This is a genomic window from Streptomyces sp. NPDC050315 (genome assembly GCF_040655775.1).
Taxonomy (GTDB): Bacteria; Actinomycetota; Actinomycetes; order Streptomycetales; family Streptomycetaceae; genus Streptomyces.
On record NZ_JBFAKN010000009.1, the window covers coordinates 55892 to 402250 of the forward strand.

Here is a 346359-nt window from a genome sequence, read left to right on the forward strand (position 1 = left end):
TACGGTCATCAACGACTACGCGCAGCGGGACAACACCCGCTTCTGGCTGAAGATGCTGCTGTACGCCGCCACGGTGTTCACCGTCCTTCTGGGCACGCTGGTGATCTTCACCTTCGACCCGAACATCCGCTAAAGCCGGGGCTGACTGGAACAATGAAGATCCACAAGTACGACACCGTCATCGTCGGCGCGGGTGGCGCCGGTATGCGCGCGGCCATCGAGTCGACCAAGCGCAGCCGCACCGCCGTCCTGACGAAGCTCTACCCGACCCGCTCCCACACCGGCGCAGCGCAGGGCGGCATGGCCGCCGCCCTCGCCAACGTCGAGGAGGACAACTGGGAGTGGCACACCTTCGACACGATCAAGGGTGGCGACTACCTGGTCGACCAGGACGCCGCCGAGATCCTCGCGAAGGAGGCCATCGACTCCGTCCTCGACCTGGAGAAGATGGGCCTGCCGTTCAACCGCACCCCGAACGGCACGATCGACCAGCGCCGCTTCGGCGGTCACTCCCGTAACCACGGTGAGGCCCCGGTCCGCCGGTCCTGCTACGCCTCGGACCGCACCGGCCACATGATCCTCCAGACGCTGTACCAGAACTGCGTCAAGGAGGGCGTGGAGTTCTTCAACGAGTTCTACGTCCTGGACCTGCTGCTCAACGAGGTCGACGGGGTCAAGAAGTCCGCCGGTGTCGTCGCCTACGAGCTGGCGACCGGCGAGATCCACGTCTTCCAGGCGAAGTCGATCATCTTCGCGTCCGGCGGCACCGGCAAGTTCTTCAAGGTGACCTCCAACGCGCACACCCTGACCGGTGACGGCCAGGCCGCCGCCTGGCGCCGCGGGCTGCCGCTGGAGGACATGGAGTTCTTCCAGTTCCACCCGACCGGCATCTGGCGGATGGGCATCCTGCTGACGGAGGGCGCCCGTGGTGAGGGCGGCATCCTCCGCAACAAGGACGGCGAGCGCTTCATGGAGAAGTACGCGCCGGTCATGAAGGACCTCGCCTCGCGTGACGTCGTCTCGCGCTCCATCTACACGGAGATCCGCGAGGGCCGCGGCTGCGGTCCCGAGGGCGACCACGTCTACCTCGACCTCACGCACCTCCCGCCGGAGCAGCTGGACGCCAAGCTGCCCGACATCACCGAGTTCGCGCGGACCTACCTCGGTATCGAGCCCTACACGGACCCGATCCCGATCCAGCCGACCGCGCACTACGCCATGGGCGGCATCCCGACCAACGTCGAGGGCGAGGTGCTGGCCGACAACACCACCGTCGTGCCGGGCCTGTACGCCGCCGGCGAGGTCGCCTGTGTCTCCGTGCACGGCGCCAACCGCCTGGGCACCAACTCGCTGCTCGACATCAACGTGTTCGGCCGCCGCGCGGGCATCGCCGCCGCGGAGTACGCGCACAAGAGCGAGTTCGTCGAGCTGCCCGAGAACCCGGCGAAGCAGGTCCAGGACCAGGTCGAGCGGCTGCGCGACTCGAACGGTACGGAGAGCGTGACCAAGCTCCGCACCGAGCTGCAGGAGTGCATGGACGCCAACGTGATGGTGTTCCGCACCGAGCAGACGATCAAGACCGCGGTCGAGAAGATCGGCGAGCTGCGCGAGCGCTACCTGAACGTCTCCGTCCAGGACAAGGGCAAGCGCTTCAACACCGACCTGCTGGAGGCCATCGAGCTGGGCAACCTGCTCGACCTGGCCGAGGTCATGGCGGTCTCCGCGCTGGCCCGCAAGGAGTCCCGCGGCGGTCACTACCGCGAGGACTACCCGAACCGCGACGACGTCAACTTCATGCGGCACACCATGGCGTACCGCGAGGTCGGCGCTGACGGCAAGGAGTCGATCCGCCTCGACTACAAGCCGGTCGTCCAGACCCGCTACCAGCCGATGGAGCGTAAGTACTGATGAGCACCCCCACGCTTGAGAAGCACTCGGACGCGCTGGACGCAGCCGAGAGCACCGCACTCCAGAAGATCACCGTCACCTTCCGCATCCGCCGGTTCAACCCGGAGGTCTCGGACGAGGCGTCGTGGCAGGACTTCCAGCTGGAGCTGGACCCGAAGGAGCGCGTGCTCGACGGGCTGCACAAGATCAAGTGGGAGCAGGACGGCACCCTGACCTTCCGCCGGTCCTGCGCGCACGGCATCTGCGGCTCCGACGCCATGCGGATCAACGGCAAGAACCGGCTGGCCTGCAAGACGCTGATCAAGGACATCAACCCTGAGAAGCCGATCACGGTCGAGGCCATCAAGGGCCTGACGGTCCTGAAGGACCTGGTCGTGGACATGGAGCCGTTCTTCCAGGCGTACCGCGACGTGATGCCCTTCCTGATCACGAAGGACACCAACGAGCCGACGCGCGAGCGTCTGCAGTCCGCCGAGGACCGCGAGCGCTTCGACGACACCACCAAGTGCATCCTGTGCGCCGCGTGCACGACCTCGTGCCCGGTGTTCTGGAACGACGGCCAGTACTTCGGCCCGGCGGCGATCGTCAACGCGCACCGCTTCATCTTCGACTCGCGTGACGAGGCGGGCGAGCAGCGCCTGGAGATCCTGAACGACAAGGACGGCGTCTGGCGCTGCCGTACGACCTTCAACTGCACGGACGCCTGCCCGCGCGGTATCGAGGTCACGAAGGCGATCCAGGAGGTCAAGCGAGCGCTCATCACGCGGCGCTTCTGATCTCGGCCTGAGCCTGGGAAGAGCCCCTGTCCGGTTTTCGTACCGGGTGGGGGCCCTTCGCGTAGGTACGCACCTCCTGCCGGGGAATGCTCATCCGTATGAGGAACGACACCACCCCCCTTTCCCCGCACCGGCCCCTGCCTCCGCTCTCCGCCACCGTCACCGGTTCCGGCCCGGGCATCGTCCTCGCCCACGGCGCCACCGGCAGCATCGACGAGAACTACGCCCGCCTTTTACCGGCGCTCGCCGCCGGCCACACCGTCGTCGCCCCCGACTACCCCGGCTCGGGCCGCACCCCGCGCGCCGTCGGGCCGCTCACCCTGGACGGCCTCACCGACGCGGTCGTCGACGGCGCGGTAGCCGCCGGACTGGAGACCTTCACCTTCATCGGGTACTCGCTCGGCGCCGCCGTCGCGGTCCGCACCGCCACCCGCTACCCGCAGCACGTCAGCGGCCTCGTACTGACCGCGGGGCTGGCGGTCCCGGACCGCCGTACCGACCTCTGGCTCGCGCTCTGGCAACGCCTGCTGGCGCAGGACGACTACACGGGCCTGGCACTGGCCCGCACGCTCAGCAGCTGGTCCCCCGGCCGTCTCCAGGACCTGCCGCACGACGACCTGGACGCGCTGCTGGACCCCTGCCCGGAGCTGGTGCCCGACGGCTCGGCGGACCAGGCGGCGCTCGTACGGTCCCTGGACATCCGCGCCGACCTGCCGGGGATAGCCGTCCCGACGCTGGTCATCGCCCCTCTCCACGACCAGCTGGTCGACCCCGCGCACTCACGCTACCTGGCGACGCACATACCCGGCGCGCAGTACGTCGAACTCGCCGCCGGCCACGTGCCGATGCACGAGTGCCCCGAGGAGTGGGAGCGGCTGATCACCGGCTTCCTCACCGCGCACGGCCTGTAGGCAAGCCCCTGCGGTCCCCCACGTCCCGGCCGCTCGCTTAGGGTCGGGGCGTGGACGACGCGAAGCAGGTATCCCGGGGAGAGCAGACGCGGGCGCTGATTCTGGCCACCGCGATGCGGCTCTTCGAGGAGCGCGGGTACGACCGGACGACGATGCGGGCCATCGCCCAGGAGGCGGGCGTCTCCACCGGCAACGCGTACTACTACTTCGCCTCCAAGGAACACCTGGTCCAGGGGTTCTACGACCGGATCGCCGACGAGCACCGGGCGGCCGCCCGCGAGGCGCTGGCCACCGAGACGGAGCTGGCCGGGCGGATCCGCGGGGTGCTGCTGGCCTGGCTGGACGTGGCGGCGCCGTACCACCGGTTCGCCACGCAGTTCTTCAAGAACGCCGCCGACCCCGACAGCCCGCTCAGCCCCTTCTCCGAGGCGTCCCGGGGCCCCCGCGAGGCCGCCGTCGCGCTGCACCGCGAAGTGCTCGCGGGCGCGGGCGTGAAGGCCGCGCCGGAGCTGGCGGACCAGCTCCCGCGGCTGCTGTGGCTGCACCAGATGGGCCTGGTGCTGTTCTGGGTGTACGACCGGTCGCCGGACTGCGCCCGCAGCCGCGCGCTGGCCGCCCGTACGGCGCCGCTGATCGCCCGCGCCGTCGCCGCGTCCCGCTACCGGCTGCTGCGGCCGCTCGTACGCGAACTGACCGATCTGCTGGACGACTTCCTCACGCCCGGCCCTGACCGGCCTTCGTCTCGGTGACCTTGCCGTCGGTGACCTTGTCGAGGAAGGCGTCGAGGTTGGCGGTCATCCGGGAGACCTTCTCCTCGACGCTGAGCTGCTCCTCATAGCGCGCGGCGAGATCGGGCTGCTTCTTGCCGCGGAGGTACAGCGGGCACGCCAGGTCCGCGCAAACGTACGCGCCGACGGTGTTGCCCTGGCGGCCCGCCGCGCCGGCCCGGGGCGCGGCGAGGAGGCTGACGCCCGAACCGCCGTGCCCGGTCAGGCAGAAGGAGCAGACCGTGGTCTTGGTGAACGTGCGGCGGACGTTCGTGGGGCGGCGCAGCGTGACGCCGAGCGGGCCGTCCGCGCGCGGTACGACGAGATAGGCGCGGTCGGGCGCCTGCGGGTCACGCCAGCCGAGGAAGTCCAGGTCGGGCCAGGGCAGTTCGGCGAGCCCTGCGGGGATGTTCAGCCGACGGGCCTCGCCCTTCGAACAGTTCACGAAAGAGGCGCGGATGTCGGATTCTGCCAGGGGGTCCATGATTCGAAAGCTAACAGGCGGTACGGAGGGGCGTCGCCCGATTTTTTCCTGGGTCGTGCCCGGCCTAGGCCTGCAGGGACGCCAGCTGGACGATCGTGACGTCCGGCGGGGCGCCGACGCGGACCGGTGGGCCCCAGGCGCCCGCGCCGCGGCTGACGTAGAGCTGGGTGTCGCCGTAGCGGTCCAGGCCCGCGACGGTGGGGTTGGCGGCCGCGGCGACCAGGTTGCCGGGCCAGAGCTGGCCGCCGTGGGTGTGCCCGGAGAGCTGCAGGTCGACGCCGTGCCGTACCGCCTCGTGGATCATCACCGGCTGGTGCGCGAGCAGCACGGAGGCGCGGGACGGGTCGCGGTCGCCCAGCGCGCGGTCGTAGTCCGGCCCGTCGGCGTGATTCTCGCCGGAGATGTCGTTGACGCCGGCGAGGTCGAAGCCGGGCATCTCCACGCGGGCGTTCTCCAGCGGGTGGACGCCCAGTTCGCGTACGTGGTCGACCCACTCCGCCACGCCGGAGAAGTACTCGTGGTTGCCGGTGACGAAGTACGCGCCGTGCCGGGCGGTCAGCGCGCGCAGCGGCTCGGCGGCCGGGCCCAGGTCCGCCACGCTGCCGTCGACGAGGTCGCCGACGATCGCGATCAGGTCGGGGTTCGCGCGGTTGACGGTGTCCACGACCCGCTGGGTGTGCGCGCGGCCCAGGATGGGGCCGAGGTGGATGTCGCTGACGACGGCGATACGGAAGCCGTGCGCGGCGCGCGGCAGCTTGGCGAGCGGTACGGTCACCCGCTTCAGCCGCGGGCCGCTGAGCACGCTGTACGTGCCGTACCCGACGGTCGCGGCGGCGGCTGCCGACGCCCCGACGGCCACCGAGCGGGCGACGAAGAGGCGCCGGGAGGGGGCGGCGGGGGCCGGGGCGGGAGGCGCGCTCGCGGCTGCCGTGTCCGCGTCTGCGCCCGTGTCCGCGCCTGCTTCCGCGCCCGCTTCCGCGCCCGCGAGGACCGGCTCGGGCTCGCGTATCTGCTCCTGCACCGGCCCCGGCACTGCCTCTCGCACCGGCACCCGCAGCCACACCGCCCGTACCACCTCGCCGACGAGAAGCGCGAGGGTGAGGTACAGGACGACGGCGAGCCAGAGGTAGCCCGGCCAGGCGAAGAGCTGTTGGAGGGGGAACGGGGCGCCCGCGCGGGGCGCGACGAAGGCGCCGAGGATCAGCAGCGGCAGCACGAAGGCGAGCACGGTGCCGGCCCGACGCGCGCGGCTGCCGGGAGAGGTCGTGTCGCGGACCAGTCGGCGCCACAGGTACCAGTGGACCGCGCCGAGCAGCGCGAAGATCGTCGCGACGACCAGGAGGAAGATCACTTACCGGACGTCTCACTCGTCGGGGCCGCGGTCTCGCGCCGCAGGGCCCGTACTCCGCGGAACCCGATCACTCCGATTGCCGTCCCCAAGAGAAAGGACGTCACGGCGAGCGCCAGATGCACCCAGAAATAGGCAGTTGGGTCACCTGCGTCATCGAAGGCGAGACCACTTCCGTCCTTGACCAGATTCTTGACGAAAGTGATCCAGATGAACCAGCTCCAGACCCCGAAGGCGAGCAGGAACCAGGAGACGGGGCGCGAGAGCTTCATGCCTTCCAGTATGAGCGGCGACTTCGTAAGGCTGCCGTCAGGGGCCGCGTCGTGCGGGGTGGCGGCGGTCGCGCCGGGCACGGCGGGTACGTTCACCGTCGTGCCGACGATCTCGCCCTCCCCCGCCCCGTCCCCCGCCCGCCGCCGCACCGCCCGTACGGCCGCGGCCGCCGCCCTGGTGTGCGCCGCGTTGACGGCGCCGCTGGCCGTGGCCGCGCCCGCATACGCCGACGACGCGAAGCCGACGAAGTCGAAGGCGCCCGCGCCGCCCGCCACGATGTCCGCCGTCGGCGGCGACCTGCTGGCGAAGCCCGGTACGCAGGTCCAACTCAAGGACGGCGCACCGAAGCTGCCCAAGGGCCTCTCCGCGCGCTCCTGGATCGTCTCCGACCCGGAGTCCGGGGACGTGCTCGCCGCGCACAACGCGCACTGGCGGCTGCCGCCCGCCTCCACCCTGAAGATGCTCTTCGCCGACACCCTGCTGCCGAAGTTCCCCAAGACCGAGCAGCACAAGGTCGCGCCCGAGGACCTGGCGGGCATGGGCGAGGGCAGCAGCCTGGTGGGCATAAAGGAGAACCAGACCTACTCCGTCCACGACCTGTGGCTGGGCGTCTTCCTGCGCTCCGGCAACGACGCGGTGCACACGCTGGCCGCGATGAACGACGGCGTCGAGCAGACGGTCCGCGACATGCAGGCCCACGCGGACGAGCTGAACGCCCACGACACGCACGTCGTCACCCCGGACGGCTATGACGCGAAGGGTCAGGTCTCCAGCGCGTACGACCTGAGCCTGTTCGCCCGCTCCGGGCTGCAGAACGCGGACTTCCGGGAGTACGCCTCGACGGCGTTCGCGCAGTTCCCGGGCGAGGCGAAGAAGGGCAAGAAGCGCCCGACCTTCGGCATACAGAACACCAACCGGCTGCTGACCGGCGCGTTCGGCATGAAGCCGTACAAGGGCATCGCGGGCGTGAAGAACGGCAACACCACGAACGCGGGCTCGACCTTCACCGGCGTCGCGCAACGCGGCGACAAGGTCCTCCTCGTCACGGTCATGAACCCCGCCAAGAAGGACATGAACGAGGTCTACAAGGAGACCGCCGCCCTCTTCGACTGGGGCTTCGCGGCCCGCGACAAGGTCGAGCCGGTGGGCCGCCTGGTAGGCCCGAAGAGCAAGGAGGGCGACGCCGCCCGGCCCGGCGCCCCGAAGCACCACGGCAAACAGGGCGCAGCCCACCTCTCCACCACAGAGAGCGAGGCCGAGCGAGGCGGCGCCTGGACAGCGCTCGGCATCGCGGGCGGCGCACTGGTGGTCCTCGGCGGCGTTGCGTTCGCGGTACACCGCCGGTGGCCGCTTCCGGATCTGGTACGGCGCCGCGGCCGCTGAGCCGTCCCGCCCTGTGCCCCACGGGAGCGGGTTCGGACTCGGCCCTCCTTCATTGCGTCGCCTCCAGGTCCGCCCACACGCGTTTCCCCCACGGCAGCGGGTCAACGCCCCACTGATCTGCCAGGGCGGCGACGATGGCGAACCCGCGGCCGCTCTCGTCTGCCGGATCAGTGGGGCGTGCTGCGGGCCGGGACGGATCCTTGTCGATGACGGCAATGCGGACCCGGGCTCTGTGGCGGGTCACCCTGACGCGGATCGCCTCGCCCCTGGTGGCATGGGTGACGGCGTTCGCGACCAGCTCACCCACGACCGAAGCTGCCTCGTCGGACAGTGAGATGAGCTTCCAAGTGACGAGCGCGGCTTCTACCAAGTGCCGGGCTGCCGAGGAGGACGCCGGCACGCGGGGGAAGTTCTCGGCGTACGTGTCCGTAGCCCGTGGCCGGGACCCGAGGTTCAGGGGGCGCGACGCGGCGTGGCCATGGCGTGGCGGCTCGGTCGCTGCTGTTGGGTGCGTCATGAGGTGTCCCCGTCATCGGTGATCGAGTGCAATCAGCGTGACGGGGGCCAGGCCCCTGAATGCTCACAAATTTGTGAGCGTGTGAGTGTGCTCCTCGGCCTACACGCCGACCCACGCGGCCATGTGGTTCAGCGTGTCCGGCGTGCGCCGGGCCATGTGCACCAGGCCTCTGACAGCGGCCCGCGTCCCCGGGTGGTAACGCGTCTGTTCCGGCGCCGCGCGACGCGCCTCCACCAAGTGTTTGAGGGCGGCTTCGGTGTGCCCTGTCTCCATCTCGACCACCGCACGGTCCACCAGGAACCGGGCGCATCGGGAGGTCAGCGTCGTCGGCGGGAGCTTCATCTTGCGCGCCTGCTTGAGGGCCTGGTCGTACTGGCGCATGGCCAGCGAGGCGCCCATCTCGTGCAAGGCAATGTTGCGGTACCCGAAGGACAGCCAGTGCACCTCTCCCGCCTCACCTCCTACCCGGCCGGCGAGGTCTCGGGCGGCAGTGATGTGCGTCGTGACCGCGTCAGCGTCCTCGGCTCGGGCCGCGACCGCGGACATGCCCAGGTGCAACTGTCCACGGACCACCAGCGCTTCACGAGACGTCTGGCCGTCCAGGAGCATGTGCCCCGACGCGATCAGACGCTGCCCGAGAGCCGCCTCACTGCCTCCCGCCTTGTAGACGAGTGCCCGCTTGTACTGGCGGATCGCGGCCAGGCAAGGGTCCGAGGCACGTCCGGCGGCCCATCCCATGCGGTCCAGAGCGACGCTGGAGAGGTCGGGAAACCCCAACTTTAGGGTGATGTCCGCCGCGGTGCGGTAGCTGGACGCCAGGGCCTGCCACGTTTCCGTCGTCGGTGTGCGGCCGGCCAAGCGGGTGAGGTCGGTGATGATGCCGGGCAGGACGGTGGCGGCCTTCCGCAGATGCGTCGCGCGTACCTGCCGACATACCTCGTCGGCTGCCATACCCAATTTCCGGCTCGTCCGTGTGACCGTTCCTGACGGCTCCAAGTCGTACAGGTCGAGGGCCGCCCGGATCGGGCGCACCAGGGCGTTCAGGCGGTCATCATCCATGGTCTGCTGTCTCGTCAAAACGGTGACGTCGATGTCCAGGGCGCGGGCCACCTCGTTCAGGAATCCCTCGGATGCCTGTCGGGCACCGCACTCGACCTGATTCAGCAGGCTGTACGAGTACGGAATCCGATCAGCCAGGCCACGCTGGGTCAGATGCGCGCGCCGTCGCGCTCGCCGAATTCGGGCGCCCGCGTGATCGTCATCCAGAGAGGGCATACTTGCCTCCGTTCCCGACTCGGCATCCGGAACATACCCCGCGCCCAACGGCGTTGGACCACGATCGCCCCCGATTCCGCCCGAATCGACGGCGGTCCCGTGTGGTCGGATAGGCCTCATGACGTCGCGTGTGCTCTACCTCTTCGGGTCGGCAGCCCCTCCTGTTCACGACCTCGCTGCCGTTGTCCAGACGGCGCAGAGCCGTGGGCTCACCGTGTGTCTCGGCCTCACCCCGACCGCCACTGAGTGGCTGGCCCCGCAGCTGACGGAGCTGGAACGGCTGACGGGGTATCCGGTGCGCTCGCAGTACAAGCAGCCCGGTACGGCGGACGTGTGGCCCAAAGCGGACGTGATCGCGTTCGCGCCGGCCACCTTCAACAGCATCAATGCCTGGGCGCTGGGCCTCACCCAGAATTTTGTCGTCGGCGTGGTCGCCGAAGGCATCGGCAAGAGAATCCCGATGGTGACGATGCCGTGTGTGAACGCGGCCTACGCCGCCCACCCGCAGCTCGAGCGCAGTATCGAGACGCTGCGAGGCGCCGGCGTCCGTGTGCTCTACGGGGAGGGCGGCTTCGTACCGAACGCTCCCGGCCAGGGCCGGCCGCCGGAGTATCCGTGGCACCTGCTCCTCGACGCCGTTGAACGGCCATGACCTGCAGACGTTCGTGGCCCTCGGCGCATCCGGCGCAGGGTCACGCAGAGTGACCGTTCCGGCGGCCTGACACCGACCTCGGCCAGGACGCGCACCCCTGCGGCGGGGCGGCGGCCCCGGGGGGCGCTACGCGGCGTCCTCCGCGGCCCCGCCGCGCCCGCCCGGTGCGGCGGCCGGCACCTCCACCGGCTCGTCCGCCGGCTTCTGGGTGGCCGTCCACGCCGCGCAGAAGACCAGGAGTTTTGCGGTGAAGTTGATCCACAACAGCAGGGCGATGGGGGTGCCGAAGGCGCCGTACATGTTTTTTGCCGCTACGCCCTGTAGGTAGCCGCTGAGGGCGTACTTCAGTACCTCGAAGCCGACCGCGCCGATCAGGGCCGCGACGGCCACCGCGCGGCGTGGCGGCTCCGCGCCGGGGAGCTGGGTCAGGACGTATGCGAGCAGCAGGAAGTCGGCGAGTACGGCGATCAGGAAGCCCGCCAGCGTCAGCAGGACGCGGCCCGCTCCGTTCTCGGGGATGCCGATGGCCTCCGCCACCCGGCCCACCGCCGACGAGGCGAACGCCGAGCAGGCCAGCGAGACCACCGCCACCCCGCCCAGGCCGAGCAGCAGCGCGCCGTCCCGGGCCTTGGCGAGGAAGAAATTGCCGTCCTCGTCGTCGTTCTCCCACACCGCGCGCAGACAGTCCCGCAGCGACTGGACCCAGCCCACGCCGGTGAAGAGCAGCGCGGCACCGGCGATCACTCCGACCGTGCCCGCGTTGTCCACCAGCGCCCCGATGTCCAGCTGCCCGGCGATGCCGGGGACCTGCTCGGTGAGCTGGTCCTGGAACCTGCGCAGCTGCGCGTCGGTGAGCGTCGCGGCGCCGATCGCCGCCGACACCGTGAGCAGCGGAAAGAGCGCCACGAAGCTGGTGAAGGTGAGGGCGGCGGCGAGCCGGGTCCAGTGCACGCGGTCCATCCGCTGGTACGCCCGCCACAGGTGGGTGCGCATCAGCCACACCACCGCGGGTCCGATCAGCGGCAGCCTGGTCAGCCACTCCATGAGCCGCGGGTACCCCTTCCCGTGCCGTTGTCCCCCATATGGCGGAACACTAGCCTCCGGTTGGCCGCATACGGCGCAGACGCGCCAGGGCGCGGCGGGTTACCGGGAGGGAGCCGGCGGCCGGGTCAGGTCGGCCTGCCGCGGTACACCGCCGACCGGCGCGCCGAAAGGGTATTCGCGCTCCAGCCGCCACACGCCGTCCGCGCCCTGCTGGTACAGCGCGAAGCCGCCTATCGTCCAGGCGGCCTCGAAGTCCGCCAGCTCCCGCTGCGCCCGGTCCATCGCCTCCTCGGAGATGCCGTGCGCGACGGTGATGTGCGGGTGGTACGGGAACTGCAGTTCGCGGGCGCACGGCCCGGACGCGGCGCGGATGCGCTCCTGCAGCGCCGTGCAGCCCGCCTTGCCGTCGACGAGCCGGACGTAGACGACGGGCGAGAGCGGCCGGAAGGTGTCGGTGCCCTTCAGACGCAGCGTGAAGGGCGCGAAGGCCGCCGCGACCTCCGCGAGGTACTCCTCGATCCGGGGCAGGTCCGCCGGGTCGGCCTCGGTGGGCGGGAGGAGGGTGATGTGGGTGGGGATGGCGTGCGCGGCCGGGTCCCCGAAGCTCGCGCGCTGCTCCTGGAGGAAGCGGCCGTACGGCTCCGGGACCGCGATCGAAACGCCGAGCGTTACGGTCCCCACTGCGTTCTCCTCCCTGAAACGAATGGTGTCCCCGGATGCCAGTGTGCCGGGTGCGCCGCCCTTCGGCGAGCGCCGTCGGTCCTGCCGCCGGCGGGGCCCCGGCCCCCCCCTGTGCGGGGGCCGCGGCGCCCGCCCGGCGCGCTGTCAGTGCTTGGCGGGCAGGAAGCCGATCCGGTCGTACGTCGTGGCCAGCGTCTCGGCGGCCACCGCGCGCGCCTTCTCGGCACCCTTGGCCAGGATCGAGTCCAGCGTCTCGGGGTCGTCGAGGTATTCCTTCGTACGGTCCCGGAAGGGTGTGACGAAGTCGACCATCACCTCGGCGAGGTCGGTCTTGAGCGCGCCGTACATCTTGCCCTCATAGTCCTTCTCCAGCTGCGGGATGTCCGTGCCGGTGAGGGTGGAGAGGATGGTCAGGAGGTTGGACACGCCCGGCTTGGCCTCGCGGTCGAAGCGGATCACCGTGTCCGTGTCGGTCACCGCGCTCTTGATCTTCTTGGCCGTGACCTTGGGCTCGTCGAGCAGGTCGATGATGCCCTTCGGCGAGGACGCCGACTTGCTCATCTTGATCAGCGGGTCCTGAAGATCCTGGATCTTCGCGGTCTCCTTGACGATGTGCGGGTTCGGGATCGTGAAGGTGTCACCGAAGCGCTGGTTGAAGCGGTCCGCGAGGTCGCGGGTCAGCTCCAGGTGCTGGCGCTGGTCCTCGCCGACCGGGACCTGGTTCGCCTGGTACAGCAGGATGTCCGCGACCATCAGCACCGGGTACGTGAACAGGCCGACCGTCGTACGGTCCTGCCCCTGCTTGGCCGACTTGTCCTTGAACTGCGTCATGCGGGACGCCTCGCCGAAGCCGGTGAGGCAGTTCAGCACCCAGCCGAGCTGGGCGTGCTCCGGCACATGGCTCTGGACGAAGAGGGTGCAGCGCTCGGGGTCCAGACCGGCGGCGAGCAGCTGGGCGGCCGCGACGCGGGTGTTCGCGCGCAGCTCCTTCGGGTCCTGCGGCACGGTGATCGCGTGCAGGTCCACGACCATGTAGAAGGCGTCGTGGGACTCCTGGAGCGCTACCCACTGGCGGACGGCGCCGAGGTAGTTGCCGAGGTGGAAGGAGCCGGCGGTGGGCTGGATACCGGAGAGCACACGCGGACGATCGAGAGCCATGGCACTCATTCTCTCAGGTCCGCGGCCCGTCCTGGCCGCCGGTGGGAATACCGGCAGGTACGGGGCGGACGCCCTGCTTCCGTCACGGAGCGGAGCGGCCGCTTCCACGGAGAGTACGGCCAGGGAGTTACTGACGGATCATGCGGCCTTCAAAGGATCACGTGCGGCAGGAAGCGGGCGTACTCGTCCGTGATCAGCCCCGACGACTCCCGGATGCCCAGGCCCGCCGCCTCGTCCTCGACGACCCACGCGCCGAGCACGACACGGTTCCCGTCGAAGTCGGGCAGCGGGGCCAGCTCCTGGTAACAGACCGGCTCCTCCCGTACGGCGGTGTCCTCGGCGCCCGGCTCATGGATGGTGACGCCCGCGCCCTCGCGGCCGAGCAGCGGCTTGGCGACGTATCCGGTGGTGCGGGCCAGGTCGCGGGGTCCGTCGAGGTAGGCCGGGAGGAGGTTCGGGTGGCCCGGGTAGAGCTCCCACAAGATCGCCAGCAGCGCCTTGTTGGACAGCAGCATCTTCCAGGCGGGCTCGATCCAGAGGGTGGAACCCGTACCGCCGCCGTTGTCGAGGGTGTCCAGGACGTGCGGGCCGAAGCGGTCGGTGGCCAGCCACTCCCACGGGTAGAGCTTGAAGCAGGAGCGGATGAACTTCAGCCGCTGGTCGACGAAGCGCCCGGCGAGCCGGTCCCAGCCGATGTCCTCCATGGAGATCGCGACCGTTTCCAGGCCGGCCTGCTGGGCGGTCTCCTCCAGGTAGGCGACGGTCATCAGGTCCTCGCCCAGCTCGTCGCCCGCGGAGTGCGCGAAGTGCAGCGGGGCGCCGGGCGGCAGCAGCTTCGCCTGCCGCCGCCATGCCTCCACCAGCCGTTCGTGCAGCGAGTTCCACTGGTCCGCGCCGGGGAAGCGGTCCTCCATCCAGAACCACTGCGCGCTGGCCGCCTCGACCAGGGAGGTGGGGGTGTCGGCGTTGTACTCCAGCATCTTCGCCGGCCGTCCGCGGCCGTCGTAGTGCAGGTCGAACCGCCCGTAGAGGGAGGGCAGTTCGTCCCTGCGGTGCCACGCCTCAGCGATCAGTCCCGCCAGCCGCGGGTCGTCGATGCCGAGGTCGGCGAAGCGGTCGTGCTCGACGATGTGCGCGGCCGCGGCCAGGCACATGCCGTGCAGCTCCTCGACGACCTCCTCCAGGGCCTCGACCTCGGGGAGGGTGAATTCGTAGTACGCGCTCTCGTCCCAGTACGGGCGCAGCGAGTCGTCCGGGAAGCGGGTCAGGGGGTAGATCACCCCTTGCGCTTCGACCGTTTCCTGCCAGCCGGGCCGGGGTTCGATGGTGTGGCGTTCCATGGTGCGTTCAGCCGCCCGGCCGCTCAGCCGCCGGACGAACCCGAGCAGCCGAAGCCGCCCCGGTCCACGGCCTGGCTCTTGCTGAACGTGCCGTAGTCGGCGTGGCGCCCGGTGACATCGGCGTCGTAGTACCACTGGCCGTCGACCTGGCGGCCACCCGCCTTGCCGCCCTTCTTGCCGCCCTTGGCCGCCGACGTGCCGCTGCTGCTGCCGCAGTTCTTGCTGTCGACGACCCGGTATCCGTTGAGCGCGTCGTAACTGTTGCGGTCCACGCAGCGCTTGTCGGGCTCGGAGCCGCAGGAGGTCAGGGCCGCGGCCAGCGCGCCCATCCCGCCCAGGATCACCGTGCTCGACCGCAGCCTCCGTCGTGCCTTTTCGGCCATGGTGCGTTGTCCCCCGTAGAAGCGGTTGTCGTGTTCCCGCGTAGAAGCGGTTGTCGTGTTCCCGCCAGCCTAGGGGGCGGTCGGACGCGCCGCGCAGGCGGCCTCCACCGCGAGCCGGACGGCGAGGGCGCGGCCGAGGGCGTCGGCGAGCCTGACGGGGGTGCAATCCCCGGCCAAGGGCGGGAAGGACCCTACCCAGTGGCCAGGAGCGTCGTAGCGTCGGACGCATGACGATGAACACGACGGTCGGCGGCGACGCCGGAGTCCCTCGCGTGAGCGCCGCGGCGCTGCGCGCCCTGCATCTGCGCCGGGCGCCGGAGGACCCGCTCGTGCTGCCCGGCCCCTGGGACGCGGCGAGCGCGCGGGTCTTCGTGGAGGCCGGGTTCGAGGCGCTGGCCACGCCGAGCGCGGGGATCGGCGAGTCCTTGGGGTACGGGGACGGGCACACGCCGCCGGACGAGATGTTCGCGGCGATCGCCCGGATCACCCGGGCCGTGGACGTGCCGGTCAGTGCCGACGTGGAGGCGGGGTACGGCCTGTCGGCGAAGGAGCTGGTCGAACGGCTGCTGGACGCGGGCGCGGTGGGCTGCAACCTGGAGGACTCGGACGCGGCGACCGGCACTTTGCGCGATCCGGAGGAGCAGGCCGACTGGCTGGCCGAGGTGCGGGCCGTCGCCGGGGACGCGCTGGTGATCAATGCCCGCATCGACACGTTCCTGCGCGGGGAGTCCGGCGCCGCACCGGCCGTGGCGCGCGGCCTGCGGTACGTCGCCGCGGGCGCCGACTGCGTGTACCCGATCCTCGCCCCGCCGGAGCTGCTCCCCGAGCTGGCCACCGGCATCGGCGCCCCGGTCAACGCCATCGCGGTCCCGGGCGGCCCGTCCCCCCGCGCCCTGGGCGCCGCGGGCGCCTCCCGCATCACCTTCGGCGGCGGGCTGCAGCGGCAGGCGATGGACACGCTGCGCACGGTGGCAGCGGAGCTGCGGGCGGGCTGACCCCTGAACACGGCGCGGCCGCCTCCGTACGAGCGTACGTACGGAGGCGGCCGCTTCTCATGCGTACCGTCGCCCGGCCCGCCTCACTGCCCCGCGTACTTCTTGCTGATCGCGTCGAAGACGCCCTTTGCCTCGGGGCCGAGGTGCGGCCCGGCCAGCCAGGTGTGGTCCAGCGAGCCGATGGAGCTGTTGGAGACGAGGGAGAGTTCGCCGTTGTGGTTGGCGAGCCAGCCGCCGCCGGAGGTGCCGCCCGTCATGCTGCAGCCGATCCAGTGCATGGCGGGGGTGCCGGGGGCCATCGTCAGCCGTACCGGGCGGTCGAGGCAGTTCATCATCTTCGCGCCGTCGTACGGGGGCGCCGCCGGGTAGCCGATCGCCTTGGTGGAGCCGAGGCCGGTGACGCCGTTGCCCGAAGGGGCGCCGAACCAGACGGGCAGGGACGCGCCGACGGTCTCCTCCAGGGACTTGCCGCCGCCGTTCTCCGGCTTCACGTGCAGCACGGCGAAGTCGTAGGCGGATGCCGCGTTGCCGCTGTGGCCGCCGCCGTCGATCCACTGCGAGGAGGTCTGCGACCAGTCCGCCCACCAGGTGCCGTACGGGGTGACGTTCTGCTGCGAGGAGGCGGAAACCTGGTTCGCGGGCAGCCCGTTGTCGTTGTACGAGGGCACGAAGACGATGTTGCGCATCCAGCCGCCGTTCTTGCCGGAGTGCACGCAGTGGCCCGCGGTCCATACGAGGTTGGACTTCCCCGGGTTGGCCGGGTCGGAGACGACGGTGCCGGAGCAGACCATCGGGCCGTCGGGGCTGTCGAAGAAGATCTTCCCGATGGGCGCCATGTGCTGGTGGTACGGGCGCTCGACCTGCTGCGCGGTCACCGGGCGCGGCTCGGGGTCGGTGGCACCGGCGCCGCCGGAACCGGCGCTCTGCGTGGTCACCACGGGAGCGTCCGCGGCCTTCGCCATCCGGGACGGCTTCCAGAGGTCCTTGATGACCGGGTTGGCGAATTCGGACGCCTTCCGGGCCCAGGTCTCCTTGTCCCAGTCCTTCCAGCCGCCCTGCTCCCACTTCTTCAGCGAATCGAGGTCCTTGGGCAGGCCGTTGGGGAGCTTGAGCCCGTCCGACTTCCCGCCGCTCCCGCCGGCCTCCGTCGCCCCGTCCTGGCCCACGGCCTTGGTGTCCTCGGGCCCGCAGGCGGTGACGGTGACAAGCAGCGCGGCAACCGCCACGGCGGCAGCCGCGGTTCGGCGTATGGATGGCATGGGTCCTGCTCCCCCTGGTGACTCTGCATCTCTGTTTTTGTCATGACCCCATTCAGGGGCGGGCCCCTACTATGCCGGTACGGAGGGGTAGACGCGCGAGTAGGGGGCTGTGATGCACGTCTTACTGGAGACGGAACGGCTGCGTTTGCGCGCTTTCACCGGGGCGGACCTGGACAATCTGCGTGACCTGCACAGAGATTCCCAAGTCATGCGTTTCCTGGACGCCGGACACCCGACGCCCGAGCTGCTCGTCACGCAGTACGCCCGCCCTGCCCATTTCGGATACTGGGCCGCCGAGGAGCGGGCCACGGGCGCCTTCCTGGGCTGGTTCGAATTCCGGCCGACGGACGAGAACGGGGAGCGGGAGCGCACGGCGGAGGTCGAGCTCGGATACCGACTGCGGCGCGCGGCCTGGGGAAAGGGGTACGCCACCGAGGGCGCGCGGGCCCTCGTCGACAGGGGTTTCGGGGAATGGGGCGTCGAGCGCGTCATGGCCACCACCATGGCCGTGAACACCGGGTCCCGGCGGGTGCTGGAGAAATGCGGGCTGCGGTATGTCCGTACGTTTCATGAGGAATGGGCCGAGCCGCTGCCGGGGGCCGAGCACGGGGATGTGGAATACGCGCTGATGGTCGGGGAATGGGTGCGGCCGGGCACCCCCTGAAAAGGGTGCCCGGCCGCGTTACTCGCGCCGCTTCAGCGGGTTACTTCTTCGGGAGCCACTTCTTCCAGACATCCGGGTTCTTCTTCGCCCAGCTGGCTGCGGCGTCGTCCGGGGACATGTGCTTCGAGGCGATGAGTTCCGAGACGTAATTCTGGTCCTCGGTGGTCCACTTGAAGTTCTTCAGGAACTTCGCGGCCGAGCTGTTGCCCTTGGCGAAGTCGGCGTTGAGGAACTTCTGGAGCGGAGTCGTCGGATAGGCGCAGTCGATGGACTCCGGGTCCTTCTCACCCTTCGCCGCACACTCGTCGGTGTACTTCGGAAGCTTTACTTCCTTCAGCGGCAGCTGGTTGAAGAGCCAGTGCGGCGCGTACCAGTACGTCAGGAAGGGCTTCTTCTCCTTGGCGAACTGCTGCATCTGCGTGATCTGGGCCGCCTCGGAGCCGGCGAAGACCACCTCGAAATCGAGGTTCAGATTCTTGACCAGGGCCTTGTCATTGGTGACGTAGGACGGCGAGCCGTCCATCAGCTGGCCCTTGTCGCCGCTCTCGGCGGTCCGCAGCTGCTTGGCGTACTTGTTGAGGTTCTTCCAGTTCAGTACGTCCGGGTGCTTGTCCGCCCAGTACTTGGGGACCCACCAGCCGATGTGGCCGTCCACGCCCAGGTCGCCGCCGTTGACGATGGTCTTCTTCTCGTCGACGTACAGCTTCTCCTGGGCGGGGTGGCCCCAGTCCTCCATGATCGCGTCGACCCGGCCCTGGCTGAGCGCGTCCCAGGCCGGGGTCTCGTCCACCTGGACGGTGTCGACCCGGTAGCCCAGCTCGTGCTCCAGCAGGTACTTGGCGACCGCCACGTTGGACTGCGCGCCCACCCACGTCTGCGTGGAGAGGGTGACCGTCTTCGTGCCGGCGGCCGCCGCGAACGGCGACGTCTGCTTGGTCATGTCGGCCTTGCCGCAGCCGCTGAGGGCCAGCAGTACGGCTCCGGTCAGTGCGGCAGCGCCGACCGCCGTGGTGCGCTTGCGCGTGAGAATCATGCTCGGGCTCCCTTCCCCGCGCGGCGGTCCGTCGGCTGCGTCACCCGGTCGAGCATCAGGCCGAGGCAGACGATCGCGATACCGGCGATCATGCCGAGGCCCAGGTCACCGGTGGACAGGCCGGCGACGACGTCGTAACCGAGCGCGCCACCGCCCACCAGGCCGCCGATGATGACGACGGCGAGGACCAGGACGACGCCCTGGTTGACCGCCAGCAGCAGCGCGGGGCGGGCCAGCGGAAGCTGTACCTGGCGCAGCTGCTGCCAGCGCGTCGCGCCGAGCGACTGCGCGGACTCCATGGCCGCGGGGCTCACCTGACGCAGGCCCTGCGTGGTGATGCGGATGACGGCGGGCAGCGCGTAGACGACGGCCGCCGCGGCGGCCGGGGCGCGGCCCACGCCGAACAGCGCGACCACCGGGATCAGGTACACGAACTGCGGCATGGTCTGGCACACGTCCAGCACCGGCCGGAGGATCTTCTCCATCCGAGCGCTGCCGGCCGCGAGCACGCCCACGCCGATGCCGACGACGAGCGTGACGACCAGGGCGGCGAGCACCTGCGAGAGGGTGTTCATGGACGGTACCCAGACGCCCAGCACGCCGATGACGGCGAGCGCGACCGTGGCGGTCAGCGCGGTGCGCCACGTACCGATCAGCCAGGCCAGCGCGGCGACGATCAGCAGCGCGCCCCACCAGGGCAGCGCGGTCAGGCCGTCGCGGAGCGGGTTGAGCACCCAGGAGGTGAAGCCCGCGGCCCAGTCGGCGGTGCCGCCGACGACGGGGATGCCGGAGTAGATGTGGTCGACCATCCACTCCTTGAAGTGGTTGACCGGCGGCGCGATGTCGACCACCGAGGCGGTCGGCCACACCAGCGAGCCGGTGAGCCGGCCCGCGACGACCGCGAGCGCGGTCACCACGGCCACGGCGGGCCAGACGAACCGGCCGCGCAGCCAGGCGGCGGGGCCGCCGCCCTGATCGGCGCCGAGCCGCTCGCCGGCCTTGGCCGTGGTGCGGTCCATGACGATGGCCAGCAGCACGATCGGGATGGAGGCGGCCAGCGCGGAGCCGACGTCGACGGAGGCCAGTGCCTGGTACACGCGGTCACCGAGACCGGCCGCGCCGATCATCGAGGCGATGACGACCATGGACAGCGCCATCATGATCGTCTGGTTGATGCCGAGCAGCAGTTCCTTGCGGGCGAGCGGCAGCCGGGCGGTCAGCAGCCGCTGCCGGCCGGTGGCGCCGAGCGAGGCGACGGCCTCCAGGACGCCGGCGTCGGCGCCGCGCAGGCCGAGGGCCGTGAGGCGGGCCATCGGCGGGGCCGCGTAGATCACGGTGGCGAGCAGCGCCGCGGGGACGCCGATGCCGAAGATCATGACGAACGGCAGCAGGTAAGCGAAGGCCGGCAGCACCTGCATGGTGTCCAGGACCGGCCGCAGGAGGCGGAACATCCGGTCGGAGAGGCCGCCGGCGAGGCCGAGCACCGCGCCCACGATGATCGAGGCGAGCACCGCGACGACCATCAGCGCGATGGTCTGCATGGTCGGCACCCACATCCCGAGCACGCCGCTGACCAGCAAGGTGATCAGCGCAGTGGCGGCGATGCGCAGGCCCGCGACGCGCCAGGCGACGAGGGTGACCAGCGCGGTCACCCCGGTCCAGCCCAGCGCGAGGAGGCAGAGGTAGACGGCGCGTACGCAGATGACCGCGGCGTTGCTGAGGTGGCCGAGGAAGTAGACGAAGAGCCAGTGCGAGTCGCGGTTGTCCACGATCCAGGTGCTGGCGTCGCCGAACGGACCGGAGAGGTCGACGGTCAGCGCGTGCGGCCAGACGCCGCTCGACCACTTGGCGTGGGCGAGGGGGACGAGGACGGCCGCGGCGACGGCGAGGATCAGCAGCTTGCCGAGGGCGCCGTGGCGGAGGGAGGCGAGGAGACGGGACGGGCCCTGGGAGGAGGTGCCCGGTGCGGTCGTGGTGGGGCTGGTCGTGGCGGCACTCACACGCGCCCCCGCTTCGCGGTACCGGTCGGCACGTTCAGCGCGGCGGCGCGCTGCGCTTCGTGCCAGTACCGGCGGGCCGCGGCACGCAGCCCTCGCAGGGTCAGCGGCCGGGCGGCCGCGGGGCGGGCTCCGAGGTTCAGCGCCACGGGGACGGTGGGGACGGTACGGGGATGCATCAGGCGGCCGCCTTTTCCTCGGCGGACTCGCCTTCGTCCAGCCGGGCGACGACGTTGAGCAGGCAGGCGTGGTCCACGATGCCCAGGCAGCGGCCGTTCTCGACGACGCGCGCCGCACCGCCGGAGCGGGCCACGGCCTCGATGGCGTCGGAGATCAGCGTGTCGGGGGCGAGCGCGGCGCCCTCGTCGGCCTCGCCGGACTCGGCGGGCCGCATGGCGCGGCGCACGGTCAGCACCTGCTCGCGGGGCACGTCACGGACGAAGTCCCGTACGTACTCGTCGGCCGGCGAGCCGACGATCTCCTCGGGGGTGCCGAGCTGGACGATCTTCCCGTCCCGCATCAGGGCGATGCGGTCGCCGAGCAGCAGAGCCTCGGCGAGGTCGTGGGTGATGAAGACCATCGTGCGGCCCTCCTCCTTGTGCAGGCGGATGACCTCCTCCTGCATGTCGCGCCGGATGAGCGGGTCCAGCGCGCTGAAGGGCTCGTCGAAGAGCAGGATCTCGGGGTCGACGGTGAGCGCGCGGGCCAGGCCGACGCGCTGCTGCTGGCCGCCGGAGAGCTGGCCGGGCTTGCGCTGCTCCAGGCCGGCGAGGCCGACCTTCTCGACCGTCTCCATGGCGCGGGCGCGGCGTTCGGCCTTGCCGACGCCCTGGATCTCCAGCCCGTACGCGACGTTGTCCAGCACCGAGCGGTGCGGCAGCAGACCGAAGTGCTGGAAGACCATGGCGGCGCGGTGCCGGCGCAGCTCGCGCAGCCCGGACCGGTCCATGCCGCGTACGTCCTCGCCGTCCATCTCCAGGTCGCCGCTGGTCGGCTCGATGAGCCGGGTCAGGCAGCGGACCAGGGTGGACTTGCCGGAGCCGGAGAGGCCCATGACGACGAAGACCTCGCCCTTCTTGACGTCGAAGGAGACGTCACGGACGGCGGCGGTGCAGCCGGTCTTCTCGCGCAGCTCCTGCGCGGACAGCTCGGCGAGCGAGGTGTCCTCGGGGATCTTCTCGGCCTTGGGGCCGAAGACCTTCCACAGGTGGCGGACGGCGAAGACCGCGTCCTGCTCGGTCGCCGAAGCGGCGGTCGTGGCGGTGGACTTGTCGTTGGCGGATGCGTCGACGACGGTGCCGGCCATCACGCATCACCTCCCTGGGTCGGGGTCTCGGTGAGAATTTCGGCGCACTTCTCCCCCACCATCAGCACGCCGATCATCGGGTTCACGGCGGGCATCGTCGGGAAGACGGACGCGTCCGCGATACGGATGCCGTTCAGGCCGCGGATCTTCAACTGCGGGTCGACGACCGCGAGTCGGTCGTCGGCGGCACCCATCTTGCAGGTGCCGGCGGGGTGGTACACGGTGTGCGCGGCCTTGCGGACCAGCTCGCTGATCTCCGCGTCGTCGGTGACGTCGGGGCCGGGGAAGACCTCGCGCTTGAGCCACTTGGCGAACGGCTCGGACTGCGCGACCTTGCGCGCCAGCTTGATGCCGTCGACGAGGGTCCGACCGTCGTAGTCGCCCTCGTCCTCGAAGTACTTGAAGTCCAGCGCGGGCTTGACCTCGGGGTCGGCGGAGGTCAGGTAAAGACGGCCGCGAGCTCGGGACTTGGGGATGTTCGGGGTCATCGACACGCCGTGCTCGGGGCGTTCGTAGCCCAGCCGCTCGGGGTTGTCGGTGAAGGGGATCTGGTAGAAGTGGAACATCAGGTCCGGGCCCTTGTGGTCCGGGTCCCGCTTCACGAACAGACCGGCGTCCGAGTCCATCGCGGAGTTGCCGGGGAGCGGCCCGTTGGTCTCCCAGACGATGACCGACTCGGGGTGGTCGATGAGGTTCTCACCGACGCCCGGCAGGTCGAGCTTGCACTCGATGCCCAGCGCCTCCAGGTCCTTCTTCGGACCGATGCCGGAGTGCATCAGCAGCCGCGGGGTGTCCACCGCACCGGCGCAGACGAGCACCTCGCGGCCGGCCTCCAGGTAGATCTCCTCGCCGTCCTTGGTACGGACGTGCACGCCGCGCGCCGTCGTACCGTCCAGCTCCAGCTTGTACGCCCAGGTCTCCAGCAGCAGCGTCAGGTTCGGCCGGTCGCCGGCCTCCATGTGCGGGTGCAGGTAGGCGACGGAAGCCGAGGACCGCTTGTTGTTCTCCGGGTGGTAGGAGAGGTCGAAGAAGCCCACACCCTCCTCGAAGGGCTGGTCGTTGAAGCCGACGACCTCGGGGACGTCCAGGGCGTCCTTGACGGCCTCGATCCAGTCCGTGGCGATCTGGTTCTGGTCCTTCTTCGCCACCCGCACGATGTTGTTGCGCAGCTTGCCGAAGTACGGGTCCATCGCCTTGGCGTTCCAGCCGGTGGCGCCCGCCTCTTCCCACTCGTCCCAGTCGGACGGCAGCGGCTTGAAGGAGATCAGGGTGTTGTGCGAGGAGCAGCCGCCGAGGACCTTGGCGCGGCTGTGCAGGATGTGCGAGTTGCCGCGCGGCTGCTCGGTGGTCGTGTACTCGTAGTCCAGCTCGCCGCCGAGCAGGCCGAGCCACTTGCGCAGCGTCAGCACGTCCTCGCGGTCGATGTCGCTCGGACCGCCTTCGATGACGGCGACCGTGACGTTCGGGTCCTCGGTGAGGCGGGAGGCGATCACCGAACCGGCGGTGCCGCCACCGACGATGACGTAGTCCGCTGACATCTTCTTCGCTGCTGCGGGAGACATGGGTAGCTCCTTGTGTTTTCCAAAGTGCATGCGGTGCGCAGTACTTGCGAGCGGGTGCGCTCTGCGGGGCTGCGGATCCGCTGGGCCGCGTCCTTGCGGCCGGGGAAGTTCAGGGGTGCGGGCCGGGCCTGCCGGATACGGGTGGCCGGGCCCGCTTCAGGGGGCGGGCTGCGGGTGACCGGGCGGGGTGCGGGGTGCCGCTGCCCCGCCCGGTCATCGCGGTCTCGTCAGCCCGCGAACCAGCGCACCGGCTCCGGGCGCAGGTTCTCGTAGATGTGCTTGCTCTCGCGGTACTCGTCCAGGCCGGCCGGGCCCAGCTCGCGGCCGATGCCGGACTTGCCCATGCCGCCCCACTCCGCCTGCGGGAGGTAGGGGTGGTAGTCGTTGATCCACACCGTGCCGTGGCGCAGCCGGGCCGCGACCCGGCGGGCGCGCGCGGTGTCGCCGGACCACACCGCGCCGGCCAGGCCGTACTCGGTGTCGTTGGCGAGCGCGACGGCCTCGTCCTCGGTGGTGAAGGTCTCCACCGTCAGGATCGGCCCGAAGGTCTCCTCGCGGACGACCTTCATGTCGCGGTGGCACTGGTCCAGGATGGTCGGCTGGTAGAAGTAGCCGCCCTCGGGGCGGACGTCGCTCGGCTTGGGGCGGGAGCCGCCGCAGCGCAGCCGGGCGCCTTCCTTGAGCGCGGACTCGACGTACGCCTCGACCTTGTCCAGCTGCTGCTGGGATACGAGGGGACCGCACTCGACGCCCTCTTCCGTACCCCGGCCGAGCTTGATCCGCTCGGCGCGGCGGGCCAGCTCGGCGACGAACCGGTCCTTGACGGAGGCCTGGACGATCAGGCGGGCACCGGCGGAGCAGACCTGCCCGCTGTGGATGAAGGCGGCGTTCAGCGCCTGGTCGACAGCGGTGTCGAACTCCTCGTCCGTGGCACACGCGTCGGCGAACACCACGTTCGGGTTCTTGCCGCCCAGCTCCAGCGCGACCTTCTTCGCGCCGGACACGGCCGCGGCACCGGCCTTGGTACCGCTGACCAGCCCGCCCGTGAAGGAGAACAGGTCCACGTCCGGGTGCTCGGCGAGGCGCTGGCCGACGGGCAGGCCCGCGCCGGTGACGATGTTCGCCACGCCGGTCGGCAGACCGGCCTCCACGCACAGCTTCACCAGATGCACGGTGGACATCGGCGTGACCTCGCTGGGCTTGATCACGAAGGTGTTGCCCGCCGCGAGCGCCGGGGCGATCTTCCAGCTGGCCTGCAGCAGCGGGTAGTTCCAGGGCGTGATCATCGCGCACACGCCGACCGGCTCGTACACGACAACGCTGTGCACGTCCTCGTTGCCCGCGTCGACGACCCGCCCGCCGCTCTCGTTCATCACGAGGTCGGCGAAGTACCGGAAGGCATTGGTCACGTCGTCGACGTCGACGCGCCCCTCCTCCAGCGTCTTACCGGTGTCGCGGCTCTCGATGAGCGCGATCTCCTCGCGGTCCCGCTGCAGGAATTCCGCGACCCGGCGCAGCAGCGCGGCGCGCTCGGCCGCCTGGGTGCGGGGCCACTCGCCCTGCCCGCCGTCGAAGGCGCGGGCCGCCGCGGCGACCGCCGCGTCCACATCCTCGACGCCGCCCTCGGACACGGTGGCCAGCACCGTCGCGTCGGCGGGGTCGAGGACCTCCCGCGTGGCGTCGGATGCGGCGCCACGCCACACCCCGTCTACGTGAATGGTCTCGATTGCCGACACGTCCGCTCAGCCTTCCACTTTCACTTGCCGTTTTTGCCCGCTGGTCACGCCAGCAACATCGACCCCTCCCCTCTTATGTGATCCTCATGCGCAAAACTTCACGGAAGGTGACCGGAGTCACGGCTCCCTGGTGGAATTGTCCGAGTTCGCGGCGCTTTTTCGGGGGCTCAGCTCATGGCGCGGGTTCGAAGAAGCGCAGGGCGATGCTTTCTCTGGTGCGCTGAGTGGGCCAGTCGGTGGCCGGGCCGGAGCTGAGGACGGCGTACTTTCTGCCGTTCGGGGCGGTGAAGGCGCGGTCGATGACCTGGGCGCGGTCGCCGTCGAGGCGCTCGCTGTCGTACGCGTACACCAGCTCGGCGCCGCCCAGGCCCGAGTCGTCCTCCTCGACCTGCTCCTGCAGGGACAGCTCTTCGTAGCCGTCCTCCCTGGCGAGGTTGTCGGACGCCTTCTGCAGGGCTTCGTAGGGCGTGTAGTAGTCCTCGGTGATCTCGAAGATCTGGATCAGGCTGCGGCCGTCGGGGGCGGTGTAGAACGCGCTGCTGCGGGCCGTGGTCCGCTCCCAGCCCTCGGGCACCACAGTGGTGAAGCCGTAGTCGTCCTGCACCCGCTCGTAGCCGTCCGGGACGGCGCCGTCGGTCCCCGCGGCCTCCGACGCGTCGGAGGCGCCGGGGTCCGCCGTGTCCGGGTCCGCGGTCCGGTCCGTGTCACCGGCGGACGCGGAGACCGACGCCGTCGGGGTGGCCCGCACCCGGCCGTCGTCGCCCTGACCCCACAGGAGCCAGCCGACACCGCACCCGGCCACCAGGATCGCCACCGCCGTCGCACCGATCATCACGGGCTGCGTCAGCCGGGAGCGCCGGCCGGACGCCCCCGCACCGGAGGGGCCGGCCGGGGCGGGGCCCGTGGTGAGGTCCGGGTGCGGAGCCGTGGGAGGTACCGGCGGCGGGGCCGTGGGCATCGGCGGCGGGGCGACGGGGTGCGGCGGCGGGGCCGCTTCGGTCCGTTCCCAGCTCTGGGTGTCCTCGTTCCAGCGCGCGCCGCCCCCGTTGCGTGCCATTGTCAGCCTCCCAGCAGACCGGTGACGGACTGGACCACCGCGGCACCGGACGCCAGCAGCCCCGTCACGGCCCCCGCGTCCGCCAGCGCGGTACGCAGCCGCTGGAGGCGGCCCGGACTCGCGCTGCCGGTGCGCTCGATCTCGTCCTGTACGTCCGCCAGTTCGGCACCGAGGGCATCGGTCTCCGGTGCGGGCGTCAGCCGCTGCAGGTCGGCGCGGAGCTCCCGTACGGCGTTCAGCAGCTCTTCCTGCGCCGGGTCGCGGGCGGGCTGCTGCGGGGCCGCGTAGTTCGTGACGGTGTTGTCATTGCCCACGGCGAAGGCGCCGTGCACCGAACCGATGTGGACGCCGCCGCTGTGGGCGGGCCCGGGAAGGTCCCGGCGCGGGTCGTCACTTGGCACTGGAGCCTCCCGACTCGGGGGTGGTGTTGTTGGTGATGGTGTTGTTGTTGCCGACGCCGACCGCACCCTGGGCGGAGCCGATGAAGACGCCGCCGCTGCCGACGTTCACTATCTGCTGCTCGAAAGCGGCGGTCTGCCAGCCGGCGTCGTACAGCGCCAGCCGCACCCCGCCCGCCACCCGGTCCTGGATGCTCTTCAGATACCGCTCGGCGTCCATCTCCTGGAAGAGCGAGGGATCGTCCGCGGAGGCCAGCTCGCGGACGGAGAACGCGGGGCCGTCGGGCAGCGCGCCGCTGTTCCCCTCCGTGGACAGTCCCCACACGGAGCCGATGCCGCGCCCCAGGGTGACGACCGCGCCGGTCAGCGCGGCGGGGGTGTGCAGCAGGGCCCAGACCGCCTTGCCGAACGGGCTGTTGTGCCGGTGCCGGTGCGCGATCCGGTCGGCGTTCACGAACTGCGGCCACAGCGGCCACAGGACGTGCGGGACGACCTCCAGGACGAGCATCCTGCCCTGGGTGTGCACCCGCACGAAGACCGTCACGACCAGCCCCTCGCCCCAGCCGCCGACCCGGATGCGCAGGAAGTGCCGACGCGTCTCGCCGCCCTCCTCGATCGCGCGGTCCATGTGCTCCCGCACCGCATCGGGGGCGTACGGCGCGGCGTCCCGGCTCGGCAGCCCGTCCACCGGCAGGAAGACGCACTCGTCGAGCTCCAGCGCGCGCAGCCGGTCGCGCACCGCCGCGGCCGCTTCGGGCGAGCCCTGCGGGGACGGGACGCGCAGGTCCTCGACGAGGGGGTGGATCCGGCGCAGCACCGCGGCGTTGTCCACCGGCTCCGGCTTCCGGTCCCGGCGCGGGCGCAGCTCCACGGAGAGCGACCACGGCTTGAAGGGGGTGCCCGCGCCGCAGAAGGGGTCCGCTTCGCCGTACATCACCAGCGGGCCGTGCTGCTCCGTACGGATACGGTCGCGCAGCCGCCGGAAGCGCACCCCTTCGGCCCGCTCGGCGGGGTCGGCCGCGAAGTCACGGAAGCGGGTCCGGGACAGCTCGTGCGCCACCACCCTGGCGAACTGGCCACGCTGCAGGCCGACGATCCAGGCCAGGAGGAAGGGAATGGCGAGGGTGATCCACGCGTGCACCGGGAGGAGGGAGAAGGCCGCGCCGTACCCCTGGCCCGTCAGCAGGCCGAGCCCGACGATGTCCGACGGGTCCCCCACCCGCATCGAGTTGCCCACCTGCGTCACGCCCGCCAGCGTCGAGGAGCTCTGCAGGCCGAGGGCCACCAGGAAGACGACGGCCAGGACGAGGTTGATCCGGCTGTACCAGCGGATGACCAGGGCCACGAAGCGGCGGGCCATGCCGATCCGCCCCTTGAGCCGCCCGGTCCCCCGGATGCGTCTGGCGATGGCGAGCCACACGACCGGGGTGATGAGCATCAGGAGCAGGCCCTGCGTCAGCGGGACGGCCACGATGCACAGGAGCAGGACCAGCAGCGCCCAGCCGAGCTCCAGGCGGCGGGCGCGCAGGGCGTGGGCGAGCACGCGGGCCGCGTCGAAGCCGTACGAGGGAGCGACGATGCGCTCGTCGTGGTCGTACAGCTCCTTGATCACCCGGTCGCGGAAGGCGCCGTCGAGGTAGACCCCGGAGCAGAGCAGCCGGCACGTCTCGCTGAAGGCGGGCGGCACGAGGCCCACGGGGCCGCCGGGCACGGAAGCGGAACCGGCGCCGGGAATGTCCCCGCCGCCGGGGCCGTCCGGCTGCGGCGGCACAACGGCTTGCGTCATCAGTTCCCCCATGAACTCGAACGCACCCGCGGGGCAGGCGAGTTGACTGATGTATGAGGGAAGCTTACCGAGCGGACGACCAGCGGCGCAGCAGAAAAACCAGACGTCGCTCAAGGGAACACGAGAACGACGAAGCCCGTACGCCCCACCCGTTCAGGGGGACGTACGGGCTCGCGTTGTCCGGCCGCGGCCGGACAATCGGAATCAGATCAGGCCCAGGCCGCGGACCGCGTCGCGCTCCTCGACCAGCTCCTGCACCGAGGCGTCGATGCGGGCGCGGGAGAAGTCGCTGATCTCCAGGCCCTGGACGATCTCGTACTTGCCGTCCTTGGTGGTGACCGGGAAGGAGGAGATGATGCCCTCCGGCACGCCGTAGGAGCCGTCCGACGGGATGCCCATCGAGGTCCAGTCACCGGCGGCGGTGCCGTTCACCCAGGTGTGGACGTGGTCGATGGCGGCGTTCGCGGCCGAGGCGGCCGAGGAGGCGCCACGGGCCTCGATGATCGCCGCACCGCGCTTGGCGACGGTCGGGATGAAGTCCTCCGCCAGCCACTGCTCGTCGTTGACGACCTCGGCGGCGTTCTTGCCGGCGACCTCGGCGTGGAAGATGTCCGGGTACTGGGTCGCGGAGTGGTTGCCCCAGATCGTGAGCTTCTTGATCTCGGAGACCGGGACGCCGGTCTTCTTCGAGAGCTGCGAGAGCGCACGGTTGTGGTCGAGGCGGGTCATCGCGGTGAAGCGCTCGGCCGGTACGTCCGGGGCGGCGGCCTGGGCGATCAGCGCGTTGGTGTTGGCGGGGTTGCCGACGACCAGGACCTTGATGTCGTCCGCTGCGTGGTCGTTGATGGCCTTGCCCTGCGGCTTGAAGATGCCGCCGTTGGCCTCCAGCAGGTCACCGCGCTCCATGCCCTTGGTACGGGGGCGGGCGCCGACCAGCAGCGCGACGTTCGCGCCGTCGAAGGCGACGTTCGGGTCGTCGGTGATCTCGATGCCCTGGAGCAGCGGGAAGGCGCAGTCGTCGAGCTCCATCGCGGTGCCCTCGGCGGCCTTCAGACCCTGCGGGATCTCCAGGAGGCGCAGCTTGACCGGCACGTCGGCACCGAGGAGGTGACCGGAAGCGATGCGGAAGAGGAGTGCGTAGCCGATCTGGCCGGCGGCGCCGGTGACGGTGACATTGACGGCAGTGCGGGTCATGGCGATCTCCTGCGGCGTGTTTTTTCTGGGGGCGAGCCCCAGAGCCACCATGTTGCGGTGGGCGGTGGGTGTCCCTGCCCATGTATACGGAGCCCCTCGATGTATCTCGGTATCAAGAGACCCGGGCGTCAGGCTATCGGACGGCGGCGCCCCACCGGTGACAGGCCGGTGTGTAACTCCTCACCGGCCGTCACCCCGCAGGTCACCGGCCACCCGTACGAGGACGCCCGGCCGGGCCGCGGCGGACGGAGAGCGGCCGCTCGCGACAAGGAGGGGAGCGCGAGCGGCCGCCGGGCGGTGCCACACCCGTGGGGGGGTCGACCGGGCGCCTGCCCCGTTCCGGCCGGGTCATGCCCACGGTTCCGCGGTAGGCCCCGAATGGCCCAACGAGGGTCGTGGCGGGCGCGGTCAGGGTGCGGTGGCCGGGGCCGGCCCGGTGCCCTGCGCGGCTTCCGGTTCGGTGCAGCTCTGGTAGCCCGCGTTCGTCGTGCCGCACGCCCTGACCTTCTCCGGCGCGCCGCTGACCCGCACCATCGTGGTGTACGCCGAGCCGTCCCGGCCCGCCTTCGCCTCCTCCGTACGGCCGTCGGAGGTGACGGTGGCGCGGTCGCCCTGCGCGGCGCCCGTGAGCCGGGCCCAGGCGGCGCCGCAGACCTTGCTGTACCGGACCTCGATCAGCGCGCCGCCCATCACACCCCGGGACGGGGTCGTGGCGTGCGTGCCGCCGCAGCCCATCTCCTCGGGGTCCTTGCCCGTGCAGTCGGCGCCGCTGCACTTCACGCCGGCCGGCAGGTCGGGCGCCTGCGACTTCGTGGGCGCGGGCGCGGGCTTCGCCTGCTGCCCGCCGCTCCCGCCGCCGAGCAGCAGCACGGCAGCGGCGATCAGCAGCAGCGCTCCGACGACGCCGGTCACGAACATGGTGATACGACGGCGACGCTCGGGGTCGGGCGCGGCGGGCGACGCGGTGGGCGGTGCCGTCGGCGGGGAGACGGGCGGGGCGGGCGGCGGGCTGACGCGCTGGTGCGGCACTCTCGAAGTGCCGGGCGCTTCGGACACACCAGGCGCACCGGGTGCTTCGGACCCGGCGAGCACCGGCGCCTCGGGAGTCGGCGCCTGGGGTGCCTGGGGAATCGGCGCAGCCGGGGCCGCGGCCACCGACCGCTTGCCGAGGCCCCCCTTCGGCTCGTCCGGCGCCGGGCCGAACTCCCCGAGCGCGGCCCGCGCCTGGGCCACCCGGATCGCCTCCATGGTGACGTCGTGCCGCATCTCCGAACGGCTCCAGGCCCGTTCGGCCAGCTCCCACATCGTCGTGAGATGGCCGGTGTGCGCGCCCGTCACCTCGGCCAGCGCCACCACCGCGCGCTGCGGCGGCAGCAGCCGCCCGTTGAGGTACCGCTCCCACGACGTCTTGCTGTAGCCCGTGCGGTCCGCGACGGCCGATATGCTCAGGCCGCTGCGCTCGACCTGCCTGCGTAACTGTCCGGCGAACTCCCGCACTTGCGGATCCAGTTCCTCCGGTAGCGCCCTCCAGCGAGGCATTGCCTCCCCCTATCCCCCCGAACTGCTGCGGCTACCCGTTGGGATGCCACCAGTCAGGATGCCAGTTCCCGTGAACGGGGCGCACGGAAGCATTCACGCTTTGGACACGCGCCTCCGCACGCGGCGCACGTACGGAACCCTCACTTCCCTTACGCGCGCGGGGCCCGGGACTCTCAAGAGGCGGTACTCCGGAACGGCCGTCAGCGCACCGTGAAGTGCACGATGTCGTCCAGGAAGGGCAGCGACAGCCACGGCTTCGGCTGGATCATGAGCGCCAGCATCACGATGACGAAGCCGAGCCCGCCGTACGTGGCCATGTCCGTGAAGCGGGACCGCACGGCGAGCATGCCGACGGACGGCAGGACGCGTCGCAGTACGGCCCCGGCCAGCAGGGACAGCCCGATCAGCAGGATCCCCGCACGGAAGGCGTCGAGGGAGAGCACCAGCAGGCCGAGCGCGACTCCGCCGATCACTGTGAGCAGCGGCCACTGCCGGACCGGCGCCGGCGCGTCACCGGGCGCGGCGCGGCCGCCGCCCTGGGGGCGCGCGGTGTCCTTGGTGATCAGCGGAAAGCGTCGCGTGAGGCGCTGCGGCCTGGACACCCCGTCCGAGTGCGCTCCGGCGTTCATGCGCTGGCTGCCCTTCTGTCGTCCGTACCGTCGTCGGCCCGCCCGTGGCTCAGCCGGCCGCGCGCTCGGCGGCCTCGACGACGTTGACCAGCAGCATCGCGCGGGTCATGGGGCCGACGCCACCCGGGTTCGGGGCGACCCAGCCGGCCACCTCGCGCACGCCCGGGTGCACATCGCCGACGATCTTGCCGCTCTCGTCGCGGCTGACGCCGACGTCCAGTACGGCCGCGCCCTCCTTGACGTACTCCGGCTTGATCAGGTGCGGCGAGCCGGCCGCCGCCACGATGATGTCGGCTTCCTTGAGGTGCTTGGCGAGGTCCCGGGTGCCGGTGTGGCACTGGGTCACCGTGGCGTTCTCGGACTTGCGGGTGAGCAGCAGCGGCATCGAGCGGCCGATGGTCACGCCGCGGCCGACCACGACGACCTCGGCGCCCTTGATCTCGACGCCGTACTGGCGCAGCAGCCGCAGGATGCCGTTCGGGGTGCAGGGCAGCGGGGCCGCCTCGTTGAGCACCAGGCGGCCGAGGTTGGTGGGGTGCAGACCGTCGGCGTCCTTGGCCGGGTCGATCAGCTCCAGGACGCGGTTCTCGTTGATGCCCTTGGGCAGCGGCAGCTGGACGATGTAGCCGGTGCAGGCCGGGTCCTCGTTCAGCTCGCGGACGGCCGCCTCGATCTCCTCCTGGGTGGCCGTGGCGGGCAGCTCGCGCTGGATGGAGGCGATGCCCACCTGCGCGCAGTCGCGGTGCTTGCCCGCGACGTACTTCTGGCTGCCGGGGTCCTCGCCGACCAGGATGGTGCCCAGACCGGGCTGTACGCCCTTGGCCTTCAGGGCCTCCACGCGGACGGACAGGTCGGACTTGATCGCGGCGGCGGTGGCCTTGCCATCGAGAATCTGGGCGCTCATGGCTCCTATCCTCCCGGATGACGGCGCCGCCGTACCAATCAGGGGCGGGTTCGGGGGTTGACGCGCGTAGAAGCACTGTGGTTGTCGCGAAGGAGCGACAGTGCTGTCCAATCTCGGTAACAGGAACAGCACATATCGGGATCACCTGGGGACTACGGCTTCTCCTCCGCTGGACAAAGTCTTTATCCGGACTTCACGATGTTGCGACACGTGCTGCGGTTGCAGGAGGGGCCGAATGCGACGGCGGCACGCTCGGGGGAGAACACCAAGCACTCTTCACAGCTCGCGCGGCGCGCCCGCGGGGGCGGTCCGGTGGCTTCCCGTAGTAACCGTCGGCCCGCCACGTCCCCGCCCGAAGGATGCTTTCCGTGAGTTACCCCCCGCCGCCCGCCGGCGACCCGAACAACCCCTACAGCCAGCAGCCGCCGCAGGCCCCCCAGGGCCAGCCCGGCTACGGCTACCCCCAGCAGGCCCCCCAGGGCGTCCCGCCGCAGCAGGGCTACGGCTACCCGCAGCAGGCCCCGGGCGCGCCGCAGCAGCCGTACGGCCAGCAGCAGCCCGCCGGCAGCTCCGTCCAGGCCAACAACGGCTACATCAACCTCGTCAGCGGCCCGGTGCTGCTCGCGACGATGGGCCAGCGCTTCCTGGCGCGACTGCTGGACGGCGTGATCGTCGGTGTGATCATGACGATCGCCATGGTCGCGGGTCTGGGCAGCGTCGTCGGCATAGCCGGCAACGCCGCCGAGGAGTGCGGCAGCTACATGGACCCGGGCTACGACGCCTGCATGAACGAGGCCGCCGCGCAGGCCAGCAGCGGTGTCGCCGTCATGTTCGGCATCCTGGGCATCTTCGCGCTCTTCATGCTGCTCTACGAGTGGCTGATGATCGGCCTGAAGGGCGCCACCTTCGGCAAGATGGCCCTCGGCCTGCGCGTCGTCAAGGAGGCCACCGGCGGCGTTCCCGGCGTCGGTGCGGGCTTCATCCGCTACATCATCCCGATGGTCGGTGCCTTCCTCTGCTACATCGGCATGCTGCTGACCTACCTGTCGCCGTTCTTCGACAACAGCGGGAAGCTGCAGGGCTGGCACGACCGTGCCGCCGGCACCGTGGTGATCAAGAAGTAGCGGTGAGCAGGAAATAACCGCCGCACTCAAGGCCCCCGTTCGCACCTCGCAAGCGGGGGCCTTCGCCGTGCGCGCGCTACCCCACCCGCGCCCCTCGTGTCACACTCCGTAACAGAATCCGCATGTCAGGCTGATTTCGATCACTCTCCGCCGTTACCCTTCCGCTGATCCACCGGGGGAAGGGACGGCTCATGTTCAGCATCATCGTGGTGCCCTCGCCGTACGGCGGGAGCGCGGAGCAGATCCGGCTGGAGCCGGGCGAGACCTTGGGATTCGGCCGCTCGGAGCGGCGTACCGACGGCGGCCGCCAACTGACCATCCCGCACTGCGGAGTCTCCCGTACGGCCGGGGAGATCACCGCCACCGGCGCGTACTGGACGCTGACCAACCACAGCGCCCGCCAGACGTACGTCGTGGAGAACCCGGAGGGCGCGGGTGAGCACATCAAGGTGGCGCCGGGGCGGATCGGCGCTCCGGTCCCGTTCGAGTTCGCACGGGTCGTGCTGCCCGCCGCCGACGAGCTGCTGAGCTTTGACGTCTGGGCGCCGCGGCACGACTACGCCGACCCGCTCACCGGCTCCGACGGCGGCGAGGCCACGGCCCTCGCCTTCCCGCTCGACCGCACCAAGCGCTACTTCCTCGTCCTGGCCGCGCTCTGCGAGCCGCGGCTGCGCGGCGCGCCGCACGCGCCGCTGCCCACCACGGACCAGCTCGTCGAGCGGCTGCGGCCGGTCTGGCCGGCCGCCGGACGGGCCGCCGTGCAGTGGAACATCGACTACCTCGCGGTCAAGCTGCGCCTCAAGCAGCCGCCGGAGTCCGCCGACTGCGGCCCGCGGCTGAACGGCAAGAAGGAGTCCGTGGTCTCCCTCGCGCTCCGCTTCGACCTCGTGCGCGAGGACGAACTGGGCGTGCTGGAGCAGGTGCCCGCATGACGGCGGACGGCCCGTCAGGCGCCTTCGCCGTCACCGTGCCGCCCGGATACCGCGTCGGCGGCTGGGAAGTGCTCCGGCCGATCGCCTCCGGCGCGTTCGGCAGCGTCTACGCCGCGCGGGCCGTCGAAGACCGGGCCGAGGTGGCGCTGAAGTTCCTGCCCACCGGCACCAGTACACCGCGCCGGCTGCACCATCTGAAGGAACTCACCCGCCGCGAGCTGGAGTTGTACCGCAAGTTGCAGCGCCCCCGGCTGATCCGTATGTACGAGGCGTTGACGGTCGACGACCCCGGGCAGCCGGCGCTGGACGGCGCGACCGTACTCGTACTGGAGCGCGCCGAGAGCTCACTGTCCGCGGCGCTCTCCCTGCTCTCGCTGGTCTCCCCCGCCCCGGCCCCGCGCGCGGGCACACTGCTGGCACAGATCTGTGAGGGCATCGCCCAGCTCCATGAAGCGGGCTGGGTACACGGTGATCTCAAGCCCGGCAATGTGCTGCTCATGGCCGACGGAACGGTCCGGCTGGGCGACTTCAACCTCGCCGCCGAGATGGAGGGCACCCACGCCTACTCCCCCGCCTTCTCCACACCCGACTACACCCCGCCCGAGCTGCTGTGGGCGGAGGTCGGCGAGCGCGGCCAGGTCATCCGCCCCAGCGCCGACATCTGGGCGTTCGGCGTGCTCGCCCACCTCGTGCTGACCGGTTCTTTCCCGTTCCCCGGCGGCACGCCCACCACCCGCCGCGAGGCCGCGCTGCGCTATGCGAGGGGCCGGGAACGGCTCCAGTTGTCGCCCCGGCTGCCGGACGCCTGGGTGGACATCGTCCGCGACTGCCTGGCCCGTACGCACGAGGAGCGCGCCCGGCACGGCGCGCACGAGCTGCTGCGCCGCGCGACGGCGGCGGGCGGCACGGTGCCCGCGCCCCGGCCGCCGCTCACCCGGCGGCGGCGCATCCGCCGCGCCGCCCTCGCGGCCGGGAGCGCCCTGCTGCTGATGGCCGGGACCGCGGGGGTCACCGCGATGGTGCTGGGCGGCGCGTCCGGAGCCGCCCAGCAGAGCAAGCCCCCGGCCGGCTACGACCGCTGCAAGAAGGGTCACGTCTGCTTCTTCACCGAGTCGACCGGCAAGGGCGACATGTGCAGCTGGTTCGGCTTCGACGAGGACTGGCGGACCGGCACGATCTCCTGTCCCTGGAGCGGCAGTACGCCGCCGCGCTCGGTGTTCAACAACGGCGTCGACGGTTCGTACACGGCCGTCTCGTACTACCCCGGCGACGACTTCCGCGGCCGGCCGGGCTGCATCAGCCGCCTCGGCCGCACGGACCTCCCGGCCGGCCAGCAGACACTCCGCTCCCACCGGTGGGTCAAGCGCTGCTGAGCGGACCCTGAGAGTTCCGAGGTACCGGCCGTTGCACCGCTCCGGGATGGTGAGGACATGCCATCACGGGGGTGGCAGTCAACGGAGGGAAGTACGACCATGATGCGCAGGATCGCGATGACGGTGGCGACCGCGGCGGTGGCCGTGGGCACGCTCGCCATGGCCCCGGCGGGGGCGGTCGCACCGGTGGAGTCGGCCGGGTCGGGCCCGGTGGCCAAGGGCTGGAAGGACTGCCCGAAGGGCGCGGTGTGTCTGTACACCAAGCCGAACGGCCAGGGAAAGGTCTACCCGGTCTGGGGCAACAGCAACCGGAACTACAAGCACATCAGCTCGATGTGGAACAACGGGGACACCAGCCACCCGCGGGACCACGTCAAAATCAAGCGGTTCAACAACAAGTGGATGTGCCTGGCGCCCGGCGGGTGGGTCAGCGGCCTCGACTACACCGTCGATGCCGTCCGCTGGCGCGGCGGCTGCTGAGCGGCTGTTGAGCCGTCACCGCGGACGGGCCCGGCGGAGCGCTCCGCCGGGCCCGTCCGCGTGGTGCGCGGGCTCTTAGTGGAAGAAGTGGCGCGTGCCCGTGAAGTACATCGTCACGCCCGCCTTCTTGGCGGCCTCGATGACCTGCTCGTCACGGACCGAACCGCCGGGCTGGGCGACGGCCTTCACGCCGGCCTCGGTGAGGACCTCCAGGCCGTCGGGGAAGGGGAAGAACGCGTCGGAGGCGGCGTAGGAGCCGCGCGCCCGCTCCTCGCCCGCGCGCTGCACCGCGAGCTTCGCGGAGTCCACGCGGTTGACCTGGCCCATGCCGACGCCGACCGTGGCGCCGTCCTTGGCGAGCAGGATCGCGTTGGACTTCACGGCGCGGGAGGCGCGCCAGGCGAAGGCCAGCTCGTTGAGCTCCTCCGGGGAGAGCGCCTCGCCGGTCGCGAGCGTCCAGTTCGCCGGGTCGTCGCCGTCGGCCTGCAGACGGTCGGTGACCTGGAGCAGCGCGCCGCCGTCGATGGCCTTGACCTCGACCGGGTTGGCCGGGGCGCCCGGGGCGCGCAGCACACGGATGTTCTTCTTCTTGGTGAGCGCCTCGACCGCGCCCTCTTCGTAATCCGGCGCCACGATGACCTCGGTGAAGATCTCCGCGACCTGCTCGGCCATCTCCTTGCTGACCGGGCGGTTGACGGCGATCACGCCGCCGAAGGCGGACAGCGGGTCGCACTCGTGGGCGCGGCGGTGCGCCTCGGCCACGTCCGCGCCGATCGCGATGCCGCAGGGGTTGGCGTGCTTGATGATCGCGACGCAGGGCTCGGTGTGGTCGTACGCGGCACGGCGCGCGGCGTCCGTGTCCGTGTAGTTGTTGTACGACATCTCCTTGCCGTGCAGCTGCTCGGCGTCGGCCAGGCCGCCCTTGCCGTCGACGTACAGCGCGGCGCCCTGGTGCGGGTTCTCGCCGTACCGCAGGACGTTCTTGCGCTCGTAGGTGGCGCCGGTGAAGGACGGGAAGCCGCTGTCGTCGGCGGCCGCGTAGTCGTCGGCGAACCAGGAGGCGACGGCCACGTCGTACGAAGCGGTGTGCTGGAACGCCTCGGCGGCCAGCCGCTTACGGGTGGCGAGGTCGAAGCCGCCCCCGGAGGCGGCCGCGAGCACGTCCTCGTACCGCTGCGGGTTGACGACGACGGCCACCGACGGGTGGTTCTTGGCGGCGGCGCGGACCATCGACGGGCCGCCGATGTCGATCTGCTCGACGCACTCGTCCGGGGTCGCGCCCGAGGCGACGGTCGCGGCGAACGGGTAGAGGTTCACGATCACCAGGTCGAACGGCTCGACGCCCAGGTCGGCGAGCTGCTGCTGGTGGTCCTCGAGACGCAGGTCGGCGAGGATGCCCGCGTGCACCTTCGGGTGCAGCGTCTTCACGCGCCCGTCCAGGCACTCGGGGAAGCCGGTCAGCTCCTCGACCTTGGTGACCGGGACACCGGCCGCCGCGATCTTGCCCGCGGTGGAGCCGGTGGACACGAGCTGGACGCCCGCCGCGTGCAGCCCCTTCGCCAGCTCTTCCAGCCCGGTCTTGTCGTAGACGCTGACCAGCGCGCGGCGAATGGGCCGCTTGGTACCTTCGGCGGTCTCGGTCACGGGATAACTACCTTTCGTCCCTCAGTGCGGTAGCCGTTACGGGCCAGACGCCCCACGACATCGACGAGCAGCGAACGCTCGACTTCCTTGATCCGCTCGTGCAGCGCGGATTCGTCGTCCTCGTCCCGGACCTCGACCACGCCCTGGGCGATGACCGGACCGGTGTCGACGCCGTCGTCGACGAAGTGGACGGTGCAGCCGGTGACCTTCGCGCCGTACGCGAGCGCGTCGCGTACGCCGTGGGCACCGGGAAAGCTGGGCAGCAGCGCGGGGTGGGTGTTCACCACGCGGCCGCCGTACCGGGCCAGGAACTCCTTGCCCAAGATCTTCATGAAGCCCGCGGAGACGACCAGGTCCGGCTCGTACGCGGCGGTCGCCTCGGTGAGCGCGAGGTCCCACGCGGCGCGGTCGGCGTGGTCCTTGACCCGGCAGACGAACGTCGGCAGCCCGGCGCGCTCGGCGCGCTCCAGGCCGGCGATGGCGCCGCGGTCCGCGCCGACGGCGACGATCTCGGCCCCGTACGCCTCCGCGCCCTGCTCGGCGATGGCGTCCAGCAGCGCCTGGAGATTGGTGCCGGAACCGGACACCAGCGCGACGATCCTGGCCGGGCGGCCGGGCCGGGCGGGCGCGGGGACGGTGAGTGGGGAGGAGGCCACGGCGGTTCTTTCTCGGTCTCGCGAGCTTTGTGTGGTCGTACAAGGCCGGGGGTACCGGAAATCCGGGGAACCCTACGAAGCGCCGACCGTCAGCAACGATACCGGCACACCGAGCGGCCCCCACGGGACGGGGGCGGACGCGGAAGGTAGCGTCGGGCGTAAGACCACAAGTGATCTGTGCAGATCGCGTGTGATTCGTGGTGGACCCGCCGCCGGACCGATGGACCGGCGATCGGACGAGACAAGGGGAAGACGCACCTCAGATGACGGACCGACGCCGCCGGGCGGCCCTCCTTCTCCCCCTGCCCGCCACCGCTCCCGGGGCGGCGGTGCTGCTGCCGCGCGAGCACAAGCAGTCGCCGTCCTCCTCGGAGGGCGCTTCGGGGGGCTCTTCGGCGGGCGACCGAGGTACGGGGGCCGGCGGCCGGGGCGGCACGGACGGCCGGGACGGGGACCGGGACAACCCCTTCGCCGCGCCGCCGGCCGGGACGCCCGACCGGGAATGGCGGCCGCGTCACGCGCACTCGGGACATCCCGAGGACTCGGGGGACTCCGGGAACTCGAAGGACGATTCCGAGGGCTCCTCCTCCGGCGAGCACGACGGCCGGCATGCCTGGGGCAGCCAGTGGAGCAGCCGGCAGCCGGGGCGCCAGGGCGGCGGATTCGGCAGCCGCCCCGGGCGCGGCGGCCCGGAGGGACCGGGCGGCCCCGGCGGCCCCGGCCAGACCGGGCTGCGCTGGGACCCGACCGACCCGGCCCAGCGGCGGGCGCGCTATGCCCTGCTCTCGGGCATGTGGGCGTTCTTCTTCTCGCTCTTCAGCCTCCCGGAGATCGCCCTGCTGCTCGGCGCGCTGGCGCTGTACTGGGGCATCAGCGCGCTGCGCGCCAAGCCGCGCGCGGGTAAACCGGGTCAGGCGAAGCCGGAGGGCGCGAAGGCCACGGCGGCGGACGTCGCGGGCGGCGGGCCGCCGCACGAGGACGCCACGCCGACGGCCGGGCCGCCGCACGCGACCGCCGGGAACACGGGCGCGCCCGCGGGCCCCGGCAGCACCCGGCCGCAGACCACCGCGGCGCTGAGCGGGCTGGTCACGGCGAGCCTGGCGCTGTGCATCGTGGCCGCGGGCTTCACGCTCCAGCTCGTGTACAAGGACTACTACACCTGCGTCAACGACGCCCTCACCCAGTCCGCCCGGCACTCCTGCGAGGAGCTCCTCCCGGAGCAGCTGCGGCCGATCCTGAGCGTGCAGGATTGACAATTCCCGCCCCCTGAAGGAGGCGGTTCCCTTCGACTACCCGGAGGTTGTCGGAAGGGCTTCACGCATCCGCCTCCGCCCGTGGGCGGGACTCGGCACCGCGGGGTGCCTGCGCGTGCTGTTGATGACCGAGCCACCCGTCCGGCGGGCTCGAGCCTCGATCTCCACTGAGGCATTGTGGTCGGCGTCGTCCTCGTGCCCACACTGCGTGCACGAGAAGAGGCGCCCGCAGCCCTCACGGCTACGAGGGTCGATTGCTCCGCAGGCGGCGCAAGTCTGAGAGGTATGGAATGGTGGCACGACCACCAGGCGCGATCCGTATAGCGAGCACTTGTACTCCAGTTGACGGCGCCGTTCGTCGGGGCAGTTGTCCAACACGGAACGATTGAGCCCACTCTTCTGGGCCACGCGTGTGCCGGGGCTCGCCACTGTGCCCCGGGCAGACTTCGTCATGTTCTTCACGCGCAGGTCCTCAATACCGATGAAGCCGTGGTTTTTGGCGAGGTCGGTCGTGAGCTTGTGCGTGAAATCCAGTCGGCGGTTCGCTTCCCGGGCTTTCAACTTGCCGATCGCAGCAATCGTGCGCCGCAAACGGTTGCTGTACCTGCCTTTCCGGCGTTTCTTCGCATAGGTGACCTGACGGGCCTTACGCCCCTCAAGTGTCCTCAGCCGCTTCCTCTCGTTCACGGTCAGGCCAGGCGGTTTGACGCGCGGCGCATGCTCGGTGGACACGTACGCCGAAGCAGCCACACCGAAATCCACCCCGCATCCGGGCTTGCCGTTGGGCAATGCGGAGCCGAGTCCGATGTGGACGCCGAAGCTGATGTGCCAGCCTGTTCCGTCCCTGCTTACGGTGGCATTTCGGACCGGGCCTCCGAGTGCGCGGGAAAGGCGGAGGCGGACCCAGCCGAGCTTGGGCAGCCGCACCTCGGCCACTTACGGTTCACCTTGCGGACTGCCACTGCCTGGCCCGGCAGTGAGATCGACAACCGAGAACTCCGCTTCTTGTACACCGGGAAGCCGGCCGGGTGCCCCGGGTCCCAGAAATTGTCGTACGCACGGTCCAACTGACGCAGCACCTGCTGAGCTGCCTGCGCGGGCAGCTCGGCCAGCCACGGCAGTTCCCCACGCGCCCGTGTCAGTTCCTTGCACTGCTCGACAGCTCGCATCGTGTACCGGCGCTGCTCCCAGATGTACACCCGCTGTGCCAGCGCCATGTTCCACACGGCTCGCACGGTATGCCCCCACCCAGTCAGGATCTGCTCCTGCTGAGGAGTGGGGTACAGCCGATATCTGCGTCCCGTGTCCGCCTTCACCTCGCCATGATTAATGGCCGCTACTGCCCGTCGAGAGACGTGTTCACTCGTTCGGGGATGCGGAAACGATCCTGTTCCGCTCCGACCGGCCCGTACATGATTCGCTGCCCCGCTATCCCCCGCGGGTCTCACTGGCCCGAGGCTTCGGCCGACGTGACCGGAACGTCCGCAGTCTCGGCATCGGCAGGCGGCCGACCGCGCGTCGCACGTGCCACTCGCGCAGGACGAGCGCGCCCGGTACGGCGACGGCCGCCGTCCAGCCCGCCGCTGCCGCGCCGGTGAGCCACCAGCTCGGGCCGACGTGCTGGAGCGCGGCGGTGCCGAGCGCGCCGCCAGCGGCCGCCGCGAGCACGGCGGCCCCCGCCCCGCACATCAGCGCCGCGAGCGCCGCGACGGTGGCGGTGGCCCGGCGGTTCCAGCGCAACAGCCGGGCCTCGGCCGCGCGCGCCCGGCGTCGCCCGGCCGCCGTTTCCCCGGCCCGTTCCGCCGCGGCCCGCACCCCGTCCGCCGCCGCGCGTGCGGGCCGCGCCGCGTACCAGGCCGCGACCGCCCCCGCCGCGACCGGCCCGACGGCCACCGCCCAGGTCAGCGGCGACCCGGCGGCCTCCTGCGGGACCGCGCCGAGCAGGGGGAAGGGCGGCAGGCCCGCCGGGTAGCCGGCGGCGCCGAGCGGGCCGACCGTGCTGCCCGCGCCGAGCGTGAAGCCGGGGCCCAGCGCGTACGCGGCGCCCCAGACGGCCGCGTTCGGCAGCAGCAGGAGGCAGACCAGCAGGACCGTACCGCGCCCCGGCCAGTCCGGGGCGACGTGGAGGAGGCCGTGGCGCACCGCGCCCGCGTGCCACACCAGGCCGGTCAGGACCAGCAGCGCGCCCGTGGCGAGCAGCACCGCACCGGCCGCACAGGCGGCACGCAGCGCGGCGGCGCAGCGGGGCGGGGCCAGGACACCGCCCAGCGCCGCGCGCACGCCGGGCGGCAGTCCGACCCAGACCCGCCGGGCCCGCGCGGGCAGCGGCAGTACGGCGCGCAGCCCGACCGTGCGCGCCGCCACCACGGCCACCGTGCCCGCTGCGGTGAGCGGCACGCACAGCAGCGCGCTGACCGGCGCGACCCGCAGCGCCCCGGACGCCGCGTACACCACGGCGGCCGCGGCGGTCAGCAGGTACCCGCCGAGGAACCGGCCGAGCACGGCGCCGGGGGAAGCGGGGCGGCGCAGGGCGCGCCGGGCGCAGCGGTACAGCAGCCATACCGGCACGGCGACGAGGAGCAGCGGCGTCACGCCCACCGGCACGGCGGCCGCGCCGGGGCCCGCCGTCCGTACAAGATCCGCGCCGTGCGCGAGCAGCCACAGGTCGGCGGCGATGTGCAGCGCGCCGGAGGGGCTGCCGGCGACCGGCGCCGGCGCGACGATCCACAGGAGGAGGACGGAGACGGTGCAGACGCCGAGGCCCAGCCCGGCGGTCACCGCCCCCGCGAGGAACGCGCCGCCGGTCGTGGTGGCGGGCTGCGCGGCGGCCCCGCCCGGCGCGGCCGCCGGCGGTCCGTTGTCGGTCGTCTGGCTCACGCCGCCATGCTGCCAACAACACCCGTTTCCACTACGCAGCGGGCGAATGCCGGACGTGTCGCCCAAGATACGTTTATGGGATTTACAACCCGGAGAGCCCGAAAGTCCCAGCAACTCCGATCGACCGGTGCGGGCCCCGGCCCGGCTGACGTACCGTCACCCGCGACCGGTGACGTGCCGCCACCCGCGACCGGTGACGTGCCGTCACCCGCGGCCGCCTTCGACGCGCTGTACGTCCGGCACGCGCCGGCGCTCGCCCGGCAGGCGTTCCTCCTCACCGGGCGGCCGCACCTCTCCCGCGAGGCCGTCGAGTGGGGCTTCCAGCTGGCCTGGCAGCGCTGGCCGGAGGTGGCCCGCGATCTCGACCCGGCCGGCTGGGTGCGGGCCGCGACCCACGAGTACGCCCTCTCCCCCTGGCACCGCTTCCGCCCCCGCACCCGCCGGTCCCCGGTGAAGGCGGCGGGCAGCGACCGGCCCGACCCGCTGCTGACCGCGCTGCTGCGGCTGCCCGCGCCCTACCGCCGTGCCCTGCTGCTGCACGACGCCGTCGGCCTGGAGCTGTCCGAGACCGCGGCCGAGATCGAGGCGAGCACGCCGGCCGCGCACGGGCGGCTCACATATGCCCGCGAGGCGCTGGCCGGACGGCTGCCGGAGCTGGGGCTGACCGGCGAGCCGCCGGCCCGGCAGCGGGAGATCCTGTGCGAGCGGCTGGCAGGGCTGGCGGCGGCGCACCCGGTACGGACGGCGAACGCCCGTGCCGTACGGACCGGCGGTGAGCGCAGCACCCGGCGGATGACGCGCAGCGCGATCGGGCTGACCGGGCTGATCGTCGCCCTCACCGCCACCGCGCTGTGGACCGGGGGCGGCGAGCGGTACGTCCCGCCGCCCGGGCAGCAGCCCGGCATTCCCGCGGCCGGCGACGCCCACGCCGAGCGCGATCCTGCCAGGTCAGGACCGTAATCACGACAGTTTCCCGACGCCTTTTGGCCACCTGCGGTCGACCTGTGGATAAAAATCGACCGCTTCTCAGCCCTTGACAGTGGTTCACCACGCAATCAACGATCCTGCATGTGAACCTGTCAGACAGCCAGACACCTCCCCCTGTGCCCCGGCGGATCAGTGCGATGGAAGCCGTGCTGGCCCATCTGCGTGGCGCCATCGAGCGCGGCGACTACGCCGTGGGCGACAAGCTGCCCTCGGAAGCGGAGCTCTGCCGTCGCCTGGAGGTGAGCAGGCCCGTGCTCCGGGAGGCCCTGCGCGCCTTGCAGACGATGGGGCTCACCGCCTCGCGTACCGGCAAGGGCACCTTCGTCGTCTCCACAGGCCCGGCGGAGGACCCCACCTTCGGCGACTACACGGCGAGCGATCTGCTGGAGGTCCGCCACCACGTGGAGATCCCGGTGGCCGGATACGCGGCCCTCCGGCGTACTCCCGAAGACCTCGACCGGCTCACCCACCTGCTGGACCGCATGGAGCAGGAGACCGACACCACGGCGTGGGTGGCGATGGACAGCCTCTTCCATCTCACCGTCGCCCAGGCGGCTCAGAACCCGGTCTTCCGCCGGGTCATCGAGGAGATCCGCGACGCGCTGGCCCACCAGTCGGCGTTCCTCAACGACCTCGGCGGCCGGCGCGAGCAGTCCAACCGCGAGCACCGGGCCATCGTCGAGGCCCTCGTCGACCGGTCCGAGCAGGACGCCATCGATGCCATGACCCACCACCTCGAACGGGTCGAGACGACCCTCACCGCAATCGTGCGCCCCCACCGCACCGCCCCCACCGATCCCCTCACGGAAGGCGGAGAGCAAGAGTGAGCGAGAGAACCCTGCAGCAGACGGCACACGAAGCGGATCAGCGGCAGGCCGCCGTGCCGCTCGATGCCGTCGACGCCGGCGATGTCGGTTACAGCAAGTCCCTCAAGAGCCGGCACGTCAGCATGATCGCCATCGGCGGCGCCATCGGCACCGGCCTGTTCCTCGGCGCGGGCGGCCGGCTCGCGGGCGCCGGTCCCGCCCTCGCGCTGGCGTACGCGGTCTGCGGGGCCTTCGCCTTCCTGGTCGTACGGGCCCTGGGCGAGCTGGTCCTGCACCGCCCGTCCTCCGGCGCCTTCGTCTCCTACGCCCGCGAGTTCCTCGGCGAGAAGGGAGCGTTCGTCGCGGGCTGGATGTACTTCCTGAACTGGGCCACCACCGGCATCGCCGACATCACGGCCGTGGCGACGTACACGCACTACTGGGGCATGTTCAGCGACACCCCGCAGTGGGTCATCGCGCTGATCGCACTCGCGGTCGTGCTGGCCGTGAACCTGATATCCGTGAAGATCTTCGGCGAACTGGAGTTCTGGTTCGCGATCATCAAGGTCGGCGCGCTGGTCTGCTTCATGGCGATCGGCATCTTCCTGCTGGTGACCCAGCAGCCGGTGGACGGCCACTCCCCCGGGCCCTCGCTGATCACGGACAACGGCGGCCTCTTCCCCGCCGGCGCGCTCCCCGTGCTGCTGGTCATCCAGGGCGTCGTCTTCGCCTACGCCTCGGTCGAGCTGGTCGGCGTCACGGCGGGCGAGACCAGCGAGCCGGAGAAGATCATGCCCAGGGCGATCAACTCCATCATGTGGCGGGTGGCCCTGTTCTACGTCGGCTCGGTGGTACTGCTGGCGATGCTGCTCCCGTGGAACGCGTACTCGGCCGACGAGAGCCCCTTCGTCACCGTGCTGTCCAACATCGGGGTGCCCGCGGCGGGCGGCGTGATGAACCTCGTCGTCCTCACCGCCGCGATGTCCAGCCTCAACTCCGGGCTCTACTCGACCGGTCGCATCCTGCGCTCGATGGCGATGTCGGGATCCGCGCCCCGGTTCACCGGCGTGATGAGCCGCAACCACGTCCCGTACGGCGGCATCCTGCTCACCTCGTTCTTCTGCGTCCTCGGCGTGGGCCTCAACTACGTCGTGCCGAGCGACGCGTTCGAGATCGTGCTGAACTTCGCGGCGATCGGGATCCTGGCCACCTGGGCCATGATCATGATCTCGCACCTGCTCTTCTGGCGGAAGGCACGGGCCGGCGAGCTCGTCCGCCCCGGCTACCGGCTGCCGGGCTCGCCCTGGACCGAGCTCGTCACGCTCGCGTTCCTCGCCTCCGTCCTGGTCCTGATGTGGGCGGACGGCGGCCCCGGCCGGATCACCGTGATGTCCCTTCCCGGGATCGCCGCGGCCCTGGTGGTCGGCTGGTTCCTCGTACGGGGCCGGGTGCGCACCGTACGGAGTGCCGCGGAGGCCGCGCGGACGGACGCCGGGCGGACCGAGCCCAAGGACAAGGACGAGAAGTGAACGGGACAGCGGAAACAGCGACACCGGCGGTCGCGACGGCGCCCCCGGCCCGCGAACCGGCCCATGTACCGCTCGCCCATGTGGTGCGCGGCGGCCTGATCGAGGGCGTCCACCACGGCTCGGTCGTGGTGCTGGGCGCGGACGGCAGCGTGGAGTTCCAGGCCGGCGACATCGAGGCCGCGTTCTATCCGCGCTCGGCGCTCAAGCCGGTCCAGGCGGTCGGGCTGCTCCGTGCCGGGCTGCGGCTGGACGGTGAGCTGCTGGCCCTCACCGCGGCCAGCCACTCGGGCGAGGCACGGCATCTGGCCGGTGCCCGGCACATCCTGCGCCGCGCCGGGCTGACCGAGGACGCGCTGCGGAGCGTTCCCGATCTGCCCTACGGCGCCGAGCAGCGCGAGGAATGGCTCCGCCGCGGCCTCGGCCCGTCCCGGCTCGCCCAGAACTGCTCGGGCAAGCACGCCGCGATGCTGATGACGGCCAGGGCCCGCGGCTGGCCGCTGCGGGACTACACCGACCCCGATCACCCCCTGCAGCGGGCCATCGCCGGGACGGTGGCGGAGCTCACCGGGCAGGAGATCGCCCAGGTGACGATCGACGGCTGCGGAGCGCCGCTGTTCGCGGTGTCCCTGCACGGGCTCACCCGGGCCGTCGCCCAGCTGGCGGCGGCCGCGCCGGACACCCCCGAGGGCCGGGTCGCACACGCCGTACGGGAGCACCCCGAGATGGCCTCCGGCACGGACCGGGACGTCGCCCGGCTGATGCGGGCGGTACCGGGCCTGCTCGCCAAGGACGGATTCGAAGGCGTGCAGGTCGCGGCGCTGCCGGACGGGCGGGCCATCGGCGTGAAGATCGCCGACGGCGGTGACCGCGCCCGGATGCCGGTGGCCGCCGCGGCGCTCGCCCGCTGCGGGGTCGCCCCCGAGGTCCTCGCCGGATTCGCCAGTACGCCGGTCATCGGCGGCGGCATGACCGTCGGCACCCTGCGGGCCGCGGGCGCGCTCGTCGGCCCGTAAGCGCACCTCGCCGGGACCGGCCCCCGGCACCCCACCCGGCTCCACCCCTCAGCACCTCACAGAAGAAAGACCTGCCATGTCTGCCGACCACCGCCGCGAGCACGATCTGCTCGGCGACCGCGATGTGCCCGCCGACGCGTACTGGGGCATCCACACCCTGCGCGCCACGGAGAACTTCCCCATCACCGGTACGGCGATATCCGCGTACCCGCATCTGATCAACGCCCTCGCGGCGGTCAAGGAGGCCGCGGCCCGCGCCAACGAGGATCTCGGGCTGCTCACCCCGGAGCGGGCCGACGCCATCGCCGCCGCCTGCCGGGAGATCCGGGAGGGCCGCCTGCACGACCAGTTCGTCGTCGACGTCATCCAGGGCGGCGCCGGCACCTCGACGAACATGAACGCCAACGAGGTGATCGCCAACCGGGCGCTGGAGATCCTCGGCCACGCCAAGGGCGAGTACGCGCACCTCCACCCGAACGAGCACGTCAACCTGAGCCAGTCCACCAACGACGTCTACCCGACGGCCCTCAAGGTCGCCACGATCACCGCCGTGCACGGGCTCGGCGACGCGATGACCGTGCTGGGCGAGGCGTTCGCCGCCAAGTCGGAGGAGTTCCGCGACGTCCTGAAGATGGGCCGCACCCAGCTCCAGGACGCGGTGCCCATGACGCTGGGCCAGGAGTTCTCGACGTACGCGGTGATGCTGGAGGAGGACCGCAGCCGGCTCGCCGAGGCCGCCCTGCTCGTCCACGAGATCAACCTCGGGGCGACCGCGATCGGCACCGGCCTCAACGCCCCGGCGGGCTACGCCGAAGCGGCCCGCCGCCACCTCGCCGCGATCACCGGCCTGCCGCTGGTGACCGCCGTCAACCTCGTCGAGGCCACCCAGGACTGCGGCGCTTTCGTCCATCTCTCCGGCGTGCTCAAGCGCATCGCCGTCAAGCTCTCCAAGAGCTGCAACGACCTGCGGCTGCTCTCCTCCGGCCCGCGCGCCGGGCTCGCGGAGATCAATCTGCCGCCGGTCCAGGCGGGTTCCAGCATCATGCCCGGCAAGGTCAATCCGGTGATCCCGGAGGTCGTCAACCAGGTCGCCTTCGAGGTCATCGGCAACGACGTCACCATCACCATGGCCGCCGAGGCGGGGCAGCTGCAGCTCAACGCCTTCGAGCCGATCATCCTGCACTCCCTCTCGGAGAGCATCACGCATCTCGGCGCCGCCTGCCGCACCCTGGCCGAGCGCTGCGTGGCCGGTATCACCGCCAACACCGAGACGCTCCGCGCAAGCGTGGAGAACTCCATCGGCCTGGTCACCGCGCTCAACCCGCACATCGGCTACACGGCCGCCACCGGCATCGCCAAGGAAGCCCTCGCCACCGGCCGCGGCGTCGCCGAGCTCGTTCTGGAGAAGGGCCTGCTCCCGGCCGACCGGCTGGCCGCCCTGCTGCGCCCGGACGAGGTCGCGGGCACCGCTGTCGGCGCCCGCTGACATCGGGGGCGCAGGGCCGGCCCCATAAACGCGCGCGGACCCGTACTCCCCCCAAGGGAGTACGGGTCCGCGTAGGGAAGCTACGCGTGCGGCACGTCAGGGACGCAGCGCCGCGCCGCTCCGATTCAGCCGTTGAGCAGCTGGCGAGCGAGCTCGGCGGTCTCGGTCGGGGTCTTGCCGACCTTGACACCGGCGGCCTCGAGGGCCTCCTTCTTCGCCTGGGCGGTGCCGGAGGAGCCGGAGACGATGGCGCCGGCGTGGCCCATGGTCTTGCCCTCGGGGGCGGTGAAGCCCGCGACGTAGCCGACGACCGGCTTGGTCACGTTCTCCTTGATGAAGTCCGCCGCACGCTCCTCGGCGTCGCCGCCGATCTCACCGATCATGACGATCAGGTCGGTGTCGGGGTCCGCCTCGAACGCCGCGAGGGCGTCGATGTGGGTGGTGCCGATGACCGGGTCGCCACCGATGCCGACGGCCGACGAGAAGCCGATGTCACGGAGCTCGTACATCATCTGGTACGTCAGCGTGCCGGACTTCGAGACCAGGCCGATGCGGCCCGGCTTCGTGATGTCGCCCGGGATGATGCCGGCGTTGGACTGGCCCGGGGTGATGAGACCGGGGCAGTTCGGGCCGATGATGCGGGTCTTGTTGCCCTTGGACTTCGCGTACGCCCAGAAGGCGGCGGAGTCGTGGACGGCGATGCCCTCGGTGATCACGACGGCGAGCGGGATCTCGGCGTCGATGGCCTCGATGACGGCGGCCTTGGAGAAGGCCGGCGGCACGAAGAGGACCGAGACGTTGGCGCCGGTCTTCTCCATGGCCTCGGCGACCGTGCCGAAGACGGGGATCTCGGTGCCGTCGATGTCGACGTTGGTGCCGGCCTTGCGCGGGTTCACGCCGCCGACGATGTTGGTGCCGTCACCCAGCATGAGCTTGGTGTGCTTCATGCCCGTGGCACCGGTCATGCCCTGGACGATGACCTTGCTGTCCTTGTCGAGGAAGATAGCCATTGTTCTGGAGTCCCTCTTCCCTTACTTCGCAGCCGCGAGCTCGGCGGCCTTGTCGGCCGCGCCGTCCATGGTGTCCACGCGCTGCACGAGCGGGTGGTTCGCGTCCGACAGGATCTTGCGACCCAGCTCCGCGTTGTTGCCGTCCAGGCGGACGACCAGCGGCTTGTTGACGTCCTCGCCCTTGGACTTCAGCAGCTCCAGGGCCTGCACGATGCCGTTGGCGACCTCGTCGCAGGCGGTGATGCCACCGAAGACGTTGACGAACACGGACTTGACGTCCGGGTCGCCGAGGATGATCTCCAGGCCGTTCGCCATGACCTCGGCGGAGGCGCCGCCACCGATGTCGAGGAAGTTGGCGGGCTTGACGCCGGAGTGCTTCTCGCCGGCGTACGCGACCACGTCCAGGGTGCTCATGACGAGGCCCGCGCCGTTGCCGATGATGCCGACCTGGCCGTCGAGCTTGACGTAGTTCAGGCCCTTGGCCTTGGCGGCAGCCTCGAGCGGGTTGGCTGCGGCCTTGTCCTCCAGGGCCTCGTGCTCCGGCTGGCGGAACTCGGCGTTGGCGTCCAGGGACACCTTGCCGTCCAGCGCCAGGATGTCACCGGAGGCGACCTTGGCGAGCGGGTTCACCTCGACGAGGAGCGCGTCCTCGGCGACGAAGGTGTCCCACAGGGTCACCATGACCTCGGCGACCTTCTCGGCGACCTCGGCCGGGAACTTCGCCTGGGCGACGATCTCGCGGGCCTTCTCGATGGTCACACCCTCGATGGAGTCGACCGGAACCTTCGCGAGGGCCTCGGGGGTCTTCTCCGCGACCTCCTCGATGTCCATGCCGCCCTGCACCGAGGCCATGGCCAGGAAGGTGCGGTTGGTGCGGTCGAGGAGGTACGAGACGTAGTACTCCTCGAGGATTTCCGGAGCGGTCTCCGCGATCATCACCTTGTGGACCGTGTGGCCCTTGATGTCCATCCCGAGGATGTCCGTCGCGCGGGCGACGGCCTCGTCCGGGGTGGCGGCGAGCTTGACGCCGCCTGCCTTGCCGCGGCCGCCGACCTTCACCTGGGCCTTGACGACAGACTTGCCGCCCAGCCGCTCGGTCGCCTCGCGGGCCGCCTCAGGCGTGTCAATGACTTCACCGGCCAGCACCGGTACACCGTGCTTGGCGAAGAGGTCCCTCGCCTGGTACTCGAACAGGTCCACGCGCGTCCGTCCCTTTGCTAATCAAGTAGCCCGCGAGTCGTGGTGATCGCGGATTCGTTGTCTGCGCGGGCGTGCCGCGAGGGCAGGGTGACAACGCAGTCACAGCAAGGGCGTACATCGTCAGCCGGTACGCGGCATGTCCGTCTCGCAGGTTATCCCCGCTGCACCGGCCCTCCTAAATCGCAGATCACACTGCGGCGGTGATTACCGTCACAGATCACGCGGACGGAGGCGCGCGTCACACCGGCCGGCCGGACTCGGCCGAATCTCGCCGGTGGCCCGCACCACCTCCTCACACGGAGTACACCCCTCCGCTGCCGTACCTCCCCGCGCGGCGCGCAACCGGCGCCCGGTATGCACCGGGGCGACCCGCTCACGGGCGGTACGGCCCGGACACCCACCGCAGCCGTCCGCTTACCGTCCCGTTCCGGCCCACACAACTCCTTCGCAAAAGCTGACCGGAACGCGTTCTTGACCCTCCAACTCACAGCGCTGGAGACTGCGTTGTGCACTTACGCATCAGGAGTCACAGGGCGGCGTCACAAGCGGCGGCCTGGTCCCGGAAGACCGAAACTCGCCGGGGCGGACGGGGGAGACTGATGAGCAGTGCGCGGCCGCGTAGGGGCGCGGTGGCGTCGGCTTGGCCACCTCCTCCCCACCTCCCTCTTGGTGCCCTCTTACTCGGTGCCTGAAGGGATTGGAGGGGGAATGCCGACAAACGCGACCTATCCCGGCGTCTACGTCGAAGAGCTTCCCAGCAGCGTCCGTACCATCGCCACCGTCACCACCTCGGTGACCGCCTTCGTGGGACACACTCGCCGGGGTCCGCTCAACCACCCGGTGCGCGTCACGAGCTTCGCCGACTTCGAGCGCCGCTTCGGCGGGCTGACCTCGAAGAGCCCGCTGAGCTACGCGGTACACCAGTTCTTCGGCAACGGCGGCACCGTCGCCGTGATCGTCCGGGCCGTCAAGGCAGGCACCGGCGAAGAGGCATGCGTCACCCTGGAGTCCACCGAAGGGCACAGCGAGTGCCCGGTGCTGGAGGTGCACGCCAAGGAGCCCGGCATCTGGGGCGACGGCCTGCGCGTGGCCGTCGACCACGACACCACCGACTGCGAGGCCACGTTCAACCTCCAGGTCCTCGACGCCAAGGGCACCGCGCGCGAGTCCTACGGCAACCTGTCCATGGACCCCGAGAGCGGCCGGTACGCCGAGACCGTGATCAACGCCGGCTCGCAGCTGATCCGCGTCAAGGTCCTCGACGAGGGGCGCCCCGACCCCTCCGGCACGGTCTCCAAGCCGTTCGCGCACGAGCTGCCCGACCTGGCCGTGGACCTCACCGTGAAGATCGGCGAGGTGGAGCGCGAGTTCACGCTCTACGACCCGGACCAGGACGGCGAGGCCCCCTGCACCGTCACCGAGCTCGCCCTCCTCCTGGAGCGCAAGCTGCGCGCGCTGCCGGACGCCCCGGGCAAGCACGCCTTCGCGGGCGCCCAGGTCACCGCCTTCGGCCGCCGTCTCCAGGTGGTCGCCGGGTCGGCCGACCCCGAGGACGTGGTGCGGTTCGTCGGCGAGTGCGCCAACGACCTGGGCCTGGAGGCCTCGGTCAACCCGCCGGTCTTCCCGCTCTCCGGCGGCGTGGACGGCGACGCGCCGGGACCGCGCGACATCATCGGCAGCGAGGCCCGCAAGACCGGCCTGCAGGCGCTGCGCGACGTCGACGACGTGAACCTGCTGTCGCTGCCGGAGCTCTCCGCGTACGAGAACACCGAGGACATGGTCACGGTGCTCTCCGCCGCCGAGCGGCTCTGCCAGGAGCGGCGCATCTTCCACCTCGTGGACGCGCCCTCCACCTGGGTCTCCGTGGACTCCGCGCGGGCCGGCATCGGCGCCCTGGACTCGGTCCGCGGCAACCACTCCGGCCTGTACTTCCCGCACCTCCAGCTCACCGACCCGCTCACCGGCCGGCTGCGCAGCTTCCCGCCGTCCGGCGCCATCGCGGGTGTGATCGCCCGTACCGACGGCGAGCGCGGCGTATGGAAGGCACCGGCGGGCACCGAGGCGCGCCTGGCGGGCGTGCACTCCCTCTCGGTCAAGCTCACCGACCGGGAGAACGGCCTGCTCAACCCGCTGGGCATCAACTGCCTGCGGACCTTCCCGATGGTCGGCCCGGTGGTCTGGGGCGCCCGCACGCTGCAGGGCGCGGACGCGCTGGACAGCGAGTGGAAGTACGTACCGGTCCGCCGCCTCGCGCTGCACGTCGAGGAGTCCCTGCTGCGCGGCCTGCAGTGGGTGGTCTTCGAGCCCAACAACGAGCAGCTGTGGCAGCAGATCCGGCTCAACGCCTCGTCGTACCTGCACGGCCTGTTCCAGCAGGGCGCGTTCAAGGGCGGCACGCCGCGCGAGGCGTACTTCGTCAAGTGCGACAAGGACACCACGACCGCCGAGGACATCGACAACGGCATCGTCAACGTCGTCGTCGGCATCGCGCCGGTCAAGCCCGCGGAGTTCGTGATCGTCAAGATCCAGCAGATGGCCGGGCAGTTCGAGCTCTAGGCCCTGAGGAATCAAGGAACGAAGGAACCGAAGGAATCCGATGGCTGAGTTCACAATCAACGCCCATCGCTTCGACCCGTACAAGAACTTCAAGTTCCTGGTCCTCTGGGACGGTCGTACGGTCGCGGGCATCAGCAAGATCTCTCCGCTCAAGCGCACCACCGAGGTGGTCAAGCACCGCCACGGCGGCGACCCGAGCTCCCCGCGCAAGTCGCCGGGCCGCTCGGAGTTCGAGGGCATCACCCTGGAACGCGGCGTCACCCACGACCCGGAGTTCGACCGCTGGGCCAACAAGGTCTGGCAGGTCGGCGCGGGGCTGGGCTCGGAGGTGTCGCTCGCGGACTTCCGCAAGGACATCGTCATCCAGGTCCTGAACGAGGCCGGCCAGGTCGCCGTCTCGCACAAGATCTACCGGGCCTGGCCGAGCGAGTACCAGGTGCTCGGCGAGCTGGACGCCAACGCCAACGCGGTGGCGATCCAGAGCCTGAAGCTGGAGTGCGAGGGCTGGGAGCGGGACTACGAGGTCGAGGAGCCGCAGGAGCCCTCGTTCACGCACCCCGCCTGACCGACGGAGCAATGAATGGCAGTCACCGGGCCCGCTGAGCTGCTGGCCACCTGGGAGGCCGGGCTGGCCCTCCAGGACAGCGGCCGCGCCCTGCTGCTGCACCGCGCCGCCCGCCCCGAGACCGGCACCGACGCACTGTTGTCGGTGCCGGCCGGGGAACGGGCCGCCGATCTGTTCGCGCTGCGCCGCGCGCTGTTCGGCGAGCGGATGCAGGTCAAGCTGGCGTGCGCGGACCCGGAGTGCGGCGCGGCGATGGAGTTCGAGCTGGACGCGGCCGAGCTGGACGCGGTCCGGCCCGCGCCGCCCGAGGACGGCCTGCGGGTCGCCGAGGACGGCTGGTCGGTGACGTTCCGGCTGCCCTCCGTCGCCGACCTCACCGAGACCGCGGCCGCCGCCACGGACGCGGCGGACGCCCGGCGCCTGCTGGGTGCCCGGTGTGCCGTATCGGCCCGTAAGGACGGACGGGAGGCCGGGCCCGAGGAGGTGGCGCGGCTGCCGGAGGCGGTACTGAAACGGTTCGCCGAGGCGGTCGAGCAGGCCGACCCCGGTGCCGAGGTGACGCTGAACATCGCCTGCCCCGAGTGCGGCGCGGCCACCCCGGCCGAGCTGGACATCGCCGCCTACCTGTGGACCGAACTGGACGCCTGGGCACGCGATGTGCTCCTGGACGTCCACCTGCTCGCCTCCGCCTACGGCTGGAGCGAGCCCGAGATCCTGGCGCTCAGCCCGCTGCGGCGCCGCTACTACCTGGAGCTGTGCGCTGATGTCTGACGACTACTTGGGGCGGCTGGTGGCGCGGTACGCGGTGCCGGGCGCGCCCGGCGGTGGTACGGGGGCGGCCCGGCGCACACTCGTACAGCCGCGCCTGCCCGGCCCCTTCGAGCGCATCGAGTCACTGGGCAGCGCACCCGCGGAGCCGCACGCCCCGGCCACGCGGTACCCGTACGCGCCGCCGGCCACTCCCTCCGAACAGGTCGTCGTCCAGCGCGAGTTCCGGACCACCGAGCGGGAGACGACGGTGCTGCGGCCCGAGACCGCGCGCCCGGACACCGCGGAGCCCGCCGAACGGCCCGCACGGCCGACGGCCCCGCTGCTGCGGCCCGCCGCACGGCCGGAGCCGGGGCCGCGGCCCGCCGCACCCGAGGGGCAGCGCGCGAACGCCCGGCGTACGGGCGGCCGCCCGGAGGATCCGGGGGCGCCTCGTCCGGCGGTCACGCCGGTACGCGCGGACACGGACGCCGCCCCGCGCGCCGTGGCGCCCGCACTGCGCCCCCGTACGGAGGTGCCCGCGGCCCGCGACACGGCACGCGCCGCGGCCGCCGGGCGACGCGGGCAGCGGCCGGCCGAGCGCGTCGTCCACGTACAGATCGGGCGGCTGGAGGTCAGCGCGGCCGGTCCGGACCGGCCGGCGCCGGGCGGTCGTACGGCGCGTGGTGACCGCCGCGGCCCCGCGCTGAGCCTCGCGGACTACCTGGCACGCGGGGAGAGGACGAGCTGACGGCCATGCCCACGACGCCCACACGTCCTTCAGGGACGCCACGAACTTCACGGACCTCACGGGGATTGGATTCATGAGCAACGCACTCGCCGTCGCGACGGTCACTCAGGCCCTTGCGCTGCTGATCGAACACAATCTGCACCCCGAGATCGACATGGCCGTCTCGGTGGAGACCCGCAAGCCGCCGGCCGACCCGCCGACGGACCCGACGATCACCGTCTTCTGCTACCAGGTCACGCACAACCCCTCCATGCGCAACAACGACCTGGTCACCCGCGCCCCCGACGGCACGCTGCTGAAGCGGTCCGCGGCGGCGCTGGACCTGCACTACGTGATCAGCGCGTACGGCGAGGAGACGGAGCTGGTCGGCCAGCGCCTGATCGGCAGCGTCGTGCGCACGCTGCACGAAATCCCGGTACTCCCGAAGGAGTTGATCGAGGAGGCGGTGCAGCGGCCGTACCTGGAGGGCAGCGACCTGGCGGAGGCCCTGCAGAAGGTCCGCTTCACACCGACCCAGATGGACGTCGACGAGACGTCGAAGCTGTGGGGGATGCTGCACAACACCCCGTACTCCCTCTCGGTGGTGTACCAGGCTTCGCTGGTCCTGCTGGACGGGCATGAGAAGCCGGCAGCGGCGAAGCCGGTCAGGAGACCGGAGGTGCGGGTGCTGCCGTTCGGGGCGGCGGGGGCGCCGGTGCCGCCCAGGGTTCCGGCGCCGAGGGACGCGTCGGGGCCGGCCGGGGGCGCTGCGCCCGTGGAGGCTCGGCCCGAGGCTCCTTCGGGGGCTCGCTCGGCGGCCCCTTCGGAGGCTCGCTCGGAGGCTCCTTCCGAGGCGGTCGAGAAGCCCGCGAAGAAGGCGTCGGCTCCGGCACCGGCCAAGCGGGGCGACGCCAAGTCCGGTACTCCAGCGGCACGTTCACGTCCCCGTACCCGCAAGGCGACCGGCGGCGCCAAGGGCGCCACAGGTACGGACGACGGCAAGGAGAGCTGAGGCAGGGTGCGTGAGACGGGGGCGGAACAGGACATGGGCAGCGACAACGGACCGGGCACGGCGGACGACGGCGCGAACGACGGCGCCGTGCTCGCCGCTGCCGTACGTTCCGTACTGGCGCGCCTGGACGCCCATGCCGCGCGGGCACGTACGAGCCGTACGGACACCTCGCCCGCCGAGGACGCGGCAGACGCAGCGGACGGGGCGGAGAGGGCCGACGGGGCGAACCCGACGGCCGAACCGGCCGGTTCCGCCGTCGCGCCCGTGCCCGCACCGGCCCCCGCCGCCGCGGCAGCGCACTCCCCCGCCGCCCTCGAAGCGCTCGCCACCTGCTTCGGCCTCAGCACCTTCGAACGCGAGGTCGTCCTGCTGGCCGCCGCGGCCGAGCTCGACCCCACCACCGACGCCCGCTGCGCCGCCGCGAGCGGCGACCCCACCCGTACGTACCCGACCTTCTCCCTCGCCCTCGCCGCCCTCGCCGACCCGCACTGGAGCGCCCTCACCCCCGTGGCGCCGCTCCGCCGCTGGCGCCTGATCGAGCTGGACGACGAGACGCGGCTGACGACCACCCGCCTCCGCCTGGACGAGCGCATCCTGCACTTCCTGGTCGGCGCGCCGTACTTGGACGCCAAGCTGCACGGGCTCGTGCGTCGCACCGCCGCGCCCGGCGGCCTGCCGCCCGCGTACGAGACGGCCGCGGGCCGGGTCGCCGCGGGCTGGACGGGCGCGGGGCCGGACGCGCCACTCCGCGTCGAGCTGGTCGGCGGCGACCTCCGCACCCGCGCCGACATCGCCGCCACCGCCGCCCGCCGCTCGGGCCTCGGCCTGTACTCCATGGCCGCCGACGACGTGCCGACCGATGCCGCCGAGCGCGACCGCCTCGCCCGCCTCTGGCAGCGCGAGGCGATCCTGCTGCCCGCGGCCCTGCTGGTGGAGGTCGGCGAGATGGACCGGGACCAGCACGCCGCGGCCGACGCGTTCATCGCGAGCTCCGCCGTGCCGCTCGTGGTCTCCAGCCCGGACCCGCGCCAAACAGGCCACCCGCGAGGCGAACGCGTCACCGTCCCGAAGCTGTCCGACGAGGAGCAACTGGGCCTCTGGGCGGACGCCTTCGCCGACGTACCGGATGTGACAGGCCGTCACCTCCAGTCGCTCGTCGCCCAGTTCCAGCTCCCACCGCACGTCGTACGCTCCGCCGCCGCGACCGTACGCCGCGACCTGCCCCACTCCGACACCCTCGACGCGGCCGAACTCGCCTGGCAGGCCGGTCTCACCGAGGCCCGCATGGGCCTGGACGAACTGGGCCGCCGCATCGAACCGCGCGCCGGCTGGAACGACCTCGTACTCGCCGACCGCCAGCTGCGCATCCTCCAGGAGATCGTCGCGCACGTACGCCAGCGCAGCACGGTCTACCAGGACTGGGGCTTCGCCAAGGCCCTCCGCAGCGGCCTCGGCGTCACAGCCCTCTTCGCGGGCGGCTCCGGCACGGGAAAGACCCTCGCGGCCGAGGTCATGGCCAAGGAACTGGGCCTCGACCTCTTCATCATCGACCTCTCCCAGGTCGTCAGTAAGTACATCGGCGAGACGGAAAAGAACCTCAGCCGAGTCTTCGACGCAGCTGAGCGAGGCGGCGCGCTGCTGCTCTTCGACGAGGCAGACGCCCTCTTCGGCAAGCGCAGCGAAGTCAAAGACAGCCACGACCGCTACGCGAACCTCGAAGTCAGCTACCTCCTCATGCGCATGGAGGCCTACCGCGGCCTGGCGATCCTCACCACCAACATGAAGAAGGCCCTCGACTCCGCCTTCATGCGCCGCATCCGCTTCGTCGTCGATTTCCCCTTCCCGGGCGAGAAGGAGCGCGCCGAAATCTGGCGCCGCGTGCTCCCTTCCCAAGCCCCCATGAAGGACATCGACCCGGCCCTGCTCGCCCAGCTCACGGTCGCGGGCGGCTCCATCCGCAACATCGCCCTCTCGGGCGCCTTCCTCGCCGCGGAGGAGGGCGACCGCGTCCAGATGCGCCACATGCTCGCGGCAGCCCGTACCGAATACCTCAAGCTGGAACGCTCCTTGACGCCGTCGGAGGTCCACGGATGGGTCTGAACGAGCCCGAGCCGCAGCGCTCTTTCCGTATCGACATCGGGGAACTCGTCCTGGACGGCTTCGACGCCCGCGTGGACCCGGACCGCGTCACCGCGTCCTTCGAACGGGAGCTGACCCGACTGGTACGGGACCGGGGCGTTCCCCTGGCCGCCGACGGCACACCCGTACACCTCGACGCCCTCGCGGGCCTGCCGCCCCTCCCCCGTACCACCTCCCCCGCCCGCCTGGGCGAGGCCCTGGCCCGCTCGGTCCACGCGGGCCTGACAGGCCGAGGGGAGGCCCGATGAGCACCTCTCAGTCGTCGCGCGACAGCGCTCAGTCCACCGCCGCCGAAAAGCGCCGCAAGCGCCGCGAACGCAACGCCAAGTCCCGCACCCCCGAACCGAAGAACATCGTCAGCGGCGCCGGCCAGCCCCTCGACCTGAGCGTCCGCCGCGACCTCGAAGAACAACTCGGCCACGACTTCAGCCAGGTCCGCCTCCACACGGACCGCGACTCCGGCCAACTGGCGGAAATGATGGGCGCCGACGCCTTCGCCGTCGGCCAGGACATTTTCTTCCGCGAGGGCACGTACCGCCCGGGCACGGCGGACGGCCAGCGACTGCTGGCGCACGAGCTGCTGCACACGGTCCAGAACCCGCACGGCCTGGGCGCACTGCGGGCGGGCCGAGACCTGGGCTCCGTCAGCCTCCCGCAGGAAACGATCGAACGGGAGGCGGAGTCGGCGGCACAGTCCTCCGTACTGGGGGCGCTGCGGGATTCCGTACGTACGGAGGAAACCCCTGCGACCGAGGTCGAGGAGGGGCAGGCGACACCGGGGTGGCTGCGGTACGCGACGGTGGATGCGGACCGGATGCGGATGGAACAGCTGGACCCTGCGACGCTGGTGGACCGGCTGGCTAACGGGGTCGTCCGGTCGCTGCGGGGCGATCCGGAGGACCGGTCCAAGCGCACCCGTATGCAACTGGCGCGCCTGCCGGAGGAACTGCAGGACACGGTTCTTGAGCGGCTGGAGACCCGGCTGCTCGGCTCGGAACACGACCGGGTGCTCGACCTGGTCGAGGAGATCGAGACACAGGGCGACCTGGGAGCCGACACCGCCGAGTGGGCGGCGCAGGACGCCCCGGCGGTCGAACCCGACATGGCCGACGACCTGCGCATCGAGCGGGACAGCGAGCGACGCACGGCCGAGGAGGAGCGAGCCCGGCAGGAGAAGCCCGCCGTGGCGCCCGGACCCGAAAAGGACCGGGCCGAGGCACCGGCCACGCCCGGCAGTACGCCGCGCAACGGCGGTACGCCGCAGAGCGGGAGCACCCCGCAGGGCGGAGGTGCGCCGCGCGGCGAACAGGAGTCCGAGGCGGGCGCGGGCAAGGAAAGTGCCTCTTCCGCCGGGAAGGAGCAGCCGGGCTCCGCCGGAGGCTCGGCCGCCGAGGAGAAGGCGTCGTCGTCGGGCACGGCGGCCGAGGGCGGCAAGGAAGACGGCCGGCAGAAGCCCGAGAGTGCCCAGGAGGGCAAGAAGGACAGCGAAGGCAAGAAGAACGGCGAGGACAAGAAGAGCGGGGACGAGAAAAAGAGCGCGGAGGACAAGAGGGACGCGGCGGGCAAGGAGGAGTCCGGCCAGCGGGGCGCGGCAGCCGCGAGCAAGGAGGAGTCCGCGGCGAAGAACCGCCCGGAAGCCGCCGAGCAGCACGCGGCGGGCCAGCAGGTGAAGCAGGAGGACAAGGGCGGCAGAAACCAACCCGAGGGCTCCCCCACCGCCCCCGGCAAGGACACCGAACTCCCCGGCAGGACCAGCAGGCTCGACGGCGTACGCAACCAGGACCTCGACGGCCCTGAAGGGGCAACCGACGACGATCCGTTCGGCTCCGGCAGCGCATCGGAGGTGGAGGTCGGCGGCGCCGAGAAGAGCGCCTGGGACATCAAGCTCCAGCCGGAGGACTTCCTGCCCGAGCAGGACCTCGACGTGTCCGGCATACCGACGGCGGAGAACCTCGCCCCGAACGCGCCCGCCACCCAGTCGATGCCCTCCTTCCCCGCTCCGCCGCCGACCAGGGCCGACAAGGTGCAGGCCGAGCGGGACGCGGAGGACGCCGAGGACGAAGCGGCCGAGGCCGAGCCGGAGGAGGCCGAGGCGGAGGCCCCCCTGGAGTCCGAGCCGTCGGTGGAGACCGAGGGCGGCCCCGACGATGCGTTCTCCGGCGACCCGGACGCGGAGCGTCTGGCCGACTCCCGGCCGGGCGCGGGCGCCCCGTCGAAGGACCCGAAGAGCGGGGACGACCCGAAGGTGGGCCCCGTCGCCGCGCAGAAGGCGGTTCAGGAGTCACCGGGCAGGGCGGACGGCGGCGGCGAGGAGAAGGAGTCCGCCGCCAAGGAGGAGAAGGGCGCCAAGGCCGGCGGCGACAAGACCAAGGGTGGGCAGGAGAAGGAGTCCCAGAAGGCGGCGGGCGGCAAATCCGCAGCACCTGAGACGGCCGGCAAGGGCGACGAACCGAAGAAGGACGAGCAGAAGAACGACGGCCAGAAGAAGGCGGAGCCGGCCACCGCGAGCCAGGACAACGGCGATACGGCGGACAAGGGCGAAGACAAGGGGCAGGACAGCAAGTCGCCATCGCCCGCGCGGGACACCCATGTCTCAGGCGGTTCGAACGCGGATACGCCGGGCGGTGCGAGCAGCCAGGCGTCCTCGGGTACGCAGAACGACACGTCGTCGTCGGAGACGGAGAAGACCGGGCAGAACTCACCTTCGGAGGGCGCGAACTCTCAGGGGACCGGGTCTCAGGGGGCGAAGGAGCCATCGCCCAAGGAACCGGCGAAGGGCCCCGCGGCCGCGCCCAAGGACAACCCGCAACCGCCGAAGACACCCAAGGAAGAACCGGGGGCCAAGGACGAACCGGGCGCCAAGTCCGCGGCGCCCAAGGCTGCTCCCGCACCCAAGGCGCCTCGTGGCGGCGGTGGGGGCGGAGGTGGCAAGGGCAGCGCACCTGCCAAGGGGAAGAAGAAGGACTCGGGCCCCGCGCCGAACCTCTCACAGGTGTCCCCTGAGGCGGGCCTGTCCTCGGCCGCCAAGCTCAAGCCCCACAAGGCGCTTGAGGCCATGGGCGGTGTGGGCGGCTCGGTGGACCGCACGGTCGGAGACGAGCACAAGCAGCTCGCCGCGGCACCGCCGAACATGCAGCGCCCGGCAGGCGCGCCCCAGACCCTGGAGGGAAAGCCCAAGGCGGACGCCGCGGCGCAGTACTCCCAGGACCCCGCTCAGAAGTCCGACGCGCCCAAGGACGAGAAGGCCGAGGTCAAGGGCGAGAAGAAGCCCGAAGGGCAGATCGAGGCCGAGAAGGCGGAGGAGCCCGGCGGCTGGGACACCTTCAAGATGGCCCTCGGCTTCGGCGTCGGCTGGGTCGCGGAGAAGCTCGGCTTCAAGGTGGACAAGGAGGAGCTGGCCGCCAAGTTCGCGGGGCTTCCGACGAAGGACGAGGCGCTGAAGCAGGCCCAGGCGGGCAACGCGCCAGGCGTGAACATGCAGGGCGCCGCCGACGACAAGGCCAGTGAGCAAGGCCAGGCTGTCGACACCAAAGGCCAGGAGGCCGTCACGACGGGCCGTGACGACGCCGGGCGCCAGATGGGCGAGAACCAGGTTTACCCCAACGCCCCCAAGGAGGAGCTGAAGGGCAAGGTACCCGGCCGCGAAGGCGGCAAGGGTGGGGTGCGCACGGGCAAGGCGTCGACGGGGGCGGTACCGGCCGAGGCGGCGTCGACCGTGGCGGAGCACGACCGGAAGCCGCAGTTCCAGCAGGCGTTCAGCAAGGGCCAGAAGGAGATGTCCGACGGTCGTCAGACCAAGGACAAGAACTTCCGCCAGTCGCAGGCGAAACACAAGCAGCAGGTCGCCGGCGAGGTGGCCAAGAACACCGCGGAACAGACGGGCGAACGCGCGAAGGCCCAGTCGGAGGTCACGTCGCAGCGCGCCGACTGGCGCACGGAGCAGGACCAGGAGCTCAAGAAGCTCGGCACGAAGAAGACCGAGAAGCACGAGAAGGTCCGCAAGGACGTCAAGGAAAAGGAAAAGAAGACAGACGACGACACAAAGAAGGAGAAGGAGGACAGCGACAAGAAGATCAAGGACAAGGGCGACAAGGCGGAGACCGACGCCAAGCAGAAGACCGACACTGCGGCCAAGGACTCGGGCAACTGGCTCACGAAGGCGTTCGACTGGCTCAAGGAGAAGGTCCTAGAGATCAAGAACGCGATCGTCCGGATCATCCGGGAGGCGCGTGACGCGGTCGTCAACTTCATCAAGAACTTCAAGGAAAACGTCGAGCGCTGGATCAACGAAGCCCGCAAGTGGATCGTTGACACGGTCAAGAACCTGATCAATGACCTGATCGAGTTCGCGAAGAACATGGTCAAGGCGATCATCGACCTTGCCAACCGCATCAGGAAATTCATCACGGACCTGATTGCGGCGGCGATCGCTCTCGTCACGAAACTCGCGGCACTCCTCAAAAAAATAATCACGGACCTGCTCAACCGGATCGCGAAACTTCTCAGCGACATCCTGAACGTCCTGAAAAAGATGCTCATGGACGTCATCAAGGCGGTCGTGGACGCGATCAAGACCGTTCTGGAGTACGCGTCCAAACTCCTCGGTGCACTGGGCGAGTTCATGATGATCGCGATCGACTTCATGGACGACCCCGGCGGCTGGCTGAGCGGAGCAAAGAACTCGGCAGTCGACGGCGCGAAGAATCACCTGTTCCGCGAGGTGCAGGCAGCCGTCAAATCCTGGTTCCAGTCGAAGATCGAGGAGATCATCGGCGTCCCGAAGGCGATCATCCAGAAGCTCATCAAGGGCGGCTTCACTCTCGAGAAGATCGTGAAGGAGACCTGGGACGCGATCGTCCCCATGCTCCCCTTCATCATCGGCGAGATCGTCATCACCAAGGTCGTCGCGAAACTGATCCCCGGCGCGGGCTGGGTCATGGCGGTCATCGACGCCATCCGCACGGCCATCGGCGCCCTCAGCGAGATCCTCCGCGCCATGGGTGCGGTCCTCGACTGGCTGAAGGCGGTACGCCAGGGCGGCGCGGGCGTCCTCTTCGCCAAGGCGGTAGCCGCCGGCATCGTCGCCCTCCTGGAACTCGCCTACGAGGCGCTGCTGAGCGGGATCGGCAAGTACGTCGCAAAGGTCGGCCGCCGCCTGAAGGCAGTGGCGGCAAAGCTCGGCAACGGAGACAAGCCCGGCAAGGGTGGCCCCTCGAAGGCCGGCGCGGGCGACGACAAGGGCGGCAAAAAGGAACAGCCGAAGACCGCTCCCAAGGACGGCCGCGAATCCCCCGCCCTGCCGAAGCCCGGCAAGACCACAGGCCCGGACACCAAGCCCAACACCAAGCCCCACCCCACGTCCGACCCCAACAAGCCGACCACCAAGGCCCCCGACAAGGACAAGCCCAAGACCGGCGGCGACAAGGACACCCCCGGCAGGCCGAAGCACACGGAGCCGGGCAAGCCGAAGCACGACAAGGACGCCACCGGCAAGCCCAAGGCCGGCGACAAGGACGCTCCGACTCGCCCCAAGGACCAGGACACTGCCACCAAGCCCAGGGACACGGACAAGCCTGGCCCCCCGAAGAACGACAAGGACGACACCCGCCCAACCTCCGCCCCGAAGTCCAAGCCGAAGGCGGAGCCTCAGCCGAAGCCGAAGCCCGACCCGGACACCAAGCCGAAACCCAAGGACGACAAGGGCACCCCGAACAAGCCGCAGGACGACAAGGACGGCCCTGACACCACCAAGCCCAAGGACGGCAAGGACACCGACGGCAAACCCAAGGACGGCGACAAGGACACGCCGACCAAGCCCAAGAACCAGGACCCGACAAAGCCCAAGGGCAAGGACGCCCCGGGCAGACCGAAGGACAACGACCGGCCGGACAAACCTGGCCGCAAACCGGACAAGGACGGCCCCGACAAGCCGGGGAGAAAGCCGGGCAAGAAGGGCCCCGACAAGACCGGGCCCAAGCCGGAGAAGAGCGGCCCGGGGCGCCCCAAGTCCAAGCCGGAGAAGGAAAAGCGGAAGAAGGAAGAGGACAAGAAGGACTCCAAGGACGAGCGGCTGCGAAAGATCGTCGCCCGCATCCGCCCCGTACTGCGCCGCACGCTGCGCAAGGGCGTGGGGCGACCCGCCCATCGCACGCTCCTCGCCGGCCTCCGGGCATGGCACCGGTTGACGGCCCTCAACTTGACCGGCGACCGGCGATTCGACGTCACCGCGGTCCTCAACCCCCAGGGCCCGGTCATTGCCGGCGTCGAGCTGGACCGGGACGAGCTCCTCAACTTCATCCGCGAAGAAGCCGCAAGGGTGCAGCAATCGCAGCGTCGGCAGCGCGCCGAGTCCCAGGTCGACACGAGCGACCCGGCGAACGTGTCCTTCGACGGAACCGCGCAGGTCGGCGGAGTTCCCCGCGCACTTCGCGAGAGGGGCCTCGGCAGCGGGCGCATGGGCCGCATCACGGACCGCACGACGGGTGCCAGCGCCAAGGTGCAGCAGGGTTTCAGTCCGCGAAACCAGTACGCCATACAGGTCGACAACGACGAGAGCAACCTCCTGCCCGACGACTACCGCAACATGTTCTCGGGAATGGCAGAAAGTCAACAGCGGACTCTTGCTGCAGACATGCGCAGCGATCTGAGCGGTACAGCAACGGCGGCGACCACCCCGCCCAGCCAGATGATGTTCCTCCGGGCCTTGGCGGCGATTGAGGAGAACCGCTCCAGAAGCGACCTCGTCTACCGCGCATTCGCCTACGACGCCCCGTTGTCGCAACAGCCGGGCCAGGTCACCTCCAGCCAGCGCGAAAACGGCATCACTACACTGCATGACGCCTTCACCAGGCTGCCTCTCGCCCCGAAGGGCGCACAGGCGCAAGCCCGTCAGCTCGATCTCCACTACGTGTTCCAGGCGCTGCACCAGGACGGTCTCCCCCCTGCACAGATCGCCCGAGTAATGACCCAGCTCAGTCGCGAGACCGGCCTCACCTACACCGATATGCAGAAGATGACCGCGCGGACGGGTCGCCCCACCATGAACGCGTTCCTCAAGAATAATCTGAAGATCAGCGAGAACGACCTGAAGGACGTCAAAAGAAAAAAGAACAGAAAGAAGGGGGACACCTCAATATCGGACGAGGACATGCGCGCAGCGCGCGCACAATGGAAGCAATGGGAGGATGAGTACATACAACACACCTGGTCACATGCCGCCCAACTGGAGCACAACAAACCAGGTAGCGTACGCATGTCCGGGCCCGCCAACAAGATAGCCGCACGCGAAGTGGAGTTCCTGGAGAGGTGGGCACGGACCCTGCAACTTGATTACTCCGACCTGCCGACGGCGGAAGAGGGGAAGAAGGCTCTTTTCCAGAGAATTTCTGCCGAGATCAACAGAATCTACGGCCTGTAGCGCAACGAGCAAGAAGGGATGGCTGTCGTGAACGGACGTAGCCATTACAGTCGTCGGCTGGCACTCAAGGACCACGTGACGATGGCTGAGGTGAATCAATACGCCGAGACTCGGGGGTGGGATTCGATCGGAATCATCAACAGGAATCCCGACGAGGGCGTGTTCTACGAGAAGAAGTGGCAGGTCCGAGACGGCCTTTCGTTCCACTACATCGTCGATGACTTCATGGGCGAACGATATGTCATGGCCGTCAGCCAGACGCCGGACGCAGATGAGAAGTTGACGGAGTTGAGCTCCGGTCTGGACACCTGGACCACTGACGAAGCCACCTTCAATTTCGATGCCAGTGTCTACGGGGCCGACAAGGAGAGGGCCGTATCCCTCCTGGGGATCGTCTCCCCCTTGCAGTCGGACCAAGCCATCATCGAACGGGTCTGCAAGGCCGCTCGAAGCAAGTATCCCGGTGTTCGCCAGGCAGCCGTCTGGGCCATGGCGTACAGCAAATGGTCCGAATACCGGGAGGAGTTGACCGCGCTCATCGAACGAGAGGCGGATGAGCAGTTGGTTCAAGATGCAGAAGCCGTGGTATCGACGCTGGGAACGGACGGTGACTCCGCATGACTCGTTACGCCGACATTCCCAAGCCCATTCGCTCCGGGCTCGTCATCGTTGATCCCGAGCGGGGGACGCCGCAGCGGATCATTGTGCTGCAGTTCAATCCCGACACGTTGGAGCGGTCCGTGGCTCCGCAAGCCGCCGGCGGGGAAGGTGGAGGCGGGGGTGGAGACAGTGGTGGGGACCGTAACGAAGCGCTGCGATTGAAGGGGCCGGCGCAGGAGTCGTGGAAGTTTACTGCGGAGATTGATGCCACGGATCAGTTGGATGTGGCTGCGCCGGATGGGATTCATCCTCAGCTTGCTGTGCTGGAGATGTTGGTGCAGCCCACCACGGCGCAGCTTCGAGCTGCCTCCAAGCTCAGTAAGAAGGGGACTATTGAGATTAGTCCTATTGAGATGCCGTTGACGCTCTTTACTTGGGGGAGTAAGCGGGTTATGCCCGTGCGGCTCACCGAGTTGTCGGTGAATGAGTCGGCGTTTGACGTCAACCTTAATCCGATTCGGGCTTCGCTCTCCATCGGGATGAAGATTTTGACGGTGAGTGATTTGCCGGCGGGGCATCGGGGGGCTGAGCTTTATCTGGCTCACCTTGCGCAGAAGGAGCAGTTGGCGCGGCGGGCTCGGGCTGGGAGCTTGGCGCAGCTTGGGCTTGGGGGAGGGATCTGAGCGTGATCGAGCCGTATGAGAGTGCGTTGGATGATGTGCCGGGGGCTCATCCGTATCCCAGGAGTAGCCGGTATCACGATGTGGAGATCGGCGTTCACAGAAACGATGACGGTAGTGAGGTGAAGTTTGCCAAGCGGAGGTTGTTGCCGCCCCTCACACACGACGCCGACGAGACCGTGCCGCATACCGTCAGTGCTGGGGAGCGGGCCGATCAGCTTGGGCAGCGGTATTTCGGGGATTCGGGGCAGTGGTGGCGGATTGCTGATGCCAATCCGGTGCTCGGGCCGCGGGAGTTGACCGATGAGCCGGGTGAGGAGATAGCCGTGCCGTTGCCCGGTGGGTTCCCCGGTGGGATGGGTGGGCCGGGGGTGCGGAATGGCTGATGACCTGCCTGTGGGCGGCGGGCCCATTCATGTGTCGCTGTACATGGGGCCCAAGTTGGCGCGGTTGGTGCCGCAGGAGGTGACGGAGGCGCTGCTGTCCGCGCAGATCACCAGTACGGCGGGTGAGAGGAGCGGGTTCCAGCTTGCTTTCGACCTGACGAAGAAGGGGGCGATTGTTCAGCGGTTGCTGCCTGAGGGGTTTTTTGATCCCAAGACGCGGGTGGTTCTGACCGTTGCGGTCAAGGGGACGCCGGTGGTGCTGCTGGACGGGTTGATCGTGCGGCAGGAGGTGGGGGCCAGTAACCAGCCCGGGCAGACGACCTTGACGGTCACGGGTGAGGATCTGACGCTGCTCATGGATCTGGAGGAGCGGACGGATCGGTATCCGAACCTGGCGCCTTCGCAGCGGGTGGAAAGGATTCTGGCGAAGTACGCGGATTACGGGATTGATGCCCGGATCATTCGCGAGCAGGTTCCGCAGCCGCCGAGGGAGCGGTTGCGCGTCGATTACCAGACGGGGACGGATCTGCAGTATGTGAATGAGTTGGCCAGGGCCAACGGTTACACGTTTTATCTGGATCCTGGGCCTGTGCCCGGGAGGTCGACCGCGTTCTGGGGGCCGGAGCAGAGGCTGGGCCAGCGGCAGCATGCCTTGAACGTGAACATGGATGTGAATTCGACGGTTGATCAGCTGACGTTTGCGTACGACGGGACCGCGAGGGAAGAGCCGCAGGCACGCGTGCAGGATCCTGTGACGCGGCGGGCGCCGTTGCTTGCCCAGCCTGACATCAGTCCGCTGCGGCCGCCGCTCGGGCGGCGCGCCTCGCCCGCCCTCAAACGCAAGACCCTCAGCGGGACGGCCAAGAAGGATGAGGCGTTGGCGAAGGCGGAGGCGTTGGGGCGGGCCGCGACCAGTGCCGATGCTATTTCCGGGTCGGGGCAGTTGGACGTGAATCGGCATGGATATGTGTTGCGGCCGCGGGAGTTGGTGGGCGTGCGGGGCGCGGGGGTCACGTATGACGGGGATTACTACGTGAAGAGCGTGACCCATAACCTCCGGCCGGGGTCCTACCAGCAGAATTTCACGCTTTCGCGGGAGGGGCTCATCGCCCGCAGCAACGTCGTTCGCCCGTAACGCCCACTCGTACCACCCAGGAGAAAGACACCGCAGATGGCTGCTGCATCGAACAATCGCTTCCTCGGCAAGTTCCGGGGCCGGGTGGCGAGCAACAACGATCCGTTGCGGATCGGCCGGATCACGGCGCACGTGCCGGATGTGCTCGGGGACGAGGCGTCGACGTGGGCCATGCCGTGTTTTCCGTTCACGGGGGCGCAGGCGGGGCAGTACGTGATCCCGAGCGAGGGCGCGGGTGTGTGGATCGAGTTCGAGCAGGGCGATCCCAGTTTCCCGGTGTGGACGGGGTGTTGGTACGGCGCCGAGGCCGAGATGCCGGTGGATGCGCAGGCCGGGGCGCGGGCCGGGGCCGAGCCGGTGGTCATCGAGACGCAGGGGCATCACAAGATCGTGCTGTCGGATGTGCCGGAGGAAGGGATTCTGCTGCAGGCGCCGGGCGGTGCGTACGTACGGATCAATGCGGCAGGCGTGCAGATCAACAACGGGGCGGGCGCCTCGATCCTGCTCCAGGGCGATCAGGTCGACATCAACGAGGGCCGGCTGACCGTGCCGAAGAAGCGATGACCCAAAAAGTCACGGCCCAAGAAGCGACGGCCCAAGAAGCGATGACCCAAAAAGCCACGGCCCAAGAAGCGACCACCCGAGAAGCCATGAACCAGGAAGCGACAGCGAAGACGGGGGAACGAGAGACGTGGTGACCGGGAATCTCCTCCACGGCGGTGCCGTGATCAGCTGTCCGCACGGCGGCCGCGCGGTGTCCACCGCGGCCGTCGGCACGGGCGTACGGATCGACGGCGCGCCCGTGGCCACCGCCGCGGACCTCTTCACGGTCAGCGGCTGTCCGCACACCGTGGACCGGGTGCCGAGCCCGTGTACCAGCGTGCGCTGGACGCCGGCCGACGGCAAAGACGAGGTACGGATCGACGGGGTGCCAGTACTCATGGACACCTCGGCCGCGATGTGTTTCAGCGCCGGGCTGGTGCCGCAGGGCCCGCCGGTCGTGGCGTCCGTCCACCAGGGCCAGGGGGTGTCCAGCCGATGAGGGCTGTGAAGAAAGTACGGAGTGAGATCGCCTTTCCGTTCCGGACGGACCGGCGGGGGCGGACCGCGCACGCGGACCACGATGACCATGTACGGGATCTGATCGAGCAGTTGCTGTTCACCAGCCCGGGTGAGCGGGTCATGCGGCCGGACTTCGGGTGCGGGCTACTGGATCTGGTCTTCACGCCGAACAGTCCGGAGCTGGCGTCGGCCGTGGAGCTGTCCGTGCAGGCGTCGCTGCAGCGGTGGCTCGGCGATCTGATCGAGGTCGAGTCGCTGGACGTGGTGAACGAGGAGAACGTCGTACGGGTGTATCTGCGCTATGTGGTGCGCTCCACCGCGAGCAGGCGCGACGAAGTGTTCGAGGGGCGGGGCGAGATATGAGTGAGCAGCTCATCAGCGGTGGCATCAGCGGGGAGCTGGTGTGCCGTACCGATCAGCGGCGCGGGCGGATCAGAGCCGCGCGGCTGAACGGCATCGATGGGGTGGAAGTCGCCGACGACGGGGTGACGTTGACCGTCACCTTCCTCGGGAAGGCGCCGCACGGGCTGTGCCCGGAGAACGTCCGGATCGACGGCGGGCGGCGGATCACCGGCCTGGAGGCACTGGAGGTGTCGGTCGAGCGGGAGGAGGATCCCGAGCTCGACGACCGGCTGCACGTGGTGCTGGACCGGACCGGGGACACGTCCCGGTACCGGCTGTCGATCGTGGACACCGACCCGTACGGGCGGCCGGGGACGGAACCGTACGAGGGTTTCGACCAGCGGTACTTCGCCGCCGACTTCCGCTTCCGGACCGACTGCCCGAGCCCCTTCGACTGCGTGGACGAGGACGACGGGGACTGCCCCGACACCTTCGAGTCCGCCCCCGTCATCGACTACACCGCGCGCGACTACGAGACGCTGCGCCAGCTGGTCCTGGACCGGCTGCGGCTGACCACGCCCGACTGGGTCGAGCGGAACCCCGCCGACCTGGGGATGACGCTGGTCGAGATGCTGGCGTACACCGCCGACCAGATCAGTTATCAGCAGGATGCGGTCGCGACCGAGGCCTATCTGGACACCGCGCGAAAGCGGGTGTCCGTACGGCGGCACGTACGGCTGATCGACTACCCGATGCACGACGGGTGCAGCGCGCGGGCCTTCGTGTCCGTGGAGGTGGCCACCGATCTCGTACTGCTCCCGGGCACGTTCCGTTTCGCGGCGGTGGACTTCCGTACGTACGGGCCGCGCGACCGGCCGGCGATCGGGACCGTCATCGACGACCGGGACCTGGCCGTACTGGACGAGCGCGGGTCCGTGGAGGTCTTCGAGCCGGTCGGTGACGCGCCGCTGCGGCTGCGTGCGGAGCACAACGCCATCCGGTTGTGGACCTGGGGCGACGAGGTCTGCGCGCTGCCGAAGGGCGCGACCTCGGCGACGCTTCGGGACGAGTGGACCGACGAGTCCTGCGAAACGCGAGCCCTGAAGCTCTCCCCCGGTGACCTGCTGCTCTTCGAGGAGGTCAAGGGTCCGCGTACGGGTACGCCCGGCGACCAGGACCCGAGTCACCGGCAGACCGTCCGGCTGACCTCCGTCACCCCCGCCGTCGACCAGCTCGACGGGCAGCCGGTGCTGGAGATCACCTGGGCGCAGGAGGACGCGCTGACGTTCCCGCTGTGCCTGTCCACGCGGGGCGGTACGGACTGCGCGCCGGTGGCCGACGTGAGCGTGGCGCGCGGCAATGTCGTACTCGTCGATCACGGGCGGTCGCTGACGTTCGGGGAGTGCCCGGAGGGCGTGCCGGAGACGGTGACCGTGCCGCCCGTACCGGCCGTGACCGGTTCCTGCGAGCCGCCCGTCTTTGGGTGCGCGGACCACAGGGGCGACGGGAACGCCACGGCGCGGACCATCGAGCACCTGATGGACAAGACGAAGCGCCACCAGGCGCTGACCGCCGAGGACATCCGTGAGCTGTTCGAGGTGGTCGGCGAGGAGGCGACCGTACGGGCCGGGCTCGCTCTGGAGCTGGCCGGGCAGCGGCGCGAGAAGGTGGTGCCGGGGACGGTGTACGCGCAGGCCGAGGCGTTGCGGACGCTGCTCGCGCAGTCCGTGTACCCGGGCATCGAGGCGCGCTTCCGGCCCGTGCTGCACCGCTCCCCCGTCGCCCAGACCGTGCCGTTCCCGCGGCCCGAGCTGGTGGCCGCGGGGCAGGCGGAGCGGCTGGCCGGTATCCGGGAGCGGGTGCGGGCGCGGGTGGTGGAACTGTGGCGCAGCGCCCGGGACCGCGACGGTCTCGCGGAGGGAGAGATCGCCGAGCTGACGGTGATCTTCGGCCTCAAGACGCTGGAACACCTCGAACTGCACCGGCACCCCGTACGGGCGCTGCGCGAGCTGCTGCACCGCGCCGATCGGCTGCTGGCGGCCAAGCTGCGCCGCCTGGACGTGCTGAGCGCGCGGGCGCGGGCCGGCGCGGTGCTGGACGCGCGGATCGCCTGGGAGATCGCGCACAGCTGGGGCCCGGCGTACGCGGCGGGGCTGCACCCGGACGAGCCGGTGCTGCACGGCCCGGCGGCGAGCCTGGCGCCCGACCCCCGGGCCGCGCTTCCCGCCGTACGGATCGAGGGCGGCGAGCACATCTGGGAGCCGCGCCGCGACCTGCTGGACAGCGGGCCGCGCGACCGGCACTTCGTGGGCGAGCTGGAGGACGACGGGCGGATCGCGCTGCGCTTCGGGGACGGCCGGTACGGCGCGCGCCCGGAGCCCGGCAGCCGGCTCACGCTGCACTACCGGCTGGGCGGCGGCACGGCGGGCAATGTCGGCGCCGAGGCGATCAACCATCTGGTGCTGAGTCGGGATGCGGCGGAGTCGGACGGGGGTGACCCGATGCCGGTGGCGGGGGTGCGGAATCCGCTGCCCGCGATCGGCGGGGCCGCGCCCGAGTCCGTCGAGCAGGTACGGCAGCTCGCGCCGCTCGACCTCAAGCGCACCCGCCGGCGGGCCGTCACCGCCGCCGACTACGCGGAGCTGGCGTCCGCGCTGCCCGGTGTGCAGCGGGCCGCGGCCGAGATCCGCTGGACCGGCAGCGTGCAGGAAGCGCACATCGCGATCGACGCGGCGCGCACCGGCGAGCCCACGCCGCAGCTGCTGGACTCCGTCGCGTACGCGCTGGAGAGCTACCGGCGGATCGGGCACGACCTGGTGGTCGAGCCCGCCCGGACCGTGCCGCTGGACATCGAGATCGAGGTGTGCGCGGCGCCGGGTCATCAACACGGCCGGATCCTGGCCGAGTTGACCCGGGTGCTCGGCAACCGGCGGCTATCCGGCGGGCGGCTGGGCTTCTTCCATCCGGACGCGCTGACGTTCGGCGAACCGGTACGGCTGAGCCGTCTCACCGCGGTCGCCGCTGCCGTACCGGGCGTGGAGAGCGTACGGGTGACCCGCCTGCAACGGCAGTTCCACGAAGACCACCTCGACAACAGAGCGCTGGAGGACGGTGTGCTGCGGCTCGGCCCGCTGGAGATCGCCGTGTGCGACAACGACCCGGAGCGGCCGGAGAACGGCCGCCTGGTCATCGAGCTCGGAGAGTCCGGAGGTGCGCGATGAGCGCCACGTGCGGCTGCGGCTGCGGGGGCGGCAGCGACGAGCGGCGCGCCCCGGACGCCCTGTACAACCCGCCGGCCCGGACGGCCCTGGACTACCGCGTCGGTACGTACGGCACGTTCCTGGCCGGGATGCTGGACCGGCTCGCCTCGCCCGCCTACCCGGCGCTGCGCGGCCTGACCGTCCGCACCACCGACGACCCGGCGATCGGGCTGCTGGACGCCTGGGCCGTGCTCGGTGACGTACTGACCTTCCACAGCGAGCGGATCGCGGACGAGGGGTATCTGCGCACCGCCAATGAGCACCGGTCGCTCGCGCTGCTCGGGCGGCTGGTCGGGCACCGGCCGCGGCCCGGCGTCGCGGCCGACACCCACCTCGCGTACACCCTGGACAAGGACCCGCGCGCCGAGGACCTGCCGGTCGTCATCCCGCGCGGGGCGCGCAGCCACAGCGTGCCGGCGGCCACCGGCGAGGAGTCGCAGACCTTCGAGACGAGCGAGGACCTCACCGCGCGCTGGGCGTGGAACGAGCTGAAGGTCCGCAGGCGGCGGCCGGCGCTGCTGGTCCCCGAGGACCTGAAGAAGCGCTCGGAGCTGTACGTCTCGGGCACCTCCACCTCCCTGCAGACCGGTGACCAGCTGCTCTTCGACTTCGGCGGCAAGGAGCAGCAGCTGCTGCCGGTCGCCAAGGTGCGCATCGACCGGGAGGAGGACATCACCGCGATCGGGCTGCAGCAGTCCGCGCCGCCCACGCTCAAGGAGCTGGTCGACGAGCTGAAGCAGTGGATCACCGAGCCGGAGGACGGCGGCGACCCTGACGATCCGGACGAGCCCGGGCCGCCCACCGCGGAGACCCCGAACCCGCGCCCCATCAGCAAGATCATCGAAACCTTCGACACGCAGGTGCTGGCGCCGCTGCGCAAGGACCTGGAGGGCGATGCGGCCAAGACGCCCGCGGCCTTCGCGGCGCGGCTGGCGGGTCCGCACGACCGGCTGGCCGAGGCGCAGGTACTGGCCGCGCCGTACGAGGACGTCGCGGCCTGGTTCGAGCAGCTCGAGGCGGTGATCGGGGAACTGCGGGAGCGGGCCGGGGACTTGGAGCCGGCGCGGACCGTGCCGCCGTCGGAGCCGAAACCCAAAAACAGCGGGCCCACGCCCGCCCTGCGTGCCCTCGACGCCGTACTGCCCGCTCTCCGTACGAGCGTCGTGCGGCCCCCGTCCGGCGCGCGGGCCGTCTCGCGCGACCCCGGGCGCCTCTTCGCGCCCGGCTCGGACCTCACCGCGCGGCTGCTGTCCGCGCTGGACCCGCGGCTGTCCGACCGGATGTACACGGCGTGGCGGCAGGCCGCGCCCGCGACGCCCGCCGCGCTCCGCGCGCTGCTGGCGATGCGGGTGACGGCCGCGCCCTTCGGGGCCACCGCGCCGCTCAAGCCCGTGCAGGACAAGGCGGGCCGGGTGATCCGTACCGCCGACTGGCCCCTCACCGGCGGCGTGCTGACCAGCGTGCGGATCGTCTTCGACACGGCGGGCAAGGTGCCGGTGAAGGCGGAGTTCCAGCACGTCGAGACCGGCAGCTCGGTGCAGTACTCCGAGAACCTGCCGTCCGAGAACTCCTTCGACCTGGGCCCCGGCCGGGTCCAGGTGTCCACCCGTACCGGGCAGGACCGCGACCTGAGCTGGCTGGGCCGCCGGCCGACCGAGTCCCAGGAGCCCGGCGTCACCGTCCGGCTGCTGGCCGGGCTGCCCGAGCGCTCCCTGTTCGTGGCCCGCCCGGACGAGGACGGGAAGATCGAGGTCGCGGTCAACAACGGCGAGACCAAGACCTGGGACCTCGCGCCGGGCGACAAGCACCAGGTCCGGCACGGCGAGTACGAGGTGACCGTGCGGCGCACGCCGGGCAGCGAGCCGCCCGCCGTGGAGATCGGCATCGCCACCGTGCCCGAGCCCGCCAACCGCTACGTCCTGCCGCTGGAGTCGGTGCAGGACGGCATCACGGTCGGCAGCTGGGTCGCGGTCCAGCGGCCCCGCAAGGGCGCCGACGGACCGGACGGCATCCCCGGCGACAAGAAGCTGGCGTTCGTCACCACCCGTGTGACGGCCGTCCGCACCGCCGCGTACACCAACTTCGGGATCACCGGGCGCGGCACGGAGCTGACCCTCGCCGACCCGTGGCTGGACGAGCACGACGTCGTGCTGTCGGCGATCCGGGACACGACCGTGCACGCGGGCGGCGAGCCGCTGCGCAGCGCGGACGAGCCGCTGGGCGAGGACGTGCACGGCAACGAGCTGGAGCTGGCCGACCTGTACGAGGGGCTGCGCCCCGGCCGGTACATCGTCGTCTCCGGCGAGCGCACCGACATCCCCGGCTCGGCCGGGGTGCGCGGCACGGAGCTGGCGGTGATCGCCGCGGTCGACCAGCGGCTGGACGAGAACCTGCCGGGCGACCACGTCCACACGGTCCTCACGCTCACCGCCGACCTCGCCTACCGGTACCGCCGCGACACCGTCCGCATCCAGGGCAACGTCGTACCGGCCACCCACGGCGAGAGCCGGGACGAGCCGCTGGGCAGCGGGAACGCGGAGCAGGCGAACCAGGCGTTCGCGCTGTGGCAGTCCCCGCTGACCTGGCTGCCCGACGACAATCCGCTGGGCGCGGTGCCCGAGCTGGAGATCCGGGTCGACGGGCTGCTGTGGCACCGGGTCGACAGCCTGGCCGGGCGCGGGCCGCGCGAGCGGGTGTACGTACTGGGCGCGGCCGGGGACGGCCGGACGACGGTGACCTTCGGCGACGGCGTGCACGGCGCGCGGCTGCCCACGGGCCACGAGAACGTCCGGGCCCGCTACCGCTTCGGCACCGGCCGCGCGGCGAATGTGAAGGCCGGTCGCATCACTCAGGCGATCACCCGCCCGCTGGGCGTCACCGGCGTCACCAACCCGCAGCCCGCCACGGGCGGCGCGGACGCCGACGGTCCAGGGCTCACCCGCCGCACGGTCCCGCTCGCGGTCTCAGCCCTGGACCGGCTGGTCTCGCTCCCCGACTACGAGGACTTCGCGCGCTCCCGGGCCGGTATCGGCCGGGCCGCGGCGGCCGAACTGTACGACGGGCGGCGGCAGGTGCTGCACCTGACGGTGGCCGGGGTGGACGACAACCCGGTCGCGGCCGACGCCGAGGTACTGCAGGCGCTGCGGTCCTCGCTGGCGGAGTACGGAGACGCGGCGCTGCCGGTGCGCGTCGACGTACGGGAGCTGGTCCTGCTTCTGCTCGTCGCCAAGGTCAAGGTCGCGCCGGACCATTCCTGGGCTGCGGTCGAACCCCGGGTGCGCGCCGCCCTGCTGCGCAAACTCGGCTACGAGGGGCGCGAACTGGGGCAGCCCGCGCGGCTGTCGGAGGTGCTGGCCACCGCCCAGTCCGTGCCCGGCGTGGACTACGTGGACGTGGACGCCTTCACCGGCGTACCGGCTTTCGCCTCGCCCACCGACCTGGCCGGGCTCGGCGAGCGGCTGGCGGCCCCGCAGACCACGGTCCCGGCCCGCCGGGCCACGTACGACGAGCAGACCTACCGGGTCACCGACGAGAAGGGCGAATCGCTCTCCTCGGTCGCGGCCCGCAACGGCATCCCGCTCGCCGAACTGCTGCGCCTGAACCCGGACATCACCGACACCCGGGCGCTGCCCAAGGGCCGTTCGGTGTGCGTCTTCCGCGGCATCCGGCCCGCTCAGCTCGCGCTGTTCTCGCCGCAGGTCGCCGACACCATGATTCTGACGGAGGTCAAGTGATGTCCAGGGAGCCGGACGGGCTCGCGGAGCTGCTCCCGCAGTGGCACCGGCTGAGGGATGCCGAGAACGGCGAGCCGCTGCGCGCCCTGCTCGCCGTCATCGCCGAGCAGGTCGACCTCGTACGCGACGGGGTCGAGCAGCAGTACGACGACTGGTTCGTGGAGACGGCGGCGGAATGGGTGCTGCCGTACCTCGGTGACCTGGTGGGCTACAAGCCGCTGCCCGGCTACGAGCGAGTGCTGGCCACCGGCCTGAAGGACGGCGGCCTGCCGGACTCCTCGCGGCGGCGACTGGCCGAGGCGCTCGCGCCGCGCCGCGACGTGGCGGCCACGGTCGCCAACCGCCGCCGCAAGGGCACCCTCGCACTCCTGGAGGAGCTGTCCGCCGAGGTGGCGAACTGGCCCGCGCGGGCCGTGGAGTTCTCCCGGCTGATCTCCCACGACCAGCCGGTGAAGCTGTACGGCTCGGGGACCGCGGCCGTCAACGGGCGGCGGGCCGCGCGCGGCCGGTCGGTGGACGTGCGGGACTCCGCCGCGCTGGACCTGGCGGGCGGCCCGTTCGGCGCGACGGCCCGCTCGGCGGACGTCCGCCGGGCCGACTCGCGGCGCCGCCAGGGCGGCCCGACCCCGGCCGGGGTGGGCCTGTACGTATGGCGCCTGAAGCCGTACTCGGTGACCCGCGCGCCCGCGTACTGCATCGACCGAGCCCGCAACCTGTACACGTTCTCCATCCTCGGCAACGACACCCCGCTCGTCACCAAGCCCGAGCCGGAGCCGTCCGCCACCCACATCGCCACCATCGACAACGTCCCGGCGTACGTCCGCCGCCGTCAGCTGCACGACCGGCTCGCGGACTACTACGGGCCCGGCAAGTCCTTCACGATCTGGCGGGACGGGCAGCGCGAGCCGGTCGACCCGTCCGACATCGTGGTGGCCGACCTCAGCGACTGGCGCTACCGCCCCAAGCGCGGGCAGGTCGCGGTCGACCCGGAGCTGGGCCGCATCGCCTTCGGCTCGCGCTCGGCGCCCCGCCAGGGCGTGTGGGTGACGTACCACTACGCCTTCGGGGACGACCTGGGCGGCGGCGAGTACCTCCGCGAGCGGGCGACGCCGCCGGACGCGGCCGTGTATCGAGTCGGCCCCGGCCAGACGTACCAGCGGATCATGGACGCGTACGGGCAGTGGCAGAACGACCGGCGGGCCGGGCGCTGCGGCCCCGACGGCATCATCGAGATCACCCACAGCGGGGCCTACCAGGAACAGCTGGACTTCGACCTGGACCCGGGCGACCGCCTGGAGGTGCGCGCGGCGGAGGGCACGCGGCCGGTGATCCGGCTGCTGGACTGGTACAGCAACCGGCCCGACGCGCTGAACATCCGGGCGCGGGACGAGGAGTGCGCGGCGGGCGACCGGCCTCGCATGGTGCTGGACGGGCTGCTGATCACCGGCCGCGGGATCAACGTCCAGGGCCCCGTGGGCGCGCTCGCGCTGCGGCACTGCACGCTCGTCCCCGGCTGGTCGCTGGAGCCGGAGTGCGATCCGCACTCCCCCGAGGAGCCCAGCCTCGTACTGGACCGGACGAGCGCCTGCGTGGAGATCGACCGGACAATCCTCGGCACGATCGAGGTCATCGGGGACGAGGTGTCCACCGACCCGCTGCCGATCCACATCCGGGACAGCATCCTGGACGCGACGGGCCATGACCGCGAGGCGCTGTCGGCGCCCGACTGCCGCCACGCGCACGCGGTCCTGCACGCCCACCGCACCACCGTGATCGGCGAAGTGCACGTCCACGCCGTGCAGATCGCCGAGAACTCCCTCTTCACCGGGCGGCTGCACGTCGCCCGGCGGCAGCTCGGCTGCATCCGGTACTCCTACGTGACACCGGGCTCCCGGACGCCGCGCCGGTACCGCTGCCTGCCGGACCTGGTCGGCGCCGAACAGGCCGGTGCCGTACGGCCGGTGCTGCGCAGCGAGCGGTACGGCACGCCCGCGTACGGGCAGCTGACCGCGCCGCGCGCGGACGGCCCGGCGGGCGAGGGATGCCGGCGCGCCGCCGAGGACGGGGCCGAACTGGGCGCCTTCCACGACCTGTACCAGCCGCAGCGCGAGGACAGCCTGCGGGCGCGGCTCGCGGAGTACACACCGGCCGGAACGGATGCGGGGATCTTCTTCGTGACCTGATGCCACTCCTGGGCGTCAAGCCGCCGCGCCCGCACCCGACTTACCGCCACGAGCTTCTTCACGAGGGGGAACCCTTCCCATGCACGCAGATCTCTCCCGCATCACCTTCCGGCCGCAGGCCCACTACTCCGCCGTCCTCGCCCAGCAGGGCCGCGTCCAGCTGGACGCGGACGCCAACGAACAGACCGCGATCCAGCTCTACCAGGCGCGGGTGACCGCCACGGACCTGATAGGGCAGCACGGCGGCCCGGCCGGTGACGCCGGGTTCAAGATCGATATGACCGGCGGCAGCCGCGAGCTGGACGACCTGTCGATCAGCCCCGGCCGGTACTACGTCGACGGCATCCTGGTCGAGGCGTACCGGCCGCAGCCGGGCGTCCCGGTGCCGGACACCGCGGAGGCCGACACCGACGACGACGCCAAGGACGGCGAGGGTGCGGCCGCCGAGCCGCCGGCCACCTGGACGTACTGGGACCAGCCCGACGCGTACCGCGACGCCGAGCGCCCCGAGGACCGGCTGCCCACCCGGTTCCCGTACCTCGCCTACCTGAAGGTGTGGGAGCGCTCGGTCACCGCGGCCGAGGACCCGGCGCTGCGCGAGGTCGCGCTCGGCGCTGCGCTGCCGGACACCGCGGCCCGGCTCAAGGTCGTCTGGCAGGTGCTGCCGCTGCCGGGCAGTGAACTGGACATCGAGGGCGACGAGACGAAGAAGGCCCCGGTCCGCGAGGCGTTCCGCAAGTGGGTAGCCGAGCAGCGCAAGGCCACCGCGCGGCTCGCCGTGCGCAGCGAGCGCCCCGACCACGCCGACGACGACCCGTGCCTGGTCAAGCCGGACGCCCGGTACCGCGGCCCGGAGAACCAGCTGTACCGGATCGAGATCCACGACGGCGGCGCGGCCAAGGACGCCACCTTCAAGTGGTCCCGCGAGAACGGCTCGGTGACCTTCCCGGTCGACGGCCTGGACGGCACCTGGGTCGAGCTGGCCACGCTGGGCAACGACGACAAGCTGGACCTGGACGTCGGCGACTACGTCGAGTTCATGGACTCCGCGGTCGCCTCGCGGCTGGACGCCCATCCGCTGCTGCGGGTCGAGGAGCTGGACCTGCCGGGCCGTCGGGTACGCCTCTCCGACGAGCCCGCGCAGGGCGTCGGGCGGCGGCCCGAGCGCAGCCCGTACCTGCGTCGCTGGGACCACCGCGAGGGCGGCCGGGCGCAGGAGCGGCAGACGAAGAAGGGCGCGGCCGGGCAGCTGAAGCACGGCGCGGTGCGCATCGAGGAAGGCGCCTGGCTGCCGCTGGAGGACGGCGTCGAGGTGTACTTCGCGGCCGGCAGCACCTACCGCAGCGGCGACTACTGGGTGGTACCGGCCCGCACGGCCACCGGCAGCGTCGAGTGGCCGACGGACGCCGCGCGCCGCCCGCTCCTCCAGGGCCCGCTCGGGCCGCAGGTGCACTACGCGCCGCTGGGCTGGGTGATGGGCGAGAAGACCGTGTCCGACCTGCGATTCGCCTTCAAGCCGCTGGCCGGGGAGATCGCCGCGGCCAGCGACGAGGAGCTGGCGGCCGAGGAGGAGGCGCGCGCCGCCGACGCCGCGGCGGACGCCGAGAACGAGCCCGCCGACGTGGCCTCCGCCGGCCCTGCGCACGGTGCGGCACTGCGCTCGCAGACGACGGCGGAGGCGGAGTCGCTGACGGAGGAGTAACACCGGCGGGTGGCGCCACGGGGAACGCGCCACCGCGTACGTACAAGGCGGCGCGCGGGTGATTCCGCGCGCGGGTGACGTCGCGCGCCGCCGACCGGGGGACCGGCCCGCCCGGGCGGGCCGAGGAAGGAGCACAACGATGGCCGAGCCGCTGAGCGCGTCGCGCCTGGTGGAGGTCCTGCGCAAGGAGGGCCTGACCGTCCACGAGGTCCGCAACTGGCGCCGCCACAACAGAAACAGCAAGGGCCCGTGGGGCCCGCTGAACGGCGTGATGATCCACCACACCGTCACCAAGGGCACCGAAAGCTCCGTCAACCTCTGCTACGAGGGCCGGTCCGGGCTGCCGGGGCCGCTGTGCCATGGCGTCATCGACAAGAAGGGCGAGGTCTGGCTGGTCGGCAACGGCCGCGCCAACCACGCCGGGCTCGGCGACTCCGACGTCCTGCGCGCGGTGGTCAACGAGTCGAAGCTGCCGCGCGACAACGCGGCCAACAGCGACGGCAACCGGCACTTCTACGGCTTCGAGTGCATCAACCTCGGCGACGGCGACGACCCCTGGCCCGAGGAGCAGAAGGCCGCGATCGAGAAGGTGTCGGCGGCGATCTGCCGGGCGCACGGCTGGACCGAGAAGTCCGTCATCGGCCACAAGGAGTGGCAGCCGGGCAAGACGGACCCGCGCGGCTTCACGATGGACGGGATGCGGGACCGCATCAAGAAGCGGCTCGCGGGCAAGCCGAGCGGGAGCGGCGGCGGTAACGGCGGCGGTGGTGGCGGCCAGGGCGAGAAGCCGGCGCCCGAGAAGCCCGCACCGGAGCGGCCGCGGCCCGGCACCCGGTACGAGCGCTTCCCCGGCGGCGGCTTCTTCCAGGCGGGCGCGCACAGCCCGGTCATCACGGCGATGGGCAAGCGGCTGGTCGCGGAGGGCTGCTCGCACTACGAGGACGGTCCGGGGCCGTACTGGACGGAGGCCGACCGCAAGTCCTACGCGGCGTGGCAGCGCAAGCTCGGCTTCGGCGGCAAGGACGCGGACGGGATACCGGGGAAGGTGAGCTGGGAGCGGCTGAAGGTGCCGAAGTCGTAGTTCCCGTACTGGCTTTGGCTCCGACTCGCTCCGGCAGCGAAAAAGCCGCTGGACGGCCCCCTCCCCAAAGAGGGCCGTCCAGCGGCTCGTACTGCTTATAGGTGCTTCCGGTTACCGGGGGCCGTGCGGGCGGCGTCCCCACAACGCCGGCCGGTGGGCACCCGGGTACCGGACCCGGGTTCCGGGATTCAGCCCGCCAGGACCGGCAGCGCCGAGAAGGCGGGGATGTTGGCGGGGTTGGTCAGGTCGGCCTGCGCGACGTCGACGGGGATGATGCGCTGCACACCGGCGGCGGCGTTGCCCGCGGTCTCCTGGCCGTGGGCGGCCACGGTGGTGGCCAGGCCCTGCGAGAACGGCACGGCGTCGGTCGCGACACCCTGCGCGAACGGCTGCGCGTCGGCGGCCACACCCTGCGCGAACGGCACCGCGTCAGCGGCCGCGCCCTGGGCGAAGGGGATCGCGGTGGTGGCGGTGCCCTGGGCGAAGGGGATCGCGGTGGTGGCGGTGCCCTGGGCGAAGCCCTGCGCGTCGGCGACGGTGCCCTGCGCGAACGGCACGGCGTCGGCGGCCGCGCCCTCGGCGAACAGCTGGGTGTCGGCGACGGTGCCCTGCGCGAACGGGGTGGCCTGGTCGGCCGCGTCACCGGCGAGCAGGCCCACGCCGCCCACCGCGTTCTGGGCGACCGGCACGACCTTGCCGACGGCGCGCTGCGCGACGGGCGGCAGCACGTCGGCGGCGGTCTGGTCGACGACCGGGCGGGCGGTGGCCAGGGCGCCCTGGGCCGGGTTGGTCAGCGTGCCGGGACGCAGGTCGGTACCGGCGAGCGAGGTGACACGGTCAGCGGCAGCGGAGGCGTCGGGCAGGCCCGGGGTGTTGGGGAGCTCCGCGGGCAGCTCGGCGTTGGGGAGCTGGACCGGCAGGCCGGTGGGCAGCTCGGCGTTCGGGGCCTCGACCGGCAGGCCGGTGGGCAGCTGGGCGATGGGGGCGTCGACCGGCAGGTTGGCGGGGAGCTCGGCGTTCGGGGCGTCGACCGGCAGCTGAGCGGGCAGGCCGGCGGGCAGCTCGGCGTTCGGGACCTCGACCGGCAGGCTGCGGAGGTCGAGGGCGGGCACGCCCTGGACGGGCACGTTCGGGAAGGCCGGCAGGCGAACGTTGCCGACCTGCTGGACCTGCTTGGCGGCGCCCTTGACGGTCTTGCCCGCCTTGCCCGCGGCCTTGGTGGCCTTGCGCGCGTCCTTCGCGGTCTTGGTGACCTTCTTCAGGTCGGCCTTCTTCTGCACGTCGTTCAGCGTGCCGGTCGCGTCACCGATACGGCCGGTGGGCAGGCCGTCCGTGGTGGGCAGGCCGCCGCCGAGCACGCCGGTCACCTTGTCGGCCGCGCCGCCCACGGTGTTCTCGACGGTGCCGGTCGCCTGGCCCGCGGTCTCCTCGACCGTGCCGGTCAGCTCGCCGGCCGGCAGCGTCTGCTGGACGGTACCGGTGACGGCACCGGTGTCAGGGGCGTCGACGGGCAGCTCGGCGGCGTTGGCGCCCGCGGTGCCCAGGGCGAACAGACCGGTGGCGGCAGCGGCGACGAAGATGGAACGACGGATGTTGTTGCGCATGGTGGCGATGAGCCCTTCGAATTCCAGGAAGATGTGACGGGCAGACCTGTCCCGCCCCCGCGCGGCAGGTCTAGGGGGTGCTGACGGCCGTCGGATCGGAGATCCGGCGGGAGGTCTGCCCTAGCCCGGGAATTCGAGGATGTCGGTGCTGCGCTCGCGCGTCGGCGCGCCGCTCGCCGCCCGTACGCCACCGGGCACCAGCCCGAAGCGCGGGTCCGTGCCCGGCAGTACGGCGTGCTGGTCCCCGCCTCGGGGGCCGTTGCCGTCGCCGGTGAGGTGCGGGGCCGGTGCGACCGGGCCCTGCGGAAGCTGGCCGGGCAGTCCGCCCTGGCCGGGCACGTCGCCGGCACCGTCGGCCGCGACCTGCGCCGCCGTCCGGTCCGGACCACCGGTGGCACCCACCGGAGCCGCCGACAGGTCGCCGCCGGTACGGTCCGCACCGCACCGGTCCGCTACGACCGCATGCCCGCGGCCGCCGTCCCGGACGTCACCGTGCTGCGACCGCTCGCCGTCCCGGCCCTGCCCCGCGCTGACGCCGGAGAGGTCGATCGGGAGGCCGGTCGCGTGCTGTACGTCCTGCACGACCTGGTCCACCGGAGCGGTGACCGGGTCGGTGACGGGCGCCAAATGGTCCGCGAGCGGGCGGACGGCGTCGCCCAGCCGCTCCCCGGTCGCCTGCGCGCCGTCGGACAGCCGAGCACCGGCCCGCTGCGCGGCCCCGGCCTCACGCTCCGCGGCCTCACGCTCCAACGCCGCACCGGAACCGTCGACCGACGGCGAACCGCCATCGGTCGTCGCGGTGTTGGCGCCGGAGTCGGAGGTGGCCGAGTCAGAGGTGGCTGCGTCGGAGGCGGCCGAGTCGCCGGTCGAGGTGCCGGTCGTGGTGCCGGGCATACCGGATGTGGAGCTCGCCGTGGCGGACTCGAATCCGGTGTCCGTGGCGGAACCGGCGTCCGCCGCGTGTGCCGTACCGCCGCCGAAGACAACGGCGAGGACGACGAAGCCGATCAGGAAGAGCCCGCTCAGCAGCGCACGCCGCACGACCGCGGTGCGCGGCAGGCGCACGGCGGCAGGCAGAGCGAACACAGCAGGCAAGGGAGGACCTTCCCGTACGGACGGCGACCGGGCGCGAGGTACTCAGGGCACCCCGCATCACACAGCACGTCTCGGGTGATCGAGCGATGCGCAGATCCTTGCACGAGCAGCCATGTGCCGCGCAAGTCGATCGTGCGACCTGTCACTGTTACTCCGTCATGTCCGGTATCGACAGGTGGCGGAGAGCTGACGGAAGGCCGACGGGATCCTGACGGAAGGCTGTACGACCTGCGAACACGCCGCCGTGAACGGCTCGTCGGACGTGTAAGCATCAGCCCGTCGGGTCCGGTATCGGCAGCGGCCGCTTCTCCAGCGCGGCCGCCATCACCTCCGGGAACAGATCCGGCGTACAGGCGAACGCCGGTGCCCCCAGGGCCCCGAGGGCCGCCGCGTGCTCCCGGTCGTACGCGGGCGCCCCCTCGTCCGACAGCGCCAGCAGCGTCACGAACTGCACGCCCGACGCCTTCATCGCCGCCACTCGCTTCAGCATCTCGTCGCGTATCCCGCCCTCGTACAGGTCGCTGATGAGCACGACGACCGTCTCGGCGGGCCGGGTGATGCGCGACTGGCAGTACGCCAGCGCCCGGTTGATGTCCGTACCACCGCCCAGCTGCGTACCGAAGAGCACATCCACCGGGTCGTCGATCTGATCGGTGAGGTCGACGACCGAGGTGTCGAAGACGACCAGGCGGGTGGCGAGGGCGCGCATGGACGCGAGCACGGCCCCGAACACCGAGGCGTACACGACGGACGCCGCCATCGACCCGGACTGGTCGATGCAGAGGACGACCTCCTTCTTGACGGACTGTGCCGCCCGCCCGTAACCGATCAGCCGTTCCGGCACGACCGTGCCGTACTCGGGGAGGTAGTTCTTGAGATTCGCGCGGATCGTGCGGTCCCAGTCGATGTCGCGGTGCCGGGGGCGGCTGATCCGCGCCGAGCGGTCCAGCGCGCCGGTCAACGTGGCCCGCGTCCGGCTGGCCAACCGCTTCTCGAGGTCCTCGACGACCTTGCGCACGACCGCCCGCGCGGTCTCCTTCGTCGTCTCGGGCATGGCCTTGTGCAGCGAGAGCAGCGTGCCGACCAGGTGTACGTCGGCCTCCACGGCTTCGAGCATCTCCGGCTCCAGCAGCAGCGCGGACAGGCCCAGCCGGTCTATCGCGTCCCGCTGCATCACCTGGACGACGGGGGTGGGGAAGTACCGGCGGATGTCCCCGAGCCACCTGGCCACGACGGGCGCGGAGCCGCCGAGCCCCCCGGATCGTTGCCGTGCCCGGTCCGCGCCCTCCTTCCGGCCGACACGTCCGCCGGGCCCCTCGCCGTACAGCGCCCCGAGCGCGCCGTCCATCGCGGCGTCCCGTCCGCGCAGTTCACACCCGGTCCCGTCACCGTCTCCCCCGCCCAGCACCAACCGCCAGCGCCGCATGCGCTCTTCGGCCTGAGCACCGTTCTCCGCCTCCGTCGTCGTCACCGGTTCCTTCGTCACCGGTTCCGTCGCTACCGGCTCTGCAGTCATCGCATCTCCCCCGTAGATGTGTCCGTAGCTGTGCCCGTAGAGGTGTCCGTAGCTGTGCCCGTGCCTGTGGTGCCCAACAGGGCCCGCAGGGTCGGCAGTACGGCCGCCGCGCGGTCACGGTCCAGGCCCGGGCCGAAGCCGGGGGCCGCGGCCTCCTCGCCACCGACCGCCGTACCGCCACCGGCCACCCCGCCGGCCGCCCCGGCAGCCACCGGCCCGCGCCGTATCAGCTCGCCGAGCGTGCGCCGCACCCCCGGCTCGTACTGCGAGAACGTCCGGCGCAGCAGCGGCAGTACGTCCGTGAACGCCTCCCCCGGCACCCGCGTCAGCCAGCCGTCCACCAGCGCCAGCAGCCGCTCGTCGTGGACCAGCAGCATTCCCCCGGCCCCGCCCCCGACGAACCCCTCGATCCAGGCCGCGGCGTCGGCAGGCGGCACGCCCGGCGAAAGCGCCAGCCCCATGAGCCGAGCGGCCCCGCCGTCCTCCAGCCGGCCGTCGTCGACGAGGATGCGCGCCGCGCGCCCCCGTATCAGCCCCGGTATCGCCTCCCGCTCCGCCAGCACGCGCAGCACTTCGGTCCACCGGCCGAGGAGCCCCCCGCGGAGTCCCCCGTCCCCCGCCGCCTGGGACAGCAGTCCCACGGCCTGCCGCGTCGCATCGAGATGCGTCCGCATCTCCGCCGCGCCCTCCGCATCCAAGGAGGCGCAGGCCGGTGGCAGGCCCACGAAGACCCGCTCGGCCAGGCCGACCGCGACCTCGCGCAGCGCCGCCGCGTCCGTGCCGCGCACATCGCCGTACCGTACGGACCGCACCAGTGCGGGCAGCGCCTGAGCGAGGTGCCCGACATCGGCGTCGAGCGCCGCCCGGTCGGCCAGCACCCGCATCACCACCGGCAACGCCTCCGGCAGCTCGGCCAGCAGACAACGCTCGGCCAGCGCCGTGACCTCGGCGAGCGCGCTCGCGTCCGCCGCGTCCGACGCCGCCCGCGCCGTGGCCGCGGCGAGCACCGTCGTCCCCCAGATGCCCGCCTCCGCGACCCGTACCGACAGCTCCGGCTCCCAGCGCAGCCGCCATGTCTCCCGGAACGTCCCCGTGCTCGTACGCGAGTGGGCGGGCGCGCCCCACGGGATGTCCAGCAGCCGCAGCCGGTGCAGCAGTCGGCTGCGCGCGGCGTCGGTCTCCTTGCGCAGATCCAGCTCCAGCTCGCGCTCCTTCGCCTCCGGCTTGAGGCGCAGGGTGCGCTGAAGCCGTGCGATGTCGCGCTGGAGCGGCACGGCGGGCGCGGCCCGCGGCACCTCGCCGAGCACGTCGCCGACCACCAGCCGGTCGTGGATCAGCGAGGCGGGCACGTCGGAACCGTCGCTCAGTACGGCGCGCACCGCGTCCTCGGTCTCGGTGAGACCGGCGAGCGGGCGCCCGCGCATCGCGGCGAGCGACTCGGCGAGCCGCACCGCCTCGATGACGTGCGCGGTGGAGACGGCGTAGTCCTCCTGCCGGAGCAGCCCCGCGACCTTGGTCAGCCAGCGCTCTATGGGGCGGTCGGGGCTGCTGAAGAGGTGGCCGTACCAGCCCGGTGAGGCGATCCCCGCCCCGTAACCACTCTTCCGGGCCAGCCTGCGGTGTGTCCACGGGACCCAGGTGACCGACACCTTCGCCTTCGGCAGGCCCTTGAGGAGGGCGCGGTCGGCGGTGACGGTCGTCCGCTGGGCGAGCGCCGGCACGTGCCACGCCCCGCAGACGACCGCGATGTCGTCCCCGAACTCCCGCCGCGCCTCGCGCAACCGCAACCGCATGTGCGCTTCGCGCACGGCATCCCGGGAAGCCCCGCCCGCCTGGGCCTCCCGGCCCGCCTGGCCCTCCTGGTCCGGCTCCTGGCCCTGCTCCCGGAGTGCGCCCATCGCCTCGGCCAGCGCTTCGAAGGGCGCGAGCGCGTCACCGGCCGCGGCCGTACCGCGGTGTTCGACCACGTCCTCCCACCAGCGCTCCGCGTCGTCGTACCCGGCGGCTTCGGCCAGTACGCCAATGGGATCGACCCGCGCGTCACCGGCCGCCGGTCCGGGCTCCGACTCCGGCGCGGGCTGCGGCTCCGGGGCCCGGCCCGGGCCCGGGATCGGCTGCGACTCCGGGGCCGGGACCGACTCCGGGCCCGCGGGCGAAGGCTCCCCCGCCCCCGCGAGGGAATGCGCCGCCGGAAGGTCGATGAAGCGCACCGGGACGCCGCGCCGCAGTGCCCACTGGAGGGCCACCCACTCCGGGGAGAACTCCGCCAGCGGCCAGAACGCCGCACGTCCCGGGTCGTCGGTCACATGCGCGAGCAGCGCGACCGGCGGCCGCATCTCCTCGTCCGCGGCCAGCGCCACCAGCGCGTCCGCCTCCGGCGGCCCCTCGATGAGCAGCGCCTTCGGCTCGTACTGCGCCAGCGCCGCGCCGACCGCACGGGCCGACCCGGGCCCGTGATGCCGCACCCCGAGCAACCAGGGACCAGCCGCCCGACGCTCCCCCGTTTCGCGCTCCGTCATGCGCTCACCTCCCGGCAGGCGCGGTAGAAGTCCTTCCAGCCGTCGCGCTCGCGGACCACCGACTCCAGATACTCCTGCCAGACGACGCGGTCGGCCGCCGGGTCCCGGACCACCGCGCCCAGGATGCCCGCCGCCACGTCCCCCGGCCGCAGCACGCCGTCTCCGAAGTGGGTCGCCAGCGCCAGCCCGTTCGTCACCACGGAGATCGCCTCCGCCGTGGACAGCGTCCCGGAGGGCGACTTGAGCTTCGTACGCCCGTCCGTCGTCAGGCCGTCCCGCAGCTCGCGGAAGACCGTCACGACCCGGCGGATCTCGTCCATGCCGTCCGGCGCCGGCGGCAGGTCCAGCGAGCGGCCGATCTGCTCGACGCGGCGCGTGACGATGTCGACCTCCTCGTCCGGCGTGGCGGGCAGCGGCAGCACGACCGTGTTGAAGCGGCGGCGCAGCGCGCTGGAGAGCTCATTGACCCCGCGGTCGCGGTCGTTGGCGGTGGCGATGAGGTTGAAGCCGCGGACCGCCTGCACCTCCTGGCCCAACTCCGGTATGGGCAGCGTCTTCTCCGACAGCACGGTGATGAGCGTGTCCTGCACGTCCGCCGGGATGCGCGTCAGCTCCTCGACCCGCGCGGTCATGCCCTCCGCCATCGCGCGCATGACGGGGCTGGGCACCAGCGCGTCCCGGCTGGGGCCGTGCGCGAGCAGCCGCGCGTAGTTCCAGCCGTACCGGATCGCCTCCTCCGGCGTCCCGGCCGTGCCCTGGACCAGGAGCGTGGAGTCGCCGCTGACCGCCGCGGCGAGATGCTCCGACACCCAGGTCTTGGCCGTGCCGGGCACGCCGAGGAGCAGCAGCGCGCGGTCGGTCGCGAGGGTGGTGACCGCGACCTCGACGATGCGGCGCGGGCCGACGTACTTGGGCGTGATGACCGTGCCGTCGGCGAGCGTGCCGCCGAGCAGGTATGTCGCCACCGCCCACGGCGAGAGGCGCCAGCGCTCGGGCCTCGGCCGGTCGTCCGCGGCCGCCAGCGCGGCCAGTTCATTTGCGAATGCATCTTCTGCGTGCGGCCGCAGCGCCACCGCCGCACCGTCCTGCCGCCCGGCTTCCGCCGCCGTCCCCCGGCCGCTCCCCGTGCCGTTCTCCGTCATCGCGTAAGACATGACTCCCCCTGGTCCCAGACCGTGCGACCCACATCCCGCAACCCGCGGGCCGCTTGCGGATTCCAGACTGCACCATGCCACTGACAATCGGCCTCGCCGTGACAAATCTGCTGGTCAGAGCGATTGTCAGTGGCTGGGTCTAGCGTTTTCGACATGCTGGGAATGGACGGGGAGAAAACCCCGAACCCCCGAGCGCAGGGGGAACGCTGGACGACCGAGCAGGTACTGGCGGTGGCGCCCGACGCGGCGTCGCGCAAGGCCGGCGGCAAGCTCGCGACGCCCGGCCCGTGGTCGGAGACGGGCGCGGGCGACGGAGCGGTATGGGGAGTGTGCAAAGGGAGCGGGAGCGCCTCGTACCGCGCGATGGTGGACACGACGGGGCCTGCCTTCAAGTGCAGCTGCCCGAGCCGGAAGTTCCCGTGCAAGCACGCGCTGGGACTGCTGTTGCTGTGGGCGGGCGAGGCCGGATCCGAGGGGGACGACGAGGGTGACGGGGGTGTGGTGGTGACGGGCGGCGAGCCGCCGCAGTGGGTCGCCGAGTGGCTGTCCGGGCGGCGCGAGCACCGCGAGGACCGGCCGGGCAAGGGGGACAAGGACGGCGGCAAGGGCGACAAGGGCAGTAAGGGGCTCGCCGACCCGGAGGCCGCGCGCCGGCGGGCGGAGCGCCGGGCGCAGCGGGTCGGCGCGGGGGCCGAGGAGCTGGAGCGGCGCCTCGCCGACCTGCTGCGGTCCGGGCTGGCCGCGGCGGACCGCGCGGGGTACGCCGGCTGGGACGAGACGGCGGCCCGCATGGTGGACGCCCAGGCGCCCGGACTGGCCGCGCGTGTGCGGGAGTTGGGGTCCATTCCGGGATCCGGCGCGGACTGGCCGTCCCGGCTGCTGGAGGAGTGCGCGCTGCTGCACCTTCTCGACGAGGGGTTCCTTGGTATCGAGCGGCTTCCGGAGCCGCTGGCGGCCACGGTCCGCTCCCGAGTGGGCCTGCCGCCGGACACGAACGGCGCTGGGGGTGGCGCCGAGGACAACACTGGGGACCGCAACGCGGACCTCACTGGGAACGGCTCCGGGGAGAGTTCCGCGGAGCGCACGGTGCGGGACCGCTGGCTGGTCCTGGCGCAGCAGGACCGCGAGGAAGGCCCACAGGGCAAGCTGACGACGCGGCGCATATGGATGCGGGGCGAGCGGACGGGCCGGATGGCGCTGCACCTCTCCTTCGCGGGCCCCGGGCGGGCGCACGATCTCGCCCTGCCGCCGGGGCTCGTCCTGGACGCCGACCTGACGTACTACCCGGGCGCCCGCCCGCTGCGCGTCACCGTGGGCGAGCGGTACGCACCGGCCGTTCCCGGGGGCATACCGGCCGGGTGCGGCGCGGACGCCGCGCTCGCCGCGTACGGCGACGCGCTGCGCGACGACCCGTGGCTGGATGCCTGGCCGGTCGTACTGGCCGACGTCGTACCGATACCGGGCCGGCCGCCCACGCCGGGGCGGCCGGGCACGGGGTGGCAACTGGCCGACGCCGACGGCGAGTCGGCGCTGCCCGTGGACCCGCGCTGCGAGGGCAGTACGGGCCTGTGGCAGCTGACCGCGATATCCGGCGGCGGCCCGCTCACCGTGTTCGGCGAGTGCGGCCACCGGGGCTTCGTCCCACTGACGACGTGGGATCCGGAACCGGTGGCGCTGTGAGTACCGGAGCCGGGGTGGCGCTGTGAGTACCGGAGTCGGAGGCGCCGTGAGACGGCACCGAGGGCCCTGTGAGAACTGATCCGAACGGCCGACGAGAGGGGAGGAAAGCCGTGAGTGGGAGCGTGGCTTCCTGGGGGGAGCTGGTGAGCGCCGCGCTGCTCGGGACGGAGCGGCGGGCCGCGCCAGTGGCGGTGCGTGCGGGGCGGGAGCCCGCCGCCGCGCTGCTGGACGCGGCCGCGGTGAGCACCGTACGGCGGCGGGCGGGCCTGCGACCCGCGCCGGCCGCGGAGCGGCCGGCCGTCGCCCCGCCGGACCCGCGTCCCGAGCTGCCGGACGCGGCGCGGCGGCGGCTCGCCCTGCTGCTGGCCGACCGGGGCGGCCACGGCAGCCGGCGCGGCGCGGCCCCCGACCTGACGGAGCTGCTGCCGCAGTGGCTCGCGACGGCCGGGGAGCGGGGGTACCGCGCGCCCGCCGCGCTGCTGCCGGCCCTGCTGGACGCGGCCCGGGCCCGTACGGACCTGCGGCCGGCCGCGCTGGCGCTGGCCGGGCCACGGGCGCTGTGGCTGGCGCGGCTGAACGACGACTGGAAGTTCGCGCTGCGCGGGATCGGCGGCGCGGCGGCGCTGCCGGCGCGAGGGGACCGGGCGGCGAGCCAACGCCTCTGGGAGGAGGGCCTGTTCGCGGAGCGGGTCGCGCTGCTGTCGGCGACCCGCCGCCTCGATCCGGCGGCGGGCCTGGCGCTGCTCGCGGGCACGTGGTCCGCCGAACGGGCCGAGGACCGGCTGATGTTCCTGGACTCGCTCCGCGAAGGGCTGTCGCCGGCCGACGAGCCGTTCCTGGAAAAGGCGCTGTCCGACCGCAGCCGGAATGTCCGGGCGACGGCGGCTGAACTGCTGTCCGCCCTGCCGGAGTCCGCCCTGGCGTCCCGCATGGCCGAGCGCGCCACGGCCTGCCTCCGGCTCGACGGCCCGGTCGCGGATCCGGTCCTCGTCGTGACGCCGCCGCGGGCGTGCGATGCGGGGATGGAGCGGGACGGGGTGGTGGCCAAGGCACCGGCCGGCCGGGGCGAACGGGCTTGGTGGTTGAGCCAGTTGCTCGAGGCGGCGCCGCTCGGGGTGTGGACGGAGCTACTGGGGCACCGCACCCCGGAGGAGATCGTCGCGCTGCCGGTGGCGGACGGGGGCCGCACGGAAGTGCACGACGCCTGGTGCCGGGCGGCGGTGCGCCAGCGGAACGCCGCCTGGGCCCGGGCGCTCCTGGGCGCCCCGTCCGCGGCAGCTGCCCAGCCGACTGCCGTGCCCGAGATCGGCGCTCCGGGCAGCGGCAGTTCGGGCAGCGGCAGTTCGGGCATCGGGAGCCCGGGCGACGCTGCTTCCGGGGAGGCCGGGTCGTCGCGGGACGCGGCGAAGCTGCTGGGGGTTCTGCCGGAGGGGGAACGCGCGGCGTGGGTGGCGGAGTTCGTCGCGTCGCACGGGCTGTCGGACGCGTTCCGGCTGCTGGGAGTGTGCGCCGTACCGTGGTCCGAGCCGCTCGGCCGGGCGGTGGTCGACGCGCTGGACATCGCGCGGGACGCGGGCAGCTATCCGTGGAGCTTCAGCGGGGTGATGGGGCTGGCCGAACGGTGCCTGGACCCGGCCGCGGCGGACCGGCTCGACATGCTCACGGCACAGGGCGGCGAGCCGGAGGACGGCTCGCCCGGCGCGGACGGCTACTGGTCCGAAGCCTTCCAGCGCCTGGTCGGCACCCTCCGCCTCCGCGCCACGATGCACGCCGAACTGACCGAGGGGGACGCCACGCACGCGGAGGGGAACGCTCCGCACGCCGAGGGGGACAGCTCGCGCGCCGGGGCGGGCTCCGGGGACGCCGGAGCGCGGCCGTGAGCCCCCGGGCCGCCCCCTGGACGGGGGCTCGGGCGGGCACCCGGGCGCGGGAGTGTCCCGCGCCCGGCCCGGGGCCGACGTCGAAGCCGGGGCGAGTGGCGGCGCGCTCAGGCCGTCAGCTGGCGGACGTTGGCGTTTACCCATTCGACGATGGAGGCCGTCGTGGCGCCCGGGGTGAAGATCTCGGCGACGCCCTGCTTCTTCAGCGGCGCGATGTCGGCCTCCGGGATGATGCCGCCGCCGAAGACCTTGATGTCCTCCGCGTCGCGCTCCTTGAGCAGTTCGATCACCCGCGCGAAGAGGGTGTTGTGCGCGCCCGAGAGGATCGAGAGGCCGATCGCGTCGGCGTCCTCCTGGATCGCGGTGTCGACGATCTGCTCCGGGGTCTGGTGGAGCCCGGTGTAGATGACCTCCATGCCCGCGTCCCGCAGGGCCCGTGCGATGACCTTGGCACCACGGTCGTGGCCGTCGAGCCCCGGCTTGGCCACCACCACACGGATCGGACCGGTCACACCCATCACTGCCTCCAAGCCAAGCGCGGCACCGGCCTTGACCAGCGCCGTCGAGCCGACAACCGAATATGCGGCCGCCCGGGCGGCCGCCAGCGTGAACGAACGTTATCCCCAGCATCGCGTACGGAGCCGTTTCGCGACATGGAGGGAGGGGGAAATCACACGTGGGACACGTTCGCTACGCGCCGTACGCCGCATCTCCTCCGCCGCCGCAAGGCGGCGGGGGCGTCTGCGGGGCGGCGCAGGGAGCCGCAGCAAATTGCCGCACCGCCGCGCCGAAGCCGCGCGGCACGGCAGTGCGCATTTCGGGTACGTACAGGCCCCCATGCACACGCACGGTGTGCGGGGAAGAGGTACCGCGCCACGTACGGGCACGCCGGCCGGGAGAGACGGAACGGACAGGTCGGCCGGCCACGTACAGCAGGCGCAGCAGCCGCGGAGCGCCGTCGGGTGACACCCGTCGGCGGTCCGCGCCGGTACCGCAACGTCATCGGCGAGCACGGTGCACGGGGGCCGTGTACGCACCCAACGGCTCCCCATGAGGGCATGACGGGGGACAGAGGCGTCCTCCGCGTGCCGTTCGGAGGTCGGCCGATGAAGGCCCTGCCCTTTCTCTGCTGTCTGATCCGCCCCTCCGCCGCCATGCTCCGCGTCACGGTGTGGGAGCTGGCGGTACTGGCCGGGCATCTACTGCTGTACCCCACGGGCGTCTCGCAGGAGCAGGCCGAGGCGGTGCGCGATGCCGGACGGCCGCCGTCCGCGCGTACGAAGCCGGGGCCGAAAGCCGCAACGGCCACAGCAACCACGGCCACAGCAAGTACGACCAGAGCCGGGACGCACAAGGGAGCGCACGCCGGAGCGAGCGCCCCCAGACCAGACGCCTGGTCCCGGGCCACCGCAGACGCCGGAGCCAGCGCCGGGACCGCCGGGACCGCCGGGACGGGACGGCCGGTGGCCGAGACCGACTCGCTGCCCGCGCCCGCCATGCTGCCGACCGAAGGCCGGTCGCACCCCCCGGTGCTCCTGCTGCACGGCTTCATCGACAACCGCTCCGTCTTCGTGCTGCTGCGCCGCTCGCTGCGCCGGCACGGGTGGTGTCACCTCGAGGCACTCAACTACTCGCCCCTCACATGCGACATACGCAAGGCCGCCGAGCTGCTCGGCCGGCATGTGGAGGACGTCTGCGAGCGCACCGGTCACCGGCGCATCGACCTGGTGGGGCACAGCCTCGGCGGGCTGATCGCGCGGTACTACGTACAGCGGCTGGGCGGGGACGCGCGGATCCGGACGCTGGTCACGCTCGGCACCCCGCACGGCGGCACCCGGCTCGCCGCGCTGCTGCCCGCGCATCCGCTCGTGCGCCAGATGCGGCCGGATTCCGACGTGATCAAGGAGTTGGCCCGGCCCGCGCCGAATTGCCGGACGTCTTTCGTCTGCTTCTGGAGCGATCTCGATCAAATGATGGTGCCGACCGAGACCGCACAGATCAATCATGCCGATCTGCGGACCCGGAACATCCATGTCTCCGGTGTCGGACATCTGGCCTTTCCGGTCAACGGCACGGTCGCGGCCGGCATCCGCGAGGCGCTGGCCTCGACGGACCCGACGAATCCGGCGCAGTCGGAGAATCCCGGCGGCGCGGCGGACGAGGTCGCGTCCGACCAGGCATCCGTCGCCTGACCGCACCGCCCGGCCCGCCGTCCGACCCGCCTTCCGACCCGCCTTCCAACCGCCTTCCGACCCGCTTCGCGATCACGACGTCTACGCCAATCGATGTCGAACATTCATCGAACGTGGCGCCAAGAACGTGCCGGGCGTCCTCCGAAAGACGGCCAAATGCCCGGTCTGGAAGGGCCCGAAACCTACGGAAGATTGTCGCCGTCGCATACCGCCGGGTACAGTCGCCGCTAATTCTCCTGCTGCCGAGGCGAAAGAGAAGTTGGTGGTGAACGACCGTCACCCGTCGGGGAACCCAGACCCGACCGGCTCTGCTGCTGACGCCTCGTACGGGTCCTATCCCGGCTACGAGTCGCACGAGCAGCAGGACGCCCAGCTCGGTTACGCCGCGTACGACGGGTACACCACCGGCACGTACGACACCGGCGCGTATGCCGCCGGTACGTATGACACCGGCGCCTACGACGTGAGCGGTGCGTACGACGCCTATGGAGCGACCGCGTACGACACCGGTGCGTACGACACGGTGACCTACGGCGGCGGGACGTACGACACCGGCACGTATGACGTGAGTGGTGCGTACGAGGCGAACGGAGCGTACGACGGCGGTACGTACCCTGCGGGGTACGAGACCGGTGCGTACGACCCGTATGCCTACCCGTCGTACGACACCACGGGCACGTACGACGTGAACGCTGCGTACGACACCGGGACGTACGACGTGAGCGGCGCGTATGACACCGGTGCGTACGACGTGGTCGGCGGTGCGTGGCCGACTGCCGAGGGTTACGAGGCCGCCCCCCAGGACGCGCAGTTCGAAACGGGCCAGTTTGAAACAGGCCAGTTCGAAACGGGCCAATTCGAAGCGACCCAGTTCGGGACCGGCCCCTTCGACACGGGCCAGTTCGAAGCCGCCGCCGAGTCCACCGCCGTCTTCACCGCCGACGACCTGGCCGGAGCGGAAACCGGGGTCGAAGCCGAAGCCGACGGCGACGTGCACTCCGCCGTCACCGCGATCATCCCCACCCCCACCGTCTCCCCCGAAGCCGCGCCCGACGACGCTCCCCCCGGCGCCCCAGGAGGCGCTCCCGGAGCCGTCCCCGGCGGCCGACGGGCCGCCCGGCGGGAAGCGCAAGGGAACGGCGGCCGAGGCCGGCGGCGGACGCCGAAGAAGTCCGCGCTGCTGACCGTCGCCGTGCCGTCCGTGGCCGCCATGGGCGTGTGCGCCGTGGCTGCCGCCTCCGTGTCCGGTGCGACCGACAAGGAAGAGGACACCGCCGTACAGGCCGCTTCGGACGCCTCGGCGGTGAAGCCGTCGGCCGCGAACAACAAGCTGGACTCCCAGCTCTCCAACCTGAGCGCGGACGCGAACGACTTCGCCGACCGTGCCAGTCGTACGCAGGAACGTCTCGACCTGCAGGCCCGGGAGGCCGCCGAGAAGAAGCGGCGGGCGGAGGAGGCGGCGCGCAAGGAGGCGCTGCGACCGAAGTTCGCGCTGCCGGTCAAGCAGCACGGGCTGAGCGCGCTCTTCGGGCAGGCCGGCGTCAACTGGATGTCGCTGCACTCCGGCATCGACTTCCCGGTCAGTTACGGCACGCCGGTCATGGCCGCGACCGACGGCACCGTCGTCACCAAGTGGAACCCCGCCTACGGCAACATGATCGAGCTCACGGCGCCGGACGGCACCGAGACCTGGTACTGCCACCTGAGCAGCGCCAAGATCCGCTCGGGCTCGGTCAAGGCCGGAGATGTCATCGGGTACTCCGGCAACTCGGGCAACTCCACCGGCCCGCACCTCCACTTCGAGGTGCACCCCGACGGCGGCGACGCGATAGACCCGCTGCCCTGGCTCCGCTCCAAGGGCATCAACCCGAACTGAGCCGCGCGTACCGCGAGTACACGGACGGCCCGGAACCCCCAGCAGGGTCCCGGGCCGTTAGTACGTACGACCAGGCCTACAGCTTCTCCACCGGCGCATACCGCAGCAGCAGCCGCTTCGGCTTTTCGCCGCCGAAGTCGATCGTGGCCTCGGCGTTGTCGCCGCTGCCCTTCACGCCGACGACCGTGCCCAGCCCGAAGCTGTCGTGCGTGACGCGGTCGCCGATCGCCAGCGCGGCCACCGGGCGGTCCTTCGCCCGCCGGGTCGCGAAGCCGCTCGGTCCCGCCTTGCTCCGCGAGGAGGAGACGGACGACGCGGCCCCGAAGCCGCCGCCGGACAGGCCGGAGGACAGCCCGCCCATGGACGCGGACGGCGTCGCGGGGCCGGTCCGCTTCCACTCGACGTACTCGTCCGGGATCTCCTCCAGGAAGCGGGACTGCGGGTTGTACTGGGGCTGGCCCCAAGCGCTGCGCATCGTGGAGCGCGTGAGGTACAGGCGCTCCTGGGCGCGCGTGATGCCGACGTACGCCAGCCGCCGCTCCTCCTCCAGCTCCTTGGTCTGGCCGAGGGCGCGCATGTGCGGGAAGACGCCGTCCTCCATGCCGGTCAGGAAGACGGTCGGGAATTCGAGGCCCTTGGCGGTGTGGAGCGTCATCAGCGTGATGACGCCCGTGCCCTCCTCGTCCTCGTCGGGGATCTGGTCGGAGTCGGCGACCAGGGCGACCTGCTCCAGGAAGTCGGAGAGGGTGCCCGGATTGTCCTCGTCGCGGTCCTGCTCGAATTCGAGGGCGACCGCCGCCAGTTCCTGGAGGTTCTCGATGCGGGTCTCGTCCTGCGGGTCCGTGGATGCCTGGAGCTCGGCCAGATAGCCCGTACGCTCCAGGACCGCTTCCAGGACGGTCGCGGGACCGGCGCCGGACTCGGCGATGGTCCGCAGCTCCTCCATGAGCGTGTTGAAGCGCTTGACGGCGTTCGCGGAGCGCGCCGCCATGCCGTACGCCTCGTCGACGCGGCGCAGCGCCTGCGGGAAGGTGATCTTCTCGCGCAGCGCGAGCGCTTCGATCATGGCTTCGGCGCGGTCGCCGATGCCGCGCTTCGGCACGTTCATGATCCGGCGGAGCGGGACGGCGTCCTCCGGGTTGGCCAGCACGCGCAGGTACGCGAGGACGTCCCGGACCTCCTTGCGCTCATAGAAGCGCACGCCGCCGACGACCTTGTACTGCAGCCCGACCCGGATGAAGACTTCCTCGAAGACACGGGACTGGGCGTTCGTGCGGTAGAAGATCGCGACGTCGCCGGCCTTGGTCTCGCCCGCGTCCGTCAGCCGGTCGATCTCGTCGGCGACGAACTGCGCCTCGTCGTGCTCGGTGTCGGCGACATAGCCGATGATCTTCGGGCCCGTGCCGGCGTCCGTCCAGAGGTTCTTCGGGCGGCGGTTCTCGTTGCGCTCGATGACGGCGTTGGCGGCCGAGAGGATCGTCTGCGTGGAGCGGTAGTTCTGCTCCAGCAGGATCGTGGTGGCGTCCGGATAGTCCTCCTCGAACTGGAGGATGTTACGGATCGTGGCGCCGCGGAAGGCGTAGATCGACTGGTCGGCGTCGCCCACGACGCACAGCTCGGCGGCGGGCACCTCGGGCGTCCCGGGGCCGACCAGCTCGCGCACGAGGGTGTACTGGGCGTGGTTGGTGTCCTGGTACTCGTCGACCAGCACGTGCCGGAAGCGGCGGCGGTAGTGGTCCGCGACGTCCGGGAACGCCTGGAGCAGATTCACCGTCGTCATGATGATGTCGTCGAAGTCCAGGGCGTTGGCCTCGCGCAGCCGCGCCTGGTACATCGTGTACGCCTCGGCCAGCGTCTTCTCGAAGCCGTCCGCGGCCGTCCCGGCGAAGGTCTCCTCGTCGATGAGCTCGTTCTTGAGGTTGGAGACCTTGGCGCTGAAGGACTTGGGCGGGAAGCGCTTGGGGTCCAGGTCCAGATCGCGGCAGACCAGGGCCATCAGGCGCTTGGAGTCGGCGGCGTCGTAGATCGAGAACGACGACGTGAAGCCCAGCTTCTTGGACTCGCGGCGCAGGATGCGCACGCAGGCGCTGTGGAAGGTCGACACCCACATGGCGTTGGCGCGCGGGCCCACCAGGTCCTCGACGCGCTCCTTCATCTCGCCCGCGGCCTTGTTCGTGAACGTGATCGCGAGGATCTGGCCGGGGTGGACGCCGCGCGCGCCGAGCAGATGCGCGATGCGGTGCGTGAGGACACGGGTCTTGCCGGAGCCGGCGCCGGCGACGATGAGCAGCGCGCCGCCGCTGTGCACCACGGCGGCCTTCTGCTGGTCGTTCAGCCCCTCCAGCAGGGCGGCCGGGTCCACCGCGGGGCGGGCGGCGCCGTCGCGGTAGTACGGCTCCCGCTCCACGGGCGCGCCGAACTCGCCCCCGAAGAGGTCGGCCGGGCCCGCCTCCGGTGCCGGACGGGGATCGTCGTCCTCGGGAGGGGGCGGCTCCTCGTCGTGAGGCTCGGGAGGTCCGAGGTCCGCCAGGAAGCTGTCGTCAAAGAGGCTGCTCATCGCCCACCGAGTCTAGGCCGCCCCACCGACAACGCGGTCCCGGCCGCGGAATTCCGGGGAATCGCGGGGATACAGCGGGGATGCGGGGGCGCGGAGGATACGGCACAACGCGGGCGGTCACGGGCGGAGAACACCACCGGACAGCCCGTGATCGGAAGTGGTCCCGCATCGGACCGGACACGGCGAGATCACGGAAATGTATCGGGCATATCGAACATCAGCCTTCACAGGAGTCACACGAGTTGGTTACCGTGCCGACCGGGCAGCCCGCCCCACCGCCCGGCGAAAGCGCCGGCACGGGCCGCCCCGCCGAGTCCGTACCGCCGCACCCAGGGCGGCCGGAGCCGGGGACCCACACGCACCACCGGGGTGAATCGGGCCGCACGGAGCGATCCGTACGGACCGTAGGGCACCTTCCGTAGTACGCCGCAGCGACAGCGATGCGGCACCCGCCCGAACCCGACAGCTAACCCGGTAGGCGGTCCACGGAAGGAGTCGCCGGCCTTGGCGTCTCATCGCAAGCCGCGCACCCGCATTCTCGCCGTGCCCGCGCACCGCCGTACGGCGGCCGGGCTCACCACCGCGGCGCTCGCCTCCGTCACGCTGCTCACCCAGAGCGCGGACGCGGCCCCCGGAAACCCCAAGCCCTCCATAGAAGAGGTCAAGAAGAAGGTCGACGGCCTGTACCGGCAGGCCGAGGTCGCCACCCAGAAGTACAACGCCGCCAAGGAGCGCGCCGGCACGCAGCGCGAGAAGGTGGACGAGCTGCGGGACGCCGCGGCCCGGCGGACCGAGAAGATGAACGAGGCCCGGCGCGAGCTGGGCACCTTCGCCTCCGCGCAGTACCGCTCCGGCGGGCTGAGCCCGACCGCCCAGCTGATGCTGGCCCGGGACCCGCAGCAGTTCGTGGACCGCAACCACCTCATGGAGCGGCTCACCGGCCGCCAGCAGGAGGCGGTCGCCGACTACCAGGACCAGCAGGCGCAGGCCGGGCGCCAGCGGGCGCAGGCGATCCGGAGCCTGGAGGAGCTGCAGAAGTCCCAGGAGTCGCTGAAGACGTCCAAGCAGGACGTCCAGGACAAGCTGACCGAGGCCCGGCAGCTGCTGTCCCGGCTGACCGCCCAGGAGAAGGAACGGCTGGCGGAGCTGGAGCGCAAGAAGAAGGCCGAGGCGCAGCGCAAGGCGGAGGAGCTGGCGCGGGAGCAGGCCGAGCGCGAGCGGCGGGAGCAGCAGGACGGCGGGTCGGACACCGGGACCGGCTCGGGCTCCGACGCCGGGACGCCCGACGTGCCCGATGGTACGTACGCGACCAAGGCGGAGAAGGCGATCGCCTTCGCCCGCGCGCAGATCGGAAAGCCGTACGTATGGGGCGCGACCGGCCCCACGTCGTACGACTGCTCGGGGCTCACCCAGGCGGCCTGGAAGGCGGCGGGCGTCTCGCTGCCGCGGACGACCTGGGACCAGGTGAAGGTCGGCACGCGGGTCGCGACGGGCGATCTGCAACCCGGTGACCTGGTCTTCTTCTACGACGACATCAGCCACGTCGGGATGTACATCGGCGACGGCAAGATGATCCACGCGCCGAAGCCGGGCACGAACGTACGCGTGGAGTCGATCTACTACATGCCGATCTACGGGAGCGTACGACCGGCCTGACGCGACCGGACGTGAGTCGGACCCGGCCCTGTCGGGCCGGGTCCGACTCACGTCCAGAGGAGCGCGAGGAAGATGTTGACGACCGTGAGCAGGCCGACGAGCCCGAAGAGCGGCTTCTCCACCTTCTCCTCGTCGCGCTTCACGTAGACCAGCCCGAGGATCACGATCAGGACGGCGAGCTTGACGCCGATCTTGATGTTGTTGACCGAGTAGTCCTGCATCTGGTTCAGGCCGACCAGGATGACGCCGGTCACCAGCATCGTGATCGCGCCGTGCAGCATCGCGGGCACGAAGCGGGCGGTGCCCGCGCCCATCGCCTTCATCTGCGTGAGGAAGCCGCCGAGCAGCGAGGCGATGCCGATGATGTGCAGCGCGACGAACACATTGATCACTACGTCCATAGTGGTCGATCGTAGTCCCGCCTCCGTCGGTACCTGTCACCCGGTGGCCGGAAGCGAGCAATCCACGGCAGTGGAATGGACAAGTACCGGCAATGCCCCGCCTCATCGCCCCCGGGAGGTTTAGCGTCCTCGTCCAGGCGGTCGGCTCCCCATCGCCGTCGGATCCGCCCCGACGGCCGTCGACCGCCCCCGCCGAGGTACGGCGGCGGCCCGCTCCCCCTTGTCACGGGCCGCCGCCGTACCGAACCAGCCACGGACCTATCGGAAGCGCTCTGGTGCTTTGCTGTCGCGAGGGGAACGCGGGATAACTGGTGCCACACCAGTCACGAGAAACGATCCAGCGCTCAATCATTTCCGTCACGCGTCACGGAATTCGACCGTACGGTCGGAATTCCTAATGCAGCCGCGGTACATGGCCGCTCACCACGAAGTCCCGCAGCAGATCCATTGACCGTTTCGGCGCCTCGCGGAAGACGCCGTGCCCCGCCTTGGCCAATACGTGCAGCCGTACGTCCGTATGACTCAGCCGGTGCGCGAAGCGGCGGGCCGCCGAAGCGGTCGCCACCGGGTCGTGCTCGCCGGCCAATATCATCGTCCGGCACGCCACCTGGTCCAGCCCGCGCCAAGGGTCGAACTCCCGCGCCAGCACCATCCGGAAGTGGTCCAGCACTTCGTCGTTCCACCGCACCCGGCGCAGCCGGTTTCCGTCGGCCACGTCGTCCCCGCCCGGCTGCTGCGAGTACAGCGGCAGGCAGATCCGCTCCCACGCGTCGGTCATCTCGTCGCCCGTGTCCCCCGCCCAGTAGCGCAGCGCGACCTCCCGGGCCTCCGGACCTCCCAGCCGTTCGAACATCTCCAGCCGTTCGTACGTATCGCCGGGCATCACGCTGTCCAGCACCAGCCCCGCGAACCGGTCCGGGTGCCGGATGGCCGCCAGCAGCGCGACCCAGCCCCCGCTGGACGTACCGACGAGAACTGGCCGTTCGATCTCCAGCGCGTCGCAGAAGTCGATCGCGTCGTCCGCCCACCGCTCCCACGTCCACTGCAGCGGGCCGCTGCGCACGGAACGACCACTTCCGCGCTGGTCCAGATAGATGACCTGAGCGAAACCGGCCGCGGCGGAAAGCTCCGGTTTGAACAGGGTGTGATCCGCCCCCGGCCCCCCGTGGAGCAGCACGATCGTCGGCCGTTCGGCCATGTCCGGTCCGTCCGTCACCAGTTGGGCTCCCTCCACGTCGAAGTAGAGCCGAACACCATCACCGATATGTACCCGCACGGCCCTTGACCTCTCTCAAGTAGCCTGATTTTTGAAGGATTCGGGTGGCTTCGGCAGCGTTATGCAAGGGGGCCGAATTCCACCGTCACTATTGCGAAGCTCTCGCAATACGATCGTGTCCGTGGACACAATGACCGAGCACCACCGCGTGCCAGTGGCACGGCCGGAGGTCGTACGCGCCTGGGTGGACGGCTGGGTACGTTCGCGCGGCGCGGACGGCGCGGTCGCGGTACCGGGCGGCTTCCGGATAGCCGTCGGCCGCACGGACCAGGTCGCGCGGTACGTCCTGCCCGCGGCCGACCCCGCGGTGCTGCGCCGCCTGTCCGTCGCGCTCATCACGCCGGGCCTGTGGCTGAAGGTCTGCGCGCCCCGCTCGGCGGTTGAGCCGGCGCTGCCGGCGTCGTGGGACTTCCAGGCGCCGGAGTATCTGATGACCGCCCCACTGGGCCGTGCGGTGCGCACCGGGGTGCGCGATGGGGTGCCCGACGGGCTGCGGGACGGGCTGGTACCGGGGGCTGCGCCCGCGCCGCCGCCGGATCCGGCCGTGCTGCCCGGCGGATACGTCGTCGAGACGGTCGCCCAGGGCGGCCTCGTCGACGCGCGCGCGTTCAGCACGACGGGGGAGGTGGCTGCGGGCGGCCGCGTCGCACTCGCCGGTACGGTGGCGGTCTTCGACCGCGTGAGCACGGACCCGGCGCATCGCCGCCAGGGGCTGGGCCGGGTCGTGATGACGGCCCTGGCCGCCCGCGCCGCCCAGCAGGGGGCGACGCAGGGGGTTCTGGTGGCCCGGGACGACGGTCTGTCCCTGTACCGGGCCATGGGCTGGGAGCTCCACTCCCCGGTAACCACGGCAGTACTCCGTAGACGGGGGACGCGTTGACTACCCGCCCACGGCGGCGTACGCGACAAATGCCGCCCAGGCCGCGGGGGCTATCGCCAGACGGGGGCCGTCCGGCTCCGCCTTCGAGTCCCGCACGTATACGCGTGCCGCGTGCTGGGCGACCTCGACGCAGGCCCCGCCGCCGCTGTCGCTGTAGCTCGACTTCCGCCACTCGTGGGCGACCTCGACGCAGTTGGCCCCCTCGTCGTCGCTGTAGGTCGACTTCCGCCACTCAAGGGCGACCTCGACGCATGCGCCGCCCTCGTCGTCGCTGTAGCTGGACTTGTACCAAGCAAGCTCGTCACTCATGCTCCGCCGCCACCTTCCTGATGAATTCGGCCGACTCCTCGACGCAGAGGGCATGTTTGCGGATCATGCCATGCCGCTGAGTCAGCTCACTGGCCTTCTCCACGTCAGCGTAGAGAGCGCTCGTCCGCTGGCCTTCCACGTAGGCGTACCGGTCGTGCTCGGCCGTTTCCAGCAGGATGATGCCGCCGATCAGAGCCACCCCGCTGCAGCGGCCGATGGGGAGCACCTGAATCGATACGTTCCGCAGCTCGCCGACCTCCAGCAGCCGATGCATCTGCTGACGCATGGCCTTGGCGCCGCCCACCATCATCCGCAGTGCGGCCTCGTGGATCACGAAGTCGAACACGACCCGGGGGCGGGAGGACAGCGCCTCTTGTCGACGCAGCCGGGCGCTGACGCGCTCCTCGACCGTCTCGTCGTCCGCAGGCGGGTACGTCTCGCTCATCAGCACCCGGGCGTAGGCATCGGTCTGCAACAAGCCCGGGATCAGCAGCGGCTCGTACCAGTGCACAGCGATGGCCTCGGCCTCCAGCGCCATGTACTCATGGGAGCGGGCCGGGAAGGGCGCGGGCTTCAAGTAGTCCCGAGCGGCCATCAACAGGCCATGCGCCCCGCACATTTCGTCGGCGATTTCGAGGAGCTTCACCGTGGGGCGGCGGCGACCCTGTTCCATGGACTTGACCGAGTCCTGCGCGTAGCCGGACTCCGTGGCGAGGGCCTCGCGCGAGACGCCTGCGTGATTACGCCACAGCTTGACCTGGTTACCGCAGTAGCGCCACGCGTCCGTCACCGCGTCCACCTCCGGAGGGGTACCGGCCGGGTACAACAGCGGCGGTACCCGGTCCGTCACTCCCCAAGGCTATGACCAGGCGGTCACTCTGCGGCTATGACAGACGGAACACCTCAAGACATCGAGTGGCGTTTGCCGCGGAGCGCACGGAGTGTCGGGAGGGCGCGTACACTGCTCGCCGCACAGGCGCGGTCGTGGAAGGTACCCGACGAAATCGCGGACACCGCCGTCCTGTTGCTCAGCGAGCTGATGACCAACGCGTGCCGGCACGCCCACGTCTCCCCCGGCCGCGAGCTGCGCGCCCGAGCGCTCGTACGGGACGGCCGGCTCCGGGTCGAGGTCGCCGACGCCAGCAGCGAGCCACCGCGGCCACGAGTCGCCGGGCCCGGCGACGAGTCGGGCCGCGGCCTCGCCCTCGTAGAGGCGCTCGCGGACGCGTGGGGCAGCGAGCCCCGCCCGTACCGGATCGGCAAGATCACCTGGTGCGAACTCCGGCTGCCCTCTGACGAAGTCAGATCAGGCGGCGGGCCGTTGCCCAGCGGGTCAACTCATGCCGGTTGGAGAGCTGGAGCTTGCGGAGGACCGCCGAGACGTGGGACTCGACCGTCTTGACGGAAATGAAGAGCTGCTTGGCGATCTCCTTGTACGCGTACCCGCGCGCGATCAAACGCAGTACCTCGCGCTCGCGCTGCGTGAGGCGGTCCAGGTCCTCATCGACCGGCGGGGCGTCCGTGTTGGCGAACGCGTCGAGGACGAAACCCGCCAGGCGGGGCGAGAACACCGCGTCGCCTTCCTTGACGCGGAAGATCGCGTCCACGAGGTCCGTACCCGTGATCGTCTTGGTGACATAGCCGCGCGCGCCGCCGCGGATGACGCCGATGACGTCCTCGGCCGCGTCGGAGACCGACAGGGCGAGGAAGCGGACGGGGCAGTCGGGGTCGGCCATGAGGGACGCACACCGGCGCAGGACCTCGACGCCGCCGCCTCCGGGGAGGTGCACGTCCAGCAGGACCACCTCGGGGCGCGTGGCCGTGATGACCGTGACCGCCTGGTCGACATCCGCGGCCTCACCGACCACCTCGACGCCGGTCGAATCGGTCTGGCCGATCTCGGCCTGGACGCCGGTACGGAACATCCGGTGGTCGTCGACGAGGACCACCCGCGCCCGCCGGGCCGCCCCCTCGCCGCTCCCCTGTAGTGCTTCCGTCGCGCTCATTCCGCGGCCGCCCTCTCCATTTCCAGTTCCACTTCCGTGCCCCCGTCCGGCGCCGAGCGCAGCCGCGCCGTACCGCCGTTCCGCTGCATGCGGCCGATGATGGACTCCCGTACGCCCATCCGGTCCGCCGGCGCCGCGTCCGGGTCGAAGCCCGGCCCCCGGTCGCGTACGGACACGAACACCGTCCGGCCCTCCACCTCGGCGAAGACCTGCACCGCGCCGCCGCTGCCACCGTACTTGGCCGCGTTCACCATCGCCTCGCGCGCGGCCTGCAGCTGGGCGCCCAGCTTCTCGTCCAGCGCGCAGTCGCCGACGATCACGACCTCGATCGGCACGCCGTGCGCGTCCTCGACCTCCGCCGCCGCCTTCCGTACGGCGTCCGCCAGCCGGTCCGGCTCCTCGCTCTCCTCCTTGCCGCGCCCCTCCGGCTTGTACAGCCAGGCGCGCAGCTCGCGCTCCTGCGCGCGGGCGAGGCGGGCCACCTCCCGGGGGTCGTCGGCGCTGCGCTGGATGAGCGTGAGGGTGTGCAGTACGGAATCGTGGACGTGCGCCGCGACCTCGGCCCGCTCCTGCGCGCGGATGCGCATCAGGCGCTCCTCGGAGAGGTCCTGCGTCATGCGGACCAGGTACGGGCCCGCGAGCAGCGCGATGCCGACGACGACGGCGAGCGCGGCCTGCAGTACCGAGCCGAGGTTCCGGACGGAGCCCTGGAGGATCACGATGGCGGTGACGCCGATGCCGACCAGGAGGACGCCCGCCGCGCCGCGTACGACGGGGAGCACGCCCTTGCGGCGGCCGATCTCCAGCCACTGGGCGCGGCGGGCGTTGTCGGCCTGCCGCCAGACCAGGGCGACGCCCGCGCCGATCAGCAGGACCGGCCAGAGGTAGGCGCTGGCGCGGCCGAGCTGGAACTGCGAGGCGAGGAACGACGCGCCGACGACCAGCGCGATCAGGGCGAAGATCTGGCCCTTGTCGAGGCGACGGAAGCGGCGGCGCCGGCCCTCGGGGGCGGCGCCCTCGGAGGCGTACGGGCTGTACGCCGGGTACCGGTGGGTGTCCACGCCGCCGACCCCGAGGGGAACGAAGAACCAGAACGCGGCATACAGGAGCGCGCCCATCCCCTGCGCCACGAAGAGGGCGAGGAAGACGATCCGTACCCAGGAGACGGGCAGCCCCAGGTGACCGGCCAGGCCGCGGGCGACGCCGCCGAGGAGCCGGCCGTCGGCGCTGCGGTACAGGCGGCGCGGGGGCGCGTCGGCGGGGTCGGGCGCCGGGGCGTAAGGGCCCTCGGCACGGGGCGGAACGGTCGTCATGCCCCCGATCGTCACATGAGGACGGATGTCCGGGCATCAGGGTCGACCCTGATCGACCCCTGACGTCACTGTTGCTTGTTGATCTCGCGGAAGCCGTCCCGGGCCACCTGGAAGACCTGCTGGTACTTCGGCCACTGGTCCTTGGGCGCCGACAGGTAGATCGCGTACTCGTTCTCGCCCTCCTTGCCGAAGCCGAGGTCGATGGCGCGGAAGTCGCGCACCCGGCCCTTGAAGGTGAACTCCCAGATCGCCGCCGGCTGCCCCTGGAACAGGGTGTCCTGCAGCCGCAGCCGCTCATACCCCTCCGACTTGCTCTGCAGCTGCTGCTCGACCTGCTCGAAGTGGCGGACGTGGTTCGAACTGGCGAAGTTCAGGACGCTGACCTTCAGGCCGGCGAGGCCGGTGGGGGCCAGATAGTCGACCTCGTTGCGCTCCGGCATGTACTTGCGGGTCCAGCCGTTCGGCACGGGGAAGGAGACGCCGAACTCCTTCTCGGTGACGAGGTGGTAGCCCACCGGGACCTTCGGCTTCGGCGGGTTCGGCTTGTCCGCGCCGTCGTCGGCTCCGGAGGCGGTGGCGGAGGGCTTGGCGTCCGGGACCGCTCGGACTCCACCGCCGTCCCCGAGGAAGTGCAGCACCCCGGCCGCGACCGCGCCCGCGGCCACCACGCCCAGCGCGCTCCACAGGACGACACGCAGCGGGCGGCGACGGGCGGCGGGGGCCAGGACGCCGACGGGGACCTGGCTGGTGACGGCGGTGTCACGCGGGGCGGGGGTGGGGGTGGGAGCGGGAGCGGGGACGGGAGCCGGAGCGGGGACGGGAGGAAGGCGGTCGGCGCCGGTGCCGGTGCTCGTACTCGTACCGGTGGCCCCGGTCTCCCCGGTGTCCCGCCAGCCGCCCGTCGTCAGGAGTTCCGTCGCGGCCTCGGAGGCGGGCGCGCGGAGGGTGCGCTCGACGGTCTCGGCCGTGGGGCGGTCCGCGGGCTCCTTGGCGAGCAGCGCCTCGATGAGGGGCGTGAGGGGCCCGGCGTTGCGGGGCGGGAGCAGCGGGTCCATGGCGATCGCGTACGCCGTCTCGACCGCGGTGTTCTTGCGGAACGGCGGCCGGCCCTCGACCGCCTGGTACAGCGTCGCGCCCAGCGCCCACAGGTCGGAGGCGGGGCCCGGGGTGCCGCCCTTGACACGCTCGGGGGCCAAGTAGTCGATGGAGCCGACCAGTTCGCCGGTCTTGGTGAGGGTGGACGTACCGCTGGCCACCGCGATCCCGAAGTCGGTGAGCACCACCCGGCCGTCGTCGCCGAGCAGGACGTTGCCGGGCTTGACGTCGCGGTGCAGGACGCCGGCCGCGTGCGCGGCGCGCAGGGCGGCGATCATGCCGCGGCCGATGCGCGCCGCCTCGTCCGGCGGCACGCCGCCGCCGGAGAGCGCGGCCTCCTTGATGACGTCCCCGAGGGTCACGGAGGGGACGTACTCCATGACGATGCAGGGCAGGCCCGCGTCGTCGACGACATCGTGCACGCCGACGACGTTGGAGTGGTTGATGCGGGCCGCGGCCTGGGCCTCGCGGCGGGTGCGTTCGTTACGGGTGGCCAGCTCGTCCGGCTCCAGCTGGAGCGAGGCGGCGTGCAGGCGCTTGACGGCGACCTGGCGGCCCAGCAGTTCGTCCTGGGCCCGCCACACGGTGCCCATGCCGCCCTGGCCTATGCGTTCGAGCAGGCGGTACCGCCCGGCGATCAGCCGACCCTCGTCCACCGCAGCCTCCGACACCGCACGCCCTCCGGCTCCCCCGTAACCCGTCAGAGAACAACGATAGTCAACAGAGCCACACCTGTTACCGGCCGGTCGTCGCCGCGCCCGGGATCTCCGGGATCTCAGGGTCCGGCCAGGGTTGTCACTGATGCCCGATGCGGATTCCGCTTGTCACCATGGGCGCATGAACGATGCTTCGCCGTCCGGACCGCCGCAGGGCGCGACCGCCGATGCCCCTCCCCTGCCGCCGCCCGCGCCGCCGCTGCGGCGCAGCCGGCGGCAGAAGGTGGTGGCCGGGGTGTGCGGCGGGCTGGGGCGGCACTGGGACCTGGATCCGGTGATCTTCCGCATCGTGCTCGCCGTGCTGGCCGTGAGCAGCGGCATCGGCCTCATCGTGTACGGCTTCGCCTGGCTGCTGATCCCGATGGAGGGCGAGGAGGAGAACGAGGGGCGGCGGCTGCTGTCCGGGCGGGTCGAGGGCACGGCGCTGACCGCGATCCTCGTCGCGCTGGTCGGCTGCGGGCTCTTCCTGTCGGTACTGGGCCGGGGCGACGGCCTGGCGTTCACGCTCATGCTCGCGCTCGCGGTGGCCGGCTCGGCGTACTGGTCGAAGCAGCGGCGGACCGCGGCGCACGGTGCGGGGCCGGTGGACGCGGCGACCGCGCAGGCCGTCGCGGACGCGCCGCCCGAGACCCAGGCGCCGCCCGCGCCCGGCAGCCCTTCGTGGTGGCGGGATCCGCTGACGAAGGACGGCGCTGGGGCGGGTACGTCGGCGGGCGGGCGTACGGGGTATCTGTGGGGGCCTGCTGACACGCAGTCGTACGAAACGGCGTCATCGTACGAAGGGGCGTCGTCGTACGAAGGGGCGGCAGCCGGTGCGTACGACAGGGCCGGTGCGTACGACAGGAACGGCGCCCCGGGGCGCAGCGCAGCGCCTCGACGGCCCGTGCGGGCGCGGTCGATCGGCGGGCTGACGTTCCTGCTGGCGCTGGTGGCGGGCACGGTGGCCGCGACGCCGTCCTGGCACGGCGGCTCGCTGCCCGCGAGCCTGCAGGCGGGGCTGGCGGCCGCGCTGGTGGTCTTCGGGCTCGGCATGGTGCTCAGCGCGTGGCTGGGCCGGACCGGCGGCGGCACGGTCTTCATGGTCGTACTCACCGCCCTGCTCCTCGGCGCGACCGCCGTCCTGCCGCGCAACATCACCACCGACTGGGACTCCCGTACGTGGCCCCCGTCGACCGCGGCGGAAGTCCGGCCGTCCTACGAACTGGGCGCGGGCCACGGCCACCTGGACCTCAGCGGGCTGCGCCTGAAGGACGGGCAGACGGTCCGGACGCGCGCCGAGGTGGGCGCCGGGCTGCTGCGGGTGACGGTGCCGGACGGGGTACGGACGCGGGTACGGGTCGATGTCGGGCTCGGCGACATCCGGCTGCCCGGCGAGGCGGTCGACGACATCGACGTTGCCCCCGACCGGGCGCGCACCGTCACGCTGCCCGCGCACGGCCTGAAGAAGGGCGAGCGGCCGCACGGCACGCTGGACCTGCGGCTGGAAGTGGGGCTCGGGCAGGCGGAGGTGAGTTACGTGGGGGCGACACCGGAGGTACCGGCCAAGCCGGAGGCACCGGCGAAGCCGGAAGCGCCCGGACGTGAGGAGGTGGCCGACCGTGCTGCGGCATGAGTTCCAGCCCGCCCGGCTCGTCACGGGCCTGACCGCGCTCGGCATCGGCGGCGTCTACGTACTGGACACCGCCGGCCGGGTCGACGTGCCCGGCGCGTGGCCGCTGATCGCGCTCCCCGCCGGTCTCTTCCTCTCGGGCGGCGTCTCGGCGCTGTACGGCCTGGCCCGCCGCCGGAAGCGCAGGCGGCTGCCGCCACCCGAGGAGGGCGGGGCCGCCGTCAGCCGATGACCGGGCTCAGCCGATGAGCCGGCGGCCGAAGCGGCGGCGGCGCTTGGCGTAGAGCGCGTCGAGGGAGAAGTACGGCGTGCCGGCCAGGATCAGCGGCAGCCAGGCCATGAGGTACGCCAGGTCGTTGCCGAAGTAGTACGGCGTCGCCGCCCAGCTGACGGTCAGCCAGAAGCTCAGCGAGATCAGCGCGCCGCCGGTCGCCGCGAGCCGGCCGAGGAGGCCGAGCAGTATGCCGATGCCGACCGCCAGCTCGCCCGCCGCGATGATGTAGCCGAAGACCGCCGGGCTGTTCAGCGCCAGGTCGACCAGTTGCGGCACCCCGGCGGAGTCCCGGTTCTGCCGCATCAGCTCGCCGATCGAGCCGGTGCCGGAGGCCGCGAAGAACCCCGGCTCGGTGAGCTTGTCGAGGCCCGCGTAGACGAAGGTCACGCCGAGGAAGATCCGCAGCGGCAGCAGCGCGTACCGGCCCAGTGTCGCGCGCAGTCCCACCGGGCCCGCATCGCCGCCGGTCCCTCCGTGGCCCATCGCGAGTGGGCTTCCTCTGTGCACCATGGTGTCCTCCCGCCTCTGTGCCGCCGCCCGGCGCGGACGATTCTGCCCACGGTCTGCCCACGGGCGGGCGTTCGAAGACTGATACGGGCCGGACGTCACAGAACATTCAACGGAAGCGGGCGGCACCAGGATGCGCTCCGAATGATCGGAGACGCGCGTCACTCCTGGATGAACAGCGGATACGCGGCGGATTCGACGCCCGCGGCCGTGATGACGCGGACCTCGGCGCGGCCCGGCTCCACGTCGGCCGGTACCGGAACGACCAGCACGTCGTCCGCCGGGTTCGCGAAGCCGCCCGGGACCGGCACCAGCGGGACGTGGACGTCGACATCGCCGATGCGGACGACCGTACGGGCCAGCCGGTGCGGCGGCTGCGCGCCCGGCGGGACGAAGCCGGTGCCGCGGATCTCGATGTCGTCGCCGGTGCGGACCGGCCCGTCCAGGCCGCCGAACTCCCGGGCCCGTACGACGGAGAGCACGACCGGGCGGGCGCCCTCCGCGTACTTGCCCGCCAGGTACGTCGCCGCGCTGACCGCGGCCAGCGCCACCAGCCCCCATGGGAGGTCCGGGAGGCGGTCCGGTTCGGTGCCGAGGCGGACCGCGGCGAAGACCACGGCGACCGTGTTGAGCAGGACGTACTGCGCGTCCGCGAAGCTGCCGCGGCCGGCGTCGTCGGTCAGCAGGTCCCCGGCGCACGGGTACGCGGCGGGCACCTTCTGCTGCCGCCCGGCGGCGAGGCGTACGGCCACCAGCCGGGCCGCGACGGCCGCCGCCGCGCAGGCCAGCGCCACGACGGCGAGCAGCCCGGCGCCCCGCGAGAGTTCGAGCCCGGCCAGCAGGCGGCGGCGCGCGTCGGCGTCCGGGGCCAGCGCCAGCCGGGCCGCGAACATCAGTACCGCCCAGACGACGGGCAGCAGCCACGCGGCGGCGACCGTGCGGGAGGTGGACAGGCGGCTGTCCGCGCCGGTGACGGGCGCGAGGAGGCCGCCGTGGGCGCGATGCCGCCAGGCGAGCGCGGTGAGCAGCGCGGCCAGGACGACGGCCGCGGCCAGTGCCGCGGTACGGGCGTCGGTCCAGCCCGCGCCGATCGCGGTGAGCGCCTGCCCGATGAGCAGCGCGGCGACGGTGCCCCAGAGCACGAGCGGGGTGCGGCGCCAGAGCGTCTCGCGGCGGGCGCGGCCTTCGGCGGCGGCGCGTTCGGCGACCGTGCGGGCCGACTGGGCCAGCTCGTCGGAGATCCACTGGCGGGCCGCGCCGGCGGAGTGCGCGAGCGCGGCCGGTACGCCGTGCCCCGCGGCGAAGTCCTCCCGCAGCGCGAGGAACGCGGCGACCGCCTTCCGGTGCCCGCTCCGGGCCCCGTCCGGGCAGTCCCCGCAGCCGCACCCGCCCCGGCCCCCCGCGGCCTCCCTTTCCGTACTCGTACTCGCACTCCTACTCGTACGGGTATCCGCCCCTGCTCCCGCCGCCGCGTCCACCGACACTTCCGTACCGCCCGCTACCCGTAGTCGCCGTGCACCGCTCCCTGATGGCAGCGATGGCTGCGCATTGTGCCGAGGTGGCGGGGCGGGCGCCAACCGCGCTGTTCCGGGGCGTGCGGGCGGGGGCCTTCCGGCACCGGCCGGGGCGGTCAGCCGAACAACTCCGGCTCCTCGCGGCTGATCTGCTGGAACAGCGGCTGATAGTTGATCCACGCCACCAGGTCGCTGCCGAGCTGCTCGCGGGTGCGGAGCGCGTCGCCGTGCTCGATGAGTACGGGCTTGCCCGCGGCCTTCGCGGTGAGCTGCACCTGGCAGGACCGTTCCATCGTGAGGAACCACCAGGCCGCGGCGTCCACGGAGTCGCCGACCGTCAGCAGCCCGTGGTTGCGCAGGATCACCGCCTTGCGCGGCCCGAGGGCCGCCGCGATCCGCGCGCCCTCCGCCTCGTCCACGACGACGCCCGTGTACTCGTCGAACAGCGCATGGTCCTCGTAGAACGCGCAGACATCCTGCGTGATCGGCTCCAGCGGCTCGCCGAGCGCGGCCAGCGCCCGGCCGTACGTGGAGTGGCTGTGCGCCGCGGCGACGACGTCCGGGCGGGCGGCGTGGATCTGCGCGTGGATCGCGAACGCGGCCTGGTTGACGTGGTGGCGGCCGTCGACGACCTGCCCCGCGCGGTTGACGAGGATGAGGTCGCTGACGGTGATGTGCCGGAAGGACATCCCGAAGGGATTCACCCAGAAGCAGTCGGTGAACTCCGGGTCCCGGGCGGTGATGTGGCCCGCCACGCCCTCCTCGAAGCCGTACCGGCCGAAGAGCCGCAGCGCCGCGGCGAGCCGCTCCTTGCGGTACCGGCGCTCCTCCTCGACGGTCGCGTGCGTCGGCGGCATCGCGAACTGGAGCTGGTCGGTGGGTATCGGCGTCGGCTCGGGCATGGCGGTTCTCCTCTTCGTACGCGTGCCTACCTGTGGCTCGCAGGGAAGCTACGCCGCGGTAGGTGAAGAGGCCAGTGGGAGCGGTCAGTGAGAACGGTCAATGAGAGCGGTCAGTGAGAGCGGTCAGTTCTCTTCCTGGCCGCTCATCAGGCGGACGCCGCGGAGCAGCGCCGAGTGGTCCAGGTCGCCGTCGCCGCGGGCCACGGCCGAGGCGATGAGCTGGGCCGCGGTGGCGCCGACGGGCAGCGTCGCGCCGACCGTGCGGGCGGCGTCCGTGACGATGCCCATGTCCTTGTGGTGCAGGGCGAGCTTGAAGCCGGGGCGGTAGTCGCCCTCGAGGAAGTTCGCCTTCTTGCGGGTCAGTACGGCCGAGCCGGCGAGCCCGCCGTTCAGCACCTCCAGCGCGGCTTCCAGGTCCACGCCGGACTTCTCCAGGAAGCCGACGGCCTCCGCGCACGCCTGGATGTTGATCGCGACGATCAGCTGGTTGGCGGCCTTGACGGTCTGCCCGGCGCCGTGCGGGCCGCAGTGCACGATGGTCTTGCCCATGGCTTCCAGTACGGGCTTCGCCGCGTCGAAGTCCGCGGCCTCGCCGCCGACCATGATCGACAGCACGCCCTCGATGGCACCGGCCTCACCACCGGACACGGGCGCGTCCAGCACCCGCACGCCGTGCTCCTTGGCGCGCGCGGCCAGATCGATCGACGTCTGCGGCGTGATCGACGACATGTCGATCAGCAGCGCGCCGTCCTTGGCGTTCGCGAGGATCCCGTCGTCCCCGTACGCGACCTCTTCCACCTGCGGCGACGCGGGCACCATCGTGATGACCACGTCGGCCCCCCGCACCGCCTCGGCAATGCTCCCGGCCTCCGTACCGCCCGCCTCGACCAGCGCACCGGCCTTCCCGGGGCTGCGATTCCACCCACGGACGGTGTGCCCGGCCTTCGCCAGATTGACCGCCATCGGGCTCCCCATGATCCCGAGTCCGATGAAACCGATGGTGCTCATTGCGCGTGCCCCACTTACTTCCACGTGACGGATTCCGACTATCGTATGGCGGAATCCATTTTCCGTTGCGGGGCGGGTGACGTCAATGGCCGCGCCTCTTCAGCGCAGTGAGATCGATGTCGATCGGGAACGGGACGGTCACCTTGAGCCGGTTGTGATAGATACCGGTGGTCGCGTACGACTTGGTGGCAGGATCGAGCTCATAGACGTAGACGACCGGGAAGCCGTTGCTCTTCTCCACCCGCCAGAAATGCGGCACACCCGCTGCGGCGTACTTGCGCGGCTTGACCTCGCGATCACGCTCCTGGGAATCGGGCGAGACGACCTCAACGGCCAAGACGACGTCCTCGGGCCGGTACCAGGTCTGCTCGTCCTCGTCGTCGACTCCCGCCAGGCGGTAGACCACGATGTCGGGTTCCGGCTGATTCTTGTCATCCAGCCGCACCGCCATCTCCCGCTCGACCTCCAAGTCGTCCGGGAGCTGCGGCAGCAAGGCGTTCTCCAGCAGTCGCATGGTCCTCGTGTGAAACCGGCGCTGTGGACTCATGAAGACGAGGCTCCCGTCGATCAACTCCGTGTGCGGAGGGAGATTCGGAAGCCGGTCGAGATCGTCCGCTGTCCAGCCGCCCGGGGGCGGGACGGGCCAGTTGTACTGCTCGTCCTGCTCATCCAGCCCGTACTCGCGTGCGGCGCTCATGGTTGCTCCCATGCGACGGAGTCTCGCGTGTGCCCTCAGCGTACCCACCGGAAACGGCGACGCCGCCGCCCAAACGAATGAGCGACGGCGTTGGCGTTGACCGGGAGTGTGCCTACAGCAAGGTCACTCCCACTCGATCGTGCCCGGGGGCTTGCTCGTGACGTCGAGGACGACGCGGTTGACGTCCTTGACCTCATTGGTGATGCGGGTGGAGATGCGGCCCAGGACGTCGTACGGCATGCGGGTCCAGTCCGCCGTCATCGCGTCCTCGGAGGAGACGGGACGGAGGACGATCGGGTGGCCGTACGTGCGGCCGTCGCCCTGGACGCCCACCGAGCGGACGTCGGCCAGCAGAACCACCGGGCACTGCCAGATCTCGCGGTCCAGGCCCGCCGCGGTGAGCTCCTCGCGGGCGATCGCGTCGGCCTCGCGGAGGAGGTCCAGGCGGTCCTTCGTGACCTCGCCGACGATGCGGATGCCGAGGCCGGGGCCGGGGAACGGCTGGCGCTGGACGATCTCCTCGGGCAGCCCCAGCTCGGCGCCGACCATCCGGACCTCGTCCTTGAAGAGCTGACGGAGGGGCTCGATCAGCTTGAATTCGAGGTCTTCCGGCAGGCCGCCGACGTTGTGGTGGGACTTGATGTTGGCCGTGCCCGTGCCGCCGCCGGACTCGACGATGTCCGGGTACAGCGTGCCCTGGACCAGGAACTCCACCGGCTCACCCGCGGCGCCGGCCTCGGCGATGATCTCGGCCTGGGCCTGCTCGAAGACCCGGATGAACTCGCGGCCGATGATCTTCCGCTTCTCCTCGGGGTCGGAGACCCCGGCAAGCGCGGAGAGGAAACGCTCGGCCGCGTCGACGACCTTGAGCTGCACGCCCGTCGCCGCGACGAAGTCCTTCTCGACCTGCTCGGTCTCGTCCTTGCGCATCAGACCGTGGTCGACGTACACGCAGGTGAGCTGGTCACCGATGGCCTTCTGGACGAGCGCAGCGGCGACCGCGGAGTCCACACCACCGGACAGGCCGCAGATCGCACGCTTCGTGCCGACCTGCTCGCGGATCGCGGAGACCTGCTCCTCGATGATGTTGCCCATCGTCCAGTTGGGCTCGATGCCGGCGCCGCGGTAGAGGAAGTGCTCCAGTACCTGCTGGCCGTGCGTGCTGTGCATCACCTCGGGGTGGTACTGCACGCCGTACAGCTTCTTCTCGTCGTTCTCGAACGCGGCCACCGGCACGACGTCCGTGGAGGCCGTGACCGTGAAGCCCTCGGGCGCGGCGGAGCAGGCGTCGCCGTGCGACATCCACACCGACTGCTCGGCCGGGGTGCCCTCGAAGAGCGTGGAGCTGGTCTTGGAGACGGCGAGCGAGGTACGGCCGTACTCACGCGCACCGGTGTTGTCCACCGTGCCGCCGAGCTTCACGGCCATCAGCTGGAAGCCGTAGCACATGCCGAAGACGGGAACGCCGGCCTCGAACAGGGCGCGATCGAGGCTGGGGGCACCTTCCTCGTACACCGACGACGGGCCGCCGGAGAGAATGATCGCCGCGGGGTTCTTCGCGAGCATCTCCTCGACCGGCATGGTCGAGGGCACGATCTCGCTGTAGATCCGCGCTTCGCGGACCCGGCGGGCGATGAGCTGGGCATACTGCGCGCCGAAGTCGACAACGAGGACGACATCCGGGGCGGCGGCGGGGGGCGCTGCTGACACTTCGGCGGCCTTCCGGCGGTGGTGGTGCGATGGGGTTGGACTTTCGATTCTACCGGGCACATACTGGGCCCCATGTTCACGCAGCTGACCTTCGTCTTTACCTATGGCACCGGCCCGTCCGGCTGCCATGGTCGCGCTGCATGAACCGCTGATCACAGCGACAAGCGACTTCCCAGCCGCCCCGGGCCGTACAAGGCCCGGGGCGGCTGATGTTTCCCCTCCGGGCGGTGCGATTCCGGGGCCATGAGATCGATTCGAACCCTGAAGATCCTCAGAGCCCAGGAGACGGACATGAGCGACATGAGCAACAACACGGCCGGCAGCACGACCACCAAGCCCCGCCCGGAGACCGGTGCGCGTACCGAGGAGGCCGCCGCTCTGATCGGCGACGCGCGCCGGCGGATCGACGATCTCGACGGCCGGATCATCGGGCTCGTACAGGAACGGATGGCCGTCTCGGCCGTGATCCAGAAAGAGCGGATCGCCTCGGGCGGGCGCCGGGTGAGCCTCTCCCGCGAGATGGAGGTCCTGGAGCACTTCCGCGACCAGCTGGGGCGGCCCGGCACCGCGCTGGCGATGACGCTGCTGGAGCTGTGCCGCGGGCGCATCTGAGTTCGGGCGGCGCCACCCGTACGAGGTCCGGCGCTGCGCCTCACCCGTACGGACCGTGACCGGGCGGCGCGGGGCTTCGTTGTTCCCGGTGCCACGTCAGCCAGGCGCGGCCTGCAGGACTACGCGTAGACGCCGCCCCGTGGGCGGGAACGCCGAAGCGATGAGACGCCGTCCGGGTTGAAGCGGACGGCGCCGTGGGACCTCGCTGCGGTGCTGTGGCCGGTCGGCAGGGGACAGCAGCCCGGCCACATCCGATGGGGCGGTCGGCCCCGGGGACGCCTGGGGCCGACCGCATCCGGTCGAAACGGTTGCGCCGGATGTGGCGCATCCAGCACGATGCATGAAGAGCCGATTACCTCGCATCGAGGCGGCTTCTGGTACTGCCATTGGTCTACACCAGCAGAGGTCCAGGACCCGTAGAGCCTCATAGGCGTCCTCCCCCCGGGCGCCTTCCTTCGGCACCGTCGCTGCCCTGACGACGGCGCCGAGCAGCAAGGGCCCCGCGGTCGCCCGCACCCCCCTCGCGGACGGCACCCCGGGGCCCTTCGCTCTGTCCGGAGACGCCGGTCCGCAGATATGTGCAATCCCGTGTGCAACCTTTGCGCCAGTTGGCTGGTCATGTACGTGTAAACGCACGGCCATACCGCGCCCCACCGCGACGGCCCGCTACCGCTTTCGTGCCGCCCCCCTCGGCACTCCGGACCCCGAAGAGGTCTTGACACGATGAAGCTTCGCCGTGCACTGACGGCTGCCGCCGCGACGGCCGTCATCGCTCCCGCCGCGCTCATGGCGGCCTCCGCCGCGCATGCCGAGGACCCGTCGTCGGCGCAGGTGTCCACGACGACGGAGACGACGGCCCCGCCGACCGACCCCGCCGACCCCGGTGACACCGGTGGCACCAGCGGCGGCTCCGGCGAGGACACCGGCCAGAGCCCCGCGCCCTCGGAGAGCGCCCCGACGGACCCGTCCACCGACGAGCCGCCGACGGACGAGCCCGCGCCCAGCACCTCGGCTCCGGACGAGGAGTCCCCCAAGGACCCGACCGAGGACCCGACCGAGGAGCCCTCCGCCACCCCGCCGACCACGCCCTCCGATGAGCCCACCGAGCCCGCGGAGTGCGAGAACCCGTCGGACGAGGCGGCGATCACCACCACCCTGCGCGGCCTGCCCAGCAAGATCGTGGCCGGGTCGGGCTGGCACAACCTCACCTTCCGCACCACGAACGTCTCCGAGCAGACGATGAAGTCCGCCGACGCCTACGTCATGCTGTCGGCCATCGACAACGAGGACTTCGACGACGTCTCGCACCTGCTGACCGTGCAGTGGTACGACGAGGACGCCGGCACCTGGCAGAACGTCGACGAGTACGGCTACTTCGCCTCCGTCGCCGACCTCGCGCCCGGTGAGTACGCCGACGCCAAGCTGCGTCTGAAGGTCGATGCCAAGACGCCGGGCAGCTACGGTTTCGCCTTCGCGATCGGCGCGTACCAGAACGAGGACAACGACTGCGGTTACTCCGAGGGGTCGGAGTACGAGTTCGACATCCTGGTCGCGGGCAGCGACACCGGCACCGTGCCGCCGGCCAAGCCGCAGCCGAGCGACAAGAAGCCGAGCAAGCCCGCGCCGCAGGGCGGCATGAAGGAGCTGCCGGTCACCGGGAAGCTCGCCGAGACCGGTTCGTCCTCGGCGCTGCCGACGATTGCGGCGGTTGCCGGGGTCACGATGGCCGTGGGTGCGGGGGCGATCTTCGTTGTGCGTCGCCGTAAGACGGATGCTGTCGCGTAACGCCGGTTGAGCTGTGAGGGGCCGCGCCTGGGTTGCCGGGTGCGGCCCCTCGTCGTGCCGGTCAAAGATGTCCTCAATCGCCGGACGGGCTCAATTTGGGCACCTTCGGTACTGGGACGAAGGGCAGCTTCAGGGCCGCGAAAGCCTTTTCCGGGACCGCCGGGTGCTTCGGCTCGACCGGGGAGAGTCGCGCGTACGGGCGGCCCTGGGCCGGGCGCGGGTCCCCTTCGCCCTTGTTCGGCCAGAGGGACATGGCGCGTTCGGCCTGGGCCGTGATGGTCAGGGACGGGTTGACGCCCAGGTTCGCGGAGACCGCCGAGCCGTCGACGACGGAGATGCCGGGGTGGCCGTACAGACGGTGGTACGGGTCGATGACGCCGTGGTCCGCGTCCTCGCCGATCGGGCAGCCGCCGAGGAAGTGCGCGGTCAGCGGGGTGCCCATCAGCTCGCCGACGTTGCTGCCGGGGAAGCCGTTGATGTCCTCGGCGATCAGCGTGGCGGCCTGGGCGGCGGCCGGAATCTGCGCGGGGTTGGGCGCACCGTGGCCCTGGCGGGCCGTGAGCAGGCCCTTTCCGATGCCGCCCGGCTTGCGGTACGTGGTCAGGGAGTTGTCCAGGGACTGCATGACCAGGCCGATGATGGTCCGCTCCGACCAGCGGCGGTTGGAGAGGGAGCGGAGCGAGAGCACGGGGTGGCGCGCGGACTTGGCGAGGAAGCCGAGGACGCGGGCCGCGGCGCCGTCCCGTACGGGGACCTGGAAGAGCGAGAGGCCGCCCATCGCGTTGGAGCCCTTGCCGTAGCGGACCGGTTCGATGTGGGTGTCGGCGTCCGGGTGGATGGAGGACGTGATCGCCACGCCGCGGGTGAAGTCGACCTTCTTCTCGCCGGTCTTCTTGCGGTAGCGGCGGTTGTCGGTGAGGGCGCCCACCAGCGCCTCGGAGTTGGTACGGGTCAGCTCGCCCAGCTTGGGCGAGAGGTGGGGCAGCAGGCCGGTGTCCTTCATCTTGTGGAGGAGGGTCTGGGTGCCGTACGTGCCTGCGGCGATCACGACCCGGCGGGCGGTGAAGGTGCGGCCCTTGCCCTTGCGCTTGTCGTCGGTGGGGAGGGTCTTGACCGCGAAGCCGCCGCGGGAGTCCTCGGTGAGAGCGACGACGGAGGTCATCGGGTGGATGACCGCGCCGGCCTTCTCGGCGAGGTGGAGGTAGTTCTCGGTGAGGGTGTTCTTCGCGCCGTGCCGGCAGCCGGTCATGCACTCGCCGCACTCGGAGCACGCCTTGCGGGACGGGCCCGCGCCGCCGAAGTACGGGTCGGGCACCTCGCCGCCGGGCGCCGCCTTCGTCGTGCCGTCGGCGTCCTTGCCGTCGCCGAAGAAGACGCCGACCGGCGCCATGTGGAAGGTGTCGCCCACGCCCATCTTCTCGGCGGCGGCCTTGAGGTGGACGTCGGAGGGGGTCAGGGTCGGGTTCAGGCGTACGCCGAGCATGCGCTGGGCCTGGTCGTAGTACGGCTTGAGCTCGTCCTGCCAGTCGGTGATGTGGCCCCACTGCTGGTCGTCGAAGAACTGCTTGGGCGGGACGTAGAGGGTGTTGGCGTAGTTGAGGGAGCCGCCGCCGACGCCGGCGCCTGCCAGGACCATGACATTTCCGAGCAGGTGGACGCGCTGGATGCCGTAGCAGCCGAGGGCCGGGGCCCAGAGGTAGTTGCGGATGTCCCAGGAGTTCTTGGGCAGCGTCTCGCGGGTGAAGCGGCGGCCGGCCTCCAGCACGCCGACGCGGTAGCCCTTTTCGGTGAGGCGGAGGGCGGATACGGAGCCGCCGAAGCCGCTGCCGATGACTAGGACGTCGTAGTCGTAGGCGTCCGCGGGGTCCTGGTTTTGGGCAGAGTTCTCCTGCGGCATCGGCGCTCCTGGGGTGCGGTCGGGGCTGGGGACGGTCAGCGGAGGCGGAAGGCCTTCATCGCCTTGAGGCTGAGGGTCATGAAGGCGGCGTACTTTTCGTCGTCCATGCCGAAGGACGGGGCCAGGGGCATGACGCGCTGGTGGGCGACGGTCTGGGCCTCGGTGTACTTGAGGATGCCCTCGGAGCCGTGGCGGCGGCCGAGGCCGGAGTCACCCATGCCGCCCATCGGGGACTGGACGCTGCCGTAGCCCGCCGCGTAGGACTCGTTGACGTTGGCGGTGCCGGTGTTCAGCCGGGCGGCGACGGCGCGGCCGCGGCGGCCGTCCTTGGTCCAGACGCTGGAATTCAGGCCGTAGGGGGTGGAGTTGGCGAGGCTGATCGCTTCTTCCTCGTCGCTGAAGCGGTAGAGGGAGACGACCGGGCCGAAGGTCTCCTCGTTGCAGACGGCCATCGGGGCCTGGACGCCGTCGAGGACGGTGGGCTCGTAGAAGAGCGGGCCGATGTCCGGGCGCGGCCTGCCGCCCGTGAGCAGCTTGGCGCCCTTGGCGACGGCCTCCTCGACGTGCCGGATGACGGTCTCCAGCTGGCGCTCGCCGACGAGGGAGCCCATGTCGGCGCCGTACGCGAGGGCGTTGCCCAGCCGCATGGCCTTCACGCGGGCCACGAAGCGCTCGGCGAACTCGTCGGCGATGGACTCGTGGACGTACAGCCGCTCGATGGAGATGCACAGCTGGCCCGCGGAGGAGAAGCAGCCGCGGACGGCGCCGGTGGCGGCCTTGTCGATGTCCGCGTCGTGCAGCACCAGCATGGCGTTCTTGCCGCCGAGTTCGAGGGAGCAGCCGACGAGGCGGGCCGCGGCGCCCTGGGCGACCTCGCGGCCGGTGCGGGTGGAGCCGGTGAAGGAGACGTAGTCGGCGTGCTTGACGACCTCGGGGCCGACGACCGGGCCGTCGCCGAGCACGACCTGCCAGACCTCCGGCGGCAGGCCCGCCTCGATCAGCTGCTCGCGCGCCCACAGGGCGGTCAGCGCGGTCTCGGTGTCGGGCTTCATCACGACGGCGTTGCCCGCGACGAAGGCGGGGAGCGCGTCGCCGACGGAGAGCTCGAAGGGGTAGTTCCAGGGGGCGATCTGGCCCACCACGCCCTTGGGCTTGCGCAGTTCGGTGACCTTGGTGAGGGTCGGCACGACGCCGGTGTGACCCCTGGGCTTGAGGTACGCGGGAGCCTTGCGGCCGTAGTGGCGGGCGGCGACGGCAACCGCCTGGATCTCCTCGTGCGCGTGCAGCCGGGCCTTGCCGGTCTCCAGCTGGATGAGGTCCAGCACCTCGGCCTGGCGCTGCAGTACGAGGTCGTGGAAGCGGAGCAGGATCGCGGCGCGCTTGCGTACCGGGGTGGCCGCCCACTGGCGCTGGGCCACGCGGGCCCGCTCGAAGGCGTCGGCGACGTCCTCGGGAGTGGATTCGGGCAGCTCGGCGAGGACCTCGCCGGTGAACGGCGTGTGGTTCGCCGTACTGCCGCTGCCGACCACGCCACGGGTGAGGCGGGCGACCAGGTCCTTGGTGACCACGTCGGCGGCCGTACGGCTGCCCGCGGCGGCGGAGGCGACCGGGTTGCCGTCGGCGGGGGCGGTCTGTGCGGTGTCCAGCGAGTCCGTCATGGCGCCGAGGGTATGCCTCCGGACACACTTTGTGTACCCGGGAGTAATGAGTTTTCACCGGCTGCCCACAATTACGCCAGTGATCACTGGCCAGGAAGCAGCTGTACAGGGGTTTCGTACAGCGGCGATTAGTCGGCAGCGGGCGGCCGCAGCACCCGGAACGTGGCCAGCGCGGTGTCGAAGTGTCGTTTCGCCACGGTCCGGTCGCCGGCCGGCGCGGAGATCCACACGTCGTACATCCGGCCCCCCTCGTCCCAGCTGAGGTCGTAGGTGCGGCGCGGGCCGCCGTCCTCGGGCCCGCCGTCCCAGGTGAACTCCCACAGGGCCGCACGATGGCCGCCGTGGGTGGTCGCGGTGACCTTGCCGTTCCGGTAACCCCGGTAATTCTGCGGTCCGTTGATGTGCGCGTCGCGCATCGTGCCCAGCGGTCCGCCCGGCTGCAGCGGCTGCACATGGATGCCCAGCCGGAACTGCCGGCCGGTCGAGTAGTAGTACACCCGCGGCTTCTCGTAGGAGCGGGTGAACCCGTCCGGTACGGCGAGGGCGAAGCCCTGCGGGTCGCGGACGGTGGTGTACCCGGCCGGGACGGTGGGCTTGGGCGTGGGCGTGGGCGCGGGTGTGGCAGTACCGTCCTGACCTGGGCTCTCGGACGCCGTCGGGGTCGGGCGCGGGGAGCGCGTGGCAGGCGCCTTGCCGTCGTCCGCGCCCCGCCCGTTCAGGACCAGCGCGGCGATCCCGGCGCCCGCGGCGGCCAGCGCCAGCGCGGCCGTCACGGCGAGGAGTACGTTGCGCACGTTCCGGGTGCGTCCGGTGTGCGGGCGCGCGGCGGCGGCCAGCGCCCGGCCGTCGAGCGCGTCCCGGAGCGGCGCGGGCTGCCGGGCGGGTCCGGTGAGTAAGGGCGGCCGCTCCTCGGGGCCGATCTCGGCGCCCGGCTCCGGCATCCGGCCGGTCTGGAGGTAGCCGCGCAGCAGCCGCTCGGTGGCCGCGACGGTCAGCCGGCGCTCCGTGTCCCGCCGCAGCAGCCCGGCGACGACCGTGTACAGCGGCCGGGCCGCCTCGGGGATGCGGATGTCGTCGGAGACGACGGCGTGCAGCACGCCCCCGATGGAGTCACGGTGGAAGGGCGTCTCGCCGCCGCTCAGCACCGCGCACAGCAGCACCCCGAGGGACCACAGGTCGCCCTCGGGACCGGTGGCGCGGCCCGCCATCCGCTCGGGCGCGGTGTACTCGGGCGAGCCGACGAACGCGCCGCTCTCGGTCAGCGTCGTGGCGCCCGGCACCTGCGCGATACCGAAGTCGGTGAGGACCACCCGGCCCGTGCCCGCCTCCAGCAGCACGTTGGCGGGCTTGATGTCGCGGTGCAGGACGCCTCTGGTGTGCGCCACGCGCAGCGCGCCGAGCAGCGCGACGCCGATCCGGGCCGCCTCGCGCGGTGCCAGCGGTCCCCCGCTCGCCAGCCGGTCGGCCAGCGAACCGCCGTCCACCAGCTCCATGACCAGCCACGGGCGCTCGTCCTGCATCACCACGTCGTGCACGACGATCACGTTCGGATGCTTGATCTGCGCGACCGTACGGGCCTCCCGCAGCATCCGCTCGCGCTGTACGGAGGTGTCGGCGTCGTCCCGGTCGTCGTCGAGGTTCAGCTCCTTGACCGCGACCTGCCGGCCCAGCAGTTCATCGGTGGCCCGCCAGACCGTGCCCATGCCGCCGCGCCCCAGCCTCCCGTCCAGCCGGTACCGGCCGGCGATCAAGCGGCCGTGTCCCCCGAAGCTCCCCATGGAGGCCATCTTGCCCCACGATCACCGAAGCGGAAGGAGCGGGCAGCCGCCCCCGCCCCTGCGGCCGCACGGCCTCGCCCCCTGTCGCCGCATGGGGCCACCCCCTGTCGCCGCACGGGGCCGGAGTGATCAACTGTCGCTATGGAGGCAGTTGTTACCAGCGTGGTGGCCGTGGTCGGCACGCTCCTCGGGGCCGGCATCACCCACTTCTTCCAGCGCCAGGAGACCGAACGCAGCCACGCCCTCGCGCGCGACGAGAAGCTGCGGCAGGAACGCATCGACGCCTACTGCGCGTTCGCGGGCACGCTGCTGGACTACCGCCGCGTACTGGTCCACCGGTGGTTCGTCGTGCACGAGGACGACGGGGCGCGGTGCGACGAGGACACACCGGAGCTGCGCGAGGAGCAGTACAAGACGCGGTACGCCGCGCACGAGGCGATGTTCCGGGCCCAGATGGTCAGCGACGACGCCGAAGTGGTGGAGCTGACCGAACGGCTGCTGGCGGATGTGACGCAATTGCACTGGGTGGAAGACCGGGACGAACTCACCGAACTCCGCGCCCGCACCCGTCAGGAGATCCGCGACTTCGTCACGGCGGTCGCGCGACGGGTGCGCTGAACGAGGCCCGAGGGGCCCGGGGGCAGGCGACACACAGGGGTGGAACCTCCGCCCGTACGCCCGCCGTCCTTGAACAATGACAGGTACGGCGATCGGGGGTCGGTCATGGTGATGCAGGACGGCGGGCTGCTCGATGTGCGGCCGGGCGCCGATCCCGGCCGGGCGGCGCCCGAACACAGCGGTGCCTACCTCGCGGCCGGACTGGCCCTCGGGCTGTACGCGGGCGCGCTCGTCGCCTGGGTGGTGACCGGCGTGGCCGACGCCCGGGTCGGCCCGCTGGACTTCGTCGAGGGACTCTTCAACCCGCTCGCGGGCCCGGTGGGCGCGCTGGGACCGCAGGAATGGGCGCTCGCCGTGGCGCTGACGGCCGTGGCCGCGGCCGCGCTGGCGCAGCGCACCCTCGCCCGCCCGGCCGCCCTGCTGCTCGCCTGCCTCGTACTGGCCCGCTCGCTCCGTGAGGGCATCGGACTGCTGCACCCGGACTACCGCTCCGCGTACAGCTTCGAGGCGATGGGCGGCTGGACGCTCGCCACCCACGTACTCGGCCTGCTGGCCGGGGCGGTCGTACTGTGCGTCCTCCTCCCGGCGCGCACGGAGCCGGGACCGGCCGCCGCGGCCTGGTGGCGCGGGCGGCTCTCCCGGATCTGCGGGGTGCTGTTCCTGCTGGCCGGGCTGGTCCAGGCGGCCTGGACGGTGCGGCTGCTGACCGACGGCACGAAGGGGGCCGGGGCCTGGCTGGCGGGCGCCGTGGACGCGGCCGTGCTCCCCTCGGCGGACGCACCGGTCACCGGCCCCGGCTTCGCCGCGCTCGCCGCCATCGCCGGCTGGCTGGTGATCGGCGCGCTGGCACTGAGCGGGCGGCGGGACATGCGCGGCGCGCTGCTGGCCTTCGCCGCGGTGCAGCTCTACCTCACCGTGCGGACGGTGGTGGGGTACGCGGTCACCGACGCCTTCAGCGCCGGGACGCGCAGCGCAGAGGGAACGCTGGACCTGGCCACCACCGCGTACTTACTGGCCGCGATGACCTCCGTACTGGTACTCACCACGGGGCGGGCGTTCAGCCCGAGCCAGGGCACCACGCACTCCTGGGCGCGCACCCGGCCGGAATGAGGGACGCGACACCGGCGCGCCGCATTCCGTACGGAAACACCACAGGCGGCCGTCGCGTGTGGGGGTCGCGGCGGCCGCCGGTGTGAGCTGCACCGCGTGGACGGCTTGTGGCCTCTTCAGTGGTGCAGCATGAAGAGCACTCTGCCCGCGGGTGCCGTCCCGCGGCATCCTCCGCAGGTCGCGTGCGGACCCCCGCCCGACGGCGGGGGTGGCACCCGCCGCGCGGAGTCGGTACGGCACGACAGGAAGGGGCGACCGGTGATCCGTGTCGCTGTGGTGGACGACGAGCGGCTGGTGCGGTCCGGGCTGCGGATGATCCTGGGGACGGCGCCGGACGTCGAGATGGTCGCGGACTGCAGCGGCGCGACGGCCGTGGAGACGGTCCGGCGCAGCGCGGCGGAGGTCGTGCTGCTCGACATCCGGATGCCGGACGTCGACGGTCTGACCGTACTCCGCGGCCTGCGCGCCGCCCCGGAGCCCCCCGCCATCGCCATGCTGACCACCTTCGACGCACAGGAGTACCTGACCGCCGCGCTCCGCGAGGGCGCGTCCGGCTTCCTGCTCAAGGACTCCGACCCCGAGCAGCTCATCCGCGCGGTCCGCACCCTCGCGGCGGGCGGCAGCGTGCTCGACCCCGGCGTCACCCGCGCCGTCATCGGCGGCTACCTCAACGCCGAGACACAGGCGGCGGCCGCCGAGGCCGTACGCGCCCTGACACCACGGGAGTCGGAGGTACTGGCGCTGCTCGGCGAGGGCCTGGGCAACGCGCAGATAGCCGCCCGGATGGGCCTCGCGCCCAGTACGGTCAAGGACCACGTGAGCGCCCTGCTGGGCAAGCTCGGCGGCATCAACCGGGTACAGGCGGCAATCGTCGCGGACCGGGCGGGGCTGGTCGCGGGGGGTCCCAGATGAACCGGCCCCCGGCCTCCGCGCGGACGGAGACGGCCCCGACCGGGACGGCTCCTGCGGCGGGCGCGGCGTCGGAGGCGGCCGCGGCGGACGCGGGGCGGACGCCGACGGCCTCTCCTCCGCCGACCGGCACCCGCGCGGCCCGGCTGCGGCAGCGCGCCGTCCTCCTCGTCCCCACCCTGCTCGGCATCGCCGACTCCTTCCTCGTCAACGACATCGACCAGCCGCTGGAACTGAGCGTTTCACTGCTCGCCGCGTTCGCGCTGCTGCTGCGCCGCCGGCTGCCCCTCACGGTCTTCCTGGCCACCCTGCCCGGCCTGTACATCGGCTACATCTGGTTCGCGCCGATGATCGCCCTCTACACCGTCGCCGCGCTGCGGCCGGGCCGCGCCCGCCTCGGTACGTGCGCGTTCTTCCTGATCGCCGCGCACTTCTTCCCGTACCCCATCTCCGACTGGGAGGCGACGGCGTACCGCGAGAACACCCTGGTACTGATCGACGCGTCGGTCACCTCGGCCGGGCCGATCGGCCTGGGCCTGCTGGTCCGCACCCGGCGCGAGCTGGCGGCGCGGGTCGCGGAGCTCACCCGCAGCCTGGAGCGCGAGGACCGGCTGATCGCCGACCGGGTACTGGCCACGGAGCGGGCCCGGCTGGCCCGCGAGATGCACGACGTGGTCGCCCACCAGGTCAGCCTGATCAGCCTGCAGGCCGGGGCGCTGCAGGTGGCCTCGGAGGACGCCGCGGCGCGGGAGGGGGCGCGGACCATCCGGCAGCTGTCGGTACGGACGCTGGAGGAGCTGCGGCACATGGTCGGCATCCTGCGCGCCGCGGGTGGCGGCCCGCGCGAGACGCCGGACGAGGCGGCGCAGTCGGACCTCGCGCCCCAGCCGGACCTGGCCGAACTGCCGCGGCTGATCGAGATGTCGGCGCTGGACGTGACGTACGAGAACGGCGTGGCCGGGGACGCGCCCACGGACCGCACCGTGGAGCGGGCGGCGTTCCGCACGGTGCAGGAGGCGCTGACCAACGTCCGCAAGCATGCGCCGGGGGCGCGGGTCCGCGTCCGCGTCGCCCAGCCGCACGCGGCGGACGCGGGCCTCCTGGTGGAGGTACGAAACGGCCCCCCGGACGCGGGCGCGGACGCCCCTGCGCTCCCCGGCGGCGGCCACGGCCTGGTGGGCCTGCGCGAACGAGCCCAGAGCCTGGGCGGCACGCTGGAGGCGAGGCCCACACGGGACGGGGGGTTCGTGGTGCGGGCGGAGTTTCCTCGGAGGGCGGGGTGAGGGGGGCTGGCGAGCAGGCGGCGGCCGTTGTCAGACCCTCCCGCTACTGTGTTGAGAAGGGGACCTCGCACCCCCCATGGGGGAGAAGAGGCGGGGGAAACGGTACGGCGGAAGCGAAAGGCGACAGGGGCGAGCTCAAGCCGACAGCGGCGCCGCCGCCTCGTCCACCGCCGTGGCCACGTCCGGGTACACCTCGAAGAGGCGGCGCACGCCGAGGGCCGCGAGTACGCGGTTCACGTGCGAGCCGTCGACCGCGCCCTGGGCCGGCAGGATCAGCCGCAGCCGTCCCTGGCACGAGCGCATCAGGCGGCGCGCGGCGATCAGTACGCCGACGCCGCTGGAATCGCAGAACTGCACGCCCGACAGGTCGAGCACCACACTGCGGCGCCCCTCGGCGACCGCGTCGTGCACGTGCTGGCGCACCGAGGGGGACGTGACCAGATCCATTTCACCGGACACCTGCAGGACCGCCCACCGGCCCTGCTCGTCTTCTGCCACCTTCAACGTCACGCGCTCGAAGCCTTTCGCTCGCTTTCGGACCGGACGCCTCCGGAGGCCATCCGGAACGCACCCTTCCCCGCATCGGCTGCCCGGCCTCGCTCCCCTGAAACTCGTAAGAATTCCACGCGCAACAGGCTGCCAGTACCCAGGCTATGCCCTGGATCATCGGCTTTTCTCTCCGCACCCGGTCACACACGAATAACGTGCGGGCAAAAACGGGCATGAACGGTCTGTATCAGTCGAGTTCTAACCGGGAGGCCAATCAGAAAGTGACGGGACCTATACCATCCGCAGTCGCCGTACGGCTCGTTTTGCCGTAAAGGAAGGTGCGCCGGCGGACCGGAGCACTACATTCGATGGCACGGTGGACGCACTGCGAACGCACAACGGACTCTGTGACGATGGACTTCTGTGACGGCGGGCACAGCGGCGGCGGAGAAGGGGGGCCGTGGATGGTGAACGAAGCGCCACCGCGCTGGGACAGGCGGATGCAGCAGCGGCTCGCGCGCGGCGAAGCGGCCGCGCTCGGCGAGCTGTACGACCGGTTCGCTTCGCTTGTGCACAGCCTTGCGCAGCGCGTTCTGGAGGACGAGGCGGCCGCCGACCGGATCACTCGCGAGGTCTTCGGCTACATATGGGAGAACCCGGACGCGTACGACCCCAAGCAGGGCTCGCTGCGTTCCTGGGTCGCCACGCTCACCCACCGCCAGGCCGTGCACCGGCTGCGCCAGGCCGAGGCCGCCTCCGCGCTGGACTGCGGCGCGGACGCGCCCGGACCTGCCGAGATCGAGCAGAAGATCAACGCCGCCTCGACCGCGGCCCGCGCCGACTACATCGTCACGTCCATGCCGGCGCCGCTGCGCGCCGCGCTGGAACTGGCGTACTTCCAGCGCCGCGACTACCGCCAGACCGCCGCCGACCTCGGCGTCACCGAGGACGAGGCGCGCCGCCGGCTCCGGCTCGGCCTGCAGCTCCTCGCCACCGCGCACAACCACCAGGCGGGACCGCCCGCTCCGGGCCGCCCCGCCGCGCCACCGCCGCCGGGCTCCGGATACGGACGGGCGCTGTGAACGGCCCCGAGGACTGGGACCGTTACGGCCCGCAGGACCCGGAGGGCCCCGGCCGCCCGTGCCCCGGCCGCGGCGAGCGCCCGCGCATACCGTCCCCGCGCCGCCCGGCCGAGGACCAGGGCCCGCTGCCGGACGTACGCGCGTCCCGGCCGGACGGGCCCCAGCGGGACAAGGACCAGCCGGAAGAGCGGGAGACCCCGCAGGAGCCGCGGACGCCGGAGCAACGGAGGACGTCCGAGGACGCCGCCACGGAGAAGGACGCCGCCACGGAGAAGGACGGGACTACGGACCAGGACCCCGCCGGCGCCGGCCTGCCCGAGCCGCCGCACGCCGTGCTCAAGTCGCTGCTGGGCGCCTGGGCGCTGGCCGCCTGCTCGCCCGAGGAGACCGCCGCCGTCGAGGCGCACCTCACGGACTGCGCCGCCTGCGCGGACGAGGCGCTGCGGCTGCGGGACGCCGTCGGCCTGCTGCACCCCGCCGACAGCCTGGACCTGGACCCGCTGCTGCGCAGCCGGGTCCTGGAGAACTGCCTGGGCCGCCGCCCGGCCCGTATCCCGGTGCCCGACTGGGCGGGCCCGTACGACGCGGAAACCGCCAAACTGGACGCGCTGCTGCGGGACATGGGCGAGTCGGAGTGGCGGGCCCCGGTACGGCTGCGGTGGTTCGAGAACGACCGCGAGGCCGGCCGCACCACGACCGTCGCGGGCGTCATCGGCCATCTGATGTCCGTGGACGGCCTGGTCGCCACGGCCCTCGGGCTCGCCGACCCGCTCGGCGCCGAGGTACCGGAGGAAGCGCCCACCGACCCGACGGAGCGCACGCTCGCGTACTGGCGCACGGGCGTGCACGAGGAGTCCCCGCTCGCCACCCGTGAGCCCTGGCGCGAGCAGAGCCACGCCCTCATACGTACGGTGGCTTTCGCGGGCCGTGGGGTCGCCGAACTGGCCGTGCCCTACGGCGACTTCCGGCTGCCGCTGCGCGACTCCCTGCTGGAGCGCGCCTTCGAGTGCTGGGTGCACGCGGGCGACATCGCCGATGCCGTGGACTATCCGTACGAGGCCCCGGCCGCGCACCACATGCACGGCATGGTCGACCTGGCGGCGCGGCTGCTGCCGTCCGCGCTGGCGGTACGGCGCCGGGCCGGGCTCGCCGCGCCGCCCCGGCGGCTGGTCGAGGCGGGCACACCGGGGCGCACGTTGCACCTTGAGGTGGAGGGCAGTGGCGGCGGCCACTGGTACATCGCGCTGGATTCGCCCGGCGCGCTCGGCACACCGGACCGCACGGTCGCGCACATCGCGCTGGACAGCGTGGAGTTCTGCCAGCTGGCCGCGGGGCACGTCTCGCCCGAGGACGCGGCGGCGGGCCAGCACGGCGAGCGGGACGCGATCCGCGAGGTGCTCTTCGCGACGGCGTCCCTGTCCCGGCTCTGAGAGGCCGGGACGGGGGCGCCGTATCGGGGTCAGCCGAAGACGACCGTCCGGCTCCCGTTGAGCAGCACCCGGCGCTCGCTGTGCCACTTCACCGCGCGGGCCAGCGCCTGGCACTCCACGTCCCGGCCGACGGCGACGAGCTGGTCCGGGGTGACGTCGTGGCCCACCCGCGCGACCTCCTGCTCGATGATCGGGCCCTCGTCGAGGTCGGCGGTGACGTAGTGCGCGGTGGCACCGATCAGCTTCACGCCGCGCGCGTGCGCCTGGTGGTACGGCTTCGCGCCCTTGAAGCTCGGCAGGAAGGAGTGGTGGATGTTGATGATCCGGCCCGACAGCTCCTTGCACAGGTCGTCGGAGAGCACCTGCATGTACCGGGCCAGTACGACCAGCTCGACCTGCTCGGCGCGGACCAGCTCCAGCAGCTGCGCCTCGGCCTGCGGCTTGTTGTCCTTCGTCACCGGGATGTGGTGGAAGGGGATGTCGTACGAGGCGACCAGCTCGGCGAAGTCGGTGTGGTTGGAGACCACGGCCGCGATCTCCACCGGCAGCGCGCCGATGCGGGAGCGGAAGAGCAGGTCGTTCAGGCAGTGCCCGAACTTGGACACCATCAGGATGACGCGCATCTTCTCGTCGCCCCGGTGGATCTGCCAGTCCATCTGGAAGGAGTCGCCGACCGCGGCGAAGCTGGCGCGCAGCTTGTCCAGTGTGACGGCGGTCTCGGCGCGGAAGTGGACCCGCATGAAGAAGAGTCCGGTGTCCCGGTCCCCGAACTGCTGGCTGTCCACGATGTTGCACCCGGTCATGAAGAGGTAGCTGGACACCGCGTGCACGATGCCCTGCTTGTCCGGGCAGGACAGCGTCAGGACGTACTGGTCGGAGAGGGCGGGCTGCGACTGGCTCATGAGGACAAAGGGTCGCACATTCCGGCCCGCCGGTCACCGCGTACTCCCCGCTCCCGGGCGCCGGGCGGCGTCCGCGTGGCGCGGCTCACTCCTGCGGTCTCACTCCTGCGGTTCCAGTCCCCTGGTGAGGATGGTCAGTACTTCGAGGGAGCGCGGAGGCTCGTCGGGGTCCTCGCCGTCGGCGGTCGCCATGCGGACGTGGGCGTCCCGTGCCGCCCGTACGGCCTCGGGCCAGCCGTGGTGCTCCAGGTAGGCGGTCACCGGGGCGTCCGCGCCGACCTGGTGCAGTATGCGCAGCACCCGCAGGACGGCGACATCCACCAGCGAGGCTTCCTGGGAGTCCCGGAATATCGTGCCGACATATTTCTCGGCGGACCAGTTGTCCAGCCAGGTGTCCTCCACCAGCCGGTACACGGCGTCGGTCACATCGCCGTAGCCGGGGAGGCCGGCCAGCCAGGTCTCCTGCTGGAAGACGGGGTCGGAAAGCATGTGCAGCGCCGAGCGCACATTGGCGCGCCAGCGCCACCACGGCATGTCAGTGAGCGGCATGGCGCCCATGGTGGTCGAGCGGCGGCCGCGACGGGAAGACTTCTCCGAACCTTGCACAGCAATCGATCGTACGTTCTCGGACACCGGACCACGGGCCGGGGGCCCGTGATCGCCTCTCACCTGCTGTTCACCTTCGTGTCACTTTCCGTTACCCGGACGGCACTCAGGTGTTATGCCCTGGCCGGAAGGGTGCCGGTACATGACCGGATGGCGACGTTCCTTTCCCCGCTTCTGCCACCGCGCCACCGTGACCCGCTCAGCGACGGCGGGCGCGGCGGCCATGGCCGCCCTGCTGACGGGCTGCGGCACGCTCCCCGGGGCCGACGGGAATGCCGCCGGAGCCGGTGACCAGGCGCCCATCACCGTGATGACCTGGGCGCCCGCCGGCACCAAGGGCACGAACATGGCCGGGATGCCCGCCATGGCCGAGGCGTACGCGCGCTGGGTCAACTCCAAGGGCGGCATCGCCGGCCACCGCCTGAACGTCATCACCTGCAACGAACACAACGAATCGGTGGCCGCCGCGCGCTGCGCCCAGAAGGCCGTCGCCGCGCACGCCGTCGCGGTCGTCGGTTCGTACAGCCGCCAGGGCCGTTCCTTCATGGCCCCGCTGGAGGCCGCCGGCATTCCGTACATCGGCGGCTACGGCGTCACCAGCGAGGAGTTCGACAGCCCGCTGTCCTACCCGGTCAACGGCGGCCAGGCGGCGCTGCTGGCCGGCAACGGGCGGCAGCTGGCCGCCGAGTGCAAGCGCGTCTCGCTGGTCCGCCCCGACACCATCCAGGGCGACCAGATGCCGCCGATCCTCAACGCCGGGCTGGCCACCGAGGGCCGCTCGCCCGCCCACGACATCCGGGCGCCCGAGAGCGCCACCGACTACACCGGAGCGGCGCAGAGCGCGCTGGACGAGGTCGGCGCCGATCCGGAGTTCTACGGAACGGCGGAGTTCGGCGCGCGGGCCAAGGGCTCCTGCGTGACCGCGACGCTCGGCGAGCACACCGACACCTTCTTCGACTCCTTCCGGCGCCTCCAGGAGGACAACCCGAAGGTGCAGATGGCGTCCGTGCTCGGCAGCGTGAACCAGACGCTGGTGGACCGTACGGGCGGCAAGTCCAGCCCGCTGGAGGGCGCGCTGGTCACCGGCTGGTACCCGGACGCGCGCGACCGGCGCTGGAAGCCCATGCGCGACGTGATCACCGAGCACGCCTTCAACGACAACCGCATCGACCCCGCCGACGCCGGGGTGCAGACGACGTGGATCGCGTACACCGTGCTGCGCCAGATGGTCGAGCAGGTCACCGAGGACGGCCAGGAGGTCACCGCGCGCTCGCTGCAGCAGGCGCTGGACCGCGGCGACCGGGCCGTCGACACGGGCGGCCTCACCCCGAAGCTGCGCTGGCGCTACGACGACATGCTCGCCGTGCAGTCCTTCCCGCGGATCGTCAACGCGATGGTGACCTACCAGGTCGTACGGGACGGCCGGCTGGTCACCACGCACTCCGGCTTCGCCAACCTCGCACGGACGCTGGAGAAGCCGCGCCGGGACGCCTGACCGAACTGAGGGGCCCCGGCGAGATCGGGGCCCGCTCGGCTAGAGCTGCTCGGGGCTGTGCTCGGTCAGGCCGTACTTCGTCGCGATCGGGTTCCAGAGCTTCGCGGCTTCCTTCTTGGCCGTGGTGGCCTGGCCGCTGGCGGTGTTGCCCGCCACCGCCGCCTTCGTGCCGCGCGCCTTGCCCTTGTGGCAGCCCTTCTTGCCCGCGTGCGCGACCTGGTCGGCCCAGGTCGCGTAATGGTTGTCGGCCGCCGCCGAGGACTTCCAGGCGTTGGTCAGCGCGGTGGTCAGCTCGATGTGGTCGGGCAGCTGGTCGGTGGAGAGCTTCCCGAGCCGGGTGACCAGGTCGTTCCGCTGCCCGGCCGCGTCCCGCAGGTCCTTGGCCGCGGCGCCGAGCTTGGTGCAGGACTTGATGTTGGCGACCGCCCCGATCACCGCGGAACGGCTGTTGTTGCTGTCCTTGAGCAGCGCGTCCAGCTCCTTGGCCTGTACCTCGGCGGGGTCCGCGGTCGGCGAGGGCTTGCCCTGCTTCACCGTGTCCGCCGACGACTTGCCGCCGTCCTTCTTCGCGTCGTCGTCGCTGCCGCTGAGCGCGTAGCCGACGCCGAGCCCGGCGCCGACGCAGACCACCACGACCGCACCGATGATCGCGGCGGGCGCGAGCTTGCGGCGCCGCCCGCCACCGCCGCCGTGGCCGCCGCCGTGGCCGGAGCGGCCCTCGGGCGGGTACGGGCCCTGGGGCGTGAACCCGGAGTGCTGCGGCGCGGGGCCGCCGGGCTGCTGCGCGGCGTGGCTGCCGGGGTACTGGGGGCCGGGGCCCGGCTGCGCGCCGTATCCGGGCTGCGCGCCGGGGCCCTGCGGCGCGCCGTGGCCCTGCGGCGCCGCGGGCGGCTCGAAGCGCGGCATCTGCTGGGTGGATCCGGCGGACTCGGCCTCGGCGGCACCGGCCCCGGCACCGCCCGGCCCGTCGCGGAAGAGGCCGTCGAACTCGGCCGGGGTCGGCCGGTCGCCCGGCATCCCCGGCCGGATGGCGAACGGCGCACCCGGCGGCGGCTGCGGCGTGCCACCGCCGACCGGCGGGATCAGCTGGGTCGCCGCCTCCGTGCCATCGGGGGAGGCGGGCGCCTGCGGCATGACGGGCCGGCGCAGCATCGTCGTGGACTCGGCGTCCGACTCGGGCCGCTTGTTCTCGGGCGGCAGCGAGCCGGGCATGGGGCCGGAGGCAGTGGGCCCCTGCGGCGCCGGCATCGGCTGCGCGGCGGGCCCGCCGGCGAAGGGCTGGATGAGCTGGGTGGCCTCGCTGTCGCCGCTCGCGGGCGGCAGCGGCCCGGCGTTCTGCCCGGCGTTCTGCGGCGGCAGCGGCGCACCCGCGCCCGCGCTCTGCTCGTCGGCGGCGGGCGGCAGCGGCGCGCCGGCCTGCCGCTCGGCACGTACGAGCGCGCCACCGGTGGCGCTTCCGGCCTCGTCCGCACCGGGCCGGTCGTCCGTAACGGGCTGGGGGGCGGCGGGCTGCGGCGGCTGTGCCGTCTGCGGCGTCTGCGGGTAGCCGTAGCCGGGGCTCGGGGCGGCACCGTAGGCGGCCTGGCCGCTGTACGGGTTCTGCTCCCCGTAGGAGGACTGCTGCGGCTGCTGGGCATACGGGGACGGCGCGCCGTACGAGGGCTGCGGCTCCCCGTAGGAGGGCTGGGCGCCGTACGACGGCTGCTCGCCGTAGGAAGCCTGAGCCCCGTAGGAAGCCTGGGTCCCGTAGGAGGGCTGGGCGCCGTAGGACGGCTGCTCCGGCGGCATCGGGGGTACCGGCGGCTGCCCCTGGGGCGGCGGCGGGTACGCGCCCGGCTGCTGCGGTGCGTAGGAGCCCTGCTGCTGCGGCGCCTGGGACGGGCCCCACGGCTCGCCCCACGGCTGACCGGCGGCCGGCGCGGACTGCTGGTCGGGGACGTACGGCTCGCCGCCGTTCGCGGGCAGCACCACGCCCTCGCGCGCGGGCCCGCCCGCAGGGTTCTGCGGGTCGCCGCCCTGTCCGCTCTGCGTCACCGGGACTCCTACTTCTGCTTCTTACGGAATCGTCGGCTCACGCTACCGGGTAGCAGTCACGTTCGACCACGTCCCCTGGTCACCGGCCACTTGACACACAACAGCCCCACCCGTCGATTACGGAGTATCGACGGATAAAGAGGGCGCTGGCCGGGATGCGCTCCGGGGCGGACCCGGGGAGGGTGCTGACGCGGAGCCTGGGGCGGGGCCCGACGTGCGGCCGCCCCGGGCCCGTCCGTCACGCCGCGCGCAGCTCCAGCCGCGCGGCGAACTCCCGCACCACCGCCTCCTCCCGATACGGCTCCAGGCGCGCCTGGAAGTCCTCCAGATACTCCGCGCCGCGCGAGGAACGCAGCCCGCTCAGCAACTCGGCCGCCTTCGTACCCGTATGGCACGCCTGCTCGATCTCGCGCTGCTGCACCTGCGCGCTCGCCAGCAGTACGAGCCCGATCGCGCGCCGCCGCGCCCGGCTCTCGGGGTGCCCGGCGAGCGCCTGCTCGGCCTGCTGCCTGGCCGCCGCCGCCTGCCCCAAGTCCCGGTGGCAGTGGGCCAGTTCATCGGCGAGATAGGCGGGGTCGAAGTGTGCGATCCACGCCGGGTCGTCGCCCGCGTCCGTACCGGACTCGGCCCGCTCCATCGCGCTGACCGCGCGCCCGGCCACGGACTGGAACGCCCGGGTGTCCCCCATCAGCGCGTGCCCGCGCGCCTCCGCCGCGCAGAACATCGCCTCGGCGCGCGGCGTCACATGCCCGCGGGTGCCTTCCTGCGCCGCGCGCGCGAGCTGCGCGATCTCCCGGGGGTTGCCGAGCGAGGCGGCGAGGTGACTCATGCTGGCGGCGAGCACGTACCCGCCGTAACCACGGTCACCGGCCGCCTGTGCCAGCCGCAGCGCCTGGATGTAGTACCGCTGCGCCAGCCCCGGCTGGCCCGTATCGACCGCCATGTACCCGCCCAGCTCGGTCAACCGGGCCACCGCGGCGAACAGTTCGCGCCCCACGGACTCCCGGTACGTGCCCGCGAGCAGCCCGGAGACCACGCTGTTGAGGTAGTGCACGACGACCGGGCGGACGTGCCCGCTGCCGTACTGATGGTCCAGCTCGCTGAGCGCACTCGTCATCGAGCGCACCGCCTCGACGTCCGAACGCCCCACCCGCGCACCGGCGTTGCGCGCGACCTGGGTGTCGGCGCCGGTGATCAGCCAGTCCCGGCTCGGCTCGACGAGCGCGGAGGCGGCGACGGTCGAGCCGCTGAGGAAGTCCCGGCGGCCGACGTCACTCCGCCACAACTCACAGACCTGCTCTATTGCGCCGAGCACAGTGGGCGAAAACTGCAATCCCACACCAGAGGCGAGATTCTTGCCGTCGGCCATGCCGATCTCATCGATCGTGACCGTGCGCCCCAGCTTGCGGCCGAGTGCCTCGGCGATGATCGCGGGCGCCCGGCCGCGGGGTTGCTGGCCGCGCAGCCAGCGGGCGACGGACGTCTTGTCGTAGCGCAGGTCCAGGCCGTGCTCGGCACCGCAGACGTTCACGCGGCGGGCGAGCCCGGCGTTGGAACAGGCAGCTTCCTGGATGAGCGCCTGCAGCCGTTCGTTCGGCTGCCGCGCGACGAGTGGCCTGGCGGCCATGCTGTACCCCCTGTGTACTGCGGCGCGTTCACCGTCGAACGCCGTCCCCGTCCATCATTTCCCGCCCATACCCGCGATATCCGCTTTTTGCGTCGCTACCGCGCGACATAAGCGATACTCACCAAATGCCGGACCAGCCCCCTTAACGCTCCTCGCCGCCCGCCGACGCGTGCACGAGTACGCACCGATACGCACTCGCGGAGTGGCTCACTCCTCGCCGCCGGACGGCCTTCCCGCCCCGTCACGCAAGTGGCTACCCAGCCTCCGCCGCACGGCCTCGTACGCGCCCCCGCCCGTGCATCCATGCGCCCCACGTGCAAGAACGTTGCGCCGTGCCGTGCCACTTGTTGGCCGTAACCCTTGGTGACAGCGGAAGTTGTCCCGTTCGTGGAACAGAGCAGCGGAGTCACAGGAGCCCCACAGGTCCCCCAGCAGCGCGGTGAGCGGCTGCTCGACATTGCGGTGCGTTACGCGGCGGAACGCCATTGGGACGTACTCCCCGGCGCATGGCTGGAAGACGACGGTGCGGCACCGTACTGTTCGTGCGGCGCCCGTGACTGCCGGACCCCCGGCGCCCACCCCCTCGCGGCCGACTGGCCCACGGCGGCCACCGGCAGCACGACAGCCATCCACACCCTGTGGACGCAGCACCCCCGTGCGGCGATCCTGCTCCCGACGGGCCGCACATTCGACGCGCTGGACGTACCGGAGACCGCGGGCTGCCTGGCCCTGGCCCGCATGGAACGGCACGGCCTCCCGCTCGGCCCGGTCATCCGCACCCCGGACCGCCGGATGCTCTTCCTCGTCCTCCCCGGCGCCGCCGCCGCGATCAAAGACCTGGTACGCAAGCAGTCCCGCCCCTCCCCCGCCACCCTCGACCTGACCACCCACGGCGAGGGCACCTACATCGCCGCACCCCCCACCCGCACCGGCCGCCACGCCCCCGTCCAATGGGCCCGCCACCCCACCCCCGCCAACCGCTGGCTCCCCGCCACAGAAGACCTCCTCGACACCCTCACGTACGCCTGCGGCCTGGAGGCATCGGCAGCCAGGGGGCGGTGAGGGGCGGGTGAGCGAGGGCGCGGGGAAGCGTCACTTGCGCCCCTGCCCGGCCGCCTCCGCGCGACGTACGGCCAACTCGGCTCACACCGTCTTCCCCCGCCCCGCCGCCACCCAGCCCCGCTGCCGACTCAGCGCACGGACGACCCCAAGCCCACGCCCCCGCTCGCAAAGACCCTCCGGATCACCGGGCCCGGGCTAACTGACCTTCGGCGATCGGGCTGCGGGGCGAGGAGGAGAGGGCCGGGGGCGCTGAGAGGCGGGGCGGGCCAGGGGCCCCCTCCCCCTCCCCCGCCGCCCGTTCCGTATGTACAGGTCGCTCCTCATCCCGCCCGGTCTCGCGTCCGCCGCATATCGTTGGAGCACGGCGGGGGCTTGACCGGGTCCTGCCTTGACGTCCGAGGACAGGGGAACCGAGTGACGACCGAAAGTTCGGGTGCTGGGGAACAGGCTGGCACGGCGGAGGCGCCGGCGGCGGTGCGTATCCACAGTCTCTGGAAAAAGTATGGAGATCACACCGCGGTTGCGGGGATCGATCTGACGTTGCCCGCAGGGCGGTTCATCGGGCTCGTGGGGCCGAACGGCGCGGGGAAGACGACCACGCTGTCGATGGTGACCGGGCTGCTGCGGCCGGACGCGGGCCAGGTCGAGATCGGCGGGCATGACGTGTGGCGCGACCCGGTCGCCGTGAAGTCGCGGATCGGGGTACTGCCCGAAGGGCTGCGGCTGTTCGAGCGGCTGTCGGGCGGCGAACTTCTCTCGTACATCGGGCGGCTGCGGGGGCTGCCCGGCGACGAGGTCGACAAGCGGGCCGGGCAGTTGCTGGACGTACTCGATCTGTCCGCGGCCCGGAACAAGCTGGTCGTGGACTACTCGACCGGGATGCGGAAGAAGATCGGGTTGGCGGCCGCCCTGCTGCACAACCCGGAGATTTTGTTTCTGGACGAGCCGTTCGAGGGCGTCGACCCGGTGTCGGCCCAGACCATTCGGGGCGTACTGGAGCGCTACACCGGGTCCGGCGCGACCGTCATCTTCTCCAGCCATGTGATGGAGCTGGTGGAGTCGCTGTGTGACTGGGTGGCCGTGATGGCGGGCGGGAAGATCCGGGCCGATGGGCCGATCGGCGACGTGCGCGGTGACGCGCCCTCGCTGCAGGACGCGTTCCTCGAACTGGTCGGCGCGGGCAGCCGCGCGCGGGCCGGGGAGAACCTGGACTGGCTGGGCGGGGGCGGCGCCCGATGAGCACGGCCACCCGCCCGGTGGGCACGCCGGCCGCCGCCCCGCCGGCCCCGGCCCTCACGCCCCTCTTCGTACGGCTCAAGCTGTCGCTCCTGAAGAACGGGCTGCGGCAGTCACCGGGGCGCACCGCCGCGTACGTCATCTCGATCGCCGTCACGCTGCTGTTCGCGGCCGGGCTGCTGCTGGGGCTGATCCTGCTGCGCGGCGTGTCCGGCGCGCCGGCGCTGGCCGTGCTGCTCACCGCGATCCTCACGCTCGGGTGGGCGGCGATGCCGCTGTTCTTCCCGACGGCGGACGAGACGATGGACCCGACCCGGCTGGTGATGCTGCCGCTGCGGCCCCGGCCACTGATCGGCTCGCTGCTGATCGCCTCGCTCATCGGCGTCGGGCCGGTCTTCACCGTCGTACTGGCGGCCGGTTCCGTGGTCGCCGTCGCGCACGGCGCGGCCGCGGTCATCGTCGGGATCATCGCGACCGTGCTGATCGTCCTGGTGTGCGCGGCGCTGGCGCGGGCCATCGCGACCGCCAACGTACGGCTGCTGACCAGCCGCCGCGGCCGCGATCTCGCCGTCCTCAGCGGCCTGTTCGTCGCGCTCGGCGCGCAGGGCGTGAACCTCGCCGCGCAGAAGCTCGCCCAGTCGCAGGGGCTCGCGGTCCTCGAACCGGCCGCCGCGGTGCTGCGCTGGATACCGCCCGCCTCCGCGGTGGACGCGGTGGACGCGGCGGGCCGGGGCGCTTACGGGCGCGCGGTGTTCGGCCTCGCGCTGACGGCGCTGGCGCTCGTCCTGCTGCTCTGGTGGTGGAGCCGCACGCTGACCACTGTCATGACCTCGCCCGACTCCTCCACCCTGCAGGCCATCGAGAAGGACAGCGGCCGCAAGGGGGACGGCCGCGCCGGCGGCTGGGAGCGGCTGCTGCCGGACGGCCGTACGGGGACGGTCATGCGGCGCACGCTGCTGTACGGCTGGCGCGACCCGAAGACGAAGATGGGCTGGGCCGCGGCGCTCGGCGTCGGCCTGATCCTCCCGGTCGTCACGGCGGTGCAGGGCGGCGGCAGCGTCTATACGGCGTGCTGGGCGGCGGGGCTGCTCGGGCTGCAGATGTACAACCAGTTCGGGCAGGACACCTCCGCCTTCTGGATGGTCGCCTCGACACTCGCCACGCGCCGCGACGCGTTCCTGGAGCTGGCCGGGCGGGCGCTGGCGGTGGCCGTGATCGCGGTGCCGTACGTGACGCTGGTGGTGCTCGGCTCGGCGGCACTCCTCGACGACTGGGCGGCCTTCCCCGAGGTGTACGGGGTGGCGCTGGCGCTGCTCGGTGCGCTGGTGGCGACGGGGGCCTTCGCCTCGGTGCGTTTCCCGTACTCGATCCCGTCCGACGGCAACAAGAACGTCGCACCGGGGCAGGGCGGGATCGCCTGGATCAGCATGATGGTCGGCGTGCTCATGGGCGGCCTGCTGTGTCTGCCGGTCATCGGCCTGACCATCGGGCTCCATGTGGCGGGGCTGCACGGGCTGTTGTGGCTGGTGCTGCCGGTGGGCGCGGTGTACGGCGCGGTCGTGGCCGTACTCGGGCTGCGGCTGACCGCGCCGGGCGTCCTCCGCCGGCTGCCGGAGATCCTGGTGGCGGTGAGCAAGGGCTAGCGGGGCGAGACGCTGAGAGCAGGCGGGCGTCCGTCCCTCAAGGGGGCGGGCGCCCGCTGCTTCGTGCCAAGAGCGGTCCGCTCAGGTCGGGATCGCCCCGTGCAGGAACGGTTCCAGTGCGCGGCGCCAGTCGTCCGGGCGCTCCCAGGGGAGGAGGTGACCGGCGTCGGAGATCTCGGCGTAGGCGCCGCGCGGGAGGACGCGGACCATCTCCTGGGCCTCGGCGCGGCCCAGTTCGCCGTCCAGGCCGCGGACGACCAGCGTGGGGCACTCGACCTGGGCGAGCTCCTCCCAGTGCGCGTCGTGCACCCATGCCTCGCGGACGGCGAGCATCTGGCGGCGGGAGAAGACCGGACGCCAGCCGTCGCCGCGCTCGGCCATCACCTCGGCGAAGTACTCGCCGCGCACCGGCTTCGGCCGCTCCAGCGTGGGGTCGTCCTCGCCGAACCACTTGCGGACGTCGGCGAGTGTGGCGAAGGGGACCGGCCAGGAGCGGAACCACTCCTCCCATTCGCGCTGCGATGCCGCACCCAGCGCCGAGGCCCGCATGTCGCAGATGACCAGCGCGCTGACCAGGTCGGGGCGGCGGGCCGCGAGCTGCCAGGCGGTGAGCGCGCCCATGGAGTGGCCGATGACGGCGGCCGGCGCGAGATGCAGCTGCTCGATGGCGGCGATCGCGTCGTCCACGTACGTCATGCGGTCGAACGGCCCGTCGGTGGGCTTCTCGCTGCGGCCGTGGCCGCGCTGGTCGAGGCCGACGGGGCGGTAGCGCGCGCCGAGCCAGCGGGCGGTCTCCGCCCAGTGCGCGGCCCGTCCCATCAGGCCGTGGAGGAGCAGCACGCCGGGGCCGCGTCCGTTGTGCTTCCGCTCCGCTCCTTCGCCGCCGGCCTTGGGAGGGTCGGTGAACTCCCAGGCCGCGAGCCGTACGCCCCCGGTCCCTGTCACGTCGATGCGCCGCACCATTGCCCTGGCACCCCCATCCGTCCCATTGAGCAGCCCCACACTATCGAACCCGTATTCGAATGTATCGCCGTCGCTCCCAACACCCCTCGTACGAGTGACCATGCTCAAGGATTGGCCGTCCGCGGCACGGGGAGAGTGTGAGCGGGAGGCGGGCCCTGACGGGAAGAGGGCCCGCGGGGGAAGACCCTGGGAGCTCGGGGCTCCGGGTCTTCGCGGGGGGACATGGGGAGGCGGGGCCCCGGCTGCTCGCAGCGCCGGGGCCCTCGCTGTCAGTGGCCCCCCGGCCCTGCGAAGCTGTTGTCCGGTGACTCATCCGAGCCCCCTCCCCCAGGGGACACGGCGAGCGGCCGGATGTTCCCCACACCCGCCGCGCCGCCCGGCCCCAGGTCCTCAACGCACACGTCATATGCGCCTGCGCGTATGCGACAGCGCCAGGGTGACACGGCCTCGCGCCCACCGCTCGCATTCCGCCAAGTCCGTGCCGGACAGGACATCGGGGCACGGCTCGGTACGGGCCGTCGCTCCAGGTCAGTGCGGCGGCGCGACGGCGGGGGCGGCCGAAAATTTCTCCGCGGGAAGGCGGGCGGCAGGGGGAAGCGGAATCTCCGCGGGGAGCACGGGACGGGATGTCGTACCGGGTGGGCGCCTGCGCGCGGGGCGCGGAGGCGGCGCCACACCGGTCAAGCGGAGGGGCGGGGCGCCGGGCCGGGAAGCGCACCGCCGAGCGGCCGGCGAGGAGCCGGAACGCTCAGCGCCTCGCCATGAACCAGAACCGTCAGCCCTTGGCCACGAGCCGGGCCATGAGCCGGAACGGTCAGCGCTTCGCCACGAAGACGTGCTGCGCGATGTCCGTGGCCAGCTCGGCGGCCTCGCCGCTGCTGCCGACCAGCACCCCGGCCGGCGACTCCGTCACGCTCACCACGGCCCCCGGCTGCACCCCGGCCCGCCGCAGCGTGTACATCAGCTGGGCGTCCGTCTGGATGGGCTCGCCGATCCGCCGCACGACAACGGTCTTGCCGTCGGCGCCCGGGTCGAGGTCCATCAGGCTCAGCAGCCCCTCGTCCAGGAAGGCATCGGCCTCGGACTTCTCGCCCAGCTCGTCCAGGCCGGGGATGGGATTGCCGTACGGCGACTCGGTCGGGTGCCGCAGCAGCTCCAGGACGCGGCGCTCCACCGCCTCGCTCATGACGTGCTCCCAGCGGCAGGCCTCGGCGTGCACCTGCTCCCACTCCAGGCCGATCACGTCGACGAGCAGGCACTCGGCGAGCCGGTGCTTGCGCATCACACGTGTGGCCAGGCGGCGGCCCTCCTCGGTCAGCTCCAGGTGGCGGTCGCCGGCGACCTGGACCAGGCCGTCCCGCTCCATCCGCGCCACGGTCTGGCTGACCGTCGGGCCGCTCTGGTCGAGCCGCTCGGCGATGCGCGCGCGCATCGGGACCACACCTTCCTCTTCGAGCTCAAGGATGGTGCGGAGATACATCTCCGTGGTGTCGATCAGTCCGGACATGCGTGCCCCTCGGCTGTGTCGTGCGGTGGCCCTGAACTCAATTCTGACGCATCCCGCTGACAACTGGACCGCGTGCGGCCCGAAGGCCGCCGCCGGACCCCGCGTCCGGCCGGTGACCGGGGGCCCTCGCACGGAGTCGCGCGGACTCCGGCCCGCGCCGGCACCTTTCGGCCGTACGGTGCGGGTGCCGTATTGACAGGGCACTGGTCCAGACCGCAACGTGAGCCGCGCCACGAGGGCGGTACCGGCCCGGGCCGGACCATACGAGGAGAGGGGCACTCCGCGATGGGCGAGAGCGGGAGCGGCGGGAGCAGCGCGAGCAACGGGCTGGCCGGGCAGTACTTCGATGCCGCGATCGACCTGCTGCGGACGGTGCGGGACACCCAGGGCGAGGTGATCGCCGAGGCCGGGACGCTGCTCGCCGACACCGTGGCGGCCGGCGGCCGGATCTTCTGCTTCGGCGCCGGGCACTCCTCGCTGCCCGCCCAGGACACCGTCTACCGGGCCGGCGGCCTGGCGGTGATGAACCTGCTGGCCGTGCCCGGTGTGGTGGGCGTGGACGTGATGCCCGCGACGCTCGGCAGCGCGCTGGAGCGGGTCGACGGGCTGGCCGCCGCCGTACTGGACAGCAGCCCCGCGCGGGCCGGCGACGCGCTCGTGATCATTTCGCTGTCCGGGCGGAACCCGCTGCCGGTGGAAATGGCGCTGAACGCCCGCGCGCTCGGCCTGAAGGTCATCGGGCTGACCTCGGTCGCGTACGCGGACGACACCAAGTCGCGGCATGTGTCCGGTACGTACCTCAAGGACCACTGCGACATCGTCCTGGACAGCCGCATCCCGGTCGGCGACGCGGAGCTGACGGCGCCGGGCATCGAGGCGCCGTTCGGGCCCGCGTCCACGGTCGTCACCAGCGCGGTCATGCAGGCGGTCGTGGCGACGGCGGCGGGGGCGCTCGCCGAGCGCGGCATCGACCCGCCGCTGCTCCGCTCCGGGAACGTGGACGGCGGACACGACTGGAACGGCCGGGTCATGCGGGAGTACGCGGACCGGATCTTCTACCGGCACTGAGGAACCGGGGCGCGAGATGAGCCGTACTCCCGCGCCCCGGGCGCCTCACCCCTTCCCCAGCGCCTCCGCCAGGTCCAGTGACGCGGCGATGCGGGAGGCGACCTCTTCGGCGTACGCGGCGTCCGCGCGGTCGAAGGGGCGGCGGGAGGCGCCGCGCAGGAACGTCGCCACGCCCAGCGTCCGGCCCCGGCTGCGCAGCACCACGCACAGGCCGTGCACCGTGCCCTCGGGCCACTTGCGGGCCGCCGCCCAGCCCTCCGGCGTGACCGCCAGGCCCGCGCTGGCCCGTACCGAACCGCGGCGCCGGTACGCCTGGACGGCCGGGTGCCCCGGTACGTACGTCAGCGGGATGCCGGTCCCCGTGATCGGCTGCGCCGGGCCGGGCGCGCCCGTGGGCGAGGCGAGGGCGCGGATCAGCCGGGGCGCGGGCTCGGTCGCGTCGTCGGGGGCCGCGGCCAGGTCCGCGTCCTCGATGGGCGTGGTCGCGTCCATATCGGAGAGCGGCGGGCCGGCGGGCGAGGCGGGCAGGGCGAGGTCGACCAGGCCGTGGTCGGCGAAGCCGGCCAGCGCGAAGTCGAGGTGGACGGCGGCCGCCTCCCCCGGGTCCTCGCACTCGGCGGCCGCGCGGCCCGCGCGGTGCAGCTGGTTGGCGCGGAAGCGCAGCAGCGAACTGTCCTGTTCGGCGCGCTTGAGGTCGGTGATGTCCTGGAAGAGCCAGCCGACGCCGAGCGGGACGGGCTCCTCGGCGAGCGGCGACGCCAGCCGCAGGAAGCCGCTGCGCCAGCACCGGCGCGGCTCCTCGGCCTCCTCGGAGCGGAGCGTCACCCACAGCTCGGTGGCGGCCGGGGGCGCGCCCTCCGCCAGTACGTGCTGGAGCGCAGCCTCCAGCTCCTCGACGCCCTGCACGAGCAGATCGCCCAGCGGGCGCCCGAGGACGTGCGTGCGCCCGAGGCCCAGGGCGCGTGCGGCGTGCGCGTTGACGACGGCGGGGCGCAGGTCGGCGTCGACGAGGACCACGCCCCAGGACGCGTCGTCGAAGAGGGCTTCGCTGAGCGCGATGGAGCGTTCGAGGTCGATCTGGGTGTGGACCTCGCTGAAGGCGCAGTACACGCCGGCGGGCGCGCCGTCGGCGCCGGTGACGGCGGAGGACTGGGTCCGTACGAGGACCCGGCCGCCGTCCTTGGTGAGCAGCGCGAACTCGTGCACCTGGCGGCCCGGGGAGGTCATCGCGGCCATCAGCGCCGCATGCACCTCGTCGGCGTCCTCGGCGCGCACCGCCCAGCCGGCCAGCCCCGGGCGGCCGACCGCCTCGGCGGCGGTCCAGCCGAGGATGCGCTCGGCCTCTCGGTTCCAGTGGGTGACGGTGCCGTCGGCGTCGAGGGCGCACAGGGCGGCGTCCATGCCGTCCAGGAGGGCGGCGAGCAGGCCGGAGTCCTCGCTGTCGGGTGGCGGCGGCGGGTCCGTTTCCGCTCCCTGGTCGTGGCTCTGGTCCGGGCGGCCCGGTTCCCCGGGCAGCGCGGCATTGAAGTGGCGGGACGAAGCAGTCACTGGCACCCCCTGCTGGACGCGGCTGCACGTGCTGCACGTCGGATCATTCAACTGGAACGTGACACAGCCCACACCCCATTCCGCGAAATCGGTGCCCGCCGGAAATTCGGTTGTGGGGCGCCGGTCGGGTTCCTAGTGTGTGGTGCACACGAGAAGGGAGGTGGTTCGGCAGATGTATGCATACCGGACGCGTGAGGTGGCTGCGGGCTAGCGGCCCGTCGCTTCACTCAGTGCAGCGCCGGACCAGCGCACGAGACCTGTGCGCAGCCGGCCAATCCCAAGCAGTCACCCGACCCGCGGGCCGCCGGTTCGTCCGACCGGCCCCCGACGCCTCCCGGCGCCGGGGAAATGGCCCGCGGGTCGTCTGCGTTTCCGGGCCCGCGCAGGCCCCGCAGGGCCGTTTCCCGCCGCCTTACGGCGCCAGCCGCTCCACCGCCCAGCCCGTCTCCGTACTCACGTACCGCAGCCGGTCGTGCAGGCGGTTCTCGCGGCCCTGCCAGAACTCCACGGATTCGGCGGCGACCCGGTAGCCGCCCCAGTGCGGCGGTGCCGGCACCTGCTCGCCCTCCGGATAGCGGGCCGTGAGCTCCGCGTACGCCCGCTCCAGCTCCTCCCGCGAGCCGACCACCGAGGACTGCTCGCTGGCCCAGGCGCCGAGCTGGGAGCCGTGCGGGCGGGTGCGGAAGTACGCGGCGGTCTCGTCGCGGCCGATGCGTTCGGCGGTGCCGCCGATGATGACCTGGCGGGCGAGCGGGTGCCAGGGGAAGAGCAGCGAGACGGCCGGGTTCCCGGCGAGGTCGCGGCCCTTGCGGCTGGTGTAGTTGGTGAAGAAGACGAAGCCGCGGTCGTCGAACGCCTTCAGCAGGACGGTGCGGGAGCTGGGCCGCCCGGCCTCGTCCGCCGTGGAGACGACCATGGCGTTCGGTTCATGTATGCCGCTCGCGGCCGCTTCTTTGAACCAGCGCGCGAACTGTTCGTACGGAGTGCCGGCGAGGTCTTCCTCGGCGAGGCCGTGCGCGCGGTACTGGGCGCGCATCGAGGCGGGGTCGGGGTGGTGGGCTGCGGATGCGGCGTCGGCAGAGTGCACGGGCATATCTTGCAGCATCGGCCGGGTCGCGCGGGCGGTCGGCGGGCTGCTCGTGAGCCACTTGTGGCCTGGCAGTCTGCCCGCCTTGGGTGGTGCGTAACCCTCCCGTTGGGAAATCGCACAGTGTGCCGGATGTCACGCTTCCCCGCACGTGGCGAACCCACCAAAATCATCTGCTGGGACGCTGTGGGCTCCGGACATCCGGAGATATGGTGTCCGCCCCTGAAACGCATTGGAACGCCGGAAAGAGCCGGTGACGTACCGTCACCGCCCGCGGTCCGACACGGAATGCGGGGACCGCCGGGCGAGCGCGAGCAGTCCAGGCAAGGAGCACCGACGACCGCATCACACGTGACCGCACGGCCCCGACCGAACGGCAGCGTGGCCACGAGCCGACGCGCCGTCCCTAGCTTGAGGAGCAGCCTGATGTCCGACTTCGTACCCGGGCTCGAAGGAGTCGTCGCGTTCGAGACGGAGATCGCCGAACCGGATAAGGAAGGCGGCTCGCTGCGGTACCGCGGCGTCGACATCGAAGACCTGGTCGGCCAGGTGTCGTTCGGGAACGTGTGGGGCCTGCTGGTCGACGGGGCGTTCAACCCCGGCCTGCCGCCGGCCGAGCCGTTCCCGATCCCCGTGCACTCCGGTGACATCCGGGTCGACGTGCAGTCCGCGCTGGCGATGCTCGCCCCGGTATGGGGCCTGAAACCGCTGCTGGACATCGACGAGGCCGAGGCGCGCGACAACCTGGCGCGCGCCGCCGTCATGGCGCTGTCCTACGTCGCCCAGTCGGCGCGCGGCCAGGGCCTGCCGATGGTCCCGCAGAAGGAGATCGACAAGGCGGACACGATCGTCGAGCGCTTCATGAAGCGGTGGCGGGGCGAGCCCGACCCCAAGCACGTGAAGGCCGTCGACGCGTACTGGACGTCGGCCGCCGAGCACGGCATGAACGCCTCGACCTTCACCGCCCGCGTCATCGCCTCCACGGGTGCCGATGTGGCCGCCGCGCTCTCGGGTGCGGTGGGCGCGATGTCCGGTCCGCTGCACGGCGGCGCGCCGTCCCGCGTGCTGGGCATGATCGAGGAGATCGAGCGCACCGGTGACGCGAAGGCGTACGTGAAGCAGGCGCTGGACCGCGGCGAGCGGCTGATGGGCTTCGGGCACCGGGTGTACCGCGCGGAGGACCCGCGCGCTCGCGTGCTGCGCCGGACGGCCAAGGAGCTGGGCGCGCCCCGCTTCGAGGTCGCCGAGGCGCTGGAGAAGGCGGCGCTGGAGGAGCTGCACAACCGCCGGCCCGACCGGATCCTGGCGACCAATGTGGAGTTCTGGGCGGCGATCACGCTGGACTTCGCCGAGGTCCCGGCGCACATGTTCACGTCGATGTTCACCTGTGCCCGTACGGCCGGCTGGAGCGCGCACATCCTGGAGCAGAAGCGGACCGGCCGGCTGGTGCGGCCCTCCGCCCGGTACGTGGGCCCGGGGTCGCGGAGCCCGCAGGAGATCGAGGGGTACGCGGACATCTCGGCCCGCTGACGGCCGCAGAGCCGTAGCTGACGCCCGGCGCCCTCAGTGGCCCAGTGCCCCGTCCAGGAGGCGGGACCACTGGGCCACTACGCGTTCGCGGCGGGGGGTGTCGTCGCTGAGGAGGGTGGCCAGCCCCAGGCCGCGCGCCATGTCGAGGAGGCCCTGGACGGTCTCGCGTACACCGGGGACGGTCTCGTCGGCGCCCAGGAGTTCCACGGCGATCCGGTGCGACTCGCGGCCGACGCGGGCCTCCAGTTCGGTGACCCGGCCGTGCAGCTGGTCCTCGTTGGCGGCGGCGACCCAAAGGTGCAGCGCGGCCCGGAAGAGCGGGCCGGTGTAGAGGTCCACGACGGCGGCGACCACGGCCCGGCGGTCGGCGGGCGCGGAGCCGGGGAAGAGGGCGCGCAGCGCCTGGGACCGTTCCTCCGCGACGTACTCGACCGCCGCGGTGAACAGGTCCTCGCGGGTCGGGAAGTGGTGCTGCGCGGCGCCCCGCGAGACGCCCGCACGCTCGGCCACCACGGACACCGTGGAGCCCGCCCAGCCGTGTTCGGCCAGGCAGGAGACGGCGGCTTCGAGGAGCTTGCGGCGGGTGGCGCGGCTGCGCTCCTGCTGGGGTTCTCGGCGTGCTGAGGTCATCGTGACCATGATGGCTCCCGGCGTTCGAGGAAGGCCGTCATGCCCTCCCGTGCTTCGTCCGAGGAGAATAGGCGGGCCGATTGTTCGGCCAGCGCGGCCGTGTCGCGGTCGAAGGCGCGGAGCGTTTCGGCCGTGGTGAGTTTCTTGGATTCGGCCAGTCCCTGGGGGGATGCCTTGCGGAGCCCGGCGAGGAGGGGCGCGAGCGCCTCGTCCACGTCCTCCGCGGCCAGGGTGATCAGGCCGGTACGGGCCGCCTCCGTGGCGTGGAAGCGTTCGCCGGTGAGGTAGTAGCGGGTGGCGGCCCGGGAGTCCATGCGGGGCAGTACCGGCATGGAGATCACGGCGGGGGCGAGGCCGAGCCGCGCCTCGGTGAAGGCGAAGGTCGCGGCGGGCCCGGCCACGGAGATGTCGCAGGCGGCCAGGAGGCCGAGGCCGCCGGCCCGTACGTGGCCCGTGACGCGGGCGACGACGGGCTTTGGCAGCTCGACGAGGGTACGGAGGAGGCGGGCCAGCCCCAGCGGGCCGTCCTTGGACGGGCCCGCTGCCGCTTCGGAGAGGTCGGCGCCGGCGCAGAAGGTGGTGCCGGTGTGGGTGAGGACCACGGCCCGGGTGTCGGGGTCCTTGGCGGCGTCGGCGAGTGCCTCGTACAGCTCGGTGACCAGGGCGGTGGAGAGCGCGTTGCGGTTGCGGGGCGAGTCGAGGGTGAGGGTGGTGATGCCGCGCTCGTGGGAGCGGGGAACGAGCGTCATGCGGTCCTCCTTTCCCGGGCGCGGAGTTCGCGCCGCAGGATCTTGCCGGTGGCGGCGCGCGGCACGGCGTCCGTGAACTCCACCCGCCGGATCTTCTTGTAGGGGGCCACCTGCGCCGCGACGTACGCGATGATCTCCTGCTCGGTGAGCAGCGCCCCCGGCTGCCGTACGACATACGCCTTCGGGATCTCGTTGCCGTCGGCGTCGGTCACGCCGATGACGGCCGCGTCGGCGATGTCCTCGTGCTGGAGGAGCAGCGCCTCCAGGTCGGCGGGGGCCACCTGGTACCCCTTGTACTTGATCAGCTCCTTGACCCGGTCGACGACGTGCAGCCAGCCGTCCGCGTCGCAGTAGCCGATGTCGCCGGTGTGCAGCCAGCCGTCCGCGTCGATCATCGCGTCGGTGGCCTCGGGGCGGCCCAGGTAACCCTTCATGACCTGGGGGCCGCGGATGAGGATCTCGCCGGTGGCGCCCGGCCCGAGGTCGGCGCCGCCGTCCAGCGCGAGGATGCGCATCTCGGTACCGGGCAGCAGCTTGCCGACCGCGCCGGGCGGCGCCTCGCGGGCGTCGCGCGGCACGACGTGGGTGCCGGGCGAGAGTTCGGTCATGCCGTACGCCTGGAGGAGCGGCGGCAGTTTCAGGCGCGCGGAACAGGCGGCCGCCAGGTCGGCGTCCAGCGGCGCCGCCGCGCTCAGTACGTACTCCAGCGAGGAGAGGTCCCGACCCGCGACGGCCGGGTGCTTGGCGAGCGCCAGGACGATCGGCGGAGCCACATAGACCGCGTTGACCCGGTGGGTCTCGATGGCGGTCAGGAAGGTGTCGAGGTCGAAGCGGGGCAGGACGACGACGGTGGCGCCCTGCCGCAGCGGGGCGTTCATCAGCGCGGTCATCCCGTAAATGTGAAAGAAGGGAAGAACCGCCAGAATGCGGTCGCCGGGGCCGCCGCTGAGGACGCCGTCGAGCTGGACGAGGTTGGTGGCGATGTTGCGGTGGGTGAGCATCACACCCTTGGGCGCGCCGGTGGTGCCGGAGGAGTACGGCAGACAGGCCAGGTCCTCCGCCGGATCGATGGTGACCTGCGGCTCGGGCGCCTCGGTGGCCAGCAGGTCGGTCAGCGACCGGTGCCCTTCGGCGCCGTCGCAGACGAAGATCTCCGTCACGCCGCCGCACTTCTCCGCCGCGCTACGGGCCGTGGCCAGCAGCATCGAGACCGTCACCAGCCAGCGGGCGCCGGAGTCGCGCAGCTGCTTCGCCACTTCGTCCGCGGTGGCGAGCGGGTGGACGGGCGTGACGACGGCGCCGCAGCGGGAGGCGGCGTAACAGACGATCGGGTACGCGAGGGAGTTCGGGCTGTGCAGGGCCAGCACATCGCCCTTGCGGACGCCCGCGTCGGCGAGGGCCGCCGCGAGCCGGCGGGTGCGCGCCTCCAGCCCGGCGTAGGTCAGGGTGGTGCCGTTCAGGCCGTCGACCAGGGCCACCCGGTCGGCGTGCGCGACGGCCGAGTGACCCAGTACGGCTTCGTGGATGGGCAGGTCGAGCGGTGCGACATCGGGGAACTCGCTGCGGAACACCATGGACTCACGGCCCTTCGCTCGATGGTCGGACGGCTGCCGGCTGCGGCGTGGGGGACGAACAATGGCGAACTATGGCGAACGACGACGGACGATGTCCCGCAGCATGACGCCCCTCAGTACGACTTGGGGAGCCCCAGGGACTGATGGGACACGAAGTTGAGGATCATCTCCCGGCTGACCGGGGCGATTCTGGCCACCCGCGCCGCGGTGATCATCGAGGCGAGGCCGTACTCCGTGCTGAGGCCGTTGCCGCCGAGGGTGTGCACGGCCTGGTCGACGGTCTTCACCGCGGCCTCCCCCGCCGCGTACTTGGCCATATTGGCGGCCTCGCCCGCGCCCATGTCGTCGCCGATGTCGTAGAGGTGAGCGGCCTTGTGCATCATCAGCCGGGCCAGCTCGATGTCGATGTGGCACTGGGCGAGCGGGTGCGCGATGGCCTGATGCGCGCCGACCGGCTCCTTCCACACCTGCCGGGTCCTGGCGTACTCGACGGCCCGCTCCAGCGCGTAGCGGGCCATGCCGAGGGCGAAGGCGGCGGTCATCACGCGCTCGGGATTGAGCCCGGCGAAGAGCTGCAGCAGCCCCGCGTCCTCGTCGCCGACCAGCGCGTCCGCAGGCAGCCGCACATCGTCCAGTACCAGCTCGAACTGCTTCTCCGGCGCGGCCAGTTCCATGGAGATCGGGTTGCGGGAGAAGCCGGGGGTGTCGCGGGGGACGATGAAGAGGCAGGGCTTGAGCTTGCCGGTCCTCACGCCTTTATCAGACACAGCCTCCGTACGGCCGACGATCAGCGTCGCCTCCGCGATGTCGACGCCGGAGACGAAGACCTTGCGGCCGTTGAGTATCCAGCCGCCGGTCTCCGGGTCGCGGCGCGCCGTGGTGGTGATGCGGTGCGAGTTGGAGCCCGCGTCGGGCTCGGTGATGCCGAACGCCATCTTGCGCGAGCCGTCGGCGAGGCCGGGCAGCCACTGCCGCTTCTGCTCCTCGGTACCGAAGCGGGCGATGACCGTGCCGCAGATGGCGGGCGAGACGACGAGCATCAGAAGGGGACAGCCCGCGGCACCCAACTCCTCCAGGACGATGGACAGTTCGGTGATGCCGCCGCCCCCGCCGCCGTACTCCTCGGGAAGGTTGACGCCGAGGTAGCCGAGCTTGGCGGCCTCGGCCCACAGCTCGTCGGTGTGCTTGCCGTCGGCGACGACCTGGGTGAAGTACTCGCGTCCGTACCGCTTGCCGAGGGCGGCTACGGCGTCGCGCAGGTCCTGGTGCTCTTGAGTCTCGATCAGGGGCGTACTGGTCACTACGGCTCCTTGAGATCAGTCGGATACGACGGCGAGCAGGGCGCCGACCTCGACCTGGCGGCCGGGCTCGGCGTGCAGAGCGGTGAGGGTTCCGGTGACCGGGGCGGTGATCCGGTGCTCCATCTTCATGGCCTCCAGCCACAGCAACGGCTGACCGGCCTCGACAGCGGCTCCCTCGGCGAGCCCGTCCGCCACGCGGACCACCGTTCCGGGCATCGGGGCCAGCAGAGACCCGGGCTCCTGGCGAGCCGTGGGGTCGGGGAAGCGAGGCAGCGCCGTAAGCGTGGTACCGCCCACGTACACCCGGTCGCCGTGCACGGAGACCTCGTACGTACGCCGCACGCCCTCGGCCTCCAGCACGATCCGGTCGGGGCCCGCGTGCACGACCACCACGCCCTCGGCGGCCAGGCCGCCCCGGGTGTGCCAGTAGCGGACTTCGTGCTCCTCGCCGTCAGGCTCGGTGCGGTACCGCTTGACCTGCGGCTGCGACGGCACGTTGCGCCAGCCGCCGAAGCGTGAGCGGCCGTGCGCGTCGGCGAGGGCGGCGGCCAGCGGCGCGTACGGGTCGAGGGTGACGGCCGTGAGGCCGGGCAGGTGCCGGTCGTAGAAGCCGGTGTCCATGCGCGCCTCGGTGAACTCCGGGTGGCGCAGGGACCGTACGAGAAGGTCGCGGTTGGTGACCGGGCCGTGGATGCGGGCCCGCTCCAGCGCACCCGCAAGCTTGCGGACGGCGGCAGTGCGGGTGGGTGCCCAGGCGACGGCCTTGGCGAGCATCGGGTCGTAGTGGATGCCGATGGTGTCGCCGTCGGCGTAACCGGAGTCCAGGCGGACGCCCGACACGGAGAGGCCGTGCAGGGTGCCGGTCTGCGGGGCCCAGCCGGCGGCCGGGTCCTCGGCGTAGAGGCGCGCCTCGACGGCGTGACCGCGCGACTCCGGCGGCGCGGCGGGCAGCGCCTCACCCTCGGCCACGCTCAGCTGCAGCGCGACCAGGTCGAGGCCGAAGATCTCCTCGGTGACGGGGTGTTCGACCTGGAGGCGGGTGTTCATCTCCAGGAAGTGCGCGGTGCCGCCGACGACGAGGAATTCGACGGTGCCGGCGCCGCGGTACTCGGTGGCGCGGGCGGCCTGCACGGCCATCTCGTACAGCTTCGCCGTCAGTTCGGGGGTGAGTCCGGGGGCCGGGGCCTCCTCGATGACCTTCTGGTGGCGGCGCTGGAGTGAACAGTCACGGGTGCCCAGCGGCCAGACCGTGCCGTGCGCGTCGGCCAGGATCTGCACCTCGACGTGGCGGCCGCCCTCGATGTACGGCTCGACGAAGACCTCGCCGTCCCCGAAGGCACTCAGCGCCTCGGCCCGCGCAGCCTCCAACTCGCCCTTCACCTCACCCAGTTCGCGTACGACGCGCATACCGCGTCCGCCGCCGCCCGCCGCCGCCTTCACCAGTACCGGCAGGTCGTCCTCGGTGACCTCGGCCAGCGGGGCGATGCCCAGCAACTCTTTGGCCCGGGTCTTGGAGGCCATCGCCTCGATGGCCTCCGGAGGCGGCCCCACCCAGATCAGCCCCGCGTCGATGACGGACCGGGCGAAGTCGGCGTTCTCGGAGAGGAAGCCGTAGCCGGGGTGGATCGCGTCCGCCCCCGCGGCCTGGGCGGCTTTCACGATCAGCTCGCCCCGTAGGTACGTGTCGGCGGGTGCGGCCCCGGGAAGCCGCACCGCCGCGTCGGCCTCGCGCACGTGCAGGGCGTCCGTATCCGCGTCGGAGTGCACGGCGACCGTGGATATGCCCAGGTCACGACAGGTACGGAAGATACGGCAGGCGATCTCGCCGCGGTTGGCGACGAGGAGGGTGTGGATCACTGCTCTCCTCACATCCGGAAGATGCCGAAGCCACCGCGTGCGCCCTCCACGGGCGCCGTGTGGATCGCGGACAGACACAGGCCGAGCACGGTGCGCGTATCGCGCGGGTCGATGACCCCGTCGTCGTACAGCCGCCCGGACAGGAACATCGGCAGCGACTCGGACTCGATCTGCTGCTCGACCATGGCGCGCAGCCCGGCGTCCGCCTCGTCGTCGTACGGCTGCCCCTTGGCGGCGGCCGAGGCGCGCGCCACGATCGACAGCACGCCCGCGAGCTGCTGCGGGCCCATGACGGCCGACTTCGCGCTCGGCCAGGCGAAGAGGAAGCGGGGGTCGTAGGCCCGGCCGCACATGCCGTAGTGGCCCGCGCCGTACGACGCGCCCATCAGCACGGACAAGTGCGGCACGCGTGAATTCGACACCGCGTTGATCATCATCGCGCCGTGCTTGATGATGCCGCCCTGCTCGTACTCCTTGCCGACCATGTAGCCGGTGGTGTTGTGCAGGAAGAGCAGCGGAATGTCGCGCTGGTTCGCCAACTGGATGAACTGGGCGGCCTTCTGCGACTCCTCGCTGAAGAGGACGCCCTGGGCGTTGGCGAGGATGCCGATCGGATAGCCGTGCAGCCGTGCCCACCCGGTGGTGAGCGACGGCCCGTACAGCGGCTTGAATTCGTCGAAGTCCGAGCCGTCGACGAGACGGGCGATGACCTCGCGCGGGTCGAAGGGGATCTTGAGGTCGCCGGGGACGATGCCCAGCAGCTCGTCCTGGTCGTACTTGGGCGGCTCGGCGAGGGGCGGATCCTCGTGTGCCTTGCGCCAGTTGAGGCGGGCGACCACCCGTCGCGCCTGGCGCAGCGCGTCCGGCTCGTCCACCGCGAAGTAGTCCGCAAGACCCGACGTACGGGCGTGCATCTCCGCGCCGCCCAGCGATTCGTCGTCGCTCTCCTCGCCGGTGGCCATCTTCACCAGCGGCGGCCCACCGAGGAAGACCTTGGCCCGCTCCTTGACCATGATCACGTGGTCGGACATGCCGGGGACGTACGCGCCGCCCGCCGTGGAGTTCCCGAACACCACCGCCACGGTCGGAATCCCGGCCGCCGACAGCCGCGTGATGTCCTTGAACAGTGCCCCGCCCGGGATGAAGATCTCCTTCTGGCTGGGCAGGTCCGCGCCGCCCGACTCCACCAGCGACACCACGGGCAGCCGGTTGGCGTACGCGATCTCGTTGGCGCGCAGTGCCTTCTTCAGCGTCCAGGGGTTGGAGGCGCCGCCCCGTACGGTCGGGTCGTTGGCGGTGATCAGGCACTCCACGCCCTCGATCACGCCGATCCCGGTGACCAGCGAGGCGCCCACCTGGTAGTCGCTCCCCCACGCGGCGAGCGGCGACAGCTCCAGGAAGGGGGTGTCGGGGTCGAGGAGCAGCTCGATGCGTTCGCGGGCGAGCAGCTTGCCGCGCTTGCGGTGCCGCTCGACGTACTTCTCGCCGCCCCCGCCGACCGCCTTGGCCTGCTCGGCGGCCAGCTCGTCCAGCTTGGCGAGCAGCGCCGCGCGGTTCTCCGCGTACTCGGGGCTCGCGGTGTCCAGCCCTGTGCCGAGCACGGTCACAGCAGTACCTCCGGTATGTCCAGGTGGCGGGCGCGGAGCCACTCGCCCACGGCCTTGGCCTGCGGGTCGAAGCGGGCCTGCGAGGCCACGCCCGCGCCCAGCAGTCCGTCGATCACGAAGTTCAGCGCCCGCAGATTCGGCAATACGTGCCGCTCGACGGGCAGGTCCGCGGCTTCCGGGAGGAGCGTGCGGAGCCGGTCGGTGGTCAGCTCGTGTGCCAGCCAGCGCCACGCCTCCTCCGTGCGCGCCCACACCCCGACGTTGGCCGCGCCGCCCTTGTCGCCGCTGCGGGCCCCGGCGACGAGGCCGAGCGGGGCGCGCCGGGTGGGCCCGTCGTGGTGCAGCGGCTCGGGCAGCGGTGGATCGGCCTCGCGCACCAACTCCCTTGTCTTCGAAGGCGCTTGGATGGGCACGCGACGGCCGTCCGGCAGTACGGCGACGTGCGGGACCTCCCCCGCCGGTACGTACGCCGCCTCGAAGACGCCGTACGGGGCGCCCTTGCCCGGCGGCGCCGTGACGTGGAAGCCCGGATAGCTGCCGAGGGCCAGCTCGACCGCCGCGCCGCTGATGACCCGGCCGACCGCGTCCTGATCGGGGTCCCGGACCACCAGCCGCAGCAGCGCGCTGGCCTCCTCCTCGGAGGCCGCGTCCTCGTGGTCGGTGCGGGCGAGCCGCCAGTCCACCTCGGCGGGCCGCCGCCCGGCCGCCGCGAAGGCCGCCTCCATCTGCTCGCGCACGAGCTGGGCCTTGAGCTCCACGTCCAGCCCGGTGAGCACGAACGTGACCTCGTTGCGCCAGCCGCCGAGCCGGGTCAGCCCGGTCTTGAGGGTGGGCGGCGGCGCCTCGCCGACCACGCCGTCGAGGCGCACCCGGCCGGGGCCGTCCTCCGACAGCCGTACGGAGTCCAGCCGGGCGGTCACGTCGGGCCCGGCGTACCGCGCGCCCGTCGTCTCGTACAGCAGCTGGGCGGTGACCGTGCCGGGCGTGACGGCGCCACCGGTGCCCGGGTGCTTGGTGATCACCGCGGAGCCGTCCTCGGCGATCTCGGCGAGCGGGAAGCCGGGGCGATGCACGTCGAGGGCGCCGAAGAAGGCGTAGTTGCCACCGGTGGCCTGCGTACCGCACTCCAGGACGTGCCCGGCGAGCACCGCGCCCGCCAGCCGGTCGAAGTCGTCGGGCCGCCACCCGAAGTGCGCGGCCGCGGCCCCGCTGACCAGCGCGGCGTCGGTGACCCGGCCGGTGACGACGATCTCGGCACCGGCCCGCAGGCACTCCGCGATGCCGCCACCGCCGAGGTAGGCGTTGGCGGTCAACGTGCCGGCGGGCCAGCCGGGGCGGGCGAGCAGGTCATCGCCCTCGACGTGCGCGACGCGCACCGGGACGCCGACCTTGTCCGCCAACTCCCGTACAGCGTCCGCGAGTCCGGCCGGGTTCAGCCCGCCCGCGTTGGTGACGATCCGTACGCCGCGCTCGGCGGCCAGCCCGAGGCCGGTCTCCAGCTGCCGCAGGAAGGTCTTCGCGTAACCGCGGTCCGGGTCCTTCAGCCGGTCGCGGCCGAGGATGAGCATGGTCAGCTCGGCGAGGTAATCCCCGGTCAGCACATCAAGCGGACCACCGGTGAGCATCTCCTCCAGCGCACCGAAGCGGTCGCCGTAGAAGCCGGAGGCGTTGCCTATGCGGAGGGGCGCGGTGGGTGCCGGCCGGGTCACGCGGTGGGCTCCTTCGGGGCGGTGCGGGGTTTGCGGCCCGGGCCCGGCGGTCCGGCGAACGCCTGGGCGATGCCCAGCCACCGGTCGGACTCCGCGCCCTCGGCCCGTACGTCCACGTCGTCGCGGTGTGCCCGCTGCGTGACCAGCAGGCAGAAGCCGAGCGCGTCGCCGGTCACCCGCTGCGCCGCGCCCTCGGGGCCCCAGGTCCAGAGATCCCCGCCCGGTCCACGCAACTCGACGCGGAACTCGCCCTCCGGGGGCGTGAGTCCGTGTGCCAGGTAGGCGAAGTTCCGGGCGCGTACGCCGATATGGGCGACGTGCCGCAGCCGCGCTGTCGGTTCCCGTACGGCGCCCAGCGCGTCGGCGACGTCCTGGCCGTGCGCCCAGGTCTCCATCAGCCGGGCGGTCGCCATCGAGGTGATGCTCATCGGCGGGCCGAACCACGGCAGCCGGCCGCCGGTGTATGCGGCGAGCGCGTCGTGCAGCGCGTCGCGGCCCGCGCGCCAGTGGGCCAGCAGCTCGGCGGGCGGCCGGTGGGCGCCTTCCTCGGCGCCTTCGTCGACGAAGGTGTCCGGGGAGGCGAGCGCCGCCTCGGCGGCGCGCCGGAAGCCGTCCGGGTCGGTGGCCGCGAGCAGGGCCTGCTGGTCGGTCCAGGCGAGGTGGGCGATCTGGTGGGCGATGGTCCAGCCGGCGGCGGGCGTCGGCGTCGCCCAGCGGTCCGCGGCGAGCGGCCCCACGAGGGCGTCCAGCGCCTGGCCCTCCGCGCGCAGATCGGCGAGCACCGGGCTCGGGTCGGACACGCTGCACTCCCCTCATCGGGCCCGACGCGCAGGCGGTCGGGCCGCGTTGATGTGTGTGGTGCGGCTACGAGAGTGGCAGCGGAGCCAGAAACAATCAAGCACGCCTGCATGATTTCTTTCCGGCCCCGGATGGCGGGTCTCCGGCCTCGGATGGTGGGCCCCGGCGGGCGGGCGCACCATGAAGACAGGGGGGGAATTGCACCATTTTGCGAAGGGATGATCCCCATGCTTGGAGTCAAGACGACCCTTGAGGTCAAGTCGATCGACCAGCCGGACGAGCGGCGCGACTTCCCGAACGGCCACCTCGAAAGCGTCCACCTGTCCGGGCTGGACTTCGCCAAGGCGACCTTTGAACCGGGCTGGCGCTGGTCCGAGTCCCTGGCCCCGATCGCGGGGACCGCGAGCTGCGAGGTGCCGCACAACGGCTACATCGTGCAAGGACGGATGCACATCCGCATGGACGACGGCACGGAGTCCGACGGCGGGCCCGGCGATGTCTTCGTGGTCTCCCCCGGGCACGACGCCTGGGTCGTGGGCGACGAGCCGGTCGTGGTGTTCGACTTCGCCGGCGCGATGGCCCAGGAGTACGCGAAGCCCCACTAGGAGTTCAGATTGCGTCAGCCGCCGTGCGCGTACAGCGAGAAGCGGCGGCGGTTGACCTTGCCCGAGGTGAAGCCCGCGACCAGCCGTTCGCCGCCGCGGTGCAGCACGGCCAGGCCCTCCGGCTCGCGCGGGTGCAGCTTCTGCCCCGCCCTCGTACGGATCTCCTGCACGATCGCGCCGCTGCGCATGTCGATGCAGGTCAGGCGGGCGTTGCCGGGTCCGGACGCGGGGTTGCCGGGGCCGAAGGGGCTGCCGGTGAGCTGGTACGCGTAGTTCCCCGACAGCGCCAGCCCCTGATGGAAGACGCCCTTGCGCAGGAGCGGCTGCGCGACATCGGCGAGTGCCTTCGGGGTGCCCGCGCCGAAGTCGTCCAGGTCGTAGAGCGCGTAACGGTAGACGCCGGTCGCGCGGCGGTAGCGGAGCAGCAGGCGGCGGGTGGTCATGTCGACCGCCGGCTGGTTCTTCGTGGTGCCGGGCCGCGGGCGGTACGTGAGCAGTGAGCGGTCGGTGGCCCGCAGCACCCGGTTCGGGGTGTACGGGAAGCGGGCGATGCCGCGGCCGTAGCCGGAGGCGGGGTTGACGTCCCACTCCGTCCAGAGCAGCGGCCCCTTCCCCGGCCGGTGCTGCACGCCGAGGGAGCCGCCGTGCCCGAAGCCCTTGAGGAACATCCGGTCCTTCAGCTTCCCGGACATCGTCAGGCGGTTCAGGCACAGGTCACCGCGGGAGACCCGCTGGGTGTGGGTGTACGTGCGCGACTCGCCCTTGAGGCGGACGCCGCCCTGCACGACTTGGAGGGCGTAGATGTACCCGGCCGCCTCGTCGAACGCGAAGGACTGCAGGACGGAAGAGTGCGTGAGCCGCTTCTTCTGAATCAGCGCGGTGGCCGGTCCGGCCAGGTCGATCCAGTCGCCCGGGGCCCGCGCGGGGAAGGCGGGGGCGGGCTTCACGGTGGGCACGTCGGCCACCGGGTTCTTGCCGGGCAGCGGCGCGTCGTACGGGACGTCCGGACCCGGTGGCCGCGGGGCCGCCGCGGCCCGGTCGGTGAGGAGCACCGGGCCGCCGAGGACCGCGGCGCCTCCGAACCTGAGAAGTTCCCTGCGCCCGATCCCCGTCATACCGCGTCGCCCCTCCGTCGCCGTTCCATACGTCGCCGTCCGTACGTCCTCGTTCCGTACAGCGAGACGTGTGACCGGTGACGGACAGGCGCCACACGCGTTTTCGGACGGCTTCATCCATCCGCCCCCGGCCCCTCACACCAACGGCCCCCATGGACCGGTGGCGGGGATCAGTGCGCGGAGCCCGCCGAGCGGACCGCGCCGACGCTCGCGAGGACGACCATGGCGATGGCGGCGACCTCCGCCCAGCCGAGCGCCTGGTGCAGTACGAGGAAGCCCGCCGTCGCCGCCGCGGCCGGCTCCAGGCTCATCATCACGGCGAACCCGGACGCCGGGAGCTTCTTCAGCGCCAGCAGCTCCAGGGTGTACGGCAGCACCGAGGACATCAGCGCGACGGCCGCGCCGAGACCGATCGTCACCGGGTCGATCAGCGCCGAACCGGCGGACGCGACGCCCAGCGGCAGGCTGAGGACGGCCGCGACGGTCATCGCCAGCGCCAGCCCGTCCGCCTGCGGGAAGCGCTGTCCCGCGCGGGCGGAGAGCAGGATGTACGCCGCCCACAGCGCGCCGGCGGCCAGCGCGAAGCCGGCGCCGGCCGCGTTCAGCCCGTCGAAGCCCTCGCGGCCCAGCAGTACGACGCCGCCCAGCGCGAGCGCCGCCCACACCAGGCTCAGCGCGCGCCGCGAGGTCACGATCGACAGCACCAGCGGGCCGAGGAACTCCAGGGTGACCGCCGCGCCCAGCGGGATGCGGTCGATGGCCTGGTAGAAGAGCGAGTTCATGCCGGCCAGCGCGACGCCGAAGCCGACGACGGTGCCCCAGTCGCCGCGCGAGTAGCCGCGCAGCTTCGGGCGGCACGCCACGAGCAGGACCAGCGACGCGACGACCAGCCGCAGCGTGACCACGCCGAGCGCACCGGCCCGCGGGAACAGCAGTACCGCCACCGACGAGCCGAACTGCAGCGAGATGATGCCGCCGATCACCAGCCCGACGGAGGTCAGGCGCGCGCGGGAGCCGCCGGCCCGCTCGGCCCGCCGTACCTCCTCCGAGGCCGGTACCGCCGCGAGCTGCGCGGGCTCACGGGCGTCCGGGACGCCGGCGGAGGAGCTGGAGCGAGGGTCGGCCTGCGGGCCGGACTGGGGAGACGAGTGGTTCACGCACCCCAAGCTAAGGGGCGCCGCCCCGGTTGATGAAATGCGCTTCAGCGGCTTTAGGTACTGACAGCGGTTTCCGGCCGGACCGTCACAGGTGCTCCGCCAGTACCTCCGCCAGGTGGCGCCCCGGCCGCGCGCCCAGCTGCGCCAGCTGCGTACGGCAGGAGAAGCCGTCGGCGACGATCTCCGCGTCCGGGGCCGCATCCCGTACGGCCGGCAGCAGCTGCTCCTCCGCGCACGCCACGGACACGTCGTAATGGCCGCGCTCGAAGCCGAAATTGCCCGCCAGGCCGCAGCAGCCGCCGCTCAGCTCGCCGGTCAGCCCGGCGCGCTCGCGCAGCCGGCGCTCCGCCGCGTCACCGAGTACGGCGTGCTGGTGGCAGTGGGTCTGCCCGGCCACCGGGCGGTCGACGCGCGGCGGCCGCCAGTCCGGCGCGTACTCCTCCAGGTACTGCGCGAGGGTGCGGACGGAGCCGGCCAGCTCGGCGGCGCGGGGATCGTCGGGGAGCAGCTCGGGCAGGTCGGTGCGGAGGGTGGCGGCGCAGCTCGGCTCCAGGACGACGACCGGCGAGCCGAGCGTCGGCTCGACGCGGTCCAGGGTGCGCCGCATGACCTTGCGGGCCTGGTCGAGCTGGCCGGTGGAGACGTACGTCAGGCCGCAGCACACGGGCTTGCGGTCCTTGCCCGGGAGCAGTACTTCCTTGCCGGCCGCCTCCAGGACCTTGACGGCGGCCCGGCCGACGGACGGCGCGAGGTGGTTGGTGAAGGTGTCGGGCCAGAGAGTGGCGACCCGATTGCTCGACAGGATGCGTGTCCCGCTCGGCATACGGCGGGTCAGCCAGCGGGTGAACGGCTCCGGCGCGATCTCGGGGATCGTGCGCTCCGCCGCGATGCCGCCCGCCCGTTTCGCCAGCGCGGCGAGCGGCCCGACCCGGGCCGCCGCGTTGATCACCGGGGCCAGCCGGGCGACGGACGCGGCGCGCAGCCACAGCGGCAGCCGCCCCATGGCGTAGTGCGCGGCGGGCCGCAGCCGCCCTTCGTAGTGGTGGTGCAGAAACTCGGCCTTGTACGTCGCCATGTCGACACCCACCGGGCAGTCGCTGCGGCAGCCCTTGCAGGACAGGCACAGGTCCAGCGCGTCGCGCACCTCCGTCGACCGCCAGCCGTCCGTGACCACCTCGCCCGCCAGCATCTCGTGCAGCAGCCGGGCGCGGCCGCGGGTGGAGTGCTGCTCCTCGCCGGTCGCGCGGAAGGAGGGACACATCACGCCCGCGCCGGAGACGGCGGTGTTACGGCACTTGGCGACGCCGACGCAGCGCCGCACGGCGGCGGAGAAGTCCCCCTTGTCGTGCGGATAACCGAACTCCACGTCGACGGGCTTGCGCGGCAGCACGGCGAAGCGGAGGTTCTCGTCCATCCGGTCCGGACGGACGAGCATGCCGGGGTTGAGCCCGCCCGCCGGGTCCCAGATGTCCTTGAAACGCCCGAAGAGACCGACCAGTTCCGCCCCGTACATCTTCGGCAGCAGCTCGGCGCGCGCCTGCCCGTCACCGTGCTCACCGGACAGCGACCCACCGTGCGCGACGACCAGATCCCCCAGGTCGTGCGAGAAGTCCCGAAAACGGCGGATGCCTGCCTCGCTCAGCAGGTCGAAGTCGATGCGTACGTGGATGCAGCCGTCCCCGAAGTGGCCGTACGGGGTGCCGCGCAGCCCGTGCTGTCCGAGCAGCCCCCGGAAGTCGCGCAGGTAACCGCCCAGCCGCTCCGGAGGCACCGCGCAGTCCTCCCAGCCCGGCCACGCCTCGCTCCCGTCCGGCATCCGCGTCGCGGTCCCCGACGCGTCCTCCCGCACCCGCCACAGGGCACGCTGTCCCGCCGGGTCCGACACCAGCAGATGGTCCGTGACGCCGTCGGCGGCCGCCGCCCGGCACAGCTCCTCGGCGCGCGCCCGCGCCTCCTCCGGCGAGCCCCCGCCCATCTCCACGAAGAGCCACGCACCGCCCTTCGGCAGCCCACCCGGATCGGGCACCAGGTCGGACGCCATGCCCTCCACGGTCAGCGGCCCGTACGGCAGCAGGGTGTGCGCGGCCTCGGCGGCGGCGCTCTCGTCCGGGTACCCCAGTACGGCGAGGACCCGGGCCGCCGGCGCCTCGACCAGCTTCACCGTCGCCTCGGTCAGCACGCCGAGGGTGCCCTCGCTCCCGGTGAGCGCCCGGGCGAGATCGACGCCGTGCTCCGGCAGCAGCGCGTCCAGCGCGTACCCGGAGATCCGGCGCGGCAGCTCGGGGAAACCGGTGCGCAGCAGCGCGAGGTCCCCGTCGACCAGGGCGCGCACGCCCTCCGCGAGGGCGCCCGGCACGCCCTCCCAGCCCTGTCCCGCGCGGACCCGCTCGCCCCCGTACGTCAGCACGTCCAGCGCGCTCACGTTGTCCGCCGTCGTCCCCCAGGCCACCGAGTGCGAGCCGCAGGAGTTGTTGCCGATCATGCCGCCGATCGTGCAGCGGCTGTGCGTGGAGGGGTCGGGGCCGAAGGTCAGGCCGTGCGCGGCGGCCGCGCTGCGCAGCTCGTCGCAGATCACGCCCGGCTGAACGACGGCCGTCCGTGCCTCCGGATCCAGCGCCACGATCCGCCGCATGTGGCGGGTGAAGTCCAGCACCACGCCCGTACCGGTGGCCTGCCCCGCGATGGACGTACCGCCGCCGCGCGGCACGACGGGCACGCCGTGCTCCCGGCAGATTTGCAGCGCGGCCGCCACGTCCGCCGCGTCCCGTGGCGCCACGACCGCCCGCGGCACCCGCCGGTAGTTCGACGCATCCATGGTCACCAGCGCCCGGTCCGTCGAGCTGCCCGACACCTCCCCACGTACGGCCGCCGTCAGCGCCCGTACCAGCTCGCGGTCGCCCGTACCCGTCTCCTTCTGCGCACGCTCACCCATCCCCCCAGCCTGCCCCGCCCCCACCCACCCGGACACACATTCCGCCCCGGACACGCGCCCCGTCAGGGGCGCGGTCCGTCAGGGGCGCGGGGAACTGCGCGCCCAGCCACAACGGCGGCGCACCCGCCAACCAACCCCAGGGGGCACCCCCTGACGCGCCCAAGACACAGCCCAGCGCACAGGAAATCGCCCCCCGTCTCAAAATCGCTCAAAATCCCGTCTCACCCGCTGGACCAAGGCCATAACCGCCCACCCGCAGCGTTTACGCTGCACCCGTGGCTGAGATCCAGATTCCCGCTGACATCAAGCCCGCCGACGGACGTTTCGGCGCTGGCCCCTCCAAGGTGCGCACGGAGGCGCTCGAAGCGCTGGCCGCCACCGGCACGTCCCTCCTCGGCACCTCCCACCGCCAGGCCCCGGTCAAGAACCTGGTCGGCAAGGTGCGCGAGGGCGTTCGCGACCTCTTCCAGCTCCCCGAGGGCTACGAGGTCGTCCTCGGCAACGGCGGCTCCACCGCCTTCTGGGACATCGCGACGCACGGCCTGATCGAGCGCAAGTCCCAGCACCTCACCTTCGGCGAGTTCTCCTCGAAGTTCGCCAAGGCCGCGAAGCTCGCGCCCTGGCTGGAAGAGCCCACCGTCATCTCCTCGGACCCCGGTACGCACCCGGAGCCGCAGGCCGAGGAGGGCGTGGACGTCTACGCCTTCACCCACAACGAGACCTCCACCGGTGTCGCCGCGCCGATCAAGCGCGTCGCGGGCGCCGACGAGGGCTCCCTCGTACTGGTCGACGCCACCTCCGGCGCGGGCGGCCTCCCGGTCGACATCACCGAGACCGACGTCTACTACTTCGCCCCGCAGAAGTCCTTCGCCTCCGACGGCGGCCTGTGGATCGGCGTCTTCTCGCCCGCGGCCCTGGAGCGCGCCCGCGCGGTCCACGCCTCCGGCCGCCACGTCCCCGAGTTCTTCTCGCTCCCCACGGCGATCGACAACTCGCTCAAGAACCAGACGTACAACACCCCGGCCCTCTCCACCCTCTTCCTGCTCAACGAGCAGCTGGAGTGGATCAACGGCCAGGGCGGCCTGGACTGGGCGGTCCGCCGCACCGCGACCTCCTCCCGCACCCTGTACGGCTGGGCCGAGGAGTCCAAGTACGCCACCCCGTTCGTCACCGACCCGGCGAAGCGCTCGCAGGTCATCGGCACGATCGACTTCAACGAGGACGTGGACGCCGCGGCCGTGGCCAAGGTCCTGCGCGCCAACGGCATCGTCGACACCGACCCGTACCGCAAGCTCGGCCGCAACCAGCTGCGCGTCGCGATGTTCCCGGCCATCGACCCGGCGGACGTCGAGGCCCTGACGAACTGCATCGACTACGTGATCGACAAGCTCTGATCACTCCGGTCGCGCAGAAGCGCTGATGTACGCAGGGGCCCCGGCGAGGTGATCGCCGGGGCCCCTGCGCATTCCGTACTCAGCGGCGGCCGCGCCGACGGATGGCCAGTACGGCCGCGATGGCCACGCCGATGACGATGACGCCGGTGACAGCCGGGTTGCTCTTCTCCGAGGAGTCGCCGGAATCGGAGGAGCCGTCCGTACCGTCCGAGCCGTTCTTGTCGCCCCCCGGCGTGGCGGACGCGTCACCCGAGACCGACTCCGGGAGCTGATCGCCACTCAGCCCGACCGGCTCCACCCGGCTGTTCGCGCCCTCCGACCCGAGCATCAGCGTGCGCCCGTCCGGGGTGAAGGTGAGCGACTCGCCCTGGCCCTGGATCGGTACGCCCACGCTCCCGATGTCGTCCTTCGGGCGGCCGTCCTGCCAGCGGTACATCCGACCGCCGAAGTAGCTGCGCAGCATCAGCCGGCTGCCGTCCGGCGAGAACGCGCCATCGGTGACCCACATGTCGATGCCCGAGACGCGCCGGAAGACGTTCGGGCCGGAGGTGCTCAGCCGCTCCGGGCCCGCGTACAGCGCGGCGCCCCCGTCCTCCTTCTTCGAGACGACGTACACCCGGCCGGTCTTCGGGTGGACCATCATCGCCTCGGCGTTCCGCGGCCCGTCCGCGTACGTCACGTCGTACTGAGTGGCCGTCACGGTCTGGTCGCGCAGCTGCTTCGGCTCCGGGAAGCGGTAGATCCACACGTGGTCCCAGGAGCCGTCCAGATTGTCGCCGATGTCGCCGACGTACACGTCGCCGTCCGGCCCGATCGAGATCGCCTCGACGTCCCGCGGATCGCCCACTCCCCGCATGGTGATCGTCGCGACGGTCCGCCCGGTCCGGGAGTCCACGGCGAACACATACGGCCCGTCGTCGCTGTCGTTGTGCGTCCAGTAGATACCCGGATGCGCGCGGCTCGCGGCCAGCCCGCTGGACTCGGTGATCCGCTGGTCCTTGATCGTGAACGGTTCCGGGTCGGCGGCGGGCGCGGCCGCCGCAGTGGCGGCCGACGCGACCAGCAGGACCCCCGCGGCACCGGCCGCACACAGAAGCGAACGCATGCCCCCAGCTTCCCACCAACGCGGCGATCCACGGGGGCACGTGGGCAGCGTCACGTACCGGCCACGCCCGCGATCAGCGAAAATGGCCGGATGCGGATCATGTTCGTCGGCGACTCCATGACTATCGGCTCCGCCGGCGACTACACCTGGCGTTACCGCATGTGGCAGCACCTCAACGACACGTACGGCGGCCCCTACCGCATCGTCGGCCCGCGCGACTCGCTCTACGACGTCGCCGCGGCCGCGCCCGTCTCGTACGACTACGGCGACCCCGCCTTCCCCGAGCGCGCCCGCCGGCACCTGGCCGGCTGGGGCGAGGGCTGGCAGCACATGGCCCCGCTCATCGCCGACGCCGTGCGCACCCACAAGGCCGACACGCTGCTCATCTCCCTCGGCCTCATAGACCTCGGCTTCTACACGGACGCGGACCAGACCGCCGCCAACGTCCGCCGCTTCATCGCCGAGGCGCGCGCCGCGCGGCCGCACGTACGCGCCGTACTCCTGCCCGTCATCCCCAACATCCGGGCGGCCGGCGACCCCGACTTCGCCGCCCAGTGCGACCGCTTCAACGAGCTGCTGGCGAAGGCCGTCGCCGACCTCTCCACGCCGATGTCGCCCTTGCTCCTCGCCTCCCCGCCCGAGGACTACTCCCTGGACCGCGACACGTACGACGGCACGCATCCGTCGCCGTCGGGCGAGCACCTGTTGGCAGCCGCCTTCGCCGACGCGATGCACCAGGCGTGGGACGTGGGCGGGCAGTACGAACCGGTGCCCTAGGCCGAACCGGGGCCCTGGGCCTGGAGCAGCTCGTTGCCCCGCCGGGCGACCTCCTCCGGCGAAAGGTCCTCGACCTGGGTCAGGAAGACCCAGACGTGTCCGAAGGGGTCCCTCAGCATGATGGTCCGGTCGCCGTAGAACATGTCGGTGGGCGGCTGGAGCGACTCCGCCCCGGCGGCGACCGCCCGGTGGTACAGCGCGTCGACGTCCTCGACGTACACGTGCAGGCCCACCGTCGTGCCGCCCGCGTTCCCCGGGGAAAGGAATTCGCCGCCCCCGTCGCCGACCATGAGCACCGCATCGTGAATCCGGATCTCGGCGTGCAGGATGCGACCGTCGGGGTGCGCGATGCGCATGATCTCCTCGGCCCCGAACGCGGCCGCGTAGAAGTCCATCGCCTCGGCGGCACCGTCGATCATGATGTGCGGGACCGCGGCGTAGCGGTAGCGCCCGGGAATGCGGTTGCTGGTCATGACTACGACGCTAGGACCTCAACTCCGCTTGAGGTCAAGACGCGCCCACCCGCACGACCATCTCGTGCAGCAACCCCGCCTCCACGAAGGGCGCTTCCGCGCAGGGGAGGGACCGCCACGCCAGGGGCCACGTGTTCCCGTACAGCGCGGGCACGCCGACGAATGCGGCCTCCCTGCCGCCCCTTCCGAGGTCGCGCGCGCCCGGCGGCCAGGCATACGCGGCGGCGGTCCCCGGCGGCAGCAGGAAGTACGAGTACCGGCCGCCGGTCGCCGTCCGCACGATGGGCCCCGCTCGGAAATCCGTGAACTGCATGATTTCGAAAGCGACTTGCTCGCCGGTGAAATCGGCGATCCGGATGGCGTCGAAGTGGACCCCGACGTGACGGAGGGCGTGCCCGGTCGCGGGCAGCCAGTCAGGTACGAGATCGGGCGCGAGATCGGGTGAGATTCGTCCGTTCATGACCCGAACCCTCCCGCCCATGAGTTCACTGTGACCAGCGCCACACGGGAGTGGTGAAGTGTCGTGAACCAAGGGGAGGGTGCCGTGCACAGCAGTGGAAGCGGCTCCGCCAATAGGCGGATGTTCGGAGCGATGCTGCGCTTTTTCCGCGAGCAGGCGGGGCTGACGCAGGAGGCATTGGGCAGACGGGTGGGGTTCTCCAAGTCCCAAGTCGCCATGGTGGAACGGGGAGACCGGCCCCCGAAGGGGGACTTCGCCCCACTGGCGGACGACGCCGTGGGCGCCCGGGGTGCGCTTTTGGTGGCCGCTGAGCAATTGCACGTCAGTCATTTGCCGACGTGGACCGAGGAGTACGCGGAGGCGGAGGCCGAAGCCGTCGCCCTGCACACGTACCAGAATCACGTCATCCCGGGACAGCTCCAGACCGGCGCATACGCGCACGCAGTCTTCAACTGCCACTGCCCTCCGCTGAACGATGACGAAGTCAACGCACGGGTCGCCACACGGCTGGACCGCCAGAAGCTGATCCGCCGAGAACCGGCGCCGGTCATCAGTTTCGTACTGGAGCAGATCGCCATCACCCGCCCCCTGGGAGGCCCGTCGGTGCTCAAGGAGGCGCTGCACCACATCCTGGACGTCGCCCGCCTCCGCAACGTCGAGATCCAGGTGATGCCGCCCACTCGGCAGACGCACGCGGGACTGAACGGCCCGATGATCCTCTTGGAGACGGCCAAGCGGCGACAGCTTGCCTACGTCGAAGGACAGAGCGGCGGCTTTTTCGTAGACGAACAGCCCGACCTGAGCGATCTGTTCGCACGGTATGGCATTCTGCGAGCTCAGGCTCTCAGCCCCGAAGACTCCGTGGAACTCATCGAACAGGTGGCACGAGGACTATGAACTGGTTCAAGAGCAGCTACAGCGGCGACCAGGGCGAGTGCATTGAAGTCGCAGTCGCTCCGTCCCTCGTCCACATCCGGGACTCAAAAGACATAGCGCGGCCCGGCGTTAGCGCCTCCCCCGACTCCTGGGCCGCATTCATTCGCTTGATTCGAGTGGACTCCAAGGCGTTGGCTGTGGAGGCATGGAGTACACGCAGCTAGGACGTACCGGGCTCAAGGTCGGTCGACTCGTTCTCGGGACGATGAATTTCGGGCCGCAGACCGACGAGGCCGACAGCCACACGATCATGGACGCCGCGCTGGGGGCGGGCGTCAACTTCTTCGACACCGCCAATGTCTACGGCTGGGGCGAGAACAAGGGACGTACGGAAGAGATCGTCGGGTCCTGGTTCGCCAAGGGCGGCGGCCGGCGCGACAAGGTGGTCCTCGCGACCAAGGTGTACGGGAACATGGCGCCGGACGGCGCCACCGTATGGCCCAACCACGACAAGCTGTCCGCCGTGAACATCCGGCGGGCCGTGGACGCCAGCCTCAAGCGGCTGGGGACGGACTACATCGATCTGTACCAGTTCCACCACGTCGACCGGGCGACGCCGTGGGACGAGATCTGGCAGGCGATCGACGTCCTCGTGCAGCAGGGGAAGATCCTGTACGCGGGGTCGTCGAACCACGCGGGCTGGCACATCGCGCAGGCCAATGAGACCGCCGCGCGGCGCGGCTCGTACGGGCTGGTCAGCGAGCAGTGTCTGTACAACCTCGCCGAGCGGCGGGCCGAGATGGAGGTCATTCCGGCGGCCGAGAGCTACGGGCTCGGGGTGATCCCGTGGTCGCCGCTGCACGGCGGGCTGCTGGGCGGCGCCATACGCAAGGAGCGGGAGGGCGGCGCGGCGCGTACCGCTTCGGGGCGGGCGGCCGACATGCTGGCCGATCCCACCGCGCGGGCGCAGGTCCAGGCGTACGAGGACGTCGTCGCCAAGTACGGGCTGGAGCCCGGTGAGGTCGCGCTGGCGTGGCTGCTGACCCGGCCCGGTGTGACGGGGCCGATCGTGGGGCCGCGTACGACGGATCAGCTCGCGTCGGCGCTGCGGGCGGTGGAACTGACGCTGCCGGAGGAGCTGTTGCGGTCGCTGGAGGAGATCTTCCCGGGGCCGGGGCCGTCCCCCGAGGCGTTCGCCTGGTAAGTCCCTATGTTCGGGAGGTCGCCCGGGCCCGCAGTCGGCGGAGCATCCGGGCGTCCTCGAAGCCCACTTCGCGGGCCGCGGTTTCGACCGTCGTGCCGTGGCTGATCAGGTGCTCGGCGCGTTCCAGCCGTAGCGTCTGCTGGTAACACAGCGGCGTCAGGCCGCCGGTGGCACGGTGGAACAGCCGGGTCAGCGTGCGTTCGCTGACACCGGCAGACGCGGCCACCTGAGCCAGCGGCAGCGGCTCGGCGAAGCGCGCGTCGATGAGGTCCTGGACGCGGTGGACCGTGTCGTCCAGGTGCGAACGGTGTCGCAACATGGCGCTGGCCTGCGGCTCGTGGCCGTTGCGGCGGGCGTAGACGACCATGTCCCGCGCCACCTGGGCGGCCGCGGCCGGGCCGTGGCGGGCGGCCGGCAGGTGCAGGGCGAGGTCGATGCCGCTGGCGATGCCCGCCGAGGTCACCACCCGGTCGTCGACGGTGAACAGTACGTCCCGTACGACGGTCGCCCGGGGGTGGCGGGCGGCCAGCTCGTCCTGGAGGTCGTGGTGCGTGGTGCACCGGCGCCCGTCCAGCAGTCCCGCCCGGCCGCGCTGGATCCAGTACGGGGTCGCTGGATCGTCACTGCAGGGCGGCCGCCACGACGACGACGATCAGCAGCACGGCGAGCAGGCCGGACATGATCCGGTTACGGGTCTTGGGATCCACCCTTTGAGCGTAACCGGACGGCCGGGCGAGCCCGCAGCCAGTACCACCCTGCTCCGGTCAGTGACCGAGCGGCCACGTCGCCACCGTCTCGTACCGGGGCTGTTCGCCGGGGACGCCGGAGGTGGGGAGATTGCTGCGGACCAGGGCCAGCTCGGCGACCTGCCACTCGGCGCTCTCGTACGGGGCGAGCGCGTCGACGTAGGGGCCGAGGTCCACCCGGGCCTCGCCGCCGCGGTGGCGCGCGAGCGTCAGGTGCGGGGTGTAGCGGCGGTGCTCGCCCGTGTCGATACCGGCCCGGCGCGCGGCGGCCCCCGCGGAGTCCGCAAGATGCCGCATCGCCTCGCGCCCACCGGCCGCCCCGGCCCACAACACCTTGTGATCGAACCGCCCACTGCCACTGACCCGCAACGGGAAGGGAGCGTGCCGATGGGCCGCGCGCGCCAGCCGGGCGTGCAGCTCAGGAAGCAACTCCTCGCCCACCTCCCCATAAAAGGCAAGCGTGAAGTGCCACCCGTCATGCCCGGTCCACCGCATGCGCTCCGCACCGGGCAGCCGATGCAGCCCCCTGACCTCCGTCGCCAACTCGTCGATGGCCGCCGGGGGCGGAAGGACCGCTGCGAAGAGTCTCATGACGTCATTTTGGCGTGCGCGATCCCGTCGCGGTTGCCCAGTAAAGGGAAAACCCCTTACTCTCGCCGTGACGCCAGCAGAAGGGACGGCCATGCCGCCCGCGCCCCGCACCCGCCAGCAGCCGCGCATAAGCCGTGAGACGGCCGCCCAGGCCGCCACCGTCGCCGGGCAGATCGGACTCTCCACCGCCCGCGTCCTCGAAATGCTGCTCCTGGCCTACGCGAACCAGCAGATCACCATGGACGACTGCCCGCCCTACATTCGCTCGGGCATCGACCGCCGACAACTCGACGTAGAGATCGACGAAGAGCTCTGGCGCCGCGCTGACCAGCAGCGCAAGAACGACAACATGCAGAGCATGGGTCCCCTGTGCGAACGGTTGCTCAGCGCGTACGCCAACGAGACCTTCACGATCGGGGTGGTACGGACACCTCAAGCCCTCGTCGCCTGACCGTCACCAGGAAGAAGGCCGCTCATGACCACCGCCGCCGTACCCCCTACCGGGCCTCTCATCCCCCGCCCGGCCAACACCCCCGACGCGCTCAGAGAGGCCCTCGCCGTCGTCGCCCCCGACCGGCTCGACGAAATGGCGGCGAGCAAGGACGAGGCCTTCGCCCAAGCCGTCGAACAGCAATCCCTCACGCCGGTGCGGGCATGGGTCCTCACCTGGGCCCGGGACATTGAGATCGCCCGCCGCCCCGACCTCGCCGGCCGCTACCACCACGCCAACAGCCACCTTGAGGACAAGGACCCCGACACCGCCCGGAAGGCTCTCGAAGAACTCACCGCCGTGCTCGATGAAGCGCTGGCCGAGGTACGTCAGTGAGCTGGAAGTGGGAGTACGCCTTCGGCGCTGAGCAGGCATCCCATACAGCACCGTCGCGGTTCGTTGCCGAGGTGGAGAAGAAGGTCGCCGAGCTGGTGCGGATGTGCGAAGCGAAGTACCTGGACGGCGCCCTCCACCAGGACACCTCCCCCAAGGGCGGTGACATCACCGTCCCTGGGGGGATGTTCCGGTATCAGATCGTCGTCCGCCGCGAACGGGTCTTCATCGTCCAGGTCACCTACCTCGGCTTCTGAGCGACAGTTCCCCGCGCCCCTCAGGGGCGCGGGGAACTGCGCGAGCAAGCACGACGAGTCCGCAGACGGCGACGGTCAGGCCGCGGCAGTGACCCTCTGCCGCGAAGCGCCGACCCCTTCGCGGGGGACGAACGCGACGTGCTGGTGGCCCCGGCGGAGGTCGATCTTCAGGCGCAAGCCACCCGCGCGGGCCAGGAAGAGGCCTACGCCCACCGCGGCCAGGGCGGAGATCGCTCCGCCCGAGAGGAAGCCGATACGCGCGCCGTACGTGTCCGTGATCCAGCCGACCAGGGGGGCGCCCAGTGGGGTGCCGCCCATGAAGACCATCATGAACAGGCTCATCACGCGGCCGCGCATGGCCGGGTCGGTCGCCAGCTGGACGCTGGAGTTCGCGGTGACGTTGATCGTCAGGCCGCACATGCCGATCGGGACCAGGAGGGCCGCGTACAGCCAGAAGGTCGGGGCGAGGGAGGCCGCGATCTCCAGGATGCCGAAGGCGAGCGCGGCGCCCACGAGGAGCCGGAGGCGGGACGTGCCGCGCCGGGCCGCGAGCAGCGCGCCGGCCAGCGAACCGGCCGCCATCAGCGTGTTGAGCAGGCCGTACGTGCCGGCGCCCGAGTGGTACACCTTGTCGACAAAGGCGGTCAGCCAGATCGGGAAGTTGAAGCCGAAGGTGCCGATGAAGCCGACCAGGATGATCGGGAAGATCAGGTCCGGGCGGCCGGCCACGTACTGCAGGCCCTCGCGGAGCTGGCCCTTGCCGCGCGGCACGACCTTGCCCTGGTGCAGCTCGGAGGGGCGCATCATGAGCAGGCCGACGACCGGCGCGATGAAGGACAGGCCGTTGAGCATGAAGGCCCAGCCGCTGCCGACGGCGGTGATCAGTACACCGGCGACGGCCGGGCCGACCAGCCGGGCGGACTGGAAGTTCGCGGAGTTCAGGCTGACCGCGTTGCGTATGTCGTCCGGGCCGACCATCTCCGAGACGAACGACTGGCGGGCCGGGTTGTCCACGACCGTGACCAGGCCGAGCAGGAAGGCGACCAGGTAGACGTGCCAGACCTGGACCTGTCCGGTGAGGGTGAGGACGGCGAGGGCGAGGCCCGTGAGGCCCATCGCGGACTGGGTGAGCAGGAGCAGCTTGCGCTTGGGCAGCCGGTCGGCGATGACGCCGCCGTACAGTCCGAAGAGCAGCATCGGGAGGAACTGCAGGGCGGTGGTGATGCCGACGGCGGTGGAGGAGCCGGTCAGGCTCAGTACCAGCCAGTCCTGGGCGATGCGCTGCATCCACGTGCCGGTGTTGGAGACGACCTGGCCGGTGGCGAAGAGACGGTAGTTACGGATGCGCAGGGAGCTGAAGGTGCCCTTGGTGCGCTTGGCGCTCTTGGTGTCCTGGGCGGTCTCGGTGCGCTTGGCGCTCTCGATGCCCTTGACGGTCTCGGTGCCCTTGCGCGGCTCGGTGGCGGCCTCGGCGGCGGGCGTGGCGGCAGGCGCCTGGGGTGCGGGGACGGCGTGGGTCGCGCCGGTCGCGTCGTTGTCGTGATCAGGTGCGGGGGCGGAGTCTGCTCCGGATCCCGTACTCAAAGTGGGTTCGCCTCCTCGGCGGTCGGTGGCTTCGTATCGGTGGCTTCGTGGGCATCGGTGGCTTCTTCGGCATCGGCGGATCCGCTCCCCGGGGCGGCGGCTCGCCGGTCGCTGCGCGCACCCGCTACAGGTGCGCGAGCTTCTCCAGTACGGGCGCGGCGGCGCGCAGCGCCTCCCACTCGTCCTCGTCCAGACCCGAGGCCAGCTCCGCCAGCCAGACGTTGCGCTTGCGGCGGCTCTCTTCGAGCATCGCCTCGGCCTGCTCGGTCTGGGTGACGACTTTCTGGCGCCGGTCGTCGGGGTGCGGCTCCAGCCGGACCAGTCCCTTGGCTTCGAGCATCGCCACGATGCGGGTCATCGACGGCGGCTGGACGTGCTCCTTGCGGGCCAGCTCACCGGGGGTGGCGGTGCCGCAGCGCGCGAGGGTGCCCAGCACCGACATCTCGGTGGGGCTGAGCGATTCGTCGACCCGCTGGTGCTTGATCCGGCGGGAGAGGCGCATGACGGCGGACCGCAGCGCGTTCACGGCGGCAGCGTCGGCGCCGAGGGACAGTTCCGGCATGTTTGTTAGCGTAACTCATTACTCTAACTAAAGAAAGTCGAAAGACGCTGGCCTTCATGCATGACCCACGCATCACCCATAAGAGTGAGCTGCTTGCGAAAAGTGACGCGCCGGGGCCGCCGATGCGGGGACCGTTACCGCATGGGATCGAGAGTGCTCAGCCTGCGCGTCGACGGTGAGCTGCTGGAGCGCATCGGACAGCACGCGGCCAAACGCGGCATGAGCGTCCAGGATTACGTGATCCGGACGCTCATGCGCGAGGACTTCGACGAACGCTTCGCGACGTCGGTCGAGGAGACGGAACGGTTCTACGCCGCGCCGCCGATATAGCTACCGCCTACATAGCTACCGCCGATTCGGATACCGCTACTTCAGACCCAGTGCCTGCTCGATCGGGTTGAGCAGGAAGTACACCAGGAAGCAGAGGCCGACGACGTCCAGCAGCCAGGGGATCTCCTTGAAGCGGCCGGTCGCGGCGCGCAGCAGGATGAAGGCCAGGACGCCGACGCCGATGCCGGTGGTGATGCTGTACGTGAACGGCATCGAGACGATCGTCAGGAACGCCGGGATGGCGACGGTGAAGTCGCTCCAGTCGATCTCGCGGACGTTGGACGCCATGATCAGGAAGCCCACGACGAGCAGCGCCGGGGTGGCGGCCTGCGACGGTACGACCGTGGCGAGCGGGGTGAAGACCAGCGTGAGCAGGAAGAGCCCGCCGGTGACCACGTTCGCCAGGCCCGTACGGGCACCCTCGCCGACGCCCGCGGTGGATTCAACAAAGCAGGTGTTGGCCGAGCAGGAGCCGAGGCCGCCGCCCGCGACGCCGATGCCGTCCAGCATCAGGATGCGGCCCATCCGCGGCAGCTGGCCGTTCTTGTCGGCCAGTCCGCTCTCCTCGCCGACGCCGATGATCGTGCCCATCGCGTCGAAGAAGCCGGAGAGCAGCACGGTGAAGACGAAGAGGCAGCCGGTCAGCAGGCCGACCTTCTGGAAGCCGCCGAAGAGGCTGATCTGACCGACCAGGCCGAAGTCGGGGGTGCCGACCAGCGCGTCCGGGATCTTCGGCACGGCCAGGCCCCAGGCGCTGTCCGGCAGGTCCGCGATGGTGTTGATGATGATCGCGACGACGGCCATGACGACGATCCCGATGAGGATCGCGCCCTTGACCTTCCGTACGGTCAGGATGAACATCAGCGCCAGGCCGAGCACGAACACCAGCACCGGCCAGCCCTGGAGCTGGCCGCCGGTGCCGAGGGCCAGCGGCACGGTGGTGTGCGCGGAGTCCGGGTTGCGGCTGACGAAGCCCGAGTCGACCAGGCCGACCAGGCTGATGAAGAGACCGATGCCGATCGCGATGGCGCGCCGCAGCCCGTTGGGGATGGCGTCCATGACGCGCTGCCGCAGGCCCGAGGCGACCAGGATCATCAGCACGATGCCGGCCCAGACGACCATGCCCATCGCGTCCGGCCAGGTCATCTTGGGCGCGAGCTGGAGCGAGACCAGCGCGTTGATGCCGAGGCCCGCGGCGAGCGCGATCGGGACGTTGCCGATGAGGCCCATCAGGACGGTGGTCAGGCCCGCGATCAGGGCGGTGGCGGTGACCAGCTGGGCGTTGTCCAGGTGGTGCCCGTTCATGTCCTGACCGCCGGCCAGGATGATCGGGTTCAGGATCACGATGTAGGCCATCGCGAAGAAGGTGGCCAGGCCGCCGCGCAGCTCGCGGGAGACCGTGGAGCGGCGTGCGGAGATCTGGAAGAACCGGTCGAGACCGTTCTTGGGCTCGGGCGTGGCGCCGGACGGGGAATCGGCGTCGGCCTCGGTGGTGGCCGGGGTGGGCATCGGTGGGACCTCAGGTGTACGGGCCTGGTGGGGCGCGGCGGCCCGGGGTCGGACCACACATCGATCGGATCGGCTTGGTTCTGTCGGATCAGCTTTGTTCTATCAGACGACAGAAACCGGTCAGATCCGGAACGGTTCAGTATGAAACAACAAAACGTTGATCGCTATCTCCGCGCGTAGACCGTTGGGGGGACTGGGGCGGGGTGGCTGGGGTGGTGGTCGTGGGGCGGGGCTTGGGGCGGGGGCGTTGTCAGTGGCCCCCAGTACTGTGTTGAGAAGGGGACCCGCGACACCCCCATGGGGGAAGGACGGGGCGAAACGGTAAGCCTGGGCATTCGCGGGGGAGCCGCGCCAAGCCCGCCGGAGCCGCCGCACACAGCCCGCCCGAGGTGCCGCGCCCAGCCCGCTCGCCGACCGCCGTAAGCTTGCCCGTATGTGGAAGAAGTCCGAACTGCGCGAGGCGCCCGCTCCCCTGGAGGGGCCCGTCGTCGCCACCATTACCGGCGGCACCATCATCTGGTTCGTCCTCTTCCTGGCGCAGCTTCCGTTCTACAGCTGGTTCGTCGACGGTGGGCACACCTGGTGGGTGTGGACCTGCCTGGCCGGCGGCCTCCTCGGGATGCTCGGCGTCTGGTACGTGCGCAAGCGCGACGCGGCCATCAAGCGGGACGCGGCCGCCAAGCGCACCGCCGCTGCGGCCACACCGGACTCCTGATAGCCGGGTGATCCGGGCGTCCGGCCCGTAGCGTCGGACGCATGACGGAACGGGCGCAGCCCCCTCAGCCCCCACAGTCCGCAGCCGAGAATCCCGCGGAGCACTCCGCCGCGTACTCCGCGTCGGCGTCCGCGCGCGCCCACCGCGGGCTGACCGCCGCCGAGGTCGCGGAGCGGGTGACCCGCGGCGAGGTCAACGACGTTCCGGTACGGTCCTCGCGCTCCACCGCCGACATCGTCCGCGCGAACGTCCTCACCCGCTTCAACGCCATCATCGGCGTCCTCTTCGCGATCATCCTGGTCATCGGCCCGATCCAGGACGGCCTCTTCGGCTTCGTCATCGTCGCCAACACCGGCATCGGCATCATCCAGGAGCTGCGCGCCAAGCGGACCCTGGACCGGCTCGCGGTCATCGGCGAGTCCCGGCCGACCGTACGCCGCGACGGCGCGCCCACCGAGATCCACTCCTCCGAGGTCGTCCTCGGCGACCTCATCGAGCTGGGCCCCGGCGACAAGGTGATCGTCGACGGCGAGGTGGCCGAGGCGGACGGGCTGGAGATCGACGAGTCGCTGCTCACCGGCGAGGCCGACCCGGTACTGAAACGGCCCGGTGACCCGGTGCTCTCCGGCAGCTTCGTGGTCGCGGGCGGCGGCGCCTTCACCGCCACGAAGGTCGGCCGCGCGGCCTACGCGGCGCAGCTCGCCGAGGAGGCGTCCCGCTTCACCCTCGTCGACTCCGAGCTGCGCAGCGGGATCAGCATGATCCTGAAGTACGTCACGTGGATGATGGTCCCGACGGCGATCGGGCTCGTGCTGAGCCATCTCTTCACCCTGAACATGGGCGGTGACGACGCGGTGCGCCGGATGGTCGCCGGGATCGTTCCGATGATCCCCGAGGGGCTGGTGCTGCTCACCTCGGTCGCCTTCGCCATCGGCGTGATCCGGCTCGGCCGCAAGCAGTGCCTGGTGCAGGAGCTGCCCGCCATCGAGGGCCTGGCCCGCGTGGATGTGGTCTGCCTGGACAAGACCGGGACGCTCACCGAGGGCGGCATGGACGTGAGCGAGCTGCGGCCGCTGCACGGCGCGGACGAGGAGTACGTACGGCAGGTGCTCGGCGCGCTGGGCGAGTGCGATCCGCGGCCGAATACCTCGCTGCAGGCGGTCATCGACGCGTACCCGGCGGACGACGCCTGGCGCTGCACGGAGTCGCTGCCGTTCTCCTCGGCGCGCAAGTACAGCGGCGCGTCCCTCAACGGGCCCGACGGCGAGAGCTCGACCTGGCTGCTCGGCGCCCCGGATGTGCTGCTCCCGGAGGGCGACGGCACGCTCGCCGAGACCGACGACCTCAACTCCCGTGGCCTGCGCGTCCTGCTGCTGGCCCGCGCGGAACGCGAGCCGGCCGACCCCGCCGTGACCGAGCACCTCACGCCCACCGCGCTGGTCGTCCTGGCCCAGCGGCTGCGCCCGGAGGCCCCCGACACCCTGCGGTACTTCGCCGAGCAGCGGGTCCGTACGAAGGTGCTCTCCGGCGACAACGCGGTCTCGGTCGGCGCGGTCGCCGCCGAGCTGGGCATGCCGGGCGCGCACAGCCCGGTGGACGCGCGCCGGCTGCCCGACGGGCCGGACGCGCTGGCCGGGGCGCTGGAGGACGGTACGGTCTTCGGCCGGGTCACGCCCCAGCAGAAGCGCTCCATGGTCAAGGCCCTCCAGTCGCGCGGCCACCATGTCGCGATGACCGGGGACGGCGTGAACGATGTACTGGCCCTGAAGGACGCGGACATCGGCGTCGCGATGGGGTCCGGCAGCGAAGCGACCCGGGCCGTCGCCCAGATCGTGCTGCTGGACAACAGCTTTGCCGCGCTGCCCGCGGTCGTCGCCGAGGGGCGCCGGGTCATCGGCAACATCACGCGCGTCGCGACGCTCTTCCTCACCAAGACGGTGTACTCCGTCCTGCTCGCGCTGCTCGTCGCCTGCTGGCAGATCCCGTACCCGTATCTGCCGCGCCATCTGACGCTGCTGTCCACGCTGACGATCGGCGTACCGGCCTTCTTCCTGGCCCTCGCGCCCAACAAGGAGCGGGCGCGCCCGCACTTCGTACGGCGCGTCATGCGGTACGCGATCCCCTCCGGGCTGATCACGGGGGCCGCGGCGTTCGCCATGTACCTGCTGGCCCGGAGTCATTACTCCGGGCCGGAGGCGCTGCGGTCCGAGACGAGCGTGGCGACGCTGACGCTGTTTCTGACCGCGCTCTGGGTACTGGCGATCATCGCCCGGCCGTACACGTGGTGGCGGGTCGGGCTGGTGCTGACGATGGGGGCGGGGTTCCTCGTCGTGCTCGTGATCCCGTGGCTGCAGTCGTTCTTCCAGCTGAGGCTGGTCGGGACGACGATGCCTTGGGCGGCCGTGGGGATGGCCACGGCCGCCGGGCTCGCCCTTGAGGGGGCGTGGCGGTGGGTGAGCCGCCGGGCCCCGGGCTGAGGGTCAGTCGAACCACCGAGCCCGCGCCAGTTCCTCCGTCCGTGTCGGGTCCTCCAGGAGCGCCGCCACCTCGAAGCGGCGGGGCCACTGGCCGGTGGCCCAGGCCAGGCCGGCCGCCACGCCCTCGAAGGTGGCCGCGTGCACCGTGCCGTCGGCGGCGCGCCGCCAGTCCAGCTCGGTGTCCCCGGTGTCGGTGGTGACCAGTAGTTCGTCGTGCTCGACGTACGTACCGGGCGTGTCCGGGCCGAGCAGCGCGCGTACCGCGTCCGGCACCTCGCGTACGGTGCCCTCGCTGCGTACTTCCGCGGGGAACTCCTCGCTCAGTCGCCGTACCTGGAGCAGCTCGGCCAGGGACGCGGCGCGTGCCGGGCTGACCGGCAGCAGCGGCAGCTCTCCGGCGAGCGGCAGGAGGTCGGGGGCGTCCGCGATGACCGCGTCGGCCGCGTCCACCACGCGTACCGTGTCGCCCGCCACGGCCCGCAGCTCGTCCGGGAGCGTGACCTGCTCGGGGTCCAGCCCGGCCAGCTCGCCGTAGAGCGCGTGCAGCTGAGCGGCCGTCACCTCGGCGTCCTCGTCGGCCAGCCGGGCGAGCAGTTCGGCGGCGCCGCCCGGCTCGTCCAGGAGGGCCGCGACCGAGGTCCGTACGCCCAGCGCGCGCAGCACCTGGGCGTCCACGTCACCGGCGTCCGCGGCTTCGTACAGGCCCGCGAGCAGCGGGTCGCCGCCCGCGGAGCGCAGCCCGGCGGGGCGTCGGCCGTCGAGTACGGGGTGGCCGCGCAGCCACCATGCGGCGTACGGACGTACCGACTCGGTGGTGCCGTCCGGGAGGAGTACGCGTACGGGGGCGGTGAGCGCGTCCCGGTACGGCGGGCGCGACAGCATGGCCAGGACCTGCGGCCAGGCGTCGTCGTCGACCAGGTCGAGGTCGCGGACGGCGACGATCTCGGTGGCGACCGGCGGTACGGGGGTCTCGGGCAGGCCGTCGAGGATGTCCTCGCACCAGACGTCGACCGCGTCCAGGAGGCCGACGTCGTCGGGCTCGGCGAAGTCGCCGTCGCGGGGCTCCAGCTCGTCGGGGTCCAGGACGACATCCTGGGCGCGGACCAGGGCGAAGTCGGCGAGCACGCCGACCGCGGTGAGCGGCTGCTCGCCCCAGCGGGCGGCCAGCTCCTCGTCCACGCAGGCCAGTTCGCCGGAGCGGATGACCCGCTCGAACGCGCTGCCCGGGTGGACCAGCTCCCCGGCCGGGGCGGGCTCGCCGTCCTCGTCGGGGAGGGCCAGCGCGCCCAGCCACGGCTCGTCGCCGGGTGCGAGGCCGGCGTCGCGGACCAGCCCGAGCACGGCCTCGGCCAGCTCCTCGCCGCTGAGGGCGCCGCCGGGGCCGCCCGCCGTGTCCTCGTCGAAGACGTCGTACTCGTCCTCGGCCGCCTCCAGGGAATGCGCGACGGCTGCCCGTACCTGAGGGGTCTTCAGTACCGCGCGGGGCGTGGCGGGCACCGCGCCGAGCTTCTCCAGCAGCGGGTGCACGGCGTCCGGGTGGGCGACCTTCAGGCCGAGGCGGGCCAGGGTGCGGTGCCGGGTCTCCGTGTCCGGCCGGTCCTCGCGGACCGGGAGCAGGACCTGGCGGGGGCCGATCGTGGTGCGGCCGTCCGCGAGCGGTACGGGCAGGCCGCTGAGCCGGTCCGGGTCGGTGCCGGCCAGCGACTCGTACAGCCGCCGCCACCAGGACGGCGTGCGTTCCACTCCGGCCAGCCGGTCGATGACCTCGCCCAGCGGCACCCGGGCCACACCCAGCGCGCGCAGTTCGGGCCGCCGTTCCAGGCCCGCGGGCAGCAGGCTGGGGAAGAGCTCGGCCAGTACGGCGACGGTCTCGGCGCCCGCGCCCTCGGCCAGCTCGGCCTCGACGGGGCGCAGCACGTACGGGCCTTCGGGCTCGGTGCCGGCCGGCTCGTCGGCCTCCGGCCAGGTGCCGAGCGCGCGGTCGGCCTCCGGGCGCAGCGCGGCACCCGTCGCGGCGCTGGGCAGGAACGGCACGCGGGGCAGCCGCTCCAGCACCAGGCGGCGCAGCTCGCCGTCCAGGCCGCCCTTGCCCAGCGGGCCGGGCACCAGGTCGATGGTCCCGACGGAGACCGGTTCCCAGTCGCGCAGGAGGGTGGCGTAGGTGTCGGCGGCGCGTTCGGCGAGGAAGTCGGCGAGCGGGCCCGGCGCGACGTGCCGGCGGGTCGGCTCCAGCGGGAAGGAGGCGATGAGCAGCGCGGGCAGGCCGAGGGGCTCGTCGGTGGGGGTCGGCGCGTGCACGACGGGCGCGGTGGCCGGGCGTACCGGCTCGCCCTCCGCGTCCACCGGCACCGCCCAGGTCACCGACCAGGCGGGCCGCAGCCGCTCCTCGACGGGGCGGTCGGCCAGCAGCGCGGGGTCCAGCGGGCCGCCGTCGGTGGCGACCCGCCAGCGGGCCGTGCCGCGCGCGCTGTCCTCGACGACGACGTACGGGCCGTCGGCGCCGCGCCGCAGCTCGCGTACGCCCTCCGGGGTCTCGATCACCACCTCGGCGAGGCCCGGCAGGGTCAGCAGTAGCGCGTCGTCCACGGCGGCCAGCAGACGGCTCGTCAGGTCCTCGGCGGCGCCGTCCCGCAGTGGCAGCACCACCGCGGTGTCGTACCCCTCCGGCGCGGTGCCCTCGGCGGGCAGCGGCAGCCGGAGCAGCGGTACGTGGCCTTCGCGGCGCCGCAGTTCGCTGCCCAGGCCCGGGCTGTGGGCCGCGATGTCCATGGCCATGGCGCGCGCCTCGGCCAGCGACCAGCGCACCCCGCCGGTCCGTCCGACCACCGCCGGCTCGTCGCTGACCGCCAGTACGGCAGCGAAGCCGACGCCGAAGCGGCCGACCGCGCCGGCCGACGCGTCGCTGTCCCGCTTGGCGGAGGCGCGCAGGGTGGAGAGCGATTCGACGCCCGAGGCGTCCAGCGGCGCACCGGTGTTGGACGCCACGAGTACGGCCTGGTCGCCGTCCTGGCCGGGGTGGAGCGTCAGCCGCAGCCGGCCGGGGACGCCGGCGCGTGCCGCGGCGTCCGCCGCGTTCTGCGCCAGTTCGACCACGAGCCGGTCGCGGTAGCCGCCGAGCGCGAGGTCCTCCTCGGCGTTGGCGTCCTCCCGGAATCTGGCCGGGGAGCCGGCCCAGGCGTCCAGCACGCCCCGCCGCAACCGGGCGGCTCCGAAGGGGTCCGCACCATCGACGGGATTCCGGACGGTCGCCCTACGGCTCACGACTGCTCCTCGCACACAGCTTCCCGCCCCGCGGCGGCTGAACGTCATTCTTCCGCCTCGGGTGCCCCGTAAGCGGCCGGGGTACGACACGCCGCACGGGCGTGCCGCGAACGGGGCCGGAATCCGGCGTCTCCCGTGCGCGTCGGCCGGTCCGGCCGGGGCCTCGGCGGGCGTCAGCCGTGGCCGACGCCTCGGCCCGGATCAGCTGTGGCCGAGCTCCTCGGCCGGCTCGCCCTCGGAGACCGAGCCGCTCGTGCGGTCCGGGCGCAGCGGCATCGGCTCGACGACCGTCTCGTCGATGACCGGCGGTGCCGGGCGCGGCGGCTTCGGCATCACGGCGGCTTCGGAATGCCCGCCGCAGCCGTACGCCAGCGACACGACGCGGCCGTCCGCCGGGGAGAACTCGTTCGCGCAGACGCCGAAGGCCTGCCGCAGGGAGCCGGCGAGCGGTACGAGGAAGCCGCAGCTCATGCAGGCGGCGGGGGCTGCTTGCGCCATCGGGGTCTTGGCGCCGTACGCCTCCTCCCAGCGGTCGGCGGCGGTGTGCAGGCCGTACCGGGAGAGCACCCGGTGCCGGCCCATGCCCAGCTCCTCGGCGACCGCGGCGATGCTGCCGCGGGCCGGTGCCGTCGCCTGGTGCGCGGGGGTACCGGCGATGACGTCCGCGTCCTCGGCCTCGGCCAGCTCGGCGAGCGGGCCCCTGGCCGCCTCGGCGGCCTCGTCGGCGCGCGTGGTGTCCGCGTCCCTGGCGCCCGGCCGCGCGGCCCGTGCCGCGTCCGCGAGGTCCGCCGCCGTCGGGCCGGTCGCGGCGGCGTCCGGCGAGCCGGGGGCGACCGGCGACACGCCCACGCCGCCGTTGTCGCCGAAGCTCTCGTCGGCCGCGAACCCGGGTTCCAGCCGCAGGTCGTCGGCTTCCGTGGGCAGCAGGTCGCCCGGGCCCATGTCGCCGGGGCGCAGCCGCTCGCTCCACGGCACCCACTCGGGGGCCAGCAGCGCGTCGGGGCCGGGCAGCAGGACCGACTCGTCGAGCGTGACGACCTTGGCGCGGGAGGCGCGGGCGACCGTCACGGCCCAGCGCCAGCCGCGGTAGCCCGGCTCCTTGCATTCGAACAGATGGGTGACCACGCGGTCCCCGTCGGCCACGGCGTCGACGTGCTCACCGACCATGCCCGGGAGGGCGGCCTCCTCGGCCGCCTCGCGGGCGAGTTCGACGGCCTCGGCGCAGAGGCGGTCGGGCGTACGGCTTCGCATCGCAGCACTCACAAGAATCGATTCTCTCTTCCACGCCGTCTCACGAGCGCGCCGGCCGGAGCCGTCCTGATCCTGTCCGGACGACCGACGGGCCGGGGCGGGCGGAGCGGACCTGGGGACCGCGTCGACGTCCGCGCCCGATCAGCCCTCCAGAAGCAGCGCGCCTCTACGAACCATTCTGCGGGATCGCGGCAAGGCGCGCGGCCAAGAGCGACCGCCGGTGGCGCGCTACACACGCTACCCCTTCAATCGTGTACGACCCCCCGGCGGGAGCGGCAAATGTCACCGGCAGCCGCCACGGGCCCCTCCGCCACGCCCGCAGAACCCGGGCAGGAACCCGTGGAAACTCATGGAAACTGCCATCAGTTGGGCGAGTTGGGGCAGCGTTTGGGGCAGGATGACGACGTGGCCGCCGCCAGGGCATCGACCAAGGGCAGAGGCGGCCCGGTCCGTGGCGCGGGCCGGGCCGCGGGGCGCGCGGGCCGCGCGTGCCGGACCGCAGGGGCCGCCGTGCGCCGTCCCTTCGCCGCCACGGGGCGTGGCATTCGCCGGGCGACACACGCGCACGGCGCGGGCGAGTCGGGCCTCGGCAAGCTGATCGAGCTGCACGCGGTGAATTCCGCGGGCGACATGCTGATCACCGTCGCGCTCGCCTCGACGGTCTTCTTCTCCGTCCCCACGGACCAGGCGCGCGGCCGGGTGGCCCTGTATCTCGCGGTCACGATGGCGCCCTTCGCGCTCCTCGCGCCCGTCGTCGGGCCGCTGCTGGACCGCGTGCCGCACGGCCGGCGCGCCGCGATGGCCGGGGCGATGCTGGCCCGCGCGGTGCTGGCGCTGACCATGTCGGGCGCGGTGGCCACCGGCAGGCTGGAGCTGTATCCGGCCGCGCTGGGCGTGCTGGTGTCCTCCAAGGCGTACGGCGTGGTGCGCTCGGCGGTGGTGCCCAGACTGCTGCCGCACCGCTTCTCCCTCGTGAAGGCCAATTCGAGAGTCACCCTCGCGGGGCTGCTGGCCACCGGCGTGGCGGCCCCGCTGGGCGCCGGGCTGCACCTCATCGGCCCGGCCTGGCCGCTGTACGGCGCGTGTCTGGTGTTCGGCATCGGCGCGTTCCTGTCCTTCACGCTGCCGCACAAGGTCGACTCGGCGCGGGGCGAGGCGGCGGTGCCGGTGGCGGGGCAGCGGGCGCGCCGTCCCCGGCCCGGGCTGCGGACGGTCGGCCGCGCCGTCCTGCACGGCCTCCAGGCCAATTGCGCGCTGCGGGCACTGTCCGGCTTCCTCATCTTCTTCCTGGCGTTCCTGCTGCGCGAGCAGCCGCTGGGCGGGCTGGGCCCGGAGCTGTCGCTGGGGCTGGTGGCGGTCGCGGCGGGCACCGGGAACGCGCTGGGCACCGCGATCGGCGCCTGGCTGCGGGCCCGCGGCCCGGAGGTGATCATCGCGGTGGTGCTGGCGCTGGCGCTGGGCGTCACGGTCACCGCGGCGGTCTTCTACGCCGTACTGGCCAGCGTGGTGGTGACCGCGACCGCCGCGACGGCCGGGCTGAGCCAGGCGCTGGCGAAGCTGTCGCTGGACGCGCAGATCCAGCGGGACGTGCCGGAGTCCTTCCGTACGTCCGCGTTCGCGCGGTCCGAGACGGTGCTGCAGCTGTCGTGGGTGGTGGGCGGCGGGCTGGGCATCGCGCTGCCGCTGCACGGCGTACTGGGGCTGGCGGTGGCCTCGGCGGTACTGGCCCTGGCGGCGGCCATGACCGTACGGGGACTGCTGACCGCCGACCGCCATCACGGCCCGGCAGGCGCCCGCGTGGCGTAACCCGCGGCCACGAAGTGGGGTAACCCACGGCACACGACGCAGCGCGCACCGTACCCCGGCGTCGTGCGGGCCCGGCGGCCAGATAGCCTGCCCGCATGACCGCGTTCTCCTCCTCGCTCCGGGGCAAGGGCCGCCGTGCCGCCGCCGCCGCGGGCGCCGTGTCCCTGGGACTGCTCGTCCTCTCCGCCTGTGACCAGCCCACGCCGCGGGCGACCGTGACCGCCGGCCAGGACACCGTCACCGCCGAAGCCTCCTGCTACGAGGACGGCAAGACCCTCGGCGACCTCACCGCCAAGGAAAAGGCGGAGCAGGCCAAGTTCGAGAAGTGCATGACGTCCGAGCCGGACCAGACGCTCACCGTGCACCCCGGTGACAAGGTGCGCCTCGGCGTCGAGCCGGACATGGCCGAGCAGGGGTGGATCGCGATGTCCAACGGCATGCCGATGACCAGCCTCAGCAAGCAGACCTACACCTCGATCGACAGCGACCAGGTCTTCTACAACCAGCAGACCCGCCAGATGTCGGACTCCACGACGATCTCGATCATGACGTCCAAGGGCGGCAAGTACACCGGCATCTGGAACATCAAGCTCAACCGCGCCTCGTCCTGAGTGCCGCACCCGAGCCGCCCGGTCCCCTGATGCACATCCTGGTCGTCACCGCCGTCCCCGCCGAACGCGACGCGGTCACCGCCGCGACGGCGGGACAGCCTGAGAGCATCCCCGTACCGGGCGGCTTTGAGCTGCACCGAACAGGGCAGCCCGACTCCCCCGAGGGCCCGTACACCCTCGACGCCCTCGCCGCCGGCGTGGGCCCGGCAGCCGCCGCGGCCGGTGCCGCAACGGCTCTCACCGCCGCCGCGCTGAGCACCTCGTACGCGTACGACCTCGTCGTCTCCGCCGGCATCGGCGGCGGCTTCGCGCCCGGCGCGCCCGTCGGCTCGCTGGTCGTGGCGGAGGAGATCGCCGCCGCCGACCTCGGCGCCGAGTCCCCCGACGGCTTCATGCCGGTCACCGCGCTGGGCTTCGGTACGGACGCGCACCGCCCGCCCGAGGAGCTGGTCGCGGCCGTCGCCGCGGCCACCGGCGCGCTGCCCGGCACCGTCCTCACCGGCTCCACCGTCACCGGCAGCGCGGCCCGCGCGCAGGAGCTGCTGGCCCGCCACCCGCGGGCGCTCGCCGAGGCGATGGAGGGCTTCGGCGTCGCCGAGGCCGCCGCCGCGCACGGCGTGCCGGTGCTGGAACTCCGTACGATCTCCAACCCCGTCGGCCCGCGGGACCGCGCCGCCTGGCGGATCGGGGAGGCGCTCGCCGCCCTCACCGCCGCCTTCGCCGATCTGCCGCGAGCCCTGTCCGCAAGGAGCACGCCATGAGCCAGGCGCTCAGGATCGCGTTTTCGCCCTGCCCGAACGACACGTTCGTCTTCCACGCGTGGACGCACGGCAAGGTCCCCGGCGCCACCCCGCCCGAGGTCACCTTCGCGGACATCGACCTCACCAACGGCATGGCCGAGCGCGGCGAGCTGGACGTACTGAAGGTGTCCTACGCCGAGCTGCCCTGGGTCCTGGACGAGTACGCGCTGCTGCCCTGCGGCGGCGCGCTCGGCCGCGGCTGCGGCCCGCTCGTACTGACCAAGGACGCGGCCACCCCGGCGGACCTGGCGGGCCGTACGGTCGCGGTGCCCAGCGAGCGCTCCACGGCCTACCTGCTGTTCCGGCTGTGGGCCGCGGACCAGGTGCCCGGCGGGGTGGGCGAGGTCAAGGTCATGCCGTTCGACGAGATCATGCCCGCCGTGCGGGACGGCGCCGTCGACGCGGGGCTCGTCATCCACGAGGCCCGCTTCACGTACCAGAACTTCGGTCTGACCTGCCTGGCCGACATGGGCGAGCACTGGGAGAACACCACCGGGCTGCCGATCCCGCTCGGCGCGATCATCGCCAAGCGGTCGCTGGGCGAGGAGCGGCTGCGCGAGCTGGCCCGCACGATCACCACGTCCGTACGCATGGCGTGGGACGACCCCGAGGCCTCGCGCGGCTACGTCCTGGAGCACGCGCAGGAGATGGACCCGGCCGTCGCGGACCAGCACATCGGGCTGTACGTGAACGAGTTCAGCGCGGACCTGGGCGAGGACGGCTACGCGGCGGTGCGCGGGCTGCTCACCCGTGCCGCGGCCGAGGGGCTCGTGCCGCCCCTCGCCCCGGACGCGCTGAAGTTCGTATGACGGATGCCCCCGCGGGAGACCGCGGGGGCATGTCCGTACTGCTTCGCCGGGCTCAGACGTCCAGCTGGTCGGCGACCGCGCGCAGCATGCCCGCGATCTTGCCGCCGTGTGCCTTGTCCGGGTAGCGCCCGCGCTCCAGCTGCTGCGCGACGCCTTCCAGGAGCGTGGTGAGGTCCTGCACGATCGACGCGAGCTCGTCGGGCTTGCGCCGCTGGGCGGCCGCGATGGACGGCGCGGGGTCGAGGAGGGTCACCGAAAGCGCCTGGTCACCGCGCTGGCCCGCCACCACGCCGAACTCGACGCGCTGGCCCGGCTTGAGTGCGTCCACGCCGGCGGGCAGCACCGAAGAGTGCACGAAGACGTCACCGCCGTCGTCGCGGGAGAGAAAGCCGAAGCCCTTCTCGCTGTTGAACCACTTGACCTTGCCGGTAGGCACGTCTGTCCTCGTCCTCGTACTCGTCGGGAAAATCTGGGGTAGCTGCGCACACAACAGCTCTGGATAGCAGTGCAGCGGGTCTGCGACCCGCCGCTACCCAAGGCTAATGGTCCGGGGCCTGGTGACAAGACGTCGCCGGGTGGTTCCTCAGCGCTTCCGGCCGGGGACTTACCCTGGTCGTGTGTCTGACAATCCTTCCCAGCGGGGTGCGACCCCGGCGACTCCCGAAGGTCCGCGCGCCGGGGACCTGCTCGTCCGGATCGGCGCGATCGTGTTCCTTATTGGCGCCTTCGCCACGCTCGCGACGATGGCGCCCCTTTTCCTCGGCTCCGACCCGCTGCCCTGGGTCTTCTACTGGATGTGCATGCTCATGGGCGCGGGCTTCCTGATCGCCGCCGCCGGCGTGCTGCGGTCGGTCGCGGCCCAGCGGCGTCAGGCGCGCGAGGCGTCGGCTCAGCCGCGCGAGGCGTCCGCGAGGTAGCCCTCCAGCCAGGCCGGGAAGGCGGTGAGGCCGGGAAGTACGACGTCCGCGCCGGCCTCGCGCAGCTCCTCCTCCGAGCACGGGCCCGTGGCCACGGCGACCGAGAGCGCGCCCGCCGCCCGCGCGCCGCGCACGTCGCCGGTGTGGTCGCCGACGTAGATGCTCGCGCCGTACTCCCGCAGCGCCTCGGCCTTGCCCTCGGCCCACAGCGAGCCGACGACCGCGTCCGCGTTGATGTCCAGGTGCTTCAGGTGCAGCTTGGCGTTGGGCTCGTACTTGGCGGTGACGACGACGGCGCGGCCGCCCAGCCGCTGTACGCCCTCGATCGCCTCGCGGGCGCCTTCCATGGCGAGCGTGCCGGTGATGGCGTGCTCGGGGTAGAGCGCGCGGTAACGGTCGGCGATCTCGGCGACCCGGTCCTCGGGGAACCAGTTGCGGATCTCCTGCTCCAGCGGCGGCCCGAGCCGGCTGGTCACGAGGTCGGTGTCGATGTACGTCCCGGTGGCCGCGGAGAGCGCGGCGTAGGCGTCCTTGATGCCCGGACGGGAGTCGATCAGGGTCATGTCGAGGTCGAATCCGACCGTCAAGGTATGCGTGGCCATGGCACCCATTGTGCCTCTGGCCCTGAGGGCGACAATCCGTACACTTAGCGTAGCCTTACCTTCATCAACTGCAGGCGTATGTCTCCGTACGTCTGCATCCGCACTCATCTGAACACTGCGCTCCCGCGAAATGGAACCGATGTCGTCAGTCGCTCTGGCCGGCAGCTCCAGAAGCCCTCTGGTGCGGCGCCGCATCTGCTGGACCGCCGCGGCGGCGCTCGCCCTGCTGCTCGCGGTGCTCCTCTCCCTCGCGGTCGGCAGCCGCGCCTTCCCGCCGCGCGAGGTGATCGACGCGCTGCTGTACGGCGGGGACAGCGAGGCCGCCCAGGTCGTGCTCTTCCTGCGGCTGCCCCGGACGCTCGTCGGGCTGCTGGTCGGCGCCGCGCTCGCGCTGGCCGGCACGGCGATGCAGGGCATCACCCGCAACCCCATCGCCGATCCCGCCGTCCTCGGCATCAGCCAGGGCGCCTCGGCCGCCGTGGTCCTGGCCATCGCCTTCGCCGGCGTCCACTCGCTCTCCGGCTACGTCGGCACCGCCTTCGTCGGCGCCGCGCTCGCGGCCGTCTTCGTGTACGCGATCGCCGCGCGCGGCCGCGGCGGCGCCACCCCCGTCAAGCTCGCGCTGGCCGGCGCCGCGATCAACGCGCTGCTGGTCGCGGTGACCATGGCCGTGCTCTCCACGAAGGGCGCCGCGCTGGACGAGTTCCGGTTCTGGCAGGTCGGCTCGCTGACCGGGCGGGACGCCGCGGTGGCCGCCCAGATCTGGCCGTTCCTGCTGGTCGGCGCGGTGCTGGTACTGGCCGTCGCGCGCGGCCTGGACGCCCTGGCGCTCGGCGAGGACGTCGCCAGGGGGCTCGGCCAGAAGGTCGCCACCGTACGGATCGTGGGCGGGCTGGGCGCCGCGGTACTGACCGGCGCGGGCGTCGCGGCCGCCGGGCCCGTCGCCTTCGTGGGCCTCGCCGTGCCGCACCTGGCCCGCGCCCTCGTCGGCAGCGACCACCGCTGGGTGCTGCCGATGGCCGCGCTGCTCGGCCCGGTGATGGTGCTGGTCGCCGACACCGTGGGCCGGCTCCTCTTCCCGCCCTCGGAGGTGCCCGCCGGCGTGATGACCGCACTGATCGGCGTCCCGTTCCTGGTCACCCTGGTCCGCCGGAAGGCGGTGGCGGCATGACGCAGATCTCCGCCGCCCCCGCGCCGATACGCCCGGCCGGTTACGCGCTGCTGCGTGCCGGCAAGGCCGCCTTCCTGATCCACCGGCGGGCCACGGCCGTCGCCGTCGTACTGATCGCGGTACTGGCCGCCGCCTGCGTCGCGTACCTCTCGCTCGGCGAGCGCTCCGTGCCGCCCGGCGAGGTGCTGAAGGTGGTACTGGGGCAGCCCTCGTCGCACGAGCTGGTGGTCGGCACGCTGCGGCTGCCGCGGCTGACCGTCGGACTGCTGGCCGGCGCCGCCTTCGGCGTGGCCGGCGCGCTCATCCAGACCGTCGCCCGCAACCCGCTCGCCAGCCCCGACATCATCGGCATCACCCAGGGCGCGAGCGCCCTGACCGTCGCCGCGATGACCTTCGGGATCGGCTCGTACGCCGTACTGCCGTACCTGTCCGTCGTGGGCGGCCTGCTCGCCGCGGCGCTGGTGTACCTCTTCGCCTGGCGCGGCGGCCTGCACGCCACCCGCTTCGTGCTCATCGGCATCGGCTTCGCCGTCGCCCTGCGCTCGGTCACCCAGCTGTTCCTGACCAAGGGCGACTACCTCGTGGCCCAGAAGGCCCAGGTCTGGATGGTCGGCTCGCTCAACGGCCGGGGCTGGGCCGAGGCCGTCCCGCTCGCCTGGGCGCTGCTCGTGCTGATCCCCTTCGTGCTGTGGGCGGCCCGCGCGCAGCGCACCGTCTCGATGGACGACGACACCGCGACCGCGCTCGGCGTACGGCTGGGCCGCACCCGGCTCGGCCTCGCGACCCTCGGCGTCCTGCTGGCGGCGCTGGCCACCGGCGCCGCGGGCCCGATCGACTTCGTGGCGCTGCTGGCGCCCCAGATCGCCCGCCGGCTGACGCGTACGGCACAGATTCCGCTGTTCTGCTCGGCGCTGCTGGGCGCGTGCGTCGTGGTCCTCGGCGACCTGCCGGCCCGCATGCTCTTCGCGCCGACCGAGCTGCCGGTCGGCGTGCTGACGGCGGCCATCGGCGCCCCGTACCTGATTCATCTGCTTGTGAGAGGGCACAGCGTCCGGCGCCGTGCCGCAGGAGGAACCGCGTGACCACCACCGGCGAACGCACCGCGAGCAGGCTCACCGCCCGCGACCTGACCCTGGCCTACGAGGACCGGACCGTCGTCGACGGCCTGGACCTGGACGTGCCGCACGGCGCCGTCACCGTCATCGTCGGGCCGAACGCCTGCGGCAAGTCCACCCTGCTGCGGGCGCTGGGGCGGCTGCTGAAGCCGCGCGCAGGTGCGGTACTGCTGGACGGTACGGACCTTGCCCGCATCCCCACCAAGAAGATCGCCCAGTCCGTCGGCCTGCTGCCGCAGACGCCGGTCGCGCCCGAGGCGATCACCGTCGCCGACCTCGTCGCGCGCGGCCGCCAGCCGCATCAGCACTGGTGGCAGCAGTGGTCGGACGCGGACGAGCGGGCGGTCACCGAGGCGATGGCCCGTACCGACATCGCCGACCTCGCCGACCGGGCCGTGGACGAGCTCTCCGGCGGCCAGCGCCAGCGCGTCTGGATCGCGATGGCCCTCGCCCAGGAGACCGACCTGCTCCTCCTCGACGAGCCCACCACCTACCTCGACATCTCCCACCAGGTCGAAGTACTGGACCTGGTGCGGCAGCTGAACCACGAGCGCGGCCGCACGGTCGTCGCCGTCCTCCACGACCTGAACCAGGCCGCGCGCTACGCCGACCACCTGGTGGCGATGAAGGCCGGGCGGATCATCGCCCAGGGCCCGCCCGCCGAGACCGTCACCGCCGACCTGGTCCGCGATGTCTTCGGCCTCGACTCGGTCGTCGTCCCCGACCCCGTGACCGGCTCCCCGCTGGTCGTACCCGGCCGGCCCTGGCAGTCCCCCGCCGGCGGCTGACCGCCCCCGAGTTCCCCGCTCGGGACTCCCTCTCCGCTCCCTCTCCGAAAGGCCCGTCCCATGGTCTCCGTCCCCCGTCCCCTCCGCGCCGCCGCCGTGCTGGCCGCGGCCGCCGTCACGCTGACCGCCTGCGGCGCCACCGGCGCCACCGGCTCCAAGGACAGCGCCGGCGGCTCCTTCAAGGCCACCGACTGCCCCACCCAGCCGAAGACCACCTGGGCGAAGCCGGCCGACGGCGCGCACACCGTGCCGACCGCCATGGGCGACGTGAAGGTCCCCGCCGACCCGAAGCGCGTCGTCGTACTGGACACCGCCGAGCTGGACTCCGCGCTCACCCTGGGCGTGAAGCCGGTCGGCGCCACCCACGCCGACGTGGAGTCCGGGTTCCTCTCCTACCTGCCCAAGGACAAGGTCGCCGGGATCAAGGACGTGGGCACGATCGGGTCGGCCGACATGGAGGCGGTCGCGGCGCTGAAGCCGGACCTCATCCTCACCAGCAAGATGCGCGACGCGCAGCGCTACGACCAGCTGAAGAAGATCGCCCCCACGGTGATGACCGAGAAGACCGGCTACCCGTGGAAGCAGAACTTCGCCACCCACGCCGACGCGCTCGGCAAGATCCCCGAGGGCAAGAAGATCGCCGCCGCGTACGAGAAGCACGCGGCCGAGGTCACCGACGCACTCGGCGGTCGCGAGGCGGCGGCCAAGAAGACCACCAACGTCGTCCGCTTCATGGAGGGCGCCGACACCCGGGTGTACGGCTGCGAGAGCTACATCGGCGCCGTCCTGGACGACATCGGCACCGCGCCCACCGACGTGGTGAAGAACGCCAAGGACGGCCTGATGACCGAGATCGGGCCCGAGCAGATCACCCGGGCCGACGCCGACACGATCTTCTACACGGCCTACGGCAGCCCCGAGAAGTCCAAGGAGAGCCAGGTCACCGGCGGCGCGCTGTGGAAGAACATGAAGGCCGTGAAGAGCGGCAACACCTTCCGCGTCAACGACGAGCTGTGGCTCCAGGGCATCGGCTACACCGCCGCCGACAAGATCCTCGATGAGCTGCAGAAGAACCTGACCAAGTGACAGAAGTGGCGTAGGGGCGCGGGGAACTGCGCGAGCGACCACGACGCCGCCGCACCCGCCGACGAAGACCCGTCGGCGGGGCGGGGGCGCAGGGTACGGGGCCGCGCCCCCGTCGGGTCAACCGCGGGGCGGGGCGCAGCCCGCCGGTCAACCGCGGGCCCCGGCCGCCATCCGCCTCCGCATTCGCCACAGCAGGAACAGCGCGGAGGCGACGGCCGCGACGCGCACGACCACCGGCAGCGCCTCCGTCAGCTCGGCCCCCAGCTGTCCTTTGGCGAGGTGATCGCCCCACTTCCCCGCGAACCGGCCCCACAGCCAGACCAGCACGGAGCCGCACACCAGCCCGGGCACGCCCAGCGCCGCGAACTTCGCCTCGGCGCGCGAGAGCTTGCGCGAGGAGTACGCCACGAGCCAGCCCGCGGCGAGCGCCAGCCAGCTGCCGATGACCGCACCCGCGACCAGCAGCACGACCGCCAGCAGCAGCACCGGGCTCGGCTTCGGCCGCGGCGCCGCGACCGCCTCGCCGGCCTCCTCGGCGGCCGGCTCCGCGGCGGGGGCGGCCGCCGCTGCCCGCCGCCACGGCAGCACCTTCCCCGTGGCCTTCTTCAGTACCCCCGGCAGCCCGCCCGGCCCGGCGTCCTCCGTACCGGCCGCTTCCTCGTCCTCCTCCTCGGTCTCCGGCGGCCGCCGTATCTCCGCGATCTCGATCCCGCCGGTGAACCCCGGCACGGTCTCCCCGGGCACGGCCTCCCCGGAGCCGTACGGCTCCGCCGCCACCCGCCACCAGTCCGGCTCCTCCTCGTCCAACGCGTCCCGATCGCCCAGCTCGTCCAGGCCCGCCAGATGCGGCGGCGCGGCCCCCTGCTGAGGCACCATCGGCTGCGCGCCGTCCCGTGGCGCGGGCAGCGCCACCGACTTGCCCGGCCGCTTCAGCAGCGAGGGCAGCGCGCCGGGCTTCCGCTCCGCCGCGCCGCCGGGCGGCTCCTCGGGCACCGGCTCCCCGCCGTTCACCGCCGCCGTCACCACCGCCTCCGGCGTGCCCAGCCGCGCGAGGATGCGCTTGACGTCGCCGCCGCCCTGGGCCCGTCTCGCGTCTATCTCCGTCCGCAGCCGCGCGACCAGCTGCATCCGCTCCCTGGCCGTCAGCCCCCGCCCCTGCGCCAGGTCCCCGACCCGGCTCAGATAGTCGAAGACCAGCTGATCACTCTCGATCCCCACCGCACACCCCTACCGAACACCCCTGCACCAGGCCGATTTCCGCCGCTCCGACGGTACCCCCGCGCGCCGCCGATGCCGCACTTTTCCACAGGCGCCGAACGCCGGTTTTCCACAGGCCCTTGACACCCGTGCCGGGCCCGTGACCGTCGGCCCGTCCGCCGTCAGGCGGTAACGTGGGGCGAATGAGCGGCAGCCATCCGTCCCCCCGCACACTGGCCGAGGAGTTGCGCAACCGGCCGGACGACGACCTGTCCGCTCTGCTGCGGTCCCGCCCCGACCTGCTCAACCCGGTCCCCGGCGATCTCACCCAGCTCGCCACCCGCGCCGGCACCCGCGCCTCCGTGGTCCGCGCCGTGGAACGGCTGGACGCCTTCGCGCTGCAGACCGCCGAGGCGCTGGCCATCGCCCCGGACCCCTGCCCGTACGACACGCTCGAAGGGCTGATGACGGGCGACGAGGAGGCACCCGGTACCTCCGGTACCTCCGGTACGGACTCGGCACTGCAGGCGGCCGTCCGCGGGCGCCTCCCGGACGCGCTGGCCGCGCTCCGCGCCCAGGCCCTGGTGTGGGGCCCCGACGACCGCCTCCGGCTCGTCCGCACCGCCCGCGAACTGCTCACCCCGAGCGCCACCCGTCCCTCCCCCACCGGCCTCGGCCCCACCGTCGCCGAGGCCGCCGCCGGCATGTCCCCCGGCCGCCTCCAGGAGATCGTGACGGCCGCCGGGCTGCCCACCACGCCCGACCCGGTCACCGCCGTCGCCGCGCTGACCTCGCTCTTCGAGGACAGGGAGGCCATGGCGGCGCTGCTCGACGGCGCGCCCGCCGAGTCCCACGCCGTACTGGACAGGCTCGTCTGGGGCCCGCCGTACGGCGCGGTGACCGCGCAGCCCGCGCCGCACCTGCGCTGGCTGCTGGACCGCGGTGTGCTGCTCCCGGTGGGCGCGCGCAATGTCGTACTCCCCAGGGAAGCCGCCCTGCATCTGCGCGCCGGGCGCGCGCACCGGGCGCCGGAGCCGGAGCCGCCCGCCCTGGCGCCGGCCACCGCGCGCGACCCGGAGATGGTGGACCGTACGGCGGCCGGCCAGGCGTTCACCGCACTGGCCACGATCGACGAGCTGCTCAAGGAGTGGGACCTCGGCGGCCCGCCCGTGCTGCGCGCCGGCGGCCTGAGCGTCCGCGACCTCAAGCGGACCGCGACGGCCCTGGACACCGGGGTGCACACCGCCGCGTTCTGGCTGGAGCTGGCGTACGCGGCGGGGCTGATCGCCTCGGACGGCGAGGCCGACGAGCAGTACGCGCCCACGCCCGCCGCCGAGGACTGGCGGCAGCTGCCCGCCGAGGAGCGCTGGGTGCGGCTGGCCGCCGCCTGGCTGGCCGCGACCCGTACGGCGGGCCTGGTCGGCACCGCCGACGCCAAGGGCCGCACCCTGGCCGCGCTCGGCCCGCACCTGGACCGCTCGCCCGCCCCGGAGGTACGGCGGCGGGTCCTCGCGCTGCTCGGCAGCCTCCCGCCGGGCACGGCCGTGCCCCAGGACGCCGTACTGGCCCGGCTCCGCTGGGAACGGCCGCTCCGCGGCGCGGCACAGGCCGCCCCGGACGCCGCCCCGGCCAACGGCCACGCGCCCGACCACAACGCCGCGCAGAACGCCGCACACGCCACCCCCCAGGGCGCGGCGCACTCCGCCCCCCAGGACCTCCGCTCCCGTATCGCCCTGTGGTCCCTCCACGAGGCCGAGCTGCTCGGCCTCACCGGCCGCGGCGCCCTGGCGGGCCACACCCGCGCGCTCCTGGAGGCGGGACCGGACGCCGACCCCGCGCAGGCCCACCGGGCCGCCGCCGCGGCCCTCGCCCCGCTGCTGCCCACCCCCCTGGACCACGTCCTCCTCCAGGCCGACCTGACCGCCGTCGCCCCCGGCCCCCTGGAACGCCCGCTCGCCGACGCGCTCGACGTACTGGCCGACGTCGAGTCCAAGGGCGGCGCCACGGTGTACCGCTTCACGCCCGGCTCCGTACGCCGCGCCCTGGACGCCGGCCGCTCCGCCGCCGACATCCAGTCCTTCCTGGCGGCACACTCCCGCACCCCCGTACCGCAGCCGCTCGCGTACCTGATCGACGACGTGGCACGCAGACACGGGGTACTGAGGATCGGCGCGGCCTCCGCATACGTGCGCTGCGACGACGACGCGCTGCTGAACGAGATCCTGGCCGACCGGCGCGCCGATGGCCTGCGGCTGCGCCGCCTCGCGCCCACCGTGCTGGCCGCTCAGGCGGCCCCGGACGCGCTCCTGGAGGGCCTGCGCGCCATGGGGTACGCACCGGCCGCCGAGTCCGCCGAGGGCGACGTGGTGATCGCCCGCGCCGACGCGCACCGCACCCCGCCGCGCACCGCCCCGGCCCCGGTCCCCGACGGCCCGCCGGCCCCCGACGCGACGCTCCTGGAGGCCGCCGTGCGGGCCATCCGCGCGGGCGACCTCGCGGCCACCGCCGAACGCAAGCCGGGCCCGGAGGCCGCGGCGCCCGCGCCCGGCCGGCTGCCGCGTACGACGTCCGCCGAGACGCTCGCCACCGTGCAGGCCGCCGCGCTGACCAACTCGGCCCTGTGGATCGGCTACGTCAACGCCGACGGCGCCGCCAGCCAGCGCGTCATCGCCCCGGTCCGCGTCGAGGGCGGCTTCGTCACGGCGTACGACCACACCGCCGACGAGGTCCGCACGTACCCCTTGCACCGCATCACGGGCGTCTCGGAACTCGCCGACGAGTCGGCTTCCTGAGGCGCTTCCCGAGAGTGCTCCTGGACCGCTCCTTGATCGCGCGCCCCCCTTCCGCGGCGATGCGGCACACTGGAGATTTGGCCGTACGAGACGATCTCGTGCGCCGTCGATCGGAAAGGCGAGGCGCGTGAACGGACCTCTCATCGTCCAGAGCGACAAGACGCTGCTGCTGGAGGTGGACCACGAGCAGGCGGACGCGTGCCGCCAGGTCATCGCCCCCTTCGCGGAGCTGGAGCGCGCCCCGGAGCACATCCACACCTACCGGGTGACGCCGCTCGGCCTGTGGAACGCGCGGGCCGCGGGGCACGACGCGGAGCAGGTCGTGGACGCGCTCGTCGCGTACTCCCGGTATCCGGTCCCGCACGCGCTGCTCGTCGACATCGCCGAGACGATGTCCCGGTACGGCCGCCTCACGCTCTCCAAGCACCCCGCGCACGGCCTGGTGCTCACCACCACCGACCGCCCGGTGCTGGAGGAGATCCTGCGGTCGAAGAAGGTCCAGCCGCTGGTCGGCGCCCGGCTCGACCCGGACACCGTCGCGGTGCACCCCTCCGAGCGCGGGCAGATCAAGCAGACGCTGCTGAAGCTGGGCTGGCCGGCCGAGGACCTGGCCGGTTACGTGGACGGCGAGGCGCATCCGATCGAGCTGGCGGAGGACGGCTGGTCGCTGCGGCCGTATCAGCAGCAGGCCGTGGAGAACTTCTGGCACGGCGGCTCCGGCGTCGTCGTGCTGCCGTGCGGCGCGGGCAAGACGCTGGTCGGCGCGGGTGCGATGGCCGAGGCCAAGGCCACCACGCTGATCCTGGTGACGAACACGGTGTCCGCGCGCCAGTGGAAGCACGAGCTGGTCAAGCGCACGTCGCTGACCGAGGACGAGATCGGCGAGTACAGCGGTACGAAGAAGGAGATCCGGCCGGTCACCATCGCGACGTACCAGGTGCTGACGACCAAGCGGAAGGGCGTCTACCCGCATCTGGAGCTGTTCGACTCGCGCGACTGGGGCCTGGTCGTCTACGACGAGGTGCATCTGCTGCCCGCGCCGGTCTTCAAGTTCACCGCCGACCTCCAGGCGCGGCGCCGGCTCGGCCTGACGGCCACGCTCGTCCGCGAGGACGGCCGGGAGTCCGACGTCTTCTCACTCATCGGCCCGAAGCGGTTCGACGCGCCGTGGAAGGAGATCGAGGCGCAGGGGTACATCGCGCCCGCCGACTGCGTCGAGGTCCGGGTCAATCTGACCGACTCGGAGCGGCTGGCGTACGCCACGGCGGAGAGCGACGAGAAGTACCGCTTCTGCGCGACCACGGGATCGAAGCAGCAGGTGACCGAGGCGCTGGTGCGGCGGCACGCGGGCGAGCAGACGCTGGTGATCGGGCAGTACATCGACCAGCTGGACGAGCTGGGCGAGCATCTGGACGCGCCGGTCATCAAGGGCGACACGAGCAACGCGCAGCGCGAGAAGCTCTTCAACGCCTTCCGGGAGGGCGAGCTGTCCGTGCTGGTCGTCTCCAAGGTCGCGAACTTCTCGATCGACCTGCCGGAGGCGACGGTCGCGATCCAGGTGTCCGGCACGTTCGGCTCGCGCCAGGAGGAGGCGCAGCGCCTCGGCCGGGTACTCCGCCCGAAGGCCGACGGCCACGAGGCGCGCTTCTACTCGGTCGTCGCCCGCGACACCATCGACCAGGACTTCGCAGCCCACCGCCAACGCTTCCTGGCCGAACAGGGCTACGCGTACCGGATCGTGGACGCGCATGAGCTGCTGGCGGACGAGGGGGCGTAAACGCCCCGGGCGGCCGGGAGCGCGTGAACGCCGCGGGCGGCCGCGCCCTTGGCCGCGTTGGCTCCCGGCCGCGTTGTCAGTGGCCCCCAGTACTGTGTTGAGAAGGGGACCTCGTTGCACCCCCATGGGGGAAGGACGGGGCGAAACGGTAAGCCTGGCTGCGGCCCCGGCTCGGTGACCTGTGCGCCGGTCAGCTCGGTGACCGTGGTGCCGGTACCGACTCCCGCCCGGCCGTAGCCGGCCGGGTCAGCGCCCCCGCCGAGATTCCCGTCAGTGCGCCGCCGCGCCAGAAGATCGCCGCGAGCAGGAAGGCCACGCCGAGCAGGGGGTACGGCGCGGCCAGTGGCTGTTGCCACCATGGGAGTACGAGGTCCAGGGCGCCCTTGTGCGGTACCAGCCACATCGTGCGGGCCGTGAAGAGCACGGCCAGCGCGGCCCATATGGCGCGCCGCCCCGCGTCCCGCCGAATGTGCGTGGCCAGTACGGCGAGCAGCGGCACGCACCAGACCCAGTGGTGGGACCAGCTGATCGGCGAGACGAGCAGCGCGGTGAGCGCCGTGCACAGCACGCCCCACGCCTCCCGGCCGGCGACCAGGCCCGTCCGGCGGGCCGCCGCCATCCCGAGCACGGCCGTCAGCACGGCGCCCGCCAGCCAGATGGCGCCGGGGTGCGTCGTGTGCAGCAGGCGCGCGAGGAGGCCCTGGAGCGACTGGTTGTCGACGATCCACGCCTCGCCGACCCGCCCGGTCTCGTAGAGCCGCTCGGTCCAGAATTCGACGCTGGCGCCGGGCAGCGCGACGACGCCGAGCAGGACCGTGCCGGCGAACCCGGCGAGCGAGACGAGCGCGGCCCGTACCCGCCCGGTGAGCAGCAGGTACACGGCGAAGAGCGCGGGGGTGAGCTTGATGCCGGCCGCGATGCCGATGGCCAGGCCCTTGCCGCGCGCGCCGTCGGGACGGGTGAGGTCCCACAGGACGAGGCAGGTCAGGGCCAGGTTGATCTGCCCGAAGACGATGGTCTGGTACACCGGCTCCAGCCAGATGGCGAGCGCGGTGGCGGCGAGCAGCGAGGGCACGCGGTGGGTGGCGCGCAGCCCGGCGAGCCGCGCGGAGAAGTGGATCAGCAGGGCGAGCAGCGCGACGTTGGCGAATATCGATGCCAGTTGCAGCACGCCGGGGGAGATCCGCGCCAGCGGGACGAACAGCAGGGCGGCGAAGGGCGGGTAGGTGGCCGGGAGGTGCCACTCGGTGACCCTGAATCCGTAGAGGTCGCCGCCGGTCAGGACGGAGTCGCCCATCGCCCGGTAGACGAGGATGTCGGAGGTGGGCATCGGTACGAAGAGGTGTACGACGCCGAGTGCGGCCACGGACACCGCGAGCAGTGCTGCCGCGGGGAGCGTGTGGCGGGGGAGAGTACGGCGGGGGTGCGGGTCCGTACTGCGGTCTGCCGGTCCGTCCGGCAGCTCCCGGGTGGTGCGTGGCCTGCCCACGAGGGGCGTTGTCCGCTGGATCGGCTTCCCGTCGGCGGCAGACACGCGGGTGACCCCTCCTTGTCGCCATATGCGGCTTGCGCAGTGATTACGGCCCTTAGAGCCTTTACGGCGACGTTAATGGATCACGCACGAACTTTCGTGACGGTTTCCGGACGTACGGATGTCATTCTTCGGGCCGGGCGGTGAGGGATGATCTGTCGTCGGCGTATTCGCCCAGTACGGCGACGCTGAAGGCGGTGCCCGCGAAGACCTTCACGGCCCGCAGGGCGCTGCCCACGGGGTGCCGGTGCTCCGTGTCGTGGGCGACGGCGCTGGCGCCGTGTCTGGCACGGCCGGTCGTTTTGGGATCGGGTGGCGGGTTTATGTGGCTGCTCATGTCTCCATGATGGAATTCACCCGGTCGTCGCACATCCGACCAACGACCGATCCGCGTGTCGCCGAGAGTACGGCCCCGGAAGCACCGGCCCACGGCCCACCCCTAAGGGATCCGGGCCCCTTTTAATTCGGTCGCGCCCCCACTGCGTGGTCACTACAATCGCGCGTCTGCCCGCCTCCCGCACGACTCTCGTCGCGGAGCGCCGCCGCCCGGACGGAAACCGGCCGGCCCCCAGACCACCGCAGCTGCCCGGAGGCGACGCCGTGCCCTCGCACGCCCCTGACCAGAAGGACAAGCACGACCAGAACGACCCCCTCGCACGAGAGCGTGCGCACCTCTCCGCCTCCCGCGCCGCCCTCCGCGCCATGCGCGCGGACGCCGAGGCGCTGAACATCAAGGACGTGGCGGCCAACTGGGTCAACGCCCAGGTGCTCCAGGGCGAGGTCGACGCCCGTATCAAGGCGCTCGCCGATCTCTCGCACACCCCGCTCTTCTTCGGGCGGCTGGACTACCTCCACGCGCCAGGCGTCGATCTCGCCGAGGGCGCCGAAGGCGAGGACTTCTACATCGGGCGGCGGCACGTCCACGACGCCGACGGCGACCCCATGGTCATCGACTGGCGCGCGCCCGTCTCCCAGCCCTTCTACCGGGCGTCCAAGAAGGACCCGATGGACCTGCGGCTGCGCCGCCGCTTCGGGTACACCGGCGGCGAACTGACCGCGTACGAGGACGAGCACCTCACCGATCCGGCGGAGGCGGAGCAGACCTCCCGGCTCCTCCAGACGGAGATCGAGCGGCCGCGCGTGGGCCCGATGCGCGACATCGTGGCCACCATCCAGCCCGAGCAGGACGAGATCGTCCGGGCCGGGATCGGCGGCACCGTCTGCGTCCAGGGGGCGCCCGGCACGGGCAAGACCGCCGTCGGCCTGCACCGGGTCGCGTACCTCCTGTACGCGCACCGCGAGAGGCTGGCCCGCGCCGGGACGCTGGTCATCGGGCCGAACAAGTCCTTCCTGCACTACATCGAGCAGGTGCTGCCCGCGCTGGGCGAGCTGGAGGTCAAGCAGGCCACGGTGGACGACCTCGTGGCGCACGTGGAGGTACGCGGTACGGACGACGCCGCGGCCGCCACAGTGAAGGGCGACGCGCGGCTGGCGGAGGTGCTGCGCCGCGCCGTGCGCTCCCACGTCACGATGCCCACCGAGGCGTGCGTGGTGGTCCGCGGCTCCCGCCGCTGGCGCGTCCCCGCGTACGAACTGGAAGAGATCGTCCAGCAGTTGCTGGACCGGGGCATCCGGTACGGCGCGGCGCGCGATGCCCTGCCGCAGCGCATCGCGCACGCCGTGCTGGTCCAGATGGAGCGGGCCGGCGAGGCGCCCGACGACCGGGTGCAGGACGCGGTGGCCCGTAATGCCGCGGTGAAGGCGACGGTCAAGGCGGTCTGGCCGCCGGTCGACCCGGCGAAGCTGGTCCTGCGGCTGCTGAGCGATCCGGACTTCCTCGCCGAGCACGCCGACGGGGTCCTCACGAATGAGGAGCAGAAGACGATCCTGTGGACCAAACCCGCCCGCAGTGTGCGCAGCGCCAAGTGGTCCGCTGCGGACGCCGTGCTCATCGACGAGGCGCGCGATCTGGTGGAGCGAACACACTCGCTCGGCCACGTGGTGCTGGACGAGGCGCAGGACCTCTCCCCCATGCAGTACCGGGCGGTGGGCCGCCGCTGTTCGACCGGCTCGGCGACCGTACTGGGCGACATCGCGCAGGGCACGACCCCGTGGTCGACGGACACCTGGGAGGAGGCGCTGGCCCACTTGGGCAAGCCGGGGGCCGCGGTGGAGGAGCTGACGCAGGGTTTCCGTGTGCCGCGTGAGGTGATCGCGTACGCCTCTCGGCTGCTTCCGGCCATCGCGCCGGACCTCTCCGAGGCGACGTCCATCCGTGAGTCCCCGGGCGACTTCGAGATCCGCCCGACGACGGCGGACGCGCTCGACGCGGCGGTGATCGACGCCTGCCGCGACGCGCTGGCCAAGGAGGGCTCCATCGGCCTGATCGCCGCGGAGCCGCGCCTCCCGGCGCTGCGCGAGGCACTTGAAGCCGCCGGTCTGGCCACGCTCGCCCCGGGTGAGGAGACCTCGCCGGACGCCCGGCTCACCCTCGTGCCCGCCACGCTCGCGAAGGGCCTGGAGTACGACTACGTGGTACTGGACGAACCGGCGGCGCTGGTGGACGCCGAGCCGGACCACCGGACCGGGCTGCGCCGCCTGTACGTCTGCCTCACGCGTGCCGTGTCCGGCCTGACGGTCGTGCACGCGGCGGCGCTGCCGGAGGAGCTGGCGGGCTGAGGCGCTGGCAGGAGCTGGTGGACTGAGGCGCGTACCGGAGCGGGCGGGCCGACGCGCGCCCCCGGCGGCTCCGGCTCTCGGCCGGTCGACGCCGCGCGCGGGTCCCGGCCGCTCAGTCGTCCAGCGCCGCGCGCCAGGTCTGAACGGCTGCCGGGGAGACCGGCGCCGACCAGCCGTCCGGGCGCGCCGCGCCGCCGATGTGGAAGGCGGTGACGCCCGCGGCGCGCAGCCGGGGGACGTGCGCGAGGGTGAGGCCGCCGCCCGCCATGATCTGCGGGCCGTATCCGGGCTCGCCGGACGCCGCGCGCGCCGCCTCGGCGAGCAGCACGGGCAGCCCGTCGTCGACGCCTGCGGGCGAGCCCGCGGTGAGGTAGGTGTCCAGGCCGGGCCGGTCGTCGAGGCGTTTGCGCAGGCCGTCGCGGTCGGCGGCGCGGTCGATGGCGCGATGGAAGGTCCAGCGGCAGCCGTCGATCACCTCGGTCAGCGCGTCCACGGCGGCGAGGTCGGGTCCGCCGTCCTCGGCGAGGAAGCCGAGTACGAACTCCTCGGCGCCCTCGGCCCGGAGTGCGGCGGCGTCCGCGCACAGCGCGTCGAACGTCCGGGCGTCGCCCGCGGCGAAGCCGTCCGCCGCGCGCAGCATGACGCGCAGCGGGATGCCGACGGCGGCGCGGACGGCGGCGAAGGTCTCGCGCGGCGGGGTGAGCCCGTCGGACGCCATGTCCGTGACCAGTTCGAGGCGGTCCGCCCCTCCGGCCTCGGCCGCGGCGGCGTCCGCGGCATCGAGCGCGATCACCTCGAGAATTGGTCTAGACATGTGCTCAAGAGTGCCATACCCGGCAGGCCCGCGCTACGGAGCGACACCGATCGGGCGCGAAGGCGTCCGGCGCGAACGCGCCCCGCACCCTCCGGCGATCGGCGCGATCACCTGTGGTGAGGCCACCGGTCCGGATGCGCACAATGGCCGTATGGCTACCTCCCCGACGGACCGCACGGACCGCATGGACGCGGGTGAACACCTGCGCCGCCGCTGGCACGACGCCGTACTGGCGCTCCGGAACGCCGATGCGGCGACCGAACCCGGCACCGCGATCGCCCTGCCACCCGACCCCGCTCCGTACGCCGACAACTTGCTGGCGCGCTGGGCCGAGCCGCAGCGCCGCTATCACACGACTGAGCATCTGACCGCGGTACTGGACCGGATCGACGAGCTGGCGGGACACGCCGCCGAGCCCGATGTCGTACGACTCGCCGCGTGGTTCCACGACGCCGTCTACCGCCCCGACCGGTCCGAGAACGAGGAGCGCAGCGCGGCGCTCGCCGAGCGGGCGCTGCCCGAGCTGGGGATCGACGCGGAGCGCACGGCGGAAGTGGCGCGCCTCGTGCGGCTCACGGTCACGCACGACCCGGCAGAGGGGGACAGCAACGGCGAGGTGCTGTGCGACGCGGATCTGGCGGTACTGGCCGGGGCGCCGGAGCAGTACGCGGCGTACGCGGCCGCGGTGCGCGAGGAGTTCGCGTTCGTACCGGACGAGGCGTTCCGGGCGGGCCGGGCGGATGTACTGCGTCAACTGCTGGCGCTGCCGCGGCTGTTCCGCACGCCGGAGGGACACGACAGATGGGAGCGGCTGGCCCGGCGGAACCTGAACACGGAGCTCGACCTTCTGACGGCATGAGACGGGAGGCGTCCGACGGCATGAGGCGGGGCTGCGGAGGCCGAGGCGAGGGCCGGGGCGGGCACGCCGGGGTCCGGGGCGCACCGCACTCGCGTTCCTACGCGCCGTTCTCGCGCGCTTCGTTCAGCGGCGCTCTCCCCGGCTGCGCGCGTTGGCCAGGGCCGTCCGGGCGGCCAGGCGTTCGCGCGGGGTGGCGGCCCGGGCGTCGGCCGGCGGGCAGTCCCATTCGCGTCCGCCCCCCGGCGGACGCAGCTGTACATAGGGCCCTTCGTGCCCCATCACCTCCCCGATCCTGCCGATCCGGGTGTCGACCACGTACGAACCCTTCGCCGGGAGCGTCACCGGGTACCTCGTCTCTCCGGTAGCGGACCTCACTGCGCCTCACCGCGCCTCACTGCGCCTCATCGCGCTCCGTGTCGTCTTACTCGTTGTGTCTATATGGTGACGGTCCGGGGTTAAGCTTGACAGAGGGTGACATCCAACAACACCAGGTGCACGACAGGGAGTGGGCCATGCCGAAGCCGAAACAACTGGATCCGTCGCTTTCACCGAGGGCGCTGTACGGCGCTGAGCTGCGGTTCAAGCGAGAAAGTGCGGGGCTGACGCAGGCGGAGCTCGGGGCGCCGATGTTCGTGAGCGGGTCGTTCATCGGCCAGCTCGAATCGGGCGCACGGCGCATACAGGGGGAGTACGCACGACGGATAGACGAGATCCTCGGCACGGACGGGTTCTTCGAGCGGAACGTCGAAGCGGCCCAGCGCTCCCGCTATCCGGAACACTTCGCTGACGCCGCGGAGTTCGAGCAGATGGCGATCTCGATCAGGGAATACGCCCCGCTGCTCGTCCCGGGACTGCTGCAAACGGAGGACTACGCACGGGCCGTTTTCCGTGCCGTGCACCCGGTCGCCCCGGAGAGCGTCATCGACGACTTACTGTCCGCGCGGCTGGACCGGGCCCGCGTTCTCGAGGATCCAACAACCCCCTTGTTCTGGGCGGTGTTGGACGAGAACGTACTGCGCCGCCCCGTGGGCGGTCCGGCCGCGATGCACACCCAGCTCGCTCATATCGCGGCACTCATGCGTCGGAATCGCGTCATCGTGCAGGTGCTGCCGTACGCGGAGGGCGCCCACGCGGCGCTCGAAGGTTCGCTAAAGCTGATGACATTCGCAGATGCACCGCCCGTCGCGTACCTACAAGGCCTTGCAACAGGGCAAATGTTGGACGAGCCTTCGCATGTGGAACGGTACGGCTTGGCTTACGATCTCGTCCGGGCCGCTGCACTGTCACCCGAAGCGTCCCTCGTTCTCATCGAGTCGGCGGCGAAGGATCACCACGATGGTTATTGATCAACTCACGTTCCACCCAGCGCTCGACCTCTCCCGCATCAGCTGGCGCAAGAGCAGCTACAGCGGCGGTAGCGGCGGCGACTGTGTGGAGGTGGGGCACGGCGCACCGGGCGCGGTCCCGGTGCGCGACAGCAAGAACCCCTGGGGGCCGGCGCTCGTACTGGCGCCGGCCACCTGGTCGGCGTTTGTCACGGCCGTACAGGACGGCGTCCTGGAGCGGGCCGCCGACGCCTGAGACGGGCCACGGACGTCCGAAGCGGGTCACGGACATCCGAGGCGGGTCGCGGGCGCCCTAGGCGGCGTTCGGGAATGTCAGGCGTGTTCACGCTGTTCATGCGTGTCATGCCTGTCCCTCCTGATCGCGCCGAACGCGCCCGTATGCCCATCGCTGTCTACATCCTCGGATTGTCGGTATTCGCCCTGGGGACCTCGGAGTTCATGCTCTCCGGGATCCTCCAGCCACTGGCCCGGGACATGCACGTCTCGATCCCGCAGGCCGGACTGCTCGTCTCGGCTTTCGCGATCGGCATGGTGGTCGGCGCTCCGACGCTGGCCGCCGCCACGCTCCGCCTCCCGCGGCGCACGACGCTGATCGCGCTGCTCGCCGTCTTCGGCGTCGGCCAGGTCGCGGGCGCACTCGCGCCCTCGTACACGGTGCTCTTCATCTCCCGGGTGGTGAGCGCGCTGGCCTGCGCCGGTTTCTGGGCGGTCGGCGCGGCCGTGGCCGTCTCGCTGGTGCCGTTCACCGCGCGCGCCCGCGCGATGGCCGTGATGGTCGGCGGGCTGAGCATCGCCAACATCGCGGGCGTGCCGGCCGGCGCACTGCTCGGGCAGTCCGCCGGCTGGCGCGCCGCGTTCTGGGGCGTGGCAGTCCTCTCCGCGATCGGCCTCGTCGGCGTGATCGCCTGCGTGCCGCGTACGGAGGTGCCCACGGGCGAGGACCGTCCGCAGCTCCGCCGCGAACTGGCGATCTACCGCGACAAGCAGGTCTGGCTCGCGCTCAGCGCCACCGCACTGAACGGCGCTGCGGTCTTCGCCCTCTTCTCGTACCTCTCCCCGCTGCTCACCGACACCGCCGGGCTCGCCGAGAGCTGGGTGCCCACGGTGCTGGCACTCTTCGGCGTGGGCGCGCTCATCGGTACCTACATAGGCGGCCGGATCGCCGACGCGCATCTCTTCCCGACCCTCTTCGGGGGCATCGCCGCCTCCACCGTCGTGCTGGCAGTTCTGGCGCTCACCGCGCACAACTCCGTGGCCGCGATTGCGCTGTCCCTGATGCTGGGCGTCACGGCGTTCACCACGGCTCCGGCCCTGAACGCCCGGATGTTCAACGTCGCCAACGCCGCGCCGACGCTGGCCGGCGCCACCACGACGGCCGCCTTCAACATCGGCAACACGCTCGGCCCGTGGCTGGGCGGCCTGGTCATCAGCGCGCACTGGGGCTACCCGGCCGTGGCGTGGACCGGCGCCGCGCTGGCGGCGGCCGCCGTCGCCGCAACCGCCCTCGCCTACCGGCTGCAGCGCTCCACGGGCGCGGCTTCCCGGCTGGTGGCGTCGTCCGACGAGCGCTTCGTCCACGAGGCCGACCGCGCGCACGAGGACGCGGCGGACGGCCACAGCGCCGCGACGAGCGGCAAGCGCCTCTGACAACGGCCTTCGGGCGGGGCGGCCCGGTCAGCCGGCTCCGCCCCGCTCGAAGCGCCAACGCGTCTGGGAGTACGCGCCCTTGGCGAACCCGTAGGCGGTGACCGGCGCGACCTCGTAGACGGTCGCCCGGCCGCCGGCCTCGTGGAAGAAGGCCCCGTCCCGCACCTCGTAGTGCCAGTCGCTGCCGTACTTGGTCTCGTGCGCGTCGGCCAGCCGCCGCAGCAGCGCCTCGTCGTGCACCTCCACCGCCTCGCCCTCGACCACCAGGTCCAGGCCCTCGTTGAGGGCGTTGCTGCCGGTGGTGAGCGTGCAGCACGGGTTGGCCGCCAGGTTGCGCGCCTTGCGCTCCTCGGGGCCGGTGCTGAAGTACAGCGCGTCGTCGAGCCAGACGGCGATCAGCGGGGTGACGTGCGGCCGTCCTTCGGGGCGCACCGTCGAGAGCCAGAAGATCTCCGCGGCGGCGAGCCGGTCGCGGGCCTCCGCCCAGGACGTCGGCGCCGCGTCCTTGACGCTGTACCGGGGGTCGAGCTCGGTCAACGGTTCCTTCGCAGCCATGCCCGTACCGTAGCGGGAACGGACCCCCGCAGAAGCGGTCAATTCCGCCGGTGTTTCGGACGGCGCAGACCCGCGGCCGTCAGTCGGCGCACCAGTTCCTTGCTGCCGATCTCGACCGCGCCGGCCCGTACGGCGTCGGCGTACCGTTCCGCCGGCAGGTCGTAGTGATCGCGCTCGAACGCCCGCCGCGGCGCGCCGATCCGGGCCGCGAAGTCGTGCAGTTCCTCGAATGACGCGTCGCTGACCAGATGCGACCAGAGCCGACCGTGCCCCGGCCAGGTCGGCGGGTCGATGTAGACCGTCACGCCGCCCCTCAGCTCCCCAGCGGCCCGCCGAGCGAGCCGACCCGGGCCACCGCGACGGCCGTCTTCGGGCAGACCCAGTGCGGGTCGGCCCCCAGCTCCGGCTCCACGTCCAGCGCGTGCGGATCGCCGCCCTCGGTGCACACCGGGCACAGCGGCCAGCGGCCGTACCGCTCCAGCAGGGAATCCTGGACGTCCTGGGCGACGAGCCCGGCGACGAATTCGACGCCCTCCGGCCACTGCTCGACCCACCACCGCCGGTGTGCGACCGCGTCCTCCACCAGCGAGACGATGTCCGCGTCGGCGACATCGCCCGCCATCAGATCCGCGATCACCAGGGCCCGGGCGGCGTGCAGCGCCTGTTCCAACTCCATGTGCCCATTGTCGCGCGTACACGCCGTACACCCACACGCGTTCCCTCTCGTCCCAGCGGCTCGGAGTTGTCCACAGGCCGCGGAGGAGTGTTGACGCCGCGGGTGACTGAAATTACTTTTCAGAGGTGAGCACAAGACTGAAGGAAACTTTCAACGGCGCGGCTTCCGGCGCCCCGACCACGTCCGGCACGGCTTCCGAGGCCGCCCCCGCCACGTCCGGCGCGGCCTCCGGCGCCGCCCGGCGGTCGCAGCCGGAGCAGGCCCCGCCCGCCCCCGCGGCCCTGGCGGCGAAGGTCCGCACCCTCGCGCCGTCCATGACCCGCTCCATGCAGCGGGTCGCGGAGACCGTCGCCGGCGACCCGGCGGGCTGCGCCGCGCTCACCGTCACCGGCCTCGCGGAGCGCACGGGCACCAGCGAGGCCACCGTCGTCCGCACCTCCCGGCTGCTCGGTTACCCGGGCTACCGCGATCTGCGGCTGGCGCTCGCCGCCCTCGCCGCCCAGCAGGCCGCGGGCCGCGCGCCCGCCGTCACGGCCGACATAGCGGTCGACGACTCGCTCACGGACGTGGTCGCCAAGCTCGCGCAGGAAGAACAGCAGTGCCTCGCCGACACCGCCGCCGCGCTGGACACCACCCAGCTGGAGGCGGCCGTGGCCGCGCTCTCCGCCGCCCGCAGGATCGATGTGTACGGCATCGGCGCCTCCAGCCTCGTCGGCCAGGACCTGGCCCAGAAGCTGCTGCGCATCGGCCTGATCGCGCACGCCCACTCCGACCCGCACCTCGCGGTGACGAACGCCGTGCAGATGCGGGCCGGTGACGTCGCCGTCGCGATCACCCACTCCGGACGCACCACGGACGTCATAGAGCCGCTGCGGGTCGCCTTCGACCGCGGCGCGACGACCATCGCGGTCACCGGCCGCCCGGACGGCGAGATCGCCGCGTACGCCGATCACATACTGACCACGTCCACGGCGCGCGAGAGCGAGCTGCGCCCGGCGGCCATGTCCTCGCGCACGAGCCAGCTGCTCGTCGTCGACTGCCTCTTCGTCGGCGTCGCCCAGCGCACGTACGAAACGGCGGCGCCCGCCCTCTCCGCTTCGTACGAGGCCCTGGCCCACCGCCACTCCCCCCGCCCCCGCTGACCGCCCACCGCACCCGCCTCCCTCAGCCGTACTCGGAGAGCCCCCACCGCCATGACTTCCACCGCTGACCACGCCACCCTGCGAGCCCAGCTGGACACCCTCACCACCGAGGCGTTCCGGCCGGAGCTCGCCGAGATCGACCGGCGCTCCACCCTGGAGATCGCCCGCACGATGAACGGCGAGGACGCCACCGTTCCCACCGCCGTCGCCGAGCAGCTGCCGCGGATCGCCGCCGCCATCGACGGCATCGCCGCGCGGATGGCCCGCGGCGGCCGGCTGATCTACGCCGGGGCCGGCACGGCCGGGCGGCTCGGCATCCTGGACGCCAGCGAGTGCCCGCCCACGTTCAACACCGATCCCGAAGCGGTGATCGGGCTGATCGCGGGCGGCCCGCCCGCCATGATCACCGCCGTGGAGGGCGCCGAGGACAGCAAGGACCTGGCCGCCGCCGAGCTGGACGCGCTGGCGCTGACCGCCGAGGACACGGTGGTCGGCATCTCCGCCTCGGGCCGCACGCCGTACGCCATCGGGGCCATCGAGCACGCCCGTGCCCAGGGCGCGCTGACCGTCGGCCTGTCGTGCAACGCCGGCTCCGCGCTCGCGGCCGCCGCCGACCACGGCATCGAGGTCGTCGTCGGCCCCGAGCTGCTGACCGGCTCGACCCGCCTGAAGGCCGGCACGGCCCAGAAGCTGGTCCTGAACATGCTCTCGACGATCACGATGATCCGGCTGGGCAAGACCTACGGAAACCTGATGGTCGACGTCCGCGCGTCCAACGACAAGCTGCGGGCCCGCTCCCGCCGCATCGTCGCGCTCGCCACGGGCGCGTCCGACACGGAGATCGAGGAAGCGCTCGCCGCCACCGACGGCGAGGTGAAGCACGCCATCCTGGTGCTCCTCGGCTCCGTGGACGGGCCCACCGCGGCCCGGCTGCTCGCCGACTCCCACGGCCATCTGCGCGCCGCGCTCCAGGCCGCCGCCAAGGAAAGCTGACCGCCCGGCGCCCTCCTCCCCCGGGGAGGCGCCGCTGCCCCGCGCCCCCGCGGCGCATCCTCCGACAGAACAGCGCCTCGCACATGACCTCTGCATCTCCCCAGGGGAACTCCGCCCCGGACAAGAACCGCGCCACCGCCGCCGCGCTCCTGCCCCTCGTCGGCGGCGCTGCCAACATCACCTCCATCGCCCACTGCATGACCCGGCTGCGCCTCGGCATCAAGGACCGTTCGCTGGTCCAGGACGACGCGCTCAAGGCGCTGCCGGCCGTCATGGGGGTGGTCGAGGACGACACGTACCAAATCGTGCTCGGCCCCGGTACGGTCGCCCGCGTCACGCCCGTCTTCGAAGAGCTGGTCGAGGAGGAGCGCGGGGCGGCGCCCGGCCCGGCCCCGGCCTCCCCCGAGCCCGCCCCCGGGTCGCCGTCCGCCCCCACCACCACCGCCGACGAGCTGGCCGCTCAGGGTGCCGCCATCAAGGCGCGCCGGAAGGCGGCGAACGCCACCCCCTTCAAGCTGTTCCTCCGCCGGATCGCGAACATCTTCGTCCCGCTGATTCCCGCACTCATCGGCTGCGGCATCATCGCGGGCATCAACGGCCTGCTCACCAACCTCGGCTGGCTGCCCACGCTCGTCCCCGCGCTCACCGCCATCGCCTCCGGCTTCATGGCCCTGATCGCGGTGTTCGTCGGCTACAACGCGGCGAAGGAGTTCGGCGGCACCCCGATCCTCGGCGGCGCGGTCGCCGCGATCATCGTCTTCCCGGGCGTCGCGGACATCACCGCGTTCGGCCAGAAGCTCTCCCCCGGCCAGGGCGGCGTACTGGGCGCGCTGGGCGCCGCGGTACTGGCGGTGTACATCGAGAAGTGGTGCCGCAGATGGGTGCCGGAGTCCCTGGACGTCCTGGTCACCCCGACCCTCACGGTCCTGCTCACCGGCCTGGTGACGATCTTCGGCCTGATGTACGCGGCGGGCGAGGTGTCCGCCGCGATCGGTACGGCCGCCAACTGGCTCCTCGCCCACGGCGGCGCGCTCGCCGGCTTCGTCCTCGGCGGCCTCTTCCTCCCGCTGGTGATGCTCGGCCTGCACCAGGCCCTCATCCCCATCCACACCACCCTCATCGAGCAGCAGAGCTACACGGTCCTGCTGCCGATCCTCGCCATGGCGGGCGCGGGCCAGGTGGGCGCGGCCATCGCCGTCTACCTCCGCCTCCCCCGCAACGGCTCGATCCGTACGACCATCAAGTCCGCCCTCCCCGCCGGCTTCCTCGGCGTCGGCGAGCCGCTGATCTACGGCGTCTCGCTCCCGCTCGGCCGGCCGTTCATCACCGCCTGCGTCGGCGGCGCGTTCGGCGGCGCCTTCGTCGGCCTGCTGAACCAGCTCGGCACGGCCGTCGGCTCCACCGCCATCGGCCCCTCCGGCTGGGCCCTCTTCCCACTCCTCAAGGGCAACCACGACCTGGGCCCCACGGCCCTCATCTACGCCGTCGGCCTCCTCGCGGGCTACGTCGTCGGCTTCCTGGTCACGTACTTCTTCGGCTTCAGCAAGCAGATGCTCGCGGAGCTGAACGCGGGCAAGGAGACGGTGCAGGCCGCGTCTTCGGGCGGCGCCCGGCCGGGCACCCACGGCCCGGCGAAGGAGACCGCGTCCGTCTGACCGGCAGTACGACAGCCACGACAGCCGTGGAAACGCCCGAGGGCGGCACCCCCCGCGATGGGGGTGCCGCCCTCGGTTCGTACAGCGATGAACAGCTGATCCGTCCCGGAAGGGTGGATCAGAAGTCCATGTCACCGCCCGGCATGCCGCCCGGGGCGGCCGCGGCGGCCTTCTCCGGCTTGTCGGCGATGACGGCCTCGGTGGTGAGGAAGAGCGCCGCGATGGAGGCGGCGTTCTGCAGCGCGGAGCGGGTGACCTTGGCGGGGTCGATGATGCCCTCGGCGATCATGTCGACGTACTCGCCGGTCGCGGCGTTCAGACCGTGGCCGACGGCCAGGTTGCGCACCTTCTCCACCACGACGCCGCCCTCGAGGCCGCCGTTGACGGAGATCTGCTTCAGCGGGGCCTCCAGGGCCAGCTTCACAGCGGCGGCACCGGTGGCCTCGTCGCCCTCGAGCTCCAGCTTCTCGAAGACCGAGGAGGCCTGCAGCAGGGCGACGCCACCGCCGGCGACGATGCCCTCCTCGACGGCCGCCTTCGCGTTGCGCACGGCGTCCTCGATGCGGTGCTTGCGCTCCTTGAGCTCGACCTCGGTCGCGGCACCGGCCTTGATGACCGCAACACCGCCGGCGAGCTTCGCCAGGCGCTCCTGCAGCTTCTCGCGGTCGTAGTCGCTGTCCGAGTTCTCGATCTCGGCGCGGATCTGGTTGACGCGGCCCTGAACCTGCTCGCTGTCACCGGCACCGTCGACGATGGTGGTCTCGTCCTTGGTGATGACGACCTTGCGGGCGCGGCCCAGGAGGTCCAGACCGGCGTTCTCGAGCTTGAGGCCGACCTCCTCGGAGATGACGGTGCCACCGGTGAGGATGGCGATGTCGCCGAGCATGGCCTTGCGGCGGTCACCGAAGCCCGGGGCCTTCACGGCGACGGACTTGAAGGTGCCACGGATCTTGTTGACGACCAGGGTCGACAGGGCCTCGCCCTCGACGTCCTCCGCGATGATCAGCAGCGGCTTGCCCGACTGCATGACCTTCTCCAGCAGCGGAAGGAGGTCCTTCACGTTGGAGATCTTGGAGTTGACGATCAGGATGTACGGGTCGTCGAGCGACGCCTCCATACGCTCCATGTCGGTGGCGAAGTACGCCGAGATGTAGCCCTTGTCGAAGCGCATACCCTCGGTGAGCTCCAGCTCCAGACCGAAGGTCTGGGACTCCTCGACGGTGATGACGCCTTCCTTGCCGACCTTGTCCATGGCCTCGGCGATGAGCTCGCCGATCTGGGTGTCGGCGGCGGAGATGGAGGCGGTGGAGGCGATCTGCTCCTTGGTCTCCACATCCTTCGCCTGCTCCAGCAGGGCGGCGGAGACGGCCTCGACGGCGCGCTCGATGCCGCGCTTCAGGGCCATCGGGTTGGCGCCGGCCGCGACGTTGCGCAGGCCCTCGCGGACCAGGGCCTGGGCCAGGACGGTCGCGGTCGTCGTGCCGTCACCGGCGACGTCGTCCGTCTTCTTCGCGACCTCCTTGACCAGCTCGGCGCCGATCTTCTCGTACGGGTCCTCGAGCTCGATCTCCTTGGCGATGGAGACACCATCGTTGGTGATCGTGGGGGCGCCCCACTTCTTCTCAAGGACGACGTTGCGGCCCTTGGGGCCAAGGGTGACCTTGACGGCGTCGGCGAGCTGGTTCATCCCGCGCTCGAGACCGCGCCGTGCCTCCTCGTCGAACGCGATGATCTTGGCCATGTGAAGTGGTCCTCCCGGACAGGGGTGGAAACGCAGTGGACCGCGCCGGTGCCCGCGACGGACGGCCTGCAGCCCAGTGGTTCCCTGCCCCACCGGGCCGCGGACCTCACCGGCCCGATCCGAAGTTCTGTCACTCTCACCTTCAGAGTGCTAACGCAATGATTAGCACTCGGCCCCCGCGAGTGCAAGCGCCTCTGCCCACCCTGCGGGATCGCGCGGCGGCGCCGCAAGGGCCCGGGTCGGCGCGCACGCGCGCACAACGAGAGGCCCGCACTCCCCCTCGGGGAGCACGGGCCTCCGTACGCTGCAGTCGGTCGGCGCTCAGCCGGCCACGCGAACCATGTCCGCCTGCGGCCCCTTCTGGCCCTGCGAGATCTCGAACTCGACCCGCTGACCTTCCTCAAGGGTGCGGTAGCCGTCCATCTGGATCGCGCTGTAGTGGACGAAAACATCCGCACCACCGTCGACCGCGATGAAGCCGTACCCCTTCTCCGCGTTGAACCACTTGACGGTGCCCTGAGCCATTCCTAACTCCCCTATTGCTGGCCCTTGCGCAGGACCGCACTCCGCGGACCCGGGTCAGACCTCACCCCCAAGGAGGGTGTGCGCCGGAACGCGTCGACCGCCGCTGAATGTATCTGCACCGATGCCCAGCGCAACAGGTCAATCGGACGAGAATTCTGCCCACGACCATTCGCCGATTTACGGCGAAGTCTCAATAATTCTGGGCAAGCCGGGCCGGGCATAGCTCATCAACGCGACAAAATGCGCACACACTTTGAGCACATCTTGTCGCGTTCTCATATGCGTCGGGCACGCGCGCGAAGAGGATTCACCTCAACTGTATCGCCTTTAACGACATGGAATCGCCCCGTCCGCTTTTGCTGCGGACGGGGCGATTCCAGGAGGCGTATGCGGTCACCCACGAAGCGGTGCACAGGGGGCGCACACAGGGCGCACTAAGGGCGTGCGCCGCCGGTTTTACGAAAGAGCGGGCTTCAGCAGCCGCCGGCCACCGCGGGAATGATCGAGACGCTGGCGCCGTCCGGCGTCACCGTCTCCAGGCCGCCCTCGAAGCGCACGTCGTCGTCGTTGACGTACACGTTCACGAAGCGGCGCAGCTTGCCCTGGTCGTCCAGGACGCGGGCCGCGATGCCGTTGTGGTTCTTCTCCAGGTCCGCGATGACCTCGGAGAGGTTCGCACCCTCGGCGGGGACCTCGGCCTGGCCGCCGGTGTAGGTGCGGAGGATGGTGGGGATGCGGACGTTGACGCTCATGTGGTTCTACCTTCCGGGTTCCGGGGAAACGAGTGCGGGGCCTGCCTGGCGGGGCGGCGCTTACTTGTCGAGGCCGGCCTCGCGGAACGCGTCCAGGCTCGGGCGGATGGTCGCGGTCGGGCCGGTGGTCGGCGCCACGGCGTCCAGCGTCTTCAGGCCGTCCCCGGTGTTCAGGACGACCAGCGACTTCGCCGGGTCGATCTGCCCGTTCTCGATCAGCTTCTTGGTGACGCCGACGGTCACGCCGCCCGCGGTCTCCGCGAAGATGCCCTCCGTGCGGGCGAGCAGCTTGATCGCTTCCACGACCTGCTCGTCGTTGACGTCCTCGACGGCACCGCCGGTGCGGCGGGCGATGTCGAGCACGTACGGGCCGTCCGCCGGGTTGCCGATGGCCAGCGACTTGGCGATGGTGTTCGGCTTCTGCGGGCGTACGACGTCGTGGCCGGCCTTGAAGGCGGTGGACACCGGCGAGCAGCCCTCGGCCTGGGCGCCGAAGATCTTGTACGGCTTGTCCTCGACCAGGCCGAGCTTGATGAGCTCCTTGAGCCCCTTGTCGATCTTCGTGAGCTGCGAGCCCGAGGCGATCGGGATGACCAGCTGGTCCGGCAGCTCCCAGCCGAGCTGCTCGCAGATCTCGTACGCGAGCGTCTTGGAGCCCTCGCCGTAGTACGGGCGGAGGTTGACGTTCACAAAGCCCCAGCCCTCGCCCAGCGGGTCACCGATGAGCTCGGAGCAGAAGCGGTTGACGTCGTCGTAGTTGCCCTCGATGCCGACCAGGTCGCCGCCGTAGACCGCAGCCATGACGACCTTGCCCGCCTCCAGGTCGTGCGGGATGAACACGCAGGACTTGAAGCCGGCCCGGCGCGCGGCGGCGCCGACCGCACCGGCCAGGTTGCCGGTGGAGGAGCAGGACAGGGTGGTGAAGCCGAAGGCGCGGGCCGCCTCGACGGCGATGGCCACGACGCGGTCCTTGAAGGAGTGCGTCGGGTTGCCGGAGTCGTCCTTCACGTACAGGCCGCCGGTGACACCCAGTTCGGCGGCGAGGCGGTCGGCCTTGACCAGCTTGGTGAAGCCCGGGTTGAGGTTGGGCTTGTCGGCCACGTCGGCGGGGACGGGCAGCAGCGGCGCGTACCGCCAGATGTTGTCCGGACCGGCCTCGATCTGCTTCTTCAGGCCCTCGGGGTCGCCGCTCGGCAGGTCGTACGCCACTTCGAGCGGCCCGAAACATTCCTGGCACGCGAAGATCGGGCCGAGCGCGAAGCGCGTACCGCACTCGCGGCAGGACAGCGCGGCGGCGGGACCGAGGGAGACGGTGGTGGTGCTTTCAGCAGCTTGCACAGCCATGGAGGCGAGGCCCTTTCTCCTCATCTTCCTCGCGACGCATCTCGCCGCGAGACGGATTTGGCACCTTCCCTAGCCGGGAGCCTCGCGCGGCGGACATCAGCGTCCTGGCGGCAAGACCGGCTGGAGGGTTGCCGGGGCTTCAACGGGCCGTATCCCTCTGCCCCTCTGGATGAGCGGTATGGCCTGCGCACGAAACACAGGCGTTTGTTCAGCGGTGACCCCGGCATGCGGTGGTCATCCGCGTTGTTCAAGACTGTAACCGAAGGCATGGACGGTTGAGATAGCCGTCCGATGCGCGAGATGGCTCACACTCAGTAGCAAAAGGAGACGGATACGTGCTGGAAGAGGTGGAGCGCTGGCTGGCCGGCCGCTCCTGGTCAGCCGCCGACCGACCGCTCGACCAGCTGTTGGCCGCGAAGAGCCGCACGGGACAGACGGTCAGCGTAGTGCTGCCCGCGCTCGACGAAGAGGCCACGGTCGGCACGATCGTGGAGATCATCCGCCGCGATCTGATGTCCGCCGCGGTGCCCCTGGTCGACGAGCTGGTCGTGGTGGACTCCGGCTCCACCGACCGCACCGCCGAGGTCGCGGCCGCCGCGGGCGCCCGGGTCGTGCACCGCGACGCGATCCTGCCCCGGCTGGCGACGGTGCCCGGCAAGGGCGAGGTGCTGTGGCGCTCGCTGCTGGCCACCAGCGGCGACATCGTCTGCTTCGTCGACGCCGACCTGCGCGAGTTCTCCGCCGCCTTCGTGTCCGGGATCGTCGGGCCGCTGCTCACCGAGCCGCAGGTGCAGTTCGTGAAGGCAATGTACGACCGGCCGCTCGGCGAGGGCGCCGACGGCCCGAAGGCGGGCCAGGGCGGTCGGGTCACCGAGCTGGTGGCCCGACCGCTGCTCAATCTGCACTGGCCGCAGCTGGCCGGCTTCGTCCAGCCGCTGGGCGGCGAGTACGCGGCCCGCCGCTCGCTGCTGGAGCGGCTGCCCTTCCCTGTTGGGTACGGCGTGGAGCTGGGCCTGCTGGTCGACGCGCTGCACACGGTCGGCCTGGACGCGCTGGCGCAGGTGGACGTGGGCGTGCGCAAGCACCGGCACCAGGACGGGCAGGCGCTCGGCCGGATGGCCGCGGCGATCTACCGCACCGCGCAGCTGCGGCTGGCCCGCGGGCACCTCGTACGGCCCCGGCTCACCCAGTTCGACCGCGGCGAGGAGGGCGGGTTCGTACCGCGGACGACGGATGTGGACACCGAGGAGCGGCCGCCGATGCGCGGCATACCGGAGTACGAGGAGCGGCGCGCGGCATGAGGGGCGGCGTCCGGGCCCGGCGCGCGGCGCCGACGTGCGACTGCTCCCGCGACGCACTCCCGGCCGCACGTTTGAGCGGATCTGTGGCGGGTTAGGTCATCGGCATGGTCTCCTCCAGCTCAGGTGCCCAGGTTCTCGTCGCGTCCAACCGCGGTCCGGTCTCCTACGCCTTGGGCGAGGACGGCACGCTGACGGCCAAGCGCGGCGGCGGCGGTCTGGTCTCCGGCCTCTCCGCCATCGGCCCGGACGCCGGGGCCGTGTGGGTGTGCGCAGCGCTCGGCGACGGCGACCGCGAGGCGGCCCGGCGGGCCGCCGCCGGGGACGGGCTGCTGGACCCCGGCGACACCGGCGGACAGTCCGTCCGGATGCTGGACATCGCGCCCGAGGTCTTCGCGGACGCGTACAACGGCGTCGCGAATTCCGTGCTGTGGTTCGTCCACCACCTGCTCTACCAGACGCCGCTGGAGCCCGCGTTCGACGCGGACTTCCGCGGCCAGTGGGCGGCGTACGAGGCGTACAACGCCGCCTTCGCCGACGCGCTCGCCGAGGCCGCGGCGCCCGGCGCGGCCGTCCTCGTGCAGGACTACCACCTCACGCTGGTCCCGGGGCTGCTCCGCGAGCGCCGCCCCGACCTGCGCATCGGCCACTTCTCGCACACCCCCTGGGCGCCCCCGGACTACTTCCGGCTGCTGCCGGACGACGTGGCGGCCGAGGTGCTGCGCGGCATTCTGGGCGGCGACCGGGCGGCGTTCCTGACGGAGCGCTGGGCCGCGGCGTTCGCGGAGTGCTGCGCCGTCGTACTGGGCGCCGAGGTCGCCAGAGACGGGGCGGCGGGCCTGCGCGTCACGTACGAGGGCCGGACCACCCGGCTCGGGGTGCACGGCCTGGGCGCCGACGCGGACTTCCTGCGCGAGCGCTCCCGGCAGCCGGACGTCGACGAGCGGCTGGCGGATCTGCGCGAGCAGATCGGCACCGGGGAGGACGGCGCGCCGCGGAAGACGATCGTGCGGGTGGACCGTACGGAGCTGTCCAAGAACATCGTGCGCGGGCTGCTGGCCTACCGGCGGCTGCTGACCGACCGGCCGGAGTGGCGCGGCCGGGTGGTGCACATAGCGTTCGCCTATCCCTCGCGGCAGGACCTGGCGGTGTACCGGGAGTACACCGAGGAGGTCTCGCGGCTGGCAGGGGAGATCAACGACGAGTTCGGCACGGACGGCTGGCTGCCGGTCGTGCTGCACGTCAAGGACGACTTCGCGCGCTCCCTGGCCGCGTATCGGCTCGCCGATGTCGCGCTGGTCAACCCCATCCGCGACGGCATGAACCTGGTCGCGAAGGAGGTGCCGGTGGTGTCCGAGGCGGGCTGCGCGCTGGTGCTGTCCCGGGAGGCGGGGGCCTGTGCGGAGCTGGGGGAGGATGCGTTGGTGGTCAATCCGTACGACATCGGGGGGACGGCGGAGGCGCTGCATGCGGCGCTGACCATGGCGCACGATGAGCGCGCCGAGCGTGCGAAGCGGTTGGCTGCGGCGGCGACGGCGTTGCCGCCGGCCCAGTGGTTCCTGGAGCAGTTGCGGGCGCTTGGCGGCTGAGGCCGGCGGTTTCCGGGGTGCCCCGGGCGGTGCGTTGCCGGCTGGCCCGCCGTTGTGGCTGGTCGCGCAGTTCCCCGCGCCCCTGAAGGCTGCGCCCCTGCGGGGCGCGCCTCGTCAGGGGTGCGTCGCCAGTGCGTCCGCGAGTCCCGTGAGCAGCTCCACGATCCCTGCCGGGCCCGGGACGACCAGGTCCGCTCGGTCCGCCAGTTCCTCCGCGCCCTCGCCCAGCGTCGCCGCGCTGCATACCAGTACGCCGGGCAGGCCCTCGGTGCGTAGGGCGTCCACGGCGGTGTAGGCGGCCAGGTCGCCGAGGTCGTCGCCCGCGTAGAGGACCGCGCCGGCGGCCACCTCGTGTACGTACGAGGTGAGCGCGACGCCCTTGTCGACGCCGGGCGGGCGGAGCTCCAGGACGAAGCGGCCCGGCTCGACGATCAGGCCGTGCCGCTCGGCGAGCGCGGCCAGCGGCGCGCGCAGCGCCTCGAAGGTGCCCTGCGGGTCGGCGGTGCGGCGGGTGTGCACGGCGACGGCCCGGCCGCCCTTGGTCTCGATCGCGGCGTCGACCGGCCCGTCCTGCCAGGCCCCGGAGCTCCGCAGCAGGTCCGGCAGCTCGGCGGTGGCCGCGGCGACGCCCGGCGGCGGCGCGGGCGCCTCGATCCGGCCGGTGGCGGCCTCCCAGCGCTCCGCGCCGTAGTGCCCGAGGACGACGAGGCGGTCCAGGCCGGCCGCGTCGGCGAAGCCGCCGAGCCGGACGGCCGTCTCCGCCGGGCGGCCGGTGATCACGACGACGGCGCGCAGCAGCGGGGCGAGGCGGGTGAGCGCCCGGACCACGCCGGGGTGGGCACGCGCCTGCTCGGGGTCGGGGACGATGCCGGCGAGGGTGCCGTCGAAGTCGAGCGCGACGACGGCGTCGGCCGGCCGGGCGAGAAAGCCGGCCAGGCCCGCACGGCCCGCTTCGGTCATCGGCTGCGCGAGGAGGTTCTCGGGGCTGCCCATGGGGCCGAGCCTATCGGTGAGGCGGGGCGTACGGACGTACTACAAGGATCTCCTGGCCGTCAGCGAGACGTCAGCGACGGGCCCGGCGGGCCTCTCTCACCCGCCGCAGGCGATTCACCGTCACCGGGTCGTGAGCAAGCGCCCGCGGGTCGTCCAGGAGGGCGTTGAGCAGCTGGTAGTAGCGGGTCGGCGAGATGCCGAGCCGCTCCCGTATGGCGCGCTCCTTGGCGCCGGGCCCGGACCAGGAGCGGCGCTCCACGGCGAGCACGGCCTCGTCGCGCGCTGACAGCCGCTCGGACGGCGATTCGGAGACCACGCGTCCACGATAGCCCCGCGGTACGACATCCCTACTGATCACCCGGCCGGGCGCCCGGGCCCGGTCGGCGTCACCGTGTCGCGCTGTCCGCCTCGTCCGCGGTGTTCTGGATGTCGGTGAGCACCTTCGCGGGGTCGCCGTTCTTGCCGACCGCGCCGCCCATCTTCGCCTTGATGGTCTTGCTGACCAGCGGCCAGGAGGTCTTGTCGGCGGGGTAGAACTCCGCTTCCGGCAGCTGCTTCAGGAAGCCGTGCAGCTTCTTGTACTTGCCGTCGGCGAGCATGTCCTGGGAGGCGGAGACGGTGACCGGCAGCAAGCCGTAATCGCCGGAGAATTTCAGGACGTTGTCCTCGTTGTAGACGAAGTCGAGGAACTGGCCGATCTCGGCGCGGTGCCCGTTCTCCTTGAAGCCCATCATCCAGTCGGCGACGCCCATGGTGGACTTGGCCGGGCCGGTGGTGCCGGGGAGCGCGACGGTGCCGTAGTCGATGCCCTTGGACTTGGCCTGCTGCATCAGCGTGGGGTGGCCGTTGAGCATGCCGACCTGGCCGCTCGCGAAGGCGTTGAAGCCGTCCTGCCGGTTGAGCTTCGCGGGGTCGGTGCCGGTCAGGCCCGGGGTGACAAGGTTGTCCTTGACCCACTTGAACGTGCGGATGTTCTGCCGTGAGTCGATCGTGTACTTGCCGATGGCGTCGGTGTAGCCGCCGTCCCCGCTCAGCATCCAGATCATGGTCTCGGCCTGGGTCTCCTCGGGGCCGAGCGGCAGCGCGAAGGGGATCTTCACGCCCGCGGCCTTCAGGAGCTGCGCGTCCTGCTTGATGTCGGACCAGGTCTTGGGCGGGTTCGCGATGCCGGCCTGCGCGAAGAGCTTCTTGTTGTAGAAGAGGCGGCGCGTGCTGGCCCCGAAGGGCATGCCGTACTGGACGCGGTGGTACTCCCCCGCCTCCGCGAGGGCGGGCGTGAAGTCCGCCTGGGTGCTGATGGAGAGCAGGTCGTCGGCGCTGTAGAGCTTGCCCTCGGCTGCGTAGTCGGCGTAGGCGCCTATCTGGGCCATGTCGGGGGCGTTGCCGGCCTTGACCCGCTTCGCGACCTCCTTGTCGACGTCCTTCCAGCTGTAGACGTCGACGTCGACCTTGATGTGCGGGTGCTTGGCCTCGAACGCCTCGACCACGTCGTGCCAGTAGTGCTTGCTGGAGTTGGCGGCGCCGTCGCCGTAGTCGGCGGCGACCAGCTTCAGGGTGACGTCGTCCTCGCCCACGGTGCCGCCGGAGCAGGAGGCCAGCGTCAGCGTCATGGCCGTCGCGATACCCGCCGCCGCCAGGCTCTTGTAGCGTCGCTGTACTGCCATTGCTGCCCTGTTCCGCCCTTTGAGTCCAGATGTGCCGTACGTTCCGGGATGCGCGCCGCGACGGCGAGGATCACCCTCCGTCGGGCACATGAGCTGCGAGTCTGCCCCGCACACCCTCACAAGGTCTACACCAAACAAGGTCTCCGTTTCGCATCAACGGACCGGAATTCGATCTTCCTCCGGACCGCCGCCCGACCGCCCCGCGCCCGCGCCGCGGCGCCGATCGGCCGACGCCACGCGCGCGACCCGCCGCCCAACTCCCCGTATACAGCGGATGAACCGGCCCTCCACCTCGGCGCACCGGCACCGAGGCCGTAGTGGACTAGACCTCTCGGCGCTTCTCGCGGGAGACTGTGCCGCGTGAGACATGTCATCGCGCTCGATGTGGGCGGCACCGGGATCAAGGCCGCACTCGTCGGTACGGAGGCGCCGCCCGCCGACGGCACGCCCGCCCGGCCCCCCGTCCTGCTGCACGAGGCGCGCCGCCCCACCGGACGCGAGCGCGGCCCCGATGCGGTGGTCGACACGATCCTCGACTTCGCCGCCGAGCTGCGCGACCTGGGCACGCAGCGGTACGGCGCCCCCGCGGCGGCGGCCGGCGTCGCCGTCCCCGGCATCATCGACGAGGCCACCGGCACGGCCGTGTACGCCTCGAACCTCGGCTGGCGGGACGTCCCGCTGCGCGCCCTGCTCTCGGAGCGGCTCGGCGGAATCCCCGTGGCGCTCGGCCACGACGTGCGTACCGGCGGGCTCGCCGAGGGCCGCATCGGCGCGGGCAAGGGCTCCGACCGGTTCGTCTTCCTGCCGCTGGGCACCGGCATCGCGGCCGCCATCGGCATCGGCGGCCGGATCGAAGCCGGGGCGCACGGCAGCGCGGGCGAGATCGGGCACATCGTCGTACGCCCCCAGGGCGCGCCGTGCCGCTGCGGCCGGCGCGGCTGCCTGGAGACGCTGGCCTCCGCCGCGGCCGTCGGCCGGGCCTGGGCCGCCGCCTGCGGTGACCCGGACGCCACGGCCGCGGACGCCGCCAAAGCGGTCGAGTCCGGCGACCCGCGCGCCGTGGCCGTATGGCAGGAAGCCGTCGACGCGCTCGCGGACGGCCTGGTCACCTGCCTCACGCTGCTCGACCCGCGGACCCTGATCATCGGCGGCGGGCTCGCCGAGGCGGGCGACACGCTGTTCGCGCCTCTGCGGGAGGCGGTCCGGCGACGGGTTACCTTCCAGCCGCTCCCCTCGATCGTTCCCGCGGCGCTCGGGGACGCCGCCGGCTGCCTGGGCGCAGGACTGCTGGCCCGGGATCTTCTCTCCACGGAGGTAACTGCCTGATGGCGGACCGAACCATCCTCAGCGGCGCCCGGGTGGCACTGCCCGCGGGCGTCGTCGACGACCTCGCCCTCACGATCGACGGGCGGCAGCTCGCCGTGGGCCCCGCGTCGGGCGGCACCACCGTCGACCTGTCCGGTCACCTGATCGTCCCCGGCTTCGTGGACATGCACGTACACGGCGGGGGCGGCGGCTCCTTCTCCTCCGCCGACCCCGAGGAGTGCCTGAAGGTCGCCGACACCCACCGCCGCCACGGCACCACCTCCATGGCCGCCTCCACCGTCACCGGCGACCTGGCCGACCTGGCCCGGCAGGCCGCCGTCCTCTCCGAACTGGTCGAGCAGGGCGAGCTGGCCGGCATCCACTTCGAGGGCCCGTTCATCTCGGCCCACCGCTGCGGCGCCCACCAGCCCGAACTGCTGCGCGACCCGGACCCGTCGGACGTACGCAAGCTGGTCGACGCGGCCCGCGGCACGGCGAAGATGATGACGCTCGCGCCGGAACTGCCCGGCGGCCTGGACTCCGTACGCCTGCTGGCCGACTCCGGCGTCATCGCGGCCATCGGCCACACCGACTCCTCGTACGACGCGACGCGCGAGGCCATCGACGCGGGCGCCACCGTCGCCACGCACCTCTTCAACGCGATGCCGGGCCTGAATCACCGCACGCCCGGCCCGATCGCCGCGCTCCTGGAGGACGAGCGGATCACCGTCGAACTGATCAACGACGGCACCCACCTGCACCCCTCCGTGCTGCAGCTGGCGTTCCGTCACGCGGGCGCGGAGCGCGTCGCGTTCATCACCGACGCGATGGGCGCGGCCGGCATGAGCGACGGCATGTACCCGCTCGGGCCCATGGAGGTCGAGGTCAGGGACGGTGTCGCGCGCATCCACGGCGGCCCCACCGCCGGCTCGATCGCGGGCTCCACGCTCACCCTGGACCTCGCCTTCAAGCGCGCCGTCACGATCGACGGCATCGGCATCGAAGCGGCCGTACAGGCCCTGTCCGGCAACCCGGCCCGGCTGCTGGGCATCGACGACCGCACCGGCTCCATCGAGCCCGGCAAGGACGCCGACCTGGTCGTACTGGACGCCTCGTACGACCTGGTGGGCGTCATGCGCAGGGGCGAGTGGGTGGTACGGCCACCGCAGGCGGGGTAAGGAACACAGGTGCGGACACGGCCTGGGCGGCACCCCGTCCGGGCTGGACCGATTGGTCCGCATCCGCGGCCCGGGCGGCACCCGCGCTCTGTGCCAACTGCCGTCGCCGATGGCATGATCGCTCGCGCACTCGTCCGTCCCCGGCCGTTGACCACGGCCGTCCGACCACTGCGCGGGAGGGGGAACCATGATCCTCACGGTCACGCTGAACGCCGCACTCGACATCACCTACCGGGTACCGCGGCTCCGCCCGCGCGGCACGAACCGGGTGACCGAGGTGTCCGAACGCCCCGGCGGCAAGGGCCTGAACGTCGCCCGGGTGCTCGCTGCCCTGGGCCATGACACCGTCGCCACCGGATTCGCCGGCGGCGGCACCGGCGACGCGCTGCGCGCCATGCTCGCCCAGGAGACCGGCGTCACCGACGCGCTCGTACCGATCGGCAGCGCCACCCGGCGCACCGTCGCCGTCGTGGACACCACCGACGGCGAGACCACCCAGCTCAACGAGCCGGGCCCGACCATCTCCCCCGCCGAGTGGGACGCCTTCCTCACGCGGTACCGCGAACTCCTCGACGGCGCCCGGGCGGTGGCCCTGTGCGGCAGCCTGCCGCCCGGCGTGCCCGTGGACGTGTACGCGCGCCTCACCCGTACGGCCCGCGCGGCCGGCGTCCCCGTCCTCCTCGACACCAGCGGCGAGCCGCTGCGCCGCGGCCTCGCGGCGCGGCCCGACCTCGCCAAGCCGAACGCCGACGAGCTGGCCGCGCTGACCGGCCACAACGAGCCGCTGCGGGCGGCGCGGGACGCGCGCCGCCGGGGCGCGCACACGGTCGCGGCCTCGCTCGGCGCCGACGGCATGCTCGCGGTGACCGCGGACGGCTCCTGGCAGGCCGCGCCGCCGCACCGGATCGCGGGCAACCCCACGGGAGCGGGCGACTCGGCGGTGGCCGGACTGCTGTCCGGCCTGGTCGAGGAGCTCTCCTGGCCGGACCGGCTGGCCCGCGCGGTGGCCCTGTCGGCGGCCACCGTACGGGCCGAGGCGGCCGGCGAATTCGACCGCGCGACGTACGCGGAACTGCTGGACCAGATCAAGGTCACGGAGGCCCCGGCGGCCGCGTGAGTGGCTACGGCTTGGTGACCTGCCCCGCCTTCAGCCACACCTGATCAAGGTTGAAGTCGCACTGGTTCCCCTGCTCGCAGGAGATCTTCACCGTGTTGGTGCCCTTGGTGAGCTCGACCCAGGCGAAGGTCCGGGTCCAGCCCTTCTCCCAGTCGCCTTCCTGCGCCCCGGCGAAGTTCTTCATGTTGAGCTTGGAGTCGCGGGCCTTGCCGTTGATCGACAGCGTCGCGTCGGCGTCCTTGCCCGGGACCCCGTACCCCACGAAGACGGTGTACTGGCCGTCCTTGGGCGCCTCCAGCTTCCAGGTGGCGGCGGCACCCGGCGTGTTCATGCCGGTGACGTACAGACCGCCGGCCGAGCGCGCCCCCGGAATGGTCTTGTCCGTGGTCGCCGTGCCGTCCAGCCGCAGGCTGCCCGCGTCGGCCTTGGGCAGATCGGGCTCGGCCGGCTTGTCGGACGGCTTCTTGCTCGGCTCCACGCTCTCGCCCGCGGACGACCCGGCGCCGGCCTCGGCGGACTTGTCGTCGTCGCTGTTGGAGATCATCGCGACGCCGATGCCGACGCAGACCACGGCGACCACGGCGATGGCGCCGATGAGCAGGCCGTTGCGGTTACGGCGCGGACCCTGGTCCGCACCCGCACCGTGACCTGCCGGACCGGCCTGGCGCGGCGCACCGTTCTGCAGCGTCTCGGGCGCCGCGTAGTGCGCGTTCTGCCCGTACGCCGGCCGCTGCGCCTGCTGGCCGTACTGCTGCTGGCCGTACTGGCGCTCGCCGACCGCGCGCACCTGGTTGTACGACCTCCTGGGAACGCCCGGCTGCCGCACCGCCGCGCCGTCGCCCGCCGATCCGCCTGCCTCGCCGCCCTCCGAGCGGTAGAGGTAGCCGAACGGATCGTCGTTCTCCGGCGTGTCCGTGCCGTTACTACCGGCCGTCATTCCGCGTCACTCCCCAGCGGTCTTGCACACTGATGCCTACGTGCTGATGTCTACGTACTACTGATGTCTACATGCTTGTGAGGCCCCCGGCGGCCCGCGCCGCATCGGCGCAGCCTACCCGGTGCGGAGCCGCGTACGCCGGTTCCGTACGGCCACAAGATCACTACAGGGCGGTGAACGGCGGGCGCTCCGACGGGGTCGGCGGCGGTCAGCGCGGTGCGGACGGCCTCCGGCGGGCCGGAGGTGTCTTCGGACACACGGCTTGCCGAGGGGCGGAGGACGGCGCGAAGGGGCGCAGGGCGGCGGAAAGACGCCCCCGCCCTCGGGTCGCCTTTTCGGCGCCCCGGGGAGGCGGCCCCTCAGCTCACCCGCCGATTCGCCTTGGAGCGGGACCGCTTCTCGACGTACATCCGCTGGTCAGCGGATTGCAGGACCTCCTCGGCCGACATCCCGCAGCCCGCCCAGCCGATGCCGAAGCTGGCGCCGACCCGCACGGCCCGGCCGTCCACCCGGATCGGCGGAATGATCGCGTTCCGCAGGCGTACGGCCAGGTCCTCCGCGTCCGCCTTGCCCAGCCCGTCCGCCAGCACCACGAACTCGTCGCCGCCGAGCCGGGCGACCGTGTCCCCGTCCCGTACGCCGTTGGTCAGCCGCCGGGCCACCTCGATGAGGACCGCGTCACCCGTGTGGTGCCCGAACCGGTCGTTGATCGACTTGAAGCCGTCCAGGTCGCAGAAGAGCACGGCCAGCCCCTTGGCGCCGTCGTCCTCGGGCCCGTCCGACGGCGCGACGGCGTGCACGTGGCTGTCGTACGCGGGGCCCGTACGGGCCAGGTGAAAGCCCTCGAACGCCTCCGCGCCGCCGTCCGGCAGGAAGCCGTGCCCGTCGTGCTCCCCGCCGGCCGCCGAGGCGAACGCGTCCGCCTCCTCCGTTCCGGGCGGCCGCGAGCACAGCCGGGCGCTGAGCCGGGTCCGCAGCTCGGCGCTGTTGGGCAGGCCGGTCAGCGCGTCGTGGCTGGCGCGGTGCGCGAGCTGCAGCTCGTGCCGCTTGCGCTCCTCGATGTCCTCGACGTGCGTGAGCAGGAAGCGCGGGCCGTCGGCGGTGTCGGCCACGACGCTGTTGCGCAGGCTCACCCAGACGTACGAGCCGTCCCGCCGGGCCAGCCGCAGCTCGGCCCGGCCGCCCTCGGCCGAGGTCCGCAGCAGCGTCCCGATGTCCTCGGGATGCACCAGGTCGGAGAAGGCGTAGCGGCGCATCACGGACGCCGGACGGCCCAGCAGCCGGCACAGCGCGTCGTTCGTCCGCAGCAGCCGGCCGTGCTGATCGCCGCCCATCTCGGCGATGGCCATGCCGCTCGGCGCGTACTCGAAGGCCTGCCGGAAGCTTTCCTCGCTCGCCCGCAGCGCCTGCTGCTCGCGCTCCAGACGGACCAGCGCACGCTGCATGTTTGCCCGAAGGCGGGCATTACTGATCGCAATCGCGGCCTGGAAAGCGAACATCTGCAACGCCTCGCGCCCCCAGGCGCCCGGACGCCGACCGTTGCGCGGCCGGTCGACGGAGATCACGCCGAGCAGCTCGCCGCCCCCGGAGGACGCCGCGTACATGGGCGCGAAGAGGCGGTCCATCGGATGCCACTCGTCGGGGAAGCGCGGCGCGGGCCCGGAGGTGTGCCACTGCGGGACATCGTCGTCGTCCAGCACCCAGCCCTGGGTGTACGGGATGAAGCACAGGTCGCCCCAGCGCTCCCCCATGCTCAGCCGGCGCTCCCAGGACTCCCGGGAGCCGACGCGGCCGGACAGCAGCGCCTCGGCGCCCGCGCTCCCGGCCACCGCGGCCACCACGAGGTCGCCGTCGGGCCGTACGAGGTTGACCGCGGCGAGCTCATAGCCCAGCCCGCTGATCGCCCCGTCGGCGACGGCCTGCAGGGTGTCCGCAAGGCTGCGTGCGGTGTTCAGGTCGGCGACCACTTGGTGCAGCTGCCGCAGGGTCGCAAGACGGACGTACGGCTCCGACTCGGTCTCCATCGCTCGCTCTCCCTGAGACCTCGACAGCAACTCCAGGCTTCTTGTCGTCCTCTAGTCGTCCGATTGCCACGGCCACTGAATCACAGTGAGCTGTACACCCGGTACACAGGGTCAACAATTACCCCTTGCTGTGACTCAAGTCACAGAACACGCCGTGAAGTTACGGAGGTCACCCGAGCCCCCTTCCGGCGCCTCTGCGGGTCTCCTCCTATGTGTTCGTAAACTTCCTGAACGCAAATTCCGCGCTCTGACGCGCCCCGGCTCCGTCGGGGGTCCTAGGACGCGGCTGGTCCCGGGGCCCGATGCGGGCCGCCCGCGGTCCCGTTTAGCGTTCATGACGTGTTCACGAACAACCCTGCCGCCGCCGTCACCGATCCGCACACCGCTCGGGAGACCAGCCCCGATCCGGAGACCAGCCCTGATCGGGGGATGATCCCGCATGCTGGTGGGGTGAGTGCCGACGAGTTCCGTGCCGCCCTGTCCCGGCTCGCCGCCGGGGTCGTACTGATCACCGCCCTCGATCCGGAGGACGCTCCGGCCGACGAGGACCCGGCCGAGGACGGCTTTCCGGCCGGGGAGGACGCGCTTCCGGTCGGGGAGGACGCGGGGATGACCGCCACCGCGTTCATGTCCGTCTCGCTCGACCCGCCGCTGGTGATGGTGAGCGTCCGCAACGACTCCCGGATGGACGACATCCTGGAGCGGCAGCCCCTGTGGGCCGTCTCGGTCCTGACGGAGAGCCAGCGCAACATCGCCGGTCAGTTCGCCATGAAGGGCCGCCTCAGCGACCGCCTCCTCTTCGCGAGCGTCCCGCACGTACGGGGCGAGCGGACCGGCGCGGCACTCGTGAAGGGCGCCCTCGCCACGATGGAGTGCCGCACGGAACAGCGCGTCGTAGCGGGTGACCACACCCTCACGATCGGCCGCGTACTGACCGCCCACACCCCGAACATCGAAAGCAACCCACTGACGTACTTCCGGGGGCGGTACCGGAAGCTGGGATAGGGGGCGCGGGGGTTGGCGGCCCGGCCTGGGGCGCGCTGTGGCGGGGGCCGGCGGCACGGCCCGGCATCGGCCTGGCTTCTCTCAGTGCCAGTCGCGGCCCGAGCGGCCGCGCTTCGTGTCGCTGCGCTGCTTCTTCTCCCGCAGCCTGCGCTCATTGATGCCGCGCGGGATCCGCGTCTTGCGGCGCGGCTTCGGCGGCGGCGCGGACGCCTCCGCCAGCAACGACGCGAGCCGGACCGCGGCCGTCTCGCGGTTGCGCCACTGGGAGCGGTGCTCGGACGCCCGTACGGACACCACGCCACCGTCGATCAGCCGCCCGCGCTCCCCCAGCCGCTGCAGCGCGCGGTCCTTCCAGACCTCGGGCAGCGCATCGGTCGCGGCCAGGTCGAAGCGCAGCTCCACCTGACTGTCGGAAGTATTGACGTGCTGGCCGCCGGGCCCGGAAGACCGTGAGAAGCGCCAGACGAGCTCCGACTCCGGGAGGACGACCGAACCGCGGATGACATAGGGCCCGGACATGCCCCCCATGATCCCGCGCCCGCCCCCGTTCCGTCACCCGCATTTCCTCGCCCCTTCTTCGCCACCCGCACGAACGGCCGGCCGCCCGGCCGTGGGGCGGCATCAGGACTTGGCAAAGAAAGTAAAGGAAGCTGGAACCTCAAGGTCCCCGGCAGTCGTTGTGCAGGATGACGGTAGCTTCGTCCGGAGTACGGAGCCCGATGATTCGACGAGGAAAGAGGGCACTCCCATGGCTGTAAGCCTGTCCAAGGGCGGCAACGTCTCGCTCACCAAGGAGGCTCCGGGCCTGACCGCCGTCACGGTCGGCCTCGGCTGGGACGTCCGCACCACCACGGGCACGGACTTCGACCTCGACGCGAGCGCGATCGCGGTCAACCCGAGCGGCAAGGTCTTCTCGGACCAGCACTTCGTCTTCTTCAACAACAAGGCCACGCCGGACCAGTCCATCGTGCACACCGGTGACAACCTCACCGGCCAGGGCGAGGGCGACGACGAGCAGATCAACGTCAACCTCGCCGCGCTGCCCGCCGACGTCGAGAAGATCGTCTTCCCGGTCTCCATCTACGACGCCGAGAACCGCAGCCAGAACTTCGGCCAGGTGCGGAACGCCTTCATCCGCATCATCAACCAGGCCGGCGGCGCCGAGATCGCCCGCTACGACCTCAGCGAGGACGCCGCCACCGAGACCGCGATGGTCTTCGGCGAGCTGTACCGCAACGGCGCGGAGTGGAAGTTCCGCGCGGTGGGCCAGGGCTACGCCTCGGGCCTGGTGGGCATCGCCCAGGACTTCGGCGTCAACGTCTGACGGCCACTTCCGTACGACGGCCATTGCCGTACGGCGTGCCGGGAGGCCCGTCCGGCCTGCGTTTCACGCGGGGCGGGCGGGCCTTCGGCGTACGCGAGCTCGGGACGGGCGCGCCTTCCGGCATGCGTTCGCGTGGGGCGGGCGGGCCTTCGGTGTGCGCGGAACTCCTTCGCGCTGGGCCGCGCGCCCGGCCAGCATGAGCGTATGCCGCTCGTACTGGAACCGCTCTCGTCCCTCCTCGCCGCACACGACGGGCATCTGCCACCGCCGCTCCTCGACGAGCTGACGGATCTCTACGCATCCAACGCCGCGTTCTTCGCCCTCAGCGGCGACTTCCCCGACCCGTACGCCATCCAGCGCGACGAGGTCGCATCGAGCATCAACGGGGAGCTGACCCACCCGGCCGCCGAGGTACTGCTCGCCCGTGAGCACGGCAGCGAGCACTGGACTGAGCACGGCCGGCTGACCGGCCTGGCCGTCACCCTCACCGAGCACCCCGACCCGATCGACCCGTACCCCTGGGTCGGCCTGCTGCTGATCCATGGCGCGTACCAACGCGCCGGTCGCGGCCGCCGTTTGGTGGCACAGGTCGAGGAACGGCTGCGCGCGTCCGGCCACGACGGCGTACGTCTGGCCGTCCTGGATGCCAACCCGCAGGCGCTCGCCTTCTGGTCGACGCTCGGCTACCGCGCGATCGACCGCCGCACGGACCACGCGATGAACCGCCCCTGCACGGTCCTCCACAAGGCCCTCTAGGCGGCTTCGACCGGCGGCGCCGCGGAGGGCTCGGCCGGCGGCGCGGCGAGCGCGGCCAGTTCGTCGAGGGACACGCCGAGCGTCGCGCCCAGCGCGGCGACCGTGAAGAACCCGGCCGTCGGCGCCCGACCCGTTTCGATCTTGCGCAGGGTCTCCGCCGAGAGTCCCGCGGCCGCCGCGATCTCGACCATGCTGCGCTCGCCGCGCGCCGCCCGCAGCAGGGCGCCCAACCGCTCGCCGCGCTCGCGTTCCCAGGGAGTCAGAGGTGTACGGACCATGCCCGTGATACTAATACCGGTAAAGAAATACCGGTATAGAAATTGGACCGGTTGCTGACCTGTGTCGTCAATCGTCTTCCGCGCCCACGTCCGCGGCCCGCATCACGGAGGTTCACCCATGGTCGAGATCAAGACCGACACCGCGCTCGACGCCATGCGGCCCGCGGGCCGCGTCGTCGCCGACATCCTCACGGCCGTACGCGCGGCAGCCGCGCCCGGCGTGCGGCTGAGCGAGCTGGACGAGGTCGGCCGCGCGGTGCTGGCCGAGGCAGGCGCCACCTCCCCCTTCCTCCACTACCGCCCGTCCTTCGCCCCCACCCCCTTCCCCGCCACCCTCTGCACCTCCGTCAACGACGCGATCGTCCACGGCATCCCGAGCTCGTACCGGCTGCGCGACGGCGACCTGCTCAGCGTCGACTGCGGCGCGGCGCTGGACGGCTGGACGGGCGACGCCGCGGTCACCTTCGCCGTCGGCACACCGCGCCCCGAGGACCAGCGGCTCATGGACACCACCCGGCGCGCGCTGGAGGCGGGGATCGCGGCAGCCGTGGTGGGCGCCCGCATCGGCGACATCTCGCACGCCATCGGCAGCGTCGGCCGCGCCGCCGGCTACGGCATTCCGGCGGACTTCGGCGGCCACGGCATCGGCCGCCACATGCACGAGGACCCGTCGGTACCGAACGAGGGCCGGCCCGGCCGCGGCTTCGTACTCCGGCACGGCCTCGTGCTCGCCATCGAGCCGATGTTCCTGTCCGGCGGCCACGACGGGTACCGCGCGGCGGACGACGGCTGGACCCTGCTCACCACCAACGGCAGCCGCGCCGCCCACTTCGAGCACACCGTCGCCATCACCGACGACGGCCCCCGCGTCCTCACCCAGCCCTGACAGCCTGCATCCCCCAGCCCTGCCCCCTCCCGTACCGGAGCACGACTCCGACCGCCCCGGAGCACGTACTCCGACCGACGTGCGACCATCACCTACGTGATCGACCTCGGCTACTCGCTCTCCCGGCGCTTCCCCGACCCCCCGCAGACGGACTACCGCACCGCGGACGCCCGCGCGCTGCGCCACGACCTGTTCTGCGGGGACGTCTATCTCGCCGACACCGAGACGGACCGGGAACTCGCCACGTCCTGGGGCTGGGTGCCGGTCCTGGACTTCGCCTGGGCCCTGTGCGACATCGTCGAGCAACTCGACCGCGACCCGCACGGCAGCCGTGCAGCACGCCCGCAACACGCCGAGCTGGACTTCACCGAGTCGGCCGACCGGATGCTGTTCGAGCGCCGCTTCGGCTGGGTCGACGTCACCGCCGACTGGGTACCGGTCGACGAGGCTCCGCTCAGCTTCAACCACGCCGCGCTCCGCCGCGAGGCCCGCGACTTCCTGCACGACCTGATCGCCGACCTCACGGACATGCACGACGGGCTGGCCGACAACCCGCTCGTATGGGACCTCCAGGCCCGCTTCCCCCGCGTCTGATCACGCCCCCGCTCCCTTCTTCCTTCTTCCTTCTTCCTTCTTCTGCGCTCCCGCTCGTCACACCCCCACTGTTCGCGCCCCCGCTCGTCACTCCACCCGTACGCCCACCTCCGCCGCGAAGGCCGGGGCCAAGTCCATGAGCTGTGACGGGCTGATCACCGCGCCCGCGAGCCGGTCGATGCCCCGGGCGATGTCCAGCGCCGCCGCGCCCCGCAGATCGACGTCCCGCATCCGTACCTGGCTGAAGTCCGTACGCGCCAGGGTGCAGCCGTCGAACGTCACGCGCTCCAGCTCCGCCCCGCCGAAGTCCGCCTCCACCAGTACACAGTCCTCGAACGCGACGTCACGGAGCTTGGCGTTGCGCAGGTTGAGGAAGTCCAGCTTTCCGCCGCGCACCACGACCCGCTCCAGCACCGCGCCGTGCAGCTGCGTCCCGCCCAGCCGGGCATCCCGCACCTCCACATCGCGCAGCGACACCTGCGAGAGGTCCGTGCCGACGCCCCGCACCCCCTCCAGCACGCTGTCGATGAACCGCGCCCGGGCCAGCACCGTCTCGTCCCACGCGCACCGCCGCACCGCACAGTCCAGGAACCGGGCGCCCCGCGCCGACTGCCCCGCGAAGTCCGCGTCGGCGAACTCCAGTCCGTCGTAATCCCCCTCCGGCTCCCACTCCCCTCCGTCGTACGCCACCAGCTCCGGCAGCCGCACCTCCGGGCGTCGTACGGCCCGCACCGTCCGCCCCGCGTCCCCACCTCGGCCGGCCACCCGACCACCGCCCTTCTCCGCACCCGATCCGCACCGGTCCGCACTCGAGCCGCGCCCAGTCCGCGCAAGGTCCGCGCGGGTCCGCGACCGGCCGCGATCGGTCCGCTCACATCACCGTTCCGCCCCGACCTGACCCATCCTGCACCCCACCACTGACAATCGCCCTGACCTGCGCAAACAACGCTCATGTCACATCCGCCCCGGCTCCCTCGTCCAAGGAATCAAGGACCCACGGCAGGACGCCGGCAGGACACGAACAGGGAGGCCCACGCCATGCCCGCCCCGCACCGCTCGCACCGTCGGATCACCATCGTCGGAGGCGGCTTCGCCGGTCTCACCGCGGCCATCTCCGCGGCCGAGGCCGGTGCCGACGTCACACTCCACGAAGCGCACCGGTCGCTCGGCGGCCGCGCCCGTACCGACGAGGCGCCGTACCGCACCAACGAAGGCCCGCACGCCCTTTACCGCCGCGGCCCGCACTACCCCTGGCTGCAGCAGCGCGGCCTCCTCGGGCCACTCGCTCCGCTCGGCCTCCGCGAAGCCGCCCGGATCCGCTTCCACCACCACGGCGAGCTGCACCGTGTCCCGCCCCTCGCCCTCCTCCGGCTCCGCAGCCGTACGGACGCCCCCGTGGACCAGGACTTCCTCAGCTGGGCGAGCGCGCATGTCGGGGAGCCGGCCGCGCGCGCCGCCGCGTACTACACGGGCGTCGCCACCTTCCACCACGACCCCGGCCTGCTCTCGGCCGCGTTCACCCACCGGATCCTCTACCGCACCACGCGCCTCAACCCGGAAGCCCGGTACATCAAGGGCGGTTGGGGCGCGCTCATCTCCCGCATGGCGGACCACGCCCGCGGCCTCGGCGTACGGATCGAGACCGGCTCCCGGGTCGACGCGCTGCCCGAGGACCGGCCCGTCATCGTCGCCGCCCAGCTCGACTCCGCCCGTGCGCTGCTCGGCGACGACTCACTGACCTGGAGCAGCTCCCGTACGGCCCTGATCGACCTGGCGCTGCGGGCGCACCCGAAGAAGCAGCGGCCGGCCGGGAGGCGTCAGCCCGCCGATCTCTTCGTGGTCTCCGACCTCGACCGCTCCGGCTGGATCGAACGGTTCACCGCGCAGGACCCGACCCTTGCCCCGCCCGGCGAGCAGCTCCTCCAGGGCCAGGTCGGGATCGCTCCCCATGAGACGCGCGCCGATGGCATCGCACGCGCCGAGCGTCTCCTGGACGCGGGCTTCCCCGAGTGGCGCGAGCGCGTCACCTGGCGCCGCGACGCGCTCGCCACCGGCCGTACGGGGGCGGTGGACCTGCCCGGTACCACCTGGCGGGACCGCCCCGCCATCGACCGCGGCAACGGCGTCTACCTGGCGGGCGATCAGGTCGCGGCACCCGGTGTGCTGAGCGAAGTGGCGTTCACCAGCGCCATCGAGGCGACCACCCTCGCGCTCTCCGCCGCCCGTTCCGCCACCGGAGCCAGGCGACCGGCCCCCTAGGCCCCTAGGCCCCTAGCCCACGATCCCCATCTCCCGGGCCGTGTTGTTCAGCCGCCGTCCGCCCGTCTCCGTACACGTCACGATGTCCTCGATCCGCACCCCGAAGCGCCCCGGCAGATAGATCCCGGGTTCGATCGAGAAGCACATCCCCGGTACGAGGGGCAGGTGTTCGCCCTCCACCATGTACGGCGGCTCGTGCGTCGTCACACCGATGCCGTGCCCGACCCGGTGGATGAAGTACTCGCCGTACCCAGCGGCCTTGATCACCTTCCGCGCCACCCGGTCGATGTCCTGGCAGGCGGCGCCCGGCCGCACCGCCTCGAACGCCGCCTGCTGGGCCTCCCGCACGATGTCGTGGACCTTCCGCTCCTCGGAGGACGGCTCCCCCACGTGCACGGTCCGCGTGGTGTCGGACCCGTAGCCGTCCAGCAGCCCCCCGAAGTCCAGTACGACCATGTCGCCGTGCTCGATGACCCGGTCGCCCGCCTCGTGGTGCGGGTCGGCCCCATTGGGGCCCGAGCCCACCACCGTGAAGTCCACCTGGCTGTGCCCGTGCTCGCGCAGCAGCCGCGCGAGGTCCGCCGCCACGTCGCACTCCCGCCGGCCCTCGAAGGGCACCTTGAGGATGTCCTCGTACGTGGCGTCCGCGGCCGCGCCCGCCGCCGCCAGCCGCTCCACCTCGTACGCGTCCTTGACGGCGCGCAGCATCGGCAGCGCCTCCGTGAGCGAGGCGTACGCGCTGCCCGGGAGGGTCCGCTGCAGCCCCAGGAGGTGCATCGCCCACGCCGCATCGGAGATGCCGTACCGCCGCTCCGGTTCCAGCAGCTCCGCGAGCACCGCATACGGGTCCTCGCCATCGCGCCACCCGAGGAGCTCCGTCGCGCCGGCCCCCGTGGCGTGCTGCGCGTCCGCCCGCTCCAGTACGGGCACCAAGAGGCGCGGCCTGCTGCCCACGGAGAGCAGCAGGGCGGTCAGCCGCTCGGTGATCGCTGTCGGCTGGTAGCCGGTGAGCCACACCAGGTCGGGGCCGGGCGTGACGATCAGTCCGGCCAGCCCGGCGTCGGCGGCCGCCCGCACGGCCCGCTCCATCCGCCGCTCGTAGTCCTCCCGGGTCACCTCGATGCGCCCCGTGGCGCGCCCACCGGCCGCCGCCTCCGTACTCGCAGCAGCCCCTGCGCTCGCCGCAGCCGCCGTCGTCCCCTCAGAAGTCGCCATGCCCGGGAATTTACGCCGGAAGGGGCCCGCCGGGGACCGAACGTGCCGGGAAACCGGCGAGGACGCCGACGACGGCCCCGAGGACAGCCCCGAGGACGACGCGACAGGCCGCCGCCGACGACGCCGAGGACGGCCCCGAGGACGCCCCTGACAGGCCACAGACGAGGCCGCCGGCGACCCCGCCGACTCAGCCCTCCAGCAGCTTCTCCACCGCCGCCAGTTCGGCGCAGAGCGCCAGCCCCTCCAGCGCGTCGCCGAGCTCCTCCACGCGGGGGTAGCTGGGCGCGATGCGGATGTTGCGGTCGCGCGGGTCCTTCCCGTACGGGAACGTCGCACCAGCCGGGGTCAGCGCGACGCCCGCGTCCTTGGCGAGCTGTACGACACGGGAAGCGCAGCCGTCCAGGACGTCCAGGCTCACGAAGTAACCGCCCTGCGGGCGCGTCCAGGTCGCGATGCCGCTCTCCCCGAGCCGCTTCTCCAGGACGGTGTCCACCAGCTCGAACTTGGGCCGCAGCAGCTCCGCGTGGCGCTCCATGTGCGCGTGCACAGCCTCCGCGTCGGGCAGGAAGCGGGCGTGCCGGAGCTGGTTGATCTTGTCCGGGCCGATCGTCCGCTTGGAGAGGTGGCCGAGCAGCCAGGTGACGTTGGCGGGCGACGAGCCGAAGAAGGCCACGCCGCTGCCGGCCGCGGTGATCTTCGAAGTGGAGCCGAAGACGAACACCCGGTCGGCGTTGCCGTACTCCTCGCACAGCCCGAGGATGTCGGCGACCGGCTCGCGGTCACCCTGCAGCTGGTGCACGGCGTACGCGTTGTCCCAGAAGACGCGGAAGTCCGGCGCCGCGGTCTCCATGGCGGCCAGCCGCCGCACCGTCTCCGGCGCGTAGGTGGCACCCGTGGGGTTGCTGTACTTCGGTACGCACCAGATGCCCTTGACGCGCTCGTCGGCGACGAGGCGCTGGACCTCGTCCATGTCCGGGCCGCTCTCCGTCATCGGCACCGGAATCATGTCGATGCCGAGCTTCTCGCACACGGCGAAGTGCCGGTCGTAACCGGGTACGGGGCAGAGCATGGCCGTCCGGCCCTCCCGCGGCCAGGGACCGGGCGCCCCGGGGAGACCGAACAGGACGGCGTCCACCACCGACTCGTACATCAGTTCCAGGCTGGAGTTGCCGAAGGCGACCAGCTGCTCGACCGGTACCTGGAGCAGGCCGGCGAACGTCGTACGCAGCTCGGCCAGCCCCTTGAGGCCGCCGTAGTTGCGGCAGTCGGTGCCGTCCTGCGCGGTGTGGTCGCTGCCGCCCGGCAGGTCCAGCAGCGGCTGCGAGAGCGCCAGCTGCTCGGCGGACGGCTTGCCCCGGGTCAGGTCCAGGCGCAGCCCCCGCTCCTTGAGGCGGGCGTGCTCGTCACGGAGCTCTTCGAGCCGGTCGGACAGTTCGGTACGGGTGAGAGTGGTCAGATCCATGCCTGTCATGCCTGTGATCCCTGCTCAAAGTCGCGTGCGGTACTCCGTGACCGCGGCCACCAGGCGCGCGGGCAGCGCCGAGAGTACCTGGGCGCTGCCCGCGCTGCCGAGGCATTTGTGACGCACGCGGCTTTAGAGCCTGCGTCATGACCCCGGCCGTGCGCTTGTGGCTCGGCGTTTTACGACTCGGCCCGGGGGCGCCCGGGCAGCAGCGCGACGGCGAGGAGCGGGACGGCCGCGAGGACGAGCCAGGGGGCCGGGGCCGGCAGCCCGGAGTCGAGCAGCGAGCCGGTCGCGGCGCTGCCGGCCAGCACGAGCAGGCCGGATACCGAGGACATCGCGCCGGTGTACAGGCCGAGCCTGCCGCTGGGCGCCAGGTCCGGGACCCAGGCCCGGGCGGCCGGCGTGACCAGCATCTGGCCCAGCGTGAGCAGCACCACGAAGGCCGCGGCGGGCAGCAGCCCGGCGGTGCCGGTCCAGGCGGCCGGGCGGGCGGCGGCCACCACCGCGAACCCCGCGCCAATGAGGAGCAGCCCGGCCACCATGGAGCGGCGGAGGTCGAGCCGGTCGGCGGCCCAGCGGGTGACCGGCAGCTGCGCGACGACGACCAGCAGCGAGGAGAGGGCGAAGAGCCAGGCCAGTGGGGACTGCGAGCCGGCGGCACGGGCCACTTCGGCGGGGAGGGCGAGGTAGAGCTGGTTGTACGCCAGGAGGTACGCCCCGTAGGCGCCGCACACCGCGAGGAAACGCCGGTTGCGCAGCATCTCGCGCACCGCTCCCGGTGCCCGTACCCGCTCCCGGCCCGGTATGTGCTGCGGCAGCAGCCACAGGTGTCCGGCCAGTACGAGGACGAACACCCCGGCGCCGGCCAGGCACGCCGTACGGAAGTCGACGGCGAGCAGCAGGGCGCCCAGGAGCGGGCCGAGGAACGCGCCGGCCTGGCCCGCCACGCTGAGCAGGCCCAGGACGCGCGTACGGGAACCGTGCCCGGCCTCCTCCCAGAGCACCGACTGGCGGGCGACCTCGGACTCGACGGCGGGCGAGAACAGCGCGGCGGCGAACCCGATCAGCAGGACCGCGCCGATGACCGCCCACGTCTGCTGTGCGTACCCCAGCCAGGCGAAACCGGCGATCCGCAGGACGCAGCCGGTGAGGACGACGGGCCGTACGCCGTACCGGTCGGTCAGGGCACCGCCCAGTACGAAGAGCCCCTGCTGACTGAACGTCCGCAGACCGAGCACCAGACCGACCAGCCAGCCCGCCATACCGATGGCCGCACCCAGATGCTCGGCCAGAAAGGGCAGCACGGCGAAGAACCCGATATTGAACGCGAGCTGGGTCGCGATCAGCAGCCGCAGGAGGGGTGAGAGGTGCCGCCAGGTGCGCTCACGAGGGGGGCTTACTCGGGGCGGCTCGGACGGCTGGCCCTGAAGCGGGCCGGACGACTGGCCCTGGGGCGGCCCGGACGGCTGGCCCCGGAGTGGGCCGGACCACCGGCCCCGGAGCGCGGCGCCGAAGGGGCGCTCCCGGCCGGTCACCGGGCACCCGTCCCGGCCACCGCGGACTCCCGCGCCTCGGGCTCCGCTTCCGCTTCCGGTTCCGCCGCAGACGCGGGGCCGGAGCCGGGGCCCGAGCCCGGGGCCACGTCCGTCCCCCGCGTACTCCGAAGGACCCGCGGCACCCGCACCCCACCCGTAACGGTCACCGCCAGCGCGCCCAGCAGCGCGAGCACCGCGGCCGGCGCGAGGACCGTCCACGGAGCCCGCTCGGCGTACGGCTGGTTCTCGGCGAGCAGCAGGCCCCACTCGGGCGACGGCGGCTGCGCCCCGAGGCCGAGGAAGCCGAGCGCGGCGAGGGCCAGCGCAACGGCGGGGAGGCGCAGCAGCGCATGGCGGGTGACGGGCGGCAGGACGGCGGGCAGCAGCTCGCGCCGGAGCACGTACCAGCGGCTCGCGCCGAGGCTCCGCGTCGCCTCCAGATGCAGCGTGGCGCGCTCCTGTTGGAGCAGCGCGGCGGCGTGGGCGGCCAGCGGGGTCCAGGCGACGGCGGCCACGGCGAGCGCGGGGGTCGTGGGCCCGCTGCCCGCCACGCCCGCGACAAGGAGACCGGCGAGCACGGGCGGTACGGCGTTGACCGTGTCGACGAGCGGCCCGGACAGCCGGGGCAGCAGACCGAGCAGTACTCCGATGACCAGCGCGGCGGCGCTGATCGCGAGGGCGAGCGCCAGGGTGGTGAGCGCGCCGTGCCCGACCCGGGCCAGCATGTCCCGCCCCAGTGAGTCCGTACCGAACGGATGCGCCCACGACGGAACTTCCAGCCGCGCCGCGGTATTCAGAGCGAGCGGATCGCGCGGCAGACTGACCGCGACGACGCACACGAGCAACGCGCCGTACAAGAGGGGCAGCCGACCGCGCGCGGGCACCTTCGGGCCGTGCAAGGACTCCCGCGCCCCGTGCAGGGACTCCCGCGCCCCATGCAGCGACTGCAGCGCACCGTCGCGCAGCGCGGGGCCGAGCGCGAACCGGGCCACGAGACGGACCAGCCCGCCGACCACCGCCGCGAGCAGGACGAGCGCAAGCGTACTGGTCTGCAGTACGGGCAGATCCTGCGCCACGGCGGCCTGCAGGGTCGACCGCCCGAGCCCGGGAATGTCGAACACCTGCTCAACGGCGACCGAGCCCCCGGTCACGCCCACGAGGAACAGCCCGAGGTTCGGCAGCAGTCCGGGCACGCAGCGGCGCAGCGCCTGCCGGGCGATGCGCCGCTCCGGTATGCCGCGGGCGGCCGCCGCGCGCGCCCACGGTTCGGCGAAGGCGCCGGGCAGCAGGTCGTCGAGGAGCCGCCCGAGCAGCGCCCCGGCGGGCAGGCCGAGCGAGAGCGCGGGCAGCACCATCCACTGGGGCCCGTACCAGCCGAGCGCCGGCAGCCAGCCGAGGTGTACGCCGACCACGGTCGCCAGTACCGACGCGGTCAGGAACTCGGGCAGCGCGGCGAGCACGGCGGCGCCGCTGCCGCCCGGACGCCGCCCGGCGAGCCGACGGCGCGCGCCGAGCCGCAGCGTACGGGCGCACACCACGACGGCCGTACCAATAGCGACCACGATCGCCGCGCCCATGAGGAGCAGCGACACCCCCAGGGCATGCACCACCGACGGCAGCACCGCGTCACCGGAGATCCACGACCGCCCCGCGTCCCCGTGCAGCAGCCCGCCCGCCCACCGCCCGAGCAGGTGCAACGGCCCGGCGTCGAGCCCGAGGTCGGCCCGTACGGACGCCAGTACCTCAGGAGTGGGCGTACGCTCCGCCGCGCGCGCCTTGAGCACGGTCAGCGCCGGATCGGTACGCGACAACCAGGGCAGCAGCCCGATCCCGCACACGAGGGCGACGGCGAGAACGAGACGCCAGAGGCCCCTCATGCGATTGATACGGCTCACGCCCCTCATACGGCTCAGCGCCGGGTACCGGTGCCGACCAGCGTGCGCTCGTACGGGTCGAGGAGCACGCCCTCCACGGAGCCGCCGACGCCGGTGATGATCCGCTGGTGGACGAGCGGGACGACGGCGTCCGTGCCGAGGATCGCGGCCTCGGCGGCCATCGCCGCGTCCTGCCGCTTCTCGATGTCGGCCGTGTCCTCGGCCTTCCGCACGGCCGCGTCGACCTTCTTGTCGCACAGCTGGGCGAGGTTGTAGCTGCCGTCGCAGGTGTAGTCGCTGGCGAGGATGGATACGGGGTCGCCGGTGTCGAGCATGGTGTTACGGGCGCCGACGAACGCGTCGAACTTCCCGGCCAGCGCGTCCCCCTCGATCCGCGACGACTCGCGGACCTCCAGCTTCACCTTGAAACCGGCCTTCTGCAGCTGCTGCTTGAGCACCTGCGCGACCTCGGGCAGCTCGGGCCGGTTGTCGTACGTACCGATGGTGATCGCCTTACCGTCCGGATCCGTCGCCCCGGCCCGCCCGGCGGGCTTGCCGCGCTTGCCTTCCGCCCAGGTCAGCGCGGGCCCGAAGATGCCCTCGCCGGGGTCGGCGTGGCCCTCGTACACGTCCTTGGCGAGCGCCGAGGTGTCGATCGCCTTACGGGCCGCGGCACGCAGCCCCGGGTCCTTGAAGGCACCGGATTCGGTGTTGAGCTGAAGACTCGTCGTACGCGCCGTGGCGGTCTCCCGCCCGCTGCCCTTGTCGAGGGAGGCGGCCTGCGAAACGGGAACCGCCTCGGCGATGTCCACGTCATGCGTCCGCAGCGCGTTCGTCCGCGCGGTCCCGTCGGCAATGAACTTCGCGTCGATACCGGACGCCTGGGCCCGCCCGCCCCAGTAGTCGTCGAAGCGGTCGAGGGTGGCCGCGGTGGCACCGGTACGCTTCGTGATCTCGAACGGCCCGGTGGCGGTACCGATCGGACTGACCCGGCCGCCCTTTTCGCCGGCCTTCTTGTACGCCTTCGCGGAGAGGATGGCCAGTCCGGGACTGGACAGACGCTGCGGAAGCGCGGGATCGGGATCGGCGGTGGTGATCCGGACCTGATCGTTGCCCACGGGCTTGGCGGTGAGCGTCACGCCCGACAGCGCGGCCGTCACGGGCTCGGCCTTGCCGGCGTGCTCGAGGGCATCCGCGACAGCGGCCGGCGTGACCCGCGTACCGTCCTGGAACTCCGCCTCGCGCAGCGTGAACAGCCAACTGCGGTCGCTCTCCTTCTTCCAGGACGCGGCGAGCGCGGGCGCCGCGGCGCCATTGGCGTCGAGCTTGGTCAGGCCCTCGGTGACGCCGAGCCGACTGAGCAGGGTGGCGTCGGCGCCGTACGGCGAGAAGTTCTCGGAGGGCGGGAAGGCGAGGGCGACCTTGAGCCGGGCACCGTCCGCCGACCCGTTCGAGGACGAGCCGCTCCCGGCGGCGAAACAGCCGGAGAGCAGGGGGGCGACCAGCAGGCCGGCTATGAGCTGACGGCGGCGGACGGTATGCATGGTCCTCGTTCTGGGGTGGGGTTCGGGGCGTGGTTGTCGGGTGAGGTTTTCGGGCCGTACGGCAGCCAGAGCCTATCCGGCAACCGTTTTCATTAAATGCAGGCGACCAGGGTTTACGGGCTGACTCGCGGCCAGGTCTTGCGGGCTGGCTCACGGCCACGGTTGGCGGGCTGACTCATGGCCAGGGTTGGCGGACTGGCTCACGGCCTCATGGCCACCTCGAAATGCACGACCCGCGCCCCACCGGGCTCCTCCCGCTCGTCGAGCACCGCCTTGCCCATCGAGCGCCAGAAGTCCTCGGCACCGGGCACCGCCGGGTCCGTATGCAGATAGACCGACCGATACCCGCCGGCCGCCGCCGCGAAGTCGAGCAGCTCACCGACCAGCCGCCGGGCCAGCCCGCGACGCCGGTGCTCGGCCCGCACGTACACCCGCCGCAGCTGCGCCGTCTCACCGGAGGGAAACCGCTCGGCGATCCAGGCCGGATTCGGCGGGTGCGCGGGACCACGCGAATCGAGCGCGGCGGTGGCGACGACGCCACCGTCCTCCTCGTCCACGGCGACCAGCAGCGTATGCCGCTCGGGCCGCAGATAGGCGCCCTCCAGATCGATGATGTCGCCGTGCCACCGCGGCACGTACCCCGTACCGAAGTCGCGATAGACGGTGTCGAGCATGACGGCACGCGCAGCGCCGATGTCGTCGCGGGTAGCCGTTCTGATGCCGTAATCACGCACTTGCACATCCTAGGCATTAAGCCGGGACGGGCTACGGGGGGTGCGCGTGGCGGGCATCGCCTCCGGGGCGTGACGGGGCCGACGCGGTGGGCCCGAATGGCCACCGCGGAGGTGCATCAGCCGCGAGCGGGTGCCTGACTGAAATGGGTGCTGCACAGCTGGCGAGCGAGCGCCGGCAGGCCGCTCGCAGCAGCGCACGCTGCTCACAGCCGCGCACGCGCTCCCCGCCCCGGACGCCCCCTCGCCAAATCTCTCCCCCATGGAGGCCGCTCATGCCCAAAGTCACCGGCCCGTACGCCCCCGGCACCCCCTGCTGGGCCGACCTCATGGTCCCGGACCAGCAGGCCGCGCTCGACTTCTACCGCGACCTGTTCGGCTGGCAGGGCGAGATCGGACCGCCCGAAACCGGGGGCTACGCGGTCTGCTCACTGAACGGCGAGCCGGTCGCCGGAATCATGGCGGCGATGAACCCGGACGGCACCGTGCCCGACCCGATGCCACCGGCCGTATGGACCACCTACCTCGCCACCGCCGACGCGGACGCCACCGAGAACGCGGTCACGGCCAACGGCGGCCAGGTGATCATGCCGGGCATGGACGTGCTGACACTCGGCCGCATGGCGGTCATCAGCGACCCCACAAACGCCGTCTTCGGCCTCTGGCAGGCCCGCGACTTCCCCGGCGCCGGCATCGTCAACGAGCCCGGCGCCATCATCTGGAACGAACTCAACACCACCGACCCCGCCACCGCCTCGTCCTTCTACTCCACGGCACTGGGCCTCACGGCCACCCCCACGGAGGGCGCACAGGCCTACTACTCACTCTCAACGAACGGCCGCACGGTCGCCGGCATGCAACACCTCTCCACCCTCGAGGCCCTCCCCCCGAACACGCCCTCCCACTGGCTCCCCTACTTCGCAGTGGACGACCCCGACAGCACAACCGCCGCCCTCACCCGCTCCGGCGGCACCATCCTCAAGCCCCCCTTCGACATGATCGCCGGCCGAATGGCCCTCCTCCAGGACCCCCAAGGCGGCACCTTCGCCATCATCAAAACCAGCCCACCCGCCTGACCGCCCCCCAAACACAAAACGCCCCGAACCAATCCCGGCCCGGGGCGTTTCCGCAGCTCAGTGCGCAGAGCCCCCTGTCGGATTCGAACCGACGACCTTCGCTTTACAAGATCCTCCAGGGGTGCCGAGCACGAGACTGTCGCAGCCTCAGCCTGGACAGTGAGGTCTCCGGGCGGATGGCTCAGAGTGCCGACGTGCACGCCCGTTGCCGTCAGGCAACGCAGTCAGGCACACGTCTGCGGTCGCCCCTCGCCACCTGCTCCATCAGGCAGGCCGGAGAATCCCGTATGGAGAGAATCGCTCCTGCCGCCATGGGTATCGGTTTTCAAGAGAAGGCGGCTCCAGGGGCCGACGTAGCCATTGACCTGCCAAAGCGGTGAGGCGCCTTTGAATGGCCCTCAGTTTGGTCCGCGCCTCGTCCGCAGCATCGGGTCACCTAGCCCTCAGCGACAGCAGACTGTGTACCGGACGGACGAGACTGAGCCTCAGTCGCTTCCTCGAGGCTGGCGTCGGCGATGCGGCGCTTCACAGTCGATCAGCGGTCAGCGTGGCCGTGAGACCGCTTCGTGGAACTGACCGCGTAACTTGATACAACGCAGTTCGACGCCATTGACATCGAACACGGGATGTCAGCGAGCCCCCCAGCTCGGCCGCAGACTGACGCCTACAGCGCCAGTCCACAGGTACCTGCTGTCCGCAAGCGTCACTGGCAGCCACCATCTGGTCAGCTCCTTCTGAGCGAGAAAAGTCCTGGTCACTTGCAACCAGGCGCCGGGCAGGAAAGGAGATCACCAAGCCCACTCAGGGCATCTAGATGGCCAACCATTAGGCGTGTGCACCAGGAATCGTGCGGGCTGCGATTATGTCACTCTGCAGCTTTATGTGTTTATATGAAGCCTTAACTATACTTCTCCACGAAAAGAATGAACCTGCAGTCAGAGCAAGCCCAAGGGCACTGACTACGGTGATCGAAACACCAGCATTCGTGGCTTGACCATGCCGAATGAGGTTTCCGACTGCGGCAGCAGTCAACAAAACCCCATTCACCACCCAGCCTCGACAGACGCGCATGCGACTCCGCGCATACTCAGTGCGCGCCATGAAATATGGGACGGTAGAAACACGTTCGCGAGCAATGGTGTAGTCACGAGAACTTGAGAATCGCTCCGCTTTATACTTCTCACTGAGAGGCTTGAGGAGCGAATCAGCAGCCCGGTCCAGCACTATGCCTGCAGCATACGAGATCGTAAGGCCGCAAGCCAGAAGGAAACTCGTGTCAGTTTCGAGAGCCCTGGATATCAACCAGCCATCGAGCGCACAGAAAAGGAAACCGACGCCCGCTAGGGTGGCACCCACGCCGATCACCAGAACTTCCGCGAACAGGGCAGTGACGGAAATGCCAGACCCCTCATTCAAAAGCCACACCCCATACATTTGAGAGCTCTTCCAGCCAATCTTCCGGCAACGCCTCACGCCAGGCAGCCGCGAGCCGAAGTGGCATCTCTTCAAGTAATTGAAAGATGATCACGCTCTCTGGCTGCCCTATAAGGATGTACTGCCCGGACTGGCCGACCTCGCTCATCGGACCATACTCGCGGAAGGTGTCATCTAGCTTGGTGAACCTGTGACGCGAAAAGTCAACTAGCTTATGCCCGTATGATTCCGTGTCCACGATCAACGGTGTAAGCACAGGTAGAATCTCTTCCGAGATTGAGATGTCATAGCTAGACGCTACAAAAAGATGAAACACGCGCTCGGCGTGCCGTAGTAGTTGGACCTCTCGAAAATCTGGATTGGACTCCATCTCTTCGACCCCCCGGGCCACTTCCGAGTCGTACAACTCGACTAGCGCTAGGAGACGATACAGCGAGCGTCTGACAACGGGGCTGGCTGGCACGGCTGGCTTGTAAAGCAGGGCATGAGACATCCGGGACCATAGATCCTGAGCTCGTGTCCGCACCTGGATTTCACATTCGAGCGCCGGCATCTCGCTTGTCGGATCATGCCCCGGATCAGCTATTTGGAGGTGAATCTTTGGGTATACAAGCTTTTTCTCGTTGTCCGGTTCGTCACGCTCATCCTCTTCACGGATTATCGTGAATGCTGAGCGGATCACTTCGAGCGCATCATCGATGTCGTTGCTGTGCTCAAGTATTACTCGATCACCGGCCTTATCGGTTATTTCAGCCCAAGGGTCCGAGTATCTTTTCTGTAGCGCCTTTCTGACGAAACTTGCCACATCTTTGCTTCGCCCGTGAACTTCGCACGTTATGCCGTTGGCTGCGACCTCGGTGCGTATAAGATTGGCAACATTAGACGCCAGCGTTTCAAATACCGGCCTTTCGCTTATGTATCTAAGTCGCGCCTCATTCTGAGCCTGGTCCATCAGGGATTTCCAGATCTCGAGGCTTCGTCGGGCGAGCCCCTCCGTGGCCCCGACTCTTCATTTCCTTCAGATGGTCGAGGACTTCAATGCGGCTGAGCCCGTCATCGCTGTCAGCAACTTGCACTATTCCCTCAGTAAGAGCGGAGGGAGGTACAATTACCACGGTCCCGCTATCAAAGGTGTATTGAATCTTCGATAGCTTTGCCCCGACCAGGTAGAGGTCTTTTTCGAAAGGCGTTTTAGGCACACCTGACTCACTCATCAGATGCACGTATACGTCGCGGTCCTCCTCGTCGAGATGCGTGTTGGCGAAACCTCGCACCGAGATGCTACCGCGATTACTCTGCAGTTCTGACAGCAGGGCCATGGTGTAGCGCGTTTGCTTCTCAGAGCTGGAGTTGAAGGAATCTACCCACTTTCCCGACGATTCGAAAAATCGTAGCGTCAACTCCTCGGGCTGCTCTTTCGGCCGACACCCGAGGTAGTCATTAAGGAAAAATCGAGCAATGCGCGACCCAGGAGTCTGCTTATCTGCTACGAACCCCTCAAGCGGGTTTCCCTCATTCCCCGACTGCACGAAAAGACCCGCCTTGTACACCTGCGCCTTCCCCGCGAAAAGCAGGTCGTTCAGGTACACAACTTGAAATGTGTCTTTTCCGTCAACCGAGTCGAATGTTGCACGCATGCCGTTTTCATTTGCGAGTTTCACTATCAGCAGTGCGCGGAGCTCGGCGATTGAGGCATTGGCCACCAAAAGGAGCCCGCCCGAATTAGCGCCATCCTGAGATGACCGCAGCGCTTCGGCCAGGCTCTGAGAAACTGATACAAATCCGGAATCGTCACCCTCCAGGTACTCGCGAACCAAATCAGGTACTTTGGAGGCACGTTGAGCGTCCTCGACGATTTCGCGGCCAGAATTAGCCAGGTCTCCCCGGAACTTTGTCTGTAAGTTTTTAAGAACTTCAGGAGTCAGAGGGCTCGCTACTTGACTCAAGCGCAAAGGTGGCGGACTCGTGTCGCGCTTAAATACTTTCGGAACCTCGTGGACTATGACTTCCCGAATCTTGAGTAAGCCAAAATCGATACCCACAGCACCCCCTGCAATTCCAAGGCCAACTCGAGAGTCGGCAATCACCCCATGTTATGCCAGGGAAGGGAGTGTTGCTAGAGGGAGTCAAAGGTCAAGTGCTTAGGGACCGTCGGAAGAGGTCAGTGGAACGGCTTTGCCAGTGGCCTGCGAGGTCTGGGGGGGCAACGATCAGGCGGTCATACGCCGTTGGCAACTCGGGCAGGCTTCAGGCCTGCCCGCGATCAGCGCGAGTGGGCTCCTGGTCATGCTCGACACGGGACCCGGCCCGGGGAGCTGGCTAGAGCCCTGGATCCGACCGCCACAGCCACGGCCAACCTCGTATGAACCTCAGTAGGAACGGCGCTCGCACTGACTCGCGTGCGCGGGCGGACCGCCGGGCTGGAGTGGGGCGGAGACAGGAGCGCAGGTTGGGCGGGGAGCGAGCCGCCTCGATGTCGTGAAAAAGGTTGTTACTCGGGCCGTCCGAGCAGGCGGCGCCCGTCGTGAGCGCGGATATACGGTGATCCGGTCGAGTTCAGGGTATCCAGTACCGGCACCCCACCCTGATCTGGGCCCTGACGATCGGCCCGACGTCCTCCGGCCGCAAGGGCTCGGCGACGTCGACTGCGCGGCGTGTGCTGGCGGAGGCGCTGCCGGACTTCTTCGGGCCCGAGCACACCCCGCGCGGGCTGAACTCCGGGGAAGGGCTGATCGAGTACGTGAAAGACGACGACAGCGAGGCCGCCTCCCTCGCCAGCTTCGACAAGCGGCTATGGGTCGTGGAGTCGGAGTACGCCGTCACCATGAGCCGCGGCCGCCGGGAGGGCAGCTCGCTGCCCGGCGTGCTGCGCCAAGCGTGGGACGGCGACTCGCTCGGCTCGATGATCCGGGACTCGCTCAAGGCCACGGACCCGCACATCGCGATCCTGGGCCACATCACCCCGGAGGAGTTCCGGGCCAAGATGCAGGACTCGGAGATGGCCGGCGGCACCTACAACCGCTTCCTGCCGATCTTCTGCCACCGCAACCTCGTCCTGCCCGGCTCCCGCGGCGCCAGCCCGGAGCTGGTGGCCAACCTTGCCGCTGGTTGGCGGACCGTCCTGGACGATGCCGCCCGCGTGGAGCAGGTGAAGTTCAGCCCGGCCGCCTGGGAGCTGTACTGCGACCAGGTCTACCCGGCCCTGAGCGACGACTCGGCCGGCGGCGTCATCGCCCAGTTCACCGCCCGGGCTGCCCCGTACGTGCAGCGGGTCGCGATGGTCTACGCCCTGTGCGACCACACCGACACCATCTCCGAAGCCCACATGCGCGCCGCCTGGCAGCTCCTCAACTACGCCCGTGCCTCCGCCGTGCATCTGCTCGGTGACACGACGGGCGATCCGAAGGTGAACAAGCTCGCCGAGGCCGTTCGCGCTGCTGGCCCCGACGGGCTGACCGCTGACCAGGTCCGCCGGCTGTTCAAGAACAGCACGCGCGTGGAACGGGACCGGCTGGCCGCAGAACTGCTGGACCTGCCCGGTTACGCCCGCCGCCAGAGGGCCACCGGCGGCCGTCCGACCACCGTCCTGACCTACGCGGGCTGAGGGCGGTAAGGGCGAAAAGGTCGATAAGCCTGCTGACCTGCGGAAACGACGGGGCGATAAGGGGTGCGATAAGCGGGGCGGTAAGTCAGCCGCTCCGGAGGGCCGGGACTTATCGCACCCCTTTCCGCACCCCTTATCGCCCCCATGAAAGCCCAGGTCAGACGGCTTATCACCCTTACCGCCCTTATCGCCCCGCTCACCTTCCCCCTCTCCTGAGCCGTTCCCCTGCCGAGGAGGCATGCCCCGATGCATGTAGTACCGCCCACAACACCGGAGGCTCTCACCATCCCCGAGGTCATGACCGCCCTGCGCTTGAGCCGCAGCAAGGTCTACGACCTCATCCGATCCCGTCAGTTGGCGAGCTTCACCGTCGGGCGCGCACGGCGCGTTTCTCCCGACAGCCTGCGCGCCTTCATCCAGGAGCAGATCGAGGAGAACGCCGCCTGATGGCAGCCCGAAAGAGGAACCCCAACGGCGCCGGCAGCATCTGGCAGCGCAAAGACGGCCGCTGGGGAGGACGCGTCTACGTCCCGCAGCCCGACGGCACACGTAAGCGCAAGACCGTCTACGGCGCTACCTGGGAAGAGTGCGACGAGAAGCGACAGGAACTCGTTCGGCGCGACCGTCAGGGCATTCCGACGCCTTCCCGGTCGCCCAAGCTCGCCGAATGGCTGCCCTACTGGCTGGAGGAGTACGTAAAGCCGCAGCGGAAGCGCACTACGTACATCAAGTACGAGATGCACACGCGGCTCTACCTCGTGCCGCTCCTGGGCAGCCGCCGCCTGGAGTCGCTCACCACGGCGAATGTGCGGCGGATGCTTTCAGCGGTCACCAAGCAGACGTCAGCGGCAACCGCAAAGGAGGCTCACCGCGTGCTGCGCACAGCCTTGACGGCCGCCTGCCGAGAGGAAGTGATCAGCCGCAACGTGGCGCAGTTGGTCCCGGCACCGCAGGTCGAGCCGCGCGAGCTCCACCCGTGGTCGCTGGACGAGACCCTGACGTTTCTGGAAGCCGCGCGGCGCGACCCGCTATATCCCGCCTTCGTCCTGGCCATCGCTCTCGGCCTGCGTCGAGGAGAGATTCTGGGCCTGCACTGGCGGGACGTGGATTTCGACCGGCGGACACTGACGGTCCGGACCACGCTGAATCGCGGCGGCAGGGACCTGTACCTGGATTCCACCAAGAACCGGCGGGCGAGGGTGATCCCAGTTCCGCTCATGTGCGTGGCTCCGCTGCGGTGGCAGCGCCTGCGGCAGGCCGGTCAGCGGGCCGACGTCGGCGCGAAGTGGCACGACAGCGGTCTGGTCTTCACTACGCGCAGCGGGCTGCCCATCGAACCGCGGAACCTCTACCGATCCTTCCTCCGGATCACGGAGTCAGCCGGCCTGCCACAGGTCCGTTTACACGACACACGGCACGGATGCGCGTCCCTGCTCTTCGCGGCCGGCATCGCGCCGCGGACCGTGATGGAGATCCTGGGGCACTCCCAGATCGCCGTCACGATGAACGTCTACACCCACGTGAATGACGATCATCGGCGCGAGGCGATGAGTCACATGGACCGGCTGCTCAAGCGGCGCCGGTAACGGGGACTGCCGTCAACTTCTACCGTCAACGCCCCCGTGATCGACGATCACGGGGGCGTTTTCCCTGGTCACGGGTAGAGCCCCCTGTCGGATTCGAACCGACGACCTTCGCTTTACAAGAGCGGTGCTCTGGCCAGCTGAGCTAAGGAGGCGTGTCTGGAGAAGTGTACCCAGGGCTGCAGGTTACCTGGGCGGAGAATTTTGGTGATGTCCGGGCTACTGACACCGGGTGCCGGGGCCGGTACCGTCCCTGGCAGTTCGTGTGCAGTGGACTACACCACATCGCGCACCGGGCTGCCCCATTCATTCCTTTACTCGGATCGTCCGGCACGTTCCTGCCGGTGAAGGGACACATCACCATGGCTACGGTCACGTACGACCAGGCAACCCGCATCTACCCGGGTGCCGACAAGCCCGCCGTCGATCAGCTCGACATCCAGATCGAGGACGGGGAGTTCCTCGTCCTGGTCGGGCCGTCCGGGTGCGGCAAGTCCACCTCCCTGCGGATGCTCGCGGGCCTGGAGGACGTCAACGGCGGCTCGATCCGCATCGGCGACCGCGACGTCACGCACCTTCCGCCCAAGGACCGGGACATCGCCATGGTGTTCCAGAACTACGCGCTGTACCCGCACATGACGGTCGCGGACAACATGGGCTTCGCGCTCAAGATCGCGGGCGTGAACAAGGCCGAGATCCGGCAGAAGGTCGAGGACGCGGCGAAGATCCTGGATCTGACGGAGTACTTGGGGAGGAAGCCCAAGGCTCTGTCCGGTGGTCAGCGGCAGCGGGTGGCGATGGGGCGCGCGATCGTGCGCGAGCCTCAGGTGTTCCTCATGGACGAGCCGCTGTCGAACCTGGACGCGAAGCTCCGCGTGCAGACGCGTACGCAGATCGCGGGGCTGCAGCGGCGGCTCGGGATCACGACCGTGTACGTCACGCACGACCAGGTCGAGGCCATGACGATGGGCGACCGGGTGGCCGTACTCAAGGACGGGCTGCTGCAGCAGATCGACTCGCCGCGGAACATGTACGACCGGCCGGCGAATCTGTTCGTGGCCGGGTTCATCGGGTCGCCTGCGATGAACCTGGTCGAGGTTCCCATCACCGATGGGGGCGTGAAGTTCGGGAACAGTGTCGTACCGGTGAGCCGGGAGGCGCTGAGCGCGGCGGCGGACAAGGGGGACCGTACGGTCACGGTCGGCGTGCGGCCCGAGCACTTCGACATCGTGGAGCAGAACGGCAGCGCGGCGAAGACGCTGGCCAAGGAGGCCGCGGACGCGCCGGCGGGGCTCGCCGTGACGGTCAACGTCGTCGAGGAGCTGGGCGCGGACGGTTACGTGTACGGCACCGCCGAGGTCGGCGGCGAGGTCAAGGACCTGGTCGTGCGCGTCAACGGCCGGCAGGTGCCGGAGAAGGGCACGCAGGTGCACGTCGTGCCGCGGCCGGGCGAGACGCACGTCTTCTCCACGTCGACGGGCGAGCGGCTCAGCGACTGAAGGACCCGTCGCATCCCCCGCGTCAGACCCGTGAGCATGTTGTAGGTGCCCGGAACGGGTGAGTTTTGGCGGCGGGCGGGGTGGTCTTCCTTGTGGAGGGCCGCCTCGGCCGCCGTTTTCGCAGTTCTGCCCGCTGGTTCAGGGGGACGCGAACTGCTTGCGGTACGGGCGGTTTGAGGCGGCGGGTGGGATGGGGAAGTACGTGAGCTTCCCGGTTGTCGACAAATACCCCGGCAGTTCGGCCATTTCGAGCAGTGTGCGTCAACATCATTTAACGGACGACAGGCGAATTCGTCCCTCGACCGGGTGACTAAATGTCGCCATATCATCACTGCTCGCTACCATCACGGACGTGAACTCCGCAGCCCGGCGTATCGGCCGAACTCTCGCTCTCGTCCTGCCCGTCGTCCTCGTGCTCTCCGGGACGCTCGCCGTCACCCGCGTGCCGTGGGCCTCGCCGACCTCCGACTCGCAGGTGCTCACCGCGTCCTCCGGTACGGCCACCAGCCAGCAGCAGGCCCGCCACAGAGCCCCCCAGGAGGTCCTGCGCGACCAGCTCCTGGCCGAACTCCAGGAGAAGAACCCGGGGACCGCCCTGACGCACCTCCAGGAAGCCACCACCAAGCGTCCGTCGCTGGCCAAGCACTGCGCGTCCATCGCCCGCGCCCTGGGGCGCGCCGCGGTCGAGAAGTACGGCGCCTCGCACCGTGCGCAGGCGTACTCGCGGCCGGTCTGTGACACGTCGTTCGCGAGCGGGGTCGCCACTGCGAAGTGACAGGTGACGTACGTACACGGCGCACCACGTTCCCTCCCGAAAGCACGCCGGACACGGCGTCCCTACCGGAAGCGCGTCGGACACGGCGTTCCCTACCGGAGCGCCCCGGAATCCGGCCGTCGACCCCCTGATCGCGGTGGCCACCATCGGCCACCGCGATCGCCGCATAGGGTGCGGAACATGACAGGCGTCCCGTATCCGCATCCCACGCAGGCCGTGGTCCTGGCAGGCGGCCAGGGCTCGCGGCTCCGCCCGTACACCGATGACCGGCCCAAGCCGATGGTCGAGATCCCGGGCACCGGAACCCCGATCATCGGCCACCAACTCGCCTGGCTGGCCGCCGAGGGCGTCACCGACGCGGTCGTCTCCTGCGGCCACCTCGCCGAGGTCCTCCAGGACTGGCTCGACCAGGCCGAACTGCCCTTGCGGGTCACCACGGTCGTGGAGACCGAACCGCTGGGCCGCGGCGGCGGACTGAAGTACGCCGCCGCATCGCTCCCCCGCCCCGACCAGCCCTGGTACGCCACCAACGGCGACATCTGGACGCGCTTCTCCCTGCGCGAGATGGCGGACTTCCACCACGAGCGGGGCGCGGAGGCCACGCTGGCGCTGGCCCGGCCGCGCATCCCCTGGGGCGCCGTCGAGACGGACCCCTTCGGGCACGTACTGGACTTCATCGAGGCGCCGCCCTCGCCGTACCTGATCAACGCGGGCGTGTACGTCTTCTCCGCGGCCTTCAGAGGGCTGCTGCCGGACCGTGGCGACCACGAACGGATGACGTTCCCGCGGCTCGCGCGCGAGCGCCGGCTGGCCGGTTTCCCGCTGCCGCACGGCGCCTACTGGCGCGCGATCGACACGACGAAGGACCTCACCGAGGCCGCGAGCGAGCTCGCCCGGTATGGCCACGGGCACGGGCAGGCGCAGAGCCAGGTCCGCTGAACGCACACGGGCATGGCCGACCCCGCTGAGCGGCCGACTCCGGTAGCAGCTCCACGTGCCAAGTACTCGTAACGTCCAGTCGCCACACCTCATACGTCATCCCCTTCACCCCCGGGTCGGGGTCGTGAAGGGGATGACGAATGCGCTGAGGGCCTACAGACAGCCCGCCGTCAGCCCAGCAGCCCGCCCAGCGTGCCGCCGCCGGAGGAGCCTCCTGAGGAGCCGCCGGAGGACGAGCCGCCCGAGGAGCCGCCCGTCGTGCCGCCGCCCGTGCCGGCCGTGGAGGTCGGGGCCTGGGTGGCGGGCGGCGGCTCGGCCGGGGCCGACTGCTGCGGCGGGCCGCTCGTGGCTTGGCCGGGCTGGGCGCCCTGGGTGGCGCCGGCCGTCTCCCTGGCCGTGCTCGGCTGCGAGGCCGGCGGGGAGGCCGAGGAGTCCGTACCGCGGGAGGCGCCGGCGGTGGGCGAGGCGCTGCTGCCCTGCGAGGCGCCGGCCGTGCGGCCACTGTCCGTACCGCCCGTGGCTCGCGGGGTGTGCAGCGGGCGGCCGGGCAGGCTGTTGGTCGGCGGCTCGCCCGGCTTCGGAACGGTCGGGCCGGAGGCGGACCGTACGGCGCCGCCCAGGAGGGAACCGATCAGCAGCGTCAGGCCGGCGACCACCGCGGTCATCACGGCGCCGCGGCGCAGTACTCGACGCCGCAGGTCCCAGACCTCGACGCGGGGGCCGAGGTTGCGCCAGGCCTCGCCGGCCAGCCGCGCGTCCAGGGAGTAGACGGGGGCGCCCGCGATGACCAGGGGGCTCCAGGCGGCGAGGTAGATGATGTCCGGCGCGTCGTACACGGGGACGTTTCGCCAGCTGACGGTCATCAGGAGGGCGGCCGAGAGCAGCGCGCCCATGGAGGCGGCGACCCGCTGCCAGAGGCCGCAGACGGTCAGTACGCCGACGACGACCTGGAGGAAGGCGACGGTGAGGCCGGCGCCGACCGGGTGCGCGAGCGCGAAGTCGCGCAGCGGCATGGCGAGCGTCCACGGGTCCAGCGACTCCAGCCACTTGACCATGGAGCCGCGCTCGCCGCCGTCGAAGTAGACGGGGTCGCAGAGCTTGCCCATGCCCGCGTAGATGGTGATGAAACCGAGGAAGACGCGCAGCGGGAGCAGGACGACGCCGAGGTTCATCCGGCGGTCGGGGTAGAACGCCTGCTTGTCGCCGGCGAAGCGGCGGCCGCCGTCCTGGCGGGGCTCGAATTCGGCGTCGCTGTACGGAGCTTCGCTGCCGTACGGGCCTTCGTGGCCGTACGGCGCTTCGCCCCAGGCGCCGCCGGAGCCGCCGTCCGGGCCGGGGGCCGAACCGTCGTACGGGCCGGCGGCGGACCCCTCACGGGAACCGTCGTACGGACCCGCGTACGAGCCGTCGGACGCATCGGTGTACGACTCGGTGTGCGAATCGGCGTACGCACCGGTGTACGCACCGGCGTGGGCGTACGTGTCGTCCGACCAGCCGGCGTCCGAGGGGCGGGCCTGCGGGACTTGGGGCAGCAGCTCGGTGTCGTCGGAGGCGCCGCGGGGCCCGATCACGCCGGCCGACGGGGGCGGCGCGAAGGAGGGGGTCTCCCCGGGCCGGACCCTGGGCAGGACCTGGGTCGCGCCGGCGTCGTCGCTCCGGCCCGCGTTGTTCCGCACGGCGTGCAGAAGTTGGGTGGTGGGGGCGGTGGTGTCGCCCGGTGTCGTACGGCCGCTCCAGACGACGGGCGCGCGCCGCCGGGCGGGCCCGGACGCGCCGGGGCCGGCAGCGGCGGTACCCGGGCCGGACGCGGCGCCTGCCGTGGCACCCCGCGCGGCGCCCGCCGACACGGGGGCCGCGAGCTGCACGCGGAAGCTGGCGTGATTGACGATGACCTGCGCGGGGTCGCACGGCACCTTGACCGAGCTCAGTACCGGCTCGTCATCGAAGCCCGGCGAGCGTCCCCCCGTAGGCGTGCGGGGTGTTCTGGTGTCCACGCTCATCTAACCGAGTGACCAGCGTTTAAGACACTGCCTTGACCGCGTCGATCTGTCCGAGACCCGTCAAAACTTCCCGTACAGAACAGAGGGTTACGTTCTGCCCCGAGTTGCGGACGGAGTTTGCCCAGGTATGGGGCGGCGGATGAGAGAGCGTGCGCGCGGGGGCGGGCTGCTGCCCGCCCCCGCTGAGCGAACGAGCGTCACGCCCGGCGGCGGGCCGCCTCCCACAGGACGACGCCCGCGGCGACGCCCGCGTTCAGCGACTCGGCGCCGCCCGGCATCGGGATGCGGACGCGTACGTCACAGGTCTCGCCGACCAGGCGCGAGAGGCCCTTGCCCTCGCTGCCGACGACGATGACGACCGGGCCGTCCAGCGCCTCCAGGTCCTGCAGCTCGACCTCGCCGTCGGCCGCCAGACCCACGACGATCATGCCGGCCTTCTGGTACGACTCCAGCGTGCGGGTGAGGTTGGTGGCGCGCGCGACCGGCGTGCGCGCCGCGGTACCGGCGGAGGTCTTCCACGCGCCCGCCGTCATTCCGGCCGCGCGCCGCTCCGGTACGACCACACCGTGGCCGCCGAACGCGGATACCGAACGGACCACCGCACCGAGGTTGCGCGGGTCCGTGACGCCGTCGAGCGCGACGATCATCGGGTCCTCGCCGACGTCGAACGCGGCCGCGGCCAGGTCCTCCGGGTGCGCGTACTCGTACGGCGGGATCTGCAGGACCAGGCCCTGGTGGTTGAGCCCATTGGTCATCCGGTCCAGCTCGGGGCGCGGCGCCTCCAGGATGTTCATGCCGCGGTCGGCGGCGAGCTGGAGCGCCTCGCGCACCCGCTCGTCGCTGTCGATGAACTGCTGGACGTAGAGGGTCGTCGCGGGGATGTCCTCGCGCAGCGCCTCCACGACCGGGTTACGGCCGACGACCAGCTCGGCCGTGCCCTTGGCGCCGCCGCGGCGCGGGGCCGGGCGGCGGTGGGCCGCCTGCTTGGCCTTCGCGTTGGCGACGCGGTTCTTCACATGTCCCTTGCGGGCGGACGCGGGCGGGGTGGGGCCCTTGCCCTCCAGGCCCCGGCGGCGCTGGCCGCCGCTGCCGACCTGCATGCCCTTCTTGTTGGACGTGCGGCGGTTCCTGCGCTGGCTGTTGCCGGCCATGGGTCACCTGTTTCTTACTGCTCTCGACGTCTCGCGACGTGGAAGTGATGTCTGCTGCGTATACGTATGAGTGTCGCCCGCGGCGCCCTGGGCGGGCTACCGGGGCGGGGCTGCGCCGCCCGCGTCCACCGGGGCGCGGGCGTCGCTGTCGGTCACGACAGTGACCAGCGCGGCCCCGACGGCGTGTCCTCGATGGCGAGCCCGGACTGCTGGAGCTGGTCGCGGATCGCGTCGGCGGTGGCGTAGTCCTTACGGGCGCGGGCCGCCTGGCGCTGGTCCAGGACCATGCGGACGAGGGAGTCGACGACGCCGTGCAGGTCCTCGCCGCGCTCCGAGGCGCCGCCGGACCACTGCTCGTCCAGCGGGTCCAGGCCCAGCACGCCGAGCATGGCACGGACCTCGGCCAGCCGGGCGACGGCCGCTTCCTTGTCGTCCGCGGCCAGGGCGGAATTGCCCTGCCGTACGGCGGTGTGCACGATCGCCAGCGCCTGCGGGACGCCCAGGTCGTCGTCCATCGCCTCGGCGAAGGCCAGCGGCACCTCGGCGGCGGGCTCGACCGGCCCGCCGGCCAGCTCCACGACGCGCTGGACGAAGCCCTCGATGCGCGCGAACGCGGACTCGGCCTCGCGCAGCGCTTCCTCGCTGTACTCGATCATCGAACGGTAGTGCGGGGTGCCGAGGTAGTAGCGCAGCACGATGGGGCGCCAGCGCTTGACCATCTCGGAGACGAGCACGGAATTGCCCAGCGACTTGGACATCTTCTCGCCGCTCATCGTGACCCAGGCGTTGTGCGCCCAGTACCGCGCGAACTCGTCGCCGTAGGCCTTGGCCTGCGCGATCTCGTTCTCGTGGTGCGGGAAGACGAGGTCGACGCCACCGCCGTGGATGTCGAAGACCTCACCCAGGTACTTGTGGGCCATGGCCGAGCACTCCAGGTGCCAGCCGGGCCGGCCGCGGCCCCACGGGGTCTCCCAGCTGGGCTCCCCCTCCTTGGCCGCCTTCCACATCGCGAAGTCGCGCGGGTCGCGCTTGCCGGTCTCGCCCTCGCCGGACGGCTGCAGCAGCTTGTCCAGCTCCTGGCCGGAGAGCTCCAGATAGCCGGGGAAGGAGCGCACGTCGAAGTAGACGTTGCCGTCGGCGGCGTAGGCGTGGCCACGCTCGATCAGGCCGCGCATCATTTCGATCATCTCGGGGACGTGTCCGGTCGCGCGCGGCTCGTACGTCGGCCGCAGGCAGCCGAGGGTGTCGTACGCGGTGTTGAACGCGACCTCGTTCTCGTACCCGATCGACCACCAGGGGCGGCCCTGCTCGGCCGACTTCTTGATGATCTTGTCGTCGATGTCCGTGACATTCCGCACGAACGTCACGTCGTAGCCGCGGTACTCGAACCAGCGGCGCATGATGTCGAAGTTCAGTCCCGACCGGATGTGCCCGATGTGCGGGGCGGCCTGCACGGTCGCGCCACACAGGTAGATCGAGACGCAGCCCGGCGTGAGCGGGGTGAAGTCACGGATCTGCCGGGCGCTGGTGTCGTACAGGCGAATGGTCACGCATCAAGGGTAGACGGAACGAGGCAGTGCCCCGCGACCCGATGGCCCACGGGGACACAGAAGCGTGATATTCGCGGGTGTTCCACACCACTTCGGGGTGGTACGTCCGGGGATGTGGGGTGCGGGCGGAGGCGGTACGGGACGGGGTCCTCCGCCGGACCGGTCAGAGGCGTCCGACGATCTTCCGCGGGGTGATGCGGACGACCACACGAGTGCCGTCCCGGCCGGCCCTCGTGTTGAACTCCGCGTACCGCTTGCCCGTGTACTTCACCGAGAGCTCGTCGAGCAGCTCCTGCGCGCCTTCGGTGGTGAGCTCCGCGGTGCCGCGTATCTCCGCGTAGATGTACGGGTCGTCGGCGGGCTGGACGACGACGGTCACCCGGGGGTCGCGCCGCAGGTTCAGCGCCTTGCGGCGGTCCTCGGTCGTGGAGAACAGGAGGTCGTCGCCGTCCCGCTTGATCCACACCGGGGAGACCTGCGGGCTGCCGTCGGGCTGGATGGTGGCCACGGTGACCAGCACCTGTGAATCGAGAACCTTCTTGAGACCCTCGGAAAGCTCGACTGCCACGGCGGTTCCCCCCTGCGGAACGTACGGAGCGTACGGAACGGACTCGATCGGATGCTGCTGCCGGGCCAACGTCCGTGCGGGGCAGGGAATTCCCCAGGGGCGAAGAATTCACCCTGGGGCGCGAGGAGTTCGGCGCTGCGCCCGTATGCGCAGACCTTGAGGCCCCCACCCCGTCTGACGAATGGGGGGCGGGGGTTGTTCCCTGTGGTCGGAGCGGCGGCCGCTGTTACGCCGTGCGGAACACCAAGGCTGTGGCCAGGGCTGCGAGGCCCTCGGCTCGGCCGGTGAGGCCGAGGCCGTCGGTGGTGGTGCCGGAGACCGCTACGGGGGCGCCGGCTGCGGCCGAGAGGGCCTTCTGGGCCTCCTCGCGGCGCTTGCCGATCTTCGGGCGTACGCCGATGACCTGGACGGCGATGTTGCCGATCTCGAAGCCCTCGGCCCGGACGATGCGGGCGGCCTCGGCGAGCAGGGTCACGCCGGAGGCACCGGACCACTCGGGGCGGCTCGTACCGAAGTGCGCGCCGAGGTCACCGATGCCGGCCGCGGAGAAGAGGGCGTCACAGGCGGCGTGCGCGACCACGTCGCCGTCGCTGTGCCCGGCGAGGCCGTAGCCGCCGCTGGCCGCCTCGTCCCAGAGCAGGCCGGCGCACCACAGCTCACGCCCCTGCTCAAAGGCGTGTACGTCCGTCCCGATCCCCACCTGGGGCAACGCGACCATGAAAATTTCCTCCCTGCGAGTGAACATCGAACCGCGCGGGCCGCCGTACGGAACTCCGCCCCGCCCCCGCTCGTCGGACGGGTAGGGGACCACCCCCCACCGCCCCGTATACGCCCCCACCCCACCTCAAACCCCGCCCCCGCGAAGCCGCCCAGGCCCCGAAGCCACCCGGCCGGCCGCCCCGCCGCCAGGCCGTCTCAGGCGTACCCGTCCGTAGCCCGCCGGCGCGCCAGTACCGCCTCCGCGAGGACCAGGTCCAGCGGGCGGGTGACCTTGAACGCTTCTTCGTGGCCGGGTACGACCACGACCGGCGCGCCGAGCCGTTCGACCATGCCGGCGTCGTCCGTGGCGCCCTCGCCGTCGAAGGTCACGGTCGCGTGCGCCTTGACCAGGGTGTCGCGGTCGAAGCCCTGCGGGGTCTGTACGGCGCGCAGCCGGGCGCGCTCCGGCGTGCCCACCACTGGCTCGGATCCACCGGCGGGATCCGGCCGTACTTCCTTCACGGTGTCGGCGAGCGGCAGCGCCGGTACGACGGCGGGCGCACCGCCCCGTACGGCGTTGATCACGGTGTCGACGGTGTCGACCGGTACGAGGGGCCGCGCCGCGTCGTGGACGAGGACCACGTCGACGTCCTCGGGCAGGGCCTGCAGGCCGAGGCTCACGGACTGCTGGCGGGTGTCGCCGCCGGGGACGACCAGCAGCTCGGTGCGCTCGGGGAAGGTGTGGCTGTCCAGCAGCGCGCGTACTTCGGGTGCGCCGTCGGGCGGCGCGACCACGACGACGAGGGAGACGGCGCGGGAGGCCGCCATGGCCCGTACGGCGTGGATGAGCATGGGCGTGCCGCCCAGCGCGCGCAGGGCCTTGGGGGCGCCAGGGCCCAGGCGTACGCCGCGGCCGGCCGCGGGGATGACCGCCGCCGTGCGAAGTCGGCGGGAATCTTCAGACATCGGTTGCACTCCGTGAGCCGGGGGTCGCACCCCGAATTTCGAGCGGCAGGTTTGTTTACTCGGCAGAGGTGGGTATGGCCACACCGTGCCGGGCGCGACGCCCCGACCGGACCCTTCCGTGACGACCGGTCGAGCCAGCTGCCCGGGCCCGGCACGCCAGTTCCGGGCTCGGTTCGGTTCCGGGTATGGCCGTCGCGGTCGGCTCGGAAACGCCGGCCGTAGGTACGCCGGTCATCAGGGCCGTTGGTACGCCGGTCATCAGATATGCCGCAGCGCCCGGCAACGGACCGCTTCCTGGGGGAAGCAATCGTCGCTCGGGCACCGCGGCATTTTCGTGCTGAGCACCGCTGAGCGCGCCTCATTGTGCTGAGCGCCTCATTGCGGGGCGAACCACCGTGGGCGATCGCTCGTGAGCAATCACTGATCACTGTGGAAACCCAGCAGCGGCGGGGTCAGGACGCGAGGACCTCGTCGAGCAGAGCCTCGGCCTTGTCTTCGTTGGTGTTCTCCGCGAGGGCGAGCTCGCTCACCAGGATCTGGCGGGCCTTGGCGAGCATGCGCTTCTCACCTGCGGAGAGTCCGCGCTCACGCTCACGGCGCCACAGGTCGCGAACCACTTCGGCGACCTTGATCACGTCGCCGGAGGCGAGCTTTTCGAGATTTGCCTTGTAGCGACGGGACCAGTTCGTCGGCTCTTCGGCATATGGTGCACGAAGCACCTCGAAGACCCGGTCGAGCCCGTCCTGGCCGACCACATCGCGCACACCGACGAACTCCGCATTGTCCGCTGGCACACGAACCGTCAGATCGCCCTGAGCGACCTTCAGCACCAAGTAGGTCTTGTCCACGCCTTTGATCTGGCGAGTTTCGATGGCCTCGATCAGCGCGGCCCCGTGATGGGGATAGACCACGGTGTCGCCAACCTTGAACGTCATGTGACAGGTACCCCTTCCGTGGCTATCCATCCTAACACGGGAACGGTCCGTTCTGAATGGCGTTTTCGCAGGTCAGGGCGTATCTCGGGGCTTGACAACGACGGTCGTGACGTGCATCGACCGCTTGTCGGAAGCAGGTATTCGCAGGTCGGAGGCGCTTCTTGAGCGGAGCGAAACGCGTACGTTACAGCTCCGGAAGAGGCCGATCGAGAGGGCGAACGTCCCGGTTTGCCGGGATCCGGATGGCGTGCTTCCACTACTCCGTTCGGTCACTCCCGACCACTCCCGCCCGAATCGAGAATTGATCATCCCGTCACCCGGCCGGGCGCACCGGACATGATCAATTCGTGTGACGCGGCGCATTCCTTTGCCTTTGCCGCTATTCCTCTCGGCGGCTCCGGCGGATTCTCCCGCGGCGATCACCCGAACGGACGTGAGGTGAATTCTTCCGGCAGTTCTGGTGAGGGCCGCGGTAAGCCGGCCGGGCATCCATAGGGAGGCGCTGCCGGCAGGTGCGTCGGCGCGTTCCGGGTGGCGGTCGTGACCATGTGAGCGGCGCCTGATCGGCACCTGATCGCACAGGGGGCGGGTCGGGTGCGGCGGCGGAAGGGCGGCTCGGTAACCTAGCGGCGCTGACACACCCTTAGGGCGGCTTTACGTACGGCGTCGACGCACGGCGTACGGACGGCCGCCCAGCCGTCCACCCCGCGACCGGGCATGACCGTTCGGCCGCCGAAGCTCGTCCTAGGAGATGCCGCCGCCGTGAGCCGCAGCCTTCGACGCGGCGCCCTCGCCGCCACCGTCCTCACGCTCTCGATCGCCTCGCTCTCCGCGTGCGCGGCGGGGAACGATGCCGCGACGCTGCAAGTCAAGCCGGACAACGCCGCCACCTCCGTCGGCGACATCAAGATCCAGAACGCCGTGGTGATCACCCAGCCGAAGCCGGACGCCAAGGGCCCGGCTGTCGTGTCCGCGACGCTGTTCAACGGCGGCACGAAGGACCAGACGCTGGACTCCATCACTGTCGACGGCAGCGGCCAGCAGGTCGAGCTGAAGCCCGCCAAGGGCGCCGGCAAGATCACCGTGCCGGCCGGCGGCTCCCTCGTGATCGGCGGCAAGGGCAACGCCTCGGCCACCCTGTCCAGCGGCCGTGAGGCCGTCAAGGACGGCAACGCGCAGAAGGTGACCTTCGACTTCAGCCGCACCGGCAAGGTCTCGCTGCGGGCGTACGTCGTCCCGGCGAAGAGCTACTTCAAGGACTACGGGCCGACCGAGGTGCCGCAGCCGTCGGCGTCGGCGTCCGCGCCCGCCTCGGAGTCGGCCTCGCCGTCGGCTTCGGAAGCCGCGCACGGCGGCCACTGAGGCATCCCCTCGCCCGCTCTGCCGCTTCGGCGGCGGGGCGGGCGTTTGGACGTACGCAGGCGTACTAGGCGCCCGTGCGGGCGTTTCGGTGTACGTAGGCGCCCGTGGGGGCGTCGAGCGCCGTCCGCGTACGCGAAAGCGCCCGCGTCCTGGCAGGGGCCCCTCCCTCTCCCCAACCAGCGGGAGCCTCCCCACCCCGTAGCAAAGACCCCCTCCCCCGCCTCCACCACGCATACCGCGAAGGTACCGAGCCCCGCCGTCACGCGGGCGCCCTGTGGATAACTCCGCACGCATGGAAGGGCCCGGACGGAAAGCCCCGTCCGGGCCCTGCGCGCGCAGTTCCCCGCGCCCCGAAGGCGCGTCTGTCGGCTTACGGCTCGAACTTGTACCCGAGGCCGCGGACCGTGACCAGATAGCGCGGCGCGCCCGGGTCCGGCTCGATCTTGGCGCGCAGGCGCTTGACGTGGACGTCGAGGGTCTTGGTGTCGCCCACGTAGTCGGCGCCCCAGACCCGGTCGATCAGCTGCATACGGGTGAGGACCCGGCCGGCGTTGCGCAGCAGCATCTCCAGCAGGTCGAACTCCTTGAGCGGGAGGTCGACCTTGCCGCCGGAGACCGTGACGACGTGCCGGTCCACGTCCATGCGGACCGGGCCGGCCTCCAGGGCCTGCGGCGTGACCTCCTCCGGCTCGCCGCGGCGGCGCAGGACCGCGCGGATGCGGGCGACCAGCTCCCGCGAGGAGAACGGCTTGGTGACGTAGTCGTCGGCTCCTATTTCCAGGCCGACGACCTTGTCGATCTCACTGTCCTTGGCGGTCACCATGATCACCGGGACGTTGGAGCGGCCGCGCAGCTGGCGGCAGACCTCCGTACCGGGCAGGCCGGGCAGCATCAGGTCGAGCAGGACCAGGTCGGCGCCGTTGCGCTCGAACTCGTCCAGCGCGTCGGGTCCGGTCGCCGCGATGGCGACCTCGAAGCCCTCCTTGCGAAGCATGTAGGAGAGGGCGTCGCTGAAGGACTCCTCATCCTCGACGACGAGCACTCGGGTCACGGAAGGACCTCCGGGGCAGGATAGGGCGCGCGTAGCGCTTCCGGGGAAGTGTGGTGGTGGGTGACGGTCGGGCCGTTGAAGGTGTCGTACGGACCGTCCTCGCCATCGAGGTCGTCCGGGTCTGCTGCGGGGTCGTCCCGCTGGGCGGCGTCGCGGTCACGGACCGCGCCGGCTTCCGGGAGCCGCAGGGTGAAGGTGGAGCCCTGTCCTTCGGCGCTCCACACCGTGACCTCCCCGCCGTGCGAGGCGGCCACATGCTTGACGATGGCGAGACCGAGTCCGGTACCGCCGGTGGCGCGGGAGCGCGCCGGGTCGACGCGGTAGAACCGCTCGAAGATCCGGTCCCGGTCCTTCTCGGAGATGCCGATGCCCTGGTCGGTGACGGCTATCTCGATCATCGTGCCGCCGGACGCCGGGACTCGGCGGCCGGCTATGCCGACACGGGTGCGGGCCGGGGAGTAGTTGACGGCGTTCTCGACGAGATTGCCGAGGGCGCCGGCGAGCTGGCTTCTGTTGCCCCATACGTGCAGGTCGTCGATGCCGCCGACGGCCATGGTGATCGACTTGCTGCTGGCCTGCTGGCGGCAGCGGTCCATCGCCTCCTCGACCAGCTCGTCCACGCGGACGGGCTCGGCGTCCTCCAGCGGGTTGTCGTTCTGCACCCGGGAGAGGTCGATCAGCTCCTGGACCAGGCTGGTCAGGCGGGTGGCCTCGGTCTGCATGCGGCCCGCGAAGCGGTTCACCGCCTCGGGGTCGTCGCTGGCGTCCATCACCGCCTCGGAGAGCAGCGAGAGCGCGCCGACCGGGGTCTTGAGCTCATGGCTGACGTTGGCCACGAAGTCGCGGCGCACCGCTTCTATGCGGCGGGCTTCGGTGAGGTCCTCGACCAGGAGCAGTACGAGGCGGGAGCCGAGCGGGGCGACGCGCGCGGAGACGGCGAGAGCGTCGCCGCGGCCGGTGCCGCGGCGCGGCAGGTCCAGCTCGACCTGGCGTATTTCTCCGTCCCTGCGGGTGTCGCGCGCCATCTGGAGCATGGGGTCGACGGCGAGCTTGCCGCCTCGCACGAGGCCCAGGGCGTACGCGGCCGAGCTGGCCTTGACCACGCCGTCGGCCTCGTCGAGGACGACGGCGGAGGATCTGAGCACCGACAGGACGGTGTCCACGCCGGGCGGCAGGACGGCGTCGGTGTGCAGGGACGTACGCGTGGGCTTGGCCTGTTCGCGTTCGCTCCAGCGGAACGCCAGCATGGCGATGACGCCGGTACAACAACCGGCGATCGCTGCCACTGCGGCGATGGCCGCGTCCACGTTCATGAGTCCAGGTTATGCGCCGGTTGTGACAGTTCCACAGCCATCAGAGGGCCACCTCGGCCACTGGTTGCCGAGAGTTCACCTTCATGTCGGTACTGATTCACTCCGGAGGGGCGAACCGGTCGCATCCGGGCTCGAACGTGGGAGCGTGGGAATCGTAGGCCCACACCACCAGGGGCGCAGCCCGGGCCACTACACAGGGGCACGGACCCGGGAAACTCTGGATCACGGGCATCGCAGGCCCACCCACGACTCGATGCGAGAGAAGGTCACTGATGCGGGACGCGTACCACGAGGAGCTGGATTCGATCGGCGAAGGTCTGGTCGAGATGGCCAGGCTCGTCGGCTCCGCGATCGGGCGCGCCACCACGGCGATACTCGACGCGGACCTGAAGCTGGCGGAGAACGTGATCGCCGGCGACGAGAAGGTCGACGATCTGCAGCACGATCTGGAGGCCCGGGCCATAGCACTGCTGGCGCGCCAGCAGCCGGTCGCCACGGACCTGCGGATCGTCGTGACGTCGCTGCGGATGAGCGCGGACCTGGAGCGGTCCGGTGACCTGGCGCAGCACGTCGCGAAGCTGGCGCGGCTGCGGTTCCCGGAGACGGCGGTACCCCGGGACCTGCACGCCACCATTCTGGAGATGGGGCAGCTGGCGCAGCGCCTGATGGCGAAGGCCGGCGAGGTCGTCATCACGAAGGACGTCGATCTGGCGCTGCAGCTGGAGCAGGACGACGACGCGATGGACATGCTCCACCGCACGCTCTTCCAGCACCTGATGGACGACCGCTGGCAGCACGGCATCGAGACGGCGGTGGATGTCACGCTGCTGGGCCGTTACTACGAGCGGTTCGCCGATCACGCCGTGTCGGTCGCCAAGCGCGTGGTGTACCTGGTCACGGGCGAGCACGCGGACGAGATCGCGCCGCCGGCCGCGGTCGACGGCAGCTGATCGCCCTCCGGGCACGGGCGGGCGGGGCAGTGCGTGCCCCGCTCCGTGCGGCCGCACGCCGTTGGTGCGCCCCCTGGCGTGGGTAGGGGAGGGAAGGAACCTCCCTTATGGCTGCCAACCAGGAGGCACTTCATGCCCCACATCTCTGCTCCGAGCACACCTGAACCGACAGCGGCGAGCGGCTGCTCGTGCGGCCCCGGCTGCGGCTGCGGCTGCCAGTCCGGCGGCCCGTGCAGCTGCGGCGGCAGCTGCGGCTGACGCCCCGGCGCCGGCCCCCGGAACAGCACGCCCGGGCGCCGGCCCCCGACCAGCGACAAGCCCCCTGCCCGCGGAAATCCGCAGGCAGGGGGCTTGGTGCTGAGTAAGACCGAGGGTTACTTCTTCTTGCCCTGGTTCTTGACCGCCTCGATGGCGGCCTTGGCGGCCTCCGGGTCGAGGTAGGTGCCGCCCGGGTTGAGGGGCTTGAAGTCGGCGTCGAGCTCGTAGGAGAGCGGGATGCCGGTGGGGATGTTCAGGCCGGCGATGTCCGCGTCGGAGATGCCGTCGAGGTGCTTGACCAGGGCGCGGAGGCTGTTGCCGTGGGCGGCGACCAGGACGGTGCGGCCGGTGAGCAGGTCCGGGACGATGCCGTCGAACCAGTACGGGAGCATGCGGACGACGACGTCCTTCAGGCACTCCGTCTGCGGGCGCAGCTCCGGGGGGAGCGTGGCGTAGCGCGGGTCGGAGAACTGGGAGTACTCGGCGTCGCGGTCGAGCGCCGGCGGCGGGGTGTCGTACGAGCGGCGCCACAGCATGAACTGCTCCTCGCCGAACTCGGCGAGGGTCTGGGCCTTGTCCTTGCCCTGCAGGGCGCCGTAGTGGCGCTCGTTCAGGCGCCAGCTGCGGTGGACCGGGATCCAGTGGCGGTCGGCGGCCTCCAGGGCCAGCTGCGCGGTGCGGATGGCGCGCTTCTGGAGGGAGGTGTGCACGACGTCGGGGAGCAGGCCGGCGTCCTTGAGCAGCTCACCGCCGCGGACCGCCTCCTTCTCGCCCTTCTCGTTCAGGTTGACGTCCACCCAGCCGGTGAACAGGTTCTTCGCATTCCACTCGCTCTCGCCGTGGCGGAGGAGGATGAGCTTGTACGGTGCGTCGGCCATGTCTTTGAGACTAATCGAAAACGGTGACAGGCCAGGCAGGGGGCCGGTGCGTGGACTCCGGGGCGCTCGTCTGTGCCCGACGCGCGACGTTTGACGGTTCGCGTCAATTCAATGGCGATGGCTGACCTGCGCAAGTAGCTTCCCCTTGGTGGTTGCGCCACTTACATCGGCGCCACGGGCACGGTTTACGGGGGAGTCAGGGTGAGACGAGCCGTCGTCGCGAGTGTGTCGGGGCTGCCGCGGCAGTTCTGGTGGCTGTGGACGAGCACGCTGATCAATCGCCTGGGGGCGTTCGTCGCCACGTTCCTGGCGCTGTACCTCACGGTGGAGCGGGGGTACTCGGCGTCGTACGCGGGGCTGGTCGGCGCGCTGTACGGGCTGGGCGGGGTGGTCTCCTCGGTGGTGGCCGGGGTGCTGACCGACCGGCTCGGGCGGCGGCCCACGATGCTGATCGCGCAGCTGATGACCGCGGTCTCGGTGGCGCTGCTGGGCTTCATGGAGGACCCGGTGGCCATCGCGGCGGTGGCCTGCGTGGTGGGCATGGCGAGCAACGGTTCGCGGCCCGCGGTGACGGCGATGATGGCGGACATCGTGGCGCCGGAGGACCGCGTGCGGGCCTTCGCGCTGAACTACTGGGCGCTGAACATGGGCTTCGCGATCTCCTCGTCGCTGGCCGGGCTGCTCGCCCAGTACGGCTATCTGCTGCTCTTCCTCGGCGAGTCGGTGCTGGTGCTGGCCTGTGCGGTGGTGGTCTTCGTGAAGCTGCCCGAGTCCCGGCCGGTGGCAGGGGCGACGGAGGACGGCACCGCGGAGGAGGCCGTACGGCGCGTGTCGATGCTGACCGTACTGCGGGACGGGCGCTTCATGACCGTCGTCGGGCTGAACCTGATGCTCGCGCTGCTCTTCCAGCAGGCGTACGTGTCGCTGCCGGTGACCATGGGTCAGGCCGGCTTCAGCAGCTCGGACTTCGGGCTGGTGATCGCCACGAACGGCGTACTGATCGTGCTGCTGCAGATCCCGGTGACCCGGTTCATCGAGCACCGCAGCCCGGCGGCGCTGCTGATCGGCTCGGCGCTGCTGACCGGTTACGGCTTCGGGCTGACGGCGTTCGCCGGTTCGGTGGCGCTGTTCGCGGTGTCCGTCGCCGTCTGGACGCTCGGCGAGATCATCAACTCGCCCACGCAGATGGGGCTGGTGGTCCGGCTCTCCCCCACTCACGGCCGCGGCCGTTACCAGGGCATGTACTCGCTGTCCTGGTCGGTGGCGTCGCTGGCCGCCCCGCTGCTCGGCGGGGCGGTCATCGACCGGTACGGCCCGGCCACCCTCTGGTCGGCCAGTGCGGTGGTCGGGACGGTGGCGGCGCTCGGTTACGGGCTGCTGCTGCGGCGGATGAACGCCGAGGAGCGGGCGCAGGCCGCGGCCCCCGCGCCGGTCATGGACGCAGCCGGCGCTGCGCCTCGTACAGATTCCGTGGCCTGAGCGCCCCGGGGCGGCCGTACGCCACGAGCCTGCTGTGCAGGTCACCCGGGAAGTCCGGCTTGTCGATCTGGCCGAACTCGCGGACCTCGGAGATGCCGGCCGTGACGCTGTACGGGGCCAATTCGTCGATCTTCACCATGCCGGCCCGCCCGTTCGTGACGCGGACGTTCCAGTGCGTGAAGCGGGCCCCGAAGAGCGGCCCCGCGCGCAGGTCGCCGCCGTGCTCGCCGGTGTTGTCGATGGTGATGTCGGTACGGACGTTGGCGAACGGCATGCCCCGGTGGGAGTCGAACGTGCCCATCTCCATCCGGCCGCGCGACCAGACGTTGTAGCTGGACAGGTTCTCGACGTTGATGCCGTGCAGGACGGTGCCGGGCGGCGTGGGGACGCTGCGCCGCTCGATCACGAAGTCCTCGAAGAGGTTGTCGTGCGCGCCCTCGCGGCAGTAGTACGGATGGTGGGAACCGCGGCCCGCGACACGGGTGTTGCTGATCGTGCAGGAGGACGAGGCGGTCAGTCCAAAGCCGTTGTCGACGTGGCGCGCGACGACGTCCCGTACCCAGCAGTCGTACGCGCACTGCAGGAGCACGCCGTTGTAGCCCTTGTCCTGCAGGTGCGGGGACTGCGGCGTCTCGACCGCCTCGATCGTCAGCCCCTCGACCCCGGCGCCGGTGAGCGCGCGGACGTGGGTGGTGAGCCGCGGTTCCCACTCCGGACGCACGTCGAGGGGCAGCGGGCGCTCGAAGGTCACCTCGCGCCCCTTGATACGGACGATGCGCACGGGCCACTCGTACGGGACGAAGCTGTTGAGTTTCTCCCTGCCGTCCCAGGTGTACGAGGCGGGCCCTGGACCACCGCCCGCCATGTGCTGGAGGAGGGTGTGGTTCTTGTCGTCGGCCAGCTGGAGGAGGACGAGGGCGCCGGGGCGCAGCCGCGAGGTGTCGGCGACCGTCACCGTCCAGTCGCCGCGGCGCGCCGGGCGCACGGCGGTGAGCGTGCGCCACTCGTCACGCCGGTTGCCCGTCCAGCCCTCGAACGGCCAGTCCTGCTTCTTGATCGCCGCGACGAGGGAGTCGTAACGGGCCGTCGGGCAGAGCCAGATGAGGCCGCCGGTCCAGGACCAGGCGGACTTGTCGCCGCCGTACCGGCTGCCGTACGGGCCGATCAGCTCGGTGAGGTGCTTGGTGGCGAGCAGCTTGGTACGGCCGCTGCCCGCGCCGCGCAGCACCACGTGGTCGTGGCCGATGCGGACGACGTCGTCGATGCGGAAGGTGCCGGGCGGGAGGGTGACGGTGCCGCCGCCGCTCCGGCCCGCCGCTTCGAGGGCGCGGTTGAGGGCGGGCGCCGCGTCCTTGCTGCCGTCCGGGACGGCGCCGTACTCCCGTACCGCGTCGATCACGGGGCCTTCCCCGGCGGCCCGGAAGCGGCGTCGGCAGCCGGCCCGGCCGATGTACGGGATCTGCGGATGCGTGAAGGGGCGGGCGGAGTACTCGTCCCAGAGTGTGCTGCGGTGACCGGCCGCCGAGGCCGGGAGAGCGGGCAGTGCGGCGGCCGCCGTCACGGCGGTCGCGCTGCCCAGCAGGGTGCGCCTGCTGATGTCCATGGGCCGCCCTTCATGCAGGTGAAGAGGTGCATGGGAGAGAGAAGGCCGCGAGCATGCCACGGGCCCGCCGGGCGGTGGAAGAGCCGGGAAGGGTGACCGCGAAATGGGCCGGAAAGCGCTACTTGTCCCGGCCGGTCGGATGACTACTCGGCCCGTCGGACGGCTACTTGTCCCGGCCGGTCAGATGGGCGAATGCTTCGAGGTTGCGGGTGGACTCGCCGCGCGAGACCCGCCACTCGTACTCCTTGCGGATCGCCGACGCGAAGCCCATCTCCAGCAGCGTGTTGAACGAGCCGTCGGCGTTCTCCAGGACCGTGCCGAGGATGCGGTCCAGCTCCTCGGGGGTGACGGCCGCGAGCGGCAGCTTGCCGACGAGGTAGACGTCGCCGAGCTTGTCGATCGCGTAACTCACGCCGTACAGACGGGTGTTGCGCTCCAGCAGCCAGCGGTGCACCGCTTCGTGGTTCTCGTCGGGGCGCCGTACGACGAAGGCGTTGATGGACAGCGAGTGCTTGCCGACGAGCAGCGAGCACGTCGTGGAGAGCTTGCGGGTACCGGGCAGCTTGACGACGTAACTGCCGGCCTCCGGGGACTCCCACTCCAGCTCGGCGTCGTTGAGCGTCGCCTCGATGATCTGCCGCGCGTCCTCAGCCATGCAGTGATCGTAGGCGACGGCGCCGCTCCTGCAGCGCGGCGGTGTACACGTCGGCGGTCGCCGCGGCCGCGGTGTCCCAGCCGAAGGAACCGGCGTGCCGGGCGGCCGCCGCGCCCATCCGCAGCGTGAGCGAGGGTTCGTCGGCGAAGCGGCGCAGCGCGCGAGCGTAGTCCACCGGGTCATGCCCGTCGACCAGGAAGCCGCTGACGCCGTCCTTCACGGCGACCGGGAGGCCGCCCACCGAGGCGGCGACCACCGGCGTGCCGCACGCCTGCGCCTCTATGGCCACCAGCCCGAAGGACTCGCTGTACGAGGGCATGACCAGCACGCTCGCCGCGCGGTACCAGTCGGCGAGCTGGTCCTGGCCGACCGGCGGCCGGAACCGCACCACGTCCGCGATGCCGAGCCGGGCGGCCAGCTTCTGCAGGCCCTCGGGCTTGGCCAGGCCGCTGCCGCTCGGCCCGCCCACGACGGGTACGACGATCCGGGAGCGCAGCGCGGGGTCCTGGTCCAGCAGCACCGCGACCGCGCGCAGCAGGATGTCGGGGGCCTTCAGGGGCTGGATGCGGCCCGCGAAGAGCGGGATCAGCGCGTCCTGGGGCAGGCCGAGGCGGTCCCGGGCCGCGGCACGCGCGTCGGCGACGCCGCTGCCCGCCGCGATTCCGGAGCCCGCCGCGATGCCGCCCGCCGCGTCGCTCGCCGGCCGGAAGCGGTCGAGGTTGACGCCCGGGTGCACGACCGCGACCTTGCCGGGCTCGGCCTCGTAGTGCCGTACGAGCTCACCGGCCTCCTCGGCGGTGTTGGCGATCAGCCGGTCCGAGGCGCGCACGATCTGGGTCTCGCCGATGACGCGCGCGGCCGGCTCGGGGGTGTCGCCCTCCGCGAGCGCGGCGTTCTTGACCTTGGCCATCGTGTGCATGGCGTGGACGAGGGGGACACCCCAGCGCTCGGCGGCGAGCCAGCCGACGTGGCCGGAGAGCCAGTAGTGCGAGTGCACCAGGTCGTAATGGCCGGGACGGTGGCCCGCCCACGCCTGCATCACGCCGTGCGTGAAGGCACACAGCTGAGCGGGCAGGTCCTCCTTGTTCAGGCCCTCGTACGGGCCCGCGTCCACATGCCGTACGAGGACGCCGGGGGCCAGCTCCACGGAGGGCGGGAGGGCGCCGGTGGTGGCGCGGGTGAATATCTCGACCTCGATGTTGAGCGCGGCGAGTTTCCTGGCCAGCTCGACGATGTACACGTTCATGCCGCCCGCGTCGCCCGTGCCGGGCTGGTGCAGCGGGGAGGTGTGCACGCTCAGCATCGCCACCCGGCGCGGCTTGCGGGAGCCCCCCAGCCGGAGCCGGGCGGGGCCCGCGAACTGGCTCTGGGGACGGCCGCGGAGCCGGGACACGTATTGGCTCACTGCGAGCTACCTCCCACAATCCGGCGGAAATCCGGCACAAAAACGCCTCTCCACCGGCCAACAACAGAGCCGGCCGTGCCATTTCCCGCCAGGCGCCGCGCCGCCCCCTCTTTGCCAAAGCGTGACCCTAAGGGATGTCCGGCGCATCTCGGCCGGCGGTCCACGGGTCGGACAGGGCCCGCGCCGGCAGCGCATACAGTCGTGCCATGGCCCGCAGCTCCTCCCCTCCCCCGTCCGCACGCCCGGTCGGGAGCGCCACCCGCGGGACCACCAACCCGAACCGGCTGCGCCGCATGGACCGCTGGATCGCCGCCACGCACGGCCCCCAGCTGCGCCGCACCGCCGATCCGGTCGCCGTCGACCTCGGGTACGGCGCCGCGCCCTGGACCGCCGTGGAGCTGCTGGACCGGCTTCGCACGGCCCGCGCGGACGCGCAGGTGGTGGGCGTCGAGATCGATCCGGCGCGGGTCGCGGCGGCCGAGCCGTACGAGCGGGACGGGCTGGTCTTCCTGCACGGCGGCTTCGAGGTGCCGCTGCCGGGCGCCCCGGGCCGCTCCCCCACGCTGATCCGGGCGGCGAACGTGCTGCGGCAGTACGACGAGGCCGAGGTCGCGGCGGTCTGGGCGCGGCTGTGCGCGCGGCTGGCCCCGAGCGGCCTGCTGGTGGAGGGCACCTGCGACGAGATCGGCCGTCGGCACGTCTGGGTCGCGCTCGGCCCCGAGGGCCCCCGCACGATCACCTTCGCGGCCCGCCTCGGATCCCTGGAAACCCCCTCCGACCTGGCCGAACGCCTCCCGAAAGCGCTCATCCACCGCAATGTCCCGGGCGAGCCGGTGCACGCCTTCCTACGGGACTTCGACCGCGCCTGGGCCGCGGCAGCCCCCTACGGCGCCCTCAGCGCCCGCCAACGCTGGATCCGCTCGGTACACGCACTGCGAGAGGCGGGCTGGCCCCTCACCGACGGCCCCCACCGCTGGCGCCAGGGCGAGCTCACGGTCCGCTGGGACGCGCTGGCGCCACGCGGCTGAGCACCCCAGCAGCGGTGCGGAAGGCTCTCAGGCCGTACGCAGCGCCGCCAGGAACGCGTCGACCAGCGGCCGGTCCCGGTCCTGGGTGAGCAGGCCGCGGGCCTCGGCCGGGGAGAGCCAGGCCAGCCGGTCGACCTCGTCATTGGGGACGAACGCCCCGCCGCACGCCTCCGCCGCCCAGTAGCGGACCTCCTTGGGCCGGCCGTTCGCTTCGTAGTACACGGTCGAGAGCTCGGCACCGAGCCGGCAGTCCATGCCGGTCTCCTCGGCGACCTCGCGCACGGCCGCCGCCTGCGCCTCCTCGCCCCGCTTCAGCTTGCCTTTCGGGTGCGACCAGTCGTCGTACTTCGGCCGGTGTACGAGGGCGATCTCCAGCCCGCCCGGCGCCTCCGCGCGGCGCCACAGGACGCAGCCCGCTGCCCGGATCAGGGTTCCGTCGGTCATCCGTTCCTCCAGGCGCGGGTGAAGGCGTAGCGGGCGGCTTCTACCTCGTGGCGTTGGTCGGCGTGGAGGATGCCGAGGGCGTAGGCGGTGGCCGGGGCGATGCGTGGGGTGCGGGCCGCGGCGGCGGCCGCGGTGGCGGCCTCGGCCGCGTCGCGGTGGCGTTCCAGGGCCCGGGCCGCCTCCAGCAGCCGCAGGTCGGTGACGCCGCCGTCGGCGACCTCCTGCGCGTACCGGCTGTGCCGCAGCAGCAGCCGTACCTGGTTCCAGGCGGCGTCCTGGCGGTCGTCGGCACTCAGCGCGGCGGCGTTGTACGGGTGTCCGGCGCGGGTCAGCGGCAGCGCGGCGACGGCGTCGGCGAGGCGGCGGTGCGCGTGGTCGGCCAGCGGTGGGAGCGCCTCGGTGGCGAGCCGGTCGGCGGAGTGCTTGTCCAGCGGTGCTTCGGAGGCCAGTACGGCGACGGCGTCCGCGACGGCGTGGAAGCGGGAGGAGCCGAGGGCCTGGAGTGCTGCGGAGTGGGCGCGGGTGCGGGCCAGGGTCAGCTGCCGGTCCAGCAGCGCACCGGCCCGCGCGGCCCCGGCGGCGTTGGTGGCGGCGGGGTCCTTGGGGTCGCGGGACCGATCGTCGCGGGACCGCTCGTTGCGGGCCCGGCCGCTCTCGGTCCGCTCGTCGCGAGCCCGGCCGTCCCGGGAGCCGGCGCCGGTCCCCGTAGTACGGCTCGACGACCGCTGCGGAGGCGGGGCGGCGTCGCCCTCCGGGGATCTCGCGGCGCCGGCCGGCTCGGCCGGGCCCGCGACGCGGTGGAGGGCGGCCAGGAGGCGGGCGAGGCGGTCGGCGTAGGCGTGTTCGCGGGCCAGGGTGCCCGAGAGCCAGCTCAGTTCGGCGCGGAGCTGGTCGGCCCAGGTCTCGTCGGTCAGCGGCCGGAAGGTGTGCAGCGCGCCGCTGATCCTGCGGGCCGCGGCTCTCAGTTCCCGGGCCGCGTCACCGGCGCCCCGCGCGTCCGAGCCGCTCTCGCGGTGCAGCCGCAGGTTGCGCAGGAAGGCCGTCGACTGCTCGTGGAGGTAGCCCGAGAGCACCTCCCCGGCCGTCGCACGGTCGGGCGCCGGGCCGGCCGGGTGGGCACCGGTCCGTTCGCAGGGCGGGGAGAGGTCAGGTCGCAGGGCCACGCCGGCGCCTCCGGGCGTCGATGAGCATTTCTTGTACGTTGCGCAGCGGGGTGCCGTCCGCGTCGGCGGCGTGCCGGGTCCAGTTGCCGTCCGGGCCGAGGTGCCAGGCGGAGGTGGTGTCCGACGTGCCGGTCCGCAGCAGGCGGTCGAGCGAGGCGCGGTGGCCCGGGTCGGTGACCCGTACCAGCGCCTCGATCCGCCGGTCGAGGTTACGGTGCATCATGTCCGCGCTGCCCAGCCACACTTCGGGCTCCCCTCCGTTGCCGAAGGCGAACACCCGCGAGTGTTCGAGGAAGCGGCCGAGGACGCTGCGGACGCGGATGTTCTCGCTCAGGCCCGGTACGCCGGGCCGCAGTGCACAGATTCCGCGTACCCAGATGTCGACGGACACACCGGCCTGGGAGGCGCGGTACAGCGCGTCGATGACGGCCTCGTCCACCATCGAGTTGACCTTGATGCGGACGAACGCGGGGTGGCCCGCGCGCTGGTGCGCGATCTCCTTGGTGATGCGCTGGATCAGGCCGTCCCGCAGCGACTTGGGGGCGACGAGCAGCCGCCGGTAGGTCTCCCGGCGGGAGTAGCCGGAAAGGCGGTTGAAGAGGTCGGAGAGGTCCGCGCCGACCTGCGGGTCGGCGGTCAGCAGGCCCAGGTCCTCGTACAGCCGGGCGGTCTTGGGGTGGTAATTCCCGGTGCCGACGTGGGAGTAGCGGCGCAGCATGTCGCCTTCCTGGCGGACGACCAGGGAGAGCTTGCAGTGCGTCTTGAGGCCGACCAGGCCGTAGACGACGTGGCAGCCGGCCTCCTCCAGCTTCCGTGCCCACTTGATGTTGGCCTGCTCGTCGAAGCGCGCCTTGATCTCGACCAGTACGAGGACCTGCTTGCCGGACTCGGCGGCGTCTATGAGCGCGTCGACGATGGGCGAGTCGCCGGAGGTCCGGTACAGCGTCTGCTTGATCGCGAGGACGTCCGGGTCGGCGGCGGCCTGCTCCAGGAACGCCTGGACGGAGGTGGAGAAGGAGTCGTACGGGTGGTGGAGCAGGACGTCGCGGGCGCGCAGCGCGGCGAAAATGTCGGGGGCCGAGGCGGACTCGACCTCGGCGAGGTCACGGTGGGTGCCGGCGACGAACTTCGGGTACTTCAGCTCGGGCCGGTCCAGCGCGGAGATCCCGAAGAGGCCGGTCAGGTCCAGCGGGCCGGGCAGCGGGTAGACCTCGGCCTCGGAGATCTTCAGCTCCTGGACGAGCAGGTCCAGTACGGCGGGGTCGATGGACTCCTCGACCTCCAGCCGGACCGGCGGCCCGAAGCGGCGCCGCATGAGCTCCTTCTCCAGGGCCTTGAGGAGGTTCTCCGCGTCGTCCTCCTCGACCTCCAGGTCCTCGTTGCGGGTGACCCGGAACATGTGGTGCGCGCGCACCTCCATGCCCGGGAACAGCTCCTCCAGGTGGGCCGCGATGACGTCCTCTATGGGGACGTAGCGCTGCGGGGAGGCCTCCAGGAAGCGGGAGAGCAGCGGCGGGACCTTGACCCGGGCGAAGTGGTCGTGGCCGCTGACGGGGTTGCGGACGACCACGGCCAGGTTCAGGGAGAGGCCGGAGATGTACGGGAAGGGGTGGGCCGGGTCGACGGCCAGGGGGGTGAGGACGGGGAAGATCTGGTGGCGGAAGAGGGTGAACAGGCGGGCCTGTTCCTTCTCGGTCAGCTCCGGCCAGCGGATCAGGTGGATCCCGGCGCCGCCCAGCTCCGGGGCGACGTCCTGCTGGTAGCAGGCGGCGTGCCGGGCCATGAGCTCGCGGGAGCGGGTCCAGATCAGGTCCAGTACTTCGCGGGGCTGCAGCCCGGAGGCGGAGCGGGTGGCGACGCCGGTGGCGATTCTGCGCTTGAGGCCGGCGACCCGGACCATGAAGAACTCGTCCAGGTTGGAGGCGAAGATCGCCAGGAACTTGGCGCGTTCCAGCAGCGGCGTGGCCGGGTCCTCGGCCAGCTCCAGTACCCGTTCGTTGAACGCGAGCCAGCTGCGCTCGCGGTCCAGGAAACGGCCGGCGGGCAGCTCCTCGCCACCGTCCCCCAGCGCGCCGTCGACGTCGTACGCGTCGAGATCGGCGTCGAGATCCGGTTCCAGCTCGGGCAGGGTGGCCGCCACGGTGCTCGGGCGGTGCGCGGCGATCGAACCGACCGAGGGCTGAGCCGGTGCGGACGGCGTCTGGGGCGTTGCCGGGGCCTGGGCGCTGGTCTGCTGGTCCATGACCTCATTCTTCCGCGCTCCCGGGTGGGAAGGCGCGTCGGGAGGCGGCGGGGCGGCTCGGAGCCTTCGGTCACCGGCCGGCTGCGCGGAGGGCTGCATTCAGTGATGCTCGCAAGCGAGTTTGAATCGCCGGTAACGCGGACATGGCGGACAGGCAAGCGGGGGGCTACTCGGAGGGGATTTTCCGGTGCCGGGCGGGGAGGTGGCGGCGGGCCCGGAGCCCTGCCGCCACCTCATGACAGACCGTCAACTCCGATGCGTGGCCGTCCCGATGCCGGTCAGAGTTCGGTGCGGTACATCAGATCCGTCTCGTGCGTGACGAAGCCGAGGCGTTCGTAGACGGTGACGGCGGGGACGTTGTCCGCGTCCACGTAGAGCATCGCCGTCGGCATGCCCTCGGCGGCCAGGTGCCGGAGCCCGATCGCGGTGAGTGCCTTGCCGAGTCCGCCGCCCTGTGCCTCGGGCCGGACGCCGACGACGTACACCTCGCCCAGGCCCTCCTCGGCGTGCTTCTTCGTCCAGTGGAAGCCGACGAGCTCCCCCTCCTTCTCGGCCAGAAAGAAGCCCTTCGGGTCGAACCACGGCTCGGCCTTGCGGTCGTCCAGGTCACGCTGGGTGAGCGAGCCCTGTTCGGGGTGGTGCGCGAAGGCCGCGGCGTTGGCGGCGAGCCAGGCCGCGTCGTCGGTGCCGGGCTGGAAGGTACGGACGGTGACGCCCGCGGGCAGCACCGGTTCGGCCAGGTCCAGGTCGGCCAGCGGGCGGCGCATCTGGCGCAGCTCGCGGAAGAGGGTCAGGCCAAGGGTCTGCGCGAGGTGGCGGGCCGCGGGGTGGCCGCCGTGCGCCCACAGCCGCAGCCGCCGCCCGGACTGCTCCAGCAGCGCGCCGCCGAGCCGGCGGCCCAGGCCGTGGCCGCGGAATTCGGGGTGCACGACCAGCTCGGCGGCGGGCGCCTCGACCGGGTCGGTGTCCTCCAGCTGCCCGTACCCGACGATGCGGTCGCCCTCGGCGCGCAGCAGTACGTGCTTCACGCCCTCCCGCTGTCCCCCGCGTACCTGCAGCCGTCCCTGCTCGGAGACGGCCGGCTGGCCGTCCGTCCGTGCCGCCGTCTCGATCAGCTCCAGTACGGCACCGGCCACGTCCGGCGTGAGCGCTTCCCGTACCTGCATGTCCCGCCCGGCCGGGTCCGTTCCCTGTGCAGCGTCAGTCATGCCCCGAAGGGTACGGCCCGCCGGGCGTCCTGCGGCGACCCGCGTCCCCGCATCGCAACCGTCCCTTAACCCGTCGCCTCTGGTGCGCTACGCGCGTTGACCATAGGCTTCCGGTCGCTCGCCACTCCTCATCCGGACCACACAAGGGGGACGACCCATGTCAGTTACGCCTCATCGGCGCCGTCTCAAGCGCCGCCTGGTGGCCGGCGCGACGGTACTGGCCGCCGCGGCCGGCGTCACCGCCGCCGCGCTGCCCGCCGGCGCCGGCACGCCCGGCGGCCCCGGCCACTCCTCCCGCACCGTCGACGTGCAGCTGCTCTCCTTCAACGACTTCCACGGCAACCTGGAGCCGCCGCAGGGCTCTTCCGGCACCGTGGAGGAAGAGCAGGCGGACGGCAGCAAGAAGAAGATCGAGGCCGGTGGCGTCGAGTACCTGGCGAACTCGCTGCGCACCGCGCGCAAGGCCCACCCGTACTCCGTCACCGCGGCCGCCGGCGACCTGGTGGGCGCGAGCCCGCTGCTCTCCGGCCTCTTCCACGACGAGCCGACCGTGGAGGCGATGAACAAGCTGAAGCTGGACGTGGCCGGCGTCGGCAACCACGAGTTCGACGAGGGGCGCGCGGAGCTGGCGCGGCTGCAGAACGGCGGCTGCCACCCGAAGGACGGCTGTTACGAGGACGGGCGGATCTTCGAGGGCGCGGACTACCCGTACCTGGCCGCCAACGTCACCGACGAGAAGACCGGCAAGCCGATCCTCAAGCCGTACACGGTCTGGCAGCACAAGGGCGTGAAGATCGGCTTCATCGGCGTGACGCTGGAGGGCACGCCGGACATCGTCAGCGCCGAGGGCGTCAAGGGCCTGAAGTTCCACGACGAGGCCGAGACCATCGACAAGTACGCCAAGGTGCTGCAGAAGCAGGGCGTGAAGTCGGTCGTCGCGCTGGTCCACGAGGGCGGGGCGCCCGCGTCCACCGCGTACAACTACGACTGCGACAGCCCGGGCCCCGGGGACGGCATCTCCGGGCCGATCACGGAGATCGCCAAGAAGGTCACCCCGAAGGTCGACGCGCTGGTCACCGGCCACACCCACCAGGCGTACGCGTGCACGATCCCCGACCCGGCCGGGCAGCCGCGGATGGTCACCTCGGCGGCCTCCTTCGGCAAGCTCTACACCGACACCACGCTGACGTACGACCGGAAGACCAAGGACATCGTGCGGACGGCCGTGAAGTCGGCCAACCACGTCGTGCACCGCGCCCAGCCCAAGGCGGCGGACCTGACCTCGCTGATCAAGCGCTGGGACAAGCTGGCCGCGCCGGTCGCGAACAAGCCGGTCGGCTACATATCCGATGACATCGCGGGCCGCGGCGCGAGCACCCCCGAGTCGCCGCTCGGTGACGTGATCGCCGACGCGCAGCTGGAGGCGACCGCGGACAGTGGGAAGGGCGGTGCGCAGCTCGCCCTGATGAACCCCGGCGGCGTCCGCTCCGACCTGGCCTTCAAGGCGTCGGGGAGCGAGGGCGACGGGGTGGTGACGTACGGCGAGGCGTTCACCGTGCAGCCGTTCACCAACATGACGAACGTGATCGGGCTGACCGGCGCGCAGCTGATCACCGCGCTGCAGCAGCAGGTCAGCGGCGCGAACGCGGCCTCCCCGAAGATCCTCCAGGTCTCGAAGGGCGTCACCTACACCCTGGACATGACCAAGTCGGGCGCGGACCGGGTGGTCAAGGACTCGGTGAAGCTGAACGGCGAGCCGATCGACCCGGCGAAGACCTACCGTGTCGCGCTGAACGAGTTCCTGGCGGGCGGCGGTGACGGCTTCCCGGTGTTCAAGGAGGGCACGGACAAGTTCGTCGGACCGTCGGACCTGGACGCGTTCACCGCGTATCTGGGTGCGCACTCCTCGGCGTCCGGGCCGCTGGACCCGCCGAAGGCGGACCGGATCACGGTCGTGAAGTAACCGTCCATATCCGTACTTACCTCAAGTAGGACTTGCGTTCGACAGCCGTACGCATGGTGGGATGTAGCGATGCGACCCCCCACACGCATAGCCGCATCGCACGCACCTCAGGACGCGCGGGAAGCTCAACAGCCCCGCGCGTCCCAGGGCGCGGAGCCGCAGGGCGACACCCGCGAGTTCGAACCGGTCAACCCGTACGCGGAGCTGGCCGGACTCGCCGATCCGGAGCCTGACCTCGGCAGCGACGATCCGCTGGGCCTGGGCCTCCGCCCCGAGCCGGACGACGACGAGGCGTGGGCTCCGCCCAATCACCGCAAGGCCAGGCGCGGCCTCGGCCGGTTCGCCGCCGTGCCGATCACCGTCAAGCTGCTCGCCACGGTGCTCGCGGCCGCCTCCTTCGCGGGCCTCGCCGACCGGTTCGCGGTGCTGTACGCACAGAACAAGGCGGCCGAGAAGCTCAAGGACTCGCTGCATCTGGCGGCCGATCCCGAGGTGGACATCGAGGGCTTCCCCTTCCTCACCCAGGTCGCTGACAAGCGCCTGGACCGCGTACGGGTGGCCATCCCCGACCTCGCCGCCGACCGGGTCTCGCTGGCGAAGTTCGAGGCGACGGCGGAGAACGTGACGCTCGACGGCGACCTGCCGACGTCCCTCAAGGGCGGCACGGTCGAACGGATGCACGGCGACGTACTGCTCTCCTTCGAGGACATGAACCGCGAACTGGGCGCCTCACAGGTCAAGTTCAGCGAGCTGGGGCCGCATGCCGTACGCGCGGAGGGGCGGCTGCCGATCGCCGGGCACGAGCTGCGGGTGCACGCCAGGGCCCACATCCGGCAGGCCGGCGACCGCGGCATCTCCACCGAGATCAGCGGGATGCGGCTGGACATCGGCGATGTCGCGGTCTATCGCCCCGGTACGGGCAAGGGTGAGGGCCTGCAGCTGACCCGCAAGACGGCCCGGCAGCTCAGCCGGGAGGCCGCCAAGATCAAGGCGATGCTCGCCGTCCCGGCCATCGCCGACCGCATCGGCATCCCGCAGGAGTACATCGACGCGGCGCTGCACAACGAGAAGAAGCTGCACGACCTGATCGGCACGCCGCGCTTCATCAACAAGCTGATGAAGGTCAATCTGGTCGATGTCGTCGTCGACCACCCCTGGCTGCTGAAGAAGGTCGGCATCGACCCGAAGATTCTCGGCAGCCTCGCGGGGCTCACCAAGCCGGAGCTCGCGGACCGCATGGACCTCTCCTTCCGCCTCCCCGCCACCCCCGGTGACGTGCGGCTTCGCACCATCACCGTGGAGCGGGACGGCATCCGCGCCCAACTCTCCGGCACCGGAATCCCGTTCGGGGAAGCGGCGAAAAAACAGCGCTGAACCGGGGCTTGTGGGGCGGGAGTTACACAACGGGGACAACCACGCGCGCGTGACGTACGTCGTACAGGGTGAACGAACGGTGCACCCGGGGTGTCCGGGTGCCGACCACAGGAGGAACCGTGCGCCACCGCCCCACCCCCACCGCAGCGCGCTGCGCCGCGGTGGTCGCCCTGCTCACCACCCCGCTCCTGCTGGCCGCCCCGGCGAACGCGGCCCCCGCGGACACCGCCCCGGCCGCCTCCGCTGCCGTCGGCCCGGCCGGCACCGCGCCGCAGGCCGACTTCAACCACGACGGCTACGCCGACATCGTTGCCAACGCCCCCGGCGGCACGGTCGACGGCACGGCGAAGGCCGGCTACCTCACCGTGGTCTACGGCTCCGCCTCCGGTGCCGCCACCGGAAAGCACCAGGTCATCAGCCGCGCCACCGCCGGCGTGCCCGGCTCGCCCACCGAGAACGGCCGCTTCGGCGACCGCACCGTCGCCCGCGACCTGGACGGCGACGGCACCGGCGACCTCGTCATCACCGGCGGCGGCGCGCCCGTCGTCCTGTGGGGCTCCGCCGACGGCAAGGGCGGCGCGGGCAGCCTCCAGGGCACCGGCGGCAAGAACCTCACCGCCGGTGACTTCGACGGCGACGGCCACGCCGACCTGGTCGCCGACGGCAACGGCTCGGGGGACTCGGACTCCTCCGGCCTGCACGTGATGTACGGGCCGTTCACCCGGGCCGGGGCGCCCGACCGGACCGCGGACATCGACACCGGCCACCTCTTCGACGCCGAGGACCTGGCCGCCGGTGACCTCAACGGTGACGGCCGGGACGACCTGGTCAGCATGCACGCGTTCGAGGAGATGTCGGAGTCCAGCGAGCTGTGGAAGGGCGGCGCGGGCGGCCTGGCCACCAAGCCCACCGAGCTGCCGGACGCCGCCTCCGCCACCGTCGGCGACGTCGACAAGGACGGCTTCGGCGACCTCATATACCGCCCGGTGCCCGGCGGCGTCGTCGAGGACCTCCCGTACGACAAGGGCACCGTCAAGGTCGCCTACGGCTCGGCGAACGGCCCCGGCACGCGCACGACGACGATCACCCAGGACACCGCGGGCGTCCCGGGCGCGGGCGAGGAGGGCGACCAGTTCGGCTACTCGCTCAGCGCGGGCGATGTGAACGGCGACGGGTACGCCGATGTCGCGGTCGGCGTCCCGTACGAGGACCTCACCTCCGCCTCCGGCGCGGCACTGAAGGACGCGGGCAGCACGGTCCTCCTCAAGGGCGGCAAGGGCGGCCTGACCGGGACCGGCGCACAGTCGTGGCACCAGAACACGGCGGGCGTACCGGGCGTGGCCGAGGCCGGTGACCGCTTCGGCGAGGCGGTCTCGCTGCTCGACACGGACGGCGACGGGAAGACGGACCTCGCGGCGGGTGCGCCCGGCGAGGACGGCACGACCCCGAAGGACACGGGCGCGGTGTGGTCCCTGCGAGGTGCCTCCGGCGGGCTGACGACGGAGGGTGTCGTCTCGTACGGGCCCGGGGCGATCGGGGCCCCGGAGGCGGGAGCCGGGCTGGGTTCGGGCTTCGCCCGGTAAGAGTCCCGGCTCGGAGCGGCACCCCGGGCGTCGGGTGTCCTCAATCGCCGGACGGGCCGGCTTGTGGCGGCTCGTCCGGCGGCGGCAGCGGGGCACCCGGCAGCCGCAGTTCCGCCAGCGTGCCGCCGCCCGGTGCGGGCAGCAGGCGGACGCCGCCGCCCGCCTGCTGCGCCGTGCGGGCCACGATCGACAGGCCGAGGCCGCTGCCGGGCAGGCTGCGGGCCGAGGGCGAACGCCAGAACCGCTCGAAGACGTGCGGGAGTTCGTCCTCGGGGATGCCGGGCCCGTGGTCCCGTACGGTCAGCAGGCCGCCCGTCAGGCGGACCTCGACGGTGCCGCCCGAGGGGCTGAACTTCACCGCGTTGTCCAGGAGATTGACCACCGCGCGCTCCAGCGCGGCCGGCTCGGCCCGTACGTACCAAGGATCCAGCGCCGCGTCGAAGGTGAGGGACGGGCCGCGCAGCCGGGCCCGCTCCAGGGCGGTGCCCGCGATGTCGTGCAGCGCGACCACCTTCAGCGCGGGCTGACCGCCGGGTCCCTGCTCCGGCGTCCGGGACAGCTCCTGAAGGTCGCCGATGAGCGCCGCCAACTCGCCCATCTGGGCCTTCACCGAGTCCAGCAGGGCAAGCTTGTCGGCCGCCGGGATGGCCCGGCCGGTGCGCTCGCTGCGCTCCAGCAGGTCGATGTTGGTACGCAGCGAGGTCAGCGGGGTGCGCAGCTCGTGGCCCGCGTCCGCGATCAGCTGCTGCTGGAGGTCGCGGGAGGCGGCGAGGGCCGCGGTCATGGAGTTGAAGGACCGGGACAGCCGGGCGATCTCGTCCTCGCCCTCGGTGGGAATGCGGATCGCCAGGTCTTCCGTACGGGCGACATGCTCGACGGCCGCCGTGAGCCGGTCCACGGGTTTCAGACCCGCCCTGGCCACCCACAGGCCGGTGGTCGCGGCACCCAGTACGCCCACCCCCGCGACGATCAGCAGGACCAGCGCGAGCTGGTTGAGCGGCTGGGTGACCTGATCCATGGGCGCGGCGACGGACACCGCCACCTGGTTGCCCAGCGCGTCGGTCGCCGGACCGTGGTACGGCACGGTCGAGACCCGCATCTCCGCACCGTCGGCGGCCCGCGCGGTGTGCACGGTGCCGCCGGAGCGGTTCTGCGCGACGGCGACGTCCGCGCGCTCGGCGGGGATCTGCGACTTCTCCGGCGAGGTGCACACGCTGCCGTCCACCGACACCAGCTGGATCGTGTACGGGGTGGGCTGGAAGCGGATGCCCTCGGGCGCGGTGCCGTTGCACTCGGCGCTCAGCGCCCGTACGTACGCCGCGTCCACGCTGACGTTCTTCAAGGTCGCGTCCAGCTGCTCGGTGAGCCGGTCGCGGGTGATCAGCCAGCAGGCGGCGGCGGACGCGGCGACCGCGAGCGCGACGGCCAGCGCGGTGAGCATCGCCAGCCGGGAGCGCAGCGGCAGCCGGCGGTAGCGCTGGGCCGCCTCCTCGCGCAGATTCACTCGGCACCGCCGGACCGCAGGACGTAGCCAACGCCGCGCACGGTGTGCACCAGCCGCGGTTCGCCGCCGGCCTCGGTCTTGCGCCGCAGGTACATCACGTACACGTCCAGGGAGTTGGAGGACGGCTCGAAGTCGAAGCCCCAGACGGCCTTGAGGATCTGCTCGCGGGTGAGGACCTGGCGCGGGTGGGCCAGGAACATCTCCAGCAGGGTGAATTCGGTGCGGGTCAGCTCGACGGGCCGGTCGCCGCGGGTGACTTCGCGGGTGGCGAGGTTCATCGTGAGGTCGGCGAAGGTGAGCGTGTCGCCCTCGTCGGGGGCCGCGCCGGCGGCCGCCGCGTACGAACTGCGCCGCAGCAGCGCGCGGATGCGGGCCAGCAGCTCGTCCAGCTCGAAGGGCTTGACCAGGTAGTCGTCGGCGCCCGCGTCCAGTCCGGTGACCCGGTCGCCGACCGTGTCGCGCGCGGTGAGCATCAGGATCGGCACGGTCAGGCCGCTCGCGCGCAGCCTGCGGGCCGCGGTCAGGCCGTCCATGCGGGGCATCAGCACGTCCAGCACGATCAGTTCGGGCCGGTACGCGGCCACCTTCTCGACCGCGTCCAGGCCGTCCACGGCCTCCTCGGTCGCGTAGCCCTCGAAGGCGAGCGAGCGCCGGAGCGCCTCGCGGACGGCCGGTTCGTCGTCGACGATCAGGATGCGGGCGGGCGTCTCGCCCTGCTCGGCGGCGCTCATGGGTGTCGGGTCCTCGGGTGTACGGAAGCGGACGGTGGGGGTCCCAGCTTCTCAGGTGCGGGTCGCGCTCCTCAGTTGCCGCTGCCGCTCAGTTGCCGCTGCCTCCGGCACGCAGGTTGTCCAGGTCCGCCTTGACGGTGTTGATCGGGATGGCGAAGCCGAGGCCGACGCTGCCGGCGCTGCTGCTGGTGGCGTCGCTCGGCGAGTACATCGCGGAGTTGATGCCGATGATCCGGCCCTGCATGTCGATCAGGGCGCCGCCGGAGTTGCCGGGGTTGAGCGAGGCGTCGGTCTGGATGGCCTTGTACGAGGTGGTCGAGGAGCCGGTGTCGCCGTTGTACTGGTTGCCGCCGAACTCGAACGGCCACGGGATGTCGGCCTGGCCCTGGCTCTGCGGCTGTTGCTGCTGCTCCTCCTTGGGCACGGTCACCTCGCGGCCGAGCGCGGAGACGATGCCGCTGGTCACCGAGCCGGTCAGGCCCTCGGGGGAGCCGATCGCGACGACCTGGTCGCCGACGGCGAGCTTGCTGGAGTCACCGAGCGTGGCGTGCGTGAGGTTCTTGGCGCCCCGCACCTTGAGCAGAGCCAGGTCCTTGCCGGGATCGGTGCCCACCACCTCGGCGGTCTTCGTCGATCCGTCGCTGAAGGACACCGAGACGGTGTCGGCGCCGGAGACGACGTGGTTGTTGGTGATGATCTCGCCGTCGCCGGTGATGACCACGCCGGAGCCGGTGGACTGGCCCTGGGTGGTGCGGGCCTTGATCTCGACTATGGCGGGGCTGACCGCCTTGGCCACCGAGGAGACGCCGTTGCCGGTGGTGGCGCCCGCGTTGACCACGGCGGTGCTCTGGCCGCTGCTGCCGCCCTGGGTGGCGCTCTCGATGAGCGCGGCACTGCCGCCGCCTATCAGGCCGGAGGCCAGCGCGACCGCGGCGATCAGCGCGACGGGCCGCCGCATCCGGCGACGCGGGGCGTCCTGCGGCGCGTACGGGGGCGGCGGCGGGTAGGCACCCGCGGGCCCATGGGCACCGAAGGAGGCGTACGAGGTGGTCTGCTCGGTCTCATCGCCGCTGCGGCGGTAGCTCTCGGTCATGTCTACGACTCTGCGAGCCGTCCATGAGAACCGGCTGAGAACGCCCTGAGAGGTCCGGCAGAAGTCGGTATGCCCGGTATAAAGACGGCCCGGCCGGACTGCCGCCACCCCTTCCTGGGTAACCCCCAGCTGGGGGGACAGGAGCGTTCGATTCGCCCCGAAGGACCGCGGTCAGCCGTCGCAGCCGCAGGAGCGGCGGATCACCAATCGGGAGGGGTACTGGCGCAGCCGCTCCCGGCGTGATCCCGCCACCCGCAGGCCGTCGTCCAGCACGAGGTCCACGGCCGTACGCGCCATCGCCTCCCGGTCCGAGCCGATCGTGGTGAGCGGCGGGTCGGTCAGCGCCGCTTCCTTCACATCGTCGAAGCCCGCCACCGCCAGCTCGCCCGGCACGTCGATGCGCAGCTCGCGGGCCGCGCGCAGCACCGCGATGGCCTGGTCGTCCGTGGCACACATGATCGCCGGCGGCCGGTCCGGGCCCTCCAGCAGCTTCAGCGCGAGGGGGTACGCCTCGTAACGGTTGTACGGGGCCTGGAAGTACCGGCCCTCGGTCGAGCGGCCGGCCTCCTGCATGGCCCGCTGCCAGCCCTTGACGTGGTCGGTGACCGGGTCGCCGGACTTCGGCGTCTCCTCCAGGCCGCCGAAGAACGCCACGTACGAGTGGCCGTGCTCCAGCAGGTGACGGGTGGCGAGCTGGGCGCCGCCGATGTCGTCCGCCATGACGGCGACATCGTCGATGGCGTCCGGGCGGCGGTGCAGCAGCACCACGCGGGCGTCCCAGGTGTCGATCTCGGCGGCGGCGTGCTCGCTGGGGCCCTGGCTGATCAGGATGAGCCCGGCGACCCGCATACCGAGGAAGGCGCGGAGGTAGTGCACCTCGCGCTCGTCCTCGTAATTGGCGTTGCCGACCAGCACCATCTTTCCGCGCTCGGACGCGGCACGCTCCACGGCGTGCGCCATCTCCGCGAAGAACGGCTGGCGGGTGTCGGGGACGATCAGCCCTATGAGGTCGGTCCGGCGCGAGGCCATGGCCTGCGCGACCCGGTCCGGCCGGTACCCCAGCTCCTTGATCGCGGCGAGCACCCGCTCGCGCGTGGCCGGGGCGACCGGCCTCGGTCCGTTGTTGATGACGTAACTCACCACGGCGGTGGACGTCCCCGCCAGCCTCGCCACATCATCCCGCGTCACCTTGGCCACGCGCGGCAGTCTACGCGGGTCGTCCTACCGCTCGGCAGGGCGTGCACCGCTGGTCGCCGCGCTCCGGTCCGCGGTGTGCTCGCGGGCCTCGGCCGCGGCCCGCGCCGCCTTGCGCTCGGCCTCCTTGGCGGCCTTCTCCTTGGCCTCCTCGGAGGCGCGCTCGACCTTGTCCGGTACGACGAAGCGGTAGCCGACGTTGCGCACCGTGCCGATCAGCGACTCGTGCTCGGGACCGAGCTTGGCCCGCAGCCGCCGTACGTGGACATCGACCGTCCGCGTACCGCCGAAGTAGTCGTAGCCCCAGACCTCCTGCAGCAGCTGCGCACGCGTGAAGACCCGGCCCGGGTGCTGGGCCAGATACTTCAGCAGCTCGAACTCCTTGAAGGTCAGGTCCAGGACCCGTCCCTTGAGCTTCGCGCTGTAGGTCGCCTCGTCCACCGAAAGATCACCGTTGCGGATCTCCATCGGGCTGTCGTCCGTGGAGATCTGCTGGCGGCCCATGGCCAGCCGCAGCCGCGCCTCGACCTCGGCCGGGCCCGCGGTGTCGAGCAGTACGTCGTCGATGCCCCAGTCGGCGGTGACGGCGGCGAGACCGCCCTCGGTCACGACCAGGACGAGCGGACAGCCGGGGCCGGTGGAGCGCAGCAGCTGGCACAGCGACCGGACCTGGGGGAGGTCGCGGCGGCCGTCGATGAGGATGATGTCGGCGCCGGGGGTGTCCACCAGGGCCGGGCCTTCGGCCGGCGCGACGCGCACGCTGTGCAACAGGAGGCCGAGCGCGGGCAGCACTTCGGTGGAGGGCTGGAGCGCGTTCGTGAGCAGGAGCAGCGAGCTCATCGCCGACCACCGCCCGTCCGGGTCGTCCGTCGTCGCCTGTCCGTTCGGTGTTCCTGCACGCTTCGCTCGCCCATCGGTTCCTCCTCGGTCCCTGCCTGCGAGGACTTTTGCGGCACTGCTTCGTATGGTCACGGACCCCGCGCCCTTGCGGGGCTCGCGTGCCTCCGGAACGTGAGCACCGCAGTACGCTCCGCGCCCTGGAGCACACCCGCGCTCATCCGCGCACTGCGCGTCTGAAAGCACAAAAGGACCCGGGGGCTACGCTGCCCGGATCCTTCTTGCCCGACAGAATAGCCCACATGACTTCCCGAGCGGCGGCCGACTTTGCGCGATCTTGTGTTCCTTCGGTCACTTCGAGTGGCCGGCGCGCATCGCTGTTGACCGAAGACGGCGTGTGCCTTGAAGCCGAGTATGTCCCCGCGGCGGGCGCTCCGCACGCCGCGCCGGACGGCCCCGGCGACCTCGTCGTCGTCCTCGCGCACGGCTTCACCGGCTCCCTGGACCGCCCCGCGCTGCGCCGCGCGGCCGCCGCCTTCGCGCAGTACACCCCCGTGATCACGTTCTCCTTCCGGGGGCACGGCCGGTCCGGCGGGCGCTCCACGGTGGGCGACCGGGAGGTACTGGATCTGGCGGCGGCGGTGCGGTGGGCGCGCAGCCTGGGCCACACCCGGGTGGCCACGGTCGGCTTCTCCATGGGCGGCTCGGTGGTCGTCCGGCACGCCGCCGAGTACCGCGCCGCGCACAAGGGGCGCACAGGAGCGCACACCGACATGGTGGTGGCGGTGAGCGCCCCGGCACGCTGGTACTACCGGGGTACCGCGGCGATGCGGCGCCTGCACTGGGTCGTGGAGCGCCCGCTGGGCCGCCTGGTGGGCCGCCTCGGCCTCCGCACCCGGATCCACGGCATCGCCTGGGACCCGGTCCCCCTCTCCCCCACGGAAGCCGCCCCGCTGATCGCCCCGACGCCCCTCCTGATCGTCCACGGCGACCGCGACCCGTACTTCCCCCTCGACCACCCGCGCGCACTGGCGGCCGCGGCGGCACCCGACTCCACGGACCTGTGGATCGAGCGGGGCTACGGCCACGCGGAAAACGCGGCGGCCCCGGAGCTACTGGAGCGGATCGCGGAGTGGATCAGGGAGCGGGCCTGACGGCGGCGGGCGTGACGGCGGCGGCGGCTCCGCGACCCGAGCTGTACCGTTTCCCCCACCCTTTCCCCCATGGGGGATTTTTGGGGTCCCCTTCTCAACACAGTAGCCCCAGGCACTGACAACGCCCCCGCCCCGCCTCCCCTCACTCCGTCTCCGCCACCGCCTCCGCGAACTGGGCTGCGTACAGCCGCGCGTACGCGCCGTTCGCCGCCAGCAGGGCGTCGTGCGTGCCCTGTTCGACGATCGCGCCGGATTCCATGACCAGGATCAGGTCGGCGTCGCGGATCGTGGAGAGGCGGTGGGCGATCACGAAGCTCGTGCGGCCCGAGCGCAGTTGCGCCATGGCCTGCTGGATGAGGACCTCGGTACGGGTGTCCACCGAGCTGGTCGCCTCGTCCAGGACCAGGATCGCGGGCTCGGCGAGGAACGCCCGGGCGATGGTGATCAGCTGCTTCTCGCCGACCGAGACGTTGCCGCCCTCCTCGTCGAGGACGGTGTCGTAGCCGTCGGGGAGGGTGCGGACGAAGCGGTCGACGTGGGTGGCCTTCGCGGCCTCCACGATCTTGTCCAGCGAAGTCCCGGCCGGGGCGCCGTACGCGATGTTCTCGGCGATGGTGCCGCCGAACAGCCAGGTGTCCTGGAGGACCATGCCGATGTTCGAGCGGAGTTCCTCGCGGGCCATGGCGGAGATGTCCACGCCGTCGAGGGTGATGCGGCCGCCGCGTACCTCGTAGAACCGCATCAGGAGGTTGACCAACGTCGTCTTGCCGGCGCCGGTGGGGCCGACAATGGCGACCGTCTGGCCCGGGTCCACCGACAGCGACAGGCCCTCGATGAGCGGCTTGTCCTCCTCGTAACGGAAGGAGACGTTCTCGAAGGCGACCTTGCCGCGTACGTGGTCGGGGCGCGGCGGGTGCTGCGCGTCCGGCTCCTGCTCCTCGGCGTCCAGCAGCTCGAAGACCCGCTCGGCGGAGGCGACGCCGGACTGGACGAGGTTGGCCATCGAGGCGACCTGGGTGAGCGGCTGGCTGAACTGGCGGGAGTACTGGATGAAGGCCTGCACGTCGCCGATGGACAGGGCGCCGGAGGCCACGCGGAGGCCGCCGACCACCGCGACCAGTACGTAGTTGAGGTTGCCGATGAACATCATCGCGGGCTGGATGACGCCCGAGATGAACTGCGCCTTGAAGCCCGCCTCGTAGAGCGCGTCGTTCTGCTCGCGGAAGAGCTCGGCGGACTCCTGCTGGCGGCCGAAGACCTTGACCAGGGAGTGGCCGGTGTACATCTCCTCGATGTGCGCGTTGAGCTTGCCGGTGGTCTTCCACTGCTGGACGAACTGCGGCTGGGCTCGTTTGCCGATCTTGGTGGCGACCACCACAGACACCGGCACAGTGATCAGCGCTACCAGCGCCAGCAGCGGGGAGATCCAGAACATCATCGCCAGCACGCCGACGATGGTCAGCAGGGACGCGACGATCTGGGAGAACGTCTGCTGGAAGGTCTGCTGGATGTTGTCGATGTCGTTGGTCGCGCGGGAGAGCACCTCGCCGCGGGACTGCTTGTCGAAGTAACGGAGAGGCAGGCGGGCGAGCTTCTCCTCGACCTGCTCGCGCAGCCGGTACACCGTCTTCTGTACGACCTTGGTGACGATGCGGGCCTGTACGAAGCCGAAGAGCGAGGCGGCCACGTAGATCAGCAGCACCCACAGCAGTACGGTGCCGACCGCGTCGAAGTCGATGCCCTGTCCGGGGATCACCGGCATCGTGCCGAGGATGTCGGCGAGCCCGTTCTCGCCCTTGCGGCGCAGGGCCTCGACGGCCTGCTCCTTGCTGAGTCCGGCGGGCAGCTGCCGCCCGACGATGCCGGCCATGATCAGGTCGGTGGCGTGGCCGAGCACCTTCGGCCCGGCTACCGTCAGCGCGACGCTGACCGTGCCGAGCAGCAGCGAGACGATCACGATGGCGCGCTCGGGCCGCATCTGGCGCAGCAGCCGCTTGCCCGAGCCCTTGAAGTCCATCGACTTCTCGGTGGGCTGGCCGCCCATGAACCGGGCGGGGCCGGCGGCCGGGGCCGGGCCTCTCTTCTGGGCCGCAGGCTGCGGGGCCGCGCCCTTGTCCGGGCTACTCACGCCGCCTCCTGCTCGGTGAGCTGGGAGAGGACGATCTCCCGGTACGTCTCGTTGTCCGCCATCAGTTCGGTGTGCGTACCGGTGCCGACGATGCGGCCCTCGTCGAGGACGACGATCCGGTCGGCGCCGCGGATGGTGGACACCCGCTGCGCGACGATCACCACGGTCGCCCGGCCGGTCTCGCGGGCCAGCGCGGCCCGGAGGGCGGCGTCGGTGGCGTAGTCCAGCGCGGAGAAGGAGTCGTCGAAGAGGTAGATCTCGGGCTTGCGCACCAGCGCGCGGGCGATGGCCAGCCGCTGGCGCTGGCCGCCGGAGAAGTTGCTGCCGCCCTGCGCGACCGGCGCCTCCAGGCCGCCTTCCGTCCGCTCGACGAAGTCCCGGGCCTGCGCGGTTTCCAGCGCGTGCCACAGCTCCTCGTCGGTGGCCGCCGGCCTGCCGTAGCGGAGATTGCTCGCGACGGTCCCGGAGAAGAGGTACGGCTTCTGCGGTACGAGGCCGATGGCGTCGGAGAGGGTGCGCGGGTCCAGGTTCCGTACGTCCTCGCCGTCGACCAGCACCGTGCCGCCGGTCGCGTCGAAGAGCCGGGGCACCAGGCCGAGGAGGGTGGACTTGCCGCTGCCGGTGGAGCCGATGACGGCGGTGGTCTCGCCGGGGCGCGCGAGGAGGGAGATGTCCTTCAGTACCGGTTCCTCGGCGCCGGGGAAGCGGAACTCCACGTCGCGCAGCTCCAGTTCGCCGTGGCGGCGGAGCGTCGTGACGCCGGCGGCGGGCGGGGTGACGCTGGTGTCGGTGTTCAGTACCTCCTGGATGCGCTCGGCGCAGACCTCGGCGCGCGGCAGCATCATGACCATGAACGTGGCCATCATGATCGACATCAGGATGTACATGAGGTAGCTGAGGAAGGCCGTCAGCGCGCCGATCTCCATGCCGCCGCTGTCGATGCGGTGCCCGCCGAACCAGACGACGGCCACGCTGGAGGCGTTCACGATCAGCATGACCAGCGGGAACATCATCGACATGAGGCGTCCCGCGCGCAGCGAGACGTCGTAGAGGTCGGTGTTGGCGTGTCCGAAGCGGGTCCGCTCGTGCTGGTCGCGGACGAAGGCGCGGATGACCCGGATGCCGGTGATCTGCTCGCGCAGCACGCGGTTGACGGTGTCGATGCGCTCCTGCACGCCGCGGAAGAGCGGCCGCATCCGCCGCACGATCAGCGCGACGAGGACGCCGAGTACGGGCACGATCACCAGCAGCAGACCGGAGAGCGGCACGTCCTGGTTGAGCGCCATGACGACGCCGCCGACCATCATGATGGGCGCCGCGACCATCATCGTGAACGTCATCAGGACCAGCATCTGGACCTGCTGGACGTCGTTGGTGGTACGCGTGATGAGCGAGGGCGCGCCGAAGGAGCCCAGCTCGCGCGCGGAGAAGGACTGTACGCGGTCGAAGACGGCGGCGCGGATGTCGCGGCCGAGCGCCATGGCCGTACGGGCGCCGAAGTAGACGGCGCCGATCGCGCAGACGATCTGCAGCAGCGTCACGGCGATCATGACGCCGCCGGTACGGAAGATGTAGCCCGTGTCCCCCTTCACGACACCGTTGTCAATGATGTCGGCGTTGAGGGTGGGCAGATAGAGGGTGGCCAGCGTCTGGATCAGCTGGAGGAGCACGATCAGCGATATCGAGCGTCTGTGGGGGCCAAGGTGTGCCCTGGCGAGTCGGACCAGCACTCGGTCGAGCTTATGCGAACGCTTGCCCGGAGCAACCGACTTTTCCGTGTCTCCGCGGCCGTCTCCGCGTAGGCCATCATGGAGGCGGCAACGAAGGAGAAGAGGGGCCGCCGTGACATCAACAGGCACCGTGCGAGGCACTGTCCGTTACTGGGCAGCGGCCAAGGCCGCGGCCGGTACCGCCGAGGAGCCGTACGCCGCGGGCACGCTCGCCGAGGCGCTGGACGCGGCGCGCGCGGCGCACGCGGCGAATCCGGAGTTCGCGCGGGTACTGCAGCGCTGCTCGTTCCTGGTGAACGGCACCGCCGTCGGCACCCGGGACCATGCCACGGTCGAACTCGCCGAGGGCGGCACCGTCGAGGTCCTCCCGCCGTTCGCGGGAGGATGAGCACCGAGATGAGCGACCAGCAGCACAACCCTTATGGGCAGCAGTACGGGTCGTACGACCAGCAGTACGGGTCGTACGACAACGGAGCGTACGGAAGCGCCGGTTACGGCAACGGCGCGTACGACGGTTACCAGTACCCCCAGGACGCGTACGCCCAGCCGCAGCCGCAGACCCAGACCTGGGAAGGCAACACCTGGCAGACCGACGCGGGGCTGCCCGCGCACGCGTCCGCCGCCGCGGAGACCACCCACCTGCCCGGTCAGCACGCGGCGCCGCAGGCCGTCGCCGCGCCGCAGTCCGTCGCCGCGCCTCCCGAGGACCTCTCCCACCTCGCGCCCAACCAGCGCGCCCGCGCCCTCGGCCACTCGCCGATCATTCCGCCCGGCTTCCAGCCGGCCGCGCTCACGGCGGGGCTCGCGGTGCTGCTCGCGCTGGCGGCGCCGCTGCCCCAGGTGTTCCCGGCCGTGGTGGTCGCGGTCCTGCAGGCGGTCACGGCGGCCGGCTGGTTCCGGCTGAACGGCATGTGGCCCGCCCGCCAGGGCATCGCGCTGGCGTTCCTCGGCGGCCTGGTCACCGATGTCGCGCTGCTGGCCACCGACCGGGACGAGGCGCCCGTCGTCGGCATCGGCACGCTCGGCGTGTGGTGTCTGCTCGTTCTCGTCCTGCAGCTGCGCAACCGCAGCAGCGCGGACGAGCGGATGTACGCGCTGACCGCGGGCCTCACCTCTTCCGCGCTGGCGGTACTGGCCGCGGGCCACCTCGCGGCCGAGCCGCACGCCACGGTGACCGGCGCGGCCGCGGTGGCGGTCGCGGTGCTCGCCCGCGCGCTGCCGCTGCCGGGGCCCGTCTCCGTCGTACTGGCGCTGCTCGCCGCCACCGGCGCGGGCATCGCGGCCGGACAGCTGGGCGGCTACGGCACCGCCGGCGCCGTCCTCGGGCTCGCGGCCGGCGGCTGCGCGCTGATCGGCCTGCGGGTGGCCAGCTACGACTACCCCTCGCGGTTCGTGCACCTGACGGCCGGCGTGGCGCTGCCGCTGGCGCTCGCGGCGCCCGCCGTCTACGTCCTGGGGCGCGCCCTCGGCTGACGATCTCCGCCGTCGGGCAACCTCACACGGCCGGTCACGCTCCTTATGTACGGAACGTGACCGGCCGATTCATGCCGCCGTCCGGGTGACCCGGTTAGGCTCGGCGGCACACCGAAGCGTGGGGGGAAGAGGTTCGATGCGTGCTCTGAGAAGGCTCGTGGTGCTCCTGGTCGTCGTCTGCGTGCTGTTCGTGGCGGCCGACCGGCTGGCGGTGAATTTCGCCGAGGACAAGGCCGCCGAGAAGATCCGCGGCAGCCTGGGGCTGAGCGAGACGCCACAGGTCTCGGTCAAGGGCTTCCCCTTCCTCACCCAGGTCGCGAGCGGCACGCTCACCGAGGTCGACGCCACGCTCGGCGGCGTCGAGGCCACGGCGGAGGGTCGCCGACTGCGCGTGACGGAGCTGTCGGCCCAGTTCCACGACGTGAAGCTGAGCAGCGACTACACCTCCATCGAGGGCGCCGCCTCGGCGACGGGCGAGGCGCGGATCGGCTATGCCGATCTGACGAAGGCGGCGGGCGACGGCGTCCGCGTCTCGTACGGCGGGTCCGGCGGCGGCAGCAAGGGCCGGGTCAAGATCTCGCCGGATGTCCCCGTGCTCAGCAATCTCGACGTGGTCGGCACGATCTCCACGGTGGGCGGCGACACCATCCGACTGCGCGCCGACGAGCTCCCGGGCCTGTGCACCGCGGTCCCCGGCTGCGAGGACAAGGTGCGGGCCCGCACGGACCACGACTGGAAGCTGGGCGAGCTGCCGGCCGGGCTGAAACTGGACCGCGTGACGACCACCCGGGACGGCATCGTGGTCGCCGCGAAGGGCACCGACGTCCGGCTGTCCACCTCCTGAGACGCCGCTGTCCGCAACGCGACCCGCCGAGGCCGCCGAACCCGCTGTTCGGCGGCGCCCGGGCACCCGCACACGGCACCTCGTACCACATTACGGACGAACACGTCTCAGCATCCGACACACCGGTGACACGCCCCACCGTCCCTCTTTACGATCGGAGCCATGCAGAGCCTGATGAGCCGTTCCCGTACGCGGGGACAGGCGGATCTCACGAAGCGGCGGGCAGTCGACCTGTGCCGCGTCGCCGCCATGCTCTGTCGCTCTGTCTGACGGGTTTCTGCCACCCGTTCTCCCGGCCGCGAGGCCATTCCCCTCGTTTCCCGCGCAGCGCCGCGCGCTTCTGAATGCCGCCGCGCGCACCCGGCGTACCCACGCGCACCCCGCAACTGCCCCGGAGGAGAAAACCATGAGCCGTAGCGACGTCCTCGTCGACGCCGACTGGGTCGAGGCCCACATCGACGACCCCAAGGTGGTCATCGTCGAGGTGGACGAGGACACCTCGGCCTACGACAAGAACCACATCAAGAACGCGGTCCGCATCGACTGGCAGAAGGACCTGCAGGACCCGGTACGCCGTGACTTCGTCGACCAGGCCGGCTTCGAGAAGCTGCTGTCGGAGAAGGGCATCGCCAACGACGACACCGTCGTCCTCTACGGCGGCAACAACAACTGGTTCGCGTCCTACGCCTACTGGTACTTCAAGCTCTACGGCCACCAGGACGTGAAGCTCCTCGACGGCGGCCGCAAGAAGTGGGAGCTGGACTCCCGCGACCTGGTCGACGGCTCGCAGGTGCCCAACCGCCCGGCGACCCAGTACAAGGCCCAGCCGCAGGACACCTCCATCCGCGCCTTCCGCGACGACGTCGTCAACGCGATCGGCAACAAGAACCTGGTGGACGTCCGCTCCCCCGACGAGTTCAGCGGCAAGCTGCTCGCCCCGGCGCACCTCCCGCAGGAGCAGTCGCAGCGCCCCGGTCACGTGCCGAGCGCCCGCAACATCCCGTGGTCGAAGAACGCCAACGACGACGGCACCTTCAAGTCCGACGAGGAGCTCAAGGCCCTCTACGAGGACGAGCAGGTCGACCTGTCCAAGGACACCGTCGCCTACTGCCGCATCGGTGAGCGTTCCGCGCTCACCTGGTTCGTGCTGCACGAGCTCCTGGGCCAGGAGAACGTCAAGAACTACGACGGTTCCTGGACCGAGTACGGCTCGCTGGTCGGCGTGCCGATCGAGCTCGGCGCCGCGAAGTAAGCCCCGACCCTTCCCTACACCCCTCAAGGAATCCCCATGTGTGGAGCACAGGCCGGCGGCCCCGACGCGTCGACCATCAAGCCCGGTGAGACCACGATCCAGGGCAGCGTGACCAAGGACGGCGAGCCCGTCACCGGTTACGTCCGCCTGCTGGACAGCACCGGCGAGTTCACCGCCGAGGTCCCCACCTCGGCGACCGGACAGTTCCGTTTCTACGCGGCCGAAGGCACCTGGACGCTGCGCGCGCTCGTCCCGGGTGGCACCGCCGACCGCACCGTGGTCGCCCAGCAGGGTGGCCTGGCGGAGGTCGCCATCGCCGTCTGAGGCACCGCGCAGCGGTACTTCTACGGCCGGAGGGCCGCACCCCAGGGGTTTGGACGCCTTGACTGGGGGTGCGGCCCTCCGCGCGTTCCGTACGGCCTGCTCAACGGTTTCCCCCGCCGCCGCGCGGTCTTACCGTGGAGACATGTCCGTCCAGCGCCGCCATCGCCGGTACTACGCCATGATGGCCGTCTGCATCACGCTCTTCGTCCTGGCCTGGGGCGTGGTCCGGCTCTGGTCCGTCCCGGCGGCGGTGGCGATGTGCGTCGTCGCCATGGTCATCCCGCCCTTCGCGGCGATCGTGGCGAACCGCAGGGAGCCGGGCGAGCGCTGGTGGGACGAGTCCGGTGACCCGGAATCGGACCGCTGGTGGCGCGAGCTGGACGACAAGGGCCGCCGGTGAGCGCGGTCCGGCCCCGCTGGGGCGGACCTCACAGCGCCGCCGCTTCGCACGGCGACTAGACTCACCTACGGTCCGTAAACCCTCACTCCGTCCGAGGAGCGCGCTCGTGCTTGAGGCATTCTTCACCACTCTGCTCGTCCTGGTCGGCATCGGCGTCATCGCCTTCGCCGGTCTGACCTGGAAGAAGCTGTACCAGGGCCAGCGCTGAGCCCGCGCGGACCGAGACCTTCCCCTCTTCTATAGATCGCCTGAGCTCTCATGATCGAGATCCCGTCCGACCTGAACCCGGCCCTCGTACCGCTGGCCTTCCTCCTCGGCCGCTGGGAGGGTGCCGGCGTCGCCGACTTCCCCGGCACCGAGAAGTGCAACTTCGGGCAGGAGGTCACCTTCAGCCACGACGGCCGTGACTTCCTGGAGTACACCTCGCACAGCTGGGTGCTGGACGGCGAGGGCAAGAAGGTCCGTCCGCTGGAGACCGAGAGCGGCTACTGGCGCATCGACAAGGACCGCAAGGTCGAGATCGTCATGATCCGCGACCAGGGCATCGTCGAGGTCTGGTACGGCGAGCTGGCCGACCAGAAGCCGCAGATCGACCTGGCCACGGACGCCGTGGCCCGCACCGAGGCCGCGGGCCCGTACAGCGGCGGCAAGCGGCTGTACGGCTACGTCAACAGCGACCTGATGTGGGTCGGCGAGAAGGCCACGCCGGACGTCCCGCTGCGCCCGTACATGTCGGCCCACCTGAAGAAGGTCGCCGACGCGAGCCTGCAGGAGTGGGCGGAGAGCCTGCCCGACGACATGCCGGACGGCGTCTCCTTCTTCAACGCGGACGGCACTCCGTACAAGCCGCAGGGCGAGGCGTAAGACCTGTCCGCATACGGGTTCTGAGCCCGGCGGGCCCTGCGGAGGGCGCGCCTACACTGGGGGGCGTGGTGACCACTGACTGGCAGAGCGACCTCCGCAAGCGCGGATACCGTCTGACCCCCCAGCGGCAGCTCGTGCTGGAGGCGGTGGACCGGCTGGAGCACGCCACGCCCGACGAGATCCTCACCGAGGTGCGCAAGACGGCGGGCGGCGTCAACATCTCCACGGTCTACCGCACCCTGGAGCTGCTGGAGGAACTGGGGCTGGTCAGCCACGCCCACCTCGGGCACGGCGCACCCACGTACCACCTCGCCGACCGGCACCACCACATCCACCTGGTGTGCCGGGACTGCACGGACGTGATCGAGGCCGATCTCTCGGTGGCGGCGCCCTTCACGGAGACGCTGCGCGAGCAGTTCGGCTTTGACACCGACCTCAAGCACTTCGCGATCTTCGGCCGGTGCAAGAAGTGCACCGCGAAGGCCGCCGACGGCGGCGCGGACACCGGTGGTACGGACGCGGGCTGACGTCCGGGGCGAGCGGGCCGACCGTCCAGTAGTACCGGGACGTAGGCTGGAGACCATGAAGAGCCCCCTGCTGTCGCTGCCCGGTGCCGTCCCCGCCGAGGCCCCCGACGAAGGCGTCGCCGCCCACTACGGCGACCTCTTCCGCGAGCAACGCGCCCTCGCCGACGGCGCCGGCTTCGTGGACCTCTCGCACCGCGGCGTACTGACCGTCTCCGGCCCCGAACGGCTGACCTGGCTGCACCTGCTGCTCACCCAGCACGTCAGCGAGCTCGCGCCCGGCCACGCCACCGAGGCGCTGATCCTCTCCGCCAACGGCCACATCGAGCACGCGGTCTACCTCGTCGACGACGGCGAGACGACCTGGATGCACACCGAGCCGGGCACCCAGGAAGCGCTGCTCGGGTACCTCGAGAGTATGAAGTTCTTCTACCGGGTCGAGGCCGCCGACCGCACGGAGGAGATCGCCGTCGTCCACCTGCCGGCCGGCTCCATCACCGAGACGCCCGCCGACGCCGCCGCCGTCCGCGAGACGCCGCACGGCCGCGACCTCTTCCTGCCGCGCGCCTCCCTGGAGGGCTTCGCCGCCGCGCACGGCCCCGCGATCGGCGTACTGGCCCTGGAGGCGCTACGCGTCGAGGCGCACCGCCCCCGCCTCGGCCTGGAGACCGACCACCGCACCATCCCGCACGAGCTGGGCTGGATCGGCACGGCCGTCCACCTCCAGAAGGGCTGCTACCGCGGCCAGGAAACCGTCGCCCGCGTCCACAACCTGGGCAAGCCCCCGCGCCGCCTGGTCTTCCTCCACCTGGACGGCAGCGAGGTAAAACTGCCGGGCCACGGCGCGCCGGTCCGCCTGGCGTCGGAGGGCACGGAGGGCCGTCAGATCGGCTTCGTGACGACCTCGGCCCGCCACTACGAACTGGGCCCGATCGCGCTCGCCCTGGTGAAGCGGAACGTGGCGGTGGACGCGCAACTGATGGCGGACGGCACGGCTGCGGCACAGGAGGTCGTGGTCGAGCCATAAATCAAGCCCGTCCGGCGCTTGAGGACCGGGGGTCCGGGGCAGAGCCCCCGGTCGGGAAGGGGCGGGGCTGGGGCCTACACCTCCACGAGCACCGTGAACGGCCCGTCATTCGTCAACGACACCTTCATGTCCGCCCCGAACCGACCGGTTTCCACATGCGCCCCAAGGGCACGGAGCTGAGCCACGACCTCGTCAACGAGCGGCTCGGCCACCGGCCCCGGCGCCGCCGCGTTCCAGGTGGGCCGCCGCCCCTTCCGGGCGTCCCCGTACAGCGTGAACTGGCTGATCACCAGCAGCCCGGCCCCCGTGTCCGAGCACGACTTCTCGCCCTCCAGAATGCGGACGGACCACAGCTTGCGGGCCAGCTGAGCGGCCTTCTCCGGAGTGTCGTCATGCGTCACCCCCACCAGGACGCACAGCCCCTCCCCCACAACCTCGCCGACCGTCTCGCCGTCCACGGCGACCCGCGCGCCGTTCACCCTCTGCACCACTGCTCGCATACCGCCATGATGCCGGGCGCCACCCCAGGCCACCCCCCGGGGTGCGGCGCCCCGTACCACCCGGACAGCCCAACAACGGCGCACGGCGTACCCCCACACGGACCGTTCACGCGCCGATGACCCTGCGCGCACACCACTCGCAGTGGCACGATGCGTGCACAAGGTGCGCGGGACCACTCGGCTCCAGGACCGCACCGCACGAGGGGACGGACATACGCATGAGCACCGCCGGCGCCGGGCAGACACCCTCCGGTTCCGTACCATTTGCCCGTACATCCACCCAAGGGGCCGCGGCAACGTCCGCGAGCGGGCCCCTGCCCCCGCCGACGACGACGTCCACGTCCCGGCCCGAGCCGCCGCCCCCGCCCGGGCGCCCGGCACAGGACGGTGACCGCACCGAGGATGGCCCCATGCTCCCCGCAGGCCCGGCACAGCCCCGCCCTCCGCTGCAGCGCGACCGCTTCCGTCCGGCCCCCCGGCCCGACCTCTCGGGACTCGGCCTGCCCGAGATCCGCAAGCTGCGCCGGGACGCGCAGCAGGAGGAGGCCGACCTCAGCTACGTACGCCGGCTGCTCCAGGGCCGGATCGACATCCTGCGCGCCGAGGCGGCCCGCCGGGCCGCACCGCAGACCACGGTCCTGGACCGGCTGCCGGAGATCCTCACGGACGGTCCGTCGCGGCACCGCTCCTCGGCCCGGCACGTGACGGTCGGGACGCCGCACAGCGAGGAGTACCGCCGGCTGGCCGAGGACATGCTCGGCGAGGTCGAGCTGTCCGACCTGGGCGCGCGCACGGACGCCGAGCTGCGGGACGCGATGAGCCGGCTCGTGCAGTACGAGCGGCAGGTCTCGCTGCGCCGCCAGTCGCTGCAGCGCACGGCGGACGATTGCAGCGCGGAGATCGCCCGCAGGTACCGTGAAGGGGAAGCACAAGTAGACGACCTGCTCTCCTGACGCGGAGGCCACCGGCCTTCCGAGGAGGCGGTCCGTGACCCGTCCCCGGAAGGCCCGCGATGACCTCCTCCTCCCCCGAGCCCACGCACGAGCCCAGCGGCCCGATATCCGGTGCGGATGCACCGATATCCGGGGCGACGGCCGCCGGGGCGCCCGTCCCGCCCGTGCTCGCCGAGGTCGTCCGGTCCGGCTTCGTCGAGGGCGTGCACCGCGGCTCGCTGGTCGTCCTGGCCGCCGACGGCAGCGTGGACCTGGCGCTGGGCGACGTGGACTCGCCGGTCTTCCCGCGCTCCACGAACAAGCCGATGCAGGCCGCCGCGATCCTCCGCGCGGGCCTGGACCTGAGCGGCGAGCGCCTCGCCCTGGCCTCCGCCAGCCACTCCGGCGAAAGCTTCCACCTCGACCTCGTGCAGAAGATGCTCGCCGAGCACGGCCTCTCCGCCGAGCAGCTGCAGACCCCGCCCGACCTGCCGCTGGACCCGGCCGAGGCGGAGGGCTACCTCGCTGCCGGCAAGGTCCGCGACCGGCTGACCATGAACTGCTCCGGCAAGCACACCGCGATGCTCGCCGTCTGCGCCGCGAACGGCTGGCCCCTGGAGAGCTACCTCGACCAGCACCACCCGCTCCAGCAGCTGGTCCTGCAGGCCGTACGGGACGCGAGCGGCGAGGCCGTCGACCACATCGGCACGGACGGCTGCGGCGCGCCCCTGATGGCGCTCTCGCTGACCGGCCTGGCCCGCTCCTACCGGCACTTCGTACTCGCCGAGCCGGGCGCCCCCGAGCGCCGGGTCGCGGACGCGATGCGCGCGCACCCGGAGTACGTCGCGGGCACCCGCCGCCCCGACACCTGGCTGATGCGGGAGCTGCCCGGCGTGCTGTCCAAGATGGGCGCGGAGGCCGTACAGGCGCTGGCGCTGCCCGACGGCCGCGCGCTCGCCTTCAAGATCGACGACGGCGCGACCCGCACGCTCGGCCCGGTCCTGGCCCGCACCCTGCGCCTGATGGGCGTCGACGCCCCCGTACTCGACCGCATCGCGGACGTCCCCCTCCTGGGCGGCGCCGAGCGCGTGGGCGAGATCCGCGCGGCGTCCTTCTGAGAGCCGGTGTCCGAGCCGTCGGCACCATCGGACACCCGCTAAAACCACGCGACAACCCGTCAGGAGCGTGGCTAGCGTACGAGTATGAGCCTTGAGGTGCGTGCGGTCGGCGAGGACGACTTCCCCGGCTGGCTGGCGGCGGTGGGGACCGGCTTCACGACGTCGCCGGAGGTCTCCAAGGAAAAGGTCGAGTGGCGGCTCGGCAGTACGGATCTCACGCGTACACAGGGGGCGTTCGACGGCGGGCGCTGCGTCGCGACCTTCCGCAGCTTCGCGCAGGAGCTGACGGTCGTGGGCGGCGCCCGGGTGCCGGCCGACGCCGTTTCCCAGGTGACCGTCGCCCCCACGCACCGCCGCCGCGGCCTGCTCAGCCGGATGATGGCGCAGGACTTGGCGGCGGCGAAGGAGCGCGGCGACGCGGTGGCCACGCTGATCGCCGCGGAGTACCCGATCTACGGACGGTACGGCTTCGGGCCCGCGTCGTGGTGCACGGAGTGGCGCATCGACGTGGCGCGCGCCCGGCTGGACACGCGGTACGCGGGTCCGCAGGACGGCGGCCGGGTCGACTTCGTGACACCCGAGGAGGTACGCACGCTCGGCCCCGTACTCCACGACCGTTTCCGCTTCCAACAGCCCGGCGCCGTATCTCGCGACGAACGCTGGTGGCAGGAGGCAACCGGCGCGGTCCGCTTCCCCGAGCAAGAGTGGCGGGAGCCCTTCCACGCCGTGTACCGCTCCGCCGACGGCGAGGTCGAGGGCCTGGTCACGTACACCAGTGACGACCGGTGGGAACACAAGCGGCCCGAGCAGACGCTCCAGGTCAGCAAGCTGATCGCGGTCACCCCGGCCGCCGAGCGCGCCCTGTGGCACTTCCTCTGCTCGATCGACTGGATCCTGCATGTGAGGACCGGGCACCGCGCCCCCGACGACCTGGTGCCGCTGCTGCTCGGCGACCCGCGCGCCGCGAGCATCGAGGAATACGCCGACTACCTGTGGCTCCGGCCCCTGGACGTACCGAAGCTGCTGGCGGCGCGGACGTACGCGGTGCCGGCGTCGCTGGTCCTGGAGGTACGGGACGCCGAGGGATACGCCGCCGGGCGCTACCACCTCGACGCCGCCCCCGAGGGCGCCACATGTACGCGCACCACCCGCTCCGCCGACCTCACCCTGGACGTACGCGAACTGGCCACGCTGTACCTCGGCGACGAGTCCCCCACGCGGCTCGCGGCGCTCGGCCGAATACAGGAAGACCGACCGGGCACGCTCGCCACGGCGGACGCGCTGCTGCGGACGGCCCGCCGGCCATGGTGCCCGGACATCTTCTGACGCGTACGGTCCTGCCGGACGTACCGTTCTCTGATGCGCACCGTCTTGTCAGGCGTACCGTCATGTCAGACGTACCGCCTTGTCAGGCATACCGACTTGTCAGGCGTACCGTCGTCGCCAACGGCCGTGGCCTGCATAAAGTGGCGAGTGCAGGCGCACACCACGAGAGCAGGAGGCCGACAGCATGAGCGAGACGACCCCAGGCGCACAGGGGCCCGAGTCGATCGAGCACGCACACGACCCCGAGGTGCTGCAGCTGGCGGCCAAGGTCTTCGACCTGGCGCGACAGGGCGACACCGACACGGTCGCGGCGTATGTCGACGCCGGAGTGCCCGCCAACCTCACCAATGAGAAGGGCGATTCGCTCCTCATGCTGGCCGCGTACCACGGCCACGTCGCGACCGTCGAGGCCCTGCTCCAGCGCGGCGCGGACGCCGACCGCCCCAACGACCGCGGCCAGACCCCGATCGCGGGCGCGGTCTTCAAGGGCGAGGACGCGATCGTACGACTCCTGCTGAGCCACGGCGCGGACCCGTCCGCGGGCTCCCCGTCCGCGGTGGACACAGCCCGCATGTTCGAAAAGAAGGAACTGCTGGAGCTGTTCGGGGGGCAGTGAGCGGTCAGGCGGGCCCGGCCGGGATTACCCGGCCTGGCTCATCCCGCCGCCCTGGTCGGTCGGAATCACCCGGTCGACCAGGGCGGCGATCAGCCCGTCCGTCTCCTCCGCCGGCACCACGCCCGGCAACGTGAGTTGCTCCAGCATCAGCCCGGTCATCGCGAGATACATCAGCAGCACCGCCGTACGGTCGCCCGGCAGCCCGCCCTCCCGGTGGAAGCGAAGATCGTCCTCCAGCGCGCTGCGCATCGTGGCGGTCAGTTCCTCCCGCAGCTCGGGCCGCCGGGTGGCTTCCAGGCGCAGTTCGAGCATCGCCAGGTAACCGGTGCGGTTCGCGCTCACCCTGCGGTTGATCCACCCCATCAGCTCGGTCACCAGCTCGCGCCCGCGCGGCGCCGTCATGACCTCGTCGACCTCGTCCGGGTCCGGCGCGATGCGCTGATGGATCTGCCCGGTGACCTGCGCCAGCAACTCATCCCTGCTGGCGAAGTAGTTGGACGCGGTCCCCTTCGGTACGCCCGCCTCCGCATCCACGGCGCGGAACGTCAGCCCGCGCGCCCCGTCCCGCGCCAGCACCTCGATCGCCGCGTCCACCAGCGCCGTACGCCGCTCCGGATTGCGCACCACCGGCAGCCTCCTCGCTTTAACTCCTTGCAACCACTACACGCAACGTACTACACATAGAGTGGTTAGCGGCACACGGCCGCCGACAAGGAGGGGGAACCCATGCGCTTCGAAAAGCTGGGCATCGCCGTACTGACCGACGACACCGCCGCCAGCAGCCGCTTCTACACCGAGCACTTCGGCTTCACCCAGGTCGCCGACCTGGGCTGGTACGTCAGCCTGCACCACCCCGAACACCCCGCGTACGTCCTGGACTTCGTCCAACGCGGCCACGAATCCATGCCGGAGGACTTCCGCACCCAGGACACCGCGGGCCTCTGCCTAGCCTTCCTCGTCGCGGACGCCGCCGCCGAGGAAGCCACCCTCCGCGAACGCGGCGTCCCGATCACCACCCCCCTCCGCGACGAGCCCTGGGGCCAACGCCGCTTCAACGTCCAAAGCCCAGAAGGCACCCTGATCGAAGTACTCCAACCCATCGCCCCCGACCCGACTTGGCTCGCGGAGAACGGGGGGTGAGGGTCGGGGGCCGGGTTCCCGGGCCCCCGCCGACCTCGGTCCCTGAAAGGCGCGGTCGAGGGCTCCGGCCTCTTTCTGCGGTGGCGAGTGACGGGTCGGAGGTCCTAGGTCAGGCCTACGCCTCCAGCCCGTTACGCCGCCGCGGCGTCCTGCCTACCGTCCATGCCATGGACGCGACTGGGATTCTGGACGAGGCGCTTGAGCGACTGCACAACTCGGGGCCCGAGCGACGTGGACGGCTCACCAATCACGCGCCGATGGCCGTCGAGGCCCTCGCCGCTCGCGGACAGGCACATGCGGTGCACCGCTGGCTCGACCTGTACGCACGTAAGCTCGAGGAGTTCCCGTCCCGTGTCGAGCCGATCACGGACGGCAGTTGGCCTTCCGCGCTCGGTGACCCGCGCCGCGCGGCCGACTGGATCGGCTACTTCCAGTGCGAGATCGCCGAGCGTCCGTGGCGCGAGGTGCTCACTCAGTGGTGGCCCCGTCTTCTGCCCGGCATGTACGGCGGCTCGACGCATCCGGTGATCCGGGTGGGCCACGCCGTGCGCACGCTTCTGTCCGGCGAGACCACCGAACCTCGTCTGGCTGAACTTGCGCACGGTCTCGGCTACTGGGCCGCGCGCCACCGGCCCGTCGCGGTTCTTACCCCGCTGCCCGGCGCCGACAGCGCAGCCGCCGCTCTCGACACGGTCCCGCCCATCGCCCAACAGGACGGTGGCTTCTCCGCCCGGCTCGACGGCGTCAGGGCCCTGCCGGTGTGGGCGGCCGCGGTAACCGAACCGAGCGATGCGTACCGCCACCTCGCCGAACTGGTGCGGGCGGCGACACATCGATATGCCACCCACGGCCACGGCGAGGAAACGATGCTGGTCCACGCGGCCACGGCTCCCAACGCTGTCCTGCGCACCCTGCCCGCGCTCCCGCACGCCCTGTGGCTGTCGAGCCTGCGGGCAGCCTGGACGGCCTCCGCAGCAGTGACCGCGATGTACGCACCGGCCACCTCGGTCGCATACGCCCCGCCCGGCACCTTCACTCCCGAAGAGGTTTTTGAACGGGCCTTGGCGCACGGCGATGAACACGTCATCAAGCTGACAGATGCAGCCCTCAATGTCGGCGATGAACCGGCCCTGGCTGCGGCTTTGCGTTCCATGGAGCTGAGCGCCCCGTTGGGATGAGGTGCATGTGCAGCGGAAGGGGATCCGGGCGATGGCCGCGCAGAGCCCGGGGGCTCCAGCCGCACTGGCCGGGGCGCGGCGGGCGGAACCCTCCCCTCAACGATCAGCTCGGCCCCTCCCCCGGCCCCCCGCCCCGCGTCCACAGCCGTTCCATCTCCCGGCGGTCGCGCTTTGTCGGGCGGCCTGTGCCGCGGTCGCGGATGGGGACCTGTACGGCGATTTCGCGCGGGGGTGGGGGCGGGCTGTTGTCGATGTAGCACTCGGCCGCGACCGGCGCCCCGACTCGCTTCTTCACGAGCCGCTTCACCACCACGATCCGCTCCCGGCCGGCATGCCGCAGCCGTACCTCGTCGCCAGTCCGCACGCCGTGCGCCGCCTTCACGCGCTCGCCGTTGACCCGCACGTGCCCGCCCCGGCACGCCGTGGCCGCCATCGACCGTGTCTTCATGAGCCGCACGGACCAGATCCAGCTGTCGATCCGCACGCTCCCCTCGTCCTCACTCATGCCTCCGACTTTACGGCGGGACGGAGCGCGGCGAGCGGACCTGTGGACAAGTCCGGGGGCTCCGGGGTTGTGGACAACCCCGTCACCGCCGGGGTCAGCGGTTGACGAAGGTCAGGTTCGTCGCGTCGTACCGCGTGCCGGCCACCGCCTCGGCCGGGGCCACCGCGTCGATGGCGGCCAGCTCGTCGGCGGAGAGGCCGATGGCGACCGCGGCGACGTTCTCCAGCAGGTACTTCTCGCGGCGGGTGCCCGGGATCGGCACGACATCCGCGCCACGGTGCTGGACCCAGGCCAGCGCCAGCTGCCCGGCCGTGACGCCCTTCGCGGCGGCCAGCTCGTGCAGCTGCTCGACGATGGCGAGGTTCCGCTCCAGGTTGCCGTCGGCGAAGCGCGGCTGGGTACGCCGTACGTCGCCCTCCGCCAGCCCGTCCACGGACCGGTACTGCCCGGTGAGGAACCCGCGGCCGAGCGGCGAGAACGGCACTATCCCGATGCCCAGCTCCCGGCAGACCTGCGCGATCTCCTCCTCCAGGTCCCGCGTCCACAGTGACCACTCGCTCTGCAGCGCCGCGATCGGATGCACCGCGTGCGCCCGCCGGATCGTTTCCACGCCCGCCTCGGACAGCCCGAGGTGCCGCACCTTCCCGGCCGCGACCAGCTCCGCCATCGCCCCGACGGTCTCCTCGATCGGCACCTCGGGGTCGACGCGGTGCTGGTAGTACAGGTCGATGTGGTCGACGCCGAGCCGGCGCAGCGAGGCGTCGCACGCCTGGCGTACGTACGCGGCGTCGCCCCGGATCGCGGTCGGCTCGCCGAGCTTGTTGACGAAGCCGAACTTCGTGGCGATCACGGCGCGGTCGCGGCGGTCGGCGACGGCCCGCCCGACCAGTTCCTCGTTGTGCCCGGCCCCGTAGAAGTCGGAGGTGTCCAGGAGGTTCACGCCGAGGTCGAGCGCGCGGTGGATGGTCGCTATCGACTGCGCGTCGTCCGAAGCGCCGTATCCGTGGCTCATCCCCATGCAGCCCAGCCCTTGCGCGGAGACGGTCAGGGTGCCGAGCTGCCGGGTGGGAATGCTGGTCATGCGATTACCTCCTGAAGTGCCCCGTCCCCCGTGGGCGAGGACTGTTTCGGGCTCACGTCAGGGACGGTAGGAGTTGGAGCGCGCTCGAAGTCAAACGCCTTGCGGGCACGGTCACATGACTCTTCCCGACGTCCTCACTCCGACCTCACTCCAGCCCCACTCCGACCTCACTCCGACCTCACTCCGGCTTGCGCGCCTCGATCAGGAATCGCGTGGAGTGGGCGACGAAAGGCCCCTCCTCCTGGATCTTCTCGTGCAGCTCGCGCAGCCGGTCCCGGTACTGCGCGACGGTGAAGCCGGGCACCATCCAGATCACCTTCCGCAGGAAGTACACGACCGCGCCGATGTCGAAGAACTCCATCCGCAGCCGCTCGAAGCGCAGGTCGGTGACGTCCAGCCCGGCGGCCTCGGCCGCCGCCCGCTCGTCGTCCGGGTGCCGGGCCCGCCAGGTCTCCTCGGGCAGCGGCCCCAGGAAGTACTCCACCAGCTCGAACACGCTGCCGTGCCCCACATGCTGCGCGAAGTACGTGCCGCCGGGCCGCAGTACGCGCGCGATCTCCGCCCACCAGACCGTCGCCGGGTGCCGGCTGGTCACCAGGTCGAACGCGTCGTCGGCGAACGGCAGCGGCGGCTCGTCCGGGTCGGCGACGACCACCGCGCCGAGGGGGTGCAGCAGCCGGGTCGCCTTGGTGACGTTCGGCGGCCAGGACTCGGTGGCGACCATCACCGGCGGCAGCTTCGGCGCCCCGGCGAGCACCTCGCCCCCGCCGGTCTGGATGTCCAGCGCGGCCGACACCCCCGCCAGCCGCTCCCCCATCAGCCGCTGATACCCCCACGAGGGCCGCGCCTCGGTGGCCCGCCCGTCCAGCCAAGAGAAGTCCCACCCCTCGACGGACGCGGAATCGGCCTCACCCACCAGCTCATCAAAATCACGCACCATACGGGCATCCTCACCCGGCCCCCGACCGTCGGCAAACGATTTCCGGGCGGGCCGGTACCGGATCGGCCCGGACGTACTGCCCCGTCAGTACCGGATCGGCCCGGACGTTCTGCCCCCGTCAGTTCCCCACGTACGCCGCCAAGTGCTCCCCCGTAAGCGTCGAGCGGGCAGCGACAAGGTCCGCAGGAGTCCCCTCGAAGACGATCTTGCCGCCGTCGTGGCCCGCGCCGGGGCCGAGGTCGATGAGCCAGTCGGCGTGGGCCATGACGGCCTGGTGGTGTTCGACGACGATGACGGACTTGCCGGAGTCGACCAGGCGGTCCAGGAGGCCGAGGAGCTGTTGCACGTCGGCCAGGTGCAAGCCTGCGGTCGGCTCGTCGAGGATGTAGATACCGCCCTTTTCGCCCAGGTGCGTGGCCAGTTTCAGCCGCTGGCGCTCGCCGCCGGAGAGTGTGGTGAGCGGCTGGCCGAGGGTGAGGTAGCCGAGGCCGACGTCGGCCAGGCGCTCCAGGATCTTGTGGGCGGCCGGCACGCGTGCCTCACCGGCGGCGAAGAATTCCGCGGCCTCGGTCACCGGCATCGCGAGCACCTCGCTGATGTCGCGGCCGCCGAGCCGGTACTCCAGTACGGCGGCGTCGAACCGCTTCCCGTCGCACTCCTCGCAGGTCGTCGAGACGCCGGCCATGATCGCCAGGTCCGTGTAGACGACGCCCGCGCCCTTGCACGTGGGGCAGGCGCCCTCGGAGTTGGCGCTGAACAGCGCCGGCTTCACGCCGTTGGCCTTGGCGAACGCCTTGCGGACCGGGTCGAGCAGACCGGTGTACGTCGCCGGGTTGCTGCGCCGCGAGCCGCGGATCGCGGCTTGGTCGACGGACACCACGCCCTCCCCGGGCGCCACCCCCTGCTGGCACAGCGACCCGTGCACGAGCGAGCTCTTGCCGGACCCGGCGACGCCCGTGATCACGGTCAGTACGCCGAGCGGGATGTCGACATCGACGTTCTGGAGGTTGTGCGTCGAGGCGCCGCGGATCTGCAGCGCGCCGCTGGGCTTGCGCACCGCGTCCGTGTCCTTGACCGCGGCCCGGTCGTCGAAGTGGCGGCCGGTGAGGGTACCGCCCGCCCGCAGCCCTTCGACCGTGCCCTCGAAGCAGACGCTGCCGCCCGCCGTACCGGCGCCGGGGCCGAGGTCGACGACATGGTCGGCGATCGCGATCAGCTCCGGCTTGTGTTCCACGACCAGTACCGTGTTGCCCTTGTCCCGCAGCCGCAGCAGCAGGTCGTTCATCCGCTGGATGTCGTGCGGGTGCAGGCCCGTGGTCGGCTCGTCGAAGACGTACGTGGTGTCGGTGAGGGACGAGCCGAGGTGCCGGATCATCTTGACGCGCTGCGCCTCGCCGCCCGACAAGGTGCCGGACGGCCGGTCGAGCGAGAGATAGCCGAGGCCGATCTCCACGAACGAGTCGAGGGTCTGCTGGAGCGCGGTGAGCAGCGGCGCCACGGAAGGCTCGGCGAGTCCGCGTACCCATGCGGCCAGGTCCCTGATCTCCATCGCGCAGGCGTCGGCGATGCTGATCCCCTTGATCTTCGATGACCGGGCGCCCTCGTTGAGCCGGGTGCCTTCGCAGTCGGGGCAGGTGGTGAAGGTGACCGCCCGCTCCACGAACGCCCGGACGTGCGGCTGCAGTGAGTCGACGTCCTTGGACAGCATCGACTTCTGGATCTTCGGGATCAGCCCCTCGTACGTGAGGTTGATGCCCTCGATCTTGATCTTGGTCGGCTCCTTGTACAGCAGATCGTGCAGCTGCTTCTTCGTGAACCGGCGGATCGGCTTGTCCGGGTCGAAGAACCCGCAGCCGGTGAAGATGCGGCCGTACCAGCCGTCCATGCTGTAGCCGGGGATCGTGAGCGCGCCCTCGTTCAGCGATTTGCTGTCGTCGTACAGCGCGGTCAGGTCGATGTCGGTGACCGAGCCCCGGCCCTCGCAGCGCGGACACATTCCGCCGGTGATGCGGAAGCTGCGCCGCTCCTTCACGGTCCGCGTGCCGCGCTCCACGGTGACCGCGCCGGCGCCGCTGATCGAGGCGACGTTGAAGGCGAACGCCTTGGGCGAGCCGATGTACGGCTTGCCGAGGCGGCTGAAGAGGATACGCAGCATGGCGTTGGCGTCGGTGGCGGTGCCGACCGTGGAGCGCGGGTCGGTGCCCAGCCGCTGCTGGTCGACGGTGATCACGGTCGTCAGCCCGTCGAGCACGTCGACCTCGGGCCGCGCGAGCGTCGGCATGAAGCCCTGAAGGAAGGCGCTGTACGTCTCGTTGATCAGCCGCTGCGACTCGGCGGCGATCGTGCCGAACACCAGTGAGCTCTTGCCCGAGCCGGAGACGCCGGTGAAGACCGTCAGCCTTCGCTTCGGGAGCTCGATGCTGACGTCCTTGAGGTTGTTCTCGCGGGCACCGTGTACGCGGATCAGGTCGTGGCTGTCGGCAAGGTGCGGCTCGGTCGGCTGCGCGCCGCTTCTCTTGGCCATGCTCTTCATGTCTCCCTCTGCCCCGGGCGCTTACTTACGGCGAGGCTGGTTGAAGCGGAGCATGTTGCCCGCGGGGTCGCGGAAGGCGCAGTCGCGGACGCCGTACGGCTGGTCCATCGGCTCCTGGAGGACCTCGGCGCCCGATGCCTGGATCCGCTCGAAGGTGGCGTCGACATCGTCGGTCGAGAAGATCACGCCGCGCAGCATGCCCTTGGCCAGCAGTTCCGCCATGGCCTGCTTGTCGGCGGGCGAGGCGTTCGGGTCGGCGGCGGGCGGTTCCAGCACGATCTCCACGCCGGGCTGCGACGGCGAGCCGACCGTCACCCAGCGCATCCCCTCGAACCCGACGTCGTTGCGGACTTCGAGCCCGAGTACGTCCCGGTAGAAGGCGAGCGCCTTGTCGTGGTCGTCGACGGCGATGAAGCACTGCGAAAGGTTGATGTCCATGGCGTTCACGCTACGGGCGGGGCGCGCGCCTGGCTTCTCCATTCGTGACCGGTTCCTCGTTCCTGACCGGACTGACTGGATCCGCGTTCCTCACCGGGCGCGTGAAGATCTTGGCGACGCAGGCCGGGATGGCCGCGCCCTGCTCGTGCGGGCGCGCCCGGTACGCACTCGGGCTCTCGCCCACCAGCTCCGTGAACCGCGAGCTGAACGACCCCAGCGACGTACACCCGACCGCGAAGCAGACCTCCGTCACCGACAGGTCGCCGCGCCGCAGCAGGGCCTTGGCCCGCTCGATCCTGCGGGTCATCAGATAGCTGTACGGCGTCTCCCCGAAGGCGGCGCGGAAGCTGCGGGAGAAGTGGCCGGGCGACATGTGCGCCGCGCGGGCCAGCGCGGGGACATCGAGCGGCTCCGCGTACTCGCGGTCCATCAGGTCTCGGGCCCGCCGAAGCGCGACCAGGTCCGACAGCGTCACGAAACCAGGATCCCACGCCCGGCGCGCCGACCACCCAGTACTCAGCCGGCTCCCGGTGCGGCGCAGGAGAAGTCGTACACACCCCAGTCGGCGAGCGGACGGTATCCGAGGCGCTGGTAGAGGGCGTTGCTGGTGGGGTTGGCCAGGTCCGCGAACAGCACGACGTCCTTCGCACCCGCGGCCAGCGCGGCCCGGCTCACCTCCGCCGTCACGGCGCCCGCGTATCCGTGGCCGCGCAGGTGGGCCGGGGTGTAGACGATGTCCACCTGGATCTGGCCGCCGATCAACGGGTTCATGCCCGCTACGGAGACGGGAGTGCCGTCCGGGGTCTCCCAGAGCGTGTAGCGCTTGTCGGCGAAGCGCGTGCCGGCCCAGGAAGCGGCGTCCATGGTGACGTCTTCCCCGACGGCCTTGGCGAACTCGCCGCACCAGTACATGACTTGCTCCTGGTCCTGCTCGCCCAGGAGGCGGCCGCGGCCCGCCGGCATCGGCTCCGGTGGGGTGAGTGTGTCGAGGCGGTACAGACGGACACGCGTGTCGCGGATTTTCGGCGTCGCGCCGGTGTGCCGCTGCCAGGCGTCGGCGAATGCGGTGGCGGTGCGGTGGTCCGCGCTGACAGCGGGCAGGACGTGCCCGAGGGCGCCCAGGTGGGCGGCGAGGGTGTCGGCCTGCTCGGGCATGAGCGGGGTGAGGCCCAGAGGGCGGTGCGGGAGGCGGTAAAAGGCGGCGTGGACCTCGCCTGCGCGCTCCAGCATGCCGAAGACGGGGGCTTCGGTGCCGAACGCGTCCGCCCCGCGTGCGCGCAGTCTCGCGGCCCACGTCAGCGGCATGACGTGCAGCCCGGGCCGCGAGCGCAGGAAGTCTCCGGCGCGGGTGAGGAAGTCGTCGACGTCTTCGGTGAGGTGCCAGGCATCCGTTCGCATGCCTCATGATTCCCCCGTGCCCACCCGCACGACCCCCGCCACGGCACGAAACACTTTTGCTAGCGGGTGCTTGCAAAAGTTAGCGAAGGGGTGCAGGATCGAGGCATGGCATCACTCAACGTCGGCAATCTCGGGGAGTTCCTGCGGGAGCAGCGGCGCAATGCGCAGCTCAGCCTCCGGCAGCTCGCCGATGCCGCCGGGGTGTCCAACCCGTATCTGAGTCAGATCGAGCGTGGCCTGCGCAAGCCCAGTGCGGAGATCCTCCAGCAGCTGGCGAAGGCCCTGCGGATCTCGGCCGAGACCCTGTACGTACAGGCGGGGATACTCGACGAGCGCCGGGACCCGGACGGGCTGGAAGTGCACAGCGCGATCCTGACCGATCCGGCCCTGAACGAGAAGCAGAAGCAGGTCCTGCTGCAGATCTACGAGTCGTTCCGCAAGGAGAACGGCTACAGCTCGGACATCGCGCGCGCCGAGGGTCTGGACCTCGACCGGACCGCGCCGGAAGGCGAGCACGGCGGCGCGGACGAGCGCGGCGGCGGCGACGAGCACGGCAGTACGCGCAAGGGCAGTACGGGCAAGGGCAAGCGCAAAAAGGGCACCCAAGAGGCCGACGGCGACCCGCACGCCACCTGAGCAACCGATTCCAGGAGGAAGAACCGCCATGGCCATCACCGACGACCTCCGCAAGACGCTGACCGACCCCACCCCGCTGTACTTCGTGGCCGGCACGGCCGACCTCGCGAGCGAGAAGCTCAAGGAGGTCCCGGCGCTGGTGGACCGCCTCCGCGCCGAGGCGCCCAAGCGCTTCGAGGAGGTCCGCACCACCGACGCCAAGGCCGTGCAGGACCGCTTCTCCAAGCAGGCGAAGGAGGCCCAGGACAAGCTGTACGAGCTGCTGGGCTCCCTGGACACCGACCTCAAGAAGATCCGCGAGCAGGCCCAGGACCTCGCGCTGCAGGGCGTGGGCCGCGCGGCCGAGGTCGCCGTCAAGGCCGGCGACACCTACAAGGAGCTGGCCGAGCGCGGCCGCGGCGCCGTGCAGACCTGGCGCGGCGAGGTCGCGGACGAGGTCGAGGAGCTGGCGGTCGCGATCGAGCCGGAGACCGAGCAGGAGCCGAAGTCCGACGCGGTCAAGACCGAGCCGGCCAAGGCCGGGGAGACCAAGGCAGCGGAGGCCAAGCCGGCCGCCGCCAAGGACGGGGCCGAGGCCAAGTCCGAGCCGGCGAAGAAGCCGGCGCCGGCCGCCCGCAAGACGACGGCCAAGAAGACCACGCCGCCGGCGAAGTAAGCCGCGGAGTAAGTCACGGGGCAGAAGAGCGGGCCGGGCACGTACGACGTGCCCGGCCCGTTCTACCGGTACGGTGACGAGGACAGTCCGACAGTCAACGGGTGGTGGAACGGCATGCTGATCCAGGGATTCAACAATCTGCTGTGGCTGATTTCGCTCGCCATGCTGGTGTTCAGCGCGTTCGCGTTCGTCGACTCCGCCATCCGCCGCGAGGACGCCTACCGCGCCGCCGACAAGAAGACCAAGCCGTTCTGGCTGATCATTCTGGGCCTGGCGACGCTGGTCAACGTGCTCTTCGGGATCATGTCGTTCCTGCCGATCATCGGTCTGATCGCGACGATCGTGTACATGGTCGACGTCCGGCCCGCGCTCAAGCGGGTCACCGGCGGCGGCCGCGGTCCGCGCCGCGGCGGCTCCAGCTCCGACGGCCCGTACGGCCCGTGGAACGGCGGCCGCTGACCCCGGTCAGTACGCAAACCCCCGCGGGCTCAGGCGAATCCGCACGCTCAGCCGACGCCCCCGCGGTCCAGTAGCAGGACCGCGAGATCGTCGGTGAGTTCGCCGCCGTTGAGGTCGCGCACCTCGGTGACGGCGGCGTCGAGCAGCGCCTCGCCGCGCAGGCCCGCGGCCATGCGAGCGGCCACGAGATCGACCATGCCGTCCTGGCCCAGGCGCTCCTTGCCGTCCCCGACCCGGCCCTCGATCATGCCGTCCGTGTACATCAGCAGGCTCCAGGAGCCGCCCAGCTCGATCTGGTGGCGCGGCCAGCGGGCGCGCGGCAGCAGGCCGAGCGCCGGGCCGCCGCTCTCGTACGGGAGCAGCCGCGGCGGACGGCCGGCCCGGGCCAGCAGCGGCGCCGGGTGGCCCGCCAGGCAGACCCCGGCGCTCCGCCCGTCCGGCGCGATGTCGACCGTGCACAGCGTCGCGAAGATCTCGTCGTTGTCGCGCTCGTTCTCCAGCACCCGCTGAAGGGTGGAGAGCAGCTCGTCGCCGCACAGGCCGGCGAAGGTCAACGCGCGCCAGGCGATACGGAGTTCCACGCCGAGGGCCGCCTCGTCGGGGCCGTGCCCGCAGACGTCGCCGATCATCGCGTGGACCGTGCCGTCCGGCGTGCGGACCGTGTCGTAGAAGTCGCCGCCGAGCAGCGCACGGCTGCGCCCCGGGCGGTACCGGGCGGCGAAGCGCAGGTCGGAGCCCTCCAGGAGGGGCGTGGGCAGCAGGCCGCGCTCCAGGCGGGCGTTCTCCTGGGCGCGCAGCCGGGACTCGGTGAGCTGGCGCTGCGCGAGGTCGGCGCGCTTGCGTTCCACGGCGTAGCGCACGACGCGGCTGAGCACCGTGCCGTCGAGCTGGTCGCGGGGGAGGTAGTCCTGGGCCCCGACGCGTACGGCTTCGGCGCCGCGCTCCGCGTCCGCCTCCGCGGTCAGCGCGAGGACGGCGTGGCGCGGGGCGAGCCGCAGGACCGCGCGCAGCGGCTCCAGCTCGTCCGGCGCCTCGGTCTCCTCGGCCTCGGCGCGGCTCTCCCGGTCGCCGATCTCCCGCGCCTCCCGGCCGGGCATGGCCGCCAGGTCGAGCAGGACGCAGTGCACGTCGTCGGTGAGCAGCCGCTGGGCCTCGGTGAGGTTGCGGGCGGTGCGGACCCGGACCTTGTGGCCCTGGCCGTCGGACATCTCCGGTACGGAGCTGGTGGGGTCCTCGCCGATCACCAGGAGGGTCAGCCCGTGGCTGCCGGTGCCCGGCGCGGCCGGAACGGGCGCGTGCGCCGGATCCGGGAGCGTGTCGGCGCCGTCCTGCGAGCGCGCGGCGTCCCCCAGTGCGGCGTCCACCGGCGCGGCGTCCCCCAGCGCCGGGCGCGCGGACTCGGGCGCGCCGTTCGCCGGGCCTGCAGCCGGTGGCAGCACGGCCGTGCGCTGACGCGGTCCGGGTACGGGCATGTCCTCTGGTTCCTTCCCTCCCCCCGAGGGTGCGGCGGCGGTGACCGACCGGCGCACCACCGTGCCCGGTTCCGCGCCGCCCTTGGTCCTATGAGCGGTGCGCCACCGGGCACTGGAAGGCGACCTTAGCGCCAGTACGGGCCCGTACGGAATGGCGGACGACACGCGGGCCCGGCCATAAACCTGGGTACAGCAGCGATTTGGCCGTACTGGGGAGAAATGCGGAATGACGAACATCACCCCGGGCACACGCTCGGCAACCGGACGGTGACGGTGTTTTCCCCGGCCCGATGCCGGAATCACAGCACGGACACAGCGCGCACACAGCGCAATACGGTACGTCGGGTCAGCGCTTCGCGTCCGGCCGTACGACACCCAGGATCCGCATCGATCCGGCCCCGGCGAGGGTCACTTGGCGGCCGGGCCGCGGGGCGTGCACGATCGCGCCGTCGCCCAGATACATCCCCACGTGGCTGGCATCCTCGTGGTAAATGATCAAATCGCCGGGGCGCATGTCCTCGATGTCGATGTGCGGCAGTTGCCGCCATTGTTCCTGTGACGTGCGCGGAATGGAGTGGCCCGCCGATTCCCAGGCACGCATCGTCAGTCCGGAACAGTCGAAGGTGTCCGGACCTTCCGCGCCCCACACGTAATCCTTGCCGATCTGTTCCGTCGCGTAGGAAATCGCCTTCTTGCCCGCTGCGGACGCGGTACCGCCGATGTCGGCCAGGATTCCGGAATCCAGCCATTTCGTCTGCGCCCGCCGGGCCCGGTCCTCTTCCAGCTTCTTCAGCCGGGCCTTTTCCGCGGCCTTCAGCCGCGACTCGATCCGCTCCGCCGCGTCGATCTTCTGCTCGATGTCCTTCTTCGCCGCGGCCTTCTTCTCGCGCTCTTTCTCCAGCTTCTCCCAGCGCTCGGTGGCGTCCTCCGCATAGTGCTGCAGATCGCTCTCGGCGCGCGCCAACTGCCCCAGTACACCGCGGACCGCGTGCTGCCCCTTGCGGGCGAGCGTGGCGTGATCGAGGAATCCCTCCGGGTCCTTGTCCAGCATCAGTTTCGCCTCGGCGGGCAGGCCGCCGCCGCGGTACTGCGCGCTGGCCAGCGAGCCGGCCCGGCGCTTCAATTCCTTGCGTTTGTGCTGCGTACCGACGATGTTCTTCGCCAGCTTCACGATCTCCTTCTGCTGGCGCTCGACCTGCTCTTTTGCGGCGTTGTACGCGTCGGTGGCCCGCTCGGCGCGGCGATAGAGGCCGTCGATCTTCTTGCGTACCTCCTCCAGGTCCCGGGTACTCGTGGGACCGGGGTCGGCGTGTGCCGCCGGTACCGGGCCCACCAGGGCGCCCGTCGCGCCCAGCACCACGGCCGCGCAGACCAGCGCCGCGCCGCGCCTTGCGTTCACGTGCCGCCGTTCCACCGGGCTCATCCCGGCCACCTCCGGTCACCTCGCCGTACGCGTCGTCCCGGGGCTCGGGCGCCCCGGCTGCAGCGGACCTCAGCCGCGGATGCTGCCATACCGGCCGGTAATACAGAAGAGCAACGCATCACTTCTTCCGGGAGATCACCGTCCGGTCCGGTGCGCACCGGGCGATTCCGGCCGCACCCATCCGACGGCCGAGGTTCACCCCGCGTTCACTCTGCTCCTTCGGCGGCTTCACCTGATCTGCCTAATTTCGGCCGTACCGAGTGCGCGTCATGCCCGGAAGGCGGCGCTGCACCGCATAGCTGGATACCTCAACTGATTCATTTCACGGCCCAGCACGCCACTGACCACGGCGGGCCCCAGGAAGGAACTCTCGACAGTGAAGCTTCAGCGCAAGACCCGGGTTCGCGCCCTCGCCGTTGGCGCTCTCGCCGTCTCCGGAGCCCTGGCCCTCTCGGCGTGCGGCTCGGACGACACCACCGGCGGCCCGGGCGCCTCGTCCGCCAAGGCCGCGAACATCAAGTGCGACGGCAAGGGCAAGCTGCTCGCCTCGGGCTCCTCGGCACAGAAGAACGCCATGGACGTCTGGGTGCAGAACTACTCCGGCGCCTGCAAGGACACCGAGATCAACTACCAGCCCACGGGCTCCGGTGCCGGTATCACCACCTTCCTGCAGGGCCAGACCGCCTTCGCGGGCTCCGACTCGGCGCTCGAGCCGGAGGAGGTCGAGAAGTCGAAGCAGCTCTGCAAGACCGGCAAGGGCATCAATCTGCCGATGGTCGGCGGCCCCGTCGCCATCGGCTACAACGTCCCGGGTGTCGAGGACCTCGTCCTGGACGCCGAGACCCTCGCCAAGATCTTCGACTCGAAGATCACCAAGTGGAACGACCCGGCGATCAAGAAGCTCAACCCGAGCGCCAAGCTGCCTGACCTCAAGATCCAGGCGTTCCACCGCTCGGACGAGTCCGGCACCACCAAGAACCTGACCGAGTACTTCTCCAAGGCCGCGCCGAAGGCCTGGAAGTACGAGCCCGACAAGGCGTGGGCGGGCAAGGGCGGCCAGGCCGCCTCCGGCTCCTCCGGCGTCTCGTCGCAGGTCAAGCAGACCGCCGGCGCGATCTCCTACTTCGAGCTCTCCTACGCCGAGTCCAGCCAGGTGAACACCGTCAAGCTGGACACCGGTGCCAAGGAGCCGGTCGAGGCCAACGTCGACAACGCTTCCAAGGCCATCGCCGAGGCCAAGCGGGTCGGCAAGGGCAACGACCACGCCATGGAGCTGGCCTACGACACCAAGGCCGAGGGTGCCTACCCGATCACCCTGGTGACGTACGAGATCGCCTGCGACAAGGGCAACAAGAAGGAGACCCTGCCGGCGACCAAGTCCTTCCTGACCTACATGGCCAGCGAGGACGGCCAGGCCGCACTGAAGGACCTGGGCTACGCGCCGCTGCCCACCGAGATCGCCGAGCAGGTCCGCAAGACCGTCTCGACGCTCTCCTGACCCACCGGGCGGCGGCCGGCGCGCCCCGCGCAGGCCGCCGCCCGTCCGGTGCACCGCCGCCTGGAGCCCACCGGCTCCGCAGACCGGAGAAACCATGGATACCTCAGCGATACCCCAGAACCCCCCGCCCACAGCGCCCGCCGCACCCTCCGAGGTCAGCGGCAAGGCCGTCCGCCCCGGTGACCGGATCTTCCTCGGTCTCTCGCGCGGCTCCGGCATCGCGCTCCTGGTGATCATGGCCGCCATCGCGGCCTTCCTCACCTACCGCTCCGTCCTGGCGATCCAGGGCGACAAGGCGAACTTCTTCACCACCTTCGAGTGGGACCCGAGCGGCGCCGAGCCCAAGTTCGGCATCGCCGTCCTCGCCTTCGGCACCGTCGTCAGCTCGGTCATCGCGATGATCATCGCGGTCCCCGTCGCGGTCGGCATCGCCCTCTTCATCTCGCACTACGCGCCGCGCAAGCTGGCCGCGCCGCTGGGCTACGTCATCGACCTGCTCGCCGCGGTCCCCAGCATCATCTACGGCCTGTGGGGCGCGCTCTTCCTCGTCCCGCACCTGAGCGGCCTGTACAGCTGGCTGGACAGCTACCTCGGCTGGACCGGGATCTTCAGCTACTCCCAGGGCGCCGCGCGCTCGCTGTTCACCGTCGGCATCCTGCTGGCGATCATGATCCTGCCGATCGTCACCAGCGTCAGCCGCGAGGTCTTCCTCCAGGTCCCCAAGATGCACGAGGAGGCCGCGCTCGCCCTCGGCGCCACGCGCTGGGAGGTCATCCGCATGTCGGTGCTGCCCTTCGGCCGCTCCGGCATCATCAGCGCCTCGATGCTGGGCCTGGGCCGCGCGCTCGGCGAGACCATGGCCGTCGCCACGGTCCTCTCCCCCAGCTTCCTCATCGGGCTCAGCCTGCTGGACCCGGGCGGCGGTACGTTCGCGCAGAACATCGCCAGTAAGTTCAGCGAGGCGGACACCTTCGGCCAGGACGCGCTGATCGCCTCCGGCCTCGTCCTCTTCGTCATCACCCTGCTCGTCAACGGCGCGGCCCGCCTGATCATCGCCCGCCGCAAGGAGTACTCGGGGGCCAACGCATGAGTAACGTCGCAACCGAAGAGCGGCCCGTCGCCGACAGCGCGCCGCTGCCCCCCGTCACCCTGAAGCAGGCCCGGCTGCCGCGCTGGTCCCCGCCGGTCTTCGCGCTGGGCGCGCTCGCCGCGGGCGCCGGCATCGGCCTCGCCGCCGGCCTGGACAGCAAGATCCAGTGGGGCCTGATCGCCGCGCTGCTCTTCGTCATCGGTACGTTCGCGATCGCCGTCAAGGTCGAAGGCGCCCGGCAGGCCAAGGACCGGCTGGCCACCAGCCTGGTCTGGATCGCCTTCCTGCTCGCCGTCCTCCCGCTGGCCTCCCTCATCTGGGAGACCGTCGACCGCGGCAAGAAGGTCCTGGACGGGTACTTCCTCACCCACTCCATGGGCACCCTGCCCGACGCCATGGTCGGCGGCGGCATCAACCACGCGATCACCGGCACCCTGCAGCAGGTGGGCCTCGCCACGCTGATCGCCGCGCCGATCGGCCTGCTGACCGCGATCTACCTCGTGGAGTACGGCCGCGGGAAGCTCGCCAAGGCCGTCACCTTCTTCGTCGACGTCATGACCGGCATCCCCTCGATCGTCGCCGGCCTCTTCGTCCTCTCCGTATGGATCCTGATCCTCGGCTTCGGGCCGTCCGGATTCGCCGGCGCCATGGCGCTCGCCATCCTGATGATGCCGGTCGTGGTGCGCTCCACGGAGGAGATGCTGAAGCTGGTACCGAACGAGCTGCGCGAGGCGTCCCTCGCGCTCGGCGTACCGAAGTGGCGCACCATCCTGAAGGTCGTCCTGCCCACCTCCATCGGCGGCATCACCACCGGCGTCATGCTGGCGATCGCCCGTATCACCGGTGAGACCGCGCCGGTGCTGCTCCTGGTGTGGGGCGCCAAGACGATCAACAACAACCCCTTCGAAGGCGCCCAGCAGTCGCTGCCGCTGTATGTGTTCCAGCAGTGGCAGCAGGGCTCCGAGGCGAGCTACGACCGCGCCTGGGCCGCGGCCCTCGTCCTCATCGCCTTCGTCATGATCCTGAACCTGGTGGCCCGCGGCATCGCCCGCTGGAAGGCCCCCAAGACCGGCCGTTAAGGCACCCGATGATGCGGCTCCACCGAATCGGGGCCACCAGAAAGAAGCAGTGATTCCCATGGCCAAGCGAATCGACGTCAGCGGCCTCTCCGCCTTCTACGGCAGCCACAAGGCCATCGACGACATCTCCATGACCGTTGAGCCCCGCTCGGTGACGGCCTTCATCGGCCCCTCCGGCTGCGGCAAGTCCACCTTCCTGCGCACCCTGAACCGGATGCACGAGGTCACCCCCGGTGGCCGCGTCGAGGGCAAGGTGCTGCTGGACGACGAGAACCTCTACGCCTCGGGCGTCGACCCGGTCGCCGTCCGCCGCACCGTCGGCATGGTCTTCCAGCGCCCGAACCCCTTCCCCACCATGTCGATCTTCGACAACGTGGCGGCGGGCCTGCGGCTGAACGGTGACGTGAAGAAGAAGTCCGAGCTGAACGACGTCGTCGAGAAGTCCCTCAAGGGCGCCAACCTCTGGAACGAGGTCAAGGACCGGCTGAACAAGCCCGGCTCCGGCCTCTCCGGCGGTCAGCAGCAGCGCCTCTGCATCGCCCGCGCGATCGCGGTCGAGCCGCAGGTCCTGCTGATGGACGAGCCCTGCTCCGCGCTCGACCCGATCTCCACCCTCGCCATCGAGGACCTGATCGGGGAGCTGAAGGAGCGCTTCACGATCGTCATCGTCACGCACAACATGCAGCAGGCCGCGCGCGTCTCGGACCGTACGGCGTTCTTCAACCTGGCCGCCGTCGGCGAGCCCGGCAAGCTCGTCGAGATCGACGAGACCGAGCGCATCTTCTCCAACCCGTCGGTCCAGGACACGGAGGACTACATCTCCGGCCGCTTCGGCTGAGTCTCCTCAACCGGCCGACGCCACCGAGCGTCCTGCGGTGCTGCATGGCGGTGCCACCACAGGGCGAAGGGCCCGCCCCACGGTTCCTGGGGCGGGCCCTTTTTCTGCAGAATCAAGCCCGTCCGGCTTTTGCCCAAACAAGCCCGTCCGGCGATTGAGGACCGGGGTCCGGGGCAGAGCCCCGTGCAGCCCGGTCGGCAGCCGAAACTCAGCCGAACGCCAAGTTCACCACCCAGTACGACGCGGCAGCCACCGCCGCCGCGGCCGGCATCGTGATGAACCAGCCGAGGATGATGTTCTTCGCGACGCCCCAGCGCACCGCGCTGACCCGCTTGGTGGCGCCCACACCCATGATCGCGGAGGTGATCACGTGGGTGGTGGAGATCGGCGCGTGGAACATGAACGCGGTGGTGAACATGATCGACGCACCGGTCGCCTCGGCGGCGAACCCCTGCGGCGGGTCCAGCTCGATGATCTTGCGGCCGAGCGTACGCATGATGCGCCAGCCGCCCGCGTACGTACCGAGCGACAGCATCGCCGCACAGGCGATCTTCACCCAGATCGGGATCGGGTCGCCCGGCCCCTCGACACCGCCGATGACCAGCGCCATCACGACGATGCCCATCGTCTTCTGGGCGTCCTGGAGGCCGTGGCCGAGCGCCATGCCCGCCGCCGAGACCGTCTGCGCGATACGGAAGCCGCGCTTGGCCTTGTGCGGATTGGCGCCCTTGAACATCCACATGATGGCGACCATGACGAAGTAGCCGGCGATCAGACCGACCAGCGGCGACAGGAACATCGGGAGAACGATCTTCTCCCAGACGCCCGACCAGTAGACGGTCGAGGACCCGGCGAGCGCCGCGCCCACCATGCCGCCGAACAGCGCGTGCGAGGAGGACGACGGCAGACCGAAGTACCAGGTCACCATGTTCCACGCGATGGCGCCGATCAGCGCGGCGAAGAGGATCATCATCCCCGTCTTGCCGCTGGGCGTTTCGATCAGGCCCTCACTGACGGTCTTGGCGACCCCGCTGCCCAGGAAGGCACCGGCGAGGTTCATCACCGCCGCCATCGCGAGCGCGGCCCGTGGCGTCAGCGCGCGCGTCGAGACCGAGGTCGCGATCGCGTTCGCGGAGTCGTGAAAGCCGTTGGTGTACGTGAATCCGAGCGCGACCGCGATGGTCACGACGAGAGCGAAGGTGTCCATGGCCGGGGCTCAGGACTCCTTCACGGCGATCGTCTCGACCGTGTTGGCCACGTGCTCGAACGCGTCGGCCGCCTCTTCGAGGATGTCCACGATCTGCTTGAGCTTCAGCACCTCGATGGCGTCGTACTTGCCGTTGAAGAGGTGGGCGAGCAGCTTGCGGTGGATCTGGTCGGCCTGGTTCTCCAGGCGGTTGACCTCGATCCAGTACTCGGTGAGGTTCGACATCGTCCGCAGGTTCGGCATGGCTTCGGCGGTCAGCTCCGCCGCCCGCGCCAGTACCTCGATCTGCTGGTCGACGCCCTTGGGCAGTTCCTCCACGTTGTAGAGGACGACCAGATCGACGGCCTCCTCCATGAAGTCCATGATGTCGTCGAGCGACGAGGCGAGGTTGTAGATGTCCTCGCGGTCGAACGGCGTGATGAACGAGGAGTTCAACTGGTGGAACACCGCGTGGGTCGCGTCGTCCCCCGCGTGCTCCGCCGCTCGCATCCTCTCGGCGATCTCTGCCCGCGCGGAGGCGTCCGCCCCGAGCAGTTCCATCAGGAGCTTGGAGCCCGTGACGATGTTGTCCGCGGAGGCGGCGAACATGTCGTAGAAGCTCGTCTCCCTGGGGGTCAGACGAAAGCGCACGTGAAATCCTCGGGGTGCATCGGATTCGGTCGAGATGATGCTAGGCGCATCATCCAGCCACAGCTAACCGGCATTACTTCAGTGTCGCCCATCGGGCAGCATGCTCTGCACGGGGTACCTGCCCCGCGCGCTGTGCGAGGTATCTCCCTCGTGCGCGAAATTCTGTACCATATACCCGCCAGGGGTATATGAACCGGCTACGTACCAGGGGAGAAGCCCATGACGACCACGGACGCCGACGCCGACGGCACCACCGCAGCCGCCACGGCCTGCCACGGCGCGGAGCCGCAGGGCGTGCCCGAGGGCGACCCCCGGGCCGTGACCGATCACGATCTGGGCATCCATGGATACGCGAAGCAGAAGGACGCCCACATCAAGCGGCTGCGCCGCATCGAGGGCCAGATCCGGGGTCTCCAGCGGATGCTGGAGGAGGACGTCTACTGCATCGACATACTCACCCAGGTCTCGGCCAGCACGAAGGGCCTGCAATCCTTCGGCCTGCAGCTTCTCGAGGAGCATCTGCGGCACTGCGTCGCCGACGCGGCCGTGAAGGGGCCGGAGGCCATCGACGAGAAGGTCAAGGAAGCCACCAAGGCCATCGAGCGCATGCTGCGTACGTGACGTACGTCGCCCGTCGACCGGAGAGGGGCAGGGTCCGGGCCCCGATTGCTGATCCTGGCCGTGCGGGTGAGTGATCCGGCGTGAGGTATCCCACGCCGGGGCCGCGGCCGAAAACGACCGCTCCCTACAGCCGCCGGGCGGTCGCGGAACGCTGCTCCGCCCGCGCTGCGGGTTCTCTGGCGACACGGTCCGCATCCACGTCCAGCACCTCGTCGATACGGTCCGGGCTGAGGCGGTCCTCCGGCGAGGTCGCCGCCGCGATCATCAACTCACCAGCCAGGTCGATCTCGACGAGGGCCACGTGGTCCTGAGTCGTCTGACTGCGGTGCGGCGCCACGTACAACACCTCCTCCTTCGAGGCCCATGCCACTCTTCTGGCGGTTACCGCCCAGGGTAGGGAGGGGTGCACGCCCCGCGCATGGCACGGATGGACCATTTACGCCGCCCGGCAAGCCACGCCGGCACATGCCCGGCCGCGGAGCCGCAGGCCCGGGCGCCCGGCCCGCGCCTCATCCGCCCCCGGCCGCCGCGATGCGCCCCGTGTAGATGTCCGCCCGCCGCGGCAGCTCGACCGGCGCCTTCATGCCGAAGCCCGAGTACGTGAGCGTGGACATCACCTCCGTGCCGCGCGGCGAGCCGTTGGCGAAGGAGAACCGGTACTGCAGCTTGCGCAGCCGCCCCGCCTCGTCGACGTACGCCTCGAACGGCACCACGTCGGTGGTGAAGCCCTCCTCGGCCGCGGCCAGCGAGGCCTTGGTGCGCTTCGAGGCGGCGCCGGCGGCCACCCCGATGTCGGCCGTGCCGCGGTAGTGCCGCACGCGCACGCCGTGCAGCCGCTCCTCACCCTCGTACGTCGCCCGCCGGGTGCCGCGCAGCAGCTCGGCCGCGGCCAGCGGATCGGTCGCGCCGCCCGTGACGAGATTGCCGTCGGACAGCGCCGTGGTGTCCACCCGCACCCACTTGTCCGCGGGCACTCCCGCGCCGCGGTTCTTCATGTAGAGCGCGCCGGGCGCGAAGATCTCGGTGATCGGCTTGCGCACCCGGCCGTCCGGCCCGGCGGGCTCCGGCAGCACCAGCCGCAGCCGGCCCGTGCCGCGGCGGTAGTCGTAGTGACCGGCGCCGCGGATGGCGACGCGGGTGCCGCCGCTAGTGGTCTCCAGGGTCGTCCGCACCTGTGAGGTGGCGCCGCGCACCAGCGTGTCGGCGCTCTGCCGGAGCGCCACCGAGGGGGCGGCGCCCGCGGGGGTGTCGTCGGCGACGGCGCCATCCGTTGTACACCCCGATGTCAGCAGGCCGGCTCCCAGCGCCAGCCCCGCCGCCGTGGCGACGGCGACGGCCCCGCCGCTCCGTCTGTCCTGCACCACCATCGCGCACGAGCCCCCTGCCGCTGTCGCGCCGCCGTCCCGCCGCCGCACGGCGCGGCCGGCATCGGGCAACCATTTCGTTCAACGACCGTTCATGTGGCCCGTCACGCCTGCCTGGGCCAACCGGCAGTAGCGTGGTCGTGTGCCGTACGCGATCCAGGACCCGCAGCAGACCTCCGCTCCCGACGCCGGTACCGGTGCCGGCGGGGCGCACCGCACCACGACCACGGAGCGCGGTGCGTTCTGTCTCGCCCGGTGCAGCTGCGGCTGGTCGGGCCCGGCCCGCCGCGCCCGCTCGCAGGCCCGCACGGACGCGGAGCGGCACGCGGCCGGCAGCTGACCGGTCGCAGCCCTTCTGCGCCTCTGTAAGCCCCTCTTTCACTCCCCGCGCCCTGTCCCCGGCGGAACCCGCTGCCCCACTTCCGCATCTGGCTGGGGGAAAGGCAACGGGACAGCGCCTCCGGGCGCGATTCGGCATAGGGGGCGGCCGTGAGACGGCGCACACTTCTGGCAGCGGGCGGCGGGCTCGCGGCGACCACGGCGGCCTGGGGCACGGCCTACGGCGCGGGGACGGGCCACGCGGCCACGAAGGCGGGCGGCGCTCGCGCTGCCACCGGAGCCGCGGCCTCGAAGACCTCCTGGGACGCGCTCCGCAAGGGCCTGGACGGGCAGCTGATACGGCCGGGCGACGCCGCGTACGCCACCGCGCGCCGCCTCTACAACACCCGGTACGACGCGCTGAAGCCGTCGGCCGTGGCGTATGTGAAGCACGCCGGGGACATAGCGGAGTGCCTGGCCTTCGCCCGCCGCCACGGCACGCCGATAGCCATCCGCAACGGCGGCCACTCCTACGCGGGCTGGTCCAGCGGCGACCACCGTCTGATCGTCGATGTCTCCGCGCTCTCCAAGGTCTCCGCGCCGTCCGGCGGCACCACCCGCATCGGCGCCGGCGCCAAGCTGATCGACGTGTACGAGAGCCTGGGCAAGCACGGCGTGACGGTCCCCGGCGGCTCCTGCCCGACCGTCGGCATCTCCGGCCTGACCCTCGGCGGCGGCCATGGCGTCGTCTCCCGCGCGTACGGCCTGACCTGCGACAGCCTCGTCGGCGCGACGCTCGTCACGGCCGACGGCAAGACCCTGCGCTGCGACGCGAAGGAGCACGCCGACCTCTTCTGGGCGCTGCGCGGCGCGGGCAACGGCAACTTCGGCGTGGTCACCGAGCTGCGTTTCCGTACGCACAAGGCGCCCAAGGCCGTCATGGCGTACATGACGTGGCCGTGGTCCAAGGCGGCCGCCGTGCTGCGCTCCTGGCAGGAGTGGGGGCCGGTGCAGGCCGACGAGATCTGGTCCAGCTGCCATCTGGACGCGCGCCCCGGCCGCACCCCCACCGTCTCGGTCGCCGCCTTCTCCCTCGGGTCGTACCGCGACCTCCAGAACGCCGTCGACAGGCTCGCCGACCGCGCGGGCGGCCCCGGCCCGGCCTCCTCCGTCTCGCTGACGCCCAAGCCGTATCTGGACGCCATGGAGGCGTACGCGGGCTGCTCGACGAAGACCACCGCCCAGTGCCACCAGCCGGGCAAGGTCCCCGGGCGCACCACCTCCGGGCAGCTGGGCCGGGAGACCTACGGGGCCCGCTCGGACTTCTTCGACCGCTCACTGAGCGCGGCGGGCATCCGTACGGTCATCGACCAGATCGAGCGCGCGGGCCGCAACGGCGTCAACGGCAACGTCGCCTTCACCGCCCTGGGTGGCGCGATCAACCGCGTACGGCCGACCGCCACGGCCTTTGTGCACCGCCGCTCGCGCTTCCTCGCGCAGTACCTCGCCTCCTGGGCGCCGGGCGGCACGGGCAAGGCCCAGAACGCCTGGCTGGCCGGGATGCACACCTCGATGCGCCGGTACGCCTCCGGTGCCGCCTATCAGAACTACGCCGACCCGGCCCTGAAGGACTGGAAGCAGGCGTACTACGGGGCGGCCGCCGACCGCCTCTCGAAGGTGAAGCAGGCGTACGACCCGCAGCACCTGTTCCGGACGTTCCCGCAGGCTCTGTAGGCGGCTGGTCTGCAGACCCTGTAGGCGGTCGGCTTTCTACGTACAGGTCGGCCCCGCCCGGAGTCCAGGCGGGGCCGACGTGTGCGTCCCTCTGCTCACCTCTGCTCAGGCGGCGAGGTCCTTGTCCCGGTCCTTGCGGCCGGCCGGTACGCCCTCCGTACGGCGCGGCGCGCCGGCCGGGCCGGGCGGCTCCGGAAACCCGTCGGGGCCCCCGGCCCCGACGGCACCGGCCGCCCCCGCGGGCCCGAACGCGTCCGTCACAGCCGCGCCGTCCCCCTCGCCCGCTCCGCCCGCATGCGCCGTGCCCGCGCGGGGCACCTGGACCAGCGCCCCGATGCGGGAGGCCGCGATCGCCTTCATGAGCGGCACGAGCAGCGCCTGGGCGAGCGGCGCGAACAGCAGCGCGACCGCCGTGCCCAGCGCGAACCCGCCGATCACGTCCGTCGGGTAGTGCACACCCATGTAGACCCGGCACAGGCCCTCCAGGAGCGCCAGGCCGATGCCGATGAGCCCGTACTTGCGGTGCGCGATGAAGATGCCGACGCCGATGGCCATGGTCAGCGTGGCGTGGTCGCTCACGAACGAGAAGTCGTTCTTGCCCTGCACCAGGACCTCCAGGCCCTGGTGGTCCCGGAACGGGCGTGGCCGCGCCACGAACTCCCGGATCGGGATGTTGGCCAGCAGCGCGATGCCGGCGGCCAGCGGCGCCCACACCAGGCCCGCCACGGCGGCGGGCGCGTCGGCCTTCTTCCGTGCGCCCCACCAGCCGATGAGGCACAGGATCGCCAGCCCGGCGATGATGCCGTACTCGCCGACGTACTCCATCACCTGGTCGAACCAGTGCGGAGCGTCCTTGGCGAGGCCGTTGACCTCGAAGAGCAGGCCAACGTCGGGGTTCGACCCGTCCAGTGCGAGTCCAGCCATGTGCCGGGGCCCCTAACCTTTCGCGCGCATAAGCGCCGTCCGAGTGCTGCCAACCCCCGTGGTCGTCGAGCAATTGCGGTGTGCGCCGCGGCTTCCGTCAGCCGTGCTCCGGCAGCGCCGCTCACACCCACTCCAAGGAAACGTCATGCACCCGCGCGACGTTCCACATTCCACCGGATGATCACCAGGACGTTATCGAAGCTTGACTCATCTCCGCAGCTCAGGCCCCATGTTCACGCAGCGTTCCGACGCGGGAGCGCTTTTGCGCCATCTTCTGTGACGCGAGTGGCACCGATGTAGTCAGGGGTGTCGATCTTGTCGAACCGGATCACGGCCCCCGTGTACGGGGCGTTGATCATGTAGCCGCCGCCCACGTAGATCCCGACATGGTGGATCGACCGCGGGTCCTTCAGGTCGTGCGCGAAGAACACCAGGTCCCCGGGGAGCAGCTCGTCCCGCTTCGGATGCGGCCCGGCGTTCCACTGGTCGTTGGCGACACGGGGCAGCTCGACCCCGACCGACTTGAAAGCGGCCTTGGTCAGTCCGGAACAGTCGAACCGGCCACCCTGCTCGGGCGTCCCGTTCCCGCCCCACAGGTAGGGCGTCCCGAGCTTCTTCTGTGCGTAGTAAATGGCCCCGGCCGCCTGCTGCGAGGGCTGCACCCGCTGCGTGGGGGCTTCGAAACTCTTCGCGAGGGTGGTGATGACCTTGACGTAATTCTGCGTCTCCCGGTACGGCGGCACGCCGTCGTACTGGATGACGCGGTAGGCGCCCGCGTTGTACGCCGCGAGCATGTTGTGCGTGGCGTCCCCCGGGACGTTCTTCACGTACTTGGCCAGTTCGCAGTCGTACGAGGCCGCCGACGCGATCGCGTCCACCGGGTCCCACACGTCCTTGTCGCCGTCGTTGTCCCCGTCGACGCCGTGCGTGGCCCAGGTGCCGGGGATGAACTGCGCGAGTCCCTGCGCCGCGGCCGGGCTCTGCGCCTTGGGGTTCCAGCCGCTCTCCTGGTACAGCTGCGCGGCCAGCAGCGCCGGGTTGATCGCGGGGCACAGCGTGCCCCACTTCTGCACATGCGGCTGGTACGCCGCCGGCACCGCGCCCTTCGCCAGCCCGACGACCCGTCCCGCGGCCCCGCCGAGCCCGGCCGCCGCGTACGTACCGATGATCAGCAGCGCGAGAAAACAGGCCCCGAGGCCCGCGCCGATCCCCGCTCCCATCCAGACCTTGCGCACCGCACCCCTCACCCCCACGTCGACCCCCGTCAGGCTACCGACGAACCGTGTCCGTGTCCGCCCCGCCTCAAACCGGCGTTCTCCGCACACAGTTCCTTCGGCCACGGCCGCGCCGCCCGCGACCGCCCTCGACTCGCCCGGCCGCCAATCGACCGCCGCCCGGCCGTCGATTGCTCAGCGTGACCCGGCATGGTACACACGGTGAAAAAGTGGGGCCCTACGGACGACGTGCGCACCCCTGCTCCCGCCGCCCACACGGGATCCGCCAAAGTTTGACGCCAAGTCGACATCGCCACGGGCAAATGTCAGCGAAGATAGAGGCTGGCCGTGCCATGTGGTGCGGGACACAACAACCCATTAGGGGCGGTGAGTTCACTTATGTTCATTGCGGCCGAAAAGGGCGACATCACCACCATTATCGGCGGAATCGCCCCGGACTGGGGCCCGTTCGGGAGTCTCGGCAACGAGGCGCGCGTCATGGTCGAGGTGGTGATGGCGGTGGCCATCCTCCTCTGCCTCGGCATCGCGATCTGGGGTGCGGCGAAGCAGCGCATCGGCGCCACGGCTCTCCGCGACACCTTCAGCGCCGAGCAGGGCAAGGGCCTGATCGTCGCCGGTCTGACCGGCGTCTTCATCATCGGGTCCCTGGGCACCCTCTTCACCATCGTCTACGGGATGGCGGTCTAGCCGGCCGAAACATCACCCCGCCGGGCCGCGCGGCTGCCGCGGAACACCCGCCGCCGCGCCCCGATTCCGTACAACTGTCGTACGCCCGCCCGTACGCCCCGCCCATCCGTCCACGCGCCCACCACGCGCTCTCCCGCGCCGCGCCCCGGCTCACGTCCCATGGTCGTCGGCTGTGCGCGGCCGCCCCGCCTGGCCCACATTCCCACCCGAGGCCACATGCTGATGCCCATTCCGTCCACCCACCCACAGCGGATTCCGAACCCGCCGCGTAGTTATCCACAGGCGCTGCGGGCGGGTTCGCCGTTCCGTCACAGTGGGGTGTACTCGTACCAGGACGCCCTGGCCGCCTCGCACGCGGCTACGGTCGTACCCGGGTTGCGGCAAGGCGACGGCGAAAACGGCAGCGATGCCGGTTGAGGGGGCACAGGCACCATGAGTCTCGGAGATGACGGAGCGTACGGCGGCGGGGAGTACGGCGGCCAGGGTCCCGCCGGCCAGACGCGTACCAGACTTCCCGGCAGCGAGGGCGACGTGTACGGCACGGGCCGCCGCCCCCGCGGCGGCATGTCCAGCCGCAACTTGGTGACGATCGTCGGCGTCGTCGTCCTGCTCATCGCAGCCATCGCCTTCGCCAACCGCGGCGGCGGAACCTCCGATCCCGACTCCACCGACACCAACTCCGGGGCACCGGCGGCCCAGCCCACCAGCCCCACGGGCCAACAACCGGTCTCCGGCAAGAACTCGCAGAATCCCGCCATCCCCTCCGGTTTCCCCAAGTCCGAACAGGGAGCCCAGTCGGCGGCGGCGAACTATGCGGTGGCCCTCGCCAGTGACGGCATGTACAAGCCCGACGCGCGCGACGCGATCATCGAGGCGGTCTACGCCCCTTCTGCCGCCGCCGACCGCAAGAAGGCGCTGCGAAGGGTCTACGGCGATCCGGAAGTTCTGGCCGGCGCAGGCCTCGGCAAGGACGGGACCGTGCCGGACGGCATGACATTCGTGTCCCGGGCGAACCCGGTCGGCACAAAGGTCGAGAAGTTCGGGGGGACGTCCGCCACGGTCGCCGTCTGGTACTCCTCCCTGTTCGGCCTCGCCGGTGAAGGATCGGAGAACCCGGTCACGGAGAGCTGGTACACGACCACCATGAAGCTGCAGTGGGCCGGTGGTGACTGGAAGGTCACCGACGTCTCGCAGAAGAAGGGGCCGGCACCGGTCGGCCGAGACCAGGCCGCTGCGACGGCCGAGGAGATGTCCAAGGCCGTCGAAGGGTTCGGAGGGTTCACGTATGCCCGGTAAGTCTCCCCGCACCGGTATGCCCGGCCGCCGCACCCTCTCGCTCGCGGCAGCGTTCACCGGCGTCCAGACGTGGGTCGTCCTCTTCGCCTCGCGTGCCTTCGCCGAGCCATCGCCGAAGCCGAGCGACAACCCCTGTGACCTCCTCACCGACAAGGCCAAGGAGCTCTGCGAGGAGCGCGGTTCGGGAGGGACCGGCGATTCGTCCAGTCCTCCGGCCATCGGCGACAGCAACCCCCTCGACCCCCTCCAGTCCCTGGCCAAGGGCTGTGCCGACGCCGCCGCGTGGATCGTCACCAAGCTGTCCGACGCTGTGAAGGCGACCTCGCAAGTCGACTTCACGAACGCCGCGTTCCTGCGGCAGTACGCCGTCGTCTTCGCCGCCTCCACGATCCTCACGCTCGTGCTCTGGCTGCTCGCCGTCGCCAAGCGCGCCGTCCGCGGCGTCCGCCTCACCGAGGCGATCAGTGAGGCGGTCGGCTTCCTCTGGCTCACCGTCCTCGCCTCCGCCTTCACCCCCCTGATCCTCTACACCGTCGTCTCCGCCACCGACGGCGTCACCGAGATCATCGCGAAGGGGACGGGCGCCCAGACCGACATCTTCTTCGGGGCCTTCTCCGAGGCCCTCAAGAAGGGGACGGACATCGGCGGCGGCCCGATCATGCTGATCGTCGTCGCCCTCGTCTCCGTGCTCGCCGCCGGCATCCTCTGGCTGGAGCTCGTGATCCGCGCCGCCCTGCTGTACGTCGGCGCCCTGCTCGGCACCGTCGTCTACGCCGGCCTCGTCGACAAGAACATGTGGGGCCACGTCCGCCGCTGGGCCGGCATCATGATCGCCGTGATCATGGTGAAGCCGGTCATCGTGATCGTGCTGGGCGTCGCCGGCGCCCTCTCCTCCGAGCGGGGCCCGGACTCCTTCTCCGCCATCGTCTCCGGCCTCGCCATCATCCTGCTCGCCATCTTCGCGAGCGCGATGATCTACCGCTTCGTCCCCGGCTTCGGCGACGAGATCATGGCCGCGCGTACGAACAAGAAGGCCGCGACGGACGGCAGTCAGGCCGCCGCGCTCATCTCCTCCCCCGCCGCCCTCGTCTCCCAGGGCATCAAGACCCACAGCTCACGCAACGGCGGCGGCAACACCGGCGAGAACGGCAGCGGCGGCCAGTCCCGCCCGGCCGACGCCGTGGCCGGCGGCGTCGCCGCGCACAGCTCCCGCAGCGGGTCCGGCGGCTCCGGTTCGGCCGCCCCACCCGCACCCCGTACGAGCCCGGGCCGCCCCGGCGCAGCCTCGGGCGGTTCCGCCCGCACCGGCAACACAGCAGGAGGTGATGGGCGTTGAGCACCCAGTCCCACCCGGTCACGCCCCGACGCACGTATCTGATCGGCCGCGCCCGCCCCAACGCCGTCATCGGCAAGAACCGCGAGACCGGCGAGATCGCCCTGATCATCGCCGGCGCGTTCCTCGGCATGATGTGCGGCCTCCTCGTGCCCGTACTGCCGCTGCGCATCGTGACGCTCGCCGGCTTCCCGCTGATCGCGCTGGCCGCGGTGTACGTCCCGTACCGCGGCCGGACGTTCTACAAGTGGTTCGAGATCAACCGCAGTTACAAGCGCACGCTGCGCAAGGGCACGACGTACCGCTCCGGCGCGCCCGAAGCCGGCGTCAGCCTGGACGGCCGCGAGGTGGAGATCGGCCCGCCGCCCGGCATCGGCCGCATCAACTGGCTCTCCGCGCCCTTCGGCCCGGACGAGATCGCGGTACTGCTGCACGCCGACCGCCGCACGGTCACCGCGGCGATAGAGATCGAGGGCCCGGGCGTCGGCCTGCGCGACAGCGAGGACCAGGAGGCCCTGGTCGACCGCTTCGGCACGCTGCTCAAGCACGTCGCGAACGGCGACGGCTTCGTGACCCGCCTGCAGATGCTCGCCCGCACCCTCCCCGCCGACCCGGACGCGCACGCCAAGGACGTCGCCCAGCGCGGCGACCGGAATTCCCCGGCCTGGCTGCAGGACTCGTACGACCAGCTGCAGTCGATGGTCTCCACCTCCTCCGAGCAGCACCGCGCGTACCTCGTCGCCTGCATGCACTACACCCGTGAGCTGGCCGCCGAGGCGGAGACCATGGCCCGCGCGGCGCGCGCGCACAACGGCGGGCTGCTGCGGAAGCGCCTGGACAAGGACGCGGGCCTCGCCGTCGTCATGGCCCGCGAGCTGACCGACATCTGCGCCCGCCTCGCCGAGGCCGACATCCGCGTACGCCAGCCCCTCGGCCAGGCGCGCCTCGCCTCCCTCGTGCACTCCATGTACGACCCGGACCACCCCATCGACCACATCCAGGCGATGAGCAAGCGCAACGCCTGGCCGGCCGAGCTGGACGCGATGGAGCCCACGTACCTCCAGGCCAAGACGCGCGAGTCGACGACCCGCGCGCCCTGGTGCCACGCCACCGCGTGGGTCAAGGAGTGGCCGCTGACCCCGGTCGGCGTCAACTTCCTCGCACCGTTGCTCGTGCACACCCCTGATGTGATCCGTACGGTCGCGGTCTGCATGGACCTGGAGCCGACCGAGGTCGCGATCGAACGCATGCTGACCGAGAAGACGAACGACGACGCGGAGGCCAGCCGCGCGGCCAAGATGAACCGCGTGGTGGACCCGCGCGACGTGGCCCACCACGGCCGCGTCGACCAGCGCGGCGAGGACCTGGCGTCCGGTGCGGCCGGGGTGAACCTCGTCGGTTACCTCACCGTCTCGTCCCGCTCCCCCGAGGCGCTGGCCCGCGACAAGCGGACCATCCGCGCCTCGGCCGGCAAGTCCTACCTCAAGCTGGAGTGGTGCGACCGCGAGCACCACAGGGCCTTCGTCAACACGCTTCCGTTCGCGACCGGGATCCGCCGCTAAGCCGCTGGGAGGCGCGTACGTCATGGCCATGCTCGATCCGCTCGCCGCGCTCACCGAGGCGTTCACCAGCTTCCTGTTCGGGAAGGTGGAGACGACCAGGCTGCCCGTACGGACCTCCACCGGGCAGGCCCAGGCCGTCTATCTGCCCACCGCGGCGCCAGGCCTCGGCGACTCCGGCGTCATCATCGGCCGCGAGGTGTACAGCGGCAAGGGGTACATCTACGACCCCTTCCAGCTGTACGGCCAGCAGCTGCCGGCCCCGCACTGGCTCGTCCTCGGCGAGTCCGGGAACGGCAAGTCCGCGCTGGAGAAGACGTACGTACTGCGTCAGCTCCGCTTCCGCGACCGCCAGGTCGTCGTCCTCGACGCGCAGGGCGAGGACGGCGTCGGCGAGTGGAACCTCATCGCCGAACAGCTCGGCATAACCCCGATCCGGCTGGACCCCACGGCGGCCCTGAACGGCGGCATCCGTCTGAATCCGCTGGACCCGTCGATCACCACAACCGGCCAGCTGGCGCTGCTCCGCACGATCATCGAGGTGGCCATGGGCCACGGCCTCGACGAGCGCGCCGGCTTCGCGCTCAAGGTCGCGCACGCCTACGTCAACGAGACCATCACCGACCGCCAGCCGGTCCTCACGGACATCGTCGAGCAGCTCCGCCATCCGAAGCCGGAGTCGGCCGAGGCGATGAACGTCGACCTGGACGACGTACGGGCCTGGGGCCTGGACGTGGCCCTCGTACTGGACCGGCTCGTCGACGGTGACCTCCGCGGCATGTTCGACGGCCCGACGACCGCGGGCATCGACCTCGACGCGCCGCTGATCGTCTTCGACCTCTCGCACATCGACCGCAACTCGATCGCGATGCCGATCCTGATGGCGATCGTCGGCGTGTGGCTGGAGCACACCTGGATCCGCCCCGACCGGAAGAAACGGATCTTCCTGGTCGAGGAGGCCTGGCACATCATCAACTCCCCGTTCGTCGCCCAGCTCTTCCAGCGGCTGCTGAAGTTCGGCCGACGCCTGGGCCTCTCCTTCGTCGCCGTCGTCCACCACCTCAGCGACGTCGTGGACGGCGCGGCGGCACGGGAGGCGGCGGCCATCCTCAAGATGGCGTCGACCAGGACGATCTACGCCCAGAAGGCGGACGAGGCACGGGCCACGGGACAGGTGCTGGGCCTGCCACGCTGGGCGGTGGAGATCATCCCCAGCCTCACCCCCGGCATCGCGGTCTGGGACGTCAACGGCAACGTCCAGGTCGTCAAGCACCTGATCACCGAAGCCGAGCGCCCGCTGGTCTACACCGACCGCGCCATGACCGAGTCCTCCGTGGCCGACGCCTCCGGCCAACCCACGGAGGAGGCCCGCGCCCTGGAGCGCGCGGCGGACGCCGAGGCCGAAGCACGCGCCGAAGCGATGGCCCTGGCCCGCCAGCTCAGCAACGAATCGAGCGAAACGGTGGCATAGCGCGGGCTGCGGGCTGCGGCGGCACGAAGAACGACGGTACGAAGACGGGTCGGTGGCCTGCGAGGCGGACCGACCGGCGGTACGAAGGACGGGTCGGTGGCGTGAGCGACGGGTACGACCGATACGACCGGCGAGGGCAGGCGTACGGAGCGGACGGAGCCGGCGGCGGAGCCGGGCCCCGGCGTCGGGAGCGCGGCATCCCCGACTCGTTGCTCGTCGGCGTGCTGGCCTTCCTCCTGGGCCTGACCGTCCTGGTATGGCTCGCCACGGGCGTCTCCGGCCTCTTCGCCCACGGCAGCTGGCCCGACCGGCTGGCGTTCACCCACACCCCCCTGGCCATGCGCGAACTGGTCACCCAGCCGCACGACTTGCCCGCGGCCTGGCCCGCCACGCCCGACGGCCAGCTCTCCGGCTACGGCCTCTTCTGGGGCGTCTTCATCAGCGAACTGATGGTCCTGATCGTCCTCACGGTCTTCGCCCTCGGCACGATCACCCGCTTCCGCGCGGTACGGGCGCAACGGCGCGCAGAGCAGCGCGCGGGCCGGCGCACCCAGGGCGCCGTGCAGGGAGCGGACGCCTCCGCCGCGCCGGGGCAGCCCGCAGGCGCGGTACGGATGGCCAAGGAGCCGACACCGGAGCAGCCGGCAGCTCCGGTCGCCACCCCTGCCCCCGAACCCGCCTCCGCAGCCGTCACCACCCCCGCGGCCTCCCCGGCCCACGCCCCGGAGGCCGCTGCGACCGCCGTGCAAGGCGGTACGACGGGTGCGGAGGCCGCTGCCGCACCCGTTGCCGCACCCGTAGCCGTCCCGGTCCCGGCGCCGCCCGCAGACGCCCGTACAGGCACTCCCGACGAAGGCGCCGCGGCGCTCCCCCGCGTCCACTATCACCACCGCACCGAGCGCCCCGCGGCCCGCGCCGCCGCGCTCGCCGCGATCACCGCCGCCGAGGGGCCGCTCCTCGTGGCGACGACCGACCCGACGCTCTGGGCCGAGAGCAAGGACGCCCGCGCGAAGCTCGGCCCGCTGCACGCGTACGACCCGCTGCACCTCCTCGACACCCCCGCGCGCCTGCGCTGGTCCCCCACCGCCGGCTGCGAGGACATCGCCGTCGCCGGTACCCGCGCGGCCGCCCTCCTCGCCCCCGTCCGCCCGATGAGCACGCTCGATTCGGCCGTCGCGGACGCCGCTGAGACGCTGTTGCGCTGCTGGCTGCACGCGGCCGCCGTGGACGGCAGGCCCTTCCGGCAGATCCACCGCTGGGCCCAGGGCAGCGGCGCCGCCCATGAGCCCGTACGCATACTCCGTACGAACTCCAAGGCCGCGGCCGGCCGCGCCGGCGAGCTGGAGTCCGTACTGACAGCCCACCCCGAACGCCGCGACATGGCCCAGCAATTGGTCGCCCGCGCGCTCGCCGCCCTCTCCTCCGTCCACATCCGGGACGCCTGCAATCCGGGGCGGGCCGATGCGCTCGCGCTTGATTCCTTCGTGACCGAGGGGGGAACGCTTTATGTAGTGGGCGAGTCGATCGAGGACCCGCGTACGACACCGGGTGCGATGCCTTTGCTCACCGCACTCGTCTCGAGCGTGGTCGAGCGCGGCCGCCGCATGGCCGAACGGTCATCTGACGGTCGCCTCGACCCACCACTCACCCTGGTCCTCGACGACATCGCGGCCCTCGCCCCGATCCCCGCACTCCCCGCACTCCTCGAATCGGGCGCCGCCCAGGGCCTCCTGACCCTGGCCACCCTCCGCTCCCCCGAACAGTCCCGCAACCGGTGGCCCCACAGCCCCCTACCGGTCTGAGCCGCTCAGGCCGGGGCCCTGGGCCGGCCATTGCCAGGGGTGCCCTGGCCGGCTATGGCTATGGGCCGTAAACGCAGGAAAGCCCCGCACCATACGGTGCGGGGCTTTCCCACAATGATTGTTCGGCGGCGTCCTACTCTCCCACAGGGTCCCCCCTGCAGTACCATCGGCGCGGAAAGGCTTAGCTTCCGGGTTCGGAATGTAACCGGGC

304 protein-coding genes, 1 tRNA gene, 1 rRNA gene, 2 pseudogenes and 2 riboswitches (1 of these 310 running past the window's edge) are annotated in these 346359 nt (G+C 71.6%); of the genes and pseudogenes, 151 read left to right on the forward strand and 157 right to left on the reverse strand.

All coding sequences use genetic code 11. The features are described from left to right. The 5 genes from AB0I82_RS29410 to AB0I82_RS29430 form a co-directional block, all read left to right on the forward strand. Positions 1 to 133, forward strand: the 3' end of a protein-coding gene (locus tag AB0I82_RS29410) for a succinate dehydrogenase hydrophobic membrane anchor subunit (RefSeq protein ID WP_363260428.1). It extends 338 nt beyond the left edge of the window; 133 of the gene's 471 nt are visible here — the last part of the coding sequence; its start codon lies off the left edge, out of view; the stop codon is at positions 131 to 133. Between the two features lie 20 nt (positions 134 to 153). Then, positions 154 to 1908 (forward strand): succinate dehydrogenase flavoprotein subunit, encoded by a 1755-nt coding sequence (gene sdhA / locus AB0I82_RS29415; protein ID WP_363260429.1) that lies wholly within the window; start codon positions 154 to 156, stop codon positions 1906 to 1908. Further along, positions 1908 to 2684, forward strand: coding sequence for a succinate dehydrogenase iron-sulfur subunit (locus tag AB0I82_RS29420; RefSeq protein ID WP_363260430.1), 777 nt, complete (start codon positions 1908 to 1910; stop codon positions 2682 to 2684). Before sdhA ends, AB0I82_RS29420 begins: the two co-directional genes overlap by 1 nt. Positions 2685 to 2782: 98 nt before the next feature. Next, positions 2783 to 3595 (forward strand): alpha/beta hydrolase, encoded by an 813-nt coding sequence (locus AB0I82_RS29425; RefSeq protein WP_363260431.1) that lies wholly within the window; start codon positions 2783 to 2785, stop codon positions 3593 to 3595. Positions 3596 to 3645: 50 nt separating this feature from the next. Next, positions 3646 to 4344 carry a TetR family transcriptional regulator gene (locus AB0I82_RS29430; protein WP_363260433.1) on the forward strand — a complete coding sequence of 233 codons (699 nt, stop codon included), beginning with the start codon at positions 3646 to 3648 and terminating at the stop codon, positions 4342 to 4344. On the opposite strand, the gene AB0I82_RS29435 is transcribed toward AB0I82_RS29430, so the two are convergent. From AB0I82_RS29435 to AB0I82_RS29445, 3 genes are all read right to left on the reverse strand, one after another. Beyond that, on the reverse strand, positions 4310 to 4846 hold the full coding sequence (locus AB0I82_RS29435) for an FBP domain-containing protein (RefSeq protein ID WP_363260434.1): 537 nt from the start codon (positions 4844 to 4846) through the stop codon (positions 4310 to 4312). The two genes, AB0I82_RS29430 and AB0I82_RS29435, sit on opposite strands and share 35 nt — an antisense overlap. Positions 4847 to 4910: 64 nt before the next feature. Then, the gene (locus AB0I82_RS29440; RefSeq protein WP_363260435.1) at positions 4911 to 6197 is read right to left on the reverse strand and encodes a metallophosphoesterase; all 1287 of its coding nucleotides are present in this window, start codon (positions 6195 to 6197) and stop codon (positions 4911 to 4913) included. Continuing rightward, the gene (locus AB0I82_RS29445) at positions 6194 to 6466 is read right to left on the reverse strand and encodes a hypothetical protein (RefSeq protein WP_363260705.1); all 273 of its coding nucleotides are present in this window, start codon (positions 6464 to 6466) and stop codon (positions 6194 to 6196) included. Before AB0I82_RS29445 ends, AB0I82_RS29440 begins: the two co-directional genes overlap by 4 nt. A 100-nt stretch (positions 6467 to 6566) precedes the next feature. On the opposite strand from AB0I82_RS29445, the gene AB0I82_RS29450 reads away from it, so the two are divergent. Beyond that, positions 6567 to 7850 (forward strand): D-alanyl-D-alanine carboxypeptidase, encoded by a 1284-nt coding sequence (locus tag AB0I82_RS29450; protein WP_363260436.1) that lies wholly within the window; start codon positions 6567 to 6569, stop codon positions 7848 to 7850. Positions 7851 to 7899: 49 nt separating this feature from the next. On the opposite strand, the gene AB0I82_RS29455 is transcribed toward AB0I82_RS29450, so the two are convergent. After that, positions 7900 to 8250, reverse strand: a complete 351-nt coding sequence (locus tag AB0I82_RS29455; RefSeq protein ID WP_363260437.1) for an ATP-binding protein — start codon at positions 8248 to 8250, stop codon at positions 7900 to 7902. A 216-nt stretch (positions 8251 to 8466) separates the two neighbouring features. After that, the gene (locus tag AB0I82_RS29460) at positions 8467 to 9642 is read right to left on the reverse strand and encodes a helix-turn-helix transcriptional regulator (RefSeq protein ID WP_363260438.1); all 1176 of its coding nucleotides are present in this window, start codon (positions 9640 to 9642) and stop codon (positions 8467 to 8469) included. A gap of 118 nt (positions 9643 to 9760) precedes the next feature. Between AB0I82_RS29460 and AB0I82_RS29465 the strand changes: the two genes are divergently transcribed. Then, positions 9761 to 10294, forward strand: coding sequence for a flavoprotein (locus tag AB0I82_RS29465; RefSeq protein ID WP_363260439.1), 534 nt, complete (start codon positions 9761 to 9763; stop codon positions 10292 to 10294). 126 nt (positions 10295 to 10420) lie between these two features. Here AB0I82_RS29465 and AB0I82_RS29470 read toward each other — a convergent pair whose 3' ends face one another. The 5 genes from AB0I82_RS29470 to AB0I82_RS29490 all read right to left on the reverse strand — a co-directional run bounded on the left by AB0I82_RS29470 (position 10421) and on the right by AB0I82_RS29490 (position 14900). After that, positions 10421 to 11338, reverse strand: a complete 918-nt coding sequence (locus tag AB0I82_RS29470; RefSeq protein WP_363260440.1) for a YihY/virulence factor BrkB family protein — start codon at positions 11336 to 11338, stop codon at positions 10421 to 10423. 99 nt (positions 11339 to 11437) lie between these two features. Next, complete coding sequence (locus AB0I82_RS29475; protein ID WP_363260441.1) at positions 11438 to 12019, reverse strand: 2'-5' RNA ligase family protein; 582 nt, start codon at positions 12017 to 12019, stop codon at positions 11438 to 11440. 144 nt (positions 12020 to 12163) lie between these two features. After that, positions 12164 to 13177: a tryptophan--tRNA ligase gene (gene trpS / locus AB0I82_RS29480; protein WP_223737431.1), complete on the reverse strand. Its 1014-nt coding sequence runs from the start codon at positions 13175 to 13177 to the stop codon at positions 12164 to 12166. Positions 13178 to 13326: 149 nt separating this feature from the next. Continuing rightward, on the reverse strand, positions 13327 to 14517 hold the full coding sequence (locus tag AB0I82_RS29485; protein WP_363260442.1) for a glutathionylspermidine synthase family protein: 1191 nt from the start codon (positions 14515 to 14517) through the stop codon (positions 13327 to 13329). A gap of 23 nt (positions 14518 to 14540) precedes the next feature. Further along, positions 14541 to 14900, reverse strand: coding sequence for a hypothetical protein (locus AB0I82_RS29490; RefSeq protein ID WP_363260443.1), 360 nt, complete (start codon positions 14898 to 14900; stop codon positions 14541 to 14543). A gap of 233 nt (positions 14901 to 15133) precedes the next feature. Here AB0I82_RS29490 and AB0I82_RS29495 point away from each other — a divergent pair, with 233 nt between their 5' ends. Next, on the forward strand, positions 15134 to 15895 hold the full coding sequence (locus AB0I82_RS29495) for an isocitrate lyase/phosphoenolpyruvate mutase family protein (protein ID WP_363260706.1): 762 nt from the start codon (positions 15134 to 15136) through the stop codon (positions 15893 to 15895). An 83-nt stretch (positions 15896 to 15978) separates the two neighbouring features. Here AB0I82_RS29495 and AB0I82_RS29500 read toward each other — a convergent pair whose 3' ends face one another. Further along, complete coding sequence (locus AB0I82_RS29500; protein WP_363260444.1) at positions 15979 to 17154, reverse strand: hypothetical protein; 1176 nt, start codon at positions 17152 to 17154, stop codon at positions 15979 to 15981. 112 nt (positions 17155 to 17266) lie between these two features. Here AB0I82_RS29500 and AB0I82_RS29505 point away from each other — a divergent pair, with 112 nt between their 5' ends. Next, a complete protein-coding gene (locus tag AB0I82_RS29505) occupies positions 17267 to 17818 on the forward strand; it encodes a GNAT family N-acetyltransferase (protein ID WP_363260445.1) in 552 nt (183 codons plus the stop codon). A 40-nt stretch (positions 17819 to 17858) separates the two neighbouring features. Here AB0I82_RS29505 and AB0I82_RS29510 read toward each other — a convergent pair whose 3' ends face one another. From AB0I82_RS29510 to AB0I82_RS29570, 13 genes are all read right to left on the reverse strand, one after another. Beyond that, on the reverse strand, positions 17859 to 18851 hold the full coding sequence (locus tag AB0I82_RS29510; protein WP_363260446.1) for an ABC transporter substrate-binding protein: 993 nt from the start codon (positions 18849 to 18851) through the stop codon (positions 17859 to 17861). Continuing rightward, positions 18848 to 20851, reverse strand: coding sequence for an ABC transporter permease subunit (locus tag AB0I82_RS29515; protein WP_363260447.1), 2004 nt, complete (start codon positions 20849 to 20851; stop codon positions 18848 to 18850). Before AB0I82_RS29515 ends, AB0I82_RS29510 begins: the two co-directional genes overlap by 4 nt. Further along, positions 20848 to 21027 (reverse strand): hypothetical protein, encoded by a 180-nt coding sequence (locus AB0I82_RS29520; protein ID WP_363260448.1) that lies wholly within the window; start codon positions 21025 to 21027, stop codon positions 20848 to 20850. The genes AB0I82_RS29515 and AB0I82_RS29520 overlap by 4 nt, the downstream gene beginning before the upstream one ends. After that, entirely contained in the window at positions 21027 to 22154 is a 1128-nt protein-coding gene (locus tag AB0I82_RS29525) for a glycine betaine/L-proline ABC transporter ATP-binding protein (RefSeq protein WP_363260449.1), read from the reverse strand. Before AB0I82_RS29525 ends, AB0I82_RS29520 begins: the two co-directional genes overlap by 1 nt. Beyond that, positions 22154 to 23716 carry a GMC oxidoreductase gene (locus tag AB0I82_RS29530; protein WP_363260450.1) on the reverse strand — a complete coding sequence of 521 codons (1563 nt, stop codon included), beginning with the start codon at positions 23714 to 23716 and terminating at the stop codon, positions 22154 to 22156. Before AB0I82_RS29530 ends, AB0I82_RS29525 begins: the two co-directional genes overlap by 1 nt. A gap of 227 nt (positions 23717 to 23943) precedes the next feature. Continuing rightward, entirely contained in the window at positions 23944 to 25452 is a 1509-nt protein-coding gene (locus AB0I82_RS29535; RefSeq protein ID WP_363260451.1) for an aldehyde dehydrogenase family protein, read from the reverse strand. A gap of 172 nt (positions 25453 to 25624) precedes the next feature. Next, positions 25625 to 26509 (reverse strand): hypothetical protein, encoded by an 885-nt coding sequence (locus AB0I82_RS29540; RefSeq protein ID WP_363260452.1) that lies wholly within the window; start codon positions 26507 to 26509, stop codon positions 25625 to 25627. A 2-nt stretch (positions 26510 to 26511) separates the two neighbouring features. Further along, positions 26512 to 26910: a hypothetical protein gene (locus AB0I82_RS29545; RefSeq protein ID WP_363260453.1), complete on the reverse strand. Its 399-nt coding sequence runs from the start codon at positions 26908 to 26910 to the stop codon at positions 26512 to 26514. Next, positions 26900 to 28693 (reverse strand): hypothetical protein, encoded by a 1794-nt coding sequence (locus AB0I82_RS29550; protein WP_363260454.1) that lies wholly within the window; start codon positions 28691 to 28693, stop codon positions 26900 to 26902. The genes AB0I82_RS29545 and AB0I82_RS29550 overlap by 11 nt, the downstream gene beginning before the upstream one ends. Before the next feature lie 204 nt (positions 28694 to 28897). After that, positions 28898 to 29887: a malate dehydrogenase gene (locus tag AB0I82_RS29555; RefSeq protein WP_363260455.1), complete on the reverse strand. Its 990-nt coding sequence runs from the start codon at positions 29885 to 29887 to the stop codon at positions 28898 to 28900. A 408-nt stretch (positions 29888 to 30295) separates the two neighbouring features. Then, entirely contained in the window at positions 30296 to 31384 is a 1089-nt protein-coding gene (locus tag AB0I82_RS29560; RefSeq protein ID WP_363260456.1) for a DUF2690 domain-containing protein, read from the reverse strand. 242 nt (positions 31385 to 31626) lie between these two features. Continuing rightward, positions 31627 to 32055 carry a DUF3017 domain-containing protein gene (locus AB0I82_RS29565; protein WP_031059927.1) on the reverse strand — a complete coding sequence of 143 codons (429 nt, stop codon included), beginning with the start codon at positions 32053 to 32055 and terminating at the stop codon, positions 31627 to 31629. 49 nt (positions 32056 to 32104) lie between these two features. Next, positions 32105 to 32959 carry a bifunctional methylenetetrahydrofolate dehydrogenase/methenyltetrahydrofolate cyclohydrolase gene (locus AB0I82_RS29570; protein WP_363260458.1) on the reverse strand — a complete coding sequence of 285 codons (855 nt, stop codon included), beginning with the start codon at positions 32957 to 32959 and terminating at the stop codon, positions 32105 to 32107. 359 nt (positions 32960 to 33318) lie between these two features. Here AB0I82_RS29570 and AB0I82_RS29575 point away from each other — a divergent pair, with 359 nt between their 5' ends. The 4 genes from AB0I82_RS29575 to AB0I82_RS29590 all read left to right on the forward strand — a co-directional run bounded on the left by AB0I82_RS29575 (position 33319) and on the right by AB0I82_RS29590 (position 36868). Next, positions 33319 to 34083 (forward strand): RDD family protein, encoded by a 765-nt coding sequence (locus AB0I82_RS29575; RefSeq protein ID WP_363260459.1) that lies wholly within the window; start codon positions 33319 to 33321, stop codon positions 34081 to 34083. A gap of 191 nt (positions 34084 to 34274) precedes the next feature. Next, on the forward strand, positions 34275 to 35015 hold the full coding sequence (locus tag AB0I82_RS29580; RefSeq protein ID WP_363260460.1) for an FHA domain-containing protein: 741 nt from the start codon (positions 34275 to 34277) through the stop codon (positions 35013 to 35015). Continuing rightward, entirely contained in the window at positions 35012 to 36388 is a 1377-nt protein-coding gene (locus AB0I82_RS29585) for a serine/threonine-protein kinase (protein WP_363260461.1), read from the forward strand. The genes AB0I82_RS29580 and AB0I82_RS29585 overlap by 4 nt, the downstream gene beginning before the upstream one ends. 99 nt (positions 36389 to 36487) lie before the next feature. Then, the gene (locus AB0I82_RS29590) at positions 36488 to 36868 is read left to right on the forward strand and encodes a peptidase inhibitor family I36 protein (RefSeq protein ID WP_363260462.1); all 381 of its coding nucleotides are present in this window, start codon (positions 36488 to 36490) and stop codon (positions 36866 to 36868) included. Between the two features lie 75 nt (positions 36869 to 36943). Here AB0I82_RS29590 and purH read toward each other — a convergent pair whose 3' ends face one another. Further along, complete coding sequence (gene purH / locus AB0I82_RS29595; protein ID WP_363260463.1) at positions 36944 to 38512, reverse strand: bifunctional phosphoribosylaminoimidazolecarboxamide formyltransferase/IMP cyclohydrolase; 1569 nt, start codon at positions 38510 to 38512, stop codon at positions 36944 to 36946. Then, positions 38509 to 39168 (reverse strand): phosphoribosylglycinamide formyltransferase, encoded by a 660-nt coding sequence (gene purN, locus AB0I82_RS29600; protein ID WP_363260464.1) that lies wholly within the window; start codon positions 39166 to 39168, stop codon positions 38509 to 38511. The genes purH and purN overlap by 4 nt, the downstream gene beginning before the upstream one ends. 263 nt (positions 39169 to 39431) lie before the next feature. Between purN and AB0I82_RS29605 the strand changes: the two genes are divergently transcribed. After that, the gene (locus AB0I82_RS29605; protein WP_363260465.1) at positions 39432 to 40421 is read left to right on the forward strand and encodes a hypothetical protein; all 990 of its coding nucleotides are present in this window, start codon (positions 39432 to 39434) and stop codon (positions 40419 to 40421) included. Positions 40422 to 40457: 36 nt separating this feature from the next. On the opposite strand, the gene AB0I82_RS29610 is transcribed toward AB0I82_RS29605, so the two are convergent. The 3 genes from AB0I82_RS29610 to AB0I82_RS29620 are packed head-to-tail and all read right to left on the reverse strand — an operon-like array spanning position 40458 to position 43298. Then, on the reverse strand, positions 40458 to 41357 hold the full coding sequence (locus AB0I82_RS29610; protein WP_363260466.1) for a transposase: 900 nt from the start codon (positions 41355 to 41357) through the stop codon (positions 40458 to 40460). Beyond that, positions 41270 to 41869: a transposase gene (locus AB0I82_RS29615; RefSeq protein ID WP_363260467.1), complete on the reverse strand. Its 600-nt coding sequence runs from the start codon at positions 41867 to 41869 to the stop codon at positions 41270 to 41272. The genes AB0I82_RS29610 and AB0I82_RS29615 overlap by 88 nt, the downstream gene beginning before the upstream one ends. Further along, complete coding sequence (locus AB0I82_RS29620; protein ID WP_363260468.1) at positions 41850 to 43298, reverse strand: DUF6350 family protein; 1449 nt, start codon at positions 43296 to 43298, stop codon at positions 41850 to 41852. Before AB0I82_RS29620 ends, AB0I82_RS29615 begins: the two co-directional genes overlap by 20 nt. A 174-nt stretch (positions 43299 to 43472) precedes the next feature. Between AB0I82_RS29620 and AB0I82_RS29625 the strand changes: the two genes are divergently transcribed. The 5 genes from AB0I82_RS29625 to aspA all read left to right on the forward strand — a co-directional run bounded on the left by AB0I82_RS29625 (position 43473) and on the right by aspA (position 49119). After that, positions 43473 to 44258: an RNA polymerase subunit sigma-70 gene (locus tag AB0I82_RS29625; protein ID WP_363260469.1), complete on the forward strand. Its 786-nt coding sequence runs from the start codon at positions 43473 to 43475 to the stop codon at positions 44256 to 44258. A 110-nt stretch (positions 44259 to 44368) separates the two neighbouring features. Then, on the forward strand, positions 44369 to 45112 hold the full coding sequence (locus AB0I82_RS29630) for a FadR/GntR family transcriptional regulator (RefSeq protein WP_363260470.1): 744 nt from the start codon (positions 44369 to 44371) through the stop codon (positions 45110 to 45112). An 11-nt stretch (positions 45113 to 45123) separates the two neighbouring features. After that, entirely contained in the window at positions 45124 to 46620 is a 1497-nt protein-coding gene (locus AB0I82_RS29635) for an amino acid permease (protein WP_363260707.1), read from the forward strand. Then, positions 46617 to 47633: an asparaginase gene (locus AB0I82_RS29640; protein ID WP_363260471.1), complete on the forward strand. Its 1017-nt coding sequence runs from the start codon at positions 46617 to 46619 to the stop codon at positions 47631 to 47633. Before AB0I82_RS29635 ends, AB0I82_RS29640 begins: the two co-directional genes overlap by 4 nt. Before the next feature lie 76 nt (positions 47634 to 47709). After that, positions 47710 to 49119 (forward strand): aspartate ammonia-lyase, encoded by a 1410-nt coding sequence (aspA, locus tag AB0I82_RS29645; RefSeq protein WP_363260472.1) that lies wholly within the window; start codon positions 47710 to 47712, stop codon positions 49117 to 49119. Between the two features lie 125 nt (positions 49120 to 49244). Here the strand turns inward: aspA and sucD are convergent, their stop codons facing one another. Both sucD and sucC read right to left on the reverse strand, forming a co-directional pair. Next, entirely contained in the window at positions 49245 to 50129 is an 885-nt protein-coding gene (sucD, locus tag AB0I82_RS29650; protein ID WP_363260473.1) for a succinate--CoA ligase subunit alpha, read from the reverse strand. 21 nt (positions 50130 to 50150) lie between these two features. Then, a complete protein-coding gene (gene sucC / locus AB0I82_RS29655; protein ID WP_030254201.1) occupies positions 50151 to 51329 on the reverse strand; it encodes an ADP-forming succinate--CoA ligase subunit beta in 1179 nt (392 codons plus the stop codon). A gap of 708 nt (positions 51330 to 52037) precedes the next feature. On the opposite strand from sucC, the gene AB0I82_RS29660 reads away from it, so the two are divergent. From AB0I82_RS29660 to AB0I82_RS29755, 20 genes are all read left to right on the forward strand, one after another. Then, a complete protein-coding gene (locus tag AB0I82_RS29660; protein WP_363260474.1) occupies positions 52038 to 53885 on the forward strand; it encodes a phage tail sheath C-terminal domain-containing protein in 1848 nt (615 codons plus the stop codon). A gap of 40 nt (positions 53886 to 53925) precedes the next feature. After that, positions 53926 to 54450 carry a phage tail protein gene (locus tag AB0I82_RS29665; RefSeq protein ID WP_351601404.1) on the forward strand — a complete coding sequence of 175 codons (525 nt, stop codon included), beginning with the start codon at positions 53926 to 53928 and terminating at the stop codon, positions 54448 to 54450. A gap of 15 nt (positions 54451 to 54465) precedes the next feature. Then, the gene (locus AB0I82_RS29670) at positions 54466 to 55221 is read left to right on the forward strand and encodes a hypothetical protein (protein WP_363260475.1); all 756 of its coding nucleotides are present in this window, start codon (positions 54466 to 54468) and stop codon (positions 55219 to 55221) included. Continuing rightward, on the forward strand, positions 55214 to 55948 hold the full coding sequence (locus AB0I82_RS29675; protein ID WP_363260476.1) for a hypothetical protein: 735 nt from the start codon (positions 55214 to 55216) through the stop codon (positions 55946 to 55948). Before AB0I82_RS29670 ends, AB0I82_RS29675 begins: the two co-directional genes overlap by 8 nt. Positions 55949 to 56021: 73 nt before the next feature. Beyond that, positions 56022 to 56939, forward strand: coding sequence for a DUF4255 domain-containing protein (locus tag AB0I82_RS29680; RefSeq protein WP_363260477.1), 918 nt, complete (start codon positions 56022 to 56024; stop codon positions 56937 to 56939). 33 nt (positions 56940 to 56972) lie between these two features. Further along, positions 56973 to 59039, forward strand: a complete 2067-nt coding sequence (locus tag AB0I82_RS29685; RefSeq protein ID WP_363260708.1) for an ATP-binding protein — start codon at positions 56973 to 56975, stop codon at positions 59037 to 59039. Next, a complete protein-coding gene (locus AB0I82_RS29690; protein ID WP_363260478.1) occupies positions 59030 to 59326 on the forward strand; it encodes a hypothetical protein in 297 nt (98 codons plus the stop codon). Before AB0I82_RS29685 ends, AB0I82_RS29690 begins: the two co-directional genes overlap by 10 nt. Then, entirely contained in the window at positions 59323 to 66495 is a 7173-nt protein-coding gene (locus AB0I82_RS29695; protein WP_363260479.1) for a DUF4157 domain-containing protein, read from the forward strand. The genes AB0I82_RS29690 and AB0I82_RS29695 overlap by 4 nt, the downstream gene beginning before the upstream one ends. A gap of 27 nt (positions 66496 to 66522) precedes the next feature. After that, positions 66523 to 67116, forward strand: a complete 594-nt coding sequence (locus AB0I82_RS29700; RefSeq protein WP_363260480.1) for a hypothetical protein — start codon at positions 66523 to 66525, stop codon at positions 67114 to 67116. Then, entirely contained in the window at positions 67113 to 67778 is a 666-nt protein-coding gene (locus AB0I82_RS29705) for a hypothetical protein (protein WP_127152643.1), read from the forward strand. Before AB0I82_RS29700 ends, AB0I82_RS29705 begins: the two co-directional genes overlap by 4 nt. After that, complete coding sequence (locus tag AB0I82_RS29710; RefSeq protein ID WP_363260709.1) at positions 67775 to 68161, forward strand: hypothetical protein; 387 nt, start codon at positions 67775 to 67777, stop codon at positions 68159 to 68161. The genes AB0I82_RS29705 and AB0I82_RS29710 overlap by 4 nt, the downstream gene beginning before the upstream one ends. Then, positions 68154 to 69296 (forward strand): hypothetical protein, encoded by a 1143-nt coding sequence (locus AB0I82_RS29715; RefSeq protein WP_363260482.1) that lies wholly within the window; start codon positions 68154 to 68156, stop codon positions 69294 to 69296. Before AB0I82_RS29710 ends, AB0I82_RS29715 begins: the two co-directional genes overlap by 8 nt. A gap of 36 nt (positions 69297 to 69332) precedes the next feature. Then, on the forward strand, positions 69333 to 69860 hold the full coding sequence (locus AB0I82_RS29720; RefSeq protein ID WP_363260483.1) for a phage baseplate assembly protein V: 528 nt from the start codon (positions 69333 to 69335) through the stop codon (positions 69858 to 69860). Between the two features lie 130 nt (positions 69861 to 69990). Further along, positions 69991 to 70338 (forward strand): hypothetical protein, encoded by a 348-nt coding sequence (locus tag AB0I82_RS29725; protein WP_363260485.1) that lies wholly within the window; start codon positions 69991 to 69993, stop codon positions 70336 to 70338. Then, a complete protein-coding gene (locus AB0I82_RS29730; protein WP_363260486.1) occupies positions 70335 to 70721 on the forward strand; it encodes a GPW/gp25 family protein in 387 nt (128 codons plus the stop codon). The genes AB0I82_RS29725 and AB0I82_RS29730 overlap by 4 nt, the downstream gene beginning before the upstream one ends. After that, complete coding sequence (locus AB0I82_RS29735; RefSeq protein ID WP_363260487.1) at positions 70718 to 73921, forward strand: putative baseplate assembly protein; 3204 nt, start codon at positions 70718 to 70720, stop codon at positions 73919 to 73921. Before AB0I82_RS29730 ends, AB0I82_RS29735 begins: the two co-directional genes overlap by 4 nt. Then, the gene (locus tag AB0I82_RS29740) at positions 73918 to 77694 is read left to right on the forward strand and encodes a putative baseplate assembly protein (RefSeq protein WP_363260488.1); all 3777 of its coding nucleotides are present in this window, start codon (positions 73918 to 73920) and stop codon (positions 77692 to 77694) included. The genes AB0I82_RS29735 and AB0I82_RS29740 overlap by 4 nt, the downstream gene beginning before the upstream one ends. Then, on the forward strand, positions 77694 to 79877 hold the full coding sequence (locus tag AB0I82_RS29745) for a hypothetical protein (RefSeq protein ID WP_363260489.1): 2184 nt from the start codon (positions 77694 to 77696) through the stop codon (positions 79875 to 79877). Before AB0I82_RS29740 ends, AB0I82_RS29745 begins: the two co-directional genes overlap by 1 nt. A 79-nt stretch (positions 79878 to 79956) precedes the next feature. After that, a complete protein-coding gene (locus AB0I82_RS29750; RefSeq protein WP_363260490.1) occupies positions 79957 to 81579 on the forward strand; it encodes a DUF6519 domain-containing protein in 1623 nt (540 codons plus the stop codon). Positions 81580 to 81718: 139 nt separating this feature from the next. Further along, positions 81719 to 82660 (forward strand): peptidoglycan-binding protein, encoded by a 942-nt coding sequence (locus tag AB0I82_RS29755; protein ID WP_363260491.1) that lies wholly within the window; start codon positions 81719 to 81721, stop codon positions 82658 to 82660. A gap of 188 nt (positions 82661 to 82848) precedes the next feature. On the opposite strand, the gene AB0I82_RS29760 is transcribed toward AB0I82_RS29755, so the two are convergent. From AB0I82_RS29760 to AB0I82_RS29780, 5 genes are all read right to left on the reverse strand, one after another. Next, on the reverse strand, positions 82849 to 84264 hold the full coding sequence (locus AB0I82_RS29760) for a hypothetical protein (RefSeq protein WP_363260492.1): 1416 nt from the start codon (positions 84262 to 84264) through the stop codon (positions 82849 to 82851). Positions 84265 to 84384: 120 nt separating this feature from the next. Beyond that, entirely contained in the window at positions 84385 to 85350 is a 966-nt protein-coding gene (locus tag AB0I82_RS29765) for a hypothetical protein (protein ID WP_363260493.1), read from the reverse strand. 280 nt (positions 85351 to 85630) lie between these two features. After that, positions 85631 to 86785 (reverse strand): VWA domain-containing protein, encoded by a 1155-nt coding sequence (locus AB0I82_RS29770; RefSeq protein ID WP_363260710.1) that lies wholly within the window; start codon positions 86783 to 86785, stop codon positions 85631 to 85633. An 86-nt stretch (positions 86786 to 86871) separates the two neighbouring features. Continuing rightward, positions 86872 to 89394 carry a DUF5682 family protein gene (locus tag AB0I82_RS29775; protein WP_363260494.1) on the reverse strand — a complete coding sequence of 841 codons (2523 nt, stop codon included), beginning with the start codon at positions 89392 to 89394 and terminating at the stop codon, positions 86872 to 86874. Then, a complete protein-coding gene (locus AB0I82_RS29780) occupies positions 89391 to 90536 on the reverse strand; it encodes an AAA family ATPase (protein WP_363260711.1) in 1146 nt (381 codons plus the stop codon). Before AB0I82_RS29780 ends, AB0I82_RS29775 begins: the two co-directional genes overlap by 4 nt. A gap of 174 nt (positions 90537 to 90710) precedes the next feature. Here AB0I82_RS29780 and AB0I82_RS29785 point away from each other — a divergent pair, with 174 nt between their 5' ends. Then, positions 90711 to 92228 (forward strand): SWIM zinc finger family protein, encoded by a 1518-nt coding sequence (locus tag AB0I82_RS29785; RefSeq protein WP_363260712.1) that lies wholly within the window; start codon positions 90711 to 90713, stop codon positions 92226 to 92228. Positions 92229 to 92338: 110 nt separating this feature from the next. Next, positions 92339 to 94108, forward strand: a complete 1770-nt coding sequence (locus AB0I82_RS29790; RefSeq protein WP_363260495.1) for a DUF5691 domain-containing protein — start codon at positions 92339 to 92341, stop codon at positions 94106 to 94108. 107 nt (positions 94109 to 94215) lie between these two features. On the opposite strand, the gene AB0I82_RS29795 is transcribed toward AB0I82_RS29790, so the two are convergent. After that, the gene (locus AB0I82_RS29795; RefSeq protein ID WP_351599528.1) at positions 94216 to 94626 is read right to left on the reverse strand and encodes a cobalamin B12-binding domain-containing protein; all 411 of its coding nucleotides are present in this window, start codon (positions 94624 to 94626) and stop codon (positions 94216 to 94218) included. 588 nt (positions 94627 to 95214) lie between these two features. On the opposite strand from AB0I82_RS29795, the gene AB0I82_RS29800 reads away from it, so the two are divergent. Then, positions 95215 to 96300 carry an alpha/beta fold hydrolase gene (locus AB0I82_RS29800; RefSeq protein WP_363260496.1) on the forward strand — a complete coding sequence of 362 codons (1086 nt, stop codon included), beginning with the start codon at positions 95215 to 95217 and terminating at the stop codon, positions 96298 to 96300. 265 nt (positions 96301 to 96565) lie between these two features. After that, positions 96566 to 98176 (forward strand): peptidoglycan DD-metalloendopeptidase family protein, encoded by a 1611-nt coding sequence (locus AB0I82_RS29805; protein ID WP_363260497.1) that lies wholly within the window; start codon positions 96566 to 96568, stop codon positions 98174 to 98176. A 76-nt stretch (positions 98177 to 98252) separates the two neighbouring features. Here AB0I82_RS29805 and pcrA read toward each other — a convergent pair whose 3' ends face one another. After that, the gene (gene pcrA / locus AB0I82_RS29810) at positions 98253 to 100733 is read right to left on the reverse strand and encodes a DNA helicase PcrA (protein WP_363260498.1); all 2481 of its coding nucleotides are present in this window, start codon (positions 100731 to 100733) and stop codon (positions 98253 to 98255) included. Between the two features lie 311 nt (positions 100734 to 101044). Next, positions 101045 to 101230: riboswitch (cyclic di-AMP (ydaO/yuaA leader) on the forward strand. 7 nt (positions 101231 to 101237) lie between these two features. On the opposite strand from pcrA, the gene AB0I82_RS29815 reads away from it, so the two are divergent. Then, complete coding sequence (locus tag AB0I82_RS29815; protein ID WP_363260499.1) at positions 101238 to 102389, forward strand: NlpC/P60 family protein; 1152 nt, start codon at positions 101238 to 101240, stop codon at positions 102387 to 102389. A 47-nt stretch (positions 102390 to 102436) separates the two neighbouring features. Here the strand turns inward: AB0I82_RS29815 and AB0I82_RS29820 are convergent, their stop codons facing one another. Both AB0I82_RS29820 and AB0I82_RS29825 read right to left on the reverse strand, forming a co-directional pair. Continuing rightward, positions 102437 to 102790: a hypothetical protein gene (locus tag AB0I82_RS29820; protein ID WP_363260500.1), complete on the reverse strand. Its 354-nt coding sequence runs from the start codon at positions 102788 to 102790 to the stop codon at positions 102437 to 102439. Positions 102791 to 103184: 394 nt separating this feature from the next. Next, entirely contained in the window at positions 103185 to 104006 is an 822-nt protein-coding gene (locus AB0I82_RS29825; RefSeq protein WP_363260501.1) for an alpha/beta hydrolase, read from the reverse strand. 190 nt (positions 104007 to 104196) lie between these two features. On the opposite strand from AB0I82_RS29825, the gene AB0I82_RS29830 reads away from it, so the two are divergent. Then, entirely contained in the window at positions 104197 to 104946 is a 750-nt protein-coding gene (locus tag AB0I82_RS29830; protein ID WP_363260713.1) for a GNAT family N-acetyltransferase, read from the forward strand. Here AB0I82_RS29830 and AB0I82_RS29835 read toward each other — a convergent pair whose 3' ends face one another. Together AB0I82_RS29835 and AB0I82_RS29840 are read right to left on the reverse strand one after the other, a co-directional pair. Then, complete coding sequence (locus tag AB0I82_RS29835; protein WP_363260502.1) at positions 104947 to 105255, reverse strand: DUF397 domain-containing protein; 309 nt, start codon at positions 105253 to 105255, stop codon at positions 104947 to 104949. Then, on the reverse strand, positions 105248 to 106045 hold the full coding sequence (locus AB0I82_RS29840) for a helix-turn-helix transcriptional regulator (RefSeq protein WP_363260714.1): 798 nt from the start codon (positions 106043 to 106045) through the stop codon (positions 105248 to 105250). The genes AB0I82_RS29835 and AB0I82_RS29840 overlap by 8 nt, the downstream gene beginning before the upstream one ends. A 96-nt stretch (positions 106046 to 106141) precedes the next feature. Here AB0I82_RS29840 and AB0I82_RS29845 point away from each other — a divergent pair, with 96 nt between their 5' ends. Then, entirely contained in the window at positions 106142 to 106657 is a 516-nt protein-coding gene (locus tag AB0I82_RS29845) for an ATP-binding protein (protein ID WP_363260503.1), read from the forward strand. Here the strand turns inward: AB0I82_RS29845 and AB0I82_RS29850 are convergent. From AB0I82_RS29850 to AB0I82_RS29860, 3 genes are all read right to left on the reverse strand, one after another. Then, the gene (locus tag AB0I82_RS29850) at positions 106557 to 107261 is read right to left on the reverse strand and encodes a response regulator transcription factor (protein ID WP_363260504.1); all 705 of its coding nucleotides are present in this window, start codon (positions 107259 to 107261) and stop codon (positions 106557 to 106559) included. The two genes, AB0I82_RS29845 and AB0I82_RS29850, sit on opposite strands and share 101 nt — an antisense overlap. Continuing rightward, positions 107258 to 108574, reverse strand: a complete 1317-nt coding sequence (locus AB0I82_RS29855) for a PspC domain-containing protein (RefSeq protein WP_363260505.1) — start codon at positions 108572 to 108574, stop codon at positions 107258 to 107260. The genes AB0I82_RS29850 and AB0I82_RS29855 overlap by 4 nt, the downstream gene beginning before the upstream one ends. Before the next feature lie 65 nt (positions 108575 to 108639). Further along, a complete protein-coding gene (locus tag AB0I82_RS29860; protein WP_363260506.1) occupies positions 108640 to 110340 on the reverse strand; it encodes a serine/threonine-protein kinase in 1701 nt (566 codons plus the stop codon). Between the two features lie 166 nt (positions 110341 to 110506). Here AB0I82_RS29860 and AB0I82_RS29865 point away from each other — a divergent pair, with 166 nt between their 5' ends. Further along, on the forward strand, positions 110507 to 111997 hold the full coding sequence (locus AB0I82_RS29865; RefSeq protein WP_363260507.1) for a PspC domain-containing protein: 1491 nt from the start codon (positions 110507 to 110509) through the stop codon (positions 111995 to 111997). Next, positions 111984 to 112226 carry a hypothetical protein gene (locus AB0I82_RS29870; RefSeq protein WP_363260508.1) on the forward strand — a complete coding sequence of 81 codons (243 nt, stop codon included), beginning with the start codon at positions 111984 to 111986 and terminating at the stop codon, positions 112224 to 112226. Before AB0I82_RS29865 ends, AB0I82_RS29870 begins: the two co-directional genes overlap by 14 nt. 6 nt (positions 112227 to 112232) lie before the next feature. On the opposite strand, the gene AB0I82_RS29875 is transcribed toward AB0I82_RS29870, so the two are convergent. The 6 genes and pseudogenes from AB0I82_RS29875 to guaA form a co-directional block, all read right to left on the reverse strand. Next, positions 112233 to 112751, reverse strand: coding sequence for a DoxX family membrane protein (locus AB0I82_RS29875; RefSeq protein WP_363260715.1), 519 nt, complete (start codon positions 112749 to 112751; stop codon positions 112233 to 112235). A 185-nt stretch (positions 112752 to 112936) separates the two neighbouring features. After that, positions 112937 to 114253, reverse strand: a complete 1317-nt coding sequence (locus tag AB0I82_RS29880; protein WP_363260509.1) for a hypothetical protein — start codon at positions 114251 to 114253, stop codon at positions 112937 to 112939. 152 nt (positions 114254 to 114405) lie between these two features. Then, positions 114406 to 115197: pseudogene (locus tag AB0I82_RS29885) on the reverse strand (class II aldolase/adducin family protein); the annotation flags it as partial. A 117-nt stretch (positions 115198 to 115314) separates the two neighbouring features. Further along, entirely contained in the window at positions 115315 to 116199 is an 885-nt protein-coding gene (locus AB0I82_RS29890; protein WP_363260510.1) for a 2-hydroxy-3-oxopropionate reductase, read from the reverse strand. Positions 116200 to 116281: 82 nt separating this feature from the next. Beyond that, positions 116282 to 116896, reverse strand: coding sequence for a Uma2 family endonuclease (locus AB0I82_RS29895; RefSeq protein ID WP_363260511.1), 615 nt, complete (start codon positions 116894 to 116896; stop codon positions 116282 to 116284). Between the two features lie 123 nt (positions 116897 to 117019). Next, positions 117020 to 118606 (reverse strand): glutamine-hydrolyzing GMP synthase, encoded by a 1587-nt coding sequence (guaA, locus tag AB0I82_RS29900; RefSeq protein WP_363260512.1) that lies wholly within the window; start codon positions 118604 to 118606, stop codon positions 117020 to 117022. Between the two features lie 300 nt (positions 118607 to 118906). On the opposite strand from guaA, the gene AB0I82_RS29905 reads away from it, so the two are divergent. After that, positions 118907 to 119218 carry a chorismate mutase gene (locus AB0I82_RS29905; protein ID WP_363260716.1) on the forward strand — a complete coding sequence of 104 codons (312 nt, stop codon included), beginning with the start codon at positions 118907 to 118909 and terminating at the stop codon, positions 119216 to 119218. A gap of 723 nt (positions 119219 to 119941) precedes the next feature. Further along, positions 119942 to 121003, forward strand: coding sequence for an LAETG motif-containing sortase-dependent surface protein (locus tag AB0I82_RS29910; protein ID WP_363260513.1), 1062 nt, complete (start codon positions 119942 to 119944; stop codon positions 121001 to 121003). A gap of 73 nt (positions 121004 to 121076) precedes the next feature. Here AB0I82_RS29910 and AB0I82_RS29915 read toward each other — a convergent pair whose 3' ends face one another. The 3 genes from AB0I82_RS29915 to AB0I82_RS29925 all read right to left on the reverse strand — a co-directional run bounded on the left by AB0I82_RS29915 (position 121077) and on the right by AB0I82_RS29925 (position 126336). Continuing rightward, positions 121077 to 122900 (reverse strand): GMC family oxidoreductase, encoded by a 1824-nt coding sequence (locus AB0I82_RS29915; RefSeq protein WP_363260514.1) that lies wholly within the window; start codon positions 122898 to 122900, stop codon positions 121077 to 121079. A 35-nt stretch (positions 122901 to 122935) separates the two neighbouring features. After that, positions 122936 to 124558, reverse strand: coding sequence for a succinic semialdehyde dehydrogenase (locus AB0I82_RS29920; protein WP_363260515.1), 1623 nt, complete (start codon positions 124556 to 124558; stop codon positions 122936 to 122938). 128 nt (positions 124559 to 124686) lie between these two features. Beyond that, on the reverse strand, positions 124687 to 126336 hold the full coding sequence (locus tag AB0I82_RS29925) for a serine/threonine-protein kinase (protein ID WP_363260516.1): 1650 nt from the start codon (positions 126334 to 126336) through the stop codon (positions 124687 to 124689). A gap of 141 nt (positions 126337 to 126477) precedes the next feature. Between AB0I82_RS29925 and AB0I82_RS29930 the strand changes: the two genes are divergently transcribed. The 4 genes from AB0I82_RS29930 to AB0I82_RS29945 all read left to right on the forward strand — a co-directional run bounded on the left by AB0I82_RS29930 (position 126478) and on the right by AB0I82_RS29945 (position 130256). Further along, entirely contained in the window at positions 126478 to 126954 is a 477-nt protein-coding gene (locus tag AB0I82_RS29930) for a hypothetical protein (RefSeq protein WP_363260517.1), read from the forward strand. A 105-nt stretch (positions 126955 to 127059) separates the two neighbouring features. After that, positions 127060 to 128064, forward strand: coding sequence for a hypothetical protein (locus tag AB0I82_RS29935; RefSeq protein WP_363260518.1), 1005 nt, complete (start codon positions 127060 to 127062; stop codon positions 128062 to 128064). 258 nt (positions 128065 to 128322) lie between these two features. Further along, the gene (locus AB0I82_RS29940) at positions 128323 to 128976 is read left to right on the forward strand and encodes a response regulator transcription factor (RefSeq protein ID WP_363260519.1); all 654 of its coding nucleotides are present in this window, start codon (positions 128323 to 128325) and stop codon (positions 128974 to 128976) included. After that, positions 128973 to 130256, forward strand: coding sequence for a histidine kinase (locus tag AB0I82_RS29945; RefSeq protein ID WP_363260520.1), 1284 nt, complete (start codon positions 128973 to 128975; stop codon positions 130254 to 130256). The genes AB0I82_RS29940 and AB0I82_RS29945 overlap by 4 nt, the downstream gene beginning before the upstream one ends. A 135-nt stretch (positions 130257 to 130391) precedes the next feature. Here the strand turns inward: AB0I82_RS29945 and AB0I82_RS29950 are convergent, their stop codons facing one another. Next, positions 130392 to 130766, reverse strand: a complete 375-nt coding sequence (locus AB0I82_RS29950; protein WP_363260521.1) for an STAS domain-containing protein — start codon at positions 130764 to 130766, stop codon at positions 130392 to 130394. 443 nt (positions 130767 to 131209) lie between these two features. Here AB0I82_RS29950 and AB0I82_RS29955 point away from each other — a divergent pair, with 443 nt between their 5' ends. Both AB0I82_RS29955 and AB0I82_RS29960 read left to right on the forward strand, forming a co-directional pair. Continuing rightward, a complete protein-coding gene (locus AB0I82_RS29955) occupies positions 131210 to 131827 on the forward strand; it encodes a sigma-70 family RNA polymerase sigma factor (protein WP_363260522.1) in 618 nt (205 codons plus the stop codon). Then, positions 131824 to 133257, forward strand: coding sequence for a zf-HC2 domain-containing protein (locus AB0I82_RS29960; RefSeq protein ID WP_363260524.1), 1434 nt, complete (start codon positions 131824 to 131826; stop codon positions 133255 to 133257). The genes AB0I82_RS29955 and AB0I82_RS29960 overlap by 4 nt, the downstream gene beginning before the upstream one ends. 29 nt (positions 133258 to 133286) lie before the next feature. Here AB0I82_RS29960 and purU read toward each other — a convergent pair whose 3' ends face one another. Beyond that, the gene (gene purU, locus AB0I82_RS29965; RefSeq protein ID WP_363260525.1) at positions 133287 to 134159 is read right to left on the reverse strand and encodes a formyltetrahydrofolate deformylase; all 873 of its coding nucleotides are present in this window, start codon (positions 134157 to 134159) and stop codon (positions 133287 to 133289) included. Positions 134160 to 134258: 99 nt separating this feature from the next. Then, positions 134259 to 134771, reverse strand: coding sequence for a hypothetical protein (locus AB0I82_RS29970; protein WP_363260717.1), 513 nt, complete (start codon positions 134769 to 134771; stop codon positions 134259 to 134261). 136 nt (positions 134772 to 134907) lie between these two features. On the opposite strand from AB0I82_RS29970, the gene AB0I82_RS29975 reads away from it, so the two are divergent. Beyond that, complete coding sequence (locus AB0I82_RS29975) at positions 134908 to 136260, forward strand: ABC transporter substrate-binding protein (protein WP_363260527.1); 1353 nt, start codon at positions 134908 to 134910, stop codon at positions 136258 to 136260. A gap of 39 nt (positions 136261 to 136299) precedes the next feature. Here the strand turns inward: AB0I82_RS29975 and AB0I82_RS29980 are convergent, their stop codons facing one another. Continuing rightward, complete coding sequence (locus AB0I82_RS29980; RefSeq protein WP_363260528.1) at positions 136300 to 138294, reverse strand: hypothetical protein; 1995 nt, start codon at positions 138292 to 138294, stop codon at positions 136300 to 136302. Between the two features lie 238 nt (positions 138295 to 138532). Further along, positions 138533 to 139921 (reverse strand): transcriptional regulator, encoded by a 1389-nt coding sequence (locus AB0I82_RS29985; protein ID WP_363260529.1) that lies wholly within the window; start codon positions 139919 to 139921, stop codon positions 138533 to 138535. Between the two features lie 387 nt (positions 139922 to 140308). On the opposite strand from AB0I82_RS29985, the gene AB0I82_RS29990 reads away from it, so the two are divergent. From AB0I82_RS29990 to AB0I82_RS30000, 3 genes are all read left to right on the forward strand, one after another. Continuing rightward, complete coding sequence (locus AB0I82_RS29990) at positions 140309 to 140983, forward strand: bifunctional DNA primase/polymerase (RefSeq protein WP_363260530.1); 675 nt, start codon at positions 140309 to 140311, stop codon at positions 140981 to 140983. A 414-nt stretch (positions 140984 to 141397) separates the two neighbouring features. Then, positions 141398 to 142222 (forward strand): ABC transporter ATP-binding protein, encoded by an 825-nt coding sequence (locus AB0I82_RS29995; protein ID WP_363260531.1) that lies wholly within the window; start codon positions 141398 to 141400, stop codon positions 142220 to 142222. Beyond that, on the forward strand, positions 142219 to 143862 hold the full coding sequence (locus AB0I82_RS30000; protein WP_363260532.1) for a transporter: 1644 nt from the start codon (positions 142219 to 142221) through the stop codon (positions 143860 to 143862). The genes AB0I82_RS29995 and AB0I82_RS30000 overlap by 4 nt, the downstream gene beginning before the upstream one ends. An 81-nt stretch (positions 143863 to 143943) precedes the next feature. Here AB0I82_RS30000 and AB0I82_RS30005 read toward each other — a convergent pair whose 3' ends face one another. Continuing rightward, on the reverse strand, positions 143944 to 144825 hold the full coding sequence (locus AB0I82_RS30005; RefSeq protein WP_363260533.1) for an alpha/beta hydrolase: 882 nt from the start codon (positions 144823 to 144825) through the stop codon (positions 143944 to 143946). An 814-nt stretch (positions 144826 to 145639) separates the two neighbouring features. Continuing rightward, the gene (locus AB0I82_RS30010) at positions 145640 to 146332 is read right to left on the reverse strand and encodes a metal-dependent transcriptional regulator (protein ID WP_030254379.1); all 693 of its coding nucleotides are present in this window, start codon (positions 146330 to 146332) and stop codon (positions 145640 to 145642) included. A gap of 285 nt (positions 146333 to 146617) precedes the next feature. Between AB0I82_RS30010 and AB0I82_RS30015 the strand changes: the two genes are divergently transcribed. Next, positions 146618 to 147400: an SIS domain-containing protein gene (locus tag AB0I82_RS30015; protein ID WP_363260534.1), complete on the forward strand. Its 783-nt coding sequence runs from the start codon at positions 146618 to 146620 to the stop codon at positions 147398 to 147400. A gap of 45 nt (positions 147401 to 147445) precedes the next feature. Here the strand turns inward: AB0I82_RS30015 and AB0I82_RS30020 are convergent, their stop codons facing one another. Both AB0I82_RS30020 and pdxH read right to left on the reverse strand, forming a co-directional pair. Then, the gene (locus tag AB0I82_RS30020) at positions 147446 to 148825 is read right to left on the reverse strand and encodes a PAS domain-containing protein (protein WP_363260718.1); all 1380 of its coding nucleotides are present in this window, start codon (positions 148823 to 148825) and stop codon (positions 147446 to 147448) included. A gap of 535 nt (positions 148826 to 149360) precedes the next feature. Further along, complete coding sequence (gene pdxH, locus AB0I82_RS30025; RefSeq protein ID WP_363260535.1) at positions 149361 to 150041, reverse strand: pyridoxamine 5'-phosphate oxidase; 681 nt, start codon at positions 150039 to 150041, stop codon at positions 149361 to 149363. Positions 150042 to 150461: 420 nt separating this feature from the next. Between pdxH and AB0I82_RS30030 the strand changes: the two genes are divergently transcribed. Beyond that, positions 150462 to 151565 (forward strand): citrate synthase 2, encoded by a 1104-nt coding sequence (locus tag AB0I82_RS30030; RefSeq protein ID WP_363260536.1) that lies wholly within the window; start codon positions 150462 to 150464, stop codon positions 151563 to 151565. Between the two features lie 33 nt (positions 151566 to 151598). Here the strand turns inward: AB0I82_RS30030 and AB0I82_RS30035 are convergent, their stop codons facing one another. The 8 genes from AB0I82_RS30035 to AB0I82_RS30070 all read right to left on the reverse strand — a co-directional run bounded on the left by AB0I82_RS30035 (position 151599) and on the right by AB0I82_RS30070 (position 161792). Then, positions 151599 to 152204, reverse strand: coding sequence for a TetR/AcrR family transcriptional regulator (locus AB0I82_RS30035; RefSeq protein WP_363260537.1), 606 nt, complete (start codon positions 152202 to 152204; stop codon positions 151599 to 151601). After that, positions 152192 to 152944, reverse strand: a complete 753-nt coding sequence (locus AB0I82_RS30040) for an enoyl-CoA hydratase family protein (RefSeq protein ID WP_363260538.1) — start codon at positions 152942 to 152944, stop codon at positions 152192 to 152194. The genes AB0I82_RS30035 and AB0I82_RS30040 overlap by 13 nt, the downstream gene beginning before the upstream one ends. Next, positions 152941 to 154518, reverse strand: coding sequence for a 4-coumarate--CoA ligase family protein (locus tag AB0I82_RS30045; RefSeq protein ID WP_363260539.1), 1578 nt, complete (start codon positions 154516 to 154518; stop codon positions 152941 to 152943). The genes AB0I82_RS30040 and AB0I82_RS30045 overlap by 4 nt, the downstream gene beginning before the upstream one ends. A 113-nt stretch (positions 154519 to 154631) precedes the next feature. Further along, complete coding sequence (locus tag AB0I82_RS30050) at positions 154632 to 155819, reverse strand: acyl-CoA dehydrogenase (RefSeq protein WP_363260540.1); 1188 nt, start codon at positions 155817 to 155819, stop codon at positions 154632 to 154634. 15 nt (positions 155820 to 155834) lie between these two features. Then, on the reverse strand, positions 155835 to 157676 hold the full coding sequence (locus tag AB0I82_RS30055; RefSeq protein ID WP_363260541.1) for a biotin carboxylase N-terminal domain-containing protein: 1842 nt from the start codon (positions 157674 to 157676) through the stop codon (positions 155835 to 155837). Between the two features lie 8 nt (positions 157677 to 157684). Next, entirely contained in the window at positions 157685 to 159283 is a 1599-nt protein-coding gene (locus tag AB0I82_RS30060) for a carboxyl transferase domain-containing protein (RefSeq protein ID WP_363260542.1), read from the reverse strand. Continuing rightward, positions 159280 to 160992 (reverse strand): acyclic terpene utilization AtuA family protein, encoded by a 1713-nt coding sequence (locus AB0I82_RS30065; protein ID WP_363260543.1) that lies wholly within the window; start codon positions 160990 to 160992, stop codon positions 159280 to 159282. The genes AB0I82_RS30060 and AB0I82_RS30065 overlap by 4 nt, the downstream gene beginning before the upstream one ends. Beyond that, the gene (locus AB0I82_RS30070) at positions 160989 to 161792 is read right to left on the reverse strand and encodes a TIGR03084 family metal-binding protein (RefSeq protein WP_363260544.1); all 804 of its coding nucleotides are present in this window, start codon (positions 161790 to 161792) and stop codon (positions 160989 to 160991) included. The genes AB0I82_RS30065 and AB0I82_RS30070 overlap by 4 nt, the downstream gene beginning before the upstream one ends. 225 nt (positions 161793 to 162017) lie before the next feature. Between AB0I82_RS30070 and AB0I82_RS30075 the strand changes: the two genes are divergently transcribed. Beyond that, on the forward strand, positions 162018 to 162395 hold the full coding sequence (locus tag AB0I82_RS30075; RefSeq protein ID WP_363260545.1) for a cupin domain-containing protein: 378 nt from the start codon (positions 162018 to 162020) through the stop codon (positions 162393 to 162395). Positions 162396 to 162409: 14 nt separating this feature from the next. Here the strand turns inward: AB0I82_RS30075 and AB0I82_RS30080 are convergent, their stop codons facing one another. The 3 genes from AB0I82_RS30080 to AB0I82_RS30090 all read right to left on the reverse strand — a co-directional run bounded on the left by AB0I82_RS30080 (position 162410) and on the right by AB0I82_RS30090 (position 167599). Next, positions 162410 to 163510 (reverse strand): teichoic acid biosynthesis protein C, encoded by a 1101-nt coding sequence (locus AB0I82_RS30080; protein ID WP_363260546.1) that lies wholly within the window; start codon positions 163508 to 163510, stop codon positions 162410 to 162412. Positions 163511 to 163680: 170 nt separating this feature from the next. Next, positions 163681 to 164667, reverse strand: a complete 987-nt coding sequence (locus tag AB0I82_RS30085; protein WP_363260548.1) for an EamA family transporter — start codon at positions 164665 to 164667, stop codon at positions 163681 to 163683. 85 nt (positions 164668 to 164752) lie between these two features. Then, a complete protein-coding gene (locus AB0I82_RS30090) occupies positions 164753 to 167599 on the reverse strand; it encodes an FAD-binding and (Fe-S)-binding domain-containing protein (RefSeq protein ID WP_363260549.1) in 2847 nt (948 codons plus the stop codon). 275 nt (positions 167600 to 167874) lie between these two features. Between AB0I82_RS30090 and serC the strand changes: the two genes are divergently transcribed. Further along, positions 167875 to 168993 carry a phosphoserine transaminase gene (gene serC / locus AB0I82_RS30095; RefSeq protein ID WP_363260550.1) on the forward strand — a complete coding sequence of 373 codons (1119 nt, stop codon included), beginning with the start codon at positions 167875 to 167877 and terminating at the stop codon, positions 168991 to 168993. A gap of 79 nt (positions 168994 to 169072) precedes the next feature. Here the strand turns inward: serC and AB0I82_RS30100 are convergent, their stop codons facing one another. Further along, positions 169073 to 170098, reverse strand: coding sequence for a hypothetical protein (locus AB0I82_RS30100; RefSeq protein WP_363260552.1), 1026 nt, complete (start codon positions 170096 to 170098; stop codon positions 169073 to 169075). A 90-nt stretch (positions 170099 to 170188) separates the two neighbouring features. Between AB0I82_RS30100 and AB0I82_RS30105 the strand changes: the two genes are divergently transcribed. Then, the gene (locus tag AB0I82_RS30105) at positions 170189 to 170875 is read left to right on the forward strand and encodes a GDSL-type esterase/lipase family protein (protein ID WP_363260553.1); all 687 of its coding nucleotides are present in this window, start codon (positions 170189 to 170191) and stop codon (positions 170873 to 170875) included. Here the strand turns inward: AB0I82_RS30105 and AB0I82_RS30110 are convergent. After that, the gene (locus AB0I82_RS30110; RefSeq protein WP_363260554.1) at positions 170872 to 171348 is read right to left on the reverse strand and encodes a VOC family protein; all 477 of its coding nucleotides are present in this window, start codon (positions 171346 to 171348) and stop codon (positions 170872 to 170874) included. The genes AB0I82_RS30105 and AB0I82_RS30110 overlap by 4 nt on opposite strands. A 34-nt stretch (positions 171349 to 171382) precedes the next feature. Continuing rightward, on the reverse strand, positions 171383 to 171808 hold the full coding sequence (locus tag AB0I82_RS30115) for a hypothetical protein (protein ID WP_363260555.1): 426 nt from the start codon (positions 171806 to 171808) through the stop codon (positions 171383 to 171385). Positions 171809 to 171928: 120 nt separating this feature from the next. On the opposite strand from AB0I82_RS30115, the gene AB0I82_RS30120 reads away from it, so the two are divergent. From AB0I82_RS30120 to AB0I82_RS30130, 3 genes are read left to right on the forward strand one after another with little or no spacing between them, the layout of a single operon-like run. Further along, entirely contained in the window at positions 171929 to 172705 is a 777-nt protein-coding gene (locus tag AB0I82_RS30120; protein WP_363260556.1) for a helix-turn-helix transcriptional regulator, read from the forward strand. Then, positions 172702 to 172908: a DUF397 domain-containing protein gene (locus AB0I82_RS30125; protein WP_363260557.1), complete on the forward strand. Its 207-nt coding sequence runs from the start codon at positions 172702 to 172704 to the stop codon at positions 172906 to 172908. Before AB0I82_RS30120 ends, AB0I82_RS30125 begins: the two co-directional genes overlap by 4 nt. Continuing rightward, a complete protein-coding gene (locus tag AB0I82_RS30130; RefSeq protein WP_363260558.1) occupies positions 172890 to 173888 on the forward strand; it encodes an aldo/keto reductase in 999 nt (332 codons plus the stop codon). Before AB0I82_RS30125 ends, AB0I82_RS30130 begins: the two co-directional genes overlap by 19 nt. Before the next feature lie 4 nt (positions 173889 to 173892). On the opposite strand, the pseudogene AB0I82_RS30135 reads toward AB0I82_RS30130, so the two are convergent. Both AB0I82_RS30135 and thpR read right to left on the reverse strand, forming a co-directional pair. After that, positions 173893 to 174477: pseudogene (locus AB0I82_RS30135) on the reverse strand (helix-turn-helix domain-containing protein); the annotation flags it as partial. 175 nt (positions 174478 to 174652) lie between these two features. Further along, positions 174653 to 175225, reverse strand: coding sequence for an RNA 2',3'-cyclic phosphodiesterase (thpR, locus tag AB0I82_RS30140; protein WP_363260559.1), 573 nt, complete (start codon positions 175223 to 175225; stop codon positions 174653 to 174655). 67 nt (positions 175226 to 175292) lie between these two features. On the opposite strand from thpR, the gene AB0I82_RS30145 reads away from it, so the two are divergent. The 3 genes from AB0I82_RS30145 to AB0I82_RS30155 are packed head-to-tail and all read left to right on the forward strand — an operon-like array spanning position 175293 to position 176305. Beyond that, entirely contained in the window at positions 175293 to 175676 is a 384-nt protein-coding gene (locus AB0I82_RS30145) for a hypothetical protein (RefSeq protein WP_363260560.1), read from the forward strand. 24 nt (positions 175677 to 175700) lie between these two features. Then, entirely contained in the window at positions 175701 to 176051 is a 351-nt protein-coding gene (locus AB0I82_RS30150; RefSeq protein WP_363260561.1) for a hypothetical protein, read from the forward strand. After that, on the forward strand, positions 176048 to 176305 hold the full coding sequence (locus tag AB0I82_RS30155; protein WP_363260562.1) for a hypothetical protein: 258 nt from the start codon (positions 176048 to 176050) through the stop codon (positions 176303 to 176305). The genes AB0I82_RS30150 and AB0I82_RS30155 overlap by 4 nt, the downstream gene beginning before the upstream one ends. Before the next feature lie 75 nt (positions 176306 to 176380). Here AB0I82_RS30155 and AB0I82_RS30160 read toward each other — a convergent pair whose 3' ends face one another. Further along, positions 176381 to 177889 carry an MFS transporter gene (locus AB0I82_RS30160; protein WP_363260563.1) on the reverse strand — a complete coding sequence of 503 codons (1509 nt, stop codon included), beginning with the start codon at positions 177887 to 177889 and terminating at the stop codon, positions 176381 to 176383. Between the two features lie 124 nt (positions 177890 to 178013). Further along, positions 178014 to 178451, reverse strand: a complete 438-nt coding sequence (locus AB0I82_RS30165; RefSeq protein ID WP_363260564.1) for a MarR family transcriptional regulator — start codon at positions 178449 to 178451, stop codon at positions 178014 to 178016. A gap of 141 nt (positions 178452 to 178592) precedes the next feature. Here AB0I82_RS30165 and AB0I82_RS30170 point away from each other — a divergent pair, with 141 nt between their 5' ends. Further along, the gene (locus tag AB0I82_RS30170; RefSeq protein ID WP_351594744.1) at positions 178593 to 178781 is read left to right on the forward strand and encodes a ribbon-helix-helix protein, CopG family; all 189 of its coding nucleotides are present in this window, start codon (positions 178593 to 178595) and stop codon (positions 178779 to 178781) included. Between the two features lie 36 nt (positions 178782 to 178817). Here the strand turns inward: AB0I82_RS30170 and AB0I82_RS30175 are convergent, their stop codons facing one another. Beyond that, positions 178818 to 180290, reverse strand: coding sequence for an NCS2 family permease (locus tag AB0I82_RS30175; RefSeq protein ID WP_363260565.1), 1473 nt, complete (start codon positions 180288 to 180290; stop codon positions 178818 to 178820). Positions 180291 to 180723: 433 nt separating this feature from the next. On the opposite strand from AB0I82_RS30175, the gene AB0I82_RS30180 reads away from it, so the two are divergent. Both AB0I82_RS30180 and AB0I82_RS30185 read left to right on the forward strand, forming a co-directional pair. Further along, entirely contained in the window at positions 180724 to 181005 is a 282-nt protein-coding gene (locus AB0I82_RS30180; RefSeq protein ID WP_363260566.1) for a DUF2530 domain-containing protein, read from the forward strand. A gap of 41 nt (positions 181006 to 181046) precedes the next feature. Next, the gene (locus tag AB0I82_RS30185; RefSeq protein ID WP_363260567.1) at positions 181047 to 183482 is read left to right on the forward strand and encodes an HAD-IC family P-type ATPase; all 2436 of its coding nucleotides are present in this window, start codon (positions 181047 to 181049) and stop codon (positions 183480 to 183482) included. A gap of 3 nt (positions 183483 to 183485) precedes the next feature. On the opposite strand, the gene AB0I82_RS30190 is transcribed toward AB0I82_RS30185, so the two are convergent. Further along, the gene (locus AB0I82_RS30190) at positions 183486 to 186668 is read right to left on the reverse strand and encodes a molecular chaperone Hsp90 (protein WP_363260719.1); all 3183 of its coding nucleotides are present in this window, start codon (positions 186666 to 186668) and stop codon (positions 183486 to 183488) included. A 276-nt stretch (positions 186669 to 186944) separates the two neighbouring features. Then, complete coding sequence (locus tag AB0I82_RS30195) at positions 186945 to 187994, reverse strand: DUF3027 domain-containing protein (RefSeq protein ID WP_363260568.1); 1050 nt, start codon at positions 187992 to 187994, stop codon at positions 186945 to 186947. 387 nt (positions 187995 to 188381) lie between these two features. Between AB0I82_RS30195 and AB0I82_RS30200 the strand changes: the two genes are divergently transcribed. From AB0I82_RS30200 to AB0I82_RS30215, 4 genes are all read left to right on the forward strand, one after another. Beyond that, entirely contained in the window at positions 188382 to 189800 is a 1419-nt protein-coding gene (locus tag AB0I82_RS30200; protein ID WP_363260569.1) for an MFS transporter, read from the forward strand. Between the two features lie 95 nt (positions 189801 to 189895). Continuing rightward, positions 189896 to 190411, forward strand: a complete 516-nt coding sequence (locus AB0I82_RS30205) for a hypothetical protein (RefSeq protein ID WP_363260570.1) — start codon at positions 189896 to 189898, stop codon at positions 190409 to 190411. Positions 190412 to 190440: 29 nt separating this feature from the next. Further along, positions 190441 to 191172, forward strand: coding sequence for a futalosine hydrolase (locus AB0I82_RS30210; protein ID WP_363260571.1), 732 nt, complete (start codon positions 190441 to 190443; stop codon positions 191170 to 191172). Further along, on the forward strand, positions 191169 to 192020 hold the full coding sequence (locus AB0I82_RS30215; protein ID WP_363260572.1) for a 1,4-dihydroxy-6-naphthoate synthase: 852 nt from the start codon (positions 191169 to 191171) through the stop codon (positions 192018 to 192020). The genes AB0I82_RS30210 and AB0I82_RS30215 overlap by 4 nt, the downstream gene beginning before the upstream one ends. Before the next feature lie 52 nt (positions 192021 to 192072). Here the strand turns inward: AB0I82_RS30215 and AB0I82_RS30220 are convergent, their stop codons facing one another. Beyond that, positions 192073 to 192456, reverse strand: coding sequence for a cold-shock protein (locus AB0I82_RS30220; protein ID WP_031056479.1), 384 nt, complete (start codon positions 192454 to 192456; stop codon positions 192073 to 192075). 181 nt (positions 192457 to 192637) lie between these two features. On the opposite strand from AB0I82_RS30220, the gene AB0I82_RS30225 reads away from it, so the two are divergent. Continuing rightward, positions 192638 to 192937 (forward strand): hypothetical protein, encoded by a 300-nt coding sequence (locus tag AB0I82_RS30225; protein ID WP_363260573.1) that lies wholly within the window; start codon positions 192638 to 192640, stop codon positions 192935 to 192937. Here the strand turns inward: AB0I82_RS30225 and AB0I82_RS30230 are convergent. Then, the gene (locus tag AB0I82_RS30230; protein ID WP_363260574.1) at positions 192910 to 193539 is read right to left on the reverse strand and encodes an HAD family hydrolase; all 630 of its coding nucleotides are present in this window, start codon (positions 193537 to 193539) and stop codon (positions 192910 to 192912) included. The two genes, AB0I82_RS30225 and AB0I82_RS30230, sit on opposite strands and share 28 nt — an antisense overlap. Positions 193540 to 193678: 139 nt before the next feature. Here AB0I82_RS30230 and AB0I82_RS30235 point away from each other — a divergent pair, with 139 nt between their 5' ends. The 4 genes from AB0I82_RS30235 to AB0I82_RS30250 are packed head-to-tail and all read left to right on the forward strand — an operon-like array spanning position 193679 to position 197699. After that, positions 193679 to 194710: an iron ABC transporter permease gene (locus AB0I82_RS30235; RefSeq protein ID WP_363260575.1), complete on the forward strand. Its 1032-nt coding sequence runs from the start codon at positions 193679 to 193681 to the stop codon at positions 194708 to 194710. Next, the gene (locus AB0I82_RS30240) at positions 194707 to 195792 is read left to right on the forward strand and encodes an iron chelate uptake ABC transporter family permease subunit (RefSeq protein ID WP_363260576.1); all 1086 of its coding nucleotides are present in this window, start codon (positions 194707 to 194709) and stop codon (positions 195790 to 195792) included. The genes AB0I82_RS30235 and AB0I82_RS30240 overlap by 4 nt, the downstream gene beginning before the upstream one ends. Next, positions 195789 to 196613, forward strand: coding sequence for an ABC transporter ATP-binding protein (locus tag AB0I82_RS30245; RefSeq protein WP_363260577.1), 825 nt, complete (start codon positions 195789 to 195791; stop codon positions 196611 to 196613). Before AB0I82_RS30240 ends, AB0I82_RS30245 begins: the two co-directional genes overlap by 4 nt. Positions 196614 to 196673: 60 nt before the next feature. Next, complete coding sequence (locus AB0I82_RS30250) at positions 196674 to 197699, forward strand: iron-siderophore ABC transporter substrate-binding protein (RefSeq protein ID WP_363260578.1); 1026 nt, start codon at positions 196674 to 196676, stop codon at positions 197697 to 197699. A 147-nt stretch (positions 197700 to 197846) separates the two neighbouring features. Here AB0I82_RS30250 and AB0I82_RS30255 read toward each other — a convergent pair whose 3' ends face one another. Continuing rightward, complete coding sequence (locus tag AB0I82_RS30255; RefSeq protein ID WP_363260579.1) at positions 197847 to 198917, reverse strand: hypothetical protein; 1071 nt, start codon at positions 198915 to 198917, stop codon at positions 197847 to 197849. Positions 198918 to 199099: 182 nt separating this feature from the next. Between AB0I82_RS30255 and AB0I82_RS30260 the strand changes: the two genes are divergently transcribed. Beyond that, positions 199100 to 201688: a helicase C-terminal domain-containing protein gene (locus tag AB0I82_RS30260; RefSeq protein ID WP_363260580.1), complete on the forward strand. Its 2589-nt coding sequence runs from the start codon at positions 199100 to 199102 to the stop codon at positions 201686 to 201688. Between the two features lie 127 nt (positions 201689 to 201815). Further along, a complete protein-coding gene (locus AB0I82_RS30265) occupies positions 201816 to 203465 on the forward strand; it encodes a DNA repair helicase XPB (protein WP_363260581.1) in 1650 nt (549 codons plus the stop codon). 190 nt (positions 203466 to 203655) lie between these two features. Here AB0I82_RS30265 and AB0I82_RS30270 read toward each other — a convergent pair whose 3' ends face one another. Together AB0I82_RS30270 and AB0I82_RS30275 are read right to left on the reverse strand one after the other, a co-directional pair. Continuing rightward, positions 203656 to 204846, reverse strand: a complete 1191-nt coding sequence (locus AB0I82_RS30270) for a glycosyltransferase 87 family protein (RefSeq protein ID WP_363260720.1) — start codon at positions 204844 to 204846, stop codon at positions 203656 to 203658. 274 nt (positions 204847 to 205120) lie between these two features. Further along, the gene (locus tag AB0I82_RS30275) at positions 205121 to 205333 is read right to left on the reverse strand and encodes a hypothetical protein (protein WP_363260582.1); all 213 of its coding nucleotides are present in this window, start codon (positions 205331 to 205333) and stop codon (positions 205121 to 205123) included. A 263-nt stretch (positions 205334 to 205596) separates the two neighbouring features. On the opposite strand from AB0I82_RS30275, the gene AB0I82_RS30280 reads away from it, so the two are divergent. Beyond that, positions 205597 to 207675: an AAA family ATPase gene (locus tag AB0I82_RS30280; RefSeq protein ID WP_363260583.1), complete on the forward strand. Its 2079-nt coding sequence runs from the start codon at positions 205597 to 205599 to the stop codon at positions 207673 to 207675. 112 nt (positions 207676 to 207787) lie between these two features. Here AB0I82_RS30280 and AB0I82_RS30285 read toward each other — a convergent pair whose 3' ends face one another. Then, positions 207788 to 208489 carry a copper homeostasis protein CutC gene (locus AB0I82_RS30285; protein WP_363260584.1) on the reverse strand — a complete coding sequence of 234 codons (702 nt, stop codon included), beginning with the start codon at positions 208487 to 208489 and terminating at the stop codon, positions 207788 to 207790. A gap of 151 nt (positions 208490 to 208640) precedes the next feature. On the opposite strand from AB0I82_RS30285, the gene AB0I82_RS30290 reads away from it, so the two are divergent. Beyond that, positions 208641 to 209348 carry a hypothetical protein gene (locus tag AB0I82_RS30290; RefSeq protein WP_363260585.1) on the forward strand — a complete coding sequence of 236 codons (708 nt, stop codon included), beginning with the start codon at positions 208641 to 208643 and terminating at the stop codon, positions 209346 to 209348. 123 nt (positions 209349 to 209471) lie between these two features. Here the strand turns inward: AB0I82_RS30290 and AB0I82_RS30295 are convergent, their stop codons facing one another. Then, positions 209472 to 209690 (reverse strand): hypothetical protein, encoded by a 219-nt coding sequence (locus tag AB0I82_RS30295; protein WP_031056439.1) that lies wholly within the window; start codon positions 209688 to 209690, stop codon positions 209472 to 209474. A gap of 170 nt (positions 209691 to 209860) precedes the next feature. Here AB0I82_RS30295 and AB0I82_RS30300 point away from each other — a divergent pair, with 170 nt between their 5' ends. From AB0I82_RS30300 to AB0I82_RS30310, 3 genes are all read left to right on the forward strand, one after another. Next, positions 209861 to 210694: a helix-turn-helix transcriptional regulator gene (locus tag AB0I82_RS30300; protein WP_363260586.1), complete on the forward strand. Its 834-nt coding sequence runs from the start codon at positions 209861 to 209863 to the stop codon at positions 210692 to 210694. Beyond that, the gene (locus tag AB0I82_RS30305; RefSeq protein ID WP_363260587.1) at positions 210684 to 210929 is read left to right on the forward strand and encodes a DUF397 domain-containing protein; all 246 of its coding nucleotides are present in this window, start codon (positions 210684 to 210686) and stop codon (positions 210927 to 210929) included. Before AB0I82_RS30300 ends, AB0I82_RS30305 begins: the two co-directional genes overlap by 11 nt. A gap of 143 nt (positions 210930 to 211072) precedes the next feature. Further along, a complete protein-coding gene (locus AB0I82_RS30310) occupies positions 211073 to 212341 on the forward strand; it encodes a Cmx/CmrA family chloramphenicol efflux MFS transporter (protein WP_363260588.1) in 1269 nt (422 codons plus the stop codon). Positions 212342 to 212368: 27 nt separating this feature from the next. On the opposite strand, the gene AB0I82_RS30315 is transcribed toward AB0I82_RS30310, so the two are convergent. The 3 genes from AB0I82_RS30315 to AB0I82_RS30325 are packed head-to-tail and all read right to left on the reverse strand — an operon-like array spanning position 212369 to position 213572. Then, positions 212369 to 212896: a pyridoxamine 5'-phosphate oxidase family protein gene (locus tag AB0I82_RS30315; RefSeq protein WP_363260589.1), complete on the reverse strand. Its 528-nt coding sequence runs from the start codon at positions 212894 to 212896 to the stop codon at positions 212369 to 212371. 38 nt (positions 212897 to 212934) lie between these two features. Then, on the reverse strand, positions 212935 to 213201 hold the full coding sequence (locus tag AB0I82_RS30320; protein WP_363260590.1) for a DUF4031 domain-containing protein: 267 nt from the start codon (positions 213199 to 213201) through the stop codon (positions 212935 to 212937). Between the two features lie 8 nt (positions 213202 to 213209). Further along, positions 213210 to 213572, reverse strand: a complete 363-nt coding sequence (locus AB0I82_RS30325; protein ID WP_363260591.1) for a hypothetical protein — start codon at positions 213570 to 213572, stop codon at positions 213210 to 213212. Positions 213573 to 213853: 281 nt separating this feature from the next. Between AB0I82_RS30325 and AB0I82_RS30330 the strand changes: the two genes are divergently transcribed. The 3 genes from AB0I82_RS30330 to AB0I82_RS30340 all read left to right on the forward strand — a co-directional run bounded on the left by AB0I82_RS30330 (position 213854) and on the right by AB0I82_RS30340 (position 217362). Then, a complete protein-coding gene (locus tag AB0I82_RS30330; protein ID WP_363260721.1) occupies positions 213854 to 214714 on the forward strand; it encodes a MurR/RpiR family transcriptional regulator in 861 nt (286 codons plus the stop codon). A gap of 51 nt (positions 214715 to 214765) precedes the next feature. After that, the gene (gene murQ, locus AB0I82_RS30335) at positions 214766 to 215707 is read left to right on the forward strand and encodes an N-acetylmuramic acid 6-phosphate etherase (RefSeq protein WP_363260592.1); all 942 of its coding nucleotides are present in this window, start codon (positions 214766 to 214768) and stop codon (positions 215705 to 215707) included. An 83-nt stretch (positions 215708 to 215790) separates the two neighbouring features. After that, on the forward strand, positions 215791 to 217362 hold the full coding sequence (locus AB0I82_RS30340; RefSeq protein ID WP_363260593.1) for a PTS transporter subunit EIIC: 1572 nt from the start codon (positions 215791 to 215793) through the stop codon (positions 217360 to 217362). 118 nt (positions 217363 to 217480) lie between these two features. Here the strand turns inward: AB0I82_RS30340 and groL are convergent, their stop codons facing one another. The 4 genes from groL to thrC all read right to left on the reverse strand — a co-directional run bounded on the left by groL (position 217481) and on the right by thrC (position 221724). After that, positions 217481 to 219103: a chaperonin GroEL gene (groL, locus tag AB0I82_RS30345; protein WP_030022296.1), complete on the reverse strand. Its 1623-nt coding sequence runs from the start codon at positions 219101 to 219103 to the stop codon at positions 217481 to 217483. Between the two features lie 321 nt (positions 219104 to 219424). Continuing rightward, positions 219425 to 219628, reverse strand: coding sequence for a cold-shock protein (locus AB0I82_RS30350; RefSeq protein ID WP_003986833.1), 204 nt, complete (start codon positions 219626 to 219628; stop codon positions 219425 to 219427). 473 nt (positions 219629 to 220101) lie between these two features. Beyond that, positions 220102 to 220380 carry a MoaD/ThiS family protein gene (locus AB0I82_RS30355; RefSeq protein ID WP_363260594.1) on the reverse strand — a complete coding sequence of 93 codons (279 nt, stop codon included), beginning with the start codon at positions 220378 to 220380 and terminating at the stop codon, positions 220102 to 220104. Between the two features lie 60 nt (positions 220381 to 220440). Beyond that, complete coding sequence (gene thrC, locus AB0I82_RS30360) at positions 220441 to 221724, reverse strand: threonine synthase (RefSeq protein WP_363260595.1); 1284 nt, start codon at positions 221722 to 221724, stop codon at positions 220441 to 220443. Between the two features lie 17 nt (positions 221725 to 221741). Further along, positions 221742 to 221900, reverse strand: a riboswitch (SAM riboswitch). Between the two features lie 159 nt (positions 221901 to 222059). On the opposite strand from thrC, the gene AB0I82_RS30365 reads away from it, so the two are divergent. Both AB0I82_RS30365 and AB0I82_RS30370 read left to right on the forward strand, forming a co-directional pair. Continuing rightward, positions 222060 to 223025 carry a glucosyl-3-phosphoglycerate synthase gene (locus AB0I82_RS30365; protein ID WP_363260596.1) on the forward strand — a complete coding sequence of 322 codons (966 nt, stop codon included), beginning with the start codon at positions 222060 to 222062 and terminating at the stop codon, positions 223023 to 223025. 104 nt (positions 223026 to 223129) lie between these two features. Continuing rightward, complete coding sequence (locus AB0I82_RS30370; RefSeq protein WP_363260597.1) at positions 223130 to 224611, forward strand: trehalose-6-phosphate synthase; 1482 nt, start codon at positions 223130 to 223132, stop codon at positions 224609 to 224611. Between the two features lie 114 nt (positions 224612 to 224725). Here the strand turns inward: AB0I82_RS30370 and otsB are convergent, their stop codons facing one another. The 3 genes from otsB to AB0I82_RS30385 all read right to left on the reverse strand — a co-directional run bounded on the left by otsB (position 224726) and on the right by AB0I82_RS30385 (position 227268). Beyond that, positions 224726 to 225604: a trehalose-phosphatase gene (gene otsB / locus AB0I82_RS30375; protein WP_363260598.1), complete on the reverse strand. Its 879-nt coding sequence runs from the start codon at positions 225602 to 225604 to the stop codon at positions 224726 to 224728. A 70-nt stretch (positions 225605 to 225674) separates the two neighbouring features. Beyond that, the gene (locus tag AB0I82_RS30380) at positions 225675 to 225920 is read right to left on the reverse strand and encodes a DUF3263 domain-containing protein (protein WP_363260599.1); all 246 of its coding nucleotides are present in this window, start codon (positions 225918 to 225920) and stop codon (positions 225675 to 225677) included. A 70-nt stretch (positions 225921 to 225990) separates the two neighbouring features. Then, positions 225991 to 227268 carry an extracellular solute-binding protein gene (locus tag AB0I82_RS30385; protein WP_363260601.1) on the reverse strand — a complete coding sequence of 426 codons (1278 nt, stop codon included), beginning with the start codon at positions 227266 to 227268 and terminating at the stop codon, positions 225991 to 225993. 360 nt (positions 227269 to 227628) lie between these two features. Between AB0I82_RS30385 and AB0I82_RS30390 the strand changes: the two genes are divergently transcribed. From AB0I82_RS30390 to pfkB, 3 genes are all read left to right on the forward strand, one after another. Further along, positions 227629 to 228594 carry an ROK family protein gene (locus tag AB0I82_RS30390; protein ID WP_363260603.1) on the forward strand — a complete coding sequence of 322 codons (966 nt, stop codon included), beginning with the start codon at positions 227629 to 227631 and terminating at the stop codon, positions 228592 to 228594. Further along, positions 228594 to 229751 (forward strand): N-acetylglucosamine-6-phosphate deacetylase, encoded by a 1158-nt coding sequence (nagA, locus tag AB0I82_RS30395; RefSeq protein ID WP_363260604.1) that lies wholly within the window; start codon positions 228594 to 228596, stop codon positions 229749 to 229751. The genes AB0I82_RS30390 and nagA overlap by 1 nt, the downstream gene beginning before the upstream one ends. Before the next feature lie 187 nt (positions 229752 to 229938). Beyond that, entirely contained in the window at positions 229939 to 230868 is a 930-nt protein-coding gene (gene pfkB / locus AB0I82_RS30400) for a 1-phosphofructokinase (protein ID WP_363260605.1), read from the forward strand. Positions 230869 to 230872: 4 nt separating this feature from the next. On the opposite strand, the gene AB0I82_RS30405 is transcribed toward pfkB, so the two are convergent. Continuing rightward, complete coding sequence (locus AB0I82_RS30405; RefSeq protein ID WP_363260606.1) at positions 230873 to 231805, reverse strand: carbohydrate-binding protein; 933 nt, start codon at positions 231803 to 231805, stop codon at positions 230873 to 230875. 359 nt (positions 231806 to 232164) lie between these two features. After that, complete coding sequence (gene cdgB / locus AB0I82_RS30410; RefSeq protein WP_363260607.1) at positions 232165 to 233829, reverse strand: diguanylate cyclase CdgB; 1665 nt, start codon at positions 233827 to 233829, stop codon at positions 232165 to 232167. Between the two features lie 429 nt (positions 233830 to 234258). Here cdgB and AB0I82_RS30415 point away from each other — a divergent pair, with 429 nt between their 5' ends. Continuing rightward, complete coding sequence (locus AB0I82_RS30415; protein WP_363260722.1) at positions 234259 to 234834, forward strand: flavin reductase family protein; 576 nt, start codon at positions 234259 to 234261, stop codon at positions 234832 to 234834. 81 nt (positions 234835 to 234915) lie between these two features. Here AB0I82_RS30415 and arfB read toward each other — a convergent pair whose 3' ends face one another. Then, on the reverse strand, positions 234916 to 235362 hold the full coding sequence (gene arfB, locus AB0I82_RS30420; protein ID WP_363260608.1) for an alternative ribosome rescue aminoacyl-tRNA hydrolase ArfB: 447 nt from the start codon (positions 235360 to 235362) through the stop codon (positions 234916 to 234918). Between the two features lie 220 nt (positions 235363 to 235582). On the opposite strand from arfB, the gene AB0I82_RS30425 reads away from it, so the two are divergent. Beyond that, a complete protein-coding gene (locus AB0I82_RS30425) occupies positions 235583 to 236158 on the forward strand; it encodes a TerD family protein (RefSeq protein WP_031056366.1) in 576 nt (191 codons plus the stop codon). A 204-nt stretch (positions 236159 to 236362) separates the two neighbouring features. After that, entirely contained in the window at positions 236363 to 236914 is a 552-nt protein-coding gene (locus AB0I82_RS30430; protein WP_363260609.1) for a GNAT family N-acetyltransferase, read from the forward strand. On the opposite strand, the gene AB0I82_RS30435 is transcribed toward AB0I82_RS30430, so the two are convergent. Beyond that, positions 236911 to 237192, reverse strand: coding sequence for a helix-turn-helix transcriptional regulator (locus tag AB0I82_RS30435; protein ID WP_363260610.1), 282 nt, complete (start codon positions 237190 to 237192; stop codon positions 236911 to 236913). The two genes, AB0I82_RS30430 and AB0I82_RS30435, sit on opposite strands and share 4 nt — an antisense overlap. A 118-nt stretch (positions 237193 to 237310) precedes the next feature. Between AB0I82_RS30435 and map the strand changes: the two genes are divergently transcribed. Together map and AB0I82_RS30445 are read left to right on the forward strand one after the other, a co-directional pair. Then, a complete protein-coding gene (gene map, locus AB0I82_RS30440) occupies positions 237311 to 238078 on the forward strand; it encodes a type I methionyl aminopeptidase (protein WP_363260611.1) in 768 nt (255 codons plus the stop codon). A gap of 96 nt (positions 238079 to 238174) precedes the next feature. Beyond that, positions 238175 to 238672 (forward strand): hypothetical protein, encoded by a 498-nt coding sequence (locus AB0I82_RS30445; protein ID WP_363260612.1) that lies wholly within the window; start codon positions 238175 to 238177, stop codon positions 238670 to 238672. Positions 238673 to 238759: 87 nt separating this feature from the next. Here AB0I82_RS30445 and AB0I82_RS30450 read toward each other — a convergent pair whose 3' ends face one another. Beyond that, positions 238760 to 239404, reverse strand: a complete 645-nt coding sequence (locus AB0I82_RS30450; protein ID WP_363260723.1) for a pentapeptide repeat-containing protein — start codon at positions 239402 to 239404, stop codon at positions 238760 to 238762. A 306-nt stretch (positions 239405 to 239710) separates the two neighbouring features. Here AB0I82_RS30450 and AB0I82_RS30455 point away from each other — a divergent pair, with 306 nt between their 5' ends. Continuing rightward, complete coding sequence (locus AB0I82_RS30455) at positions 239711 to 240931, forward strand: FAD-dependent oxidoreductase (RefSeq protein WP_363260613.1); 1221 nt, start codon at positions 239711 to 239713, stop codon at positions 240929 to 240931. A gap of 12 nt (positions 240932 to 240943) precedes the next feature. Here the strand turns inward: AB0I82_RS30455 and AB0I82_RS30460 are convergent, their stop codons facing one another. The 6 genes from AB0I82_RS30460 to AB0I82_RS30485 all read right to left on the reverse strand — a co-directional run bounded on the left by AB0I82_RS30460 (position 240944) and on the right by AB0I82_RS30485 (position 249298). Further along, positions 240944 to 242020, reverse strand: a complete 1077-nt coding sequence (locus AB0I82_RS30460) for an aminopeptidase P family protein (protein ID WP_363260724.1) — start codon at positions 242018 to 242020, stop codon at positions 240944 to 240946. Positions 242021 to 242333: 313 nt separating this feature from the next. Further along, positions 242334 to 243608: an aminotransferase class I/II-fold pyridoxal phosphate-dependent enzyme gene (locus AB0I82_RS30465; RefSeq protein ID WP_363260725.1), complete on the reverse strand. Its 1275-nt coding sequence runs from the start codon at positions 243606 to 243608 to the stop codon at positions 242334 to 242336. Between the two features lie 179 nt (positions 243609 to 243787). Further along, on the reverse strand, positions 243788 to 244966 hold the full coding sequence (locus AB0I82_RS30470) for an MFS transporter (RefSeq protein ID WP_363260726.1): 1179 nt from the start codon (positions 244964 to 244966) through the stop codon (positions 243788 to 243790). 176 nt (positions 244967 to 245142) lie between these two features. Beyond that, a complete protein-coding gene (locus tag AB0I82_RS30475; protein WP_363260614.1) occupies positions 245143 to 247023 on the reverse strand; it encodes an ABC transporter permease subunit in 1881 nt (626 codons plus the stop codon). Positions 247024 to 247055: 32 nt separating this feature from the next. After that, on the reverse strand, positions 247056 to 248564 hold the full coding sequence (locus AB0I82_RS30480; protein ID WP_363260615.1) for an ABC transporter substrate-binding protein: 1509 nt from the start codon (positions 248562 to 248564) through the stop codon (positions 247056 to 247058). Positions 248565 to 248764: 200 nt separating this feature from the next. Continuing rightward, positions 248765 to 249298, reverse strand: coding sequence for a GNAT family N-acetyltransferase (locus tag AB0I82_RS30485; RefSeq protein ID WP_363260616.1), 534 nt, complete (start codon positions 249296 to 249298; stop codon positions 248765 to 248767). A 272-nt stretch (positions 249299 to 249570) separates the two neighbouring features. Between AB0I82_RS30485 and AB0I82_RS30490 the strand changes: the two genes are divergently transcribed. Next, positions 249571 to 250371 (forward strand): VOC family protein, encoded by an 801-nt coding sequence (locus tag AB0I82_RS30490; RefSeq protein ID WP_363260617.1) that lies wholly within the window; start codon positions 249571 to 249573, stop codon positions 250369 to 250371. A 1408-nt stretch (positions 250372 to 251779) separates the two neighbouring features. On the opposite strand, the gene AB0I82_RS30495 is transcribed toward AB0I82_RS30490, so the two are convergent. Both AB0I82_RS30495 and AB0I82_RS30500 read right to left on the reverse strand, forming a co-directional pair. Then, a complete protein-coding gene (locus tag AB0I82_RS30495) occupies positions 251780 to 252757 on the reverse strand; it encodes a hypothetical protein (RefSeq protein ID WP_363260618.1) in 978 nt (325 codons plus the stop codon). Then, positions 252738 to 253847 (reverse strand): nucleoid-associated protein, encoded by a 1110-nt coding sequence (locus AB0I82_RS30500; protein ID WP_363260619.1) that lies wholly within the window; start codon positions 253845 to 253847, stop codon positions 252738 to 252740. Before AB0I82_RS30500 ends, AB0I82_RS30495 begins: the two co-directional genes overlap by 20 nt. Positions 253848 to 254461: 614 nt before the next feature. Here AB0I82_RS30500 and AB0I82_RS30505 point away from each other — a divergent pair. The 3 genes from AB0I82_RS30505 to AB0I82_RS30515 all read left to right on the forward strand — a co-directional run bounded on the left by AB0I82_RS30505 (position 254462) and on the right by AB0I82_RS30515 (position 256995). After that, positions 254462 to 255409, forward strand: coding sequence for a DUF3987 domain-containing protein (locus AB0I82_RS30505; protein ID WP_363260620.1), 948 nt, complete (start codon positions 254462 to 254464; stop codon positions 255407 to 255409). Between the two features lie 246 nt (positions 255410 to 255655). Next, entirely contained in the window at positions 255656 to 255856 is a 201-nt protein-coding gene (locus AB0I82_RS30510; RefSeq protein ID WP_363260622.1) for a helix-turn-helix domain-containing protein, read from the forward strand. Next, the gene (locus AB0I82_RS30515; protein ID WP_363260623.1) at positions 255856 to 256995 is read left to right on the forward strand and encodes a site-specific integrase; all 1140 of its coding nucleotides are present in this window, start codon (positions 255856 to 255858) and stop codon (positions 256993 to 256995) included. Before AB0I82_RS30510 ends, AB0I82_RS30515 begins: the two co-directional genes overlap by 1 nt. 78 nt (positions 256996 to 257073) lie before the next feature. Here the strand turns inward: AB0I82_RS30515 and AB0I82_RS30520 are convergent. Next, positions 257074 to 257147: transfer RNA gene (locus AB0I82_RS30520), tRNA-Thr, on the reverse strand. Positions 257148 to 257354: 207 nt separating this feature from the next. Between AB0I82_RS30520 and ugpC the strand changes: the two genes are divergently transcribed. The 3 genes from ugpC to AB0I82_RS30535 all read left to right on the forward strand — a co-directional run bounded on the left by ugpC (position 257355) and on the right by AB0I82_RS30535 (position 260205). Further along, on the forward strand, positions 257355 to 258491 hold the full coding sequence (gene ugpC, locus AB0I82_RS30525; protein WP_363260624.1) for a sn-glycerol-3-phosphate ABC transporter ATP-binding protein UgpC: 1137 nt from the start codon (positions 257355 to 257357) through the stop codon (positions 258489 to 258491). A 352-nt stretch (positions 258492 to 258843) separates the two neighbouring features. After that, positions 258844 to 259266, forward strand: a complete 423-nt coding sequence (locus tag AB0I82_RS30530; RefSeq protein WP_363260625.1) for a hypothetical protein — start codon at positions 258844 to 258846, stop codon at positions 259264 to 259266. Between the two features lie 180 nt (positions 259267 to 259446). Beyond that, positions 259447 to 260205: a nucleotidyltransferase family protein gene (locus AB0I82_RS30535; RefSeq protein WP_363260626.1), complete on the forward strand. Its 759-nt coding sequence runs from the start codon at positions 259447 to 259449 to the stop codon at positions 260203 to 260205. A gap of 170 nt (positions 260206 to 260375) precedes the next feature. On the opposite strand, the gene AB0I82_RS30540 is transcribed toward AB0I82_RS30535, so the two are convergent. From AB0I82_RS30540 to AB0I82_RS30570, 7 genes are all read right to left on the reverse strand, one after another. Beyond that, positions 260376 to 262205 (reverse strand): DoxX family membrane protein, encoded by a 1830-nt coding sequence (locus AB0I82_RS30540; RefSeq protein WP_363260627.1) that lies wholly within the window; start codon positions 262203 to 262205, stop codon positions 260376 to 260378. Between the two features lie 197 nt (positions 262206 to 262402). Continuing rightward, positions 262403 to 263356, reverse strand: a complete 954-nt coding sequence (rlmB, locus tag AB0I82_RS30545; RefSeq protein WP_363260628.1) for a 23S rRNA (guanosine(2251)-2'-O)-methyltransferase RlmB — start codon at positions 263354 to 263356, stop codon at positions 262403 to 262405. Between the two features lie 152 nt (positions 263357 to 263508). Further along, positions 263509 to 264906: a cysteine--tRNA ligase gene (gene cysS, locus AB0I82_RS30550; RefSeq protein ID WP_363260629.1), complete on the reverse strand. Its 1398-nt coding sequence runs from the start codon at positions 264904 to 264906 to the stop codon at positions 263509 to 263511. Between the two features lie 163 nt (positions 264907 to 265069). Next, positions 265070 to 265474, reverse strand: a complete 405-nt coding sequence (locus AB0I82_RS30555) for a PPOX class F420-dependent oxidoreductase (protein WP_363260630.1) — start codon at positions 265472 to 265474, stop codon at positions 265070 to 265072. A gap of 226 nt (positions 265475 to 265700) precedes the next feature. Next, the gene (gene ispF, locus AB0I82_RS30560) at positions 265701 to 266192 is read right to left on the reverse strand and encodes a 2-C-methyl-D-erythritol 2,4-cyclodiphosphate synthase (RefSeq protein WP_363260631.1); all 492 of its coding nucleotides are present in this window, start codon (positions 266190 to 266192) and stop codon (positions 265701 to 265703) included. A 197-nt stretch (positions 266193 to 266389) separates the two neighbouring features. Continuing rightward, positions 266390 to 267139, reverse strand: a complete 750-nt coding sequence (ispD, locus tag AB0I82_RS30565) for a 2-C-methyl-D-erythritol 4-phosphate cytidylyltransferase (protein WP_363260632.1) — start codon at positions 267137 to 267139, stop codon at positions 266390 to 266392. Between the two features lie 452 nt (positions 267140 to 267591). Then, positions 267592 to 268074, reverse strand: a complete 483-nt coding sequence (locus AB0I82_RS30570) for a CarD family transcriptional regulator (protein ID WP_003953493.1) — start codon at positions 268072 to 268074, stop codon at positions 267592 to 267594. A gap of 762 nt (positions 268075 to 268836) precedes the next feature. Here AB0I82_RS30570 and AB0I82_RS30575 point away from each other — a divergent pair. Further along, positions 268837 to 269436: a DUF461 domain-containing protein gene (locus AB0I82_RS30575; RefSeq protein WP_363260633.1), complete on the forward strand. Its 600-nt coding sequence runs from the start codon at positions 268837 to 268839 to the stop codon at positions 269434 to 269436. 370 nt (positions 269437 to 269806) lie between these two features. On the opposite strand, the gene AB0I82_RS30580 is transcribed toward AB0I82_RS30575, so the two are convergent. Both AB0I82_RS30580 and AB0I82_RS30585 read right to left on the reverse strand, forming a co-directional pair. Then, positions 269807 to 270487, reverse strand: a complete 681-nt coding sequence (locus tag AB0I82_RS30580; RefSeq protein ID WP_030254743.1) for a response regulator transcription factor — start codon at positions 270485 to 270487, stop codon at positions 269807 to 269809. Beyond that, a complete protein-coding gene (locus tag AB0I82_RS30585; RefSeq protein WP_363260634.1) occupies positions 270484 to 271800 on the reverse strand; it encodes an ATP-binding protein in 1317 nt (438 codons plus the stop codon). Before AB0I82_RS30585 ends, AB0I82_RS30580 begins: the two co-directional genes overlap by 4 nt. Before the next feature lie 272 nt (positions 271801 to 272072). On the opposite strand from AB0I82_RS30585, the gene phoU reads away from it, so the two are divergent. Beyond that, positions 272073 to 272750, forward strand: a complete 678-nt coding sequence (phoU, locus tag AB0I82_RS30590; protein ID WP_363260635.1) for a phosphate signaling complex protein PhoU — start codon at positions 272073 to 272075, stop codon at positions 272748 to 272750. 374 nt (positions 272751 to 273124) lie between these two features. Here phoU and AB0I82_RS30595 read toward each other — a convergent pair whose 3' ends face one another. Further along, the gene (locus tag AB0I82_RS30595; protein ID WP_030254751.1) at positions 273125 to 273886 is read right to left on the reverse strand and encodes a phosphoglyceromutase; all 762 of its coding nucleotides are present in this window, start codon (positions 273884 to 273886) and stop codon (positions 273125 to 273127) included. A gap of 201 nt (positions 273887 to 274087) precedes the next feature. Here AB0I82_RS30595 and AB0I82_RS30600 point away from each other — a divergent pair, with 201 nt between their 5' ends. After that, positions 274088 to 275365, forward strand: coding sequence for an MFS transporter (locus AB0I82_RS30600; protein WP_363260636.1), 1278 nt, complete (start codon positions 274088 to 274090; stop codon positions 275363 to 275365). Here AB0I82_RS30600 and AB0I82_RS30605 read toward each other — a convergent pair. From AB0I82_RS30605 to AB0I82_RS30615, 3 genes are all read right to left on the reverse strand, one after another. Then, on the reverse strand, positions 275319 to 276968 hold the full coding sequence (locus AB0I82_RS30605) for a glycosyl hydrolase family 28-related protein (protein WP_363260637.1): 1650 nt from the start codon (positions 276966 to 276968) through the stop codon (positions 275319 to 275321). The genes AB0I82_RS30600 and AB0I82_RS30605 overlap by 47 nt on opposite strands. A gap of 163 nt (positions 276969 to 277131) precedes the next feature. Further along, a complete protein-coding gene (locus tag AB0I82_RS30610) occupies positions 277132 to 277623 on the reverse strand; it encodes a YbjN domain-containing protein (RefSeq protein WP_363260638.1) in 492 nt (163 codons plus the stop codon). Further along, positions 277616 to 279028: a glycosyltransferase gene (locus tag AB0I82_RS30615; RefSeq protein WP_363260639.1), complete on the reverse strand. Its 1413-nt coding sequence runs from the start codon at positions 279026 to 279028 to the stop codon at positions 277616 to 277618. The genes AB0I82_RS30610 and AB0I82_RS30615 overlap by 8 nt, the downstream gene beginning before the upstream one ends. Positions 279029 to 279234: 206 nt before the next feature. Between AB0I82_RS30615 and AB0I82_RS30620 the strand changes: the two genes are divergently transcribed. Beyond that, a complete protein-coding gene (locus tag AB0I82_RS30620) occupies positions 279235 to 280056 on the forward strand; it encodes a class I SAM-dependent methyltransferase (protein WP_363260640.1) in 822 nt (273 codons plus the stop codon). A 27-nt stretch (positions 280057 to 280083) separates the two neighbouring features. Here the strand turns inward: AB0I82_RS30620 and AB0I82_RS30625 are convergent, their stop codons facing one another. From AB0I82_RS30625 to mshD, 4 genes are all read right to left on the reverse strand, one after another. Then, on the reverse strand, positions 280084 to 280500 hold the full coding sequence (locus tag AB0I82_RS30625) for an NUDIX hydrolase (RefSeq protein ID WP_363260641.1): 417 nt from the start codon (positions 280498 to 280500) through the stop codon (positions 280084 to 280086). Further along, the gene (locus AB0I82_RS30630; protein WP_363260727.1) at positions 280497 to 281657 is read right to left on the reverse strand and encodes a CHAD domain-containing protein; all 1161 of its coding nucleotides are present in this window, start codon (positions 281655 to 281657) and stop codon (positions 280497 to 280499) included. Before AB0I82_RS30630 ends, AB0I82_RS30625 begins: the two co-directional genes overlap by 4 nt. Beyond that, entirely contained in the window at positions 281647 to 283905 is a 2259-nt protein-coding gene (locus tag AB0I82_RS30635) for an RNA degradosome polyphosphate kinase (protein ID WP_363260642.1), read from the reverse strand. Before AB0I82_RS30635 ends, AB0I82_RS30630 begins: the two co-directional genes overlap by 11 nt. Before the next feature lie 278 nt (positions 283906 to 284183). Then, complete coding sequence (gene mshD / locus AB0I82_RS30640) at positions 284184 to 285113, reverse strand: mycothiol synthase (protein ID WP_363260643.1); 930 nt, start codon at positions 285111 to 285113, stop codon at positions 284184 to 284186. Positions 285114 to 285270: 157 nt separating this feature from the next. Here mshD and AB0I82_RS30645 point away from each other — a divergent pair, with 157 nt between their 5' ends. From AB0I82_RS30645 to AB0I82_RS30655, 3 genes are all read left to right on the forward strand, one after another. Then, positions 285271 to 287076 carry a bifunctional metallophosphatase/5'-nucleotidase gene (locus tag AB0I82_RS30645; protein WP_363260645.1) on the forward strand — a complete coding sequence of 602 codons (1806 nt, stop codon included), beginning with the start codon at positions 285271 to 285273 and terminating at the stop codon, positions 287074 to 287076. 69 nt (positions 287077 to 287145) lie between these two features. Further along, a complete protein-coding gene (locus tag AB0I82_RS30650; RefSeq protein WP_363260646.1) occupies positions 287146 to 288450 on the forward strand; it encodes a DUF2993 domain-containing protein in 1305 nt (434 codons plus the stop codon). Positions 288451 to 288569: 119 nt separating this feature from the next. Next, positions 288570 to 290033 (forward strand): FG-GAP-like repeat-containing protein, encoded by a 1464-nt coding sequence (locus AB0I82_RS30655; RefSeq protein WP_363260647.1) that lies wholly within the window; start codon positions 288570 to 288572, stop codon positions 290031 to 290033. A gap of 40 nt (positions 290034 to 290073) precedes the next feature. Here AB0I82_RS30655 and AB0I82_RS30660 read toward each other — a convergent pair whose 3' ends face one another. From AB0I82_RS30660 to AB0I82_RS30680, 5 genes are all read right to left on the reverse strand, one after another. Then, a complete protein-coding gene (locus AB0I82_RS30660; RefSeq protein ID WP_363260728.1) occupies positions 290074 to 291474 on the reverse strand; it encodes a HAMP domain-containing sensor histidine kinase in 1401 nt (466 codons plus the stop codon). Between the two features lie 59 nt (positions 291475 to 291533). Beyond that, the gene (locus tag AB0I82_RS30665) at positions 291534 to 292268 is read right to left on the reverse strand and encodes a response regulator transcription factor (protein WP_363260648.1); all 735 of its coding nucleotides are present in this window, start codon (positions 292266 to 292268) and stop codon (positions 291534 to 291536) included. A gap of 88 nt (positions 292269 to 292356) precedes the next feature. Beyond that, positions 292357 to 293361: a trypsin-like peptidase domain-containing protein gene (locus AB0I82_RS30670; RefSeq protein WP_363260649.1), complete on the reverse strand. Its 1005-nt coding sequence runs from the start codon at positions 293359 to 293361 to the stop codon at positions 292357 to 292359. Positions 293362 to 293532: 171 nt separating this feature from the next. Beyond that, a complete protein-coding gene (locus AB0I82_RS30675) occupies positions 293533 to 294558 on the reverse strand; it encodes a LacI family DNA-binding transcriptional regulator (RefSeq protein WP_363260650.1) in 1026 nt (341 codons plus the stop codon). A 24-nt stretch (positions 294559 to 294582) separates the two neighbouring features. Further along, complete coding sequence (locus AB0I82_RS30680) at positions 294583 to 295395, reverse strand: response regulator transcription factor (RefSeq protein ID WP_363260651.1); 813 nt, start codon at positions 295393 to 295395, stop codon at positions 294583 to 294585. 299 nt (positions 295396 to 295694) lie between these two features. Between AB0I82_RS30680 and AB0I82_RS30685 the strand changes: the two genes are divergently transcribed. Beyond that, positions 295695 to 296546, forward strand: coding sequence for an alpha/beta fold hydrolase (locus tag AB0I82_RS30685; RefSeq protein WP_363260652.1), 852 nt, complete (start codon positions 295695 to 295697; stop codon positions 296544 to 296546). A 142-nt stretch (positions 296547 to 296688) separates the two neighbouring features. Here AB0I82_RS30685 and AB0I82_RS30690 read toward each other — a convergent pair whose 3' ends face one another. Both AB0I82_RS30690 and AB0I82_RS30695 read right to left on the reverse strand, forming a co-directional pair. Beyond that, positions 296689 to 298590, reverse strand: coding sequence for an ABC transporter ATP-binding protein (locus AB0I82_RS30690; protein ID WP_363260729.1), 1902 nt, complete (start codon positions 298588 to 298590; stop codon positions 296689 to 296691). 80 nt (positions 298591 to 298670) lie between these two features. Beyond that, on the reverse strand, positions 298671 to 300404 hold the full coding sequence (locus AB0I82_RS30695; protein WP_363260653.1) for an ABC transporter ATP-binding protein: 1734 nt from the start codon (positions 300402 to 300404) through the stop codon (positions 298671 to 298673). 130 nt (positions 300405 to 300534) lie between these two features. Between AB0I82_RS30695 and AB0I82_RS30700 the strand changes: the two genes are divergently transcribed. The 10 genes from AB0I82_RS30700 (at position 300535) to AB0I82_RS30745 (ending at position 307112) form a co-directional block, all read left to right on the forward strand. Then, positions 300535 to 300792, forward strand: coding sequence for a MoaD/ThiS family protein (locus AB0I82_RS30700; protein WP_363260654.1), 258 nt, complete (start codon positions 300535 to 300537; stop codon positions 300790 to 300792). Further along, positions 300789 to 301877 carry a hypothetical protein gene (locus AB0I82_RS30705; RefSeq protein WP_363260655.1) on the forward strand — a complete coding sequence of 363 codons (1089 nt, stop codon included), beginning with the start codon at positions 300789 to 300791 and terminating at the stop codon, positions 301875 to 301877. Before AB0I82_RS30700 ends, AB0I82_RS30705 begins: the two co-directional genes overlap by 4 nt. A 136-nt stretch (positions 301878 to 302013) precedes the next feature. After that, on the forward strand, positions 302014 to 302721 hold the full coding sequence (locus AB0I82_RS30710; protein WP_363260656.1) for a DUF2993 domain-containing protein: 708 nt from the start codon (positions 302014 to 302016) through the stop codon (positions 302719 to 302721). A gap of 174 nt (positions 302722 to 302895) precedes the next feature. Further along, positions 302896 to 302991, forward strand: a complete 96-nt coding sequence (locus tag AB0I82_RS30715; RefSeq protein WP_351594259.1) for a putative leader peptide — start codon at positions 302896 to 302898, stop codon at positions 302989 to 302991. A gap of 136 nt (positions 302992 to 303127) precedes the next feature. Further along, the gene (locus AB0I82_RS30720; RefSeq protein WP_363260657.1) at positions 303128 to 303973 is read left to right on the forward strand and encodes a sulfurtransferase; all 846 of its coding nucleotides are present in this window, start codon (positions 303128 to 303130) and stop codon (positions 303971 to 303973) included. 36 nt (positions 303974 to 304009) lie between these two features. Then, entirely contained in the window at positions 304010 to 304297 is a 288-nt protein-coding gene (locus AB0I82_RS30725) for a DUF1416 domain-containing protein (RefSeq protein ID WP_030254814.1), read from the forward strand. Continuing rightward, on the forward strand, positions 304266 to 304697 hold the full coding sequence (locus tag AB0I82_RS30730; RefSeq protein WP_363260659.1) for a DUF3099 domain-containing protein: 432 nt from the start codon (positions 304266 to 304268) through the stop codon (positions 304695 to 304697). The genes AB0I82_RS30725 and AB0I82_RS30730 overlap by 32 nt, the downstream gene beginning before the upstream one ends. Before the next feature lie 258 nt (positions 304698 to 304955). Continuing rightward, positions 304956 to 305561 carry an FABP family protein gene (locus AB0I82_RS30735; RefSeq protein ID WP_223736966.1) on the forward strand — a complete coding sequence of 202 codons (606 nt, stop codon included), beginning with the start codon at positions 304956 to 304958 and terminating at the stop codon, positions 305559 to 305561. Positions 305562 to 305626: 65 nt separating this feature from the next. Further along, the gene (locus tag AB0I82_RS30740; RefSeq protein WP_363260660.1) at positions 305627 to 306088 is read left to right on the forward strand and encodes a transcriptional repressor; all 462 of its coding nucleotides are present in this window, start codon (positions 305627 to 305629) and stop codon (positions 306086 to 306088) included. A gap of 55 nt (positions 306089 to 306143) precedes the next feature. Continuing rightward, positions 306144 to 307112, forward strand: coding sequence for a glycine cleavage T C-terminal barrel domain-containing protein (locus AB0I82_RS30745; protein WP_363260661.1), 969 nt, complete (start codon positions 306144 to 306146; stop codon positions 307110 to 307112). 74 nt (positions 307113 to 307186) lie between these two features. Here the strand turns inward: AB0I82_RS30745 and dtd are convergent, their stop codons facing one another. Further along, positions 307187 to 307612, reverse strand: a complete 426-nt coding sequence (gene dtd / locus AB0I82_RS30750) for a D-aminoacyl-tRNA deacylase (protein ID WP_363260662.1) — start codon at positions 307610 to 307612, stop codon at positions 307187 to 307189. Between the two features lie 410 nt (positions 307613 to 308022). On the opposite strand from dtd, the gene AB0I82_RS30755 reads away from it, so the two are divergent. The 4 genes from AB0I82_RS30755 to AB0I82_RS30770 all read left to right on the forward strand — a co-directional run bounded on the left by AB0I82_RS30755 (position 308023) and on the right by AB0I82_RS30770 (position 311604). After that, entirely contained in the window at positions 308023 to 308565 is a 543-nt protein-coding gene (locus tag AB0I82_RS30755) for an ABC transporter substrate-binding protein (RefSeq protein ID WP_363260663.1), read from the forward strand. 104 nt (positions 308566 to 308669) lie between these two features. Continuing rightward, positions 308670 to 309662: an asparaginase gene (locus AB0I82_RS30760; protein WP_363260730.1), complete on the forward strand. Its 993-nt coding sequence runs from the start codon at positions 308670 to 308672 to the stop codon at positions 309660 to 309662. An 84-nt stretch (positions 309663 to 309746) separates the two neighbouring features. Beyond that, the gene (locus tag AB0I82_RS30765) at positions 309747 to 310988 is read left to right on the forward strand and encodes a GNAT family N-acetyltransferase (RefSeq protein ID WP_363260664.1); all 1242 of its coding nucleotides are present in this window, start codon (positions 309747 to 309749) and stop codon (positions 310986 to 310988) included. A 184-nt stretch (positions 310989 to 311172) separates the two neighbouring features. After that, a complete protein-coding gene (locus AB0I82_RS30770; RefSeq protein ID WP_363260665.1) occupies positions 311173 to 311604 on the forward strand; it encodes an ankyrin repeat domain-containing protein in 432 nt (143 codons plus the stop codon). Between the two features lie 24 nt (positions 311605 to 311628). Here the strand turns inward: AB0I82_RS30770 and AB0I82_RS30775 are convergent, their stop codons facing one another. After that, positions 311629 to 312231 (reverse strand): TetR family transcriptional regulator, encoded by a 603-nt coding sequence (locus AB0I82_RS30775; protein ID WP_363260666.1) that lies wholly within the window; start codon positions 312229 to 312231, stop codon positions 311629 to 311631. 99 nt (positions 312232 to 312330) lie between these two features. On the opposite strand from AB0I82_RS30775, the gene AB0I82_RS30780 reads away from it, so the two are divergent. Together AB0I82_RS30780 and AB0I82_RS30785 are read left to right on the forward strand one after the other, a co-directional pair. Then, positions 312331 to 312744 (forward strand): VOC family protein, encoded by a 414-nt coding sequence (locus AB0I82_RS30780; protein ID WP_363260667.1) that lies wholly within the window; start codon positions 312331 to 312333, stop codon positions 312742 to 312744. 167 nt (positions 312745 to 312911) lie between these two features. Then, positions 312912 to 313922 carry a questin oxidase family protein gene (locus AB0I82_RS30785; RefSeq protein WP_363260668.1) on the forward strand — a complete coding sequence of 337 codons (1011 nt, stop codon included), beginning with the start codon at positions 312912 to 312914 and terminating at the stop codon, positions 313920 to 313922. Between the two features lie 103 nt (positions 313923 to 314025). Here the strand turns inward: AB0I82_RS30785 and AB0I82_RS30790 are convergent, their stop codons facing one another. The 7 genes from AB0I82_RS30790 to AB0I82_RS30820 form a co-directional block, all read right to left on the reverse strand. Continuing rightward, a complete protein-coding gene (locus AB0I82_RS30790; RefSeq protein ID WP_363260669.1) occupies positions 314026 to 314427 on the reverse strand; it encodes an RNA-binding S4 domain-containing protein in 402 nt (133 codons plus the stop codon). A gap of 94 nt (positions 314428 to 314521) precedes the next feature. Then, positions 314522 to 315508: an aldo/keto reductase gene (locus AB0I82_RS30795; RefSeq protein ID WP_363260670.1), complete on the reverse strand. Its 987-nt coding sequence runs from the start codon at positions 315506 to 315508 to the stop codon at positions 314522 to 314524. A 178-nt stretch (positions 315509 to 315686) separates the two neighbouring features. Then, complete coding sequence (locus AB0I82_RS30800; protein WP_363260671.1) at positions 315687 to 316448, reverse strand: class I SAM-dependent methyltransferase; 762 nt, start codon at positions 316446 to 316448, stop codon at positions 315687 to 315689. Positions 316449 to 316566: 118 nt separating this feature from the next. Next, positions 316567 to 318972 carry an excinuclease ABC subunit UvrA gene (locus AB0I82_RS30805; protein WP_363260672.1) on the reverse strand — a complete coding sequence of 802 codons (2406 nt, stop codon included), beginning with the start codon at positions 318970 to 318972 and terminating at the stop codon, positions 316567 to 316569. Between the two features lie 30 nt (positions 318973 to 319002). Further along, entirely contained in the window at positions 319003 to 319419 is a 417-nt protein-coding gene (locus AB0I82_RS30810; RefSeq protein ID WP_363260673.1) for a VOC family protein, read from the reverse strand. 10 nt (positions 319420 to 319429) lie between these two features. Next, positions 319430 to 319894: a helix-turn-helix transcriptional regulator gene (locus AB0I82_RS30815; protein WP_363260674.1), complete on the reverse strand. Its 465-nt coding sequence runs from the start codon at positions 319892 to 319894 to the stop codon at positions 319430 to 319432. Between the two features lie 41 nt (positions 319895 to 319935). Further along, the gene (locus tag AB0I82_RS30820; protein WP_363260675.1) at positions 319936 to 320817 is read right to left on the reverse strand and encodes a GNAT family N-acetyltransferase; all 882 of its coding nucleotides are present in this window, start codon (positions 320815 to 320817) and stop codon (positions 319936 to 319938) included. A gap of 105 nt (positions 320818 to 320922) precedes the next feature. Between AB0I82_RS30820 and AB0I82_RS30825 the strand changes: the two genes are divergently transcribed. The 3 genes from AB0I82_RS30825 (at position 320923) to AB0I82_RS30835 (ending at position 322567) form a co-directional block, all read left to right on the forward strand. Beyond that, on the forward strand, positions 320923 to 321453 hold the full coding sequence (locus AB0I82_RS30825) for a helix-turn-helix transcriptional regulator (RefSeq protein ID WP_363260676.1): 531 nt from the start codon (positions 320923 to 320925) through the stop codon (positions 321451 to 321453). Between the two features lie 28 nt (positions 321454 to 321481). Next, a complete protein-coding gene (locus AB0I82_RS30830; protein WP_363260677.1) occupies positions 321482 to 322108 on the forward strand; it encodes a hypothetical protein in 627 nt (208 codons plus the stop codon). Positions 322109 to 322222: 114 nt separating this feature from the next. Then, on the forward strand, positions 322223 to 322567 hold the full coding sequence (locus AB0I82_RS30835; RefSeq protein WP_363260678.1) for a DUF2516 family protein: 345 nt from the start codon (positions 322223 to 322225) through the stop codon (positions 322565 to 322567). 47 nt (positions 322568 to 322614) lie between these two features. Here the strand turns inward: AB0I82_RS30835 and AB0I82_RS30840 are convergent, their stop codons facing one another. Then, the gene (locus AB0I82_RS30840; protein WP_363260679.1) at positions 322615 to 324039 is read right to left on the reverse strand and encodes a SpoIIE family protein phosphatase; all 1425 of its coding nucleotides are present in this window, start codon (positions 324037 to 324039) and stop codon (positions 322615 to 322617) included. A 346-nt stretch (positions 324040 to 324385) separates the two neighbouring features. Beyond that, entirely contained in the window at positions 324386 to 325462 is a 1077-nt protein-coding gene (locus tag AB0I82_RS30845; protein ID WP_363260681.1) for an NlpC/P60 family protein, read from the reverse strand. Between the two features lie 376 nt (positions 325463 to 325838). Between AB0I82_RS30845 and pstS the strand changes: the two genes are divergently transcribed. The 4 genes from pstS to pstB all read left to right on the forward strand — a co-directional run bounded on the left by pstS (position 325839) and on the right by pstB (position 329967). Continuing rightward, on the forward strand, positions 325839 to 326960 hold the full coding sequence (pstS, locus tag AB0I82_RS30850) for a phosphate ABC transporter substrate-binding protein PstS (RefSeq protein WP_363260682.1): 1122 nt from the start codon (positions 325839 to 325841) through the stop codon (positions 326958 to 326960). Positions 326961 to 327054: 94 nt separating this feature from the next. Then, on the forward strand, positions 327055 to 328050 hold the full coding sequence (pstC, locus tag AB0I82_RS30855; protein WP_363260684.1) for a phosphate ABC transporter permease subunit PstC: 996 nt from the start codon (positions 327055 to 327057) through the stop codon (positions 328048 to 328050). Next, positions 328047 to 329129 (forward strand): phosphate ABC transporter permease PstA, encoded by a 1083-nt coding sequence (gene pstA / locus AB0I82_RS30860; protein ID WP_363260685.1) that lies wholly within the window; start codon positions 328047 to 328049, stop codon positions 329127 to 329129. The genes pstC and pstA overlap by 4 nt, the downstream gene beginning before the upstream one ends. 58 nt (positions 329130 to 329187) lie before the next feature. Continuing rightward, a complete protein-coding gene (gene pstB, locus AB0I82_RS30865; RefSeq protein ID WP_030267455.1) occupies positions 329188 to 329967 on the forward strand; it encodes a phosphate ABC transporter ATP-binding protein PstB in 780 nt (259 codons plus the stop codon). A 208-nt stretch (positions 329968 to 330175) separates the two neighbouring features. On the opposite strand, the gene AB0I82_RS30870 is transcribed toward pstB, so the two are convergent. Next, positions 330176 to 331174 (reverse strand): inorganic phosphate transporter, encoded by a 999-nt coding sequence (locus AB0I82_RS30870; RefSeq protein ID WP_363260686.1) that lies wholly within the window; start codon positions 331172 to 331174, stop codon positions 330176 to 330178. A gap of 9 nt (positions 331175 to 331183) precedes the next feature. Then, the gene (locus AB0I82_RS30875) at positions 331184 to 331804 is read right to left on the reverse strand and encodes a DUF47 family protein (protein WP_030267458.1); all 621 of its coding nucleotides are present in this window, start codon (positions 331802 to 331804) and stop codon (positions 331184 to 331186) included. A gap of 219 nt (positions 331805 to 332023) precedes the next feature. Here AB0I82_RS30875 and AB0I82_RS30880 point away from each other — a divergent pair, with 219 nt between their 5' ends. Continuing rightward, a complete protein-coding gene (locus AB0I82_RS30880; RefSeq protein WP_363260687.1) occupies positions 332024 to 332425 on the forward strand; it encodes a metal-sensitive transcriptional regulator in 402 nt (133 codons plus the stop codon). A 124-nt stretch (positions 332426 to 332549) separates the two neighbouring features. On the opposite strand, the gene AB0I82_RS30885 is transcribed toward AB0I82_RS30880, so the two are convergent. Beyond that, positions 332550 to 332768: a hypothetical protein gene (locus AB0I82_RS30885; RefSeq protein WP_363260731.1), complete on the reverse strand. Its 219-nt coding sequence runs from the start codon at positions 332766 to 332768 to the stop codon at positions 332550 to 332552. 166 nt (positions 332769 to 332934) lie between these two features. Beyond that, positions 332935 to 333792: a hypothetical protein gene (locus AB0I82_RS30890; RefSeq protein WP_363260688.1), complete on the reverse strand. Its 858-nt coding sequence runs from the start codon at positions 333790 to 333792 to the stop codon at positions 332935 to 332937. A gap of 151 nt (positions 333793 to 333943) precedes the next feature. On the opposite strand from AB0I82_RS30890, the gene AB0I82_RS30895 reads away from it, so the two are divergent. Both AB0I82_RS30895 and AB0I82_RS30900 read left to right on the forward strand, forming a co-directional pair. Beyond that, positions 333944 to 334129, forward strand: a complete 186-nt coding sequence (locus AB0I82_RS30895) for a hypothetical protein (RefSeq protein WP_363260732.1) — start codon at positions 333944 to 333946, stop codon at positions 334127 to 334129. Between the two features lie 149 nt (positions 334130 to 334278). Further along, positions 334279 to 335841, forward strand: a complete 1563-nt coding sequence (locus tag AB0I82_RS30900) for an FAD-binding oxidoreductase (protein ID WP_363260689.1) — start codon at positions 334279 to 334281, stop codon at positions 335839 to 335841. 105 nt (positions 335842 to 335946) lie between these two features. On the opposite strand, the gene AB0I82_RS30905 is transcribed toward AB0I82_RS30900, so the two are convergent. Beyond that, entirely contained in the window at positions 335947 to 336765 is an 819-nt protein-coding gene (locus AB0I82_RS30905) for a phosphatase PAP2 family protein (protein ID WP_363260690.1), read from the reverse strand. 233 nt (positions 336766 to 336998) lie between these two features. Continuing rightward, a complete protein-coding gene (locus AB0I82_RS30910; RefSeq protein WP_363260691.1) occupies positions 336999 to 338000 on the reverse strand; it encodes a bifunctional lytic transglycosylase/C40 family peptidase in 1002 nt (333 codons plus the stop codon). Between the two features lie 378 nt (positions 338001 to 338378). Between AB0I82_RS30910 and AB0I82_RS30915 the strand changes: the two genes are divergently transcribed. The 6 genes from AB0I82_RS30915 to AB0I82_RS30940 all read left to right on the forward strand — a co-directional run bounded on the left by AB0I82_RS30915 (position 338379) and on the right by AB0I82_RS30940 (position 346148). Continuing rightward, the gene (locus tag AB0I82_RS30915; protein ID WP_031067282.1) at positions 338379 to 338687 is read left to right on the forward strand and encodes a hypothetical protein; all 309 of its coding nucleotides are present in this window, start codon (positions 338379 to 338381) and stop codon (positions 338685 to 338687) included. 432 nt (positions 338688 to 339119) lie between these two features. Beyond that, positions 339120 to 339983, forward strand: coding sequence for a hypothetical protein (locus AB0I82_RS30920; protein ID WP_363260692.1), 864 nt, complete (start codon positions 339120 to 339122; stop codon positions 339981 to 339983). Continuing rightward, complete coding sequence (locus AB0I82_RS30925; protein ID WP_363260693.1) at positions 339973 to 341319, forward strand: hypothetical protein; 1347 nt, start codon at positions 339973 to 339975, stop codon at positions 341317 to 341319. The genes AB0I82_RS30920 and AB0I82_RS30925 overlap by 11 nt, the downstream gene beginning before the upstream one ends. Continuing rightward, positions 341316 to 342878, forward strand: a complete 1563-nt coding sequence (locus tag AB0I82_RS30930; RefSeq protein WP_363260695.1) for an SCO6880 family protein — start codon at positions 341316 to 341318, stop codon at positions 342876 to 342878. The genes AB0I82_RS30925 and AB0I82_RS30930 overlap by 4 nt, the downstream gene beginning before the upstream one ends. Before the next feature lie 28 nt (positions 342879 to 342906). Further along, positions 342907 to 344346: an ATP-binding protein gene (locus tag AB0I82_RS30935; protein ID WP_363260733.1), complete on the forward strand. Its 1440-nt coding sequence runs from the start codon at positions 342907 to 342909 to the stop codon at positions 344344 to 344346. 197 nt (positions 344347 to 344543) lie between these two features. After that, positions 344544 to 346148 (forward strand): type IV secretory system conjugative DNA transfer family protein, encoded by a 1605-nt coding sequence (locus AB0I82_RS30940; protein WP_363260734.1) that lies wholly within the window; start codon positions 344544 to 344546, stop codon positions 346146 to 346148. 120 nt (positions 346149 to 346268) lie between these two features. Here AB0I82_RS30940 and rrf read toward each other — a convergent pair. Then, positions 346269 to 346359, reverse strand: a 5S ribosomal RNA gene (gene rrf, locus AB0I82_RS30945); the annotation flags it as partial.

What these genes read in the sequence shown, in the direction of transcription:
- AB0I82_RS29695 (WP_363260479.1), top strand. Translation starts at nt 59,323, where the DNA reads ATGAGCACCTCTCAGTCGTCGCGCGACAGCGCTCAGTCCACCGCCGCC.
- AB0I82_RS30685 (WP_363260652.1), top strand. Translation starts at nt 295,695, where the DNA reads ATGACTTCCCGAGCGGCGGCCGACTTTGCGCGATCTTGTGTTCCTTCG.
- AB0I82_RS30780 (WP_363260667.1), top strand. Translation starts at nt 312,331, where the DNA reads ATGCGCTTCGAAAAGCTGGGCATCGCCGTACTGACCGACGACACCGCC.
- arfB (WP_363260608.1), bottom strand. Translation starts at nt 235,362, where the DNA reads ATGGGGGGCATGTCCGGGCCCTATGTCATCCGCGGTTCGGTCGTCCTC.
- AB0I82_RS30705 (WP_363260655.1), top strand. Translation starts at nt 300,789, where the DNA reads ATGAGCACCGAGATGAGCGACCAGCAGCACAACCCTTATGGGCAGCAG.
- AB0I82_RS30230 (WP_363260574.1), bottom strand. Translation starts at nt 193,539, where the DNA reads ATGGCCACGCATACCTTGACGGTCGGATTCGACCTCGACATGACCCTG.
- AB0I82_RS30810 (WP_363260673.1), bottom strand. Translation starts at nt 319,419, where the DNA reads ATGGACATCAACCTTTCGCAGTGCTTCATCGCCGTCGACGACCACGAC.
- AB0I82_RS29550 (WP_363260454.1), bottom strand. Translation starts at nt 28,693, where the DNA reads ATGACGCAAGCCGTTGTGCCGCCGCAGCCGGACGGCCCCGGCGGCGGG.
- AB0I82_RS30240 (WP_363260576.1), top strand. Translation starts at nt 194,707, where the DNA reads ATGACGCAGATCTCCGCCGCCCCCGCGCCGATACGCCCGGCCGGTTAC.
- AB0I82_RS30830 (WP_363260677.1), top strand. Translation starts at nt 321,482, where the DNA reads ATGGCCATCACCGACGACCTCCGCAAGACGCTGACCGACCCCACCCCG.
- AB0I82_RS29915 (WP_363260514.1), bottom strand. Translation starts at nt 122,900, where the DNA reads ATGCCGCAGGAGAACTCTGCCCAAAACCAGGACCCCGCGGACGCCTAC.
- AB0I82_RS30690 (WP_363260729.1), bottom strand. Translation starts at nt 298,590, where the DNA reads ATGGGCGGCCAGCCCACCGAGAAGTCGATGGACTTCAAGGGCTCGGGC.
- AB0I82_RS30250 (WP_363260578.1), top strand. Translation starts at nt 196,674, where the DNA reads ATGGTCTCCGTCCCCCGTCCCCTCCGCGCCGCCGCCGTGCTGGCCGCG.
- AB0I82_RS30880 (WP_363260687.1), top strand. Translation starts at nt 332,024, where the DNA reads ATGACGACCACGGACGCCGACGCCGACGGCACCACCGCAGCCGCCACG.
- AB0I82_RS30795 (WP_363260670.1), bottom strand. Translation starts at nt 315,508, where the DNA reads ATGACCAGCATTCCCACCCGGCAGCTCGGCACCCTGACCGTCTCCGCG.
- AB0I82_RS30495 (WP_363260618.1), bottom strand. Translation starts at nt 252,757, where the DNA reads ATGGACCAGGCTCAGAATGAGGCGCGACTTAGATACATAAGCGAAAGG.
- rlmB (WP_363260628.1), bottom strand. Translation starts at nt 263,356, where the DNA reads ATGGCCGGCAACAGCCAGCGCAGGAACCGCCGCACGTCCAACAAGAAG.
- AB0I82_RS29525 (WP_363260449.1), bottom strand. Translation starts at nt 22,154, where the DNA reads ATGGCCGGCACCGTCGTCGACGCATCCGCCAACGACAAGTCCACCGCC.
- AB0I82_RS29895 (WP_363260511.1), bottom strand. Translation starts at nt 116,896, where the DNA reads ATGAGCGCCGCACGCGAGTACGGGCTGGATGAGCAGGACGAGCAGTAC.
- AB0I82_RS30645 (WP_363260645.1), top strand. Translation starts at nt 285,271, where the DNA reads ATGTCAGTTACGCCTCATCGGCGCCGTCTCAAGCGCCGCCTGGTGGCC.
- sdhA (WP_363260429.1), top strand. Translation starts at nt 154, where the DNA reads ATGAAGATCCACAAGTACGACACCGTCATCGTCGGCGCGGGTGGCGCC.
- AB0I82_RS30460 (WP_363260724.1), bottom strand. Translation starts at nt 242,020, where the DNA reads ATGGAGCGGGCCGTGCGGGCGGCCGCCGACGCCGGGCTGGCCGGACTG.
- AB0I82_RS30015 (WP_363260534.1), top strand. Translation starts at nt 146,618, where the DNA reads ATGGGCGAGAGCGGGAGCGGCGGGAGCAGCGCGAGCAACGGGCTGGCC.
- AB0I82_RS30035 (WP_363260537.1), bottom strand. Translation starts at nt 152,204, where the DNA reads ATGGTCACGATGACCTCAGCACGCCGAGAACCCCAGCAGGAGCGCAGC.
- AB0I82_RS29680 (WP_363260477.1), top strand. Translation starts at nt 56,022, where the DNA reads ATGAGCAACGCACTCGCCGTCGCGACGGTCACTCAGGCCCTTGCGCTG.
- AB0I82_RS29420 (WP_363260430.1), top strand. Translation starts at nt 1,908, where the DNA reads ATGAGCACCCCCACGCTTGAGAAGCACTCGGACGCGCTGGACGCAGCC.
- AB0I82_RS29470 (WP_363260440.1), bottom strand. Translation starts at nt 11,338, where the DNA reads ATGGAGTGGCTGACCAGGCTGCCGCTGATCGGACCCGCGGTGGTGTGG.
- AB0I82_RS30595 (WP_030254751.1), bottom strand. Translation starts at nt 273,886, where the DNA reads ATGGCCGACGCACCGTACAAGCTCATCCTCCTCCGCCACGGCGAGAGC.
- AB0I82_RS30610 (WP_363260638.1), bottom strand. Translation starts at nt 277,623, where the DNA reads ATGGCTGAGGACGCGCGGCAGATCATCGAGGCGACGCTCAACGACGCC.
- AB0I82_RS30480 (WP_363260615.1), bottom strand. Translation starts at nt 248,564, where the DNA reads ATGCATACCGTCCGCCGCCGTCAGCTCATAGCCGGCCTGCTGGTCGCC.
- AB0I82_RS30350 (WP_003986833.1), bottom strand. Translation starts at nt 219,628, where the DNA reads ATGGCTCAGGGCACCGTCAAGTGGTTCAACGCGGAGAAGGGGTACGGC.
- AB0I82_RS30110 (WP_363260554.1), bottom strand. Translation starts at nt 171,348, where the DNA reads ATGACCAGCAACCGCATTCCCGGGCGCTACCGCTACGCCGCGGTCCCG.
- AB0I82_RS29890 (WP_363260510.1), bottom strand. Translation starts at nt 116,199, where the DNA reads ATGAGCACCATCGGTTTCATCGGACTCGGGATCATGGGGAGCCCGATG.
- AB0I82_RS29510 (WP_363260446.1), bottom strand. Translation starts at nt 18,851, where the DNA reads ATGATTCTCACGCGCAAGCGCACCACGGCGGTCGGCGCTGCCGCACTG.
- AB0I82_RS30100 (WP_363260552.1), bottom strand. Translation starts at nt 170,098, where the DNA reads ATGCGTTCGCTTCTGTGTGCGGCCGGTGCCGCGGGGGTCCTGCTGGTC.
- AB0I82_RS30075 (WP_363260545.1), top strand. Translation starts at nt 162,018, where the DNA reads ATGCTTGGAGTCAAGACGACCCTTGAGGTCAAGTCGATCGACCAGCCG.
- AB0I82_RS30405 (WP_363260606.1), bottom strand. Translation starts at nt 231,805, where the DNA reads ATGACGGCCGGTAGTAACGGCACGGACACGCCGGAGAACGACGATCCG.
- AB0I82_RS29665 (WP_351601404.1), top strand. Translation starts at nt 53,926, where the DNA reads ATGGCTGAGTTCACAATCAACGCCCATCGCTTCGACCCGTACAAGAAC.
- AB0I82_RS30125 (WP_363260557.1), top strand. Translation starts at nt 172,702, where the DNA reads ATGAACTGGTTCAAGAGCAGCTACAGCGGCGACCAGGGCGAGTGCATT.
- AB0I82_RS29575 (WP_363260459.1), top strand. Translation starts at nt 33,319, where the DNA reads ATGCTTTCCGTGAGTTACCCCCCGCCGCCCGCCGGCGACCCGAACAAC.
- AB0I82_RS30870 (WP_363260686.1), bottom strand. Translation starts at nt 331,174, where the DNA reads ATGGACACCTTCGCTCTCGTCGTGACCATCGCGGTCGCGCTCGGATTC.
- AB0I82_RS29485 (WP_363260442.1), bottom strand. Translation starts at nt 14,517, where the DNA reads ATGGAACGCCACACCATCGAACCCCGGCCCGGCTGGCAGGAAACGGTC.
- AB0I82_RS29670 (WP_363260475.1), top strand. Translation starts at nt 54,466, where the DNA reads ATGGCAGTCACCGGGCCCGCTGAGCTGCTGGCCACCTGGGAGGCCGGG.
- AB0I82_RS30105 (WP_363260553.1), top strand. Translation starts at nt 170,189, where the DNA reads ATGCGGATCATGTTCGTCGGCGACTCCATGACTATCGGCTCCGCCGGC.
- AB0I82_RS30920 (WP_363260692.1), top strand. Translation starts at nt 339,120, where the DNA reads ATGAGTCTCGGAGATGACGGAGCGTACGGCGGCGGGGAGTACGGCGGC.
- AB0I82_RS29590 (WP_363260462.1), top strand. Translation starts at nt 36,488, where the DNA reads ATGATGCGCAGGATCGCGATGACGGTGGCGACCGCGGCGGTGGCCGTG.
- AB0I82_RS30465 (WP_363260725.1), bottom strand. Translation starts at nt 243,608, where the DNA reads ATGGATCTGACCACTCTCACCCGTACCGAACTGTCCGACCGGCTCGAA.
- AB0I82_RS30535 (WP_363260626.1), top strand. Translation starts at nt 259,447, where the DNA reads ATGACAGGCGTCCCGTATCCGCATCCCACGCAGGCCGTGGTCCTGGCA.
- AB0I82_RS30185 (WP_363260567.1), top strand. Translation starts at nt 181,047, where the DNA reads ATGACGGAACGGGCGCAGCCCCCTCAGCCCCCACAGTCCGCAGCCGAG.
- AB0I82_RS29800 (WP_363260496.1), top strand. Translation starts at nt 95,215, where the DNA reads ATGAAGGCCCTGCCCTTTCTCTGCTGTCTGATCCGCCCCTCCGCCGCC.
- AB0I82_RS30660 (WP_363260728.1), bottom strand. Translation starts at nt 291,474, where the DNA reads ATGCTCACCGCGCTGGCCGTCGCGCTCGCGGTCGCCGCGTCCGCCGCC.
- AB0I82_RS30120 (WP_363260556.1), top strand. Translation starts at nt 171,929, where the DNA reads ATGTTCGGAGCGATGCTGCGCTTTTTCCGCGAGCAGGCGGGGCTGACG.
- pfkB (WP_363260605.1), top strand. Translation starts at nt 229,939, where the DNA reads ATGATCCTCACGGTCACGCTGAACGCCGCACTCGACATCACCTACCGG.
- map (WP_363260611.1), top strand. Translation starts at nt 237,311, where the DNA reads ATGGTCGAGATCAAGACCGACACCGCGCTCGACGCCATGCGGCCCGCG.
- AB0I82_RS29495 (WP_363260706.1), top strand. Translation starts at nt 15,134, where the DNA reads ATGAACACGACGGTCGGCGGCGACGCCGGAGTCCCTCGCGTGAGCGCC.
- ispF (WP_363260631.1), bottom strand. Translation starts at nt 266,192, where the DNA reads ATGGTCGCGTTGCCCCAGGTGGGGATCGGGACGGACGTACACGCCTTT.
- AB0I82_RS30490 (WP_363260617.1), top strand. Translation starts at nt 249,571, where the DNA reads ATGCCCAAAGTCACCGGCCCGTACGCCCCCGGCACCCCCTGCTGGGCC.
- AB0I82_RS30170 (WP_351594744.1), top strand. Translation starts at nt 178,593, where the DNA reads ATGGGATCGAGAGTGCTCAGCCTGCGCGTCGACGGTGAGCTGCTGGAG.
- AB0I82_RS30455 (WP_363260613.1), top strand. Translation starts at nt 239,711, where the DNA reads ATGCCCGCCCCGCACCGCTCGCACCGTCGGATCACCATCGTCGGAGGC.
- AB0I82_RS29685 (WP_363260708.1), top strand. Translation starts at nt 56,973, where the DNA reads ATGGGCAGCGACAACGGACCGGGCACGGCGGACGACGGCGCGAACGAC.
- AB0I82_RS29585 (WP_363260461.1), top strand. Translation starts at nt 35,012, where the DNA reads ATGACGGCGGACGGCCCGTCAGGCGCCTTCGCCGTCACCGTGCCGCCC.
- AB0I82_RS29690 (WP_363260478.1), top strand. Translation starts at nt 59,030, where the DNA reads ATGGGTCTGAACGAGCCCGAGCCGCAGCGCTCTTTCCGTATCGACATC.
- pcrA (WP_363260498.1), bottom strand. Translation starts at nt 100,733, where the DNA reads ATGAGCAGCCTCTTTGACGACAGCTTCCTGGCGGACCTCGGACCTCCC.
- AB0I82_RS30180 (WP_363260566.1), top strand. Translation starts at nt 180,724, where the DNA reads ATGTGGAAGAAGTCCGAACTGCGCGAGGCGCCCGCTCCCCTGGAGGGG.
- AB0I82_RS30725 (WP_030254814.1), top strand. Translation starts at nt 304,010, where the DNA reads ATGTGTGGAGCACAGGCCGGCGGCCCCGACGCGTCGACCATCAAGCCC.
- AB0I82_RS29490 (WP_363260443.1), bottom strand. Translation starts at nt 14,900, where the DNA reads ATGGCCGAAAAGGCACGACGGAGGCTGCGGTCGAGCACGGTGATCCTG.
- AB0I82_RS29985 (WP_363260529.1), bottom strand. Translation starts at nt 139,921, where the DNA reads ATGGCCGCCAGGCCACTCGTCGCGCGGCAGCCGAACGAACGGCTGCAG.
- AB0I82_RS30540 (WP_363260627.1), bottom strand. Translation starts at nt 262,205, where the DNA reads ATGAGCGTGGACACCAGAACACCCCGCACGCCTACGGGGGGACGCTCG.
- AB0I82_RS29540 (WP_363260452.1), bottom strand. Translation starts at nt 26,509, where the DNA reads ATGGCACGCAACGGGGGCGGCGCGCGCTGGAACGAGGACACCCAGAGC.
- AB0I82_RS30890 (WP_363260688.1), bottom strand. Translation starts at nt 333,792, where the DNA reads ATGGTGGTGCAGGACAGACGGAGCGGCGGGGCCGTCGCCGTCGCCACG.
- AB0I82_RS29720 (WP_363260483.1), top strand. Translation starts at nt 69,333, where the DNA reads ATGGCTGCTGCATCGAACAATCGCTTCCTCGGCAAGTTCCGGGGCCGG.
- AB0I82_RS30235 (WP_363260575.1), top strand. Translation starts at nt 193,679, where the DNA reads ATGTCGTCAGTCGCTCTGGCCGGCAGCTCCAGAAGCCCTCTGGTGCGG.
- AB0I82_RS30425 (WP_031056366.1), top strand. Translation starts at nt 235,583, where the DNA reads ATGGCTGTAAGCCTGTCCAAGGGCGGCAACGTCTCGCTCACCAAGGAG.
- AB0I82_RS30515 (WP_363260623.1), top strand. Translation starts at nt 255,856, where the DNA reads ATGGCAGCCCGAAAGAGGAACCCCAACGGCGCCGGCAGCATCTGGCAG.
- AB0I82_RS30040 (WP_363260538.1), bottom strand. Translation starts at nt 152,944, where the DNA reads ATGACGCTCGTTCCCCGCTCCCACGAGCGCGGCATCACCACCCTCACC.
- AB0I82_RS30710 (WP_363260656.1), top strand. Translation starts at nt 302,014, where the DNA reads ATGCGTGCTCTGAGAAGGCTCGTGGTGCTCCTGGTCGTCGTCTGCGTG.
- AB0I82_RS30650 (WP_363260646.1), top strand. Translation starts at nt 287,146, where the DNA reads ATGCGACCCCCCACACGCATAGCCGCATCGCACGCACCTCAGGACGCG.
- dtd (WP_363260662.1), bottom strand. Translation starts at nt 307,612, where the DNA reads ATGCGAGCAGTGGTGCAGAGGGTGAACGGCGCGCGGGTCGCCGTGGAC.
- AB0I82_RS30045 (WP_363260539.1), bottom strand. Translation starts at nt 154,518, where the DNA reads ATGGTGTTCCGCAGCGAGTTCCCCGATGTCGCACCGCTCGACCTGCCC.
- AB0I82_RS30800 (WP_363260671.1), bottom strand. Translation starts at nt 316,448, where the DNA reads ATGGTGCGTGATTTTGATGAGCTGGTGGGTGAGGCCGATTCCGCGTCC.
- AB0I82_RS30205 (WP_363260570.1), top strand. Translation starts at nt 189,896, where the DNA reads ATGACCGCGTTCTCCTCCTCGCTCCGGGGCAAGGGCCGCCGTGCCGCC.
- mshD (WP_363260643.1), bottom strand. Translation starts at nt 285,113, where the DNA reads ATGACTGACGCTGCACAGGGAACGGACCCGGCCGGGCGGGACATGCAG.
- purU (WP_363260525.1), bottom strand. Translation starts at nt 134,159, where the DNA reads ATGAGCCAGTCGCAGCCCGCCCTCTCCGACCAGTACGTCCTGACGCTG.
- AB0I82_RS29530 (WP_363260450.1), bottom strand. Translation starts at nt 23,716, where the DNA reads ATGTCTCCCGCAGCAGCGAAGAAGATGTCAGCGGACTACGTCATCGTC.
- AB0I82_RS29750 (WP_363260490.1), top strand. Translation starts at nt 79,957, where the DNA reads ATGCACGCAGATCTCTCCCGCATCACCTTCCGGCCGCAGGCCCACTAC.
- AB0I82_RS30210 (WP_363260571.1), top strand. Translation starts at nt 190,441, where the DNA reads ATGCACATCCTGGTCGTCACCGCCGTCCCCGCCGAACGCGACGCGGTC.
- AB0I82_RS30840 (WP_363260679.1), bottom strand. Translation starts at nt 324,039, where the DNA reads ATGCCCGTACCCGGACCGCGTCAGCGCACGGCCGTGCTGCCACCGGCT.
- AB0I82_RS30935 (WP_363260733.1), top strand. Translation starts at nt 342,907, where the DNA reads ATGCTCGATCCGCTCGCCGCGCTCACCGAGGCGTTCACCAGCTTCCTG.
- AB0I82_RS30370 (WP_363260597.1), top strand. Translation starts at nt 223,130, where the DNA reads ATGGTCTCCTCCAGCTCAGGTGCCCAGGTTCTCGTCGCGTCCAACCGC.
- AB0I82_RS29745 (WP_363260489.1), top strand. Translation starts at nt 77,694, where the DNA reads ATGTCCAGGGAGCCGGACGGGCTCGCGGAGCTGCTCCCGCAGTGGCAC.
- AB0I82_RS29465 (WP_363260439.1), top strand. Translation starts at nt 9,761, where the DNA reads ATGACGTCGCGTGTGCTCTACCTCTTCGGGTCGGCAGCCCCTCCTGTT.
- AB0I82_RS29830 (WP_363260713.1), top strand. Translation starts at nt 104,197, where the DNA reads ATGACCGAGCACCACCGCGTGCCAGTGGCACGGCCGGAGGTCGTACGC.
- AB0I82_RS29875 (WP_363260715.1), bottom strand. Translation starts at nt 112,751, where the DNA reads ATGGGCCACGGAGGGACCGGCGGCGATGCGGGCCCGGTGGGACTGCGC.
- AB0I82_RS30790 (WP_363260669.1), bottom strand. Translation starts at nt 314,427, where the DNA reads ATGAGTGAGGACGAGGGGAGCGTGCGGATCGACAGCTGGATCTGGTCC.
- AB0I82_RS29935 (WP_363260518.1), top strand. Translation starts at nt 127,060, where the DNA reads ATGGTGATGCAGGACGGCGGGCTGCTCGATGTGCGGCCGGGCGCCGAT.
- AB0I82_RS29435 (WP_363260434.1), bottom strand. Translation starts at nt 4,846, where the DNA reads ATGGACCCCCTGGCAGAATCCGACATCCGCGCCTCTTTCGTGAACTGT.
- AB0I82_RS29445 (WP_363260705.1), bottom strand. Translation starts at nt 6,466, where the DNA reads ATGAAGCTCTCGCGCCCCGTCTCCTGGTTCCTGCTCGCCTTCGGGGTC.
- AB0I82_RS30915 (WP_031067282.1), top strand. Translation starts at nt 338,379, where the DNA reads ATGTTCATTGCGGCCGAAAAGGGCGACATCACCACCATTATCGGCGGA.
- AB0I82_RS30275 (WP_363260582.1), bottom strand. Translation starts at nt 205,333, where the DNA reads ATGAGCAGCCACATAAACCCGCCACCCGATCCCAAAACGACCGGCCGT.
- AB0I82_RS29705 (WP_127152643.1), top strand. Translation starts at nt 67,113, where the DNA reads ATGACTCGTTACGCCGACATTCCCAAGCCCATTCGCTCCGGGCTCGTC.
- AB0I82_RS30195 (WP_363260568.1), bottom strand. Translation starts at nt 187,994, where the DNA reads ATGCGAAGCCGTACGCCCGACCGCCTCTGCGCCGAGGCCGTCGAACTC.
- pstA (WP_363260685.1), top strand. Translation starts at nt 328,047, where the DNA reads ATGAGTAACGTCGCAACCGAAGAGCGGCCCGTCGCCGACAGCGCGCCG.
- AB0I82_RS30010 (WP_030254379.1), bottom strand. Translation starts at nt 146,332, where the DNA reads ATGTCCGGACTGATCGACACCACGGAGATGTATCTCCGCACCATCCTT.
- pdxH (WP_363260535.1), bottom strand. Translation starts at nt 150,041, where the DNA reads ATGCCCGTGCACTCTGCCGACGCCGCATCCGCAGCCCACCACCCCGAC.
- AB0I82_RS29945 (WP_363260520.1), top strand. Translation starts at nt 128,973, where the DNA reads ATGAACCGGCCCCCGGCCTCCGCGCGGACGGAGACGGCCCCGACCGGG.
- AB0I82_RS29425 (WP_363260431.1), top strand. Translation starts at nt 2,783, where the DNA reads ATGAGGAACGACACCACCCCCCTTTCCCCGCACCGGCCCCTGCCTCCG.
- ugpC (WP_363260624.1), top strand. Translation starts at nt 257,355, where the DNA reads ATGGCTACGGTCACGTACGACCAGGCAACCCGCATCTACCCGGGTGCC.
- AB0I82_RS30325 (WP_363260591.1), bottom strand. Translation starts at nt 213,572, where the DNA reads ATGGAGTTGGAACAGGCGCTGCACGCCGCCCGGGCCCTGGTGATCGCG.
- AB0I82_RS29555 (WP_363260455.1), bottom strand. Translation starts at nt 29,887, where the DNA reads ATGACCCGCACTGCCGTCAATGTCACCGTCACCGGCGCCGCCGGCCAG.
- AB0I82_RS30605 (WP_363260637.1), bottom strand. Translation starts at nt 276,968, where the DNA reads ATGGACATCAGCAGGCGCACCCTGCTGGGCAGCGCGACCGCCGTGACG.
- groL (WP_030022296.1), bottom strand. Translation starts at nt 219,103, where the DNA reads ATGGCCAAGATCATCGCGTTCGACGAGGAGGCACGGCGCGGTCTCGAG.
- AB0I82_RS29820 (WP_363260500.1), bottom strand. Translation starts at nt 102,790, where the DNA reads ATGGACGTAGTGATCAATGTGTTCGTCGCGCTGCACATCATCGGCATC.
- AB0I82_RS30720 (WP_363260657.1), top strand. Translation starts at nt 303,128, where the DNA reads ATGAGCCGTAGCGACGTCCTCGTCGACGCCGACTGGGTCGAGGCCCAC.
- AB0I82_RS29570 (WP_363260458.1), bottom strand. Translation starts at nt 32,959, where the DNA reads ATGAGCGCCCAGATTCTCGATGGCAAGGCCACCGCCGCCGCGATCAAG.
- AB0I82_RS29955 (WP_363260522.1), top strand. Translation starts at nt 131,210, where the DNA reads ATGGTGAACGAAGCGCCACCGCGCTGGGACAGGCGGATGCAGCAGCGG.
- AB0I82_RS30670 (WP_363260649.1), bottom strand. Translation starts at nt 293,361, where the DNA reads ATGACCGAGAGCTACCGCCGCAGCGGCGATGAGACCGAGCAGACCACC.
- AB0I82_RS30385 (WP_363260601.1), bottom strand. Translation starts at nt 227,268, where the DNA reads ATGGCAGTACAGCGACGCTACAAGAGCCTGGCGGCGGCGGGTATCGCG.
- AB0I82_RS30820 (WP_363260675.1), bottom strand. Translation starts at nt 320,817, where the DNA reads ATGCGAACGGATGCCTGGCACCTCACCGAAGACGTCGACGACTTCCTC.
- AB0I82_RS30620 (WP_363260640.1), top strand. Translation starts at nt 279,235, where the DNA reads ATGGCCCGCAGCTCCTCCCCTCCCCCGTCCGCACGCCCGGTCGGGAGC.
- AB0I82_RS30430 (WP_363260609.1), top strand. Translation starts at nt 236,363, where the DNA reads ATGCCGCTCGTACTGGAACCGCTCTCGTCCCTCCTCGCCGCACACGAC.
- AB0I82_RS29760 (WP_363260492.1), bottom strand. Translation starts at nt 84,264, where the DNA reads ATGCGCAACAACATCCGTCGTTCCATCTTCGTCGCCGCTGCCGCCACC.
- AB0I82_RS29730 (WP_363260486.1), top strand. Translation starts at nt 70,335, where the DNA reads ATGAGGGCTGTGAAGAAAGTACGGAGTGAGATCGCCTTTCCGTTCCGG.
- AB0I82_RS30680 (WP_363260651.1), bottom strand. Translation starts at nt 295,395, where the DNA reads ATGAGCTCGCTGCTCCTGCTCACGAACGCGCTCCAGCCCTCCACCGAA.
- AB0I82_RS29565 (WP_031059927.1), bottom strand. Translation starts at nt 32,055, where the DNA reads ATGAACGCCGGAGCGCACTCGGACGGGGTGTCCAGGCCGCAGCGCCTC.
- AB0I82_RS29755 (WP_363260491.1), top strand. Translation starts at nt 81,719, where the DNA reads ATGGCCGAGCCGCTGAGCGCGTCGCGCCTGGTGGAGGTCCTGCGCAAG.
- AB0I82_RS30310 (WP_363260588.1), top strand. Translation starts at nt 211,073, where the DNA reads ATGCCCATCGCTGTCTACATCCTCGGATTGTCGGTATTCGCCCTGGGG.
- pstB (WP_030267455.1), top strand. Translation starts at nt 329,188, where the DNA reads ATGGCCAAGCGAATCGACGTCAGCGGCCTCTCCGCCTTCTACGGCAGC.
- AB0I82_RS30570 (WP_003953493.1), bottom strand. Translation starts at nt 268,074, where the DNA reads ATGACGTTCAAGGTTGGCGACACCGTGGTCTATCCCCATCACGGGGCC.
- AB0I82_RS29660 (WP_363260474.1), top strand. Translation starts at nt 52,038, where the DNA reads ATGCCGACAAACGCGACCTATCCCGGCGTCTACGTCGAAGAGCTTCCC.
- AB0I82_RS30285 (WP_363260584.1), bottom strand. Translation starts at nt 208,489, where the DNA reads ATGTCTAGACCAATTCTCGAGGTGATCGCGCTCGATGCCGCGGACGCC.
- AB0I82_RS30305 (WP_363260587.1), top strand. Translation starts at nt 210,684, where the DNA reads ATGGTTATTGATCAACTCACGTTCCACCCAGCGCTCGACCTCTCCCGC.
- AB0I82_RS29905 (WP_363260716.1), top strand. Translation starts at nt 118,907, where the DNA reads ATGAGCAACAACACGGCCGGCAGCACGACCACCAAGCCCCGCCCGGAG.
- AB0I82_RS29770 (WP_363260710.1), bottom strand. Translation starts at nt 86,785, where the DNA reads ATGCGGCGCTGGCGGTTGGTGCTGGGCGGGGGAGACGGTGACGGGACC.
- AB0I82_RS30825 (WP_363260676.1), top strand. Translation starts at nt 320,923, where the DNA reads ATGGCATCACTCAACGTCGGCAATCTCGGGGAGTTCCTGCGGGAGCAG.
- AB0I82_RS29675 (WP_363260476.1), top strand. Translation starts at nt 55,214, where the DNA reads ATGTCTGACGACTACTTGGGGCGGCTGGTGGCGCGGTACGCGGTGCCG.
- AB0I82_RS30905 (WP_363260690.1), bottom strand. Translation starts at nt 336,765, where the DNA reads ATGGCTGGACTCGCACTGGACGGGTCGAACCCCGACGTTGGCCTGCTC.
- AB0I82_RS29580 (WP_363260460.1), top strand. Translation starts at nt 34,275, where the DNA reads ATGTTCAGCATCATCGTGGTGCCCTCGCCGTACGGCGGGAGCGCGGAG.
- AB0I82_RS30290 (WP_363260585.1), top strand. Translation starts at nt 208,641, where the DNA reads ATGGCTACCTCCCCGACGGACCGCACGGACCGCATGGACGCGGGTGAA.
- AB0I82_RS29715 (WP_363260482.1), top strand. Translation starts at nt 68,154, where the DNA reads ATGGCTGATGACCTGCCTGTGGGCGGCGGGCCCATTCATGTGTCGCTG.
- AB0I82_RS30625 (WP_363260641.1), bottom strand. Translation starts at nt 280,500, where the DNA reads ATGACCGACGGAACCCTGATCCGGGCAGCGGGCTGCGTCCTGTGGCGC.
- AB0I82_RS29845 (WP_363260503.1), top strand. Translation starts at nt 106,142, where the DNA reads ATGACAGACGGAACACCTCAAGACATCGAGTGGCGTTTGCCGCGGAGC.
- AB0I82_RS30635 (WP_363260642.1), bottom strand. Translation starts at nt 283,905, where the DNA reads ATGGACCAGCAGACCAGCGCCCAGGCCCCGGCAACGCCCCAGACGCCG.
- AB0I82_RS29910 (WP_363260513.1), top strand. Translation starts at nt 119,942, where the DNA reads ATGAAGCTTCGCCGTGCACTGACGGCTGCCGCCGCGACGGCCGTCATC.
- phoU (WP_363260635.1), top strand. Translation starts at nt 272,073, where the DNA reads ATGCGGGACGCGTACCACGAGGAGCTGGATTCGATCGGCGAAGGTCTG.
- AB0I82_RS29850 (WP_363260504.1), bottom strand. Translation starts at nt 107,261, where the DNA reads ATGAGCGCGACGGAAGCACTACAGGGGAGCGGCGAGGGGGCGGCCCGG.
- murQ (WP_363260592.1), top strand. Translation starts at nt 214,766, where the DNA reads ATGACTTCCACCGCTGACCACGCCACCCTGCGAGCCCAGCTGGACACC.
- AB0I82_RS30785 (WP_363260668.1), top strand. Translation starts at nt 312,912, where the DNA reads ATGGACGCGACTGGGATTCTGGACGAGGCGCTTGAGCGACTGCACAAC.
- ispD (WP_363260632.1), bottom strand. Translation starts at nt 267,139, where the DNA reads ATGTCTGAAGATTCCCGCCGACTTCGCACGGCGGCGGTCATCCCCGCG.
- AB0I82_RS30215 (WP_363260572.1), top strand. Translation starts at nt 191,169, where the DNA reads ATGAGCCAGGCGCTCAGGATCGCGTTTTCGCCCTGCCCGAACGACACG.
- AB0I82_RS29795 (WP_351599528.1), bottom strand. Translation starts at nt 94,626, where the DNA reads ATGGGTGTGACCGGTCCGATCCGTGTGGTGGTGGCCAAGCCGGGGCTC.
- AB0I82_RS29605 (WP_363260465.1), top strand. Translation starts at nt 39,432, where the DNA reads ATGACGGACCGACGCCGCCGGGCGGCCCTCCTTCTCCCCCTGCCCGCC.
- AB0I82_RS29520 (WP_363260448.1), bottom strand. Translation starts at nt 21,027, where the DNA reads ATGCATCCCCGTACCGTCCCCACCGTCCCCGTGGCGCTGAACCTCGGA.
- AB0I82_RS30150 (WP_363260561.1), top strand. Translation starts at nt 175,701, where the DNA reads ATGACCACCGCCGCCGTACCCCCTACCGGGCCTCTCATCCCCCGCCCG.
- AB0I82_RS29780 (WP_363260711.1), bottom strand. Translation starts at nt 90,536, where the DNA reads ATGACGGAGAACGGCACGGGGAGCGGCCGGGGGACGGCGGCGGAAGCC.
- AB0I82_RS29740 (WP_363260488.1), top strand. Translation starts at nt 73,918, where the DNA reads ATGAGCGCCACGTGCGGCTGCGGCTGCGGGGGCGGCAGCGACGAGCGG.
- AB0I82_RS30080 (WP_363260546.1), bottom strand. Translation starts at nt 163,510, where the DNA reads ATGACGGGGATCGGGCGCAGGGAACTTCTCAGGTTCGGAGGCGCCGCG.
- AB0I82_RS30845 (WP_363260681.1), bottom strand. Translation starts at nt 325,462, where the DNA reads ATGAGCCCGGTGGAACGGCGGCACGTGAACGCAAGGCGCGGCGCGGCG.
- AB0I82_RS30115 (WP_363260555.1), bottom strand. Translation starts at nt 171,808, where the DNA reads ATGAACGGACGAATCTCACCCGATCTCGCGCCCGATCTCGTACCTGAC.
- AB0I82_RS29865 (WP_363260507.1), top strand. Translation starts at nt 110,507, where the DNA reads ATGAACGATGCTTCGCCGTCCGGACCGCCGCAGGGCGCGACCGCCGAT.
- AB0I82_RS30355 (WP_363260594.1), bottom strand. Translation starts at nt 220,380, where the DNA reads ATGAGCGTCAACGTCCGCATCCCCACCATCCTCCGCACCTACACCGGC.
- AB0I82_RS30805 (WP_363260672.1), bottom strand. Translation starts at nt 318,972, where the DNA reads ATGGCCAAGAGAAGCGGCGCGCAGCCGACCGAGCCGCACCTTGCCGAC.
- AB0I82_RS29460 (WP_363260438.1), bottom strand. Translation starts at nt 9,642, where the DNA reads ATGCCCTCTCTGGATGACGATCACGCGGGCGCCCGAATTCGGCGAGCG.
- AB0I82_RS30770 (WP_363260665.1), top strand. Translation starts at nt 311,173, where the DNA reads ATGAGCGAGACGACCCCAGGCGCACAGGGGCCCGAGTCGATCGAGCAC.
- AB0I82_RS30665 (WP_363260648.1), bottom strand. Translation starts at nt 292,268, where the DNA reads ATGAGCGCCGCCGAGCAGGGCGAGACGCCCGCCCGCATCCTGATCGTC.
- AB0I82_RS29775 (WP_363260494.1), bottom strand. Translation starts at nt 89,394, where the DNA reads ATGACGGAGCGCGAAACGGGGGAGCGTCGGGCGGCTGGTCCCTGGTTG.
- aspA (WP_363260472.1), top strand. Translation starts at nt 47,710, where the DNA reads ATGTCTGCCGACCACCGCCGCGAGCACGATCTGCTCGGCGACCGCGAT.
- AB0I82_RS30745 (WP_363260661.1), top strand. Translation starts at nt 306,144, where the DNA reads ATGAAGAGCCCCCTGCTGTCGCTGCCCGGTGCCGTCCCCGCCGAGGCC.
- thrC (WP_363260595.1), bottom strand. Translation starts at nt 221,724, where the DNA reads ATGGCTGTGCAAGCTGCTGAAAGCACCACCACCGTCTCCCTCGGTCCC.
- AB0I82_RS30585 (WP_363260634.1), bottom strand. Translation starts at nt 271,800, where the DNA reads ATGAACGTGGACGCGGCCATCGCCGCAGTGGCAGCGATCGCCGGTTGT.
- AB0I82_RS30005 (WP_363260533.1), bottom strand. Translation starts at nt 144,825, where the DNA reads ATGGTGCGGCGCATCGACGTGACAGGGACCGGGGGCGTACGGCTCGCG.
- trpS (WP_223737431.1), bottom strand. Translation starts at nt 13,177, where the DNA reads ATGGCTCTCGATCGTCCGCGTGTGCTCTCCGGTATCCAGCCCACCGCC.
- AB0I82_RS30340 (WP_363260593.1), top strand. Translation starts at nt 215,791, where the DNA reads ATGACCTCTGCATCTCCCCAGGGGAACTCCGCCCCGGACAAGAACCGC.
- AB0I82_RS30715 (WP_351594259.1), top strand. Translation starts at nt 302,896, where the DNA reads ATGAGCCGTTCCCGTACGCGGGGACAGGCGGATCTCACGAAGCGGCGG.
- AB0I82_RS29735 (WP_363260487.1), top strand. Translation starts at nt 70,718, where the DNA reads ATGAGTGAGCAGCTCATCAGCGGTGGCATCAGCGGGGAGCTGGTGTGC.
- AB0I82_RS30755 (WP_363260663.1), top strand. Translation starts at nt 308,023, where the DNA reads ATGCTCCCCGCAGGCCCGGCACAGCCCCGCCCTCCGCTGCAGCGCGAC.
- AB0I82_RS30130 (WP_363260558.1), top strand. Translation starts at nt 172,890, where the DNA reads ATGGAGTACACGCAGCTAGGACGTACCGGGCTCAAGGTCGGTCGACTC.
- AB0I82_RS29505 (WP_363260445.1), top strand. Translation starts at nt 17,267, where the DNA reads ATGCACGTCTTACTGGAGACGGAACGGCTGCGTTTGCGCGCTTTCACC.
- thpR (WP_363260559.1), bottom strand. Translation starts at nt 175,225, where the DNA reads ATGAGACTCTTCGCAGCGGTCCTTCCGCCCCCGGCGGCCATCGACGAG.
- AB0I82_RS29975 (WP_363260527.1), top strand. Translation starts at nt 134,908, where the DNA reads ATGACCGGATGGCGACGTTCCTTTCCCCGCTTCTGCCACCGCGCCACC.
- AB0I82_RS30765 (WP_363260664.1), top strand. Translation starts at nt 309,747, where the DNA reads ATGAGCCTTGAGGTGCGTGCGGTCGGCGAGGACGACTTCCCCGGCTGG.
- cdgB (WP_363260607.1), bottom strand. Translation starts at nt 233,829, where the DNA reads ATGGAGACCGAGTCGGAGCCGTACGTCCGTCTTGCGACCCTGCGGCAG.
- AB0I82_RS30475 (WP_363260614.1), bottom strand. Translation starts at nt 247,023, where the DNA reads ATGAGGGGCCTCTGGCGTCTCGTTCTCGCCGTCGCCCTCGTGTGCGGG.
- AB0I82_RS30735 (WP_223736966.1), top strand. Translation starts at nt 304,956, where the DNA reads ATGATCGAGATCCCGTCCGACCTGAACCCGGCCCTCGTACCGCTGGCC.
- AB0I82_RS29500 (WP_363260444.1), bottom strand. Translation starts at nt 17,154, where the DNA reads ATGCCATCCATACGCCGAACCGCGGCTGCCGCCGTGGCGGTTGCCGCG.
- AB0I82_RS30415 (WP_363260722.1), top strand. Translation starts at nt 234,259, where the DNA reads ATGATCCCGCATGCTGGTGGGGTGAGTGCCGACGAGTTCCGTGCCGCC.
- AB0I82_RS30090 (WP_363260549.1), bottom strand. Translation starts at nt 167,599, where the DNA reads ATGGGTGAGCGTGCGCAGAAGGAGACGGGTACGGGCGACCGCGAGCTG.
- AB0I82_RS30835 (WP_363260678.1), top strand. Translation starts at nt 322,223, where the DNA reads ATGCTGATCCAGGGATTCAACAATCTGCTGTGGCTGATTTCGCTCGCC.
- sucD (WP_363260473.1), bottom strand. Translation starts at nt 50,129, where the DNA reads ATGGCTATCTTCCTCGACAAGGACAGCAAGGTCATCGTCCAGGGCATG.
- nagA (WP_363260604.1), top strand. Translation starts at nt 228,594, where the DNA reads ATGGCGGACCGAACCATCCTCAGCGGCGCCCGGGTGGCACTGCCCGCG.
- AB0I82_RS30030 (WP_363260536.1), top strand. Translation starts at nt 150,462, where the DNA reads ATGTCCGACTTCGTACCCGGGCTCGAAGGAGTCGTCGCGTTCGAGACG.
- AB0I82_RS30000 (WP_363260532.1), top strand. Translation starts at nt 142,219, where the DNA reads ATGAGCACGGCCACCCGCCCGGTGGGCACGCCGGCCGCCGCCCCGCCG.
- otsB (WP_363260598.1), bottom strand. Translation starts at nt 225,604, where the DNA reads ATGGGCAGCCCCGAGAACCTCCTCGCGCAGCCGATGACCGAAGCGGGC.
- AB0I82_RS30435 (WP_363260610.1), bottom strand. Translation starts at nt 237,192, where the DNA reads ATGGTCCGTACACCTCTGACTCCCTGGGAACGCGAGCGCGGCGAGCGG.
- pstC (WP_363260684.1), top strand. Translation starts at nt 327,055, where the DNA reads ATGGATACCTCAGCGATACCCCAGAACCCCCCGCCCACAGCGCCCGCC.
- AB0I82_RS30260 (WP_363260580.1), top strand. Translation starts at nt 199,100, where the DNA reads ATGAGCGGCAGCCATCCGTCCCCCCGCACACTGGCCGAGGAGTTGCGC.
- AB0I82_RS30510 (WP_363260622.1), top strand. Translation starts at nt 255,656, where the DNA reads ATGCATGTAGTACCGCCCACAACACCGGAGGCTCTCACCATCCCCGAG.
- AB0I82_RS30175 (WP_363260565.1), bottom strand. Translation starts at nt 180,290, where the DNA reads ATGCCCACCCCGGCCACCACCGAGGCCGACGCCGATTCCCCGTCCGGC.
- AB0I82_RS30165 (WP_363260564.1), bottom strand. Translation starts at nt 178,451, where the DNA reads ATGCCGGAACTGTCCCTCGGCGCCGACGCTGCCGCCGTGAACGCGCTG.
- AB0I82_RS29920 (WP_363260515.1), bottom strand. Translation starts at nt 124,558, where the DNA reads ATGACGGACTCGCTGGACACCGCACAGACCGCCCCCGCCGACGGCAAC.
- AB0I82_RS30315 (WP_363260589.1), bottom strand. Translation starts at nt 212,896, where the DNA reads ATGGCTGCGAAGGAACCGTTGACCGAGCTCGACCCCCGGTACAGCGTC.
- AB0I82_RS30925 (WP_363260693.1), top strand. Translation starts at nt 339,973, where the DNA reads ATGCCCGGTAAGTCTCCCCGCACCGGTATGCCCGGCCGCCGCACCCTC.
- AB0I82_RS30300 (WP_363260586.1), top strand. Translation starts at nt 209,861, where the DNA reads ATGCCGAAGCCGAAACAACTGGATCCGTCGCTTTCACCGAGGGCGCTG.
- AB0I82_RS29930 (WP_363260517.1), top strand. Translation starts at nt 126,478, where the DNA reads ATGGAGGCAGTTGTTACCAGCGTGGTGGCCGTGGTCGGCACGCTCCTC.
- AB0I82_RS29785 (WP_363260712.1), top strand. Translation starts at nt 90,711, where the DNA reads ATGGACGGGGAGAAAACCCCGAACCCCCGAGCGCAGGGGGAACGCTGG.
- AB0I82_RS29855 (WP_363260505.1), bottom strand. Translation starts at nt 108,574, where the DNA reads ATGACGACCGTTCCGCCCCGTGCCGAGGGCCCTTACGCCCCGGCGCCC.
- AB0I82_RS29835 (WP_363260502.1), bottom strand. Translation starts at nt 105,255, where the DNA reads ATGAGTGACGAGCTTGCTTGGTACAAGTCCAGCTACAGCGACGACGAG.
- AB0I82_RS29925 (WP_363260516.1), bottom strand. Translation starts at nt 126,336, where the DNA reads ATGGGGAGCTTCGGGGGACACGGCCGCTTGATCGCCGGCCGGTACCGG.